We start from the raw sequence: 461,373 nt of genomic DNA on the forward strand, positions 1-461,373 counted from the left end.
CGACAGGATGTCAATCCGAGCGGTCCGGAATGGCTTGCCAGGACCATGACTGTGCCGCATGGTTCCGGGCGACGGAAGGGCATGCCCGCGATGAGGATCATTAGCCGCGCTCACGCACCACATCGCTGCGGTTCCACCATCCGCCGCCGACAGCCTGAAAGAGTGCGACGGTATCGGAATACCGGGTGGCCTGAGTCTGGACGAGACTGATGCGCGCCTGCTGGTACGTCCGCTGCGCGTCGAGCAGCGCAAGATAGCTGATCGCGCCAACGTGGAACTCGCGCTGGGACACAGCGAGGCTGTCCGCCGCCGCCCGCTCGGCTGCTGCCTCGGCCACCACTGCGTCCGCATCTGATTGCAGCGCTCGCAACGCATCAGCCACGTTCTGAAACGCCGAGATGACGGTGTTGCGATACTGCGCCGCTGCTGCATCGAAAGCGTCAATTGCGGCGCGGCGCCGGTGCAGCAACGTTCCACCTTCGAAGAGGGGCTGCGTGAGTCCCGCTCCCAGGTTCCAGATCGCGCTTCCCGGCGAAAACAGCGCATCGTTGGTCTCGCTGCCATAGGCGGCGCTGAGCGTGAGTTGCGGCAACATATTGGCGGTGGCGACGCCGATCTCTGCACTTGCGGCGTGCAGTTGCGCTTTCGACGCGCGAATGTCCGGACGCTGCTCGACGAGTGTCGACGGCAGGCTGACCGGCAACGTGTCGGGCAACTGTAGCGACGCGAGATCAAACGTCTCGACCAGCTCGTCACTCGGGAAGCGGCCAAGATAGGCCGTGAGCTGATTGCGGGTCAGCGCCAGTTGCTTTTGCAGCGGCGGCAACTGCGCGCGTGTTTGCGCCAGCGTGGCCGCCTGCGCGAGTACCGCCGCATTGGCGACGGCGCCGATCGCGAATTGCCGTTTCAATCCCGCGAGTTGCTGCGTCTCGATGTCGACGATCTCCTCTGTGGCTGCAATCTGCGCCCGCAACGAAGCCCTCCTGTACGGCGGCCGTGGCGACGTTCGACGTCAAGCTCAGATAGCTCGCCTCGAGTTCGAAGCGTTCGTACTCGGCTTGCGCGGCGAGCGATTCGATCTGCCGGCGCGTACCGCCCCAGATGTCGAGCAGGTAGGTGACGCTCACGGAGGCGTTGTTGAGCCTGAAGACCGGCACCGCGGTCGAGATCCCGAACGGCGAGCCCGAAATCTTCTCGCGAGCAGTCGAGATGTCCGCACTCACCGTCGGGAACAGCGCCCCTTGTGCTGCGTAAAGCGCTTCGTTGGCCTCGCGAAGGGTGGCCTGCGCCGCCTGCAGGCTCGGGTTGGCCTCAAGCGCACGTTCTACGAGTGCGTTCAGCGCAGCCGAGTGGAATAGCGTCCACCATTGCCCCGGAATGTCGAGAGCTTGCACGAAGCGCTGCGCCTCGCCGCCGTGGACGTCCGACGCGACGGTTCGCTCCGGCAGCGGCTCCCGCGTATAGCCGCTGACCTGCGGCGGCCCGGGTGGCGCGAAGTCAGGTCCGACTTCGCAGCCGCCAAGCAGCGTCGCCGCCGAAAGCGCCGCGCAGGCGGCGCTGCGGCAACATGCTGCCCGGGGGTGACGCGCAAAGCCGGGGTTCGATGTCATTGCTGCGCGCTCCTCATGTTACGGGCCGTTTAGGAAGGCTTCGCCGCAACCGGTTTCACGGCCATACCGGGGCTGAGCTTGAGGAGATTGCCGACCACGACCGAATCGTCCCGAACGACGCCCTTCCTGACCACGACAAGTGGCCCGTAGTCCGAGCCGAGGATCACGTAGCGCTGCTCGACCCGCTTGTCTGCGCCGACGACGTAGACGTATTTGCCAAGCTGGTTGGAGCCGACGGCCACTTGTGGCACCAGCAGCGTGTTGGGTGCGTCCGCGACGTGCAGGCGCACGCGGATGAATTGCCCCGGCAGCAACGTGTGATCCGGGTTCTCGACGGTCGCGCGCGCGGTGATGGTGCCGCTGCTGCGCCCCACGTTGTTGTCGAGAAACGTGAGCCTGCCACGGTACTGCGGGCTCGCGCCCTGACCGACGATGACCTCGGCCGCGATGGTCCCCTTCGCCTGATCCTGCTGGATAGTGGCGAGATCGGTGTCCGGCGGATTGAAGGTGGCATAGATCGGGTCGAGCTGCACGAGGGTGTTGAGCTGGGTCCCCGTGCTGCTGATGAGCGCACCTTCATGCACCTGACTCAGGCTGAGACGCCCGGAGAACGGCGCGCGGATCTTCGTAAAGTCGAGATTGAGCAGCGCCGTCTCGATCAGCGCATGATCCGCCGCGAGCGCGGCCAGGTCCTGATGCTCGGTGCTCGCGGACTGCTGCAGCGTATCGATCGACACGTCGCCCGTCTCGCTCATCAGCGTATTGCGGCGATGGCTGGCGATGGCATATTCGAGCGCAGCCGCATCCTTTGCCGCCTGCGCCCTCGCCTGATCGAGCGCCGCCTGATAGCTGCGCGGATCGATCTCATACAGGAGTGTGCCTTTGCTCACGTCCGAGCCATCGGACACCCCCTGCTTCGCCAGGTAGCCGGTCACCTGCGCCTGAAGCGTGACGGTGCGGATCGCGTCCGTGGTGCCGACATATTCGAGGTAAACCGGCACGGTCTGCTCGACCACCTGGGTTACGGGCACCTCGGTGGGGGCGGCTGGGTCCGGCGCGGGCGGGCTGCCGGTAGCCTGTCGCGCTCCCCCACCCGTGAACGACAGGACGCAGACGACTACGGCGATCGCCAGGCCCGGGGCTACAACGCGAAGTTTGCCGACTCTCATTGCGCCGTTGCTCCCCGATCAATCCCCGGACGCCGCCTCGCCGCCATCGCGAGGCGCGCGACCGATACGTTTGAGCACGGCCTCACGCAAGTGCTCGATCACCGTGTAGAAGATCGGCACGAATCCGAGGCTGAGCAGGGTGGCGGCGAGCATGCCGCCTACCACCGTCGTCCCGATCGAGCGGCGGCTCGCGGCGCCCGCGCCGGAGGCGATCATCAATGGGACGGCGCCAAAGATGAACGCGAACGCGGTCATGAGGATCGGGCGCAGACGCAGGCGGGCCGCCTCGGTCACCGCCGCGACGATATCGAGGCCGGCTTCGCGGCGCCGCTTGGCAAATTCGACGATCAGGATCGCGTTCTTCGCCGCCAGCCCGATCAGCAGGACGAAACCGATCTGCGCATAGATGTCGACCTGCATGTGGCGCAGCCACAGCAGCCCCAGCGCGCCGAACAGGGCTAGCGGCACCGTGAGGATGATGGTGAACGGCAACGTCCAGCTCTCGTATTGCGCGGCGAGGAACAGGAACACGAAGGACAGCGCGAGCGCGAAGACCAGGCCCGCGACCGAGCCGGCCTGCAGCTCCTGATAGGTAATGCCCGTCCAGTCATAGCCGAAATCCGCCGGCAAAACGCGCGCCGCGCGCTCCATCGCCGCGATCGCCTGGCCCGAACTGTAGCCCGGCGCCGCACTGCCGGTGATCTCCGCGGCACCGTAGAGGTTGTAATGAGGCACCGTGTCCGGCCCCACCGTCGGTTCGAGCCGGCCGAGCGTGCCCAGCGGCACCATGCTTCCCGCGGCGTTGCGCACGTAGAGCCGCGACAGGTCGCTGCGGTTCCCGCGGGCGTTGTCGTCGGCCTCGAGCAACACCTCGAAGGTGCGGCCGAACAGCGTCACATTGTTCACGTACAGCGAGCCGAGATAGATCTGCATCGTATTGAACACATCGCTCAGGTTGAGCCCGAGCAGCTTCGCCTTCACGCGGTCGAGATTGAAATCGTATTGCGGCGTCGACGTGTTGTAGCTGGTGAGCAGGGTGCGCCGCTCGAGTTCAGGCTGTTGCTGCGCCTGGGCGAGAAAGGCCTGGGTCGCCTCGCCGAGTGCGGCACTGCCCCGGCCGCTCAGGTCCTCGATTTCGAAATCGAAGCCGCCGAAGGTGCCGAGGCCGGCAATAGTCGGTGGAATCAGTGCAAGCGCCACCGCCTCCGGAATCTGATTGAGCTTCGGCTGTACCGTGGCGATGAGGTTGGCGACGCTCTGCTTCGCACCTCGCTCGTCCCACGGCTTCAGGATCACAAACTGGGCCGCACTGTTCGACGTCGTGCTGCGAGTGATGAAATTCAGACCGCTGATGGACAGCACGTTCGCCACGCCGGGCGTCGCCCTCAGGATCGCGCGGGTCTTCTCCATTACGGCCTCGGTGCGTTGCAGCGAAGCGCCATACGGGAGTCGCGTAATCACATAGAAATAGCCGGGATCTTCAACCGGCAAAAAGGCAGAAGGGATCGTCGAATGGAGCAGCCAGGTCACACCCAGGCCACACGCGAAGACCGCCAGCGCGAGCCAGCGCAGCCGGATCAAGCCGCGCAGCGAATTCGCGTAGTGGCTGCGCGCCCAGTTAAAGCCTTGATTGAACTTGCGAAACAGGATGAACCGTGGCGGCCTGTCCCGTCGCAACAGCAACGCGCAGAGCGCCGGACTGAGCGTCAGGGAATTGAACGCCGAGAGCGCCACCGAAATGGCGATGGTCAACGCAAACTGATTGTAGAGGCGGCCCGTCACGCCCGGCAGGAAGGCGATCGGCACGAACACGGCGCCGAGCACTGCCGAGGTGGCAACGATCGGCCCCGTCACTTCCCGCATCGCCGCCTTGGCCGCAGCCATGGGCGTCAGCCCGCTCTCGAGTTGGCGTTCGACATTCTCGACCACGACGATCGCATCGTCGACGACGAGGCCGATAGCGAGGACCATGCCGAGCAGGCTGACCGTGTTCAGCGAAAAGCCGAGCACCAGCATGATCGCGAGGGTACCGATGAGCGCCACTGGAATGGCGATCATCGGAATGAACGTGGTCCGCCAGCTCTGCAGAAACAGGAACACGACGCCCAGCACCAGCAGCAGCGCAAAGCTAAGCGTCTTCATCACCTCGACCATCGAGGCGGATACGAACATGGTGGTGTCGTAGGTGATGCCCCACGCCATCCCTTTCGGGAAGCGCTTTGCAAGCGTCTGCATCGTGGCCTTGACACGCTGGTCGAGGTCGAGCGCATTAGCGCTCGGCAACTGGAAGACGGCGAGCAGCGCCGCCGGGTGTTCGTTCACGGAGGCGCTAGAGGTGTACTGAAGTGCGCCCAGATCGATGCGCGCCACGTCGCGCAGATACACAGTTGCGTCGCTCGCCGTGCCGGCGCGCAGCACGATATTGCCGAATTGCTGCGCGTCCGCCAACTGGCCGTGGGTGTTGATCTGGTATTGAAACGTCGTGCCCGCCGGCGCCGGCGCCTCGCCGAACTTGCCTGCGGCGACCTGCACATTCTGCTCGGCGATCGCATGCTGGACATCGCTGGCTGTCATGCCGAGCGCGGTGAGCTTGTTGGGGTCGAGCCAGATGCGCATCGAGTAGCGGCGTTCGCCGAAGATCGTGACATCGCTCACGCCGGGCAGGCGCTTGAGCGAGTCGACGAGCTGGAGATAAGCGTAGTTGCTGAGGGTGACAGGATCGATCGAGCCGTCTGGCGAATAGAGATTCACCGCCAGAACAAAGTTCGGGTTCTGCTTCTGGATGGTGATGCCGGCCTGATTGACGATGCTGGGAAGCTGCGCCGTCGCCTGCGAGATGCGGTTCTGCACGTCGACCGCGCCGATGTCGATGTTGTAGCCGACGTTGAACGTGACGGTGATCGTGGACGTGCCATCGTTGGCACTCACCGACGACAGGTAGCTCATACCCGGCACGCCGTTGATCTGCTCTTCGAGCGGCGCGGTGACGGTGTCCGCCACGACCTGCGCGCTCGCACCCGTATAGGTCGACTTGACTAGAACCTGTGGCGGCGTGATCTGCGGAAACCGCTCCACCGGCAGGTTGAACCAGGCAATGAGCCCCGCGAGCACCATGATGATGGCGATCGACGATGCGAAGATCGGACGCTCGATAAAGAAATCGACCATTGACCTCGCCCCGAGTCCCAGGTAGCTTGACGGAAACGCGCCGGTATAGTTTCCGCCGTCGGTAGACATTGTCAATAGGCCTGGATCGTGACGCGCGAAACACAGACTCAACCTATCCGATCAGGCGGGCGTCCTACGCTGCGAGAGTCCGAAATTCGTCTGCAGCGCCTGCTCGATGTTGCGCAGCGCCATTTTCTTGCCGCTGGATATCGCGAGACCAGCCTTGAAGGCATCGCGCGAGAGGCGGGTATTGCAAAAAAAACGCTGTACGATCGATTCGGCAGCAAGGCGGGCCTGTTCAGCGCAATCGTCGAGACGCTGCGTCGTTCATGGATCACGCAGCTCGGCGATATCGTGCTCGATGCGCGCCGTCCGGAGCACGTCCTCGAGAAGGTCGCGCTCCATCTGCTGGATGTGTGCACGCGGCCTGACATGATCGCATTGCATCGCCTGCTTCTGACCGAGGCCTATCGTTTTCCCGAACTCATCAGCGGGTATTACAACAAGGCGGGTGGACTACGCGGCATGGAGCCGCTTTCGGACTATCTTCGTTCGGCAGTCGCCGATGGCGCATTGCAACTCGATGACGTTGCGCTGGCTACCGAGCAGTTTCTACACCTGGTACTCGGCGGGGTCCGCGCGCGGCTGCTGCTTGGCGCCACCAGGAGGCGCCCCGGCGCATCGGAGCGCAACAGAATCGCGCGTCAGGCGGTCCGCATCTTCCTCGCTGGATGCAAGGTGCTTTGAGCGAGCGCGTTCCGGTCTTCGTCCGATTCTGCCCGGCCGATATTCGCCTGGAGCGGCCGCGGCCGGCGGGATGCCGGCCCAATTCCCGTCTGCTTCCGGGGCCGCGCAACCAGCCACCCGCTGCTGCATTGCGACAATCGGGCGTTCGTATTCCTGGTTGCCGTGCCGCGTGTGGTTGAGGCGGCGAGGAATTGGCCCCCTGTACGTGTTTCCCTTGCCTAAACTCAAGTTGGTACGCGCCGAACTCTGACGGCACGAGCGCGGTAGCGCTCGCGCGCGAACTCCGGCACGTATTTGAAATCTGAAAGAACATGGGGGGCGGACATGACGACGGCTGTCAGCTTTCATATCGGCTATACGCAATACCTTGGCCCCGATGGCGAGCCTGTCCAGTCATTGCCAGCCTTCGCACGTGACCCGGCGGCGCTGATTGCGCTCTATCGCGCGATGGTGCTGACACGGGCGTTCGACACGAAGGCGGTCGCGCTGCAGCGTACCGGCAAGCTCGGCACCTTTGCGTCGTCGGTCGGCCAGGAGGCGATCGGTGTCGGTGTCGCCGGCGCGATGCAGCCCGACGACGTGCTATTCCCTTCGTACCGCGATCACGCTGCGCAATTGCTGCGCGGCGTCACGATGACGGAAAGTCTCCTGTATTGGGGCGGCGACGAGCGCGGCAGCGATTTCAGCGTGCCCCGTAACGATTTTCCGAACTGTGTGCCGATCGGCACACAGGTGTGCCATGCGGCCGGCGCAGCCTACGCGTTCCTGCTGCGTCACGAGCCGCGCGTTGCGGTGGCGATCTTCGGCGACGGCGGCACATCCAAGGGCGATTTCTACGAGGCGATGAACATGGCCGGTGTCTGGCAGGCGCCGCTTGTGCTCGTCGTCAATAACAACCAGTGGGCGATTTCGGTACCACGCAGCCGCCAGAGCGCTGCGCAAACGCTCGCGCAAAAAGCGATCGCTGCAGGAATAGAGGGGCTGCAGGTCGACGGCAACGACGTGATCGCCGTGCATCAGGTTGTCCGCGCGGCGCTCGCCAAGGCTCGCCGCGGCGATGGCCCGACGCTGATCGAGGCGCTCAGCTATCGCCTTGGTGATCACACGACGGCCGATGACGCGACGCGCTATCGCGACGCCGAGGTCATCGCCAAGCAATGGGAATACGAACCGCTGCTTCGTTTGCGCACCTACCTGATGCACGTGAACGTCTGGACCAAGGCGCAGGACGAGGAACTCGGTAGGGCGTGCCGTGCGCAGGTCGAGCAGGCCGTCGACGCGTACCTGGCGATACCGCCTGCGGGCCCATCCGCGATGTTCGATCACCTGTATGAGGCGTTGCCCCCAGCGATGCGTGAGCAACTGGCGATGGCGCAACGTTTCGCGCCGGCTAAGGGGAACGGCGATGGCTGACCTCAACATGGTCGAGGCCCTCAATCAGGCGCTCGCATACGAACTGGCGCACGACCCTGCCGTTGTGCTGCTCGGAGAGGACATTGGCGTGAACGGCGGCGTATTTCGCGCGACCGTCGGGTTGCAGACGCGCTTTGGCGCTCAGCGGGTGATCGACACGCCGCTGGCCGAAACCGCCCTCGCCGGCTGCGCGATCGGCATGGCGGCGATGGGCGTTAAGCCCGTCGTGGAGATCCAGTTCGCCGGGTTTGTCTATCCGACCATCGATCACATCCTGAATCATGCATCGCGTCTGCGGCATCGAACGCGCGGACGACTGACGTGTCCGCTGGTGATCCGTGCGCCATGCGGCGCAGGCATTCACGCACCAGAGCACCATTCCGAAAGCCCTGAAGCGCTGTTCACCCACATACCCGGGCTGCGCGTCGTGACGCCGTCGTCGCCAGCACGCGCGTACGGCTTGCTGCTGGCGGCGATCCGGGACCCGGACCCGGTGATCTTCTTCGAGCCGACGCGGCTGTACCGGCTCTTCAGGCAGCCGGTGGAGGATGACGGCGAAGCGCTGCCGCTCGACAGTTGCTTTACGTTGCGCGATGGGGCAGACGTCACACTGGTGAGTTGGGGCGGGGCGTTGCAAGACGTGCAGGCCGCGGCCGATCTGCTCGCGCAGGAAGGCGTAATGGCCGAGGTGATCGACGTGGCGACGCTCAAGCCGCTCGACATGAACACCATTCTCGCGTCGGTGGCGAAAACCGGACGCTGCGTGATCGTGCACGAGGGCTCGCATGCCGGAGGGGTCGGCGCGGAGATCGCCGCCAACATCGCCGAGCGCGGACTGTACTCGCTGCTCGCACCGGTGCAGCGCGTCACCGGCTACGACGTGGTGGTGCCGCTGTACAGACTCGAGAATCAATACATGCCAGGCACTGAGCGCATCGTTGGCGCGGTCAGGCAGGCGCTGGAAGCGTAGGGATGCCATGAAAATCTTCAAACTGCCTGATCTCGGCGAAGGTTTGCAGGAAGCGGAGATCGTCGAGTGGCACGTCAAGAGCGGCGAAGACATTCGCGCGGATCAACGGCTGCTGTCGGTGGAAACGGCGAAGGCGATCGTCGATATTCCGTCGCCTCAATCCGGCCGAGTCGCGAAGCTGTTCGGCCAGCCCGGCGATATCGTGCATCTGGGGGCGCCGCTCGTCGCATTCGAAGGAGCGGCCGACGAAGCCGATGCCGGTACCGTGGTCGGTCATATGGAGGTCGGCCAGCATGTGGTGCACGAAGCGCCGGCGGCGCTCGGCGGCAGCCCGGGCACGGGTGTCGGCACAATCAAGGCGATCCCGGCGGTGCGGGCGCTCGCGCGCAAGCTTGATGTCGATCTTGCGATGGTGACACCGTCGGGGGCGGAGGGTGTCATCACGGCGGCTGACGTGCAGCGCGTCGCGAAGATACTCGCTCAGCTCGGTCCGCCCGAAGTGCTGCGCGGCGTGCGGCGCGCGATGGCGCAGAACATGGCGCGCGCGCAGAGCGAAGTGGCGGCCGCGACCGTCATCGACGACGCCGACATTCATGAGTGGCCGCCACATACCGATGTGACGATCCGCCTGATCCGTGCGCTGGTAGCAGGATGCAGCGCCGAACCCGGGCTCAACGCATGGTTCGACGGACATGCGGGACGGCGTCACGTACTGGAAAAGATCGACCTCGGCATCGCCGTCGATCTACCGGATGGCCTCTTTGTACCGGTATTGCGCGACGTTGCGCACCGCAACGCAGCGGATCTGCGTGGCGGCCTCGACCGGATGCGTGTCGACATCCGGGCACGCAAGATTCCACCGGAGGAACTGCGCGGCAATACGATCACGTTGTCGAACTTCGGCATGATCGCCGGCAAATACGCAGCTCCCGTGGTCGTGCCGCCCACTGTCGCGATCCTCGGAGCGGGGCGCATTCACGAGCAGGTCGTGGCGGTAAGTGGCGTTCCGGCCGTGCATCGGATCTTGCCGCTTAGTCTGACGTTCGACCATCGGGTCGTCACGGGCGGCGAAGCAGCACGGTTTCTCGCCGCGGCGATCGTGGATCTGCAGATGGCGCAGTAGCTGTGACCGCGCGAATTCAAAAATTCAGAAGGTGTATGCGTTGTGTCCAGCTTGGGACGTTCGCAGATTTAGGCACAGCGAAATCGTATGCCAATCCGTAAATCGATCGAGGCGTGCCGGTTCGCAGCTTCGTGCAGCGCACCCGGTCTTTGGATCGCTTCGTCTGCAAAACGGCCCCGCCCCGTGGAACAGTTACAAGATAAGTATTGACGCTGGTACCACTTGGCGGTTAAGGTGCCGCATGAAGTTCAAGAAGTTCGATTGCTGTTCATCAATTGCTCGCTCCTCAGCGGTATTCGTTGTCCTCTCCCTCCTTGACGCTTCATACGCTCTTCAACGGAGCACATTTTCCCGTTTTTTCTCAAGGATTCTTCATGGATACCGGTACTGTTAAGTGGTTCAACGATAGCAAAGGTTTTGGCTTCATCACCCCGGACAAGGGCGGTGATGACCTTTTCGCTCACTTCTCCGAAATCAGCGGCGACGGTTTCAAGACGCTGGCTGAAAATCAGAAGGTGAGCTTCGAAACGAAGCAAGGCCCGAAGGGTCTGCAGGCAGCTAACATCAAGCCGCTGTAAAGTTTGAAGAGCCCGGCGTTCCGCGACGGACGCCGGGTTGCAGGGACTTCCTTACGGAGCGTTGTTTCCTGAAGTGGCGCGTTCGCTCCTGGCTGCATCGGTTTCGCCGGCAGCTTGCCAAGCGCCATACGTCTCATTGCGCTCATTTTCCCCTCTGGCATTAGCGCCACGTCTTCGCTTTCCGAGTGCTTCAGATTCGGCCTGAGATGCCTTTGAATCGGCGTACCTGTGCACATTTCGCAAGGCACGCGCGCACTCGACATTATTAAAACTAAAATGCAGAACAAACAAACTCAACAATACAACGGCTATGCCGTACAGCCCTCGGCGCATCGTTTGCCCGACGGCAGTTTTTCCTCCAACCTGCTGCTAGAACGCGCCGATAGCGAGCGCGCGGACGGCCGCTACCAGTTCTATTCGCTCGATTACTTCACGAGTGAGGAGCAGGCGTTGCAGCACTCGACACGCTGGGCACGCAACTGGGTCGACACGCGCGGTTAACGGCGACGCCCCAGATCTGCACGCTCAACGCATCTCAGGCATCAGGACGCATGCGATAAGGCGCGCGCAAACATCACGCGCGATCGATTGGTTACCTTTCGGTTTGAGCCGCGCTCAGTGCGAACTTCTGGATTTTCTCTATCGACGTCTTCGGCATTCTACGCACGGCATGGAAGTCGACGACGCTCTTGAGCTTTCAGAATGGGTCGAAGTGTGAACGCAGGCGCGGGCGGACGGCAATCACCCATCGGTCACTATGCGGCCGAGATGGAATGGACATGGCTTCCCTTCGGGCATGACGGTATCTACTTCGTGGTCGACGCCTGAGGAGGCGATGACCGGAACTGGCAGCAATGCGGTCGCACTGGCATAGCCTGCCGAGCATGTGGCGACTGACGATCAGAAGGTCAACTTCTTTATCACACACATTGTTGATGGCGTGCCGCTGGCGCGCGCGAACACGGGTACCTTCCGCATAGACTCGGGTTCCGGCTCTAGCGCTTAGGGGGATTCCAGGATGGCGCGATCAAAGCCGTCAGTATCAATCAGCATTTCGGCGTAGGCCACCGACGCGCGCCTTGCGTCGCCGGCATTCACGAAGGGCCTCTTGCCGGGCACACGGAATAAGCGGCTTCGCGGGTTGTCCGTCATGGAATCCGGGTCGCTGATGCGAATCGACGCATCGAATCCTTCCTCGTAATTGTGACCATATCCTGGTTGAGTCGTGCGATGCGGATACACGAGTAGGGAAATATCGAGGCCGCGATAATGGCGAATGGTTGTCATCAGGTCACTCCTTTTGGCCGCAGCAAGCAGCACGTTTTTGATCGTTGTGCAGGTTTGGCCGAAGGAGATACGCCCCCGAGCCACACCGACGAGGCGACCGGAACGAAGTTTCCTGGCTAGCTGTCCGGTACGCGGATGCCCGAGCTTCGTGCTTAACATCCGCAAGCGTTCCCTCACCCGGCATTCCGCTCACGTTTGTCCGATCGGGCACCACACTGTCCCGAACTCACGAAGTGGGTCGCTCCCGTATCCTTGGCCAGCCTCATCGCGCGTGGCAAGCAGACGCTGTTGATCGTGGTGTTCTTGGAGGGTTTGCAACGTAAGGGCAGAGGTGGAACCAGGCAGACAGCCGTCGCCGGCCATCCAAGCCAACGCTATGACAATCCGGGCAGTGCCCCGCTTTGCCGACCCCACGTTTCAAGGTACGCGCGACAGTACTATCGGTCAATACAATTCTGGTAACAGTCTCTGCGTCTGCGCCGCCCGATGTAACCCGTTCCAGCGTATAGTGAGCCATACCCTGTGGAGTGACCATCATGTCGACACACCCGATTCTTCTCTACAAGGGGTACGAACTTCATCCCCTTGTCTTTCCCCGCACATTCAGTCGCTTTGACGGACATTCCCGTTACGCGGAAGGTTACGAAATTGCAGTACGGATATGTCGTCCGGCGGCGACAGCAATTCCCTCCGCAAGCCGGGTCTTCAGGCTGAACCAAACGCATACATTCTCTGACTTCGGTACGGCAAGGCGAGCCGCCCGGCAGCAGGGAAAGGACATCGTCGACGGAAAGGTGAGCGGCGCTTCGGTCATCGACATATGAAAACGCCGCTGACGGACAGCATCCATCGATGTGCTCGATCGTGCGACGAATTGCTGTCTGCCTGATGGCCGATCTGATCGCCGCTCGCACATAAAAGGCGGCTGCCGCAATAGCGGGACAGGGCTGCGATCGACGTGCTGCTCGGGACGCTCGCCGGCGATCATCCTCCCGAACGATTCGCGATTTTGCCTTCCCCGAAGATTCGATGTGGCCGGCTGCAAAAACGTACCGCAGACCTGCAAGTCGAGCAGCAATTGGCGTCGCTGGCTCACGCCGTCTCGTCGCCCAATCGGGCCACGCGTTCCCAACTGTTCCGCGACGAACACGTACCCCCGAAATGAAGCCGGTCCGGATAGCCGTTGCGTGTCACGCTCGGCAATCGGGTGGTTGCGGGTGCGTCCGCGTCGAGCCAGAGGCGCAAACACCGCATCGGTCTCCTCGCAGGCGGTCGGGTAACGCTGGAACTCCTTATTACCTGACGAAAGGGTGAATCGATTTCCGCCAAAAAGGGTGGACGGGGCTGCAATGCAGTTTCGCGCGCTTCGTTTCGCCGTGGTTGAATTGTTGACGTCGAGACTGCTTGCCGCGCATGTCGGAGGCGCACTCTGCGTCGCCACATGATGAACCGGAGAAGAAAGGCAGTCCGATGTGGATCTTCGGATCGCCGCCGCCTACCGGCGCTGCGGTACGTAAGTGCCGGGTTGACTTGCATGTTCCCTGTGCTTCTCTGACGGCGCCTGGAGCACGGGTTTTTCTGTACAAATCCATCAATGGGCGTAGCATGAAATGGTCACTCGACCTGCGACCGGTCCTCGCGTCGCCAAGCTGCTTACCCGACGGAACCGGAGATCCGCTTTCACCCAAAACCGAAACGTGGCCGACCTCCTGAACGGCAGCGGACGCAGTGGCCACGTCGCTACGCTCCGTCTTTTCCGATACACAATGAGACGGCCTCAAAGGTACCGATCACAACCGGTTCCCCGTCTCTACCGCGGGCTCGAACTTCATCCGCTGGTGGTTGACTCAGAGCCGTTGCAATCATTGGAGTGTGGTATGGAAAGAAACGACCTGCTGAAATGGATTCGGTGCGATGGTGCTGACATCGTCGATCGGTTTCTGCCGCCCGGCGCGCAGGGCGAACTGGATAGCCTCATCCATGACCGCCGTCACGAGATCGATGCGGGCGCGTTTCTGATGTTCATGTCGATTCGTGCGCTTCTATGCGAACGCGGCATGGAAAGCTGCGATTCGGATCGCGAGGCCGGACAAATCATGGCCATGCTGAGCACCTAGGTCGCGCTTTTCGACGCCCCTCTGCGACAGTCGCAATCGAGCGATAACCCCAAAGGAATACCATGCGCTTCAATTCCACCCTGATCGTTATCGACCCGACCCCCCGGCGGGCCGACGGCGAGTACATGGCCCACGCACGGATCAGCGGCAGCCGTGCCGACGGCACCGGGTACGAGATTCATTCGAGTGGCGATCTGGCAGGCTTCGACGCACGCGAGGACGCGATAGCCTATGCGAAGAACTGGGCGCAAGACTGGCTGCACGCGCGCTTCGGGTGACAGACGTCTCACCTACGGACGCAACGAGAGAGGGATTGGCGTGCAGGCCGGCCATTCGCGATCAGAGGAAGATGCAGCGGGATGTTGGTCACGCGTTTCGATCCAATCGCTTGCCCATCGGTTCTGGTAAACCGGTGCCTCTGCTTGACGGCCACAGTACCCGAGAGAGTAGAACTCGAAAAGCAGGGGGCCGTACGGACATCGGACCACCTAAGCGGTCTAAAGAGAAAGAGCCGTCGGAGACTCCGTGGGGCCACATTGTCGGGCGAGCACCCTTTGCGCGACATCGACCGAATCAGTTTCGCCTCGTGCATACGTGAGAGCCACCCCGGCCAGCAACGTCTTCTCCCGGTTGGTCAGGAGTTGCAGGTTGACGCCCAGGTCTCTTTTAGCAATTGATTGGTCTTCTCCAGGATGTCGTGTTCAAGCTGCAATTGGCGGATATCGCGTCGAAGCGATTCGACCTGCCGCCCCAGTCCTCACCGCTCAGGGGCGTGCGGCGAATCGTTGTGGCGTTTCATGAAAGGCCGGACACGAACGCTCACCACTGTCCAGAAAATCCAGGCGGTTCATTACAAGTACATGGACTACCTCCAGGTAGTCCAAGACGGTGTAAACCCGATGGATCCCGCGACGAACTGACGCGTAATATCGGTTCGGCTAAAAATCTCCTCAATTTCTTCGCCGGAGTAGGCATGCGACTGTCCGATTTTATCGTGCAGGAAATGGAGCCCATTCTGGCGCAGTGGGAGGCGTTTGCCGCCACGCTGCTGCCAGCCGCTGGCAACATGGGCACCCTCGCGTTGCGCGACCACGCGCAGCAGATTCTGGAAGCAGTAGCGAGGGATTTGCAGACTTCGCAGACCAGGGAAGCGCAGCACGAAAAATCCTTGGGGAGGGCACCCCGGCTGACGGATGCGCCGGAGACAGCTGCGCAATCCCATGCGGTCCTGCGCGCTCGAGGCGGTTTCAACATCAACCAGCTGGCCGCGGAATACCGCGCTTTGCGTGCAAGCGTGCTGCGTTTGTGGATGGATGAGTGTCAGCCCGATGCGCCTCATCTGGATGACATCATCCGCTTCAACGAGGCCATCGATCAGGCGCTGGCCGAATCACTCGGTTTTTTCAGCACACAAGTCGATCAGGCTCGCAATCTGTTGCTTGGGATGCTCGGACACGACATGCGGAGCCCGCTGCAGACGATCCAGGTGACAGCTTCATATCTGTCCGCGCTCAATGCGGGGCAGCGCGTTTCAGAAGCTGCAGCCCGTCTGGTGCGCAGCGGCGCCCGGATGCAGGCACTTCTGGATGATCTGTGCGATTTCAACCGGACAAGGCTCGGGCTAGGTATTAACGTCATACCTGCTCCCGTTGATCTGACGAACGTGTTCACTGATGAGCTGGACCAGTTGCGCGCAGTCCATCCAGACCGGCAGATCGAGCTCGAGGTGCACGGTGATGTTCAGGGTGTCTGGGACGGTCCGCGTCTGCAGCAACTGCTCGGCAATCTCGTTCTGAATGCGCTCAGATATGGCGCGCGAGACGCGCCCGTGCGCGTCGTGGTGACTGGCGACGAGGCCGAGGTGCGCTTCGAAGTCTGCAATAGCGGACCAGCCATCGAGGGACTGTTGCTGGAGCGCATCTTTGATCCTCTTCAGCGAGGTCCCGAGCGAAAAATCAACGAGGACGCGCAAGGCAGCCTTGGGCTCGGGCTGTATATCGCGAGCGAAATCGCCAAGGCGCATCACGGCGCGATCGAGGCGCGGTCAGATAAAGAAGAGACCGCATTCGCCGTACGTCTGCCGCGCCGGGCGTAGCAGGCGAGCCAGGCTTGGTAACGGGCATGCCACGAATTATGTGGGTGGGGGATCTGCTGGTGGTTTTACACCTGCCGAGACGCGCCTATTCCATCGCCGGTCCTCACAGACCGACCACGACTGCATGAAGCAAATCCGCGGCATCGTGGCAATAGCAAGGGTGCGCGCCCCGATTACCTATTCGGTTCGTGCTGCTCCATGCGCGCGCTCAGCCTCGATCATTAGAACCCGGTCAGATCTCATCGAGAAAACGCGCGCGTGCACGCTTCGCCGTCATATCAGACCAGGATGGAGTTGCGCGGACGAACTCCGGCTCACGGCATTCGGCCTGGAAGTGCCCGACCGCGCAGCAAGGATCGCAACGGCTGAAGCGGGAAGAACCAAGGTGACAGTCGCCGCCATGGGGGACTCGCGTCGCCATCATTGTTTCATCGCGCCAGTTGCGTTCGAGTTTGACGCGCCTTGAGGCGACATCCCCTGCTCACGCTTCTGCATCAATGTGCCACTGGCGGGCTTGCTGTTGCCGGCGTCCGCAGCACGGCCCATGCTCTGGCCAGCGGCACCCGGCTGCGCGTTTTGAGTATCGCGGTGTGCTGGCGCAGCGTTGCCGGTGTTGGTCTGCGCAAATGCGCAAGCGCTAGCGATGATGGAAATCGCGCTGATTCCTGCCATTACCAACTTCATGATCGTCTCCCGTTCGGGACCTGCTTGTCCATCTCTGACCTGCGTGCAGCATGACGCATGCCCGGAGGAAGTGGCGAACAATAAGCGTGCGCTGTTGCCGCCCGCGAGAAGGGGAGCGAAATCTCTTGCCATCTTTTACCTTGTGTCAGCGTGCAGGCGCTGCTCTGTAGCGACGGTTCCTGTACGGGCTCATTGCTGACGATGTGACGGGTCACGACCGTTGCATCATTCCAGTCAAATCTGAAAACCCAGGTGGATGGCTCAACCCGGGTTTCAGCAATCTCGCCGCTTTGCAGGCCATCCGCTAAGAACGGGACCGGCCGTACAGCAAACACCGCCTGGCTGCGTGTGTAACCTGTGGCTTGGCATTCCGACAGCTTGGGCTTAGGGCCAGCATCGCGAATCGATGGCTCGCCAGCGCGCCGCGGCGAGGTACTCGGAGTCGCGTGGCGCCCGCGCATAGGTCAGGCGCGCTGCAATGAACCTGTCGACGGTGTCAAGCAACGCCGCTATCGAGGCCGGCTTTCGCAGGAACGCTGTCCAGCAGCGAATCTCTCCCGTAGGTTCCGGCATAGCCGACAGCAGCACCACCGGTAAGCCGGAAAACACCGCCTGACACTTCAGACGCCGGCAAAGCTCCTTGCCGTCCATTTCCGGCATCTCCAAATCGGTGATAACGAGTTCCGGAAAATCCGTGTGGGCCTTCTGCAGTGCGTCCCATCCGTTCTCCGCGAGCACAACACGGTGTCCGCGACTCTCCAATGCCAGTTGCAGCGCGCATCGGTTTTCAAGGTCATCGTCGATGAGCAGTACGGTGGACATGACACGACATGGTGGAAGGATCCTACTGGGTCTCGCAAGCGGCATACCTAGGTAGCGCCCGCTGCCTGTTCGACTACCCTCTGCGTCCAACACGTGGGCGGTCGGGCCACATGGTTGCGGCATTGCGCTCGCCCGCTTTGCTCTTACCAAAGCAGTAGCGCAAGTCCGCCGCACCCCGTTGACTATATTGGATACGTCGACCGGTGAGAGTCATCGACTTGAACCGGATAATCATAAAACTTCCGTCTGAAAGTTAATCGATTTGGTGTTTTGGTGACGGCTTGGGTCATGTCAGCGATCACAGGAGTTCCTCGCTGCGAACGCGGATGCGCCGCCGACCAAATTCGCGGGACGGCCGATTAACCCAATCAGGCCGCTTTATGCCAAATGAATCGCGCCATTAAAACCGGCCAGTTGTTACTGGCCGGAACGATTGGCGAGTTCGAGTTTTTCTGCCGCCGCAGATCATTGAAAATGGGATTTCACTGACCTGGAATTTTGCGGTTACCCGATGGATATTCACTTCTGCCTGGTGAAAAAACGGTCGTTTTTTCTCGAATTAGTGTCGGATTCTTCCGTCGTTGTTCTGTCTACGCGGGGTAGACCCACAAAATCAGCGCACAGTTAATTAACGAAAAACCATAATCCTTGCAAGGCATGAATAACCACGATCGGTTATGAAAAGTTGAAACCTCGGCTGGGTTGTGTAGCGGCGGCAAGCCTTGGACTTGCAGTCGGAAGGGAGTCCGCAAATACCGTTTATGTCTGCGGCCGGTCACGACTCTGCGGCAAAAGAATTCGCTCCGGCCTTGCACGTAAATGCAGGGAACTACGTTTGTACAGTATCGCGTGATCGGTTCGATATTCGATCTGAATGAGATCGCAGTGCCGGACTGAAATTTTCGACCTGGAATAGAGGCTATTCACCCTTGGTTGCGCAAACGAAATATGGGTGTCCCATGAGGTCTTGTCCATTCTGTCCGAAACACACTGCATTGACAGTTTCGTTGCTTGCCAGCGCCGCGACGCTGGCTCCCGGCACGGGCTTCGCTCAACTGGGATGTTCGGCACGAATCCTGCAATTCTTCACGCAGCAACGATTCTTTCCTATGATTTAAGCAACGGCGAGCCCGCCGGAGCTGCCATTGCCGAGTCGCAGGACCGGGGGCCGCACGCCTGCGCCGTGACATCGAATCAAAGCAGCCGTTCGCGCATGTTTCGATGATTCACCGGCTACCGGGCGGTCTGGATGGCAACGTTTGGACTACCTGGCAAACGAACGGAGCGTGGCGATGAAGCGGAGCGAGTCGCCCCAGCCGGTCACGATGCTCGAAGCACTGATACCGATCGCTGGCCTCGTCTTTCTCGTCAGTCTGTCCTTCTACCTGTTCGGCGATGGTGGTGCGAACGGGCCGAACCAGGTGGCACTCGTCGTGGCGACCATGCTGGCCGTATTTGTCGGTTGGCGTCGCGGTCATTCGCTCGCTTCGCTGCGCGAGGCCGCGAATGCCAGTGTCAGTTCCGGTATTGGCGCGACTCATCCTGTTCGCATTCGGCGCGCTGATCGGCACGTGGGCGCTCAGCGGCACGATCGTCGCCATGGTCTATTACGGGCTGAAATTGCTGAGCCCGGATTACTTTTACGTCACGGCGGCTGGAATCTGCGCGGTGATCTCGTTCGCCATTGGAACCTCGGGGACCGTCGCGGGTACGATCGGAATCGGCCTGATGGGCATTGCGCACAGCATGGGCCTGAGCCCCGCCATAACGGCCGGTGCAGTGATTTCCGGCGCTTATTTCGGCGACAAGTCTTCGCCGCTCTCGGACACCGCGAATCTTGCGGCCGCTGCCGCGGGTGCCGATCTGTATCAACACGTGCGCGAGACGCTGCTGACATCGCTCGTCGCGATTGTCATCACGCTGGCCGTGTTTTATCTGCTTGGCCGCCCGGGCGCCTTCGATGCGAGCGCGGAGGTTGCTGCAATGCAGAGCGCATTCTACATATCGCCCGTGCTGTTCCTGCCGCTCATTCTTGTCGTCGTGCTGACGCTGTTCCGGCTTCCGCCATTTACCACCATCTTTCTTGGCGCATTGGCGGGTGGCGTGGTTGCCGTTTTCGTCGAGCCAGCGCGAGTCCTCGCATTTGCCGCCGCGCGAGAGGGCGTGCCGATCCCGATTGCGATGCTCAAAGGTGTATGGCTTGCGCTTGGGAGCGGCTACAGGTCCACGACTGGAAATCCAGTGCTTGATACGCTCCTCACTCGCGGCGGTATGGACAGCATGTTGAATACTATCTGGCTGATCATCACGGCACTGGCATTCGGAGGGGAGTCCGCTGCTGACGGTGGCGATCGCCTACGCGGGTATCCGCATGCCACGCGTCCCTCCAGCCCAAGCCGGGACCTCAACGGCAGGCGGCCCCCCAACTCCGGTCCATGAAGACGCCAAACAGAATTGACGGGTATTCTTACTCGAGTCGTGAGGCACCCTCGCTCGTGGCCGATACCCGGCGCGCGATGTGTTTCCAACCTATTGCAAGCGTTCTTCCGTCCGACGAACCGTCGGCAATACTGTAAGGAGCAGTCAAGATGAAAATGCAACGAAACGCTCCCCGGATCGCGTCCATGATGCTCGCCGCGGCGTTCACACTGGCTCAGGCAGGCGTCGCGGTGTCGCAGACGGCTGCTCCGCAGAGCGCCAGCGATATGCATAGGACCGGCATGCCCGAGACGCAGCAGCAGGGCGACATATCGTTCGTGACCGGCGGAGTCGGTCGCGACGAGTCGACTGCGCTGCGGCAGGCACGAAGGCAGTGGCCGTTGTCTCTGCAGTTCACCGGTCCGGGGGCGAGCTATGTGGCCGACGTCCAGGTGAAGATTGCCAAGGCTGGCGGCGCGGCCGTGTTCGAGGCCACGTCGAAGGGGCCGTACATGCTCGTGCGGCTGCCTCAAGGGCGCTATACGGTCAACGCCACTTACGGCAGCGTGACCAGAAGGGAGACCGTGAACGTCCGCGGTAATGGCAGCGCGCGTGCGACGTTCGCGTTTCCGTCCACCCACTGAGCGCGGTCCCGACGCCGCGCCGAAGGTCGCGCGCGTCGCGTTCGTTTGGCAAGGGGCCTAGACCCAGCCATAGGCTTATTTGGCTTTTACACGCCAGTATCTGTACTTTTGCGGAACGAAAGCCTCATGCCTTGAGCACGTTCTTCCCCTTCGTCCCGAGCAACGGCAAGTCGCGGATCCGCACACCGGTCGCGTCGTCGATCGCATTCGCGAGCGCCGCGGCGGCCGGGCCTTGCGCTGCTTCTCCGACCCCGAGGAATGGCAAGCCCGGCCGGTCGATCAACAGCACGTCCACGCGTTTGGGTACGGACGAGAAACGCATGATCGGATAAGTGCTCCAGTCATAGCTCGTGATGCGTTGCGGGTCGAAATGCGTTTCTTCATAGAGCGTCCAGCTCGTGGTTTGCAAAATGCCGCCTTCGATCTGATTGCGCACGCCGTCCGGATTCACGATCTGTCCGCAATCGACGGCTGCTACGACACGCTCGATGCTGAGCTCGCCGGTATCGCGCATGACCGTCACGTCCATCGCGACGGCAAGGTAGGCCATCAGGTTCTTGTATTGGGCAAACGCAAAGCCGGTACCGTGCGAGCGCGGGCTCGAGTCGCCCGTTCGCGCGCTGCGGGCTCGCCAGCCGAATTGATCGACTACGGCGCTAATGACGCCATGCGCGCGCGGATCATCGAGATGTTTGAGGCGAAACGCCACGGGGTCGGCGTGCGCGGCTCTGGCGAGCTCGTCGATGAAGCTCTCGATCGCGAACACGTTCATGTGCGCGCCGAGCGAGCGCATGGCAGAGACACGTATCGGCATCGTCGGCACGAAATGATGCTGCACGTGCAGGCTGGGCACGCGGTAAAGCGGAATGCTGTTGCGGTCGCCTCCGCCTTCCGGCATCGGAATCGGCTTCGGCGGCGCGGGGGTGAACGGTCGCGCAAGGAGCTGCGCGGGCAACAGGCGGCCCGCATTCTCGATGCGGTTGTTATGCGTGTTGCTCCATAGCTCGTAACGCCAGTCGGTAAGCGTGCCTGCGGAATCGAGCGTTGCATTCGCCTCGACTGTCATGGCCGGGCCGAACGGCTCCCACATGTGTTCCTGTTCGCGCATCAATTGCACGCGCACCGGGCGGCCAGGCAGCTCGCGTGCAACGAGGGCGGCGTCGGCCGCGACATCGTCCGCGCCGTTGTGTCCGTAGCAGCCCGAACCTTCCACATGGACGCAGCGCACCTTGTCGGGTGGCATCGCGAGCATTTCGGCGATGCCCGCACGCAGCGGATAGACGCCTTGCGTGTGCGTCCACACGGTCATCACATCGTTGTCGAGCTGCGCGACAGCGCACGATGGCCCAATCGAGCCATGCGTCAGATACGGCTTCGAATAGCGCGCCCGCAGCGTCGCCACAGGCGCGGCCGCGCCCGGCGCCGCGCCCTGATCGGCCACCGCGATTTCCTGTGAAGGCAGACTCATCAGCAAGGCGTGAACGTTCGCGGGATCGGGCAGCGGCGGCCCGGCCTGCCATTGCGCGGCAAGCGCAAGCTCACGCATCGCGAGGATCGCGCGCCATTCGTCGTCGGCGACCACCGCGAGGTAGTTGCCGTTGCGCACGACCTTGATGACGCCGGGCAGCGCTTCGACGCGCCCGCTATCGACTGCGACGAGGCTCGCGCCATAAGACGGCGGCCGCACGACGCGGGCATGCAGCATGCCGCGCGGCCGCAGGTCCTGGACGTAGCTCGCGCTGCCCGTCACCTTGCCCGGTATATCCACGCGCGGCAGCATATGCCCAATCAGCGCGTAGGCCGATGGCGGCTTTTTCGGCGCGTCGGGCTGCGCGTTCTGATGGAGGTCCGCGTATTGCACGGCTTCGCCATAGCTCACGCGTCTTCCGTCGGCGGCAATGACGGCGCCGTCGCGCGTCGTCAGGACCGCTGCGTCGACGCCCAACTGCGACGCCGCGCTCGCGACCAGCAGCGCGCGTACCTGAGCGGCGGCGTTGAGGATCGCGGTGCCGCTGTCCGCCATCGTGTGACTGCCTGCGGTGTAGCCTTCGTTCGGCGTTGCGGCGGTGTCGGCGGTGATCAGCTCGATCGCATGAGGCGCGAGATCCAGCTCTTCCGCGGCGACCTGCAGCAGCGCGGTGCGAATGCCCGTGCCAAGCTCCGCCTTGCCCGTGAATACGCTCACGTGGCCGTCAGGGGCGACCTTGATCCACGCATCGAGCAACGGCGTGCTCTTGAGACTGCCCGGCAGCTTCGGGGCGCTCGCGTTGAAGGTGCCCGCTTCGGTGGTGGTTTGCGCAAGCGCGGCCATGCCGGGCACGATCGCGAAGCTCACCATCAGCGAGCCGCCAACGAGGAAGCGGCGCCGCGCGGGGTCATCGGGGCCGCTGCCGTGAGCGACGGAGGACGGGCGGCCGTCGCTCACGACTGCGCTCCCTCGTCCGTTCGCGGCGAACCCGTCGCGGCTTGCCGGATCGCCGCGAGAATGCGCATGTGCGTGCCGCAGCGGCACAGGTTCGGCTGCATGTAGCGGCGGATCTGTTCATCGCCCGGGTGCGGGATTCGCTCCAGCAGCGTGTGCGCGCGCATGATCATACCGGCGATGCAATAGCCGCATTGCGCGGCTTGCTCGTTAATGAAGGCTTGCTGAAGTGGTCCCGGATGTTCCGCGCTGCCAAGTCCTTCGACGGTTCGCACTGGCCGGTCGCCAACGGCCACGACCGGCATGAGGCACGAGAACACCGGTTCGCCGCCGACGCTGACCGTGCATGCGCCGCATTGACCCAGACCGCAGCCGAACTTCGCGCCATCGAGCTGCAACTGGTTGCGCAGCACGTAGAGCAGCGGCGTTGACGGGTCGACATCGACCGTATGACTGACTCCGTTGACGTTGAGCGTGATCATCGTGGCAGGCCGTCCTTGCGAAAATGCGCGACCGCGCCGGCGTCGAGCGAGGGCCACGCGTCGCGTGCGGTGAAGCGTTCGCGCGTGTAGTTGGCAAGCTCCGCTATCTGGGCATCCGTGAATGTGTTGGCGAATGATGGCATGAAGGGCACGCTATCGCTTTCGTGCCAGTCGATTCCATCGAGGATGATACGGACCATGTTGCGCGGGCTGTCGGCGTTGACGGCCGTGGAAAGGGACAACGACGGTCGAGCGCCCCCGCTCGACATCGGCGCGCCTTCGGCATGGCACGATGCACAGGCCGCGGAGAATAGATTCGCGCCGCCGCCGGGCGCGGTGGACACGGGCGCGGCGGAAGCGGAGGGCGAGGCGACCGGATGCTCCGGCATGCCTGGGCCCCCGGACGGCAACGCCAGCAGATACGCGGCAATCGCCTCTACGTCGGAGGCGGAGGCGTCGGCGAGCATGCGCGTGACGGGGCGCATCGGACCCGCCGCCGCCGCCTGGGCGCTCGCGAGGCCCGTGCGCAGATAGCTGACGAGCTGTGCCCGCGTCCAGGGCGTGGGGCGTGAAGCGAGGTCCGTCAGCGCGGGCGCATCCCATCCGTCGATCGTGCCGCCTTGCAGCGCGCGGTCGCGGCGCTCGGCACCGAGGCGGTCGAGCGGCGTGTGGCACGCACCGCAATGACCGAGGCTTTCGACCAGGTATCGTCCGCGTGCGACGTCCGGCGCTTCGGGCGGGGCCGGCGCTGCTTCGGTACCGGTATGCAGGTAAAAAAGATTCCACACGGCGATGAGGGGCCTGAAGCCGAGCGGGAAGATCAGCTCGTTGTGCGGCGCAGGCGCCTTGACGGGAGCGCGGCTCATCAGCCACGCATACAGCGAGCCCATATCGGCATCGCTGATGTGCGTGAAGTGCGGATAGGGGAACGCGGGATAGAGCAGATGGCCGTCGCTGGACACGCCGCGCCGCATCGCGCGCGCGAACGCGTCGAGCGACCAGCCCCCGATACCCGTCTCGTTGTCCGGGGTGATGTTGGTCGAGTAAATGATGCCGAAGGGTGTTCGCAGTGGCAGTCCGCCCGCGAGGGGCAGGCCGCCCGTCGCGGTGTGGCACGCGACGCAATTGCCAACGGCCGCGAGCTTCGCGCCGCGCGCCGCGGCCGCGGTATCGCTGCCGGCCGCGAAGGGCGCGGTCACGGCAACCGGCGCGGGCTCCCCAGCATGCGCGGTGGGTCCGCCGTATGCGGCCATGAGGGCAACCACGACAACGGCCACGCCTGCACTCGCCACCCGTCCTTTCATCTAGCCTCCATCGCCAAGCCGTCCGCATCATGGTTCCAGACTACGCCGCGCGGCTCCAGGTGGCGCAAGCGGCGTTCCTGATATTCGCGGAAGTCTGCGGCTGTCCGCCGCTCCGCGGTTCGCCGCTGTCTACGATGACGGAAGCTTTAGGGTCGAACAGCGGCAGGTCGATAACGGTCTCGCCTAGCCGGCTGCGATCGCGATGGCGATCTGCACGAAAAGCACCTTGACGATGGTCATCGACGGAAAAATCATCGCGTACATGACGTCGGGCTGATCCGTCGGCGCGATGCGGTTGGCGAAGGCGAGAATCGCGGGATTGCCGGTCGCCCCGCAGATCACGCCGACCGATGTATCGAAAGACAGTCTGAAGACCCACAGGCAGCACACAGCCGTGACGCCGACCAGCACCAGCAGCGTGATCACGCCATAAAGCAGCAGCAGCGGTCCGGCGGTGCCGACGGTCGCGACGAACTTCGGTCCGCAAGACAGGCCCACCTGCGCGAGAAAAATCGTCAGCCCGAGATTGCGCAGCACGAGATTTGCAGAGAGCGGCATCACCCACACGAACGGTCCGCTGCGGCGCGCCTTGCCGAGGCACAGCGCGACCAGTAGCAACGCCGCGAGACCCAGGCTGAACACGCCGAGACCGGGCGCGCGCAGCGGGATCGCGCCGACCAGCAGCCCCGCTGCCGCGCCGATGCCCAGACAGATGAAACTGAGGTCGGCCGTGCCCTTGATCGAATCGCCGAAAAACGCGCGGACCCTCGCGCGATGCGCGCTACTGACGAGCAGGCCGACGCGGTCGCCAGCTTCGAGAATGAGCTCTGGCGTCGACAGTAGATCGGCGTCGCCGCGCCGCACGTGCGCGACCGCGCAGTTCACGCCATCCGGAAAGCGCAGATTGCCGAGCGCCGTGCCGACGACCGACGGACTCGATGCGAACACGCGAATATAGTCCAGGTCTTCCCGATGACTCGAGATACGCCCGGGCTGTAGCTCGCCGCACAGCGCCGTTGCTTCGTCGAGCGGGCGGCGCTCGGTGGCGGTGGCAAGGAGGACGTCGTCGGCGCGCAGCGTGAAGTCGTCGCTGGGCAGTTGATTGTGATGCGCGCGCCGCACGGCCGCGATCACTACGCCGGCAGGCAGGCGAGTCGAGAGCTCCGACAGCTTGAGACCGAAGAGACTGGCATTGCGCAGCGCGATTTCCGCGGTCTCCAGCAACTTCGCGGGCGGTTTCGGTATTTTGGCTTTCAGGACCGAGTTCAGCACATAGAGGAATAGGATCGGCCCGGCCACGCCGAACGGATAGGTGACGCTATAAGCCACGGCGGCATCGCTGCTTTTCATCGATGCGATGGCAACCTGGAGGCTCGCCGTGCTGGTGCCGCTGCCGGCGAACATGCCGAGCGCATCGGCGAGCGTGATGCCGAAATGGATGAAGGCGCACGCCACCAGACCCGAAGCGATCACGCCCAGACATGCGGCCGCGTTGGCCTTCATGCCTTCCCGGCTCGTGAGTCCGCGGAAGAACTGCGCGCCGTACTGAATGCCGATGCCATACAGAAACAGCAGCAGACCGAGCGTGCCCAGCAACGCCGGCGGCGCGGATTTCGGCGCGAACGCGCCGAGCGCCAGTCCAACGAACAGCACGGCCCCCGAGCCTAGAGCCACGCCCTTGATAGTGATTTCGCCGACCAGGTAGCCAAGTGCGATGGTCAGAAAAAGCGCGAACAGCGGCTGAGTTTCGAGGAAATTTCTGACTGCTTCCATGCCGCCCCCTATAGGTGGACAAAGCAACGCGACTGAGCGCTTCCACCGGCAGGCCTCGCGTTCGACGCGCGGCAGTTGCTGACGATACTCGTTGCTGCTATCGCATTGCGCCTGCGAGGTTGCCCGAGCCGAGACCCACGATCAGATCGAGTGCGCCGTTCTTCAACGCTTGCGTCGCGACCACGCCCGCCGCTTTCAATGCGGCCGCGTCGATGCGCGACGCGTCCGATAGCTCGACACGCAACCGCGTGGCCGCCAGCGCGTCGAGCTTCCTGATGTTGGCCGCGCCGCCCAGCGCCGCACGAATCTTTTCCGCGCGCTCCGTTTCCTGCGGCGAGTTTTGCACGGAGGCGGCCACAGCCGCTGGAGCCGCCGCCCCTGCGCCTTCCACACCGGGCACCCCCGCCGCCGGCAAATCCGCTTCGGCGCCCGCTGTCTTCAGATAGTCCTGCATGTCGGTTTTCATGTTCTCCGACAACGGCCCGAAGATCGCCTGCACGCCGTTGCCTACGCGCACAACCCCCGCGGCGCCGAGCGCCTTGAGCTTGGGTTCGTCGACGCCCGCCGGGTCCTTCACGGAGATGCGCAGCCGCGTGATGCAAGCGTCGAGACTCGTGATATTGGAGCGGCCGCCAAAGGCGAGCACGAGTTCGCGCGAACGTCCTCCCGCGCCGCTCGCGGCAACCGCCGCTGTTTCCGCCGCGTCGTCCTCGCGACCGGGTGTCTTGAGGTTGAAGCGCGTAATGACGAAGCGGAACACGCCGTAATAGATCACCGCGTAAATTGGACCAAGGATGAAAACGTACCACGCGTGCGTGGCCTTCCCACCGATCAGGTTGAACATCAGAAAATCGATGCCGCCTTGCGAAAACGTGAAGCCCATGCGCATGCCCAGTGTGTTCGCCACGAACTGCGCCGACGCCGCGAGGCATGCGTGAATCAGGTAAAGCACCGGCGCGACGAACAGGAACGCGAATTCGATCGGCTCGGTGATGCCGGTGAGGAAAGAAGTCAGCGCGGCCGAAACCATCATGCCGCCGACGGCCACCTTCTTCTCCGGCTTCGCGCAATGCCAGATCGCGATCGCCGCGGCCGGCAGGCCGAACATCTTGAACAGGAACGCGCCCGCCAGGATGCCCGCGGTCCGGTCGCCCGCGAAAAAACGGGTGATGTCGCCGTGAACCGTCCTGCCGGTCGTCGGGTCGAGGTAGCTGCCCATTTCGAAGAAGAACGGCACGTTCCAGATGTGATGCAGGCCGAACGGAATCAGCAGACGTTCGACGAAACCGTAGACCGTCGCGGCGGTGCGCGGGTCGGAAACCGCCGCCCAATGCGAAAAAGCCTTGATTGCGCTGCCGATCGGCGGCCATACGAAAGACAGGATCGCGCCGAGCACGATCGAGCCGATCGCGGTCACGATCGGCACGAAGCGCTTGCCGGCGAAGAAGCCGAGATAGGGCGGCAACGTGATCCGGTAGTAGCGGTTGAACATCCATGCCGCAAGACCACCGGCGAGGATGCCGCCGAACACGCCGGTCTGGATCGACGGTATGCCCATGATCGTGTCGGTTTCGACGCCCTGGAGCTTGCCGATCACACCCAACGTGGCCGTCATCACCAGATATCCGATCGTTGCGGCGATGCCCGAGACGCCATCGTTCTCGGTGAAGCCGAGCGCGACGCCGATCGCGAAGATCAGCGGCAGGTTGCCGAAGATCACGTCGCCCGCGTTCTTCATCAGCGCGAGCACGACGGCCGGCACGTAACCGTGAAAGTCGGTGGCGCCGAGACCGAGCAGCAGGCCGGCCACCGGGAGCACGGCGACGGGCAGCATCAGCGATTTGCCGATCTTCTGCAAGACTCCGAAGGCATGCGAGAACATGGCTGATCTCCTGTTGATCCGCTCACTCGGCAAAGCGCGACAGATGCGCGCGGACTTCCGCGGCGGTGCCTAGACACAGCACCTCGGCGGCGAGCTTCCTGGCTTCTTCGGTCGTCACGCGTGCAAGTTGAGCCTTGATCGAACCGACCGCAGGAATGCTCACCGACAGCTCGTCGATGCCAAGGCCGACGAGCACCGGCACCGCCATCGCATCCGACGCGATGCCGCCGCAAATGCCGACCCATTTGCCATGCTTGTGCGCACCGTCGACCGTCATGCCGATCAGACGCAACACCGCCGGGTGCAGCGCGTCGGCCTGCTTCGCGAGTTGCGGATGGCCGCGGTCCATCGCGAGCGTGTATTGCGTGAGATCGTTCGTGCCGATCGAGAAGAAGTCGACTTCGCGTGCGAGCGGCTCGGCGATCAACGCGGCCGCGGGGACTTCGATCATGACGCCGACTTTCACGCTCGCCGCGCGATCGCCGGCTTCTTCGAGCAGGATCTTGCGCGCTGCCCGCACCTCCTCGATCGCGGCGATCATCGGGAACATCACGTGCAGATGCCCAAGCGGCGCCGCGCGCAGGATCGCGCGCAGTTGCGTGCGGAAGATGTCGGGACGCTCCAGGCTCACGCGCACACCGCGCAGGCCGAGAAACGGGTTGTCTTCCTTCGGCAGCGGCAGATACGACAGCGGTTTGTCGCCGCCGACGTCGAGCGTGCGGACCACGAGCGGCCGCTCGCGGCCAAGCGCTTCGGCGACGGCGCAATATTCGGCGGCCTGTTCGTCTTCGGTGGGCGCGGTGTCTCGCGCGTCGAACAGGAACTCGGAGCGCAACAGGCCCACGCCTTCGGCGCCGGCCGCGACCGCGTCGCGTGCTTCCTGCGCATTGCGGATGTTCGCGACGACCTCGACGCGGTGGCCGTCGGCCGTCATTGCGAGTTTGGTTGCCGCGAGCTTTTCGTCTTCGCGCTTGACGGCCTGGCGCCTGATGCGGTCGCGCGCCTTCTCGAGTTCCTCGGCGCTCGGGTTGCGCCGCAAGCTGCCGCGCGAACCGTCGAGCACGACGGGCGTGCCGTCGGCGAGTTGCAGCGCGCGCGCGTCGATACCGCAGATCGCCGGAATGCCGAGCGAGCGCGCGAGGATCGCGACGTGGCTCGTCGCGCCGCCGCTCGTCGTGCAAAAGCCGAGCACCTTGCTGCGATCGAGCGACGTGGTGTCGGACGGCGAGAGCTCCTCGGCAATCAGGATCGATTCGTCCGGCACGTCGATCTGCGCCTGCTTCACGCCGGCGAGCAGCGCGAGCACACGGCGGCCGACGTCGCGGATATCGCCGGCGCGTTCGCGCAGCAGCGGATTGTCGAGCTTTTCGAGCGTGCTTGCCTGGTGCTGGAACGCATCGCGCCACGCGAACCCCGCGCCCTTTCCCGCGCTGATGCTGCTGATCGCGGCGTCGTTGAGGCCAGGATCGTCCAGCAGTTCGAGATGCGCGTCGAGAATCTGCGCTTTCGACGGATCGGTGAGCGTCGCCTTGAGCGCCTCGATCTGCTGACGCGCCTGATGCTGGGCCGCTTCGAGTTGCGCCCGTTCGCGTTGCGGCGACTCGCCCGCTTCGTTCACCTCGATGACCTGCTGGCGGAACTGCACGATCCTGCCGACCGAAAGCCCTGGCGAAGCGGATACGCCGATGAATTCGTTGGTGTCGGCGGGAGCCGCTTCGGTCGGTGCTGGCACCGGCGCAGCCGGTGCGGTTGGCGCAGCCGCCGCGGGTGCGGGCGCATCGCCGGGCTTTTCGCCCGATCCCTCGCCAAGCAGACGCGCGACGGCGCTGGCCGCCTCCGCCGCGTCGGGACCGCGGGCCTCGACGCGCAGCTTGTCGCCGAACTTCGTTGCGAGCCCCATGATCGCGACGACGGACTTGGCATTTGCGCTGGCATCGCCGCGCAGCAGCCGGATCTCGGACTTGAATTTCTTCGCCTCGACCGTGACGACCGCGGCAGGCCGTGCATGCAGGCCCGCTGGATTCGGCAGCGTGATCTCGTCGGAGAAGATCGCGCCGGTGGCGCTGGCCGTGTCCTTGTCCTCCATGCTGCCGACCAGCTCGACGTACAGCGCGACGTCGGTGCCGGCGACGACGAGCCCTTTCGCGGGAACGTAGCGCGTGACGAGATCGCCATTGGCGATCACCATTTGCGTGAGCAGGCTGGTTGCTTTTGCGCCGACCGCGATTGGGTCGAAGCGGATCAGCGGCGTGCCCGTCGCGACGGCGTCGCCTTCCTTGACCAACGGCGTGAAGCCCTCGCCGCGCAGCAACACGGTGTCGAGCCCGATGTGCAGCAGCACTTGCAGACCGTTGTCGCCGGTGATCGTCGTGGCGTGGCCAGAGCTATGGAGTTGCGTGACCTTGCCGGCAAGCGGCGACAGCAGTTCATCCGAGGTCGGATCGATCGACACGCCATCGCCGACCATCTTCTGGGCGAAGACCGGATCGGGCACGCTCTCGAGAGGAACCAGTACGCCCGACAGTGGTGCCATCAACCCGATGCGCAGAGGACGCTGAGGAGCTTTCATCGCCAAGACTCCTTGTACATTGACGCTCGCCTCGGGTGGCTCGACTCGAGCCGCATGGGCGCGACATTCACACGTGCGGTCGGCACCATTGCCGCTCACGCCGCTCACCCACTTGTGAGCGGCGCACGTTACAAAAGCGTCGGTGACAAAAACTCGGGAAACCAAACAAGGTTGCGCACGTCGCCCGTGTGCGCCCGCGCAGCCTCGACCGGGATGAATGGAGCAACGTCAGGCGCGCTCCGATGGCGCTGTTTGCATTTGCCGGGCCGCCTCGCACCCATGCACAACCCTTTGCACCGTGGTCCCGGAAAAAAGGACCCGGAAAGCGCTCTGAAAAAGAGCATATGTTACTGAGCGCAGATTGCAAGACAAGACGATTTCGGACGGGAACGCCTGAAATTTGCAATTTCCTGGCGGGAGATGGAGCGGTCTTTAATAATTGGCGTGTGACGCGTTCATTGATCTGTGTTTTATTCGCTTAGCGAAAGGCGGCGGCCCGACAAGACGTTCACCCTTGCTGTTCAGAGTAGATCCGTGACGACATCCACCGTATCGAACTCGATGAACAATTCCGCGCCCAGCGAGGCGCCTACAGATGCAATCGGCATATTGGGGCGGTTCTCTTTCCCGAAATATGATTTTTCTAGCGCATGGAGGGCGCGCTGATAATCAGGGGACTGGAAATCCGTGAGTACCTTTACTTCATAAATGACGTTCTGGATGAGGAAATCGTTCGCAAGACAGCGCGTCGCGCCCTTGAATTGAACGCGAACCCGGTCTTTCCTGTTGTCGAACATCAAGGCAAGCTCAACGATGCTTGCCTCACGGTCCGCGGATACGCCCATCAAATACCAGTCATGGAACGCATTGAATTTCTTGATAAGGTCCATCGCGTAATTCCTTCAGGGACTCCAGGGGCTGAATGGAACAACATAATCGCCGCCATCTCGCACACCGTTGTCCCAATTGTGCGCGTGGGGCTTCAATCCGTTGTGTACATGGTCAAAGTCGAGATCAACGACCGGCTTTCTATCATCCCCGTACAGCCGCATTTGCCCGCTACCTGGGTTTGTGTACCAGGTTCCCGGGTCTCCGAGGTTCGGAGTCTTGGCTACATCGAATGAACCTTCGTCAACCTGGTTGGGCGAGTACTCGAACGGCTGCGCATCGCCCAGCGGCGTTGAGACCGGCGTGGCGATGGTCCATCGGGTAGCACGTCGCCGGGGCGAGCGTACCAGATCGCGAGACCATCGTCGGCGGCCAGCCGCGGCAGTATGGGACGCTCGAATGACCGCGCGGCAGGCACGGCGGCCAGCGCGCGCCGGAAGAGCTGCGACGGCGTGACGGTCGCATAGTACGGCCTGACCGTCTGCTCAATGGGCGAACTGCGTGCGCCCGAGGCTCGCGGCTTAGGCACGACAGCAATCACATCGCCGCTCTCGACGGCGCACTGTAGCGCTCGAACGAGTTGCTCAGGCGCGGGGCCGCTTGCATATGCGCCGCCCTGGGCATGGCGCATGAACCTGGCGAGCCGGGCTAGCTGGCTCGCGTCGCGCGTGAGCTCCCATGAACTTGCCGAAGTAATGAACTGGCGGCCGGTGCGCACCTCGTCGCTGGACGTGTTGCCGCGATATTCGTGCCGCGTATAGAGCGTGCAGCTCCGACGGGCCCCCACTTTCAAGTCAATCGCCATCCGCCTCCCTCGTGCGATCAGATCAGTTGATATACCTATCACGGGGCTCCATTGCACGCTGCAAAAAACGAAGCCCTCAAACCGCCGCGAACGCTGCAATACCTCTATGGCGGCCCTGAGAACGCACGGCGGCGCGACTTACGAGACCTCGTAACATTGTGGAAGACTGTCAAGAAAACAGTAGGAGCGTCGATGGTTTGGCCAGTGCGCATCAGGTTGCTGATGGCGAACGCTTCCGTGCCGACGCATATGGAAGAGCCGGCCGCGGTCGTTTCACGGAACTAGCTGACTCATAGCGAGATATCGCCGCAGAGGCATTGTTCAGCCACACCTTCTAGTCTTTTCATCGGACGACTCTTTTTCGGACATGAGACCCAGCCTAAAGTACGGGACTTTCAATCTGGCATCAAGGTCGTCATGCAAATCGATACACCTGCAATCCCGGCATCGTTGGAAGGACATTCAACCTCCGCGGGTCAATGGCTCTCCGTCATAGCGGTAGCGGTAAGCGCATTCGCCTTCGTCACGGCCGAGTTTTTGCCTGTCGGGCTGTTGCCACAAATCGCACACGACCTCGGCGTGTCGACCGGTGTCGCTGGCCTCATGGTCACCACGCCCGGCGTGATGGCCGCGATATTGGCGCCGACGCTGATAGTCAGCGCGGGCCGCATGGACCGCCGATACGTTTTCCTGCTCCTCACTGCGGTACTGTTGATCGCGAACGTCGTGTGTGCCATCGCACCGAACCTCGCGATCATGCTCGTAGGACGGGCTCTGCTTGGCGGCGCGCTGGGTGGCTTCTGGACTCTGGCGACGGCGGCGGCTCCTCGACTCGTGCAAGCAAAGGATGCCGCCAAAGCGACCGCGACCATTCTGACCGGCGTGACCTGCGCAACCGTGATCGGCGTGCCGCTCGGGACGTTCATCGCATCGTTTGCATCGTGGCGCATGGCGTTCGCCGCCACCGCGGGCCTCGTGTCGCTCGCCTTACTGGCGCAGGCGTTCCTCGTGCCTTCGTTGCCGTCGGCATCGGCGTTGCGGATCGCCGATTTCAAAACCCTGCTTGTCCGGCCTCATACGAGGTTGAGCATGGTGATGGTCGCGCTCGTCTTCGGCGCGCATTTCTCGACCTACACGTATATTGCGCCGCTGCTCGAACACGACTTCTCGTTGAGCGCGATCACGCTGTTGCTGTTCGGATTCGGTCTGATCGGCTTCTTCTCCAATGCGTTGACATCGATGGTGATTTCGAACCATCTAAAGAAATCCGTCGCCGCGATGGTTCTGCTGCTATTGGGCGCGATGTCGTCGATGTTGCTGCTCGAACATTCGCCGATCGGCGAGACCGCGGGGATGCTGCTGTGGGGAATCGCGTTCGGAGCGCTTCCGCTTTGCTTGAGCGTGTGGATTCAGCGCGGCACGACAGACCTGCCCGAAGCGGGGTCGGCCATGTTCGTCAGCATCATTCAGGTGGCGATTGCGGTGGGCTCGGCAGTGGGGGGCACGATTGTCGACCGTGCGGGCGTTCACGCTGACTTCACGCTGGGACTTGGACTCGCGCTACTGGGCCTCGTGGCACTGCAACGGCTTGCTGTATTGGAACGGCCGGCCACGGCGGCTTCCCTTGATTGCGCCTGCGATGCGTCGGTTGACTGACGCGTCGAGACAGTACGTCGCGTGACTGGACCGCACCGCGCTAGCCAGCCGTGGCGATGGAAGCCGTCAAACAGCCGTCTTCACGACTCTGGGTTGAAACGGGGCGTTGAGCGGCACGTCGCCAGCGGCCTCGTTGCGGGCGGCGCTCGTCGATAGATAGCGCAAACAGCACACGCGCAAAAAAGACGCGAAATTCAACGACTCTTCGCCGCGCAAGGCGACCAGTTCGTCGTGAAGCTTCACGACGAACTGGGTCGTCGTCACGTTCTCGCGGTTGGCGATTTCCCGAAGCACGTCCCAGAAGAGATTTTCGAGCCTCAGCGTGGTCACGACGCCATGAATGCGCAGCGCGCGCGTACGCGACTCATAGAGGATCGGATCAGCGTTGACATAGACGTTGCACATATGTTCAGCCTTTCTCGCGAATGATGACGTCGCAGGACGCGAAGCGCGCGGCGCGGGCGCTCATGCCGTCGTGATCGAGCGTAACACGGTTGGTCGCCCGCGATGCCGCGCCTCGGTCGAGGCGCGCTCCTTCAATGCGCGATGCGCGTGCCCAGCAGCGCAAGGAACTGCGCAAGCCAGTTCACGTGCGAGGTCCATGCGGGCGCGGTGACGAAGTTCTCGTCCGTGATCGCGTCAGGCCAGTCGAGCGCCACGTACTGCGCGCCCGCGAGCTTCACTTCGGGCGCGCAGGCCGGATACGCCGAGATGCGCCGGCCTTCGATCACACCTGCCGCAGCCAGCAGTTGCGCGCCGTGGCAGACCGCGGCAATCGGCTTCTTCGCTTCGGCGAATTGGCGCACCCAGCCGATCACCTCGTCGTTGAGCCGCAGATATTCGGGGGCGCGGCCGCCGGGCACGAGCAGCGCGTCATATTGCGCGGGGTTCACCGACGCGAAATCGGCGTTCAGCGTGAAGTTATGGCCACGCTTTTCGGTGTAGGTCTGATCGCCTTCGAAGTCGTGGATTGCGGTGCGAATCGCGTCGCCCGCGCGCTTGTCGGGCGCGACGACGTCCACCGAATGCCCGACTGCCGCCAGTGCCTGAAACGGCACCATCAGCTCATAATCTTCGACGAAATCGCCGGCGATGATAAGAATGCGCTTTGACATGCTTCGTCTCCTCTCGAATGGGGTGGGAAATGGCGAGGCGGACGCGCTATCGCGGTGTGAAGGCGGCGGCCGTTGAGAAGCAATATAGCGATCGACGCAGTGGGCCAGGTAATACGCGGCTAAATGCCGACCAGGGATTTCACTGAGCTGAACGGAATTCAGCCCGAATGCGGCAGACGATCGCGGTGGTGGAGCAAAGAAAAAGAGTCGCGCTCCATTCGAGTGCGACTCTTTTGTCATTGGGAACGTCCATTCAACCGCGCAGATTCGACACACATCGCTGCAGCACCTTGCGCAGCGTATCGACCGGGATTTCCGTTACTCCGTCCAGCATGGACGCTTCGAGCGCGTCGATCGCCGAATCGCATTCCTGCAGTACCCGACGCCCTTCGTCGGTCAGAAACAGATGAATCAGTCGACCGTGGGTAGGATGCCCCACGCGTCCGACCCAACCGTTGGCTTCCATCGTCTTGACGACTTCGTTGGCCGACTGCGGCGTGATGAACGAGCGTTCGGCGAGTTTCGCATTGGTCATCGCGCCGCTGGCGCTGATGACGGAGAGCGCGGTGAACTGAGGCAAGGTCAGCCCGAATTCACCCAGTACATCGATCAAACTGCGTTTGAGCAGGCGGTCGAGTTGGCCGACCACATAGGAAACGCGGGAAGGTGGCGCACCGGTTTTCGTTGAACCGGCCTGTTTGGCAAGGGGCGTTCGCCGCTTCTCCATTGTCTTGATCATTATCAGGTTGCCTTAGGTGTTTCTACCAGGCATATCATATTCTACTTTCAATATCAGGCCTCCTGAGACTAGACTCATCGTCAATTCCGGGGGCGCTGTGGGAAGGATTCTGATAAGTGGCGCAAGATCATTGTCAGAAATCTTCTCCTTCCCATGGCCGCTTCGTCGAAGAACGAAGCGTGGCTCGCCTCTGGCAATTCAATCAAAGGTGAAGGAGACGTCATGTCAAGTGTTGCTAATCGGTCGAGTGCGGTGGGCTCCAGTACTGCACTAACGTTGGCATTGTGCTTTCTCGTCGCGGTGTTGGAGGGTATCGACCTGCAGTCCACTGGCGTTGCGGCGCCTCGAATGGCGCATGAGTTCGGCTTGTCGGTCAGCCAGTTGGGGCTCGCTTTCAGCGCCGGCATGTTGGGGCTTTTGCCGGGCGCGATGATCGGTGGCAGACTCGCCGACCGGATCGGCCGCAAGCGCGTTCTGATGATCTCGATGGCGATTTTCGGCATCTTCTCGATTGCGACCGCGCAAGTCTGGAGTTTCGAAAGTCTGCTGATTGCTCGCGTGCTGACGGGAATCGGGCTCGGCGGCGCGATGCCGAACCTGATCGCGTTGTCGTCCGAGGCGGTCGATGCGCGTCACCGCAACACGGCGATTAGCGTCATGTATTGCGGTATGCCGCTCGGCGGCGCGCTTGCCGCATTGATCGCCGTACTGAGCGCGGGTGCTACCGCGTGGCGTCATATCTTCTACGTGGGCGGAGCCGGACCGCTGATCATCATTCCGCTGCTGATGGCATTGCTGCCTGAGTCGCGCGAATTCGCCACCGAATCGCGGGAATTCACGACGGCGGACAAGCCGCTCCTTTCGACGCGCGAAGTCCTGTTCGGCGAGGGGCGCGCCGCCGCGACGATCGGTATCTGGATCAGCTTCTTCTGCACGCTGATCGTTCTTTACTTCCTGCTGAACTGGCTGCCTTCGTTGACCGTGGGGCGCGGCATGAGCCGTTCGCAGGCCGGGATTGCCCAGATCTTTTTCAACCTCGGCAGTGTGATCGGCGTACTCGGCATCGGTCTGCTGATGGACCGCTTCAGACAAGGCCTGTCAGTCACGGCAATCTATGCGTGCATCGTCGGCGCATTGGTCGCGCTTTCGCAAGTCGCCAGCATCGAGACGCTGTCCGTTGCCGTGCTGTTTGCCGGGATGGGCGTCGTCGGTGCGCAGTCGATGCTGTATTCGCTGTCCGCCGCCAGCTATCCGACCAGCGTGCGTGGTACGGGAGTCGGCGCCGCGGTGGCGGTGGGACGCGTCGGCTCGATTGTCGGCCCCGTAGCCGCCGGGCAATTGCTTGCGATGGGAAAGAGCTCGGCGCTCGTCATCGGCGCGAGCGTGCCGGTGACGATCGTCGCGGCGATTACAGCATTGCTCGTCATTCGCTCCAACGCCGCGAAACGCTAACTCTTCGTTGATGGACCCAGCTGGCCCGGCGTTTTCGCGCCGGGCCTATTTTTCATGCGTCATTCGTGATTCGTCGTGCCTCGGGCCCGCAGATCAAGCAACCTGACGGCGTTCTCCTTCACAACGAGCGGCTTTACTTCGGGCTTGATGTCGAGCGTATCGAAGTCTTCGAGCCAGCGGTCCGGGCGGATCAGTGGGAAGTCGGACGCGAACAGCACCTTGTTGCGCAACAGCGTGTTCGCATACTTGACCAGCTCGGGCGAAAAGTACTTCGGCGACCAGCCCGACAGATCGATATACACGTTCGGCTTGTGCAGCGCGATCGACAGCGCCTGCTCCTGCCATGGCCAGGAGGGATGCGCGATCACGATCTTCATGTCGGGGAAGTCGGCGGCGACATCGTCGAGGTAGATCGGCTCCGAATACTTGAGGCGCAAACCGCCGCCGCCGCGCATGCCCGAGCCCATGCCCGAGTGTCCACTGTGAAAAACCGCCGGCAGCCGGTACTCGGCAATCACTTCGTAGAGCGGGTATGCCATGCGGTCGTTGGCGAAAAAACCCTGCATCGTGGGGTGAAACTTGAAACCGCGCACGCCGTGCTCCTCGATGAGCCGCCGCGCTTCGCGCGCGCCGAACTTGCCTTTGTGCGGATCGATGCTGGCGAACGCGATCATGATGTCGGAGTTTTTCTGCGCGAACTCCGCGACCTCTTCGTTCGAAATGCGGCGGCGCCCGATGTTCGCTTCGCAGTCGACGGTGAACATCACGAAGCCGATATTGCGCTCCCGATAGTGCTCGATGGTTTCGGGAATGGTCGGGCGGCGCCCTTGTTTGAGCACGGTGCCGAAGTATTTGTCGGCGGCTTCGTCGAATTCTTTTGCAAACAGGTCCGGTGGTTGGCAGCACGACACCTCGGCATGCACGTGGGTGTCGATGGCCTTCAGTTGATCGATGTTCAATGGGGTCTCCTATGTGTGATTAAAGCTGATGCGTCAGGCTGCGCGAAGATTGCGCACGCACGTCAACAGCAGGTTTTTCAGCATCTGTGAATCGTGTTCATCGATTTCGCCGAGCATCGATTGCTCGACCCTGTCAGCGGCACCGTCGCACTGAGCCAGCAATCTTTCGCCGGCCTTCGTCAGCGACAGCAGCCCGACGCGACGGTTGAGCGGACCGGCCACGCGCGTCACCCATCCATTCGCTTCCATCGATTTGACGACCGCGCTGGCCGCTTGCGGCGTGATCAACGAGCGCTGCGCGCGCTGTCGATTCAGACCCTGACGGCTTTCTCGTGATCGTCGGCATAGGCGGTTAGGGGTTTGTACCAAGACTTCGATATTGTACTTTACTTATCAGGTCGCCTGATATTAAATTGAGTTCAGGCCGCGAGGGCGGCATTGATACGGAGAAGCAGATGAGTTACGAAGGACGCTGGAAAACGGTCAAGGTCGCGGTCGAAGGCGGAATCGCCTGGGTCACGTTCAATCGTCCGGATAAGCGCAACGCGATGAGCCCGACGCTGAACAAGGAAATGATCGACGTTCTCGAGACGCTCGAACTCGACGCCGAAGCCCAGGTTCTCGTGTTGACCGGCGAAGGCAGTGCATGGACGGCCGGCATGGACCTGAAGGAATATTTCCGCGAAGTGGACGCGGGCCCGGACGTGCTGCAGGAGCGGATTCGCCGCGACGCGAGCCGCTGGCAATGGCAATTGCTGCGCATGTACTCGAAGCCGACGATCGCCATGGTCAACGGCTGGTGCTTCGGCGGCGGCTTCTCTCCGCTCGTCGCCTGCGATCTCGCGATCGCCGCGGACGAAGCAGTGTTCGGCCTGTCCGAAATCAACTGGGGTATCCCGCCGGGCAACCTCGTGAGCAAGGCGATGGCCGATACCGTCGGTCATCGTGAAGCGCTGTACTACATCATGACGGGCGACACCTTCACGGGTCCGCAAGCCGCGAAGATGGGCTTGGTGAACAAAAGCGTGCCGCTCGCGCAACTGCGCGACGAAACGATCGCTCTCGCGGCGAAGCTGCTGAACAAGAACCCGGTCGTGCTGCGCAACGCGAAGCATGGCTTCAAGCGTTCGCGCGAACTCACGTGGGAGCAGAACGAAGACTACCTGTACGCGAAGCTCGACCAGGCGAACTATCGCGATCCGGAAGGCGGCCGCGAACAGGGCCTCAAGCAGTTCCTCGACGACAAGAGCATCAAGCCGGGCTTGCAGACCTATAAGCGCTAAGCGGCGCACTTCAGCAGGACGACCGAGGAGACGAACACATGCATCAAACGAACCTGTTGATTGGCGGCGCGAAACGTGCCGCGTCGAACGGCAAGACCTTCGAGCGCATCAATCCCGCGACGGGGGCGGTGGCCACCCGCGCCGCGGCGGCCACCGTCGAGGATGCCGATGCGGCCGTCGCCGCGGCGGCGCGCGCATTCCCGGCATGGTCGGCGCTCACGCCGACGGAGCGCCGCAAACGCCTGCTCGCCGCCGCCGACCGCATGGACGCGCGCACGGCCGAATTCATCGAGATCGGCGCGGCCGAAACGGGTGCGATGGCGAACTGGTACGGCTTTAACGTCATGCTCGCGGCCAACATGCTGCGCGAAGCCGCGGCGATGACGACGCAGATCGACGGCGCGGTGATTCCGTCCGACGTGCCGGGCAGCCTCGCAATGGCCGTGCGCCAGCCGTGCGGCGTCGTGCTTGGCATGGCGCCGTGGAACGCGCCCGTGATCCTCGCGACGCGTGCGCTCGCCATGCCGCTCGCGTGCGGCAACACGGTCGTGCTGAAGGCATCGGAAGGGTGTCCCGGCGTGCATGCGCTGATCGGCGAAGCGCTGAACGACGCGGGTCTCGGCGAAGGCGTCGTCAACGTGCTCACGCATGCGCCGGAAGACGCGCCCGCGATCGTCGAGCGTCTGGTCGCGAATCCTGCCGTGAAGCGTGTGAATTTCACCGGTTCGACGCGTGTCGGCCGCATCGTCGCCGAGCTGTCCGCGCGCCATCTGAAACCCGCGTTGCTCGAACTGGGCGGCAAGGCGCCGGTACTCGTGCTCGACGACGCGGACCTCGACGCTGCCGTCGAGGGCATCGCGTTCGGCGCGTTCTTCAATCAAGGGCAGATCTGCATGTCCACGGAACGCGTGATCGTCGATCGCAAGGTTGCCGATGCGTTCGTCGAAAAGCTCGTCGCGAAAGCGCGCACGCTGAAGGCAGGCGATCCGACACAGCCGGGCTCGATCCTCGGCACGCTCGAGAGCGAAGCCGCCGCGCGGCGCATTCGCGCGCTGGTCGAAGACGCTCGCGAAAAGGGTGCGAAGCTGCCGCTCGGTTGCGAGGTGAAAGGCGCGATCATGCAGCCGGTGATCGTCGAGAACGTGACGCGCGAGATGAAGCTTTATGCCGATGAATCGTTCGGCCCCGTGGTGACGGTGCAGCGCGTAGACGGCGACGAAGAGGCGCTGACGGTCGCCAACGATAGCGAGTACGGCTTATCGGCCGCCGTGTTCAGCCGCGATATCGCGCGCGCGATGAACGTCGGCGAAACGCATCGAGTCGGGCATCTGCCACATCAACGGCCCGACCGTGCACGACGAGGCGCAGATGCCGTTCGGCGGCGTGAAGGCGAGTGGTTATGGGCGCTTCGGCAGCAAGGCGTCGATTCCCGAGTTCACCGAGTTGCGCTGGATCACGGTGCAGACCAGTCCGCGTCATTATCCGATCTAGGCGTCGGCTCCCGGCCGCAACGATTGCGGCCGCCCCATCCTTGCATGAAATGGCACAACTAGGAGACAGGTTTTGGAATCGGAGCACAGCCACGCAAGCTCTCTGGCGACCGGATACCGGAGCGTCGCCATCGGAGCACCTTCATCGCGGATCGAGAAACGCGGCGACTGCTGGTACCTCGAGACACTTGAACCTCTGGGTCCGTTTCCGGAGCGCTTTACGGACCGTCTGCTGAGCGGCGCACGCGCGCATCCCGACCGGCTGCTCGTCGCACGACGCGATGCCGGTGGCGCGTGGCAGGGCATCACGTATGCGCAGATGCTCGAGCGCGCGCGTGCGATCGGGCAGGCGCTGCTCGATCGCGATCTCAGCGCGGAACGCCCGTTGGTGATCCTGTCGGGCAACAGCGTCGAACATATGCAGCTCGCGCTCGGCGCGATGTGGGCGGGTATCGCTTATGCACCCGTTTCGCCGGCCTATTCGTTGATGTCGGGCGATTACGGAAAGCTGCGCCATGTCCTCGAACTGCTCAAACCGGGTCTGGTCTACGCGGACGATATCGGCGCATACACAGCGGCGCTCGATGCCGCGCTGCGAAGCGACGTCGAACGAGTCAGCGCGGTGCCCGCGCCAAACGCGTCGAGAGTGACGCGCTTCGACACATTGCTCGACACGGCCCCGCGCGACGTCGACGCCGCCAACGCGCGCGTGAACGGCGACACGATTGCGAAGTTCCTGTTCACGTCCGGCTCGACGAACCTGCCGAAAGCCGTGCCGACGACGCATCGCATGCTGGGCGCAAACCAGCAGATGCTGCTCGAAACCTTTCCGCAGTTCGGCATCGAGCCGCCGGTCCTCGTCGACTGGCTGCCGTGGAATCACACGTTCGGCGGCAGCCACAACGTCGGCATCGTGCTGTACAACGGCGGCACGCTCTATATCGACGACGGCAAACCCGTGGCCGGCAAATTCGACGAGACGCTGCGCAATCTGCGTGAGGTCGCGCCGACCATCTACTTCAACGTGCCGAAGGGTTGGGAAGAACTGACCATCGCGCTGGAAAAGGATGCGGCGCTGCGCGAGCGGTTTTTCTCGCGCGTGAAGATGTATTTCTTCGCGGGCGCCGGTCTGTCGCAGGCGGCGTGGGAGCGTCTCGAGCGCGTAACGCTCGAACATTGCGGAGAACGCATCCGCATCATGGCCGGGCTCGGCATGACCGAGACCGCGCCGTCGTGTCTGTTCACGACGGGACCGGTATCGTGCGCCGGCTATATCGGCTTGCCGCCGCCCGGGTGCCAGGCCAAGGTCGCGCCCGTCGATGGCAAATTCGAAGCGCGCTTTCGCGGCCCTCACGTGATGGGCGGTTACTGGCGAGCATCGCCGGCGCTTCAGAGCAGCGTGTTCGACGATGAAGGCTACTACCGCACAGGAGACGCCGTGCGTTTCGTCGACCCGCAACGTCCCGAACTGGGCCTGATGTTCGATGGCCGCATTGCGGAGGACTTCAAGCTTGCGTCGGGAACGTTCGTCAGCGTCGGGCCGATGCGCGCGCGCATCATCAGCGAAGGGGCGCCCTACGTTCAGGATGCCGTCATTACGGGGATGAATCGCGACGAAGTGGGCGCGATGATTTTTCCGCGCCTCGACGCGTGTCGCTCGTTGGCGGGTTCGCCCGCGGCTGCGAGCGCCGAGGACGTGCTCAACTCGGCCGCCGTGCGAGATTTCTTCAGCGAGCTCGTCGCGCGGCTGAATCGGAGTGCGACAGGCAGTGCCTCGTTCATTGCCCGCATGCACCTGCTGAGCGTGCCGCCGTCGCTCGACCTCGGCGAGATCACCGACAAAGGCTCGATCAATCAGCGCGCCGTGCTCCAGCACCGGGCCGCGCGCGTGGAAGCAATGCACCAAGCCGACGCCGCCGACGCGACCGTGATCCATGCGCGCAGAGGCAGCTAGTCCAGGGACAGGAACAAATGACGTTGACTTATCAGGCGCCGCTACGCGACATGCGCTTCGTGATGGACGAGTGGCTCGACGCCGCTTCGTGGTGGCGCGACGTGCCCGACTGGCAAGACCTCGACTCGCAGACCGCGCAGCAGGTGCTCGAGGAAGCGGCGCGTTTCGTCGAGGAGCGCATCGCGCCGCTCAACGCGAGCGCCGATCTCGAAGGATGTCGTTTCGACGCGGGCAAGGTGACGACGCCCGCGGGCTTTCGCGAGTCCTACGCGGAATTCGTCGAAGCGGGTTGGCCGACATTATCGCTCGACACCGGGCACGGCGGACAGGGCCTGCCGCAGCTTCTCGACGTCGCACTTCAGGAAATGCTCGCGGGCGCCAACCATGCATGGTTGATGTCGCCCGGGCTCACGCACGGCGCGACGGCATGCTTGCAGACGTATGGCAGCGAACGCGTGAAAAAGGCATTGCTGCCGAAAGTCGCGAGTGGCGAGTGGCTATCGACGATGTGTCTGACCGAGCCCCAGGCCGGCAGCGATGTCGGCCTGATCCGTTCGCGCGCGACTGAAGCACCGGGCACCGACGGGTATTTCATCGACGGCAGCAAGATCTTTATCAGCGGCGGCGCGCACGATCTGACGGAGAACATCGTTCATCTGGTGCTCGCTCGAGTGCCCGATGCGCCGCCCGGTACGAAAGGGTTGTCGCTGTTCGTCGTGCCGGAATGGCTGGAAGACGGCGACGGTGGGCGCTCGTGCAATGGTGTCTATTGCGAAGGCATCGAAAAGAAAATGGGCCTGAAAGGCAGCCCGACCTGCACGATGCGCTTCGAACGCGCATTCGGTTGGCTCGTCGGTGAAGCGCATCGCGGTCTCGCGTGCCTGTTCGTGATGATGAACGCGGCGCGGCTGCAGGTTGCGATGCAGGGCCTCGGGCATGCGCACACCGCGTGGCAACGCGCGCACGCTTACGCGCAGGAACGCGCGCAGATGCGTGCAGTGAGCGTGCCGCCCGGTGCGAACGTCGCACCGGGGAAGGCTGCGCCGATCGCGTTTCATCCGGCCGTGCGGCGGATTCTGATGGAGCTGCGCGCGATCGTCGAAGGCGAGCGCGCGATCGGTTACTGGACCGCGCATTGGCTCGACATCGCCGCACGTCATGTTGATGCCGCCGAACGGGAACAGGCGGCGCAGCTCGCATCGCTGTTGACTCCGATTGCAAAGGCGTTTTTTACGGCCAACGGTTTTGGCGCTGCATCGAACGCGCTGCAGGTGTTCGGCGGCTACGGCTACATCCACGAGTACGGCATTGAACAGACATTGCGCGATAGTCGCGTGTCGATGTTGTACGAAGGCACCAACGAAATTCAGGCGATCGATCTGCTGATTCGGAAGGTGCTGCCCGATGGGGCGGTGGCGTTCGATGTGCTGCTTCGCCACGTGCGCGCGGAAGCGCGGCTGTGTCAGGAGTCCGATCCGCCGGTTCGTGCCGCCGGCGCGAAGCTCGCGGAGCTAGCACAGACAGTGGAGAGCACGACACGGTCGATCAAGGCACGCCACGCGCAAGACCCGGAGACGGCATACCGGGTCGCGGACGACTATCTCGCGATGCTTGGCTGGATGCTGCTGGCGTTCGCATGGGCGCGCGCGCTGCGAATTGCGACGCCGCAATGCGAGGCGGAAACGTTCTATGTGGAGAAGCGGGAGACGGGCCGCTTCTTCTTCGACTACCCGCTCGCGGCCTTCGCTTATCGCCGCAGCCTCGTTGAAGCCGGTTGCGAGGCAACGCTGCCGTACGTTTGAAAGTCAGCTTGAGCAACACCTGCCTGATCAATACCGCTCGGCCACGTATTTAAACGGATAGTCTGGTTCCTTGTATCCGTCGGGCTTTTGCCGTTTCGGCAGCGAGACCTTCTTGCGGGCAGGCTGCTTGTACGGAATCCTCTGAAGCATGTCGCTGATGATGTTCAGTCGCGCGCGCCGCTTGTCGTTTGAATTCGCTATGAACCACGAAGCATAGTCGGTGTCCGACGCCGCGAGCATCTCATCGCGGGCACGCGAGTAGTCATACCATCGGCTATAGGATTTCAGGTCCATCTCGGTCAGTTTCCAGATCTTGCGACCGTCGTGGATGCGTGCCTCGAGACGTCGGGTCTGTTCCTCGGGGCTGACCTCGAGCCAGTACTTGAGGAGGATGACCCCGGATTCGACGATCGCCCGCTCGACGAGCGGCACGGCCTTGAAGAACGTCTGCACGTCCGCCTCGGAGCAGAAACCCATCACGCGCTCGACGCCCGCGCGGTTGTACCAACTGCGGTCGAAAATGACGACCTCGCCCGCGGCCGGCAAGTGCGGCACATAGCGCTGCACATACATCTGGCTTTTTTCACGTTCGCTAGGCGCGGGCAATGCAACGACGCGAAAGACGCGCGGACTGACGCGCTCGGTCATCGCCTTGATCGTGCCGCCTTTGCCCGCGCCGTCACGTCCCTCGAAGACGACGCAGACCTTGCTTCCCGTTTGGACGACCCATTCCTGCAGCTTGACGAGCTCGACATGCAGATCGAAAAGCGCCTTGCGATATTCCTTGTACGACAGCGCCCTGTCTTGCTCGGGCTGCTCGTTTTCCGACTTCGTTTTGGCCATTATCTTCTCCCCAGCGCGGACTGTTCCAGCGTACTACGCAATGATCCATTCCCACGGTAGAGCGCGACGCGAAGCAGGGCCATACGACCTTGGTCCAATATCGCCGGTACAGTGCGCGCTGTATGCTGCGGGCGTCTGCTCGCGCCTGCCCGATCCGACTGTCCTCGTCGCACCTCATCCGCATGCCAGCAAAGGGCGGGCTCGGTTCACGTCATCGCCACGGGAGGCCTCATGGATGCCACGGGTCACACGGAGCAGGAAAACTTCGGCGATAGGGAGCCGGTTCTCGATGTCGTCGATCGAGTGTGCGAGTCGTGTTTCGGCCTCTTCATGGCGCTGACGTTTGTCGGCACCGTCTCGGCCGTCGGCGCGGGTGCCGACGCGGGGCACAAGATGTTCTACACCGCGCTCGGCTGCAATCTCGCATGGGGCCTCGCGGACGCGGTGATGTTCCTCGTGCGTACGCTGGTGGCTCGCGGCAGGCGTGTGACGCTTGCGCATTCCGTGCGAGGCCAGCCGAATGCGGCCGCGGGCGTTCGGACGCTTCGCGGCGCAATGGCCGCGTGGCTCAGACCGTTGATCGGCGATACGGAGCTCGAGTCCATCCGCAGGCGTGTTGCGGCGCGGCCGGATCTGCCGCAGCGAGCAGTATTCGTGCGCGACGATTTCACCGCCGCCGCGGCTATCTTTGTGCTCGTAGTAGCCGCAACGTTCCCGGTCGCGTTGCCCTTCGTGCTGTTCGCGCACGTTCCGACGGCGCTGATCGTCTCCCGTGTCTTGACTATCGCGATGTTATTCGGCAGCGGCATGGCGCTGGGGCATTACGCGGGATTTCGCGGCTGGCAGGCCGGCCTTGCGATGGCGGCGGTCGGCGTCCTGCTCACCGTGGCGATCATCGCGCTCGGCGGATGATCGAGGTCGGCCCCGCCAATCAGCTTCGCTGGCTTCGCGTTTCATTCATCATCGACACCGCGCTTCCTGTAAGACCAAGGTCCGATTCCGCGCCGGTTTCAGCGTGACATCATGTATCTGCAAGCGTTGTAGTCGTCGCATCCGGATACCGAAGAAAATCGACGCGCGGCGATGGCATTGATGGTTCCTTGGGCGGCTATGCCGCTTCACGGCGGAGAAAAAAGATCGAGGCTTCCAGCCATCAGGACTGGCGACTCGGATCGTAACCAGAACGGAGTCGATAGTGAACAGACGGAACTTTGTGCACACGCTCGCGCTTACATCCATGGCCGCGAGTCTGGCTTTGGCGGGTTGCACGACGACCGGAGGCAGTGGCGAGAGCGCCACTACCGACGCCGCCAAACGGCAGGAGATCGACGCGGCCGTGAACGGTGCGCTGTCGAAATTGTTCGATACGGTGCAAGGCTCGCACGAACTCGTATCGAAGGCGCAGGGCGTGCTGGTGTTTCCTTCGGTGAGAAAGGCGGCGTTCATCGTCGGTGGCGAGTACGGTGAAGGGGCATTGCGCGTCGGGGGAGCGACGGTGGGCTATTACAGTACCACCGCGGCATCGTTCGGATTGCAGGCCGGCGCGCAGTCGACCGCCGTGTTCTTCCTGTTCATGACGAAAGATTCGCTCGATAAATTCCGCAACGCGAAGGGCTGGTCGGCGGGCGTCGATGCTTCGGTTTCACTGCTGAAAGTCGGCGCTACCGGCGCGATCGATACCACGTCGGCGACCGCCGAGGTCGTCGCGATGGTCTTGACCAATACGGGCTTGATGGCCGACCTGTCGCTGGCCGGCACCAAGGTTACGCGCATGAATCTGTAGCAGGGCGCGGCAAGCAGCGGCATTCGATCGAATCGTCATGGCGCTGTCACACAGTGGCGCGTCTATCGCGTGTTGCGGTTTCGTTACAGCGAAGCCGCGCGACACGCTACGCATGCCTTGGCACGGCGACGCGCAGCGGGTAGTTTTTGGCGGACTCACCCCACTTAGCCTCCCTATCATCCCTCCCGTTGTTCCCACGAAACGCTGCGAGCCAGATGCGCTCGCGACTCGCAGCGACGCTGCCTGTAATCTGCACTGACCTTCCTGTTTATTCAATACCGGTAGAAAAGACGAAGCCGAAACACGCGTTCTCGCCGCGGTGCTGCGTTTAGCCATCTGCCGGGCATAATTTTATTTTTTTGTGATCGATGAATGCAAATGATTCGCACTGGAATGGCGGGCGATAAAAGCGTTGACTTGCGTCAAGAAATATCGCCGGCAGATTAATTAAATTGGAGAATTAGCGTTGGCTATACCCGCTGACTCTGTGATTCGCGATGCATGAAAGCTTTACGGTTGGAAGTTTCCATCTGAAAGCGCTATCGCGCCGGACTTCACGGGCTAGTGCAAATCCGTCACGGCGCAGGGGAACATGCGGCTCTACGGCGACGCTGCCAGTTTGCTAACTTTCCTGTGAGCGCAAACGGACGGCACGGACACTGCCCCGCCCGGTAATAATTAACTGCCTAACAAACTCTGTCGCCATTTTCCGATTGATGGCGGACAACGCAGAACACTATTGAGTAGTTTCCCGAGTAAGCGGCATAAATTAAGGTAACCCTTCGGTAAGTGATTCTGGATAGCCTATACTGACTTCCAGCCACCAGGCGTGCGAAGTACCGATTGTGAAGTCGATTATGTGGTTCGAAGCCCAAAGATAAAGACGTCGCAGTTGTACGGAATCCGTTCGCACTGGACCCGGAGGTGCCAATGATTAATCTGATCGTGTACGGCAGACACCTGGCGATCGGGGTAGCGGGAATTCTCACGGCGCTGCACGCGCAACCGCGCCACATGGGTCAATGCGGCCCGTCACAGATCGACAATGCGCGCAACGACGGTCCTCCACTATCCGGGCACGACCGTTCCAGACAGTTTTCACCCAGGCATCACCGGTTTCAGCGCGCTCGCAATATCCCCGGCGTGTCGAGCCGACAGAGTACCCGCGATACCCACGAGCCGCCGTACGCGTTGCCGGCATGGCGGCGCTGTGTCGCCGCTTGCGCGTCGTGGCTGCGAGGCGAAGGCGATAGCAGCACGCGGCGCATCCTCGACGCGAGCATGCCGCTGTGCGAGACGCTCGAAATGTTGCCGGTTCCGATCGTCACGATCGACCAGCGGGACCAGATCATCTTCGCGAACGCGCGGGCGGCGCAACTGTTCGGCTACACGAGGGAAGAGCTGATCGGCGTGCCGACCGCCAAGCTGTTTCCGATCGACGGCATCAATGCCGATCGGTCGGGCCCAGGCAATCGTGGCGCGAAGATACAAATCCCCGGCGTCACGACCACGCAGATTCTGATCGCGCGGCGGCGCGATGGCGGCGGCTTTCACGCGGAGGCGGAAACCACGCGATGCCGCGTGCACAATCAGGAATTGCGGATCACCGCGATATCGGATTGCAGTGCGTGCGGCGAAGTCGATGGAAATACGAGGGATCTCGCGCATCTCGCGCGCGTTTCTTCATTGGGCGAACTTGCCGGATCGCTCGCGCACGAGTTGAAGCAGCCGCTTACCGCGATCCTGTTCAACGCGCAAGCCGCACGCAAATTCATGGATGCGGAGACGACCAACGTAGTGGAGCTGCGCGAAGCGCTCGAAGACATCGTGGCCGACAATTGCCGCGCGAACGAGGTGCTGCAAAGGATTCGCGCATTGGTGCGCAAAGGCGATGTCGAGTTGCAGTTGCTGGACGTCGGCAACGTCGTGCGCGACATCGCGACGCTCGTGCACAGCGATGCGTTGACGCGCAGCGTGCGCACGAGCTTCGACATTCCGAACAATCTGGCGCTCATTTGCGGCGACAAGGTTCAGCTTCAGCAGGTGATCCTGAACCTGCTGCTCAACGCTTTCGACGCGGTCAAGGATTGCCCTGCCGCGGACCGCCTCGTCGAAACGACAGCGCGTGAGGAAGCGGACGGACTGATACGGATAACGGTAAAAGATCGCGGCCAGGGCCTCGACGTCGACAGCATGGAAAGGATTTTCCGGCCATTTTTCACCACCAAACCGCAGGGGCTCGGACTGGGTCTTTCGATCAGCCGCACGATCGTCACGGCGCACCGCGGCCGGCTGTGGGCGGAAAACAACGAGGGCAAAGGGGCATCGTTTCACGTCACGCTTCCCGTCGCGACCGATATCCGACAGAGACTCGTGCCCCGATCATCATGAACCAGACCAACACTCGCGTCTTCATCGTCGACGACGACGACAGCGTGCGCAGCGCGCTCGCCCGCTTGCTGCGCGCCTCCGGCTTCCAGGTCGAATGCTTCGACAGTCCTGAGGCCTTTCTCGAACGAGCCGATCTGACGAGCATGCCAGCCTGCCTCGTTCTCGATCTGCAGATGCCGGGCATGACGGGACTCGAAGTGCAGCGCAAGCTCGATCAGCTGCTGCCGATCGTATTCCTGACCGGGCACGGCGACATCGGCTCGAGCGTCGACGCGATGAAAGGCGGAGCGGTCGACTTTCTGCCCAAGCCGGTGCGCGACTCGCTGTTGCTCGCCGCGGTGGATCGCGCGCTCGCGCGCGCGTGTGTGGAAAGCAGGCGGCGCCACGAACGCGAGGAAATAGAAGAGCGGATGCGGCATCTGACCCGCCGCGAACGCGAAGTCATGGAACTCGTCGTGACTGGCCGCCTGAACAAACAGGTTGCGAGCGATCTGGGCGCGGCCGAAAAAACGATCAAGATTCATCGGGCCCGCGTGATGGAGAAGATGAAGGCCCGATCGATCGTCGACCTCGTTCATCTGGTGCGAAAGGGCGGCGTTTGTAGGGCCGACGAAGAATAATCGCCCGAACCAGGCGCCGACTCCCGCGTTGTGCCGCCACTTTCAGCGGCGCTGGCCGACATCGCTAGTGGACCAAAGTCTTATATCTCATCGGGGTTTCAACCAGTACGCTAAGGCATCAGTGGTCCACTTTCCGGAGCGACTGCGCGTTCGCGCTGTCATATGGTCAACCCTAACCAATTCGTTGCGGTGGTCGACGATGACGAGTCGGTGTGCCGAGCCATCAAGCGTTTGCTGCATTCCGAAGGTATCAGGGCGGAGACGTTTTGCAGCGGTGACGAGTTCTTGAATGCGCTTGTGGCAATTCCGTCGTATCGGCCTGCCTGCGTGATTCTGGATGTCCAGATGCCGGGAACCAACGGCCTGGAAGTCCAGCGTCAGCTCGCGCAAATGGGCGTGCCGGTCATCGTGATTACCGCCTATGACGATCTCTCCGTCCGCCAGACCGCGCTCGCGGCCGGTGCGGCCGCGTATCTGCGCAAGCCTTTCACCAGCGCGATTCTGTTCAAGGCGGTCGAGGTGGCCATCGGCGGTCCGCCGACACCCTGAACGCGCGTCTTCGCGCCGGATGATATGAGACCAAGGTCCGATTGTCGCCGTTTCTTCGGACCACCAAACTGAACTCAGTCAACGCGTCGAACCGAACACCGGCTGCGCCGCACCGAATTCGAAACCGGACAGGTTGCGGCGCGTGCGTGCCTTTGCGCGTGCGATGCGCCGCGCGGAGTGCGGCAGCGTTCAAGGATAAAAGCGGGAGCGCACGTGATGAAATCAATTTCGGTTTGTCTCGCGATTCTTCTCGGTACCGCTGCGATGCAGGTGGGCGCGGCGGACTTCGACGGCAGCAAGCGGCTGATCTGCGCGACGATCGACGCGCACGCCTGCGATCCGGGCATCGCCTGCACGCGCGCGTTGCCCGCGGATCTCGGTCTGCCCAAATTCCTGACTCTCGACTTCGACAAACGCGCGGTCGTCGGTCCCGCGCGCACGACGCCGATGCTGTCGGTCACCAAGGAGGCGGATCAGCTCCTGATCCTCGGCAATGAGTTGGGCTTTGGCTGGACGCTGGTCGTCGATTCGACGGACGGCGAGATGACGCTGACGATTGCCAACAGAAACGATGCCTTCGTGCTGTTCGGCAACTGCACGCCTTTGTAATCAGGCGGAGTGCGCGATGAAAACCGTACCCGTTTCCCTGGCCTCGCCGCGGCCACATTCTCGCGGCGCCCTCCCATTGCTCGCCGTCGTCGCGGCGCTGACGCTGCTCACCTTGCTCGCGTCATGCAAGAAGGCGCCACCGCCGCCGGTCGCCGCCGCTCCGGAAGTGACCGTGATGACGGTGACGCAACAGGACACGCCGGTCGACTTCGAATTTACCGCGCAAACGCAGAGTTCGCGTGAAGTCGAGATCCGCTCGCGGGTCGACGGCTTCCTCGACAAGCGCATGTACACCGAAGGCGCGTTGGTCAAGACGGGACAAACGATGTTCCAGATGGACCGCAAGCCGTTCGAGGCCGCGCTGCAGACCGCGAAAGGGCAACTGGCCCAGCAGCAGGCGCGTCTCGAAGTCGCCAAGGCCAATCTCGCGCGCGTGGTGCCGTTGGCGGCGCAGAACGCGTTGAGCAAGAAGGATCTCGACGACGCGGTCGGCAACGAGAAGCAGAGCGCCGCCGCGGTGATCGCCGCCCAGGGCGAAGTCGACACCGCACTGCTGAACCTCGGCTACACGACGATCAAGTCTCCGCTGAACGGCCTGTCGAGCTTCGCGCGTCTGCAGGATGGCAGCTACGTGACGGCGACCTCGAACGGTTTGCTGACCTACGTGTACCAGCTCGATCCGATGTGGGTGAACTTCAGCATCTCCGAGAACGAGATGCTGAAGTACCGGGATGACATCGCGGCAGGACATCTGCGATTTCCCGCGCACGACAATTTCTCCGTGCATCTGATTCTCGCCGATGGCTCGCCCTATGCCGAGCAAGGCCAGATCAACTTCGCGAACCCGGCGTTCAATACCGAAACGGGAACCTTCCTCGTGCGCGCGACCTTCGAAAACCCGAAGGGCACCTTGCGCCCCGGCCAGTTCGTGCGGGCCCGCGTTTCCGGCGCGATCCGGCCCAATGCGACGCTCGTGCCGCAGCGCGCGGTGTTGCAGGGCGCGAAGAGCAACTTCGTGTGGGTCGTCGATAGCGACTCGAAGGCCCATCAGCGCGTCGTCGAAGTCGGCGACTGGCAGGGCGATAACTGGTTTATTTCCGACGGACTCAAGGCGGGCGAGCGCATCGTCGTGGACGGCGCGCTGCGCGTTACCGCGGATTCGCAGCTGAAAATCATCAAAACCCTGGCGGCCGGCGGGAAAAGCCAGGCGGCGGTGGCGACGGCTGCATCGCAAGGCGCCGCGGCAGCGCCCGCCGCCGAGTGACGGGGCAGTCGCCATGAACATTTCGCGCTACTGCATCGATCGGCCGATTTTCGCGTCAGTCATTTCGATCGTCATCACGCTCGGCGGCGCATTGGCGATGTTCTCGCTGCCGGTCGCGCAGTACCCCGATATCACGCCGCCGCAAATCACGGTGTCCGCCACCTATCCGGGCGCCAGCGCCGAGGTCGTCGCGAACAATGTCGCCGCACCGATCGAGCAGCAGGTCAATGGCGCGGACAACATGATCTACATGAACTCGTCGAGTTCGTCGACCGGCAGTATGACGCTTAACGTGTACTTCCAGATCGGCACGAACCCCGAACTGGCCCAGGTCGACGTGCAGAACCGCGTGAATCTCGCGCTGCCGCAACTGCCGCAATCGGTCCAGGCGCAGGGCATTCAGGTACAGAAAAAGTCACAGGCGTTCATGATGGTGATCGCGATCTATTCGCCCACCAACCGCTACGATGCGACGTATATCGCGAACTTTACGAACATCTATGTGCTTGACGCGATCAAGCGGATTCCGGGCGCGAACCAGTCGAGTATTTTCGGCAATCCGGACTACGCGATGCGCATCTGGCTGAAGCCCGACCGAATGGCGCAGCTCGGCGTGACGGCTGCCGACGTGCAACGGGTCGTCGCGAACCAGAACCAGCAGTTCGCGGTGGGCAGCATCGGGCAGTCGCCAACGGGTTCAGCGGTGCAGCAGTCGTTCGCGGTCACGACCACGGGACGCCTCGCCGAGCCGTCGCAGTTCGACAACATCATCGTGCGCGCCGCGAGCGGCGGCGCGGCGATCGTGCGGCTCAAGGACATCGGCCGCGCCGAGCTCGGCCAGAAAGACTACTCGATTCGCAGCCGCTTCCAGGGCAAGCCGGCCACCGTGCTCGCCGTGTATCAGCAGCCGGGCGCCAACGCGCTCGACGTGGCGAAGCAGGTGCGCACGACACTCGCGGAACTGAAGAAGTCGTTTCCGGAAGGCATGACCTACGAAATCGCGATGGACACGACCGAGTTCACGCGAGCGTCGATCTCGGACGTGATCCATACGTTCTTCGAAGCGCTGGTGCTCGTCGTGATCGTCGTGTTCGTATTCCTGCAAAGCCTTCGCGCGACGCTGATTCCGATCATCGCGGTGCCGGTGTCGATCGTCGGCACCTGCATGTTCATGCTGCTGCTGGGCTTTTCGATCAACATGCTGACCTTGTTCGGCATGGTGCTCGCGATCGGTATCGTCGTCGACGACGCGATCGTCGTGATCGAGAACGTCGAGCGCAACATGACGGTGTACAAGCTCTCGCCGAAAGAGGCCTCGAAGAAGGCGATGGACGAAGTCGCCGGCCCGGTCGTGGCGATCGTGCTGGTGTTGTGCGCGGTGTTCGTGCCGGTCGCGTTTCTCGGCGGCATCACCGGCCAGATGTACAAGCAGTTCGCGATCACGATTGCGATTTCGGTGGTGCTGTCCGGCATCGTCGCACTGACCTTGTCACCGGCGCTCGCCGCGTTGCTGCTTAAAAGCACGCACCACGAGAAGAAGGGCTTTTTCCGCTGGTTCGACAATCAGTTCGCCCGCATGACGTCGGGCTATACACGCGCGGTCAAGCTCATCATCAAGCGCTTTGTCATGGGGCTCGTGTTCTTCGCGGCGATGATCGCGCTGGCGGTGCTGATGGTGCGCTCGATTCCGTCGGCGTTCCTGCCGCCTGAAGACCAGGGTTATCTGCTCGGCGCGGTCATCATGCCGGACGCGGCTAGCCTCGACCGCACCGGCCAGGTGTCGCAAGTCATCACTGACTATTTCATGAAACAGGAGGCGGTCGGCAGCATCACCACGGTCGATGGTTTCAGCCTGCTCGACAACCAGAACAAGAACAATGCCGGCACCTTCTTCGTCGGTCTGAAGAGCTTCGACGAACGCTATACGCGCGCCAACCGCGCGACGCAGAACGCGCGCCAGGTGCTGCTCGACGCGTATCGCCACTTCGCGAACGTCCAGGAGGGGCATTATTCTGCCGGTCAACCCACCGTCGATTCCGGGGCTCGGCACGACGGGCGGCACGGAGGTGTGGATTCAGAGCAAGGGCGACGCGACCATCACACAGCTTGCGGGCGTGGCCGACCAGTTCGTGCAGAAAGCGCGGGCGCGCAAGGAGTTGACCGGCGTCACGATGACGTTCAATGCGGCGTCGCGGCAACTGCTGGTCAACGTGGATCGCGACAAGTCGGAGACGCTCGGCGTGCCGGTCGAAGACGTCTATAGCGCGATGCAGACGATGTTCGGCTCGCTGTACGTATCGCAGTTCAATCGTTCGAGCCGGCTGTGGCAGGTGATCCTGCAGGCGGAGCCGCGGTATCGCCTGAAGCCTAGTGATCTCGATCAGATCTTCGTGCGCAGCACGAACGGCGCGATGGTGCCGATCAAGTCGGTGGCAAGCTACCGCTTTACGACGGGCCCGGACCTCGTCACGCGATTCAATAATTTCCCGGCCATCAAGGTCACGGCGAACGCCGCGCCGGGCTACAGCTCCGGACAGGTGATCTCGACGCTGGAACAGATCGCCGCGCAGATGCCGGAAGGCTACGACGTGGCATGGAGCGGCGAAGCATTCGAGGAACGGCAGTCGGGCGGCACGTCCGGGCTCGTCTTCGTATTCGGTCTCGTGATGGTGTTCCTGATCCTCGCCGCGCAGTACGAGAAGTGGTCGCTGCCGGTCGGCGTGCTGATGGCGGTGCCGTTCGCGCTGTTCGGCGCGCTGCTCGCGATCATGCTGCGCGGCCTGTCCAACGACGTCTACTTCCAGATCGGTTTGACGATGCTGGTCGCGCTCGCCGCGAAGAACGCGATCCTGATCTTCGAATTCGCGGTGCTCAATCGCGAGACCGGCGCCTCGGTGTTCGACGCGACGATGACCGCGGCGGAAGAACGGCTGCGCCCGATCGTGATGACCTCGCTCGCGTTCATTCTCGGCTGCGTGCCGCTCGCGATCGCGACGGGCGCGTCGGCCAACAGCCGCCATTCGATCGGCACCGGTGTGATCGGCGGCATGTTGGGCGCGACGGCGATCGCCGTATTCTTCATCCCGATGTTCTATTACCTGCTCGAATCCATGTCGTCGCGCTCGAAGGGAGGCAAAAAGCCGACGCCGGGCGTGGAGCCCAGCGGCGGCGCAGGACGCGAACCCTCGGCGGTGTCGGGGCCCGGTGCGTCGAGCGAGGCGCCGTCCGCGCCGCAGGAAGGTGAATGAGATGCGCGGCACGGCACCGGCGCGTTTGCTCGCATCCGTCATGCTGCTCGCGCTGAGCGGATGCCTGCTAGGCCCCAACTACCAGCGCCCGGCGGTCGACGTGCCGGCCACTTATCGTTTCGCCCAGGGCGAGGCCGCGGGCATCGCCAACGCCGTGTGGTGGGAGCAGTTTCAGGACCCGGTGCTCGATCAGCTGATCGCCGCCGCGCTGCAGGACAATCGCGACGTGAAGGTCGCGGCCGCGCGGGTCGACGAGTTTCGCGGGCAGTTCGTGACCACGCGCTCCGGGCTGTTCCCGCAGCTTTCGGCAGGCGCCGACGCGTCGCGTCAACGGGTCTCGCAGGACGAAGGCGTGCCGGTGCCGACGGGCGTGAGCCCCGTCTACAACCAGTTCGACGCGACGCTGGCGGTGTCCTGGGAGCTCGATCTGTTCGGCAAGGTACGCCGGGAAACCGAGGCGGCACGCGCGAATCTGCTCGCAAGCGAAGAGGGCCGCCGCGCCACGATTCTGACGCTGGTGAGCTCGGTCGCGTCGGCCTACATTAATCTGCGCAGTCTGGACCGGCAGCTAGAGATCGCGAAGGAGACCGTGCAAAGCCGCGCGGAATCGGTGCGCGTGTTCGAGGCGCGCTTCCGCTACGGCGAGGTCTCGCAGATGGAACTCGCGCAAAGCCAGTCGGAGTATCAAGCCGCGCAAGTCACGATTCCGCAGCTCGAAGCGCAGATCGCCCAGCAGGAAGACGCGTTGTCGGTGTTGATCGGCAGGAATCCCGGCGCGATACTGCGCGGCCGTGAGCTGTCGCAGATGGGCACGCCGCCGATTCCCGAGGGGCTGCCGTCCGATCTGCTCGAACGCCGTCCCGACCTGCTGGAGGCCGAGCAGACGCTGGTCGCGCAAAACGCGCTGATCGGGGCGGCGCGCGCGCTGTACTTCCCGTCGATTTCGCTGACCGGGCTGTTCGGTTCGGTCAGCGCGCAGTTTTCGAATCTGTTCACCGGCCCGGCGCGCGTGTGGTCGTTTGCCGGCAGCGTCACGCAGCCGATCTTCACGGCGGGCAACATCACCGGCCAGGTGCACCAGGCCGAAGCGCGCCAGCAGGAATCGCTGTACTCGTACGAAAAGGCGATCCAGGTAGCGTTCCAGGAGGTCGAGGACGCGCTCATCTCCGTGCAGAAGACGCATCAGGCACTCGATGCGCAAAACCTCCAGGTCGAGGCGCTGCACACCTATGCGCACCTCGCGCGGCAGCGCTACGAAGGCGGCTATACGAGCTACATCGAAGTGCTCGATGCGGAGCGCAGCCTGTTCAACGCGCAACTGACCTATGCGCAAACTCAAGGCGCAGTGCTGGCCTCGTACGTCACGCTCTATAAGGCGACGGGCGGTGGCTGGGTGGCCGAGGCGGAAAAACTGACGGCGCCGCCGCCCGCGCCGCAAAACTCGCCGGCGATGGCGCCGGTCTCGCAGAACGCGCCCGCGCCGGCTGGAACGTCGGGTGCAGTGGAGGCGAGATGACGGGCAACGAGCTGATTGCGTGCGAAGAGTGCGACCTGCTTCAACTCGGCGCGCCGCCGGCCGCCGGCAATGCGTTGCGCTGCCGGCGTTGCCGCGCGGAGCTCAGGCGCGGACGCTCGAACGGGCCGGAGTATGCGCTCGCATTCTCGTGCGCGTCCGCGGTGCTGCTCGTGATCTCGAACGTGTTTCCGATCGTCGGTCTGTCGCTGAACGGCCATGTCGTGCAGACGACGCTCGCGGGTTCGGTGCGCATGCTGTACAGCCACGGCTCGTGGCCGCTCGCCTTGCTGGTCGGCCTGACGACGATCGTCACGCCGGTGCTGCAAACCGCGGCGATGCTGTGGCTGCTGCTGCCGCTGCGCTTCGGGCGCGTGCCGTGGCGGCCGGCCGAGTGCTTTCGTCTGTTTCAGTTCGCGCGGCCGTGGGGCATGACCGAGGTGCTGATCCTCGGCTTGCTGGTCGCGCTGGTCAAGCTCGCGCATATCGCCAAGGTGGTGCCGGGCACTGCGCTGTGGTCGTTCATCGCGCTGATGCTGCTGCTCGCGGCCGCGGCGGCGACCTTCGATCCGCATGAGGTGTGGGCGCGCATCACGGCAGCGCGTGGCGCGCGGGCGTGGCAGTTGCCGCCGATCCGCGTGCGCCGCAACGCCATCACGGCGTCTGCCTACGGGCTCGTGCTGTGCGAAGAATGCGGCCTGCTGCTCAAGCAGCCCAGCGGCGCGGTCAAGCACGTCTGTCCGCGCTGCAAGGCGCCGTTGCACCAGCGCAAGCCCGCGAGCCTGTCGCGAACGTGGGCGTATCTGGTGGCCGCGATGGTGCTCTACATTCCGGCCAACGTGCTGCCCGTGATGGACACGAGTTCGCTGTTCGGCACGCAGAAGGACACGATCCTGAGCGGCGTGGTGTATCTGTGGGTATCGGGCTCGTGGCCGCTCGCCGTGCTCGTATTCATCGCGAGCATCGTCGTGCCGATGCTGAAGATTCTCGGCATCGGGTATCTCGCGCTGTCGACCCAGCTTCGTTGGCAATGGCTGCCCGGGCAGCGCACGCGGATCTATCGCCTGATCGAGCTGATCGGTCGCTGGTCGATGCTCGACATCTACGTGATCACGATGCTGGTCGCGCTGGTGCAATTCCAGGCGCTGGCGACGATCAAGGCGGGGCCGGCGGCGATCGCGTTCGGCGCGGTCGTCGTGCTGACCTTGCTCGCCTCGATGGCGTTCGATCCGCGCCTGATGTGGGACGCTTTGGAGACCGAACGTGTCCACTCCGACTGAAGAGCCCGAGCTGCCCGCCGCGGAGCCGGTGCCGCGCTCGCGCTGGCGGATGCAACTGGTCTGGCTCGTGCCGATCGTGGCGATACTGATCGGCGGTTGGCTGGCGGTGAAGGCGGTGATGGAGCGCGGCGAGCAGATCAGCATCAGCTTCAAGACCGGCGACGGTCTTGAAGCCGGCAAGACCAAGCTCAAGTTCAAGGACGTCGATATCGGCGTGGTCGAAGCGGTCTCGCTGACGCCGGACCACAAGCGCGTGGTGGCCAAGGCCGAGGTGACGCGCGACGTGTCGGATCTGCTCGTCGACAACACGCGCTTCTGGGTCGTGCGTCCGCGCATTTCGGGTGGCACGGTGTCGGGGCTCGGCACGCTGCTGTCGGGCTCGTATGTCGACGTCGACGTCGGCAATTCGCCAAAAGCGCGCCGCAGTTTCGTCGGCCTCGAGGAGCCCCCCGTGATCGCGAGCGACGTGCCGGGGCACGAGTACACGTTGCACGGCACGGGACTCGGCTCGCTCGACGTGGGTACGCCCGTGTTTTTCCGCAGAATTCAGGTGGGCCAGGTCGCGTCGTACCAGTTGGACCCGGACGGCCACGGCGTCACGGTGAAGGTGTTCGTCAACGCGCCGTATGATCGCTTCGTCAGAACCGACACGCGCTTCTGGCACGCCAGCGGTGTCGACATGTCGTTCGACAGCAGCGGCTTGCGCGTCGAAACGCAGTCGATCGTGTCGATCATCATCGGCGGGATCGCGTTCGAATCGCCGCCCGATTCACAGGTAGAGACGAGCGCCGCTACCAGCACCCGGTTCGAGCTGTACACCACGCGCGCCGACGCGATGAAGATGCACGATCGCATCGTCGTCAAATACGTGGTGAACTTCGCGGATTCGGTGCGCGGCCTGACAGTTGGCGCGCCGGTCGATTTCCGCGGCGTCGATATCGGCGAAGTGACGGCGATCTACACGCGCTTCGATCCGGACACCCGCCGCTTCAGCAGTCCGGTCGAGATCAATCTCTATCCGGAGCGGTTCACGTCGCGCTATCAGAACGACGGCGCCGGCGGACACATCACCGACGACCCGCGCGCTCTCGCGAACTATCTGGTCGAGCACGGCTTCCGCTTCCAGTTGAGAACCGGCAATCTGCTGACCGGCCAGCAGTATCTCGCGCTCGACTATTTCCCCGACGCGCCGAAGGCGTCGATCGACTGGAGCAAGACGCCGCCCGAAATGCCCGCGATTCCGCGCACGCTGCAATCGCTGCAGGAATCGGTCACGCGACTGCTCGCCAAGATCAACAACATACCGTTCGAGGATATCGGCAAAGACGCGCGCTCGACGCTGCGCACCACCAACGCGATGCTCGGGCAGCTCAACACGCAGGTCGTGCCGAAAGCGCGCGACACGCTGCTGTCCGCGCAATCGACGCTCGATTCCGCGAATGCCGCGCTGCAGCCCGACTCGTCGCTGCAGCAATCGACGGAGGACGCAATGCGTGAATTGACTCGCACCGCTGCCTCGTTGCGCACGCTGGCCGACTATCTGGCGCAGCATCCGGAATCGCTCGTGCGCGGCAAGTCCGAGGACAAGAAGCCATGACAGATGTGATGCGCCGCTTCGCGGCCGGCCTGATGCTCGCGCTCGCCGGCGCTCTGCTCGGCGCCTGCAAGTCGCCGGCGACGAACTTCTACACGCTGAGCCCCGACGAGTCGTTGAGCAGCACCGGCGCGAGCCGGCCGATCGCGGCGGTGATCGGTCCGGTCACGATACCCGAGATCGTGGACCGGCCGCAGATCGTCACGCGGATCGCTAACAACGAGGTCGCGGTCAACGAATTCGACCGCTGGGCGCAGCCGCTCGGTGGCGACATCGGCCGCGTAATCGCGGCCGATCTCGGCGCGCTGCTGAACTCGCAGCAGATTTCGGTATTCGATGCGGTACGCGATCCGTCCGTCGTCTGGCGCGTGCGGATCGACGTGATGCGCTTCGAGTCCGTGCCGGGGCGCGACGTCACCGTCGATGTGCTGTGGACCGTGCGGCCGCCCGGCAAGGTCCGCGCCATCACCGGCCGCTCGGTCGCGCGCGAGAGCGTGTCCGGTCCCGGATTCGAGCCGATCATCGCCGCCCACGATCTCGCGCTCGCCTCGGTGAGCCGCGATATCGCCGCAGCGGTGCAGGCAAAACCCGCTCAATGAGACGTCGCGCTGCGTCACGTCGACACGCGCCGCGCCCGAACCCGTGCGCTGCACCGGGTCGCGCGCACAATAAGACCTTGGTCCGATTGCTAGAGCTCTGGGCCAACTCCACGATTCAATCGATGCACGGCGCGTGCCTCGGCACCGATCGTGACGCGCACCTTTCAGGAGTCTTCCGATGGACGCTGAAACGCTGTTGTCACAAAGCCAGGACATTGCCTCAAAAATCACCCACGTGCTGCAGAAGCGCACGCAAATCGCCCAGCGGCATCTGAATGAACGGGTCACCGAAACGCTGGGGCTCGATCACGATGGCGCCCCGACCGCAAGCGCGATGCCCGCGCCATTCGATCCGCTCAGTGCGTGGCAATACACGGTAGATGCCGCGCAGCGCTCGCTGCTGTTCTGGGACACGCTGTACCGGCGCGGCAACGAGTTCGTCGAACGCAGCGTCAGCGGTCCCGCGCCGGTGCTGCATTTCGAGTACGACATGGTGCTGGACGGCCGCACCTTCGAACGGCCGGTCAACTATGCGCTGCTGCAACTTCGTCCGCTCGAAGGCGTGGGCGTGGACGTGCGCAAACGCCCGTATCTGATCATCGATCCGCGCGCGGGGCACGGCCCCGGCATTGGCGGCTTCAAGGACGATTCGCAGGCGGGCATCGCGCTGCGCGCGGGCTATCCCGTCTACTTCGTGGTGTTCTTTCGCGACCCCGAGCCCGGTCAGACCCTGCTTGACGTCTGCAACGCCGAGCAGCTATTCGTGCGGAAGGTGCGCGCGCTGCATCCCGACAGTCCGAAGCCCGCGATCATCGGCAATTGCCAAGGCGGCTGGGCGGCGATGATGCTCGCCAGCTCCGACCCCGAGGAGACCGGCCCGATCGTCATCAACGGTGCGCCGATGTCGTACTGGAGCGCGGCCTGGAGCGAAGGCGAGGGCGACAACCCGATGCGTTACGCGGGCGGCATGCTGGGCGGCGCGTGGCTCGCGTCGTACGCGGCGGATCTTGGCAACGGCAAGTTCGACGGCGCGTATCTGGTGGAGAACTTCGAGAACCTGAATCCCGCCAACACGTTCTGGGACAAGTACTACCATCTGTTCTCGAACGTCGATACCGAGCCGCCACGCTTTCTGGAATTCGAGCGCTGGTGGGGCAGCTACTACCTGATGAATCGCGAGGAGATCGAATGGATCACGCGCAACCTGTTCGTCGGCAACAAGCTGTGGTCGGGCGGAGTGACGAACAGCAGCGGCCAGGCTTTCGATCTGCGTGAAATCCGCTCGCCGATCATCCTGTTCGCGTCGATGGGGGACAACATCACGCCGCCTCAACAGGCGTTCAACTGGGTGGCGGACCTTTACGGCAGCACCGAGGAGATCAAGTCGCGCGGCCAGGTGATCGTCGGTCTGACGCACCAGAACATCGGGCATCTGGGCATTTTCGTGTCCGGGAAAGTCGCGAAGAAGGAGCACAAGCAGATCATGTCCGTGCTCGAGACCATCGAAACCTTCCCGCCGGGACTCTACGGCATGACCATCAACGAGGCCAGGAACGCGGCCGGGGAGATCGAATACGAAGTCGAATTTCATGAGCGGCGGCTCGAGGAGATTTCCGCGCATTTCAACCGCTTCGGCCGCATCGACGAAAAGCCGTTCGAAGCGGTCGCCGCGGTGTCCAATCTGAATCAGCGCATGTATGAACTGCTCGCGCGGCCGTTCGTGCAGGCGATGTCGAACGAAACGAGCGCCCGCCTGCTGCGCCAGTTTCATCCGCTGCGCTGGCAGCGCTGGGCCGTGTCCGCGATGAACCCGTGGCTTGGCTGGCTGCCGGCGGCCGCGCAGTCGGTTCGTGAGAATCGCCAGCGGGCCGCCGCCGATAACCCGTGGAGCAAGCTCGAACACAACGGCTCGCAAATGTTCAGCGCGTCGCTGGACTATTACCGCGCGATGCGCGACGCGGGGACCGAGGCCAGCTTCTTCAGCGTGTACGCGAATCTGTATGCGACGTATCTGAGCAAGCCGGGCGCCGATGGCGTGGCCGCGCAAGCCGGCGCGATCGATCCGCGCGAGCTGCCGTTCGTGCGCACGGCGTTGCAGGCGATCGGCGACGGCGGCTACACGGAGGCGCTCGGGCGCGCGGCCTTTCTGTTGTCGCGCAAGGGCGGGTCGTTGCCGCTCGCGCGCCTGGAGATGCGCAAGGAGATCGCCGAAAGTTACGTGGAGTACCTGCCCGACATCAGCCCCGATCACTGGCGGCGGATCCGGGGCGAGCAGGAAATCATCGTCAGCTTCGAACCGGACGAGGCGATAGCCACGTTGCCGAAGCTGCTTTCCCACAGCGAGGACCGCGAGCGCTTTCTACAACTGCTCGACAAGCTGGCGAGCGACGAGCGCGTGTTGAACACCGCGCCCGACGCCGCGCAAAAGGAGGCGTTCGAACGCATCCGCGCGGTGCTGGGTTCGCGCGAGAGCCGCAAGCGCAACGCACGTTTGCCCGACCCCACTCGCACGTGAGCAACCGGCGCGATGCGCGGCAGGACGCAAGCGTGACGGAACCGTGTGCACGGCGCCCGTATGCACGGCGCCCGTATGCACGGCGCCCGTATGCACGGCGCCCGTATGCACGGCGCCCGTATGCACGGCGCCCGTATGCACGGCGCCCGTGTGCACGGCTCCCGTCAGCATGGCGTGCCACGCGTCACGAATCCAACGCACCGTACATACGAGGAATACGCAGATGGAAAAGCACGCGAAGTATCAGCGTCTGATCGATTTCTGCCGGACGCTGCCGGCGATGCCGACAGCGGTCGCGCATCCGTGCGACCAGAGTTCGCTCAATGGCGCGGTCGAAGCAGCCGGGATGGGACTGATCGCGCCGCTGCTGGTCGGGCCGCGCGCGCGCATCGAAGCGATTGCCGCCGAACACGGCATCGACATTTCGAACTTCACGATCGTCGATGCGCCGCATAGCCATGCCGCCGCGGCGGCAGCCGTGCAACTGGTGCGCGAAGGCAAGGCGGAGGCCCTGATGAAAGGCAGCCTGCATACGGACGAGTTGATGGCCGAGGTGATTCGCCGCGACATCGGCCTGCGCACCGAGCGGCGCATCAGCCATTGCTTCGTGATGGACGTGCCCGGGTACGAGAACGCGCTGATCATCACCGACGCCGCGATCAACATCTTGCCGACGCTCGAAGAGAAGGTCGACATCCTGCAGAACGCGATCGATCTCGGGCACGCGCTGAAATTTGACGAAGTCCGCGTGGCGATCCTGTCCGCGACCGAGAGCGTCAATCCGAAAATTCCATCGACGGTGGAAGCGGCGGCGCTGTGCAAGATGGTGGACCGCGGGCAGATCACCGGCGGGCTCGTCGACGGTCCGCTCGCACTCGACAACGCGATCAGCATTGAAGCCATGCGCATCAAGCAGATCGAGTCGCGGGTGGCCGGTCGCGCCAATGTATTGATGGTGCCGGACCTCGAAGCGGGCAACATGCTCGCGAAAAGCCTGTCGTTTCTCGCCGGCGCGGACGCGGCGGGCATCGTGCTCGGCGCGCGCGTGCCGATCATTCTGACGAGCCGCGCGGATTCGCTGTCGACGCGTCTCGCGTCGTGCGCGGTCGCCGCGTTGGTGGCCAAGGCACGGCGCGAGGCCGGCAAGGTGGTCGGGTGACGTCATGACGGATGTGATCCTCGTATTGAACGCAGGTTCGTCGAGCCTCAAGTTCAGCGCCTTCGACGCGCAACAAGCGCAACTCGAACTCATTTTGCGCGGTCAGATCGAAGCGCTCTACACGAGCCCGCGTTTTCGCGTGACGGACCGCGACGGTAATGCCAGCTCGCACGAATGGGGCGATGGCCATCGGCTCGGCCATCAGGGCGCGATCGAATATCTGGGCGGTTTTTTGCACGACCACGGCGGCGGCAATCAACTGAAGGCGGTCGGGCATCGCGTCGTGCACGGCGGGCAGCGGTTTGCCGGCCCCGTCCTCGCGACCTCCGAGGTGATCGACCAGCTGGACAGCCTGAGCCCGCTCGCGCCGCTGCATCAGCCGCATAACCTGACCCCGATCCGCATCCTCGCGCAGCTGCGTCCCGACCTTCCACAGGTCGCGTGCTTCGACACCACGTTTCATCGCACGCAGACCGAGACCGCGCAGGCCTATGCGCTGCCCCCCTCGATTACCGACCACGGCGTGCGGCGCTACGGTTTTCACGGGCTCTCGTACGAATACATCGCGAGCGTGCTGCCGGAGATCGCGCCGGCCGCGGCGGCGGGGCGCACCGTCGTCGCGCATCTGGGCAACGGCGCGAGCATGTGCGCGATGGTCGCGGGCAAGAGCGTGGCGAGCACGATGGGCTTCACGGCGGTGGAAGGCCTGCCGATGGGCACGCGTTGCGGCAGCCTCGACCCCGGCGTGATGCTCTATCTGCTCGACGAGCTGAAGATGGATACGCAGTCGATCGCGGACCTCATTTACAAGGGCTCGGGGCTGCTCGGCATGTCGGGCATCTCGGGCGACATGCGCGTGCTGCTCGACAGCGACGACCCGCGTGCCCGCTTTGCGATCGACGTCTACACCTACCGCATCGGGCGCGAACTCGGCAGTCTCGCCGCGGCGATGCAAGGTCTCGACGCACTGGTGCTGACGGCCGGCATCGGCGAGCACGCCGTCGCGATCCGCGAGCGCATCGTGCGCGATGCCGCGTGGCTCGGCGCCGAACTCGACGAAGCGGCCAATCGGGCGGGCGGCCCGCTGATCACCCGCACCTCGAGCAGGCTGCCGGTCTGGGTCGTGCCCACCAACGAGGAACTGATGATCGCCCGTCATACGCGCGCTATCGCCCCATAAAGGAGTATCACCATGACGATCGAGCAACCGCGTTTGATTCTGGAGGGAGCGAAGGCCCTCGTGACCGGCGTCGCCAACGAGCATTCGATTGCCTACGGATGCGCGAAGGCGTTTCACGACCTCGGCGCGAGCGTTGCGCTCACCTATGCGAACGACAAGGCGCTTCCTTATGTGGAACCGATAGCCAAAGCACTCGATGCCGAGATCTTCATGCCGCTCGACGTAACGGGCGAGGACGAAATGAAGGCCGTGTTCGACCGGATCGAGAAGACATGGGGAAGCCTCGATATTCTCGTTCACGCCGTTGCATGGGCGCCGAAAGCGGATCTGCAGGGCGGCTTGCTGCAATCGTCGCGCGAGGGCTTCCTGAGCGCGATGGACATCTCCTGCCATTCGTTCGTGCGGATGGCGCGCCTTGCCGCGCCGCTAATGAAAGACGGTGGCACCATGCTGACGATGAGCTACTACGGCGCGAACAAGGTCGTGCCGAACTACAACCTGATGGGCCCCGTCAAGGCGGCGCTCGAAGCCTGCGCGCGCTATCTGGCGTTCGAGCTGGGACCGAAGGGCATCCGCGTGCACGCGATTTCTCCGGGGCCGCTGCAGACCCGCGCCGCTTCGGGCCTGAAGGATTTCGAGCTGCTGCTCAACGAAGCGGTGCAGCGCGCGCCGCTCGGCGAACTCGTCGACATCATGGATGTCGGCTATACCTGTGCGTTTCTGGCCACGCCGTATGCCCGGCGGGTGTCCGGTTCTACCTTGTATATCGACGGCGGATTGAACATCGTCGCATAGGGCCTGGAGGAGTAAGCATCATGGCAGAACTGTTTCTTGGAAACGTCGAGGAAAGCGTCTCCGACGAAGATATCGGCGAGTTCCTGATTCGCTACGGGTTCCCGCGCTTCAGCTCGATCAAGCGGGTGCTCGGCACGGGCTCGCGGCCAGGCGCGGTGGTCGTCTTCGACGACGTGCCCACGGACGGGCTGCGCATACTGCAAAACCGCGTCCATAACCTGTTCTGGAAGAACCACACGATCGTCGCGCAGCTGCTGCCGGAGCGCGACGAATCGTGACGGGCGACGGGAGCCGGGCATGGGTCTGCTGTCGCGGTGGCTGACCAGGCGCAACGCTTCCGAAGAGAGCGACGATCAGCAGACGAAGGAAATCGTCGAGCGGATCGTCGGGCTCTGTCCTTCGTTGCGGCTCGCGCGCAACTATGCGTCGCGCCTGCGGCCCGCCGTGCAACACACGACCGCCTATCTGCTCCGGCTCGCCGATGAAGTGCCGCCGACGCGCGAAGCGAACGCGGCGGCGTGGGCGACAGACCCGTATATCCACGCCTTTTTCGCCACACCCGACGACGTCTGCCCGGTCTTCAACCGCTCACACGAGCTGAACACGTTCTTCAGCGACCATCCCGCTGCCGATCAGGTATTCGCGGTGCTCGGCATGGCCATGGACGAGCGGCGTATTTTCGGCGTCGGGCAACACGGCGAAACGACGCAAACCGATCTCGCGCAGACGACCATCAACTTCAGCGATCACCAGGTGCGCGTGTGCGAAGAATCCGAAGCCGCGTTGCGGCGCCAGATCGTGTTGCGGATCGTCGATCAGCTCGTGCTCGAAGCCCTCGGCAAGATCGAGGCCGACACCTCGCGGCAGGACGAATTGCAACGCGAAAGGGCGCTGCTGAAAACGCGCCTGACGATTCTCGAACGGCAAGGGGCGGGCGTGCGCTCGCTGCTTGGTAGCGACGCGACGTCGAATTACGCGGAAGTGGCGAAGCTGCAGGCGCAGATCGAAGAGAACGATCAGGCTCTGGCGCAGTTGGGCCTGAAGACAGAGGCGCTGGAGCGGCATCTCGACGTGATGTGCGGTGTACTGGGGGCGCCGGATGCGCATTTCTACGTGCGCAGGAGCGTGTACCGGCTCGACCGGATGAACGTCGTCCTGGAAGAGGGAGATACGCGGCCCGCGCACGAAATCGAGTTTCGCCTTGCGCGTCTGCCGGAGAGTCCCAATGCGATACGGGTTTTCTCGACGGTGCGTTTTCGACGCGCGGACTTTACGCCTCCCCTTAGCGGCCTCGCGCAAGCGCACCGCCTGATCTGACGCGAGCCATGCCTGCTATTTGCCGGCGACCGGCTCCACGGAGATGGCCACGGCCTCGGTATAGACCGCTTGTATCTGGTCGCCTTTTTTGATCCGCTTGAGCTGTTCGGGATCCTGCACGATCAGATCCACCGTGTTGCCTTGCGGGCCTTTAAGCGTGACCGCGCCGCTCTGGTGATTGACCGCGATGACGTTAGCCATGATCGTGACTTCGCGCGAGGCCGAGCCGCCGGGTTTCGCGCCCGCCGGTGTGCGTTCGAGCGTCTGCGTTTCGTTGGCGGTCAGCGGCGCGTTGCCTTTTTTCAGCATGATGGTCAGAGCCTGAGAATACTCGGCCTTGACCACGTCGCCGACCTTGATCTGATCGAAGTTGCGCGCTTCCTCGCCGACCACGACCTGCACGACCTTGCCCTTCGGGTCCTTGAGCAAGACGGTGCGCGTTGCCGGCTCGATGCCGACGACCGTCGCGGTCGTTTTGACCATGCCCGACACGGTGACTTTGCCGGGCTCGCTCTTGACCGTGACGGGTGCCTCCGTCTGAGCGAACCCTGTATTCGCGAGACACACGAGCGCCGCCGCGATGATCAGTTTGCGGTTAATCATTTTGCTCTCCTTGCGCGATCAATTGACCGTGTAACCCCGCCCCGACATGCAGGCGGCGAAAGCGCGATTGAACGTGTCCATCGAGCCCTGCGTTTGCGCCTGCGATTGTGTCGCGGCCGCGCGCCGGTTCTGCCGCGCGCGTGACCCGCCGACCATCGTGCCGGTCGCCGCGCCGATCGCCGCGCCCTTGCCGGCGTCGCCCGCAATCGCGCCGATGATCGCGCCGCCGGCCGCGCCGCGCGCGGCGCCCTGCACGCGCTCGCCGCCTCCCACCGCGGGGCCGGAAGGCGGGGGCGGGGCATTGGCGACCATGGTCGGGTCGATGCCGGTATTGCTCTTCGCCCACGAATAGCAGGCGCCTTCGTCCTGCTGCTGTTGCTGCGGGCTTTGCCCTCTGGCCGGATAGGCAATCGGCCTCGATTGCGCCAGGCCTTCCAGCGATAGCGACGCGCTCAACGCGGCGATCACGGCATATTTCGTAGACTTGTTCACGACAGCTCCTTGCGTGGGCACACGCGGGTGCGAGTCGCCGGCTTCCTGTTTGCTCAGGCGTGAGGGCGCAACCGGCACCCGTGAATGGGAATTCTGGTGGGACCGGTTGCCGCGCGGTGGATGCGCAGCAATGGCAGGTTCGCGTTCATCATGGTGTCGCGGGCCTGTCGCGCGCAATCGGACCAAGGTCGTATTTGCAATTTCGTCCATGGTTTCCAAACTGTATTCATGCGACAGGTGCAGGTCGTTTTCATTGCTTCGGACAACTGTCTGTCAAAGATCATGGCCATGCCGCCCGGGGCCGCTGACAAAGCGCAAGGGGAAGCATCGATGGACCGCGATTCGCGTGCTCGTACACGCATCATCCCGTTTGCAACGGCGCTCGACGACGAGGCGAAGCGCGCGCGACGCATCAGCCATGTACTGGGCGCCGCGCTTCTGGCGTGCTGCGGCGCGTTCTCCACTGCGGTGTCGCTGGCGCAGGCGCCGGCCGCGAACGCCCCGGCGAACGCGGCCCCGAACGCACCCGTTTCCGCGGCGGCGCTCGACAAGCTCGTCGGACCGATCGCGCTATATCCGGACGATCTGATCGCGATCATTCTTCCTGCCTCCACCTATCCCGTCGAAATCGTGCAGGCCGATCGCTTTCTCGACCAGTACAAAAACGATAAGTCGCTCAAGCTCAACGACGCGTGGCACGATCCGGTGAAGGCGCTGCTGAATTACCCCAGCATCGTCAAGAACATGAGCACCGATCTCGACTGGACGATCAATCTCGGCGAGGCCGTCGTTGCCGACCAGGGCTCGGTGCTCGAAGCGATTCAGCGCTTCCGGCGGCAAACGCAGTCGGCGGGGCATCTAAAATCCGACGACAAGCAGGTCGTGGTGGTCGAGAAGGAAGTGATCAAGATCCAGCCGGCCGATCCGCAGGTGATCTACGTGCCGCAGTACAACCCGCAGACCATCGTGGTGGCCAGCGCGCCCGTGACCTACGCCTACGCGCCCACGCCCTATCCGGCCTACTACTATCCGTACGCGCCCGGCGCCGCGCTCGCGACGGGGCTGATCTGGGGCGCGGCGATTACCGCCGCCTGGAACGGCGGGCACTATGAAACGCATTACGGAGGCGGCGGCAACAACAACATCAACATCAACCGCGAAAGAAACGTCGAGCGGGGCGATAGAAACGTCGAGCGCGGCGATAGGAACGTCGAGCGCGGCAATATCAACACGGGCGACATCAACCGCGGCGGTGGACGCGGGCAGGGAGGGGGCACCTCCGCGTGGACCTCGGACAAGAAGCCGGGCCAGGTCAGCGGTATCTCGGATCGCTCGGCGCGCACGCAACGGGTCGGCGATCCGCCGTCGCGCGGCGGCGGCGCGGGTGCAGGCGCGGGCGCGGGCGGTGGGTTGGCGGGCGGCAACCGCGGCGGCGCAAACTATGCAGGTGGCGGCGCGGGTGGCGGCGCCGGCGCAAACTTCGCGGGCGGCGGTGCTGGCGCGCAAGGGCGGCCGCAGGCGTCCCAGCGTCCGACGGCGTCGGCGGGCACACGCGAGGTGAGTCAGCGCGCGTCGCCTGGGGGCGGCGGCGATGCGTTCAGCGGCTACGGCTCGGCGCGCGACGCGCAAGCCAACAGCGCGCGCGGCGCGGCGAGCCGTCAATCGACGCGTGGCGGCGGAAATTCCGGTGGCGGTGGGTTCTCCGGCGGTGCCGGCCGTGGCGGCGGCGGTGGTGGATTCTCGCCGCGGCCCAGCGGTGGCGGTGGCGGCCGCGGCGGCGGACGGCGATAAGGAGCAGCCATGAGCGGACAAAGCATCACCGGAAAGCGCCCACGCGACGATTCGCGGCGACGTGTGGCCACATCGCGTCGGCTGTGCGCGATGGTGCTCGCGCTGTCGATTCCGTTGGCCGCGCTCGCCGCGGGGCAGCGCACTTTCGCCACCCCTGAAGACGCGGTCGCCGCGCTGTCCAGCGCACTGAAGACCGACGACGAAGCGTCGCTCGTCGCGATCTTCGGCGAAGCGCACAAGAGCCTCGTGGTATCGCCGGATCAGGCGGAGAACGAGGCGAACTGGGCCAAGGCGAGCAAGGAGATCGAGGCCTATCACGTGCTCGACGACAGGGGCCCGAACCGGCGGATTCTGCTGGTCGGCGACGAGGCGTGGCCGATGCCGATACCGATCGTCAAAGAGGACGGCACCTGGCGCTTCGCCACCGAGCAGGGCGAAGAAGAACTGATCAATCGACGGATCGGCGCCAACGAACTCGAAGCGATCAAGGTGCTGCAGGCTTATATCGGCGCGCAGCGTCAATACGCGTCGCGCGACCGGAACCACGACGGCCTGCTCGAATACGCGCAGAAGCTGGCCAGCACACCCGGCAAGCAGGACGGTCTCTACTGGCCCACCGACGAAAACAGTGACGAAGAAGAGAGTCCGTTCGGACCGCTCGTCGCCGCGAGTTCCGAATATCTGAAAGGCCACGCGGCGGGCGATCCTTACCGGGGCTACCATTTCCACATCCTGACGCGGCAGGGCAAGAACGCGCCGGGCGGCGCGTTCAGCTACGTGATCAACGGCCACATGATCGCGGGTTTCGCGATGGTCGCTTACCCGGCGCGGTACGGCACGAGCGGCGTGATGACCTTCGTGGTCAACAACAACGGCGTCATCTACCAGAAGGACCGTGGCGCGCACGCGCCGCCTGTGACCGAGTTCAATCCGGATCACACGTGGCAGCGCGTCAAGGATTCGCTCTGAGCCGCTCCGGGTTGGCTGAGGCGAAGGCCGTACAGCGCGCCCGTGCTTCCGTCAGGTCCGCTTCCGTACTCGAGGCGCTACGTTGAACCATCCACAGAGCGTCACCGGCCGCGCGTCTTCCACGCCACCCGCGCGCGGGTGGCGCTGCGCGTTTCCTCCCGCGCAGTGGCTGCGAAGCTATCAGCCTCGATGGCTCGCGAAGGACGCGGTCGCCGGCGTGACGCTCGCGGCTTATGGCATTCCGGTATCGCTCGCCTATGCGTCGCTCGCCGGCTTGCCGCCGCAATACGGCATCTACGGCTATCTGGTCGGCGGCCTCTGTTATGCGCTGTTCGGCTCGTCGCGCCAGCTCGCGATCGGCCCGACCTCGGCGATCTCGATGCTCGTCGGCGTGACGCTCGTGCCGATGGCCGGGGGCGACCCCTCGCGCTGGGCTTCGATCGCGGCGCTCACGTCCGTGCTGATCGCGTGCATGTGCGTGATCGGCTGGCTGCTGCGCTTGAGTTCGCTCGTCAGCTTCATCAGCGAGACGATCCTGCTCGGCTTCAAGGCGGGCGCCGCGCTGACGATCGCGATGACCCAGCTACCGAAGCTGTTCGGGGTGAAAGGCGGCGGCGAATTCTTCTTCGAACGGATCGCCGTGCTGTGGGGGCAGCTTCCGCTGACCAACCTCGGCGTGCTCGGTTTCGGCCTCGTTTGCATCGCGTTGCTGCTGCTCGGCGAAAAGTTTTTGCCGGGGCGTCCGGTGGCGCTCGCCGTCGTCGCTGCCTCGATCGTCGTGTTGTCCGTCACGCCGCTGGCCAGCCGCGGCTTCACGCTCGTGGGCGCGCTCCCTCAAGGCTTGCCTGAATTCCGTCTGCCCGGGCTGCGGCTGCGCGATGTCGACGGCATCGTTCCGCTGGCGTTCGCGTGCCTGTTGCTGGCATACGTCGAGAGCGTTTCGGCCGCGCGCGCGCTCGCGCAGGCACATGGTTACGAGATCGACGCCCGCCAGGAATTGCTGGGTCTCGGCGCGGCCAATCTGGCGGCGGGATTGTTCCAGGCCTTCCCGGTTGCGGGAGGGCTTTCGCAATCGTCGGTGAACGACAAGGCCGGCGCGAAAAGCGCGCTTGCGCTGGTATTCGCGTCGCTCGCGATCGGCTTCTGTCTGATGTTCCTCACCGGACTGCTGGCGAATCTGCCCAACGTCGTGCTGGCGGCGATCGTGCTCGTGGCCGTGAAGGGCCTCGTCGACGTCGGCGAACTGCGTCATGTGTGGCGCGTGAGCCGCTTCGAATTCGCGATTTCGATGGTGGCGTTCGCGGCGGTGCTGTTGTTGGGCATCCTGAAGGGCGTCATCGTCGCGGTGCTCGTGTCGATGCTGCTGATCATCCACCGCGCTGCGCATCCGCATGTCGCGATGCTCGGGCGTATTCCCGGCACGCGCTATTTCTCGGATATCGAACGTCATGCCGAGAACGAGACGATTGCGCATGTGCTGGCGGTGCGTGTCGAGGCGTCGTTGCTGTACTTCAACGTCGAGCACGTGCGCGAGACGATCTGGCGCATGATCCACACCGCACCCGAACCGGTCCGGCTCGTGATTTGCGATCTGTCCGCATCGGCGGTCGTCGATCTGGCGGGCGCGCGCATGCTCGAAGCGATGCACGGCGCGCTGGAGGCCGCGGGCGCCGCGATGAAGGTCGTCGGCGCGCACGCGGACGTGCGCGACATGCTGCGCGCCGAGGGGCTCGAAGTTCGTGTCGGCCACATCGGCCGACGCGGCTCGGTGGCCGACATCGTTGACGCATTCCAGCAAAACGGCGATTTCGCGGACGACGCGGATCGCGGATGAACTCGAGGAGAAACCCATGTCACGTCAATTTCGTCCTGGCGCGGGCGCGCCCGCACTCGACGCCGCGTACGCCCACACGATCACGCAGTGGCTTGCGGCAGCGGCGCTGCTCGCCAGCCCCATGTTGTGTTACGCAGCGAACCTGAACTTTCTGAAAGACACGCCCATTACTTACATGCGCGAGGCCGACCGTAAAGCGCTCAACGACGCGGCGCAAAAGGCGCTCGATACAAAAAAGGATGGCGAATCGTACGAGTGGAGCAATGCGGGCACCGGCAATTCCGTGTCGATCAAGGGCACGGTGACGCCGCAGGACACGACGAAGGACGGCGATCGAACCTGCCGGACCGCGACGCTGACCGCGGTCGCGAAAGGACAGACCCAAACGTGGACGCCGATCGTCTGCAAAACCGGCAATGGGCCGTGGAAGATTCTGAAGCAATAAGCGCATGCGTGTCGCTTCATACGCCTCCGAACATGGCGGCGTCGCCGCGCCGCCCGAGTTGCACGAGCACGTACCATTTGCCCTGTTGATGCATAATTTGTCCAGCGTTTCGCGGCTCATGCACAAGGCAAACACATGGAACACTCTTACGCTAACGACGATACCGGCAATCTGATCCTGCTCGAACATGTCAACCTGAAAATCCCCAACCAGATTCTCGCGACCGCCTTCTACGTCACCGGCCTTGGGCTCACGCGCGATCCGTTCGTGATGACCGGGGTCGAGAATATGTGGATCAACGTCGGCCGGTCGCAGATTCACTTGCCGCACGGGGCGGCGCAACGTCTGCGCGGCAGTGTCGGTCTCGTGGTCGGCGAGCTCGAAGCGCTGGTGAGGCGGCTGCGCTCGGTTGAACCGCTGCTCGCCGGCACCGCGTTCGGCTGGACGGAGCGCGCAGGCAGTGTCGAAGTGACGTGTCCGTGGGGCAACCGCTACGAGTGCCTCGATCCTTTCAATCGATCCGCGTCGGCTCCGTGGTCGGACATCGATCTGGGCATCGCGTTCGTGAAGATGGATGTGCCGGTCGGCAGCGCGTTGCCTATCGCGCGCTTCTACCGCGATATGTTCGATGCGACCGTCGACATCGAAGAGAAGCATGGATTGCACCGCGCGGTGATCGATATCGGCACGCATCAACAACTGCTGTACGCGGAAACGACCCAGCCCATTCCTGAATACGACGGACACCATATCGCCATTTACACCGCTGCTTTTTCGGGGCCGTTCACACGGCTCGCCGAAAAAGGTCTGGTATATGGAGAAGAGCCGCATCAATACCGGTTTGCCGACCTGCTCGATCTGTCATCCGGAGAGCGTTGCTTCCGGCTCGAACACGAAGTACGGAGCCTGCATCACCCACTTTACGCGCGCCCGCTGGTGAACCGGAATCCTGAACAGACCAACCGGAACTATCAGCAGGGGGCCGATTCGCGCGGCGGCCGGTTCTGATCGGCTCAACGAGCGGCGGCAACGCGAAGCGACCGAGGTGAAAACGCGACGATCAGGGCGGCGGTCAGCGACCACAACGGTGCACGCTGATCGCTCGCCACTCCTTAACGATTTAATCTAGAAAATCCACAACACATCGCCTACCCTTAAACGAGCCGGTTTTCCGCGGACCCGTGCATCACTTCTCCCCTCTCTGCGAAGCCGACCCGTCCTGACAAAGCTAACAACGATTCGAAGTCGTACGCTTTTGTCGTCTGCGAGGGTTGCGCCATCGTGCTCTTTCACGCTGTCGTCCGCGTGGATCCATGTCGCACTCCTGCGCTGCAATTCATAGGAACAATAAAAAGCTAGGAGACGCTCATGCCATTCAACCGTATTCAGGGAATTGTCGGCCTGCCACTGCTCGCCATCGCGTTCGGCTTGCCTGCGGCTCATGCCGCCGACGAAGTACAGAACAGCTCGACCACCACCGCCGCGCCGGTGCCATCGAGGCTTCAGCCTGTGACCCAGGATCAGCTCGATCGCGCCGGCAGCATGACGGCGGTCTGGCTCCATCCGAACGGCTCGTACGCGCAGACGCGCTATTACCCCGGCTCGCAGATCAACCGGACGAACGTCGCGAAGCTCAGGCCGGCGTTCATCTTCCAGACGGCCGTCAACGAGTCGATGGAAACGGCGCCGATCGTGAAGGACGGCGTGATGTTCCTGACCACGTCGTTCGATCACGTGTACGCGATCGATGCGACGACGGGCAAAGAGTTCTGGCATTACAAGCACAAGATGGGTCCGGTCACGACGTTCTGTTGCGGGCCGAACAATCGTGGCGTCGCGATTTCGGGTGACCGGCTCTATATGGGCACGCTCGATTCCAAGCTCGTCGCGCTCGACGCCAAAACCGGCAACGTGCTGTGGCAAAGCCAGATCGCCAATCCCGACGAGGGCTACTCGGAAACGATGGCGCCGACGGTCGTCGACGGCAAGGTGCTGATCGGCACGAACGGCGGCGAGTACGGCATTCGCGGCTTCGTGAAGGCGTACGACGCGAATTCCGGCCAGTTGCTGTGGACCTTCTACACGATTCCGGAAACCGGCCAGGAAGGCGTGTGGGCCACCAAAGACGCGACCGGCCGCGACGAGAAGCGCGACATCGACGCGGAGAAGAAGCAGTTGGCCGACAAGGGCGGCGACTTCTACAAGACGCTCGGCGGCGGCGTGTGGATGACGCCGGCGGTCGACCGGAAAACGCACACGGTGTACTTCGTGGTCGGCAACCCGTCGCCGGACCTGTATGGCGCGATCCGGCCGGGAGACAACCTCTATACGGATTCGCTCGTCGCGATCGATCTCGACACCGGCAAGTACAAATGGCACTACCAGTACGTGCCGCACGACGTCTGGGACCTCGACGCAGTGAGCCCGCCGGTGCTGATCGACGTGCGCGACAACGACGGCAAGATGATCCCCGGCATCGTGCATGCGGGCAAGACCGGTAACGTGTACGTGCATGATCGTGCGACCGGCCGTCTGATCCGCTTCTCGCAGGCGATGATTCCGCAGGAAAACATGTGGACCCTGCCGACAGCAGCCGGCGCGCGCATGCTGCCGGGCGCGAACGGCGGCGTCGAGTGGTCGCCGATCGCGTTCGATCCGCAAACGCGCCTCGTCTACGCGGCCAACCTGAATCAGCCGATGACGTACCAGGTCGAGGACGCCGCCTATCCGGGCGGCAGCAAGCTGTGGCTGGGCGGCGCCTTCAAGCTGATTCCGTCCGAGGCGCAATGGGGCAAGCTGTCGGCCGTCAACGTCGACACCGGCAAGATCGCGTGGGACTACAAGACCGACCAGCCGCTGATCGGCGGCGTACTTGCAACGGCGGGCGGTCTCGTGTTCAACGGCGAGGGTAACGGCCTGTTCCGCGCGTTCGATGCCGCCACCGGCAAGAAGCTGTGGGAGTTCCAGTGCGGCGCGGGCGTCAACGCGCCGGCCGTGTCGTACATGGTCAACGGCAAGCAGTACATCGCGGTCGCGGCGGGCGGCAATACCCAGATCGACTTCAAGCGCGGCAATAGCGTCGTCGTGTTCGCGGTGCCATGAGGCGGCCGGCGCCGCGGGGAGCGCCGGGTGGGGCGCGCGCTGCATGGGTGGCGCTGCTGTGCGGCGGACTGATCGCCGCATGGCTGCCGTCGGGCGCGCGCGCCGACGCCGAGGCGGGCAAGGCGAAAGCGCAGGTGTGCGTGGCCTGTCATGGGCCGATGGGCAATTCGACCAATCCGGACTATCCGATTCTGGCCGGGCAAACCGCGCGCTACCTGTATCTGGAGCTGAAGGACTTCAAGCAGGGACGGCGCAGCGATCCGCGCATGTCGCCGATGGCGGCGAACCTGTCGAGCGAGGACATGCAGGACCTCGCCGACTACTTCGCCGCGCAGAAGCCCGTATCGGTGCCGTTCAACGCGGATGGCGCGAGCATCGAGGCGGGCCGCAAGAAGGCCGCCGAGCTGTTGTGCACGATGTGCCACCTGGGTGGCTTTTCCGGGCAGAACGAGATTCCGCGCGTCGCGGGCCAGCAGTATCAGTACATCGTCAAGCAATTGCAGGACTTCCGCTCGCACACACGCACCAACGATGCGGGCAACATGACCAGCGTGACGCGTAATCTGTCCGACGACGACATCCATCATCTGGCCGCTTATATCAACAATCTGCATTAGCACGGGGAAGACACCATGACAGACATGTTCACTCGGCAGCTTGCGGCCGCCGTTCTGCTCGCCAGCGCATTCGGCGCATGGGTGCCGGCGCTCGCCCAGGACCAGGGGGAAATCAACCGCCAACTGCTCGCGGCCGCGAAGGACGACGATCAGCAGTCGGTCGTCGCGGCGCTGCAGCGCGGCGCGTCGGTCGATGCGATGAACCGGATCGGCGACACCGCGCTCGTCACCGCGTGCAAGAAGGGCGATACGGCGATGGCGCGCACGCTGATCGAGCGCGGCGCGAACGTGCAGCATGCGAACGCGCCGGGCGATACACCGCTGATGGCCGCTGCCTACGGCGGCTTCGACGAGATCGTCGCGCTGCTGCTCGCGCATGGCGCCGAGCCGCTCGCGACCGATCGCGTCGGCAAGACCGCGATGGAATACGCAGCGGGCCAGGGGCAAACGAAGGTCGTCGGTCAGTTGCTCGATGCGGGCGTCGACGTGAACCGGACCTACAAGAACGAACTGACCGCGCTGATGTGGGCGGCGGGATACGATCGCGCGGAGACCGCCCAACTGTTGCTCGCGCGCGGCGCGAACCGGTCGTTGAAGGACAATCGCGGGATGACGGCGAAAGATATCGCGGTGCAGACGAAGTCGGAGCGCGTCGCGGGGTTGTTGTCGGCGGGTTAGCGACTCGAATCACGCACGCAATGCCGGCCGCGCTTGCGCCAGAATCGCCGGCAATGCCTCGAACGAATCGATCAGCGCGTCGCAGCGCGGCAGGTCGGTGCCGCTCGCGCTGCCATAGCCGTAGCTGACGATGAAGACCGGCAGACCGGCCGCGCGCGCTGCCGCGACATCGACCGATGAATCGCCGACCAGCACGCAACGTTCGGGCTCGACGTCGAGCAGCCGGCACGCGTGCCAAAGCGGCTCGGGCGACGGCTTCATGCTCGCCACGGTGTCGCCCGCGACCAGCCCGTCCAGATAAGCGGCAAGCCCCGTTTTGTCGAGCAGCGCCGCCGCCAGCGCCTGCGGCTTGTTGGTCACGCACGCGCAGCGGTACCCGTGCTGCTGCAACGCGCGCAGCCCGGCCATCACGCCAGGAAAAACCCGACCCAGCGCCGCGTTGGTCACCGCGTAGTGCCGCTCGAACACGGCCTGCGCGTGGTCCAGTTCGACGTGCTCGCCGAGGCCCGCCGCATCCAGCGAGCGTTGCACGAGCTTGCGCACGCCGTTGCCGATGAAGCCGGTCACCCTGTCGTACGGCAGCGGCGTGGCGCCGAAATCCGTCAGCATCAGGCCGGCAGCCGCGACGATGTCCGGCGCGGTATCGACCATCGTACCGTCGAGATCGATCAGGACAGCGTGGTAGTCGCGGTTCATTGCCGTGACGCGCTCGCGTTCGCCTGGTCCGCGTTCAGTGCGCCGTGCGCGGCCGAATCGGGACGACGCGTGGCGTCTTGATGCCAACGGCGCAGTGTCGCCAGGTCCACCCAGCGATGCCATTCGCCGCGCACCATCGGAACGATCGGCGCGTGCGGATCGCCGAGATGAGGCAGCACGGCCAGCGCGCCATCGAAGTCCTCGCGCGCGGTAAAAGCGCTCGGCGTGACCACGACGGGCACGCGCGCGGCGCGCGCCGCCAGCAGGCCGTTGCGCGAGTCCTCGAAGGCGAGACAGGCCGCGGGCTGCAAGCCGAGCTGTTCGAGCACGTGGCGATAGACGTCGGGGGCGGGCTTTTTTGCCGGCGTGGTGCCGGCGTCGCCGATCGCCGCGAAGCGATGGCGCCAACTGGCGCCGAAATGCGCTTGCAGCAGCGCGTCAAGGTTGGCGGGCGTCGTGGTCGTCGCGATCGCCACGCGTAGACCGGCCTCGTTCGCCTCGTCGATCAGACGCGCGATGCCGGGTCGTAGCGGCACGCCGCGCTCGCGCATGCGCTCGGTGTAGTGGCGCGTCTTCAGCGCGTGCAGCGCGTCGACGGCCTCTCGCGCTCGCGGGCCCCCGGCTTCCTCGCACTCGACCGTGCGCCAGTAATGCAGCAGACGCTCCTTGCCGCCCGCCACTTTCAGCAAGCTGGAATAGAGCGCTTCGTCCCAGAACCAGTCGAGGCCCGCTTCGGCGAACGCGGCGTTGAAGGCGTGCAGATGAGCAGTCTCGGTGTCGGCGAGCGTGCCGTCGACGTCGAAGATGAGGGCTTGCATCGTGCGGTCCTCGCAAGGGTGGGGTGCCGTTCAGACACGCACCACGATAGCCGAGCCGTCCGCCGATTCAAATTCAGAGATTCTTTCGCCGCCGATAAGCGGGACTTTGTGTGCCGGCACGCACCGAACACGCACGCCGCGCCGCGTCATTTGCCCAACTGCGGATCGGTCACGAAGCCCAGCTTCGTCAGTCCGCCACGCTGCGCCGCTGACATCACGATCGCCACCCGCTCGTACGGCACCTTGCGATCGGCGCGCAAATGCAGCTCCGGCTGCGGCGTCGCGAGGGCGGCTTGCGCGATGCGCGCGCGCAAGGCGTCGTCGGTCACGGGCTGACCGTCCCACAGCACCGTGCCGTCCGCCTGCACCGCGACGTCCACGTGCGCGGGCTTGAGCGCTTCCGGCTGACTGCTTGCGTGCGGCAGATCGATCCTGACCGCGTGTTGCAGCGCCGGAATGGTGACGAGAAAAATGATCAGCAGTACCAGCATCACGTCGACGAGCGGCGTCATGTTGATCTCGTTCATCAAACCTTGATCGTCGTCGTCGGAGAAAGGGCTCATTGCCATTCGAGGTCTCCGTCGCGGTTTGCGTTCGTCGCGTTGGTGCCGCGCGGCACCACGCGCATCTGCGGCCCGGCGCTCGACGGCAACTGCGAGCCGGTCACGAAGTACGCGTGCAAGCCGTGCGCGAAGCGCTTCAGGCGCGCGACGATCGAGCGGTTCGCGCGCGTCAGACCGTTGTAGCCGAGCACGGCGGGAATCGCGACGAAGAGCCCGAACGCCGTCATGATCAGCGACTCGCCGACCGGGCCGGCGACATGATCGATCGAGGTCTGACCGGTCTCGCCGATCACGATCAGCGCATGGTAGATGCCCCACACGGTGCCGAACAGCCCGACGAAAGGCGCGGTGCTGCCGATCGACGCGAGAATCGCGAGGCCGCTTTGCAGGCGCGCGATCGTCTCGTCCATCGTGTCCTGCAGACGCCGGGTGATCCAGTCGGACACGTCGATGCGGTCGTGCAGATGCTGCTGCGTCTGCCGATGGTGCGTCGCGGCTTCATGGCCCGCCAGCGCGAGCGCGAGCAGCGGATTGTCGTGCGCGCCCGATTCCGGATGGCCGAGGCTGCGCAGCCCGTCGTCGAAGCGGTCCGCGCTCCAGAAGCGCGCGTCGCTCCGGGTTGCGCGTCTGAGGCGGATCAGTTGCCACAGCTTCACGATGATCACCGTCCACGACAGCACCGACATGATCACGAGCACGCTCAGAATGCCGCGCGTGACGATATCACCTGAATCCCAGACGTTTGCGAGTCCGTAGTGTTGCATGGCGAGTTCCTTCGTTTGGTGTCCCTGGTCTGTTTGGCGGTGCGCTCACCCTGTCGCGTCACTCGGTCAGTCCGAACACGAACGACTGCGAGTATGCGGCGCGCACCGGCGTGCCGTTTTCGGTGTACGGCTGGCAGGCGCCCGCATGGACGGCGGCGAGTGCCGCGTCGTCGAGCCGCGCGGAGCCGCTGCTGGTTTGCAACTGCGCCGTTTCGATATGCCCGCTCAGCCCGACGACGAAACGCACGATCGCCGTGCCATGCTCGCCGCGCCGCTTCGCGATGTCGGGATAGTCGGGCTTCGGAATCGAGCAGTCGACGTGCGACACGTTGCGCGGCTCGGTCGACGCGGGCACCGCCGGATGGACGGCGGGAGCCGATGCCGCCGACGGCGCGGCGGCTGTTGGCACGGCGGCTTGCGTGACGGGCTGCGCGGTGCTTTCGCGTGTCGGAGACGGTGTCGGCACAGGCTTTTCCACACTGCGCGGCACCTGCGCGCGAGGCTGCGGCGCCGGTTTGACGCGCACGGCGGGGTGCGTGACCGGCGGTGTTGGCGCCGTCGGAACGACAGCGGCGGGTGGGGGCGGCGCGGGAGGTGAAACAACCGGAGCGGGAGGCTCGGGGCTCAGCAGCGACGCGGTGATCGTGCGCGGCTCGACCGGACGCTCGACGATCCGGTTACGCGCGCTCAACGCGATGGCGAGCAGCACCAGATGCGCGACGATCACGGCGCCCAGCACGATGGCCGCGCGACGGTAACCGGCCGCGGCATTCGTAGGACTTCCTGGGTTCACCATGGCAACTTGCAGCATCATCGCCACCTCCGCGCTCATTGTCCCCCGCCGACCCCGCTTTTCAAACCCGCGACGGCCGGCGCGAAGCAATTCGGGAAAATCTCCCGCCGATCCGCGTTGTCAAACAATCGCCCGGTGGGCTACCTTGAAATGATGACGCGAACCATCGCGGCGCCGCCATATCAACCCGGAGTACAACGATGCTGGAGACACGGATTTTCCCCCGACCACCACGCCGTTCCCTCGCGCTGGCCTGCGCGCTCGTGCTGGCCGCGAGCGCCGCGCATGCCGCGGCCGCGCCGCTCGCCTACGTGACGAGCGAGAAGGCCGGCGTCGGCGTGATAGATCTCGATCAGATGACGCTCACGCAGACCTTTCCGGTCGGCGCCGGTGGCCCGCGCGGCCTGAGCCTGAACGCCGATGGCACGCGTCTGCTGGTCGCCAACAAGAACACGAACGATCTCGCGGTGATCGACACCGCCACGGGCAAGGTCGTCCAGCGCGTGAAGATCGGCAAAAACCCTGAATATGTGCGGGTGCGCAACGGCTACGCGTACGTGACCTACGAGCCCGGCGAGGACGGCGGGCCGCCGGGAGCCAAACCCGACGCGAAGGGGGACAATAAGCCCGAAGCGAACGCGGGCAACAAGCCCGGCGCGGACGACGACGACGCGAACAAGCCGCCCGCCGAAATCGCGATCATCGATATGAAAAACTGGCACGTGATCCGTTCGGTCACGAGCGGCCACGAAACCGAAGGCATCGAATTCTCGCGCGACGGCCAGATGATGCTGGTCACCAACGAAGGCGACGATACGGTGTCGATCTATCACACACGAACCGGCGCGCCGATCCGAACCGTGAAGCTCGCGGCGGGCGGCCGGCCGCGCGGCATCCGGCTGTCGCCTGACGGCAAGCATTATGTTGTCACGCTGGAGTCGCTCAGCAAGTTCGTCGTGATCGACGCGCACACGTTCGACGTAGTCAAGACCGTCGACACCAAGCTTGGTCCCTATGGCGTCGCGTTCGGCCCGAACGGTCAGCGGCTCTTCGTGGCCGCCGCGCGCGACAGGGTGGTGCAGGTGTTCGACGGCCACACGTACGAACATGTCGCCGATGTGCCGGTCGGCCAGCGCTGCTGGCATTTCAGCTTCACGCCGGACGGCTCGAAGCTGATGGTTGCGTGCGGTCGCTCCGACGCGGTCTACGTGCTCGACGCGAAGAGCTATCAGCCGCTCAAGCAGATCGGCGAGCTGCCGCTCGCGTGGGGCATCGTCACGTATCCGCACAGCGACGGCTCGATCGAATCGCATTGAGCGAGGCGGGCGAATGAGCTGTTATCGGGTCCTGCCATACCAGTACGTTCGCGCGCGGCACCGCCGCCGCGAGTGCCCGGTCGATGAACCAGAAGGTCACCGTCCCGCTAAAAATTTCCATGTCACTTGACGTCCAGATGAGATTCGTCGCATCCGCAAGCGATGCAACGAGCTCGTTCAAGAAGAAGGACTCCCTAAGTCAGCAACCTATATAAGAGAGCAGGCGAGCCGCGGCGCAACCGACTACCTTTTGATGAGCCGCCTGACGGCGAGTCGGACAGAATGCGGGAGCCTGGAAAAAGCCCCGCGGGAGAGGCGATACAAAACATATCTCGTCATCACGCGGATAATCTTCCTGTCGAGGGGCAAGGAGTTCAGCGTGGTTTTTGGAAAGACCTCATAGTCGGACGGTTGCCCAAAACCCAAAAACATCGAGATCTGGTCATTCAACCGGGTGATGAATTCGGTGTTGACGATAATCGGCTCGGACCTTTGGATTTCGCTGTCTACCTGGAGGAAGACGCTTTTCCTGACGAAATTCTTGTTGTTGACGGGCCTCGCTCTGTGTATGCCGTATGTGTTGTAGATCAGCAAGGAGCCACTGGGCATCTTGAAGCTTCTGATCGCGGACTCGTAGTTCGCTTCGATAAACTCGTCGGTATAGTCGCTATATGCCTTTTCGCCCGACCAAAGGTGAGAGCCTTCGATATATTGAAACTCGCCATCCTCGACCTCCGAGACATAAAAAATAAAGATGATTCCCGGAATATGAGCGAATGCTTTGTCAGTCTTGTTGTCGGTGTGCCACTGCATATGGTGTCCACCATATGTTTCATAATAACGCAGCGCTTTCAGCCGGAATTCGTTGCCCAGATATCGCTCGCAGATTTTGAGCACTAACGACGAGGTGGCAAAGTTGTAGAAGGTCTTCGAAACTGCGAGAAGATTGGTCAGGTAGTACTGTTTCTCGGAGTAGACGCCGCTGATGGAGTTTTCATTCAGCCCAATTCTCGTTTGTGTCGCGTCGCGCTCGATGGTTTTCAGCGTGTATTGCGATATCGCCGAGGGGAAGGCGTAATATCCATTTTCATTTAGATCGCTGATGATCTGATCGATGTCGACAGAGAGAAACTCACTGCAAAATAATGCTGCTTCGTTTTGCTTGTCACCGGCCCGGACACGACGTGAGCTTGCCGCTGTCTCGTCGACGCTGATTTCAAGGCTGCAGCCCGAATCGTCAATATTGAGGGGCGCGCTTGCCATTGTTTTCTCCCATGGTTTATTCGACCTCTCACTGCCCGTTTGTCGAATCGAAATGGACAAATGGATGTTAGTTGCAGGGACGTCGTCGAAATCGCGGAGTCGGAAGACGACAAGATTTTGGCCAGCCGAGACCCGAGGCTGCGCCAGTTAGCGAAAAGATCACGAGCCGTGATCTCTGATCGTCTCCCGTTTGTGTGACGAGAACCGCGCCTGGCGCCGCGAAGCCGAAACCGGAGCTGCGGCAGCTGAAGAGGCACCGGCGCCTCTGTTTCATTTGCAACACTCGCGCCGCTCATGAGACGTTCATTGTGTTGCATCGACCGGTTGGATCCGCCGAGCGGAGCCGACTTTCGAATGTCCCAGCTATGGTGCGGGCGAATGACGCTTCATGGCCGCACTGAGACCGACGATCTGACATCGTCTGTCCGACCAGGTCCTACTTTCTACGCAGTAGTACCGTACGAGCCATCTGCCGCCACAGCCGGTCCCTGCTGATCGAGGATTGTTCAATCAGTGCCGTATTGAGGTGACCGTGGCCCGTAAAGCAGCCCGTTCGGCGGCCCGGCATGCAGAAGCCGATAGCTCGTCACTCCGGCAATATCGTGCCCCCTGTCCGTCAGCGAATTCGCAACCTGCTTGATCGCTGCCATGACCAGCATGCCGATCAGGCCACCGCCAGCATTGTTGTTGCCCTCATTGCTGTTGGCGCTCGCACTACCCTGCCATAGCACGTCACCGGTCTTGAGATCGACCAGCCTGGCGGACGCCGTTACTACTGTTGCACTGTCGACGATGTGGTACACGGTGCCGTACTGTGTGATCTTCGAATACAGCGCGGCGTCAGCACCGAAGATCTCCCGAAGCTTCGCGGGGGAGGTTGCCTGAATATCGGCCGGGACGGTCAGGCCGTTCTGGCGGAATGTCTCATCCATCACCGCCACCGGCACCACGTAGTAACCCGATTCGGCGAGTGGCATCGTCATCTGCGAAAGCATGCTGTTCGTCGCCTGCACGTCGGTCGTCTCGTTTTCGGGCGGTAGAACGAGGATTGAGTGCGGCCGGCTGTTCCTGAAAGCGGTGTAATCGGCATGCTTGACGGGTTGCGCACACGCAGCTAACAACGCGAACGTCGAGAGGGCAAACCAAAGTCTGAAAGAAAGGAATCTGGACATGACGGCTCGCTTAGGGCTGTTTCGTTTTATGTTTCATCAGGAAGTCCATGTAGGTGGAGGACTCCGGAAACAGTTGCTTCTCGGACTCGAACTCCTGCATGGCCTGGGTGTCGTTCCCGACACTGGCGTACAGCATGCCCAGTTGCGCATGAAATCCCGGCGGCGGCGTGTGCCCCTTGCCGCTGATGTCCTGGAGGGCCTTTTCCAGCGCATCGATCTGCTCCTGCGGAGCCTTTTCTCCCTTGAGATAGTCGTACACGGCCGGCTGGTAGCCGGTCCACTGGTAAAGCGGCTGGGGGCGGTTCGCCGCGCATCCCGTGAGGAGCATGGCTGTCGCCATTGCTGGCAGACAGATTCCCCGCATCATGCGGCTATGTTTCATCGTGAATCGCGTCATCATATTTATGGCAGATGCGGTTGAAAGTGGATGGAACGCAATGGCCCGGCACACTTACTGTGCGGCCTTGAGCGTGCCTGCATCGACCTGCTCGACCAGGTGATTGACGGCCTCCTGAATCGCCAGATCGAGCACCTTGCCGTTCAGTGTCGAGTCGTAGCCGGCGGTTCCGCCGAAGCCGATGACTTCACGGTTCGAAAGGCTGAACTCGCCCGCTCCCTGGCTCGACGCCACGACTTCCGATGTCGTCGTGTCGACGACGTTCAGGCTGACCTTTGCGTAGGCCACCTGACTCTTGCCACGGCCGAGGATGCCAAATAGCTGCCGGTCGCCGACCTCCTTGCGACCGAACTCCGTTACGTCGCCGGTGATGACGAAGCGCGCCCCCTTGATCGATTGTGCTTTTTTGAGGAAGCCTGCTTCCTGGCGGATTTCGTCGAGGTTGTCGCGATCGAGCACATTGAAGCGCCCAGTCTGCTGGAGCGCCGTAATCAGGATGGTTTTGGACTGACCACCCAGACGGTCAACGCCGTCCGAGAAGATGCCGCGCATATAGCTCGACCGGTTGTCGAACTTGCCGACTGAAATGCCGATGGGTTGGCCCACCGCTGGCTTCTGCGCACTGGCGACGGGAGGCACCGGCAGCGAGCGCGACGACTCGGTTGCACATCCGCCCAGTGCCACCACAACGGCAACAGCAACGGCTCCAAGCCCATTCGTTTTCGATAACTTCATTTTGTTTTCCTCTTTGTTGAAACGCCGAAAACCGGGATAGCGTCGGCAGGGTGAATATCAGAATTGAGCGGTCAACTGGAAACCGAGCGTCACGCGCGCAGTGGGAAAATCTGACGGCTTGTAGATCGGCGTCCCGGCGAACAGGTCATAGGCGAGCGCGCCAGCCTTTGCTGATGCACTACCGCGCACACCGATCACCGCACCTGCCAGTTGCGTACCGGCGAGATATGCGGCGTTCGGTCCGAACACTTGCCCGTAATCGATGCCTGCGTAAAGTGACTGCCCCGTCGATCCAACCGGTAGCTGCAACTCGTTGCGCCAGAAGAAACCGCGTTCGGCCGCGAGCATCGTTTCGCCGTCGAAGCCGCGCACCGTGTAGCGGCTGCCGATGGTCAGGTCATCGATATAGTTCAGCGTGTTGTTCGTGAACTGCCCATGCACGCTCGTCACGTAACGCAATGGCTGGCTTGCTATCCTGAACGGCATTGACAGGTTCGCGTCGAGGACGGCCATGCGGAAGCGGTAAGTCGGGCCATTCTCGTAGAAGTCTGGTGTCGCCCCGAGTCCGCCCACGCCCTGACGGTACGCGAGACTACCGTCGAACTGCGAACTGCCGAAGTAGTGGCGATCGGTCAGGCCGGCCTCGATGAACGTGTTGTTGCGCCGCTGCTGCGGGATATCGGTGTCTTCAATGAAGCTTTCACCGAAGCGCTTCGTCAGGCGGAACTGCGCGCCAAGTACGTTGTTCTGGCTGCGCATGAGCACGCGCTGTAGCCTGAAGTCCACCGTCTGCGCATTGCCGCTCGAAACGAAAGTCGCGTTCGCGCCCGCGATCTGCTGGTAATACGTGTTCGTGTAGGCCGATAGCGTGCCGGTCCAGTAGCCCCACGGAACCGAATAGAAGCCGTTCCAGCCGTGCGAACCGAGACCTTTGTCACCGAATTCGAGGTCCTGACTCACACCGACGTTGAAAATGTCGTTCAGCCCGAGCGGATTGTCGATGCCAAGGCTCAGGTTGCCTTGCAGCTTGCCGGTGGCCCGCGTGCCTGAGTTGTCCACCGAGGTGACCACCTTCCAGGGCTTCGCGCGCTTTACCGTCACGACCACATCGCTTTCGCCCGGTACGTCGGTAGGCTCGATTTTCATGTCCACGTCCTGACTGCTGACGCGCTTCATCTGTTCGAGTCCCTGTTCGAGGTCACGCAGGTTCAGCATGTCACCCTCGCGGGCCGGGAAGGCGGTTTTCCATGTGCCGCGCGTGGCGGGATCGGCAAAGCGGATCGTGCGCACGACACCCGGCACCAGTGCGAACTTCAGCACGCCGCTTGACAGGTCCTGCTCAGGCAGCAGTACGCGTGTGGTGATGTAGCCGCGACCGAGAATAGCCTGCTGCAATCCCTTGGTGAGCGTGTCGAGTCCCGCCTTGCCGATGCATTGCCCCCGGTAATGGTCGAGCCATTCGCGGGCGAAGGCGAAGCGGTCGAGCGGCAACGCAGATGCGCCCTGTTTGCGTACTGCATCCGGCAGCGTCGCGGGCACGTCGAGCACGAACGAGTCGATGCGAAAGCACGGCGTTTCGACTGGCAGTTCAGGCCAGTTCGATGCGCGTTCGACAGTCGAGCGCACGGCCGGCGCTTTGACTGTCGCGTCGCGTTGCTGAGCTTCGTGCTGTTCCTTGACCTGCTGGTTCTGTTCGGCGTTCGCGCGTGCCGCTGCCGCCGTGTCGGCTGGGGTCGGGGCCTGCTGTGCGTGGACAGCCTGTCCCGCGAGCGAGGCAGAGGCTATCAACGGCAGAAGCGATAGCCGCTTGCTGACTTTCATTGTTCTTCAATTCCTGATTCTGATAATTATGCGGGCGAAGCGGACGTTCGCCAATCAGCGGGCAGTTGCCGGTTGAAGCGATACGCGTTCGCGCCTTCGAACATGCCCACCGTGCTGCTCGATCGTCTCAGCGATGTGGGTGACTCGCCTTTGGGGCAAAGAAATAAATACCAAGCGCAACAACGATGAGAACCGTCAGCATAACGAGCAATAGATTTCGCCAACCTCTGCGAGTTGTTGGAAGGTCGCTTAAGCTCCCACCTGCGCCCCCACTGAAAATTTCGAGAACAGCAAGAAGCAAAACGGCGATGACCATTGTCGCCTTCGCGATCGTACCGAAGAACAATTCGGCGAAGCGGTAGGGCCAAGCGGAACGGCGCGGCCCTACCGGGGGACGGCGAAATTCTGGATGCATGATATTTCCGCAATAATGCGGCCTCGTAGAAATGTCAAGCGGCTGTGCAGCCAGCTTGGCCTCCTTCTTTGCCAGCGTATCTTCATTAGGATACGATAGGAACCGCCAAACATCGACATCTTCTATCGTTTGCTAGAGTCTCGTTTATCTGATTGTTTATCAAAACGTCTTAGGTCTAGCACCCTGACGCTCTTGCTGTATCCCGCTCCAAAGATCAATGCTATTAGTAATGCGAATATCCCAATCGCAAAAATAACGGTTGATGGCGAATGCTTGCGCAGCAAGTAAATGCAACAAAAGACGACCGCTAGCGCCAAATAGGAGATACAACGGTAGACCGTTCGTTCTATCGGCGTCAGCTCATCCTTCCATTTATTGCTATCCATAGTATCTCTTGGTAACTATCGCTAGTAATACTTCAATTCTGCGGAACGACATAAGGTTGCGCCGCCGTCGTACCCACAGTGAACAGAGTCTGCGTCCATTTTCCTTGCGGAAGCAATGCACCGCCGATTGTACTCACCGTGTTGTATAGGACCGATGCTTGACTTGGCGGATTGTTAAAATTGCTTAAGGACTGCAGGCCCGCTGAGGCAACGGCAGCGGCAACGTCATACGGAGGCGGTAGCCACGGAGATGCAAGCGCCAACGCGGTCGAGTCCTGGTCCGTGATAGTGGCAGCGGATGGCATCATTGCATTGATTGGAGAAGCATTAGCGTTTGCAGCGATCGCATTAACCTGCGCCATTGCTACCGACTCGTTGCACGGTGAGAACGCCGTACATGCCGAGGGCAGCAGACTATTCTTTTTCTGGTGGAGCATCTGGTTGTACAACTCGACCGCCGATCCAGTAGCCGCGCCCGCCGTGCCGCCCACAAGCGTGCCACCTACGCCCGCCGCCACATTCGCAGCGAGGTGTTGCCGAGCAGTTCCGAGCCCGTATCTGCTGCGACACCCTTGGACAGGCTCTCAAGCTGCCCCGTGAGCTTCGAAGACAGGCCCGCACCAGCCGCACCACCGATCGCCCCGAATGCGCTGCCCCCACCGAGGCACCAATCAGCGCGCCGCCCGCAAGATGCAGCAGCACGCGATTATCGCCGCCTTCATCCAAATAGTTTTTCAATTACCGCGCTCCCTATCACTGCCGCGATTACAGCGATAAATACCCAGTAAAAAGTCTTTTGCTTTTTGCTCATACGTGCCCACTGTTCGGGCGTTGGCCCTCCGCCAGTTGCCATATCAATCTCCTTTACTTGGCGCCCACAGGGGAGGAATGACCCCAAGGCATTACCCCGATGGTTTTTCCACCAGGTGACCCAAACCCAATTTCGACGGCCGTACTACCGGCATACGCATGGGTGACCGCGCCGAACACATTGACACCAAAGGGTGTTGGTACTGAAACAAAATATTGACTACCATCACCATTCAGAAATGAATTGGTTGCATCTGCGTCTTGCGCGCCAAATATCCATCCCAGCGTTGCGGTGCCGCTCGGCATCCACGAAACGGCCGATGGATTAGTCATTGATACTCCACTACCAACATACCGGTGGCCGTCATACAGGTTCACCGCAAGCGTCCCATTAGCCGATAGTACGCCCCCGTTGGCGGTCGCGTAGTTGGGCTGGAGAGTACCAGCGGCAGCATCTGCATTCGCCCCCAGAGCCTGAATTGCCGCATTCAGCGTTGCATCGCTACACTGCGCGCCCGCACCGCATACCTGGGTTAGAAAGTCTTTGCGCATCCCGAACGGATTGCCCGTGCCGCCCGTGCCATCGCTATTACCAGTGCTGCGGTTGTACAGGTCCGCATTCGATGCCGTGAACGCGCCCGCGCTACCGCCCACCAGCGCACCACTCAACCCGGCCAGCACGTTCGACGTCACATTGCCCAGCGTCATCGATCCCGTCGCGCCGCCAATCTCATCGGCCAGACCATTCAGCTTTCCAGCCAGCGCCGACGACACCCCGGCGCCCGCCGCGCCGGCCGCCGCCGAGCCAATCCCGCCTCCGGCAAGACCTCCAAGCAGCGCTCCGCCCGCAACGTGCAGCCCCACGCGGTTCGTCCCGCCTTCCGCCCACGAATTCGCCTCGGCCTGGTACTTCGCGTAAGTATCCATGTCACCGGAGGCCTTTGCCGCATCCGCCGCCTTCTGGGCAGTCTCCTGCTTTGCATTCGCGTACGCCGCAATCCCCTGCGCCACCACCTGGCCCGCCGCCTGCGCCGCCGCCATCGTGTCCGCCTGCTGGTTCAGGATATGGTTCACGTCCGGTGTGTTCGAGACCGTGCCGTTCGTGTTTGTGGTATCGCGACTCAGGGCGGCCGCATCCTGCGTCTGGTGCGCGCCGTCCGTGATAATGATCGCCCCGGCACCGATCGCGCTGCGCGTGGTGGCGCTGTCGTCACCGTTCTCGTTCAGGACCATTGGTACCGCACCGCCCGCGCCGCTCACCGATCCCGGCCCAACCGCCTTGCCGGTACTCCCGACACCGACGCCCGCACTGACCCCTGTACTCGTCGCGCTGTAGTGCGACCGGTTCTCGATATCGCTGAACGTCAGCGTGCCGGTCGTCAGGCTGTTCTTCGACGCATCGGCATAGCTCGCAATCACTGCGCCCTTGAGGTCCGTGTTGCCGTTGACGTTGATGTTGAAACCGCCGTCACCCGCCTGGATACCCGCCTGCTCCTTGACCTGGGCATAGTTCGAATCCGCATGACCGTTCTGTGCGCTGAAACTCGCGCTGCCACCGCCCTGGCTGACGCTGAAGCCGCCGCTCACACCGCTCTGATGCACGGTGCTGACGGTCGTATCCTGCACGCTTTCAACGTTCAGGTTGCCGCCCACGTTTGCCGTGACCGTGCCGCCGTTCACGTTCGATCCGATGATGTTCGTATCGCCGCCGCTCAGAATGGTCACGCTGTTCGCACCCGTGACGTGCGCGTTGTTCCGCATGGCCGCGTCGCTGTTCGCATCGCCGTGCGCATTCGATATCGACGCCGACACGCCGAAGCCCTGTGTGCCGTAGGACACGCCGACGCTCGCGCTGCTCGACTTGTTGGTGCTGGCGGTGGTATCGGTATCGGTCGTATTGAGCAGATTGACCTGATTCTTTGCGGCCAGCACCACGTCATTCGCGCTCACGTTCGAACCCGCGACCGTGATGTTGCCCGAGCCCGCCGTCCCGTTACCCGTTGCGATAAACGTGGTCGTGCCGCCCGCCTGGACTGTCGAGCCGGTATGCGTGGTCTGGTCCTCGCTGGACGTGCTTTTGCTCTGACTGCTGCCGAAGCTCAGTTGTGCGCCGATGCTCGGCGCGTTCGGACCCTTGGCGCCATCGGCCAGTGCCTTGGCCCCCAGTGCGGCCATGCCAGCGTTACCGCCTGCCGCGATCGCATGCAGCGCCGTTGCGCGGTCATCGCTGTTGCCGCTCGCAAGGCTCTGCCCCTGCTGGACAGCACCGTTGATCGCATCGCCCACGCTTCCCGCGAGACCGAGCGTAAAGCCACTCTGTTTCATCTCCTGCGTTTCGTCGTGGTGTGACGTATTCGTCGCCGCATCGATGATGACGTTGGCCGCCGTGCCGGTCACGTTCTGCGCGGCAATGACGTCGCTGCCGGTGATATGCAGGTCGTTGCCCGCCGTCATCGTCACGCTGCCGTTCGTGCTGCCCACCAGACTGCCGTTGCTGGTGACGCTGTTGTCGTGCGTCGTGTCCTTCTCCTCGCGCGTGCCATAGTTGATGCTCGCGCCGCCACCGCTCATCGCACCAAAGCCGGAAGCCTGCTCCTCATGAAGCGTGCTGCTCTGGCTCGTATTCTGAGCGGTCGTGATGTCGAGGTCATGACCCGCCGCGAGCGTCATGTCGTTCGTCGAAGCGACGGTGGACCCGTTGATATTCAGATCGTGCGCCGCACTGGCCGCTACGGTATCGCCCGATACGGTCGAGCCGACCGATAGCACCGCATGCGAGGTGGACGTGTCGGTGATCCTGTTGCTCGACAGGACGCTGGCGTGGCTGTTCTGCGACCAGTGGTCCGCGTCGTGCGTTTCGGTCACCGCGCCGACCGTGATATCGCCGGTCGATTGCAGGATGACGCCGCCACCGGTTGCGCCGCTCACACCGCCCGTGCCCACCGATGAGCCGAGAATCGAGAGGTTGCCCGTCCCGGACTGGCCCGCCGCGAGCGTGACGTTCCCACCCGCGTTGATGCTGCTGCCATGGGCGGTTTCGTCGTAGGTCGAATCCTTATGATGCGCGAGATCGCCGCCCATCGACTGGCCGCTATACGTTGCTGTGTCCTTCGCCGCTGTCACCGTCAGGTCGCCGCCCGCCACCATCGTCGCATTGCCGCCCGCCTGAACCTGCGCTCCGGTCAGCGTCGTATCGTTGCCCGAGACAGTGGTAAGGTTACCGCCGGTCGTGATCGTGCTGCCAATGCTGGTTGTGGTGATGCTGTGGTGGCCGTTCAGGCCATCGGTGGTTCCCGCGTCCTGGGTGGCCGTGAGCGTCGTCGTGCCGAGGTTGATGTCGTGGCCCGCGCCGATGGTCGTATCGCCGCCGCTCTGGAGCGCCGCCCCAATCATGTTCACGTCATGGCCTGCGAGCAGCGTCGCGCTGTTGCTCGCGGAGATCGTGCCGACCGACTGGACCGCCATGCCAGTTGCGCTGGACGTGAAGCCGGCGTTGCCACCCGTCACCGCTGCCTGGGCGGTTGTGCTCTGGTCGACGAGATCGCGGCCTGCGCTAACCACCGTATCGACGCCGCCAATGCGTCCGCCGATGTTCGTCACATCCTGCACGGCGGCTACCGTCGTCGCGCCGCCGCTACCGATCACGCCCCGGTTCACGACGTTGTTGCCGATGACCGTGGTCGCCACGTCGCTTGCGACGTGGCCGCTGCTCGTCACATCGCCTGTCGCGTTCAGGTTCACGCGGTTACCGGCCACCAGCGCGCCGCTGTCCTGAAGGTCAACGGTGCTGGACTGCGCGAGATAAACCTGGGGCACCAGCACCGTCTGCTGCGTACCGTCCGGCAGTGTGACGGTCTGGCTCACCAGCCACACCATGTCGGTCGTCAGTTGCGCCATCTGTGCATCGGTCAGCCCAACGCCCACCGTGAGGTCAAACGCCTTCGCATACGACACGCCGTTGTTCATCAGCGCCGTGTATTCGTCCAGGTTGCTGGTGTAAGGCCCGAGGAACGTCCGCCCGGTCAGTTGCGTGACCTGTTCCATCACCAGTTGCTGCTCATACATGCCGTCACCGAGACGCTTCTCGGTTACCTGGGGATTCAGGCCGAGCTGGGCGAGCATGTAGTCGCTTGAAATGAACTTCGTATAGCTCGTCAGGCGCGGATCGGTGACGACGAGATAGGGCGCGCCGGGCGCGCTCTGATACGTGTACAGCGCGCTGGCCGGAAGCTTCAGGCCTGGAATACCGCCTGCTGCGCCGCCGAGCGTCTGCGGCCGGTTACCCGAGGTACTGGTGCTACCCAGCTGGGTGCCGGTTGCGTCACCACCGGATACGCCTGCGCCCGTGACTGTCTGGCCGACGCGATCCACCGAGCCGATGGTAATGTCCTGTGCGTCGGTCTGAACGGTCTGGTTGGCCGCAGCAATCGCGGGCAGCGAGGCAACCGTCGTGGACGGTAGCGGCACAGTGTCGTCTTTGACATCCGGCCTCGTGTCGTCGCTGTCGCTGGTCTTTGCGTGCCAGTAGAAGGTCGAGACATCTGTTTGCGTGCCGGTCTGCTGCAACAGGATGCCGGTATCGTTCACCGAGCCGCCTGTCGCGCGGCGTACGAGGTCACCGCCTGCGGCCATCGTGGACGATTCATTGCTGATCGTGCCGCCGTCTGCGTTGACGCGGATCGAGCCCTGCGCCTGGATCGTTGCTGCTGTGCCGGCGTTCAGAAGCTGGTCGGTCACGGTCGTGGTGGTAGACGTGCGGCTCAGTTCAACGTAATCGTGGCTGTCCGTGCCAAGCGTCGTATCGATCCTGACCTGGTCAGGCGCGATGTTCTTCGTCGGATCGTAGTCCGGATAGAAAGTGAGCGTGACCGTACCGTCGCTGTTCTGGACCAGACTCTGGTAATACTGCACCGCGTTATTGGTAATGGTGCGGGTCTGCGGGTCCGCGACACAGTAGGTGGTCGGGCACAGCCTGTAGGTATCCGTCAGTGGCGTAGTGAGCGAGAACGTCTGGCTAGTGGCGTCGATGTTGGTCACCTGTGAAGCAGGCAACGTCACGACCAATGCCTTTGCCAGTTTGCCGATTACCTGACCACCGATGCCCCCCACGCCGCTGAAAATCCACTGCTCATAGATCGCGCTGTGGTAGCTGGCGACTTCGTCAACCGGAATGCCCCCCGTCCACAGCGTCAGCGTCGGCCCCACGGTCGTGACAGGCGTTCCGGCTTCGGTCTGAACGCCCGTGCGCTGGTTGGTCAGCGTCCGCGCGGCCACGTCGATATCGCCCGCCGCCTGGATGCTGGCCGCGCTGTTCGTGATGATGCCCGTCTGGTTCGCGAGCAGGCCCGTGGAGTCGCGCGCATCGTCGCGCGCCAGTTCCATGTTCCCCCCGCTGTAGATCAGGGCGCCGTCCGCGTTCGTCAGCGAACTGCCCGCGTAGATACCAAGGAACGATGCCCCGGCGATGACCGCCTGCGCGCCCTCATTAGTCACGTCCGTGGCGTTCACGATGACGTTGTTGCCAATCACCGCGCCCGTGTTGTTCAGGCTCGCGCTGTGCGTCGTGACCGCATCGCCCTCGATCTCGCCCGCGTTCGTGATATCGCCCGTGGCATTGACGGTGGTCGCCGCCGAATTCATGTCCGCGCCGGTCGCGTTGACGACATTGGCCGCGTTCACCGTCAACGCGTTGCCTGCTTCCAGTGCAGCGGTGTTCGTGAACGTGCCGCCAACACCGAGCGTCAGGTTGTTGTCCGCATGCAGGGCGGTCGCTGCGTTGCTGGCGAAGTCGCCTTGGAGCGCCAGCGTGAGGTCGCGACCCGCCGTGATCCCGCCGTCGCCCGCGAGCGTACCGCTCATGCCGATGTCGCGGTTGGCGCGCACCGCGCCGCCTGCGTTCGACATGGACGCCACCCGCAGGGATACGTCCTGCGCGCTCTCGATGGAGCCGTCGTCATTATTGAGCGTCGCGGCGGGCTGGTTCAGGTTCAGCGCCGTGCCGCCATACAGCCTGCCATCCGTGTTATCGACCGTATCCGTGATGGCAAGGGTGGCGGTGCCACCCGCCACCACCTGGCCTCCGGACCGGTTCGCCAGGTTCTGCGCGTTGACCTGTACATCGCCGTTGCCGCCCAGCACGCCAGCCGTGTTCGTGATCGTGCCGGCAGCGCTGAGCGTGGTCTGTCCCGTTCCCGCGTTGGTGATCGAGCCGGATGTGTTGTCAATGCCCGAACCCGCTACGGCAAGCGTCCCGGCCGCGCCGTTCACGGCAATCACACCGCCCGCGTTGATGACCCTGCCGGACGCGTCGAGCGTCAGGTCTGCGCCGCTCTGTGCCGAGCCGCCCGAGTTGTCGAAATCGCCCTGGGTGGAAACCGTGAGGCCCGCGTCGCCGTAAATCTGCCCGGCGTCGCGGTTAACGATGCCGCTGGCGGCGGCGATGCTCGCGGCCTGCTGCGCGGCGAGCTTGCCCCCCGCATTGTCGAGCGAGGCTGCGGCAGTTTGCAGCGCGCCGTTCGTCCCGATCTGGCCGCCAACGTTAGAGAGTGCCCCGGCCGAGCTTACGGCCAGCGTGCCTGTGCCCGCGTGCCCGATCTTGCCGCTGTCGTTCGTGATCGACTGCGCGCTTACCGTGAGGTCCTGCGCGTTGGAGGCAATCGTGCCGTGTGTGTTGTCCAGCGCGCCGCCCGCGCTGATCGTCTGGGCCGCTGCACTGGTCTGCTGGATCGTGCCGTGACGGTTTATCAGCGCACCTGTGCTCGATACGCGCAACTGGTCGCCGTCAATCAGGCCCGAGGTATTGTCGATGAATGCCCCGGACACGGTGGTATCCGTCGCGGAAAGCCGACCCTGCACGTTGGAGAGCGCGCCCGTCGCCGTGGCATTGAGCGAGCCGCCTGCCGTCACCATGCCGCCGTCGTTGGTGATTGCCCACGCGGCGAGCGTGGCATTGCCAAGCGCCGACACCGTGCCCTGATTGGTCAACGTGTCCGCCGTCAGGCCCACATCGCCGTTGCTGCCGATGACGCCGCCCTGTTCGCCGTCCACCGCCGTACCCGACGCATTCACAAGCGCGCCCGCCGTATTCACTGTCAAGCCGTCGCCGTTGAGCGACACGATGCGGCCCGCCGTGTTGTCGATGGACCCGGCGACGATGCTTTCTTTTCCGGCGGCCTGCAATACGCCCTGCCGGTTGGCGAGCGAGCCCGCCGTCTGCACGGCCAGCGCGCCGCCCGAGAGCGCCCGACCGGCTGTGTTCGTGATCTGGCTGCCTGCCAGTTGCATGTTTGCGGCACTCGCGAGCGTTGCGCCGCTGGTGTCAAGCGTGCCGGTTGCGCTCGCCGTCAGCGCGCCGCCTGCGGTCGCGCTCGCGCCTGACGTGTTCAGATCGCCACCCGTCGCACTCAGCGCAAGATTGCCATTCGCTGCTGTCGTGCTTTCTGCGAGGTTCACCGACGCACCGCGCAGGGTCGCATTGCCGCCAGCGAGGTTCGTGCCGGTGGCCGACAGCACGCCCGCTGCGCTGAGATTCAGATCGCCGCTCTGGCCAACGCTGCCATCCGCATTGATGCCCGCACCGAAGGTGCCGCTTGACGTGACGTTCCCCGCACTGATGGTCAGGTTCTGCTGCGTGTAGGTCGAGCCGCTGTTGTCTACATCGCCCGCCGCTGACACCGCAAGATTGCCGCTCGCGGTTGTCTTGCCGGTGAGAACCAGCTTGCCCTGCGTCGTGAGCGTCAGGTCGCCCGCCTGGGCGGCGATCACGCCCGCATTGGACACCCCGACACCGTATTCATTGCTGACCAGAACGATACGGTTGGCGTACATTCCGCCAAGCTGGCTCACGTCGATGGACACACCTGGCGCTGCGCCGCTGCCTGCGATGGGCGTCGCGGCCAGCGTGTCGTGATTGACCCGATTTGCGCCGGCGATAACATTCAGGTCGTTGGCACGGATGGCCGCGTTAGCCTCCACCGCGCGGGAGATCAGGTCCACCTGATCAATATTGGTCGCGTCCAGGCCCGCGCCCTGGACGGTAATCATGCCGCCAGTTACGTTGAAACCGCTCAGGTTGCCGCCCGCATCGAGCATCGGCGTGCCGGTGGTGAGAATGCCGCGCGTGGTATTGATGAAGCCGCCGCCATCGACCACGATCCCCGAACCGTTTGCCACGACGACTTCGGCCCTGTTGCCCGCCACTTCGAGATAGCCGCGCAACTGGCTGGGCGAATTGCTGTTGACCTGGTTGAGAATGATCCGCGCGGACTGGCCTGGCGAAAGATTCGGGTTACCACTCACCTGTCCTGCGAGTTGCGTGTTCGTGATAACGGGCGAGTTGTTCAGGATCGCGCCGTTTTTCTGCACATCGAACTGCGAATACGTATTAACCGAAACACCCGCATTCGACGCCTTGTTGATATCGACCTGCGGCAGGCCATTGCGCGTCTGGATGACATTCGGCGCGTGCGCACCCGAGGGCACGATCTGCGCATCCGCGAGAACAGGTGCGAGTCCGCACAGCACCAGCGCGGCGAAAGCTGCGTGACGCATGGCGAACAGTGTGATCGGGCGCCGTGAGGCCGATGAATGGGTCTCGCCCTGACTTGCGTTGCCGTGGGCAATGGCGGTTTCCGCAACAGCGACGAGCATACTCCGGCACCGGCTGAAAACCAGCCTGAACATGTTCTTATTCATTCTGCGTAGCGTATTTCTTTAACCTGCCGAAAAATACCTCATACCACCGCTCGGGTAAGTTAAAAATTGTCAATGCAGTGCGAAGCAACAACAGAAATAAAAAACAGGAATTGTCTGATGGGCGCAAAGCGCCAATATGCGCAGACGAGATATGCAAACGAATAAACGTCTGCTTCTCGCCGTGTAATTGAAAAAGGCGCTATCAAGCCACCTTCATTGGAATGCCGACAGAACCGGTTAGTGGTTTGCCGTGGTAAAGCCAGGAGTCACAGGTCTGCCGTTTTTTTGACGTTTATTGTCAATGTTTGTCAAAACGTACCTATCCTAAATTAAAACTGTTGACTGTGATTCCTTTAGATGGTTAATTCGTCGGGTGTTTTCTGGAAAATCAGAAGAGGTCAAATGGAACAACAGAAACAGGACGGCACTGGGGACGAGGAAGAATGCCTGCTTTGCCGTATCACCTATTCGATCTACTCAAACTTTCCGCCAATGCCATCCGCAATGGCGCTGAACATCGAAACCGGCAAATGGTTTCCGTTCGATAGGCTGAAGTCGTATTCAAACGGTTACGAGATGGCCGTAGCCCTGGGCACCGCATGGGCGTGCGATTGTCGCGGGCGCTCACGACAAGCGGACGACGCGAGCATGGCAAGCTCGCTCTATGGCAGCAGCCCGCGCGTGCCGGAGAATCTCGGCAATGCTCAGTCGTTCGTCTATCAGCCCGACATGCCGGACGGCGACGCTGTGCAGCTCGCCGGCGCCGATGGTCGGCCCGGTAACAATCAGGCGCAGAACAAGCAATTTAAGGCGGTGGTCAAAGCACTTGGACTAAGCAAGAATCAAGCACGCCGCCTTCACTACGATATTCAGATGGACGATCTTGAGTATCACGGCATGATGGAGCGCGCCCTGGACCTGTTTGGAGACAAATTGGAATGATCGATACGAAAGAGCAGGTAGGACTTCACCTTTCCGCCTTGATCGGGCTTAACGTTAGCGGAGTGGCGCACGCGGCCGACATGCTTACGTTACAGTTCGGTCCGCTTCGGGAGGTAAAGACCGGCAGAGGAACCATCAAGTATCTGGGCGATTGGGCGCTCCATATTCAGTGCGACTGGCGCATCGAGCAGGGACACGTGATCGTTGCGTCTTATTCGGACTTCGCAGCGTCTGAAGAGAGAACGAGAGTGACAACGGAACGAATCCGTGATCTCCTTGTGACACATGGCCCAACGGCTGTTTTGAATATCGAGGCGGGCGAGAACGGTGATGCCGTCATTTTGCTGGCGAGAGATATGCGACTAGTCATTCTTGCGGATGCGATACCTGATGATGAGGACTGGCGCCTATTCCCCTCGAATCCCGACGCGAAGCATTTCGTGATCGAGGGTGGCAAGGTCGATCCCTGGTCCTTGTCGTAAGGAGAGACTGGACATTGAGCGTCCCCTCATTACCGGTATTCCTGGTAATCGTCAGGTGATGCTCGACATGGCAGAGGTATCGACATTGAATAAATTTTGGAGGTGCTTCTTGCTAGTCATGGCGCTTTGCAGCTTTCGGCCGATATTTGCCGATGAGGTGATCAACGATTCGAATTGCATGCAGTACCTGGGCGGTGGCGGATTTGGAGATTTTGATTGCTATGAGCATCATGCAAGATCCCTTGAAGTCGACAACAAGAAACTGGCGAATTCAATTAAATCCGCACGAGGCATCAAAGGCGCGAGCAAGGCTGAGCTCGATCGGTACATGCGCGCACAAGATGAATCGGCAAAGGCTTGCGATCTAGCCCCTAAACTAGCTTATGATTGGAATATTGAAGAACCGCCAAAAACACACGTGGATATGTACGATGTCACGGGAGCGCGTTGCCATTATTCAATTCGCAAGCAGCAAAACGAAATCCTGCGCGACCTCTATTCGATAAAAACGGGTTGAACGACCCGTTTCGGCAGGGCCATTTAAAGGCGGGTCACGCAGGCAAGCGGCACCACCACGACTGAGCATCGGCCACGTCGCTTATCAACTCGATCCCGCGAGCACGAAGTCGTTAGGCATCGAACGCCGGGCTTACGGGTGCCGCGACGAGGCGTACATATTCCTCAAAATCCGCGCCGCGTTCCCCGGGCATTGCGCTCGTGACGAAGCCTCAGGCGGCGGAAGGAGCGAAGCCATGCGATCCGCCCCCGCCAAGCACCACTACTTCCACGCATACCTCATCCCCACCCAGAACCCCCTCGGCGCACCCGGCCCGACGAACTGCTCGTTGACCGGCGCCGTGCCGTTGAACGTATTGCCCGGTCCGGTAAAGAAGTTCTCCCCGAGCGCGCCGAAGCTCGCATAGCGCTTGTCGAGCAGGTTCGACACCGACGCGAACACCTGCAACTGTTTCGTCACCTGGTAGCTGGTGTCCATATCGATCAACAGATAGCCGGAGATCTTGCCGTTCACGTCCTGGTTGTTTTCGTCGCCCTGCGCGTAGATGCTGCCGCGCCACGTCAGATTCGTGCCGATTCGCCATTTCGCGGTGGCCGCGTAATCGAGCCGCAGCTTGACGGTCGTCGCCGGAATGCTCGGGATGTGATCGCCGGGATGCACGGTGATGTTGCCGTTCGCGTCGGCGCTCGAGTTGCTGGGGCTGCTTTCGACCCATGTCGACTGGTAGGTCGCATTGACGTAGCTATAGCTGCCGGTCACCGTGAACGGACCGTACTTCGTCTGCCCAGCCAGTTCGACGCCTTGCCGGCGCGTGCGCCCGACGTTCTGGAAAAACCCCTGCGAACTGCCCGCGCCGGTGCTGCTGATGAACTCGATGTCGTTGTCGAGCGTCGTGCTGTAGGCAGCCGCGCTCCATGTCGTGTTGCCGCCGATCCTGCCGCGCGCGCCGACTTCATAGGTCTTCGAAATGACCGGCTGCAACGACGGATCGGCGATGAAGTCGTTCGGCAGCGAACACGGCGCGTTCGGATCGGCGCAGGCCAGCTCGATCGCGGTCGGCGAGCGCATGCCCTCGTTGTAGGTCGCGTAGGCGGTGAGCGCCGGCGTCGGATTCCAGTTGATGCCGACCGCCGGATTGAAGCGCGAGAACGTATGGTGGCCGTCGAGCTGCGGCTGCGTGCCGGATTCGTCGCCGATCGTCGCATCGGCCCAGTTGTAGCGGCCCGACAGCGTCAGCGACCACTGCGGCGTCAGCGACAGCGTGTCGGTCAGGTAGATGCCGTAGTTCGTGTTGTGCGTGTTCGCGTTGGTCTGCTGTGCGAAATTCCCGATGCCGACCGTCGCGCGCGAATCGGTAAACGCCGCGTCCTGCGACGACTGCGTGAAGCGCGAGTCGGCGGCATCGACGGCCATGCCCGCGATGAACTGGTTCTGCATGCCGCCGAGCTTGCCGAGCAGCGTCAGTTGCAGGCTCGCGCCGTAGCTGTCGGTCGTCACGGTGGACTGTACGTTGGTCGCCTGCAACGTGTCGACGGTGCCGTCGGGATTGATCGTGCCGTAGTCGTTGTTGACGTTGCTGCTGGTGTTGGCATTGCGAAAGTGCCGGTAGTACGCGTTGCCGCTCAGCTCGACGTTGTCGTTGAAGTAATGATCGCCCGACAGCGTCAGGTAGCCGGCGCTGTTCTGATTCTGATCGGGATACGTGTACGGTTGCCTGGGGTTACCGAGGAACGAGCGCGGAATGGTTTGCGCGCCGTGCAGATCGTTGTCCGCGCCGCCGGCCGATAACGACAGCGTCGTGTCGGCGTCGGTATAGCGCAGCTTGCCGAACGCCTGGCGGATGCGGCTCTCGTTCTGCTCGGCCCAGCCGTTGTCGTTCGCGGCGTTGGCGGTGAAGTAGTAGTCGAGGTTCTGGCCGATCGTGCCGCCCTGTTCGATCTGCGCGGCCTTGCGTCCCCACGAGCCGCCCTGTATTTCGGCCTCGCCGACCGGGTTGTCCTTGCCATTTTTCGTCGTGATCGACAGCGCGCCGCCGAGCGTATTGAAGCCGAAAGTCGGATTGGAGCCGGGGATCAGCTGCATCGTGTCGATCGCCTGTTGCGGCAGCAGGTCCCAGTTCACGACGTCGCCGAACGGTTCGTTCATGCGCACGCCGTCGACGAATACCGACAAACCTTGCGGCGTGCCCAGCAGCGGTGACGCGGTGAAGCCGCGATAGAACAGGTTCATCTGATACGGGTTGCCCTGCGCGTCGGAGATCGTGACGCTAGGCAGATTCGCCGCGAGGTAGTCGCTGAGTGTCTGGCGGCCCTGCCGTTGGATGTCGGCCGCGTGGACCGTCTGCACGTTGGCCGGCACCTGCGTGAGCGGTGTGCCGATGCCGAGCAGCGGCGTGGTGCCTACGACGACGATCGGCGCGAGGGTCGTGGTGGGTGTCGTGTTGCTGTTGGCGTTGCCGTCGGCTGTGCCGGAAGAGGCAGCGGAAGACGCCAAGGCCGGCGCCGAGGCCGGCGCCGACGCCGCGACTGGCGGCTCCGCCTGCGCCCATACGCTCGTGGACAGACCGGCGAGCGCGCCGCCGACGCAGAAGGTGATGCCGGCACGCCGCTGAAGCCGGCGTTTGCGGCGTGCTTGTGATCGCATGCTCATCGTTATTGTCTCCTGCCGGCTTGATTTGTACGCGTGTCGCGCGTTGTTTGACGTTGGTGTAAAGCTTCGCATACGCGTCTGTAAGACGCGCGGGAGCTTTTCCCGATCTGCCGGGGAAGCGTTCCCAAACTCGCGCAAAACCCGCTGCGCGTGCCGGCGCTGAGTAGAATGCAAGCGTCATGTCAAGCGAACCGATCCATTCCTCTTCCGCTGACCGAGCGCCGCCATCGTCGCCGATATGGCGCGACCTCGGCTGGGTCGTCGCCGTGACCGTGCTCGCGGCGGTGCTCGGCGCCGCCTTCGATCTCAGCGAGAAGGTCTACCGGTTCACGCGTGGCATGGAGCGCTTCCAGCTCGACGAGTTGCCGGGCGCGCTGTTCGTGCTGTCGATCGCGCTCGCGTGGTTCGCGTGGCGCCGCTATCGCGATGCGCGCCGCGAACTGCGCCATCGCCGCATGCTCGAGGAACAGGCCGAACGACTGCTCGCCGACAACCGGCGCCTTGCCAGTCAGGCGCTGCAGGCGCAGGAACTGGAGCGCCGCCATCTGGCGCGCGAGCTGCACGACGAGCTGGGTCAATACCTGAACGCGATCTCGCTCGACGCGGCGCGCATCCGCGATCTATCGGGCGAGCGCGAGCCGGAAATTCATCGCATCGCGCTCGGGCTGATGCAGAGCGCGACGCATGTGTATCGCGAGATCGGCGGCATGATCCGCCGCCTGCGGCCGATCGGTCTCGACGAATTCGGCTTGCCGAGCGCGCTCGAACATTGCGTCGACGGCTGGCGCGAGCGCTTGCCCGAGGCGTCGTTCTCGATGACGATCGAAGGGGATTTCAGCGGCCTCAGCGATGCGTTGACGATCACGCTGTACCGGCTCGTGCAGGAAGGACTGACGAATGTGTCGAAGTTCGCGCGCCGCTCGCGCGTCGAACTGTTCATGGTGCGCGCGCCGCGAAAACACAACGGCGCGCAGATCGACGAGATCGTCGTGACGATGGCCGACGACGGCCCCGGCACCGATCTGACCAGGCCGCGCAGCGGGCTCGGGCTGATCGGTATGCGCGAACGCGTCGAGGCGCTCGGCGGCGAATTTCACGTCGCGAGCGAGCCGCAGCGCGGTTTTCTGTTCTGCGCGCGCGTGCCCGCTCAGGCGGGGCTGGCCGAGCCCGTGAACTGAAGCCCGAGGCGGCTTGCCATCTGCGCGAGCTGTACGCCGTTGTCGGCGCCGAACTTCTGCCGGATCACCGATTGGTGGTTGGCCACCGTTTTCTGACTCAAGCCCAGCTTTTCGGCGATGCTCGGCAGCGTATAGCCCTGCACGAGCAGCCGCAGCACCTCGAACTCGCGCGCCGACAACTGACGCCCCGGCGGCCCTTCGTTGAACGCGGTGCGCAGCGCGAGCGCCTGCGAGATGTCCGGGCTCAGGTAGCGGGCACGCCGCGCAATCGAGCGCACCGCTTCGACCAGCACGTCGGGCGCGCTCGCCTTGGTCACGTAGCCGAGCGCGCCCGCGTCGAGCGCGCGCCGCACGAAGATCGATTCCTCGTGCACGCTGAAGATCAGCACGCGCGCGTCCGGTTCGCGCGCGAGCATGCGCCGCATCGCTTCGATGCCGCTTGCGCCCGGCAGCGCCACATCCATCACGACCACGTCGGGCCGCAGCGCGCAAAAACGCTGGTAGGCCTGCGCGGCGTCGCCCGCTTCGCCGCACACCTCGACGTCGGCATTCACTTCGAGCAGACGCCGGTAGCCTTCGCGCACGACCGCATGGTCGTCGACGAGCAGAACGGAGATGGTGTCGGCACTCATGATTGGACTCCGGGTGATGCCCGGTTATCGCCGCCGGCGTCGGGCTCGCGGGCAGCGGCCGCGAACTTGCGTGAGTTGGCGTCGTTGCGGAACAGGATCGGCTGTTCGCGGGCCGCTGCTGTCGCCCCGGTTGCGGATGCAGATCCCGATGCTGCACGCCGCACGATCTTGACCACGGTGTCGTGAAACGGCGACTTGTCGCAGACCGGGTCGGCGTTGGCCGCGTCGCCGGTCAGCAGGTAGGCCTGGCAGCGGCAGCCGCCGAGGTCGAGGTCCTTTTCCTCGCAGCTGCGGCACGGCTCCTTCATCCATTGCAAACCCCGAAAGCGGTTGAACGCGTCGCTGTCGTACCAGATCTCGCGCAACGGCATGTCCTTCACGTTCGGCAGCGTCAGGCCGGGCAGGCCGCGCGCCGCGTGACACGGCAGCGCGGCGCCGTCGGGCGCGACGCCGAGGAACACCGCGCCCCAGCCGTTCATGCAGCGCTTCGGACGGCGCTCGAAGTAGTCGGGCACGACGAAGAAGATCTTGCAGCGCTCGCCATGCGTGCGGCGATAGCGCGCGACCACCGCTTCGGCTTCTTCGAGCTGCTGTTGCGTCGGCATCAGTTGCGCCTGGTTCTCGCGCGCCCAGCCGTAGAACTGCGTGTTCGCCAGCTCCAGATATTCGGCGCCTAGAGCCAATGCCATCTCGATGATCTTGTCGACATGCGGCAGGTTGTAGCGATGCAGCACGCAGTTCATCACCATCGGAAAGCCGTGCCGCTTGAGCGCGACGGCGACGCGCTGCTTCAGTTCGAAGGTGCGCGTGCTGCTCAGGAAGTCGTTCAACTGCTGCGTCGAATCCTGGAAGGACAGCTGGATGTGATCGAGCCCGGCGGCCTTCAGATCGCCGAGGCGCTGATCGGTGAGACCGACGCCCGACGTGATCAGGTTCGTGTAGAAGCCGAGCCTGTGCGCTTCTTCGACGAGTACTTCGACGTCGTCGCGCACCAGCGGCTCGCCGCCCGAAAAGCCGAGCTGCACCGCGCCGAGCGCGCGCGCCTCGCGCAGCACGTCGAGCCATTGCCCGGTGGTCAGTTCGCGGTTGTGATCGGTGTAGTCGAGCGGGTTGTAGCAGAACGCGCAATGCAGCGGACAGCGATAGGTCAGCTCCGCGAGCAGCCACAGCGGCGGCGGCACGACGGCGGCCGCGTCGCTTTGCACTTGCGCGCCGGGCTGAGAGCCAGCTTGAGAAAGATCGGTCATCGCGCTACTCCAGCCAGCCGCGCCCATGCGCGTCGGCGATGAAGGCCCGCACCTCGCTGCCGATGCCGGTCGTGTTGAACGCCTGTTCGAGCTCGGCGATCAGCGTATCGATGTCGCGTGTGCCGTCGCAGCGCTTGAGGATTTCTCCCGCGCTTTGATTGAGCTTCACCATGCCCTCGGGGTACAGCAGCACGTGCGCGTTCTGCGCGGGCTCCCATTGCAGGCGGAATGGCTTAGCGATCGCGAGCGGCGTGGCGGGGTCGGCGCGTCTCGAGTCGTTCATTGCGGAAATGCCTTCTCGATCGCGTCGAGCATGGTCCACAGAATGTCGAGCTTGAACTGCAGGATGTCGAGCGCCCGTTCCTGCTGATCGCGTCGCGTGAAATGGGCAAGCGTGACCTCGAGTCCGTGCTGCACATCGCGCTGCGCGAGTGAGATGCGCGAACGGAAATACGCGAGGCCCTCCGCTTCGATCCACGGATAGTGCTCGGGCCAGCTCGCGAGCCGGTCGCGATGCACCTGCGGCGCGAACATTTCGGTCAGCGACGAGCACACCGCTTCCTGCCACGGCGCGCGGCGCGCGAAATTCACATACGCGTCGACGGCGAAGCGCACGCCCGGCGTCAGGTGTTCGAGCGACCACAGTTCGTCGCGTGTGAGGCCGACCGCATCCGCGAGACGCGCCCAGGCTTCGATGCCGCCTTCCGCGCCATCGTAGCCGTCGTGATCGAGAATGCGCAGCACCCAGCGGCGGCGCGTCTCGCGGTCCGGACAGTTCGACAGCACGGCCGCATCCTTCAGCGGAATGTTGATCTGGTAGTAGAAGCGGTTCGCGACCCAGCCGCGAATCTGCTCGCGCGAGCAGCCGCCGCTATTCATCTTCACGTTGAACGGATGGTGGATGTGATAGGCGGTGCCCTTCGCGCGCAACTGCGCCTCGAATTCTTCACGGCTCCAGGCGGGTCGGTCGATGACTTGAGTTCCCGTGGTACTCACGTCGCGTGTTGGTGTCGTGTCCTGAATGTCTTTCGCGTTCATGCCGTCTCCGTTTTATCGTCGTTCACAGCCGCGCCTCGTTACCGCATCGCTGCGTACTCTTCACTGCGCGCCTCAAAGCTCGAAGCTCATTGCGTCATACGCGACCTCGATGCCATGCTCGCCCAGCATGCGCCGCTCGGGGCCGTCTTCGATCAGGATCGGATTCGTGTTGTTGATATGGATCAGCACTTTGCGTTTCGCGCCGAGCGAATCGAGTGTTTCGATCATGCCGCCCGCGCCGCTCTGCGGCAGATGGCCCATATCCGCCGAGGTCTTCTTCGACAGGCCGAGGCGGATCATTTCGTCGCCGGTCCACAGCGTGCCGTCGACGAGTAGCAGATCGGCCTCGCGCATCGCCGCCAGCACGTGCGGCTCGATCGCGCCGAGCCCCGGCGCGTAGAACACGCGCCGGCCCGATTGCAGGTTCGTCAGCACGAGACCGATGTTGTCGCCGCGCTCCGGCGCATCGCGATGCGGCGAGTACGGCGGCGCCTTGCTCGACAGCGGCAGCGCCTCGATGCGGATGCCGGGCAGCGCGTCGACGGCGAGCGGCGCGCCGTCGAGCGCGATACGGCGGTGCTCGACTCCGCAGTAGTGCGACAGGATCGGCGCGACCGGAAAGCCGGAGCGGAGGTCTTGCCAGACCGCATCGGTCGCGTATAGCGGCAGCGGGGTGTCGCGTTCGCGCAGCATCAAGAGGCCGGTCACGTGGTCGATCTGCGCGTCGATCACGAGCACCGCGGCGATGCCGCTGTCGCGCGCGCGCCGCGCGGGTTGAAGTTCGGGATGCGCGGCGATCTGCGCGAGCAGATCGGGCGATGCATTGACGAGCAGCCAGTCCTCGCCATTCGCGCTGACCGCGATCGACGACTGCGTGCGGCGCGTCGCCTTCACCGTGCCGCGACGCACTCCGTCGCAATTGCGGCAATTGCAGTTCCACTGCGGAAAGCCGCCGCCGGCCGACGAGCCGAGTACCTTGATCTTCATGCCGCGCGACGCATGCTGCTGCGCCCCTCTTCGACGGTGGGCGTGAACATCGCGGTGAGCGCCTGCGCGACGCATGCATGCAACGCGGGGTGGCTCGCCAGATGACCCGCCGCGCTGACAGACTCGACGCGCGCCGACGGAACCGCGCGCGACAGACGTCGCAGATTGCCGCGCGGACACACCGGATCGCGCGCACCATGCACGGCCGCAATCGATACCCCGGCCGCCGCTGCGCGGCGCGCGAGCGACAGCAAACGCGTCTCGCCGAGCCAGCAGCGATGCGCGAGGTAGTGCGCCTGAATCCGGTATTTGCCGATCAGCTTGCGCGCGTGGCGTTGGGGTTCGCGTGGGTTTCGCAGGTTCGCACGTCGTTGTGCGGCGCCTCGCGGCGATGCGCTCGCGAGCACCGCGTTTTCATAGCCGCGCCAGGCCAGCGCGAGCGCGCGTTGCCGCGCTTCATTCGCGCCGTATTGCAAGGTCTCGCCGCAACGCGCGGCCAGTGTCGCGGGCTGCTCGCAGCGAGCAGCGGCACGCAGTCTCGACCACGCACGCGGCGCGCGCTTGCGTGAGCCGATGAACAAACCGCGCACTTCGCGCGCGGACGTCAGGAACAGGCCGCGCAGCACGACGCCCGTCACCGACCGCGGACACTGCCCCGCATACGCGAGCGCGAGCGCCGCGCCCCACGATCCGCCGAGCACGCCCCAGCGCGCGAAGCCGAGCCGCGCGCGAATCGCTTCGAGATCGGCGATCAGATAGTCGGTGCGGTTGTGGCGCACGCTGCCGTGCGGCGTCGAGGCACCGGTGCCGCGCTGGTCGATCAGAACGACGCGAAAGCGCTGCAGATCGAACAGCCTCAGCACGCCGGGCTGACTGCCGCTGCCTGGGCCGCCGTGCAGCACCGCGACCGGCACGCCGTCGCGCGCGCCGGCCAGCGCATACCACACGCGATGGCCATCGCGCGTGCGCAGCGTATGGACTTCGAGCGCGGCGGCTGCCTGCGTGTGGCGCGATAAGCTTCGCATCGTCATGGCAGCATCCTCGCGAGCAGGTTGTCGCGATCGATCCACTGATGCTTGAACGCGCCCGCCACGTGCAGCACGATCAGCACGATCAGCGCGAAGCCGATGGCGTGGTGAAGGCCGAAGAACAGCGCGCGCAGATGCGCGTCGTCCCAGCCCCACTTCGGCAGCAGGATGCCCCAGAAGCGCGTGCCATAGGTGTTGAACGACGAGCCGAGATACCCGGCAAGCGGCATCGCCACCATGCCGACATATAAAAGACCCTGCGTAGTGCGCGCGGCGGCGCGTTGCCACGGTGGCATCGGCGGCAGCGGAGGCCGGTGAAGGACCAGCCGCGCGACGATGCGCAAAAGCACCAGCAGGAAAACCGTCAGTCCGAGCGACTTGTGCAGATTGATCAGCGTCGCCTTGACAGGCAAGCCCTTCGGCAATCCGACCATATAAAGCCCGAGTGCGAGCAGCCCGACGATCCCGAGCGCGATCAGCCAGTGCAGCGCGATCAGCAGCCCGGCATAGCGCGGGCCGCCGGCGCTGGCATTTGCGTTGACGTCGATATCAGGCTTCGCGTTTGCAGAATCCGCTGTCCTCATGCCCTGTCTCCATGCAACATCGTTGCGGGACGTTTCTTTTTTGCCGAACACCGTTTCAGTCGCGGCTGACATAGCTGGTTCAGCCGGCGATCAGTATTTCGCCACGGCCGTCGACCGCGAGGTCGCCCGTGAATCGGACCGGCAGACGGCCCGCGCGCCACTGCGAAAACGGCGCGATTTCGGCCGCGAGACTGCGTATGAGCAATGACCAGAATACGTCGAAACCGTGTCCGCCGCCGGTGAAAGTAGGGGGCGGCAGTGGCTCTGGCCGTTGCGCGAGCAGCAGCGTGCCACGCCTCATTGCATAGGCATAATGCGCGCCCAGTTGCCCCGCCACGCCGACGGTCCCCGCCACCAGTCGCGACGCCGCGAAGTCGCCCGCGTTGCCGCCGACCAGCACGAGGCCGCGGCGCATCCGGTCGGCGAGCCGCCCGCCGGCGTTGCCGTGGATCGTCAGCGTGCCGCCGCTCATGCCTTCCATATCGCCCGTCAGTGCGCCGGCGGCGAAGTCGCCGCTGTCGCCGCGCACCGTCACGCGTCCGCCGCGCATTTCGCAGCCGGTGAAATGCCCCGCGTCGCCGTCGATTTCAAGCAAGCCGCCGCTCATTCTGAAGCCGCTGTAGTCGCCGACCGAGCCGCGCGCGACGAGCCGTCCGCCATCCATCTGCGCGCCGAGCCTGTCGAGCCACCGCGTGGCGTCGTCGATCAGCAGCGTGGCCATGTCGTCGCCGGACGCAGGCGCGTCGTCGCGCGAAACCTCGAAGACGTCGCCGACCACGCAGCGCTCGTTGCCGGCCGGCAGCACGATGCGCTCGATCTCGGCCACGCTCATGCTGGCCAGCGCCGCGGGTGACAGCGCTGCGGCATCGACGCGAAAGCCGGGTGGTGTCTTCACGCGCAACGTGGTCGTGCTCATGCGTGACTCCCGTTGAGTCCCGCCGCCAGTTCGTGCAGATGAAAGTGATACGGCCCGAGCTTGCCGCCGTAGTTGCCCGCCGAAATGCGCAGCACGCCGGCCGCCCGGCCGAGTCCGGCGGCCGCGCCGATCCCCGCCGTCATCGCCGCGCCGACGTCGGCGTCGGTCAGACCGTCGATGACGATCTCCAGCACGCAGCCAACGTCCGCGCTCAACTCGCTGCGCCGCGCGAGGCCGATCAGGCTCGGGCAGAACGCGTCGTTGGTCGACGCGGTCGCGCCCGCGTACTTCGAGCCGATCTTCGAGCCCGAGCGCACGATGCCGCCGGGAAACGGCATGATCACGTTCGGCAGCCGGCGCATCGCGGCGACCGCGGCTTCGGCCGCCGCGAGCGCGGCGCCCAGGTCGCGCGCGAGCAGCAGCAGGTTGCCGCCGCCGACGGCCTTGACCGTCGCCGCCGCGTCTTCGCAGACGAACTCGCCGTCCATCACCGGCACGCGCCAGTAACGCGTGGGTCCGTTCCCCGCGTCGATCATCTTCGCGATCTGCCAGCCGTCGCCGAAAAAGCGCAGCCCGCTGCCGAGCGGCGCCGGGTCCGACAGCGGCGCGTGGCTCGTGGCCGGATCGATGCCGCCGTAGACGGCCGTGCTCGGACAGGTGAGCACGCACTGGCCGACGCGCCGGCCGATCTGCTTCGCGAGTTCCTTCGACGACACCGCGAACAACAGCACCGCGACGCCGGGCCGGCCGTCGGGCGTGGCCGCGGGCGCGAGCGCACGCTCGACGCCCGCCTCGCAGCCGCAACCGATCACCGAGGTGGCGAAGCCCGCCAGCGAGTTCGCCGCGTGCATTGCCCACGTCGGCGTGTGCGCGGTGATCACGAGCCGGGTCGCCTTCATCGGAAAGGCTTCGGCGAAGGTCGCGTCGATCGCGGTGCCGTTGATGTCGAGCGGGGCGGGAGCGTTCATCGTGGCCGCGTCAGGTTAGACATTCGACGGGCAATAGCCGTCCGCCGCGGCAGCAGCGGCAGGCTTCGTCGTCGCTGATCGCGGCGTGCGCGAAGTTGCTCGCGAGGTTCGCGTCGCTATACGCGCGCAGCGTTGTCTCGATGCCGCGATCGAATTGCGGCGCGACGAAATGGATGCCGCCCGTCGGCGTCGCGACCAGCGTGCCGTCGCGCGCGACCAGTTCGCCGTCCTTGAACACATAGGCCGGCGACGTGAACATCCGCTCGCGGTCCGGCTCGTCGCGATAGACGGCGATGTCCGCCGCCGCGCCCGCGCCGAGATGGCCGCGATCGCGCAGGCCGAGCAGCCGCGCGGGACCGGCGCGCGTGATGATCGCGATCTCGTACAGCGAGAATTCGCGTTTGAGCTCCGGCAGTGCGCTGGCGACCTGCGCTTCGGGATGCAGCTTCGCCAGTTGCTCATCGCGAAACGGCTTGTCCATCAGCAGGCGGATCAGATGCGGGTAGCTCGTGAACGGCCCGCCGTTCGGATGATCGGTGGTCATCGCGACGCGCCACGGGTCGTCGACGAGCAGGAAGATTTCGAGGCCGATGATCCATTGCAGCGCGTTCACGTAGCTCTGTTCGCGATAACGGAACGGCAGCACGCCGCAACCCGCGTCGCACTCGATGTCGCCCCCCACCCACTTGTGCGGCCGCGCGAGCGGCGCGTTGCGGAACTGCATCATCGTGTCGCCGGAGGCCGTGACGGTCTGTCCGAAGATGATCTGGCCGACGTCGATCGACACGTTCGGCCGCGCGTTCACGGCCTCCGCAATCTGCCGCGCGCCCGACGAAAACTTGCGCGAACCCTCAGTGCCATAGCTGTGAAACTGGATATGCGTCAGATGGATCGGCAGGCCGTCGGCGGCGTCCATCGTCGCGATGGTCGAGGCGAGGTTGCCGGGCACGCCGAGATTGCTCGTGTGCACGTGCAGCGGATGCGGCACGCGCAGCTCGGTCAGCGCGCGCGTCAGCGTGCGCAGCACGTCGCGCGGCGTGATGCCGTAGTGCGCGTGCGGCTCGTCGACGTCTAGCGAGCGCTGGTTGAACTTGAACGCCGAGATGCCGCCGGGGTTGACCACCTTGACGCCGAGCGCCTTGCTCGCGTCGATCGTCCAGCCGACGTAATCGCGCAGACGTTCGAAGTCGTCGCGCGCGGCGAGCATCCGCAGGAACAGCTCGTCGTTGCCGAGCATCACGTACGCGCCGTGATCGATGATCGGCGTGTCGCCCATTTCGAGGTGCGTGTGGCGCGCGTTGGACGGCATCATCGCCGGCTCGAACGCGGCCGTGTAGCCCATTTCGGCGTAGCGGTAGCCGGTCGCGAGCGTGCCCGGCGTGCAGACGCCGCACGACGGCAGGCGCAGGTAGCGGCCGTTGTCGTCGCGCGCGGCTTCGTAGGCGGCCTCGCGCGGCGCATGGGCGCCCCGCGCATCGGCGCGATGGTCCTCGGGCAGCAGCAGGCGCGACAGATTGGTCTTGCCGCCGCCGATATGCGAATGCAGGTCGATGCCGCCCGCCATCACGATCATGCCGGTCGCGTCGTATTCACGATCGACGGGCATGGTGGCGGGCACGTCGACGATGCGGCCGTCGCGGAACGTCAGGTCGCGGCGCTCGCCGTTGACGTTGTGGATCGGGTCGAACAACGTGCCGCCCTTGAGCCGGACGAGAGTCATGGCTGATCCTCGCGCGTACTCGAGCGTTCGCTCAATTGCCCGCTCAATCGCCCGCTCAACTTCGCGGCAATCGACGCCACCGACTCCAGCGCGGCACCACGCGCGGCGGTGAGCGGCATCACGACCGTGCCGTCGATGCGAAACAGATGTCCGCCGCTATCGACGCCCGGTGTCGCGACCGGCACGAACACGGTGTTCGCGCCGCGTGCCCTGGCGGCATCGGCGAGCGCCGGATGACCGAGCACGATCAGGGCAAGCGCGGGATCGAGCGACGCGGGCCACGCGTGCGGCGCGAAGCCCGCGATCCACAGCAGCGCATCGACTTCGCGTTCGGCGAGCAGCCGAGCCGTCCGATAGCGGTACGGATCGTGATCGAGCGGCGCGGTGCCCGCGGCGTGCGCCGGCATCGACACGCGCGTGCGCAGCGGCAAGCCGGACAGCCACGTGACGGTCTGATTGACCGTCAACGCGCCGTCGTCGCCGCCGAGCGTGAGACATGCCGCACGCGTCGTGCGATTCACGGCCTTCACGACCCGGTTCAGCGCTTCGATCAGCAGCGCCGCGTGCGGCGCGGGCAGTGCGGCCGGTTCGTAGACGACCACCGTATAGCGCCCGCCGGCGATGCGTGCGTGCAACGACGCGAGCGCGGTTGCCACGTTGGCTGCGCTGCCATCGCCATGGCTCAGCGCGGCGGCGTCGCGTCCTTCCGCGAGCGCTGACCACAGCGCGAGCGTGTCGTACGGATCGGTGTCCGGCAGCAGCGTGTCGATGCGCGTTTGCGCGAAGCCGGCCGCGGCCGGGTCCGCTTCGCAGCCGACGAAGACCAGCTCGCGCGCGAGTTCGGTGCCCGCCAGCGCGCGCGTGAAAAAGCGCGGATAGCGCCGCGACGGCTGACAGCCGAAGAACACCAGCAGGTCGGCGCGCGCGCGCACTTCGGAGAGCGTCGTAAAGAACGAGCCGCGGTCTTGCAAAGCGAGCGTCGCGGGCGTCAGCGCATCGCCGTGCAGATGATCGAGGATCGCGCCGCAGGCGGCGGCAAGCGGATACAGCGCGCGGATGCCGGCGACGTCGGTGGCGAGGCCGCCGAATAGCGGGCGGCGCGCGTTCGCGAGCAACTGCGCGGCGCTCGCCAGCGCGGCATCCTTGTCCGCTTCGTTGCCATCGACGGTGCAAGCGCATTGCGCGTCCGTTGCGCCGTACTGCGCGAGCGCGTGAGCGAGCCGCGAACATTCGGTGTCCGGCACATCGAGCGTGCCGTCGTCGTGGGCAGCGGCGGCCAGGTCGTCGCACAGCAAAGGGCAAAACGGACAGATCCAGTCGCGTGTGAGCGCCGCGGCGCGCGTTGCGCTCGGGCCGGGGGGCGATGGATCGATGGAGGGGCTATGCATGGGGCAGGTTTAGCAAGCTCCATGCCGATCTTTCGACCCTGCGGCAAGCGTGCCTGATCCTGCGTCGGCGCGCGCGTCAAAGGCCCGCTGCGCCATACAGAATGTGTGCCGTTCTGGAGCAGAGTGTCAAGCAGAGTGTCACACGCGAACAGTCCGGCTTGTGTTGCGTTTACCGACAGCGCTGTCAGAACGCGTGGCATGGAAATTGTATGGAAGGCCTACGCGGAATCGGAATGCGCGTAGTCGATCTGTCGATCGTGCAGCGCGGAGGCCACCAGCCAGGCGCTTGCGCCGGTGCCGGCCGCGGAGGCCAGATCGTCGCGATTGCGGATGCCGCCCGCGCCGATCAGCGTGGTGTGCGCGGCGGCCTGCGCGCGCACGCGCTCGAACGTCGCGAGATCGGGGCCGGCGTAGCTGCCGACCTGGTCGAGCGTCATCGCGATCACGCGCGGCGGCCACCACGCCGACGAGCGGTCGAGCGCTGCCGCGGCGAGCAGTTCGCCCGCCCGCTGATCGAGCGACAGGATCGGCGCAAGGCCGGCGCGCTGAGCCGCGTGCAGTGCGTGGATATCGCGCAGCGTCTCCGAGCCGAACACAGGCACGAGAGTCGCGAGGTGGGAACCGGCAGCAGGGCTGTCGTGTTGATCGATGGCGTCGTCGATGCGCTCGAACAGCGCGCGCATCGACGCGTAGTCCGCGAAACCCGCGTCGAGCCACAGTTCGATGCCGGGCAGCGCGGCCCGCAATGCGGCGAGCGTCGAAGCATGCGCGCCGCGCTGCAGGATGGCGCCGAGATCGGCGATATAGAGCGTGCGCGCGCCGCTGGCTTCGAGCAGCGCGCGGGCGGTGGCAAGTGGGTCGCTCGTCGCGACGAGGCGGGACTGGATCGGCCGATAGGCGCTCCGCTCGCCGCGCACCGCGCGTACGACCTGGCCGTCGAGCAGATCGAGAACAGGTATCACCTGCATAGGGGCGCTTTCCTTTGACCAGAATCTTTGTCTACGAGTATCTCACCGGCGGCGGCATCGACCCCCAGCTCGCCGGCCCGGGCAGTCTCGCCGATTTGAGCGCGCTGATCGTCGAAGGACGCGTGATGCGCGACGCGCTGGTCGACGCTCTGCGTGAACTCGACGGCGTGCAGGTCACGTTCGCGACCTCGCGCTTCGAAACGCCAGGGGCGGGCGAGGCCCATTGTATGGCCGGGCCCGGCGAATCGATGACGGCGTTCGTCGCGCGCGCGGCGCGTGAGCACGATTACGCGTGGGTCGTCGCGCCGGAATGCGACGGGCTGCTGCTGCGCTTTCACGATGCGGTCGGCACCGCGCGCTGGCTCGGCTGCGCGAAGGAAGCGATCCGCGTCGCGTCGAGCAAGAGCGCGACCGCAGCGTGTCTTGCCGCGCATGGCATTGCGACGACGCCGGCGCTCGAACCCGGCGACTCAGCCGCGCAGCACGACGGCCGCTGGGTGGTCAAACCGGACGACGGCGCGGGCGGCCTCGACACCATCGTGTACGAGCGTTTCGCCGATGCCTGCGCCGAATACGAGGCGCGCGCGGCGGCGGCGCGCAATCCGGTGCTGCAGGCGTGGGTCGATGGCGAGCCGTGGAGCCTGTCGCTGATCTGCCGCGGCGACGCTACCAAGCTCCTCAGCATCAACCGTCAGCAGATCGGGCTGAGCGGCGGCGACGCGTCGGGTGATGTTGCGCGGATCGTCGAGTTCGACGGCGTGCTGGTCGATCAGATCGACCAGCACAGCGACATGGGCCGCGCGCTCGACACGCTCGCGCATCGCGTCGCGCGGGCCATCCCTGGTTTGCGCGGCTTCGTCGGCATCGATGTCGTGTGGCATCCGCAACTCGGGCCGGTCGTGATCGAAGTGAATCCGCGTTTGACGGTCGCTTATGCGGGGCTGTCGGCGGCGCGCGGCAGCGGCCTGACGCGCGCGCTGCTGGCCGCGCATGGCGTGCGCATCGAGCGCTGCGGCGCGGCGCGCGCCAATTCGGCGACGTACGAGGTGCGCCCTTGAGCCCCGCCCGTTCGAACCCAGCGGCGCGGTTCGGCTGGGACGTCGGCGGCGCGCACGTCAAGGTGTCGCTCGTCGACGGCAGCGACGCCGTGCTGGACGTCGTGCAATGGCCGTGTCCGCTTTGGCAGGGGCTCGACCATCTGCACCGCGCGATCGACCTCGTCTTCGAGCGCTGGCCGCAGGCCCGCACGGACGCCGCGCAGCATGCGGTGACGATGACCGGCGAGATGGTCGACCTGTTCGCGGATCGCGGCGAAGGCGTGCGCGCGATCGTGGCCACGCTCGCGCGGCGGCTCGGTCCATCACTGCGTTTCTACGCCGGCGCCGCCGGCTGGCTCGCCGCCGCCGACTGCGCGGCCGGCTGGCGTCACGTCGCGTCGGCGAACTGGCTCGCGACCGCGAGCTGGGTCGCTACCTGCATGGCGAACGCGCTGCTGATCGACATCGGCAGCACCACCACCGACATCATTCCGATCGTCGACGGCCGCGTCGTCGCGCGTGCCGCGACCGATGCGGGCCGGCTCGCGACCGGCGAACTCGTGTATCACGGCGTCGTGCGCACGCCGTTGTGCGGCGTCGCGCAGCGGATCGAATTCGGCGGCGCCATGCTGAACGTGATGAACGAATGGTTTGCGACGACCGCCGACGTCTACCGGCTGACCGGCGAACTGGACCCGCTGCACGACGTGCAGCCGAGCGCCGACCAGGGGCCGAAGACGCAGGCGGCGAGCCGCGCGCGGCTCGCGCGCATGATCGGGCACGACGCGCACGACGCGTCGGACGTCGAATGGCTGCACTTTGCGCGGCGCTGGCGCGCGCTGCAGATGCGCGAAATCGGCGCGAACCTGATGCGGGTGGTCGCCGCGCAGCCGGCGCTCGCGGCCGCGCCGCTGGTGGGCGCCGGCTGCGGCCGCTTCCTCGTCGCCGCATTGGCGCGCGACGAGGCGCGCGGCTATATCGACTTCGGCGCGCTGGCGGGCGTGCCCGATGCTTGCGCGGCATGGGCGGCGACCTGCGCGCCGAGCGTGGCGGTCGCGCTGCTCGCGGCGCGCAATCCGGGGACGCGGCGCGCCGGCGCACGAGTAGCGCAAAGAGGGGCAGGGGACACGATATGGCGAGCGGGACAAGTTCGGTGATGAACGAGGTTGCGAAACGACGCGACCCGGCCGGGCACTCAACTGGACACGAGGGCAACAGTCATGTGGGTGGTCAAGATCGGAGGCAGCCTGAGTCACGACCCGGCACTGCGCCACTGGCTCAGTGAGCTATGCGAAGTCGGCGGCGGACGGGTCGTGATCGTGCCCGGCGGCGGCGATTTCGCGGACAAGGTCCGCCAGTACCAGGGCGAGTGGAACTTCGACGATCTGGCCGCGCACAACATGTGTCTGCTCGCGATGACGCAATATGCGCTGCTGATGCAGGGCGTTTCGCCCGAACTGGTGATCGCGTCGAGCGAGGCGAAGATTCGCCGCACCCTGCGTGACGGTCATGTGGCCGTGTGGGCGCCGACCGCGCTGATGCGCGACACGCCCGACGCGATGAGCAACTGGGACACGACCTCGGACAGCCTCGCCGCCTGGCTATCGACGATGCTCAACGCGGAGCGGCTGGTCGTCGTCAAATCCTGTCCGATCGCCGTCGACGATCCGCTCGAAACGCTGGCCGCGTCGGGGGTGATCGACCGCAAGTTCGTCGACTACGTGAACGATGCGAACTATGTGGTCGAATTGCTCGACAAGAGCAACGTCGCGCTGATGCGCGACCGTTTGCTGAATATTCCGGTGATGTGATCGGCTGCTACAGCCGCGTCGCGTTCGTCGAGCCCGGCAACGGCGCCGCGCCATCGACGCGAATCTCGCCAGCCGGCCGATGCAACGCGCTCGCCCATTGCGCGACGCGCTCGGGGTCGAGCCGCGAGCGGCGCCCGTCGGCGCACAGCGCGGTGCGAAAACCGGCCACGTCGGGCGCCAGCGCGCGGATCTGCGGCAGTTGCGCCCAGCCGAGCGCACCGGCGATGCCCGCCATCGCGCCGCGCTGACGCGCGAGCCGCAACCAGCGCGCGAGCGAGTCGACATCGACGTGATCGAACAGCGTGCCGCCGTCCTTGCTCGCGGTATCGAACATCAGGCCGGCGAAGCCGAGCGCCGCGGTGTGGCTGACCAGTTCGTCGTCCATGCCGCCGTCGCATAGCAGCACCGGCACGACGCTAGCCGGCAGATTCGCGAGCTGCTCGAGGCAGCGGCGCGCGGCCGGTCCGCGCGCGACGCCGACCTTCACATAGTCGACGCCGGCATCGCTGACGTCGATCACGCGCGCGGCGATCTCGTCGAACGCTTCGGCCGGCACGTCGCCGATCGCCGCGCTGATCGGCTTGACCGGGTAGCGCGCGCGAAGTTGTTGCGCGATGGTCGTGATGGCGCCGATCGACAGGCCGCCGAGCGCGCCGTCGTCCGGCTCTTTCAGGTCGATCAGCTCGGCGCCGGCGCGGGCGGCGTCGAATGCTTCGTCAGCCGAGCGGACGCTCGCGAGCAATGCGGTCATCGGGGTTCTCCGCGGAAGAAAGGGTTTTCAGTGATGGGCCGAAGCGGCGGCCTGATGCGCCGCGTCTGCGAGGCTCGCGCGATATCGCGCGATCGCGGCGACGAGCCAGCTCCATGCGGTGCGCTCGTTGTCGCCGGCGGTTTTGTCGATCGCGATCTGCAGATACGCCATTTCTCGATCGACCTTGTCGGCCGGCAGCATGAAGAGCCGGCTCACCAGAATCGCGCCTTCCACGACCGCCGACTGCGCGCGATTGAAGCCCGCGAACGGCGCGTGGTTTTCACGGTGCACGCATTTCATCACCAGCACCGGGCGCTCCGCGTCGTCGCGCAGCTCGTCGAGTTCGAGCTCGGCGTGGGCCAGCGACTCGGCCAGACGTACGCTCGGCACGCGGCTCGCGGCCACGGTCGGCCAATCGGTCGCGCAGTGCGTGACGCAGCCCGCGAAGATACGCACGTCGGTGGTGAAGTTCAGCACGGCCGCGCGCGTCGCGATCACGTTGTCGAGCGTGACCGACGGGCGGAACGGCGCAAGGATGATGCGCTCACCCTCGTAGCGCGCGCCCATTGGCGCGATATGAGGACGGCCATCGCACGCTGCCGTGGTGACGATCGTTTCGTGGATCATGGCTGGGAACGTGTGTCCCGACAGCGCCGGAAGGCCGGCCGTCAGCAGAGGTCAAACACAAACGGGAACCGCAAAGGGGCCGCGGCGTGCGGCCCGGTTGCGGGCTTAACGCGTAGCGACATACATCACGATTTCAAAACCGAGGCGTACGTCGGTGTAGCTCGGAGTCGTCCATTGCATACGTGCTTTCTCCTTCGGTTGAAACAGCGGGTGGAACAGCGTTGCGCCGCCGGCCCGGCGTGATGCCCGGTGTCGACGGCAGCCGGCATCATGCAAGCTCCGTGCCCATGCCCGTTCCGGCCGGCCAGGCGTGCGTGCATTCGACGGCCAATACAGCACCCGGCGAATTGCGCCACGCCGTGGCGCTCGCGCGGGTTGCCAGACGCAAAGAGCCGCGCGGTGTGGCGAAAACGAAGCAAAGTGTGCCATCGCGATTCGCTAATTCGATTGCGCTGTCACGCCGCGCCCGCCTCGCTCACCAACACATTTTGCTCCGATTCGCGTCGCACGGCTCGAAAAAGAACCTCACGATGTGATAGCGATAACCGATCCGTTAAGTCTGCCAAATAAAATCGTGAATTCACCTTGGGCGTGTCCGTGCCTACAGTGCAACTCAAGCGCTTCGTTCTTCCGGCAGTGCGCTTGCCACCTTCGAGGACACGTCATGAACGATTTCAGTCAACCGCCGATCCAGCCCGAACCTCAAGCGCGCGATCCGCACAATCCGCGCGAGCGGTACGCGGCGGGCGTGATGAAATACCGCGAGATGGGGTACTGGCAACCGGACTACGAACCGAAAGACACCGACGTGATCGCGCTGTTTCGCATCACGCCGCAACCCGGTGTCGAACCCGAGGAAGCGGCCGCCGCGGTGGCCGGCGAATCGTCGACCGCGACGTGGACGGTGGTGTGGACCGACCGGCTCACCGCCTGCGACATGTATCGCGCGAAGGCGTATCGCGTCGAGCCGGTGCCGGTGTCTCGCGCCGACGAGCCGCAGTACTTCGCGTATATCGCTTACGAACTCGATCTGTTCGAAGAGGGCTCGGTCGCGAACCTGACCGCGTCGATCATCGGCAACGTGTTCGGCTTCAAGCCGCTGAAGGCATTGCGGCTCGAAGACATGCGCATTCCCGTCGCGTATCTGAAGACGTTTCAGGGGCCGCCGACCGGCATCGTCGTCGAGCGCGAACGGCTCGACAAGTATGGCCGGCCGCTGCTCGGCGCCACGGTCAAGCCGAAGCTCGGTCTGTCGGGCAAAAACTATGGACGGGTGGTCTACGAAGGCCTGCGCGGCGGCCTCGATTTTCTGAAGGACGACGAGAACATCAACTCGCAGGCGTTCATGCACTGGCGCGACCGCTTCCTGTTCGCGATGGAGGCGGTGAACCGCGCCCAGGCGGAGACTGGCGAGCTCAAAGGGCACTACCTGAACGTGACGGCCGGCACGATGGAGGACATGTACGAGCGCGCCGAATTCGCGAAGGAGCTCGGCTCGTGCATCGTGATGATCGACCTCGTGATCGGCTGGACCGCGATCCAGTCGATGTCGCGCTGGGCCCGCAGGCACGACATGATCCTGCATCTGCATCGCGCGGGGCATGGCACCTACACGCGGCAACGCAACCACGGCATCTCGTTTCGCGTGATCGCCAAATGGGCTGCGCATGGCGGGCGTCGATCACGCGCATGCGGGCACCGCGGTCGGCAAGCTCGAAGGCGATCCGCTGTCGGTGCAGGGCTACTACAACGTGTGCCGCGACGCGCACAACGCGGTCGATCTGTCGCGCGGCATTTTCTTCGACCAGCCGTGGGCCGGCTTGCGCAAGGTGATGCCGGTCGCCTCGGGCGGGATTCACGCGGGGCAGATGCATCAGCTGCTCGACCTGTTCGGCGACGACGCGATCCTGCAGTTCGGCGGCGGCACGATCGGCCATCCGGCCGGCATCCAGGCCGGCGCGACCGCGAACCGCGTCGCACTCGAAGCGATGGTGAAGGCGCGCAACGAGGGCCGCGACATTCTGCGCGAAGGGCCCGACGTGCTCGAAGCCGCCGCGCGCTGGTGCACGCCGCTCAAGCAGGCGCTCGATACCTGGCGCGACGTGAGCTTCAACTACGCATCGACCGATACGCCCGATTTCGCCGCCACGCCGACGGCGGCCTAGCCACGCCGAGCTTTTCCCGCGAGCGCCTCACGAGCGCATCCGCAACGCGGTGCAACGGCACCGCGCGGGGCACCGTTGACGCCGTTCCGAACGCGACATCCATCCACGAGGTTCGTCATGCGTATTACTCAAGGAACGTTTTCTTTCCTGCCCGAGCTGACCGACGAGGAAATCGGCCTGCAGATCGACTACGCGCTGCGCCAGGGCTGGGCCTGTTCGGTCGAATTCACCGACGACCCGCATCCGCGCAACACGTATTGGGAAATGTGGGGTCTGCCGATGTTCGACCTGCACGACGCGGCCGGCGTGTTGCAGGAGGTCAGGGCTTGCCGCGAGGCGCGGCCGCAGCACTACATCAAGGTCAACGCGTTCGACTCGGTGCGCACCTTCGAGACGATGCGCCTGTCGTTCATCGTCAACCGGCCGGACGGGGAGCCGGGCTTCCGGCTATTGCGGCAGGACGCGCAGGGGCGCACGCAGCGCTACAGCATGACGGGCTACGCGGGCGACCGGCCAGCGGGCGAGCGTTACGGCGCGGCGGCCTGACGCCGCTGATCGCGCAACAACGCACACGACGACCCGCAGCGAGGAGGAACCATGACAGACGCCGCCATCGTGGACGCACTGCCCGCGTCCACCGCGCTCAGCGACGCCGCCGCGCCCCACATCGACCTCGCGGCACTGTACCGCGACTCGGGCATCGGCGACGTGCTCGGCGAACTCGATCGCGATCTGGTCGGGCTCGCGCCCGTGAAAACGCGCATTCGCGAAGTCGCCGCGCATCTGCTGGTCGAGCGCGCGCGGGCTTCGCTGGGTCTCGCGGGCGGCGCGCCGACCTTGCATATGTGCTTCTCCGGCAACCCCGGCACCGGCAAGACGACGGTTGCGCTGCGCATGGCGGAAGTGTTGCACCGGCTTGGCTACATTCGCCGCAATCATCTGGTGTCGGTCACACGCGACGATCTGGTCGGCCAGTACATCGGCCACACTGCGCCGAAAACGCGCGATGTGCTCAAGCGCGCGATGGGCGGCGTGCTGTTCATCGACGAAGCGTATTACCTGTATCGCCCGGAGAACGAGCGCGACTACGGGCAGGAAGCGATCGAAATTCTGTTGCAGACGATGGAGAACCAGCGTAGCGACCTGGTCGTGATTCTGGCCGGCTACGCGTCGCGAATGGAAGTGTTCTTCGAGAGCAATCCGGGTTTCCGCTCGCGCATCGCGCATCACATTACGTTTCCCGATTACGAGGAAACGGAGTTGCTCGAAATCGCCGAACGGATGCTCGGCACCATGCATTACCGCTTCGATGCCACGTCGCGCCGCGCGTTCGCCGACTATCTGGCGCGCCGCATCCGTCAACCGAATTTCGCCAACGCGCGCTCGGTGCGCAACGCGCTCGACCGCGCGCGGCTGCGCCAGGCGAATCGCCTGTTCGCGAGCGCCTTGCAAGGCGGCGAGCCGATCGACGCCGCCACGCTGACGCTGATCGATGCCGCCGACGTGCGCGCGAGCCGCGTGTTCGACGCGCCGCCGCAGTCCTCGCATTCGCCTTCCACCGCGCGCGCCGTCACGGCGCCGCCGGGCTGAATCACGACACCATCGACGGAGAACGCCATGCAGGACGGACGCACGACACTTTCGAAGTTCCTGATCGACACGCTCGATCGCCCGCCGTGTACGGACGACACGCGCGACACTGCAGGACTCTCCGCGCTGCTGATCGACGTAGCGGCGGCCATCAAGTCGATCTCGGCGATGCTGACCAAGGGCGCGCTAGGCGGCAACTACGGTTCCGCGCAAACGCTCAACACGCACGGCGAGCAACAGAAGAAGCTCGACGTCTCGACCAACGAGATCTTCGTGCAGCAATGCGAGTGGGACGGCTTGCTGGCCGCGATGGTGTCCGAGGAAATGGAGCACGTCTACGCGATTCCGCCGGACTATCCGCGCGGCGAGTATCTGCTCGCGTTCGATCCGCTCGACGGCTCGTCGAATATCGACATCAACGGCGTGGTCGGCTCGATCTTCTCGGTGCTGCGCACGCGCGACCCGGCAGAGGATGCAACCAGCGAAGCCGCGTTCCTGCGGCCGGGCTGCGAACAGGTCGCGGCCGGCTATGCCGTGTATGGACCGTCGACGATGCTGGTGCTGTCGGTCGGCAATGGCACGCATGGCTTCACACTGGAGCGCGAGATCGGCAACTTCGTGCTCACGCATTCGAACATCCGGATTCCGGAGGAAACCGGCGAGTTCGCGATCAACGCATCGAACGAGCGCTTCTGGGAGCCGCCCGTGCGCCGCTACGTGCAGGAGTGCAAGGACGGCCGCAGCGGTTGCCGCGCGCGCGACTTCAACATGCGCTGGATCGCGTCGATGGTCGCGGAAGTGCATCGCATCCTGATGCGCGGCGGCGTGTTCATGTATCCGCGCGACTCGAAAACGCCGGCGATGGAAGGACGCCTGCGCCTGCTCTACGAAGCGAACCCGATGAGCTTCCTGGTCGAGCAGGCGGGCGGTCTCTCGATCACCGGCCGGGAACGCATTCTCGACGTCGCGCCGCGTGCGCTGCATGGCCGCGTGCCGGTGATTCTCGGCTCGAAGAACGAGGTCGAGCGCATTGCGCGCTATCACGGCGAATACGACCGCGGCGAGGACAAGCCGTTCACGTCGCCGCTGTTCGGCACGCGCTCGTTGTTCCTGCCGGATTTCACGGCGTGATCGGCGACCGACGGCGCGCTCAGCGTACAGAACACAGTCATCCGGAGACAAACGCATGTCAGTCAAACATCCGATCATCGCGGTGACCGGCTCGAGCGGCGCCGGCACCACCACCGTCATGAAGAGTTTCACGCATATCTTCAGACGCGAGCACATCAATGCGCAGATCGTCGAAGGCGACGCGTTCCATCGCTACGACCGCAACGGCATGCGCGCGGCGATGCAGGAGCGCGAACGCGACGGTGTGCCGAATTTCAGCCACTTCGGGCCGGAAGCGAATCTGCTCGAAGAACTCGAAACGCTGTTCACGCGCTACGGCGAAAACGGCAGCGGGCAGTTTCGCCACTACGTGCACGACGCGGGCGAAGCGCAACTGTACAAGCAGGACGGCGGCACCTTCACGCCGTGGGAGGAGGTCGCGCCCAATACCGACCTGATGTTCTACGAAGGGCTGCATGGCGCGGCGGTGACCGAGAAGGTCGATATCGCGCGGCATGCGGATCTGCTGATCGGCGTCGTGCCGATCATCAACCTCGAATGGATCCAGAAGCTGCACCGCGATCAGACGATGCGCGGCTACACGCACGAAGCGGTGGTCGACACGATCCTGCGGCGCATGCCCGACTACGTGAACTACATCTGCCCGCAGTTCTCGCGCACGCATGTGAACTTCCAGCGCGTGCCGACCGTGGACACGTCGAATCCGTTTACCGCCCGCGAGATTCCGCAACCGGACGAGAGCTTCGTCGTGATCCGCTTCGCGCGGCCGAAGGGTATCGACTTCCAGTATCTGCTGACGATGCTGCACGACTCGTTCATGTCGCGCCCGAACGTGATCGTCGTGCCGGGCGGCAAGATGGGACTCGCGATGCAGCTGATCTTCACGCCGATGATCCTGCAACTGATCGACCGACGCTCGCGCGCCTGAGCGGTACCGGACGGATACCGAGGTTCATTTCGCAAGGAGAGATTCGATGAGTGCAGTCGCGCAACCGCTTGACGCACCCGCCACGCGCTCGATGGCCGACGCGCTGCGCATGCTCGCGCTCGACGAAGCGCGGCGCGGACCGCGCGCGTTGAGCCCGCCGCTCGCCAAGATTTCATTTCATTTCGAGGAGCACGCAATGGCCTTCATCACCCTGCGGCAACTGCTGGATCACGCGGCCGAACATGACTACGGCGTGCCCGCGTTCAACGTCAACAACATGGAGCAGATTCACGCGATCATGCGCGCGGCCGAGGCCACCGCTAGCCCGGTGATCCTGCAGGCGTCGGCCGGCGCGCGCAAGTACGCCGGCGAGCCGTATCTGCGCCATCTGGTGCTCGCCGCGCTCGAAGCGCACCCGGACATTCCGCTCGTGCTGCATCAGGATCACGGCGCGAGCCCCGCGGTGTGTCAGCAGGCGATCCGCTCGGGCTTCACGTCGGTGATGATGGACGGCTCGCTGCTGCCCGATCAGAAAACCCCCGCCGCGTACGACTACAACGTCGAGGTGAGCCGGCGCGTGGTGGACGCCGCGCATGCGGTCGGCGTGTCGGTGGAAGGCGAACTCGGCTGTCTCGGTTCGCTCGAAACCGGCACGGCAGGCGAAGAAGACGGCGTCGGCGCACAAGGCAAGCTCACACGCGAGCACCTGCTGACCGATCCGGACGAAGCGCGGCGCTTTGTCGACGCGACCGGCGTCGATGCGCTCGCGATCGCGATCGGCACGTCGCACGGCGCGTACAAGTTCAGCCGCGAGCCGACCGGCGACATCCTCGCGATCGACCGGATCGCCGATATCCATGCGCGCATTCCGAACACGCATCTGGTGATGCACGGTTCGTCGTCGGTGCCGCAGGAATGGCTCGCGGTGATCCGCGAATATGGCGGCGAGATTCCGACCACCTACGGCGTGCCCGTCGACGAAATCCGCCGCGGTATCGCGAACGGCGTGCGCAAGGTCAACATCGACACCGACATCCGTCTCGCGATGAGCGGCGCGATGCGCAAGTCGCTCGCCAATGCGCGCGCGGAGTTCGATCCGCGCGCGGCATTGAAGGCCGCCACCGCCGCGGCGAGCGCGATCTGCGTCGAGCGATTCGAGGCGTTCGGTTGCGCGGGTCAGGCGGCGCGCATCAAGCCGCTGCCGCTCGACACGATGGCGAGCCGCTACCACTAACGCCACTGGACGGAGAACGCAATGCGCGAATTCCTGATTGCTCCGTCGCTGCTGTCGGCGGATTTTGCCCGGCTCGCCGACGAGATTCGCGACGTGACGGCGGCCGGCGCGGACTGGATTCATCTGGACGTGATGGACAACCACTACGTGCCGAACCTGACGGTCGGCCCACTCGTGTGCTCGGCGATCCGGCCGTACACGACGCTGCCGTTCGACGTGCATCTGATGACCACGCCCGTCGATCCGCTGGTGCCGGCGTTTGCCGAGGCCGGCGCGAACCTGATCAGTTTTCATCCGGAGGCGACGCTGCACGTGCATCGGACCATCGACCTGATCCGCTCGCACGGTGCGCGCGCGGGGCTGGCGCTGAATCCGGCCACGCCGCTCGCGGCGCTCGATCACGTGCTGGAGATGCTCGACGTCGTGCTGGTGATGTCGGTGAATCCGGGCTTCGGCGGCCAGGCATTCATCGCCGAAACGCTCGACAAGCTGCGGCTGCTGCGCGAGCGCGTCGACACGACGATGCAGCGCACCGGGCGGCTCTTGCTGATCGAAGTGGACGGCGGCGTGAAGGCGTCGAACATCGCGCGTGTCGCCACGGCGGGCGCGGACGTGTTCGTTGCCGGCTCGGCCGTGTTCGGTGCGGGCGATCGCGCGCAGGCGGTCCGCGGCATGCGCGGCGAACTGGCTACTGTCGACGAACCCGCGGGGGTGGCCGCCATGCAGTGATGGCGCTGCTGTTTCAGCGCTTTTTCATCGTCTCGCCCGGCGCGCACCATGCGCTGAGATCTTCTTCAGGCCGGTCGACCGCGCAGCCCCAGTCGAGCGGCTGGTCCTGATCGAAGCGCTTGCCGAGCCGCCATGCAATCTCGGCGCGCGCAAGCTGCACGCCCATATAGAACGCGTGGCCGCCGTCTGTTTCGAGGTTCAACTGCGGGTACAGCGCGAACGGATCGTCGCCGCGACGATGGCCGTCGCGGTTGTACACGTGAATGCCGTCGGCGCTGATCTGCACGCGGAAATTCGGGTCGCGCACGCCGCGCGCGAATTCGTCGATTTCTTCGGCGCTGTACGGAAACGGCCGTTTCGCGTGGACCGTCGCGAGTTCGGTGCTGATGCCCTTCGGCAGCACCTGAGCATCGCGCGCGGCATGCATCACGCGGCGCGCGACATCGGCTTCGCGCAACGCGCGCCGCGCATGCTGGCTCACCGACGTCGCCAGCACCGCGCCAACGCGCAATTCAGCCGCCATGCCGAGCAGCACCGCGTTGATGCCGCTCGTGTCGGCCTCGGTCAGTTCGGTCACGTTGCCGATGCCCATCATGATCGCGATGTCGGGATAGCGCTCGCGCAAACGCACATAGCGCGCAATCGACGCGGCCAGCCCGAACGGAATCGGATCCAGAATCGGATCGGCGAGAAACGCGCGGCCGCGCGCGGACAGCGCGTCGATCGCGGCGTCGAGCGAAGCGGGGTCGGCCGGTTCGCGCGCGACGAGGATCGGCGTCGACGGCACTTCGTCGGCGATCCATAGCGTGTCGAGGTTCAGGCTCATCAGATAGTCGGCGCCCGCGCGGCCGCCGCGCAGCAGTTCGTCGTTGCGCATCGAATCGACGCTGACGCGATAGCCTTCGGCCTTCAGCCGCCGCACCGCGTCTTCGAGAAGCGGAAACGGCGTGTCCGGCAGGCAGCCGATGTCGATCACGTCCGCGCCTTGGGCCGCATACTCGCGCGCCCTTGCCGCGATGCCGTCGAGGTCGAGGCGCGGCGCATCGACGATCTCCGCGAAAATCTCCGTGTCGTAGCGGCTCAGATCGAACGGCTTCGCCTTGCGGCCGAAAAACTGAGGCAAGTCCTTGACCTCCTCGGGACCGCGTTCGAACGGTACGCCGTAGTGCGCGCTCAGCGCGTCGAGATCGCCACGGCAGCGGCCCGGCACGATCACGCGCTGGGCGGCGAGCGGCGCGCTCACGCGGCGCTGGATCAGGTCGGCGGTCATCAACCCGGCCACTTGCAGGCCGATTTCGCGCACCTCCCAACTGAACGGCGTCGGCGCCATGCCGTCGAGCACGCGCCGCAGGCTCGGTTCGGCAAGCCGGCCGGTCAGGAAGAGGAGGTGGTCCATGCGAGGTCGAGGGTCGCGAGGCGTTGGGTGAGCGCCGCTTCGAGTTCGTCGAGCGAGCGCGCGAGCGTCGTGTATTCGAAGCGCGCCAGACGCTCGACGTTGTCGAGTTCGATCGCCCGTGGCCGCAGTTCGACCCATTCGTCCGGGCTATGCGTGATCACGCTCGGTTCGGTGTCGCACGCAAAGACGATGCCGGGGATGCATTGCTTGCCGGCCTGCGCGTACATATTGGTCGGCAGCGTATCCGAGATGCCGTAAGCACATTTGGCGACCGTGTTGCTGGTGGCGGGTGCGATCACGACCGTGTGATACACGCCGTGATACAGCATGCCGACCGGCACGCCGCTCGCGCTGTTGTCGCGCAGTACGCGAAAGTGTTCGCGCAGCTTGTCGAGCGACCAGCCATAGAGCGGCAGCACTTCCTCGGCCGCCGCGGACAGAAACAGATCGACGCGCGGCAAGCGCCGCGCGAGCGCGATCGATTCTTCGAGCATATGACCGGAGCCGGTCACGCACCACGCGAAGTGCGCATCCGGCTTGAAGTCGGCGAGATCGCGGGCGCCCTTGCGAGCAGACTCGCTAGGGGACCTGAGGGACGACCCGGTCATGTGTCGAGATCGAACGGCATGCCGTCGGCCGGCGAGCCTTCATGCGACAGCCGGATGTGCAGCCGGCGCATCTTGCGATACAGCGTATTGCGGCTGATGCCGAGCGCCTTCGCGACGTTGCTGACGTTCCAGCGGTGCTCGTCGAGCAGCGACAGCACCGTTTCGCGCTCGTTCAACTGGATCGCGTTCAGCGAAGAAATGTCCGCTTCGTCGGCGAGATGCCCGTCCATGTCCGCGTTCGCGAGGCGCAGCGCGATCGGCAGGTCGACCGCCGACGTGCGTTGCGTGACCTCGGGCGGCAGATGCTCGCAGCGGATCGGCTCGCCGTCGGACAGCGCGATGGCCATCTGCAACACGTGACGCAGCTGACGGATGTTGCCGGGCCACGCGTAGGTGAGCAGCGCGTGTTCGGCTTCCGGCGTCAGATCGGGCGGATCGTCGGTTTCGTTCGCGAGCAGATGATGGATCAGCGGCAGCTTGTCGACGCGCTCGCGCAGCGCCGGCAGATTCAGCTCGACACCCTTGAGCCGGTAGTACAGATCCTCGCGGAATTGCCCGCTTTGCACGAGTTCGAGCAGATTGCGGTGGCTCGCGCTGATCAGCTGGAAATTGACCTTGACGGTGGTCTCGGCGCCGAGCGGCGTGACCTCGTGTTCCTCGATCACGCGCAGCAGGCGTGCCTGCAACACGAGCGGCATGTCGCCGATCTCGTCGAGAAACAGCGTGCCGCCGTTGGCCTGCACGATCTTGCCGCGCCGTCCTTCGCGCTGCGCGCCGGTAAACGCGCCCGCGCGGTAGCCGAACAGCTCGCTCTCGATCAGGTTCTCCGGCAGCGACGCGCAGTTGACCGGCACGAACAGACCGTCGGCGTGCGGGCTGATGCTATGCAAGGCCTGCGCGAAGACTTCCTTGCCGGTGCCGGTCTGGCCGCGCAGCACGATCGGAATCTTGCGCTGGATCACTCGCGCGGCCAACTGGATCTGCGAGGCCATGCGCGGGTCGCCGAATTCGAGGTGCGCGATCTCGTCGAGCTTCGGCTCCGGCCGATGTTTGTCGTGCTTCTCGTGTTTTTCGGCGGCGTTGGCGCGCATGGCGGAGTCGGGGACGAGCACGCGCGTCACGCGCCCCGTGGCGTTTTGCGGCGTCTGCGCGACGAGGAAAAAGCGGTTCGTCGCGTTTGCGCTGTAGACGGTGACCGGATGGAACGAGCCGCGAATGCTGCGCGCGATCATGTCTTCGAGCGACGCGTTGAATGCTTCCTCGATGCGCCGGCCGCGCAGCTCGCTCAGCGAACGGAAGCCCAGCTGGAACAGCGCGCTGCGATTCGCGGCGAGCACGGTGCTGTCGTCGCCGACCGCGAGCTTGCCGCCGTGCAGCGTGCCGACGAATTCCGGGCGGCTGTGGAAATGGATCATGTTGGCGTGCCGGTAGCGCGCATCGAGCAGACGGTTTTCGATCATCTGCCGCGACATGCCGACCAGCACCAGCGAGTGCTGCTGCAGCAGCTTCGAGCGGCTCGTGACGTCGAGCACGCCGGCGATTTCGCCGCCGTCGTCGAAGATCGGCGCGGCCGAGCACGTCAGCGACGTATAGCGCGGATAGAAATGTTCGTGCTGACAGACGGCGATGCAGTCGCGCTCCGCGAGGCAGGTGCCCATGCCGTTGGTGCCGGCTTCGCGTTCGCTCCACAGCGCGCCGACGCGAAAGCCGTCGACGGCGACCGCCTCGGCGAACGGCACGGACGACACCTGATGCACGATCACGCCGCCAGAATCGACGAGCACGACCGCGAGCTCCGGATCGGCCAGTTGCTGATAGAGCGTCGTCATCTCGAGCTTCGAACACGCGATCAGATCGCCGAGCGCCTCACGGCGCGCGCTGAGTTCGTACTCGGTGAGCACCGGCGGCGGCACGAAACGCGCGGGGTCCAGCTGGAATTCGTTGATGCAGCGCGTCCACGACTGAGCTACGGGTTCGCTTGTCGGGCGCGTGGTCAACTGATGGTTGACCACGTTCAGAACTTCCCGGACGTGCGTACTGCTGTCAGCGAGCAACGACATGGGATTTGCCTCCGTTGCGTCATTTCGCAAGCGTGACTGCTTCGCACGCCGCGAATGCCGCTTTATCAAGCCTGCCTGCCCCTGGCGCGGCGCAATCTCGGTTCGCCTGCGCCCTCCCGACCGGCCCTATTACGAGGCGGGTGTTGAAAACTGTACGCCCGATGCAGGATTGGTTCAACAGAAAGTCACACTGGGTTTACCTCACTGTGCCCGGATTTTGCTTTTCTCGATGCGCGACGCGTTAAACGGGTTGCAGGTTGCATGCCTGTCGCAGCTTCGGCACAGAGTGTGCCGCGCGTCGTTCAGTTCTGCTGTTCTACTGTTGCATCGTTTCGCTCGTCATCACAGCCTGTTCAATCCTGGGCCGCGCCGCGGCGGAGATCAAATCATGGATCGTTTCGATACTATTCGCCTTGCCGCATTTTCCAGCCTCGGCGCCAATCCCGGCCCGCAAGTCGGCGCGTTGCCCGAGCGCCTGGACATCGTATTCATCGAGAATTTCATCGGCCAGACGGTCATCGGTATCGATAGCAGTGAGTTGCATGTTGCGCAACCGGTGCGTGTGAACCTGGCTATCGGCGTGCCAGCGATCCGCGCCTGCGCGACGGACCGGATCGAAGATACGGTCAACTACGCGGCCGTGCGCGGGGCGCTGCTCGATCTGTTCGCGTCGCATCGCGTGCGGCTGCTGGAGGCGCTTGCCGAGACGATCGCGCAACTGTTGATCGCCGACTTCGGCGCGCACTGGGTGCGCGTGTCGCTCGCGAAGCCGGCCAAGTTCGCCGACCTCGCGGCTGTCGGCGTGCAGATCGAGCGGCGTCGCGGCGATGGCTCGGCGGCGGCCGTGGGTCTCGCGCGGTACGCGTCGCTGGGCGAGGGGCTGGTGCCGAATTGAGGGGGGCGCCTAGCCGGGCACGGCGCGTTTCAGGCCGTGGTCATTTCGCCACGGTCGACGTCTTCTGCGGACCGAGTCCGCACGCCTGATATGCGCTGGTTTGCAGCGCGCGGAAGCGCCTGGTTTGCGCCTTGGCGTGGTCGACGCGGAATTCCGCGCCGCCTTCGCCGCCTAGCGTCGCGTACTTCGAGAAGGTCGACTGGTCGACGAATTCGTCGTAGGGCAACGACGCGGCCATCTTGTCGATCACGCACGAGCACTTGTAGACGTTCGCGAAATCGTGGCCGTTATCGTCCATGCAGCTGAGCACGTATTCGACGCGACCCTCGGTCGGATAGTTGTAGCCGCCCGCCCACGCGAGCGGCGCGGCGAGCAGGAGCGAGGTAAAGGCGAGAAGCGCGCGACATCTGTTGGTCATTGAATGCCTCTGCGAAAGCATTGAGCCTGCTTCGCGAACCGCTGCGCGAGATGCGTGCCTTGCGGCCGCGAGGCGACGGGATGCGCGAGGAGGCGGGGCCGGCAACGGCGCCGGGTCTCCTGCGCTTGCATGCGCCGTCAGTTCGGCGCGAACGGATGCGCGACGCTGCCCTTCTTCGCCAGCACTTCAGCCGCGCTCGGATCGCCGCTGACCGCGCGCTTGATGGCCTCGCGCGTCGCCTGATAGTTGAACTGCTGGATCTTCTTGTCGTCCTCGGCCTGCCAGTGAATGAACACGCCGACGCAGAGGAACAGATCGTCGGCTTCTTCCTGCGGGATCGTGCCGTCCTCGACACTGTCGGCCACCGCGAGCGCGACCGCGTGCTGCGCCGGGCCGAACATCTGCACGGCCTGCTTGGCGCCTTTGATCGTCACCTTGTTGAACAGGATCGTATTGGGCTTCGTGATGAGATTGGGCGCGACGACGGCGAGCAGCGACGTGAAGCCGTCCTTGTTGTTGGTGAGGGCGTTGCAGAACGCGGTTTCCGCAGCCGAACCTCGCGGTCCGATCAGCAAGTCGATGTGCGCGACCTCGTTGCCGTCGCCGACGAGCGACTCACCGATCATGACGCGGTTGATCTTGGCCATTCTGTTCCTCCAAAAGAGTAGGTATGGACCTGCTGACGAGGCGCCGCCCGCGATCGTCCGGATCAGCATCGCGAGAGCGGTGCGGGAATGCACGGCGGTACTAACTAACAGGTTCCGTGCCAGTTGTCGCTAAGGGCCTGCTGACGCGGCTGTTCGGGTCTTCTTCAGTCCAGACGATTCAGGGTTAACCGCGCCCTTCGATGCAGCGCGCAAGAAACAGCGTGGCCACCGCGAGGTCAGCGCTGGTGCCGGGATTGATCGCGCGTGCCTTCAATTCGGCGTCCCAAGCATCGAGTTGCGGATCGCTTGCCGAGCGGCGCGCGGCGGATCGCGCTTTGCGCCAGCGCGCGCGCTGTTCGCGTGCCACGAGCGTGACACTCTGCGCCAGCGCGAGGCCGTGCTTGCGCACAATGTGAGAGTCGGGCCAGCCGCCGAGGAACGTGAGAAACACGTTGAGCATCGCGATTTCGCCTGGATCGGCGGGCGCGGGTTCGGGCGTTGGTCTCGAGGCTTCGAAGTAGGCTTCGAAGTAAGCGGCGAGGCCGGTGTCGAACAGGTCGGCGAAACCGTTCGCGTATTGCCGCGCGATGCTGTCGCGTTCGCTGGCAAGCCGCATCGCGTCGCGCAGGCCGATCGTCGGCGGTGCGCGGACCGATTGCTCGGGCGCGTCGCCGAGGCCGCCGGGATTGGCGAGCGCGATCGCGCGGTAAGCAAGCCGAGCGTCTTCGACGTCGAGCCGGCTCAGCTCGTCGCCGACGGCCGCGCGCCACGCTTGCGCCGACACCGGCGGTTCGCCGGTTTCGTCGAGGGCCGCGGCGAGCGGCGCGACCAGCAGCACGATGCCGAGATTCGTATTGCAGCCGACGGCCTCGCGCGTGCGCGTGACCGCGTCGAGAATGCGCTGTCCGACGCGCTCGCCGCGCGCGAATAGCGCGTCGAGCGACGCGTCCGCGCTGGCGAGGAACTGGGCCGCGTGCATGCCGTGGCCGGGGCTTTGGGTGCTGACGTTGCCGGGTTTCGGCGTGGTGACGTCGAGCGCGCAGGCATCGAGGAAGGCCGCGCGCGCGTGCTCGACGGGAATCGCATGAGTGTCGGGCATCGCGCTCAAGCCCGGCGCTGCGGAGACTGCTCGGGCAATCCGGCGCTAGCGGCTTGCTCGGCCAGCCTGCGATCGAGCAGATCGTCGACGAGCGCCGCCGCGACATCGAGCGGCACGACCGACTGCAAACCGCGCCACGCGGCCACGCCGTTGACTTCGAGCACGAGGGGCAGCGCGGCGTCGTCGGCATTCGGGATCAGGTCCACGCCCGCGTAGTCGAGCCCGAGCGCGGCGGTTGCGCGCACTGCCGTCTGTGCGAGCGGGACCGTGAGTTCGGCGGGCTCGCAGCGCGCGCCTTGCGCGACGTTGTGAATCCAGCCCTTGCCGCCGCTGCGCCGCATCGCCGCGACCGCCTTGCCGCCGATCACGAGCACGCGCCAGTCGAAACCCGGCCGGCCACCCGCGACGAAGCGCTGCAGATAAGCGACCTGCCGATAACGCGCGAGCGACGGCAATGGCGCGAGCAGCCCGCCGCGCGCGCCGAGCCGTTTGAGCCCGTGACCCTGCGAGCCGAACAGCGGCTTGAGCACGACCTGACGGCCGGCGGCCGCTTCGCGCATCAGTACGCGTTGCGCGAACGCGGCGGATTCGCCGGCCCAGGTGGCCGGTGTCGGCACGCCCGCGCGATGCAGCAGGAAGCTCGTCATCGACTTGTCGACGCTGCGCTCGATCGCGCGCGCGTCGTTGTACACCGGCACGCCCGATTCACGCAGCGCGTGCAGGATGCCGAGCCGCAGCGTCACCTGCTCGAAGCTGCCGCCGGCGATGCCGCGTACGAACACCGCGTCCGGCAGCGTGCGGCCGAAGCCCGGGATCGCGAGGCCGTGCGGCAGCCACGTGGTGTCGATGCGGCAATCCGCGAGATCGACGCAACGCGCTTCCGCGCCGCGCGCGCGGAACGCCTTTTTCAGCCGGCCGGTGTGCCAGCCGGTCTCGTCGGTCATGATCGCGATGCGCACGCCTGATGTGACCATCATCGCGCGACGGACTCGCCGCCCCACTGTTTGCGCAGCAGGCCGCCGTCGAGCCGGCCGCCATGATAGGTCGTGCCGCTTTCGAGGCTGCTGACCCACACCTCGGCGGGCGCGAACAGCGCGGGATCGATCTGATAGAAGTCGAAGTTGACGGCCGTGAAGACGTCCGCGAACGGCCGGCCGTAGTCGCGCGAATTGGCGGAGGGGAGGGTGTCGGCGAGACGTTGCGCGATCTCGTCGTGCTGGACGCTCAGGTGCACGCGGCCGCCGTACAGGATCGCGTCGTTGGTGCGGCCCATCGCCTGAATGCCGTCGGGCGCGGGCGGCGGCAGCGGCGCCGAGCCCGTCCCCGCGACGATCTCATCGAGCGGTACGCCGAGCACGTGCACCTTGTGCAGCGCAACTTCGACCACGCGGGCGACGACCTGTACCGTTCCCGCGACAGAGTGTGTCGGCGTGACGATCAGCGTCAGGTGTTCGGGCGCGAGGCCGCAATCGTGCAGCACCTTGTCGATCACGACCTGCGGCGGCAGGCGGTCCACTTCGAGCACCAGCGCGCCGCGCTCGTGGCGGTCGCGATAGCCGAGTTCGTCGAATAGCGGCTCCTTGACCGCGAGCGCGCGCGCGGGCCCCGAGCCGAGCGAAAAGAATTTCTTGCCACCGGTCTGCTCCCTGGTCGCCGACAGGCTCCAGCCCGCGTACTGGCTGCCGAGACAGGCGAGCACCGGCGACGACGTGCTGACCTCGAGCATCGTCGGCCACAGCGGCGCGGCGTCGAAGTTCGCGCGTACCGCGACGCGGCCGAGACCGCCCATGCAGATGCGCGCGATCAGCACGCCGGCGTCGAGGCCGCCGCGCGCGTCGACGCCGGCGTCGGCGATCACGGTGCCATCGCGCGTGCGCGTCAGTGCGACGCCGAGCTGTGCCGCTTGATCGACGAGCCGTGCTACGAGGCGCTCTGAAAGCGCGTTCACGCTCGGCAACGCGGCGGGCGCGGAAGTCTCAGCTGTGGGCGTGGAGGCAGGCATGGTCGGGTTCATCGCAGGTTTCGATTCGTTGGACGACGCGTTCGTGCTGCGCGTCGAGCGCGGTGAGCACCGCGTCCACCGATGCCGCTCGCGCCTGCAGCGTGCAGACCGGCTGCCCTGCGTCGATGCGGGTGCCCGGCATCGGTACGTCGCGGCATTGCGGATCGCGCAGGCAGGCGTCGGAGAACGCGGCCGAGACGCTGAACGGCCGCTGCGCGAACAGCACGCGCTGACCGGCACGCCAGCGCGGCGCGCGGGCGAGCGCGAGGCTCGCGGCCGACGGCGCGCGGCCGTGGCGGCACGCGTCGAGGTGGCAGGCGAGCAGGCCGGCCGGCCATGCATCGGGCGACGCGGTTTCGTAGAGCGCCATCGTCGACGAAGGGCGCGGGTTGATTTCGAGCACGTCGAACGAGGTGCCGTCCGACAGGAAGTCGCAGCTGTTGATGCCGACGAGGCCGGTGTTTGCGCACAGCGCGTCGAGCGCTTGCTGCACGTGCGCGATGAACGCTGGCGGCAAGTCGATCGGCCCGATCGAGCCCGCATGCACGAAGCGCAGATCGCCGATCGCGCAGGTGAATTGCTCGGCGAAACCGATCAGATGCGCGCTGCCGTGCGCGCCGATGAAAAGCGCCGACAGCGAGCGGCCTTGGCCAATGCGCTGGAAGTAGCCGTGCGCGGAGTCGGTCGTTAAATGGAACGAGTCGGCCGTCTCGATATGCGTACCGCCACAACCATCCGCCTGCTTGAACAGCCAGCCCTCGGCTGTCGCGGGCCGCTCGAACGACACAGCCGGATGCGCAATCCGCAACGCGTCGAGCAGCGCGAAAAAACGCCGCGGCTCGCGCACGGCCGCGATCGCCTCGGCAGCGTTGCCGAGAAAGCGCGGCAAGCCGGATTCGCGGCACAACTGAGGCATCAAAGCTTCGAGCCCGCTGCCGCCGATCCAGCCAAGCAAACCCGGCAAGCGCGCGACACGCGCAAGCGCATCGACGAGCCGCGCCCGGTCGATCCCGAGCGCGCCATCACCACGGCCGATGTCGAACCATAGCTCGGCGGCCTCGCGCGTGTCGCGGTCGCCGAAGATATCGAGCGCGGCGACATGCAGGCCGGCGCGCGCCGCGGACTGCGCGAGCAAGCGCGCGGACTGCCCGACGACCGCGACCAACGGCGCATGCATGAGCGGGCGGTGCGACTTCATGACGACCGCGCTCAGCCGAGACCGGCCGCGACCGCGCGGGCCTCGTCGTAGGCTTCCGGAGAAGCCCAGGTAGACCGGCTTACCACCCGTGCGCATGCGCACGAAGAGGCGATGCTCGACCTGATATTTGACGTTGCCGATCGCCAGCGCGCCGATGCCGACCGCGCCCGCGTTCGGCACGCCGTCGATCGGCTTGCCGTCGTTCATCACGTTCACGCCGGCGATCCCTTCGGGCGGCACCGCGTTGACGTCGGCGGCGACGAGCAGGCGCTTCGCATGCACGAGGTCGTCCCTGCCGACCACCTGCGCGCCCGCGGCGGCGGTGGCGAGCACGATTTCCGCGTCGGCGAGCGCGCCGCGCAGTTCGTCGGGCGTGGTGGCGCTGATGCCGTTCGTGAAGATGCCGAAGCGCTCGTTGACTTCGGCCGAGGCTCCGAGCGCGCGATTGCGGTCGTGGTGGCTCGCGATCGTCACGTCGGCGCCGCGCGACGCGGCGATCGCCGCCGCGATGCGCCCGACCGCGCCCGTTCCGCCGAGAATCAGCACGCGCTTGCCGCCCAGCTCCACGCCGTGCTGTTTGCCCAGATGCCGCTCGACCAGCGCGACGAGCGCGGCCGCGGTCGTGTACGAACCGCTCGGATCGGCGAACACCGAGACCTCGAACGGCGGGACCATCGCGCGGCGCGCGGTGTCGAGCATGTCGGCGGCCTGCATCACGTCCCGTCCGCCGATGAAGATGCCGGTGCGCGACACCCCTTTCGGGCCGCGCGAGAAGATCGCGTCCTGCGTCAGATTCGCGACCATGCCCGCTTCGACGTTGCAATACGGCACGATGACCTGATAGCCGGCGTCGGCGGCCATGTTGACGTCGAACGGACTCATCTGCGGCGTGGCCGTGAACATGTGCAGGATGTAGGGCCTTTCAAGGGTTTCTGACATGGCAGGGGCTCGTTTTAGTGGCAATCTCGGGGACGGGGCGCAAGGCAAGGCCGCGCCGCGCGTGGCAGCGCCTTATGTAAGCGGCGGCCTGAGAGGTGCAGCGCATCATGCGGCGTCGATGTGCGGCGCGCGCGCCTCGGCGCCGCTGATCGCCGCGCCGCTGTTGCGGCCCGCGACGACGCTGCATTCGATATGCGGCAGCGCGCTCGCGACGGCGCGCGCGGTCGCGAGCGCGCGGTCGGCCTCGCGCGCGCTCGCGAGCACCGCGAAGCCAGTCGGGCCCCACGAGGTCTGGCCGATGCCGGCGGTGCGTTCGGCGGCGACCGCGCGCAGTACGTGCTCGACGTCGGGACTCGCGAACACGCCGCCTTGCGCGCTCGCGAAATATTCGCCGATGGTCTGCTGCAGCTCGGTGAGGCCGTGCGCGAACGGCGCGAAGTTATGTTCGGCGGCGCCGGGCAGGATCTGCATCAGCACCAGGTGGCACAGATGCGCGGCGAGCCGCTGCGGAAACGGCGCGAGCGATGCGAGCGCGCTGCGTTCCTCGGTACCATGCAAGCCCTCGCGGCTGTTGTCGCTGACGAGCAGCACGCGCCACGGCTGCGGAAACGGCTGGCGCGACAGCAGCGGCGGCATGCTCTGGCGCAGATCGCCGGGCGGGCCGCCATCGAGCAGCAGGCCGCCGCACTCGAAGCCGAGTATGCCGATGCCGGAGCGGGCGCCGCGCCCGAGCAGACTGGCGAGCTCGGCGCTCCTCGCCGGCAGGCCGACGAGGCGCGCGAACGCGGTGCCGACCGCCAGCGCCAGCTGCGTGCCGGAGCCGAGGCCGGTGTGCGCGCGTGGCGCCTCCAGCACGTCGATCGCGAGTGTCGCCGGTCCATAGGCGGCCTGCAGCCGCGCGAGACTCAGCGCGATGCGCTCGCGCTCGGCCTCGCTGACCACGCCGCCGATCTGCTCGCGTTCGGCGAGCCGCGCTTCGATCCGCGTGCCGTGCGTATCGATGACGAGCCCCAGGCTGCCGAACGCACGCCCGAGCGACGCGTTCGGATCGAGAAAGCCCAGATGCAGCCGCGCGGGCGCATCGATCGTGATGGGGGCGCGTGGCGGCAGGCGGCGGAGCTGAAGCGGCATCTCGAGTGTCCTCAGGTGTCCTTGCGGGTGCGCAAGACCGGGTTCGGCCGCGGGGCGTCCGCAACGCGTCGCGGGTTCCAGCGATAGTGCGCCCGGCGACGTCAAGCGAAAGCCGTACCAGGCACGCGCAACGGCCGCCGCCGCGAGTTCGGCCCACTGGAACCGCTAAACGGGCACGCCGCGCCCCACGCGGTTTCGCCGCCGCATGGACGCTGTGTGACGCCGAAGGCGCACTGTGTCACGCGCTGTTTCATCCGGCGACAGGAACGCGTGTCAACTGCCTTGCGCGGGTTTGGGCGCGTCGTACTTGATATAGCGGAAGCGCTGATCGTCGGCGGGCGTGCCTTCGAGCGGACCGTCCTCGAGGCCGGGCTGCCAGTGGACCACCGATTCGATCTTCGTCGCGAGCGCGAAGTCCTTGTCGGTGATGCCCTTGGCGCTGTGCGTCTTCAGCTTCACGGTCACGAATGCGTACGAGACCGTCAGATCGGGGTGGTGCCAGGCGGCTTCCGCGAGGTGGCCGACGGTGTTGACCACCATCAGCGTTCCCTTCCAGCCCTCGGTGCGGTATTTGCGCCGCAGCCAGCCATCTTCCAGATACCAGTGCTGCAGCGGACCGACGAGGCGCTGCTGGATCTCTTCGTCGGTATAGACGTGCTCGGTGTTTGCCATGGCTGTTGCTCCTCGAATGCGCGAATCGATCGCCGAACGAAGCATCGTTGCAAGTGACAGGCCCGTGCCGCGGCATGTGATTCGCAAAGGACACGATTCGTATCACGCAAGTGACACAGTATGTGCCGCATCGCGTGACGCAGGCCCTTCAGCTTACCGCCATGCAAGCATCGGCGTGCAACGCCCGAGTGCCACGACACCTCGCGCGTGCCGAGTCGCCGGGCCAGCGCAGCCAATAGCGGCAAACGTTGCCGCTATTCCGGCATGGAATGTGCGTCGGCCGTTCATGCGTCGCGAAGCCCGACATCGAATCGGGATAGCGCGTTAATCGTTACCTGCACTCGAGAAGGCGCGCACGATGCGATGAGGTAGCGTGGGTCATTCGTGAGTTGAACAGCAGGACAATTCTGGAGGAGACATGAACTTACGCACTGTAGTTCTTGGGCTCGCGATCCTCGCATCCGCAGCCTTTGGCTCTCTGGCTGCGCAGGCCGATTCGCAGCTCGACGCGCTGATGAAAAATCCAGCCAACTGGGCGGCCCAGGCGGGCGATTATGCGAATCACCGCTACAGCCCGCTCAAGCAGATCAACGAGAACAACGTCGGCAAACTGCAGGTCGCATGGACCATGTCGACCGGGGTGCTACGCGGCCATGAAGGCTCGCCGCTCGTGATCGGCGACACGATGTATGTCCACTCCCCGTTTCCGAACAAGGTCTTTGCGGTCAATCTGAAGGATCAGACGTTCCTCTGGCAGTATCAGCCGAAACAGGATGAACAGGTCGTCTCCGTGATGTGCTGCGACACCGTCAATCGCGGTCTCGCGTACGGCGACGGCAAGATCTTCCTGCAGCAGGCCGACACCAAGCTCGTCGCGCTGAACGCGAAGACGGGCGACGTGGTGTGGACCGCGCAGAACGGCAATCCGAAAGCCGGCGAAACCAACACCAACGCGCCGCACGTATTCGGCGACAAGGTGCTGACCGGGATCTCGGGCGGCGAGTTCGGCGTGCGCGGTCGTCTGATCGCGTACGACATCAAGACCGGCAAACCGGCCTGGACCGCGTACAGCACGGGCTCCGACAACGATATGCTGCTCGACCCGCAAAAGACGATGACGTACTCGAACGGCCAGATGGTGCCGGTGGGCGCGGATTCGTCGCTGAAGTCATGGAAGGGCGATCAGTGGAAGCTCGGCGGCGGCACCACGTGGGGCTGGTATGCGTGGGATCCGAAACTCAACCTTGTGTACTACGGTACCGGCAATCCGGGCACATGGAACCCGACGCAACGTCCGGGCGACAACAAATGGTCGATGTCGATCTTCGCGCGCGACCTGAATACCGGCATGGCCAAATGGGTCTACCAGATGACGCCGCACGACGAATGGGACTATGACGGCGTCAACGAAATGATCCTGTCCGATCTGACGATCAACGGCAAGCAGGTGCCCGCGATCGTGCACTTCGACCGGAACGGCTTCGGCTATACGCTCAATCGCGTAACCGGACAGCTGCTGGTCGCGCAGAAGTACGACCCGGCGGTGAACTGGGCCGACCGTGTCGACCTGCAAAGCGGCCTGCCGATTCGCAACGCGGCGTACTCGACGCAGGCGGCCGGCTCCGATCACAACGTGAAGGGCATCTGCCCGGCGGCACTCGGTTCGAAGGACCAGCAACCGGCGGCATACGATCCGAACTCGCACCTGTTCCTCGTGCCGACCAACCACGTCTGTATGGACTACGAGCCGTTCGATGTCGACTACGTGTCGGGACAGCCGTATGTCGGCGCCACGCTGTCGATGTATCCGGGCCCGAACGAGGGCAACGCGATGGGCAACTTCATCGCGTGGGATGCGAGCAAGGGCAAGATCGTCTACTCGAAGCCGGAGAGGTTCTCGGTGTGGTCGGGTGTGCTGGCGACCGGGGGCGGCATCGCGTTCTACGGCACGCTGGAAGGCTACCTGAAGGCGGTGCGCATCAAGGACGGCAAGGAACTGTGGCGCTTCAAGACGCCGTCGGGAATCATCGGCAACGTCTTCACGTATGAGTATCAGGGCAAGCAGTACGTCGGCGTGTATTCGGGCATCGGCGGCTGGGCCGGCATCGGCATGGCGGCAGGTCTGGAGAAGCCGACCGAAGGTCTGGGTGCGGTCGGCGGCTACAAAGATCTCGCGAAGTACACCGCGCTCGGCGGCACGCTGTTCGTGTTCGCGATTCCTGGCGAAAAGAGCTGAACGAACGGCTGAAATGAAAGGCTGAACCAGCGGGGCGGCTTGAACAGGCACGGCCGCCCCGTCAGCCTCGCGCAAGCATTGACTCACCCCCGGATCGCGCCCGTTGGTGGATGCGTCGATGAAACGCGTCGGGGCGCGGCTTATTCCCAGATGGAGACATGTGCATGAAAGGCCGATCTATCCTGTTGCTCACGGTGTTGCCCGCAGCGCTCGTCGTGCTGCCCGTCGGATACGCGCAGAACAATCCTTCGATTGCGCAGGTCGCGTACAAGGTGGTCGACGGCACCAAGGTGGACAGTAATACGCTGCTGGGCTGGAAGACGTGGCGCGCGCTCGCCTGCGAACGCTGCCACGGCGCGCAGCAGCAGGGCATGGTCGGGCCGTCGCTGATCGACGCGTTCAAGACGCTGGACAAGACCGAGTTTCATCGCACGGTGTTCGGCGGCCGGGTGGACAAGGGCATGCCCGATTTCAGCACGAGCCAGATGATGCAGAAGAACTGGGAAAACCTCTACGCGTACCTGAAAGGGCGCTCGGATGGACAGATCAAGCCGGGCGATCTGAAGGCCATCGACGCCAAATAACGCCGTGCCGTCATTCTTCCGGAGGCTCACGATGCGTGATAAGAGAAGCATGTCCGTGCATGTCAGCGTGATCGCGGCCGCGTTGTGCGGCGCGGCGCTCGCGAGCGCCGCGGTCCGGGCGGACGGCCCCGCGCTGCCGAACAACGACGGCGCGGATGGCGTGCTCAGGGTGTGCGCGGACCCGAACAACATGCCGTTGTCGAACGACAAGGGCGAGGGCTACGAGAACCGCATCGCGGCCCAGATGGCGAGCGACTTCGGCTACAAGCTTGAATACACGTACTTTCCACAGCGCATGGGCTTCGTGCGTCACACGCTGCGCGAGAAGGAGGACGGCAGCGAGCGCTATCGGTGCGACCTGATCATCGGCGTGCCGAAGGGCTATGACATGACGTCGACGACGCAGCCGTATCTGCGCTCGACCTACGCAATGGTGCTGCCGAACCGCCCCGAGTTCGCGAGCATCAAGACGCCCGACGACCTGCTGAAGCTGCCGCCCGATCAACTGCACAAGCTGCGCTTCGGCATCTTTTCGCAAACCCCCGCGGTGGACTGGCTGCTCGGCCACAACCTGATCGACCAGGCGGTGTCGTACCAGGTGCAAAGCGGCGATCCGGCCGTGTACCCGGGCCAGATGATCGAACACGACCTGCGCGCGGGCAACGTCGACGTGGTGTTCCTGTGGGGGCCGATCGCCGGCTACTTCGCGAAGCGCGCCGGTGATTCGGTCAGACTCGTGCCGTTCCCGCCGGGGCCGGGCATCCGCTTCGACTACACGATTTCGATGGGCGTGCGCTACGGCGAGAAGGACTGGAAGGACAAGGTGGATCAATGGATCGGCGCGAATCACGACAAGATCGACAGCATCCTCGCGACCTACCAGGTGCCGATGCTCAAACCGGTCGACGCGCCGGTGGGCAAGCCTGGCGACGCGTCGCAATGACGCGCGCGGGCGGCGCCTGGCTGCGCGCGGCACGCGCCGCGCTGATGGGGACGCTGTGCGTGCTGTGCCTCGCGCCAGCCGCCTCGCGTGCGGCGAGTCCGGCGTCGGCGCCGGGCGGCGACGAGATCACGCCGGCCGAGCGGCTGATTTTTCTGACCGATCATCTGCATGGCGTCGCCGCGCAGACCGAACTCGACTACGCGCTGATCGATTCCGGGCAACCGTCTCGCAGCGCCGATGTCGTCAAGGTGCTGGTGCTGAGCGAGAACAACGCGAAAGGCGACGCACAGGTGTCCGACCATAGCGGCAGCGTGAACCTGCCGATCGGCGGCCTGCAGTGCAATCCGGCAATCATTTATTTTCTCGAACACGACATCGCGGAGATGCAGGGTCTCACCGGCGGGCAGCGCCGCTATTTCCAGCAGCGTCTGCGTCTCGCGCTCGCCGCGGGGCCGCAGATCGAGAGCGTGCCGAGCGAGGTCGGCGGCAAGCCGGTCAGCGCGCGGCGCATCGTCGTGCAGCCTTATCTTAACGATCCGAACGCGGAGCGCTTCGCACAATACACGGGCAAGCGCTACACGTTCCTGCTCGCCGACGGCGTGCCGGGCCAGGTCGTGCAGATCCGCACCGACGTGCCGGGCCCCAACAACGACTTTGCGCATCCGGCGCATACGGAGTCGTTGAGCTTTCAATCGGCACTGAACAAGTTGCCCTCGGGCAAGGCGCCGGCGAAACCGTCATCGAATGCGCCGCGAGCGAGTCGCTGAATCAAATGCAGAACGCGAGTTTCGCGACGAACCGGGTCAAGCTGAATTTCGTTCGCACGCTGACCCTGCGGCAGTTGCAGATTTTCGTCGTCGCGAGCCGCTATACGAGTTTCGCGCGCGCGGCCGAGGAGCTGCATCTGACGCAGCCGGCGGTGTCGATGCAGATTCATCAGCTCGAAGAGGCGGTCGGCCTGCGGCTGTTCGAGCGCATCGCGCGCAAGCTCACGCTGACCGAAGCGGGCGAGGTGCTGACCCATCACGCGAGCCGCATTCTCGGCGAAATCAAGGACACCGAAGACGCGATGATGTCGCTGAAGCAGGCCGACAGCGGCTCGATCAACGTGGGCATCGTCAGTTCGGCGACCTACTTCGCGCCGAAGCTGCTGGCGATGTACTCGCATCTATACCCGAAGGTCGACGTGCACTTCTCGGTCGGCAATCGCGACGCGTTGCTGCGTCTGTTGCAGGACAACGCGATCGATCTCGCGATCATGGGCCGCCCGCCGCCCGAACTCGATACGACGGCCGAGCCGCTCGCGAGTCATCCTCAGGTGGTGATCGCGCCGCTCGATCATCCGCTGTGCGGCGCGCGCCGCTTCGATCTGCAGGAGTTGCGCCGCGACACCTTCCTGCTGCGCGAGCCGGGCTCGGGTACGCGCATGGCCGCCGAGGCGATGTTCCGGCAGCATCTGTTCACACCCGCGAAAACCATCACGCTCGGCAGCAACGAAACGATCAAGCAGGCGGTGATGGCGGGCATGGGCGTGAGTCTGATCTCGCTGCATACGTTGCAGCTGGAGTTGCGCACCGGCGAGATCGCGCTGCTCGACGTGAACGGCACGCCGATCGAACGCGCGTGGCAGGTCGTGCATCTGCGCACGAAGCAGCTTTCGCCGACCAGCATGATGTTCCGGCAGTTTCTGCTCGAGCATGCGGCTGTGCATCTGGAGCAGGAATATGCGCAGTTTGCAGGGGTGTTTGGGAAACCGCCGGTCGGCGCGCAGCGGTAGCGTCATGCGCGCGTTGCGCGACTGCGCTCGTCCGCTTGCTGGTGAACGACGCGTCCCAGCCAGCGTCGATGGCACAGTCTGTACCCGGCTGTCGTGACAGGCTGCCAACTTTTCGCATTCGATTTAACTCCTGGGTCCCGTGCGCACGATCGGCATAAACCATGCTTGAACGGAAGGCTGGCGAGCGCTTGAAGCGCGTCGACGTTCGAGCGTCGTGCAAATAAACGCCAGCCACCACGGAAGGGGATCGCAGCGATGGTTTCCGGCGAGCAGCTTCAGGACTGGCGTTCTCACGCCCAGCGGATCGAAAACGAAGTCGCGAGAGTCGTCGTCGGTCAGCAGCAAACGCTGAGGCTCATCAACGTCGCCTTGTTCGCACGCGGCCACGTGCTGCTCGAAGGCGGCGTCGGGGTCGGCAAGACGACCGTGTTGCGGGCGTTCGCGCGCGTGGTCGGCGGCGACTTCGAGCGCGTCGAAGGGACGATCGATCTGATGCCGGGCGACCTCGTCTATCACACCTATGTCGATGCCGACGGCAAGCCGCGCATCGAACCGGGCCCGCTGCTGCGCCACGGCGAGCAACTGACCACCTTCTTCTTCAACGAGATCAATCGCGCGCGTCCGCAGGTCCAATCGCTGCTGTTGCGCGCGATGGCCGAACGTTCCGTGTGGGCGTTCGACCGCGAGCACCGCTTTCCGCACATGACCGTATACGCCGACCGCAACAAGGTCGAGAAGGAAGAGACCTTCGAGCTCGCGTCGGCGGCGCGCGACCGCTTCCTGTTCGAGCTGAACATGCCGACGCCGACCGACGAGGACGCGCGGCGCAGCCTCGTCTTCGACACGAGGTTCCATGACGTCGACGGCCTGCTCGCGCAACTGACTCCGTCGATCGTGCCGTGGGAACAGTTGAACCGGATCGGCGCGGCGATCCAGCAGGGCGTGCAGGCGAGCGAGACGATCGAGCGCTACGTGCACGACATCTGGCAGGCGACGGAAACGCCGGCGCGCTTCGGCATCGCGCTCGACGGCGTCGACATGGAGCAGCTGATTCTCGCGGGCGCAAGTCCGCGCGGCATGAGCGCGCTGCTGCGGGCCGCGCGCGTGGTCGCGTGGCTCGCGGGACGCACGCATCTGCTTCCGGAGGATATTCACGAAGTGCTGCTGCCGGCGCTGGGGCATCGCGTGTTCTTCACGCCGATCTACGAGCTGCGCCGCCAGGAGCTGGCCGAGGCGCTGATCGCGCGGATCGTCGCGAACGTCGCCGTGCCTCGCTGACCGCCGGCGCGCGCACCCACGATGAACGACACCGCGGAATTCCACTACCGTCTGCCGATGCGCGCGGCCGGCGCGCGGCCCGGCTCGCATCCGGGCTCCAGCTTCGGCTCGGGTCAGCAGTTCGCGATGCACGGCCGGTTGTTCGACTACCCGGACCCGCGCCGGCTCGATCTGCGCGCGAGCTTGCGCGCGGCGCGCGACGAGTGGCTCGTGCGCGTGCATTTGCAGCGCGTCGCGGTGCCGGTGTTCGTGATCGTCGACGTATCGGCGTCGATGCGGTTCGGCAGCCGTAAAACGAAGCTGGAGGTCGCCGCCGATTTCGTCGAAGCGCTCGGCCATAGCGCGTTCCGGGTCGGCGACCGGCTCGGCATGCTGGCCTTCGATGGCGGCGAACGCGACGATCTGTTCATGCCGGCGCGCACGGGGCGGGGCACGGGCTCGCTGCTCGCGAGCATGCTGCGCGAACGCGCCGGTGAAACGGCTGATCGTCAGGCGAATGGTCAGGCAGAACGTCAGGCCGGAGGTCAGGCCGGACCCGCGGCCGTCGAAGGATTGCGGCGTTGCGCGATCCGTATCGCTGGACGCCAGGCGCTCGTGTTCGTCGTGTCCGATTTCCACTGGCCGCTCGCGCGACTGTCGTCGGTACTCGACATGCTGGTGCATGCGTGCGTGGTGCCGATGGTCGTGTGGGACGCGGCCGAGATTACGCCGCCGCAGCACGCCTCGCTGCTGGCCGTCAACGATGCGGAGTCCGGCGAGGAGCGTCGCGTGTGGCTTTCCCGCGATGTGCGCGAGCGCTGGCGCGAAGGCGTCGCGCGCCGTCGCGACGAACTCGCCGCGGGGTTCGGCGCGCGCGGCATCCGGCCGTTCTATGTCGAAGGCGCGTTCGATCCGGAAGCGATGTCGCGCTACTTTCTGGAGATGACGGTATGAGCGCGCGCGGTGTGCGCGGTGGCGTCGCTGGTCGGGCGGCGCTGCATATGCTGATCGCGTCGCTCTGCGGCGCCGCGAGCGCGACGGTCACCGCCGCCGTGGCGACCGCGCTCGTTCAGGAGCCGCGCGCGTTCGGCTATGTGCTCGGCGATGTGCTGACGCAGCGCGTGCTGCTGGAGGCCAACGATCGGGACATCGGCGCGGTCACGCCGCCTTCGGTCGGACGCACGGGCGTGTGGCTCGAACGCCGGCCCGTGACGCTCGAAACCGATGCCGACGGCCGCAAGTGGATGGTGATCGCGTATCAGGTCGTCAACGCGCCGCAGACGCTCACGCAGATCACCTTGCCCGCGTTGACGTTGACGTCGGCGGCGGGCACGCAATTGCAGGTCGCCGAATGGCCGGCGAGCATCGGACCGTTGACGCCGCAAACCGCGTTCGCCGCGGGGGATTTGCAGCCGCTGCGGCCCGATCGTCAGGCACCCATGCTGGGCACGGCCGGCTGGCGTCGGCAGATCGCGTGGGCGCTCGGCCTGCTGCTCGCGACCCTGCTCGCGTGGGCGAGCTGGTGGTGGGCGCGCAACCGACGCGAGGCGGCACGGCTGCCGTTCGCGCGTGCATGGCGGCAGATGCAGCGACTGCCGGAGGCGCCCGCTGCTTCATCGAACGATGCGTGGGTCTGCCTGCATCGCGCACTGAACGAAACCGCCGGCCAGGTCGTGCATGCGGCTTCGCTATCCGCGTTGCTCGCGCGCGCGCCCTATCTGCAACCGCTGCGCGCGCAGCTCGAACGCTTCTATCTGGCGTCGTCCGAGCGCTTTTTCACACCGGCGCCGAAGGCCGTCGGGAATCCCGGCGAGCTGTCGTTGCACGCGCTGTGCCGTGCGTTGTATCGGGCGGAGAGGCGCCATCAGCGATGACCATGAGCCTCGATTTCGCCCTGCCGTGGATGCTGGTGCTGCTGCCGCTCGCCGCGCTGCCGCTGCTGCGGCGACGCAGCGACACGCTGGTGTTTTCGAGCGTCGCGTGGCTGCCCGCCGACGATCTCGGGCGCGCGGCCGGCTGGCTCGTACGCGGCGGCGCGGCACTGGCGATCGCCGCGATCGTCGTCGGGCTGGCGGGGCCGGGGCGCTCTCAGTTGCAGGTGCTGCGCACCGGCAGCGGCGCGCAGATCCTGATCCTGATGGACCGCAGTGCGAGCATGGACGAGCCGATGGGCAGCAAGGGCGTCGAGGCGCCGCGCGGCGACTCCAAGAACCACGTGGCGCGCGCCGCGTTGACGCGCTTCGTCGAGCAGCGGCCCAACGACCGGCTCGCGTTCATGATGTTCGGCACCAACCCCGTGCTGGCGATGCCGTTCACGTACAACCATCGCGTAATCGAGGCCGCTGTCGCGGCGACGGCGATTGGCCGTGGCATGCCGGACACCGAGCTCGATCGCGGCATGCTCGCGGCGATCGCGCAGTTCGACGGGCGCTTGTCGTCGGGCCGCCGCGCGATCGTGCTGGTCTCCGATGGCGGCGCGTTGCTCGACGAAACGATGCAACGGCGCATCGAGGCGGGACTGCGACGCAACCGGATCGCCCTCTACTTCATCTACTTGCGCAGCAGCGTCTTCAGTCCCGATCTGAACGCGACGCAGCCCGTCAGCGGAACCTCGGCCGAAGCGCAGCTGCATCGCTTCTTTCTGGCGCTCAGGACACCGTATAGGCTGTTTCAGGCCGAAGACCCGAAGGCGATGATGGCGGCGATCGCGGAGATCAACCGGCAGCAGAACGCGACGACGACGTTCGTCGAGCATCTGCCTCGCCAGGACCTGAGTCTGTACTGTTTCGCGCTCGCGCTGTTCTGTTCGGCGCTGCTGGTGCTGCTGCACCAGTTGCAGGTCAGGAGCTGGGCATGAAGCGCACGCTGATCCACACGCTGTTCGGCACCGTGGCGATCGGTTGCGCCGCGTGGGCCGCGTCTGGCTTCGTTCGTCTGCAGCACGCGGAGCGCGTCGATCAGGCCATTCTCGCGACGAACGCCGCTGCGCGCGACCAGGCTGCCGGCGACGACGCGCGCGAGGTCCAACTGGCCCGCGCGATAGCGCTGTCGAAAGCGGGCGCGTATGACGCAGCGGCGCGGCTCTATAACGGTCTGATCCCCGAGGGCAGCCCGCCTGACGAAGTCGGCCGCGCGGCGCTGTTCGATCTCGGCAACCTGTACCTGCGCGAAGGCAGCGGCGACACGGGGCAGACGGTCAGGTCTCTCGCGATGATCGGTGAGGCCAAGGCGCGCTACCGGCTCGCGCTGCGCGCGGCGCCCGACGATTGGGACGTGCGCTACAACCTCGAGCGCGCGCTGTGGCTTGCGCCGGAAACGCCGTCCGCGCTCGCCGGGCCCGATGTGAAAGAGCAGCACAACGTCAAGCTGCGTGACCCGCAGAGCCAGGACTTGCCATGAGCGGCGTTTCGCGCGAGCGCGGCTTCGCCAGATGGCGTCACGCGTTGACGCCGCTCGCGCTCGTCGCATTGATCGCGGCGGTCGCGATGCCGGACGTCACTTTGCCGCGCAACACGTTTAACTACATCGTGACGTTCGATATCACGCAAAGCATGGACGTCGAGGACGTGGTGCTCGACGGCGCTCCGGTCAGCCGGCTCAAATTCGCGCAGGCCGCGATGCGCGACGCGCTCGGGCGCTTGCCGTGCGGCTCGAAGGTCGGCTGGAGCGTGTTCACGGGGCAGCGGGCGTTGCTGCTGATGGCGCCGCTCGAAGTCTGTGGCAACTACGACGCGCTGCTGGTGTCGCTCGAGGGCATCGACGGGCGCATGCGCTGGACCAACTGGAGCCGCATTGCCGAGGGCGGTGTGTATTCGGCCGTGCGGGTCGCGCAGGAGGTCGGCGGCGGCGCGGCCATCGCGTTCGTCACCGATGGTCAGGAGGCGCCGCCGGTATCGGCGTCGCGCCCGCTGATGGAGGGCATCAATGCCGCGCGAATCAGGGGCTGGCTGATCGGCGTCGGCGGCGACCAGCCCGCGGCCATTCCGAAGACCGATGCCGACGGTAACCGGATCGGCTACTGGCAGGCCGACGACGTGATCCAGCTGCCGCCGACGCCAGGCTCCGGTGTCGAGGCGCAAACGCACGAGGAGTTGTCCGAATTGCGCGGCGAGTACCTTGCGTCGGTGGCGGGGCAGACTGGCCTCGACTACCGGCGCCTGCTGAACGTGACGTCGTTCGGCGATGCGCTGCTCGATGCGCGCTTCGCTCGCCGCGAACCGGTGCCGACCGATCTGCGCTGGTGTCCAGCGCTGCTCGCGTTGCTGCTGCTCGTCGCGCGCTTCATGCCGGATGCCGTTCTCGCATGGCCGCGCGCCTGGCGAAAGCGCATTCGAACGATCGTTTTGCAGATCGCGCCGGCATTCAATGGCCGGCCGACACGAGTCGACTGACTCACGCGAGCGCGAACGTTGACGCTGCAACGGTTGAAGGTGCAGGTATCCGATCGAACCGCGTAGTTGATTGCGAAACCTCGCAAGAGTTGCCGGGTTCGACCGACTCACGAGGCTTGCGCCAGAAGCTCTTGCCGGTCTTCGAGGCCGGAGAGCGTTGCCAGGAATCATTCTCAATCGGTCCACTTCGACGTCGACTCCAGCGCTGAGTCGCGAAGGCGCATGCGCTCGCCGCACACGCGAGATACCCCACACTTTGACCTACCAGTACGCCAATGACTGACTACAATGTCTGAGTGCAAGCGACGCTGCAAGGCGCTCGGTTCGACGGGAGCGCCGTGTCATGTGACATTTCAATTCCTTCACTGGAGGCATGCGATGACGTGCCAAAACGAGAGGATTGTCGGAGCGGTACTCGTCTTGGTGAGCGGCTACGCGTTTGCGGGCGGCCCCTTCGGCGATGTGCCGCAAGCGATGATGGTCGCCAACATCGTCGCGTCGCCCGTCGAAGTCGTGCCGCCGATTCCCGAGCCTCGGCACTACTTCGAGCAGCAGCGCTATGCGATGGAGTATCACGGGGATCAGGGCAAGCCGTTCTTCGCGCAAATGGAGAATTACTATAGTGTGGACGTGACGCGCGATGTCCAGCTCGGCACTGCGAAGGCATTGGTGTCGTCCGGACCGGAGTTCGCACCGGTGTCCGAACCGGGCGCAAAACCTGCCGCGCAAAATGCTTCAAATCCTCTGCAACTGGGTCCATCTACCGCGCCGCAATTGTCCATCGTTCAGATGAACAGTTCAGTGTTGTCGATAGGCGCGTCACCGCAGCGACGCTTGTCCTTGACGATCGACGACTGGGTGTTCTCCGGCACCGCGCGCGTCGCGGTTCTGCATTCTCACGATACGGGCGCGACGCTGATCGTCAAACGTCGCTACTGAGTGATGTCGGACGGCCGCGCATTTCACGTCGACGAGTCACGTCGACGAGTCACGTCGATGAAAAGCGCTCGCGATACACCTGCGGCGCCACGCGCAGCTGACGCACGAAGCTGCATCGCATCGTTTCCTCGCTGCCGAATCCACACCGCGCCGCGATTCGTTTGATCGACCAGGATGTCTCGCTTAGCAAGCGCTGTGCCGCTTCGATGCGCAACTGCTCGACCGCGCGGGCCGGCGTGCGGCCCGTTTGCGCCTTGTAGTGGCGCATGAAGCTGCGCTCGCTCATATGAAGCCGTCGCGCGAGCGCGGGGACCGACAGGTCGGTTGCGAGATGCGACGTCATCCATGCATGCAATTCGCCGAAACGGTCGTCGGCATGTTGCAGCGACAGCGTCGCGCTGAACTGCGACTGACCCCCCGGCCGCTTCAGAAACACGACGAGCTCGCGCGCGACATCGAGCGCCAACGCGCGCCCGTGATCCTCTTCGAGCATGGCCAGCGCGAGGTCGATGCCGGCGGTGACGCCCGCCGATGTCCAGATAGCCCCGTCGCGAATAAAGATTGGATCGGCTTCGACGCGCAGTTGCGGATACGCCTGCGCGAGTTCGTCGCAGCGCCCCCAATGCGTGGCGACGCGGCGGCCGTCGAGCAGTCCCGCCTCGGCGAGCAGGAACGCGCCCGAGCAGACCGAGGCAACGCGTCTGCAATGCGGCGCATGGCGCTGCGTCCAGCGGATCAGACGCTGATCGGCCGATGCCTGACGAATCCCCCAGCCGCCCGGAACGATCAGCGTATCGACCGGCGCTTTCACCGAGCGCAGCGAACCGGCGAGTACCGCAAGTCCCGACGACGACGTGACGGGCCCGGCTTCGGCTGCCACGACGCGGGGTGAGTAGAGTTCGTCGAGCCCACGCTGCGCGACGAGTTCATTGGCGGACGCAAATACCTGCAGCGGACCGCTGACGTCGAGCAGTTGCATGTTGGGGAAGGCGAGCAGCACGATGGAGGGGGGAGCGCTGGACATATCGTGTGTAACAGGGGCTGTAAGAGAGAGCGCGCGCGCGTGGCAGAAAAACTGGGGTTAATGGCAGTCTTGCCAAAGCCTACGCGCATAGAATCAGTCCGTCCACCTGGAAGACGCGGCGGATCACGCGTTTCGATTTCTCCCTGAATAAGGTATCCCTATGAACCTGCAAATCGGTTTTCTGGTGTTTCCGAAAGTACAGCAACTCGATCTGACTGGCCCGCACGACGTACTTGCATCGTTGCCGGGCGCCACGATGCATCTGATCTGGAAGACACGGGAGCCCGTGGTGTCGAGTAACGGGCTCGTGCTGACGCCGAGCACGACCTACGAAAGCTGCCCGCCGCTCGACGTGATCTGTGTGCCAGGCGGAAGCGGCGTGACCGACCTGTTGCAAGACGAGCAAACGATCGACTTCGTTTGCCGACAGGCCGCCAGCGCCCGCTACGTGACGTCGGTCTGCACCGGCGCGTTGCTGCTTGGCGCGGCCGGCTTGCTGCGCGGGCGGCGCGCGACGACTCACTGGGCTTTTCACTCGCTGCTTGCACCGCTCGGCGCGATACCGACGCATGCGCGTGTGGTCCGCGATGGCAATCTGATTACCGGCGGCGGCGTGACGGCGGGCATCGATTTCGGTTTGACCGTCGCGGCCGAACTGGCGGGCGCAGAAGAGGCGCAGGCGATCCAGCTCGAACTCGAATACGCGCCAGCCCCGCCGTTCGACGCGGGCGATCCGGCGTTGGCGCCGCAAGCGGTGGTGGAACTGGTCCGGCGACGGTCGGCGGAAGGCCTGGCCGCGCGGCGCCGGGTGGTGATGGAGATCGCGGAGAGAAGCTACTAACCAGTGCGTAAGTAAGCGAACATAAATCGACGCCATGGTCTAAGCTTTAAGGGGTTTAGGGAGAGGCGAGATGCGAGAGGACGACGGCCGGCAGCTTTCACATGCAACGCTTGAAGAGATCCGTATTCGTGCGGTCAAGCGCGTCGAAGCTGGCGAGTCGCCGGAGGACGTGATCCGCACGCTCGGATTCTCGAGGGCGCGTATTTACGAGTGGTTGGCGGCCTGGCGCGAAGGGGGCATCGAGGCGTTACGAGCCAAGGCAATCCCTGGTCGACCGATGAAGCTGTCGTCCGAGGCTATCCGCTTCGTCTATCAGACGGTCACAACGAAGAACCCCATGCAGATGAAGTTCGAGTTTGCATTGTGGACGCGAGACATGGTGCGGGAGTTGATTCGCGAACATTTCAACGTCAGGCTCTCCGAGGTGTCGGTCGGTCGACTGCTGCGCAAGCTCGGGCTTTCGCCCCAGCGACCGCTTGCGCGTGCGTACCAACGCGACCCTGAACTGGTCGAGTCGTGGATGCGGGACGAATACCCGGCCATTGTCGGGCAGGCCAAACACGTCGGGGCACAGATCTTCTTCGTCGACGAATCGACGGTACGATCGGACTATCACAGCGGCACGACCTGGGCGCCGGTCGGTCAAACTCCGGTAGTCGAAGTCACTGGCGCGCGCTTCAAGGTGAACCTGATCTCAGCGATCAGCCCGCGTGGCCAACTTCGCTTCATGTGTTTCGAAGGCAGCTTCAAGATCTCCGTATACGTCGACTTCGTCAAACGGCTGATGCTCACCGCCGATGCGCCTGTCTTCCTGATTGCCGATGGTCATCCGGTACATCGTTGCAAAGCGATCCGGCAGCTTGCCGCGGAATCAGATGGGCGCCTTTGTCTGTTCTTCCTTCCTGCTTACTCGCCAGACCTGAACCCGGACGAGTTGGTATGGGGTTATCTCAAACATCACAAGATCGGCAAGCTTGCCATCAAAGGTCCCGGGCATCTCAAGCAGCGTGTTCGAGCGGTTCTGCGCTCGTTGCAAAAGATTCCGGCTTTGGTCCGATCCATGTTTCAACATCCGTCAGTCCGCTACGCGGCTTGACCCATGTCCGGTTACTTTGTTTCGGCTTAGTAAGTCTTGCATGCGGGTACGGGCATTCCATTAAACTGTGTGGCTCTACCCGTTTCCGCCAGTCGGATCGATGCGATGAAGTACGAAGAATTTTCCCCGGGGCACTCCCCATGCGCGTAGGCAAGCCCGTCAAGGCACTGCCGCAGCCGTCATGCGACTACTGCGGCAACCGTGCGTTGCTCGCGCGTTACGGCGACGAGTCCTACCCCTATCGCAGCGATCAAGGGGCGCTGTGGATCTGCACCGCATGTCAGGCGTGGATCGGCGTTTATTCGCGCAGCAAGCACAACCTGCCGCTCGGCCGCCTCGCCGACGCAACGTTGCGCGAGTCGAAGAGCAAGCTGCACGATGCGCTCGAACCGCTCGTTGCCGGGAAGGTGCGCCGCGATGGTGTCAACGCGTTCGAAGCCCGCGCGAAAGCGATCCGGTGGGTCGCGACCGAGCTTGGCTTCGATCCGGTTCCGGCGAGCATTCACGCGTTCACGCCCGAGCAGTGCGAACAGGCGCTGCGTTATGTCGAGGCCTTTGTCGAGGCTCGGCGTGCGAGATAGCGCAATAGCCCCAAACCGCTAGCTCCCTTTCATTCCTCCAATACCACCCCGCCATACCGCCTTCCCCGCGCCTCTTCATCCCCACCAAATTGGCAGTTCTCGTGCGATGCGGCCCGGCAGTCGGATCGCACCTGCGTTCGGGTGCATATTTCCGGTTGCGTCCGTCGCTATCGTGAACTACAAATCTAAAGTTACGCGCTGGTTCGATTTTTGGCGGGCCGGGCTTCCGTTCAGAACCGTTCGAACGACAGGGAGAGTGCCGTCATGAGAATGCGCCCCGATCCTACCTTTCATGCATCGCCGAAGCTCGCGATGGATGCGCCGGCGGAAGAATACGCGTACACGGTGCTGCTAAGTCCGGACTCCTCGCAGCCCGACGCGCTCGCCGTGATCGACGTGAAGCCCGGTTCGCCGACTTATAGCCAGGTGGTCCACACGGTGCCGGTGCCGAACAAGGGCGACGAATTCCATCACTTCGGCTGGAACGCGTGTTCGTCCGCGTTGTCGCCGTTGACGGGCCACGCTTTTCTGGAACGTCGCTATCTGATCATTCCGGGCATGCGCTCGTCGCGCATCTATATCGTCGATACGAAGCCGCATCCGACCCAGGCGAAGATTCGCAAGATCATCGAGCCGGAGGAAATTTTCCGCAAGACCGGCTATTCGCGCCCGCACACCGTGCATTGCGGACCGGAGGGCATCTACGTGAGCACGCTCGGCGGTGGTGGCAAGGACGGCACCGACGGGCCGCCCGGAATCTTCATCATGGACTGCCAAACATTCGAGGTGCTGGGCCGCTGGGAAATCGAGCGCGGCGCGCAGGAAAAGCATTACGACTTCTGGTGGAATCTGCCGCGCGACTACATGGTGTCGACCGAATGGGCGCTGCCGCCGCAATTCGAAAACGGCATCGTGCCCGAAGACCTGCTCGCGAACAAATACGGCCACCGAGTGCACTTCTGGGATCTGCGCGCGAGGCGCAACGTGCAGACGCTCGATCTCGGCGCGAATCATCAGATGGCGCTCGAAGTGCGCCCCGCGCACGACCCGAGCCGCGAGTACGGCTTTATCGGCGTCGTGGTCGATACGACGAATCTGGAAGGGTCGATCTGGACCTGGTGGCGCGAAGGCGGCCACTTCCACATCGAAAAGACCGCGACCATTCCACCGGAGCCCGCGCATGCCGACGAGTTGCCGCCGCTGCTGCAAGGTTTCGGCGCGGTGCCGCCGCTCGTCACCGACATCGATCTTTCGATCGACGATAAATTCCTCTACGTCTCCTGCTGGGGCACCGGCGAGATGCGCCAGTACGACGTGAGCGAACCGCGCAAGCCGAAATTGACGGGCTCGGTGCGCATCGGTGGAATCGAACGTTGTGTGCCGCATCCGAACGGCAAGGCTTTCGCCGGCGGTCCGCAGATGGTCGAGATCAGTCGCGACGGCAAGCGCATCTACTGGACCAACTCGCTCTATTCGACGTGGGACGACCAGTTCTATCCGGATGGTGTGCCCGGCGTGCAAGTGATGGCGCATGCCGAGCCCAATGGCGGTCTCGAGCTCGCCGAAGATTACTTCGTCGAGTTTCCCGCCGGCTATCGCGCGCACCAGATTCGCCTCGAAGGCGGCGACTGCTCGACCGATTCGTTCTGCTATCCCTCGGTGGGCGTTTGAGCGGCGCGGTGTCGCCGCAAGCGGCACTGTGGCTGGCCGTCCTCGCGAGCGGTGTGTATCACGGACTCAATCCGGCGATGGGGTGGCCGCTCGCGGTGTCGAACGCGCTGATGCAGCGGCGCTCGCAAGCGCTGGTCGTAGCGCTTCTTTATCTCGCGGCGGGGCACGCGCTCGCCATATTGCTGATGATGCTGCCGTTCGCGATGCTGGCCAGTGTGCTCGCGTGGCAGCGTCAGATGCAGATCGGCGCGAGCGTGCTGGTGATCGGCTTCGGTCTGGTGTTGCTGATGCGCCGGCGCCATCCGCGCGTACTGGCGAGAATTCCGCCGTCGCGGCTCGCGCTCTGGTCGTTCGCGGTGGCGATCGCGCACGGCGCTGGCTTGATGCTGGTGCCGATCTACCTCGGTCTGTGCCGCGCAGACGCAATGGACAGCGCGCACCAAGCCGCCCAAACGCTGATCGAAACGAGTCTGCGCATGGCGCTGTCGGTCTCCGCGGTGCATGCGGCCGCGATGACGATGGCCGGCGGCGTGCTCGCATGGCTCGTTTATCGCTACCTCGGGCTCAGGTTCGTGTCGCGCAGTTGGTTCAATCTCGATGCGGTATGGGCGTCGAGTCTGATTCTGGTGGGCGGCGTGTCGCTGGCGTTGAACGCGGCGGCAGCGGGCGTTTCCGGTTGATTTCGACGCGGCCGATCCGGCCGATGAGGCTCCCGGGCACAGCATATGCTGCGTAGCTTCGGGCAGGGACGCCATTCCGTGCGGGTCCTGATTTTTCCTCTCGTCATCTACACCCGGAGAAGATCATGCCGCTGAAGAAAGGGACATCGAAAGAGACCGTGTCGCACAACATCAAGACCGAGTCGAAGCATGGCAAGCCGCACAAGCAGGCTGTCGCGATCGCGTTGAATCAGGCGCGCAAGTCGGGCGCGAAGATTCCGAAGAAGAGTGAGAAATAAGCGGTTCAGCACGCGCGGTCGTACCCATGACCGACAGGCCGCAGAAAAAGCGCGCGCATGGCGACCCGCAATCGGAGCCAGCGGATGTCGAACCCGATCAGCATCCGGCGAAGCTCGACGATTGCCGCCGTTGCGCGCTCTGGCGCAACGCGACTCAGGCCGTGCCCGGCGAAGGGCAGCGGCATGCGTCGATCGTGCTGGTCGGCGAGCAACCCGGCGACATGGAAGATCTGCAGGGCAAGCCCTTCGTCGGGCCGGCCGGCGCGTTGCTCGACAAAGCGCTCGAAGAAGCGGGCGTCAAGCGTGACGACGTCTACGTGACGAACGCCGTCAAGCATTTCAAGTGGATCGCGCGCGGCAAGCGTCGCTTGCACAAAACGCCCGCTCAGCGTGAAGTGGATGCTTGCGGCTACTGGCTGGAGCAGGAGCTCGACATGCCGCATGTGCGCGTGGTCGTGGCACTGGGCGCGACCGCGTTGAAAGCGGTTGTTCACGACTCGCACGCGCGCTTGCAGGACGCGTTCGACAAAACGCTCGAGCGCGGCGAGCAACGCGTGGTCGCGACGTACCATCCGTCGTTTGCGCTGCGCGCGCCGGACCCTGAAACGCGTCGCGAGGTGTACGAACGCATCGTCGCAGCGTTGCGCACCGCACAGAAGCTGGCCCACGGCGGCAAGCGCTCAGGATGACGCCGGCGCGTGCGCCGCTCGTAATCCGAGGCCTTTCATCAATCGTTGTGCGTCGAACGGCGCCCGAGCTTTTACATCGTTGTCGAAGTAGCAGTAGACGTCTCGCGCGGCTCGGCGAGGCGGCCGGAGTTGCGGCGCGATCAAGCGCGCGTCGGCAGGCTGGGAGCCGCCGCGCCATGCATCGATTCGCTCGGCCCATCGTTGCAGAGCGTCGTCCCCATACGAACCCGAGTATTTGGCTTCGCTGCCGTGCAGGCGAAGATAGACGAAGTCCGCCGTCAGATCTTCGGCGACGGGCCACGGTTCGGTGGAATCTGAAACGACGAGCGCGACCCCGTATTGCCGAAGCAAGGTCACGAACGCCGGATCGACGAAGCTCGCGTGGCGCACTTCGACCGCGTGACGCAACTTCCGCTTGCGATCGATGTCGACATAAGGCGTCTTGACACGCGCATCATGGTGCTTCGCCAGCGCCGATGCGCTCGCGATGTCGGACGGCAACACGCTCAGAAAGCGCTCCATTGCCTCGGGCTCGAATCGGAACGAGGGCGGAAATTGCCATAGGACCGGACCAAGCTTTTCGTTCAACGCGAGTAGCCCCTGCGCGAAGAAGTTCGCGATGCCGACACGTGCGCTCGCATCGCGAAACCGCAGCATATGAGTCAGATAGCGCGCGCCTTTGATGCCAAACACGAAGCCGTCAGGCGTTTGCGCGTACCAACGCTGCCAGCTATCGAGCGATTGAAGGCTGTAATGCGTGCCGTTGATTTCGATCGTGCCGAATAGCGCCGACGCGTACTGTAATTCCGCTGCATGTTTGAGATCCTCTCCGTAAAAGCTGCCGCGCCAACCTTGGTAGCGCCAGCCGGAAATGCCGATACGCACATCGCCGGTTTTCTTCATTCGCGCGTCGAGTCCGGCGGAATGGGGTTCGGAGTCCGGCTCCGACTCGACGGATCGAAGCGTCATTGAATACGCGCGATTTGCTTCGCCACCGCGGCCGGGCTGTCGAAATTGTGATCGGGCAGACGGTCGACCAGATCGACGATGTCGGTATTCGCCTGATTTTTGCGCGCCTGCGCGGCCAGCTTTTCGCGTGTGGTCGGGTAATTCACACCACTGATTGCTTTTTCGACGTCAGCGGGATTCGGCTGACCGGGGTGGCGGTGATCCTGGGAATGGGCGGGGTGCTGTGACATGGTTCCTCCTTGAATGAGTACATCACGACTGCGCGCCTACCGGTACCTCCCGCATATCTCGTGCCTCGGCGCGCGGGCTCGAGTTGCGTTTTCCAGCGGCGCACGTCGTGCGAATGAAAAAGAACCCCGCGATGAGGAACGCGGCTTGCGTGCAGCCGGCAAAATAGCGCCGCTGACACAGGACCTTTCAAGGAGAAGGCCATCATGAGCACGATGCTCGCATATCGCATTCACCGCTTCGGCGGTCCCGAAGTGTTCAAGGCCGAGAAGATCGAGATCCCCGAGCCTGGCGCCGGCCAGGTGCTGGTGCGCGTGCGCGCGGCCAGCGCCAATCCGGTGGACCTGAAGACGCGCTCGGGCCAGTACCCGTTGATTCGTGAAGAGAAGCTGCCCTATACGCTCGGGCGCGATTTTTCCGGAGTGGTCGAACGGGTCGGCGAGGGCGTCGGGCAATGGCGCGCGGGCGAGCAGGTGTATGGCTTCGTTGGCCAGGGACAGGGTGCGTACGCGGAATTCGTCGTCGTGTCCGCGAGCGCGTTAGCGCATGCGCCGGAAAAACTGGATGTGGGGTCCGCGGGCGCCGTGCCGCTCGCCGCGTTGACCGCATGGCAGGGGCTGTTCGATCACGGCTGCCTCGAAGCCGGCGGCCGCGTGCTGATCCATGCGGGCGCGGGCGGCGTTGGACATTTCGCCGTGCAGTTCGCCAAGCAGAAGGGCGCGCAAGTGTACGCTACGGCGTCCGGCGACGGCATCGAGTTCGTGCGCTCGCTCGGTGCGGATCGCGTGATCGACTATCACGCGCAGCGCTTCGAAGACGTCGCGCGCGACATCGACCTCGTGTTCGATCTGATCGGCGGCGATACGCAGCGCCGCTCGTGGTCGGCCGTCGCGACCGGTGGCGCGCTGGTCTCGACGCTCAACGAGCCGTCGCAGTCCGAGGCGTCGAGCCATGGCGCACGGGCCACGCGTTATACCGCGCGACCCGACGGCCGGCAATTGACGGAGATCGCGTCGTTACTCGACAAGGGCAGCGTGCGTGTCGTGGTCGCCGAACGGTTTGCGTTCGATGCGACGGCCAAGGCGCTGGAACGGCTCGCGAAAGGCCACGTGCGCGGCAAGATCGTGGTGGAGGTGGCGTCGTAGTACGGAGAGCGCGCTGTCTGCTAGTTCGGATTCGCGTCGTCGCTCGCGCTGCGCAGCGGCGCGCGGCTCTGATCGTTATTCAGATGCACGAACTTTCTCAACAGTCTCAATAGCTCTCGCGCATCCTCGTCTCCCATCCCATCGAGCAGGCCGTGATTGAGCGCGTTGACGCCGGGGATCAATTCATCGAGCAACTGCTCTCCAGCCGGCGTCAGCAATAGACGACGCTGGCGGCGCGGCAGAACTTCGCGCACGATCCAGCCTTTCGCTTCGAGCCGTACCGCGATATCGGCGGTGGTCGACGTGTCGAGGCCGACTCGCTGCGCGAGCGTGACCTGATCGAGTCCGGGCAATTCCTGCAGCATTCTGAGCACCGCATACTGAACGGGCGTCACCTCGCGTCCGATCAGATCATGAAACATGGACACCGAAATCTGATGCGCGCGTCGGATCAAATGGCCGGGCTGGTCGTACAGATCGATGCTGATCGCGGAAGTGCTGGTATCGGTTGAAGTGACCATATTAGTTCTGAAGACCTCGCGCCTTTTCGTTGCGAATGGAAATGGCGAACCGGCGTTCGTGTTACCTGATTGAAAGTTCGTCTAGGGGAAAACCTTCATTTAATCATTAAAGACGCATTGAGTACACTGAATCTCAATGAGTAGGCTGAATGCAATCCATGAATAATCCAGGGAGTGAGACTGACATGTTTCCCAAGAATGCGTGGTACGTCGCATGTATGCCCGATGAAGTCGCGGATAAACCGCTCGGCCGGCAGATCTGCGGCGAGCCGATGGTTTTCTATCGCAACGCGGAAGGTGCCGTGGTGGCGCTCGAAGACTTCTGTCCGCATCGCGGCGCGCCGCTGTCGCTCGGTTTCGTGCGCGATGGCACGCTCGTGTGCGGCTATCACGGCCTCGAAATGGGCTGTCAGGGCAAGGCGACCGGCATGCCGGGGCAACGCGTCAACGGCTTTCCATCGATTCGAAGCTATCCAGCGATCGAGCGCTATGGCTTCGTCTGGGTGTGGCCCGGCGATGCGGCGCAGGCCGATGCCGCCAAGCTGCATCATCTGGAGTGGGCCGAGAGTGCCGAATGGGCGTACGGCGGCGGTCTTTATCACATCCGCTGCGATTACCGGCTAATGATCGACAACCTGATGGATCTGACGCACGAGACCTATGTGCACGCGAACAGCATCGGGCAAAAGGAAATCGACGAAGCCGCGCCCAAAACCGTGGCCGAAGGCGATACCGTGCGCACGAGCCGTTTCATGGAAAACGTCGCGGCGCCGCCGTTCTGGAAGATGGCGTTGCGCGGCAACGGTCTCGCCGACGACGTGCCCGTCGACCGTTGGCAGATCTGCCACTTCACGCCGCCGAGTCACGTGCTGATCGAGGTGGGCGTCGCGCATGCCGGGCAGGGTGGCTATCACGCGCCGGCCGACCAGAAAGCGTCGTCGATCGTGGTGGATTTCATCACGCCGGAAACGGAAACGTCGATCTGGTATTTCTGGGGCATGGCGCGCAATTTCCGTCCCGACGATGCGGCGCTGACCGTGAGCATCCGCGAAGGGCAGGGCAAGATCTTCAGTGAAGATCTGGAGATGCTCGAACGTCAGCAGCAGAACCTGTTGCGCTGGCCCGAGCGCAATCTGCTGAAGCTCAATATCGATGCGGGCGGCGTGATGTCGCGTCGCGTGATCGATCGGCTCGTCGCGCAGGAACGCGCGGAGACGGGCGCGCCGCAGGCTGAAGTGACGCGCGTCATTCCCGTGCGGACGGCGACATGAATCATCCCGTGCTGAATGTGGTGGTGGCGCGCCGGCGCGACGAAGCGCTCGGTATCGCGAGCTTCGAACTCGAGAGCGAAAACGCTCAGGCGTTGCCGGCCTTCGACGCCGGCTCGCACGTCGATCTGCATTTGCCAAACGGGCTCGTGCGTCAGTACTCGTTGTGCAACGATCCGCGCGAAACGCATCGCTATCTGATCGCGGTGCTGCGCGACGAAGGGGGACGCGGCGGATCGAAAGTGGTGCACGATCTGGTCCGCGAAGGCGATCGCCTGCAGATCAGCGCGCCGCGCAATCATTTCGCGCTCGCCGACGATGCGGCTCATCATCTGCTGCTCGCGGGCGGGATCGGCGTCACGCCGATTCTTTGCATGGCCGAGCGGCTTGCCGCCACGGGCGCTTCGTTCGACATGCACTACTGCACGCGCTCGAAGGAACGCACGGCGTTCGTCGAGCGTCTCGCACAAGCTGGCTTCGCGAAGTCGGTCCAGCTTCATCACGATGACCATCCGGGCGGCTCGACGTTCGATATCGAGCAGACGCTCAGCGATGCGCCGGCCGGCACCCACCTGTATGTCTGCGGACCGCGCGGCTTCATGGACTTCGTGCTCGAGACCGCGCGTGCGAAGGGCTGGCCGGAACACAGGCTGCACTACGAGTTCTTCGGCGCGGCCGCGAATCAGGCGGCGACGGGCGGCAGCTTCCAGGTGCGCATCGCGAGCAGCGGCGCGACGATCGACGTGCCGCCCGAATGCACGGTCGTGCAGGCGCTGGCCGCGCATGGCGTCGAAGTGATCACGTCGTGCGAGCAGGGCGTGTGCGGTACCTGTTTGACGCGGGTGCTGTCCGGCGAGCCGGATCATCTGGATTCGTATCTGACCGACGAGGAACGCGCGGCAAACGATCAGTTCCTGCCGTGCTGCTCGCGCGCGAAATCGCCGCTGCTGGTGCTCGATCTGTGATTTTCCGCGGTACGACGGGCCTGTTGCCCGTCGTACCGCTTATTTATTGCGCTTTTCCCTCGGAATCCGACGAACTTACCGTGCGCACACTCAACGCCGGATCGTGCGCAATCGCTTCTTCGGAGAACGGAATAATCGCCCAGCGTTGGGCCGCGTAATCGCGCGTCCCGTCGGCATAGTGCGGCGACGCCGGGTCATCCGATTCTGACGGTGCGAGCAGCGTGCGCGCGATCACCTGAGCGCCGGCGAACGACACTATCTGCAGATAGGTGTCGCCCATTGGCTTGACGTTCATCGAATAGCCGCTCGCATCGAAGGGATGCGCGGCACACGCCGAGGTGAAATAGCCGCCCGCGTCGCAACCCCCGAATAGCGCAATGCGCTCGTCGTTGCGTTGCACGTAGAGCGCCACGCTGCGCGGTGCATCGATCGCGATGCCGGCGCGTTGCAGTGCCGCGAGCGCGTCATGCAGCGCGGCGGCGAGCTGCGGCGGATCGGCGGCGATGCCCGCGGGTGTGGTCAACGGCTTCGCGGGATCGAACGGTACCGCGTATAGCTGCGCGGGCCGTATCGTCAGCAGACGTCGCCACAGTTCGTCCCACAAGGTTGCCCCCACTGCGTCGGCCGCGGCCGTATCGTCCCATGCGGCGAGTACCTTGCACGCCGCGCGCTGCGGGTCGGCGTTCGGGCCGGCCGGCAGGGCCGCGAGTGCGTCGCTGCCGCACAGACGGTCGAGCACGGGTTGCTTGAACAGCAACGCCGACATCGAGCGGCTGTCGAGCGCAGCGTGACCGAGTGTATCGGCGCAAACGCCATGCGGATCGCTCTGCAATTGCGCCGCGATCGTATGGCCCAGTCGCGTGCGCAGCGTCTGCGGCGTCGCGGTCGCACCGATGATCTTCGCGTAGCCGGTCATCGGTTCGGCCGGGTTGCTGAGCCAGTAACTGTCGTTGAAATTGCCGACATAGTCGCGCCGAAGCAGCGACGGCATCTGCGCGACCGGCAACGCATGATGCTGTACCGCGCCGGGCTCGTCGCGCCAGTCGCAGTCGCTGCGCGAACCGTCGAGGACCGGCACGCCGGGCATGATCCGCGCCAGTGCCCGGCCGACCGGCGGCGTGCAACGCTGCGTGAGTTCGTCGGGCACGTCAGGGGTCGCGCCGATACCCGCGTACCAGACGCGCGGATCGTCACGGCCGATCGCGAGCGTGTTGACCCACGGCATCGCCGCGTTCTTCTTCTGAATGGCGATGAAAACGTCGAGCGAGGCCGCCTGATTCCATGCGCGGAAGTTTTCGAACACGCGGAAGTTGTCGGTATTGATATCGCGCAGCGCGAACGCCTGCTGCGCATTCCACGCGAGCGCGGGCGACATCGTGCCGAGATTGACCAGCGGTCCGAAGCGCGAACGATACAGCGTGCGCGACACGGTATGCAGCGAACCGTTGGCGGCGCGTACCTCGACGTTCACGCGCGTCGGCATCATCGCTTCGCTGTTGCCGTCGACCTGATACCGGGTTGGCGCGCCAGGCTGGATGCCCCGTTTGGGCGTGCTCTGATTTCTTTCGAACTGTCAGTTAGCTATTAATGTCATGTGGCTAGAAAGCAGTGCTCCCGCATTCCGGTCATCAGTAGTTTACGAACGTTGAATCTTGAGCGAGAAGCTATACCGCGTGTCGTCGATCGTCGTGCATTTTTGATCAATGAATGTCTTCAGGAGCAAGGCCTTGCGATCGGTTCCCGCCAGGGTGTTCATCGTAACGACGAGTGTAATTATCGCGCTCGGCGCGGTCCACTATCGTTCCGCGGTCAGGCAAATGACAGGAGCCACACTTCACGATCAGAAATCAGATGACGGGAAATACATCGCCCGGTATGCATATCTGCCTCGCGACCGGATCGCCTTGAGGCTGTACCGGGCAATTACGGCGGAATTGCTCGCCGCGAGAGTTTATCGATATCCAGAGCGAATCCGGCTGTTTTGGACAGAGGACTCTCTGATATACGACACATCGGCGGAAGGCGACGACGGAGAAATTGAGCTACCGCCGTCATGGTGGGACCGTGCCACGGCAAAACTGCCTTGAAGAATGTTCTCAGTCCACGAGTGCAAGAAGCCTTGCCGAAAGCGCTGGGCGTCGTCAATGGCATGACACGGTTTTCAAGGCTGGGCGACCGGACGTGCGAGCGGAGCGAGCCGCGCGATACCCGCTGGGCGGCGGGCTTCAGGCGCAACTTTTGGTGCTGAGATAGCGATTATTTCCACCGTGAGATGGCTAGTCGTCAAGCTTTCGCTGACCACGCTTCCTGCTCCGCCGGAAAACCAGCACAGCTGCGGCGAACCCTAGCGCGATTGCAGCCGACGATATGAGGAAGGCCAGGTCGGATTGTTGATATGCCGTCTTGACCCCATACATACGAACCGCCCATTTCCATATCGGGTTCGAAAAGTTCAAGGGCGTATCCGGATGCCAAATCCACCGGACTGCATTAGCAGAGATTGCGAGCACGAAAGCTATGCCGACAGCTAGACAGAGCAGGATTGTTTTCATGCCACCGTCACTACGCCGTACGCTTTAAGTTCAGACCCGGGTACTGATACTTTCGGTGTATCGGTGAGTATCGAGCGGATACGCTGCCAATCACTTTGCTGGTAAAAAATTTCCGCGCCAACAGCGACTATTTCCACCGTGAGATGGTTAGTCGTCAAGCTTTCGCTGACCACGCTTCCTGCTCCGCCGGAAAACCAGCACAGCTGCGGCGAACCCTAGCACGATTGCGGCCGACGACATGAGGAAGGCCAAGTCGGATTCTTGATATGCCGTCTTGACCCCATACATACGAACCGCCAATTTCCATATCGGGTTCGAAAAGTTCAAGGGCGCTTCGGGATTCATCATCCACCACAGCGCATTGGCAAAGATTGCGAGCAGTAAGCCGAAACCGACCGCGAGGCAGATTAGGAGCTTTCTCATCTCACCATCACTTCACCGTACGCTTTAAGTTCCGAACCGGGAACTGAAACTTTCGGCGTATCGGTTAGTATTGAACGGATACGACGCCAGTCCGCGAGTTGATCGATAGTTATGCAGCCCTCGCTTTTCCCCAATCTTCCCTTTGGGTGCAATCGGAATCGGCCGCGAATGATTCCGTCGCATAAGAGTTTGTCGTCGTCAATATCGCCGTCGATAGCGTGGAGCGCGAACCATTCGCTCTTGTTATTGCCATTCAGGTTAAGCTGATCTTTCCATGGCCCAAGAATGCCTCCGGACCTTCGGTCAAAAATATAATACCTGCCGACGGGAATGGCGCCATACTTCGGCGTGCACATTCCAGCCGCCCTATTGATATAACCTTCCTGCCCAGAGTATGCGGGAAACGCTAGCGCGCCAATTCGAAATTCACTCATCGGTTTATTATTCAGTTTGAATGAGCATTGAAGCATCAGTCCTCCATATCGGCTGACAAGTGTGAAATAAGAAATAGCTCAGTTATGCCGAACGGCCATTTTAAAGGCGATTTATATTGAGAAAGCCAATATTAAAAAATTTTCCGCACCGACAATTCCTGCCTACGCAGCAGCTCGTCTGCGCGTTCGCATAACCGAGCGAATGCACCCTTCTGCTGACCTATACGAGTCAGCGCCAACCTCACGCCCGCACTCTCGGCAGACGCGGTCTGATTTTTGCTGATGTGCTCGGACGTCGCCTCGTTCGCAGGCGACGGCGCGTGTCGAAAGGTCATCACTGTCAGCGGGGTTCTCAGTGGCAGCAGCGGAAGCATCCAGAACGTCAGGCCGGCGCGTCACGCGCGGCAGCGTCACGTTGTTACCGGCGCTGACTATCGGTTTCGCCATCTCCGCACACGCGAACACGGTGGCGCCGCTGAACTACTTCCTGCATGCGGCTGGCCCGGCGGCTCGTCCGACGCTGTACCTCGGCTGGGTTTTCACCGCGATCGTGACGCTGGTCACGCTGATCGTCGCTGGCCTGTTGATCGGCGCGATGGTCCGCAAGCGTCCCGCGGCGCAACCGGATGCGCTGAGCGCCGAGCCCGGCGGCATCCGCTGGGTGTTCATCGGCACCGCGGTGTCGTCGGTCGTGCTGTTGGCGATGCTGGTCTATGCATTGATCACGCTCGAATCGGTGGCGTCGCCCGCGTCGGATCCGCAATTGACGATCACCGTGACCGCTTACGACTGGTGGTGGAAAGCCGATTACCGCGACGATCCGAACCCCGCCCGCAACTTCAGCACGGCGAACGAGATTCATATTCCGGTCGGTGAGCCGGTGAAGATTCAGCTCAAAAGCGCGGACGTCGTGCACGCATTCTGGGTGCCGCAACTCGCAGGCAAGACGCAGACGATTCCAGGCCAAACCAACGAGCAGTGGCTGCAGGCGGACCGTCCCGGTATTTATCGTGGGCAGTGCTCGCAGTTCTGCGGCGCGCAGCACGCGCATATGGCGTTCGAAGTGATCGCGCAGGACGCCGCGGCGTTCAACGCGTGGCGCGACGCGCAGGGACGCGCGGCCACCGTGCCCACGGGCGACGCGGCCGTCGCGGCCGGCCAGCATCTGTTCGAGGAGCGCTGCGCGGGTTGCCATACGATTCGCGGCACCAAGGCGACTGGCGTGCAGGCGCCCGATCTGACCCATCTCGATTCGCGTCGCACGATCGCGGCAGGCGCGCTCAGCAACACGCCCGACCATCTACTCGACTGGATCGAGCACGCCCAGCGGATCAAACCCGATGCATTGATGCCCAGTATCGCGCTGACCACCAGCGAGGCCGCCGCGTTGTCGGCGTATCTCGCGACGCTGCATTGAAGCGCATCGCACTCGAGGAGCCCGTTCAATGTCCGATCATCCCGCTTCCGCTTCGCTACCAGCGCTGACCCGCACGCCGCGGCGCGGCCGTGTCGAGCCCGGCAGCGAGCAGGAAAAGCGGCTGCGCGAAATCTGGGAGTCGCGGCCCGGCTGGCGCGGCTGGTTCTCGACGGTCGATCACAAGACCATCGGCTTGCGCTACCTGGTGACCGCGTTCATCTTTCTGCTGATGGGCGGCGTCGAAGCGCTGATCATGCGCGTTCAACTGGCGCGCCCCAACGCAACGGTGCTGACGCCCGAACAGTACAACCAGCTGTTCACGATGCACGGACTGACGATGATCTTTCTATACGCGCTGCCCGTTCTGTCCGGCTTCTCGAACTATCTATGGCCGCTCGTGCTCGGCGCGCGCGACATGGCCTTTCCGCGCCTGAACGCGCTGTCGTATTGGGTGTTCCTGTTCGCCGGCATCTTCCTGTATGCGAGTTTTCCGACGGGACAGGCCCCCGACGCCGGCTGGTTCAACTACGTGCCGCTGTCCGACCTCGAGTACAGCAACGGCCCGAATATCGACGTGTACGCGCTAGGCATGGTGCTGCTCGGCATTTCGACGACGGTCGGCGCGATGAACTTCGTCGTCACGCTACTGAGGATGCGCGCGCCGGGCATGTCGCTCGATCGCGTGCCGGTGCTCGTGTGGGGCACGCTGACCGCGTCGGCCGGCAATCTGTTGGCGGTGCCGTCGGTGAGCCTCGCGTTTCTGATGCTGTGGATGGACCGCCGCATCGGCACGCATTTCTTCGACGTGCTCAATAGCGGGCGGCCGCTGCTCTGGCAGCACCTGTTCTGGATTTTCGCGCACCCGTGGGTCTACGTGGTCGTGTTGCCGGCCATGGGCATCGTGTCGGATGCGTTGCCGGTCTTTTGCCGCCGGCCGCTGGTCGGTTATGGGCCGGTCGCGTTGGCGACGGTCGCGACGATGGTGGTCGGCTTTGCCGTGTGGATTCACCATATGTTCGCGACCGGTATCCCCGCGCTCGCGCTGTCGTTCTTCGGCTCGGCCAGCATGGTCATCGCGGTGCCGAGCGCGGTCGCGACGTTCGCCTGGGTCGCGACGATCTGGACCGGTCGCCCCGTGTATCGCGTGCCGTTCCTGTTTTTCGCGGGCTTCGTGCTGCTGTTCGTGATCGGCGGCGTCTCCGGCGTGATGACGGCCGCGGTGCCGTTCGACTGGCAACTCACCGACACGTACTTCGTCGTCGCGCATCTGCACTACGTGCTGCTTGGCATCAACGTATTTCCGGTGATCGGCGGCATCTACTTCTGGTTTCCAAAATTCACCGGCAGGATGACGAACGAGCGTCTCGGCAAGCTCGCGTTCTGGGTGCTCTTCATCGGCTTCAACGTCGCGTTCTTTCCGATGCATATCGCGGGACTGCTCGGCATGCCGCGCCGCATGTACACGTATCCCGCCGACATGGGCTGGAACACGGTGAATCTCGTCACGTCGCTCGGTTCGTTCCTGTTTGCGGCTGGCGTGCTGCTGTTTCTGATCGATATCGCGGTGAGCCTGAGGCGCGGAAAGGTCGCCGGCAACAATCCGTGGGACGCGCCGACGCTCGAATGGTCGATCAGCTCGCCGCCGCCGCCGTACAACTTCGCGGTGGTGCCGACGCTCGCGAGCCGGCATCCGTTGTGGGAAGGCCGGATCGAAGAGCCGGGCGACGCGGTTCAAACACGCTCGCAACTCGACGAAGGCTATCTGCTCGCGCAAGGTCGCGAAGCGTTGGGCACGACCGCGCTCGAGGCGAGTCCCGACGTGATCCTGAAGATGCCCGAAGATTCGTACGCGCCGTTCTGGCTCGCGGTCTTTGCCGCGCTACTGTTCGCGGGGCTCGCGTTGACCGCCTGGGTGTTCGTGGGGGCGATGCTGGCCGGCTGCGCGGTCTCGATCATCACGTGGCTGTGGCCCGAGCGCGCGCTGATCCAGCGCGAGCCGGTCGCGGTCGAGGATGCGGGAGGCTGACATGAGCGATGCACTGGATCTCAATCGCTCGTCGAGCGAACCGGACGAGACCGCGCGTGCGTTGCCGGTTGGCAGCGCGGGCGAGCGATCGAGCGGCTGGTGGGGCTGCTTCACGCTGATCACGACCGAAGGCGCGCTGTTCGGCTATCTGATCTTCTCGTATCTGTATCTGGCCTCGCAAAGCCAGCAGCATTGGCCGCCGGAAGGATTGCCGAAGCTCGGGCTCGGCAGCGCGAATACGGTCATTCTGCTATCGAGCAGCGTGTTCGTCTGGTTCTGCGAGCGCTGCGTGCGTCGGCGGCGATTGCGGCTCGGTGTCGCGTCGATGGCGGTGGGCATCGTGCTGGGCTGCATCTTCCTGGGCATTCAGTTGCGCGAATGGCACAACCACCCCTATGGGCTGACCTCGCATCTCTATGGTTCGCTGTACTTCACGATTACCGGCTTTCACATGGCGCACGTACTGGTCGGGATCGTCGTGCTGACGCTGCTGGCGATCTGGACCGCGCTCGGCTATTTCGACGACAAACGCTGCGCGGCGCTGTCGGTCGGTGGGCTGTATTGGCACTTCGTCGATGCCGTCTGGCTGTTCATTTTCAGCACGCTGTATCTGACGCCGTATCTGTTCCGGGAGTGGTCATGACGACAGCGCCCAGAGACTCGCACATCTCGATGCCCTACGTGCTGATCGGTCTGCTCGCGGCGCCGTTCGCGTGGCTGTTGCAGATGATGCTCGCGGAAGCGCTCGCGGCGCAGGCCTGCTATCCGTACAACCATCCGCTCGGCGCGCCGCTCGTGTCGTGGATGCGTCCGGCGCTCGTCGCGCTCGGCACCGTGTGTCTGATCGCGGGCGCGTTCGGCACGTGGGTCGCGTGGCGCAATTTGCGCCGCGTCGCGCCACTGAAGTTCGGTGCGCTGAACGGCGAGCGCCGCACGCGTGCCGAACTCGACTGGTTTCTGACGCGCGTCGCGGTGATGTGCAGCACGCTGTTTCTGTTCGCATTGATCGCAACGGATGCCGCGGTCGCGATCGTATCGCCATGCAGGTGGTGGTGATGAAGCGCGACGTTCTCAACGCGCTCAGGTTCGCCATCGCGGCCGCATGCCCGCTGACGATAGCAGCGACCGCAAACGCCGCCAGCGCCTCCACCGACGCCGCGCAGGTCGCGCGCGGCGCATATCTCGCCAAAGCCGCCGATTGCGCCGGTTGCCACACCGCCGCGCCGCGCGTGCCGCATCCGGGGGCGGCGCCTGAAGCAACGCCGCCGTTTGCCGGCGGCCTCGGCATGGGTTCGCCGTTCGGCACGATCTATACGGCGAACATCACGCCGGACCCGCAATACGGCATCGGCCGCTATAGCTATGACGACTTCGCACGCGCGTTGCGCGAGGGCATCGCGCCTGGGGGCAAGCGGCTTTATCCGGCGATGCCGTACCCGTCGTTCGCGAAGATCACCGATGACGACATGCATGCTCTCTACGCATACTTCATGCACGGCGTGCAACCGGTCGCGGCGCCCGCCCCGCAAACGCGCTTGCCGTTTCCATTCAATCAGCGCTGGGTATTGATGTTCTGGGACTGGGCATTCGCGCCGAAAGGCCAGTTCAAAGCCGATGCGAAACGCGATGCGCAATGGAATCGCGGCGCGTACCTGGTGCAATCGCTCGGCCATTGCGGCGCCTGCCACACGCCGCGCGGACCGGCGTACGAAGAGCGCGGCTATGACGAGTCGGCATCGGCCTATCTGACGGGAGGCACCAACGATCACTGGTTCGCGCCGAACCTGAGCGCCGACCCGGGCTCGGGGCTCGGCCGCAGTTCCGCGACCGACATCGTCGAGTTCCTTCGAAACGGCCACGGCGGCGGACTCATCCCGTTCGGCAGCATGGTTCAGGTCGTCGAAGACAGCACGCAGTACCTGAACGACGACGATCTCGCGGCGATCGCCGCGTATCTGAAGAGCCTGCCGCCGCGCGCGCCAAGCGGCTATTTCAACGCCCGCTCCGCCGCCGCGCAGCAAACCGTACGGGCGCTGAAAACCGGGGATGTGGAAAGACCCGGCGCGGGCATTTACGCATCGTATTGCGCGCGCTGTCATCAGATGGATGGGGCGGGGGTGCCGAACAAGTATCCGCGCCTCGCGGGCAACCCCGCGGTGTTGTCGGCGTCGAGCGCGTCATTGGTGCGCCTGCTGGTCGAAGGCGGGGGCAGTCCGCATACCGAGTCGGGACCGGAGCCGCGCAAGATGCCGTCTTTCGCCGGCAAGCTGACGGACACCGAAATGGCCCGCGTGCTCACGTTTGTTCGGACCACATGGGGAAATATGGCCGGACCGGTCACGCGAAACGATGTGTCGAGCGTGCGCGGCGCATTGCGCAAGTAAATGCCAACGCGCCTCGTCATGCGGTGTTCTCGTTGCCGTCGCAGTGGCCATTGTCGGCGCTGAACAGCGTCTTCAGCTTCGCATTGACCGCGATCAACTCCCGTACTGGCGCCGCCGCGAGTTGCTGATCGAAGAGCGTGAGAACCTGACCGAGTAGCGCGTAGGCGTCGTGATCGACCACGCAGAGGCCCGTTTCGAGTCCTGCCTGCCGGCAGCGCAGAATCGCGCCCTCCGCGTCGCGAAACAGCTCGGGTACGGCCGAACCATAGCCGCGCTGATTCAGCAGCATCGCCATGTAAATGGCCTGCGCCATGCTGCCGACGTGATATTGATTGGCGACGCCGCTGCGTAATGCCTCGAGCGTCATGTGATAGTCGAGCGAAATTTCGCCTGCTTTGGCAGGTACGATCGGGCGCAGCATAGCCTTCGGGTGCGTGCGCGGCGACTTCGCGGGTGCAGCGCGAGTAGGGCTCGCTTTTCTGGTCATAAGCTCACTGAGGCGGCCGGCTCGCGCCGGCCGCTACACCATCACGGAACCTGACAACGTCCATAACGGAAAACGGCTGCGCCGCGCGCGACGCGGCGCCGTTCCCGTTAGCCCATATGCAGACCGCCGTTCAGCGAGAAATCCGCCCCGGTCGCAAAGCCCGCTTGATCCGACGCGATCCACGCGACGATCGACGCAATCTCTTCCGGCGTGCCGAGACGCCGTACCGGAATTGTCGCGACGATTTTTTCCAGTACTTCCGGACGGATGGCCTTGACCATGTCGGTGCCGATGTAGCCCGGCGACACGGTGTTGACCGTCACGCCCTTGGTCGCCACTTCCTGTGCGAGTGACATCGTAAAGCCATGAATGCCGGCCTTTGCGGTCGAATAATTGGTCTGGCCGAACTGGCCTTTCTGGCCGTTGACCGACGAGATGTTGATGATGCGCCCAAAGCCTCGGCCGACCATGCCCTCGATGACCTGTTTGGTCACGTTGAACAGGCTCGTGAGATTGGTGTCGATCACCGCTTCCCAGTCTTCGAACGTCATCTTGCGGAACATGCCGTCGCGCGTGATGCCCGCGTTGTTGACGAGCACGTCGACTTCACCAACTTCTTTCCTGACCTTCTCGAACGCTTTCGCGGTGGACTCCCAATCCGCGACGTTGCCTTCCGATGCGACGAAGTTATAGCCGAGCGCTTTCTGATCTTCCAGCCATCGGGCTTTGCGCGCCGAGTTCGGGCCGCAGCCCGCGATGACGGTGTAGTTCTCTTTGTGCAAGCGCTGGCAAATGGCGGTTCCGATACCGCCCATGCCGCCGGTTACGTATGCAACACGGTTTGCCATAAGTCCTCCTTCTTGTTTGGGTGAGTTGAGCAAGTTTGATTGGAGGATGGACCTATTATTGGCAGCGGCCAATGGCTGGGACGATGGGCATTTTCACCTACGGGTTAACTGCCAAATCAGGGGTGGAATCGTTGCTTGACGGGGCAATGAATTACGTCGATTGCGGGTTGCATGCTTTGCGAACTCCGGGGGCGCTCGAGACTGCCGGCCGCCCTCCCGTCCTTGCCTGCGCGCCGTCTTCCTCTTACCCTTAGCCTTAAGTACCTGCCCCGGACACCGTGCGGCAGGCTGCCTGCACGGTCGTCGATGCGGGGCGCGAAGCCGTCCCTCGCTCCCGCTCTATTCGTGTGATCATCAGAGGCGCATCAGGATGGCTGACTATCTTGCTGACATCGATCCCGACAGGTTGAACTTCCTTGGGATCTTCGGGCTGTTGATTGGCGGCCTCGCGCTGTTTCTTCTCGGTCTGGAGTTCTTGACCGGCGGCCTGAAGGCGATCGCGGGATCGAAACTGCAGTCGCTGATCGGCGTGCTGACCGCAAGCCGGTTTCGCGGCGTGGTGGCGGGCGCCGTCGTGACCGCGCTGCTGAATTCGTCGACCATCACGACGGTGCTGATGGTCGGTTTCGTGTCCGCCGGCCTGATGACGTTGACCCAGGCGGTGCCGATGATCATGGGCGCGAACATCGGCTCGACCATCACCGCGCAGATCATCGCCTTCGACGTTTCGCGTCTGACGCCGTACATGCTGTCGATCGGCTTCGTGCTGCACGCGTTTGCCCCGCGCGAGCTGCTGCGGCAGATCGGACGCGTCGTAATGGGGCTAGGACTGCTGTTCATGGGCATCCAGCTGATGGGCGAGTCCACGCATCCGCTGCGCACCTATCAGCCGTTCATCGACGCGATGCAGGACATGCGCAATCCGCTCGTCGGCGTCATCGTGGGGGCGGTCTTCACCGCGGTTGTGCAAAGCTCGGCGGCGACGCTCGCGGTCGTGATTGCGTTGAGCGGCCAGGGCTTGATGCCGCTCGAAGCCGCCATCACGCTGATTCTCGGCGCGAATGTCGGCACCTGCGGCACGGCACTGCTCGCCTCGATCGGCAAGCCACCGGAAGCGTTGCAGGTCGGCGTCGTGCATCTGATCTTCAATGTGCTCGGCGTCGTGATTGCGCTCTTCCTGATTCCGCAGATGGCGGAGGTCGTGCGCTGGATATCGCCGTCGCATCCGGAACTGCAAGGGCTTGCGCGCCTCGCTGCCGAAGCGCCGCGTCAGGTAGCCAATGTGCATACGCTGTTCAGCGTGGCGAACACGCTGCTGCTGATCTGGTTTGCCGGTCCGATCGCGCGGCTCGCGCAACTGGTCGTGCCGAAGCGCGCGAAGGCCGCCAAACCCGCGGGTGATCCGCAGTATCTCGACGAGACGTCGCTGGCGGTGCCGGCGCTTGCACTGCAACGCGTGCGTATCGAGCTGACCCGGCTCGGCGCGCAGGTGCTCGACGTTGTGCAACGCGGCTCGCAAATGGTGTCGACCGGCACGATGGAAGAGATCAATCAGATGCTCGATCAGGACAAGGAAAGCGACCGGCTGGCCTTCGAGATTCTTCAATATATCGGCCGCCTGTCGCAGCGGCAGCACTCGGAGGAAGAAGGTCAGCAGGTGGTCGGCTATACGCAGGTCACGAGTCATCTGGAGAGCATCAGCGGCATTGTCGGCATGACGCTGATGACGGTCGGACAACAACGAATGACGCAGCAGATCGATCTGCTGCGTCTGCGCGATGCGGCGACCACGCAGTTTTCCGAGGCGGTGATCCGCAATCTCGAGCAGGCGATCCGCACGATTGCGACGAGCGATCCGGAAGAGGTCGCGAAGGTCGTCGACGCGAAGGCCGGCATCGACAAGCTCGCCGCGACCGCGCGTCAGGTCGTGCTCGCGAAGCTTCAACTGGCGGACAAGGCGGACGTGGTCACGTTCCGGATCGCCATGGATCTGATCGAGCAGGGCCGGCAGATCGCGCAGTTCGCGCGGGCCATTGCGAAAAATGTGGCAGCGCTTCAAGAGCTGCAATAACGCGCGACGCATGATTGGAGATCGATATATTCGCGCAAAGTGATCGCCAGCACACGGACGTTGGGGTTGCACGAGCTCTAAACTTGTGGCGTGTCATCCTCGTGACACGCTTTCAAAGAGAGTGGGATTGCCCGCCTTTGCTGTGCGGGCTTTTTTCGCCTCGCGCGTGTTGTGGTATCAGTAGTCAAGGCGCGGCGGTGAAGTCGATCGTGCGACGACCCACGGTAGCTCGCACAATAAGCAACGCCTGAAGCGATTTAACACACGCCGCATCCATAATTTGATAGCCTTTGTCGCAGCAGAGCATTGAACTCAAGGAGGGCTTCACCATGATAAGGTGGCTTGCTAACTGGGCTTCACAACATGCTCCTACTCCCGAGAAACAGGCCGAACGCGCGCTGAACAACTTGCGCATGGAACTGTTTCAGGCCGAACAGCTCGTGCTCGACGCACAGCTGCGTGCCGATTACTATCGGGCTCGCCTGACCTTCCTCGAAGAAGTCACGAGAAAGGGAATCGAACAGGTATCGGACGAACGCAAGGCTCCTCTGGAGCCTCCCCAGCCGTTGCGGCCGGGACTCAAGCTCACCGCGGCGCAATAGCCGCGTCTATTCCATCGCAATGTGTTCCGTCACCCGCGTTTCGATACGTGGGCTGATGGCAATCGTGCTGTCGCGGGCAGTGCGCGCTCTCGATAGTCGATTGTGCGAGCATTGATTGCCGAGCGGAGAAGTGTCCGGTTGCCCGGTTTCGTGCTTCGACCGGGCAACCTGGACTGAGGGTTTGATTTTTACTGCGTGATTTTTACTGCGTGATTTTTACTGCGCGACTTCCACTGCGCCTCGCTTACTGCGAAACGCCTGCTTCGTCCTGCTTAACTTGCCAGATCGGGCGGCAGCTTGCCGCCGTTTGCCGCGAGCGCCTGCATCACCTGCTTGTGCAGCCAGATGTTCATGCTCGCGGAGTCGTTCATGTCCCCGCTGTACTTCAATTCCTGCGCAAGTTGCTTGCGGTGTTCGAGACTGCTGTCGACGCCGAGTGCCTTCATCGTGTCGACAATCGACGTACGCCAGTTCAACGTCTGTCCGCTTTCGCTGACGAGTTGATCCATCACGGCGGCCACGTCGACGTCGGTCAGCGGCGCGGGCGCGGCGGGAGCGCTGGGCGTCGCGGCTTGCGCGGCGGCCGGGTCGGGGGTGGGTTCCGTCGCGGGGGGAGGTTGGTCCGGCTTCGCTTTGCCGAACAGCTTGTGCACGATGTCACCAAAAATACTCATTTCCGAAATCTCCGCGGTTGAATGACGAATGCGAGTGGGGGCGCTCGCAGGACATACCCCCACTATGCTACGCGATCTACCACAGTGAAAAACGTAATATTTTGTCAACCCGTCGACTGCTCGTATTGGTTCGCGCGCAATGATCCTGGCACGACTTAGCCCGCGTCACGTCAACATGACGCTGTGCGTGGTTGATGGAACGAGCAAAACATCATTGCGTCACGAGCCGCTGAACCAGTTGTAGCCCTGGTTCTCCCAATAGCCGCCCGGATACTGGTTCGTGATTTCGATAGCGACGACATGCTTGGGATTCTTGAAGCCGAGCTTGGTCGGCACACGCAGCCTCATCGGGAAACCATACTTCGGCGGCAGCACGTCACCGTCGTAAGTCAGCGTGAGCAGCGTCTGCGGGTGGAGCGCGGTCGGCATGTCGATGCTCGTCCAGTAGTTGTAGTCCGCGCAATGAAGCGACACGTACTTTGCACTCGTGTCCGCGCCCGCGCGGCGCAGGAATTCGGAAAAGCGCACGCCGCCCCAGCGACCGATCGCGCTCCATCCTTCGACACAGATAAGACGCGTGATCTGGCTTTCCTGCGGCAGCGCGCGCAGTTCGTCGAGCGTCCACGTACGCTTGCCGTGCGCGAGGCCGCTGACCTGCAGACGGTAGGTCGCGGCATCGATCTCGGGCACCTCGTCGACGCCATAGAACGCATTGAACGGAAACGGCCGTGTGATCATCGATGCCGGATACGTGGGTGCCAGCTTGTTCGGATCGAACAGCAGTGCCTGCACGTCGTCGTTGAAGAACGAGATGCGGCGCAGCGCGGTATTCACCGCCTTGTCGTCGGTCAGATCGCAACCGGATAGCAGCGCGATGCCGCCTAACGTCAGCAGCCGCCGGCCGAACAGCCGGCGCGCAGGCGATTTGAGTTCGCGCTGAGCATCGCGAATGATCGATTCGCCATGCGTCGCGAGGAAGGTGCCTTGTTGCGCGGTTCGTTTTCGGATCGTCATGATTTACCGTCCGCGTAGCATCAACAGCAGCGAGCGGGGCACGAGCGCAACCATCGCGAGGTGAATGACGAAAAACGCCACCAGGACGCTCATACACATGAAGTGCACCACGCGCGCGTTGTCATATCCGCCCATCAGCGTGCGCAGCAGTGGGAACTGCACCGACTTCCAAATGGCGAGCCCCGACAACACGATCAGCAGGATGTCGGCGATCACGACGAGATAGGCGAGCTTTTGCACCGAGTTGTAGTGCGCGAGGTCGTCGTGTTTCAGGCGCCCGCTCAGCGCAGCGAGCAGATCGACGACCAACTGTTTCGGCCGGACAGGCAGCAGCTTGCGTCGAAAGCGTCCGGTCGCCAGATTCAGCGCCAGATAGACGATGAAATTGGCGACCAGCAGCCACACCACTGCGAAATGCCATTGCAGCGCGCCGGCGAGCCAGCCGCCAAGCGTGATCGAAGGTGGAAACTCAATTGCGGGAAAGATCGGCGACGCGTCGTAGATCTGCCAGCCGCTCATTACCATCAGCACGACCGCGACGGCATTGATCCAGTGCGTAATTCGCACCCATCCGGGTTGAACCATGTTGTGCCTCAAGACCACTCCATGCTCGTTGACAATCATTCCGGTGCCGCGGAAGCCGTCAACGGGATGCCGTCGGCGCCGGTATGGGGCCGCAGGCAGGATCGGGCGACGAGGTACGCTGCGAGCGTCTGACTGGCATTGCGCCCGAAGCGGTATCGCGATCGATCGACGGTTATTCCGTCGTGTCTGAAATCTTTTCGTTCTTGCTATCGACTTTCAATGACGATGCACATCGCGCAGGAAGGCCGTCCCGCCGCATGGGAAACGCAGCATACGACATTCCAGACTACGGACGGACGCTGGCTCGAAGGTTGCAGCGCGGAAGGGGTGTCGCAGCACCCTGAGCCGGGTAGCGCACAACGGTAATTCAGTACCAGCCGGTCTCGCGAGGGCGGCTCATCCCGAAGCGGAATGGCCATAGCACGGTCATGCCGCTTTTTTTTGTGCTCTTTTTGCGCGGGGCAAATCCGCTACCAGCGCGGCGCATCCATGTTGATCGGAAAAGCGGGGCGTCTCACTGCCGTTCTATGCGAGTTCATTCCCGCTTCATCTGTTCTGTTTATCGGGGTGTGCACCGGCAGGCGTTCGGAAAGCCCGCTTCGAAGGGCCGTGGCTCTGGCTTGAACGCTTGTCCAGCGGGGCTTTGCGCGAATCGGACGGGCTTCGCCGATGCTATGCGGAACGCTGAGAATGCGGATACTCGCATCGACCCAATGGTTAACCCGCGCTTTGGCCCGCGAAGGACGAAACGTACCTTCATGCCAGTTATTTGAGTAAGCCGTGTAGGAGCCCATGCTCGCGGTGCGCGGCGCGCCCGCGCAGCGTATCGGCAAGGTGCTTGGCCGGGTGTGCGGCGCGCACTTCGCGGGCAATGAAGTGTTCGTCTCGAACGAACCGCCGCTGCCGACGCGCAAGCCGATCGGCGTGCTGTTCTCGCAAGGCTATGGCTCGATGACGATCGCGCTGTGGGTCACGTATTTCATGGGCCTGCTCGTGATCTATCTGCTGACCGGCTGGCTGCCGACGCTGATGAAGGATGCGGGTCTGTCGGTCACGACCGCGGCCAACGTCACGGCGATGTTCCAGATCGGCGGCACGATCGGCGCGATCCTCGTCGGCTGGCTCATGGACAAGGCACGTCCGGCGCCGGTCATCAGCGCTGCGTATATCGGCGGCGCACTGTGCGTGCTCGGGCTCGGCCACATCGGCGCGCTGTCTTCGTCGCTCGCATTGCTGGTGTTTGCCGCGGGCTTCTGCATGAGCGGCGCGCAAACCGGTCTGAACGCATTTGCACCCGGCCGCTACCCGACCGTTGCGCGTGCGACTGGTGTGAGCTGGATGCTCGGCATGGGCCGCTTCGGCAGCATCTTCGGCTCGGCGATAGGCGGCGCGCTGCTCGGCTTCGGCTGGCAGTTCGGCGCGATCCTGGCGATGCTCGCGATCCCCGCCACACTCGCCGCTATCGCCATCCTGGTGAGCCAGCGTGTGGCCGGCGCCGAAACGGTGGCGCAGCCGAATATCGCGCATTGAGGCGTGAGGCAACGCGGCGCGCGTGCGTTTCGCGGGCGCCGCTGGATAAATTCATCTACTGAGGAATCACGGTGATCATCGACATTCACGGACACTACACCACCGCGCCGAAAGCGTTGGAGACGTGGCGTAACCGCCAGATCGCAGGCATCAACGGTCCTTCCGGGATGCCGAAGGGGTCGGAATTGCAGATCAGCGACGACGAGCTGCGCGAGTCGATCGAAAACAACCAGTTGAAACTGATGCGCGAGCGCGGCCTCGATCTGACGATCTTCAGTCCCCGCGCGAGCTTCATGGCGCACCACATCGGCGACTTCGAAATCTCGAGCACGTGGGCCGCGATCTGCAACGAACTGTGCTATCGCGTGAGCCGGCTGTTTCCCGAGAACTTCGTGCCGGCCGCGATGCTGCCGCAAAGTCCGGGTGTCGATCCGGCCACCTGTATTCCTGAACTCGTCAAATGCGTCGAGCAGTACGGCAATGTCGCGATCAACCTGAATCCCGATCCGTCGGGCGGCCACTGGACCAGCCCGCCGTTGTCGGACCGTTCCTGGTATCCGATCTACGAGAAGATGGTCGAGTACGACATTCCCGCAATGATTCACGTGAGCACGAGCTGCAACGCGTGCTTCCACACCACCGGGTCGCACTACCTGAATGCGGATACCACCGCGTTCATGCAATGCCTGACCTCGGACCTGTTTCGCGATTTCCCGACGCTGCGTTTCGTGATTCCGCACGGCGGCGGTGCGGTGCCGTATCACTGGGGTCGTTTCCGCGGCCTCGCGCAGGAACTGAAAAAGCCCTTGCTGAAAGACCATCTGCTGAACAACGTGTTCTTCGACACCTGTGTCTATCATCAGCCGGGTATCGACCTGCTCACGCGCGTGATTCCCGTGGACAACATCCTGTTCGCGAGCGAAATGATCGGCGCGGTGCGCGGCGTCGATCCGGAAACCGGTCACTATTTCGACGACACGAAGCGCTACGTCGAAGCCGCGGATATGAATCCGGAGCAGCGCTACAAGATCTACGAAGGTAACGCGCGGCGCGTCTATCCGCGTCTCGACGCGTTGCTGAAAACGAAGGGGCTGTGATCATGTATGAAATCGGAGTCGTCTATCGCAACATCCAGCGCGCGGATGCGGAGGTGGCAGCGAAACTCGGCGCGCTCGGTTCGGCCACCGTGCATGAAGCGATGGGCCGCACGGGCCTGCTCCAACCGTATATGCGCCCGATCTATACCGGCGCGCGCGCGAGCGGCACGGCCGTCACGGTGCTGCTGCAACCGGGCGATAACTGGATGCTGCACGTCGCGGCCGAACAGATCCGGCCGGGCGACGTCGTCGTCGCGGGCGTCACCGCACAGAGCACCGACGGTTACTTCGGCGATCTGCTGGCCACGAGCTTCAAGGCGCGCGGCGCTCATGCGTTGATCATCGACGCCGGCGTGCGCGACGTCAGCGTGCTGAGCAAAATGAACTTCCCGGTCTGGAGCAAGGCGATTTCCGCGAAAGGCACGGTCAAGGCGACGCTCGGCTCGGTGAACATTCCGGTCGTGTGCGCGGGTGCGTTGGTCACACCGGGCGACGTCGTCGTTGCCGATGAGGACGGCGTGGTCGTGGTGCCGGCGGCCGCCGCGCAAGCCGTGCTCGACAAGGCTGCGGCGCGCGAGGCCAATGAAGCCGGGAAGCGCGCGAAACTCGCCTCTGGGGTGCTCGGTCTCGACATGTACAACATGCGCGGGCCGCTCGAGCAGGCCGGACTGCGTTACAAGGACTGACAGGCGTGGTCGCAATGATCAACGATCAAGCCACGCGCGCGCCGATCACCGGCATTTCGTCGATGGCCATGCGCCAGGTGCTGGCCGGACTCGCCGCGTTCTACGAGCGGCGCACGGGGCAGGGCGTCGCCATCGAATCGGTCGGCGGCGTCGATGCGGCGCGCCGGGTCGAGGATGGCGAAGTCTTCGACATCGTCGTGCTTGCCGCCGACGCGATCGAGCGGCTCGTGGTGACGGGTTGTGTCGAGGCGGCGAGCCGCGTCGGGCTCGCGCGCTCGGGCATCGCGGTCGCGGTCGCGGCCGGAGAAACGCACCCGGACATCGCGTCCGAAGCAGCGCTGCGCGACGCGATTCTCGAAGCGCGCAGCATCGGTTACTCGACGGGGCCGAGCGGCACGCATCTACTGAAGCTGTTCGAACGCTGGGGCATTGGCGGGCAGATCGCTTCGCGTATCGTGAAGGCGCCGCCGGGTGTGCCGGTCGGCACGCTCGTCGCGCGCGGAGAAGTCGCGCTCGGCTTTCAGCAGATGAGCGAATTGATTCACGTGGCGGGCATCGACGTGCTCGGCGAGCTTCCGGCCGCCACCCGGTCCACCACGACTTTCACCGCCGCGATCTGCACGGTGGCGCGCCAGCGTGAAGCAGCCCAGGCGTTGCTGGCGTTTCTGGCCTCGCGCGAGGCCGACGGCGCAAAGCTGCAAAACGGCATGTCGCCGGCTTGATGGCGGGCGGCGCTCGCCGCCCAGGCTTGTGTCCTTGCCTTTTCCGCCTCCATCTCTTTGCGCGAGCGCATGCTCGGCTTCGAAACGCTGACAGCGCCGACCGGCACGCCCGATCGGATGGAGGAGGCAAAACGCTACGAATGAAAGCGGATTCAAGCCAGCAGCTTGCCCCACTCGTAATCGATACTGTCCGGCGTGAAGGGCAGCACGCCCGCGCCGGGCGTAAATGTAAGTTCGCCGAAATAAACGAGGTCGTCCGGCGCATACAGGTCGACGCGCACATAGTCGAAGTCTTCGCACAGACGGGCCGCGACATCGAGCACGGCCTGTAGATGCGGCGGGCGCGGAGCGGGCAACGCGCTGCGCTTGTAGTCGCCGATTGCGATATCGAGGTGATTCCAGTCGGCGTCGTACACGTCGCCGTGCGTCGCGTCGCCGAATCGATCCGAGATCACGAGGATATAGATGATCGGCCCGCCAGGACGGCCGCCAAAGCAGTGCATTTTGAAATCCGCCGGAATCTGGCCGCGCCGATCGAGCAGCAACTGCTCGAAGAAAACGCGCGGCTCGATCGTCCGATAGTGCCGCTCGCGCCCAACGTAATAGAATTCGGCGCGCAACCATTGGTCGGCGAGCTTCTTCAGCTTCTCGAACGAGGTCTCTGATTTGTTTCTCACCACTTTCGACGTAGCTGCTGCCGTGATTGGCTTTCATGACGAAAGCATCCGGCAGTGCGTCGAACACTTCGGGCGTGAATGCATCGGGCGCTGCGATCAGCGGTATCAAATGCTTGTCGCCGATTTTCCGGGCAATATATTCCCGCACCAGAAGCTTGTCGGTCAGGTCGATATAGCGCGGATCAGGATGAAGATTGCGCTGCAGGATCTTCTCATTGAACGTCACCGGACGAATCAGGTTCGGATAGCGGCCAATGCATTTGTGATGTAACAGGCTTAGGAAAAGGGCGTCCGGCAATAGCGTTTTCGCCGCTTCCTTGATTTTTCTCGCGGTAGATGGCGATTGCCCGTGCGCCGCATGCGCACCGGTGTGCAAGCCCGGCTGCCCGCAGGGCGCGGCCAGAGCACTGTCACCGGAGTGTAGGGAGGCCATGTTTTTCGGCGCGACGGCCGCATCCTGCGCGGCCAGCTCGGCGGATTTGATGATCGTCATGTTCTAATCCCTTTGCGGTCGAGTCGACGAGTCGTCCTCGGAGTAACGGGAATTGAAATCAAAGCGCCAGCGGCGCTTGCCGCAACATCTCGGTCGCGGCACTCCAGCTTTCCTCCGGCGTTAGCCAGCGTTCCTCCGCATCCACATGCTGTTGCGCGCGGAATTGCGTCGGCGACATGCCATAGCGCTCCTTGAATAGCCGCCCAAGCCGATTACCGTCGCCCATTCCGCAGCGGCGCGCAATCTTGTCGACCGGCAGATCGGTGTTCTTCAGCATCGAGCGAACGATCTCGAAGCGTGTGCGCAGCAGATATTCGAGCGGCGTCATGCCGAACTCGCATTTGAAGCGGCGCTGGAAATTGCGCTTGCTCATCGCCACCGATTCGGCCGCCTGCGCAACCGAAATAGCCTTGCTGTAGTTTTCCTTGATCCAGCGCGCCGATTCGCGAATCTTCTCCGTCGTCGTCGTGATGTTGACGTCGTCGAACTCGGAGCGGCTTTTCTCGGCGTAGCCGTTTTGCAGGATGCGGCCGATCTTGCGGGCAGTGTCGGTATTGATGTCGCGTTCGATCTGCGCGAGCGCGAGATCGGTCGGCGTCACATTGCTTTGCGTGCGCGCGGCGTCGCCGCTGTCGTCGAACAGAAAAATCGGCACGATCGATTGCAGCGGATCGTTGCAGACGACCGCGAGATTTGCACCCTGTTGCATGCCGAAAGATGCAATCGATCCTTGCAGCGAGATCCACGACAGAAAGCGGTCGTTGGATTCCGCGACTTCGGTGACGTCGCGGCAGGCCACGAAGAGCGCGTGGAAATCCGCGAGGCAGTAGCGTTCGAGGCCTTGCGTCCAGATCGATATGCCGGACGAACTGGTCACCAGACCGCCGCCGTCGGACACCACGGTAAACCGGTATGGCGCCTCTTCGCCAGCCGTTCTCTTGAACTCATTGGCAAGCCGGAACGCGTCGCCGATCGCGCCGGTACTTGCCATCGAACAATCCTGAAAGACGAATAGACCAATGTGCTTCATGACGCGAGCTTCTCCAGTCAGGAAAATCTACGCATTGAGATTAGCGCATCGATTTGGGCGAGACGAGCTTGGCCGGCATGCGTGGGTGTTTTGGCGTAATCGTCAGGATTCAAGAAATTCTTACCTCGCTATTCGCAGAAATGCGTGCTACTAATTAACGTTGCACGGAATTTTTTTCCCGATCAATTAGCGCGATTCTTGCAAGCGACATGCTGGGGCATCGGCGGAATGCGCCGAGTGGCTTGGATTCGGCGCGATTTGCGGGATAACAAGGGCATTCCTGGCACTTGAGCCGTGCAATTGGCGTTCTGTCGCGATGTACGATGCCTGTCGTATTACTCTGTTACAGCAATTGCAGATCGCAACAAGCCTTTCTGGCTTCTTTTCATTTGTAAAGGGCTCCGCATTATCGGCCAATAGCACCCTACTTTGGGCCGCCGGCGAATGCCTCGATCCTTTGCGGACTATGCTTCAGCGCAACATCGAGAGAGAAATTGTCAATCGCGGATTACGTGAATGGCGGGCTTCGCATTTGCTGATTCGTGAGAAGAACAATCGGCAATACCGCGGTGGATAAGCAATAGGTGTGTAGCCTTCCGTGGTTCGAGAGGTCCCGAACACGGCTCCCCGACCTAACCCGACACAGCACGTCGCTTCGCCGTGCTGCCAGCCAATCGAGGGTCTATCCGGCCGGCGGCATAAATAGCGACGTGGCGACGCAAAGCGATCGCCGATCGTTTTGTTTCATCAACCTGCAAGGATCAGACCGGTGGATTACTATCCGCAAAACTCGCTCTATCCCGCTGTTGATACCGAGCGTAGACAACTCAGTGCCCGCGCGATGCTCACGCTAATGCGCGACCACATCTGGGAGATCGTGGTGACGACGGTCGTCGTCCTCACGTTCGCGGTCGCGTATCTCCTGATTGCCACGCCTATCTATTCCGCTGACGTAATCATTCGCGTGGACCCACCCGAGCCAAATGCCCTCGGACTCGCGTTGCAGAACCAGGAACTGTTGCCGCCACCGACGCCGTCGTCGGTAACCGAAATGGCGGTCATGGAAAGCCGTGCAGTTTTGCAGCCGGTGATGGACCAGTTCCGTTTCGACATTTCGGTGAAGCCGCACAAGCTTCCGGTTCTCGGCGACATCGCCGAAAAATTCGCTACACCGGGACAGCCCGCGGCGCCGTGGCTCGGGCTGAAATCGTTTGCATGGGGCGGCGAGCGTGTGCAGATCGCCGCGCTCGACGTGCCGCGCGAACTCGAGGAAGAGAAGCTGACCTTGACCGCGCTCGACAATGGCGCCTTCGAATTGCACGGCCCGTCCGGCGAGTTGCTGGCGAGAGGCACGGTCGGCATGCCGCTCAAGCAGAACGGCGTGTCGATGCTCGTGAAAGAACTCGATGCGCGGCCGGGTACGAAGTTCGAGGTGATCCGCTGGAATGAGCTCGATGCCATCAAGCGCTTCACCAGTCTCGTCAAGATTGGCGACAAGGTGAAAGACTCCGGGCTGATGCAAATCCAGTACCGCGACAAGAGTCCGGACAAAGCCGCGGCCGTCGCCAATGCATTGGGAGAGCAATACCTCGCATCCGCGGTGGCGAGCCGGCAAGCGAACGACACGCAGACGCTCGCGTTTATTGACGGCGAACTCCCGCGTCTACTCGGCGAATTGCGAAAAGCCGAGGAAGCGCTGAAGAACTTCCGCTCGCGCTCGCAATCGATGCAGCCGACCAACGAGGCGCAAGCCTATTTGCAGGGCGGCCTCGATCTCGACAAGCAGATCGCGGCGCTGCAATTGCAGCGCACGCAAATGCTCGAGCGCTATACGGGACAGAGCCGCTGGGTGCAGAACGTCGACGAGCAACTGGCGCAATTGAAAGAAGCGAAAGCGAAATTCTCCGACCATTTCAACGGCATGCCCGCGTCGGAACGCGCGAGCGTCGATCTGATCCGCGCGCAGAAGGTCGCGGAAACGGTGTATCTCGGCATGGTGCAGAAGGCCGAGCAATTGCAGGTTCGCCGCGCCAGCACGACGGGCGGCGCGCATATTCTCGATCGCGCGATCAGACCGCATATGCCGGTCATGCCACAGCCGATTCTCGTGCTCGGCGGCGGATTGGTGCTCGGTATCGTGTCCGGCGTCGTGTTGGTCTTCATGCGCCGCCACGTGATGATCGGCGTGACCGACCCGCGCTATGTCGAGCGCCAGATGAGCGTGCCGGTGTTTGGCGAGATTCTGTTCAGCCATCAGCAACTGCTGCTCGACCGCGATGCGACCGCGGGGCGCAAATCGCTGCCGGCAGCAGCCGGGCGCGGCCATCCGCCGATGCAGAAGAGTCTGCACGAGATTCAGTTCGATTCCGGCGTCCAGAACAGGATTCTCGCCGCGCGCTTTCCACACGACACGTCGGTCGAAGCGCTGCGCAGCGTACGGACCGCCGTCACGCGCGATCTCGCGCATGCACGCAACAACATCGTGATGATCATCGGGCCCACGCCCTCGGCCGGCAAGAGCTTCGTCGCCGCGAATCTGGCGATCCTGCACGCTGAAATCGGCTCACGGGTGGTGCTGATCGATGCCGACATGCGACGCGGTCATCTCGCCTCGCTATTCAACGAGAGCAATCGTGGAGGCCTTTCCGAAGTACTGTCCGAACGCCTGCCGCTCCGCAATGCGCTGCGCTCGACCCGCATCGACGGATTGACGTTCCTGTCATGCGGCGTGCGCCCGGAGAACCCCGCCGCGCTGCTGATGAGGCCGCACCTGAAGGATGTGCTCGAGCGGCTGTCGAGCCAGTTCGATCTGGTGATCATCGATACGCCGCCTTTCCTCGCGGTCACCGACGCCTCGATCGTCGCGAACGAGGCGGGCGCATCTCTGCTCGTGCTGCGCTCGGGCATGCAAAGCGAGGAGGAGATCGCCGACACGCTCAGAAAGGTGGAACGCGCGGAAGGGCGCATCGCGGGCGCGGTGTTCAACGGCATTCCGCTGCGTCGAAGCACGAAGAACTATGGCTACGAAACGAACTATGCCAGCGATTTCGGCGAAAACGACGTCGGACAGCAAGCGCCGCGAGGCGCCTGAGCGTGTGGAGACCCCAACGCGGTAAAGCGCGTTCGCGATGGCGTAAAACGGAGAACCAGATGGCCTTTGCAATCAACGGAAAGTTTACTTCTCAGTCCATCACGGGGGTTCAACGCGTTGCGTATGAGCTGACGCGGGCCATGCAGATGCGCGCCGCGCCCGGTGATGAACCGGAAGTGTTCGTGCCGCAAAACGCCGTCGAGCCGGGGGCGCTGCTCAAACCGCAACGGCGCTTTCCGTGGCTGCGCGGCACGCTGTGGGAGCAGATCACGCTGCCAGTCGCCGCCCGCGGCATCACGCTGCTGAGTCTGTGCAATACGAACCCGCTGTTCAAGCACAGTCAGGTCGTGATGGTTCACGACATGGCCGTCTTTGACGTGCCGCAGGGCTTTTCGAGGAAATTCCGGCTCTGGTATCGCATCTGTTTCGCGCTCTTGCCGCGCACGCATCCGATCGTTCTGACGGTCTCGACGTTTTCGAAAATGCGTATCTGCCATCACCTGAAAATCGACGAATCGCGTGTGAAAGTGGTGGCGCCCGGCGCGGATCATTTCGACCGGATCGTTGCCGACCCCTCGGTGCTGCAACGGCTCGAATTGAACAAGGACGCCTATTGCGTGATCGTCGGCAGTCTCGATCCGCGCAAGAATCTGCGCGGTGTGCTCGATGCGATCGTGCGGCTCGGGCATCTGCGCGACGTCAAATTCGTCATCGTGGGAAAACAGTATCCGCGCATCTTCAGCGGTGCAGGCGTCGAGCATCCTGTGCATTCGCGGCAGGTCGTGTGGGCAGGTTTCGTGTCGGACGCGGAGTTGAAGGCACTGTACGAGAGCGCTGGCTGCCTCGTGTTTCCGTCGTTATACGAAGGTTTCGGCCTGCCGCCTCTGGAAGCGATGTATTGCGGCTGTCCGGTGATCGCGTCGGCGCGCACGTCGATACCCGAAGCATGCGGCGATGCCGCAATGTACTGCGACGCGACCTCCGCGGACGACATCGCCGCAAAGATCGCGCAGATGATGAGCGACGCCGATCTTCGCCAACGTTATCGCAGCGCGGGGCTGCTGCATGCGCGCGAGTTTCGCTGGGAGCGCGCGGCGCAAACGGTGCTCGAAATCCTCGATGTCAAGACTGGCGAGCGGCTGCCCGAACTGACGCCGCGCGCGTCCGCGAGCTAGCGATGGGTGGGCACGAACATGGATCGCATGAAGACCCGTGCTGGCAGAAGACGTGCATTGCGCACACTCGCCGCGTTGGCGGCGGGTGCGGCCGCGCCGTTGTCGACTCTCAGGCCCGCTCTCGCATTGGTACCGGACCCAGCGCCCGCGAACGCGCGCGCCCGCATGATGACCGATCTGATCGGCACGAACGGCTGGGCCGGATCGGAAGCCGACATCGAGATGTGGCGAGCGATGGGCATTAGCTGGGGCCGTGACACGGTCGGCCCTGGTCAACCTGATCGGCCCGGCGAGGCGATGCGCATCGACAAAACGAGCTCGGCGTTCGATATCGATCTGCCGTCGGCACTGTTGCGAAACGAACGCAATGGAATCGGTTCGCTGTTGATGCTCGGCTATACGCCGAGATGGAATGCGACTGTGCCGGGCGACAGCAATTCGGCACCCGTCGACGTGGATGCGTGGAAGCAGTATGTCGACGCGGTGGTGCGCAAGTATTCGGCGCCGCCTTATAACCTGCGCTATTTCCAGGTCTGGAACGAGGCGGCCGGCAAATTGTCCGGCGGCTTGCCTCAGTCCGTGTTCTGGCACGGCCCGGAGTTCAGCAAGGACGAAAAACGCTCGAAACCGTACGAACGCGCAATGCAGGATTACGTCGAGCGGATTCATATTCCGGCGGCCCGCATCATTCGCAGTTATCGCGCATATGTAGTGTATGGCGGCTGGCCGGACCAGGGCGGCCTCGATAACTTCCACCGCTGGCTCGAATATCGCAGTCCGGTCTTGAAAGAGCGCATGCTCGATTGGGTCGACTACGTCGACACGCACTACTTGCCGGTTGCCGATATGGAATCGCTGTACCAGCGATATGTGAAGAACGGTCCCGCGCGCGGCATCTGGCAAACGGAGATCGGCAACGAGTACATGAAAGACCCGCACTATTTGCCGCGTTATTTCTTCGACTTCGCGGTGTGGGCGCTCGGCAGGAATTGGGACGACCCGAACAAGTACCTGTCGATGATCTATCACTGGGACGGCTATGAACCTTTTCGTCTCACGCATCCCGGCCCGCCTGAACGAACCTACAACGTTTCCGGTCGAAGCTTGGTCGTGTTGCATCAAACAGCGGGTGGGCATCTGGCGAGTTTTTCGAAGCCGCTGCAATGCGGTCCGGGTGTTGCTGCGAATGCCTTGTTTTCCGGCAACGACCTCGTGATGCAGGTGAGCAGCAGCGCGGGCTGGCAGAATATTTCCATCGGCGGGCTGCAGCCGCTGCGCTCCCACGCGGTGCAGGTCGATTTCATCGATGCGCTGAGCGGCGAGGCGAGCGCACGGGACAAGGTTGCATCGAGTTGGGACGACGATTTGATGAACGTGCGATTCAAGGTACCCGACCAGGTGAACGGCGCTGGTAATAATCCGCCCAAACATCTGGCTTATCTCGTGGTGCGTCGTGTGACGCAGGCAGTGGCATAGCGATATTTCGCGAGCATGACGACCGCCGGGAGCCGGCGGATCGAACCTGACGGATAGCGTTGACACATCATGAAGCAGGTCACCATTGCGATTTGCAACTACAACTACGAGCACTATCTGGCCGCGGCGATCGACTCGGCGCTCGCGCAGGATTATCCGGCGACCACCGTCATGGTCGTCGACGATGGCTCGACCGACGGTTCGCGCGCGATCATCGAAAGCTATGGCGATCGCGTACTGACGTTGTGCAAGAAAAACGGCGGGCAAGTATCCGCCTACAACTATGCGATCACGTCGCTCACCACCGAGTATGTGATCCTTCTCGATTCCGATGACGTGCTGTACCCATCCGCGGTTACCGAAGTCATGCGCTTTTTCGAGGACGGCGAGTGGGCCAAGGTGCAATTCCGGCTCGACGTGATGGACAACAAAGGCGCATTGACGGGCGCCTATGTGCCGAATAGCGAGCCGCCACACGACTGCGGCAGGCTGCTGCGCGGCGGGTGGCTCTATCCGTCCCCGCCCGCGTCTGGCAATGCTTACCGGGTGAGCGCGCTCAAGCAGATCTTCCCGGTTCCCGAAGAGGGCGTGAATCGCTATGGCGCGGACTTTTATGCGATCTATGGCGTCGCGCTGGCTGGACCGATCGCTACCGTGTCGAAGTCGCTAGGCGGCTACCGGGTGCATAACGCGGGCAGTGAAACGGTGTCGTTCGCGAACTCGGAACAACTGACGAAAGCACCGCGCGCGTTCAACATGCGCTGGGCCATTCTGCGCAATATCGCCAAAGATCGGCTCGACATAGAACTACCGGCAACATTTCTCGACTTCTCACACGAGAAAGCGACATTCTGCTCTTCCGTTTATCGCGCGACCCTGTTCCGGCGTTGGCATTGGATGATCCTCGATTCGCGCAACTATCTGCACACGATCATTGCAAATCCGTTCTGGAGCCTGAAGAAGAAGCTCGGCACGCTCGTACTGTCGAGCCTGTGTCTCGTGCCTTATTCGCCGCTGTCGGATTTCGCGGTGCGTTATATCGCGAACCCGCTCGCGCGCCGTCGCGTCGCAAGACGCTGAGGCGAAGGAGGACGGCATGGATAGACGAACGAGCGCCAACCTGATCGTATTTGTTTACGCCGGTTATTTCATGAGGTACGTGTACCTCATGATCGTCGTGCCGTTCTATGGCCGGGTGCTCGGCGTGGCCGAATACGGCCGGGTACTCGCGTCGATGTCGCTGATGAACGTGATATGGATGCTCGTCGGCTTCGGCTTTACCTTCGTCGGCATGCGCGAGGTGGCGAAAGCGCAGTCGACCCAGGAATGCAATGCGATCTATTCGCTGCATGTCAGCGCGCGGCTGACACTCGCCGTGATCGGCGCGGGCATCGGCATCATTGCGACGTTCTGTTCACCGTTACTGTCGGAGCGGCCGCTGATCGGCCTGCTCGCGACCTTGCTAGGTATCGTGTCGGCATGCAATCTCGGCTGGCTGTTTCAGGGGCGGCAACACATTCGAACGCCGATCATGATCGAAGTGTTCGGCTTCGCGCTGAGTCTCGTGCTGGTGCTGACTCTCGTCAAAGGACCGAACGATGCCGTATGGGTGTTGGCGAGTTTGCTGATTGCGGGTATGGCGTCCTTGATCATTGCCTACGGTTTGACGACGTGGCAACTCGGCTGGCCGCGTCTGGCGTTTGCCGGCGTCCTGCCGCTCGTGCGCCGGTCGACGATGCTGTTCTGCTATTCGTCCGGCTCCGTCGTGCTGACGGCATCGTCGACGTATTTGCTGACCTTGTTCTCGACGCCCGCGGAGGTGGGCTATTTCGGCGCGGCCGAGCGTTTCGCGACGATCGGACTCAGCCTGATGGCCCCCGCGGCGCAAGTCTTTATTCCGACGATAAGCCGGCAACTCGCGCAGGGCGACAAGGCGGGCGCGCATGTCACGACGCGGCGCGGCGCCATCTTGCTGCTCGGCTATGGCGTGCTCGTGCTGTGCGGCGCGTTGACGCTGTCGCCTTTCGTGTTGCCGCTGATTCTCGGCGCCGCGTTCGAGCCGAGCGTGCACGTGTTGCAGGTGTTTGCATGGATGTTCCCGTTCGCGGCTTTCAACGAGTTCGTCGCGCTCTATGTATTCGTGCCGCGCAGGAGAGACCGGGTGCTCGCGATTGCCGGCGTCGCCTCGGCGCTGGTCAATCTCACAGCGGCGCTCGTTCTCGCGCCGCGTTTTGGCGCGATCGGCATGGCCTCTGCTCGGGTGATCGGCGAAGCGGCGCTGTCGGTGACGCTGCTCAGCGTGTTGATTCGCCTCGAGCTGGTCGGGCTGTTGCCCGGCGCCGAACGTGCGCTCGAGCGGGTGCGGGTGGTGTGCGGGCTGAGTACGCAGGCGGGCGGCGCAAAGGACGATTGAAGTGGCGCGTGAGTGTGTGGGAGTTTGGGTGGATTGTCACAGGAGGTCGAAGTGAAAGTCGCTATTGTTCACGATTGGCTGGTAGTGTCCGGCGGCGCCGAGAAAGTATTGAAGAACATCATCGAGTGCTTCCCGGATGCGGACGTCTTTTCGATTGTCGATTTTCTCGAAGACCGCGATTGCGTGAAGGGGAAGTCCGTCAACACGTCATTCATCCAGAAGATGCCGTTTGCGCGAAGACGATACCGCGCCTATCTACCGTTGATGCCGATTGCGATCGAGCAGGTGGATCTGTCAGGCTACGATCTCGTCATTTCGAGTTCGCACGCGGTCGCGAAAGGCGTGTTGACCGGGCCGAACCAGATGCATATCAGCTACATTCATTCGCCGATCCGCTATGCGTGGGATCTGCAACATCAGTACCTGCGTGAATCCCATCTCGACACAGGGCTGCGCTCCGCGTTGGCGCGCGTGCTGCTTCATTACATTCGAGGCTGGGATTCGCGCTCCGCGAACGGCGTCGATCATCTCGTCGCGAATTCTCAGTTCATTGCGCGGCGTATCAGAAAGGCCTATCAGCGCGAATCGACCGTGATCTATCCGCCGGTCGATCTGGTGAACATGCCTATTGGTACGGAGAAAGAGGATTTCTACGTGACGGCGTCGCGGATGGTGCCTTATAAGCGTATCGATCTGATCGTTCAGGCCTTTTCGCAAACGCCTGAACGCAAGCTGGTCGTGATCGGCGACGGTCCCGAGATGAAGAAGATCAAAGCGGTGGCCGGCGACAACGTCCAGATTCTCGGGCATCAGCCGTCCGATGTGCTGGTCGATCATTTGCGGCGCGCGCGCGCGTTCGTGTTCGCGGCGGAAGAAGACTTCGGCATTTCGGTGGTCGAAGCGCAGGCATGCGGCACGCCGGTGATCGCCTTCGGCCGCGGTGGCGCGCTTGAATCGGTGGTGGGATTGCCGCTCGAGCGACCCACCGGGGTTTTCTTCGGTGAGCAAAGCACCGCGTCGTTGCTCGAAGCCGTTACCCGGTTCGAGAGCAACGCAGCCCTATTCGACGCACGCGTGTGCCGCAAGAATGCCGAGCGGTTTTCGTCGGAGAACTTCAAGAAGGCCCTGATGGGCTTCGTCGACGCGCGGCTTCCGTATGCGTGCGTCGAACAGTTTCTTCCCTATGCGCCGAGTCAGTCGCTGCCGGCCGAAGAACGTCATCTTGCCGACGTTACGCCCTGAGTCGGGCGCTGGGGCACGGGCTGCGCAGCTCGCGTGCCCACGTTGCCCGCCTTGCGCGCTGCGCGCGGGCCGGGCCTGAATGCGGTGGCCGCCAGCGGACGCGCGGCTAGCAGCAGCGAGATCACCAGAGAAAGAATCAATACATTCGACGGCGAAACGAGCCGATGCTCGGTTGCCGACATCACCAGCAGGCAAACCGACGAAATCTCCACGAAGCGGAACGCCGCGAACTGGCGGCCGCCCTCGACCAACGCGGCATACGCCGCCCCCTGCCTGCTCCACTCGATCAGTCTCCAGAAGAACGCGAGGATCAGCGTCAAGCCCACTACGCCGAGCTCGGCGAGGATATTCAGATACGAGTTGTGAGCGTGCGAGTCGCTGTGCTCGATCACTATGTCGGACGGCACCGCGAACAGATGGAAGTACGAGGTGAGGCTGCCGATGTGGTCGTCGAAGGAGCCGAAGCCGAGACCGACGAGCGGGCTTTGCACGAAATACGCGAGCGCTCGCGGCCACAACCACTCGTAGCGAATGTCGAGGTTGTTGACCTTGGCGTCATTGGCGTGAATCGCGAACGTATAGCCCATGTAGTCGACGTTCGGCTGGGTATGGTAGATCGCGACGGCGACCGAGGCTAGCAGCAGCACGGCTATCAGCGTGCCGAGAATCCAGCGCTTGCGGCCAAAGTACAGATAGGGCAGAACGGCCGCCGCGCCAAGCAGCGAGCCGCGGCTGTAGGTCGAAAACAGCATCAGCACATTGCAGGCGAGCAGCGCGATCAGCAGCTTGCTGCGTTTTTGCAGGTAGCACGCTACGCCGAGACAGAACAGCATCGCCAGGAAGCCGCCGGCTGCGTTGCGCGCAATGAAGTAGCTGCCGAAACTGTCGGCCGGATTAACGAAGATGCTGAACAGCCCGTTCGTGGCGATGTAGTAGACGTACATCGGCAGATTGACGACGACCGCGAAAATGAACAGCGCACGCAGTACCTTGTGCAGATCCCAGCGGTGCGCATACACGAAACCGGCAAAAATGGGCGCATAGGAAATGAAAAAATTGCCGTCGCGCCGATAAAAGTCGAACTCGAGGAACGACTGCGGATCATAGAGCAGCGTCGAGACCGTCGCGAGCACCGTGAAAGCGGTAAGCGGCGCGATGAACGCGGGATAACTGCGGCCGTAAAAGCGCCATGCCAGCAATAGCAACGGGACAAAGCCGATCGCACTGATGGGCACGAAATTCGTGACCGTCAGGAAAAGTGCGACTAGCGAAATATAGGCCATTGCAACTCCAGAAAAACGAATGGCGCGCCGGTTGGGGTTGTGCCCATGCGCTGGATGATGGCGAGATTGGAACAGCGGAAAACTCACAGTGTGGGCCGCGCGGGGATGAATGCCACGGGACGTTCATTAAACGGTAGCACGTGTCGCTGCTTATTTCCAATCGTGCGCCCTGCAATAGAAGTGCAAGCTCGTTCGCAAGCTTGTTAAATCAAGTCCGCGAGCACCGCCAAAACTTCCGCGCTTCGCGCCAGATGGGCTGCGTCGCAATGCGGTCTCACTATGATGAATTCATCGGGGCACGATGTCGACTAGATCCGATGCAGGTCGTTTGCCGCATTCGATCTTTTGTTTCAATCGTTTTCCGGTCGTCGTTGTCGAGCAGACCATTGCGATTCGGCCAGTCAGTTTCCGTCCTTCCCGATCGAGCCGGATTCGCTGTAGGCGCATGCATCTTTCACTGCGAACTGAACTACTGGTCTGGTCCGTTTGACGCGCACGCCCTGTCATAAATCACATCAGACGGTATTTGCGTGGATCGCGGCACACCGCGTTATGCGGTGTCCTCGAGGGAAACGCGTTCCCGAGCCGGTTTCAATGCGAAGGAGTGAGCGATGGGCAAGGTTACCGCGGCAGCAGCCGCAGCGGATGTCGAAACGATACGACAGGATTCTGCCGAGGCGGAGTTGCCGACGCTCGTGCAGGTGATTCTCGCCGGTGGTTCCGGCACCCGGTTGTGGCCGGTGTCGCGCGAACAGTTTCCAAAACAACTGATCGACGTGATCGGCAATCAGACCTTGCTGCAAGCAACCATGGGGCGCATGGCGGGTTTTGATGGCGCATGGAACGTCGCGGCCGATCCCGTGATCGTCTGCGGAACCGATCATTATTTCGCCACTTACGAACAGGCGCGCGAGATCGGCGTGAACGCTCGGATCGTGGTCGAACCCGCGCGTCGCGATACGGCGCCGGCATTGACGCTTGCCGCGTTGACGGCATGCGCGGAAGACGAAGACGCCATTCTGGTCGCAATGCCCGCCGACCATGCGATCGCGAATCTCGAAGCGCTTCACCACGCGCTGGACATCGCCGCGAGGCATGCGCGCGACGGCGCGATCGTCACGCTAGGCGTACCGCCCGAACGGCCCGACAGGGGCTTCGGTTATATCCGGCTCGGCGACGCGTTGCCAGACGGCGCGCGCCGCATCGAGCGCTTCGTCGAGAAGCCCGCGACGGAACTCGCGGCCCAGTACGTCGCGTCGGGCAATTACTGGTGGAATAGCGGCATCTTCGTGGTGCGAGCGTCGGTTTGGCTCTCCATCATCGAGCAGTTTCAGCCGGACATGCACGCGGCCTGCGTTCAGGCATACCGCGACGCGAAGAAGACTGAAGAATGCATCATGCCGGACGCCGAGGGGTTTCTGGGATCGCCGTCCGACTCGATCGACTATGCGGTGATGGAACAGCTTGGCAATCCGGAGTCGGCGTTTTCCGGCGTCGTGGTGCCGCTCGAAGCAGGCTGGTCCGATCTCGGCTCTTGGGATGCCGTATGGCAAGCGATGGAGAAGGACGACTGCGGTAACGCGGCCAGCGGCCGCGTGCTGTTCGAAGGGGCCACCGCGACCTACGCACGCTCGCAAGGAGGCAGGCTTCTCGCCTGCGTCGGCACCAGCAACATGATCGTGATCGAAACCGACGACGCGGTGCTCGTCGCGGATCGCTCGCATGTGCAGGACATCAAGGGACTCGTGTCGCGGATCAGGGCCGAGAAGTCGCCGGAGGCCGATGCGCACAGAAAAGTGCGTCGCCCGTGGGGCTTTTATGACTCGATCGATCATGGCGAGCGCTTTCAGGTGAAGCGCATCGTCGTGATGCCCGGCGGCCGTCTGTCGTTGCAGATGCATCATCATCGCGCCGAGCATTGGGTCGTGGTGTGTGGAACCGCACACGTCACGCGCGGGCAAGAGCAGTATCTTCTTGGCGAAAACGAATCGACCTATATCCCGTTGGGTGTTCGCCATCGGCTCGAAAATCCGGGCCGCGTGCCGCTGCAGATCATCGAGGTGCAGTCGGGTACTTATCTCGGCGAAGACGACATCGTTCGTTTCGACGACAAGTACGGGCGTTGTGGCTGATGCGACGGAGTCGACGTGCTACGTCCTATGAGGGGGCTGTGATGCGATTGCTGACTGGTCTACTGGCGAGAGCGTTCGACGTCGCGATGATCGTGGCTGGGGCATTTGCGGCCTCCCAGATCCGCTTCGACGGCGGCTCGCAACGGAGCTTTTATTTCGCCTTCGTCGCTTTTGCCGCGGCGTTCGCTCTCGCGGTCTTTCCGGCGCTCGGCGTCTACCAATCGTGGCGTGGCCGCTCGAAGAGAGTGCTGGCGAGCCAGGTGGCGCTCGGCTGGCTCGTCGTGCAGGCCTGCGCGATGGTGCTGATGTTCTCGCTGCACCGGATCGATTTCGTGTCGCGACTCTGGTTCGTGTACTGGACCGGCATTTCGGGCGCGGCAATGATGGCCGGCCGGCTGGTCACGCATGCGTTGCTTGGGCGCATGCGTCATGCGGGGATGAACTTGCAGCAGGTCGCGGTGGCGGCGTGCGGCGAACATTGCGACGAGATCATCCATAAGATCGAGACGTCGCCCGCGGCCGGCTTTCGCGCGAATGCGCTGTATAACCTGCACCCCGGCTGTTGCATTCCGCCGCGCTCGTCGGTGCAGGTCTTCGAAGAACAGGGTGCGTTCGCTCGCTACGTGCGCGAACAGCAGATCGGCGAAGTGTGGCTGGCGCTGCCGCTCACCGAGGAGCGCGCGATTCTCAAGCTGGTGGCGGAGTTTCGCAACGACCTGATCAATGTGCGCTTCATGCCCGATGTGCGCTCGCTTGCGCTGTTCGAAGGCAGCATGACCGAGTTGCTCGGCTTGCCGACGATCAATCTTGCCGCGTCGCCGCTGCCGCCGAAGGCGTTGGTGCAAAAAGACCTGTTCGATCGTCTGTTCGCGCTCGTCGCGTTGATCGCGATCTCGCCGATACTGCTGGGCTGCGCGATCGCCGTCAAACTGAGTTCGCGCGGGCCGGTGTTCTTCACGCAGCGTCGCAAAGGCGCCGACGGCCGCGTATTTACGATCTACAAGTTCCGCACGATGCGCCTGCACGAGCAGAAGCCGGGCATTCTCGAACAGGCCACGCGCGACGATCCACGCATCACGACCGTCGGCGCGTTCCTGCGCCGCACGAGTCTCGACGAACTACCGCAGTTCTTCAATGTGCTGCGCGGCGATATGTCGGTGGTGGGGCCGCGCCCGCATGCGCTCGAACACGACGATCTCTATCAGAACATCGTATCGGGCTATATCCACCGTTATCGGATCAAACCCGGCATTACCGGCTGGGCGCAGATCAACGGCTATCGCGGCGAAACCGATCGTCTGGAAAAGATGGAGGGCCGCGTCGCACACGATCTGTACTACCTGCGCAACTGGTCGTTCTGGCTCGACATGAAGATCATTCTGGCCACGATTTTCAAGGGGCTTCATCATCCAAACGCGTACTGAGCATGATGCTATCCGGAGTTGAAAACATAGTAAGACGATCTGCGAAGCGGGTCTCGCTTTACCGCTTTCACCACGATCACGACTTGCAGGCGAGAAAAATATTGGAGCGACTCGAAAGCAGGTATGGCAAGACCGATCCGAACAAACTGCGGCTCGCGGACACCTATGCGCGAGACGTGTTCGGCGACCCGGTCTACGCACCCTGGCTGCGCGTTTATACCGCGTTTTGCGGCACCTTCAAGGAAGGCTGGATTCCGGACAACTACTACGGCATCGTCGTCGTGCCGCAAATGCAAGGCTGGTACGGCAAGATTTCGAGCCTCAAGCCGATTTCACGGCTGATCTTCGACGGCGACGAATTGCCGGACGTCGCGTACTTTGCCAATGGGCTGTTCTTTACCGACAAAGGCGTCGTGGTGCCCGAGCGCGATCTGACAGACGTCGTGTTCGAGCATACCGAACGCGTCGTATTCAAGCTCGACGGTTCCGGACAGGGCAACGGTGTCTACTTCTTCGACCGTGCCAACTTCGACCCCGCGGTCATCAGGTCGCTCGGCAATGGCGTGATTCAGACGTTCATCAACCAGCACAGTCTGTTCGCTACGTTTGCTGCGAAGCCGGTGGCGACATTGCGCTTCACGACCGTGGTGGACGAGGCCGGTCGCATTTCCATTCGGGCCTGCTACTTGCGACTCGGCAGAGCGGACGATACGCATGTGCTGAGCGATCGCGAGATATGCGTGCCGGTCGAACTCGAAACGGGCGAACTGTGCGACGAGGGGTATATGAGCGACTGGGCCGCGGTGGACGCGCATCCAGACTCGGGCGCGCGCTTTGCGGGCCTGAAGATTCCATGTTTCGAGAAATGCGTGGCCACCGTGCTACGCCTGCACAGGAAGATTCCGTTTGCGCGCTGCATCGGCTGGGATCTCGCGGTCGACGCGAACGGCCAGGTCAAGGTGATGGAGTGGAACGGCAAGCACAACGACGTCAAATTCAGCGAGGCAACGCAAGGCCCGTGCTTCGCTGATCTGAACTGGGAACGGCTCAGGGCCGAACCTGAGTTTGCACGGCTGTCACTGGGCTGATCGGGCAGGCCAAAAAAACGTAGTAGGAGACGCGACGTGAGCGAACAGTTATGGTGCGTCCATATCGAAGGACTGAACGACTTCATTGCCGTCGATTCGGAGGAATCGGCGCGGTACGAGGCGTCGCAGATCAATGCGTATATCGATCGCGCCGACAGAAGCTCGCGCGCCGCCCGCTTGCGCGCGGTGGTGGTCGAATGGCCGTATGGCGCGGACGCTCACGCAAGAGCGCTCGATGACGACTGGCACGATCTGCAATGTATGCCACACAGACAGCAGGCCGTCGCGCGGTCCGGCGGCCCGTTGTCGAATCTCGCGCGACGCGTTAGAGAACTGCTGAGCATCGCGCGCACGGGGAAGGACGATGCGTGAAGCGCGGCTATGGGCACGCCGCGCTATGTGGGCCGGCAGAGGCACGCCTTCTATCCGGGGCCACCAAGCAACACCTGACAGTCAACGCTCGGCTATGGGCGAAGGATGAAAGCGATAACCCCCAGTGATCGCTGTATCCAAACAATTCATTGGTCAACTATCACCCGGCTTCTGATAATGTGCGCACAAAACAGGCCATAGCGGACGCCAACGTCGGAGCATCGGCGCGGGCTCACGCGACAATCCGGAGGAGACGATGCTGCGACCCAAGGTCAGCCGGGCGGTTCTCGCACTCATGTGCGCGATGTCGTTCATCTTGTATCTCGATCGCGTCAACCTGTCGGCGGCGGCCGGGCTGATCCGCGACGATCTGCATCTGAGCAATACCAACGTCGGCCTCGTGTTCGCCGCGTTCGCATACACGTACGCGCTGTGCCAGGTGATCGGCGGCTGGGTCAGCGACCGCTTCGGCGCGAAGCTCACGCTCGTGACCTGCGCAAGCATCTGGATCGTCGCGACGGTCGCGACCGGTCTCGCGGGCGGGCTCGCGTCGCTGTTCGGCGCGCGGCTTTTGCTCGGCATCGGCGAAGGCGCGGCGCTGCCCGCGCAGGCGCGGGCGCTGACCAACTGGTTCCCGTCGAACCGGCGCGGCTTCGTGCAAGGCCTCACGCATTCGTTCTCGCGGCTCGGCAATGCGATTACGCCGCCGCTGATCGCGCTGCTGGTCGCGTATTCGTCGTGGCGGGTGTCGTTTCTCGCGGTAGGCGCGCTGACGTTCGTGTGGGTCGTGGTCTACGCATGGTATTTCACCGACGACCCGCGCAAGCATCGCCATATGACCGCGGAGCAGGAAGCGCAATTGCCGCCGGTCCGTCAATCCGCGGTCGAAGCGACGCGCGAGCCCACGCCGTGGCGGCGTCTGCTCAAACGCATCGCACCAACGATGCTCGTCTACTTCTGCTACGGCTGGACCGGCTGGCTGTTCTTCACCTGGCTGCCCACGTTCTTCATGCACGGTCGCGGCCTCGATCTGAAAAGCTCGGCGATGTTCTCCGCGGGGCGTGTTTCTGTCCGGCGTGGTCGGCAATACCGCGGGCGGCGTGCTCAGCGACCGCGTGTTGAAGCGTACGCGCAACGTCGTCGCGGCGCGCCGCAACGTGATCATCTGCGCGTTTCTCGGCGCTTTGGTGTTCCTCGCGCCGGTGATGGTCGTGAAGTCGCTGCCGGTCATGGCAGCGTGCATGAGCCTGTCGTTCTTCTTCCTCGAAATGACGATCGGGCCGATCTGGGCCGTGCCGATGGACATCTGCCCGCAGCACGTCGGTGTCGCGAGCGGGCTCGTGAATGCGGGCTCGGCGGTTGCGGGGATTTTCACGCCGATCGTGTTCGGCCTGATCGTGGACCGCACGGGTAGCTGGACGCTGCCGTTCGCGGGCTCGCTCGGACTGCTCGCGCTCGGCATCGTCGCGACCTTCTTCATGCGGCCGGATATTCCGCTCGACGCGGCTCGCGCTCACCCGGATCTCGCGGACATCAATGCGGGCGGCGAATTGCGCTTCGCAGAAAACCTCACGCCGCGCGAATCGAATCGATGACCAGTTGCATCGCCGGCGTGATGCGCCGGTTTCTGCGCAGAATCAGCCCATACGGTGCGAGCCGGCCGCGTAGCGGCGTCGCGATCGCGGCGATAGCATCGAGCGCGACGTAGTACTGCGCGACCGAACTCGGCAGCACGGCGAGCATGTCCGAGTCGCGCAGCAACGACAGCGTGGTCAGAATCGACGACGTCTCGACCGTGCTGACCGGCGGCGCAACGCGCGACTCGCGAAACGTTTGATCGATGACCTGGCGCATCGGGCTCGGATGCGGCTGGATGATCCACGGATAACGCGCGAGGTCCGCGAGCTTCGGCCGTGTGCCCGTTTGTTTGCCTGTTTTCGCGGCCGGATGATCGGGCCGCACGACGATCGACAGCGCCTCTTCCGCCAACGTCTCGAAGCTCAGATCGAGCGCCGGAAAGCCATCGGGAATCCGGCCAATCACGATATCGAGCTGATCCTGTTGCAGCGACTGCACGAGCACGTCGCTGGTGTCGATCGTGACCGCCATCTGCAGGCGCGGGTGCGCTTCCTTCAGCTTGACGATCGTGTGCGTCAGCAATTCGGGCGACGGCGCCATCACCGCGCCGATGCGCACCTTGCCGAGGTCGCCGGCCTCGATGCCGGCCAACTGCTCGCGCAGCTCGTCGAGATCCTGGAACACGACGCGCGCATAGCGCATCACGGCCTCGCCGAAGATCGTCGGCTCCATGCCCCGCGCATGGCGTACGAACAGCGATACGCCGAGCGTGTCCTCCAGTTCCTGCAAGGCCTTGGTCGCGGCGGGCTGGGTCATCGCGAGATCGTCGGCGGCACGCCGCAGCGATTCCGTTTCCGACAGCGCGACCATCAGTTGCAGATGACGCAGGCGCAAGCGTTTGCGAATGGTGGAGGCGGGCGGGATCATGAGCGATAACTTTAGCGAATCGGCCGATTCGAATTATTCAGTGGTCAGTTATCGGATAGTTTCGCACACTAGCGGTTATCGCAGGACGGCCAATCGCAACGCCGTTCGCGTTGACAAGACAAAACCGGAGACGACGCATGACGATGACTGCGAGCCCCGCGCTCGACAGCGCGATTACCAAAGCGCGCACGAGGCTGCTGCCTTTTCTGATCCTGATGTACGTACTCGCGTTCATCGACCGCGCGAACGTCGGCTTCGCGAAAAACGTGCTGCAGGCCGACACGGGCTTGAGCGACGCGGCGTTCGCGTTCGGCGCCGGCATTTTCTTCGTCGGCTATGCGGTGTTCGAAGTACCGAGCAACCTGCTGATGTACCGCTTCGGCGCGCGCATCTGGATGAGCCGCATCATGGTCACGTGGGGCATCGTGTCCGCGTGCACCGCCTTCGTCGACAGCGCCACGAGCTTCTATGTGCTGCGCACGCTGCTCGGCATCGCCGAAGCCGGTTTCTTTCCCGGCATCATCCTGTTCCTGTCGAACTGGTTTCCCGCGAAAACGCGCTCGCAGACGATGGGCATGTTCTATTTCGGCTTCCCGCTCGCGCTCCTGCTCGGCAGCCCGATCTCGGGTCTGCTGCTCGATGCGGGCAATCCGTTCGGCATGCATCCGTGGCAATTGCTGTTTGTGGTCGAAGGGCTGGCGGCGTCGGTGGTGGGTGTCGTCGCTTACTTCTATCTGACCGACCGGCCCGTGCAGGCGCACTGGCTCGATGCCGAAGAGCGTGACGCGCTCGATCACGCGTTGCGCCAGGAAGACCGCCAGAAGCTCGCGCATGGTCCGGCTTCGGTGCTCGCGGCGCTGCGCGATTCGCGCGTACTGTTCTGCGGCCTGATCTACTTCGCGGTGCAGATGAGCGTGTATGGCGTCGTGTTCTATCTGCCAACCCGCATCGCCGGGCTCGCAAGCGGCGGCCATGTCGGCGTCGAGGTCGGAATGCTGACAGCGATTCCGTGGATCGCCGCGATCATCGGCACGTTCTGGGTGACGCGCTACGCCGATCGCCACGGTCATCACCGTGTCTGGGCCGCGGCGATGCTCGCGCTCGCGGCGTTCGGCATTGCCGCGTCGGCGATGACGTCGTCGGTCACGCTTGCGATTGCCGCCTTCTGTTTCGCCGCCATCGGTTTCGTCTGCGTGCAGCCATTGTTCTGGACGCTGCCCACCGGTTACCTGGGCGGCGCCGCGGCCGCGGGCGGCATCGCGTTGATCAATTCGATCGGCAATCTGGGCGGCTTCGTCGCGCCGAATCTGAAGGGGCTGGCCGAGCGCGCGATCGGCTCTTCGCAGGCGGGTATGTTCTCGCTCGCGGTGGTCGGACTGATCGGCGCATTGCTGCTGCTGACGTTCCGCTTCGCCCCTGCCGCCTCCCATTCCGTCTCTCATCGCAGCGGCCCGCTCGGCGAACGCCCGGGCCACTGACTCTCTGATTCTCTGAAGGAAATCGTCGAACATGAAAATCAAGCATATCCGAACGCGTGTTTTCGAGTGGAAAGGCAAAGTCGTGCCGCCGCAAGCGCATTTCTGCACGAACGCGGTCGATATTCTGTACGAGCGTGGCGATGCGATGGGGTCGTTCCGCTTTCACGGCTGGCTCGTCGTCGAAGTCGAATGCGACGACGGCACCGTGGGCATCGGAAATTGCGCGCTCGCGCCGCGCATCGCGAAGCAGATCATCGACGAATACCTCGCGCCGATCGCGATCGGCGAAGACCCGTTCGACAACGAATACATCTGGCAGAAGATGTATCGCCGCACGCTCGCGTGGGGCCGCAAAGGCATCGGCATGGCGGCGATCTCCGCGATCGATATCGCGCTGTGGGACATCATGGGCAAGGCCGTGAAAAAGCCGGTGTTCAAGCTGCTCGGCGGGCGCACGAAAGAAAAGATCTGGTGCTATGCATCGAAGCTTTACAACAACGATGATCGCGACGCTTTCCTCGGCGAAGCGGAAAGCTATCTGGAAAGCGGCTTCACCGCGATGAAGATGCGCTTCGGCTACGGTCCGAAAGACGGCCCGAAAGGCATGGCGAAGAACATCGAACAGGTGCGTCTGTTGCGTGAACTGGTCGGCGACGAAGTCGACATCATGCTCGAATGCTATATGGGCTGGACGCTCGAATACGCGCGCAGAATGCTGCCGCGCCTCGCCGAATTCAATCCACGCTGGATCGAGGAGCCGGTGATCGGCGACGACATGGAAGGCTATCAGGAGTTGAAGAAGATGAACCTGATGCCGGTGTCGGGTGGCGAGCATGAGTTCACGAGCTATGGCTTCAAGGATCTGCTCGAACGCCGCGCGATCGACGTGATCCAGTACGACACGAATCGCGTGGGCGGGATCACGGCGGCGCGCAAGATCAACGCGATGGCCGAAGCGTGGTCGGTGCCGGTGATTCCGCATGCGGGACAGATGCACAACTATCATCTGACGATGTCGAGCACCGCGAGCCCGATGTCGGAGTTCTTCCCGGTGTTCGATGTCGAAGTTGGCAACGAATTGTTCTACTACATCTTCGAAGGCGAGCCGCAGCCGGAAAATGGCTATCTGCAACTGTCGGACGACGTGCCGGGTCTTGGCATCAAGTTGAGCGACAAGTATCTTGCCGACTTCAACATCGTCGAATGAGTGGACCGATCCGAGGAGAGCATATGAAGCCACGCATCGCAGTCCTTCTTGGCGACCCCGCCGGTATCGGTCCCGAGCTGATCGCGCGCCTGTTCGCGCAGCGGGCGAACCGCGCGCGCGCGGAGCTGCTGATCATCGGCGACCGGCGCGAGCTCGAAACCGGCATGAAGATCGCGCAGCAGCGCTTCGATTACGACGTGGTCGAAGATGCGCATGCCGCGTTTCAACGCGAGGGCGTGCCGTCGCTGATCGATTTCCGTCTGCCCGGCGATCAAGCTTTCGAGCGTGCGGTGGCGACCGAACACGGCGGCCGCTATAGTCTCGCCGCGTTCAGGCACGCGCTCGCGCTGACGCAAAGCAACGTCACCCAAGGCATGCTGTTCGCGCCGGTCAACAAGACCTCGCTGCATCTGGCCGGCATGGAAACCGGCGACGAGATGGAGTGGTTCGCGAAGCAGCTCGGCTACACGGGCAGCTTCTGCGAGTTCAACGTGCTCGACGAGCTATGGACTTCGCGCGTGACCTCGCATATGGCGTTGAAGGACGTCAGCGCGAAGTTGTCGGAGGAGCGCATCGTCGGCGCGGTGCGGCTGATTCACGAAGGCCTGAAGCGAGCCGGCCATCCGCAGCCGCGTATCGCGGTATGCGGTTTCAATCCGCACAACGGCGACAACGGCGCGTTCGGCCGCGAGGAGATCGACGTGATCGCGCCGGCCGTCGAGGCCGCGCGCGAGCTCGGCTACGACGCGCAGGGACCGTTTCCCGCCGACACGATCTTCGTGCGCGCGCGCGACCAGAAGGCCTTCGACGGCGTCGTCACGATGTACCACGATCAAGGCCAGATCGCGATGAAGCTGATGGGTTTCTGGCGCGGCGTGACCGTGCACGGCGGCTTGCCGATTCCGGTCGCGACGCCCGCGCACGGCACCGCGTTCGACATCCACGGCCAGGGCAAGGCCGACGTCGGCGCGACGCAGAAGGCGTTCGACATCGTCACGCGGATGGCGACCGAGCGCGTGAACTAACGCGTCAGCGTTTCCTGCGCGGCCCGGTCGAGGCGCGCACCACGAGCTCGGGCGGTGGCCCGAGCACCATCGACGGCTGCCGCTCCGGCGTCTGGATCAAACGGATCAGGCTCTTGATCGACAACTCCGCGACGGCCGCAGTTTGAATCGCGACCGTGGTCAGCGCCGGATGCACCTGATGCGCGAGCTGAATGTCGGTGATGCCGATCACCGACACGTCGTCGGGCACCGAGCGGCCGAGCGTGATCAACGCCTGGATCGCGCCGATCGCGAGCAGGTCGTTGGTCGCGAAGATCGCGCTCAGTTGCGGGCGGTTCGCCATCAGTTCCATGCAGGCGGCGAAGCCGGCGTCGATCGAGTCGCGAATCTGCAGCACGGCGGCCGCATCGGCTTCGATGCCGGCCATGCGCATCGCGGCGCGAAAGCCGTTCGAGCGCGCGTCCTGCAAACCGCCGCAGCCGTCGCCGATCAGCAAGCCGATCTCGCGATGGCCGAGCCCGAGCAGATGCCCCGCGGCCAGCTCGCCGGCACGCGCGAAGTCGACTGCGATGCACGGTAGCTCGGGCGGCGACTCGGGGTGCTCCCACATGGCGAGCAGAATCGGCGCGCTATGCGTCGCCGACGCGCACAGGTCGTTGATCGTGATGTCCGTGTTCATCACGAGCACGCCGTCGGCGAGCGTGCCGGCAATCTGGTTTAGATATGCGCGGCCGATTTCGGCATCGTCGTCGGTATTGCAGACCATCAGGAAGTGGCCGGCCTTGCGCGCCGCGCGCTCGGCGGCGAGCACGAACTCCGGGTAAAACGGGTTCGAGATGTTCGACAGCATGAGCGCGAGCGTCGACGAACGGCCTTCGGCGAGCGCGCGCGCATTCAGGTTCGGCCGATAGCCGAGCTCGGCGATCGCCTGCAGCACGCGCTCAGCCGTTTCAGGGCGGACTTTCTCGCGATTGCGCAGCACGTTGGAGACCGTGGCGGCGGTAACCTGCGCGCGTTTTGCGACTTCGGACAACGTGACCATGTCGGGTTATCCCATATTTAGGGAGGTCAATTCAAATGTTGCAAACGGCCTGCGACATTGCTAACTTTCTCAAAAACGTAACGGAGACACCCACCATGACTTTATCCGTCGAACTCGAATTTAAGCGATTAAATGCCGCCGGCACAAGGCCAGGGCGTTTTATTTCGGCCAAAATTTAAGCGGTTAAATCAAGGCGGAGACAGCATGGCGACGATTCGTTTGAGCGATGTGCAAAAGGCCTACGGCGACCATACGCCGGTGATCCGGCGCGTGAATCTCGAGATCGCGCAGCATGAATTCTGCGTGTTTCTCGGCCCCTCGGGCTGCGGCAAGTCGACCTTATTACGGATGATCGCCGGTCTCGAAGACCTCAGCGAAGGCGAGCTGCATATCGGTGGCCGCCTCGTCAACGACGGGCCGGCCGCCGAGCGCATCCGCGTCCATGTTCCGCCCGCTGCCTGTCATCTGTTCGACGAACAGGGACTCGCGCTGCGGCGTAGCACGTTCGAGCCGGAACGCGCGGCCGCCTGAACGATCGTCGACGGCGGACCTGCTTGAACGGTTCGTCAGACTGAATTCCGCCATAGAGCGGGTTACATCGCCGGCCACGCTGCGTCGCCGGTCAACAAGGTAGACAAGGAGACATAGATGATTGCTCTTCGCCTTCGCCGTTTCGCACAGGTGTCGATCGCCGCCGCCGTGATGGCCGGCGCGCTCGGCAGCGCCGCGGTCGACGCGGCCACGCTGAACGTCAACGTATCGGCGCGCGGTAATCAGCGCTCGACCTGGCAGGATGCGTTCGACCAGTTCAAGAAAGCCAATCCCGACATCGACCTGAAAATCACCTACGTGACCGAGGAAGCCTACAAGGTGCAGATGGGCGGCTGGCTCGCCACCGATCCACCCGACGTCGTCTCGTGGCACGACGGCGAGCGGATGGCTTATTACGCGCAACGTGGTCTGCTCGAAGATCTGAGCTCGGACTGGGCGAAGAACGGCTGGTCGCAGCAGTATGCGTCGGTCAAGGACGCGTCGACTTACAAGGGCAGGCAGTATGCGGCACCGCTCGGCTATGACGCGTACGGCTTCTTCTATCGCAAGGATCTGTTCGAGAAGGCCGGCATCAGGAGCGAGCCGAAAACGTGGGACGAACTGCTCGAAGCCAACAAGAAGCTGAAGGCGATCGGCGTCGCGCCGATCGCGGTGGCCGCACGCGACAGCTGGACGCTGGCCGCCTGGTTCGACTACCTCGATCTGCGCATCAACGGCAACGAGTTCCATCAGAAGCTGATGGCCGGCGAAATTCCGTACACCGATCCGCGCGTGAAGAAGGTCTACACGACGTGGAAGACGCTGCTCGACAATCACGACTTTATCGACAATGCGCTGTCGTACGACGTCGATTCGATCGGCCCGATCCTCAACAACGGCAAAGCCGCGATGATGCTGATGGGCACGTTCTTCTCGGCGAGCTTCCCGCCGTCGATCAAGGACCAGATCGGCTTCTTCCGCTTTCCGGTGCTCGACGCGAACGTGCCGATGGCCGAGGACGGCCCCGTCAACGTGCTGCTGATTCCGGCGAAGGCGAAAAACAAGGCCGACGCGCGCAAGCTGCTCGCGTTCATGGAGACGCCGAAAATCAACGCCGAACTCGCGAAGGGCTGGGGACAGTTGCCGTCGAACAGCCAGGCGGCGGCGCCTGAGGACGCGATCTCGAAGGTCGGCTTCCAGACGCTCGCGAACACGAAGGGCGGCATCGCGCAGTTCTACGATCGCGATATGCAGAAGGAAATGGCCGACGAAGGCATGAAGGCCATGCAGCAGTTCTACAGCGATCCGTCGCAACTCGACAGCGTGCTCGCTCATCTCGAAGCGACGCGCAAGCGCATCTACCAGAAGTAAGTCCCGCCGCGCCGGCCGCCTGAGCGCGGCCGGCTTGCGGGTCCCCTTGCGGGTCCCAATTCCGCCTTCGATTTCCGACGAGGCCGTTCCATGTCTCATACCGCAGCGCGCCGCCTGCCCGTGGCGCGGCACCGTCGCGTCTCGACGACGCGCCGTCATCAGCATCGCGCCGCGTTTTTCTTTCTGCTGCCGGGCTGCGCGTTGTTCGCGCTGTGCGTGATCTATCCGATCATCAGCAGCATTTCGCTGAGCTTCTACCACTGGGACGGCATGACGCCGAAGACCTTCGCCGGTCTCGCCAATTACGTCGAGCTGTTTCAGTCCGATACGTTCTATACGGCGCTGAAGAACAACCTGATCTGGCTCGCGCTGTTTCTACTCGCGCCGCCTCTCGGTCTGCTGTTCGCGCTGTATCTGAACCAGCAGGTGCGCGGCATGCGCGTCGTGAAGTCGCTGTTTTTCGCGCCGTTCGTGCTGTCGGGCGTCGTGGTCGGCCTCGTATTCAGTTGGTTCTACGATCCGACGTTCGGGCTGCTGCGGCTGATCGTCGGCCGTGGCATTCCGGTGCTCGGCGATCCGCATACGGTCACGTTCGGCATCATCTTCGCCGCGCTGTGGCCGCAGGCGCCGTTCTGCATGATCCTGTATCTGACCGGGCTCACCGGCATCAATCCCGAGGTGGTCGAGGCCGCGCGCATGGAAGGCGCGCAAGGGCTGCGACTGCTGTGGCACGTGATCCTCCCGCAATTGCGGCCCGCCACCTTCATGGCGGTGGTGCTGACCGTGATCGGCGCACTGCGCAGCTTCGATCTGATCGCGGTGATGAGTGGCGGCGGTCCGTTCGACAGTTCCACCGTGCTCGCCTATTTCATGTACGACCAGGCGATCAAGTACTACCGCGAAGGCTATTCCGCCGCGATTGCGGTCGTGCTGTTCGCGATCATGCTCGTCTATATCGTGTTCCATCTGCGCCGCATGTTGCGCGAGGAACGCTGATTCTCTGAACGTCAGGAGTACCCGGTCATGTATCCGCTTCCCGTCGAACGCTGGAAACCGCTGAATCGCACGCTTTACAAGGCCTCGCTGCCGCTGGCGCTGTTTATCTGGCTGCTGCCGATGCTCGCCGTGCTGCTGACCTCGATCCGCTCGACGGATGAATTGTCGCAAGGCGACTACTGGACGTGGCCGAAACACTTCGCGTTGCTGGAGAACTACGGCACCGCGCTCACGCAAACGCCGATGCTGCATTACTTCGCCAATAGCGTGCTGATTACGGTGCCGTCGGTGATCGGCGCGATCGTGCTCGCGTCGATGGCGGGCTTCGCGTTGGCGACGTATCGCTTTCCGGGCAACACGGCCGTGCTGTTCGCGTTCGTCGCCGGCAATTTCGTGCCGATCCAGATCCTGATGATTCCAGTGCGCGACATGGCGCTGAAGTTCGGCCTGTTCAACACCGTGTGGGCGCTGGTGATCTTTCATGTGTCGTTTCAGACCGGCTTCTGCACCTTGTTTCTGCGCAACTTCATCAAGCAACTGCCGTTCGAGATGATCGAGGCCGCGCGCGTCGAAGGCGCGGACGAGTGGACGATCTATCTGCGCATCGTGCTGCCGCTGATCCGCCCCGCGCTCGCCGCGCTCGCGATCCTCGTGTTCACGTTCGTGTGGAACGACTACTTCTGGGCGCTGTGCCTCACGCAAGGCGACGACGCCGCGCCGATCACGGTGGGCGTCGCCGCGCTGAAAGGGCAGTGGACGACCGCGTGGAACCTCGTCGCGGCGGGCTCGGTGCTGGCCGCGTTGCCTTCGGTGCTGATGTTCTTCGGCATGCAAAGGCACTTCGTCGCCGGACTGACCTTCGGGGCGAGCAAGGGATAAACGGCGCTTGAAACACGATTGAAACGACGGCTCGACGTCAACTCACCACGAGACTTTCACATGCAACTTGGTGTCTGCTACTACCCGGAACAATGGCCGCGCGCGATATGGGCCGACGACGCGCAACGTATGGTCGAACTCGGCATCACGCATGTGCGGATCGCTGAATTCGCGTGGAGCCGTATGGAGCCGCGCGCCGGCGAATTTGACTGGCAATGGCTCGACGAAGCGGTCGAAACGCTCGCGAAAGCGGGCTTGAAACTCGTGCTCGGCACGCCGAGCGCGTCGCCGCCGAAGTGGCTCGTCGACGCGCATCCGGACGTGTTGCCGGTGCGCGCGGACGGCGCGCGCTGGCGTTTCGGCTCGCGGCGTCACTACGATATTTCGAGCGACACGTACCGGCGCGAATGCGTGCGCATCGTCACCGCGATGGCGACGCGCTATGGCCGGCATCCGTCGATCGTCGCATGGCAGACCGATAACGAACTCGGCTGCCACGACACGGTGCCGAGCTATTCGGCCGCGGCGTTGCAGCGCTTTCACGCGTGGCTGCAGCGGCGCTACGCAACGATCGGCGCGTTGAACGACGCGTGGGGCAACGTGTTCTGGAGCATGGAGTACCCGTCGTTCGACGCGATCGGGCTGCCGACGCTGACACCCACCGACGCCAATCCGATCCATCTGCTCGACTTTCGCCGCTTCATGTCCGACGAGGTGGCGAGCTTCCATCGCGAGCAGATCGAGGTGTTGCGCGAGCATGCGCCGAACGCGGATCTGCTGCACAACTTCATGGGCTTTTTCACGACCTTCGATCACTATCGCTTCGCCGCCGACAACGCGATCGACGTCGCCGCATGGGACAGCTATCCGGTTGCGCGCACTGAGTCGATCGCGTTGCCGGAGGAGCAGAAGGCGCGCTTCGCGCGTACCGGACATCCCGACGTGTCCGCGTTCGATCACGACCGCTACCGGGGCATTGGCGGCGGGCGCTTCTGGGTGATGGAGCAGCAGGCCGGTCCGGTGAACTGGGCGTCGTGCAATCCGATTCCGGCGCCGGGCATGGTGCGGCTATGGGCGTACGAGGCGTTCGCGCATGGCGCGGAGCTGGTGTCGTATTTCCGTTGGCGTCAGTGCCCGTATGCGCAGGAGCAGATGCATTCCGGGCTCAATCTGCCGAACGACGAACTGTCGCCGGGCGGTCTCGAGGTGCAACGGGCCGCGCGTGAGATCGCGGGCAGTACGGCGCTGTCGACGCTCGCCGCGCCCGCGCGCGCGGCCACCGCGCTGGTATTCGACTACGAGACGCAGTGGATGTTCGAAATCCAGCGTCACGGCAAGGGCTTCGACTACCAGACGCTCGCGTTCGACTACTACGAGTCGCTGCGCGAACTCGGGCTCGATGTCGATATCGTGTCGAGCCGGGCAGATCTTTCGCGCTACCAGCTAGTCGTGGTGCCGAGTCTCGCGGTGATCGACGCCGCGCTCGTCGAGCAGATCGCGCGTTCGAACGCGCAATGGGTGTTCGGCCCACGCAGCGGCTCGAAAACCGACGCGTTCGCGATTCCCGGCAATCTGCCGCCCGGCGCGTTGCAGCGCGCGCTGCCGATCCAGGTGCTCGAAGTCGAAACGCTGCGCTCGACGCTCGCGCCCGCGCTGTCGATCGACGGCACCGAGGGTCACGCGCTGCACTGGCGCGAGCATGTGCGCGCCAATGGCAAGACACGCATTGCCGCGCGCTTCGACGATGCCTGGCCCGCGCTGCTGAAGCACGGCAACGTGCGCTATGTGGCCGGCTGGCTGTCGCATGAACTGCATCGCACGCTGTTGCGGCAGGCGGCGCGCGACGCGGGCCTCGATACGCAGGTACTCGCCGATGGACTGCGGCTGCGCCGCCGCGGCGGCTTGACCTTCGCATTCAATTTCGGCGCGCAACCGGTGCAGGCGCCAGCACCGCGCAATGCGACGTTCGTGCTCGGCGAGCCGCGCCTGAATACCGGCGACGTCTGCGCGTGGAAAGACGCGTGACCTGGTGTGGTTGTCACGTCACGGCAGGAAGTCAACCGAGTGGGTGCAGATCGGCAATGAGATCACCGGTGGCGTGCTGTGGCCGCTCGGCAAGTACGATCGGCTCGATAACCTCGCGGCGCTGCTGAAGGCCGGGCACGACGCGGTCAAATCCGTCGACGGGCGCATCAAGGTGATGCTGCATATCGACAGCGGCGGCATCGCGGGTGACACGCCGGCATCACTGTGCCGGCGATGCCTGCCCCTTGTGCTGGTTCACGCACTCCGACGTGATCGCCATGCTCGCCTGATCGGGCGTCATGTGTGGCGCGTCGGGGCTGTAGATTTTTTCGATGATCGCGTCGACGGCCGCGCGGTCGGACGGGTCTTTGTAGTAGTGGGCGGCCTGCTCGAGCGCCTGAGCTTTGGTCTTTTTGTGTGCGCGCCACGACGCGACCTGGCCGGCGATATCGCCGAGCGCGAAACATTGATCGCTGACGGTCTGCGCGACGGCCTGAGCGGCCGGCTGCGCGATGCACAGCGCGACGAGCGCGGATACGACTACGCGTTTCATTACCGGAGTCCTGATATGAGACGGCGGCGGCGCGGCAGCGGCGGTGATCGCCGCGCCTGGCCGCGCGCGGAAAAATTGTTGCGTAGTGTATCGGGAAGTAGGCCGGGGCGCTTTTCGCCGCCGTGGATCACAATGCCGCAGGCGAACGGGTGTGACGTCGATGCGTCACAGCGGCAGCGGCCGATCCTTTAGCCAGGTTGCAGGCGCGGCGATGGTTCTGATTGCCGTGCTGCTGTGTGTCGAGCAACTGCTCGCGTTCAGGTAAGCGAGAGATTCCAGGCGTTCAGCGAAATAAAAAGCCGCCCTGCGATTCGCAGGGCGGCTTCTGGATCACCACTCGATCGAACCGTTACCGGTCCGTTGGCGCGCGCATCTCATTGCAGGCTCAATGGCCGAACGACTCCGTCTTCGACGCACCCGCTTCCGCCGCCTGCGGCCGTGCCGCCTGCTTGATCAGCAGCGCGACGCAAGAGAGCAGACCCGCCACCGCGATCGTCGCGAAGATGCCGCCGAACGAGAAGTGGCGGCGCGCCAACTCGGCTACGAGGAACGAACCCGCAATGCCGCCGAAGCGGCCGACGCCAAGCATCCACGCGACGCCCGTGCCGCGGCCCACGGTCGGGTAGAACGCGGCGGCGAGCGCCGGCATCGACGATTGCGCGGTGTTCATCAGCACGCCGGCGATGAACACGATCAGCACGAGCGCGCCGACGTTGCCGGCCGCCTGACCGATGAAGTACACGCTGACGGCGGTCAGTGCATAGCACACCGCAATGACGCGGTTCGCGTTGAAGCGGTCCATCAGCACGCCGGCCAGTACCGCGCCGACGCCGCCGAGCGGGAACAGCGCGGAGATCAGCGTCGCGCGTTGCGGCGTGAGGCCGGCGTCCTTCAGCAGGATCGGCATCCAGTTGATCGATGCGTAGAAGATCACGAGGCCCATGAAGTACGCGACCCACAGCATCACCGAACCGACGATGTACGAGCGCGACAGCACGACGCCGAGACCCTTGCCGCCGGTTTGCGGCGCGGTTTCGGTCATCGTGAAACCGACGGCCTGCACCGCGTCGCCGGAAATGCGCGCGAGAGCGGCGCGAATCCGCTCGGCCGGCTTGTTATTCGCGACCATGTAGCGGACCGACTCCGGCATCTTCGCGAGCAACAGCAGCAACAGCAGCAGCGGCGTGACGCCGCCGAGGATCAGCACGCTGCGCCAGCCCAGATGCGGAATCATCCACGCGGCGAGGAAACCGCCGAACGCGGCGCCGAGCGGGAAGCCGCAGAACATCAGGTTGATCACGGTGGCGCGGCGGTTGTCCGGGCAGTACTCGCCCATCATCGTGACCGCGTTCGGCATCGCGGCGCCGAGGCCGACGCCGGTGACGAAGCGCAGCACGGTCAGTTGGTCGATGCCGGTCGAAAACGCCGACGCGAGGCAGGCGACGCCGAACAGCAGCACCGAACCGACCAGCATCGAGCGACGCCCGAGGCGGTCGGACAACGGACCCGAGCCGAGCGCGCCGCACGCGAGGCCGAACAGCGCGGCGCTCAGCACCGGCGCGAGCGCGGGCTTGCTGATACCCCATTCGGTGATCAGTGAAGGCGCGATGAAGCCGATCGCAGCAGTGTCAAAACCGTCCAGCAGGACGATGACGAAGCACATGAAAAAGATCAGCCACTGGAACGGCGAAAACGGATGCTCGTTGATGAAGGTTTGAACGTTCACAGCGGGGCTGCGGTTCATGATGGTCTCCTGGCAGCGAAAGGCCCGACACGACGAGCTATTCTTCTCTAAGACTGTACGCCGTCTGGCAACTGCGTACGATGCCTGCGGCGGGCCAACTGGCCGTTCATCGGCAATGAATCATCCCGGACGGATCGGTTTGACGGAATCGCGCCGGGCGAGGGAATTTGTTCGAATAAAGAACTGTGATTCTCTATGCGAACGCGCGCCACTGTAAGGAATGAATTCGATGCGGTCAACGGGGGAATACCCGAGCTTCGCAGTGGCCGACGTGCCCGCCGATGCGTGGGAGGCGGCGCGCTGCAATCGGGCCGCAGAAAGGACGAGGCGATAGCGAATGCGATGTCGCCCTGGTGACGCACGAGGGCGAATGGTCGCTCTACGAGCGGCGCAACTGTCGATAACGGCGCATCCGGCGTTGCGCCGTCATCCCTTCATGTCGAACGATCGGCGGCCAGGCATTCGCAGCGCGCTTTGATGGGCCTGGCGCGCCGTTCATATCAGGCGAGTTTTGCCGCGATCGCCTCGCCGACTTCGCTCGTGCTTGCCTTGCCGCCGAGGTCGCCGGTGTGCGGACCCTCGATCAGCGTCGCCTCGATCGCCTTCAGGATCGCGTCGTGCGCTTCGCGCTCCTTGCCGCTCGAATGACCGAGGAAGTCGAGCATCATCGCGGCCGACCAGATCATCGCGATCGGATTCGCGATGTGCTTGCCGGCGATATCGGGTGCCGAGCCGTGCACCGGCTCGAACAGCGACGGAAATTTGCGGTCCGGATTCACGTTGCCCGACGGCGCGAGGCCGATCGTGCCCGTGCACGCGGGGCCGAGATCGGACAGGATGTCGCCGAACAGATTGGTCGCGACGACCACGTCGAAACGGTCCGGGTTCAGGACGAAACGCGCGCACAGGATGTCGATGTGCTGCTTGTCCCACGTGACGTCCGGATACTGCGCGGCGATGCCGGCCGCGCATTTGTCCCACCACGGCATGCTGATCGCGATGCCGTTGCTCTTCGTTGCGACGGTGATTTTCTTGCGCGCGCGGCGCTGCGCGAGATCGAATGCGAACTTCAGCACGCGCTCGCTGCCATGCCGCGTAAACACCGACTCCTGCAGCACGAACTCGCGCTCGGTGCCTTCGAACATCACGCCGCCCACCGACGAATACTCGCCCTCGGTGTTCTCGCGCACGATCCAGAAGTCGATGTCGCCGGCCTTGCGTCCCGTGAGCGGCGAGGGAACGCCCGCAAAGAGCCGTGCGGGCCGCAGATTCACATACTGGTCGAACTCGCGGCGAAACTTCAGCAGCGACCCCCACAGCGAGATGTGATCGGGCACGGTGTCGGGCCAGCCGACCGCGCCGAACAGGATCGCATCGGCCGATTGCAGTTGCGCTTTCCAGTCGTCCGGCATCATCTTGCCGTGCTTCGCTTAGTAGTCGCAGCTCGCCCATTCGATGTGCCGATATTCGAGCTCGATGCCGAAGCGTTGCGTCGCGACTTCGAGTACGCGCAGCGCTTCGGGCATTACCTCGACGCCGATGCCGTCGCCGGGGATGACGGCAATCCGGTATTTGTTCGACATGCTGGGCTTCTCCTTTGAAGAATTGGATTGGGGATGTGGTGGTGGTTATTTTATTCGTGGTGCATTCGATCATGCCGTGCCAGGCGCGGCGTGCCTCTCCTGCAAGGCTTAACCAGGGGTTTTTTGGGATGGTACCTTGATGCACAATCGGGCCTCCTTTATTGACTGTGAGGCACGATGACTTCACTTTCCCTGGGTTCTTATCATGAGGTCCGTGAAAGGCGGCACGGACATTTCTTCTCGGTCAGCCTTTACAGATCGTTCAACCTTCACATCAGGTCTCGCTGGTTGTTTGACGTGGATCGGTGGTTCCATTTTGCATTGCCGGCGAGCACAGCCCGCGAAGCGCACGATGACATTGTGCAGCCAGGGCATGGAGGAAGCGCGCGCGGCGTGGCTGCAACATAGCCCATCCGTGCTGCTGTCGCACCAGCCATACGAGTTACGCGATATGCTCGGCCGGAGTGACAACCGCTTTCATATGTACAGGATGAAAGACGATGAGGTTGCCAAAGCCCTCTACAACGAAGTGAAGGACGGTAGCCTGATCTTCGTCCCTGAGCGGGACGAGATGCGCAAGTGCGTGCAGGCGATACGGGAGCAGCGGGAAAAGGCGTCCCGGACAGCGTCCGCGCGCGCGCAACAACCGGCCGACGCGGACATGCTAAGTTCGCTCTATGGCAACAGCCCCCGGGTGCCGCAGAATGCCGGTACGCCGTCGTATTCTCCCCGTGTTGGTTCGTTAGGCGAAGCTCAGCCGTTCGAGTACAGCGAGGACATTCCCACGGGCGGTGAAATGCAAACGGCATGGCTTCCCTCAGAAGGAGGGTCACCTAACCAATGGGTCGAAAACACATCGGGCAAGAAACAATGGCGCTTATATGACGGAGACGGTAACGCGGCCGTCGATATTGATTTCGGTCACGATCACGGGTTTGGCGTTCCACACTCCCATAATTGGGAAAATGGCGTTAGAGATAAGGGAAATGCATTTTCGCTGCTACCTTGGTAAAGGATTTGTTTGATGGACGAACTCAAGGAATTTGGTTACTTCCACGACTGGTATATCAACGCTCTCGTGGTTCGGGATAAGCATAAACTTATTGTCATGTTGGAGGATGAAGGGAAGCGAGCAACGGCAACTTTTAGCGGAACCAGTCGCTGCACCGTTGAACATTTCAGCGTGTCCAATAACATCGTCTTTGAGATGAAGATCCTCACGCCGGGGGACACGAATTACGATCTCGCCCGCGCCATGCTCTCTAAAAGCGAGCGGTTTTCGAAGACGCCGGGGTCTCAAGTAGCGCTAGTCCTCGCAACGGCCGGCGCGGAGCTAGCTGTGGAATTTGAGACGCTCGACATCGACGCTGAGTAGGCGATTCGACTCGTGAATCTCCGACTACGGGAATCGGCGCCTTTCGGGAAGCAGTGGCCGTGATGCTAAATGACACTGTACCCAGTGTTAAGTTCGCTCTATGGCAACAGCCCGCGCGCGCCGCAGAACCTCGGCAATGCTCAGGCGTTCAACTATCAGCCAGATGCCGTGAGTGACGATGTGCAGGACATTGCGGCGCGCGGAGTGAGCGATTTTCACGAGACCGAATGCTTCGCGCAGTACGAACGGGACCTAGACCTGTGCAACGCACTGGCTGGCCCAATGGGCGGTACACGTGGCATCGCGCTATGCAAAACGCAGGCATTCCAGAACTATCAACAGTGCAGAGGATATTGATGGCTACTCATCCGCCGTATTCCGTGGTTCTAACCTATACAGAGGACCGTCAACGGCTCACGGTGCAAACCGTTGACCCAACCAGGCTTGCCCCGTTGCTGGCCGGGAAAATCGAAATGCCGATCCTTCTCGATGAGTACGATTTCAAACTCGACGACGAATTTGCGCGGAGGCTTGGCGTCGCAATACTCAACGTGATTGCGCTCGGTCAGCCTGACATCAAGCAGTACATGTCAGTTACGCAAGAGCCGATCGACAAGCCTTCACAGACGTAGCCCGCCGCCCGCGCACTTATGCGCTGTGCGTGCAACGGGCATTCGGGAATTATCAAACCTACTGTTGCGCATCCGGCGCGCGCAGGGCCGCGAGCGCTTCAGGAAGTCGCGCGAGCGCTTCCGCTAGCGAACGTGCGCCGCCGAGTAGGAGAAAGCCGGCAAAGCTGTCGTCGTCATCCACCAGCAGCCCCTCGAACTGCCCAGTGCTGTCGCGATAGACGATCACGTCTGCCCGCCGCCCGCCCATCCTTGCGAGTACCGCCGCCACGACTGCTCCGGCTGCGTTGGTCTCGCTGCGGCAACCGGGCGTGTCCAGGTCGTGAATGACCGGCACGCCCGAGACGAAGCCGACCAGCGCGGATGCCGGATGACGACGGTAGCGCGCGCAACAACCGGCCGACGTGGACATGCTAAGGTCGCTCTATGACAACAGCCTGCGCGCGCCGGGAAACCGTAACCATCTCTACCGCCCCGCATTCAACTTGCGCCACAGCGTCGTCTTGCTGATGCCCAACGCGGCGCAAGCCGCATCGCGATCACCGTCGTGAACCGCGAGCACCGCGCGGATTTCATCAGCCTCGACATGACGGCTGCGCTCGCGCAGCGTCAGCGCCGCCGGCTTCGCGCGCGCGACGGGCTCGACGACTTCCGGCGCGATCGCGCGCAGCATGTCGCGCGTGACGAGCGCCGCACTCGCATCCGTGTCCGCATCGCCATCGGCGAGTTCAACCGCAATCCGCTCGATCACGTTCTGCAACTCGCGCACATTGCCCGGCCACGCATAGCGCCGCAACGCCGCGCCCAAACCCTCCAGCATGCGAGCGGCGGTCTGCGCGTCGGGCACGCGCGCCGCCAGCCTCGGCTCGCGCGCGGCCGCCTGGCGCAACAGTTCGGCGGCGAGCGGCAGCAGGTCGTTCGGCCGCTCGCGCAGCGGCGGTAGCGCGATGCTGAGGATGTTGAGCCGGTAGTACAGATCGGTACGGAAACTGCCCTCTGTGACGGCGTCGGTCAGCGCGCGATGCGTCGCCGCGACGATGCGGATATCGACGCGCATCGGCTCCGTCGATCCGAGCCGCACCACCTCGCGCTCCTGCAACACGCGCAACAGGCGGCTTTGCAACGGCAACGGCATCTCGCCGATCTCGTCGAGAAACAGCGTGCCGCGATGCGCGACCTCGATCAGCCCCGCCTTGCCGCCCTTGCGCGCGCCGGTGAACGCGCCTTCCTCGTAGCCGAACAGTTCGCTTTCGAGCAGCGCCTCCGGAAACGCGCCGCAATTGATCGCGACGAACGCGAAGTCGCGTCGCGCGCTCAGTTGATGCATGCTCTGCGCGACCATTTCCTTGCCGGTGCCGCTTTCGCCGAGAATCAGCACGGTCGCGTCCGACCTCGCATAACGCACGACGAGCGCGCGCACCCGTTCGATCGATTCCGACGCGCCGACGATATCGTCGAGCCGGTAGCGCGCGGTGAACTGCTGCACGCGTTGACGCGCGCGCAGCGTCCGATCGAGCCGTTCGACCGCGCGCGATTCCTGAAACGTCAGCACGGTGCCCGGCGCCGCGCCGCTGCTTGCGAGCGGCCCGCGATGCACGACATAGCTGGCGCCGCGCACCGTGCAGAAGCTGTCGCCCTCCGCGTCCGGCAGACTGCCCGCGAGGTCGGGCGCGAGTTCGAGCAGCGCGCGGCCGACGGCCTTTGCCGCATCGATACCGAGCACGCCCGCGAGCCGCTGGTTCATCAGTTCGACGCGGCCTTGCGCATCGAGCGCGACCACGCCGTCGCGCAGGTGCTGCAGCAGCGTGTCGAGCCGCTGGCGTCGCACGGTTTCGCGGCGCGTCGCCTGCGCGACTTCGAGCGCGGTGTCGAAGCCGGCCCGCACCGACGCGCGCGAGTACAGAAACACCGCGCCCATGCCGGCGTTCGCGGCGAGGTCGGTGACCATGCCTGGGCCGACCACGACGTCGATGCCACGATCGCTGAGATCGAGCACGACGCTCTCCGCGTCCTGCGCCGACTGGTACGACGCGAACGTGACATCGAGCGCGTACGCGGCGGCGAACCGCCGCACTTCGTCGGGCGTGTCGCCGTGCGTGACGAGCGCGACGCGCGCGCCTTCCCGACGCGCGCGGGCGAGCGCATGCATGACGTCGTAGCCGGTCGGACTGATCCGCACGACCGGCACCGACACGCGCGTCTTCAGATACGCGCCGTTCGAGCCGCCCGCGAGCACGACGTCGGGCCGCGCGGCGCCCGCGGCCTCGATTTCGCGCACCGCGTCTTCGAAGGCGTGCGACACGATGCGAACATCCGCGAGTTCCACGTATTCGCCGGCGATGTCGAAGAACAGATCGCGCAGGCGGCTAATGCTGAGCGCCCAGACGCGCGGACGCTGCGGCGGTTCATAAAGAGGCGTGCTCAAGGCGGACGGCTCGCAACGGGATGGTTGGGGACCTCCATTATGCGAGCATTCATTGCCGATTTGAAATCCGGAGTTTCATTAATGAAATCGAGCGTCGGACGGGGTCGCGTCATTGCTTCGCCGGACTCCCGCCAAATCAGGCACTTAGCTGGTGGTGAACGGGCTGGCCCGTTCCTTGCGTACAAGGCAGCCCAGTCGAAGCAATGGCCAAATTCCAACCCTTTCTGGAGACAATCGATGAGCGAAGCAGACAACAGCACGCCGAACGCAGGCGCTTTCAAACCGAAAAAATCCGTCGCGCTGTCGGGCGTGACCGCGGGCAACACCGCGCTGTGCACGGTCGGCAAGACCGGCAACGATTTGCACTATCGCGGCTATGACATTCTCGACATCGCCGAGGCGTGCGAATTCGAGGAGATCGCTTATCTGCTGGTCCACGGCAAGCTGCCGACCCAGGCCGAACTGACCGCGTACAAGACGAAGCTGAAGTCGATGCGCGGCCTGCCCGCCAACGTAAAAGCCGCACTCGAATGGATTCCGGCCGCCGCGCATCCGATGGACGTGATGCGCACCGGCGTGTCGGTGCTCGGCACCGTACTGCCCGAGAAAGACGATCACAACCTGCCCGGCGCGCGCGATATCGCCGACAAGCTGATGGCCTCGCTCGGCTCGATGCTGCTGTACTGGTATCACTACTCGCACAACGGCAAGCGCATCGAGGTCGAAACCGACGACGATTCGATCGGCGGGCATTTCCTGCATCTGCTGCATGGCGTCGAGCCGTCGAAGGCGTGGGTGGATGCGATGCACGTCTCGCTGAACCTGTACGCGGAGCACGAGTTCAACGCGTCGACGTTCACCGGCCGCGTGATCGCGGGCACGGGCTCGGACATGTACTCGGCGGTCACCGGCGCGATCGGCGCGCTGCGCGGCCCGAAACACGGCGGCGCCAATGAAGCCGCGTTCGAAATCCAGTCGCGCTACCAGACGCCCGACGAAGCCGAAGCCGACATCCGCCGCCGCGTCGAGAACAAGGAAGTCGTGATCGGCTTTGGCCATCCGGTCTACACGATCTCGGACCCGCGCAACAAGATCATCAAGGAAGTCGCGAAGAAGCTGTCGAAGGAAGCGGGCAACACGAAGCTGTTCTCGATCGCCGAACGGCTCGAATCGGTGATGTGGGACGCGAAGAAGATGTTCCCGAACCTCGACTGGTTCAGCGCGGTGTCGTATCACATGATGGGCGTGCCGACCGCGATGTTCACGCCGCTGTTCGTGATCTCGCGTACGGCAGGATGGAGCGCGCACATCATCGAGCAGCGCGTCGACAACAAGATCATTCGTCCGAGCGCGAATTACACCGGTCCGGACGATCTGCCGTTCGTGCCGCTGGCGAAGCGCGTTTGAGCTGAGGCCGCGAGCTAAACTACCCGCACTGTCCGGCCGGCGCGCGAGCGAAGCGCCGCCCGAGGCCGCCGGCATACCGTCCGGCGGCCGATAACCGTCCTGTCCCTACGTCATGAATACTGCCAACCGCAAACGCCTTCCGGGCACCGAGCTCGACTTCTTCGATACGCGTGCCGCGGTCGACAAGATCGAGCCCGGCGCCTACGACAAGCTGCCGTACACGTCACGCGTGCTCGCCGAAAACCTGGTGCGCCGCTGCGACCCGGTGACACTGACCGCTTCGCTGAAACAGATCATCGAACGCAAGCGCGAGCTCGATTTTCCGTGGTTCCCGGCGCGCGTCGTGTGCCACGACATTCTCGGCCAGACCGCTCTCGTCGATCTGGCGGGTCTGCGCGATGCGATCGCCGCGCAAGGCGGCGATCCGGCGCTCGTGAATCCGGTGGTGCCGACGCAACTGGTCGTCGATCACTCGCTGGCCGTTGAGTGCGGCGGTTTCGATCCGGATGCGTTCGCGAAGAATCGCGCGATCGAAGATCGCCGCAACGAAGACCGCTTCGATTTCATCAACTGGACCAAGCGCGCGTTCCGCAACGTCGACGTGATTCCGCCGGGCAACGGCATCCTGCATCAGATCAACCTCGAACGCATGAGCCCGGTCGTGCAGGTGAAGGACGGTGTCGCGTTTCCCGACACGCTGGTCGGCACCGACTCGCATACGCCGATGGTCGATGCGCTCGGCGTGATCGCGATCGGCGTCGGCGGCCTCGAAGCGGAGAGCGTGATGCTCGGCCGCGCGTCGTACATGCGGCTGCCCGATATCGTCGGCGTGGAGCTGGGCGGCAAGCCGGGCGAGGGCATTACCGCGACCGACGTGGTTCTGTCGTTGACCGAGTTCTTGCGCAAAGAGAAGGTGGTCGGCGCGTACCTCGAGTTTTACGGCGAGGGCGCGGCGAAATTGACCTTGGGCGATCGCGCGACGATCGCGAACATGGCGCCCGAGTTCGGCGCGACCGCCGCGATGTTCTACATCGACGAGCAGACGATCCGCTATCTGAAGCTGACCGGCCGCGACGACGAACTCGTCAAACTCGTCGAAACGTATGCGAAGCAAACCGGCTTGTGGGCCGATACGCTGAAGCACGCCGACTACGAGCGCGTGCTCGAGTTCGATCTGTCGAGCGTGGTGCGCACGCTCGCGGGGCCGTCGAATCCGCATCGCCGCTTGCCGGTGTCGGAGCTGGCCGCGCGCGGCGTCAGCGGCAAGGTCGAGAACGAGCCCGGTCTGATGCCGGACGGCGCGGTGATCATCGCCGCGATCACGAGCTGTACCAACACGAACAATCCGCGCAACATGATCGCGGCGGGCCTCGTCGCACGCAACGCGAATCGGCGTGGACTCGTGCGCAAGCCGTGGGTCAAGAGCTCGCTCGCGCCGGGCTCGAAGGCGGTCACGCTGTATCTGGAAGAGGCAGGGCTCTTGCCTGAACTCGAACAGCTCGGCTTCGGCGTGGTCGCGTATGCGTGCACGTCGTGTAACGGCATGTCCGGCGCGTTGGACCCGGTGATCCAGAAGGAGGTGATCGAGCGCGATCTGTATGCGACCGCCGTGCTGTCGGGCAACCGCAACTTCGACGGCCGGATCCACCCCTACGCGAAGCAGGCATTTCTCGCGTCGCCGCCGCTGGTCGTCGCCTATGCGATCGCGGGCACGATCCGCTTCGACATCGAGAAGGACGTGCTCGGCGTCGATGCGGACGGTCATGCGGTCACGCTGAAAGATCTGTGGCCGTCGGATGCGGAGATCGATGCGATCGTCGCCGCGAGCGTGAAACCCGAGCAATTCCGCAAAGTGTATGAACCGATGTTCGCGGTCTCCCCCGACACCGGCGCGAAGGCCGACCCGCTGTACGACTGGCGCGAAGAAAGCACCTATATTCGCCGTCCGCCGTACTGGGAAGGCGCGCTCGCCGGCGAGCGCACGCTGAAGGGCATGCGAGCGTTGGCCGTGCTCGGCGACAACATCACGACGGACCACCTGTCGCCGTCGAACGCGATTCTGCCGGACAGCGCGGCCGGCGAATACCTGACGAAAATGGGCCTGCCCGAAGAGGACTTCAATTCCTACGCGACGCACCGCGGCGATCACTTGACCGCGCAGCGCGCGACCTTCGCGAACCCGACGCTGAAGAACGAGATGGTGCTGGAGAATGGCCAGGTGAAGGCCGGTTCGCTCGCGCGCATCGAGCCCGAGGGCAAGGTCACGCGCATGTGGGAAGCGATCGAAACGTATATGGAGCGCAAGCAGCCGCTGATCGTGATCGCGGGCGCCGACTATGGCCAGGGGTCGTCGCGCGACTGGGCCGCGAAGGGCGTGCGGCTGGCCGGCACCGAAGCGATCGTCGCGGAAGGCTTCGAGCGGATTCACCGCACGAACCTCGTCGGCATGGGCGTGTTGCCGCTCGAATTCAAGCCGGGCGTGAATCGCCTGACGCTCGGCATCGACGGCACCGAGACGTTCGATGTGATCGGCGAGCGCAAGCCGCGCGCCGATCTGACGCTGGTGATTCATCGCCGCAACGGCGAGCGCGTCGAAGTGCCGGTGACGTGCCGGCTCGATACGGCCGAAGAGCTGTCGATCTACGAAGCCGGTGGCGTGCTGCAGCGTTTCGCGCAGGACTTTCTCGAGTCGACCAGAGCAGCGGCTTGACAAGTAGACGCGCGTTTTGCAGTGAACGTCGCAACAGACCAGGGCGATGCGGCTTGACGAGCCGCATCGCCCTTCATCAAAGAACATGTCACCTCAGGATACCTTCATGGCCCACCTTCCCCAGATCAAGATTCCGGCCACCTATATGCGCGGCGGCACCAGCAAGGGCGTGTTTTTCCGTCTGCAGGATCTGCCCGAGGCCGCGCAGCGACCGGGCGCCGCGCGCGACGCGCTGCTGATGCGCGTGATCGGCAGTCCCGATCCGTACGGCAAGCAGATCGACGGCATGGGCGGCGCGACGTCGAGCACCAGCAAGACCGTGATCGTTTCGCGCAGCAGCCGGCCAGATCACGACGTCGATTATCTGTTCGGGCAGGTGTCGATCGACAAGGCGTTCGTCGACTGGAGCGGTAATTGCGGCAATCTGTCGGCCGCGGTGGGACCGTTCGCGATCAGCGCGGGCCTCGTCGAGGCGGGCCGCGTGCCGCGTGACGGCGTCGCGATCGTGCGCATCTGGCAGGCCAATATCGGCAAGACGATCATCGCGCACGTGCCGATGAGCGATGGCGCGGTGCAGGAAACCGGCGACTTCGAACTCGACGGCGTGACCTTTCCGGCCGCCGAAGTGCCGCTCGAATTCATGGACCCGGCCGCCGACGAAGAAGGCGCGGGCGGCGCGATGTTCCCGACCGGCAACCTCGTCGACGACCTGGAGGTGCCGGGCGTCGGTACGTTGAAGGCGACGATGATCAACGCGGGCATCCCGACGATCTTCGTCGCCGCCGAGGCGATCGGCTACAAGGGCACCGAGTTGCAGGACGCGATCAACAGCGACGCGAAGGCGCTCGCGATGTTCGAGACGATTCGCGCGCATGGCGCGCTGCGCATGGGGCTCATCAAGCATCTCGACGAGATCGCGACGCGGCAGCACACGCCGAAGGTCGCGTTCGTCGCAAAGCCGGTCGATTACGTGGCGTCGAGCGGCAAGCCGGTGCGCGCGGGCGACGTCGACCTGTTGGTGCGCGCGATGTCGATGGGCAAGCTGCATCACGCGATGATGGGCACGGCGGCGGTCGCGATCGGCACCGCGGCGGCGATCGCGGGCACGCTCGTCAATCAGGCGGCGGGCGGCGGCGAGCGTGAGTCGGTGCGCTTCGGGCATCCGTCGGGCACGTTGCGCGTCGGCGCGCAGGCGAGTCTGCAGGACGGCGAGTGGGTCGTCACGAAGGCGATCATGAGCCGCAGCGCGCGCGTGTTGATGGAGGGGTGGGTCAGGGTGCCGCAGCAGGGCTGAGGCGGCGCCGATGTCGGCCAACGTCAGCGGCACGGAAGGCTACGTAGAGCAGGCCGCCGCGCTCGCGGCGATGGGGGCATACGGTGCTCGCGGTCTACAATGGCCGCTCCGGCCGCGCTCCCATAACCACTCCCCAGCGGCCGACTCAGTCCCGACGCAGAGGAGCCACGATGCAGAACAGGCTGGACGCCGACGCAACGAAGTCCGGCGACGCGGCGCACGACATCGCGCGCGCGAGACGCGCTGTGCTCGTGATCGCGATTGCGCAATTGCTCGGTACGTCGTTGTGGTTCAGCGCGAACGGCGCGATGCGCGATCTGCAGATCGCCTGGCATCTGAGCGCGTCCGGTATCGGCTGGCTGACGAATGCAGTGCAGGCTGGCTTTATCGTCGGGACCTTGCTGTCGGCGACCACCGGACTCGCGGATCGCGTGTCGGCGAGCAAGGTGTTCGCCGTCTGCGGCGTGCTCGGCGCGACCTTGAATGCGCTGTTCGCGCTGTGCAGCAGCGGGCTCGCGTCGGCGCTCGTGTTTCGCTTCGGCGTGGGCGTCGCGCTTGCCGGCATCTATCCGCTCGGCATGAAGCTGCTCGTTACGTGGGACCCGCGCCGCGCCGCGCAGACGCTCGCGTTGCTCGTTGCGATGCTGACGCTCGGCACGGCGTCGGTGCATGCGATTCGTGCGTTGCTGTCGAGCGTGCCGTGGCAAACCGTGGTGCTCACTTCGTCGGGACTCGCGGTGATCGGCGCGCTGCTGGTGTTCGTGCTCGGCGAAGGGCCGCACGCGCGGCGCTCGGGCAGCCGACGCTTCGGTTTGTCGGCGGGCGTCGGGCAGGTCGTGCGCATCAGCGAGTTTCGCTCGGCCGCGCTCGGCTATTTCGGTCACATGTGGGAGTTGTACGCGTTCTGGACGCTGACGCCGCTGCTCGTGCAGCGCGCGTTCGCGAGCGGGGCGCCGGCGGCGCCGGGCACCGTCGCGTTGTGGTCGTTCCTGATCATCGCGATCGGTGCGCTCGGCTGCCTGTTCGGCGGCAGACTCAGCCAGGTGGTCGGCAGCGCGCGTACCGCCGCTCTCGCGCTGACGATCTCGGGCACGCTGTGCGCGATTTATCCGCTGACCACGGGGCTCGGCACCGCCGCGCAGCTCGGGTTACTACTCGTGTGGGGCATCAGCGTGATCGCCGATTCGCCGCAGTTTTCGGCGCTGTCCGTGAAGGCCTGTCCCGCCGACAAGATCGGCGGCGCGCTGACGCTGCAGAACAGCTTCGGCTTTTTCCTGTCCGCCTGCTCGATCCTGTGGTCGACCAGCGTATTTCACGCGCTCGACGTGCGCGTCGCATGGCTGCTGCTGCCTGGGCCGATCATCGGTCTGATCGCGATGACGCCGCTGTTGCGCAAGCAGCCACGCTGGTGATGCTCGCGCTGCGTTACTTGCCGCCGTGCTTTTCCTGCCAGCGCTGCATGAACGCGATCTCGTCATGCTGCGCCTTGATGATGTTGCGCGCGAGCCGCTTGATCTCCGGGTCCTTGCCGTATTTCAACTCCGCCTGCGCCATCTCGATCGCGCCCTGGTGATGCGGGATCATGTGCGCGACGAAATCCCGGTCGGCGTCGCCGGTGTATTCGGGGCGCTCATCTCATGCATCATGCGCTCGTCGGCGGCCTTGAAGGCTTGCGTCGATGCGCCCGCGTCGGTATGCGCCGAATCCGGCATGTCCATGCCGGGCATGCCCTGATGTTGCGCGTGAGCGGGCAGAGCCGCCGCCGCGAATGCCAAACCGCCGAACACACAGAGAGCGCGCAACGCGCGAAGGTTTTTCATATTGGTTTTCCGTTGTTGAAGAGTGTGGCGACGTGATCCGCGCGATTCTAACGGTCACGTCGGACATCGTGGAGCTTCCTGCCGTGGTAAGGTCAAGCGGAGGCAAAGCAACGCACGCCTATAATGAAACGCGACTGGATGACCAAGCCAGCATCATTGGCAGCATCACTCACTCAACGAGGCTGACAGCATGTACATCGCGATGAACCGCTTCAAGGTGGCGCCCGGCTCCGAGGACGCCTTCGAACATCTGTGGACCACGCGCGACACCCATCTGAAAGAGGTGCCGGGCTTCGTCGAATTTCATTTGCTGAAGGGACCGCGCAAGGACGATCACGTCCTCTATTCGAGCCATACGATCTGGCGCGACCATGGATCGTTCGAGACATGGACGAAGTCCGACGCGTTTCGTGCCGCGCATCGCAGTGCCGGCAACGAAAGCCGCGTGCTGTATCTCGGCCACCCGGAATTCGAAGGCTTCGAAGTCATCCAGACCGTCAAATAGCGCGGTGCTCGCGCGGCGCCTGCATGCCGGTTCGCATTCGCGCGGGCATGGCGCATGAACATCCGACGCGCATCGCGCGTGGACATCGAGCTGCTCACGGCAGCGCACCACTCACCAAGGATCGAAAACATGAAAGCCGTCAGAATCGGTTCTCCCGCCACAGTCGATAGCCTGCAGGTCGTCGATCTCGCCGATCCCGGTCAGCCCGAGGCCGGGCAGATTCGCGTGCGCATTCGCGCTAGTTCGTTGAACTACCACGACTACGGCGTCGTCTGCGGCAATCTGCCGGCCGAAGCGGGCCGCATCCCGATGGCCGATGGCGCGGGCGTCGTCGAAGCGGTCGGCGCAGGCGTGCGCGAATTCAAGGCCGGCGATCACGTCGTGTCCTGCTTCTTCCCACACTGGGAAAACGGTTCGCCCGCGATCGGCGATTTTGCGACCACCCCCGGCGACGGCGTCGACGGCTACGCGCGCGAAGTCGTCGTGCTGCCGAGCCACTACTTCACGCGCGCGCCGGCCGGCTACAGCCACGCCGAAGCCGCGACGCTGACCACGGCGGGGCTGACCGCGTGGCGCGCGCTGGTCGTCGATGGTCAGTTGAAGGCAGGCAGCAGCGTGCTCGTGCTCGGCACCGGCGGCGTGTCGATCTTCGGCTTGCAGATGGCGAGGGCGATGGGGGCGTCGGTGATCGCGACGTCGTCGTCGAATGCGAAGCTCGCGAAGCTGCGCGAACTGGGTGCCGACCATACGATCAACTATCGCGACAATCCCGAGTGGGGCAAAGAAGTGCGTCACATCACCAACGGGCGCGGTGTCGATCACGTAGTCGAGGTGGGTGGTCCCGGCACGCTGCCGCAGTCGATCACCGCATGCCGCATCGGCGGGCACATCGCGCTGATCGGCGTGCTGACCGGCCGCGCGGGTCCGGTGCCGACCGCGCATCTGATGGCGCGGCAACAGCGTCTGCAAGGGCTGATCGTCGGCAGCCGGCAGGATCAGATCGACATGGTGCGCGCGCTGGAGACCACGGGCATCAAGCCGGTGATCGACAGCACGTTCGCGCTGGACAAGCTCGCCGACGCGTTCCGGCACGAGGCATCGGGTGCGCACTTCGGCAAGATTTGTGTGGCGATCTGAGGATTCAACGCTCGCGCCCGGCCCGCATGACCCGCGGGATCGCTAGGGCCTGTTCACGCTAATAACGGGCTTGCGAACGTGCCTTTCCGCCCGTAGTGCAAGGAGAGAGGAGCGCCGTTTGGCCGAGCCAAACAAGCGACGACCGACGCCGCAATACGGGCGCAAAGGCACGTTCCCCTGTTTTAAAAAAACCTTCAAAGGGCTGGCCGCCAGAAGGGCCGATCGCCGCGTCATGCTCCTTGCGAATACGTCGAGTATTCGTTGCGTCGCAATCCTTGCGCTCGGCCCTTCTGGCGGCCAGCGCAAGCCCGTTATTAGCGTGAACAGGCCCTAGCTCAAATGCCCCTCGCGAGGTCCGCGAAACAGACACCCGTCGCCTCGCAGGCCTGCGTGAACCCTTCGTCGTAACTCGTGAAAAACAGCGTGCGCGTCGTGCCGAGCGTTCTGAACAGCTCGGCGAGCACCGCGCGCGCTGACGCGTCGAGTCCGCCGGCCGGTTCGTCTGCGATCAGCACGCGGGTTTCGCCGAGCGCGGCCGCCGTCAGAAACACCTTTTTGCGGCTGCCATACGACATCTGCTCGAAACGTTTGTCCAGATGCGGCGCGAGGCCGAAGCGTTCGGCGAGCGCGAGCACGTCGTCGGTCAGCGCGGTGTGCCGCGCCGCCGCAACCTGCCGCAGATAATCGCGGCCGGTCTGATCGGGCCAGCTCATGCTGTCTTCCGGCACATACGTGAGCAGCGCTTGCGCGGCATCCGGCGCGGCGCGCAGCGAATGACCGCCGAGCCATACGTCGCCGGTGTCGGGTTCGAGCGCGCCGGCGAGGATGGCGAGCAACGTCGATTTGCCGCTGCCGGATTCATCGTTCAACGCGACGCAGCCGGACGTCGCGTCGAAGTGCAGTCCTTCGAACAGGACGCGGTCGCTATAGCGCTTGCTGAGGTTGTCGAATCGAAGCATGGGTTGGCGCGCAGAGGGCGATGTGAACGCGGCGCAGGATTGCGCCACGCCTCGTGCATGCCGTGCGGGATCTGCGCCACGGCAATTTCGCGCCAGTGTAGCAGCGCGCGCCTGGTTCCTTCGCGCCGTTACGCAGACGTCGGCGTGTCCAGAAAGAACTCCACCATCCGATCACACACGCGTTCGAACATCTGCGTGCCCGTCACGGTCGGGCAACCGCGCGCGCGTGCCGCTTCGATCAGCGGCGTAAGTGGCGGTTTCGTTACGACATCGCCGACAAAAGTCGTGGCCGGCAAGCGCGCGACGTCGATCGGCAACGAATCGCCCGCGCGCATGCCGAGCGGCGACGCGTTGACGACCACGTCATACGGACTCGGGTCGAGGTCGGCCGCCGCACCGCGCGCCGTGCCTCGGCCGAGCGCATTGAGCCGTGCGGTCAGCGAGCCGGTGCGTTCGACGTCGTTGTCGCGCACGTCGAGCGAGCCGACGCCGCGCTGAATCAGCGCATGGCCGATCGCCGAGCCCGCGCCGCCCGCGCCGACCAGCAGCGCGTGCTTGCCCTGTAGTTCACAGCCCGCCGCGACGAGCGCCGCAACGAAGCCGGTGCCGTCGAACATGCCGCCATGCCAGCCGCTGTCGGCGTTGCGGCGCAGCGTGTTGACCGCGCCAAGGAACGCGGCTTCTTCGGCGAGCGTCGCGCAATAGCTCGCCGCGGTGAATTTGTGCGGCACCGTGATGATCACGCCGTCGACGTTGCGCATCGGCGCGATGCCCGCGAAAAAAGCCGGCAGATCGGCTGGGGCGACGTGCGCGGGCACCACCAGCGCATCGCGGCCGGCCGAACGCAACGCGGCGGTCACGCCGGACGGCGAGCGCACCTGCGCAATCGGATCGCCGACGATGAAATACACGCGCGTCGCGCCGCTCAGACCCGCGTCGAGCGACGCCGCGAAGGAAGGGTTTTCAGCCCGCTGCATGATCGAATCTCCTGAGTGCAGCATAGGAAAGAACCGTCGATGCCGCTCGGCGCCGGCGCCCAAAAGCAGAACCTGAGAGAAAGTGTCGATGATGCGAACGGGTCCGTAGAGAGCCGTCGCTCATCCTGCCAGCTGATTCCAAAATCCTGACTTAATCGTGGCCTATTTTCAGATCATTTAGGTCCGTCTAATCACGTTTTGTCAGTAATTGTGACTGATTTTAATTGGGGTGCGGTTAGATATAGACATTAAAAACACGCGCTGCTTTTTACGCTGATAAACTGTGCGCGGAGCCAAGGCGGCGACGCCCTACGCGCGCTTGCCGCGTAACCTTCCGGCGTGTCGATGGTCGGATAGATGGTACAAATAGGCCATTTCCGCGGCTTTGACAGACGCGTGCCGCCGGCATACTACCTTCGGCTAATGCGGCTCACCGGGATGCACAGATCGTCGTCCTTCTGAATTGTCCTTTGAGCCTCGCCGTGTGGCGCTTCGCCCCCAGCCGATTTTCCGCAGACTCCGCCTTCCGATTTCGACAGGTAAGTTTGACAGAAAGCTTGATTAAGTAAGGGCTTGTTCAAGTCCGCATTTTGGAAATGACTCATGAAGCCGGGAAATAATTCGCTTGGGAAAAAGCGCGCACGCAAAATTGCGGTGGCGGCTGTGGCGGTGCTGATCGCGGTGTTGGTCGGTTGGGGCGTCTGGTATATCCAGCATCGCGCCGAGCCGCAGGCGCCGGCGCTGAGCGGCATTGCGAGCCAGATGCGTCACGATGCATCCGCGTGGACGCATGCGGAGAAGGATGCGTCGACGATGCTGCGTGACATTCACGACACCAACGTCGCGGCGATCGGCGTGAGTCCCAACGCGATTCTGGTGTCGCTGCGTGACGGCTCGAAGTACTTCGTCACCGATCACAACGCAACCTTCTCGCACGCGCTGCTGCTGGGCGAGCGCTCCGACGCCGCCGCGTATCAGCTCGTATGGCTGCCCGACGTCGACATCCACAGCGACGGCGCACGCTGGACCCAGCTGTTCGACCAGTTCCGCGACGCGCTGAGCGTGCTGCTGCCGCTCGTGCTGATCGGCGGCATGGCGTGGTTCATGCGACGCGAGATGAAGGGCGGCGCGAAGCTGCTCAGCGAAAACACCGACGCTGCGTTTCGACGACGTGATCGGCGCGAACGAAGCGAAGGCCGCGCTCGCCGACATTCGCGGTTACCTGTCCGATCCGAAGCAGTTCTCGTCGCTGGGCGTGCGCGCGCCGTGCGGCATCCTGATGGTCGGCGCGCCCGGCGTCGGCAAGACGCGGCTCGCTCAGGCGTTGGCCGGCGAATGCGGCGCGAACTTCATTTCGATCACGGGCAGCTATTTCAGCGCGAAGTACTACGGTGTCGGTATCCAGAAGGTGCGGCACCTGTTCGAACTCGCGCGCAAGAATGCGCCGACGGTCATCTTCATCGACGAAGCGGACGGTCTCGCGAAACGAACCGACACCGGCGGTGGTCCGGTCGAAGCCGAAAGCAACCGGATCATCAACCAGCTGCTCGCGGAGATGGACGGCTTCGAGTCGAACGAGGGCGTGATCGTCGTGGCCGCGACCAACCATCCCGACAATCTCGACGAAGCATTGCGCCGCCCCGGCCGTTTCGATCGCACGGTGCAGGTGCGTCTGCCGGATCGCGAAGACCGCGCCAAGATTTTCCGTTTCTACGCGCAGCGGCTGAAGTCGAAAGCGGCGGATATCGACTACGACCAGCTCGCGCGTTTGACGACTGGACTGTCGCCGGCCACCGTCGCGATGGTCGTGAATCAGGCAGGGCTGATCGCGCGCAAGGCGGGCGATAACGAAATCGCCGCGAAGCACTTCATGGAAGCGATCAAGATCGCGCGCATCGGCGACGTGAGCGGCGCCGAGCGCGCGCTCACCGAGGACGAGCGCAGGCGCATCGCGGTGCATGAGGCGGGTCATGGTCTGGTCGCGGCGCTGCTTGGCACCGGCGTGCTCGAGGAAGTGACGATTCTGCCGCGTGGCGGCGCGCTTGGCGTCGCGCTGATCACGAAGGCGCAGGACAAGCACCTGTACCGCGAAACGGAAATCCGCAACGAGATCCAGGTGCTGCTCGGCGGACGCAACGCGGAGATTCTGATGTTCTCCGAAGCATCGAGCGGCGCCGCGTCGGACTTGCAGGAGGCCTCGCGTATCAGCCTCGACATGGTGTCGAAGTTCGGCTTCAACAGCGACGGCGATCTGTTCAGTCTCGCGGCGCTGCCGTCGCAGTATGCGGGCCTGCAAATGAAGAGCGCAATCGAGCATGCGAACGTGCTGCTCAAGGAGCTCAACGAACTTTGCTACGGGCTACTGCACGCGTACGAGCCGGTACTGCGCGACATTTCGGACCAGTTGCTCGAGCACGAGACCGTACCCGGGGACACCGTTTATCGGTTCATCGCCGAGCACAAGAGCACGTTGAAGATCGTGCACGAGCCTGCGGCGGCTTGACGGGCCTGATGATGCGCTACGCGAAGTCCGACGATCCCGGGTCGGTCGGCATCGCGGGAAAGCGCCGCGCGCATCGTGTTCTTCTTTCGTTTGGCCGGTTCGGTCCCGTGGAGTGCGTCAGATGAGGGGCGGCCGGGTGGTGAGGCCGAATGATAGCGTGAGGCGCGTAGCCGGATAGATCGGCGACCTGGTTCGATCTGTCAGGCTACGTCGGAAGCGACGTTCTCCGCCGCTTTCAATACCGATTCGCCGCGCGTCTTCACTCGCAAAATCGGCGCCTCGATCAACCGCCACGACAGCACCGCAATGCCAAGCGAAATCGCGAACGACGCGACGATGCCAAGCATGTGTGCCCACATCGGCACGGTGCCGCCAAACAACGCCTCGGCGTGACGGTTACGCGTCAGATCGGGGATCAGGTTGTGATACAGATAGAAGCCGTAACTGATACGCCCAAGACCGGCGAGCCAACGCGTCTGTAGCAGACCCATCACGGCAGCATTGCGGCAACACGCGATCGAAGCCACCAGCGCCGCGATACCGATCCCGTACGTTGCGCTGATCGCGGTAAACAGCAAGGGATCGTCGAGCATGTTCCACCTCGGCTCGGCCGCGCACAAACCGATCACGACCAGACTCAGCGCGAACAGCGTCAGGCCATGACCGAGCCAGGCACGCGCGCGGCCGCGATCGTCCTCGATCACCAGACCACCGATGCCGCCCAACGCGAGCAACCAGACATTGCTCAACGGGTGCGTATAGATCGTGATCTCATCCCAATGCGCGGCGCGCATCGCGAACAGCGCGGCAAGGCCGAGCGCCACGATCGCCCAACATGCCGCTCGATGTCGCCGCGTCGCGAGCAGCAGCAAAAACGGCGCAACGACGAGATAGAACTGCTCCTCGATCGCGAGGTTCCACAAGTGCGAATAGCGGCCCGGCCAGTAACGCAGCACCGAGCCGATCCAGAAGTTGGACAGATACGCGAAGTGAAACGGCATGCCGCTCGCCAGTTCCGGATTCGCGAGGCCGAATGCCATCAGCACGCACATCACGACGAGCATCAGGTAATAGATCGGAAAGATGCGCACCGTGCGACGAAACAGAAAGCGCCCGAGTTCGGTGCGGAAACAGCTGTCGCCCTCTTCGATGCGCGCGCGCCGCGACGACAGGATGCCGATGATCAGAAAGCCGCTCAGCGCAAAGAAGATCCACACGCCGAGATGCCCGATTTCGCCGATGTCGCCGAAGAGTCGATGCTGCAGAAACACCATCAGCACAGCGATCGCGCGCAATCCATCGAATCCGGCAATTCTGTTTTTCATAAACCTCTATTCGCAAAGCGGCGGAAAAGCACGAAAACATCGTACGGGGAAAAAATGCGAAAAAAATCGCAGCGCGCGTTCGATGATTTATTTTCGAGGCTCGCGTCCATCCATGAAGACGGGTGTCCCTGTTTCGTGCATGAAAAGCCGCAAAACTTTCCGCGTGTTCGCTAAAGACGCGCCGAGTATTACCAGTCGCCAACGACTCCATTTCAGAAAGCCGTTGTGAAAGCGAACATTAGAGGCGCATCGTCAGCGCCTTCGCCTGCGTCATAGGTGATGCATTGAACGATCGAGTCTTTTGTCGTTCGCACAGGTCGGCACGCTTTACCACGGTCATCGCTTTCCAGCGGCGGTCATCAGTTCCGCGGTCCGCTGGTATTTCAAGTTTCAGCTCAGCCTGCGTGATATCGAAGAGCTGCTATTCGAGCGGGGGTTATCGTCAGCTACGAAACAGTCCGACGCTGGTGCGATAAATTCGGTGCCCGTTTCGCCCACCGTGTCAAAGCGGCGCGTCGCAAGCCCGGCACGACATGGCACCTTGACGAAGTATTTGTGACGTTGCGCGGCGAGCCTTACCTGCTGTGGCGCGCTGTTGATCAATCGTGAAAAAGCGGGAGAGGGCACACGCACCCTTTCCCGCCGACCGCTTACCACTGATACGAGGCACCAATCCCGGCAGTCGTGCCACCCGCGGACATCCCAACACCCGCTTTCACCTTGATGTTGTCCTTGATACGAGCCGTACCGCCCAGTGCGATCGCCTGATAACCGTTGTAAGTCGCTGCCGCGATACCGAACGACAGTTTCTTGCCTTGATCGACTTCTGGAATCATCGTCAGCGCGGTAGCGGCGGCGATTCCCGAGTAGGCGTTCCTGGCGAGATTGTTGACCGCCTGGTTGGTCGCGTTGATACGCTGATCGGTGTAGTTGTTGGCCTGCTGAACGCCTTGTGCGACCGAGCTGTTCATCTGACCGACATTGACTGCATCCGTGTCCGCCGTACCCGCTGCGACGTTGGTGATCTGGCGTTCGTGACCCGCTGAACCCACCGATACCGAGTTATCGCGATCCGTCACCGAGCCCTGACCCAACGCCACCGAGTTCGCATTGCCAGCCTGCGAGCCCGTGCCGATCGCCGTCGAGTTGACGCCGGTCGCCGCCGCATTGGCGCCCACTGCCACCGCGTTCTCCGCTGCGGCGCTGGCGTTTGCCCCAACCACCGTGCTGCCCGCACCGGTACCCGGCATCGCCGCGTTAGCCACTGCTTCACTGTTGCGGTCCGACGACGAAACATCCGGAGTGACCGGCTGGATGTTCGACACCTGGGAACCGAGATCCTTCACCTGGCCGTTGAGATCCGTCACCTGGTCCTGCAACGCCGACAGCTGGCCGTAGTTCACCGCGTCATACTGGCTCGTGCCGTTCGCCACATTGGTCAGGATTACCGGACCTGCGCTCTGGCCTCCGCCCAGCGTCACGGAACCGAAGTTCACCGAACCGTCAACGTTACGGTCGTACTGCACCGCGCCCGACAGTTGTGTTCCGACGTCGCCCACCTGGGTCTGCAGCTTCGTGATGTCCGTGGTGTTCTGCGTGACCCGGTCATCCAGGTTGGTGACGGCATCGCCTACGCTATGCACGGTCGTACCACCCACGCTGTAGCTCGGCGCGCTGACCGTACCGTCCGCGTTCACGGTCGAGCCGCCACCCAGACCAGCGGCCACGCTCGCCGAGTTCGCATACAGCTGGCTGCCGTTGACGGCTTCCTTGCTGCCCGCTGCAATCGCACCGTCGGCAACGCCGCTCAGCGAGCGCGCGCCATCGGTGCCACCGAAGTCCACCGTCGTGCCGTCCAGGTCCCTGGCCACCGTGATGGCCTTGCTGGTCGCGTCCTGCTGCACCAGGCCGACGCTGCCGCCGTCCAGCTGCTGCGTCAGGTTCGTGACCGAGCCTTCCACGTTGGTCACGCGGCCGTCGATGGTGGTGATCGCCGTCGTGTTGGCCGCAATGCTGGCCGTGTTGGCCGTCACGTTCTGGTTGGTCGCGTGCAGCTGCGAACCGTTCACCGCTTCGGTGCTGGTGTCGCTCAGCGCACCGGCCTTCACGCCGCTCAGCGTGCGCGCGCCCTCAGTGCCACCGAAGTCCACCGTCGTGCCGTCCAGGTCCCTGGCCACCGTGATGGTCTTGCTGGTCGCGTCCTGCTGCACCAGGCCGACGCTACCGCCGTCCAGCTGCTGCGTCAGGTTCGTGACCGAGCCTTCCACGTTGGTCACGCGGCCGTCGATGGTGGTGATCGCCGTCGTGTTGGCCGCAATGCTGGCCGTGTTGGCCGTCACGTTCTGGTTGGTCGCGTGCAGCTGCGAACCGTTCACCGTTTCGGTGCTGGTGTCGCTCAGCGCACCGGCCTTCACGCCGCTCAGCGTGCGCGCGCCCTCAGTGCCACCGAAATCCACCGTCGTGCCGTCCAGGTCCCTGGCCACCGTGATGGTCTTGCTGGTCGCGTCCTGCTGCACCAGGCCGACGCTACCGCCGTCCAGCTGCTGCGTCAGGTTCGTGACCGAGCCTTCCACGTTGGTCACGCGGCCGTCGATGGTGGTGATCGCCGTCGTGTTGGCCGCAATGCTGGCCGTGTTGGCCGTCACGTTCTGGTTGGTCGCGTGCAGCTGCGAACCGTTCACCGTTTCGGTGCTGGTGTCGCTCAGCGCACCGGCCTTCACGCCGCTCAGCGTGCGCGCGCCCTCAGTGCCACCGAAATCCACCGTCGTGCCGTCCAGGTCCCTGGCCACCGTGATGGTCTTGCTGGTCGCGTCCTGCTGCACCAGGCCGACGCTACCGCCGTCCAGCTGCTGCGTCAGGTTCGTGACCGAGCCTTCCACGTTGGTCACGCGGCCGTCGATGGTGGTGATCGCCGTCGTGTTGGCCGTCACGTTCTGGTTGGTCGCGTGCAGCTGCGAACCGTTCACCGCTTCGGTGCTGGTGTCGCTCAGCGCACCGGCCTTCACGCCGCTCAGCGTGCGCGCGCCCTCAGTTCCACCGAAGTCCACCGTCGTGCCGTCCAGGTCCCTGGCCACCGTGATGGCCTTGCTGGTCGCGTCCTGCTGCACCAGGCCGACGCTGCCGCCGTCCAGCTGCTGCGTCAGGTTCGTGACCGAGCCTTCCACGTTGGTCACGCGGCCGTCGATGGTGGTGATCGCCGTCGTGTTGGCCGTCACGTTCTGGTTGGTCGCGTGCAGCTGCGAACCGTTCACCGCTTCGGTGCTGGTGTCGCTCAGCGCACCGGCCTTCACGCCGCTCAGCGTGCGCGCGCCCTCCGTTCCACCGAAGTCTACCGTCGTGCCGTCCAGGTCCCTGGCCACCGTGATGGCCTTGCTGGTCGCGTCCTGCTGCACCAGGCCGACGCTGCCGCCGTCCAGCTGCTGCGTCAGGTTCGTGACCGAGCCTTCCACGTTGGTCACGCGGCCGTCGATGCTGGTGATCGCAGCCGTGTTGGCCGCGATGTTCGTCGCGTTGGCCGTCACGCTCAGGTTGGTCGCGTGCAACTGTGAACCGTTCACCGCGTCCGTGCTCGTCGCGCTCAGGCGGCCTGCGGCCACGTTCGTGATCGTGCGCTCGTTACCTGCGCTGCCCACGCTCACCGTGCTCGCCGGGTTCGCACCGGCGAACGCATAATCCGTCCCGCCGATGGTCGCTCCACTGGTGCCCACCGCCGCAGACGTCGTCGAGCCTGCGCCCAGCGCTACCGAGCCCTTCTCCGTTGCAGAAGCATCGGCGCCCAGTGCCGTTGCCCTATCCACGGTCGTAGCAGCGTACGCACCAAGCGCAATAGCATCTATGCCTGCCGCCTGAGCGTGCGAACCGATCGCAATGGCCCAGCCGCCTGCCGCCTGAGCGGACGTACCGATCGCAGTGGCTGAGGCGCCTGCCGCATCAGCCATTGCACCAACCGCAGTGGCGTGGTCGCCTGCCGCCTCAGCGGACGAACCGATCGCAGTTGCGACGAACCCGCTTGCAGCAGCCGCCTGACCAAGCGCAGTGGCGTAGGCGGCTGCCGCCTGAGCGTGATTACCGATTGCAGTCGAGTTTCCCCCGCTGGCCGTGGCAGAGGCGCCCAGCGCCACATCATTCGTGTTGTTCGACACCGCGCCCATACCGATCGCCACCGAATCCTGACCCACTGCCGACGAATCCTCACCCGTCGAGTTCGCGTGGAAGTACTTCGTGCCCTTCTCGTACACGTCGGTGACCTGGCCACCGATATTCGTCACCTGGTCGTCCAGGCTGGTGATCAAGTTGGTGTTCTGGTCCACCTGCTGGTTCGTGGCGTACAGCTGCGAACCGTTCACCGCTTCGGTGCTGGTGTCGCTCAGCGCACCGGCCTTCACGCCGCTCAGCGTGCGCGCGCCCTCAGTGCCACCGAAATCCACCGTCGTGCCGTCCAGATCCCTGGCCACCGTTATGTTCCGGGTCGCTGCGTCGTGCTGCACCAGACCGATCGTGCCGTCGTTCAGGCTGTTGGTGACGTTCGTGATGTCGCCACTCATCTTCGTGATGTCGGCTTTGTTGATCGCGATGTCCTTGCTGTTGTCGAGCGCGATGTTGTGGATCATCACTAGGCCATCGTTGAGGTTATCCATCAATGTGGCGTTGCGGCGCACGCTTTCGTCGATGTTGGCAAACGCGTCACCCACGTTGTTGACCGTCGTACCGCCCACGCTGTAGCTCGGCGCGCTGATCGTGCCGTCCGACTCGATCGCCGCCCCACCGCCTAGCGCATTCACCACTCCGCCGAGCTGGCTCAGATTGACGGCATCCGTACTTTGGGTACCTGCAGCCAGGTTCACAATCTGGCGTTGGCCGGTGGACGTGCCTACCGACACCGTATTCGCCCGGTCGGCCACCGAATTCACGCCCAAAGCTACGCTATTGGTCGCGGTGACCGTGCTCCCGAAACCGAGCGCCACAGAATCTGAGGCACTCACGGTTGAAGCTGGGCCGAAAGCTGCCGAGCGATCACCGTTGACAACGGCCATTTCGCCGAGCGCAATCGTGCCACCCCCGTTCGCCTCGGCTGAATCGCCGATGGCAATGGCCGAGCTACCGTCATAATTAACGTCGCCTTTAGCGTTTGCACCAGCACCAATCGCTATCGATCCAGGAGTGCTGGCAGAAGCAGCGACGGCGGTGCTGGTCGAATTGTCAATAGCAATGTTGCCATAGGCGCCAATAGGGTTCGCAACTTTAGCAGCAGCATTCCCACTGTAGCCGGCAATCACACCCAAGGCTACGCCGATGCTACCCATCACGCAGCGTGACTTGCTGCGCTTGCCGCGACGTGCAGTGTGCTCGGATGCAGCCACCCACGACCCAAGGGCTTCACTCCAGATGCTGACATAGGACTTGTTCATGACATGATTCCTTTTAAAGTTTGAAAAAGAACTGAGGTATGCGAACTAATGCCAAATCGCCGTTGCCATTTCTTGCTGTTCGATATCAGCTGCAAAAACGGGGGCGATGACGATCCAGAAAGCTCATGGCCGCAGTAAGAATCGGCCAGATTTCTGCCGAGTCAATCTGGGGCAGGCCTTTGCTAAATCTCTGTAACTGGGTTCAGTCTATATTTTTGAGATTGGATAAAAATAGGACCGGTCCGAATCGGCGCGGGCCGGTATTTGAGCGCTGCAGCGCTTGAGATGGCGGCACTGCCTGCTAACGCGGAGAGCGTGGCAAGGTCAGAAATCTTGACGGGACGGCAGATAGTGGAAAGGGTGCCCTATGTGTTTCATCAACTATCAACAGTTCAGCGATGCCCGTCGCCAATGCTTGCGCTGACGAGTGCAACCGCGCGCCGAACGGGTTTCAGTCGAGCTTCACGTAACAGGCGACGACCAGAAGTGAAGGCGGGGACAGGCGCAAACCGCAACGCCGCCCGCCACAGGCGGCTCAATCGACATCAAACACGCAACGAGTCGGAATCGCCGTATGATGCGGAAATCATTCCTTGCGTCCCTGATTCAGGTCCGCCATGCCATCACAGAGCACAGATTCCAGCAGGCATGGACGCGTGGTTCACACGCTCAACGGCGACTCACGCGTTGATGAGCCGAGCAGGCTGAACCGCTATCAGCGGACGCTCGTCATGGGCGCGGGCGTCGCGGTCTCGTTTGTCCTGGTGCTGTTGACCGGCGTTGTGCTGAAATCGACGGTCACGGACTACGTCGAGGATCGCTATACCGATTTCGCTCTCCGGCAGACTCGCCTGCAGCTGGAGTTTCTCGAGCGGGAAAGAACGCTGAGAGCCGCCATCCTCCATGAAGATATCGAGTTCAGTCCCGTGTTGATCAACAGCGCGCCACAGCAGGTAAGGCTCGCCGCGCAACGTCACAAATACTTCTGCCGTGCACGCCGCGGAGCAACTGTGGTCAAGCGGTTAGTTGAGGACAGGAGTGCGACATGGTTTCCGCCAGCCACCGATCCCTTTAGCAAACAGCCCGTCATCCGGCTGGTCATGCCGGCCTTCGCTTGAGCGCGAAGTGCTGACGGATCGGACCGAAGCTCGATAAGAAAGCCTGCGTGCGTTCAGGATCGCACCCGCTGATGCGTGGCCATTGACGTTCTTGCGTGCCGCCAGCGCGCATTCTTCGAGAAGACGAATGGAAACCCCAGGCCGTGGCCGTGGACGATCGGTCGAAGTCGATTTTTTTCGCGGTATCGTGCTGATCGTCATCGTGCTCGATCACATTCCCGGCAGCACGCTATCGCATCTGATGCTGCACGCGTACGCGTTGTGCGATTCGGCCGAGGTGTTCGTGTTTCTCGGCGGCTATGCATCGGCGGCGGCGTATACGGCGGTGCTTGCGCATCGCGGCGAACACGCGGCGCAGCTGCGCTTCCTCAAACGCTGCGGGGAGATCTATCGCGCGTATCTGTTGACGGCGGTGCTGACGCTCGTGTCCGGCGCGATTCTCGCGCTGCTCGATCTGAATCGGCCGATGGTAGAAATGACCGGCTGGCCGCCGTTCGCGTTGCAGCCATGGCGTCAAGCATTCGATATCGCGCTGTTGCGCCGGCAACCGTATCTGTCCAGCGTGCTGCCGATGTACGTGCTGTTCGCGCTATGCGTGCCCGTGATGGTGCCGCTCGCGCGCCGCTCTGCATCGCTCGGGCTCGCGGTGAGCGTCGCGGTGTGGGCCGTCGCGAGGCCGCTCGCCGCGTTATTCAGCATTGACGCCGTCGCCGACTGGGCTTTTAATCCGTTTGCGTGGCAACTGATGTTCGTGCTCGGTATGCTGTGCCGCGTGCAGCCGATCAGCGAACGTTTTCATGCGAGCTATACCGCGCAGTGGCTCACGCGCGTCGCGGTGGTCGCGGTGCTTGGCTTTGCGATGGTCAAACTTTTCGTGCTGACGCAGCCTTTGTCCGGCACGCACAAGCAGAATCTTTCAGTGGAACGTGTGATCAATTTCATCGTCATCGCGTGGCTCGCCGCCCAGTTCGTGCGGATGGGCAGTATCGCGTGGCTAGCGAGGCGGCTGCCCGCCGTCGTGACGGTGGGGCGCACCGGACTCGTGTGCTTCGTGACCGGCACGCTGGTGTCGTTGATCATCGACACGGCGACACCGCACACGTTTCACGGTTTTCGCGCGGTGCTGGTCGGGCTCGGCGGCGACCTCGCGGCGATCGGCGCGCTGCTGATGATCGCGCGCGGCTGGAGCGGCTGGAAAGGGCAGCAGTCGGGCGCACAGGCGAATGGCGCGGGTTGCGGATGACACGACGCGAGCGCCGCGTGCGCATCACGACCACGATGCGCACGACGCGCAAGCTCGTTGGACTCGCGACCGTGATGAGCGTTGTCGTGCTCGCGTGGCTCGCGATGCATCGCACGGCCGCGCAGGCCAAAGAGACACCGTTCGCGATGCACTGCGCGGAGTTCGCGGGCGCGGTGCTGTCGCCCGAATTGATCGAGATGCCGACGGCCGGCGCGCTGATCGAAAGCGCGGCGATGATCGGCGCGACCGCGCCGGGCAATCAGCAAGGCGGCGAGTATTGCCGCATCACGGGCCGCATCAAGGCGCTGAATCGGACAACGCCCGACATCCGCTTCGATCTGAATCTGCCGAGTCGCTGGAATGGCCGTGCGTTGCAGATCGGCGGCGGCGGGTACAACGGCGTGGTTGTCAGCGGCACCGGCGTGATGCCGTTCTCGCCGGATCGCGCGCCGCTCGCGCAAGGCTACGCGACGTTCGGTGACGACTCGGGGCATGTCGGCGATTCGTCGCTCGCGGCGTTTGGTCTCGTCGATGAAGCGGTGACGAACTTCGGCTACGCGCATCTGAAGAAAACCCATGACGTCGCGCTCGCGTTGATCGCGCACGCGTACGGCAGGCCGCCGCAGCGCATGTATTTTGCCGGCGGCTCGACGGGGGGCCGCGAAGGCTACACGGTGATGCAGCGCTTCCCCGACGACTACGACGGCGTGATCGCCAATGCGCCCGCGCTGAATTTTTCCGGCGTGCGGCTGATCGGCGTGAAGCTCGGCCAGGCCGAGTACGGTACGCCGGGCGGCTTCGTGCCGCCGGCGCTGCTCGAACGCGTCTATCAACGCACGCTCGAGGTGTGCGACCGGCTCGACGGCATGGCCGACGGCATCGTCAGCGACGTCGAAGCATGTCGCGCGCACGAAGCGCAAATTGTCGATTCGCTGCGTTGCGCGCTGCGCCTTTCATCTGACGATGCGTGTCTGACCGACGCGCAACTGGCCACCTTGCTGGCGATGCGCGACGGGCTGTCGCTGCCGTATCGGCTCGCGTGGGACGTGAGCGGCTATCGCGGCTACAACGTGTTCCAGGGCACGCAACTGACCGGCGCGCTCGGGCTCGCGCATCAGCCGCGGCGTCAACCGGTGCCGACGTTCTATGCGAACGGCTATCTGTTCGCGCAAGGCGACGGCTATCTGCGCTACTTCGTCGCGCGCGATGCGGACTTCGATTCGTTGACGTTCGATTCGCAACGCCCCGGCAAATATCGCGCGCGACTGATCGCGCTGTCGGGCACGATCGGCGCGATGAACCCCGACCTGTCGCGTTACATCGCGCGCGGCGGCAAGCTGATCACGCTGCAGGGTCTCGCCGACGAAGTGATCAGCCCGAACCAGACGATCGCATATCACGACGCGCTAGTCGCGCGTTTCGGCAAGGACGAGGTGGATCGCTTCATGCGGCTGTACATGGTGCCGGGGTTTCAGCATGGCAACGGCGTGTTCATTCCATCGGTCGATCTGCTCGGGGCGCTCGACGCGTGGGTCACGCGCGGCGTCGCGCCCGAAACGCTGATGGCCACAGATCTCGCCGCGGCGACGAATGGACGCTCGCGGCCGCTGTGCCGCTATCCCGGGTTTCCGCGCTATCTCGGCCGAGGCAATGTAAATCTGGCGAGTAGTTTTGTCTGTGCGCAGCCTTGAGGTCTGAGTCGTCGCAGCGCCTGTTTGACCGGCGAGCCGCGCTAGAAAACGTGCGGACCGAGCCGGGGCCCACGCCCGACGAGCCGATAGCCCGAGCGCCACCGCCTTTTCGCGCACGTAGCGCCGCAACCGCACGATCTGTTCGTCCGCTCGCGTGCGCTGCACGCTTTCGCACTTTCCATTACATTGCGGATGCGGCGCGTTCCTTCGCGCCGTTTCCTGTCATTCAACAGCGGTGTCGGCCATCATCGAGTCCATGCAGCCAATCGTTTCGGTCACGAATCTGTCGAAAACCTATGCCAGCGGTTTTCAGGCACTGAAGAACATCAATCTGGCGATCCACCGTGGAGAAATCTTCGCGCTGCTCGGGCCGAACGGCGCGGGCAAGACCACGCTGATCAGCATCGTCTGCGGCATCGTCAACGCGAGCGAAGGCGGCGTGACGGTGGACGGCCACGACATCGGCTCCAACTATCGCGCGGCCCGCTCGCTGATCGGCCTCGTGCCGCAGGAGTTGACCACGGACGCGTTCGAAACCGTCTGGGCCACCGTGTCGTTCAGCCGCGGCCTGTTCGGCAAGCCGAAGAATCCCGCTTACATCGAGAAAGTGCTGCGCGACCTGTCGCTATGGGAGAAGCGCGACAACAAGATCATCACGCTGTCGGGCGGCATGAAGCGGCGCGTGTTGATCGCGAAGGCGCTGTCGCACGAGCCGCGCGTGCTGTTTCTCGACGAGCCGACCGCCGGCGTCGACGTCGAGCTGCGGCGCGACATGTGGAAGCTCGTGCGCTCGCTCGCGGCGAGCGGCGTGACGATCATCCTGACCACGCATTACATCGACGAAGCCGAGGAGATGGCCGACCGCATCGGCGTGATCAACGCGGGCGAAATCATGCTGGTCGAAGAGAAGACCGAGCTGATGCGCAAGCTCGGCACGAAGCAGTTGACGCTGCAACTGGAGAGCCCCCTCGACACGGTGCCGGCTTCGCTCGCCGGCTACGGGCTCGCGGTCGCGAACGGCGGCAACGAACTGACCTACACCTATGAAGGCGAGGGCGGGCGCACCGACATCATCGCGCTGCTGAAATCGCTCGACGACGCCGGTATCCGCTTCAAGGACCTGCACACCACGCAGAGTTCGCTCGAAGACATTTTCGTCAGTCTGCTGCGGGGGAACCCATGAACATCTACGCAATGCGCGCGATCTACAAGTTCGAAATGGCGCGCACGTGGCGCACGCTGATGCAAAGCATCATCGCGCCGGTGATTTCCACGTCGCTGTACTTCGTCGTGTTCGGCTCGGCGATCGGCTCGCGTATCAAGGAAGTGGAGGGCATCAGCTACGGCGCGTTCATCGTGCCGGGTCTGATCATGTTGTCGCTGCTGTCGCAAAGCATCGCGAACGCGTCGTTCGGGATTTACTTCCCGCGTTTCACGGGCACGATCTACGAGCTGCTGTCGGCGCCCGTATCGTATCTGGAGATCGTCGTCAGCTATGTGGGCGCGGCGGCCACCAAGTCGATCCTGCTCGGGCTCATCATTCTCGCGACCGCCGCGCTGTTCGTGCCGTTGCAGATCATGCATCCATTATGGATGGTGCTGTTTCTCGTGCTGACGGCCGTCACGTTCAGTCTGCTCGGCTTCATCATCGGCATCTGGGCGGACAGCTTCGAGAAGCTGCAACTGGTGCCGCTCCTAATCGTCACGCCGCTCACGTTTCTCGGCGGCGCCTTCTATTCGGTGGACATGCTGCCGCCGTTCTGGCACGCCGTCACGCTGTTCAATCCGATCGTTTATCTGGTCAGCGGATTTCGCTGGAGCTTCTACGAGTTGGGCGACGTCGGCGTCGGCCTGAGTCTCGGCATGACACTGCTGTTCCTCGCGGTGTTCCTCGTGATCGTCGGCTGGATCTTCAGGACCGGCTATCGCTTGAAAAGCTGATAAGACCGCGCGATTAGCAGAGGGCGCGACAGCGAAAAGCCGTCGCGCCCTCTTCATCGATACGCGCAGACGCCGACTACAACAGATACGCCTGCGCGACATTGATCAACTGCACGCGGTTGCGCACGTTGAACAGCTGCCGCAAGCGCCGCAGATGATAGTCGACGTTATGCGGCGACAGCCCGAGGAAATACGCGATTTCCTTGTCGCGCTGCCCCTGCACGACCGCCTTCAGCACCGCGTGCTGCAGCGTGCTCAGCGCGACGCGCTGCTGCTGCGCGGGCGCGATGCCGATCACGCTTTTCGCGTGCATCCAGATGAACTCATGAATCGAGTGCGCGAACATCAGCGTTTCCGCGACGATCGATTCGGTCATCCAGCGCGGGTTGCCGATCTCCGAATTGAAGCACAGGCTCGCGCTCAGCTCCGGCCCCGGCAGCGGCATCTGCGTGAGAATGCCGCTCTTGCGGCCGGTCGCCTCCAGCATGTCGATCAGCGCGCCGAGCCGCTCGCTGCGCAGCTGCGCGCGCGGCAGGTCGGCGCGCAGGTCGGCGGTATTCCACAGAAACGGCATGCCGGTCGGCGACGCGAGCGCGACGCGCGGATCGAGCTCGAAATAGCGCTCGCGGAAATAGCGCGTGAGCCATGCCTGCGACTCGTAGCTCGTCAACACGAACATGGTCTTGTGATGCGAAGACGTGCGCGTGGCGGTATAGCTGAACGAGTCGAAGCCCAATTGCCTGATGCGCCGACGCACGAACTCCATGCGGTCCTGCGCGCTGCCGAACCGTCCGAGCGGACCGATCAGCGGCGCGGCCCGCCGCGCCGCGGGCGACGGCGTGCCGATTTCTTCCTCGGTGAACAGAGTCAGAAAGCCACTGCGACCCGCACCATTCGCGGCGCGGGGAGACATCTTCACTGCTTCAGCCGCGTGGGCTGATTGCGCGGCGTGCCGCGCGCCGGCCGGGTAAGCCGGTTGGGCGGATGCCGCTCTCGGGTGTGCTGCCGACGCGTGCCCGGCTTCGCCTTGCGGCGAGCCGGTCAGCCATTGCGGCAGCGTATCGCATTCATGTTCCATGAAACGGTAGCTCCGGCGTTCTAAACGCGTGAAAGACGACAACCTCAATGATTAGCGATTTCGTGAAAGGTCGGTAGCCGGTTCCTTGCTATCATTTTTGTGATCTTGCGCTGACAGTGGACCGGCAATACGGGTACGGCGGCGTTTCTCCTTCCATACGGCACCTCCTTCGAGGGGATGTGATGGCACGAATTCCCAAGCTCACGACGACGCTCGCCTACGACCGCTACATGGCCGGCCAGCGACTCGTGTCGAGCGTGGATCGCGAGTGGCGGCATCTGGTGCTGCGCTCGTATCTCGAGCCGGTGCGGCAAGACCTGCTTGAAGCGCCCGGTTTGCGCGACTTCACGCTGATGACGCTCGCGAGCGGCGCCGAGCATCTCGAACGCAACCTCGGCGGTGCTTGGGAAAGCGCCGATATGCGCGTGAACGACCTGTGGTTCGTGCCGCCCACGCCGATCTCGTGGCGCTGGCATTCGATCAGCGACGAGCCGTTGTCTACGTTGCACGTGCACATCGAGCGCGATTTGATCGACAGCGTCGCGCAACAGATGGGGCTCGACGCGTCGCGTGAACTGTCGCTCGGCGACGCGATGCGCTTCCACGATCCGCTGATCGCCGCGATGCTTGCCGCGCTGCATCGCGCCGCCCGCGATCCGGCCGATTCGCGTCTGTATGTCGATACGCTGGCTCACGCGCTCGCCGCGCACCTGCTGCAGCACTATTCGAGCGGCAACGACGCGCGGCGCGGCGGCGCGACGCGGCCCGAACGGCTGGTGCCGCGCCGGATTCGCCGAGTGACCGAGTACATCCGCACCAATCTCGCCGAAGATCTGGCGATCGCCGAACTGGCCGAGCAGGCCGGTCTAAGCAGTTTTCATTTTTCTCGGGTGTTTCGCCGCGAGACCGGGGAGACGCCGCATCAGTTCGTGACGCGCTTGCGGCTCGAGGAAGCGGCGAGGCTGCTGCGCGCCACGGATCGAACCGTGCTGCAAATCGCGCTCGAAGTTGGCTTCGAGAATGCCAGTCATTTCTCCGTGCAGTTCAAGCGTGGCTATGGTGCGACGCCGCTCGCCTACCGGCTGCGCGCTTGAGATGCACGCCGGCTGATGCTTGCCTGCGCACGCCGTAGCGGCTCGCCTTTCTACAGTCGGAATCACGCACTTGCGCAGTGTGCTTTGCATTGCGCGGCTTGCAAACTACGAACTTTCGTGGCGGCGCGCGGTGCAAACTGGCATGGCACGTGGCGCAACGCTTCGCGGTTCGGCCGGCCGCCCGCGATCGGACGTGGTCTAACTGGACTGACCGCGGCGCCGACAACTGTATCTGTCGAAACCTTGCATCGGACGACAGAATCGAACCGCTTTTGAACCCCACATACCGGATAACGCGCCATGACCCGACTCAAGATGACCGCCTGCGGCCACGCCTTCATCGCCGAAACCCATCCCGATGCGCCGCAGACCGTGGCCGCGTTCCTGAAGCTGCTGCCGTACCGGCAGAAGCTGATCCATGTGCGCTGGAGCGGTGAGGGCTGCTGGGTGCCGCTCGGCGAATTCAAGCTCGAGAACGACGGCGTCGCGGTCGGCTTCGAGAATCACACGAGCCATCCATCGGTCGGCGACATCCTGTTCTATCCGGGCGGCTATAGCGAGACCGAGATCATCCTCGCATATGGTTCATGCTGCTTTGCGAGCAAGATGGGGCAACTCGCGGGCAATCATTTTCTGACGATCGTCGAAGGCAAGGAAAAACTGCGCGAGCTCGGCACGAAGGTGCTGTGGGAAGGCGCGCAGGAGGTGGTGTTCGAGAGGCTTTGAGCGAGCCGCATTTCCTTGCTGGGCATACGCGATGCTTGTTCGAAGAGCCGCGTGCGGTCAGGTACCGATCCGGCACCGACCATGCACGTGAGGCACTCGACACCACTGGCCCGCCCGGCGAGGAGGAGCAAATGCGAGGCATAAATGACAAGGTCCGCGCTGTAGTTTTTGCCATGTCGATCGTGCTGCTCTCGGCTTGCGGCGGGGGCGGTAACGGCAGCGGCGGGTCGAGTAGCGGCGGCAGCACGGCGGCCGAGCCGGCTGGCGGCGTCAAGCTGCAGGTCGTGTCGTTCGGCGACAGCCTGTCGGACGTCGGGACTTATGCGCCGCTCGCGAGCGCGGTGGGAGGCGGCCGTTTCACGACCAATCCCGGCCAGGTGTGGGCCCAGGACGTCGCGCAATACTACGGCGATACGCTCAGCGCCGCGTTCACGATCGATTTCACGCATAAGCTGAGTGCGCAGAGCGGCCTCGGTTATGCGGAAGGCGGCTCGACGGTGGCGACGCCGGCGAACCAGTACGACTATCTGAGCGACGTCATCGGCAACATCGAAATGCCTGTCAATCAGCAACTGTCGAGTTATCTGAGCGCTCACGGCAGCTTCAACGCCAATCAGCTCGTGCTCGTGTGGGTGGGCGCGAACGATGTGCTCCGCGCCGGCAACCTGCCCGCCGCGGCGCCGATCGTGCAGGCGGCGGCCACGACGCTCGCCCAGCTCGTCGGGCAGATCGTGCAGAACGGCGGCGCGCATGTGGTGGTGATCAATCTGCCGAACATCGGGCTGTCGCCGAAGGGGCTCGCTTCGGCCGATGGTGGCGCGAACCTCACGCAGTTGTCGCAGCTTTTCAACGCTACGTTGAACGCCGCGTTGCAAACCGATGGCCTGCAGTCGAAGGTGATCGAGGTCGATTCGTACACGTGGACGAATCAGGTCATCGGAAGCTTTCAGGCGAACGGTTTTACCGTATCGAATACGGGGCAGGCCTGCGATCCGAAGAAAACGCCCGATGACACCGCGCTGCTATGTTCGCCGGCAACCTACGTGAGCGCCAATGCGGATCAGACTTACATGTTCGCGGATGATTTGCATCCGACGACGCATATGCATGCGTTGTTTGCGCAGTTCGTCGAGCAGCAGATCGCGCATAGTGGGTTGGGGCGGTGAGGGGGGATACTGCGGCGGGGCGCGCTGTCGGCACCCCGCCCCTCAACCAGGCCGGGGTGCGCACCCCATCAGGTCATCACTTGAACAACTTCATCGCCTGCGTCAGCGTATTGATCACCCCCCAGGCAAGCGGAATCATCACATACACCCAGAACACCGCGAGCATCACCTTGTTGGTCGGATGTACGGTTTGAACGGTCGACATACGGATCTCCTCACGCGCCCTTGGCGACTTGTGCATCGGTCATGTGGTGCTTCTCATCCACACGCTTGACCAGCAGGTTGCAGATAAAGCCGATCACGAGCAGCACGGCCATGATGTGCACGGTCATCGTGTACGCGTCCGCTTTGGCGACACCGTTCGCGACTTCATATGCGCGGATGTAATTGACGAGCACCGGACCCGCTACACCCGCCGCCGCCCACGCGGTCAGGAGCCGTCCATGAATGCCGCCGACGAACGCTGTACCGAACATGTCGGCGAGATAGGCCGGCACCGTCGCGAAGCCGCCGCCGTACATGGACAGGATGACGCAGTACGTCAGCACGAACAGCGCGATCTGTCCGTTCGCGGCAAAGCTGGGCACGAAGTAGTAGAGCACCGCGCCGAGCACGAAGAAGATGGCGTAGGTGTTCTTGCGACCGATCCAGTCCGATGCCGACGACCACACGAAACGTCCACCCATGTTGAACAGCGACAGCAATCCGACGAAGCCGGCCGCAGCGGATGCCGTCACGGTGTTCTTGAAGCTCTCCTGGATCATCACCGAGGCCTGGCCGAGAACGCCGATCCCGGCCGTCACGTTCAGGAACAGCACGAACCAGATCAGATAGAACTGCGGTGTTTTCAACGCCTGATCGATATGCACGTGGTTGCGCGAGATCAGCCGGTGCTGCGTGACTTCGGGCGGCGTCCAGCCGGCCGGCTTCCAGTCGGCCGGCGGCACGCGGATCGCGAGCGCGCCGACCGTCATCGAGATGAAGTAGACGATGCCGAGCACGACGAAGGTCTCCGCGACGCCCACGCTCGTTGCGCTATGAAAGTGGTTCATCAGCGCGACCGACAACGGCGCCGCGATCATCGCGCCGCCACCGAAGCCCATGATCGCCATGCCGGTCGCCATGCCGCGGCGGTCCGGGAACCAGCGGATCAGCGTCGACACCGGCGACACATAACCGAGCCCCAGCCCGATCCCGCCGATCACGCCGTAACCGAGATATAGCAGCACGATCTGATGCAGATAGACGCCGAGCGCGGACACCAGGAACCCGCCGCCGAAACAGCATGCTGCCGTGAACATGGTGCGGCGCGGACCGACGTGTTCGAGCCATTTGCCCGCGAATGCCGCCGACAAACCGAGGAACACGATCGCGAGCGAAAAGATCCAGCCGAGCGAGGTCAGCGACCAGTCATCGGGCGCGGACTGGGTGATGCCGATCACTTTGGTCAGCGGTCCGTTGAATACCGAGAACGCATAGGCCTGACCGATGCACAGATGCACGGCGAGCGCCGCGGGGGGCACCATCCAGCGCGAAAAGCCGGGCTGTGCGACGGTGGCCTGTTTGGAAAAAAATGGGGCTGAGCCTCGTTGGCCGCCCGGCTCGCTGATGCTACTCATAAGTGGGTCTCCTTACAGTTGTTCTGTTTATCGGCGCTTCGTGCATATACCTTGAGGCGGCGGAGTGTAACTTGCACACGCCGTCGCGTCATCGCTATATGTACTTTCATTTCATATGACCTGGATCCACGTACCCAAAATCGCGCCTGGCTCGACAATAGGACGTGGACGATGGCTTCGCAATATGAATCGGGCGGACATAAGGTGTGAACCTGGTGAAACGTGGGTATTCTTCACGCGATCGTGCAAATCGTGGGACGCTCCGAGCGGGTTGCTTCGTTCTTCCGACTAGAGCCACTATGCAAAGTCAGCAATAAACGAGACGCGCACGACGCGCGGCACAAAAAGAAACGGGCCGGCGCGGCTTCTTCGCTGCGCCGGCCCGTCGTGTATCGACGGCGAGTTCCGCCGGTGTCAATCGATCTTGCGCCCGGTCTTCATGCGTGCTGCAACGAGTACCGAGATCAGACAGCCGATCGCCAGATACGCGGCCACCGGATGCCACGAGCCGCCCGCGAAGCTGACCAGCGCGACCGCGATGAACGGCGTGAATCCGCCGCCGACCACGCTCGCCACCTGATAGCCGACACCCGCGCCGCTATAGCGGTACTCGGTGCCGAACAGCTCGGTGAACATCGGCTGCTGGACGCTGACGACCATGTCGTGCGCGATGTTGGCAAGCATCACCGCGAACACGACGATCCATACTGTCGAACGCGCTTCGAGCGCGAGGAAGAACGGCACCGCGCTGAACACGCCGACCAGCGCGCCGATCATATAGATGCGACGGCGACCGAAGCGATCCGCGAGCCAGGCGAAGCACGGAATCGTCACGCAGCTGAGCGCGCCGACGACGAAGCCGATCGTCAGGAAAAACTCGCGCGGCATGTGCAGGTTCGTGGTCGAGTAGCTCAGTGCGAACGCGGTCACGATGTACATCGTGAACAGCTCGGCGAGCCGCAGCGCGATGATCAGCAGGAAGGCTTTCGGATGGCGCAGCAGCGCTTCGACGATCGGCAGGCGCACACGGCGCTCGCCATGCTGGCCGACTTTCTCGACGAACTCCTGAGATTCCTCCATGCTCGAGCGGATCCACAGCGCGATCAGCACCAGTACGACGCTGAACAGAAACGGCAGACGCCAGCCCCAGTTGAGGAATGCGGCGTTGTCCATCGAGCGGCTGATCAGCGCGACGAGTCCCGTCGACAGCACGAGCCCGACGCCGTAGCCGACCTGCACGCCGCTACTGTAGAAGGCCTTCTTTTTCTCGGGCGCGCTTTCGACGGCCATCAACGCCGCGCCGCCCCATTCGCCGCCGACCGCAAAGCCCTGGATTGCGCGCAGCGTGACGAGCAGCACCGGCGCCAACCAGCCGATCGTCGAGAACGCCGGCAGCAGACCGATCGCGGCCGTCGACAGACCCATCATCATCACGGTGAGCACGAGCATGCGCTTGCGTCCGAGCCGGTCGCCGTAATGGCCGAACACGAAGCCGCCGAGCGGCCGGAATAGAAAGCCGACGCCGAAGGTCGCGAACGCGGCAAGCGTGCCCATCGCCGGGCCGACGTTCGGGAAGAACTCGGCGTTGAACACGAGCGCGGCGACGATGCCGTACAACAGGAAGTCGTACCAGTCGACCACGGCGCCGATAAAGCTGCCGAGCGCGGCCTTGCGAGCCCGACTGCGCGCATTGCGGTGAGTGGCCACTGTGGCCTGCGGGTGGGTGGTGCTCATCGAGTCTCCTTCAATGTGATATGTGCTTTAATCGATCGCGCCGCCCGGGCAAGGCTTTCAACGCGATCGATCCGCGCAGGGAATGTCCGGAAGGTTAATGACGCGACCCGGAATTCACAATCCGTGTGATGGAGAAAATGCGCGATCATCGCTCGCGGCTGCGCGAATAGCGCGCGTTTTGCGTGTTTACACCGAGCGCCACGCAGAACCGTCGCGGGGAATGATGTGGGCGAACCCACGCAGCGCGCGGCGTGCTAACGTGAAAGTAATCTTAAAAACAACAGTCATTGATATACTACATACCGAATATTGAAAAATGCGGCGTTGCAGCATATGATTGAGGAATCAATCTTCTCAATCATCCGGAGTTACACGTGGAATTCGTGCCTCTTGCGCTGTTCGCCATGGCCGTCGTTGGGTTGGGCTGTGCCGCCACCGTTCTGCTGACCGACTGGATTCCCGAATCGATCGCTGCACCTGCATCGCAACATGGCCGCTTCGTGGGTCTGGGCGAGCAGCGCAGCAAAACGGCGGCGCCGAATCGCGCGCGTGTTCAAGCAGAGGCGATGAATGTCGTCAGAACTTCCAACTGAAACAGTGGCCACCCCGTTGACCCTGTCGTTGCAGCCAATCGGCGCGAGTGCGAGCTTGCGCGATCAGGCCTATGCGATGCTGCGTCAGGCAATCGCCGACGCGGATATCTACCAGAATCGCGAAGAAATCCGTCTCGACGAGCGCGTGCTCAGCGAATCGCTCGGCGTGAGCCGCACGCCGGTGCGCGAAGCGATGACGCTGCTCGAGCAGGAAGGCTTCCTGCGCATGGTGCCGCGGCGTGGCATCTACATCGTGCGCAAGAGCAAACGCGAAATCGTCGAGATGATCCAGATGTGGGCCGCGCTCGAAAGCATGGCCGCGCGGCTCGCCACGCTGCACGCGACCGACGAGGAAATCGGCCGCTTGCGCCATATGTTCGACAATTTCCGCGACACGACGCCGGCCGAGCATATCGCCGAGTATTCGGACGCGAACATCGCGTTTCATCAGGCGATCGTCGAGCTGTCGAAGTCGCAGATCATTCTCGACACGATCAAGAACATCTTCATCCACGTGCGCGCGATCCGGCGCATGACCATCTCGCAGAGCGACCGGGCCGCGCGCTCTATCGTCGATCATCTGCGCATCATCGAGGCGCTCGAAAAGCGCGATACCGAACTCGCCGAGCGGCTCACGCGCCAGCATTCGCTCGATCTCGCGGCGTTCGTCGAAGCCAATTGCGATTTCCTCGATTGATGGCGGCGTAGACGCTGCCTGGCTGCTGATGGCGAAAAGCCCGCGTGTGCAAGCACCGCGGGCTTTTTTGCGTGCGCGCACTTCGAGCGATGCGCAGGTCGCGCGGCGGCGAACGGCAAACAAAACGAGGTCGCCGCCGCGCTGCGGGATAAACCTTGCTTGACGGTCCTGAAAATATGGTATGTGATATATCAACAAGGACCGGTGTGACGCACGACCTGGTGTTTTCCTTGAAATGACTGCCGCAGAGCCTTGTAGATTCGGCGCAAAGCTGCGGCTGGCAAGCTCGAGCAGCACAAACTTCGCGCCGTCTATGTCTCGAAATTGGCCCTTGAAGGAATGTGATATATCACATACGGTATCTTCGAAGCCGTGAGACGTCGGTGCAACCGAACGTATATCGAAGCGGACGCGTCCGTCGATAACCGTTGCACATCCGATTGATGAGGAGATGACCATGTCTGCAGTTGTTTCATCCCTGAGTCCGGCCACGGCCACCACGACCGCCGACGACACGCTCAAGCAGAAGACCCGCGACGCGGGCGTCGTGTCGGGCGGCCATCTGGCCGCAAAGGCGCTGAAAAACGAGGGGGTCGACACGATCTTCACGCTGTGCGGCGGCCACATCATCGATATCTACGACGGCTGCGTCGACGAAGGCATCCGCATCATCGACGTGCGCCACGAGCAGGTCGCCGCACACGCGGCCGACGGCTACGCGCGCCAGACCGGCAAGCTCGGCTGCGTGGTGACGACCGCCGGCCCCGGCTGCACGAACGCGGTGACCGGCATCGCGACCGCGTTCCGCTCGGAAAGCCCGATCCTGCACATCGGCGGGCAGGGCGCGCTGACGCAGCACAAGATGGGCTCGCTGCAGGACCTGCCGCACGTCGACATCATGGCGCCGATCACGAAGTTCGCCGCGAGCGTGTCGAGCACCGAGCGCGTCGCGGACATGATCTCGATGGCCGCGCGCGAATGCTTCAACGGCGCGCCCGGTCCCGCCTACCTGGAAATTCCGCGCGACGTGCTCGACCGCGAAGTCGACGTGTCGCGCGCGATCGTGCCGCGGCCGGGCCGCTATCGCGCGTCGACGAAATCGATCGGTGACCCGCGCGACATCGAGAAACTGGCGGACATTCTCGTCGATGCGCAACGCCCCGCGATCCTGTACGGCCAGCAGGTGTGGACCGCGCGCGGTCACGAGGAAGCGATCGCGCTGCTGCGCGGCATCGAGATTCCCGGCTATTTCAATGGCGCGAGCCGCGGGCTGCTGCCGCCGGGCGATCCGCATCATTTCGATCGCACGCGTTCGCAGGCGTTTGCGAATGCCGACGTGCTGATCGTGGTCGGCACGCCGTTCGATTTCCGCATGGGTTACGGCCGACGCATCAGCAAGGAATTGACGCTGGTGCAGATCGATATGGACTATCGAACCGTCGGCAAGAATCGCGATATCGATCTGGGTCTGGTCGGCGATCCGGGCGCGATCCTCGCCGCGGTGCTGCAGGCCGCGAGCGGTCGTATCAAGGACGACAAACGTCAGGCGCGCCGCAAATGGATGGCGCAGTTGCGCGACGCCGAAGCGAGCGCAACCGAAAAACTGATGCCGCTATTCCGCTCGAACAGCACGCCGATTCATCCGTATCGCGTCGCGTACGAACTCAACGAGTTCCTGTCCGACGACACCGTCTATATCGGCGACGGCGGCGACGTCGTGACGATCTCCGCGCAAGCGGTGCGCCCGCGCCGCCCCGGCCAGTGGATGGACCCCGGCGCGCTCGGCTCGCTCGGCGTCGGCACCGGCTTCGCGCTCGCGGCGAAGCTCGCGCATCCGCACAAGGAAGTGCTCTGCTATTACGGCGACGGCTCGTTCGGCATGACCGCGTTCGACATGGAAACCGCGAACCGCTTCGGCGCACCGTATCTCGCGGTGATCGGCAACAACTCGGCGATGAACCAGATCCGCTACGGCCAGCTTGCCAAATACGGCGAAGAACGCGGCAACGTCGGCAATCTGCTCGGCGACGTGCCGTTCAGCAAATTCGCCGAAATGCTCGGCGGCTATGGCGAGGAAGTGCGCGATCCCGCGCAGATCGCGAGCGCGCTACAGCGTGCGCGCGAAGCGATTCATCGCACCGGCCGCTCGGCGGTGGTCAACATCTGGGTCGACCCGCGCGAGTACGCACCGGGCACGAAGAACCAGACCATGTACAAATAACCCTCATCGTTCAGGAGATACGACATGGCCAAGGCACTCGACGGTGTGCGCATCCTCGATTTCACGCATGTGCAATCGGGGCCGACCTGCACGCAATTGCTCGCATGGTTCGGCGCGGACGTGATCAAGGTGGAACGGGCAGGCGCGGGCGACATCACGCGCGAGCAGCTGCGCGATATTCCCGACGTGGATAGCCTGTACTTCACGATGCTCAATCACAACAAGCGCTCGGTCACGATCGACACCAAGCATCCGGAAGGCAAGCAGGTGCTCGAAGCGCTGATCCAGAAATGCGACGTACTGGTCGAAAACTTCGCACCGGGCGCGCTCGACCGGATGGGCTTTACGTGGGAGCGGATTCAGGAATTGAATCCGCGCATGATCGTCGCCTCGGTGAAGGGCTTCGGTCCCGGTCCTTACGAGGACTGCAAAGTCTATGAAAACGTCGCGCAATGCGCGGGCGGCGCGGCGTCGACCACCGGCTTCGACGACGGCCCGCCGGTCGTGACCGGCGCGCAGATCGGCGACAGCGGCACGGGGCTGCATCTCGCGCTCGGCATCGTCACTGCGCTCTATCAACGCACGCATACCGGACGCGGCCAGCGCGTGCTGGCGGCCATGCAGGACGGCGTGCTCAATCTGTGCCGCGTCAAACTGCGAGACCAGCAGCGGCTCGACCGTACCGGCGTGATGAAGGAGTATCCGCAATATCCGAACGGCACGTTCGGCGAAGCGGTGCCGCGCGCGGGCAATGCGTCGGGCGGCGGCCAGCCGGGCTGGATTCTGAAATGCAAAGGGTGGGAGACCGACCCCAACGCCTATATCTACTTCATCACGCAGGCGCCCGTGTGGGCGAAGATCTGCAACGTGATCGGCAAGGAGGAGTGGGCCACGGACCCCGACTACGCGACGGCGCCCGCGCGCCTGCCCCGCTTGAAGGAGATCTTCGCCGAAATCGAACGCTGGACGATGACGAAGACCAAGTTCGAGGCGATGCAGATCCTGAACGGATACGACATTCCGTGCGGCCCGATCCTGTCGATGAAGGAAATTGCCGCGGAGCCGTCGCTGCGCAAAACCGGCACGATCGTCGAAGTCGATCATCCGAAGCGCGGCAAGTATCTGACAGTAGGCAATCCCATCAAGCTGTCCGACAGCCCGACCGACGTCAAACGCTCGCCGCTGCTTGGCGAACATACCGATGAAGTGATGGCCGAGCTCGGTTATTCGGCCGAGCAGATCACGGCGCTGCGCACGGCGGGCGCAATCTAGGAGCGAGGCATGCAGACGTGGATGCGGTTCATGTCGGGCGACGGCGGCATCGTGTTCGGCCGTGTCGAAGGCGCCTATCTGCACGAGTACGAAAGTCTCGCGCAGCCGGTGCCGACCGGCGCAGTACTGTCGCTGCGCGCATTGACGCCGTTGGCGCCGTGCTCGCCCGGCAAGATCGTCGCGCTCTGGAATAACTATCACGCGCTCGCGGCGAAGCTCGACAAACCCGTGCCCACGCATCCGCTGTTTCTGCTGAAGCCGGCGGCGTCGGTGGTCGGCGCGGGCGAGCCGATCCGCCGGCCGCGTCACTACGCGGGCAAGATCGTCTACGAAGGCGAACTCGGCATCGTGATCGGCCAGCGTTGCCGCGACGTGGATGCGCAACAGGCGGAGGCGGCGATCTTCGGCTACACGCTCGTCAACGACGTCACCGCCGCCGATCTGCTTAACGAGAATCCGCATTTTCCGCAGTGGTGTCGCGCGAAGAGCTTCGATACCTTCTGTTGCCTGGGTCCGGCCATCGTCTCCGGTTTCGACTGGCGGGCGGCGCGCCTCCTGACCACGCTCGACGGCGCCGAGCGTCAGAACTATCCGCTCGCCGATATGGTCTTTTCGCCGGCCGAGCAGGTGAGTCTGATATCGCAGGATCTGACGCTCGAACCCGGCGACGTGATTGCGTGCGGCACCTCGGTGGGCGTGGGGTCGATCAAGGACGGTGCAACGGTCTCGATCACGATCGATGGGATAGGCACGCTGACCAATACCTTGAGCGCGGCGCAGCGCGACGAGCCACGGCGATCGGGCGATACCGCGAACGTCGGTTGACGAGGGCCGGACCTCGCGGCTCTTGCCTTTTCATCGCATCACGGAGGATCACGCATGCCGCAAGCCTGTGGGAGTGCCGTGTGGATGGACCTGTTGTTGCTGCTCGCCGTGACTGTCGCCGCGGCGTTGGTTGCGGTGCTGATGGTGGCGTTGGCCGCGCTCTCGCGACGACAGTTCGGCCGACGTTCGGCGCAGCGGCATTCATGCGTGCGCGAACGCGATCTGACACGCAGGCCCCGGATGCTTGCATTGCTTGGCAGCGGCATCGGTTTGGCGGTCGCGTCGACAGGTTTTACGCGCTACCTGTTGGCAGCGGCGCGCGAGAACAGCGAACGCATCGAACTGTTTGCAGCCGTGTTGATCGGCGCGCTGCTCTTTGCGATCTCGGCGATTGCGTTCTGCAAGCTGCGCGGCGCATTGCAACTCGAGGCGCTCGCGCGGCCGGGACATCACGTCGTCAATCTGTTTGCGCTGTTTTTATGCGGATGGCTCGGTTACGGCTTCGTCACTGAACAGGCACAGCCGTTCGGACTCGCGGCATTGCTCGCGACGGGCGCGCTGGCGTTGGCAATGGGCGTGCATCTGATGCTGAGCCGCGAGTACTCGGCCGATCCCGCTCACGCGGCGAATCGCGTCAGTTGCGCAGCGCGCATGTATGCCTTCGCCGCGCGTAGCGATGGCCTGGCGATCGGCAAGCCGGGCCTGCTCGCGAACATCGAGTGGCATGGCGGGGAAGAGCAGACGTGGGCGCTTCGCGATGTCACGCCGGCGATGATGCGCGTGAGCGCCTCTGCAGATAGTCGGGATGGGCGTGATGGTAGACGCGGCAACGGCCGCCAGCGCGACTATGCACGCCAATGCGCGCACGAGCGGCCGGTTCATTTCACTACACGTCGCTGATCAATGATGCATGCGTCGCCAGGAGAGCTGATTGCCAATAGCGAAGACGGCGGGACGATGATCCCGCCGCCCGAGTCTTTTTCGATGCTTCTAGTCGCCCACGGTCGCGGCGAATTCGCTGTAGTACTGCGTCTTCCTATGCAGAATCAGTTGCGCGAGAAAGTCGGCATCGTACGCCCGATGCAGGTGGCTGTGATAGCGCTCGATATAAGCGGTGATTCGCGCCAACTCGCCATTGAACTCTTTCAGCATGTCGAGCGTCGCACGGTCCCAGCGAAACCGCAGCCCAAGATCGCTGAACGCGGCATTGTAGGCGCTCAGATGCGCATCGTCGGGTTGGTCTTCGTGATGCGCCGCCGCTGTGCGAGCGTTGCGTGTACTGGTACGGGATTCAACCGGAGCGTGGTTCATGATCGGCCTCCTCGGCTCGCAAGTGAAAGAACTCGCTTGCAGCATAGAAGTCGCGATCGATTTGCAATAGTTAAAGTTTTATTGGCTTTCCATAGCCTACGGCTTATGCACGCTCAGTTCCTTCACGCGGGTGATCTTTTCGATCAGATTGGCGCCTTCCTCCATCAGGAAGCGTTTGAAGGCGACGGCAACCGGTGGCAGACGCTTGTTCTTCCGATGCACGACATACCAATTGAGCATGACCGGAAAGGTTTCGACGTCGAGCACGACCAGATGACCCAGTTGCAATTCGAGGCTGATCGTATGGGCGGACAGAAACGCGATGCCCATGCCGGCGATGACCGCCTGCTTGATCGTCTCGGTGCTCTTGATCTCCATCGCAATCTTCAGATTGGACAGCCGGCCGGCAAAACCTTCTTCCATCGAATTCCACGTGTCCGAGCCGCGTTCGCGCACGATGAACGCTTCGTTCGCGAGTTGACTGAAGCGGATATTGCGCTTGTGCGCAAGCGGATGAGTGGGCGCCGCGACGATCACGTACGGGTGCGGCGCGAACGGTTCATTGGTCGCGTCGGTTTCGTGCGGCGGACGCACCATGACCGCGAGGTCGGTCTGATTGGTCGCCAGTTGATGAAGCAGTTCTTCGCGGTTGTGTACCGCGAGATTGAGATCCACACCCGAATAGCGACGCGTGAATTCGGCGAGAAGGCGCGGAAAGAAATAGTCGCCCGCGCTAATCACCGCAACATTCAGTTTGCCGCCGGAGACGCCCTTCAACTGGCTCATCGCTTCGTCGACTTCATGGAACTGCTGCATGATCGCGCGGCTGTAGTGGAGCATTTCCGTGCCGGCCGGCGTCAGATAGATCTTCTTGCCGAGTTGCTCGAACAGAGGCAGCCCCGCATGTTCCTCGAGTTGCCGGACCTGGGTGGAAACGGCCGGCTGAGTCAGATGCAATTCCTCCGCGGCGCGGGAAAAACTCAGGTGGCGCGCTACCGTTTCAAAGACCTTCAGTTGCCGCAGAGTTGCATTGCGCATCGTCATGGTCGATGTATAAGGAAACGTGAATCAACATAATAACAAACTTTAATTATGAGTAATTCAGCAATGACCCTAGCATGAAACGTATAAGAAGCCGAATAGCCGCTGTAATACGCGGGTTAACGCATAGATATGTGGTGTGGCGGACTTGATAGCGGGAATAACCTGTAATGCTTACCGGCTGAAGCGTGGTTCTGGTCGGAATAAAGCAAGAATTTTATAGAAGACGAGTTCGGGCATCTGCGGAAACACAAAAGCGTCAATTGAGATTTTTCCCGAATAGCGATGTTCTCGGGCCATAACGATAAGGCGGGACACATCCAGCGCGGCGCGTAAGCCGGCTGCACTAAATAAATAGTGGAGACAAGGCTCATGAACGATATCACCCAGCAATCGACGACCCGTATGTCCTGGCGTAACCGATGGTGGCAACTCGTCATCGGCATGGTATGCATGGCGCTGGTGGCGAATCTGCAATATGCGTGGACGTTATTCGTGGCCCCTATGCATGCGCGGCATCACTGGAGCGAGGCGTCGATCCAGCTCGCCTTCTCGATCTTCATTCTGACCGAGACGTGGCTCGTGCCGTTCGAGGGCTGGCTCGTCGATCGATTCGGGCCGCGCCCGGTGGTGGCAGCCGGCGCGGTATGCGCGGGTTTGTCGTGGATTCTCAATTCGCATGCGACCACGCTCGGCATGTTGTATTTCGCCGCGGTGATTGGCGGGATAGGCGCGGGCGGTGTGTATGGAACATGCGTCGGCAACGCGCTCAAATGGTTTCCCGACCGGCGCGGTCTCGCCGCGGGTTTGACGGCCGCGGGCTTTGGCGCAGGCGCGGCGCTGACGGTGATTCCGATTGCGAACATGATTACGCGCCGCGGCTATGAAGAGACGTTCCTGTTCTTCGGCATCGTGCAAGGCGTCAGCATTCTGCTGCTCGCGATGCTCCTGACGCGGCCGATCTTGCGTCAGCCAGGGGTACGCAAGAGCCGCTTCGCAGTGTCGAAGGTCGATTTCACCTCGCGCCAGATGATCAGAACGCCAGTGTTCTGGGTGATCTACGCGTCGTTCGTCGCGGTCGCGGCGGGCGGCTTGATGGCGACCGCGCAGATCGGCCCGATCGCGAAAGACTGGGGCATAGCGCGCATTCCGATGACGGTCTTCGGCGCGACGTTGCCGCTGCTGACCCTCACGCTGTCGATCGACAATATCTTCAACGGCTTGACACGTCCGCTGTGCGGCTTCATCTCCGACAAGATCGGCCGTGAAAACACGATGTTCGTGATCTTCGTCGGCGAGGGGCTCGCGTTGCTCGGCATGATGCAGTTCGGCAGCAATCCGTATGCGTTCATGGTCTTTGCCGCGCTGATCTTCCTGTTCTGGGGCGAGATCTTCTCGATCTTCCCGGCGACTTGCGCCGATACGTTCGGCAGCAAGTACGCGGCCGCCAATGCCGGCACGTTGTACACCGCGAAGGGCACGGCCTCGTTGCTGGTTCCGATCGCGTCCATACTCGCGGCGACGGGCGGCTGGAGCCTTGTCTTCGTCTTTGCCGCCGTCATCACGATCGCAGCCGGCATTTGCGCGAAGTTCATCCTCAAGCCGATGCGCGCGCGTTGGATCGAATCGCACAACGAACCTCAGGGCGCGCTGGCCGTCGCGGGTCATGGCAATGGCAATGCGTCGCGAATGAGTCACTGGCCCGAACAATCTGGCGAATAACGTGAGCGTCGCGCGCCCGGAACCGATGCCATGAATGTTTCGCTGCAGCAACTCAAGGTATTCGTCGCGGTCGCGCGCGAGCGCAGTTTCACGCGCGCGGCGCGCGAGTTCGATCTGACGCAGTCGGCCGTGAGCCGTTGCGTGCGTGAACTGGAAGACGCGGTCGAATTGAAGCTGTTCGATCGCACGACACGCCAGGTCGAACTGACGAATGCGGGTGCGAGTCTCGAGAGAAGAATTGGCCGGCTGCTCGACGAAATCGAGTTGACGCTGCTCGAAGAGCGCGCTGCTTATGACGGACACACGGGCGTCGTCTTATTCGCGAGTAATCCGGTGTTGTCATCGGGCTGGGTGCCGCAGGCTTTGGCGCAGTGCGCGTCGGTTTTTCCCGAGCTGGTCGTATCGGTCAAGGATCAACCTCAATGCAGCGTACTGGCCAGTGTCGAGCAGGGCGAGGTGGATTTCGGCGCGGTCTGTGTGACTGTACCTGTCGATAGTCCTCTACTGCACGCTCAGGTGCTTTTCACTACGCCACTGCATGCGGTGCTTCCATCCGCGCATCCGCTAGCGCGGCAAGACAGCATCGGATGGCACGCGTTGCGCGAATGTCCGCTGATAACGCTGAATGCCGATACTGGCGTGCGCGCCGCGCTCGCACCGGTACTCGCCGCGAACGGATCGAAGCGCCGGCCGTTGCAGGAACTCGGACACGTTGCGACGGTAGCGCGCATGGTCGAATTGGGACTGGGTGTCGGCGTATTGCCTGTCGATGCGCATTGGCCTTCGCCGGGCGCTTCGTTGGTGAGTCGTCCGCTGGTCCCCGAAACGGCATTGACGACGGTACTCGTGCACCGCAGAAATCGCTCGCTTCGTCCCAATGCCGCTGCTGCGTGGGCGCAGTTCGTTGCGTCGACGACTGATCATTCGCCGATCGCGAACGAAGCGCCTGCCGCAACCGCGACGCCAAGCTTCAACTGGCGGTCCGTGCGGCAAAGCCCGTTGCCGGAACCTTAGACAGGGGCCGACCAAAAAGCTTGCGCGACGCGCGGCATTCGATCGATGCGCCGTCAGTCAACCACATAACGTCCTACTCAAGGAGCTTCATGATGGAAATCCAGACCGATCTCAGGCACCACGATCTGCTGATCGACGGCAAGCGCATGCCGCCAGGCAGCGGGGAATATTCCGTCGACATCAACCCCGCGACCGAGGAGCCGATCGCACGGGTGGCGCAAGGCAGCGCCGCCGACGTCGATGCCGCGGTGCGCGCCGCGCGCGGCGCATTGAAAGTGTGGAATTCGATTCGGGCCGCCGAACGCGGGCGCATCCTGCAACGTCTCGCGGGCCTGATGCGCGAGAACATGGAACAACTCGCCGCGCTCGAGAGTCTCGACGGCGGCAAGCCGATTGGCGCGGTGATGCGTCAGGACGTGCCCGCCGCGATCGATACCGTCGAATACTACGCAGGCTGGTGCGACAAGATCAACGGCCAGGTGGTGCCGACGCGTCCCGATGCATTGACCTATACGTTGCGCGAACCTGTCGGCGTGGTCGCCGCAATCGTGCCGTGGAATTTTCCGCTGATGATCGGCATGTGGAAGATCGCGCCCGCGCTCGCATGCGGTTGCACGCTGATCGTCAAGCCCGCCGAGATCACGCCGCTCACCGCGTTGCGCATCGGCGAGCTGGCGCTCGAAGCGGGCGTGCCGCCGGGCGTGCTCAACATCGTCACCGGCAAAGGCAGCGTGGTGGGCGACGCGATGGTCTCGCATCCCGGTATCGACAAGGTCACCTTCACCGGTTCGCCTTCGGTCGGACGAGGCATCCTGCAGGGCGCGGCGGGCAACTTCAAACGCGTGACGCTGGAACTCGGCGGCAAGTCGGCCAACGTGATTTTTGCCGACGCGAATCTCGACAATGCGGTGCGAGCCGCGGCGTCGGGCGTGTTCTTCAATACGGGGCAAGTGTGCTCCGCCGGGTCGCGGATACTCGCGCATCGCGACGTGTATGACGAAGTGGTCGAGCGCCTGGCCACGCGCGCGAAGTCGATCAAGGTCGGCGACCCGTCGCTGCGCGAAACGTCGATGGGACCGCTGATTTCGGCCGCGCAGATGAAGACCGTATTGAGCTATGTCGACACGGGACGCTCGGAAGGTGCATCGCTCGTGACGGGTGGCGCGCGCGTCGGCAATCGCGGCTTTTTCGTCGAGCCAACCGTGTTCGCGAATGTCGAGCACGAAATGCGTATTTCGCAGGAAGAAATCTTCGGGCCCGTGGCGAGCGTGATCCGTTTCAACGACGAAGCGGACGCGATCCGAATCGCCAATGGCACGTCGTACAGTCTCGCGGCTGGCGTGTGGAGCGCTGACTTGAGCCGCGTGCATCGCGTGGCGCGCGACCTGAAGGCGGGCACGGTGTGGATCAACACCTACGGCTATACGGACGTGCGTTTGCCGTGGGGCGGTGCTGGCGATTCGGGCTTCGGTCGCGAGCATGGCGATGTCGCGATCGAGAACTTCACGGAACCGAAGGCGGTGTGGTTGGCGATCGATCAATAACGTCCAATGCGAAAAAAGGATCGGATGCATGGCATCCGATCCTTCAGGCCGTGTTGCAAGACGAAAAGGAATTGACGAGTACTCGGTCAATTGCCCTGTAAAGCCATCTTCTCGCGCAATTTGATCAGTGCGAGAACGACGTCGATAGTGGGTGTCGGTTCGGCAACGAGTCGCCCCATTTCCTGCACGACGGTCAATAAAGGATCGATTTCCATCGGCCTGCGGTGCTCGAGATCGACGAGCGTTGATGTCTTGTGCGCACCGACCGCACCCGCGCCATCAATACGCCTTTCCACATCGACGCGAAAGTGCACGCCGAACTGATCCGCGATTCGCTTCGCTTCGAGCATCATCGTGCGTGAGACCGCGCGCGTGCCCGGGTCACTCGTGAGCACATCGAGCGTTGCATGCGTCAATGCGCTAATCGGGTTGAAGCACAGATTACCCCATAGCTTGAGCCAGATTTCGTCGCGAATGTTGTCGCGAATCGGCGCTTCGAAGCCGGCCGCCTGCATGATCTCGTGCAATTGCTCAATGCGCGGGGTGCGCTCGCCACTGGGTTCGCCGATGGGAAACTTCTTGCCGTACACGTGTTTGATCACCCCCGGTTCGACGATCTCCGCCGCCGGATAGAGTACGCAGCCAATCGCGCGCTCGGGTCCGAGCTTGGTCCATTGCGAACCGTCGGGGTCGACGCTCGTCAGCCGAGTGCCGGCAAAGCGCCCGCCGTGCTGATAGAAGTACCAATATGGAATGCCGTTGACGCCGGTAACGATCGCCGTATGCTTGCCCAGCAGCGGTTGCATGGAATCGACCACGCCAGGCAGCGAATGCGCCTTCAGCGTCACGATGACGAAGTCCTGGACGCCGAGTTCGCGTGGATCGGACGTGCAGCGCACCGGCGCGCTGAACGTTTCGCCATCCATGATGAGGCGCGCGCCGTGTTCACGCATCGCGGCCAGATGCGGGCCGCGCGCAATGAAGCTGACGTCCGCGCCGGCGCGTGCCAATTGCACGCCCATTAAACCGCCAATCGCTCCCGCTCCGAAGATGCAGATCTTCATGATGTCGCTCCGTGACGATGAAAAAGCCGTTCGCCCAATGCCGCATTGCAGTCATTCGCGGCCGGTCACGGTTCGAGCATAAGGTGGCGCGACGAATGCTGATAGTTAAAGTTTCTCTGTCGATGTATTAGTTATTCGTTATGACAAGACCGCGACGTGAATGCTGCTTCGACTGTCGGCCTCGATACCTCAGCCGCGCCGAACCAGCAGAAAACTCACGCCGATTGCCGCGAGAAATCCCCCGCAGCAGCGATTGAACCAGCGGCGGATCTGCGCGCGCATCAGCCATTTGCCGAGATACATGCCGGCCCACGAATACAATGCAATCGCCACCCATTCGAGTACCAGAAAGCTCGCGCCGAGCGCGGCGAATTGCGGCAGTATCGGCTGCGCGACGTCGACGAATTGCGGCAGGAACGCGGTAAAAACCAGAATCGCCTTCGGATTGCCCGCCGCCACGAAAAACTCGTGCCGGGCAATGCGCGAGAGCGCGGCCTCCTGGGGTTGCGACGTATCGATTGCGGGTGCGTCGCTGCGCCACAACTGGATCGCGAGCCAGATCAGATAAGCGGCGCCCGCGAGTTTGATCGCCAGAAAGATCCACTCGGACGCATGCAGCACGACCGCGAGACCGGTCGCGGCGAGTGCGAGCATCATCGCGAAGGCGAGCAGCCGGCCGCTGCCGCCGACGAACGCTTTCATGAAGCCATGACGCGCGGCCACGTTGATCGAAAGCAGGTTGTTGGGCCCGGGTGCGAGGTTGATGGCGAAGCAGGCGGGTAAAAAGAATAGCCAGGCGGTAAGGGACATGACGGCTTGCATTCCGAACGGGAGATCACGATGCATCGCGCGCGATGCGTTGCCGGGATTGTAGCGAAACCGCGCCGCGCCTCGGCCAGCCGCGTGCTCAGTTCACCGCCTTGATAAAGCTAGGATCGCCAATCAATGTATCGACGCTGAGCTTGACCGTGTCTTCGATCGCGATCGTGTTGTTGGTGAATTTCGGCGACTTCTGCTTCACGGTGCGCGTGGTCGTGTACATGACTTTTTGGGTCGCCGCATCGATAACCACGTAGTGCATCTTCAGCGTCCACAGCGCCGGCGAGCGCCTATCGTCCACCGTGAAGGTTTCGATGCTGCCGCTGAGCACGCGTTTGTTGTCGTCGATACGAAAACCGGCCACTCGCAGACTATTCGCGACGCCATTGCGCACCGCGAGGCTGACGTCGTCCTTCAGCACGAGCCCGGTCATCCCGGTATTTTCGATGCGGTTCGGCGAGATATGACCGTCGCGCGCGGGCAGATACGCGAAGTCGCGTGCAGGGGCGACGCTGAGCGAGCCGGTGCCGTGGGTCTTCGTGTGCGTTGCGCTGGCGCTGCTGTTCAGGCCGAACCATGACCACGAGCACGCGGACAGCAGCGTGGGCAGCAGTATGGCGCCGCAGCCCTTGAGCACGACGGATCTCAACGGCGAACGCGCAGCAGCCATGCGGGAGAAAGCGGCGGTCGAAGTCAGAGGAGTTGCCCTTTTCAGTGGAGTCATTCCGGTGAAGAACAGCATGGTAGCAGCGAACCGGACCGTCGAACCTTCAAACGGATGTTTTCGGAATTGCCCGCGTCAGGCCCGGACCTGAGCCGTTCAGAAAAAGCCCGCCTTTCCTTGCGTGATATCGATCAGCGTTGCCTTGGCGTCATCGAGTGCGTTGGCGGGCACGCGCATCGTCATCTTCACCAGCATGCCGTAGGCGCTGTCCATGAGCGCATAGCCTTCGGCGTCCATCCATCGACGGACTTTGGCTTCGTCGGCATAACTCACTTCGACGCCCAGCAACACCTGGGCAATCCTCTCGACGCGCGGCGCGTCGAGCAGCGCGGACGCGATCGCATCGGTGTACGCGCGCACCAGACCGCCCGCGCCGAGCTTCACACCGCCGTAATAGCGCACGACCGCCGCAAGCACGCCATCCAGATCGTGATGCCGCAGTACTTCGAGAATCGGCCGACCGGCGGTGCCGGACGGTTCGCCGTCGTCGGACATGCCGGACTGGCCGCCCGCCAGCAGCGCCCAGCACACATGCGTCGCGGCAGGATGTTCGTCGCGCAGACGCTGCAATTCGGCCATCGCGGCATCGCGATCGGCGACCGGGATCGCATGCGCGATGAAGCGGCTCTTGCGAATCTCGAGTTCCGCGCTCAGTGGCGCGGGCAGGGTATAGGTGGGCAAGGCGGAAACGTCGGTGGATGAAAAGAAGCACGCGGTAGGCGGCGCGATGTCCGTCATGGTAACGGATCGTCGGTGCCAGCGAGGCGCAAGGGCAGCTTCGCGGGTTCGTCTACAATGGTCCGCTGAACGCGCGCCCATCATTTAGACCCCGCGCGTCGCAAGGAGACGACATGCTTGACCTATCCACGTTGGGGACGTTCGTTGCCGTCGTGCTCGGGCTCTTTCTGATTCCAGGCCCGGCCGTGCTGCTAGTTTTGACTCGCACCATGCACGGCGGACGTAAAGCCGGCATTCTGACCGGTCTCGGTATCGCAACTGGCGATTTCGTGCATACGCTGGGCGCCGCGGTTGGCCTCTCCGCGCTGCTGATGACGTCCGCGCTGGCCTTCAATGCGGTGAAATTCGTCGGTGCCGCGTATCTCTTCTATCTGGGCATTCGCGCGTTGCGCGAAAAGCAGGCGAGTGCGCACCTGCCGGTCGTCGCGCCGGTGTCGGGTTCGAAGGCGTTCTTGCAGGCGATTCCCGCCGAAGTGCTGAACCCGAAGACCGCGCTGTTTTTCCTTGCGTTTCTGCCGCAGTTCGTGCGCCCCGAACATGGCTCGACGTTTCTGCAGTTCGCGACACTCGGGCTGATTTTCGTTGCCATGAGCGCGCTTTATACGACGCTGATCGTCCTGACGATGCGGCCGCTGGGCAAACTCGTGAAGCGTTTGACGTGGTTGACGCGCTGGCAGAACAAGCTCATCGGTGTGCTGTTCATTTCGCTCGGCCTGCGCGTGGCAGTGCAAACACGCTGAGTCCGGAAGCGCGAGTTCAGGACGGCGCCAGCAGGATCAGCGACCCAACGACGCGACTGTTAAGCATTGCAAGGCGACGATGCCATGGCTCGCCCGATTCAGGAGACAGCGATGAATGAAGACGCAACTTCGACGGCGCGCGCAATCGAGTTCTGGTTCGACTTCGGCAGCAACTACAGCTATCTGAGCATGATGCGGATCGAAGCGTTGGCGGCCGCGCGCAACGTGACGATCGTCTGGCGGCCGTTTCTGCTCGGTCCGGTATTTCGCCAGCTCGGTTTCGACAACTCGCCCTTCGTACTGCAGAAAGAAAAAGGCGCGTACGTGTGGAAAGACATGGAGCGTCAATGCCGCAAATACGGCATTGCGCTCACGCGCCCCAGCACGTTTCCGCGCGCGGCGCTTCTCGCGATGCGTGTCGCGCTGCTGGGTGCGAACGAGCCGTGGATCGGTGCCTGGTGCCGCAAGATCATGCAGTTGAATTTTGTCGACGACCGCGACATCGGTTCAATCGATGTCGTCAGTCACGCGCTCGACTCGCTTGGCTTACCGGCGCAGAGCGTGATCGACGCCGCGCAAAGCGACGCGAACAAGCTCCGCTTGCGCGAGCAGACCGAACGGGCCATCAACAAGGGGATTTTCGGTGCGCCGACGTTTTTTGTCGGCGCGGAGATGTTCTGGGGCAATGACAGGCTGGAGGACGCGTTGGACCACTGCGACGCGATCGCGGCGCGTCATTGAACATCAGCGGGAGCGCTTAATCAGCCTGCTGACAGAAGCGCCGACCCGGCACGTGAGAGACCACGGCCTGGGCGATTTCGAGCGGAGTACATTCGGCGGGAACGACGCGACGGCTCGGTTCGGGCGCGTGCTTCATCGTCCATTCGACGAGCCGGTATGAACGGCCCCATGGCGGTTGCAGCGGATCGGAGACCTTGCAGGAGTGAATCTGGCGAGTCCATTCATGGCCGGGCATCGCACGCAGGTGTTCGACTACCATCTCTTCAACCATGATTTACCTCCTTCTTATGCGCGTAACCGTTTTCGGTCGCGCTTCTGGCACCCCTCAAGAAAAAGCGCCGCCGATGTTCTGGCGGCTCAACAGGGGATGTGCCACATACTTGCAGGGAACAATTAAGCGAAACTTAAGAACCGCAATCATTACGCAAACGGATCTCATTGCGTGTAAGCGAGTGCAAGTGAATGCAAGCGAGAGCTGACAACAGTGGGCATGAACGCTGGCAGGCCGGCCGACACGTCGCGAGCCTGCCCTCAAGACCCCGGCGGATCGGCCGTTATCAGTAGAGTTGGGGCGTCGACCCCGCTTCGCCTTCAGGGCCGCGCTACTGATACCGTGACGAATCTCGCCCAAACGCCGCTTGCCGAGCGCCTTCGCACGCTCGTCGACACCGTGCAGCACAACGAGCGCACCTTGCGCCGCTTCCAGAACGTCGAGTTGCGGTTGATCGGCGCGCAGGATTTCGCATCGTTTCTCGATACGTTGTTCAGCCATCTGCCGCGGGAGTTCTCGCTCGCGAACGTGGTGCTGTGGCTCGACGAGCGCGCGCCAATGCTGCTCGAACTGCTCGAGCCGGGCAACCTGCGCGCGCTCGATCATGCGCAGCTGAAGACCTCGCGCGAGGGCGGTCTCGTCGCGCAATCCTTGTGCGAAGACGATCGGCCGTGGCTCGGCCGCCCTGGCGAACTCGACGACGACACGCGCCGCGCGTTCTTCGGTGCCGCGCCAGCTCACGTGCCGGCCAGCGCGATCCTGCTGCCGCTCGCCGCGGGCACGAGCGTCAGCGGCTATCTATGCCTCTGCAGCGACGACCCCGCGCGCTTCGGCGCGGGCATGGCCACCGACATTCTCGAGCGCTTCGCGAGCATCGTCACCGCGAGTCTCGACAACGTCGCGCATCGCGAGCGGCTCAGGCAGCTCGGCATGACCGATTCGCTGACCGGCCTCGCGAATCGCCGCTATTTCGACGAACGGCTGCGCGAGGAGTTGATGCGCGCGGCCCGTTATCGCGTGCCGGTCGCGTGTCTTTTCATCGATATCGACGGTTTCAAGCGCATCAACGATAGCCACGGCCATCAGAGCGGCGACCGCGCGCTCGCGGCGGTGGCCGCCTGCGTGCGACAGCAGGTGCGGCTTGGCGACACCGTCGCGCGCTATGGCGGCGAGGAGTTCGCCGCGCTGCTGCAAGGCGATCGCAGCGACGCGTTGACCGTCGCGGAACGCGTGCGGCGTGCGGTCGAGAATCTCGACGTGCGCGACGAGCACGGCGTGCTCATTGCATTGACCGTGTCGATCGGCGTGGCCGGGCGCGTGGTCGCCGGCAGCCCGGCCGAGGCGATGTCGCTCGGTCAGGCGATGATGGACGAGGCCGATCGCGCGATGTATCAGGCCAAGCGCAACGGCCGCAATCGTATCGAGGCGCAGGTCGATGCGCTCGATGAGCAGGGCTGATCGACCGTAACCAACACTAACTACGCGTCACACTCCTGCCGCATCCGGCGGTACCCCGAGCAGCTGCAACGCGCCGCCCATCACGCCGCTGAACACCGGTCCAGCGACCGTGCCGCCATAGAACGCCTTGCCAGCCGGATCGTCGATCATCACGGCGACGATCAGGCGCGGATCGCTCATCGGCGCCATGCCGACGAACAGCGCGCGGTAGCGGTTCTTCGCGTAGCCCGCGCCGATCTGCTTGCGCGCGGTGCCGGTCTTGCCGCCGACGCGATAACCCGCCACGGTCGCGGCACGTCCGGTGCCGCCGTCGCCCGTGGCCATTTCGAGCATGTTGCGGATCGCGCGCGCGGTGCCGGGCGTCGTGACCGATTCGCCGCGGTCGGCGAACGACTCGGGGCTGTCCGCGTCGAGCGGCTCGCGCAGCAGGCTCACGCGCCTCAGCGCGCCGTCGCCCGCATAGGCGGTGTAGACCTGCGCGATTTGCAGCAGCGATACCGACAGCCCGTAGCCATATGCCATCGTGGCCTGTTCGATCGGGCGCCAGCGCTTATATGGCCGCAGCTTGCCGGCGGCCACGCCAGGGAAGGGCAGCTCGGGCTTCAGACCGAGCCCGTATTGCCGATACTTGGTCCAGATCGTCTCGGCCGGCAGATTCAGCGCGAGCTTTGCCAGCGCGATATTGCTCGACTTCTGCACCGCCTCGGCGACCGTCATCGCGCCATGATTCGACGTGTCGTGAATCACGGCCGGGCCGATCCGATACCAGCCGGGCGCGGTATCGATGATGCTCTGCGGCCGCACCTTGCCTTCGTCGATCGACAGTGCGACGACCAGCGGCTTGATCGTCGAACCCGGTTCGAACGTGTCGATCACCGCGCGGTTGCGCAGCTGCCGGCCGGACAGGTGCGTGCGGTCGTTCGGATCGAAGCTCGGGTAGTTGGCGAGCGCGAGGATCTCGCCGTTGCGCGCATCGAGCACGACCACGCTGCCCGCTTCGGCGCGGTGCTGCGCGATCGCGGCTTTGAGTTGTGTGTATGCGAGTTGCTGGATGCGCCGGTCGATCGTCAGCTGGATCGTGGCGCCGTTGCGCGCGGGCACGAGCGGCCGCGTCTCCGAGATCACGCGGCCGAGCCGGTCGCGGATCACCTCGCGGTGGCCGGGCACGCCTTGCAACTGCGCATTGGCGGCGAGTTCGACGCCTTCCTGGCCGTTGTCCTCGATGTCGGTGAAGCCGACCACGTGCGCGGCCGACTCGCCCTCGGGATAAAAGCGTTTGGTGTCGGCGATCTGCGTGATCCCGGCGAGCCCGAGGCGGGACAGCTGCCCGGCAGTGTCGGCATCGACCTGGCGCTTGAGCAGCACGAAGCTGCGCTCGCCGTTCAGACGCCGACGCAGTTCCGCGAGCGGCAGATCGAGCAGCTTTGCCAGCGGCGCGAACGCGCTTTCGTCGACGAGCTTCGGCGTGGCCCAGATTTCGTAGGTCGCGAGACTGACCGCGAGCATCGAACCATTGCGATCGACGATCCGGCCGCGCGTCGCGTCGAGTTCGAGCAGGCGCTGATAGCGTTTCTGCCCTTGGTCGACGTAGAAGTCCTGATTCACGACCTGCACCCAGAACGCGCGGAGCGCGAGCGTCGCGAACGCGCCGAACACGAGCAGCACGACGAACTTCGAGCGCCACGCGGGTAGTCGCGCATCGAGCAGCGGGTTCTTCGCGGCTAAGGCATAGGGATCGGACGACGGCGGTTTTTTCTGGCGGATCATGGCGGCGGGCAGCGGACCTCACGTACTTTCGATTGAACGAGGCCGCCAAAGCCACGAGGCCTGGCGGCAAGGACTGTCGCCGGGCCGATTGTAAATAAAACGTAATTTAAATGCGAGGAATGTGAAAGGAGGCGCGTTCGAGTTGGAGCAAAGGCGAGCCGAGCCGCAGCTTGATCACGAAAAGCCGCGCGAACTTGCAAAATCAGCGCGGCTGATTCGTTCGATTGATGCGTCGACTCCGACGCGGCGTGTTGAACAGGCGCTCCCTGCCTGTGGGGCGCCTTCTTTTTTCGCGCCCGTCGCGGGCGCGGCGGGGCAAGCTCAAGCCGGCAACGCGAAACTCGCGATCGCGTCGCGCAACACGGCGACCTGGTCCTTCAGCGAATGCGCGGCGGCCGCGGCCTGTTCGACCAGTGCCGCATTCTGCTGCGTGACCTGATCCATCTCGCCGACCGCGCGATTGACCTGTTCGATGCCCGCGCTCTGCTCGCGCGACGCGTGGCTGATTTCTTCGAGGATCTCGTTGACCCGCCGCACCGACTGCACGATCTCGCCCATTGTCGCGCCCGCGTTGGCGACCAGTGACGAGCCGGTCTCGACGGTATCGGTCGAGGTTTCGATCAGCGCCTTGATCTCCTTGGCGGCCGTCGCCGAGCGCTGCGCGAGGCTGCGCACTTCGGCCGCGACCACCGCGAAGCCACGGCCCTGTTCGCCGGCGCGAGCCGCCTCGACGGCGGCATTCAGCGCGAGGATATTGGTTTGGAACGCGATGCCGTCGATCACGCCGATGATGTCGCCGATCTGCCGCGAGCTCGCGGTGATCTCGCCCATCGTGCGCACCACGTCGTCGACCACGCGGCTGCCGCGCGTCGCGACGTTCGCTGCGTCGCTCGCGAGTTGCGCGGCCTGGGTCGCGCTGTCCGCGTTCTGCTTCACGTTCACCGTCATCTGATCCATGCTCGACGCGGTTTGCACGAGCGCCGCCGCCTGCTCCTCGGTGCGCTGCGACAGGTCGGTGTTGCCCGCTGCGATTTCGGTCGCGCCGACATTGATGTTCTCGGTGCCCTGGCGCACTCGCGAGACCGTGTCGACGAGTCCCGCCTGCATCGTGCGCAGCGCATGCAGCAGGCTGCCGCTGTCGTGCGGCTCGATCGGCACCGGCGTCGCGAGGTTGCCTTGCGCCATCAACCGTGCGTGCTCGACGGCCACTTCGAGTTCGCCGCCGAGCGAGCGGCGGATGCTGCGCAGCACGACCAGCATCACGACCGTTGAGAGCGCACCGAGCGTGACGGTGATCGCTAGCCAGCGGAGCAGGCTGCGGTAGAACGCGCTTTGCACGTCGTCCATGTACATGCCGGTCACGAGGTACCAGTCCCACGGCGCGAAGTGCATCGAGTAGCTGGTCTTCGCGACGGGCTGCTCGCTGCCGGGCTTGGCCCACAAATAATCGACGAAGCCGCCGCCGTCGTGATTGCCCGAGTTGACGATATCGACGAACAGATGATTGCCGGCCGGATCGGTGAACTGCGCGAGGTTCTTGCCGATCAGTTCGGGCTTGATCGGATGCATCAGCATGACCGGCTGCGAGTCGTTGATCGACAAATAGCCGTCCTTGCCGTAGCGCATCGCGCCGAGCGTCGCGAGCGCCTGCTTTTTCGCGTCGTCCTCGGACAGCGCATGCTGCTGGGAGAGCGAGTAGTAGTGGCCGACGACGTGGTTTGCCTCGTCGATCAACGAGCGCAATTGCTCGCGTCGGTCCGAGATCATCGATGCGCGGTTCTGCCACGCGCCGAACGCGCCGATCAGGATCAGGCCGACCCACAGAACGGCGATCATGGACGCCAGTTTTCGGTTCAGAGTCATAGCGATGGGAATAGGCGTTTTGGCCAGTAGGGTCCATTGAATTGCGGTCGGATGCCGCTCGCTGTGTTTACGGCGCGAAATGGCATTGATCGAGGCAGGGAAAACCCGCTGTTCGACATCCCTATTCGTCCGATTAATGGGTGGATTTATTGAATGTTTTAGCGGCGCTCATGCGCGCAATTCGAAAAAGATTTTTGTGCATTATTCGCGAATCTGAATTAACCGGCGATTTTCGGTAAATCGCGGCGATTGAAAAATGCGCGAGACAATCGACATGAAAAAAGGCCGGCGCTCGTACGCGTAAAACCTGCCGAGCCCAATCCGGTAAGGCTTGCACCAACATCCCACAAAACGCCAATCAAATCCAAAAATCCCGTTAAATGGTCACGCATGCAAAAAACAACACATTTTTCCACTTAAGCGCAACCACGAAAGACCGCTGAGACCTTCAAAGACTCGTCATAAAAAATTCCGCTATAGTCGCCCTTTTCCGATTGCCAGCCTGGCATCGAAGAACGCCAATAAGCCCGCCACCAGGAGTCCCGAAGAGTGAATGCACGCGATCCCGCTTTCGTTTCCCAGTCCCGCAGCGCGCGCCTGCGCCAGATGCTCGTCAGCAGCGAACTCGAATTCATGATGGAGGCGCATAACGGCCTGTCCGCGCGCATCGTTCGCGAAGCTGGGTTCAAGGCGATCTGGGGCTCGGGCCTCGCGATCTCCGCGCAGTTCGGCGTGCGCGACAACAACGAGGCGAGCTGGACGCAGGTGGTCGATACGCTCGAATTCATGGCCGACGCGAGCGATCTGCCGATCCTGCTCGACGGCGACACCGGCTACGGCAACTTCAACAACGTGCGCCGCCTCGTGCGCAAGCTCGAACAGCGCGGCATCGCCGGCGTGTGCATCGAGGACAAGCAGTTTCCGAAGACCAACAGCTTCATCAACGGCGAGGCGCAGCCGCTTGCCGATATCGACGAATTCTGCGGCAAGATCAAGGCGGGCAAGGACTCGCAGAACGACGAGCATTTCTCGATCGTCGCGCGCGTCGAGGCGCTGATCGCGGGCTGGGGCATGGACGAAGCGCTGCGCCGCGCGCAAGCGTACGCCCAAGCTGGTGCCGATGCGATCCTGATTCACAGCAAGCTGTCGCGCCCCGACGAGATTCTCGAATTCGCGCGCGAATGGGCCGGGCGCGCGCCGCTCGTGATCGTGCCGACCAAGTACTACAGCACGCCGACCGAGGTGTTCCGCGAAGCGGGCATCAGTACCGTGATCTGGGCGAACCATCTGATCCGCGCGGCGACCTCGGCGATGCAAGCCGTCGCGAAGGAAATCCATTCGAGCGAGACGCTCGTCAACGTCGAGGACAGCATCGCGGCCGTCAACGAAATCTTCCGTTTGCAGGACGCCGACGAATATTCGGAAGCCGAAGACCGCTATCTGTCGAGCGGCCGAGCGGCCGGCTCGGCCGTCGTGCTCGCCGCGAGCCGCGGCAAAGGCCTTGAAGCGGTGACCGGGGACCGTCCGAAGGTGATGCTGCCGATCGCCGGCAAACCGCTGCTGCGCTGGCTCGTCGACGCGTTCAAGAAGCAGGGCGTCAACGACATCACCGTGGTCGGCGGCTATCGCGCCGACGCGATCGATACCGCGGGCATCCGCCTCGTGGTCAACCAGCAGCACGCGCAGACCGGCGAGCTTGCCTCGCTCGCGTGCGCACTCGACCACCTGACCGGCGACACGGTCATTTCGTACGGCGACCTGCTGTTTCGCAGCTACATCCTGCGCGATCTGGTGGAAAGCGAGGCCGCGTTCAGCGTGGTCGTCGATTCGTCGCTAACCGATGCGGAGAACGCGAGCGTGCGCGATTTCGCGTGGTGCTCGGCCGCCGACGACCGCGGTCTGTTCGGCAACAAGATCGTGCTGCGGCACGTCGCGAGCGGGCGGGAGCAGTCGTCGGCGGCGGGCGTCGCCCCAGTGCCGCATGGCCGCTGGGTGGGTCTGCTGAACGTGCGCGGCGCGGGTCGCGAGCGCCTGCGGGCGGTCATGCGCGAGTTGCGCACGCGCGACGATTTCGCGTCGCTCGACATGCCCGCGCTGCTGAACGCGTTGATCGAAGCGGGCGAGTCGATCGAGGTGCAATACGTGCACGGCCACTGGCGCGGCGTCAACGATCTCGACGATTTCCGCCGCGCGGGCGACTTCGCGCACGCGCAGGCGCCGTTCGCGACGGCCGTCGGCGGCGGGGCGACGGCGAACGATGCACACGGAGGCGCGCAATGATCGAAGCAGCACAGTTCGTCGAGGCGGCGCGCGAGCGCGGTTTCGACTGGTACGCGGGCGTGCCGTGCTCGTATCTGACGCCGTTCATCAACTACGTGCTGCAGGACGAGTCGCTGCACTACGTATCGGCGGCCAACGAGGGCGACGCGGTCGCGCTGATCGCCGGCGTTACGCTCGGCGCGAAAAACGGCCGGCGCGGCATCACGATGATGCAGAACTCCGGGCTCGGCAACGCGGTCAGCCCGCTGACGTCGCTGACGTGGACCTTCCGCCTGCCGCAACTGCTGATCGTCACGTGGCGCGGCCAGCCCGGCGTTGCCGACGAGCCGCAGCACGCGCTGATGGGGCCGATCACGCCGGCGATGCTCGACACGATGGAAATTCCGTGGGAGACGTTCCCGACCGAGGCCGACGCGATCGGTCCGGCGCTCGATCGCGCGATCGCGCACATGGACGCAACCGGCCGTCCGTACGCGCTCGTGATGCAGAAGGGCAGCGTTGCGCCGTATGAACTGAAGGACGGCGGCGCGCCCAGGCGGCGCACGCCGGTCGAGCCTCGCGCGCAGTTTCGCGACAGCGCCGCGAACGAACTCGCGACGCGCCACGACGCGCTGCAAAAGGTGATCGCGCATACGCCGCTCGACTCCACGGTGGTGCTCGCGTCGACCGGCTTTTGCGGCCGCGAACTCTATGCGATCGACGATCGCGCGAACCAGCTATACATGGTCGGCTCGATGGGCTGCGTGACGCCGTTCGCGCTCGGCCTCGCGCTCGCGCGCCCCGATCTGCGCGTGGTCGCGCTCGACGGCGACGGCGCCGCACTGATGCGCATGGGCGTGTTCGCGACGCTCGGCGCGTACGGCCCGTCGAACCTCACGCACGTGCTGCTCGATAACGGCGCGCACGACTCGACCGGCGGCCAGGCGACGGTATCGTCGCAGGTGTCGTTCGCGGGCGTGGCGGCCGCGTGCGGTTACGCGTCGGCGGTGGAGAGCGACGATCCTGCGATCATCGACGAGCTGTTCGCGGCGCCGCCGCTCGACGGCCCGCGCTTCGCGCGCCTGACGATCCGCCGCGGCACGCCCGACGGCCTGCCGCGCCCGACCATTACGCCGCCCGATGTGAAGACGCGCCTGATGCGCCACATCGGCGCGATCTGAACCCAACGCCAACAGGAGCGCCCATGCTGCTGCTCAACCCCGGCCCGGTGACGCTCACCGAACGTGTCCGCAACAGCCTGTTGCAGACGGATCTGTGCCATCGCGAGAGCGAGTTTTTCGATCTCCAGGAAGAGGCGCGCACGCGTCTCGTCGACGTGTACGGGCTCGACCCGAACGAATGGCAGGCAGTACTGATGACCGGCTCCGGCACGGCCGCCGTCGAAAGCATGACGGCCGCGCTGGTGCCGCACAACGGCAAACTGCTGGTCGTCGAAAACGGTGTGTACGGCGAGCGTATCGCGCAGATCGCTGCGCAATACGGCATCGCGCACGAAGCGCTGAAGCACGACTGGATGGACGCGCCCGATCTGGCGAAGATCGCCGAAAGGCTCGACGCCGACAAGTCGTTCACGCACGTCGCGGTGATTCATCATGAAACGACCACGGGCCGTCTGAACGACATCGCGGCGCTCGGCGCCTTGTGTCGCGAGCGCGGCCTGCGTCTGCTGGTGGACGGTGTCAGCAGCTTCGGCGCCGAAACAATCGATTTCGCGGACGCGAGCCTCGACGCGCTCGCCGCGACCGCCAACAAGTGCCTGCATGGCGTGCCGGGCGCGTCGTTCGTGCTGGTGCGGCGCGCGGCGCTCGCGCGCGCGGCGAGCCGCACGTACTACCTCGATCTCGCGCGGCTCGCGCGTTTGCAGGATCAGCGCAACACGCCGTTTACACCGTCGGTGCACGCGTATTACGCGCTGGTCGAGGCGCTGCGTGAGCTCGCCGACGAAGGCGGCTGGCGCGCGCGTCACGCGCGCTATGCGGCGCTTGCCGAGCAGGTGCGCGCTGGGCTGGCGGCGCGCGGCATCGACAGTGTGTTGCCGGCCGGGCAGTCGTCGGTGGTGTTGCGCGCGTACCGCTTGCCCAACGGTATCGCGTATCCGCAACTGCACGACGCGCTGAAGGCGCGCGGCTTCGTGATCTATGCGGGGCAGGGCGGGCTGTCGGCCGAGCTGTTCCGCATCTCGACGATGGGCAACGTTCACGCGGCCGATATCGACCGCCTGCTGCAGGGCTTCAGCGACTTGATGCGCTGACGCTGCGCCGAGCGGCGCGCCGCGACCGCGCCGCTCGCGGCTCCCTTACACCGGATCCTTGTCCGGCGGCCCGTCAGGCCGCTGCGGCTCCTCGGCATGATGCCCCGGCGACGGCGGCACGAGCGGGTCGGCTTCCGGGTCGCGGTTCGGATCGGCGTTCGGGTCGGGAATCGGGCTGGTGTGCATGTCGTAGCTCATTGCGTCACCCTTGCGGTTGAAATGCGCGGGTCCGGCCGAAGCGGCTTGATACCGCCGATCTGTGCCGCCGCGTCGGCTATCTGTCTTCAAGCGTAGGCGCTCGCCGCGCTTCCTGCTCGCTCCTTTTTGCTATTTCTTCGCGCGTTTGCGGCCGGCGCTGAGCTGCCAGTAGCGCTCGGTCGCGAACACGTCGTCGTAGTTGCCGGCGCCGAACGCCCGCAACTGGCTCGCGTACGCGTTGACCGCTTCGCGTTTCAGATGCGCGCGGCGCTGCACGTCGATCGTGTGGCCCGCGCTCGGCGTTGCCGGCGTCGCGACGATGCCGCGCTGCGCGAGATCGGCGAGCCGCGCCTGCACCGCGCCTGGCGTGAGCCTGTGAATCGCTTCCTCGTAACCGAACCAGTCCAGATGCGTGAGCCGCGGCAGGATCTCGCAGCACGCTTCGAATACCCGGGCGTGATCGTCGTGATGCAGGCCAAGCGGCATCAGCAGCGTGTTCGCGGTCGTGCGGTAAATCGTTTCCTCCAGCGCCGCGGCCATCTGGCTGATCGACGGCGAGTCGGCGTACTGGCTGTCGCGAAACGGCATGCGCAGCGGGATCGCGTCGAGCACTTCGAGCGCGCGGTTGTCTTCGATCGTGCGTTCGCGGACCGCTTCATGGGCGTTCGCGAAGCCCGCTTTTAAGTCCCACTCCGTGTGCATGTCGTGTTCGGGCGGCGCGGCGAACACGGTGCAGACAGCGGCATCGGGATGGGCGGCGAGCAAGGCGCCGCAACTGAAGACGGCGTCGTCGAAATGGGGCGAGACGATGAAAAGGCGTGGAGTGGTTTCGCTCATGGGCTTGCGTGTGGGGATTCGAGGCGGCACGGATGAGGCATCGAGGCTGCCGGTCGTCAAGGCGCCGCGTGCGCAAAAAACGTGACGTCACCTCAGCTTAGGCGCAATTGGCGCGGCTTGCGCGCGAAACTTGCGGCGCGCAAAGCGCGTGCCTGAATGACCGCGGATCGAACTCTCGATCCGTCCATCCAGTGACGGTCGTGGCTTTCCGGCTCGTCGCGCGCCGCCGTCAGGGGTCCTTGAAGCGCACGTTTTTTGTGTACTTCGCGAATTCTCCGAACACGAGTCCTTATAGCGACGCTCGCTCCAGAAACTTTCTGATCTCGAGAGAGTAGGCGCCAGGGTGCGAAAACCTGAACATGTGACCGGTGCGCGGCATGACGACTTCCTGCGAACCCTTGATGCCGTTCAGCAGGACCCCCGCGGCTTCTTTGCCGATCAGCTTGTCTTCCTCGGGAGTCAGGATCAGCGTGGGGACGTCGATCCTCTTCAGCAAGGCCGTATAGTCCGTCTTCTCGATCGAGCGGATGCGATTGACGTAGGCCTTATGCGACGTCTCCCTGATGAAGAAGTCGCGGCTCTTTCTGGTTGACCAGGGTATCTCTCCCTCCGCGTCAAACGACGAAGCCAACTGCGCTGCGTGGAATGAAAGAGTTAGCTGTCGATAAAAGGGCCCGGGGAAGAACGGTGCAAGCGCCGCCAGCGTCTTGAGCAAGGGCGAAGCGATCGGGCTCCTGGCAAAACCACCAGAGAGCACGAGGCCTTTCAGGCCCTGCGGCTGCCGCGTCGCAACCGCGATCGAGCAGACCGTGCCATACGAATCGCCAACCAACACATAGCTCTCGAGGTCCTTCACCTGGTCAGCGATGAAGTCAGCCAACGTTTCCAGTTCGCGCACGTCGTCCGGCAAACGAAGTGTACGCATCGGGCGACCCTGCAAGCAGGTCAACTGGTTGAGCTGCCACGGAGCTCCTGCGAAGCAAGGGATCATGACCAGGGTGGGGTCTGTTCTCATGGGTTACTCCGAGCGGTTGAATAATCGACAACCGAACTCTATGTGGCCCGAGGTATTCGATCCAATGGCATTTACACAGCATGTCGATGCACGAGATTCATGGCCTCCATGTCGCTGCAACCGCGGCAAGCCCCTGCCGATGTTCAGTGGGCGATCATCATATTGGTAATCCACTGAACGGCGGGTTCGTTGGCGCGCCCTCGGGCTCGAATCACAAGCACCTCCCAGCTCGGTAACGCCAGGGGGAGCTCGAAAAGACTCAGTTGCGCGGTATCCTGCATCCGGAGTGCGACCCGCTCGGCGATAACCGCAATCGATTGCGAAGCGCCGACCATGAAAGGAGCAGCCAGAAAGCTGGGGCAGGTCGCGCTCACCTTGCGGGTACGACCGACGGCCTCCAGCGCATCGTCGACAGCGCCTCGCGTATCGCCGCGCGGCGAGACCAGAACGTGCGGCAGCCGAGCGAAGTCATCCAGTTCCATGTGCAGCTTCTTGCCTCGCTTGACCAGAGCCGGGTGCCCCTTGCGCGCAATGCCGACGAAACGCTCCTTGTGGACAAGCTGGCAATCGAAACGCTGCGGGATCTGGGCAAAGGAGCCGGACCCTAGCACGATGTCGAGATCGCCGGCGTCCAACATGCGCAGCGCGGATTCGCTATCGGCCGGCCTGAGCCTCAGCACGACACCCGGCGCAGCGGCCTGGACCCCGGCCAGAACGGGGGCGATGACGGTCAATATGGCGTGATCAGTGGCCGCCACTGAGAGCATCGCTTGCACGCGAGCTGGATCGAACGGGCCACGTGGACTGGCGACGAGCCTGACCGACTCGAGCACCGCCGCCACTCGCGGCATTAATTCGATGGCCAGCGGCGTCGGCTCGATCCCGCGGGGGTGACGAATGAACAGCTGATCAGCAAAGGCAGTACGCAGCCTCGATAAGGCGTGGCTGGTGGCGGACTGGGACAAATGCAGTCGTTCGGCGGCGCGGCCGACGTGCCTTTCGGTCCAAAGTGCCTCAAGTACAACCAGAAGGTTGAGATCGAAACGCGTCAAATCCAGGGGCTTCATGCCGTATCAGTGTTCCTTTCCTTGTCCGGCAAGATTCTCGATGTCGACCGGCTGCGGTCAGCCAGTCTCGGCGAGCCTGATGTTAGCGGCTAGAGCGTGCGCAAATCGTCCGGCGTGTCCACGTCGCGCAGAATGCCGGGATCGTCGACGTCGATGCGCGTCAGCGCGTGTGACCTGAGCAGTGCTTTCGCGCCGGTGTCGCCGTCCAGCGCGAGTAGCGCGTCGCGATGCTCGCTGCCGAAGCCGACCGGATGGCCGCGCTGGCCGTCGTAGAACGGCGCGACGAGCGGCGCGCCGTTGTCGAGCGCACGGGCTACCGCTTCGATCGTCGGAACCGCAATGCGCGGCATATCGGCGAGCGCGACGATCCAGCCCTCGGCGTCGTCGCTCGCTTCGATACCGGCGGCGAGGCTCGCGCCCATGCCGCGTTCGGCGCTCGCCGCAAACACGACATCACAGCCGGCATCGTTCAGCGCGCGGGCGAGCGCGTCGGAGCCCGGCCGCACGACTGCGAGCACCCGCGTCACGACCCGCAGCAGCCGATGCGCGGCTTCATGCGCAACCGGCGTGCCGTCGGGCATACGTGCGAGCAGTTTGTTGTGCAGCCCGTGCGGATCGAAGCGCGAGCCGAGACCGGCGGCGAGCAACACACCAGTGGCGAGCGAAGCGTAGGCCATCGGCGGATACCGGTAGACAGGAATGCCCCCGATTGTGCGATGCAACGGTGCGCGAAGCAAGCGGCAAGGCACGCCCGATGCAAGCCGCCCGCCGCTTTCGCTTTCACTCCAACTCCGGCACTGCCGCCGGTTCAGGTCGGCACCGCCTTGTCCAGCGTGATCGGCAGATCGCGCACCCGCACGCCGGTCGCGTTGTACACCGCGTTCGCGATCGCGGCCACCACGGCCGTGATGCCGATCTCGCCGATACCGCGCACGCCGAGCGAGTTGATATAAGGATCGGGCCGGTCGATGAAGGTGATGTCGAGCGTGCCGATATCGGCATTCACCGGCACGTGATACTCGGCGAGGTTCGCGTTCGTGAAGCGTCCGAAGCGCGCATCGAGCGTGCTTTCCTCCTGCAGCGCCGCGCCGATGCCCCAGACGATGCCGCCCATCATCTGGCTGCGCGCGGTCTTCTGGTTCAGCACGCGGCCGACGTCGTACACGGCGACCACGCGCGGCACGCGGACCGTGCCGAGCTCGGCATCGACGTGGACCTCGACGAACACCGCGCCGAACGAGTGGAACGAGTACTTCTGCTTCTCGTCGCCGGGCTTCACGGTCGCGCTCGCCTCGATCGGCTTGCCGCCCGCGCGCGCGATGATCGCCGCGGCCGGATCGCGCTTGCCCGGTTGCGAGCGGCTCACGACCCAGCCGCTTGCGACGGTGACGTCATCGAGCGGCAGGCCATGCACGGGCGACGCCGCATCGGCAAGCGCCAGCGCGATCAGCTGGCTGCGCGCCTGGCTCGCCGCGTCGCGCACCGCGGGCGACACGCTGGCCGCCGACTGCGAGCCGCCCGAGACCGGCGCGCGCGGCAGCGACGAATCGCCGAGCGCGAAGTGGATCTGCTCGGGCGTGAAGCCGAGCGCATCGGCGGCGACCTGGGTCATCACCGTGTAGGTGCCGGTGCCGATGTCCTGCGTGCCCGATGCGACCACCGCGGTGCCGTCCGGCAGAATCTGCGCAAGCGCCGACGCCTCGCTGCGGTTGGCCGGATAGGTCGCGGTCGCCATGCCCATGCCGATCAGCGTGTCGCCGTCGCGCCTCGAACGTGGCGCGTGCGGGCGGCGCGACCAGCCGAACTTCTCGGCGCCGATCTGATAGCACTCGCGCAGCGACTTGCCCGACCACGGCTTGTGCTCCTGCGGATCGCTGTCCGCGTAGTTCTTCAGGCGCAGCGCGAGCGGGTCCATCTTCAGCGCGACGGCGAGTTCGTCCATCGCCGATTCGAGCGCGAACGAGCCGGTGGTTTCTCCGGGTGCGCGCATGAAGGTCGGCGTGCCGACATTGAGTTGCACGAGCCGGTGCGTCGTTATCTGGTTGGGCACCGCGTACAGCATGCGCGTGACCATGCAGCAGGTCTCGGTCCAGTCTTCGATCATCGACGTGTTCGAGATGCTGTCGTGACGCATCGCGCTCAGCGTGCCGTCATGCCGCGCGGCGATCACGAAGTGCTGCTCGGTGCGCGGCCGCGCGCCGACCGGGCCGAACATCTGCGGGCGTTCGAGCGCGAGCCGCACGGGCCGCCCGGTTTGCCGCGCGGCCATCGCGCACAGCGATACGTGCGACCACGACGAGCCCTTGCAGCCGAAGCCGCCGCCGATCAGCGGCGAGATCACGCGCACGTCGGACACAGGGATGGCGAACGTCTTCGCGAGCACCTGCGCGGCGCCGCTCACGCCCTGCGTCGAGTCGTAGACCGTCAACTGCGGGCCGTCCCATTGCGCCATCGTCGCGTGGGGCTCCATCGGGTTGTGGTGCTCGATCGGCGTCGTATAGGTCGCTTCGATATGCACGTCGCCGCTTTGCATGCCGTCTTCGAAGCTGCCGCGCTGCGTGTCGGTCTGACGGCCCTGCGGCTTGTCCGGCGCATGCGCGTGCGCCTTCGCCTGCTCGAAGTCGAGCGCCGCCGCGCCCGGCTGATAGGCGATGCGTAGCTGGCGAGCGGCATCGGCCGCATGTTCGAGCGTATCGGCGACGACCACCGCGACCGGCTCGTTGCTGTAGTGCACTTCGTTATCCTGCAGAAGCGACAGATGCCGGCCGGCCGGCGGCGCGAGCGCGGGCCGGCCGCCATTCGGCAGGCGCGGCGCGTTCTGGTAGGTCATCACGAGCAGCACGCCGGGCACGGCCTCGGCGCGGCTCGCATCGATCGACGCGATCGTGCCGGCCGCGATCGTGCTCGTCACGAGCACCGCATGCGCGAGGCGCGCCCCGGGGAATTCGGCTGCATAACGCGCGTCGCCGGTTACCTTCAGCAGTCCGTCGACGCGATCGAGCGGTTGTCCGATCAGATTCATGCGACACCTCCCGCGTTGCCGGCTGCCTGATTGACCGCACGCACGATCGCGCGCTGCGCGAGCTGCACCTTGAAGGCGTTGTCGTGGCGCGGCTGCGCGCCGCTCAACGCGGCCGCGGCGGCGTTCTTCAGCGTGGCCTGGCTGAGCGGCTGGCCGCTCAGCATCTGCTCGGCCACGTTCGCGCGCCACGGTTTGTGCGCGACGCCGCCGAGCGCGATGCGCGCGCTCTGAACACGCTCGCCGTCCATCTGCAACGCGGCCGCGACCGATACGAGCGCGAACGCGTAGCTGGCGCGGTCACGCACCTTCAGATAGTGCGAATGCGCGCTGAAGAGCGGCGGCGGCAGATCGACCGCGGTGATCAGCTCGCCGGGCTGCAAGGTGGTATCGAGATCGGGCCGGTCGCCCGGCAGCCGATGGAAATCGGCGAACGCGATCGTGCGCTCGCCGCTGGGGCCGCTCACGCGCACCAGCGCATCGAGCGCGGCCAGCGCGACGCTCATATCCGACGGGTTGACCGCAATGCATTGCGGGCTCGCGCCGAGGATCGCATGCGCGCGGTTATGGCCGTCGAGCGCCGCGCAGCCGCTGCCGGGCAGGCGCTTGTTGCACTGCGTGAACGCGGTGTCGTAGAAGTAGCCGCAGCGGGTGCGTTGCAGCAGATTGCCGCCGACCGTCGCCATGTTGCGCAACTGCGCCGACGCGCCCGCGAGCAGCGCTTGCGACAGCAGCGGGTACTGCTCGCGCACCAGCGCGTGATTGGCCGCGTCGCTGTTGCGCACCAGCGCGCCGATGCGGATGCCGCCGCCGGGCAGCGTCGTCACCGAGTCGAGGCCGCCGATGTGCGTGATATCGATGAGCCGCACCGGCCGCGCGACGCCGCCCTTCATCAGATCGAGCAGATTCGTGCCGCCGCCGATGAATACCGCGCCCGGCTGTTGCGCGGCGCGCACCGCGCTGGCGACGTCGCCGGCGCGTTCGTAGGAGATCGCATCCATGTCGGTCTCCGTCAGGCGTTGTCGTGCGCGGCGCGGACCGCGGCGACGATGTTCACGTACGCCCCGCAGCGGCAGAGGTTGCCGCTCATGCGTTCGCGGATTTCGTCGTCGGTGAGCGCGGCGGGACGCGCGCGCACGTCGGCGGTCACGGTGCTCGCCGTGCCGTTGCGGAATTCGCCGAGCAGGGCGGTCGCCGAGCACAACTGCCCGGGCGTACAGTAGCCGCACTGGAACGCATCGTGTTCAATGAACGCGGCCTGCACCGGACTCAACGCGCCGTTGCTCGCGAGTCCTTCGACGGTCGTGATGTTCTCGCCTTCGTGCATGACCGCGAGCGTCAGACACGAGTTGATGCGGCGGCCGTCGACGAGCACCGTGCAGGCGCCGCATTGACCGCGGTCGCAGCCTTTCTTCGTGCCCATCAGACCCGCGTATTCGCGCAATGCGTCGAGCAGCGTCACGCGCGGTTCGAGCTGCAGCGTGTAAGCGCGGCCGTTGACGGTCAACGTGACGGGGCGCGGCGGCACCACGGGGATGCCTGGCGGCGCGGGTGAGGCGGGCGTCGGCGCTTGCGTTTGCGCGCGCAGATGCGGCGCCGCACCGATCGTCGCGGCGGCCGCCGCCGATTGCAGGAAGCGGCGTCGTGACGGTTGGGAAGGCGTGGTGGTGGGCTCGGCGGTGGACTCTGATGCGGGGGTGTCCCCGCAATGCTGACATTCTGTAGGCGTAGTCATGACGATCTGTTGACTCCACTGAAAGGTCAATGCAGGCTGACGACGCGTCGATGTCCAACGCATCGCGTTGAAACAAAACTATTGCGCAGCAATTTGAATGCCGTTGCAGCTAACACGGTATTAAAAACTCGCTGCAAGCGCAAAGCCGATCTGCGCAATAAAGGCAGGCCAATATGCGCAATGACCGCGATGGAGCCCGGCTGGAGCCGCGCAAACAGGGGCAAAGGTTGCACGTTGCAACGGGGAAAATGCGAAATCGACCTCCGGGCTCAGCGCGCCCGGCAGGCGGCCAGGATGCCTCGCAGCAAATCGATCGGCGGCGGCGGACATCCGGGGATCGTCACGTCGACCGGCAAGATCGACGAAACAGCGCCGCACACCGCGTAACTGTCGGCAAAAATGCCGCCCGTGCACGCGCATTCGCCTGCGGCAACGACGAGTTTCGGGGCGGGCGTCGCGTCGTACGCGGCGAGCATGGCCGCTCGCATATTCAGCGTCACCGGCCCGGTCACGAGCAGCAGGTCGGCATGCCGCGGACTCGCGACGAATTTGATTCCAAGTCCTTCGATGTTGTAGTACGGGTTGTTCAGCGCGTGGATCTCCAGTTCGCAACCGTTGCATGAACCCGCGTCGATCTGCCGGATGCACAGCGCCCGCCCGAGCAGATCGAGAATGTCCTCGCGAATGCGTCGCTCCTCGTGATGCCACGCGTGTTCTGCCGCCGGTGCGGGTTCGCCGGGAAAATCGGTGCGCGCGAATTGCCGGATCAGTTGCCACATCAGAGATCGTGCCCCGCGTAGTTCAGGTTGAACGACTTGTTGATCAGCGGGAAATCGGGAACGATGTTGCCGATGATCGCGTGCTCGAGCGCCGGCCAGTTCTGCCACGACGGATCGTGGCAATGGCATCGGGCGATGACGTCGCCGGGGGCGAGATCGAGGGCGACGAATACGTCCCCCCGCCAACCTTCCACCCAGCCTATGCCTTGCGCGGGCGCCGTTGCAGGCGTCGTGGCGACGACCACCGGACCATCCGGTAGATTGGCCAGCAGCGTGCGGATCAGGCGCAGGGATTCATCGATTTCGGCGAAGCGCACCGCGACGCGCGCGGCGACGTCGCCGCGCGCATCACTGACCGCTTTGACGGCGATGTCGTCATACGGAGCGGGCCGCAAGTTGGCGCGAACGTCGAAGGTTCGACCGCTGGCGCGGGCGGCCATGCCACGCACGCCAAAATGCTCGACGACAGCGGGGGTCAATCGGCCCGTGCCGAGGAATCGATCCTGCAGCCCGGACTGGTCATCGTAGACTTTGCGCATCACGTGGACTTCGCGTTCGATGCGTTCGCATTGCTCCGCCAGCACCGCCGCGTCGTCGGGGCGAACGTCGATCGATACGCCACCCGGCACGATCCGATCCATCAGGTACCGATGTCCGAATGTACGGGCGTTCATCCGTATCCAGTCCTCCTTGAGCCGCGAGAACTGCGCGAGTCCGAAGCCGAACCCGGCGTCGTTGCCGAGCGCGCCGAGGTCGCCGAGGTGGTTGGCCACGCGCTCGCGTTCCAGCAGAAGCGCACGCAGATACAGTGCGCGCTTCGACAGTATCGTGCCGCCGGCTTGTTCGAGCGCCATGCAAAAGGCCCACGAGAACGCGACGGTCGAGTCGCCCGCAATCCTGGCGGCAACCCGATGACCGCGCGATGCAGGAGTACGTTCGAACAGACGCTCGACGCCACGATGGACATAGCCGAGACGTTCTTCCAGGCGCAACACCTTCTCGCCGACGACCGAGAACCGGAAATGCCCCGGTTCGATGATGCCGGCATGAATCGGCCCGACCGCGATCTCGTGTACGCCATCGCCCGAGACCTGCACGAATGGGTAGTCCGCCTCGCTCGAATCAAAGTCTTCGACACCCGTCGCCTGCCGTTGCAGCGGGAAATAATCTTCGGGCCAGTTGCCGTGATTGAGCCACGGCCGCGTGTCCTGGGCGCCACGCGCCCGCAGGCCGAGCAGATCGAAGATCGCCCGTTGCATGCGAGTCGCGCACAGGAAAACGGTGGCGAGATCGGGATAGTCTCCATCGGCATCCTGCATACGCCCGATCGCGAGGCGTACCCACAATATGCCGTCATCGCATTCGTACGCGGCATTCACCGAGAAGCCGTCTTCGGCTGCTTCGCTGCCCCACATTGCAACGAGGCGCCGCTGCTCGGATCTCGCGGTTCGCGCCAGCTCGAGCCAGACTGATTCATCGGCGCTCACCACATGCGCTGGAATCTGGCCCGCACGGTGCGTGAGGCGGGTGGCGGCAATTTGCATCGATTCGAGTCGCATCCGTCACCCCGCCAACATCGTTGCGGCCTGGCGATACCACGTCGCCAGGTAGGGTGGCACATAAAGCCCAAGCATCAGCCCCAAACCCAGATGCACGAATACCGGCAGCGGCGCGGGGCGATGCTCGAGCGGTTTGGCCGTGGTCGTTTCACCGAACACCATTTGCTGCACGCGCGCGAAGATCGCCGCGAATGCGACGGCGAGGCCGAGCAGCAACAACGGCGCCGTCCACGGTATCGTGTTCATCGCGGTCGTCAGGATCAGGAATTCGCTTGCAAACACACCGAACGGCGGCAGGCCGAGAATCGCGAGCGCGCCGAGCAGCATGCCCCAGCCGACCGTCGGGCTGACCTGCAGCAGCCCGCGAATGCCTTCGATCGCCTGGGTACCGGCCTTCTGCGTCGCGTGGCCAACCGCAAAGAAGATTGCCGACTTGACGAGGGAATGGACGGTCATGTGCAGCAGACCGGCGAACGTCGCGACCGGGCCGCCGAGGCCGAACGCGAACGTCATCAAGCCCATATGCTCGATCGACGAATACGAGAACAGCCGCTTGACGTCCTTCTGCCGAAACAGCGAGAACGAGGCGACCAGCACCGACACCAGCCCGAACCCGATCAGCAATCGCCCCGGCAGGCCGTTGCCAAGCGCACCGTCCGCCAGCACCTTGCAGCGCAGCACCGCATACAGCGCGACGTTCAGCAGCAGCCCGGACAGCACCGCTGAAATCGGTGTCGGGCCTTCGGCGTGCGCGTCCGGCAGCCAGTTGTGCATTGGCACGAGGCCGACTTTCGTGCCGTAGCCGACCAGCAGGAACACGAAGGCGATCGACACGATGGACGGGTCGAGGTGCGTCTTGACGGCGGCAAGGCTCGTCCACAGCAGCGCATCGCCGTCGGTCAGTTGCCGGCTCGCGGCGAGGTACAGCAGGATCGTGCCGAACAATGCCTGCGCGATGCCGACACCGCACAGGATGAAGTACTTCCAGGCGGCTTCGAGGCTCGCGGCGGTCCGATAGACGCTGACGAGCAGCACGGTCGCGAGCGTGGCGCCTTCCATCGCGACCCACAGCACGCCAAGGTTATTGGTCAGCAGCGCGAGCAGCATCGCGAACATGAACAACTGGTACATGCTGTGATAGAGGCGCATGCGCGTCGCCGTCATCCGGCCGCGCGCCTCTTCGACCTGCATGTACGGCCGCGAGAACAGCGACGTCGTCCAGCCGACGAACGCAGTCAGCGCGACGAGGTACACGTTGAAGGGATCGACGAAGAATGCGCGTTCGAACGCGAACGACGGTCCATGTTCGACGGTACGCGCGGCGAGCACGAGCGTCGCCGCGAACGTCACGGCGCTGAAGCCGGCGTTCAGGTTGCGCGCGACATGAGCGGGTCGCACGGCCGCAAGAGAGACGGCCGCCACGAGCGGAATGCCGAGCACGGCGAGCACGACGTGGGCGTCATTCATCTTTGAGTGTCTCGAGGTGACGGATGTCCAGGCTGTCGAACTGCTCGCGAATCTGGAACATGAACACGCCCAGAATCAGAATCCCGACCAGCACGTCGAGTCCGATACCGAGTTCCACGATCATCGGCATGCCATTGGTGGCGGCCGTTGCGGCGAAGAACAACCCGTTCTCCATCGACAGGAAGCCGATCACCTGGGGAATCGCCTTCGCGCGCGTGATCATCGCCATGAACGACAGCAGCACGCACGCAAGCGCGATCCCGAGCGTGCCGCGCGCGGCCGACGTCGCGAGCTGGCTGATCGGCGACGCGACGTTGAACGCGACGATCACGAGCACGATGCCGATCAGCAGTGTCGTCGGAATGTTGTTATGAGCGGCTCGACGTCGGCCTGAATGTCGAGCTTGCGCACGAGGCGATACAGGAGCCACGGAATCACGCCGACCTTCAGCACGAGCGTCAGTCCGGCCGACACGTACAGATGCGCATCACCGGTCACGAAACCGAGGATCAGATTGGCCAGAACGAGCGCGACACCCTGTAGCGTATAGAGGTGGATCAGCGACAGGATGCGACGCTGACTCAGCATCGCGAACGACAGCATCAGCAGCACCGCCGCGAGGAAATTGATCAGTTGCGTCGCGTAGGTGTGCATTCATGCTCCCAGTAGCAGGTGAACGAGCATGCCGATCACCGCGAGCAGGAAGGCGGTCGCGAGGAACTCCGGGACCCGGAAAATCCGCATCTTCGCGTTGGCGGTCTCGATCACGGCCAGCGCGGCGCCGCCCGCCATCAGCTTGACGAAGAGTGCCGGCACCGCGAGCAGCAGCGCGAGCGGATTACCCGCCGCGGCGATCCCCCACGGCATGAACAGCGCAATGCCGATGCACGAGTAGGCGAACAGTTTGAGGCTGGCCGCCCATTCCATCAGCGCGAGGTGCCGCCCCGAATATTCGAGGATCAGCGCCTCGTGGATCATCGTCAGCTCGAGGTGGGTGGTCGGGTTGTCGACGGGCAGCCGCGCATTCTCGGCGAGCGACACCAGCGTGAACGCTATGCCGGCGAACGCCAGGCTCGGATAGATCGTCAGCTCGCTGTGTCCGAGCGTCGCGACGATGCTCGTGAGCAGGGTCGACTGCGTGATCAGCGAGGCCGACAGCAGCACCATCAGCAAGGCCGGTTCCGCGAGGAAACCGACCAGCATCTCGCGGCGCGCGCCGAGCGTGCCGAACGCCGTACCGATATCCATCGCCGCGAGCGACAGCGCGACGCGCGCGAACGCAAACAGGCCGACGAGCGCGATCGCATCCGCGGCGGGAGACAGCGGCAATTCCGTCGACAGCGTCGGCACGATTGCACAGGCGAGCGTCATCGCCGCCCACACGACATACGGCGCGCCACGGAACACCGGACTCGCGCCATAAGCGACGACGGATTCCTTGTTGAACAGCTTGTGGAGCATCCGGTACGGTTGCCAGATGCTGGGCGCACGCCGGTTCTGCAGCCACGCGCGGCACTGGTTGACCCAACCCGTGAGCAGTGGCGCCGCGGCAAGCGCCAGGACGATCTCGAGGGTTTGCGATAGCACGCCGGATAGGGTCACCATCGTCTCACCAGCAGCAGGAGCACGATCAGCACGGCGAAGCTGTAGGTCAGGTACACGGCAATCTTGCCCGTCTGCAGCCGCCCCGCCCATTCCGCCGCGCGTTGCGTGAGTGCCGCGATACGTTCGTAGAGAATCGACCACGTTCGGTCAGCGACCGAGACCCGGTAGGCCGGCTGCGCGTCGAACGGCGACGGCAGTTGCCGCTCGATGCGCAGCAGCGGCGCGAAGATCTCCCGGATCGGTTGCCCGAAGCCTTCCGCCGTATCCTGCATCCGCGCGGTCGTAAACGGGAAGCCGCAACTCCACGGCGCGGCCCGTCGCAGCCGACCGTGGTAGAAGCGCCGTACCAGCACCCACGCAAGGCCGCAGCAAGCGACGAAAAACAGCATGAACACGACGGGCATGTAACTCGCCCGCGCGGTCGACACCGGCACGAAGATCAACCAGCCATGATTTTCCGCGCCGATCCCGGCACCGACGAGCACGCGCGTGACCCGGTCCAGCACCTTGACGAACTGCGTAGGCATCAGTCCGAGCAGCACACCGGCCACCGCGAACCAGCAGAACGCGAGCCGTTCCCAGGTATTCACGTCGTGTGCGCGACTCAGTTTTGCTTCTCTCGGCTGCCCGAGGAAGACGATGCCGAAGAACTTGACCATCGTGTAACCGGCGAGAGCTGCCGTCATCGCGACGAGTGCGGCCGCAATCGGCACCGTCATCGCCAGCACGGAATTCTGCAGACCCGGCGTGAACAGGAAGCTTTGCAGCAGGAGCCACTCCGCGACGAAACCACTCATCGGAGGCAAGCCAGCGCTGGCTGCGACGCCAGTGAGCACGGCCCAGGCGGTCCACGGCATGACACGGATCAGGCCGCCAAGCTTGCCGAGATTGCGCTCCCCGGTGGCGTGCAGCACGGCCCCGGTGCCGAGGAACAGCAGGCTCTTGAAGGCCGCATGCGCGACGATCTGGTAGAGCATCGCGCTCAGCGCAAGCGCGCACAGGGCCGTCATCCCGTACGCGCGAAACAGCACCGCGAGCCCGAGCGAGACGATCATCAGGCCGACGTTGTCGATCGACGAATACGCGAGCAGGCGCTTCATATCGACCTGGATCGTACTGAACACCACGCCGAGCAGCGCGGTGCCGATACCCAGCACGAGCAGCAGCACGCCCCACCAGGCGAGCTGCACGTGCAGCAGGTCGAACACGGTCCGGATCAGGCCATACAGGCCGACCTTCAGCACGAATCCACTGAGCAGCGCCGATACGGGGGACGGCGCCGCGGGATGGGCGTCCGGCAGCCACACGTGCAACGGGAACACGCCCGCCTTGGCACCGAATCCAACCAGCGCGAACAGGAACGCGAGCGATGCCCACAACGCGTCGGGCGACTGCGCGCGCAAATTGGCAAACGTGTAGTCACCGGTGCGCGCCTGCAGGATGCCGAAGCAAAGCAGCAGCGCGAGCGCGCCGACGTGGGAGATCAGGAAATACAGGTAGGCTGCGCGGCGGATCTCGCCGATCCGATGGTTGGTCATCACGAGGAACGTCGCGGACAGCGTCAGCGTTTCCCAGGCGACCATGAACACATACGCATCATCGGCGATGAGCACGAGCGCGATGCTCGCGATGCAAACGTGGTATTCGAAGCAGATGAGTCCCGGCGCGGACCCTTCGCCCTTACGGAAATAACCGGCGGAGAAGGCGCCGATCCCCGCGCTGACGACACCAAGCACGAACAGGAAATAGCCGGATAGCCCATCGACGCGCAGATGGAACGGCAACCCGGGCAGTCCGATCGGCAGCACCGCGGCGGTCGGTTCGGAAAAGATGCCGGCGAGTCCCGCCGCGCCCAGCAGCAGCCCTCCCAGCGCGCCGAGCGGAAACAGCCCGTGTGCAACGAATCGCGTGCGATGCAGAACTCCGAGACCCAGCGTGCCGGTCGCAAGCCAGGCGGCCGCGACCAGCAGGACGAAATGGACGACCGTGAAAGGTGCCATCCGGAATGTCTCCAGTACGCTCGGATTGGGACGAGGAGCATGGAATGAGCTCCAGCTTGCCGGGCTCACTCAAACCGCATTATGACATCAGAAAACCAATCTGGATAACAGGACATGATAATGGCGTTATCATGTGAACCACATGTTCGAGCGAATCGGGCGCCGCTGTGCGCAGCTCGCCTGCATGCGGTGCGCGAAGCGTCTATTCGCCGCGTCTTTGCTGTTGTTCCGAGCGATTGAGTGAAGATCCTATGCCTGCGCAGTACTTTCGAAGCCTGACGGGAAAACACCGCAGCACGACCGCGAACCGTCAGCTCGGGTTGTCTCTTGCCTTCGTCGCCGGCGCCACCAATGCCGGCGGCTTCCTCGCGGTCAAGCAATACACGTCGCATATGAGCGGCATCGTGTCGGCGATCGCGGACCAGACGGCGCTCGGGGACATCCGGCTCGTGCTGGCCGGCATCGGTTCGCTGGCATCGTTTGTCGTCGGAGCGGGGGGCTCGGCGGTGCTCGTCAACTGGGGGCGCCGTCGCGGCCTGCAAAGCCAGTACGTGCTGCCATTGGCGGTCGAGGCCGCGCTGCTGCTCCTGTTCGGTCTGCTCGGCAGCCACCTCGCGCTACGCGAAGCGTTCTTCGTCCCCGTGACCGTGATCCTGCTGTGCTTCATCATGGGGCTGCAGAATGCGATGATCACCAAGCTGTCGGGCGCGGAGATCCGTACCACACACATGACCGGCATCGTCACGGACCTCGGAATTGAGTTGGGTAAGCTTTTTTACTGGAATCGATCGGCGCTCATCGACGACGCGCACGCGGTCATCGCAAACCGCGCGAAGCTGAAGATCCACGGCACGATGCTCGCGTCGTTTTTCGTGGGCGGCCTGATCGGCGCAATCGGTTTCAAGCATGTGGGCTACGTGTCGACCGTGCCGCTCGCCGGCGCGCTCGTCACACTCGCGATCGTGCCCGTCGCCGACGATGTGCTGGCCTATCTCTATCGGTTCGAGCGCAGGCACTGACCTCATAGGAGGCGGGGTGAATCCTCGTCGAAAGCAAATGCATTATAATTTGGTTAGCATATTCGCCGACCCGTCCTCGTAATGGAAACGAAAACCGCACGCCTGACCGTCCTGATCGACCCCGCCAAGAAAGAAGCATTTGAAATGCTCTGCTCGGCGCAAGATCTGACGCCGTCACAAGTCGTCCGCCAACTGATCCGCGAGTATCTCGAGCGTCACGGCGTGACCTACAAGACCAAGAGTCCACTCGCCAAGCGGGGAAAGTGACGCCCAGCTCGAGGCCTGGTGCCGGTCAACCGCCGATTTCCCAGTGCCCTTGCCCTTGCCCTTACCCTTGCGCATGCCAGATCAGCCGCTTCGGATCGAGGCGCTCTCCCGCTTTCAGGTGGCAAGCAGTGACGGACAGCTTGCGTTCGCCTGCAAAGTCAAACGAGAGGGCGCGCTCGAACAGGACTTGTCGGGGCGGCAAGCGACGCCCGCTTTTCCAGGCAAACGCGACGAAGTTGCTGTCGTCGCCGCACCGAACGATCGCATAGGAAACGCCAAATACGGATTTCAGCCGCTCGAGGTGCCGCGGTATGGCCGGATCATCGTCCGTAAAGTTGATGACGAGGACGCCCGTCCCGGTTAAACGCTCGCGACAGGCGGTGAAGAACGCGATGTCCGCGCTTCCGTGCGGGGCCGCCAACGGGGAACGGCCCGTCAGACCTTCTTCAGAAAGCAGGCCTTGAGCATGAAGCTGCCGGCGTCCGTCTTGCAGTCGATTTGGTGATCGCCACCGACGATCCGGATGCTTTTCACCTTGGTGCCCATCTTCAGCGTGATCGACGAGCCCTTGACGCGCAAATCCTTGATCAGCACGACCGAGTCACCGTCCGACAGCACGTTGCCGTTCGCATCCTTGACGACGCTGCCCGCAGGTTCATCGCTCGCGTCGGTGCCAGCGTTCGCCGACCATTCGTGACCGCAGTCCGCGCACACGTACAGCGTGCCGTCAGGGTAAGTGTTTTCCATTGCGCATTGCGGGCATGAAGGGGCAGCGTTCATTGCAGCTTCCATTGAAACGATTTTGAGTCAGTCAGTAAAAAAACAGGCGCGCAACCCGCCAGGCCTGAGCCGGTCGTCGTGCCGGCGGCTCGTGGTGCACAAAATTATAATGCAATACACATGCTCTTACCGTCCAATTATCATCGGACTTTCAGTCCCCTTCATTAGACTTACGGGTAGCTTCGCCGCGAATGTCGAGAGGTTTGAACTGAATGGAAAATGTCCGCTTTGCGGGTGATAAATTTGGAACTGGCCAACCGGGCCAAAATGGAGCCGGTGCTATGAGCAAAACCGATCGGGGACAACACCCTGATTGCCGCGCGCGTTCGCGGCCGACCGAGTATCGCGACGTCGCGGAGCAATAGGCGAGGGAGAGATGATCATGGCGAAGCTGCGCATTGCGACGTTCAACATCAACGGTATCCGCTCGCGGCAGGCGGCGCTATTGCAATGGCTCGAGCGCGAGGCGCCTGACGTGGTCTGCCTGCAGGAACTGAAGGCAGTGGATAGCGCATTTCCAGTCGACGCATTGCGCGACGCCGGTTATGGCGCCGTGTGGCAAGGCCAGAGCGCATGGAACGGTGTGGCGATTCTGGCCAAAGGCGACGCACCGCTCGAACGTCGGCGCGGTCTGCCCGGTTTCGAAGACGACACGCATAGCCGTTATATCGAGGCCGCGGTCGGCGGCGTGCTGATCGTGTGTTTGTACCTGCCGAACGGCAATCCGCAGCCCGGCCCCAAGTTCGACTACAAGCTCGCGTGGTTCGATCATCTGATCGCGCATGCGGCTCAGCTCTACCAGAGCGGCCACCCGGTCGTGATCGCTGGGGACTTCAACGTCGTGCCGACCGACGAAGACATCTACAACCCGCGCTCGTGGCTAAAGGACGCGCTGCTGCAGCCGGAGAGCCGCGAGCGTTATCGCAGGCTGCTCGCGCAAGGCTGGACCGATGCGCTGCGCACGCATTTCGGCGACGAACGCGTGTACACGTTCTGGGATTATTTTCGCCGTCATTGGGATACGAATTCGGGGCTGCGCATCGATCATCTGCTGCTGAGCGCCGACCTCGCGCCGCGCCTGCGCGATGCGGGCGTCGACCGTTGGGTGCGCGGCGAACCGCATGCCAGCGACCACGCGCCGACGTGGATCGAACTGGAAATGGGCGCCGGCCGCAAGAAGAGCGGCTAGTGAAGCGGCGGGCGATCCGCTTGCGGCGGATCGCCCGCTTTGGCGCGACTGCTGCGCCCTGTTGATCGGCGCCGATGATCCGGCGCCGTGCCTGCTTCAGTCGTAGTCGCGACCGCCGCGCGACCACAGCGCGCCCATCACGAACCCGGCGAGAGCAACCACGGCCAGCGTCGTGAACGGATTTTCGGCCGTCGTATCGCGCACGAGGCTCGTCGTATTCGCGCATAACTGCTGCGCCTTGCCGCTCAATTCGCGCGCCTTGCCCGCCACCTGCGCGCTGGTGTCGCCGACGGCATCGCCGACCGCGCTTTGCACCTTGCCCGCGACTTCCTTTACCGCGCCTGCCGCTGAATTCGTATCCATATGCATCGCTCCTGTTGTCATATTTACGTGCGGGCCCGCGGCAATTGCAACGCGCTCGCACAAGGGCGCCGCGCAAGCCGTGCCAGTGCGGCGTGAGCCTGCGTCAGTGACGAAAGGGGCGCAAGAAGTGCGCCCGGCGACGGGACGCCATGCATCCGGCCAAACGGGACGTGCTGGAACATCATCGTCGGCGCCCGAAATTGATGCCGACCAACACGGCCAGCAGCATCAGAAAACCGCCGAACAGCAGCGCGGCATTGACGAGCACCTGGCGCAGCCCGAGCGTTTCGACGTCGATGAACGGATACGGATAAAAATCCGACAGGCTGCCGCGCCAGAACGTGATGCCGAGATAGGCGAGCGGATAGACGAGCCACAGCGGAGCGTGGCGCAACCGCAGATGAAAACGCGGCACGAACAGCACCCAGTAGAGCGCGGCGAGCATCGGCAGCACGCTGTGCAGCGACTCGTTGAGCAGGCGCCGGTAGGGCGACAGCGGCCACAGTCCGCGCAACAGCAGGTTGTACGCGAGGCCGACGAACACGATGTACGCGACCACCGCGGTCACGACCGTGGGCTGCCGGAAGAAGCGCACGAGCGGCGAGCGGTGCTTCCGCAGCACGATGCAGGTGAAGCAGAGCGCACTGGCGAGCACCGTCAGATTGGTCAGGTAGCTGCTCATGCGCGCGAGCGCGTCGAATACGGTGAGCCCGCGCGCGAGCGAGCGATCGATCGTCAGGTCGGCTTGCGCGAGGATCGCCATCCACGCGATCAGCGCAATGACCGCCGCCAACGTCAGCGACGACACACTGGGCGTATGCAGCGGCAGCTCGGGCTCGCGCTGCGGAGCGAGGGTAGGGCGCATGCGCTCGATTCTACGCGCGGTGCGCGCGCGGCTGCATGGGCTTTCGCGCCCACGCGCGCCGGCGTTGGCAAAATACTACGGCGTGCTACGCGAGCGACTGGCTGGCTGTAAAGCGGGTTGCAACGCGGGTTGCAAGCTCGCCGCCACGGCTGCAAGCGCCGCGCTCACTGGCGGCGATTCATCGTGTGTTTCGACCCGTTATGATCGCGGCTGCAGCCCTCGATGTTAACGACGCCGTGCGCGGCAAGCAGTCTCTGTCAGCGCCGGCTCAAGACTCGCAAACACGGAGAGAAAGCATGAAAGCCAGCACCATTGCCGAACGGGAAGCGCGCGGCCGCGCCGCGCGCGAGCATTCGAAACGCTCGAGTCACCGGGCGGTCGGCGAGTTGCACCGCGATCCGATCGAGCTGCTGAAACAGAGCAGCGCGGAGCGCGTCGAGAATCTGGTGCCGCTGCGCTATGGGCGCATGGCTGCCTCGCCGTTCTCGTTCTTTCGAGGCAGCGCGATTCTGCAGGCGCACGATCTGAGCAAGGTGCACGACACCGGCCTCACCATGCCGATCTGCGGCGACGGCCATCTGATGAATTTCGGCGGCTTCGCAACGCCCGAGCGGCAACTGGTCTTCGACCTGAGCGACTTCGATGAAGTCTCGATCGGCCCGTTCGAATGGGACCTGAAACGCCTGTGCGCGAGCCTCGTCGTGGCCGCGCGGCAGATGCGCCTGAGCCGCGGCACCGCCGAGAGTCTGGTGATGAGCGCGGTCGGCTCGTATCGCGATCGCGTCGCGCAATACGCGCAGTTCGGCGCGCTCGACCTGTGGTACGACCGCATCACGTTCGACCGCATGGCCGAGATCGCACTGACGCCCGAGCGCCGGCGCGCGGTGCGGCGCGGCATGGAGAAGGCCGCGAGCCGCACGCATGAAAGCCTGCTCGAAAAAATGGCCTCGTTCGACGGCAATCGGTGGACCATCCACGATGCGCCGCCCGCGCTGTTTCACGTGCACGGTGCGAACACGTTGTTGACGGCCGAGGAAACCGAAACCTACCGGACCGGCAACGTCGACAAGATGGTCGAGCAGGTGTGGGACGAGTACCGCAAGGCGATGTCGCACGATCGGCGCGAACTGCTGGATCAGTTCACGAGGCACGACGTCGTGTTCAAGGCGGTCGGCGTCGGCAGCGTCGGCACGCGTTGTCTGGTCGTGCTGCTCGTCGATCACATGGGCAAGCCGTTGTTCCTGCAATTGAAGGAGGCGCGGCCGTCGGTCATCGCGCAGTTCGTTACAAGTCGCCGGCGGTCACGCATCAGGGCGAGCGCGTCGTGCAAGGACAGCGGCTGCTGCAGGCCGCGAGCGACGTCTTCCTCGGCTGGGGGACCGGGCCGCTCGGGCGGCATTTCTATTTACGCCAACTGCGCGACATGAAGCTGTCCGCGAATATCGAGCTGTTCGACAGCGATCTGCTCGACGGCTATGCGCGGCTGTGCGGCTGGATCATGGCGCGCGCGCATGCGAAGGCGAGCGGCCAGGCGATCGAGATCAGCGCGTACATCGGCCGCGGCGATCAGTTCGGCGAAGCGCTGAGCGGCTACGCGAGCGCCTACGCGGATCAGGTCGAGCGCGACCACGACGTGTTCATCAAAGCGTGCCGCGACGGCAAGCTCGAAGCGCGCACCGACGAGGACATGGCGGCGGATTTCCGTGTGTAGCGCTGCGTGCGCGTGGTGTCACTTCACGCGCGCCGTCACGCATCGGCGCGCGCTTCGCGCAGCGTGACGAAACGCAGATGGCGCTCGCGTGCCGCTTCGATCACGCTCGGCAGCACCGCGAGAATCAGCGGCTGGCCTTCGATCGTCAGCGCGGCGTTGCCATCGTGCAGCAACAGGATGTCGCGCGCGGCGAGACCATCGAGCAGCCGCCGCGCAACCACGTGAGGGTCACGCTCGCGCGTATCGTAGCCGCGCCGTGTCCAGGCCGCGAGACGCAGATCGAGCTTGCGCAGCACCGGCTCCAGGAAGAGGTTGCGCAGGCCGGCGGGCGCGCGGAAAAACATCGGCCGCGCGCCGCTGACGGTTTCGAGCGTGCGTTGCGCGGCGGCGATCTCGCGCGTCAACGCGCGCGGAAACGTGACCGAAAACGTATGCACGTGCACCTGCGAGTGATTTTCGAGCCCATGCCCACGCGCGACGATTTCGCGCGCGAGTTGCGGATAACGCTCCACCTTCGCGCCGATGCAGAAGAACGTCGCGCGCACGTCGAACGCGTCGAGCAGATCGAGCACTTGCGGCGTGACGACGGGATCGGGACCGTCGTCGATGGTCAGCGCGATTGCATCCGCGTTGCGCGGGTTCGCGGGCAGGCGGGTCCAGTTGGGCCCGAGCAGCGTGGTGCGCGGCAATAGTCCGGCGATCGTGAACAGCGCGTGATTCGCGACGATCGCGGCGAGCCACCATGGCCACGCGGCCGGTGCGACAGCCACGCCGATCAGCACGATCACGTGCCAGCCGATCGTGCCGTTCAGCAGTGCGGAGTTGCGGCTACGCGGCCAGCGGCGCGGCGGGTTCGGGCATTCATTCATCGAACGTGCTTCCAGTACGCCTTCCTCCGTCCCGGGAAGGCCGTGAATCTTGCGCGATGCGCAGCCGCGAACGATACCACTGTTGCGCTCGTCGACGTGCCGTTCGGCGGCCACGTATCCGGTGAAAGCGCGCTGAAAGACGTCGCGCGGTTTGCGATCGCCGATTCGCTGTTGTATGGTGCGGGGCGAAAAGAGTCGCGCGTGTCGATGGCGATCGGACCGATTGCCGCAACAAGCTCGCGTCGCTACCCAATACAACAGGAGATGCGTGATGTCGGAAACAGGAAACGGAAAAGTGGCGCTGGTGACGGGCGCGGGCAGCGGCATCGGCCGCGCGTGCGCACTGACGCTCGCGCAGCACGGCTATAGCGTGGTGCTCGCCGGCCGCCGCCAGGCCGCGCTCGATGCGGTCGCGCAGCAAGCGCGGGCGCTGCGCGGCGACGCGCTCGCGGTTGCGTGCGACGTGACCGACGCCGACAGCGTCGCCGCGCTTTTCGACACGATCCGCGCGCGCTTCGGCCGGCTCGACCTGCTGTTCAACAACGCGGGACGCAACGGCTCGCCCGTCGATCTCGACGAAGTGAGCATCGACGAATGGCGTTCCATCGTCGATACCAATCTGAACGGCGTGTTCCTGTGCACGCGCGCGGCGTTCGGCCTGATGAAGACGCAGAACCCGCGCGGTGGCCGCATCATCAACAACGGCTCGATCTCCGCGCATGCGCCGCGTCCGAACAGCGCCGCTTACACGGCGACCAAACACGCGATTACCGGACTCACGAAAGCGGTGTCGCTCGACGGCCGCAAATACGACATCGTGTGCGGGCAGATCGACATTGGCAACGCGGGGACCGAGATGGCCGCGCGAATGGCGCGCGGCGTGCCGCAAGCGAACGGCGAGATCGCGGTCGAGCCGCTGATGGACGTGCAGCACGTCGCCGACGCGGTGCTGCATATGGCGAGCCTGCCGCTGTCGGCGAACGTGCAGTTCATGACGATCATGGCGAGCAAGATGCCGTTCGTCGGGCGCGGCTGAGCGGCGCGCAGCACCGGCTCACAACGCCGGGGCGGGGAGCGGGGCGCGCGCGTTCAACTTATACTGGGCGCTCCGCCGTCTTTCCACGCAAAGCAAGCCGCCGTGCCCCGCGCCACACCCAGCGACGACCCGCCGCCACAGCCGCCCGTGCGGCCCGATCTCGACGACTGCTGTCATAGCGGCTGCACGCAGTGTGTGTTCGATCTCTACGATGAAGCGCTGGAGCGCTACGAGCTCGCGCTAGCTGCGTGGCACAAGCGGCAGGCGCAGAAGGCGCGGCCAGCGCGGCGACCGGACACGCAGGGCGCGAAGTCGAAACCGCAAGCCGACGCGCGTCGCTCGACACCCACGCGCGGCAAACCGAGCCCTCGCCGCTGATTCGCGCACGAATTCGCGCACGATCGTCCACCGTCCCCGTTGTGACCGACCTTCAGCTCACGCCAACCGAATCTCTCACTGATCCGCACACGCTCGACGATCTGCATCGCTTCGTGCAGCGTCATCCGCGCCTGTTCGTGCTGACCGGCGCGGGCATCAGCACTGACTCCGGCATCCCCGGCTACCGGGACGACAGCGGCGCATGGAAGCGCTCGCCGCCGATCACGCTGCAGGAGTTCCTTGGCACGCCGGCGATGCGTCAGCGCTACTGGGCGCGCAGCATGGTCGGCTGGCCGCTCGTCGCGCGCGCGCAGCCGAATGCCGCGCATGTCGCGCTCGCGCGGCTCGAAGCGGCCGGTCACGTGCCGACGCTGGTCACGCAGAACGTCGACGGCTTGCATCAGCGCGCGGGCAGCCGCGACGTGATCGAGCTGCATGGCGGCATCGACGGCGTCAGTTGTCTCGACTGCGGCATGCAGCACTCGCGCGCGGCGATCCAGCAGACGCTCGAAGCCGACAACCCCGCTCTGCTCGACGTCACGGCCGAAGCCGCCGCCGATGGCGACGCGCATCTCGAGTGGCACGATCTCGGCGGTTTTCGCGTGCCGGCATGCGCGAACTGCGGCGGGTTGCTGAAGCCGTCGGTGGTGTTCTTCGGCGAGAACGTGCCGAAGGCGCGCGTCGAAGCGGCGTCGCATGCGCTCGATGCGGCCGACGCCGTGCTCGTGGCCGGCTCGTCGCTGATGGTGTATTCCGGCTACCGCTTCTGCGTGTGGGCGCAGCGCCAGGGCAAGCCGATCGCGGCGATCAACCTCGGCCGCACGCGCGCCGATCCGCTGCTGTCGCTGAAGGTGGCCGCGCCGTGCGGCGATACCTTGAGCGCGCTCGCCGGTCTGCTGGCTGGCGATTGAGAATGAGTAGATCCCGCCGATCACCGTCAAAACCTGAGGAACACCCAGAGCCGACCATGACCGACTCCCGGCAACATTCGCCATCCGCCGAACGCAATCGCGAACCGATCCTCGCCGTGCTGCGCGAGGCGCTGCCGGCGAGCGGCCGCGTGCTCGAAATCGCGAGCGGCACCGGTGAGCACGCGATCTGCTTCGCCGGCGCGCTGCCCGGTCTCGACTGGCAACCGAGCGATGCCGATGCGCAGGCGCGCGAGTCGATTGCCGCGTGGACCGCGCACGCGGGGCTCGCGAACGTGCGCGCGCCGCTCGCGCTCGACGTGCATCAGCCGGACTGGGGCGTCGATGCGCTCGACGCCGTCGTCTGCATCAACATGATCCACATTTCGCCGTGGAGCGCGGCGCAGGCACTTTTCGACGGCGCGGGGCGGCGCCTCGTCGACGGCGGCGTGCTCTATCTATACGGTCCTTACCGGCGCGGCGGCGCGCACACGGCGCCGAGCAACGCAGCGTTCGATCAATGGTTGAAGAGCCGCGATCCCGAATGGGGCGTGCGCGATATGGAAGCGGTCGTCGCGCTCGGCGACACGGCGGGGCTCACCTGCGAACGGGTGGTCGCGATGCCCGCGAACAACTTCAGCCTGGTGTTCACGAAGCGGGCAGGGTAGCGGGTGCACCGACGGGCCGCGCATTCGTCCACGCCTTGCGCCAAACCTCAGTCCGATCCCAAACCGAACCGGTCGCGCAAACGCCGACGCGCGCACAATACCTGTCGTCACGCGCAAACATGAGCACGACAGGAGCACGAGCAACTGGCGTGCTTGCCCCCTCCCAAGCGGCAAGCGCGCATTTCTTTTATCCTTTCACCCTCGACGCCGCGCCCGCCGTTTTCATGGCGTGGCGCCACGACATTTTTTTGGACTCTGGAGAATTCAAATGGGCAAACAGGCAATCGGCGTGGTGGGGCTGGCGGTCATGGGCCGCAATCTGGCGCTCAACATCGAGAGCCGCGGCCACGCGGTGTCGGTCTACAACCGTAGCCGCGCGAAAACCGACGAACTCATCGCCGAATTTCCGGACCGCAAACTGGTGCCGGCTTTCACGCTGGAAGAGTTCGTCGACTCGCTCGAAAAGCCGCGCCGCATTCTGATGATGGTCAAGGCCGGCGAGCCGACCGACGCGACCATTGCCTCGCTCAAGCCGCTGCTCGAAAAAGGCGACATCCTGATCGACGGCGGCAACACGCCTTTCACCGACACGATCCGCCGCAACCAGGAACTCGCGAAGGCGGGTCTGCATTTCATCGGCACCGGCGTCTCGGGCGGCGAGGAAGGCGCGCTGAAAGGCCCGTCGATCATGCCGGGCGGCCCGCGCGACGCGTACGACCTCGTCGCGCCGATCCTCACCGAGATCGCCGCGAAGGCGCCGGACGGCGAGCCCTGCGTCGCGTACATGGGACCGGACGGCGCGGGCCACTTCGTGAAGATGGTGCACAACGGCATCGAGTACGGTGACATGCAGCTGATCGCCGAAAGCTACGCGGTGTTGAAGCAGGTCGTCGGATTGTCGAACGAGGAACTCGGCAAGGTCTACACCGAGTGGAACCAGGGCGAGCTCGACAGCTATCTGATCGAAATCACGTCGAAGATCTTCGGCAAGAAGGACGACGAAACCGGCAAGGACCTCGTCGACGTGATTCTCGACCGTGCCGCGCAGAAGGGCACCGGCAAGTGGACCAGCCAGAACGCGCTCGACCTCGGCGCGCCGTTGCCGCTGATCACCGAGGCGGTGTTCGCGCGGGTGCTGTCGTCGCTGAAGACGCAGCGCGTGGCCGCGAGCAAGGTGCTGGAAGGTCCGCAGGCGAGACCGCTCGAAGGCGCGAAGGACGCGTTCATCGAATCGGTGCGCCGCGCGTTGTACTTCAGCAAGGTGATCTCGTACGCGCAGGGCTTCGCGCAGTTGCGCGCCGCGTCGGAAGAGTACAACTGGGATCTCGACTACGGGACGATCGCGAAGATTTTCCGCGCGGGCTGCATCATCCGCGCGCGCTTCCTGCAGAAGATCACCGACGCCTATTCGAAGGACAAGGCGCTCGCGAACCTGCTGCTCGACCCGTACTTCCGCGACATCGCGAAGAACTACCAGACGGCACTGCGCGAAGTCGTGGTGGCCGCGGTCAACGCGGGTGTGCCGGTGCCGGCATTCGCGTCGGCAATCGCGTATTTCGACGCCTACCGCTCGGAGCGTCTGCCCGCGAACCTCGTGCAAGCGCAGCGCGACTTCTTCGGCGCGCATACGTTCGAACGCATCGACAAGCCGGGCAGCTTCCACGCGCAGTGGAGCTGAGCGGTTGAAAATACGGCCCGGCGCGCCATGGTGACAGGGCGCGTCGGGCCGTTGCTCCGTTCGGATCGGCAAGGAAACGCCGCATTATTACCAGATGTCGCGCGGGTTAAACGCGGACTTGAAGAATGCCAAATGATTATTGCGACGGCAGTAATAGAGTTTCACTGGTTTAAGGGTTTACCCTAGATCGAGACACCTCTAAACTTGTTTTCAATCGCTGAGGGATAAGCAGAAACCCGAGGCGCACCACACGACAAGTCCTTTGGAGGTTAATCATGAAGACCCTGATTTCCGCTGTTGCTATCGCCGCCGCCCTCGTTGTTCCGGTCGCGTCGTTCGCTCAAGCGAGTCAGCCGGTGACCCGTGCTCAGGTTCGCGCTGAACTGATTCAACTCGAAAAGGCCGGCTACAACCCGAGCGCCAGCGACGTGAACTACCCGGCCGACATCCAGGCAGCGCAAGCACGCGTCGATGCGCAACGCGGCACGGCCATCGCGGCCAACCCCGCAGACAGCAGCGGCTACGGCGCTCCGGCCGCCGGCACATCGCAAGCTGGCCACGCTGTCATTCCGGCGAAGGCCAACCGTGACTCGGTGTACTTCGGCAACTAATCGCAGTAGAAGTCCGCAGATGTAGTGGGTAGTTGTAGTGCGCTGTAGACGCCGCTTCGTGGAATAGCGCGAACGCGGCGGGCAAGAAAAAACGCCATCCAGTTCGATCGGATGGCGTTTTGTCGTTTACGGCGCCGTGCTGCGACGTTCCCGTCAATGCAGCGTTCGCTGCCGCCGGCCGATGTCATCGAACAGCGCGCGGCTCGGCTCCAGCGCGAGCAGCCACGATTCGTCGTAGTCGCTCAGGTTGTCGAGCGCCTCGCGCAGCCGTTCGAGCGCCACCGCCGGCAGCTCGACGCTCGCCTCGACCCCGCTCGACAGTCTCGCGATGCTCGCCAGTTGCACGAGCGCATCGGCGGCCTCGGCAACTTCGGCGGCGAAGATCAGATGCGTGTTCAGCAGTTCGACGAGGCCGGCAGACGCCGCCACATCGTCGACGTTGAGTTGCACGGCCAGAAAGGTGGCTTTGTTCATGCTCGATTCCTCCCAGAATCCCAACGTTGTCGTGAGCTGCTCCGCGCGGCTTGACTGAGTATAGGCGATGGTCGATCGCCTGCAATGATCGGACGGAACGACCTGGCGGCTTGCTCGCCCAGACGCGCGGGCCACGCGACCTATAATAGGGCCAGCCGCGCGAGCGCCGACGCCGTGGGCGCACGGCGCCGCCCGCCGGGCTTGCGCGCTTGCCAATTGCTCATCGACCATGAAGATCATCCGCAGCAGAAGCTTCACCGCGTCGCGTGCCTGGGGCGCGCTCGACATCGCGAACATGAACGGCATCACCACGCGTCTGCATTGGACCGACCAGCCGTACAAGTGGCACGTGAACGACGGCGAGGAGGTATTCGCCGTGCTCGACGGCCGCGTCGAAATGCGCTATCGCGAAGACGGCGTCGAACGCACGACAGTGCTCGAAACCGGCGACGTGTTCCATGCGTCGGTCGGCACCGAGCATGTCGCGCATCCGCTGGGCGCGGCACGCGTGCTCGTCGTCGAAAAGCAGGGCAGCGTCTGAAGAACACGTCAGTTTGACGGCACGCGTGTGGCGGTCGCGCACGATATCCAGGCGGCAGCGGACAACCGCGACCGTGTGCAAGCGTGACGGCACGGCAATTGCTACGGCGTCGATTGAATTGGATTGAGACACAGGTCGAGGAAAATCAGATGACACAACAATGGCAACCGACGGCGATCCGCCTGCTGATGGCCGCGGCGCTCGGCGTGGCGATCGCCGGCTGCACGACGATGCCGTGGGAAAGCACGCCGTTCTATAGCAACGCGCCGTCGAGCACGACCAGCCTCGCGACCGTCCCGGTGCCCGCCGGCTACTATCGCGTCAATCCGGGCGATACGCTGTCCGGCATCGCTTCGGCCTATGGACGAAGGCCGCAGGAAATCGCGGCCTGGAACGGCTTGCCGGTCAACGCGGCGGTCGCGCCCGGCCAGGTGCTGCGCGTTTCACCGCCGATGGCCTCGGGCAGCGTGGTCACGCCGCCGGTCGCGGTGGCGCCGGGTGCGCCAGCCGCGCCGGGCGCGACGGCGAACGTGCCGCCGGGCGCCGTACCCGGTGCGCCGGCCCCTGCCACCGTGCCACAGCAGGGCGTGCTGCAATGGCCATTGCGCGGACCGATCCTGCGCACGTTCGCGCCGGGCAAATCCAACGGCATCGTGATCGGCGGCCAACCCGGTGATCCGGTCAAGGCCGCGGCGACCGGCCGCGTGGTGTACGCGGGCACCGGCATCGAAGCCTACGGCCCGCTCATCATCATCAAGCACAACGATTCGCTGATCACCGCGTACGGCCAGAACAGCCAGCTACTCGTCAAGGAAGGCGATGCGGTGGCGCAAGGGCAGACGATCGGCGAGGTCGGTGTCGATAGCCACGGCGTCGCGTCGATCCAGTTCGAAGTGCGCGAGAACGGCCAGCCGGTCGATCCGCTCCAGTGGTTGCCGAAGCCTGGCGGCTGAGGGTCCCCGTCGCGACTGTCGGCTCATCGCAGCCGGATCGGCGCGCTTCTCGGGGATGCGCCGATTTTCAGCGTCGTCTGAATTGAATACACTGTATGGCTCGTTTGCCGGCGCGCGCGTTCCTTCCGGAATGCACGGGCGGCCGGTTGCCGTAGGCTGTCATTCATGGACGCACAGGGACACACAATGATCGATTTGCGCAGCGATACCGTTACCCGTCCGACTCCGCCGATGCTCGCGGCGATGTCGGCGGCCGAAGTCGGCGACGACGTCTGGGGCGACGACCCCACCGTCCTGCGTCTGCAGGCCACGCTGGCCGAGCGCACCGGCAAGGAAGCGGGGCTGTTCTTCCCGAGCGGCACACAAAGCAACCTCGCCGCGTTGATGGCGCACTGCGCGCGCGGCGACGAATATATCGTCGGCCAGCTCGCGCACACCTACAAATACGAGGGCGGCGGCGCGGCCGTGCTCGGCAGCATCCAGCCCCAACCGCTCGAAAACGCCGCCGACGGCTCGATCGCGCTCGACAAGATCGCCGCCGCAATCAAGCCGATCGACGATCACTTCGCGCGCACGCGGTTGCTCGCGTTGGAAAACACGATCGGCGGCAAGGTGCTGCCGGCGCAGTACGTCGCCGATGCGACGCGGCTCGCGCGCGAGCGCGGCCTCGCGACCCACCTCGACGGCGCGCGCGTGTTCAACGCGGCGGTCGCGGCGGGCAAGCCGGTCGCGGCGCTGGCCGAGCCGTTCGATTCGGTGTCGATCTGCTTTTCGAAGGGACTGGGCGCGCCGGTCGGCTCGGTGCTGGTCGGCAGCCGCGCGCTGATCGACGTCGCGCATCGCTGGCGCAAGGTGCTCGGCGGCGGCATGCGCCAGGCTGGCGTGCTCGCGGCGGCGTGCCTGTACGCGCTCGATCACAACGTCGAGCGGCTCGCCGACGACCACGCAAATGCCGCGCGTCTGGCGGCGGGGCTGGAGACGATCGAGCAGGTGAAGGTGCAGTCGGTCGCGACGAACATGGTGTTCGCGCAGTTTCCGCAGCAGCATTGCGCGCCGCTCGAGGCGTGGCTCAAGGAGCGCGGCATCCTCACGCAGATGCTGTACGCGTCGCGCTTCGTCACGCACATGGATGTGTCGCGCGACGATATCGACACGTTCATTGCCGCGGTGAAGGGGTATTTCGCGGCACGTTGATCGCGCCGCGTTGCTCGGAAGCGAGGCGGCTCGCGTGGTTGCCGCCTCGTCTTCCCGCACTGGCTCCAACTCGTGCGCGCTCGTTCGAGGCGCGCTTCATTCAGGCTTCATCCCCGCCTCACGCGCCGTCCGGCGCATATCTCACCTGACCGCTGCCTTCGTCTGCACGCCCGCGCGATGCGACGGCGCGAGCAGCCGCAAGCCGCTCGCCAGGCTCGCCGCGCCGGCGAAGAACGCGCCGAGGCCGAGCGCGAGCGTCGGCCCATGCTGGCGGCCGGCAATGCCGAAGCACAGCGCGACCAGCGCCGCGCCGGTCGCCTGTCCGAGCAGCCGCGCGGTCGCCACGATGCCGCTCGCGCCGCCGCTACGCTCCGGCGGCGCGCTCGCCATCAGCGCCTTCAGGTTCGGCGACTGGAAAAAGCCGAAACCCGCGCCGCAGATCGCCATACGGATGCCGATGTCGAGCACGTGCGGATGGGGGGGCAGCATCGCCAGCGAGGCCATCCCCGCCGACAGCACCGCGAGCCCGATCGCGCCGAGCAGCCCCGGCGGGTAGCGGTCCGACAGGCCGCCCGCGAGCGGCGCGGCGAGCGCGACCACGACGGGCCACGGCGTCATCAGGAAGCCGGTTTCGACCTGGCTGCGCAGCAGCACGTCCTCGAAATAGAACGGCAGCGACACGAACGCGAGGCCCTGCGCGGCGAACGAGCACACGGCCGTCACCGCCGACAGCGCGAACACCGGCCGCTTGAACAGATCGACAGGCAGCATCGGCGCAGGGCGGCCCGCCTCGCGGCGGATCAGCAGCAGCCCGAACACGCCGGCGAGCGCCGCGGCGCTGAGCACGATCTGCAGCGACGCCCGTTGCGCCGCCTCGCCGAGCGCGAAGATCAGCGCCGCGAACGTGACCACGTTGAGCAGCGCCGCCACCGGATCGAGTGGGTGCCGGCTCTGCGCGGTATGCGGCAGCGCCGGCATCGCGAAGCTCAGCGCGAGTACACCGAGCGGCACGTTGACCGCGAACAGCCAGGGCCAGGTCGCGACCGACAGAATCAACGACGCCACCGTCGGCCCGACCGCGAACGACACGCCGACGATCAGCGCATTGGTGCCAAGCCCGCGACCGAGCCGATGCGGCGGGTACAGATAGCGGATCAGCGCGGTGTTGACGCTCATGATCGCGCTGGCGCCCAAGCCCTGCACGATGCGCGCGGCGGCGAGCAGCGGCAGCGTCGGCGCCATCGCGCAGCCGAGCGAGCTCAGCGTGAACAGCGCGATGCCGCCGATATAGATGCGCCGATGTCCGACGATGTCGCCGAGCGCGGCGAGCGGCAGCAGCGTCGCGACCATCGCGAGCTGATATGCGTTGATGATCCAGACCGAGGCGGCCGGCGCCGCGTGCAGGTCGCCGGCGATCGCGGGCAGCGCGGTGTTGGCGATCGCGGTATCGAGCGTGGCGAGCGCGACGGCGAGCATGATCGCGGCCATCGCCCGGCGATTGGCAGCCGACATCGGGCCGTCGGCGGGGAGAGTCGGCGTGGGGACGCCGACGGCGGGGCTGAGCTTATCGGACAAGGCGTGGCTCGCGGGGTTGGGCATGCCGGTGTCGGTCGCTTCCGGAGAGGCGACGCGCTCGGGCGGCGGTTTCGTCGAGGGTGAGGCGCGCGCTGTCGGTCCACGGGGGATCGACGTGGCGGCTTGTGCGGCGCAACGTCGCGATTGTTGCAGAGACGGCACGATCGATCGTGCAGGGAGGCGGGCAGGAACCGGGAGGCGGCTAGAAGATGAGGCGCTTTGATCGATCTCAATGAAACGCAACTAACCGCCAATCCCGCCCGCCATCTCCAAATCGGCGCGCGCCCCGCATCAAATCCAACACACACACGACAGAACCGCCCGGCAGAACGGGCCGCCCGATTCGATCACAAAATCAGGCTATTCGGGGCTTCATCCGCTCGTCACGCATTGGAAAAATAATCGATGTGCGGCTCGCAGATGCTTCGGGCGTATGCCTTCCCCAACCCGCTTTCGTCACCCGACTCACGCGCGCCGATGCCCACCCCGAGTGCCGCGGCCACGCGGCTTTGCACCGCGTCCGGGCGCCCGCCGTGGCTCGGTCGCGCGGCAGCGGGCGAGCTCGCCGGGCACGCCGTATGCATTACCGTCCGCTCGCGCGCCAGTGTGCGCGATCCCTAAAATGTCCTACTCTATTTTTTTAAACCGCTCCGACAGGCACGCGCCTCCCGTCCGTCTCTCGTGCGGTTCGCGTTTGCCATGTCGACCTTCCCGGAGGCTTCGATGACAGCCGTCGATCTGGAATTCGACCAGCTCAACAGTACCGTCGACGCGCTACGGCGCTCAATTTCGAATCGCATGATGTACGGCGTCGGCAAGGACGCCGTTACCGCTCACCCGCACGACTGGCTGCACGCGGCCGCGCTGGCCGTGCGCGACAGGCTCGTCGCGCGCTGGATGAAGACCACGCGCCTGCAATACGAGCAGGACGTGAAGCGGGTCTACTACCTGTCGATGGAGTTTCTGATCGGCAGGACCTTTACCAACGCGCTACTCGCGCTCGGCATTCACGATCAGATGAAGGAGGCGCTCGCGAGCCTCGGCGTCGACATGGACGCGCTGATCGATCTCGAACCCGACGCAGCGCTCGGCAACGGCGGCCTCGGCCGGCTCGCGGCGTGCTTTCTCGACTCGATGGCGACGCTCGGCATTCCGGGCTTCGGCTACGGCATCCGTTACCAGTACGGCATGTTCCGTCAGGAAATCGTCAACGGCGAGCAGGTCGAGGCGCCCGACTATTGGCTGCGCGCCGGCAACCCATGGGAATTTCCGCGACCCGAAATCAAGTACATGGTGCACTTCGGCGGCCGCACCGTGCAGCGCGGCGACAAGACCGAATGGATCGACACCGAGCATGTGAACGCGACCGCCTACGACACCGTGATCCCCGGCTACGCGACCGACGCAACCAACACGCTGCGCCTATGGTCCGCGCGCGCGACCGAGGAACTCGACCTCGGCGCATTCAATCGTGGCGACTACCGCAACGCGGTCGACACCAAGAACATGTCGGAGAACGTGTCGCGGCTGCTCTATCCGGACGATTCGACGCCGGCGGGCCGCGAGTTGCGGCTGCGCCAGGAGTACTTCTTCGTGTCGGCGACGATGCAGGATCTGATCCGCCGCTATCAGCGCACGCACAGCACGTTCGGACGCTTCTCGGAGAAGGTCGCGGTGCATCTGAACGACACGCACCCGGTGCTCGCGATTCCCGAGCTGATGCGCCTGCTCGTCGACGAGCATCATGTGCCGTGGGACAAGGCGTGGAAACACTTGACGCAGATCTTCTCGTACACGAATCACACGCTGATGCCCGAGGCGCTCGAAACATGGGATGTCGAAATGTTGTCACGCCTGCTGCCGCGGCATCTCGAGATCATCTTCGAAATCAACGCACAGTTTCTGAAGCACGTCAGCGAGCACTCGGGCCACGACGCCGAGATGATCCGCCGCATTTCGCTCGTCGATGAATATGGGCAGCGGCGCGTGCGCATGGCGTATCTGGCGATCGTCGCGAGTCACAAGGTGAACGGCGTGTCGAAGCTGCATTCGCAGCTGATGACGCGCGACATCTTCGCCGACTTCGCGCGCATCTATCCGGACCGCTTCACCAACGTGACCAACGGCATCACGCCGCGCCGCTGGCTCGCGCAGGCGAGTCCGTCGCTGTCGTCGCTGATCGACGCGCGCATCGGCACACACTGGCGCAGCAATCTGTTCGAGCTCGAGCAGCTGCGTAATCTGCGCAAGGACGACGAGTTCGTCGAAGCGTTTCGCGAGGCCAAACGACAGAGCAAGCTGCGGCTCGTGCACCGGCTCGCGCATCACACGAAGCTGCACTTCGATCCGGACGCGCTGTTCGATCTGCAGGTCAAGCGCATTCACGAATACAAGCGCCAGTTGCTGAACTTGCTGCACGTGATCGTACGCTACAACGAGATTCGCGCGAATCCGGAGCGCGACTGGGTGCCGCGCGTCGTGCTGTTCGCGGGCAAAGCCGCGTCCGCATACCGGATGGCCAAGACGATCATCAAGCTGATCGGCGACGTCAGCGAGAAGGTCAATCATGATCCGCTGATCGGCGACAGGCTGAAGGTCGTGTTCGTGCCGAACTACGGCGTCAGCGTGGCCGAGCTGATCATTCCGGCGGCCGATCTGTCGGAGCAGATCTCGATGGCCGGCACCGAGGCGTCGGGCACCGGCAACATGAAGCTCGCGCTCAATGGCGCATTGACGATCGGCACGATGGACGGCGCGAACATCGAGATCTGCGACGCGGTGGGGCGCGAGAACATCTTCATCTTCGGTCACTCCGCCGACGAGGTGGACGACCTGCGCGCAAGCGGCTATCGGCCGCGGCGGATTTACGAGGAAAACGAAACACTGCGCACCGCGCTCGATCAGATTCGCACGGGCTTCTTTTCGCCGGACGATCCGCTGCGCTTCTCGGATATCTTTCATACGCTGGTCGACTGGGGCGATCACTATATGGTGCTCGCCGATTTCGACGCGTTCGCGAAGGCGCAGAACGAAGTGGATGCGCGTTTCGTCGACAAGCACGCGTGGGCCGAAAGCGCGATCGAGAACGTCGCGGGGATGGGGCAGTTCTCGTCGGATCGAACGATCGGCGAGTATGCGCGCAATATCTGGCGCGTGAGTCCGCTCAGTCTCGACTGAGCGCGAGATGACGGCAACGTAGTCGTTGCTTGCGGGCAAGCAGATAGAAAGCCGTGCGAGGCTGGTGCTGATCCGTCGCGCACGGCTTCGTCATGTTCGATCGTCGCCCCGCGTCAAGCCTTCGGCGCGGCAGCCGCGGCCTTCGCCCGATGCACTGCCTCGCCGACGCGTTCGACGAACTCGCGATCCGTGCTCATCAGCGCTTCGCGCTCGCCGTCGGCCGTCTTGACCATCAGCCGATGCGTGATGTCCTGGGTCACCCAGGTAAGCCAACCGACCACGATCAGCATCACCCCGCATACGAGTCCCGACGCCGAGTGCAGCACGCCCCCGACGATTGCGCCGATCAGCCCGGCCACCGAGATCACGAGCGGCACGACCTTGTTCTTCTGCACGGTCACGACCCGCACGTCGACGATATCGCGCAGCGGGAAGACCTGACCTGCGGATGAGAGGGCGTTGCGCGTGACCGACACGCCGCGATCGTTGAAAGGGCTTTCCATCGTTTCAATGCGAGGGTGGTGAAGCGCGCAGCGTAGCAGACTTCCTTCAAATTCCTAAAGTTACGGACTTTTCTATCCTCTCTCAGGCCTGTGTTGCAAGGGGGAGCGAATCCAATGACTAAAAAAACAGTTGAGGGATTTTGACTAAAATATGGCGGCGGGAGTCAAAGACTGGTTGCGGCAGCCTTTGTGGCACATCCGTTAGATTCTGGCGCTCAGCTGGAAACTGAAAACCGTATCGGTTACGGAGTGTGCGTAAAATTTCAGTAATGGAGGATCGAGCAATGGGCTCTGAGCTTACGCACGATTCCCCGCAAAGCCGCGCCAGATGAGATTATGCAAAAGTGCCAGGACTCACCCGCAAACAGTCACCCGAGAAAGCTCGAACGGCAGCTTTGTAGCACTGCATACGGGCGTCCACTCCTGGCCTAACGGTGTCCGTACTGTACGGCCCGTACAGTGGCCCAAATCTCGGTTTGTGTCGCCGTCTCGAACACCCTGTCGATCTCGATGCTGAGATATTGAATCTCAATATCCAACTTGACACGATTGAGTAGCAACGACATCTTGCTCGCTGGCGTCAATCGCGTTCAGCAAGGACGCCATGCCGCGCGAATGGTAAGTTGGTGCCTATCTCCGCACGAGGATGACGTCGTACAGTTTGCCGCCGTCGTCTACGCATATGCCGCCACCACTGGCTCCCTGGCCGCGAAGGTCGCATCGCAGCCCGTGACCGTCGCTGGACGAGAGCAGCGCCTTGACGAACTTGTCGCCAATCGAATAACTGTTTCCGAATGCCGTCGCAGTGCCGCCGTGGCTATTGAACCCATAAGCCGACGCGAACCCAAACGTGTCGTTCGATCCAACGAGCCCATAACCCGGTCCGCGTATGACCAAAGCTACCAGGCAACAGCCTTCTTCCCGCCCCCCGTAGATGCGCTTCAGTATGAACGTCTCGCGCTGGCTGCCTTCCATCTTTGTGAACGGCAGGGACAGCAACTTCAACATCTGATTACGCTTGCGACTTCATTGTTCAGGAATCCTTTAACGCCTGAGGAAAGACACGACCGGCGGAATCTGCTTGAGGTCATGATCCATATCGGCGAGGACTACAGGCGCATGAACAATTGCGATCATGAACTGTTCACGGTTCTGGCGCTCGACGCCAAGGGTATTCCGGACCGCAATCCAATTAAGGCGGCTTGATGCCGCCTTTTTCGATTGCACGGCGAGAAGCAGACGTTTATTCGTTTTGCATATTGTGTCTGCATATGTTGTCACGCGCGTCCATCAGATAAATCATGTGCCTCCCGACCCGACCCGACCCGACCCGACCCGACCCGACCCGACCCGACCCGACCCGACCCGACCCGACCCGAACGAAACGCGCGAGGAGATGCTGGCCATGATTGAGCGCATCGCCGATCTTCTGGAGGCGCGCGCTCGCGGCGACGCCACGCTTCTCTCTACCACACTGCGCTATCACGAGCAGCAGCGCTGACCGTTTCCCGCGCGCGATCGACTCGCATGCGTCGTTCGCCATTAGGTGTTGCTGCACCCGTTTATCACGCATTTCCATCTCGAAAAAGCAAAGGATTCCGATTTAACGATCATTCACAAAATCGTTGGCAATTTCGCACAGGGTGAGTGGAGTGATTGACGGGCAGCGAGTACCGCCCTAGATTTTTTCGGTTGAAGGTTGCTGATGCAACAGTTGTGCCTCGTTTCTTTAACCATACAGGGATGTGTGGATGAATGCTGTCACGAAGAATTTTACCGCCGCGCTCAGCCACCCGAGCGCGCGCCTGACCCAGCACCTCAGGATCTGGATCGGCTCCCAGCCCCATGACCTCGACGTGCTCGATTTCAAGGCCAGCGGCGGCTTCTGCAAGGACTACCGCGTCGACGTCACGGTTACGTCGCCACGGCTGGAGATCGACGGAAAGCAGTATGTGGGCCGTCGCGCGGGCCTGCAGATCGACGAGCAGGCGGCGGTGCCCTCGGTGAGCTACGTGCAGCCCGTCAGTCACGACGCCGCCACCTTCAACGGCGTGGTGACGAGCTGGAAGCGCATCCGCACGAGCCGCGACGAGTCCGCGTACCGGCTGCTCATCGAGCCGCGCTTTGTGGCCCTCTGCAAACGCATCATCAAAAGCGACACATTTAAAGATGTGACTTTGCAGGAGCTGATCACCCAGGCGCTGGTCGACCGCAAGAATTTCGATGCCTTCGATGTCGAATTCCAGATCGAAGGGCTGCAGGAGAAGATGGAGCAGGTGGTGATGCTGGAGGAGTCGCTCTGGAATTTCATCGCCCGCCATTGCCGCCGCCTCGGCGTTTTCTGGTTTTACAAGCAGGGACGCGGCAAGGATGGCAAGCTCGACACCATCGTGTTCGCCAACAATCCGCGCGCCTATATCCGCTCGGTCGACGTGCCGCTGCTGGATGCCTCGGGCCTGCACGCGAGCTGGCACGAAGCGGCCCAGGCCGTGCATGAGCAGCGCGCGCTGGTGCCGGCCACCATCGAACTGTGGGAGCGCAACTACTGCACGCCGGACGATCCCCTTCGCGCCACGGCGAATGTCTCCATCGAAACGGATGACCGCTCGTCGTTCGGGCAGATCAGTCGCAGCGTCGAAGGCCATCTGACGCCAGCGCAGGGCGAAGCATTCGCGCAGACGCGGCGCGATGAGCAGATCGCGCGTCAGGCGACGCTGGCGGGCAGGACCGACGCCAAGGGCATCGCGGCGGGCGTGGTAATGAAGCTCACCAATGCGAAGATGCCGAGCGCCGAATACGGCTTCGTGATCACTTCGTTCAAGATGAAGGGCAGCCGCACCAAGCCGGCCTATACGCGCTTCAAGGCGATGCCGGCGAACCTGACCTACCGGCCGAGGTTTGACTTTGAGCGGGACTGGCGTTTTCTGCCTGGTCCCGCCGTGGGCGTGGTCACGACGAGCGACTCCGCCCCCTACGGCGACATGGACGACCACGGGCGTTATAGCGTGCTGCCGAAGTTCCTGCAGGACTCGGGCAACACCGACAACAAGCTGCTGAAGCTGCGCCTGCTGCGTCCGTCATCGTCCTACCAGGGCGGCTTCCACTCGCCCCTGCTGCCGGGGACCGAGGTCCTGCTCGACGCCGAAAATCGCGACGTGGACCGCATCTACATAGCGGGGGCCATGCACGACTACGCCCACCCGGACGTGGTGCGTGGAGACCAGTCGCTGTTTAGCTATGCCATCTGGCGCTCGCCGCTGCTGGGGGCCGAGGTCATTTTTAACGATCTGCAGGGCAAGGAAAGCGCGCGGATCGCGACGGTGTACAGCCAGTCGGTCGTCAATCTCGGTTATCTGCTCAACAGCAAAAAGCTCCTGCGGGGTGAAGGGTCCGAAATGACGACCCAGGGTTGGGGCACGATGCGCGCGGCGAAGGGACTGTTCCTCTCGGCGGATGCGGCGGCCGCAGCCGATACGCCGCACCTTGAGATGCCCGCAGCCGTCGCGCAACTCAAGGCGGCATTGCAGCGTGTAACGGACCTTGCGGCGGCGACGGCGCAGGCTGGGGCCGACCCTGCCGACCGGGCCACGCAGGCGGCGCTCCTCGACGGGCTGAACCAGCTTCGCGACGCGGGGCTACTCGCCAGCGCCCCAGGCGGCATGGCGTTCGTCACGCCGAAATCGGCCCAGCACTCGGCGGGGCAGAACGTGATCGTTACCGCAGGGCAGGACATGGACGTCAGCATCGTGAAGCGACTGCGCATGGTGGCGGGTGATCTGATTTCCTTGTGCGCGCACAAGCTTGGTCTCAGCCTCACGGCGGCGAAGGGGAAGTTTACGGCGGCGGCGCTCACTGACGGCATGGATCTGTTCGCGCAGAAGCAGTTGCGTGTCGCCAGCGAGAGCGCGGACGTCCAGGTGTCGGCGAGGTCGAAGATCACGCTCAACTGCGGCGGGGCCTCGGTTGTCATGGAGGGCGGCAACATCACGTTCCACTGCCCCGGCGCATACACCATCAAGGCCGGCTCGTTCACGTTTGTCGGACCCGACAACGTCCCAGCCGTCCTACCTGTCCTGCCGAAAAGCGACCTAACGCTCAATGAGCGGTACTCCCATACCAACTAACACGCCATGATTATCAGCCCTCCGTTTCTGCCTGAATCCGGCCTCACTTCTACCGACGGATCGAGGCCCGACCCCATGATGGACGCGGTCGACAAGTTCGAACTCGCACACGGCATCTATCCGATCGCGTTCGACCGGCGCTGGCACTGTGGCGCCCATCTCGCGCCCGACGTGCATGGTCCTGTCTATGCCATCGCCGACGGCGAGGTCGTCGCATACCGGGTCTGCCAGCACGCGATGGACTCGGGCAATGGGAACGCAGGCTTCGTCCTGCTCAGGCATTCGACCGAAACGGGCGACGGACGCAAGCTGACGTTCTACTCGCTTTACATGCACCTCCTGCCGCTCGCCGAGTATCAGTCATTCGGGCACGACGGGAGACGGCTGCCCGAGTTCCTGCGCAAGCCTACTGGCCAGGTTGCCCAGGGTGCGGTGGAACCAGCGATGCGTGGCGGCAACAATACGGTACGGCGCAAGGACGTCATCGGATTTCTCGGGCGTTACGACGGCGTAACCTACACGCACTTCGAGATCTTCATGACGCCGTGCGATTTCGATGCGTATTTCGGTCATACGCAACTCGGTAACGCCGCGCCGGACGCGCCGACGAGTTCGGACTGCTGGGGCCATACCTGGTATACGATCCCTGCGGGGCAGCAGTTCTACGCGCTCCCTCCGGGAACTGACGCACACAACACGTTGCACGGTATCAAGTTCGAGACGCGGCAGACGGGGACGAATACGCCGCCGCTCGTCGTCGAGACGTACTTCAGCAAGGGAGCGAAATACACCAACGTCTGGAGCGTTGAGGCGGACGGTTCGCGCACGCTGCTGACGGAGCAGCCGGTGTGCGAGGCCGATTACGAATACGATCTTTATCGCCGCGCGACCGCGCTCTACGGCACCTGTCCGAGCGACGGCTACGAGATGCTGCGCTTTGGGCGCATCCTCTCGACGCCCGCGACCCTCTCCGGGGCGGCCTGTGCGACGTGGGTGCAAGTGACCTACGCTGCGGGAAAGCAAGGCTATATCAATATCAACAACGCGGCGATCAAGAAGCTGTCCGACGCGGATTTCCCGTCGCTCATGGGCTGGCAAAAGCTCAGTGACGGTAATATGCCCTTCAGCAGCGACGGCTTGTGCGATATCGACGCGCTCAAGAAACTGGTCAAGGATGCTGCGGCCAGCGAACAGCCAACGGTCTCGGCGGAAACGACAGAAGTGCAGAAGGCGGACGCGCTTTCAGGCTACGTCAAGGGTCACGATGGTGTTCGCCAGGCGCTGCGCGGATTCATTTGCAACGCCCCCAGTGAATGGGATAGCACGAACAATCAGACGCGCTACGCGAAGCTGCTCGACAAGGGCGGTTTCTATCACGGCAACGAGCAGGGCTACAACAAGTTCCTCAATTACCTCAAGGAAATCCAGTTCTGGGATACGACCGGCTTGCCCGCCGGGCAAAAGCTCTGGTTCTTCCATCCACTAGCGTTTGTCCGGCATTTCAGGAAGTGTGGGTGGCTGACCCGAGACGAGGTGGCCGCTACGTTTCCTCGCTATCCGTTCTATACGCAAAGTGGTAGTCCTCGGAGAGCCATCACTACGGATAACGATACTTTTAGGGTGACGGCGGCAATTGCGCGCCAGCGTATCCAGAATCACGTAGTTTCACTAAATAGCTGTTTTAGAAAGTATCTTGGGAGTAACCCGAAGCGTATCGCTATGTTTTTAGCTCAAGTCCTTTTGGAGACTGCTCAGTGGCGTAATCTTGGTGGCACAAGGCGCCTTATGCACGAATGGGGGTTTGGCCAATATTCAGCGGCCAATCCCGCAACCGAATTCTACGGTCCATTTTATGGTCATGGGATTATGCAGCTTACATGGGCCGGCAATTTTGAGGCATACGGAAATTATCGGTCTATCCCTAGCAATAATAGCGGCTCTTATATTGAGAGATTGGCGGGTGTAGCTCATCGCATTACGACAACGTCGCGTCACTATTCATCAAATCCGAGTGATGGTGGGCAATTGATGCTTTGGTTCCCCCGTTATGATCCAGATATTATTGCGGAGAATCCTGAGTACGCCTGCGATCTGGCGGATTTTATTGGGTTTCGAAAGCCTTCTCCCAAGGATCAAGCATTAGCAGGATCGCTGATAAGGATTATTCGGCATCGGATGTCGGCTTTATAAATCGCCTAGTCAACGGAGGAGGTAACGGATATTACGAAAGACAAGCATATTCGGCGTATATGCTAAGAATATTGGGCGATGGGACAGACGTGTCCGAAGCAATTTCAATTGCCCCTCCTCACCCGAAAAATGCAATCGTAGCATCCATGCTTAGGCCGGAGTAGTTAATGAAGATGATTGGATTTTTTATTTTAACTTTGTCGCTTATTTCGCTCTCGGTAAGCGCGGCTGAAGATGCGCATATTTTTTCGCCTGCCAATGGGGCCAAGGCAGTAATTACAACCGAAGGGGATGCCTTGACCTGGCAAGTAAATTATGGCGGCAAAAATAATCGAGAACGGGTAGATGTTGATACCAAAAAGCCTATATATGTAGATGTTAATGACTATGATTTTAGTGGTCACCTTGGATTTGCGGTGTGGCATGTAGACGATGGGATGGGAACGTATTCAGTTTACAGGGTTTTTACGTTTTCTCCATCGACGAAGAAATTTGTGGAGCGAAGTCCAGCGCCGCTGTGTGGGGATGAGTTTGTCAATCTGAAGGTTGACAAAAAAGGGCACCGCCTTTTTAGTACATTTTGGGATCAAAATATCCCCAAGGTATGCGCCACTCGTTTGTCGCCTCTCAAGTAGAAATCATCCACTCGCAAAATTGGTAACGTGAATATGAAATCGCCCATCCGTAAAGGCGACAAACTCGAACACGGCGGCTAAGTCGCGGGCGGCTCGCCCTGGACCAACTTCATGGGCCGCCCGCTCGCCCGAAAGGGTGACACGGCTATCTGCAACCAGCACGGCCCGACCGTCATAGACGAAGGTTACGCGCGGTTTCCCGACCGCGATGGCAAGGAGGTCGCCTTCCATCATTATCGCTGCGCGTGCGGTTGCCGGCTGATCTCGTCGCTTCAGAACGTCAATATCGAGTAATGCCGGTCGACCTTTCTTTAGCGGGACGCCCTAGCGCCTACCCGCGCCGCCCCCGGTTCTGGCCGTGGTGGTTCTGCATCTGGCTCGCTTGCAACGTATTCGGCGGTGCCATTGCCATGCTGCTCTGGCCGAAGGGACAACCCGCGAGCGGAGCATGGTTCTGGTTCTGCTTCGTCGGTGGTCCTAACGGTACGTTCCTGATCCTGTTGGCTATCGAGCGCGCCGGCTACGAGGGTCTCTGGTACCGGGCGCACTGGCGCAACCATCATCGTAGCCGGTGGCTGACGGCGCGACTACGCACGGCGCAGAAGCCGCTTCAGGTGCTCGGCGTCGGGTGCTGTTTACCGCTTGGCGAACAGACGCTTGCGGATGCGATTGCCGCCGGGAAACGCCTGCCCGCTGCGCAGATACCGCGTACCGGTTCGGAACGCGTCTTTCACGCCCGCTTCGAGGACGCGAACTGGATGCTTGACGAGCCCGCTACGGTCAGTCCTGAGTTAGGTGAAGAAAGCATTGAGACGGAACAGACGACGAAGCAGGTTTCGCTGCTGACGCTCAAGATTGCCCAAGCGCTTGAGCCACTGAAGCCGGGTCTGCTCGCCCTGACAAGCTATGAGCGGGTCTGGTGGCCGCAGGTCCGCGTGCTGGCCGCGCCGGGCAGGGAGCAGGCCGACGTCGCGCGGGTGATCGAGGCGCTACACATCGCGGGCCTGCCGCCACTCGCGGTCCAGTCGGTACCAGCTTCGGACGGGTTGATCGTCGCTGATGCGTGGCTCGACGCGAAGGAGACGCGCCCGCTGCTAGTCGTGACGACCGCATGGCATGAGGCTGGTCCGCCCGAGGGCAGCGCAGAGGGATGCATCGCCGTGCTCCTGACGGCGGGATACTTCCGGCGACCGGAAACGGTCAAGGTCGCCGCGCTACTGCACCGGCCCGTCGCCGGGCTCGCAGACGAAGTCGAATACGGTTTCGCGAATGCTGCGGTATGGGGCAAGGCTGACTTTGCCGCAATCGTACGCGCGTGGATAACCCGTCCTGTAGACGGATGCGACAAGGCGCTGCGCGAGGCCCACATGGATGCCATTGCGAAAGACGGAGCGCAGCGGCGGCCCGACCGTATCGTCGGCGACCTTGGCGACGGCAACGGCTGGCTCTCCATTGCAGCGGCCATCGAATCGGGCGCGGCAGACGGCCCGCAACTCATCATCGACGGCGTACAGTCCGCGCTCCTGTACGTAACTCCTGCAACAACAGATATCAACCGGAATACTGATGACAGACCCCAGGCTTACCCTGCGCTCGCTTGAGCCCACAACCACGACGGAGGTATCCGCGCCATCGGGCCGTCTGGCGATCTGGGGGCTACCCGTCGCAGCCCTGGTCGTCGCCCTGCTTGCGATCGGCATCGTATCGCTGCGCGGCGACATAGTTGGAGTAACCACAGCCGAGTCGCGGCTCAAAGCGATTATCGCCATTCTCGTAACTTTCGCGGTCGTCGTCGTCGCTCACCTCGTCCTGTTCGCAACCGGCGCTTACGCCTTTGCGGGACGCCTCTTTCACCGGGAAACCGGCGATCACACGAAGGCAGCCAAGCCGTTCAGGCGCGATGCGCGGCTGCAGCGCGTGTACGAGGAACTGCGCGTCTCGCACGGCTGGTTCTGGCGGCACCGCCTGCGCTGGCTGCTGGTGAACGGTACGGATGAACGCGTCGATCAGGTCGCGCCCGGTCTCAGGCAGGCGGGCGTCATGCACGTGGCCGAAACCATTCTCGTGCATGCGTCGCCGGACGGCATCGAGGCGGCGAAGTGGCTGGGCCAGGTCCGTCGGCTGCGCCGCCGCTACCCGGTCGATGGCGTCGTGCACGTCGCGCGCGCGGACGACAGGGATACCGAACTGCCCCGCAAACTCTCGGGCATCGCTACCGCGCTCGGCTGGGCCGCGCCCGTTTCGTTCCTGCACCCGGTTGAGGCGAAGGGTAGCCCGTCCGAACGCTTCGACGCGGTCGGCACCCTCATGCCGAACGATTCGCGCAGGCAGGCACAGGAAGCCGCCGCCAGGTTGCCGGATCTGCTGCACGAGGTCGAGCAGCGGTCTGCGGACGCGGGCGTACACCTTTGCACCCGGAATAACCTCCGGGTGACCTGGCTGATGGAAATCTCGAAGTATGTCGGCGACCATGGTGAGCGCATCGTCGATGGCCTGCGGGGGCTGGCTGCGTCGCACTGGCTGCGCGCGTCGCTCGCGGGCGTCATGTTCGCGCCGGTTTTTCCGGGGGCGACCGTCGTACCTGTACCGGTTACCAACGGCGACGGGACGCCTGGCGAGCCTGTCGACGCGCCGCCAGCAGTAACGGACATGCGCGCACAGCCCGCCGCGTTGCTGCCGGTATGGCGCGAGATCGCGGGCGGATCGTCTAACTACCGGGGGCGGCGCGTCGGCTTCTACTGGCGTAACGCGCTCGCGATGCTCGTCATAGCCGCGGCGATTGTCTGGTGCGTGTGGATGACGGTCTCCTTCGTCGGCAACCAGCAGCTAGCACGCGAAGCAAATCAGACAGCGCAAACCGCTGTTGAGACGAAGCCGCAAACCGCTGACTCCTGGCGCGCCCAGCTCGCGCTCCAGCAACTGATGGAACGGCTCGAATACCGCCAGCAGCACGGCGCGCCGTGGTACCTGCGCGCGGGTCTTTCGCGCAACGACGACATCCTTGCGGCGCTCTGGCAGTCGTACCGGATCGCCGCGACGCATAACCTGCAGGAGCCCGTGGTGCGAACGATCACGGACCTGCTAAAGGCCGCAGGCGAGGCCCGCGCCGACGCACTGCAATCGCAGGACACGCGCGGCAGCACCTACAACGCGCTCAAAACCTACCTGATGCTTGGGGACCCTGCCCGCGCCGACGCCGCATTTCTGCGCCGCTCGCTTGTCGCGTTGTGGCGACGCCCGGTGGACATGGCCGAGGGCGAGCGCGACGACACGGGCCGCCGACTCGCTGCGTTTTACGCCGATCACCTGAAGGCCCACCCCGAATGGCGCATCGCACCCGACCCGAGCCTCGTGAGCGCGACGCGCAACGTGCTGGTGACGCAGATGGGCCTCGCATCGGCCGACGACACGATGTACCGGAGCATCCTCGACGAGGTCAGAGGCAAGTACGCGGACGCATCACTCCAGACGTTGCTCAACGGTGCGGACGCACAGGGCCTTTTCAATACGTCCCAGACGGTAGGCATCTACACGCGGGCCGCATGGGACGGCATGATTGCGGACGCGATCGACAGGGCGGCACGCGAGCGACGCGTCAGCGGCGACTGGGTGCTGACCGGCGCGCAGCCATCGCAGACCATCGGCAATACGCTCGCACAGGGTGCGGTCCACACCGATGCCGCGATCGACGAAAAGCGCGCGGCGGAGCAACTGAAGCAGCGCCTCACCGCGCGCTATTTCGCGGAATACACAGCGGCCTGGCAGACCATGCTCAACAGCCTCCAGTGGCAGCCGGCATCCAATCTGAACGGCGCGATCGACCAGCTCACCCGTCTCGCCGACGCGCAGACCTCGCCGCTGATCGCGCTGATGAAGTCAGTGCAGTATCAGGCGCAGGCGGGACGGCCGTCGCAGGCGCTGACCGACACGCTGGTGCGTAAGGCGCAAAGTCTGATCGGCAACGACGACGACGTGCAGAGACCGACCGTCAGTCCGCTGGACAAATCATTCGGTCCGCTGCTCGCGCTGATGGGTGAGACCGGTGTTGCGGCGACGAACGGCGCAAACAGCAAGGCGGGCGCGTCGGCGAATGTTGCGCTCAGCGGCGTCAGCCTGTCGCGCTATCTGACGGCGGTCACCACGATGCGACTGAAGCTGCAGCAGATCGCAGGCAGTCCCGACGCACAGGCGATGGCGCGCTCGCTCGCGCAGGCGGTCTTCCAGGGCAAGCTCTCGGAGCTGTCGCAGGCGCGCGATGACGCGGCGCTGACAGCCGCAAGTCTCGGCTCCGCATGGGCAGGCTTTGGCAACGCGGCGTTTGCGCAGCCGCTCGAAGCCGCGTGGCAGACGATCCTGCAACCGGCGGCGGCCAGCCTGAACGAGGCGTGGCGCGCGAGCGTCGCCGCACCGTTCAATGCCACGATGAACGGACGCTATCCGTTTTTCGACACGCAGGCTGATGCGTCTTTCGCCGAACTCGGGCGCTTCGTCCGTCCCGACACTGGCCTGGTCGCCCGTTTCATCTCGACGCAACTCGCGGGCGTACTCAAGCTCGAAGGCGATCACTGGACACCGAACGAACTGGCACCACAGGCACTCCAGTTCGATCCGAAGTTCCTTGCAGGCCTGCGCCAGCTCTCGACGGTCGGCGCGCAACTCTACATAAAGGGCGATGCCAACGAGCGCTTCGAGATGATGGCCTTGCCGACGCCGAACGTGACGCGCTCGGAACTGTCGGTCGACGGCAAGCAGATCGTCTACTTTAACCAGCAGGAAAGCTGGACGCCGCTGGCCTGGCCCGGCGACGGGCTGAACGGGCATGCGGGTCTGACGTGGCAGACACTCAACGCGGGCCTGAGGCAGGCGTTCGATTCGACGGGCGACTGGGCATTCCTGCGCCTGCTCGCAAAAGCCGATGTGAAGCAGCTCGACAGTACCCGCTACCAGCTCACGTGGAACGACGCAAATGGCGACCCGTTGCGCTACGTGCTGCGCACCCAGGTCGGAGCCGGTCCGCTCGAACTGCTGAAGCTGCGCGGCTTCCAGATGCCCGAAAGGATTTTTGTTGTCGGCAAGGCTGGTGCCGCACCGATGCTTCCTCCCCTGCCACCGGAATTGCAACCATGACCGCACCCTGGAAGAAAAACCCGACTGAGCACGAGAATCCGTTCCTCAGGTACTACGACGAAGAGATGCGCTACCTGCGCGAGGCAGGCCGCGAGTTGGCGCAGGCGCAGCCTGACGCCGCGCGTCGCATGGGGATGCTCTACGGCGAACCTGAGGGGGCTGTGCGCGCGGTGAACGAAGCCTTTGCATTTCTCTCGGCGCGGCTACGCATGAAGCTCGACGACGGGATGCCCGAGGTGACCGACGCGCTGCTCGATAACCTCTATGAGCACGCGGCGCGCGCTATTCCGTCGCTGTCGATCATCGAATGCACGCCGCTGAACCGAACGGGCGCAACTGCGGTGCCGATCCCCGCCGGAGCCGTCGTACGCTCAACGCCCGTCGGTCCCGATAAGGTTCAGTGCGTGTACCGGACGACGCAGCCCGTCGAGCTGTTACCGCTCTCGGTAGAGGATGCCGTCGTCGCCGTACATGCCGACGGGCGTACGGTGATCCTCCTGACGTTTGGTCTCTGGCTCGGGGAGCAGCGCGAGCGCATGGACCTGTCGCGTATCCGCCTGTACCTGCATGGCGACCGGCCCGCTGCGGCTACGCTATACGCGGCGCTGACGCGGCAGGTCGCGTCAATCGGGCTGCGTCTGCCGTCAGTACGGGACGGCGCCTTGCAGCCGCTGGACGGGGTGCATTTCGAGGCGGCAGGCTTCGGCCCGTCGACGCGGCTATGGCCAGTCACCGACGCGAAGCGCGACGGGCAACTGGACCGCGAGCAGACGATGCTGGAGTATTTTGTGTTCCCGCAAAAGTTTCACTTCGTCGACCTGTGCGGGTTCGATGCTGCGGCGCTGCCGGCGGGTGAAGCGCAGATGACCTTCGAGATTGAACTCGATGCCCGGATGCCTGGCGACTATCCCGTCAGCCGCGAGAATTTCCGCCTGTTCTGCACGCCTGTCATCAATCTGTTCGAGGTCGATGCGTTGCCGTTGGAACCTGTCGGCTGGCACGACAGGGAGCACTGCATCCGCGTACAGCCTGGCATCGCCTCTCATGTCGAGCCGTACGATGTACTCGCGGTGATCGCCGCCAACCCGGAGGACAGCGCACGGCACGACTACCGGGCGTTTACGAGTTTCCGGCATCGTGGCTGGGCGTTGCGTCACGAAAAGCCTGAGCGCTACTTCCATACGTCGACGCGTTTCGGTCCGCTTGGGCGGGAACTCTGGGTCACGCTGGCGGGGCAGCTATGGGCCGGAACGTACCGGCACGCAGAGAACGACGAGGACCGTCCCGATCCGGACCGCTACCTGACGGTACGCGCGCTCGCCAATAACGGGCGTCTCCCGCGCATGGCGCTGGCCGAGGCGACGATCACTGAAACCGTATCGGACTTCACCGGGATTGCATCGGTGCGCAACCTCACGGCACCGTCCATGCCGCTCTATCCGCCGCGCTATTACCCGGGCTACGACTGGCGCGTATTGGGGCACTTTACGGCGGGTGGCGCGAACGAACTGAACCGGATCCATATGGAGGGCGCACCGGCGCTGCGTGAGACGCTGGAACTCTACGACTGGACGCCAGACGACGGGGTCTCGCGTCGTATCGACGCGATCAGGGAGGTACGTTTCTCCGAGAAGCAGAAGGTGGAGCGGGCATACGTACAACGTATTGCGTGCGCATATGTCGAACTCGATCCGACCGCGTTCGACGGGCCGGGCGATGCTGCGCTATTCGGCGAAGTGCTCAATCACTTTCTGGGGCGCTACGCGAGCCTTCATGTTTCCATGCAACTGGTACTGAGCATCGACGGCCAGGAGACGGTCTACCCGCGCACCGATTTCGAAGGAGCGCCTTTCTGATGAAAACCCGGATCAGACGATGCGTGACCGGTGTGGTCTTCGCGCTTGCGGTCAGCGGGTGCGGGACCTGGCAGTCGGTGAAGGACGGCACCGTGGATGTCACACGCGCGGTGTTCGAGACGAAAGTCAAACAGATGAACCTCGTGGTGACGGCACGCGGCGCACTGAACGAGGATGTGCGTGGCGCGTCGCTTCCGGTTGTGCTGCGCATCTACCAGTTGAAGGACGACAAGCCTTTCGTCACAGCGACCTACGCGCAACTGCTCGCGGGCAACGAGGCGCTGAAGGCTGCGACGCTCTGGAGCCGGGACGTGACGCTGGGACCGGGGCAGACATTGAAGATCTCGGAGCCGATCGGCGACGCAGTGAACTACGTGGGCGTGGCGGCGTTCTTCCTCGATACGGCCAACACCGAATGGTCCGTGCTCGTGCCGAAATCACAGTGGAAGAAGACCGATCCAGTGAGGCTGCTGGCAGTGGACCGCACACTGCAAATTGACGCGGAGCATCGATGAGGCTTCTGTACAGCCGGATGGTGGCCGTTAGCCGAGTGCATTGACGTTGTATTGCGCTTCGCTCAGCCAGATGGACCCTGTCTCGGCGACAGCAAACGCCGGGCGCACGATCCCGACATCCACGTCATTGAGCGCACGGGGATCGTCAACCAACGCGATGTCACGCGTGCCCGTGAACTCGGGCGTCGCTGAACAGAACACCGTGGCATCGCGGAAACGCGAGCGGACAAATTGCTCGAGGCTGGTGTCCTCCGGCAGTAGGCACCAGACGCCGCCAAGCCGGTCGAGCGATTTGCGGAAGCTCTTCACCTCCGGTGGCAATGCGCTATCGAACATCGGCACCTCCGGCAAGCGGCGCGGCACGGGTGAGACCTCGCGCAAACGGGACAAAATCATATTGCGGCTGCTCATTTACTGCTCCTCTTGAGATACCAATCGCGAAATGTTTCTTTGGGCGCTTCAGGCACCTCACGGTGGCTGCCCCACGCATTAAGCGGGTTGTAGAGCACGGCGCGCGGCAACACGGAAACGGCCGTCCCGGCTGTCTTGACGGCCGCCCGGTACAGCGCCGGGTGCGACAGCACCTGGCCGGCCACCTTCATGGCCTCCTGCTTGACGAACGGAAGCTCGTGCTGCTCGGCGACGATCTGCCGCCACTTGTAGATCTGCTCGTGTATGTTGATCCTGACGGGGCACACGCTCGTGCAGCTGCCGTTCATCGTCGAGGCAAAGGGCAACCGGCTGTACTTCTTCAGGTTGAAAGTCGGGTTGATGATCGCGCCGATCGGACCCGAATAGACACCGCCATAGCTCAGGCCGCTGCTGCGCCGGTAGACAGGGCATGTATTCATGCACGCTCCGCAGCGGATGCACTTGAGCGAATACCAGAAGTCGTCCATGCCGAGCCGTTCTGAACGGCCGTTGTCGACCAGCACGAAATGCATTTCGCTATCCTTGCGTGGACCGCGAAAGTGCGACGTGTACTGGGTGATCGGCGAGCCGATGGCGTTGCGCGAGAGCATGCGGATAAAGACGCCGAGATGTTCGAGCTTCGGAATCAGCTTCTCGATGCCGATCGACGCTATATGCAGCGGCGGCACGTTCGCGCTCAGGTCCGCGGTGCCCTCGTTGATACAGACGGTAATGCCGCCCGTTTCCGCAACCGCGAAGTTGCAGCCGGTCATGCCCGCGTCGGCGTTGAGGATAAGCGGACGCGTGGCTTTTCTCTGCGCTTCGGCAAGCTTAGGGATGTTGCTCTCGTTCGGGTCGGTGCCAATCTTCTCCGAGAAGATCTTCGCTACGTCCGTGGCGAGCTTGTGCACGGCGGGGACCACGATATGCGAGGGAAGCTCGTCATCGAACTGCTGGATTTGTTCACCCAGATCCGTTTCCACGACGGTGATGCCGCGCTCCTCAAGGTACGGGCGCATCTCGCACTCTTCGGTCAGCATCGACTTGCTCTTGACGAGCAGCCTCGCGTGACGCTGACTCAGGATCTCGTAGACGATGCGGTTGTGCTCTTCGGCATCTTTGGCCCAGTGCACAGTCACGCCGTTGGCCGTCGCATTACGCTCGAACTGCTCCAGATAGTCCGCGAGGTGCGTGAGCGTATGCTCCTTGATCCCCGAGGCGAGCGAGCGCAACTCCTCCCACTCGGCGATGCCATACACCTCTGCGTCGCGTCCGGTGCGCAGCTCCCACAGGCGTTTGTCGTGGAACTAGATGTGCTTTTCGTCAGCGATGAACTTCTCCGAAAAGCCGACATGGTCAACACGTTTCATGCTTGTGCTCCATTGAGAATCTGCGCGATATGGATGAACTTCAGGCCCAGCTCGAGACGGTCCGAGCAACCTTTCTGGTGCATGAGGCACGACGAATCGGCCGACACGATTCACTCGGCGCCATTGCGCTTGTGATCGCGGACCGTGTCGGCGCCCATGCGCGCCGACACCGGCTCCTCCGACACGCAGAACGTGCCGCCGAACCCGCAGCACTCGTCGAGACGGTCAGGCTGGATGAACTCGATGCCCCTGACACCCCTGAGCAGGGTCAATGGCTTCGAGAAAAACGGCTCATCGATCTCTGACATCTTCGCGGTGCGCAGCGAACGCAGCGTGCCGCAACTGTTGTGCAGGCCGACCTTGTGCGGAAATTCGGCCCACGGGAACTCTCGTACCTGCAGCACGTCGTGCAGGAACTCCACCAGTTCGTAGGTGTTGGACCGCACTGCCAGCGTATCGGGCGTCTGGTCTGCCGCGCTCAAATGGTCACGCACGTGGTGCACGCAACTGCCGCTGGGCGCGACGATGTAGTCGTAGCCGGTGAAGTTGCGCACGAAGAGGTTTTCGGTGGCGACGGCTTCCTTCTCGCAGCCGCTGTTGCCCATCGGCTGCCCGCAGCACGTCTGATCCAGTGGATAGTCGACGTCGCAGCCGAGGCGTTCCAGCAACTGCAGTGTCGCAATTCCCACATCAGGAAAGAACGCGTCAATGAAACAGGGAATGAAGAGTGCGACTTTCATTGTCAGTCCTTGAATGAATTGAGTGGGGCGGCTCAGTGATAGGCCTGGTCTTGGGAGACCTTGCCCCGGAACACCGAATACGCGATACACGTGTAGAGCACGATGAGCGGCAGCACGAAAAGCCCTGCGCCCCAGAACATGAACGTCTGGCTCGCCGGCGGCGCAGCGGCATCAGACAATGTGACTTGAAAAGGAATGATGTAGGGCACCCCGAGATCGAAGCCGTCAAGTAAGACCTAGGCGACAAGCGCGAAGATGAATGCTAGTAACCGGAGCCATTCAAGCATGATTGTTCCCCTAGTTACCAATGCGAATCGGCACGGTCGCCAAGCGTTGCGGTAGGCGACTGTCGCTGCTTGGGAAACGGCTTCGCAGAACTGATAATCTGAAAAATCGCGTTTCCATTCCAGAAGCCAATCACCTCACCTGTCGTCACACCGCTCGTCACGATCCGAAGGACGTGGTAAATGCCGAAGCAGAAGATAAACCCGTAGACCGCAACATAAAGCGCCAGCGTCGCAGCTGCGAAGTGCGCGGAGAAGGCCGGGCGTCAATGCGTTCGCGGTACGCAAAACGCCCCATACGGCCCTTGGCTGCCGGCCAACCTCAGCAGTAAACCAGCCTGCCAGGATCGCAATGAAGCCAAGCGGGAAGCTCCAGGCTACCGGCCAAAGAAGCCATCGCTGCTTCTGCAGCCTGCGACCTAGCGCCGCGGCGGTACCGATCCATGGTGGGTGGAGGACTGCTTGAACAGATGAACAGCAGTTTCCGTCGCAACGTGGCAAAGACAGGTGACCTGACATGCTGCACGACGATCTTCGAACCATGTGCAGCTAGTGAGATCAGACAGGCGGAGAGAAACAGATAAGCGGTTACTGGATGCAGACTCGACACAGGTCGACCGTTCTCCGGTAAACGTTGCGGTTAAGCCAAGGGACAAACGTATATTCGTCATATGCGTTTGAGCCGATGTAGATCCAGTGGTGTAAGGAGTTGGCCATGTCAGTCACCTTGGCATGAAGTCGGGCGAAAAGTGTTGTCTACGCTTGGGATGCGCGGTGACAGCACGGATAGTGGGCACGCGTGATTACCGGTGCGGTGGCGGCGGCCATGGCTTCTCTCTGCGGACACAAAGGCGCAGATGAGAAAGAGCGCTTTTGTTGCGCAGCCGATGAAAGACACGGCCGGTTGGAGCAGCGAGTCGTTGAACTGGAGGGCAATCGTCGGTGCGACCGCCAGTATGCTCATCGCGCGGAGAAAGCAGAAAAAGGGACGTGCGATTCGTGCTTCGAGTACGACCGCGAGCCCGGACACGGTCACGATCAACCGTGTGCCTATCGTCGTGGCGAGCGCGGTGTCGCCGTCTGTCATTGCGAAGTCCAGAGCTGTCTCGATCAGTGCCCACCAGCAGACGACGAGCGCTGCAATGATGACCGCGCGCCCGGTCGGCTGACTGCAGCCGCTCGCGTGCGGTTCCGCCTGCGGAAAAAAGCGATGACCTGTACGTTTGCTGAGCATGGTTCAACCTTCGCGCGGGCATGCTGAGACGAGAAAGCGCGTTCGACAGCAATTTGCGAATTGCTGTCGACGCGTGAACAGCTTGCGAGGCATTGCTTCCGACAGACGGGACGGCGGACCTGTCATAACTTCGAAGTAGTCACTCTTCGAGCCGCACCGCCTATGGTTGCCAAGATAGGACGAAGATTGGTATCGAATCCATTCTCCGAATGTTTCGACTTCTGCCAACCGTTGTTTGCCGCAGCTATACGCCGGTATCGCTCGCGCTACCGGCGGGCCCAATGAGAGATGCCGCAGGTGCAGGGTTCTTTCCCAGTCGCTACAGACGTGGGGTGGCGTCATACGGCCCGATGGCATGTCCACGACATGACTGCTTGTTGGTCAGCAACGGTGGCGTTTCGGGATTGAGGACGACGCGGCCCGCCCGGCATAGGGCGGCTACAACCTCGAACGGACATGGGCAGCGTTTCGAGCGATGGCGCGCACCACAAGCCGCAATGTCGTGCCGAGCTTCTGGCTATGCATTCCGGAAGGGATAGCGGAACATACGCCGGTATATTGGACAGGTCGATGCTTGCCCTCACGAAGTCCATCCAGACAGCAGCTGCCGACTCCCGTCTTTGGGACGGTCTGGATCATCGACGACGATGAATCGTCGCGCCTCGCAAGCGAAACCCTTGTGCAGTCGATTGGCTATTCCGGGATGTCGGGCCTGGAGTTGCTCGATCGTCTTGTCGTGCTGGGCGCGGCGCCGCCGACAATCTTTGTGAGCGCGTTCCCCAGCGACGGTTGCATTTGCGGGGGGAAGGCGAGCCCGGCTGTCGCGCTCCTCGACAAACCGGTGAACGCGATAGCCTTGAAGCGCGAGCTCGCCAATATCCGGATCTGAATGGTGACGCGCAAGGCCGGAGCTGTGTCGAACTCTTCTGTCACGGTCTCCAGATAGCGCTCAGGGGCGCGGATGTCCCTGCTGGGGGCCGATGTCGAGTGCGGCGGCCTTGAACACGAGGTCCGCGAGTGAGTGCGCGCCCATCTTCTTCATCAACTGACCGCGATGGATCTTGACGGTGATTTCGCTTACGTTGAGCTGGACGGCAATCTGCTTGTTCAGCATTCCGCTGACGACTAGCGCCAGGATCTCGCGCTCGCGCGGCGTGAGCGACTTATAGGCCTCGCGTAGAACATTCAGGCGGAGTTCCTTTTCGAGGCGCTGCGCGTCTTTCGATATTGCCTCGGAGATCGCGTCGAGCATGTCCTGGTCGCGGAAAGGCTTCGGGAAAAAATGGAACGCGCCGGCTTTCATTGCACGCACCGACATTTCCATGTCCCCGTGACCGGTCATAAAAAGCACCGGCATATGTAATGCCTCGCGCGCCATCGCCTGCTGGAAGGCCAGCCCGCTCTCGCCTTTCAGCCTGACATCAAGGATGAGACAGCTAGGACCGCCGGGTTTGCGAAAATCCAGGAATTCGCGGACGGAACCGAACGGCTCGACGCGATACCCCACTGATTCCAGCAAGTCACGCAACGCCAGACGCATGGACTCTTCGTCGTCCACAACGAAAACTGTGGAGCCGGGGATTCCGCTCGTGGACGGCGGCGCATGCCTATCGGTAGCCATAACAAATTCCTTGAAGAGCGCGCCCGAAGGTTCAGACACTTCGCTTGCCCGATCGGGACGCGTCGCGGCCGATCCAGGCAATGAGACGCCAAGAAGTATGACACGGCATAGCCCCAGGTATGAGGTCAATATCCAAACGCAGCTTTGCGGCCGCTTGCGGGGATCCGTATGCTGGAATCGACGTCTGGAAGAGTCGCACGAGCGGTTGAGCATAAAAACCGGACTGGCTTGCAACATATGGAGAGAAATATGTCGTTCGCATCGCAAGAGTGCTTCAGACCATATCTCTATGCCCGCGGCCAGGCGCGGCCCGCACGGCCCGCACGGCCCGCACGGCCCGACCTGGCGCGCGCAATGGCGCGCAGCAGACGATGCAGAACAACGTTCGCGCCCGGCCGATGCATGCTTGGCATCACGAAGGCCGCGGCCAGCCGCTGTTACCGACTGACGAGACGCGGACTGTGAATGGTGGATAAGTCGCCAGCATGCCCGTCGCGGGAGGAGAACGGCGCGCTGCCCTTCGCCGCGTCCCAAAGTCCAGAAGCAATGCTAACCCGATCGCTTTCGCAAGGAGTTTCCACATGCTGGCAAACGAAAACGTGATGGATCCGTGGGCGCAGACCATCTGTCTGCTGGGGAGACCTTCGCGCCTGTTGGCCGCTGTGGAAGGGGCCGAGCAGCGCCGTCAGAAGGCGCACTGTGCCGATGGATGCTTTACCGCCGCAGTGACGCTGATCGACCGTCCGACGTCGTCGACGGCCACGATTGCCTGGCGCGATGCGACGCGCGGCTGTTTCGGCGACCAGGCCTGGCGCATGGCGCGCGCCCGCATGCCGGGCTTCTGCGCGATGAGCGGGCAAGCGATCAATCCCGGCGACGCCGTCTACAAGCCGACCTCACGCCCAACGCCCATCAATGCGGAAGCGATGATCCTGGCCTGCGTGGTGCACGACGCAGCGACTCTCTGAACCGCGCACATCGTTTTTTGCCGCAGCGAACGATGCCTGCTGCAATTTTGGCCGCGCGGCGTGGATAGCGTGTCCGCGGCCTGCGTACGATGGATTCGGCAGTAGAAGTGTTTGGGGGAAACCCTTGACCGCGTGGGGGTCAAGCCATATGCGCGGGAGCAGCCCCAGAAGATTCATGTCGTTCGACTGGCAGGGTCAACCGGAATACCGCTCCGCGAGGCTGGTTTTGCTCAGCGTCGATGCGTCCGCCGTGGGCCTCCGCAATCGACCTGCAGATTGCAAGGCCCATGGCCATTCCCTCCGCTTTCGTCGTATAAAACGACTCGAACAGGTGTGGGAGGTCTGCTTCGTTTATTCCGACTCCCGTATCGCGAACCTGCATGAAGGCATAGCCGTGCCCGTCGACTCCGGTCGTAACCGTCAGTACGCGGTGGTTGTCGACGACGCCATGCATTGCCTCGATGGCATTCACGATCATGTTGATCAGCACCTGCTGCACCTGAACGCGGTCGCCGCTGATCGAGAGCGAGCTTTGCTTGAGTTCGCGCCGTAACTGAATGCCGTTGCGTGCGACGTCGGAGCGGGTTAGTGCAATCACTTCGTCCACCGCCTCGTTCACGTCCCAACGCTCAGCACGCGTCGGCGCCTTTTTGACAAGCGAACGCACACGAGCGATAACCTCGACTGCGTGGTTGCCATCATCGACGATGCGGGCGATCGCCTGAGCAGCCTTTCGCATCGCCGGCGGGTCGTGATCGAGCCAGTTCAGCGCCGCCGTCGCGCTCGTCATCATCGCCGCGATCGGCTGCTTCATCTTGTGCGCGATCGACGCCGTCAACTCGCCCAGGACGAGCACCCGATTCATACGAACCAGGTCGGATCGCGCCTGCTCCAGCGCGTCCTCGAGCCGTACGCGCTCGGTGATGTCATTGTTGGTCTCGAGGACCATGGAAGCGCGCCCGGCCGCATCCCGCTGCAAGGTGAGACGGCAAGTCACAATGCGCGGGGCGCCGTCGGCGCGACGCCTGGCGAACTGGCCTTCCCAGCTATCGTGTTGATGAAGCCGGTCAACGATCTGCTCGAGCGGTACGACGAATTGCGTGTTGAGCAATGTGTGCACGACCTTGCCTATGGCCGCTGCCCGGTCGAAGCCGTACAGTGCTTCGGCGCCACGGTTCCAGTAGAGGACCTTCCCGCTCATGTCCGACGTAAAGAAAGCATCGCGCGTCAGTTCGAGCAGGCTGGCCTGATATCGGTGCCGCTGTTCTGTGCGAAGGCTGCGGATAGTGAGAACGGTCACCAGTGCAATCGTGAGATTGCTGATCACCTCATTTACGATGCCCTCCAGGATGGGGCCGGCAGGGCGGGTGAGCCCCCAGCTGATCACCGCGAGCGCGATGCAGCCTGCGCCCACCAGCATGACCGTGCGCGTCGATCCGAATCTCGCCGACAGCAGCACAACAAGCACATACAACGTGGCGACGGCGATGTCGAGAACCGTGACGGTATCGGCGAAGAAGATCAGCAACGCCAGTATCGACATCGCGATCATCGCCCGTCCGTTAGGGAAACGAAGGACATTCATTTTCGTCTGGTCTCTGATGGACGCGCGAAGCACCGACGGACGTAAAGCCGCGTTGGTTCAGCGCTCAATCGACGGTTCAGGAGGGCGCACGAATGAATCTGTTTTGTCGCGACAGAATAGATCGCGCGGCATGTGACCGGACAGGTCACGGTCGCTCGCTCCGTGTTTCCGCGGATCGCTTTGCGCCGCAAAGACAACGGTCGCCGACAGCGCGGAGAATATCGCATATGCCGGTAATGGCAGCTTGTAACGAGGCGCATAATTAATCCGTCGGCAGTAGTCTGGTCATCCACAGTGGCCAAAAGACCGCGATATGGTGCCCGTCGCGATGGCTGCACCTGTTGGCGACTTGTGCACCGCGGTAGGTCGTTAGCTACCAGGCTGAGGACCGCACTCGCTTTCCGATTCATTGCAACCGGACAATCAGGAAATCCATGCTTCCTGGCGGTGACTATTTTTGATGTCCCGCAAAACGTCGATGACGGTCTGGCGCGGTGGGAGTTCGCCGCGCTCGGAGCGGTCCGGAAGCCCATTCACTGTGACAGGAGATTTTGCGCTCGTGCGTCCAATCTTGAATACAAGTGCACCTACGAGTGCCGGTTCGATGCCTGTCGATGCGAAATGTGTGAAGCGCTCGCCCGAATCGGCACGACTGCGCGCCGTGAAGCGCTGGGCGGCGAATGGCTTGGGCAGATGCCGCTTATGGGGTGCCCGTCGCAGTCAAGGACAACATCGACGCCGCCGGGCTCAGGACTACGGCCGCCTGCGAGCCGTTCTCTTACACGCCGCACGAAACCGCTTTCGCAGTCAGCTACCTGCTGGACGCGGGAGGCCGCCGCCCGACGGCTCGAACTGATGGCCTGCGCGTGAACCGAAGCGTAGCCACGCACAGCACAGGTATTGCGTGCCAGCTCGCGGCTTACGCTCGAAGCCGAGCGGCGGAGCGTTCGGGCCATGACCCGAACGCTCAACCCCTGCTGTTTCATGCTGGCAATAGTGAGACGTTCTTCAGGCTGCAACTGCTGATATGTTCGCGAATTCATGTGCGCACCTTAGCAGATCCAAGGTGTTGCACTTCACAATTGAGGCCGCCGAGTGAAAAAGGCTAGCTCGCAGTCGGACAGCGTCATGCCGGACAACCACAATTCGGGTCAAAAGTCGGATTGACTCGCCGCATGGACAAACGGCTGCAAACGCCGATTATGCAAAGTTGTCGATTATGGAAAGTAGTTGGTCGGAAGCCAGGTGGAGAGCTGGTGGGCAGCGGCTAGCATGAATTCCGGCCTTTGCATAATCACAGCGCCTTCAGGAAGCTGAGGCACCCACGCGCTCAGCCGGCAACGAAAAGCGGAAGATGGCACCGCGCGGATCGTTTGGAGCGGCTTCCAGCCGTCCTGCGTGCGACTCCACAATCGAACGGCAGATCGTTAATCCCATGTCCTTGATGATCCTTGCGATGTTCTCGCACGTCCTTTCCACATTGGGCTCATCCCGCTGGAGCCACCCCAAGCAGGAACTGGCAGAGGTGACTATCACGGCAATGGGCTGTTTTAGCTCGTGAGACAGGGAGGCGGGCAGCTCTCCCAACATACTGACCCGGTTCATATGCACGAGATCAGCTTCTAGCCGGCAACGGTGGATCAGGCAGCTCCATGAACGCAACGGCTATCACAAAACGCTGATCGCCATTGCCAACAAGCATGCCCGCATGCTGTGGGTGATGGTCGCGAAGGACTTCGTTGTCTCCATAGCTGCGCCGTTTGCTTCCGGCGGGAGCGGTTGTCGGGCGGCGCTTGCGCCCGCTAGAAAGCGCCGCTTTTTCACGGCGCACACCCATTTCAGTCGATGGCACCGCGTGAACGAACGTCTGCACCCGTCGTGACACCGGACGGGCATGGCGACACGGCCAGGGTGAACTGAAACACGGCGCCGCGGGGCTCGTTCGAGCTCGCCGACAGACGTCCTCCGTGCGCTTCTATAATCGAACGACAAATCGAGAGCCCCATCCCCATGCCGCCAGCCTTCGTCGTGTAAAACGGCTCAAAGAGATGCTCCACGTTGTCGACCGCGAACCCGGGTCCCGAATCGCGCACGGAAACGAGGACGTGGCCCGAATTGTCGTTGGCGGTGCTGATGATCATTTCCCGCCGGCCGTCCTCAACGACGCTCATCGCCTCCACGGCGTTGATGATGAGGTTCAGCATGACCTGTTGGAGTTCGACGCGATCGCCTTCAACGGGCGGCAAGTCCTCCGCAAGCTGCATCCGCGTGGATACGCCGCTTTTCGCAACCTCACTGGACGTGAGGGCAATGACCTCATGGATCACCTCGTTCATCTGCAGGCTTTGCTTGAACGGCGGGACGTTCCGGACGAGACCGTGAACCCGGTTCGTGACCTCGCTGGCGCGCTTCGCGTCCTTGATGATTCGATCGAACGCTTGCCGGGCTTGCTCGAGAACCGGCGGATTGGCACCTAACCAAAGCAGCCCGGCCTGAGCATTGGCGACGGTCGCCGCGACCGGCTGCTTGATTTCATGGCTGATCGAGGCCGCGAGGTGCTCCATCGTCGTCACGCGATTCGCGTGCGCCAGCGCCGTCTGAACTTCGCGGTAGCGCCGCTCGCTCTCCCGTAGCTCGGCTTCCGCGCGCTTTTGCTCCGTGATGTCGCGTGAGATGCCGAGCAGGAACTGCGGCTCGCCGCGCGCATCGAAGATCGGGATCTTCATCGTGTGTACAAGGCGCGGCCCATGACGCGTTAGAACCCGTTCCTCCGGCACCTCGACCATCCGCCGCGACTCCAGCACGGCACGATCCTTCAGCGCAAAGAAATCGGCCTCCTGAACCGGAAACAGGTCATGGACGGATTTGCCGATGAGTTCCTCGCGCCGGTAGCCGAGCAGTTGCTCTCCTGCCTTGTTAAAGCGCACGAACTGCAGGGTCACTGCATCCTTGACGAAGACTACATCCGGGATGTTTTCGATGATGCTGTCCAGGAAATGTTCGCTCGCTTGCGCTGCCTCTTCGGCGCGCTGTCGTTCGGCGATCTCGGCCGTCCGGCCCGCAAGCGCCGTGGTGAGTTCGGCCGTGCGCTGCGTGACACGTGCCTCGAGTTCGGCGTTGAGTTCCTTCAGCGCATCCTCGGCCTGCCTGCGCTGGCGCCGGTCTTCGAGGAACTGCTCGACGGCGCGCGCCATATCGGCAATCTCGTCGCCGCCGTGAACGGGGACGCCGGCTTGCACGCTGTCGACGTCACCGTGCCGCAGGAAGTGGCTGACTCGGCGCAGCCGTGCCACGACGTGGCGACCGAGGAATGCGCGGGCGATCAGCCAGGCAAGCAGCAGGCTCACCGCAACTTCGCCGATGACCCACCTGCGCGTGCGGTCCGAGTCTTCGGCCAAAGACTGGACCGCTTTGCGGTAGGCGCGCGTGAAATAATCCGACTGCTGGCGCGCCGCGGCCGCCAAGGCGTCGGCCTGGCGGCGCAGATCGTCGTCCAGGCTGGCCAATGACGCGCCGGGCCGCGACGAGGACGCCGGCGCGGCTGCGGCGCGCAGCGCGGTTTCGCGCACCTGCGCCTCGATGTTGACTGTGTTGCGGAAGCGCTGGCTGGACCGATGCAGCGCCAGCGCATCGACGGTGACGGCGTCACTCGCCGCGGATGCCAGACGGTCTACCAGGCGGTCAAAGGATGCCAGCTGTTCGATGACATGCCGATGCGTCTCGCGCACAGCGTCCACCGTATCGTCACTGGACAACTGCAATGCCAGGCGTTCGATCATCAGCGTGCGCTGCGCCAGGTCCTGTGCATCTTCCTGGCGCGCCAACCGCTCTTCGGCCAACTGGCGGATCGCGTGGGCCGAACCGGCCAACGAGTAAATGGTCGTGACACCGACCGCGACCACCAGGGCGGCCAGGCACGAAGCGACGAGCGCAAACTGAGCGGTGAGCGACTGGGGGCGCGGTAGTTTCATGGGCGTTGCCAGACGCGGCGATAAATATCGCGGTAGCCGTTGGCGGGGTCGTAAATCAGACGATCACCACCGTCCGCGGCGATGTTGTCCGCCGTCACGAGATGCACCGGAAACACGTAACCCGTGACGTCTCCGCCGGCAAAGAGCCGGTTCATCTCGTCGACCAACTGCCAGCCGTGCAGATTCAGGGGTTCGGCCACGGTGCCGGTCTGGAACGTGCCCGTCCGGATACGCAGGAAGGCGGACTCGCTGCCGTCGCCAGCCGACAGCATGGCCATGGCGGCGTTCGGCATTCCGGCCTGGGTCAGCACCGGGGCGGCGTAGTCGAAGTAGATGTCGTTGACGGCCAGCGCATATGTCCAGCGCTTGCCATATCGCGCGAGCAAGGCGCGTGTCGCGCCCGGCATCAGTTCCTGGCTGCGCGAGATCGGCACGTCGCGCACATCGAGCAAGGTGCAGCCGCTGCACGCGCGCACGACGGCAGCCATTTCATCCGCCTTGCCTTGCGCAATTCGGAAATTGGAATCGGTGAAGATGATGACTCCCGCATGCCCGCCGGACTGCACGATGGCCGCCAGCGCGGTCACGCGCGCGACCTCGAGCGGATCCGTCGTCACGTTCATCGCCACGGGCGTGCCAGGCACCGGTCCGGCTCGGGCCGCGACATGCCAGCCGACGATCGGAATGCTCCGCTCGGCAAACGGCCGTAGCCCTGGCAGCAGGGCGCGTGCGTCGCCACCGACGATGATCAGGCCGTCTGGACCACTTGCCAGCGCATTCGCAAGCATCTTCAGCCGCAGGTCCGGCGTGCCGCCGGAGTCGAATATCTTTACGCTCCAGCCGATGACCTTGGCCGCCTCCAGCACACCGTCGACTACGCCGACGATGCCGCCGTTGCGCAAATCCTCGGCGACGATGGCGACGCGTTTCCCGGGTTGCGCGCGCGGCCCGTTGCGCGGCCCGTTCCAGGGTGCAGCGGGTTGCGCCGCCGCATCGACCACACGCTTCGCTTCGGCCAGGTGGTTACTCGCGGCGGCGACAATCGCGGTGACCGAGGCGGAAGAGGCGGTGGACACGGGGGGAGTCAACAAACCCTGCGCCGCGATAACCGACGGCATGCATACGCATGCCAGAATCAACGCCCTCATGCTGCTCCCTAACGGTCCGCCCGGGGTCGATCGACCCAATTGAAGACGTACCCAAATGCCGCTCGGAGTGCCATCCAAACAAGATACAGCCCAGGCCGCCGCGAGTCATCGTCGCGCTGGGGCAGCGGACTTGCGGGTCGCCGCAAGGAGCCCCCGCGGTGGCGTATCACCACTTGTGCAGTGCATTGGCGACCGCGGACCATCTGCCGATGCCGGGATAGCCGAGTCGCTGGCGCTGTCCGGCGCAAAGGCCGCCAATCATGTAGACAAGTCTGCCACACGTGACGCATCGATGATGCTTATCGCAGGCCGGCGATGAAGGGGGATAACCCTGGGCGGTTTCAAGGGTGAAGCGCAACGGGGTTAATGAAACGCAGGCGGAGGCAGTGAAGCGGCTTCGAGCATGCGTGCGAAGACCTCCAGAGGCGAGTAAACACTCCTGCGCAAACTGAACAAGACGAGCACTCGGACCTCAGAAAGGCCGCTTGACGTCGAGTGCTACCGGTGAAATGAGGGAAGTCGGATAGAAATGTATCGACTACTATTGGATGCAAACTCTGCAAAGGTCGACGGTTCTCCGGTAGACGTTCCGCTTAAGCCATGGGACATAGGTGTATTCGTCGTAAGCGTTTGCGCCGACGTAGATCCAGTTATGCAAACAGTGGGACATGAAAGTCACCTCAAAATGAAGGTTGGGGAAAAAGCGTTGTCGGCGCGTCAGTCGCGTGGCGGCAGTACGGCTACTTCAAAAACGTGACTATGGTTGCGCTTGTCACGACCATTCCTGCCAGACGAGGAGAACGCGCAAGCGAGAAACAATGTTTTCGTTACGCAGTCGATGAACGAGACGGCTGGTACCAGGAGCGAGTCTGTGAGCTCAAGCGGGATGGCCGGACCAACTGCAAGCACGCTCATCGCGCACAGAAAACAGAAAACGGGCCGCGCGAAGGGGACGTCGCCTACGACCGCGAGTCCAGACACCACCACGATCAGTCTTGTGCCTACTGTCGCGCCGAGTGCCGCGTCGCTGTCGGTCAATGCGAAGTCCAAAGTTATCTTGATCAATTCCCACCAGCAGACAGCAAGCGCCGAAATGGTGACTGCGAGCCCGGCCGGTCGGCCGATGCTGTTGCCGTTGGACGCCTTTGTTTCCGCCCGCGGAAAACAGCGATGACCTGTGCGTTTGCTAAACATGCTTAACCTTTGACGGGCATGCCGAGACGAAAACGTGTGTCTCCAACACGTAACGCATCTGAGCCTGTCGACGCACAGAACGACTTGCAGGTCAACGCTCACCGATAGGCGGGGGCGGGACCTGTCGTGCCTTTAAAGGGAGTCGACTTGTCAGCAGCACCGCCTATGATTGCCAAGATAGACGGCCGGGTAGTATCGAATCCATTCTGCGAGCGTTTGGACTTTCGCCCACCGTTGTTTGTCGAGCTCATACGTCGGTATGGCTCGGCTTACCGTCGGTCTGAAAGATCCGAAGCGTAGGTTTTTGCGTTTGAAGACAACGTCGACGCGGGCCGCCGTGGAGCAGTTCAGTCGCGATAATCGGTAATGGAACTTGCCGGCCTGCGCGTCTCGCTCTGCAGAAGACTCTAGCAACCGTAAGGAAAAGATATGGGGACAGTCAGAAGAGGTTCGGGGGCAACATTCCGAGGCAGCACCGCGGCGGTCAGATTAGCCACGAGAGGTGTACTCAAGGTTCCTTGGACGGCGCTCGTACGATGAAACCCTGGGCGAGGGCGCGCCCGGCAAGTCTCGATGCGGGGGCCGACGCACTGCGTCTCATCATTCCGGAAGGGATAGTCAGACATACGTCGGTATGATGGACAAGTCGACGCTCCGGGGTCTAGATTGAATAAGCAATCATTGGCAAGCGACCTTATGTCCTCCCGAAGCCCCTCGCAACGACAGCCGCGGGCTTCCGTTTCCGGGATCGTCTGGATTGTCGACGACGACGAATCATCCCGCCTGGCGCTCGAAAGCCTGGTGCAATCGCTTGGCTATTCGACCGAAACTTACTCGCTGCCTGCGGACTATCTGGCGGCGCGGGCGTCGCACCGTCGCACCGAAAACGGAGTCCTGCTTTCCGACGTCCGCATGCCCGGCATGTCAGGACTGGAGTTGCTTGACCGTCTTGTCGCACTGGGCGCCGCGCCGCCGACGATCTTCGTGAGCGCGTTTCCCAGCGACGCGCTGCGAGCGCAGGTGCAGTCCAGCACAGCCATCACGCTGCTCGACAAGCCCGTGGACGCGGCGCTCCTGAAACGAGCACTCGGCAACGTCGGGATTTAGGCAGGGGCGCTCAAAACAGCGTTTTCGGACCTCTTTCCGTCAATGGCGGCTGGCGCGAGCCTAAGGGCGCGGCTTTGTTTGTTGCCGCCCAATTTCGAGTGCGGCGGCCTTGAAGACGAGATCCGGGAGTGAGCGCGCGTCCATTTTTTTCATCAACTGGCCGCGATGGATTTTCACCGTGATTTCGCTCAGGTTGAGTTGGGCGGCGATCTGCTTGTTGAGCATTCCGCTGACCACCAGCGCCAGGATCTCGCGTTCGCGCGGCGTCAGCGAGGCATACGCGGCGCGTACAGCCGCGAGGCTGTGTTCCTTTTCGAGGCGTTGCGAGTCTTTCGAAATTGCCTCGGAAACCGCGTCGAGCATATCCTGGTCACGAAACGGCTTCGGGAAAAAATGGAATGCACCAGCTCTCATTGCTCGCACCGACATTTCCATGTCGCCGTGTCCCGTCATGAAGAGAACCGGCATTTGCAGTCCCTCGCGTTCCATCGCCTGCTGGAACGCCAGACCGCTTTCGCCTTTGAGCCTGACATCGAGGATGAGACAGCTCGGGCCGGCGGGTTTGCGAAACGTCACGAATTCCTGCACGGAACAGAACGTCTCGACGGAATACCCGACGGACTCCAGTAGATCGCACAGCGCGAGGCGGATGGACTCTTCGTCGTCGACGACGAAGACTGTCGAGCCGCGGATTCCACCCGTGGACGACGGTACATGCCGATCGGTAGCCATAAACGAGTCCTCAACACGCCACAATGCGGCGGACAGATGAAACATTTCGCCCGCTTGACAGAGACGCATCCGCGCCTTTTTGCGCCCGTAAGACGCGTTTCAAGTATGACACGGTAAAACGGGAGTAGGTAAATGTCCGAATGGAGGTTTGCCGCCGCCCAAGCGGCCCGCTACCCTTGCATCTACGTCTGCAATGCGTCGCACGAAGCGGCTAGAACATGAACCGCGGCATGGGGCGAGGGATACACCCTCTGTTCGGAGCTTACTATGTCGTCGATGCCAGAGGCGTGCTGCAGATTTACCTCTGCGCGCCTTGGCAAGCGCAGCCACCCGGCCCCGCTTGACGCGGGGGCAGCACAAGAGCAGGAGATACCGGAAAACAGCTGCTGTTGGCCGCTGCATGCCCCGGCAGCACAAACGCAGCCGCAAACCGCCCCTGCCGCCGCGGGCTTTAAACCTGCGGTCTTAGGCGCGCTGAGTTGCTGCACGCGGACAATCGTGCCGTTCGACAGCGATGGCGAAGCGAAACACCGCACTGCCAGGCTTGTTCGGCGCCTGCGTCGATGCGCTCGCCATGAGTCTCGGCAATGGACCTGCAAATGGCAAGGCCCATGCCCTTGCCTCCCGCTTTCGTCGTATAAAACGATTCAAAAAAGGTGTTCCAGCTCTCGGTCGCGCAGCCCCACGCCGGTGTCTCATGCTTCGAGCGATGGTATCCGGCGCTCGCGGGCAACGATCACGCTCACCATATCGCGGCGTAGAGCCCCCGCTTTGGCGCGGTGACCCGGAAGAGCTGCTCGAGCAGCATGCGGCTACGGCCCCACAGTCGCCCACTCGCGTCGCGTACGCAATCGTTATCGAAAGCTCGGAGGCAGAGCCTATACGCCCGTATGTTCACGCAACACTGAGCATTGTGCCGGTGCATCCCAACGTAGAGGCGTTCCTTCCTTCCGTGTGATAGCCCAATTTCGGTCGCGGCTGTACCGTAAACCCATGCCCGATGCAGCCGCGCTTTGCGCCTACAACGGCCTCCGGTCTGACTAGCGCAGGCGGCTTCGAGCCAAATCGAGGTTCCGTCAAAACTTCGCGTCGCTTGTATTCGCAGCAGCCCCTTTGCACCGGCGGCGACGTTTGATACCTGGAGCGCAGGCTGCCCGTTGTCAACGACTGACCGATGCGAAAGACGCAAAGAGGTGGACATGAAAAGCCGGAGCTTCCTGACACGTCAGGAGATTTTCGACCACGCTGTAGAGCATTTATTCGGCCAGGCGCGAGCCTCCCTCCTGCCTCGCGGCGGCGGCGCCTATCGAGGCTACTGCGGTAGCTGTCCGGTCGGCAGCTTCATTAAGCCGCGCGACTATATGACGGCAATGGAAGGCGTGCCCATCCGCTACGTCGCAAAACCGCCAAAGGACGTGCCGGCTTATATGGATATCGGTGTCGCGGCGCTCAAGCGCGCGCTGCTTCGCTCGCGCATCGATGTGTCCGATCCGGTGACTGTCGAATTGCTTAGTTGTCTGCAGAACGTCCACGATGTATTTGGCACATGGGAATGGAGTGAGCGGCTGGCATCAATTGCTCGACAATTTGCCCTGTCGGCCACGTTTCTGAAAGCCGCTGCTTGAGGGTCGCAGGTGTCGTGATGCAGTGCGCAAGAGAGATCTACGAGCGCGTCAGCGCTCATCTGCTTAACCAGGGGGCCGTCTCGGAGGACGAGAACGGCTCATGCCGGCTGCGCGGCGACAACGACCGCGAGTGCGCAGTCGGATCGCTCGTTAGCGACGAGTTCTATCACCCGGACATCGAAGGGATCGGCATTTCGTACTATCGACACGCCCGGGACGGCAAGCTGCTGCAGGCGCTGTATGCATCCAACGTCAATGCCTACGATCCGGGCATTGTCGATCTGCTGTGCGAACTTGAGGAGATTCACGACGGCGCCAGCGTCGATCAGTGGCCGGATCTTCTCGCCGCTCTCGGTAAGCGGTACGGGTTCGTCTGATGCGAGGGTTCGCGAGTCGTAGCGGCCGGTGGCATGCTGATTGATTAGCCACAGGATAGTGAAGCGTGCGTCGCGACCAGATTCCGTCGTTTGCGAGGAAAACCGACGTCCGTTTTCGCCACGACCGTCGTCGCGCACTTCCAGGAGGCAGTCGCGGCCGCTTCGCTCCAATGCATTGGTCACGGTATATGTTGATACCTCGACGGACGCGACAAACGTTTGGCTCGTCACCGATATCTCGGTAAAAGGATAGCTGCTGCGGTGCAGGCACGAGCGATGAGATGGCGAAAAAATCGAATCGCTTTATCGCGGCCACCGGAACAACACGCATGGGTACACGCCGGCTTTCCGCACGCTGCTGAACGACGGTATTGGACCCTACACCTGAGCGGATTGGTCTTATCCCTGTCGCCGCCTGCGCTATACCGCCGTATAGGCTTTAGACGGGCAGGTAGAAGCGCGATAACCGACGGTACGATATCTTCCTGGGTCGCTAGCGTCTATCGTGGGAAATGTGGACAGCGCCTTTGCACAGGGGCGATCGACGGAGTCTGATTCATCCGGCGGCGTCCGAAACGTGATGGTCCAGTGGCATTCGCGCGGCTCGGATGCACGGTAGCGTGCGAGCCAGACCTCGATACGCATACTGATAATGGAGATCCCGTCACACCCTCCTGGAGAAGTAATCCATGTTTGACGAACGAGCACGAGTGAAGGCATTACAGTTTGCGCAAGCACATCCTTGGCGTCGGGACGTCAAACGGCGAAATACCGGATTCGCTGTCACCGCTGCGACGCATGTCGTCTTCTGGCGAACGCTCATCCAGACAGTATCTGACTTCCTGTTGAACATCGGTGACGCTGCGTTCACCTCGGCGGTGTCGACAAGACCGGTGTTGTTGGCCCAGGCATTGCCGCGCTACTCGGCGCCCGCCGTGCCGCTAAAGTTTTCTCTTTCCTGTGCGCGGCGAGCCTTTTTTGCGGTTGCCCCATCGACCCCAATGGCGTTTTAGCGTCCGCGCGCCTTGGCTTCGCGATAGTCATCGACAGCGAAACCGGGGTATTTCCTCGGCCCGTTTCTGCGCCGAGTCGGTGCACTCCGATTAGCCGTCAGAAATTACCCGCATTGGTCGCCGGAAATCAACATGCGGCTATACACCGGCTTCACGAGATCGTGGTCTCACCAACGGCTGCTAAGGAAGTGACATGTCAAACATTTTGCGTAACTGGCTCTATCCAGGCACCAATGCCTGCCGCGAATATAGCTTCTCGCCTCGTTGGACCGGAACGCATACCGACGAACCCCGTCCGAACCAGCTCTGCCTTTGATAAGCAGAGCGGCCGCTATTGGCTATTGCGTGTCTCATGCAAGCACTCGTCCTTGGAAGGAGTGAATATGGAGATCGGCAGACCAGGTTTCCGGGTCGAATACGATTCGCTGGGCAAGCGGGAAATACCCGAGGAAGCGCGATATGGCATTCACACGCCTGGCGCCGTCGAGAACTGTCCCATATCGGGGACGCCGGTAGGCGCATACCCAGACCTGCGGAATGCGCTGGCGGCAGTCAAGCAGGCTGTCGCAGAAGTGAATGCCGAGTTGCATCGACTCGAACCCCCACTTGGTGACGCAATCGTCGCCTCTTGCGTGGAGGCGCAGAAAGGACGCTTGTGTGACCAGTGCTTCGTCGATGTGACTCAGGGCCGCGCTGACACTGAGAACGACATGAACGCCAACGAGGTGATATGCAACCGCGCTCTTGAACTTCTGGGTCGTCCGCGCGGCGACTATGTTCATCTGGATCCAGGTGCGCGCATGTGTCCCGGAGGCGGCAATGTCTATTCGACCGCACTTAGGATCTCGATCTGCGTTGCGATTGAACACCTATGTGACGGGTGCGATGCGTTGCGGTCCGCCTTCGTCAGAAAGGCGGAGGAATTCCGCGATTTGCTGCAACTCGACCGAACCACGCAGTTATACGATGCAGTTCACACCACGCTGGGTTTCAAGTTTTTGACGCATGCGCTTATGCTGGACGAACAGATGGTCAGGTTGCGAGCGTCATCCGCGCAGCTTCGTGAAATCTATCTTCGCGCGACGATTGACGCGGGCGCTACGGCCCATTCCGGATATGAAGTTGAAGCGGTTGAAGTCGAAGCGGTTGATGCGGTAAACGCAATGACCGCGCTCGGTTTGCCTATGGCGTCAACTCCGATTGAAAGAACCCAAGAGTGTGCCGCGTATTTGCGGATTTCCGGCATTTTGACCGACATCGCCGTCGAGCTTTCGAACGCGTGCAGTGACCTCCATCTGATATCCATCCGGGCACTATTCGACGTGCCCGAAATCGATCTCGCGTGGATGCGGACCGACTCCTTTGTCACGCCTGGCAGACCGAACGCGGTGATTTCCGATGTCGTCCGTCAGATGGCACTCCGGATTTTGGCGAGCGACGTCGCGGTCACGTTCGCGGCTGAATCGGTTCAGGTGCATCCATGCAAGACGCTGGCCGAGCATTGCATCAGGGAGATCGCGGCCAATTCCGAACAGATCCGGGAGATGCCCGAGTGTCGTCGCGCGATGGCGACTGCGGCAAATCCCTATATTGGCGGCAAGAGTGCTCGCATACCCGGTGCGCATTCCAGATGCGGCATGCTAAGAGAGGCGGTGCTGCACCGGCAGCTGATAGCCGAGGAGGAACTCGACCGGGCCCTGCGCGCTGGCGCAGGCGATTTATCGGTAGTTTTGTCGATGCCGGCGTAGAGAGCAAAAGACCCGTGAGGCAAGTATGCATGTAACCGCGCGAATCAGACACTGAGTGCGCGCGTCCCATCGGCAGGGCGCATGTCGCCGGCATGCCATGGCGATATGTAGGAATCCAACGTACTGATAGAGATTGTTTGCGCGCCCATGCTGACGGCGAACCGTGCTTCATTGCATGGCGGGTCTACAGCATCGGGAAATTTTTTACCTGGATCAATCCTCTGCCTTGTGAACATCGTGAAACATTCCGTTCCTGTCGCGCCTGAAATTGCACGTATCTTCTTATCTTCGTTCATACGATCGCCCAAGCGGACGCACGTGATGGTCGCGGCTTGCAGCGCAATCCTGCTGTCGGCATGCCAGTCGCGCGAAGCCGCCGCTCCTGAGCCGAAGCCCGTGGTCGCTCTGGCCGTTCACGCCGACGGGCGCGCGGTAGGTGCGTCGCTGCCGGCTCAGGTGCAGGCGCGCTACTCGACGGTGCTTTCGTTCCGGGTGGGCGGCAAAATCATCGAACGGCGGGTTCATCTCGGCGATGCCGTCAAGGCGGGACAGGTTGTTGCACTGCTCGACCCGACCGACCTGCGCAATAACCTGGCCAACGCACGAGCCCAGCTCGATGCCGCCGAACATCGACTTGTCTACGCGAAGCAGCAGCTCGACCGCGATCAGGCGCAGGCGCAGGCGAACCTGATCGCGCCGGCGCAACTTGAACAGACGCAGGACGCCTACGCCTCCGCGCTCGCCCAGCGCGACTCGGCGCTCGCCCAGATGGCGCTCGCCTCGGACAATCTGCGCTATGCGACGCTGACAGCGGACCACGACGGCGTGATTGCCTCGGAGGACGCCGACACGGGCCAGAACGTTCAGGGAACCCAATCGATCTATCACCTCGACTGGACGGGCGACGTAGACATCGTCTGCGACGCGCCCGAGCGCACGCTGAGCTCGCTGACAGTCGGCAGCATGGCGCGCGTAACGCTGCCGGCGCTACCCGGCAAGACCTTCGAGGCGCGCGTGCGCGAGGTATCGGCTGCTGCCGATCGAGAAAGCCGCACCTGGCGCGTCAAGCTGACGCTGGCCGCCCCGAGCCGCGACGTGCGCCTCGGCATGACGGCGATTGTGGGGTTCGATGTCGTCGGCGACGCGCCCGTGGGGCAGATTTTTACGCTGCCTGTGACGGCGCTCTTTCACGAGGGTGAGCACCCCGCTGTCTGGGTGGTGCGCGCCGGCAGCGACACACTCGAACTGCGCCCGGTCACTATCCAGCGATATGACGAGCGCACCGTCTCGATCAGATCGGGCCTACGCGACGGCGACCGCGTCATGCTCCAGGGCGCACACGCCGTGAGCGCGGGCCAGCATGTGCAGGTGGTGCCCCCGCTTCATCCCGAGGACTTCCCGTCATGAGGGCGCGCGACAGTGAATCCGCAGGCAACAGCGCGCCCGTCCCGTCTTCCGGGGCAGACAAATCTGGCGAAGGCGGCTTCAATCTTTCCGCCTGGGCGCTACGTCATCAGCAGCTCGTGATCTTTCTGATCGGGCTCGCCACGCTTTTCGGCGTGATCGGTTATACGCAACTCGCGCAGTCGGAAGATCCGCCGTTCACCTTCCGGACGATGGTGATCAAGACCTACTGGCCTGGTGCGACTGCGCGCGAGGTGCAGGAACAGATCACGGACCGGATCGGCCGCCAGCTGCAAGCGGCGCCGTATATCGACTACATCAAGAGCTACTCGCGCCCCGGCGAGTCGATGATCTTCTTCGCCATGAAGGACTCCGCGCCCGTCAAGGAAGTGCCGGAAACCTGGTATCAGGTGCGCAAGAAGGTCGGCGACATTGCCGCGACGCTGCCGAAGGGCACCGTCGGCCCGTTTTTCAACGATGAATTCGGCGACGTCTACACCAACATCTATGCGCTTGAAGGCGACGGCTTTTCGCCGGCGCAACTGCACGACTACGCTGACAAGCTGCGCACAGTCCTGCTGCGCATACCCGGTGTGGCGAAGGTCGACTATTTTGGCGACCCCGATCAGCACATCTTCGTCGAGATATCGAATGCGCAGCTCACGCGGCTTTCGATCACGCCGCAACAGCTCGCTCAGGCGATCGACGCACAGAATGCCGTGGCGCCCGTCGGCACCATCACGACCGCGGACGACCGCGTGTTCGTGCGTCCGAGCGGCGCGTTCAAGGACGTGCAGGCACTCGCGGACATGATGATCACCATCAACAAGCGCACGTTCCGGCTGGGCGACATCGCGAAGATCACACGCGGTTATGACGATCCACCGGTGACCCAGATGCGCGTCGGCGGCCAGGCGGTGCTCGGCATCGGCGTGACGATGCAAAAGGGCGGCGACGTGATCGACCTCGGCAAGGCGCTCGATGCAAAAGCCGCCGAACTGCAGGCCACGCTGCCGGCGGGTCTGAAACTCGCTCCGGTTTTGAGCATGCCGCACGCGGTCAAGCAATCGGTGGATGAGTTCGTGAAATCGGTTGGCGAAGCGGTGGCGATCGTGCTGGTCGTGAGCCTCGTCTCGCTCGGTCTGCGCACCGGCATGGTCGTCGTGATCACGATTCCGATCGTGCTGGCGGCAACCGCGCTGTGCATGCACATCTTCAATATCGGCCTGGACAAGGTCTCGCTCGGCACACTCGTGCTCGCGCTGGGTCTGCTCGTCGACGACGCGATCATCGCCGTCGAAATGATGGCGGTGAAGCTGGAGCAAGGCTGGAGCCGGGCGCGCTCGGCAGCGTTCGCGTATACCAGCACGGCATTCCCGATGCTGACGGGCACGCTCGTCACCGTATGCGGCTTTCTGCCGATTGCGCTCGCCAAATCGAGCACGGGCGAATACACGCGTTCGATCTTCGAAGTGTCGGCCATCGCGCTGATCGTTTCGTGGTTCGCGGCCGTCGTGCTGGTGCCGTTGCTGGGTTATCACCTGCTGCCGGAACGCAAGCCTCAACCCGGCGGTGCACACCATGATCCGCATGAAATCGGCAACACCGGCTTCTACCGGCACCTGTCGGGATGGGTTGCGTGGTGCGTCGAGCGTCGATGGGTCGTGCTCGGCGTCACCGTCGTGCTTTTCGCGATTTCCATGCTGGCCTTCACGCGCGTGCCGCAGCAGTTCTTCCCGAACTCGGAACGGCCGGAACTGCTGGTCGATCTGCGGTTGCCGGAAGGCGCCTCGTTCGAAGCGACGCTGCGTGAAGCGAAGCGCCTTGAAAAGGTGCTCGACGGCAAAGCCGGGATCGACCACTTCGTCGACTTCGTCGGCACCGGCGCGCCGCGTTTTTACCTGACGCTCGACCAGCAGCTTCAACAGCCGAATTTCGCGCAGTTCGTGATTGCGGCTAAAAGCGTTGAGAAGCGCGAGGAACTGATGCGTTGGCTCGACGGCATGCTCGAGAAGGACTTCTCCGGCATGCGCACGCGTGTCTCCCGGCTCGAGAATGGTCCGCCTGTCGGGTTCCCGATCCAGTTCCGCGTGAGCGGCGACGATATCGCGACCGTGCGATCGCTTGCTCAAGAAGTGTCGGACAAGGTCCGCGCCGATCCCCGCACGCGCAACGTCCAGTTCAACTGGGACGAGCCGGCGGAGCGCTCGATCTCGTTCGAGATCGATCAGAACCGCGCGCGCCAGCTTGGTGTCACCTCGGAGGACGTGTCGAACTTCCTCGCGATGACGCTATCGGGCTACACGGTGACGCAGTACCGCGAGCGCGACAAGCTGATCAACGTCGATCTGCGTGCGCCAAAGAGCGAACGTGTCAATCCGGCGCAGCTTATGAGCCTCGCGATTCCGACGCCCCACGGCCCGGTGCCGCTCGGTTCGCTCGGACACGTGCGCGATACGCAAGAGTACGGCGTCATCTGGCAACGCGACCGTCAGCCGACCATCACGGTGCAGGCGGACGTGCGCGGCGACGCGCAGGGGATGGACGTGACCCACGACATCGAACGTGCGCTCGCGGCGGAAACCGCCAGGCTGCCGGTCGGCTATCGCATTCAGGTGGGCGGCGCGGTCGAAGAAAGCGTGAAAGGCCAGACGTCGATCAATGCCGAAATGCCGTTGATGATCATCGCCGTGCTGCTGTTGCTGATGATCCAGCTCAAGAACTTCGCGCGGACCTTCATCGTCGTGCTGACCGCGCCGCTCGGCCTGATTGGCGTCGTGGCCGCGCTGCTGCTGTTCGGCAAGCCTTTCGGCTTCGTCGCGCTGCTGGGCGTGATTGCGATGTTCGGCATCATCATGCGCAACTCCGTGATTCTGGTCGACCAGATCGATCAGGATATCGCGGCAGGGCATGCGCGCTTCGACGCGATTATCGGCGCAACCATAAGGCGTTTCAGGCCGATCATGCTGACGGCGGCCGCCGCCGTCCTCGCGCTGATTCCGCTGCTGCGCTCGGGCTTCTTCGGTCCGATGGCGACCGCACTGATGGGCGGTATCACGATCGCCACAGTACTGACCGTGTTCTTCCTGCCCGCGCTGTACGCGGCGTGCTTCAGGGTCCGGCACGACGAGCGCGGAATGCAACCGGTCGTGGACGAGCATACGGAGATTTGAGCATGAGCCTCGTGTATAGAACATCCGTTCTTGCCGTGACAGCGGCACTCGCATTGACGGCCTGCTCGTTCGGTCCCAGCGGCGCGCCCCCGGCGATGCCTTCGCCTGCGCACTACGGTGCCGAGGCACAGCCGGCGAAGACCGTCGCAGCGGGCGGCGTGGCGCAGCAGTTCGATATCGGCGCAGTGGGCGTTCCGCAATGGTGGCAGCTTTACCGGTCGGACGCGCTGAGTGCACTGGTCGAGGAAGGCTTGCGCAACAGCCCCACGCTCGGGGCTGCGCAGCGGACGCTCGCAGCCGCGCAGCAGGAACTGCGCGCCCAGGTCGGCGCATCGACGCTGCCTTCAATCGATGCTGCCGCACAAGTCGATCGCGGGCGTACACCGCTTGTGCCCGGCATTGGCCCCAGCGAGGTTCGCTATAACTTTTTTGCCGGACAGGTTCTCGCGTCCTACACCTTTGACCTGTTCGGTGCGACGCGTTCGGCGAACGCGGCCAGCGCCGCTCGCGTCGACGTGCAGGCGTATCAACTGGAGGCGGCGCGGCGCGCGCTCGCGGCAAACATCGTCGGTACGACGATCAGCGTGGCGGCACTCGATCGCCAGATCGCGCTCACCGAACGGCTCGTCGCCGTGGCCAGGACGGTCGCGAACGAGGACCAGCAGCGGTACGCACTCGGGTCAGTTTCCCGTGCGCAGGCGCTCGCATCGACGCAGGATGCGGCTACGGCTGCGGCGAGTCTTCCTGCATTACGCCAGCAGCGCGCCACAGCCCTCCATGCGCTCGCGGTGCTGATGGGCCGCACGCCGGACAACGCCCCGGCCGTTCCCGATCTCGACAGCCTGGTGTTGCCCGAACACGTGCCTGTCGAGGTGCCGTCGGTCCTGCTGCGTTCGCGCCCCGACGTACAGGCAGCCGACGCCGCCCTGAAGGCCGCAGCCGCCGATGTCGGCGCTGCGACCGCGCAGCTCTTTCCGAGCCTGTCACTGACGGGCTCGATGGGCCGCGGCGGCTTTAGCTGGCCGGCGGTGCTCTCAGGCGCGGGCGGACTCTGGGCCATTGGTGCGAGCCTGACGCAACCGATTTTCCATGGCGGCGCGCTGCTCGCGCACCGCAAGGCGTCGATCGACGCTTACGATGCGGCCGTGCTGAACTACAAGTCCACCGTTCTGTCGGCGTTCCAGAATGTCGCGGATTCGCTTGCCGCACTGGAAAACGACGCACAGACACTCGCGTCGACGGAAGCGGCGGCGGAGGCCGCGAGGGCGGCATTCGATGATACGGCGTCGCGCCATCGCATGGGCTCCCTGCCTTCTACGGCACAGTATGCCAGTGAGCAGCGGTTTCTAAGTGCACAGCTCAGCTCGATTCGCGCAGCAAGCCAGCGTATGAGCGATACTGCGGCGCTGTTCCAGTCGATGGGCGAACTGCCGGCCGGGCAGCCGGTAGCCGCGTCAAGAGAATGATCGTCCCTCGATGAGTTCGGGATGAGCGGCCCTTGACCGGGTCGCCATCCATCGAGAGTAGCTGTGGTGCCAGGCGCTAGTTAGGCACCCACAACATAAATGAGCCGGCATTTCAGCCGCGTCGAATGACACCAGAAAATTCATCCTGGTCGGTCCGTATGGAGCGTCAGAAACTGATTGCCTGCCAGGAATGCGATCTGCTATTTCGCAAACCTTCGCGTCTGAAAGGGCAGGTTGCCAGTTGTTCGCGCTGCGGTGCGAGCCTGAAAGGGATGCATGGCACCGGGCTGCCGCTTGACTGGATCTGCGCTGTGACCCTTGCGCGGTTGATCGGCTTCACCCGGGTCGCGGCCAATCCGGATAGCTGGGAAGGCTGGTACTGGGGCGCCATGCAGCATTTCGTTAACTCGATGCGCGTCGGCGTGCCATCCGGCAATGGTGGCGTCGAGGATTGCCTGAAGGAAGCCGACATGATCGTGTTCTGGTCCTGCGATCCCGAAAGTACCAACGGGGCCTACGCGGGATTCGAGGGCACGCCGCGGCGCCTGTGGGCCAAGGACCTCGGCATAGAGTTCGTTCATATCGACCCACACTGCAACCCTACCGCGCAGTTGCTGGGCGGGCGCTGGATTCCGGTCCGACCGCAAACCGATGCTGCTCTCGCCACCGCCATCATGTACGTATGGGTCATGGAGGGCTTGTACGACGAGGATTACATCGCCACCCGCACGACCGGGTTCGACGAGTGGAGGGCCTATCTTCTGGGCGAAACCGACGGCGTTCCCAAGACGCCCGAGTGGCAGGAGGGCGAAACCGGCGTGCCCGCCAAGGACGTCCGTGCGCTTGCGCGCCGATGGGGAAAAAAGAAGGTCCATCTCGCGGTCGGAATGACCGGCGCGGGATTCGGCGGCGCGGGCCGCGGCGCCACCGGAGCGCAATCGGCGCGCTGCATGTCAGGGATGGCACATAACCTCAGACGCTCGTGCGAGGCCAATCACGGCGGCGTACGCATGCGAACAACGGCCATTCGCCAGGCATGGTCGGAGCCGAGCCGCTGCAGCCGACTCCTATCCCAACTGCATCGTTCGCTCATAACACGCACACGCGGACGGCGAAAATCTACGAGACTACAGGCTGGCTCGTGTTTTGCCGGTCGACCCCGCGGTTCTGGCAAGTTCACCATGGCAATCCGTCTTCTAAAAGTACTCGTCATACTGCTGGTGTCAGGCGCAGGCTTCCGCCCAGTCGCGGCGCACGCGTACGCGCTTGATGGGCAATTCGACTGCAGGGCGAGTCCACACGCGTTTATCGGGCAGCTCATCAACAACCAGTACATCGACCCGAATCCGATGCACGTTGAGGCGAATTCGGTCAACGCGTTTCGGCCAACGCAAGGCAGCGACATAACGGCCTTCGGCTTTCGTGTCTACGCCGTGCTTGGGTACGAGCAGGACGACGGGACGTTCAAGAAGGGCCGCGGCAATGCGTTCGCGGGCCCGCTGTACGGCGCTGTGCTGTCCGCTCCCAGCGACGCGGTCGAATCGCGCGTGCGCGATGCTGGCAGCAACGCTACCGTTCGCACGGTGATTCCGTTGTTGCTGACCGCGGTGGTCTGCAGCCCGTCTTGACGCGCGGCGTCCGTACCCTCACGGTGCAAGGCTTCCTGCCGGCCACGCCTCTTCGGCGCCGAAGTCAGGCTGGAGCCTGCCAATGACCGCTTCTCCAGAGAGCCGAATGGGTACTTCCGACCCATTGAACCCGGCACCCCATCTGCGGCAGCTACTGAACCCCTGAGTTGCCATTCGCCGATTTGCTTATCCATGTTTGTCAAGCGGTGTTGATCGGTTCAACGGAAGACTTCGGGCGGTCTATTTGGCAGACGAATCGTTGGTGGACCACGCCCGCACCATCGCGATGATCGAGGCGGACAACGGGCACAAGCATGAGCCGGCTCGCCAACGCATCCGCGTTGGGGCGTCCCCACCTGCTCAACGATCGGAACTGGGACGACTATAATTTTTAGTTCAGGGGATCCGCACCTTTGGCAATGAGGCGAAGCTTGGCGCACTTGCACCTGGACTTGCAAAGTCGCTCACCGATTCTGCGCTACGGCTTATCCGTCGTCTGCGTTGGGGCTGCACTTGGGCTGGCGCTCGTGTTCCGGTTTTTCGGGATCCACGACATCTACGGGTCCCCTTTTAACTTCGCCATCGGGGTTGCTTGCTGGTACGGAGGGGTAGGACCTTCCGTGCTGGCAGTCGTGCTATCGGTGGCATCCTACGATTATTTTCTTTCTGCGCCGCTGTACACCATCGGTCTTCAAACCAAAGATTTTCCGCGGTTTTTAGTTTTCACGGCATGGGGCTTGATCTTTGCCGGTTTCGTCGCTGCGCGACGGCGAATCGAAACTGAGCTTCGTCACACCAGCGATCGCCTTCAGGCCGAATTGCAACAGAGTCAGCATAAAGAAAGCGAGATTCACAGGCTCAATCAGGAAGTGACCGCGCGGGCTGAGCAGCTTGAAACGAGTAACAAGGAACTGCAATCCTTCGCCTATTCCGTCTCGCACGATCTACGCGCGCCACTTCGCCATGTGATCGGATACTCCGAGCTACTACAAAAACAGGCGGCCTCTTCGCTCGATGATAAAAGTCGTCGCTACATACAAACGATTGTCGACGCGGCAAAAAGAATGAGTAACCTGATCGACGATTTGCTGGCCTTTTCCAGGGTCGGACAGGTGGAGACCACAAAGACGGCGGTGAGCCTCGATCAGCTCGTCAAGGAGGTCGTTGCGGAGATCGGGCAAGAAACGAGCGGGCGAGACATTGTATGGACAATCAACCCTCTTCCGGTCTGCTACGGGGATCGTCCCATGCTCCGACTGGTTATCGCCAATCTCGTCGCCAATGCGGTCAAATTCACACGCATGCGAACGCGGGCCGAAATCGAGATTGGTTGCGTGGACCCGAATAAAGACGTGGTGGAGGTGTTTGTGAAAGATAATGGTGCAGGCTTTGACATGCGGTATGCGCATAAACTGTTCGGCGTTTTTCAACGTCTGCATCTCCCGGAGCAGTTTGAAGGTACTGGCATCGGACTAGCTATCGTTCAACGCATCATCGTCCGCCACGGAGGCAAGGTCCGTGCAGAGGGGAGGGTGGATCAGGGCGCTACGTTCTATTTCTCAGTGCCTAAGGCACGCGGTGCAACGGCAAAGACTGCGAGGACACCATGGACCAACTAGGACGCATTCTGCTCGTCGAGGATGACCCGAGAGACGTCGAACTCACTCTGGCCGCGCTGTCAGACTGTAACTTGGCAAACGAGGTAGTGGTTGCCAGAGACGGACAGCAAGCCTTGGATTACCTCTATTGCAGGGAGGAATTTGTCGATCGCTACGACGAGAACCCTTCAGTCATGTTACTGGATCTGAAACTCCCCAAGGTCGATGGCTTGGAAGTCCTGGACACAGTGAAGTCGGACGAACGTTTGAAGCTCATTCCCGTGGTGGTGCTCACGTCGTCGCACGAAGAGAAAGATATGATGCGAAGCTATAAACTCGGGGTAAACGCGTACGTAGTAAAGCCGGTCGACTTTCATGAATTTATAAATGCCATCAAGGAGCTAGGCGTATTCTGGGCAGTCATCAATGAGCCGCCGCCAGGCAGCATGAGGAAGGGGCAATAATGTCGGGGCTTCGCATTGTGTTGCTGGAAGATAACGCGAATGACGCCGAACTCATTCAAGAGTTCCTTCAAGCCGATCATCTCTGCTGCGAAATCGTTCGCGTGCAATCGCGTGCGGACTTCGAGGCTGCGTTGAAAACCGTTGGAATCGACCTGATTCTCGCGGATTACAAACTTCCGGCGTTCGACGGCCTCTCGGCATTGGAGGTCACTCTGCGCGAACGTCCCGAGGTGCCCTTTATCCTGGTTTCCGGCACGCTTGGCGAAGAACTGGCGGTAGAGGCGCTAAAGAGTGGCGCTACCGATTTCGTTCTGAAGACGCGGCTGTCGAGGCTGGTGCCCGCAGTGCGGCGCGCGCTGCGCGAAGCAAGTGAGCGAGCCGAACGCAAGAACGTCGAGCAGGCGCTACACCGGAGCGAGATGTATCTGGCGGAAGCCCAACGACTGAGCCACACAGGGAGTTTTGGCTGGAACCCATCGAGCGGCGACATCTATTGGTCAGATGAGACTTATCGAATATTCGAGCTCGACGCTGCCATCAAGCCCACCGTGCAGGCCATCATCGAGCGGACGCATCCGGACGATCGTGTCCGTGTGCAGCAAATCATTGACCGCGCCGCAAGCGAAAGGAAGGCATTTACGGTCGAGCATCGTCTGCTGATGGCTGATGCTTCTATCAAGTATGTTCGAGCTGTGGCGCATGGCGTGAGCGGCTCTGATCCGGATCGCTACCGTTTCGTGGGCGCGGTAATGGATATCACCGAGCGCAAACGCACCGAACAAACACTGCTCGAACGCGAGTCGAAGATCCGGCGCCTCGTGGATGCCAACATCATCGGGATCATTGTCTGGAATTTCGATGGTGAGATTCTCGAGGCCAATGACGCATTTCTGCGCATCGTGGGATACGAGCGTGAAGATATAGGCTCAGGTCGCGTAGGCTGGAGGGATCTGACGCCGCAGGAATGGCTCCCGCGCAGCGAACGGGCCCTGGTGGAGGCCGGGCAGACGGGGCGCGCCCAGCCTTACGAGAAGGAGTACATCAGGAGAGACGGTAGCCGTGTGCCCGTTATGGTCGGTTTGGCCACGTTTGACGCAAGCGGGACGGAAGGTGTGGCATTCGTCGTGGATCTGACCGAGCGCAAGCGTGCCGAAACCGAAGCCCACGAGAGCGAGCTGCGTTACCGGGAGGTGCAAAGGGAGGCTGGCGCACGCGAACCGCGTCGCGACCATGGGCCAACTCACGGCCTCGATCGCTCATGAAGTCAACCAGCCGATCGCCGCGACGGTCACCAACGCCCAGGCGGCGCTGCGATGGCTCGCCGGCCAGCCTCCTGAAGTCGAGAAGGCCCGGCAGGCGCTCGGCCGGATCGTCAACGACGGTAACCGAGCGGGGGACGTAATCGGCCGCATCCATGAACTGATCAGGAAGACGCCGCCACGGAAGGAACCGGTGGACATCAACAAGGCAATCCGCGAGGTGATTGAGCTCACCCGTGGCGAAGCGTGGAAGCACGGCGCCTTGGTGCAGACGCATCTCGCGGACCGATTACCGCTAATTGAAGGAGATCGGGTCCAGTTGCAACAAGTCCTCCTTAATTTGCTCATCAACGCGATGGAGGTTATGAGCGGTGTCAGCGATCGCGTGCGGGAATTGCTCATCAGCACGGCAAGAGCCGACTCGGGCTGTGTACTCGTGACGGTGCTCGATTCGGGGCCTGGCTTTGCCGCGGACAGTGCCGAGCGCCTTTTCGCTCCTTTCTACACCACCAAGCCGACCGGTTTGGGGATGGGGCTGCCGATCTGCCGTTCGATCGTCGAGGCACACGGCGGCCGATTGTGGGCAAGCGCGAACGTGCCGCGCGGCGCGATCTTTCAATTCACGGTGCCCGCCCATCCAGACGCTTCATCGTAACTGCGAGCAGCACGAGCACTTCCTCGCGCTGCTGTCCGTCCGTTGGCCAAGGCAGAGATGCTATGTGGGACTACCCAAGCCAGACCCGTCCAGGGCAACGCTAATTAAGTCCACCGAACCGGTACGTCAGGCGTCAGAGATCGGATCGAACGAGGAAGGCGAAACAGGATGAAGCAGCAGACGCTGGCGATGGCAGCCGATCAGGGAACGGGTTTCGAGACGCACCGCAAACGCACGCGGCGCGACGAGTTTCTCGACACGATGAACGCGATCGTGCCATGGGCGCAACTGTGCGCCGTGATCGAGCCGCATTATCCGAAGCGCGGCAATGGCCGCCCGCCTATTGATCTTTAGCGCATGCTGCGGATCCACTTCGTGCAGCACTGATTCAATCTGGCCGACTTCGCCTGTGAGTGCCATAACCGCGCAAGTGCGGAACGATTACCCGATAGCCCGCCGATGCGATCCGCAGCGAAGCGGGGGCGAATTTCTTCCGAGAAAAGTTGCGGTTGTTCCCATGCCGCGAAGTGGCCGCCCTTGTTCACTTCGTTGAAGTAGATGAGGTGGTGATAGCTGCGCTCGGTCCAACTGCGGGGCGCCTGATAGATCTCGCCGGGAAACACCGTCACGGCGGCTGGGATCGAGATGTTCACGCTATTGAAGTTGTTCGCGTTGTTGGTCCAGTACAGCTGCGCCGCCGACGTGGAGGTATTGGTCAGCCAGTACAACGTGATGTCGTCGAGCATCTCGTCTTTGCTCAATGACCGTTCAGGATCGCCGCCGCTGTAGGTCCAGTCCGCGAATTTGTCGTACATCCACGCAGCCTGCCCGACCGGAGAGTCCGCGAGCGCATAGCCGATCGTCTGCGGACGTGTGACCATCATCGCAGCATAGCCGCCGCCGCGCGTGTACAGATTGTTCAGCGACTGGTAGGCGATTTTCTCCTTGTCGGAAAGTCCGCGCGGCGGCGGATCGCCTGCCTTCAGCCGTTTTGCGATTTCGGGCGGGACAGTCGCTGGCATGTTGACATGAATGCCGAGCAAGCCCGGCGGCTTTTGCGCGGCCATCTTGTCGGCGATCACCGAGCCCCAGTCTCCGCCCTGCGCGACGTAGTGCTGATAGCCCAACCGCCGCATCAGTTCTTCCCACGCTCGCGCGATGTGATCAGGCGTCCAGTCGGCCGTTGCCGGCTTGCCCGAAAACCCATATCCGGGCATCGATGGCAGAACCAGATCGAACGAATCCTCCGCCCGTCCTCCGTACGCTACCGGGTCAGTCAACGGTCCGATCACCTTGAGCTCTTCGAAGACCGAGCCGGGCCAGCCATGCGTCATGATGAGCGGCAACGCACCGGCATTTTTCGAGCGTACCCAGATGAAGTGAATATCGACGCCGTCGATCGTGGTCACGTACTGCGGCAGCGCGTTGAGCTTCGCTTCAGCGTTGCGCCAATCGTAGCCGGTGCCCCAATACTGCACGAGCGCCTGCAGCTTCGCGAGCTGCGCGCCTTGCGACCGATCCGACACCGTCTCCGGTTGCGGCCAGCGCGTCTGCGCGATGCGTTTCTTCAGGTCGGCTAGCTGCGCGTCGGAAAAGTGCGCCGTGAACGGTCGGATCGCCGTGTCGTCCGTCGACGCGGCAGACGTCGCGGCCGCTTCGGCCGCAAGCGCGGTCGCCGGCAAGTTCGCGATGGCGGGCGCCGCCATCAGCGCGGTGACGAGTAGGGATTTGAGGACTTTCATGAGGAGTTCTCCTGACCTGCGATAAAGAAACGGTGACTAGAATGGGAACTGAAAGAGTCGGTCGACCGCTGGTGCGGAAGGATCGTCGAGGGCCGCTTATTCGCGTTCAATCAAATCCGCGCATCCATAGCGCATTTATATGGGCGGCCGCCGAGATCGCAAAGGACGTAGAAACTACCGTTTCAGGACACCACTCAAAGGAATCGCCGTGCCGTCAGTCGCGTTCGTCGTGTTTGATGGGTTTCACGCCATGTCGCTCGCCGCGCAGCCGGTGTTTTCGTTTGCCAATCAGAAATTCGGTGAATCGTTCTACGAAGTACTCACGCTGTCGGAACATGGCGCGCCGGTCAGACCGATCGGTGGTCCCACGGTGATGACCGAACCCTTCGAAGAGCGAGCGTTCGACACGGTCCTTTTCACGGGCGGCGATCCGGGCGCGGCGCGGCCGTCCCATGGGCTGCTCGCCTACGCACGTCACAGCGCGGCGACGGCCCGGCGCGTCGCCGCTATTTGCACGGGCGCCTTCGTGCTGGCCGAAGCGGGCCTTCTCGACGGCAAGCGCGCCACCACGCACTGGGTCTATGCGTCCGCGCTGCGGAAGCATTTTCCGCGCATCCGTGTGGAGGAAGACCGGATTTACGCGGTCGACGGTTCGATTTGGACGTCGGCGGGCATGACGGCGGGAATCGATCTCGCGTTGGCGCCGGTCGAGGCCGATCTGGGGGTGGACGTTGCGAGATCGGTCGCGCAAACGCTCGTCGTTTCTCATCGACGCGCCGGTGGTCAGTCCCAGCATTCGGCGTTGCTGGAACTCGATGCGAAATCGGATCGCATTCAGTCCGCGCTGACGTACGCGCGGAAGAATCTCGCGCAACCGCTGCTGGTGGAACAACTGGCCGAAGTGGCGCGGCTCAGCCCGCGTCAGTTCAGCCGCGCGTTCCGGGCGGAGACGGGGCAATCTCCCGCCAAGGCCGTCGAGAGACTGCGTCTCGAAGCCGCGCGACTCATGCTGGAAAGGAGCCGCCATACGGTCGAACAGATCGCCCAGCAGACCGGATTTTCCGACCCGCGCCGCATGCGCGATGCGTTCACTCGAGCGTTTGGACAACCGCCACAGGCGATACGTCGCAATGCGCGCTGGGCCGCGCCGGGATGATGGGGGCGGCCCAGCGCAGTCTTCGATCGGTAGGTCTGGTCGGCAATGACCCGCGCGACCGTTTGCAGCGACTGCTTGGGCGTCGTCAAGCTGACCGAGCCGAGCGCGAGCCGGATCGCGTGCGGTAGGCGCGCCGACGCGGCGAACGGATGCGCGGTCGAAACGGCGATCTTCTCGCGCCTCAGGGCCATGGCGATCGCCTGGCGCAACGCGGCGCATTCGATGCCGAACTCGTCGCCGTCGAAATAGAAGGGCGCAAGGGCAGCATCCAGTTCACGCGCGACGAGCAGCCGCGTCCGGAAACGACCGTGGAAACGCTGGCAAAGCTGCGTCCCGCGTTCCGTCCCGATGGCACGATCACGGCGGGCAATGCGGCATGTTCGGTCTCGGTCCCGTGCCGGCCGTGCATATCGCGTTGGAGCGAGCGGGCTGGAAGCTCACCGATCATCGCTGTGGCGCAGCATGATTCAATTGACCGTCGCCAACGAAGCGGCATATCTTGAGCATTGCCGACGCTACGCTCTCGACCACCTGGGCCAACAGGTCAGATAGCGAGGTATCGGTTGCATGTCCGCGGCAGGTTCGATCTCATCGCTGCACGCGCGATAACCCGCGAGAAGTCAGGCGCCTGCATCGAACAACAGGACAGACCAGGCCCATCTTTTGCAGTCTGCGCGCGCACGTCGTTCTTGATTAGGGTGGAAGATCATCATGTCGAGACAGCCCGGTTGGTCAGTCGTCATCGGTGCAATCACACTTGTGTTTCTCGCGCTCACTTCGCTTTACCTCGTGATCGGCGGAGCATGGCTGATTGCCGTAGGCGGGTCGTGGTACTACCTGATCACGGGCCTGCTGCTCGCAGTAGTGACGTGGTTGCTTTACCGGCGCAAGCCCGCTGCGCTCGTTCTCTATGCGCTCGTGATGATTGCGACCGCGGTCTGGGCACTGTGGGAGTCCGGCACGGACTTCTGGGCATTGGCTCCGCGCTCCGGGGTGCTGGTCATTTTCGGCGTGTGGCTACTGCTGCTCGTGAGCTGGCGGATGGAGGGCGCACGCGGGCTCGGCATGGGTTCGCTCGTCGTTGCATTGGCTGTCTGGGCGGGCGTGCTCGTCTACGCGAACTTCAACGACCCGCAAACGGTCAACGGGAGCTTCAGTGCGGCATCGGCGGCCCCCGCAGAGACCGGTGATAGCGCCGCCGACTGGCCGGCCTACGCGCGCACCCAGGCCGGTACCCGCTATTCCCCGCTGACTCAAATCACGCCTGCAAACGTCAAGGACTTACAGGTCGCGTGGATCTTCCGGACCGGGGATAGCAAAGGCCCCAACGACCCCGTCGAGATTACGGACGAAGTCACGCCGATCAAGATCGGCGAGACCTTGTTTCTATGCTCGCCGCATCAGATCCTATGGGCGTTGGATGCGCGGACCGGCAAGTTGAAATGGAAATTCGATCCGCAACTGAAGGCCGATCCGTCGTTCCAGCACGTGACCTGCCGTGGTGTGGCTTACGTCGATCTTTCCGCGGCCGGTCCCGCGCCGACGTCTGATCAGCCCTCGGGCGCATCGGCCGCTGCGCCGGATCAGCAGGCAGCATCGACCGCGGCGCCGGAGCAGCAGGCAGCATCGGCCGCTGCGCCGGATCAGCAGGCAGCGTCGGCCGCGGCGCCCGCTCAGCAGCAACCAGCGTCTGCGCCCGCTGCGACTGCCGCGACCGCGGGGGCCTGCATGCGCCGCATCTATCTGCCCGTCAACGATGGCCACCTGTATGCGCTCGACGCGGAGACAGGGGCGCTGTGCAAAACCTTTGCCAACGGCGGCGATCTCGATCTCCAGCACAACCAGCCGGTGACGACCCCCGGCATGTATGAGCCGACCTCACCGCCGGTCATCACGAACGACGTGATCGTCGTCGCGGGCGCGGTCGAGGACAACTATTCGACGCGCGAGCCGTCGGGCGTGATCCGCGGCTTCGATGTGCGTTCCGGCGAACTGCTGTGGGCGTTCGACTCGGGCGCGAAGGACCCGAATCAGAATCCTCCGGCCGGCGGTCACTACACGCTCACGTCCCCGAACTCGTGGGCGCCCGCTGCATACGATCCCAAGCTGGACATCGTCTATCTGCCGATGGGCGTGACCACGCCGGACATCTGGGGCGGCAACCGGACGGCAGAGCAGGAGCGTTTCGCGAGCGGCCTGCTCGCGCTGCACGCGTCGACGGGCAAGCTCGCGTGGTTCTATCAGACGGTCCACCACGACCTGTGGGACATGGATCTGCCATCGCAGCCCACGCTCGCGGACATTACCGACGTCAAGGGCAATACCGTGCCTGTCGTGTATGCGCCGGCCAAAACCGGCAACCTGTTCGTGCTCGACCGGCGCACGGGCGTGCTGGTGGTGCCGGCGCCGGAGCGTCCGGTGCCGCAGGGTGCGGCGCCCGGCGACCATGTTTCGCCTACCCAGCCGTTCTCCGGACTGACCTTCCGGCCATCGAAGGATCTCACCGATGCCGACATGTGGGGCGCCACGATGTACGACCAGCTGGTATGCCGGATCATGTTCCACAAGCTGCGCTATGAAGGCACCTTCACACCTCCATCAGAGCAAGGAACGCTGGTCTTTCCGGGCAATCTCGGCATGTTCGAGTGGGGCGGCATGGCGGTCGACACAGATCGCCAGATTGCGGTCGCCAATCCGATTGCGCTGCCGTTCGTTTCGCGGCTGATTCCGCGTGGCCCGGGCAATCCGATTCAGCCGATACCGGGCGCGAAAGGTTCGGGGACGGAGACCGGAATTCAGCCGCAATACGGCGTTCCGTTCGGCGTGACACTGAATGCGTTCATGTCGCCGGTCGGTCTTCCTTGCAAGCAACCTGCCTGGGGCTTCATTTCGGCGATCGATCTGAAGACCAACCAGATCGTATGGAAGAAGCGGATCGGAACGGTGCGGGACAGCTCACCGCTTCCGTTGCCGTTCAAGATGGGGATGCCGATGCTCGGCGGCCCGATCATCACGGCGGGCGGGGTGGCGTTCATCGGCGCGACGGCCGACAACTACATTCGCGGCTTCGACGTGAATAACGGCAGGCAGCTCTGGCAGGCGCGTCTGCCCGCCGGCGGGCAGGCAACGCCGATGAGCTATTCGGTCAACGGACGTCAGTTCGTGGTGATTGCGGCAGGCGGTCACGGCTCATTCGGTACGAAGCTCGGCGACTACGTGATTGCCTATGCGTTGCCGCAATAGCGAAGCGGTGAAGCAGGGTGGACGTGCGTGGACAGGACTGCCACGTCCACGCACGGCAATGCAGTCATCTGTTTGTCACTGACTTGCGGCGGACGGCGAACTGCTCGCCGCCGAATCCGCGTTGGCTGTTCCACCCGCCTTATCGGCGGGCTTGCAGCTCGCGCATATCGCGGCGATAGCGATCGTGATCGCGCTCGCGAGAAGCCGGCGGTAGAGGATTGGTTTCATGACATCTCCTGGTTGGGTGGCATCCGATCACTACTTGCGACGCAAGCAGACAGCGCTCGTCGGGCTATCCTGCAGAGCTACGCATCTGCTATTCCCGCTACTTTGAATTCACGTCAGTGCGAGAATCTGTCGGTCACTCCGTGTACTGAGAAACCCAATATGGGCTCCGACCTTGCCGGATAAAACCCAAGGAAAATCATACTTTGCCTGGACGGATTGGCTAAGATGTCGCAGGTTCGCGCGCGCTCCGGATGACGACAAAGCCTTGCCGCATTCCGATGCGCCGCGGCGTCGCGCCGGGAAAACAGAAAACGTTGTCACGCTCCCGCTCGGAGGCCATTCATGACTATTGGCGTATATGCCACGCTGGTTGCGACGTCGCTCGTGCTGCTGCTCGGCGAAAAGCTCGTGCAGTGGATCGGCGTGCTAAGGACCTATTCGATTCCGGCGCCGGTGGCAGGTGGGCTCATCGTCGCGATCTGCGTGCTGATCACGCGCCTCACCACCCACGTGCAGGTCAGGTTCGATTCGACGATGCAGGCGCCGCTGATGCTCGCGTTCTTCTCGACGATCGGTCTGAATGCGCATCTATCGAGTTTGAAGGCGGGCGGCCCGGTGTTGATCCGCTTTCTCGCGCTGGTCTGCGGGCTGCTGATCCTGCAGAACGTGGTCGGCTTGCTGCTTGCGTTCGCCCTCGGCGTCGATCCGCTGCTTGGGATTCTCGGCGGCTCGGTCACGTTGTCGGGCGGCCACGGTACTGGCGCCGCGTGGAGCCAGATCTTTGCCGAGCGTCACGGACTGGAGTCGGCGACCGAGATCGCGATCGGCTGCGCGACGTTTGGCCTCGTGATGGGCGGCGTGCTCGGCGGTCCGATCGCACGGCTGCTGATGCGGCGGATCAGCGCCGACGAGTTGCTGCGCGTCAAACAGCTAAAGGACGAAACGCTGGTCTTCGAAGAACCGAAGGCGCAGCAGGCCACCACGCCCGCCGCGATCATCACGACGCTCGCGCTGATCTCGATCTGCCTCGCGGGCGGCGAAATGTTTGCCGACTGGATCGCGGACACCGCGTTCGAATTGCCGACGTTCGTCTGCACGCTGTTCATCGGCGTGATCCTGAGCAACGTGCTCGCGCTCCTGCGTGTGCGGATCGACCAGCACGCGGTCGCGCTTGTCGGCAACGTCGCGCTCGCGCTCTTTCTCGCGATGGCGCTGATGCGGCTCGACCTCTGGGGGCTTGCCGCGCTCGCGGTGCCGATCATCTCGATCCTCGCGGCACAGACGCTGCTGATGGCGCTCTACGCGGTATTCATCACGTTCCCCGCGATGGGCCGCGACTACGACGCGGTCGTTTTGTGCGCGGCGCAATGCGGCCTCGGACTTGGCGCCACGCCGACCGCGATCGCGAACATGCAGGCGATCACGAACCGCTTCGGCCATTCTCATCTCGCGTTCCTGATTGTGCCCTTGACGGGCGCGTTTTTCATGGACATCGTCAACGCGATCGTCATCAAACTGTTTCTCGCGCTGCCGTTGTTCCATTGAGCAGCGGTGGCATTGGCACATCAACCCAAGCGGGCAAATACCATGAGCGATCCACGACACATCGCACCCGACAGCACCGCCGCGCGCGTCGCGTTATGGCGTGCGCTGCACGTGCAGGCCGACGCGCCGCCGCACGTGCTCGAAGACGAAGTCGGCTTGCAGTTGCTGGCACCCGCCGAAGACTGGCGCAGCCGTGGCGATATGGATCCGCGGTTCACGCGGCCGTTTCGCGCGTCGATCGTCGCGCGCGCACGCTTTATCGAGGATCTGGTCGTCGAGCAGACCGGGCGCGGGGTGGATCAATACGTGATTCTGGGCGCCGGTCTCGACAGCTTCGCGCAACGCCGGCCCGACATTGCGTCGCGGCTCACCGTGTTCGAGGTCGACCCGCCGGGACCGCAAACGTGGAAGCGTCAGCGGCTCGGCGAGCTTGGTTTCGGCCTGCCGGACTGGCTGCGTTTCGTGCCGGTCGACTTCGAAGCGGGCGATAGCTGGCGGCAGCGTCTCGTCGCCGAAGGCTTCGACGAAACCAGGCCGGCCGTCGTCGTGTCGACCGGCGTCAGCATGTATCTGACGAAAGAGGCGAATGCGGCGACGCTGCGCGAAGTGGCCGGGCTGGCGCGCGGCTCGACGTTCGCGATGACGTTCCTGTTGCCGCTGGAGATGGCGGACCCGGACGTGCGCCCCGGACTCGAAATGGCAGAGAAGGGCGCGCGTGCGAGCGGTACACCGTTCATCAGCTTCTTCATGCCGCAGCAGATGATCGCCATGGCGCGCGAAGCGGGCTTTGACGACGCGCGGCACGTGTCCGCGGCCGATCTGACGCAGCGCTACTTCGCGGCTCGGACGGATGGGCTGCGACCGCCGGGCAATGCGGAGGAGTTGCTGGTGGCGAACACCTAAGGGCGATGACGCCAACCGAAGTTACCAACCCAGCATGTGAGTCGTGAATACGCAATCGCTTTCCCCGCACCGCTATAATCGCGCTCGACCATGGCCTCCGAAGTCTACTCATGAAAAAGATCGCTGCCTTCGCACTCGTCGCATGTGCACTCGCCGCCTGCTCGTCCCCGGAAAAGCAGGCGCAACGTGCCCAGCAGGAGATCCTTCATAGCGAGCCGAACCTTCGCGCCGCGCAACGCGACGCGGTGATCGACTGCACACCGGCGAATTGCGATGCCGCGTGGGCGGCGACGAAACGCTATATCGAGCAGCATTCCGACACGCGCGTGATCCGCGCGGACGCGGTCGCGATCGATACCGACGTGCCCGACGATTCGGGCAAAGCCGCTTTCTCAGCGACCCGCGCGAACAAGAGCACGGGCGGCGCGACGCTGTCGCTGTTCGCGCAGTGCCGCGGCATGTATGGGCCCGACAGCGCGAAGGGCGACGACTATGACGCGTGCGCCGAGAAGATCCTGAAGATTCAGAACGGTTACGTGCCATATCTGCGCTCGCACGCATCGGCGCAATAGGCGGCAAGCTACCGGAACCACCGGGCCCCGAACGCGGCACTCGCGTAGCGATTCGCCGAACCCTCGCCACGATGCGGCGGGAGGCGCTATGCTGATGCGTCTTCGCCTCGCGGAACCTTCTCATGCAAGCTCCTGGCGCAACCGTACCGATCTCGCTCGTCAACGGGTTCCTCGGCAGCGTCGGGACGCGGCCGGATATCGTCGACCGGCATCTGTCGGGCGCGAACATTCCGCGCGCGCTTCTGGACCAGCCTGGAGCGCGCGTCACCGAGGAACAGTTCTCCACGCTCTACCGCTCGCTCGCGATCGAACTCGACGATGAGATGCCCGGCGTTTTCTCGCGCCCGCTGCGCAGCGGCGCGCTCAAGTTTCTCTGCCTGAGCCTGCTGGATGCGCCGAATCTCGAATCCGCGATGCACCGGTTCGGCCAGTTCTTCCATCTCGTGCTGGACGACTTCCGCTTCGAGTCGCGCCGCGGCGACCTCGTCGCGAGCCTGGCGCTGCGTCCGGGAAGCACGGGAGCGCAACCCGGCATGCTGGGCCAGGAGCTGATGCTGAAGCTCGCGCATGGGATCGCGTCCTGGCTGATCGGTCAACGGATTGCGTTGTTGCAGGTGCAGTTCGCCTTTCCCCGTCCCGCTCACGCGCTCGAGTATCTTTATCTGTTTCCCGGACCGGCGAAGTTCGACTGCAATCAGACCTCGATGCAGTTCAGCAGCAGCTATTTCGACCTGCCAGTGCGTCAGCGCAAGGCGAACCTGCGCAGGTTTCTCGCTCGCGCGCCGGAAGACTGGATCTTCGTTTCGTTCAACGAGCAACTGTTCAGTCATCGCGTGCGGGAACATCTCGCGTCCCGGCTGCCCGACGTCCCGTCCATCGAAGAGGCGGCGGAAGGCCTGCACTGCTCGGTCAGAACGCTGTGCCGTCATCTTGCCGCCGAAGGCACGGCGTTCCAGATGCTCAAGGACGAATTGCGCCGCGACATCGCGATCCAGCGCCTGACGGGCACGCGCGAGCCCATCGCCATCATCGCGGGCGACGTCGGCTTCGGCGACCCCACTGCATTCCACAGAGCGTTCCGTCACTGGACCGGCAGCACCCCGGCGGCCTATCGCCGGGGTGGCTGATCGCGTCATATCGATGCGTCGGCAACACCCGCCGACGCAGTTCCCACGGGGCGCTTACTCCCTCCGACGTGGCCAGAGATGTCAATAGATCGTCCGGTTTGGACAACCGGGCAGGGCCTGTCCGACGCTACGATTCAGCCATACGTTACCCCGGCCGCATCGGTGCCAGACGGGTGACTTTCCCTACGGACTATCTGATCGGAAGAATGGTAATGAGCTACGTCGCGCCTCTCAAAGAAATGTTGTTTGCACTCACGGAACTGGCCGGAATCGACCAACTGGCGGGCTTGCCCGGCTGCGAGGACGCAACCGCCGACACCGCTCGTGCGGTGCTCGAAGAGGCCGCGCGGCTGCACGAAGGCGTGCTCGCGCCGCTGAACGTCGACGGCGACCGCAGCCCGAGCACCTGGAAGGACGGCGTGGTGACCGCCACGGCCGGTTTCAAGGACGCGTTTCGCCAGTTCAGCGAAGGCGGCTGGCAGGGTTTGCAACATCCGTCTGAATACGGCGGTCAGGATCTGCCCAAGCTGCTGTCGACGCCCTGCATCGAAATGCTCAACGCCGCCAACCTGTCGCTGGGGCTGTGCCCGCTCCTGACCGACGGCGCGATCGAAGCGCTGCTGACGGCGGGTAGCGAGGAGCTGAAGCAGCGCTACGTGCCGAAGATGATCGCAGGTGTTTGGACCGGCACGATGAATCTGACCGAGCCGCAAGCCGGCTCCGACCTCTCGCTCGTGCGCACCCGCGCCGAGCCGCAGGGCGACGGCTCGTACCGGATCTTCGGCACGAAGATTTTCATCACGTGGGGCGAGCACGACATGACGGAAAACATCGTGCATCTGGTGCTCGCACGCACGCCGGGCGCGCCTGAAGGCGTGAGAGGCATTTCGCTGTTCGTCGTGCCGAAGTTCCTCGTCAACGAAGACGGCTCGCTCGGCGAGCGCAACGACGTTCACTGCGTATCGATCGAACACAAGCTCGGCATCAAGGCGAGCCCGACCGCCGTGCTGCAGTTCGGCGATCACGGCGGCGCGATCGGGCAGCTCGTCGGCGAGGAGAACCGCGGTCTGGAGTACATGTTCATCATGATGAACGCCGCGCGCTTCGCCGTGGGGGTACAGGGCGTGGCGATCTCGGATCGCGCGTACCAGCAGGCCGTCGCGTATGCGAAGGAGCGCGTGCAGAGCCGTCCCGTGGATGGCTCCGCGAAGCAGTCGGTCGCCATCATCCAGCATCCCGACGTGCGGCGCATGCTCTCGACGATGCGCGCGCTGACCGAAGGCGCACGCGCTCTGGCCTATGTGTCGGCGTCGCATTGCGATCTCGCGCATCGTCATCCGGACGGCGCGACGCGCGCGAATCATCAGGCGATCTACGAATACCTGGTGCCGATCGTGAAGGGTTGGAGCACGGAGATGTCGCTGGAGGTGACAAGTCTCGGCGTGCAGGTGCACGGCGGCATGGGCTTCATCGAGGAAACCGGCGCCGCGCAGTACTACCGCGATGCGCGCATTCTGCCGATCTACGAAGGCACGACGGCGATCCAGGCCAACGACCTCGTCGGCCGCAAGACCATGCGCGACAACGGCGAGGTGGCCGGGATGCTGCTCGCGCAGATCGACGTGACCCTGGCCGCGGTGCAAGCGCACCCCTCGTATGGTTCGAGCGCGGCTTTTCAGGCGATGCATCGTCATCTGTCCGCCGGCCGCGAGGCGTTGTACAGCGCGGTGCGCTACGTGGTCGAGAACGTCAAAAGCGACCCGAATGCGGTGTTCGCCGGCAGTGTGTCCTATCTGATGCTCGCGGGTATCGTGCTCGCGGGTTGGCAAGTGGCACGGTCGCTCGTGCTGGCGGCCGACAAGCGCGACGAAGATCCGTCCTTCCATGACGCGAAGATCGCGACCGCGCATAGCTACGCGACGCAGGTGCTGCCTCGTGCAATCGCGCTCGAAGCGGCGGTTCGCGGTGCTCGCGATGGCGAAGGCGCGCTGGCGCTGCGCGAAGACCAGTTCTGATCGATCAACGGACGTAATGTGTCATTCAAAGCGGTAGGGCTCGGCCCTATCGGTGTGGGAAGGAGAGTGTCGTGAGAGTTCTTGTAGCAGTCAAGCGAGTGGTCGACTACAACGTGAAGGTCCGCGTGAAATCGGACGGTACGGGCGTCGATATCGCGAACGTGAAAATGTCGATGAACCCGTTCGACGAAATCGCGGTTGAAGAAGCGGTGCGTCTGAAGGAAGCGGGCGTCGCGACCGAAGTGATCGCCGTGTCGGCCGGTGTTGCGCAGGCGCAGGAAACGCTGCGCACCGCGCTCGCGATCGGCGCGGATCGCGCGATCCTGATCGAATCGAACGAAGACCTGCAGCCGCTCGCCGTCGCCAAGCTGCTCAAGGCGCTCGTCGACAAGGAGCAGCCGCAACTGGTGATCCTCGGCAAACAGGCCATCGACGACGACTCCAATCAGACCGGCCAGATGCTCGCCGCGCTCGCGAATCTGCCGCAGGCGACGTTCGCGTCGAAGCTTGTCGTGGCGGACGGCAAGGCGACGGTGTCGCGGGAAGTGGACGGCGGCGCGGAAACGCTGTCGCTGACGCTGCCCGCCGTGGTCACGACCGATCTGCGCCTGAACGAGCCGCGCTACGTAACGCTGCCGAACATCATGAAGGCGAAGAAAAAGCCGCTGGAAACGGTCAAGCCCGAAGACCTCGGCGTCGATGTCACGCCGCGTCTGAAGACGCTGAAAGTCGCCGAGCCGCCGAAGCGCTCCGCCGGTGTGAAGGTGCCGGACGTGAAGACGCTGGTCGAGAAGCTGAAGACCGAAGCGAAGGTGCTTTAAGTAGAACGGCAACTATGTTGCATGGGACTGGAGTAAGCGCTAAAGCGCTAACTCCAGTCGACACGGAGACAGAGCAAATGACGAACCTGGTAATTGCAGAACACGACAATGCGTCGATCAAGGCCGCGACGCTGAACACGATCGCAGCGGCACAGAAGATCGGCGGTGATATTCACGTGCTGGTCGCGGGACATAACGCGCAGGGCGCGGCCGATGCCGCCGCGAAGATCGCTGGTGTCAGCAAGGTGCTGCTCGCCGATGCGCCGCAACTGGCCGCAGGCCTCGCGGAAAACGTCGAAGCGACGGTCCTGACGTTCGTGCAAGATGCGGCGAAGCACTACACGCACATCCTCGCGCCGGCTACCGCCTACGGCAAGAATGTCGCGCCGCGTATCGCCGCGAAGCTCGACGTCGCGCAGATCAGCGACATCACGGCAGTGGATAGCGCCGACACGTTCGAGCGTCCGATTTACGCGGGCAACGCAATCGCGATCGTGCAATCGGCTGATCCGATCAAGGTCATTACCGTGCGCTCGACCGGTTTTGATGCCGTCGCAGCCGTTGGCGGCAGCGCAGCGGTCGAGAAGATCGAAGCGGCAGCCGACGCAGGCCTCGCGCAGTTCGTGAGCCGCGAAGTGACGAAGCTCGATCGTCCGGAACTGACGAGCGCGAAGATCATCGTGTCGGGTGGCCGGGGTCTGGGCAGCGGCGAAAACTACACGAAGGTGCTGGAACCGCTGGCCGACAAGCTCGGCGCGGCACTGGGCGCATCGCGTGCGGCGGTCGACGCGGGCTTCGTGCCGAACGACTATCAGGTCGGCCAGACCGGCAAGATCGTCGCGCCGCAACTGTACGTCGCAGTCGGCATCTCGGGTGCGATCCAGCATCTGGCCGGCATGAAGGACTCGAAGGTCATCATCGCGATCAACAAGGATGAAGAAGCGCCGATCTTCGGCGTCGCCGATTACGGCCTCGTTGGCGATCTGTTCACCCTCGTGCCGGAACTCGAGCAGGCGCTCGGCTAACCGCATCCAGCGGTTAGCGTCCGGCACAACGCGCAGTACGTGCCAGAAGAGAGGGCAAATGCGCGCCCAGCAAGCGGAATAATCATGAATGAGCTTAACGGATACGATTTCGAAGACCTGCGACCGGGCATGAGTGCCCGGTTCGCCAAGACCATCACGGAGGCGGACATTCTGCTTTTCGCGGGCGCGTCGGGAGACATCAACGCGGTTCACATCAACGAGGAGTTTGCGCAAACCACACCCTTCAAGGGGCGCATCGCTCACGGCATGTTGACCGCCAGCATCATCTCCGCGGCGATCGCGGGGCGGCTGCCCGGCCCGGGCACGATCTACCTCGGCCAGAACCTGCGCTTCAAGTCGCCGGTTCGACCCGGCGACACCGTGCAGGCCGAAGTGACCGTCAAGGAACTGATTCACGACAAGCGCCGCGTGGTGCTGTCCACCGTGTGCACGGTTGGCGGCAAGGTGGTGATCGAAGGCGACGCCGTGGTCATGCCGACAACCTGCCGCGACCGTGTCGTCGAGGACGCGGCTTGCGCCGTCAGCAAAGCATGATAGCGAGCCCCGCCATGAGAATGCCATTCAGCATGCCACACGAGTTTTCCACGGGCTGGGTCAATGCCGGCTTCGATTTATGGCGTTTTTCGCCGGTCAAGGATGAATACGCGACGACGGTGCCTGACACCGACGGCTCGGACTTCGATTTCAACGGGCCGTTTGCGCGAGGCTCCGTGACCCACACGAGCGCCCACTATCTGCAACAGCAGGCGCAACTGTGGAGCGACGCCGTCGCCGGATTGATCGGCGGGCGCACGGAGTTGAAGGCGGTCGCCGAGCCCGAGCAGGGAGACCGGCGCTTTCACGCCGACGACTGGTCCAGCAACGGCTGGTACAGCCTTCTTAAACAGAGCTATCTGATCAATGCCCGGGCACTCGCGGAGTTCGTCGAGGCGAGCGCACTCGACGAAAAGGGCAAGCACAAGCTGCGCTTTTTCATGCGCCAGTTCATCGACTTCGCCAGTCCCGCGAATTTCGTCGCGACGAATCCCGAAGTCCTCCGGGCGGCGGTGGAATCGGGCGGATCGAGCCTGCTCGCGGGCGTCACGCATCTGCTCGACGATCTGGGCAGCGGCTCGATTTCGATCACCGATCAAAGCGCGTTCGAAGTGGGCCGCAGCGTTGCCACGTCCAGTGGCGCGGTGGTCTATGAGAACGATCTGTTTCAGCTGATCCAGTACGAGCCGCTGACACCGAAGGTCGCCGCGCGGCCGCTCGTGATCGTTCCTCCGTGCATCAACAAGTTCTACATCCTGGATCTGCAGCCGGAGAATTCCTTCGTGCGCTTCGCCTGCGAGCAGGGCCTGACGGTGTTCGTCGTGTCCTGGCGCAACCCGCAGCAGGACATGGCGCAGACCACGTGGGACGCCTACCTCGAGGACGGCGTGATGCAGGCGATCAGCGTCGCGCGTGCGATTAGCCGGGCCGACCAGGTCAATGCATTGGGCTGGTGCGTGGGGGGCACGATGCTGTCGTCGGCGCTGGCGGTCATGCGTGCGAACGGCGACGACTCCGTGGCCAGCCTGACGCTGCTGACGGCGTTGCTCGACTTCACCGACCCGGGCGATCTCGGCGTGTTCATCGACGAGCAGGGCGTGGCGATGCGCGAGCATGCGATCGGTGGCGGCGGGCTCTATCCCGGACGCGAACTCGGCTTCGTATTCCAGTCGCTGCGTGCCAACGATCTGATCTGGCCGTATGTCGTGAACAATTACCTGAAAGGCAAAACCCCGGCCGCGTTCGATCTGCTGTACTGGAACGCGGACACGACCAATCTGCCCGGTCCGATGTACAGCTTCTATCTGCGCAACATGTACCTCGAAAACAGTCTGCGCGTGCCGAACAAACTGAAGTTCTGCGACACGCCGGTGGATCTCGGCAACATCGATATTCCAAGCTATCTGATGGCGGCCGAGGAAGATCACATCGTGCCGTGGCGGTCCGCCTATCAGTCGACGCAACTAGTGGGCGGTCAAACCGAGTTCGTGCTGGGGGCAAGCGGCCATATCGCGGGTGTGATCAATCCGGCCTCGAAGAACAAGCGCAGCTACCGAACCAACGATACCTGCGACGAGAACGCCGACGAGTGGCTCGCAACGTCGGTTCAGCAGCGCGGCAGCTGGTGGAATCACTGGATCGACTGGGTCAAGCAGCATTCCGGCGAGCAGGTCGAGGCACGCACGAAGCTCGGCAATAGGAAGTACAAGGCAATCGAGAGCGCACCGGGGCGCTATGTGAAGCTTCGCGCCGAGTGATCGGATGGCGATAGCGGGTGCGGCAAGAACGGGGGGTGATGCTCAGTGCATCACCCTCCGTTTTTTTGTCTTCACTGCCACCGGCCGTCACTTCGCATGGCTCGCGCGCCAGTCGCGCGGTGTCATGTGGAAGCGCGACACGAACCAGTTCGTGAACGATCCCTGTTGCGCGTAGCCGAGAAGCGCCGAGACCCGTCCGATCGGATAGGTGGGATTGCTCATGTAGCGCACGGCGAGTTCGCCGCGGACTTCCTCGACCTGATCCGAAAAGCTGGTGCCGGCCGAATTCAACTGCCGTTGCATGGTGCGCACGCTCAGATGCAAATAACGTGCAACCAGCTCGGCGTTCGCCTGCTCGAGCGGCAGCAGCAGGTAGATCGCCTTGCGCACTTCCAGCGCGGCCGATTCCGCGGCGCTCACGTTCAGCGGAGAGGCGAGGCTTTCCGCATAGCGCACGAGTTCAGGATCGGCCAGTGGATTCGGGTAGTCGAGATCGGCGCTTGCGCAGACGAACCCGTTGAAGTCGCTGCCGAACACCAGCGGACAGCCGAAGAAGCGTCGATGAAACGTCAGGTCTTTGGGCGCCGGATGCGTGAAGTGGACCTCGCGCGGTTTCCAGAACTTGCCGAGCAGAGCACCGGAGTGCCGCGCGAGGACACCGAGCGCCAGTTCGATCGCCTGCCTTGTCGGGGTACCCCGTTCGACGACGAGTTCCTCCCGAATGGTGACCGTATTGTCCGCGTCCTCGACGTACACCGCCAGCGCTTCGTTGAGCAGATGGCGGTATTCGGCCGCGGCCAGCAACACTTCGCGCAGCGTGCGTTTGTGCGCGAGCAGGACATTGATCACGCCGCTGCCGAAGGTCTGCCGCGTTTCCGCCATTTGCAGCGCGAGGGTCGGGCACGACGCCTTTTCGGCCGTCATTTCCAGTAGCCGGCAACAGGCCGTGGCCGATACGCGATCGTCCGGATTCGCGAGCGCGCCGGCGTCGATGCCGGCCTGCTTCGCGAGCTCGACCGGATTGAGTCCAAGCCGTCGCGTCACTTCGAAATAGCCGCTCATGGCTACCGACGTCACCATCGTTTCCATCGTAGTTTCTCCGGACGATTCACATGCTGAGTATTTTTTCTAGTCATTAAACACTTGCTTCGCGCAATTATTGGTGTTAACGCGCAGTGGCACGAATCGCTAAAAGGTTGGCGTCCAATCATAAAAGTGTAGCGCGCGATTGCCGTATTGTGGGCACATGTCGTTCGATGTGTTCCAGCAAGTTTTCATGCGACCTCGCGATAGCGGAACACCGTCACTTCAAAACTGGATGGAGGCAAACAAATGCAATTTCTCGACGATTCGTTGCACCCTGAGAATCAGGACAAGGTAGTCATCACCACCGCCCCTTACGGCCCGGAATGGATGCCGGAGGACTTCCCGGAAGACATCCCCGTGACGATGGACGAGCAGATCCAGAAGGCCGTCGATTGCTACAACGCCGGCGCCACGGTATTGCACCTGCACGTGCGCGAACTGGACGGCAAGGGCTCGAAGCGCCTGTCGAAGTTCAACGAACTGATCGCGGGTGTGCGCGCGGCAGTGCCCGACATGATCATTCAGGTCGGTGGCTCGATCTCGTTTGCACCGGAAGACGACGGACAAGCCGCGAAGTGGCTGTCCGACGACACGCGTCATATGCTGGCCGATCTCGATCCGAAGCCCGATCAGGTGACGGTCGCGATCAACACCACGCAAATGAACATCATGGAGCTGCTCTATCCGGAGTATCTGGCAGGCACCTCGCTTTCCAACCCCGGGTTCATGGCCGCCTATAGTGAAATGACGGTGCCGGCCGGCCCCGCCTGGGTCGAGGAACACCTGCGCCGCCTGCAGGCTTCGGGCATCCAGCCGCACTTCCAGCTCACCGGCATTCACGCGCTCGAAACGCTCGAACGCCTCGTGCGCAAGGGCGTCTACAAGGGCCCGCTGAACCTGACGTGGATCGGTATCGGTGGCGGCTTCGACGGCCCCAATCCATTCAACTTCTTCAACTTCGTGCATCGCGCGCCGGATGGCTGCACGCTCACCGCCGAGTCGCTGCTGAAGAACGTGCTGCCGTTCAACATGATGGCGATGTCGATGGGCCTGCATCCGCGCTGCGGCATCGAGGACACGATCATCGATCAGCACGGCAAGCGCTTCACGTCGGTGCAGCAGATCGAGCAGTGCGTGCGCGTCGCGCGCGAACTGGGACGCGAAATTGCCACTGGCAAAGAAGCGCGCGAGATCTATCGTATTGGTGTGCAGTACGAGACGGTCGAAGAGACGCTGGTCGCCAACGGCATGGCGCCGAACCGCCAGGCCGGTGTCAGGAACCTGCCGCTTCGCGCGGCGTGATCACCAGGAGCCCGGGCCGGCGCATTGGCCGAGGCCGGGCTTCATGGCTAACGCTTCCGGTGCATAGCGGGGAGCAGATAGCTGAATCCATAACAGTCGTCGGCCCATGCGGGCAAGGCGGCCGCCAGGGAGTCAGCGTGGAAGGAGACAAAATATGCTCGTTCAGCATGCAGCGCCCACGACGGGCGAAGTTTCGGCAGCTCAGACGGACGTGCGCGCTTATGCGTGGGTGGTGTTTGCGTTGACGGTCGGATTGCTGCTTTCCGACTATATGTCGCGGCAAGTGTTGAATGCCGTGTTTCCGCCGCTCAAGGCGGCATGGCATCTGTCCGACGCGCAGCTGGGTTCGCTCAGCAGCGTGGTCGCGCTGATGGTCGGTGTGCTCACGTTCCCGCTGTCGGTTCTGGCCGACCGCTGGGGCCGCGTGAAGAGCATCGTACTGATGGCGGCGATGTGGAGTCTCGCGACGGTGGGCTGCGCGATCTCGGCGAACTATGGGCAGTTGCTGCTGGCGCGTGCCTTTGTCGGAATCGGCGAAGCGGCCTATGGCAGTGTCGGTATCGCAGTTGTTCTGAGCATCTTTCCGGTCCGGCTGCGCTCCACGCTGACCGGCACCTTCATGGCGGGCGGCGCGTTCGGCTCGGTGCTGGGCATGGCGCTCGGCGGCGCGGTAGCGGCTCACCTCGGCTGGCGTTCGGCATTCGGCGCCATGGCGGCGATGGGGGTCGTGCTGGTCGTGATCTACCGCCTCGTCGTCACCGAAAAGCGTCTTGTGCCGCTGCAGCCGGCGAGCGTGACGAGGCAGGCGCAATCGCGCGGCATGTGCATGAGCCTGCGCGCGCTGATGAAGGGGTTGTTTTCGACGAAGTCCGTGGTGTGCGCCTATGTGGGCAGCGGCCTCCATCTGCTGGTTCCCGCCGCTGTGTGGGCATGGATGCCGAGCTTCCTGAATCGCTATTACGGCATGGCCACCGGCAAGGCTGCGATGTGCGCGGCGGTGTTCGTGCTGGTGACCGGGGTGGGCATGGTGGTGTGCGGAAACCTCGCCGACCGGCTCAGCAAGAACATGCGGGAACGCAAGTGGAGCGCCGCAATCGCCTTCTGCCTCGCCTGTTTCGTTCTGCTCGCGATTGGCTTGCGGATGCCCGCGGGGCCGTGGCAGCTGGTCGTGATCGGCGCCGGCATGTTCTTCTGCGCCGGTGCGAGCGGCCCGTCGGGTGCGATGGTGGCGAACCTCACGCCGCCGACGATTCACGCCTCGGCGTTTGCGACCCTGACGCTCGCGAACAACCTGCTGGGCCTCGCGCCGGCGGCTGTTCTGACGGGGATCATCGCCGATCGGATCGGACTGCTTGGCGCGTTGCAACTGGTGCCGTTCGCACCGCTCGTCGCGGCCGCCGCATTCATGATCGGCAAACGGAACTACTCGGGCGATCTGGATCGGCTGAACACGCTGCGCGAGCAGGCCGCACGCTGACATCGCATGGCGCCGCGCGGACGGCGCGGAGCACCGAACCTGTAACTGCGCCGCTGGCGCAACGAATTCTGCAAAGTGCAGATCAAGTAAAGAATTGGAGAGTCAACATGGCAAAGGCAGTTCGCTTTCATGAAACCGGTGGTCCCGACGTGCTGCGCTACGAGGACGTCGAAGTGGGCAACCCCGGTCCCGGTCAGGTTCGCCTGCGCCATCAGGCGGTGGGCCTCAATTTCGCCGACACCTACTTTCGCAGCGGCCTGTATCCGGTCCCGCTGCCCGCGGGGATGGGCGTGGAGGCCGCGGGCGTGGTCGAGGCCGTTGGCCCGGACGTCACGAACGTCGCGGTGGGCGATCGTGTGACTTACACGGGCTTCCTCAACACGCTCGGCGCGTACAGCACCGAACGCCTGATTCCGGCCGCGCCGCTGATCCGGCTGCCCGATGCGATCGACTGCGAAACGGCTGCCGGCATGACCATGCGCGGGTTGACCTGCGCGTATCTGATGCGCCGCATTCACGACTTCAAGGCGGGCGACACGATCCTTCTGCATGCCGCCGCCGGCGGTGTCGGCCTGATCGTTTCGCAATGGGCGAAGCTGCTGGGTCTGACCGTGATCGGCACGGTTTCGAACGAGGCCAAGGGCGAGGTGGCTCGCGCGCACGGCTGCGATCACATCATCAACTACAGCCACGAAGACGTCGCCAGGCGCGTGCGCGAACTGACCGATGGCGTCGGCGTGAACGTCGTGTTCGACAGCGTCGGCAAAGACACCTTCGAGGCTTCGCTCGATTCGCTGAAGCGCCGCGGTCTGCTGGTTTGCGTCGGCACGGCCTCCGGCCCGATCCCGCCGTTCAATCCGCAACTGCTGGCTATGAAAGGCTCGCTCTATCTGACCCGCCCGGCGCTGGCTGACTACATCGCCGACCCAGCCGAGAAGGACGAGCTTGCCGGCGAAATCTTCGGGCTCATCGCCTCGGGACGCATCAAGATCGAGCTGAATCAGCGCTACGCGCTCGAAGATGCGGCGCAAGCCCATCGTGATCTGGAATCGCGCAAGACGACGGGTTCGTCGATCTTCGTCATCTAAGGAGCTAGCCATGCGAGTCGAACAACTGACGTGCTCGATCGGCGCCGAACTGATAGGGGTGAATCTCGCCCACGCCGTCTACGACGATGGCCTGTTTGCCCAAATCCGCTCGGCGCTGCTGAAGCACCGGGTGCTGTTCCTGCGCGACCAGGACATCACGCGTGCCGAACACGTGGCGTTCGCGCGCCGCTTCGGCGAACTGGAAGACCATCCGGTCGCGGGCAGCGATCCGGAAAATCCGGGCCTCGTGCGTATCTACAAGACCCCGGATCAGCCCAACGACCGTTACGAAAACGCGTGGCATGCCGACGCCACCTGGCGCGAAGCGCCGCAGTTCGGTGCCGTGCTGCGCTGCGTCGAGTGTCCGCCCGTCGGCGGCGACACGATGTGGGCGAACATGGTCCTCGCCTACGAGAAGCTGCCGGCGTACGTGAAGGCTCAGATCGCGGACCTGCGCGCGCGCCACAGCATCGAGGCGAGCTTCGGTGCCGCGATGCCGATCGAAAAGCGTCTCGCGCTGAAGGCGCAATTTCCGGACGCGGAGCATCCGGTCGTGCGCACGCATCCGGAAACGGAGGAGAAGGTGCTGTTCGTGAGCGCTTTCACGAGCCATTTCACGAACTTTCATACGCCGGAGCGAGTGCGCTTCGGGCAGGACGCGAATCCGGGCGCGGGCGATCTGCTGCGCTATCTGATCAGCCAGGCGTACATCCCCGAGTACCAGGTGCGCTGGCGCTGGCAGAAGAACAGCATCGCGATCTGGGACAACCGCAGCACGCAGCACTATGCGGTGATGGACTACCCGCCGTGCCACCGCAAGATGGAGCGCGCCGGCATCGTCGGCGACAAGCCGTACTGAACTAGCAGGTAGCTTCCCATGAATTACGAATTGAAACCGACCATTCTGATGGTTCCGGGTCTGCGTGACCACGTCGCGGAGCATTGGCAAACCCTGCTGCAGCAACGGCTGCCGAAAGCGCTGTCGGTGCCGCCGCTCGAGCACGACAAGCTCAGTTGCGCGGCACGCGTCGCGGCGCTCGATGCCACGCTCGCGCGGATCGACGGCCCGGTCATTCTGGTCGCGCATAGCGCTGGCGTGATGATCACCGTGCAATGGGCGGCGCAGCACAAGCGCGAGATTCACGCTGCGCTGCTCGCGGCGCCCGCGGACCTCGAGACGCCGATGCCGGCGGGCTATCCGGAGCTGGATACCCTCGAGCAGAACGGCTGGCTGCCGATTCCGCGCAAGCCGCTGCCGTTTCCGAGCATCGTCGGCGCTAGCCGCAACGATCCGCTCGGGCGGTTCGAGCGGGTGCAGGAGATGGCGCAGGACTGGGGCAGCCGCCTCGTCGATCTCGGCGAAGTGGGGCACCTCAACCCTGCTTCGGGCTTTGGCGAATGGCCGATGGCGGAGACGTTGATTCGCCGCCTGGTACTGATGTGACGCGGCCCGCGTCGGATCAGAAGGAGTCTGGGATGTCGCGTCGGATCGTGGTGGGTGTTGCCGGCGAGCTCGCGCCGGGCCAGCGCAAGCTGGCCTTCATCGATGGCCGCAGCATCGTGCTGTTCAACATCGAAGGCTCGCTTCACGCCATCGACAACACATGTCCGCACAACGGGGCCGCGCTGTCGAGCGGCCAGCTGGAAGGCTGCATGTTGCGCTGTCCGGCGCACGGTCTGCGCTTCGACGTGCGCACGGGCTGCATGGCGGGAACAGGCGGATTGAGCGTGACGACCTTCCCGGTCGACATAGTGGATTCAAAGGTGGTGGTGAGTCTCGACGCGCCGAACCCGACGCCCTCGCAAGCGCGAGCCGGCAGCGCGGCAACGTAAGGCCGGTAGGCCGGGCCCGAGACGCCACAACCAATCAGGAGACGGAAAGATGCAAGGCTTGATGATGCAGCAGTCGCTGCTGGTTTCCGCGCTGCTCACACACGCGGAGCGCCATCACGGCGAACAGGAAATCGTGTCGCGACGCGTGGAAGGAGACATCCATCGTTATTCGTATCGGCACCTCGCGCAGCGCGCGCGCCGTATGGCCAATGCGCTGTCGACGCTCGGCGTCGGCCAGGGCGAGCGCGTCGCGACGCTCGCGTGGAACGGCTATCGCCACATGGAGCTCTATTTCGCGGTGTCGGGCTCCGGGTCCGTGCTGCATACGCTGAACCCACGACTGCACGTCGACCAGCTCGCGTACATCATCGAGCATGCGGAAGATCGTGTCGTGTTCTTCGACCTGACCTTTCTGCCGCTGATCGAGAGCGTCGCGCCCCGGGTGAAGAGCCCGAAAGTATTCGTGGCGATGACCGATCGCGCGCACATGCCGCAAGCGAACGACCTGAGCGGCATGCTGATGTGCTACGAGGATCTGCTCGAGCTGCACGACGACGTTTTCGAATGGCCGCTGCTCGATGAAAACAGCGCGTCGTCGCTGTGCTACACGTCGGGCACCACCGGCAATCCGAAGGGCGTGCTGTATAGCCATCGTTCGACCGTGCTGCACACCTACGCGGCGGCGCTGCCCGATTCGCTGAACTGTTCCGCGCGCGACGTGATCCTGCCGGTCGTGCCGATGTTCCATGTGAACGCGTGGGGACTGCCCTACATCGCCTGCATGGTCGGCGCGAAGCTGGTGTTTCCGGGGCCGGCGCTCGACGGCAAGTCGCTCTATGAACTGATCGAAACGGAACACGTGACGCTGTCGGCCGGCGTGCCGACGGTGTGGCAGGGACTGCTCACGCATGTCGATGCGATGGGCGGGACCTTCTCGTCGATGCGACGCACGGTGATCGGCGGGGCGCCGTGTCCGACCGCGATGACCGAGGCGTTCCAGAAGCGCCACCGGGTGGAGGTACTGCACGCGTGGGGCATGACCGAATTGAGCCCGATCGGCACGGTCTGCAGCTTCAAGGCGCATCAGCAGTCGCTGCCGATGGAAGATCAGTATAAGGTTCAGGCGAAGCAGGGACGCGCGCTGTTCGGCATCGACATGCGGATCGTCGACTCCCACGGTAATGAATTGCCGTGGGGCGGCGAGAGCGCTGGCGATCTGCAGGTGCGCGGTCACTGGGTCACGCAGCAGTACTTCGGCGCCGACGTCGAGTCGCCATTGTGCGACGGCTGGTTTCCGACCGGCGACATCGCGACGATCGACCGGCACGGCTTCATGCAGATCACCGATCGCAGCAAGGACGTGATCAAGTCGGGCGGCGAATGGATCAGTTCGGCGGCGATCGAAAACGTCGCTTATCTGCATCCGGAAGTCTCGACGGCAGTGTGTATCGCCGCCCGGCATCCTAAGTGGGACGAACGGCCGCTGCTGCTGGTCGTGAAAAAGCCGGGCAGCGAGCTGACCAGCGACGAACTGCTGTCCTTCTTCAACGGCCGGGTCGCGCGCTGGTGGACCCCCGATGCAGTGGTGTTCGTCGACACGGTGCCTATCGGCGCAACAGGCAAGGTCCTGAAGAACCAGTTACGCGATCAGTTCGGCAACTACTACCTGCCCTGACGCACGGCTTTCGCAGCAACGCAGTTCGATTCACGCAACAACAACGCGACCGGGTACGCCCGGCGCACACAAAACCACCAACCATTTGAAGCGACCGCAGCATCGGCTTTTGCGCCACCGCCGGTACGCGAAGGAGACGCAATGAAGTTGAAATCAAGCAGCGCTGTCGTGTTGGCCGTTTTCGCCACCGCGGCTCATGCGCAGTCGTCAGTGACGCTTTATGGCGTAGTCGATACGGGGCTGCTGTATCAGAGCACATCGGCCGCTACCTTTCTGCCGCACGCGCCGAACACGGGCAAAATTTATCAGCTGAAGGACGGCGGTATCTATTCGAGCTTCTGGGGTATGAAGGGAAGCGAAGACATCGGCGGCGGCTACAAGATCAACTTCAAGCTGCAGGGTGCGTTCAACACCACGAACGGCAAGTTCGGTCTGTCCGACACGCCGGGCACCACGGCGATCTTCAACCAGTTCGCGACGGTCGGCGCATCGGGGCCGTTCGGTACCTTCGACGCCGGCCGGCAGATCATTCCGATGATCTACGCGATGGCGGAAACCGACGTCCGCGGCGCGCAGTATTTCGGCAGTGTTCTGACCGCGTGGCTGGGCATCAATCAGGCGGCCGGCTGGCCTGGCACGAGCACGAACGCGCCGATCGGCGCGCTGTACGACAGCAACGCGCTCGTCTACAACTCGCCGAAATTCCATGGCGCGTCGCTCGCGCTCGAGTACGCGCCGGGCGGCGTCGCCGGTCAGTTCCAGGGCGGTACGCGCGAGTCGGCCGTGCTCAAGTATTCGAACTACGGTCTGAATCTGTCCGCGTTGTATTACAACGGCCACGATACCAACCCGTACCCGATCACCTACCCGGCGGCGCCCGCTATCCCCGCGACCGGGCTTGCGAACAACCGTTTCTACTATTTCGGTGCGTTGTACACGATCGCCGGATTTTCGGTGTCGGCCTCGTACGGCGCCGGCAAGAACCCGGCCCATACCAACACCGCGGACTTCGAAATGATCTCGGGGGGCCTCGGCTACCAGTTCAATCCGCGTTTCAAGATCACGTCCGGGTACTACTACCTGAAAGACAAGAACAACTCGGCGAACCATTCGGGCGAGTTCGCCGTGGGCGCGGAATACAACCTGTCCCGGCGCACCAAGGCTTACGCGCAGGTGGGTTATGTCAACAACAGGGGGACCATGAACCAGACCATCGTCTATGGCGCCCCGGTTGCGCCTGGCGTGTCCACCACGGCGGCCATGGTCGGCATCCGCCATAACTTCTGATTACGTCGCCTATAACAACTGGAGTATTCGATGAACAGCATTCAGGCACGCGCGTTGGCGATTGCCATATTGATTCTGGCCGCGTCGAGCAACGCATGGTCGCAGTCGGGCCAGACGGCTGATATGACTCCGCTTGTCAAGAGGGGATCGGTTTTGGGTTTTGAGCTGCCATCTGAATTTCCTGAGGGCGACGTAGCAGTAAATCTCGACGGTGGATCATGCTGATATCCGCGGGTTGGTTACCGCATTACAGAAGTCCGCCCAGCGAGCCTGCCGCTATCTAGTGCCGCAAGTCGAATCAAATCCGTTGCCTAACCGTCTCGCGGGTTGCTCGGGTGCCGGGCTACGCCGCTTTCAGGAAACTCTTGCTCGGGTGGTGAGGTTGATTTACTTGTTGCTCAAGGGTTCGGTCACGCCATGCGCACCTCGGGCCGTACGGAGAGCGACATGGCGAGCTGGCTGATGTCCCAGATGAAACCGGCGAGTTCGCGAGCGACCGCGACCACCGCAATATTCTTCTGCTTGCCGCGCGCGAGGAGCTTCCGGTAGCGTCGGCACAGGCGCATCTGCGCGTCCCAGGCGCGGTCAACGATGGGCTTGGGGATGCCTTCGTGGCGGCGCTGGATTTCGGGGCTCACGCGGGCCGGATGCTGGTAGCTCCAGGCCGCTTCCACCAGCAACTTTCTTGCATAGCTGTTGCCGTTCTTGGTGATGCTGCCCTGACGGCGCTTGTCGCCCGACGAGTGTTCGGATGGCGTCACCCCCAGCCAGGCCATCAGCTGGCGCGGGTGGGCGAAGCGTGACAGATCCCCGAGCTCAGCGAGCATGCCCACTGCCGTGGTGAACTGCACGCCGCGCATCGTCTGCAGGCCCAGCACGGCAGGATAGAATCGCCAGTTGACGACAGCCTCGCGCAACGCGGCCTCCAGCCGGTCGCATTGCGCCAGGCGATCCTCGATCGTGCGCCGATACTCCTCGAACGCCAGTTGCTGCCAGACGCTGTCGAAAGCATAGGCGCTGAGCCAGCGCCGGTGCGCAGGTCCCCAGTCGGCGCGGCCGGCATAGCGCACGCCATGCAAGAGCAGAAAGGCCTTCAGCCGTTGCCGCGCACGCTTAAGATCGTCCTTGGCGCTGACCCACGCGCGAGCCAGATCGCGGAATGCTTCGTCTTCCACGCTTGGCACGTACACCGCTGACAGGTCGCCGGCGCGCAGCGACCGCACCAGCTTGATCGCATCACGCCGGTCAGTCTTGACCCGATCGCCCGGCTTTTTCGGAATCAGCGACGGCGCGCACACCAGGCAGTCGAATCCCTTCTGCACGAGCTGACGATAAAGTCCATAGCCGCACGGGCCCGCCTCGTAGACGATGCGGATGTGCCGCGCCTTCGATTGCAGGCGCGTACACAGCCGATCAATATCCGTCTTCGTCGTGCCAATCTTGCCGAGCAGTTCGACCTCGCCTGTGCCCAGCGCATAGGCAACCGTGATCGAATCCTTGTGAACGTCGAGCCCTACGTACAGTGTGATATCTTTTTCCACGCTGGCCTCCGTGATGGATATCGCCGGGTGTGGCCCTGTCCACACCGTGCGGCTCTGGCAGAAATACTAACCCGCGTTTGAGTCCTCGCGGCGGGCCAGCCTCTACCTCGCGGAGTCATACTGACTAGTGCAGCTTCGGGCGCACCCGCGATGTCAGCTAGCGCAGCCGCTCCCGTCAGCTCGAGGCAAGCCAATCGCGCGCTGCGTCGGCAGGTGTATGCCGCGATCGGCAAGCACAAGGAGATCAGCGCCGGCAATATAAGCGTCATCGCAAAAGGCGGCGCGGTGACGCTGAGCGGCACGGTCACCGAGGTTTCCCAGATCAATCAGGTCGCGGAGATCGCGAAGGGTGTTCCGGGGGTGACTTCGGTGACCAACAAGCTCACGGTGGAAAAGCCGTTCGGCGGGATGTAAAAAGAGCTCACGCATCGGGGGATTAAGCGCGAGGAGCCCAATATAACAATCCACTAGCTGTCGAACAGCGCCCTGTAACGGCGCTGCATCTCTTCAGGCGTGAGCGCTTCGATCTGCGCGCCGAGCATCCATTCGTGGCCGAATGGATCGCGCACGGTCGCCGAGCGCTCGCCATAAAAATGATCGGTTAGCGGGCGGACCACGGTTGCGCCCGCTGCAACCGCTCGTGCGAACAGCTCGTCGACGTCGTCGCAGTGGATATGCAGCAGCACACTCGGCCGGCTGTCGCCGGTCGGTCCGAGCATGTCGTGCTCGGGATATTCATCGGACAGCATCACGGTCGCGGGACCGATCTTCACTTCGGCATGACCGATGCGGCCGCCTGGCTCGGTCAGGCGAAACTGCTCGACGCCGCCGAATGCCTGCGCGTAGAACTCGATAGCCCGTGCGGAGTTGCGCACGCGCAGATAGGGGTAGAGCTCGTGGATCGCGTTCATCGTCACCTCCTGGTGGTGGGCGAATATGGGTTGGCGGACATAATAGTCTGCCCCGATCCGCTAAGCGGTCGCTTGGCTACCCACGGGATTCCATCGCCTTTTGACCAACGATGAATCGAGGTCGCTAGCGCTGCTCCTTCTGAATCAAGCCGCACCTGAATCGCGTCACATTTGTCACTCCCATCATTCGATGTCCGGCGGCCTAAACTACCCCATCATCAGTAGCGAGCGATGCCCGGTGAGCGAATCGCCTTCCGACCCGAACGCACAGGACATCGCTCTAACCCGGAGGTTACGATGACGACGATCAAGTCACCTGAGAAGCGTGGGAAAGATGGACAGCTTGCCATGAAGACACCACCGATTGTGTCGCGGCAAGAGTGGGAGGCCGCGCGCGAGCAGCTGCTCGTCAAGGAGAAAGCCTTGACACGTGCCCGCGATGCGCTGGCCGCCGAGCGACGGCGGATGCCATGGTTTGCCGTGGAAAAAACGTATGCGTTCGACGGCCCGGAGGGCAGGGTAAGCCTGCTCGACCTGTTCAACGGCCGCCGCCAGTTGGTCGTCTATCGCGCCTTTTTCGAGCCCGGCGTGCACGGGTGGCCAGAGCATGCGTGCATTGGCTGTTCCCTGGGGGCCGATCAGGTCTCCCACCTTGCCCATTTGCACGCTCGCGACACTACGCTTGTGTATGCGTCCCGCGCGCCGCAAGCCGATATCGCGCGGCTGAAGACCCGGATGGGCTGGGAGATGATCCCCTGGTACACCATCACCGATAGTTTCGACGCCGACTTCGGCGTGGACGAATGGCACGGCCACAACGCGTTCATCCGGGACGGCGAGCGGGTGTTCCGAACGTACTTCATTAACGGCCGTGGGGACGAGGCGATGGGCACGATCTGGAGCTACCTTGACATGACGGCGCTCGGGCGGCAGGAGACGTGGGAGGATTCGCCGGAGGGCTACCCGCAGAGCCGACCGTACAAGTGGTGGAACTGGAACGACACTTACGTCCCCGGCGCGGCTCCCGATCCGAAGTGGGTCGAGGTGTCAGATGCCGGAGAGGCTGCGTTTCGGAAACGCGACGACTAGCGCCTGACGAATCATCGATCCCTGTCGTTTCTCCGTCCGATGCTGCAGCCTGCGGGCAAACTGTGAAGCGATGCCCGGATGCGGATAAGCAGTATCGCGGTACGTTCGATGTTTGAAATCGCGTCGTCGTATTGAGCGCGCTCGTGGAACGGCGGTGCGCCAGCCACGAATCCAGGCGGAGATTACAATGACAGAGTCGTTACGGCATCCTATCGGTTCAACCGCTTCGTTTCCCCGCTTACGAGGGCCGCACTCCAATGAACGCATCCGAACGTATCGACGAACTGCTCGCGGGACTCACCGACTGGCGCGGCGCGACCTTCGCTCGCATCCGTCAATGCGTGCTCGCGGCGGACCCGGCGATCGTCGAGGAATTCAAGTGGATGGGTAGCCCGGTCTGGTCGCGCGACGGCATGATCGCGGTCGCCAACGCCCACAAGGGCAAGGTCAAGCTGACCTTCGCGCATGGCGCGGGCCTGGCCGACCCGGACGGCTTGTTCAACGCAGGCCTCGAAGGCAACGCGCGGCGCGCCATCGACTTCTTCGAGAGCGACGGGGTCGACGAGCGCGCACTGAAAGCGCTGGTGCGCGCCGCAATCGACTATAACCAGAATCATCTGAAGCAGAACATGCGCGGCGCACTACCGAAAGCCGGCCGTAAGCGGGCGTCTGGCGACGCCTGAGGCCGGCACAGTCTGCTCGCCAGCCCCGCCGCGCCGCGAACCCCGGTGGGTCGATACCAGAATTGATATCGATATCACCCAAAATATAATTGGAAAGATATCAACTCGCTCCGTACACTTCACCATCCACCCCTGGACACTGAGCGGCAACCTTGCGCCGTAGCGCCGGGCGGGCCGCTTCAGTCAAATTGGCCGGTGAGGGGTCCCGGCACATGCATCAAGGACCTAGTATGTCGGAAAAAAAGCGGAAATTGCGCTCGGCCGAGTGGTTCGGCACGGCTGACAAGAACGGCTTCATGTATCGAAGCTGGATGAAGAATCAGGGCATTCCCGATCATGAGTTCGACGGGCGTGCCGTGATCGGTATCTGCAACACGTGGTCCGAGCTGACGCCGTGCAACGCGCACTTTCGCAAGCTCGCCGAGCACGTGAAGCGTGGCGTCTATGAAGCGGGCGGCTTCCCGGTCGAGTTCCCGGTGTTTTCCAACGGCGAATCGAATCTGCGTCCGACCGCGATGCTCACGCGCAATCTCGCGGCGATGGATGTCGAGGAGGCAATCCGCGGCAATCCGATCGACGCGGTCGTGCTGCTGACCGGCTGCGACAAGACGACCCCCGCGCTGCTGATGGGCGCGGCGAGCTGCGACGTGCCGGCGATCGTCGTGACCGGCGGCCCGATGCTGAACGGCAAGCTCGACGGCAAGAACATCGGCTCTGGCACCGCGGTGTGGCAGCTGCACGAATCGCTGAAGGCCGGCGAGATCGATCTGCATCAGTTCCTGTCGGCCGAGGCGGGCATGTCGCGCTCGGCGGGCACCTGCAACACGATGGGCACCGCGTCGACGATGGCCTGCATGGCCGAGGCGCTCGGCACGTCGCTGCCGCACAACGCGGCGATTCCCGCGGTCGACTCGCGCCGCTATGTGCTTGCGCATATGTCGGGAATCCGGATCGTCGAAATGGCGCTCGAAGACCTGAAGCTGTCGAAGATCCTCACGCGCGAGGCGTTCGTCAACGCCATTCGCGTCAATGCGGCGATCGGCGGCTCGACCAACGCGGTGATTCATCTGAAGGCGATCGCAGGGCGCATCGGTATCGATCTTGATCTCGACGACTGGGTGCGCATCGGCCGCGACACGCCGACGATCGTCGACCTGATGCCGTCGGGCCGTTTCCTGATGGAAGAGTTTTATTACGCGGGCGGCCTGCCGGCCGTGCTGCGCCGGCTCGGCGAAGGGAACCTGCTGCCGCATCCGGACGCGTTGACGGTCAACGGCAAGTCGCTGTGGGACAACGTGAAGGATGCACCCAACACCAACGACGAAGTGATCCGTCCGCTCGACAAGCCGCTCGTCGCCGATGGCGGCATCCGCGTGCTGCGCGGCAATCTCTCGCCGCGCGGCGCGGTGCTGAAGCCGTCGGCGGCGACACCCGAGTTGCTCAAGCATCGCGGACGCGCGGTCGTGTTCGAGAACCTGGAGCACTACAAGGCGCGCATCGTCGACGAGACGCTCGACGTCGACGCGAATTCGGTGCTGGTGATGAAGAACTGCGGGCCGAAGGGTTATCCGGGCATGGCCGAAGTCGGCAACATGGGCCTGCCGCCGAAGCTGCTGAGGCAGGGCGTGAAGGACATGGTGCGCATTTCCGATGCGCGCATGAGCGGCACCGCCTACGGCACCGTGGTGCTGCACGTGACGCCGGAAGCGGCGGCCGGCGGCCCGCTCGCCGCGGTGCAGGACGGCGACTGGATCGAGCTCGATTGCGACGCGGGCACGCTGCACCTCGATGTCAGCGACGCGGAACTCGAGCGCCGTCTCGCGCAGCATGTGCCGCCCCCGCCGCCGGAAGGTGGCGGCTACCGGCGCCTGTATATCGATCACGTGCTGCAGGCCGATGAGGGTTGCGACCTCGACTTCCTCGTGGGGTGTCGAGGTTCCGCGGTGCCGCGGCATTCGCACTGACGCGCCGTTGCAACGGCAACGGCTCGGCCCATGACCGTGCGGGCGATGCATTCGTGCATCGCCCGCATTTTTTTATGACCTGTGGTTGGCGTTTGCGGCGCAGCTGCCTTGGAAGGTGCGCCGCTAATGGCTATTGGCCGAGGTTGTCGACCGCGTCGAGCACGAGTCCGAAGAACTCGTTCGCCGCGGCCGGATTCAGCCAGCGCACGACCACGGTCATGCGCCGCTCCGGTTCGACCCACGTGAACGAACTGCCTGCGCCGACACCGAAATAGCTCGACTCCGGCACGTTCGGGAACACCTTGCGCCCGGTGTTGAGCCACACGAGGTAGCCATAGAACGGCGCGATCGCGCACGGCGTGCGCATGCGCGCGATCCATTCGGACGACAGCACGCGCTGGCCGTTCGCGACGCCGTCGTCGAGCAGCATCTGTGCGACCTTCAACTGATCGTTCGCGCTGACCGATATACCGCCGCCCCAGTGCGTGCCGCCCGGCACCGACTGCATGCGTCGCCCGTCGATTTCGACCCACGCATTGTCGTAGCCGACCCATTGCCAGTTTTCGCTCGCCCCCGAAGGCCGCATGATCGCTTCGCGAAACACCTCGGGCAGCGGCTGACGGAACAGATGCAGCAGCGCGAGCGAGAACTGGTTGATGCGGACGTCGTTGTATTCCCAGTACGTGCCCGGCGGTTGCGGCGGACGCAGATCGCCTTTTTTGCCATCGGGCGGCGCGGCGAAATTGACCGCACGGTAGTGATCCGCCTGATCCGACAAACCGAAGTACGTGCCGCGCCATTCGCTCGTTTGCTGCAGTAGATGCGCCCAGCTGATCGGCGCGTTGTGTTCGTCGTCGAAGCCGATGTCGGGCACGCGCACGCGCACCGGTTCGTCGACGTCGGGCAACAGGCCGCGATCGTGAGCGACGCCGGCCAGCAGCGCGAGGTACATCTTCGCGACACTGAAGGTCAGGTCGGCGCGATCCGGTTCGCCCCAGCTCGTCAGCACGCGGCCGTCGACGGCGATCGCGCCCGACACCGGCCCGCGATCATGCACGGGACCGAGCAGCCTGTTCCACGGCGGCGGGTCGTTTACGTGCACCCCCCATGCGCCACCCACATGGCGGTCCCAAAGCGATTCATGATCCACCGCGAACTGCACGGCTTGCTGCAAACGGTCTTGCATGGATAAGTTCCTGTCGGTTCAACGAAGCCCGCGAGGCAGAGACTCAGCGTGCGTGCAGTCGCACGCGTGCCCACATCACGGTGAAAAGGCTGAGCATGGCCGCGAGCATCAGATAGAGTCCGGGCGCGAGATTATTGCCGGTCGCCGCGATCAGCGCGGCAACGGCGAGCGGCGTGAAGCCCCCGAACACGGTGGTGCCGATGTTGTAGCCGAACGCCATGCCGGTCGTGCGCGTGCGGGTCGGGAACAACTCGGACATCAAGGCCGGAATCGGCGCGAAGTAGGTCGCCTTCAGCAACGCGACCCACGTGACCGCGGCAAGCAACGAGCCGAGCGACGGGCGCGCGTTCATCAGCACGAAGGCGGGATACACGGTCGCGAAGAACAGCACGCCGGCACCGAGCATGATGCGCACGCGGCCCACCTTGTCGGACAGATGACCGACGAGCGGCGTGAGCATCATCATGATCAGACCGGCCGCGAGCGTCGCGATGAAGCCCGACGACGGTGCGAGTCCGAGCTGCCGCGCCGCGTAGGTCGGCATGTAGAGCAGCATGTAGTTGGCCGTGGTGGTCAGCACGAGCACGCCGATCGACACGAGCACCCGTTCCTTTTGCGTCGCGAGCAGTTCTCGCACCGGCGCGGCGGATTTTTCCGTGCGCTCGAATTCCGGCGTTTCGTCGATGCGGCGGCGAATGTAGAGCCCGACCGGACCGATCAGCATGCCGAACAGGAACGGAATGCGCCAGCCCCAGCCTTCGAGTTGCACGGTCGTCAGCGTGCTCGTCAACACCGCGCCGAACAGCGACGCCAGCACCGTGCTCGCGCCCTGGCTCGAGAACTGCCAGCTCGCCATGAAGCCTTTGCGCTCCGGCGCATGTTCGATCAGAAACGCGGTCGAACTGCCGAACTCGCCGCCCGCCGAGAATCCCTGCAACAGCCGCGACGCGAATACGCCAATCGGCGCGAGCACGCCGATCGCCGCATAAGACGGCATCAGCGCGATCATGCTGGTGCCGAGCGTCATCATCGCAATCGATAGCGTCAACGATGCCTTGCGGCCTTTGCGGTCGCTGAACGAGCCGAGCGCGAGCGCGCCGATCGGTCGCGCGAGATACGACAGCGCGAAGGTGCCGAGCGTGAGCAGCAGCGATACGGTGCGGTCGTGCACCGGAAAAAACGTGCGCGACAGCACGGCCGCGAAGTAGCCGTACACGACCAGATCGTAGAACTCCAGTGCGTTGCCGATCGAGGTCGCGAGAATCAGCCGCGATACGCTCGAGCGCGAAGTGTGCCGCGCGAGCGCGTCGGCGGTGGTGACGGAGTCCATGCTCATGACGAAGTCCTCTGGCGGCATTGGGAGGCGCGCCGGCAGTGTCGCGTGAGCGGCGCGGGCGCGGGATCGAAGCGTGTGACCCGATGTTGGGGTGGACGATATTTATAGACAATTACAATATTTGGCAGATATCGTTGCCGAAACGGCAAAGCGGAATCGAGCTGACCCAGCTATTCGATATCGCATGCAGTCTCGAAGGCCTCGCGTTCGATCCGGCGTTCGTCGAATTGCTGACGGGCGCGATCGAGAATCCGGCGTTGCTCGACCGATTTCGCGCCGCAAAAGAAAAAGCGCCCCGCAGGGCGCTTTCCATCGATTCAATCAGGCAGGGAACACAGGTGTTCCCTGCCGCGAACCGTCTGCTTAGAACTTGTGACGCAGACCGACACGGAACGCCAACTGGTTGTCGGCGCCGACGCCCGACGTGCTGAAGTAGCTCGTGCTCGAACCGATCTGTGCCTGCAGATCCTGCGTGCCGTTGCGGCCCGACGCGATCTGATAGATGCCGAGCACGTACACGTCCGTGCGCTTCGACAGCGCGTAGTCGCCGCTCAGGTCCACCTGGTTCCAGTGACCGACGTTCGCGCCGCTCAGGTGCATGTACGTGTAGCCCGCGCCTGCCGTGATAGCCGGCGTGACCGCGTACTTCGCGCCTGCTTCGTAGGCGGCGAACGTGGTCGACCCACCCGAGATCGGTGCGAGGCGCGTGTTCGTGTACAGGGCCCACAGCGTCGCCGGGCCGAATCCGTAACGGCCGCCAACGCCGAACGTGCGCAGATCCTGGATCTGGTCGTTGCCGATCGTCGGGAAGCTGACGTTTGCCAGCGAAGTCGAGAAGGCCGGCGATGCCTGGCCCGGATAACGGATGTCCGTGTACGCCGCGCCGATACCGAACGGGCCGTTCGCGTAGTTCGCGCCGAAGCTGTAAGCGCGCGACGAACCTGCCACCGGGGCAGTGGACGTGCCCGTACCCGGCGTGCCGGCAAAGCCGCCTGCCGTGTTCGAGAAGCCGTACATCGCGCCGAAGGTCAGGCCGGAGAAGTTCGCGCTGCTGAACTTGACCGAGTTGTTGATACGGCTCGACGTGAGCTGGTCGACGTCGTTGATGTGGTAAGCGTAGTTGCCCGCGACGGTCTGGCCGCCGGTCGCGTAGTTGGAGCCGAGGTAGTCGGTCGAGAACGAGTACTGGCGACCGAACGTCAGCGAGCCGACGTTGTTCTGCGACACGCCGACGTACGCCTGGCGCCCGAACATCGCGCCGCCCTGGCCGGCGGTGCCGTTCCCGCTGTTGAAGCCGTTTTCCAACACGAACAGCGCCTTCAGGCCGTTACCGAGGTCTTCCGTGCCACGCAGGCCCCAACGGCTGCCGTTCGCGACGCCGTCGTCGTACTTGGTCAGGCTGCTGTGGCCGGTGGCCGTCTTCGAGTTGTTCACGTAGCTGATACCGGCATCGATCAGGCCGTACAGCGTGACGCTGCTTTGTGCGTGAGCGGCGGAGGCGAAGACGGCAAACGTAGCGGCGGTCAGGATTTTCTTGTTCAAAATACTTCTCCGGGTTAGCAAATTTTGGCGATCGCGACGCGCTGCTCTGCGGCAACGTCGCGCGATGGCCGGCAATTTAAGGGAACGCTGAGTAAGGTCTGTGACACTGAAAAATTATTTTCACGGTGTCGTGTCGACGCGACACTTTGCGTGTGCACCGGAGGCAGGTGTATCGGTGGCGGGGCGGGTCGGTCGACCCTGGAGTGAGGCTGGACGCGTGGCAGCGAATCGCCCGCCTGGCGGCGGGCGATCGGTTATTTCAGCTGGTGCGTGAAAATTCAGTTACATGGCCGGCCGCGACAGCAGCGACGGTCGCAGCGGCTCTGGGGTCAGTTGCTCAGCAACGAGCCGCTGCGGAACGGCGTCTGGCCGGCGATGCGCGCGAATTCGAGGCCGGCCGTCGCGAAACGCGCGAGATGCCGCGCGTACAGCACGCCGGCCACGGTGTTTTTGATCGTGACGACGCGGTCCGTCAACGGATCGACGATATCCGCGATTTGCTGGCCCACGTCCACCCACGTGCCGACCTCGCAGCGATAGACGAGCACACCGCTGATCGGCGCGACGAGCGGCTCGGCGCCCGCGAGCGGCGTCGCCGCGAATTCGAGCGCCGGCATCGGCGCCGGCTCGCCGTCGACCACGCCGCGCGAGGTCAGATACTCGATGATCGCCTGCGCGTCTTTTTCCGCGAGTTCGTACGACACATCGCGCTGGCCGCGCAGCTCGATCGTGACCGAGATGCCGCCGTTCGGGATCGGGAAGCGCTCGCCGAAACGGCCGCGCAGATCCGACCAGCAGAAGCTGTGGATTTCGTCGAACGGATTGCCGACCGAATTCAGCGCGAGCAGCGACGCCTTCGCGTCCAGGTAGCGCGCGAGCGGCTCGACTTCGGGCCACAGGTCCGGATTGGTGTACAGGTGCATCGCGGCTTCCCAGTCGCAATGCAGATCGAGCACGACGTCGGCGTCGTACGAGAGCTTTTGCAGCGCGAGGCGTTGCGAGCCGAGTTCGGTGGTCGGCTGCTGCGCGTCGAGCGCTTCGCGCATCGCCGTGCGGATGGCGGCGCGGTTCGCGTCGATGTCGCTGGTCAGACGCGATTCGATGAACGGCTGCACGAGTTCCGCGAGGTCGTAGAAGTTGCGGTTGAAGTTCTGCGCGCTGCCGGTTTCGAAGCGGCCGAGCATCTGGCCGAGCAGATGCTGATTAAGGCCGATCGGATTCGGCACCGGCACGACCACGACTTCGCCATGCAGCTTGCCCGCGGCTTCGAGCGCGGCCAGCTTGCGGCGCAGCGACCACGACACCAGCATCCCGGGCAGTTCGTCCGCATGCAGGGACGACTGGATATAGATTTTCTGGCCGCCGCCGGGACCGTAGTGGAAACTCGTCAGTTCACGGGCGGTGCCAAGCGACGGGGCAATCAGCGGATGGGTCTGGGTTTGCATGGTTTTGGCTTCGCGGCCCGTTCGGAGCAGCCGCGCTAGGTGGTTGATTGCAAGGGGAAAGATGCGCGCCGGCAGCGCGCGTGGTCCGCATGCGCGGACTGCGGCAACCTGTCTCAGGGGAGCCGCGTCTCGCACGATCTTAGCCGATATGCCACACGATGTGGCTTGATGCGGCTAGATGTGGAGCCGCAAAACAAAACGGGCTCCGCGTCGCGGAGCCCGTTTCGGACAAGCTGCCGGCGCGCCGTGCGGCGCGCGTGGGCGATTTAGCTGCCGTACACGTCGAAGTCGAAGTACTTCTTCTCGATCTTCTTGTAGGTGCCGTCCTTGATCATGTCGGCGATCGCCTTGTCGACCTTCACCTTCAGATCGGTGTCTTCCTTGCGCATGCCGATGCCGGCGCCATTGCCGAGGATCTTCGGATCGTCGAGGTCCTTGCCGACGAACGCGAAGCCCTTGCCGCGCGGCGTCTTCAGGAAGCCCTGGTCAGCCTGCACCGCGTCTTGCAGCGCTGCGTCCAGACGGCCCGAGATCAGGTCGGCGTAGACCTGGTCCTGGTTCTGATACGCCACGACTTTCGCGCCCGCCGGTTCCCAGTAGGTCTTCGCGTAGGTTTCCTGGATGGTGCCCTGTTCGACGCCCACCGTCTTGCCCTTCAGCGATTCAGCGGTCGGCAGGATGCCCGAGCCCTGCTTCGCGACGAGGCGCGTCGGCGTATTGAACAGCTTCGACGAGAAAGCGATCTGTTCGGCGCGTTGCGGCGTCATCGACATCGACGACAGCACGCCGTCGAACTTCTTCGCCTTCAGTGCCGGGATCATGCCGTCGAAGTCGTTTTCCACCCACACGCACTTCGCACCGACGCGCTTGCAGATTTCGTTGCCGAGGTCGATATCGAAGCCAACGAGCTTGCCGTCCGCGCCTTTCGACTCGAACGGGGGATAGCTGGCATCAACACCAAAACGGATCGTCGACCAATCTTTAGCGTGTGCGCCAATCGAGACGGTGGCAAGCAGAGCAACCGTCAAAGCCGCTAGCAGTTTTTTCACTGTTTTTACTCCTCGGTGTAGTTCAATTACACCCTCGGCGGTTGTGCCGCCTTGGGACGCCCGGCGCGTCTCGCAAACGGGCTTCTGGTCAGGATGCAAGCCGGGGTGGCCTGCAACGCGCGCCAAGCTTATCAGTTCAAAAATATTGGGAAGCTAGTAAAACACCGGATGGCGCGGGAGGAGGCCCTCTAGAGCAACGCTTGCGCCCCAGCCGGTGTGACCGGATCGTACACCGTTGGTAGGGTTTGCGTAACGCGGATGCAATGCACGAGCGGTAATACGAAGGGCCGGCGAGCGTAATCGACTGGGATTTACGCCGGTTTTCTCGCGAGTTCGCCGAAAACCGGTTTGAAACGCGAGTTTGAATCGTGGACGGATCGTTAAAGCTCGCGGCTGAATTTGCCGTTAATTAAGAACGGCCTCGAGGCTATTGCCTTGCACGTTATTACCAACACCGATATTTTTGCCCGGCCGTTTCGAACCGGTGCAAAAACAAAGGCTTTGGCGCTATCATCGATGCTCCCTGCGTTGGACGCCGGCCGCCCGCGCAGGCGGGGATCGCTCGGGCGCAGGTCGTCGGACGGCCGTCAAGATTCAAATTCCGCGCGTTTGCGCTCGCTCACATGGCCTTTCTGCTCAACGGTGTTATGCATGCACACGATGTTGTTCACGGCGGATCGAACAGGCCGTTGTAAACAGACTTTCAAGCGACGAATCGCGAGCACCGGCGTGCGGGCTCGCGCGGCATTATTGCAGCGCCGGTTTTTTGACGGTTTTTTGTCGAGCGTTACATCGGGATTTTCATCGATTGGCGCATCCGGATTTGCGTGCGACGTTTTTTCCGGGGTTTTGCCCCGCGTGTCGCGCGTTCTGATAGGCGCATTGCTGTGCGCGGGTTTCGGCGCGGCGACGCCCGCAGCGGCCGCCGAGAAAGTGCTGCACGTTCTCGCATGGCCCGGCTATGCGGACCCGGACGTCGTGAAGGCGTTCGAAGCGCGCTACGGCGCGAAGGTCGAGGTAACGCTCGTCGATTCCGATGAGGCGCTGTGGGCGCAGATGCACAGCAAGGGCGCGCCGCCGTTCGACGTACTCGCCGCCAACACCGCCGAAATCCGCCGCTATACGCAGGCGAATCTGCTCGCGCCGCTCGATCTCGCGAGTCTGCCGAATACGAAGAAGCAGTTGCCGCGTTTCCAGGCGCTCGGCTCGATCGACGGCCTGACCTCGGCGGGCAAGGTATACGCGATTCCGTTCACGTATTCGTCGATGGGACTCATCTACGATCGCAAGCAGATTCCGGTTGCGCCGCATTCGATGCTCGAACTGTGGAACCCGCGCTATCGTGGCAAGGTGCTCGACTTCAATAGCGCGCAGCACAACTTCTCGTTCACCGCGCTTGCGCTCGGCTATCCGCATCCGTTTCAACTCGACCCCGCGCAGATGCGCACGATCGCGCACAAGCTCGTCGATCTGCGCCGCAACCTGCTGACCTACTACACGCTGCCCGAAGAGGCGACCGCATTCTTCATCCAGCACAAGGTCGCGTTGATGTTCGGCAACTACGGCACGCAGCAGGTGCAGTTGCTGCGGCGCGCGGGCGCCGACGTCGGCTACGTGATTCCGGACGAAGGCGCGCTCGCGTGGCTCGATTGCTGGTCGATGACGCGCGCGGCGAGCGACCAGCCGCTTGCGCTCGCATGGATCAACTACATGCTCGAGCCGAGCGTGAGCGCGTTGCTGACACAGCGCCAGGGGCTCGCGAACACGCTGACCGAGCCGGCCGAAGGCAGCGCCAACGCGCACATCGTCTGGATCAGTCCGGTGGAAGATATCGAGCGCCGCGAGCAACTGTGGACGCGCATCGTGTCGGGCGACCGTTCGGAGCGCTTCTGATGCTGCATCGCGGCCTGACCTTCAAGCTATCCGTGCTGCTCGCGTGCATCGGCGTGCTGGCGTCGGGCGCGACCGGCTATTACGCGTATCGCGCGAATCGCACGATGCTGGTCAACGAAGCGGAGCACAGCCTGCAGACGTCGACGGAGCTGCTCGGCCAGCGCATCGCGGTATCGATCGACGACGTCGCGGCGGACGCGCTCGTGCTCGCGACGATGCCGTCGTCGGTGAGCGTCGCGCAGACCGACGACGGTATCGGCCCGAACCTCGGCCGCGAGCGGCTCGCGCAGGTGTATTCGAGCTTCATGCTGCACCACCCGGAGTATCTGCAGGTGCGGCTGATCACGCGGCAGCATCACGGTCTCGAACTGATCCGTTTCGATCGCGACAGCGATGGCCTCGTGCGCGTAGAGGGTGACGATTTGCAGGAAAAAGCTCAGTTTCCCTACGTATTCGAAACGCTCGCGTTTTCGCCGGGCCGCATCTACACGTCGCCGATTTCGGTCAATCACGAATCCGGCACGCATGCGGCGCAAGGCAAGCCGACGCTGCGTCTCGGCACGCCGATCGCGGATGCGCGCGGCACGGTGGTCGGCGTCGTCGTAATCGATGTCGATCTGGCCGGCATGCTGCGGCGTTTGCAGAGCGATCTGCCGAGCGACTATCAGGTCTATCTGGCGAACGAGTGGGGCGACTTCCTGATCCATCCCGACGCGTCGAAAACCTTCGGTTTCGACCGCGGCCGGCGCGTGCTGATGCAGGACAGCTTCCCGGCCACGAAGCAGCTGTTCGAGCAACGCCAAAGCGAGGTGCTCATCAACGGTCTCGCCAGACCCGGCGAGGCGGCCGGCCGTGTGCTCGCGTTCGTGCGGCGGCCGTTCGGCGGTTCCGAGGGCAACCGCTTCATCGTGCTCGGTCTCGCGAAGCCGCTCGAGGACGTGCTGACCGGCGCCAATCAGCTCGGCACGCGGATCATTCGCATGGTGCTGGTGTTCAGCGCATTGTCGGTACTGCTGGCGATCCTGTTCGCGCGAGCGCTGACCAAACCGCTGCATCTGCTCGCGTATGCGGCGACGCACCTGTTCGCCGATCACGCGATGCACACCTTGCCGCTCAAACGCACCGACGAAATCGGCGTGCTCGCGCGCTGCTTCGAGCGTTTGCGTTGCGAAATCCGCGCGCAGATGGATACGCTGCACAGCAAGCAGAGCGAGCTCGTGCATCTGGCCTCGCACGACGTGCTGACCGGCTTGCCGAACCGCATGCTGTTCATGCAGAAGCTCGAGAACGCGATCGAGGAGGCAAGCTTCCGCCGCGAAGGCCTCGCCGTGCTGTTCGTCGACCTCGACCGCTTCAAGCAGATCAACGATCAGTTCGGTCACTCGGTCGGCGACAAGGTGCTGGTCGCGGTCGCACGCCGTCTGAAGGACGTGCTGTATGCCGGGGACGTGGTCGCGCGGCTCGGCGGCGACGAATTCATCGTGCTGATCGAAGGGCAGCGCGCGGCCGAGGTCACGCCAGAAATCGCCGAGCGCATCATGGACGCGCTGAACGAAACGCTGACCGTCGACGGCAATAGCATGACGGTCGGCGCGAGCATCGGCATCAGCGAGTTCCCGCACGACAGCGGCAATGCCGAGGAACTGCTGCTGAACGCCGATGCCGCGATGTATGCGGCGAAATCGGGGGGCCGTTGCGCGTATCTGCGCTATCAGGATCTGCTCGCCATGCGGCTCGACGAACAGGCTGGGCAGGCGAGGGCTGCCCAGTCCCAGCTCGCCCAGGCGCACGCCGCGCGCGATGCGACCGAGGGGCGCGAGGCGGAGCCCACCGCGTGACGCGGTTTTACCCGCGCCGCTGAGGGTTTTCTATTGCCACGCCGCGATCGCGCCGCGAATGAGCCGGAGCGTATGCCGTTGTCGACCTGAGACGCAGGCGCGCTCAACCAGCCCACTCAAACGATCCGCACCCCTGCGCGATAAGTCGCGCGCGGCACCGGCAGCTTGTCGAGCATCGTCACGCGCACGAAATCCGCGCGCAGGCCGGGCTCGATCGCGCCGCGGTCCGTGAGACCGGCGGTGCGCGCCGGCTCGGCAGAGACCGTTGCCATCGCGCGCGGCAGCGACCAGCCCGCTTTTTCGACGAGATCGAACACCGCGGTCAGCAAGCTCGACGGCACGTAATCCGACGACAGGATGTCGAGCAGGTCCGCGCGCGCGAGTTCGAGCGCCGACACGTTGCCCGAATGCGAGCCACCGCGCACGATGTTCGGCGCGCCCATGATCGTCGCGATGCCATGCTCGCGCGCGGCTTGCGCGGCGATCCGCGTGGTCGGGAATTCGGCGAGCACGATGCCCTCGGCCTTCGCCTGTTCGACGTGCTCGATCAGAGTGTCGTCGTGGCTCGCGACCGGAATGCCGAGCCGCCGGCAACGCGCGACGATCTCGCGGCGGTGCTCGTCCGCGTAACGCTCCTGTTCGACCGCGAGTTCGGCGAGCGTGCTCGCGACACGCTCGTCGCTCATCTTGCCGTTGCGCTCCTGGAAGCGGCGCCATTGCTCCCGGTCGTGCCATTGGCGCTGGCCCGGCGTATGGTCCATCACCGACGCGAGCCGCAGCAGCGGATGCGCGCACAGCGAATCGAATACCTCGAGCACGTCGGCGGTCGCGATCTCGCAGCGCAGATGCAGAAAGTGCTCGGCGCGCAGCAGTCGACGCGTGGACAGCCGCAGCAGCGAACCGGCGCATTGCGTTTGCACGTCGCGGTTACGCAGCCCAACGCTCGAGCGCGAGCCGATGGCGAGCGCGTCGAATACCGTCGTGATGCCGGCTGCGGCGACCTGCGCGTCGTGAATCACGAAGGCCGCGTCGGTATTCCATTCGACGCCGGGACGCGGCACGAGGTGCTTCTCGAGGTTGTCCGTATGCAGTTCGATCAGACCGGGCAGCAGATAATCGCCGTCCCAGTCTTCGGCGTCGCGCGCCAAACCCGCGCCGCGTTCGACGTCGCGAATCACGCCGTCTTCCACGCGCACGGTGCCAATGAATTCTTCGTCTCGCGTCACGATGTGAGCGTTGCTGATCAACATCGACTTACTCCGTAGTCAGTCGGGACTGGTGTCAATTTAGTGCCGCAGCGGCGGCCGCAGTTCCAGGCGGCGCGTCGCGATCTTGTTGCGGGTCTCTTCGTCGTGAAAGATACCAACGATCGCCGCGCCGCGCTCGCGCGCCTCGACGATCAGATCGGCCACAACGTCGCGGTTTTCCGCATCGAGCGAAGCGGTCGGTTCGTCGAGCAGCAACAGCGGATGTTCGGCGATCAAACCTCGCGCGATGTTCACGCGTTGCTGCTCGCCGCCCGAAAACGTCGCGGGCGCGAGGGACCACAAACGCTCGGGCACGTTGAGCCGCGCCAGCAATTCAGCGGCGCGCGCGCTGGCTTCAGGTTCGGCGACGCCGTCCAAGACCAGCGGCTCGGCGACGAGCGCAAGCGTCGGCACGCGCGGGATCACGCGCAAAAACTGGCTCACATAGCCGACCACGCGACGGCGCAGCCGCAGTATGTCACGCGGTTCGGCACGGGTGATTGCAATGGGCCGGCCGTGATCGCTGGTGTCGCGAATCGCAATCGAGCCGGTGCTCGCCAGATAGTTGCCGTACAGACAGCGCAGCAGCGTGCTCTTGCCCGCACCCGACGGCCCGACCAGCACCACGCATTCACCGCGCGCGACCTCGAGCGACACGTTCGCGAGCGCGTCGATCCGCACACCGCCCTGGCCGTGCAGCGTGAAAGTCTTGCCGATACCGATGGCGCGCAGCATCAGCGCCGCGTTGTCGGCGAAAGCGCGCTCGCCGTGGCGTGCATCGCTGCCTGCTTCATTGACTACCTCAGTGACTACCTCAGTGGATTGCATCGTGAGCCTCAAACCGGCAGAACCGAGGAAACCAGCGTTTGCGTATACGGGTGCTGCGGATCGTCGAGCACCTGATCGGTCAGACCCGCCTCGACGACTTCGCCCGCCTGCATCACCATCAGCCGATGCGCGAGCAGACGCGCGACGCCGATATCGTGCGTGACGATCAGCACCGACAGATGCAGCGTCGAGCTCAGCGTGCGCAGCAAATCGAGCAGACGCGCCTGCACGGACACGTCGAGACCGGCGGTCGGTTCGTCCATGAACACCAGACGCGGACCGGTGACGAGGTTGCGCGCGATCTGCAGACGTTGCTGCATACCGCCCGAAAACGCGGCGGGGAATTCGTCGATGCGAGTGGGGTCGAGCTCGACGTGCTCCATCCATTGCGTGGCTGTGCGGCGAATTTCGCCGTAGTGGCGCGCGCCGACCGCCATCAACGGCTCGCCGATGTTGGCGCCGGCCGATACGCCGCTGCGCAGGCCATCGCGCGGATTCTGCTGCACGAAGCCCCACTCGGTACGCGTCAGCAGACGGCGGCGCGGCTCGGACAGCGCGCGCAGATCGAGCGAGTCGCCATGCGACGCGGTGTAGTGCAGCGAGCCGCTATCGGCCTCGGTCTTCAGCGCCAGCGTGTTGAGCAGCGTGGTTTTGCCCGAACCCGATTCACCGACGATGCACAGCACTTCGCCCGGATACAGATCGAAACTCACGTTGCGGCAACCGTTGCGGCCGCCATATTGTTTGGTGAGCGCGCGTGCGCTCAGAAGCGGCGTCATGCGGATTCTCCTTCGCGCGTGGCGTGGGGCCGCGGCGCTTGCGCTTCGATAGCGCCGTCGCCGTCGCTATCGCCATCGCCGCGCCGCCCGTGACAGTAGTCGCTGTCCGAGCACACGAACATGCGCGTGCCCGCATCGTCGACGATCATCTCGTCGAGAAAGCTTTCCTTCGATCCGCACAGCGCACACGCGTGCTGCCACTTCTGCACCTCGAACGGATGATCGTCGAAGTCGAGGCTGCGCACCGGCGTATAAGGCGGAATCGCGTGAATGCGGCGCTCGCGGCCCGCGCCGAACAGTTGCAGCGCGGCGTTCATATGCATCTTCGGATTGTCGAACTTCGGGATCGGCGACGGCGAGCTCAGATAGCGATGATTGACGATCACCGGGTAGTCGTACGTGGTCGCGATGCTGCCGTGATGCACGATGTCCTCGTACAGTTTCACGCTGATCAGCCCGTAATCGGCGAGCGCATGCAGCTTCTTGCATTCGGCGACGCGCGGCTCGAGCCGGTACAGCGGCTCGGGCATCGGCACCTGATAGACGAGGATCTGCCGCTCGGTCAACGGCGTTTCGGGAATCCGGTGCCGCGTCTGGATGATCGTCGCTTCGCTCGTGTGCCGCGTGGTCGCCACCCCCGTGGTGCGCGCGAAGAAGCGGCGGATGTTGACGGCGTTGGTGGTTTCGTCGGAGCCCTGATCGATGACCTTCAGCGTGTCCGTCCTGCCGATGATCGCGGCCGTCACCTGGATGCCGCCGGTGCCCCAGCCGTACGGCAGCGGCATTTCGCGCGACGCGAACGGCACCTGGTAGCCCGGCACGGCGACTGCCTTCAGCAGCGCGCGGCGCAGCATGCGCTTGGTCTGCTCGTCGAGATACGCGAAGTTGTAGCCGTGCGCGGCGGTGTCGCATGAGGTGTTGGCAACAGCGGTGTCGGGCGCGTTCATGCTGCTTGCTCCTTGTCGGTGGCGCGGCTTGTTTCATCGTTGCTGCGATGCTGCGCGCGCAAACGCCGCACCAGTTCCAGCTCCGCCTGGAAGTCGACGTAATGCGGCAGCTTCAGGTGCTGCACGAAGCCCGACGCCTCGACGTTGTCGCTATGCGACAGCATGAACTCGATGTCCTGCGTCGGTGACGCGAGCGTCTCGCCGAGTTCTTCGGCACGCAACGCGCGATCGACGAGCGCCATCGCCATCGCCTTGCGCTCCGAGTGGCCGAACGCGAGGCCGTAGCCCTGCGTGAAGGTCGGCGGCACCGTGCCGCTGCCCGCGAACTGGTTGATCATCTGGCATTCGGTGATGTCGATATCGCCGATGTCGACCGCTTCCCCGAGTTCGTCGAGGTCCATCTCGACCGCGATCGTGCCGAAGCGGATCTCGCCCGCGAACGGATGCGAGTGCGCGTAGCCGCGTTGCGTCGCATAGCCCATCGCGAGCAGAAAGCCTTCGTCGCCACGCGCGAGATTTTGCAGACGCGTCGCGCGGCTCGCCGGAAAGGCGAGCGGTTCACGCGACAGGTCGCCGGGTTCCGCGCCGTCGGGTGTCGAACGCTCCTGTTCGATCAGGCCTTCCTTGTCGAGCAGCGACACGACTCGCGGCATCGATTCTGGCGCTGGCGGTTCTTGCGGAACCGGCGCGTTGCCGCGCGTCACGTCCTGCCGCGCGTCATCACCATCGGCGAGCAACGCGAAATCGAGCAGACGCTGCGTGTAGTCATAGGTCGCGCCGAGCAACTGGCCGCCGGGCAGGTCCTTGAACGTCGCCGAGATGCGCCGCTCGACCTGCATCGTTTCGGTATCGATGGCGCGCGTATAGCCGAAGCGCGGCAACGTGGTGCGATACGCGCGCAGCAGGAAAATCGCCTCGACCAGATCGCCGGCAGCCTGCTTGATTGCGAGCGCCGCAAGCTCCTCGTCGTAGACCGAGCCTTCGGTCATCACGCGTGCGACCGCGAGCCGCAACTGCTCGCGAATCTGCGCGACGCTCAGTTCGGCGATTCGCGTATCGCCGCGGCGCGCTTTGTCGAGCAGGCGCCACGACGCTTCGATCGCGCGTTCTCCACCTTTGACGGCAACGTACATCAGTTCACCTTCGCTTCGGTTGTGCGCGGCAGGCCGATCACGCGCGGGCCGCAAACCAGATAACAGTCGATGCCGCACGGAAACAGCGGCGCGAGCATTGCGCGTTCTTGCCAGAACCGCGCGGGAAGACCGGCCGGCGAAATCGTTTCGGCATCCAGAATGCCGGGGCCCCTCAGCGTGACCGCTGCGCCGCCCGTCAGCGCGTCGACGCGGATCAGCAACGTGGCCGATTGTTCCGGTGACTCGGCGCTGCCGGGCGCGAAGCTTTCGAGCGATGGCAACGCGTCGGCATCGTGCACATACACGAACGCGGCGTTGCCGGGCGCATCGACGAGCGGCGCGCCGGTATGAAAACGCAACGCCGACGCGAGCGCGGGATCAGGCTGCGCGAGCCACACCGGCGTCGCGTAGTCGCAGAGCGTCAGCAGTGCGGCAAACGCGGCGGGTTCGACCGGCGTGTTGCGCAACTCGGGCAGCACGTCGCGGATCACGCCGATCGTGCCGGGCCGCGACAACGCGTCGAGCAGCGTGCGAAACACGGCCTGGGTATCGTGGACCGGGTCCGCGAAACCCGGCGTCAGCGTGGACAACGCAATCGGTGAACGTTCCATCAGTCGCCTCGCACCATCGTGAAGAATTCGACGCGCGTCGCCGCGACGTCCTGTTGCTGTTGCGCGCCCCGGGCCTGCTGTTGCGCGGCGAATGGCTCGATCAATCGACGATGCAGGCTGTCGTGATGCTCGGGCATCTGCAGCAAGGCATCGGCGAGCGCGGCAAGTTCGGCGCGACGGCGGTCGCGTCCCAGATGGCAGGCGACGCCGACGGTGGCTTCGGCGTCGCCGCTGGCATGCAGACGCAGCGTGGCGCGCGTAACCGTGGCTTCGCCGAGATTGAACGGATCGCCGCTGCCGCCGATGCGCCCGCGCACCATCGCGAGGCCGATTTCAGGGGGGCGCAGCCAGTCGTAGGCGGGGGTGGGGCGGCCTTGCAGCGCGCGCTGCAGCGCGGCTTCGAGGTCGGCGCGCGGCGTGCGCGCCAGCACGGCCATCCAGGCGCGCCGCGCCGCCGAAGACACGGCCGGCAACGGCGAAGAAGATGGACGGGGCGGAACGGAACTCGGGCTCATCGGATTTCCTGTCGATCCAGCGAGTGGGCATTGAAGCATCTATTCATCTAAACGTCTAGACGTTTATAAGCATAGTTGTCTGGACTGTTGTGCGCGGCGGACGTTCATATTTTCATCACGGCTCGCGCACTACAATGCACGTCATGGCGATCATTTGAACCGAAGGGAATGACAGCACCATGACATCGAACGACAGCGCGGCGCCGGCCACGACGCTCGAACGGGGCGCGGGCGTGGCCGTCTGGAGACAGATCGAACAGATTCTCGCCGCAGAGATCACGGCAAGCGGGTTCGGCGAAGAAGGGCGGCTGCCGAGCGAGGGTGAGCTGGCGAAGCGCTTCGACGTCAACCGTCACACGGTGCGCCGCGCGATGCTCGGCCTCGCCGCGCTCGGCCTCGTCAGCGTCGAGCAGGGGCGTGGCACGTTCGTGCAGCCCGGCGCGATCGACTATTCGATCGGCCGCCGTACGCGTTTCACCGAAAACCTGCGTCAACAACACCACTCGCCCGCGGGCACGATGCTGTCGGCCGCGCGCGTGAAGGCCGAGCCCAGTGTCGCGAAGGCGTTGGGTCTGCGCGCGGGCGCGGCGGTCTATCGCATCGAATCGCTGAACGAGTCGGACGGCGTGCCGCTCACATACGCGCGCAGCTGGTATCCGGCCGCGCGTTTTCCGGATTTGCCGGAGGTCGTGCAACGCCTCGGCGGCACGACGAAAGCGCTGGCCGAATTCGGCGTGGACGATTATCTGCGCAAGTGGAGCCGCATCGGCAGCGTGCTGCCCGAGCCGGAAGTCGCGCGGCGGCTCAACATCAACCGTCAGCAGCCGGTGCTGTGGGTCGAGAACGTCGACGTCGATCTGCAGGGCACGCCGGTCAAATACGGCTTCACGCATTTCGCGGCCGATCGCGTGCAACTGCTCGTGGAGCATGACCTGTGAGCGGCCCCGTATGGAGTGCCGAAGCGCGCTTCGCGCTGTACTACGCGCCGTCGGTTGAATCGGCGTGGTGGCAGACCGGCTCGACATGGCTCGGCCGCGATGCGCACAGCGGCGAGCGCCGCGCGCAGCCGCAGCCGCCAGGCCTGACGCGCCCGCTCGCCGCATTGACCGACGCGCCGCGCCGCTATGGCTGGCATGGCACGCTGGTCGCCCCGTTCCGGCTCGGCGCCGGCGTCACGCAGCCCGACGTGCTCGCGGCCGCGCGAGCCTGGGCGCTCGCGCAGCGGCCGTTCACGTTGCCGGTAGAAGCGGCCACGCTGGGCGACTTCGTCGCGTTGCGACCGGCCGATGCAGATGGCGAGACGCGCATTCGCGAGCTCGCGTCGAACGCGCTGCAGTCGCTCGACAGGCTGCGCGCGCGGCCGTCGGCGGCCGATCTCGAGCGACGGCTCGCCGCGCCGCTCAGCGAACGCCAACGTGCGTTGCTGTTGCAATGGGGCTATCCGTACGTGTTCGACGAGTTCCGTTTTCACATGACGTTGTCCAGTTCGCTCGCCGATGCCGACGAGCGCGCGACGCTGCTCGCATGGTGGCGGGAGCGCACGCCCGCGCTCGGGCCGCTCGCTGTCGATCAGGCCGCGCTGTTCGTCGAGCCGGCGCCGGGTGAGCCGTTCGTGCTATGGCAGCCGCTGCCGTTCAGCCACGGCGCGCAACCTGGCGATCGCACGAACAAGCAGCAAGACGAGGTGAGCAGCCAATGACTGGGCGTTTGATCTATGTGATGGGGCCGTCGGGCGCGGGCAAGGATTCGCTGCTGCAGTTCGCGCGCATGCGGCTCGCCGGCGAGCCGCTCGTATTCGCGCATCGTTACATCACGCGGCCGAGCGGCAATGGCGAGGTGCATGTTGCACTAAGCGTCGAGGAGTTCGCCGCGCGCTCGGTGCTTGGCCTGTTCGCGCTCGAATGGTCGAGCCATTCGCTGCGCTATGGCATCGGCATCGAACTCGATGCGTGGCTCGCGCGCGGCTGCACGGTGGTCGTCAACGGCTCGCGGCAGTACCTGCAGCATGCGCTCGCGCGCTATCCACGCGCGGAAGTGGTGCACGTGAGCGCCGCGCCGCATATTCTCGAAGCACGGCTCGGCGCGCGGGCGCGCGAATCGTCGGAGCAGGTCGCGGCGCGGCTCGCGCGGCGCGCGCCGTTTGCGTTGCCGGCCGGCGTGCGCTGCACGACGATCGACAACTCCGGCGCGCTCGAAGAAGCGGGGCACGCATTGATCACGGCGCTCAAGGAGCAGGTGAGCGCGTAGCGCAAGCACGCGGCCTTACTGCACGGCTCCCATCCGCTCCCGCGTCACCTGCCGCAAACATGCGACGAACTGCTGCACGGCCGGCGTCGGCAGCAGATCGCGTCGCGAGATGATGCTCAGATCGTAGTTCGGCAGCGCGTCTTCGATCTGTGCGACGCGAATGCCGAGCGGCGCGACCCTCTGCGCAAGCGGCCGCGTGAAGCAACTGATCACGTCGGTCTGCGACACGAGCCCGAGCGTGACTGCAAACGACGACGGCGCGCGCAGCAAGCGCTTCGGTACCGGCAAGCCGTGCGCGCTGAACATCGCCATCATCACGCTGTGCGGGAAGTGATCGGCGCCGACCGTGACGATCCACTCGGCGTCGAGCAGCTCGGATAGACGCGTGACGTTCGCGAGCGGATGGCCGGCGCGCATCGTGACGACGAACTGCGTCGAGTACAGCGGCACCTGCACCAGATCGTTATCCAATGCCAGAACGTGATGGATCGCCGCGAGATCGAGCGCGCCGTTGCGCAGACGCGCGAGCGCGTCGGGCACCGTCACTTCCTCCAGATGCAGACTCACGAGCGGCATCCGCTCGCGAAAGCTCGACACCGCATGCGGCAGTACCGTCAGCGCGAGCGATGGCATCGTGCCGACGCTGACCTTGCCGGCCAGTTCGCCCTTGACCTGCTCGACGGCCTCGACCGTGCGGCGCATGTCGCCGAGCAACTGCTCGGCGCGCGGCAACAGCGCGAGCCCGCACGCGGTCAGCTCGATGCCGCGCACGCTGCGCACCATCAGGGCGGCGTTGAGCGCGCTTTCCAGCTCGCGAATCGTATGCGTGACGGCCGGCTGCGTGACGCCAAGCTCACGCGCGGCGGCGCGCAGACTGCGGTGATGCGCGGCGGCGACGAAGGCCTGCAACTGCTGCAGCTTCATAAGGGTAACCCGGTATATAAGGCCTGTTAATCAGGGTGAAAAAAATAGCATCTTATTCGAACAAAACAGCGTGGCTATAGTGCGAGGCTACTCACTGGAGCCATACAAGCTATGAACGAGACCCCGCGTTTGACCGAAGTGTCCGATCTGGAACCCGCCGCCGCAAGCCTGCGCGAGATTCGCCATCAGATTCACCACCATCCGGAACTCGCGTACGAGGAAGTGCAGACCGCGGCGCTCGTCGCGGAAAAACTCGAACAGTGGGGCTGGCAGGTCACGCGCGGGGTCGGCAAGACCGGCGTGGTCGGCACGCTGAAAGAGGGTGACAGCAAGCGCAGCATCGGCATTCGCGCGGACATGGACGCGTTGCCGATCATCGAACAGACCGGCCTGCCGTACGCGAGCGGCACCCACGGCAAGATGCACGCGTGCGGCCACGACGGTCACACCACGATCCTGCTCGGCGCCGCGCAACGTCTCGCGGCCACGCGCAATTTCTCGGGCACCGTGCATTTGTATTTCCAGCCGGCCGAGGAAAGCGGCATCGACAGCGGTGCGCTGAAGATGATCGACGACGGCCTGTTCGAGCGCTTCCCGTGCGACGCCGTGTTCGGCCTGCACAACCATCCGGGAGCCGAGCCGGGCGTGTTGCTGTTCCGCAAGGGACCGTTCATGTCGGCGGGCGACAAGGCGATCATCACGATCGAAGGCGTCGGCGGCCATGCGGCGCGTCCGCATCTGACCGTCGATCCGGTCGTGGTCGCCGCGAGCATCGTGATGGCGCTACAAACGATCGTCGCGCGCAACGTCGATCCGTCGCAGCCCGCCGTGGTGACGGTCGGCTCGATGCACGCGGGCACCGCGAACAACGTGATTTCCAGCAGCGCGCGGCTCGAGCTCAGCGTGCGCTCGTTCAGCCCCGAGGTGCGCGCATTGCTGAAGAGGCGCATCACTGAGTTGGCCGAGTCGCAGGCCGCAAGCTATGGCGGCAAAGCGCACGTCGAGTACATCGAAGGCTATCCGGTCGTCATCAATACGGATGCCGAAACGGATTTCGCGGTGCAGGTCGCGCGCGAACTGGTGGGCGACGACAAGGTGGTCGAGCAGACCGACATCCTGATGGGTAGCGAGGACTTCGCATTCATGCTGCAGAAGCGGCCGGGCACGTTCCTGCGCATTGGCAATGGCGTCGGCGAGGACGGTTGCATGGTGCACAACCCGCACTACGACTTCAACGACCGCAGCCTGCCGATCGGCGCGGCGTTCTGGGCACGGTTGGTGGAGCGCTATCTCGCGCAGTGAGCGCTTGATGCACACGCCGCGGCGCGCACGAGGCGTGCGCGCCCGGCTGCTCATCACCGCGCGGCCAGAGCCACGAAGCGTTCATTAGCCGCGCCGCGCGACCATCTCCGAGACTGTCTGCGCGGCTCGCTGCAGCGGTTCCAGGAACGCCTTCACCATCTGTTTGGCCGAATTGCGCTGTGCGTTGCCGCTGATGTTCATCGCGGCGATCACGCGGCCCTGGCGATTGCGAATCGGCGCGGACAGCGAAATCAAGCCGCCTTCGAGCTCCTGATCGACGATCGCCCACCCCTGGCGACGCACCTGCTCGATCAGCTTCTTCAACTCTTGCTTGTCGGTGACGGTGCGCGGCGTGTGCGCGTAGAGCGGCGTCGAGTTCAGCGTCGCGTCGAGCGTCTCGTCGTCGAGCGAGGCAAGCAGCACGCGGCCCATCGACGTGCAGTAGGCGGGCAGGCGGCTGCCGATCGACAGGTTGATCGTCATGATCTTGTGAGTCGGCACGCGCAGCACGTAGACGATCTCGGTGCGATCGAGCACGGCCGCGGAGCAGCTTTCGTGCACCTGCGCCGACAGGCTTTCCATCACCGGTTCGGCGAGATTCCAGAACGGCATCGAGGTCAGATACGCGAAGCCGAGGTCGAGGATCTTCGGCGTCAGACGAAACAGGCGTCCCTCGGCTTCCACATAGCCGAGTGTTTGCAGCGTCAGCAGGATCCGGCGCGCGCCGGCGCGCGTGAGGCCAGTCGCCGCGGCGACGTCGGTGAGCGTCTGTTCAGGCCGCGTCGCGTCGAACGCGCGGATGACCGCGAGGCCGCGCGCGAACGACTGCACGTACGAGTCGCCCGGTTTCTCCGGGGCCGGTTCGGCGTTGGCGGGCGCGACGGAAGACGGCGGCAGGGCTTTGCTCATGGACCTTGATCGTGGGTTCGGAAGAGTGCGCGCGAAGGACGCGCGACGCGCGATCGTTTCGATGCGGCGACGCGTTTTGCGTTGCGGCGCAAAGGCGAGACGATAGCTTAAGCCTTCTATTTCGCCAAATAACGCCGATTCGTGCAAAAACCCCAGGGTTTGCGTGGATGCGATTCCCACTCCAAATTTGTATGATGACCCGATAACCTGACGAGTTCGAGACACCCGGTCCAACCGATCCGCCATGTTCGACAAGATTCCCGCGCGCGCTTTGAGCGACACAGTCGCGCAGCAACTGCTGAAGCAGATCGACAAGGGCACCTTCGCGCGCGGCGCCAGGCTGCCGACCGAAGCCGTGCTCGCGCAACAGTTCGGCGTAAGCCGCACGGTGATTCGCGAGGCGCTGTCGCGACTGAAGAACGAGGGGGTGGTCGAGCCGCGCCAGGGCAGTGGCGTGTTCGTCGCCGGGCACGGCGCGATCCGCCCGCTGCGAATAGACTACGCGGAAGCCGTGGAGCCGGGCTCGGTCGTGCAGATCCTCGCGCTGCGTCGCGCGATCGAGGCGGAGGTCGCGTCGGAAGCCGCGATGCGCCGCAGCGATGCCGAGATGGCCGCGATCGACGCCGCGCTCGCGCGCATCGAGCGCGCGGTCGGCAATGGCGAAGACGGCGTCGCCGAAGACGTCGCGTTTCATCGCGCGATCGCGGCGGCTACGGGCAATCCGTATTTCCTGAAGACGTTGACGTTCCTCAATCAGTACCTCGAAGCGGGCACGGTCGTCACGCGCCGCAACGAGGCGCTGCGCGAGGACTTCTCGCGGCAGGTGCGCGAGGAGCACGCGGCGATCGCCGCGGCGATTCGCGCCGGCGATCCGATGGCGGCGCGCAATGCCGCGCAGACGCATCTGTACAACGCGGCGCGGCGGCTTGCCGAGGCGGGCATCGTCTGACGCGCTGAAGGCGCGCGGTGATTCCGACGCGCGCGGACCCACGAATGCGGCACCCATCCATAGAGGTCATGCATGTCGAGAAATGTCGGTGTCATTGGCTTGGGGGCCATGGGGCTCGGCGTCGCGCGCTCGCTGTTGCGCGCGGGCTTCAGGGTCCACGCGTGCGATTTGCGGCGCGACGCGCTGCAGGCGTTCGTCGATGAAGGGGGCATCGGCTGTGCGACGCCCGCGGAGCTCGGCGCGCAGTGCGAGGTCGTGATCACGCTGGTCGTGAATGCGGCGCAAACCGAGGCCGTGCTGTTCGGTGAGCACGGCGCGCTCGCGGCCATGAAGCCGGGCGGCGTCGTGATCGCGAGTGCCACGGTCGCGCCGGAGTTCGCGAGCGATCTCGGCAAGCGCGTCGAGGCGGCCGGTCTGCAGATGCTCGATGCGCCGGTGTCGGGCGGCGCGGCGCGCGCGGCGTCGGGCGAGATGACGATGATGACGTCCGGTCCCGCGGCCGCTTATGCCGCGTGCGAAGACGTGCTCGCCGCGATCGCCGGCAACGTGTATCGGCTTGGCGCCACGAATGGCGCAGGCTCGAAGGTGAAGATCATCAACCAGCTGCTGGCCGGCGTGCATATCGCGGTGGCCGCCGAGGCAATGGCGCTCGGCCTGCGCGAAGGTGTCGACCCGGACGCGCTGTACGACGTGATCACGCACAGCGCGGGCAATTCGTGGATGTTCGAGAACCGCGTGCCGCATATTCTCGCGGGCGACTACACGCCGCTGTCGGCGGTCGATATTTTCGTCAAGGACCTCGGCCTCGTGCTCGATACCGCGCGTCGCACGAAGTTTCCGCTGCCGCTGTCGGCGGCCGCGCATCAGATGTTCATGATGGCGTCGACGGCGGGCCACGGTGGCGAAGACGACTCGGCGGTCGTGAAGATTTTCCCAGGCATCGAATTGCCGACGAAGCAATAGGCGAGGGAGAGGTCATGACGGCTCAAACGAAACCCGCGCTGCTCGGCTGCATCGCCGACGACTTCACCGGCGCCACCGATCTCGCCAACATGCTCGTGCGCGGTGGCATGCGCACGGTGCAGACGATCGGCGTGCCCACCTCCAACGCAGCGCTTGGCGCCGACGCGCTCGTCGTCGCGCTGAAGTCGCGCACGATCCCGGCCGCCGACGCGGTCGCGCAATCGCTGGCCGCGCTCGCCTGGCTGCGCGCGCAAGGGTGCCGGCAATTCTTCTTCAAGTACTGCTCGACCTTCGATTCGACCGATGCGGGCAACATCGGCCCGGTGACCGATGCGTTGCTGAATGCGCTGTCCGTCGAGTTCGCTGAGCGCGCGTCGTTCACGATCGCGTGTCCCGCGTTTCCCGAGAACGGCCGCACGATTTTTCGCGGTCATCTGTTCGTCGGCGATGCGCTGCTCAACGAGTCGGGCATGGAAAACCATCCGCTGACGCCGATGCGCGACGCGAACCTCGTGCGCGTGCTGCGGCGGCAAACGCAATCGAAGGTCGGGCTCGTGCGTTATGACCAGCTCGCGCAAGGCGATGCGGCCGTGCGTGCCGCATTCGCCGCGTTGCGCGCCGACGGCGTGCGCATCGCGATTGCCGATGCGGTGTCCGACGCCGATCTGCACACGCTCGGCTTGGCCTGCGCGGACCTCGCGCTGATCACCGGCGGCTCCGGCGTCGCGCTTGGTTTGCCGGCCAACTTCCGGCGCGCGGGTCTGCTCGGCGAGCAAACCCATGCCGCGCAATTGCCGCGTATAGAAGGTTTGTCGGCGGTGCTCGCGGGCAGTGCGTCGACGGCGACCAACGCGCAGGTCGCCGCCTGGTGCGCGACACGGCCCGCGTTCCGCATCGATCCGCTCGCGGCGGCGCGCGGCGAGGACGTCGTCGGCGAGGCGCTCGCGTTCGCACAACAGCGCTTCGTGCACGCGGAACCGGTGCTGGTCTATGCGACCGCATCGCCCGACGAAGTGCAGGCCGTGCAGCGCGAACTCGGCGTCAACGAGGCCGGGCATCTGGTCGAGAAGACGTTGGCGGCGATTGCGCGCGGTCTGCGCGAACGGGGTGTGCGCAAGTTCGTCGTCGCGGGCGGCGAGACTTCGGGCGCCGTCGTGCAGGCGCTCGACGTGCGCATGCTGCGCATCGGCGCGCAGATCGATCCGGGCGTGCCGGCCACGGCGACGACCGAAGCGGAACCGCTCGCACTCGCGCTGAAATCCGGCAATTTCGGCACCACGGACTTCTTCGACAAGGCCCTGCGCCATCTCGACGGAGCCGCGCAATGAGCGACGCACCGGCACTTCACACCTGCGCTGAAGCGCGGGTTCGCGAGGAAATCTGCGCGGTCGGCGCGAGCCTGTATCAACGCGGCTATACGGTCGGCAGCGCCGGCAACATCAGCGCGCGGCTCGACGACGGCTGGCTGATCACCCCGACCGACGCGTGCCTCGGCCGCCTCGATCCCGCCGACATCGCGAAGGTCGATGCAAACGGCCACGCGGTGTCGGGCGGCAAGCCGTCGAAAACGCTGGCGCTGCATCGCGGTATCTATGCGCGCAACGGCGAGGCGCGCGGCATCGTCCATACCCATTCGACGCATCTGGTCGCGTTGACGCTCGCGGGCGTATGGAGCGAAGCGGACGTGTTGCCGCCGATCACACCGTACTACGTGATGAAAGTGGGCCACGTACCGCTGATTCGCTACGAACGCCCGGGTGATCCCCGAGTGGCCGCGCAGATCGCCGCGCTGGCCGATCGGGTGCGCGCGGTGTTGCTCGAACGTCTGGGGCCGGTAGTGTGGGAGCGCTCGGTCGCGCACGCGTCGTATGCGCTCGAAGAACTCGAGGAGACCGCGCGCCTGTGGCTGATGACGAATCCGCGGCCCGCGCCGCTCGACGCCGCCGCGATCGAACAACTCCGTGCCGCGTTCGGCGCGCGCTGGTAGCAGCGCGCATGACCGATGAACGCCGCGCACCGTATCGAACTGTCTTGAAGGAGCTGCCGCCATGCCTCGCTTCGCCGCCAATCTGTCGATGATGTACAACGAGCACGCGTTCCTCGATCGTTTCGCCGCCGCCGCGCGCGACGGCTTCAACGCGGTCGAATTCCTGTTTCCCTACGAGTTCCGCCCGGGCGAGCTGAAGGCGCGGCTCGACGCGCATGGCCTCACGCAGGCGCTGTTCAATGCGCCACCCGGCGACTGGAGCGGCGGCGAGCGCGGCCTTGCGTCGTTGCCGGGCCGTGAGGACGAGTTCCGCCGCGGCATCGACACGGCACTCGAGTACGCGCGCGTGCTCGGCAATCGCAAGCTGCATGTGATGGCGGGGTTGATCGCCGGCGATCGAGCGGGCGAAACGCAGCGCAAAACACAACGCGACGTGTATCTGAACAACCTCGCCTATGCCGCGCGGGCCGCGCAAGCCGAACAGATCATGGTCGTCATCGAGCCGATCAATACGCGCGACATGCCCGGCTATTTCCTCAATCGACAGGACGACGCGCAAGCGATCTGCGCCGAAGTCGGCGCGCCGAACCTGAAGGTGCAGTTCGATTGCTATCACTGCCAGATCGCTGAGGGCGATCTCGCGATGAAGCTCAAACGCGATATGGCCGGCATCGGTCACATCCAGGTTGCGGGTGTGCCCGAGCGGCACGAGCCCGACATCGGTGAGCTGAACTACCCGTACCTGTTCGATCTGATCGATGCGCTCGGCTACGACGGCTACATCGGCTGCGAATACCGGCCGCGCGCGGGGACCTCGGCGGGGCTTGGCTGGCTGAAGCCTTATCTCGATGCGGGGCGTTGACTCTTTCCGACAACCACTGACGCACACGTAACCATGAAAGTACTGATCACCGGCGGTGCCGGTTTTCTCGGCCAGCGTCTCGCGCGCGAGACGCTGAAAGATGCGCACGGCGCACCGCAAGCGATTACCGGGCTCGTGTTGCTCGACGTCGTGCGCGCACACGATTTCGGCGATGCGCGCGTGCGCACCGAAGTCGGCGATATCGCGGAGCGCAGTGTGCTCGAACGCGTGATCGACGATCAAACCTCGGCGATCTTTCACCTCGCTGCGATCGTCAGCGGCCAGGCCGAGGCGGACTTCGATCTCGGCATGCGCATCAATCTCGATGCGTCGCGGCTGCTGCTCGAAATCTGCCGGCAGCGCGGGCACCAACCGCGCGTCGTGTTCACCAGTTCGGTCGCGGTCTACGGTGGCGATCTGCCTGCGGTCGTGCAGGACGACACCGCGCTCAATCCGCAGTCGTCGTACGGCGCGCAGAAAGCGATCGCGGAGCTGCTGCTCAACGATTATTCGCGGCGCGGTTTCGTCGACGGCCGCGTGCTGCGGCTGCCGACCATCAGCGTGCGGCCGGGGCGGCCGAATGCGGCGGCGTCGTCGTTCGCGAGCGGCATCGTCCGCGAGCCGCTCAATGGCGAGGAGGCCGTGTGTCCGGTCGCCGGTTCGACGCGGCTGTGGTTGCTGTCGCCGCGCAAGGCGATCGAGGGTCTTATCGCCGGCCTCGAACTCGACGGCGCCGTGCTTGGCAAGCAACGCGTGCTGAACCTGCCGGGCTTGTCGGTCAGCGTCGACGAGATGATCGCGGCACTGCGCGAGGTCGCGGGCGAGGCGGTCGCGAACCGCATTGTGCGGCAGCCCGACGAGCGCATCGAGAAGATCGTCGGGAGCTGGCCCGGCGCGTGGGATACGTCGCGCGCCGAACGGCTCGGGCTCGCGGCCGAGCGCAGTTTCGCGGACGTGATTCGCGACTACATCGCCGATGAAGGAATCGAAGTTCGCTGAAGATCACCCCCTCCGCGTATTCCCTGGTGTCGCTTGGCACGGCTGCGGCCGTGCTTGACATGCTTTCGCGCCCCCGCCTATTATCGAGGCTGTTTTGTTCGATATATGACCTTGTGTTCGTATATAGAACACGAGGCAGGGCGAAGAAGAGGCGACAGCCGTATCGGTCGTCAATCCCAAGCCCATCGTTCACGATCCTGCGCTAAGCTGCTTCGACGTGTCGGCGCGCTACGCCGCCGCCATTTTGCAGTTGCCCGTCCGCGGCCGTTGGCGCCCAGGGCCGATGCCTCGGCGCCTCGAACCGGCCTCATCGGTGCGAAGCCGGCCGAGGCGCAGCGCACGCAGCATCTCAACTGGAGACATCCCATGACCGAAGCATTTCTGTGCGACGCGATTCGCACCCCCATTGGCCGCTATGCGGGTTCGCTGTCGTCGGTGCGCGCCGACGACCTGGGCGCGGTGCCGCTCAAGGCGCTGATGGAGCGCAACAAGAACGTCGACTGGACCGCGATCGACGACCTCATCTACGGCTGCGCGAACCAGGCCGGTGACGACAACCGCAACGTCGCGCGCATGTCGCTGCTGCTCGCGGGTCTGCCGAAGGACGTGCCGGGCTCGACGGTCAACCGTCTGTGCGGCTCGGGCATGGATGCGGTCGGCATCGCCGCGCGCGCGATCAAGTCGGGCGAGGCCGCGCTGATGATTGCCGGTGGCGTCGAAAGCATGAGCCGCGCGCCGTTCGTGATGCCCAAGGCGACCAGCGCGTTCTCGCGTCAGAACGAGGTCTACGACACGACGATCGGCTGGCGTTTCGTGAATCCGCTGATGAAGAAGCTGTACGGCGTCGACTCGATGCCGGAAACCGGCGAAAACGTCGCGACCGACTACAACATCAGCCGCGCCGACCAGGACGCATTCGCGCTGCGCAGCCAGCAGAAGGCGGCGCGCGCGCAACGCGACGGCACGCTCGCGCAGGAGATCGTCGGCGTGACGATCGCGCAGAAGAAGGGCGATCCGATCACGGTCATGCAGGACGAGCATCCGCGCGAAACGAGCCTCGAAACGCTCGCGAAGCTGAAGGGCGTCGTGCGTCCGGACGGCACGGTGACGGCCGGTAATGCATCGGGCGTGAACGACGGCGCGGCGGCGTTGCTGCTTGCCAATGAAGAGACCGCGAAGCGCTTCGGCCTCACGCCGCGCGCCCGCGTGCTCGGTGTGGCCACCGCCGGCGTCGAGCCGCGCGTGATGGGCATCGGCCCGGCACCCGCCACGCAGAAGCTGCTCGCGCGTCTGGGCATGACGATCGACCAGTTCGACGTGATCGAACTGAACGAAGCGTTCGCCTCGCAAGGTATCGCGGTGCTGCGCGCCCTCGGCGTCGCCGACGACGATCCCCGCGTGAACCCGAACGGCGGCGCGATTGCGCTCGGCCACCCGCTCGGCATGAGCGGCGCGCGTCTGGTGACGACCGCGACGTATCAGTTGCAACGCACGCAGGGCCGCTTCGCGCTGTGCACGATGTGTATCGGCGTCGGCCAAGGCATCGCGATCGCGATCGAGCGCGTGTGATGCGTGAGCTGGTTTAGCGCGAGCTTCGGTCCCCGCGCTAGGCGGGTCTCCGCGCAAGCTGAATAGTAAAAAGCGGAAGGGCCGGCGTCGAGACACGCCGGCCCTTTGTTTTGATCGCGCCTTGTTGCGCCGGGCGCAGGCGTTATGACGCCGCTTCGACGGTCAGATGCATGACCTCATGCACCGGTGCGAGCCGCGCGCGGATCGTCTCGGCCGTAACGCCGCCATGCGTGCGCACGCTGACGATCGCCGCTCGCGCCTGCGGGCCGATCTGCCAGACGTGCAGGTCGGCGATCTCGGCATCGCCGTGCGAATCCAGGATTTCGCGGATTTCGCGGGCCACGTGCTCGTCGGTTCTGTCGAGCAGCACGTCGGCCGTGTCGCGCATCAGCGTCCATGCCCAGCGCGCGATGACGATCGATCCGACGATGCCCATCAGCGGGTCCGTCCAGACCCACCCGAGATAGCGGCCGGCCAGCATGGCCACGATCGCCAGCACCGAGGTCAGCGCATCGGCGAGCACGTGCACATAGGCCGAGCGCAGGTTGTTGTCGGACCCATGCGCATGGTCGTGATGATGGTGATGATCGTGATGCCCATGGTGCGCATGGCCGCCCGACAACAGCAGCGCGCTGACGATGTTCACGACCAGCCCGATCGCCGCAATCACCGCGGCCTGCCCGAACGCGACACCGGTGGGATGAACGAGCCGGATCGCCGATTCGATGCCGATGCCAAGCGACACCAGCGCGAGAATCAGCGCCGAAGCGAAGCCGGCAAGCTCGCCCACTTTTCCCGTTCCGAAACTGAACGCGCGGTTTGCCGAGTTGCGTCTCGCGAACGCATACGCGAGCGCGGCAATGCCAAGCGCGCCGGCATGCGTCGCCATGTGGAAGCCATCGGCGAGCAGCGCCATCGAGCCGGTCACGTAACCGGCCGCGATTTCGCCGATCATCATGACAACGGTGAGCGCGACGACGAAGCGGGTCCGGCGCGCGTTGTCGTCGTGCGAGCTGCCGAGAAACGAGTGCTCGTGTTTGCGGATCAGATGGTCAGTCATACAAACTTACTTCGAATAGCGGCGGATTGCGCCGATCAATGCATCAACTCCCTTCTTGCGCTGGCTGGCCGTCAGGTCCGGATGCGCGACATGTTCGCGCGCGTGCGCCTCGACGATCTCGTCGAGCAGGCCGTTCATTGCGCCGCGGGTCGCGGCCACCAGGTGCAGGACTTTTTCGCAATCGGCGTCCGACTCCAGTGAACGCTCGATAGCCTGAACCTGGCCCGCGATGCGATGAACGCGTTTCAATAAGCCGTCTTTGTGTATGCTCAGATGTGCCATACATATACCCCCTATGGGTATGTAGGATAGCACGGTACCGAGATGGCGTTTCTGATGGCTGTCGGCGGCCATGCCGATGCATACCGTCGGCAAATCGTTCGCGTCATACTGTTGGTCGTGGTTGTCCTGTAGGCGCGGAGTTCATGACGCCGGGCACGAATGCTGCGTAGCACGAAGCGATTGGCTCGACGTGCATGACCGACCGTCAAGCCGTATTGATACCTCGCACGAGGAGAACGCGGATGAAAACAGCGACGATAGCTGCAGCATTGGTCATCGCGGTGGTGGCCGCGGCCCCGCCGGCGCGAGCGCAGGACGACATGGCGAGCACCGCGCAAGCGATGCTCAGCGCGGCGCAGCCGGTGCATATGACGGCGGAGATCGTCGCCATCGATGCGGGCAACCGTTCGCTGACATTGAAGGGTCCGCATGGCGACGTCGCGATCGTGCTCGTCAGCCAGCAGGTTGCCGGTTTCGATCAGTTGAAGATCGGCGATCGCGTCGACGTGCTGTACAAGAATGCGTTGCTCACCAAGGTCGAGAAGGCAAGCAGCGCGGGCAAGGGGATTCGCGAGCGGGCCGACCGGCGGAGCTATGCGCCGGCGTCGGGCGGGTACGAGTCGGCGCGGCAGACCGAGGTGCTCGCGACCGTGCTGAAGATCGATCGCAAGCAGCGCCTCGTGACGCTGCGCGGCGCGTATCAGACCCAGACCTTCGAAGCCGCGCCCGACGTCGATTTGAGCGACGTGAAGGTCGGCGACACCGTGCATGCGGCGTTCGTGTCCGCCGCCGCGGTGCAGGTGACGCCGGTCGGGCAGTGAGCGGCGGGGCCGCAGTCGATTCCGGCGGCCGCATCTGTTTCGCAAACTATGTCGAAATATGTCACGGCTCCCGCCGAATGCCCGCAAAACCTTGCCTGGCGGGCCCGCGTCGCGGTGAAACAGCGCGACATATGTTCCGTGATGATTTCCGCGGAGTGTCCTTCTATAGTCCGTTCGTCGCCACGCGGCAGTGACGCAAGTGGCCCGAATCCAGCAAGGACATACCGTGAAAAATCGTTCATTCGCAGGTTCCGACAGGGTCTGCGCCAGCATGGCGCGAGGCGCGCTGCGCAAGGCGGTGCTCGGCGCGGCCGCCGCCGCGCTCGCGCTCGGCAGCGCATCGGCGTTCGCGTGGTCGGGTCACGGCACCGCGTACACGTCGCGCGGCGTCTATAACGGTTCGCACTACGGCTCGTGCGGCGGCGGTAGCTGCTCGCATACGGGCAGCGTGGCCGGTCCCTATGGCGGCGTCGCGAGCAACACTGGCACGGTCACGCGCACGGCGCCCGGCCAGTTCACGAACTCGGGTACCGCGACGGGCCGCTATGGCAACTCGGTGCAGCACTCGGGCGACACCAGCTGCGCGGGCGGCTCCTGCTCGCATAGCGGCACGCTGACCGGTCCCGACGGCAAAACGGCGACGACGTCCGGCGACGTGACGCGCACCGCGCCGGGCCAGTATTCGTCGTCGGGCTTGATCACCGGGTCGAACGGCAATACGTTCAATCATTCTGCGTCGACGAATTGCGCGGGTTCGACCTGCGCGCGCTCGGGCACGGTGACGGGTCCGGACAACAACAACGTCTATCACTCAGGCACCGCGACGCGGGTCGCGCCCGGCGTCGTGACGACTTCGACGAGCGTGACCGGCACGCAAGGCCACACGGTGACCTCGAGCGGTACGGTGGTGACAGGTGGGGTGGTGGTCGCGGGCGGGACCACCACGGCGACCGGTACGACCGTGGTCGTTGCGCCGAAGCCGGTGGTGGTCGTGGCGCCTCCGCCGGTCGTCGTGCCGCCGCCGGTCGTGTACGTGCCGCCGCCGGTCGTGGTGACGCCTCCGCCGGGCTATGTTCCGCCGCCGGTGGTGGTCGTGGCGCCGCCCCCGCCGCCGGCCGTCTACGTCGCGCCGCGTCCCGTGTATGTCGCGCCGCGGGCTGCGGTCTGGGTGCCGGGCCATTGGGTCGGGCGCGTGTGGGTGCCGGCGCATTGGGCGTGACGATGAGCGCGGCGATGAGAATCAGAACCTGCGTAGAATCGTGGCGCTCACGTCGCGCCGCGCGGTGCGACGCGATGTGCGAAATGGCGGGCTCGTGTCCACCATCTGCTGAGGCGGAGCGTCACTCGCGAGCGCAAAGGGCTGCGCGGGGCGCGCTCCGCAAAACGGTCGCGCTCGCGACGATCGTCGTGGCGACGTTGCTGGCGATCAACGCAGTCAGCGACGCCAGCGACGCCAACGACGACCTTCGCGCGAACCCCGACGCCGGCGCGGCGAGAGACTGTTCCGCGCGCTACGCCGCGTTGCTCGATCTGGCCGAACTCGCGCGGCGTGACGGCAAATCGTCCGAGGTGGTCGTGCGTGGCTTGAGCCAGCAGAACGGGGCAATGAGCGAGTGCATACCTGAAGGCCGCGTCCGGCCTGCACCGCCATTACATTGAACGCGGCCGCGTCAGATCGCGTTCCAGAAAAATCGCGCCGGGGATCGGATTGAACACGTAGGCGTCGATGGGCTCGAATCCCAGCGATGCGTAGAGGCCGAGCGCCGCTTGCATCGTCGGCAGCGTGTCGAGACGCATGCGGCGATAGCCCCATCGCGAACAGCGAGAATCCCTTGAAGAGGTATCGGTCCTGATTCTGCGCAACCCAGTTTCTGGCTGATTCGTGAAACAGCCACGCCAGTGGCGCCACGCCGACGCTGCCGCGCCTGGGTGATGGCACTCTTACTCACAAACGACACATCGGCCACAGGTAACGCAAGGTCCAGTTCATCGACGACCTCGCTGATTGACAGGTGTGTGGCTGATACCAACTAATGGATTGAATCGCTTGACCGGGTATTTGCGGAGGAGGCGCAAGATCAAACTATGTTTCAGTCAGGACCGGTGCATTGCAGAACATCTTTGTCAAAACGTTGCTCAAAATCGCTTCGGCCGAAGCGTTCGACAGATCATTGGGCATCGTCATGTTGAAGTAGAGGATGCCGTCGACCAATGCGATAACGGCGAGCGCGTGGTCGGCGAAAGGGCCCGGCAACTGTATGTTGAGGCGCTTGCATAACTGCTCAATGAAGTACGCGATCATGTCGCGCTTTTGCAGGCATAAGGCATTCACATGTTGTCGAAATTCCGCGTCACGCATGGCATGCAAACGTGCCTCAGCCCGGATGATGTAGTTGTTGTCGTCGCGATAGCACTGCGCGTACAACAAGGTGAGCTGCACGTGCAGGTTTTCGCTGGACGGTGCGGCGTCTCGCAGCTTCTGCAAGTTTTCTTGCATGTTCTGGTGATCGAGACGGAGCAGTTCGACGAATAGATCGCTCTTGCTGCTGAAGTTCGAGTAAAACGCGCCGCGGGTATAGCCGGCCTGGGCTGCGATATCCTTTACGCTAGTCGCAGCAAACCCTTTTTCGGCGATGCTCGACGCTGCTGCGTCGAGCAAACGCCGCCGGGTTCGCTCGCGGCTTTCTGCTCGCGTCATTCGTTTGTGTGGCATGCGGCAAAGCGCTCATATGGCAAAGAACGATGGCCAAAATCCACGCTCCTCGCAAATCGTTGGGTGCGTAGGGTTGCTATTTGATGGCGACCGTTTCGGATTCGCGAGGTTGCCATCCGCCACCGAGCGCCTTGAAGGCAGCAACGGCTGCGCGTGCGGATTCCGTTTGCGCCTGCACCCGCTCGTCCGAGGCGCGTAGCAGGTTGTCGTCGGCCTGCAAGACTTCGATCAGGCTGACGACGCCTTTTTGATAGGCCGCGAACGAGGCCGTTCGAGCGCGACCGAGCGAATCCACTCCCTGGGCGAGCACCGCGGCCTCTTGCTCGCGCTTCACGAGTGCCGAGAATGAGTTCTCGACGTCTTCGGTTGCATGAAGCGCGGCGAGCCGATACGCGGCCAGCATTTCCGCCTGCTGCCCCTTGGCCTGCTCGATCTGCGCATTGATGCGGCCGAAATCGAACAGACGCCAGCGCAGCCCAAGCACGCCAGCGGCCTGATTGGCGCCGGTACTGAACAGGTTGCCGCTGGCCACCGAGGTGGCGCTGCCGAGCAGTCCACTGAGCGACACCTTGGGGTAATACTCGGCGATGGCCACGCCAATGCGCGCGTTCGATGCGGCGAGGCGACGCTCGGCCACGATCAGGTCGGGCCGGCGCCTGAGCAACTCTCCCGGCGATCCTGTGTCCGCGATCCGCGGAGCGACCGGGATGTCACCAGCTTCGACCAGTTCGGCTCGATGCGTACCGGGCTGTGAACCCAGCATTACATCCAGCGCGTTCATCGCTGCATCCAGACCCGCCTCGAGTACCGGGACGGATGCCTGAACCTGGGACAGCGCACCTTCGGCCTGGCTCACCTGAAGGTCGGCCGCCAATCCTTTGCTATACAGGAGGTTGATGGTCGAAAGCAGATCCTGCTGCGTCTGCACCTGCCGCCGGGCAACCTTCAGACGGGCCTGCAATCCACGAATCGTGATGTAAATATCGCCAGTCTGCGCCGCCACTGCCAGGCGCGTGGCCACCGCACCGGCTTCCGAAGCCTGGTATTCGGCAAGTGCGGCTTCCCGCCCGCGACGCAGGCCACCAAACACATCCAGTTCCCAGCTCGCGTTGAAATTAGCCTCGTAATCATTGCCGTAGCGATCGAAACCGGGCGTCGAATTCAGGACTCGCCCCAAGGGGGTTTCGACCGACTGGTAGACTCGCGCCGCCTGCCCGCTGACAGTGCCGGACGGCAGCAGCGCGGCATTCGCCGCGCCAAGTCCCGCGCGCGCCTGCGAGACGCGAGCGGCGGCCTGCGCGAGGTCCAGGTTCTGATCCAGTGCGAGCGTGACGAATCGTGTCAGTTGCGGATCATCGAAACCCGTCCACCACGTGACAAGGTCGGCACTGGCCGCCGCGTGCCGGTGATCCACCGCGGCCTGGCCCTGGAACTGCTCGGGCATGGCTACATTGGGCCGGACATAATCGGGGCCTACGGCGCAGCCAGCCGAGAGACTGGCGGCAATAACCGCGGCAAGGATGGGTTTGGGTAGCATGAGCGTCTTCGCAAGATTCCGGTTGTGACTATAATACCAAATGGTCACTGGTTGTCCATTCCTGTATGCTACTCCCATGAAAAAAGCCACCAGTTCCCCCATCCCGGCGCGCGGCCCCGCTGACCACGAGGTACGGGACCAGATCGTTGTCGCCGCCACCGAGCACTTCAGCCGGTATGGCTACGAGAAAACGACGGTCTCAGACCTCGCCAAGGCGATCGGGTTTTCCAAGGCCTACATCTACAAGTTCTTCGAGTCCAAGCAGGCCATTGGCGAGAGGATTTGCGCGAACTGCCTGCACGAGATCGAAACCGAGGTCAGGTCGGCCGTCGCACAGACCGATCTGCCACCGGAGAAGCTGCGGCGGATGTTCAACGTCTTCACGGAAGCGAGCCTCCGTCTGTTTTTCCAGGACCGCAAACTTTATGAGATTGCCGCATCGGCGGCCACGGAGAACTGGCAGGCGGTGCTTGCGTATGAAGAGCGCGTCCAGAAGTTGCTTCGGGACGTCCTCCAGGAGGGTCGGCAAAGCGGGGACTTCGAGCGCAAAACCCCCCTCGATGAGACTGCGATGGCGATCTATCTGGTGTTGCGCCCCTACCTCAACCCAATGCTTCTGCAGTACAGCTTCGATTACACCAAGGTCGCGCCTGCACAACTGTCCGGTCTCGTGCTCCGCAGTCTGTCGCCTTGATGGAAATCTCGGTTGTGACCATTGACTAATTTGGTCACAAGAACCATAATGAAAGCCCCGATCACTCCGTCAATGGGTCTTTCATGCTCCGGCGTCGCCTTGCTACCTCTACAGTCGTCTGTGCACTGGCACTTGCGCTAGCCGCCTGCGGCGCAAAAGCACCGTCCGATCCGCGCACCGAAGCGCCCCTGGTGCGCACCGCCATCGCTCGGGCGGCGATCCCCGCCTCCCGTTCGTTTACCGGAACCGTTGCCGCGCGTGTGCAGAGCGACCTGGGATTTCGCGTCTCCGGCAAGGTGCTCGAGCGGCTGGTGGATGCCGGGCAAACCGTCAAACGCGGCCAGCTGCTGATGCGCCTCGACCCCATCGATCTGAGGCTTGCCGCGCAGGCCCGGCAGGACGCAGTCACCGCCGCGCGAGCACGGGCGCAGCAGACCGCGCAGGACGAAGAGCGCTACCGCGACCTGCGCGGCACCGGCGCGATATCGGCATCGGCCTACGACCAGATCAAGGCGGCGGCCGATGCCGCCAAGGCCCAGCTCAGCGCGGCCGAGGCTGACGCCGACGTTGCGCGCAACGCGACGGGTTATGCCGAACTGTTGGCGGACGGCGATGGCGTCGTGATGGAAACGCTGGCCGAACCGGGCCAGGTCGTCAGCGCCGGCCAGCCCGTGGTGCGCCTGGCGCACGCCGGGCGCCGCGAGGCTGTCATCCAGCTACCCGAAACCCTGCGCCCCGCAATCGGTTCGGTCGCCCAAGCCACGCTGTTCGGCAACGGCGGTGTTAGCGTGCCGGCGACGCTGCGCCAGCTTTCGGATACGGCGGATCCTCGTACCCGGACCTTTGAAGCGCGGTATGTGCTGCAGGGAGAACTGGCCGACGCCCCACTGGGCGCCACCGTCACGGTCCAGATTCCGGACGCGCGTTCCGCGGCGCAAGGCGGTTTGCAGGTGCCGATCGGCGCGCTGTTTGACGCGGGCAAGGGACCGGGGGTGTGGGTCATCAACGGCGAGCCGGCAAAGGTTGCCTGGCGGCCGGTTACTGTCGAACATCTGGACGACGATAGTGCTCGCGTCGCCGGTGAGATCCGGCAAGGCGACCGGATCGTCGCGCTCGGCGCGCAGCTGCTGCGCGAAGGCGAGCAGGTCCGGGTGACAAGTCAAGCCGTCGCCATGACGGCCGAGGGAGCCCGTCCGTGAGCGAAGGCCGTTTCAACCTGTCGGCGCTCGCCGTGCGCGAGCGCTCCATCACCCTGTTCCTGATCTGCCTGATTTCACTGGCCGGGCTCGTTTCGTTCTTCAAGCTGGGCCGGGCGGAAGACCCCGCGTTCACGGTCAAGGTGATGACCATCATCACCGCATGGCCGGGAGCCACGGCGCAGGAAATGCACGATCAGGTCGCCGAGAAGATCGAAAAGCGCATGCAGGAGCTGCGCTGGTACGACCGGACCGAGACCTACACACGGCCTGGGCTGGCCTTCACGACCTTGACCTTGCTCGACAGCACGCCGCCGTCGGAAGTGCAGGAACAGTTCTACCAGGCCCGGAAAAAAATCAGCGACGAGGCGGGCAATCTTCCATCCGGCGTGATCGGACCGATGGTCAACGACGAATACGCGGATGTTACCTTCGCGCTGTTTGCGTTGAAGGCGAAGGGTGAACCGCAGCGCCTGCTCGTTCGCGATGCCGAGACGCTGCGCCAACGGCTGCTGCACGTGCCGGGCGTGAAGAAGGTCAACATCATCGGCGAGCAGGCGGAGCGGATCTATGTCGAGCTCTCACATGACCGGCTGGCAACGCTGGGCGTGAGTCCCCAGGACGTGTTCGCCGCGCTCAACGGTCAGAACGCCCTGACGCCGGCCGGCTCCGTGGAGACCAAAGGTCCGGAGGTGTTCATTCGCCTGGACGGCGCCTTTGACAACCTGCAGAAGATCCGCGACACGCCGGTCGTAGCGCAGGGCCGCACGCTGAAGCTAACGGACATTGCCACCGTTACGCGTGGTTATGAAGATCCGGCGACGTTCATGATCCGCAACAACGGCGAACCGGCACTGCTGCTGGGCATCGTCATGCGCGACGGCTGGAACGGGCTCGATCTTGGCAAGGCACTGGACAGCGAGGTCGGCGCAATCAACGCCGGGCTGCCGCTAGGCATGAGCCTGACCAAAGTCACCGATCAAGCCGTCAACATTCATTCGGCGGTCGACGAGTTCATGCTCAAGTTTTTCGTCGCGCTGCTGGTGGTCATGCTGGTGAGTTTCGTCAGCATGGGCTGGCGGGTGGGCCTCGTCGTTGCCGCGGCCGTACCGCTGACACTCGCGGTGGTGTTCGTCGTGATGGCCGCGACCGGCAAGAACTTCGATCGCATCACGCTCGGATCGCTGATCCTCGCGCTCGGCCTGCTCGTGGACGACGCGATCATCGCGATCGAAATGATGGTGGTAAAGATGGAGGAAGGCTACGGCCGCATCGCCGCCTCCGCCTACGCGTGGAGCCATACGGCCGCGCCGATGCTGGCGGGCACGCTGGTGACCGCCGTCGGCTTCATGCCCAATGGCTTCGCGCGCTCCACGGCCGGGGAATACACCAGCAACATGTTCTGGATCGTCGGCATCGCACTGATCGCCTCGTGGGTCGTCGCCGTGGTCTTCACGCCCTACCTGGGTATGAAGATGCTGCCCGACTTCAAAAAGGTCGAAGGCGGTCACGACGCGATCTACGACACGCCGCGCTACAACCGCTTCCGTCGGCTGCTCACGCGCGTCATCGCGCGCAAATGGCTGGTCGCCGGTTCGGTCGTGGGCCTCTTCGTGCTGGCCATCCTCGGCATGGGCGTGGTCAAAAAACAGTTTTTCCCGATCTCCGACCGTCCCGAAGTGCTGGTCGAGGTGCAGATGCCCTATGGCACGTCGATCTCGCAAACCAGCGCCGCGACGACGAAGGTCGAAGCGTGGCTCGCGAAGCAGAAGGAAGCCAGGATCGTCACCGCATACATCGGGCAAGGCGCGCCACGCTTTTACCTGGCGATGGGGCCGGAACTGCCCGATCCGTCGTTTGCCAAGATCGTGGTGCGCACGGACAGCCAGGATGAGCGCGACGCATTGAAGCAGCGACTGCGTCAGGCAGTCGCCAACGGTCTCGCCTCCGAGGCGCGCGTGCGGGTCACGCAACTCGTGTTCGGGCCGTATTCGCCGTTCCCGGTCGCCTACCGTATCTCTGGCCCGGACCCGGACAAGCTGCGCGGTATTGCGGGAGAAGTTGAGCAGGTGATGGACGCCAGTCCGATGATGCGCACGGTCAACGCTGACTGGGGGACGCGCACGCCCACGCTGCACTTCACGTTGCAGCAGGACCGTCTGCAGGCGGTGGGGCTGACATCCAGCGCCGTGGCGCAACAACTGCAATTCCTGCTAACCGGCGTGCCCGTCACCGCCGTGCGTGAGGATATTCGAACCGTGCAGGTCATCGCGCGTTCGGCCGGCGACGTTCGTCTCGATCCGGCCCGGCTCGGCGACTTCACGCTGGCTGGCGCGAACGGGCAACGCATTCCGCTGTCGCAGGTGGGCAAGGTCGACGTGCGCATGGAGGAACCAATCATGCGCTGGCGCGACCGCGTGCCGACGATCACGGTACGGGGCGACATTGCCGACAACCTCCAGCCGCCGGACGTATCGACGGCGATCACCAGGCAGCTCCAACCCATCATCGCCAGGCTTCCGACCGGCTACCGTATCGAAGAGGCGGGCTCCATCGAGGAATCGGCTAAAGCGACGAAAGCCATGTTGCCGCTCTTCCCGATCATGCTGGCGGTTACGCTCATCATCATCATCTTCCAGGTGCGCTCGATCTCCGCAATGGTGATGGTGTTCCTGACCAGCCCGCTGGGCTTGATCGGGGTGGTGCCGACGTTGATCCTGTTCAGGCAGCCGTTCGGCATCAATGCGCTGGTCGGTCTCATCGCGCTATCGGGCATCCTGATGCGCAACACGCTGATCCTGATCGGACAGATTCACCAGAACGAGCAGGCGGGGCTGGATCCGTTCCATGCGGTCGTCGAAGCTACCGTGCAGCGTGCCAGACCGGTGATCCTGACGGCCATGGCGGCGATCCTCGCTTTCATCCCGCTGACCCATTCGGTGTTCTGGGGAACCCTCGCGTACACGCTGATCGGCGGCACGTTCGCCGGGACGATTCTGACCCTGGTCTTCCTGCCGGCGATGTATTCGATCTGGTTCAAGATTCGACCCGAGCGTATCGCCGGCTTGCGCAAAGATCGGCATGAGCAGGTGCAGTCTTCCGAGCAAACGCTGCAGGACGCGCTCGACGCGGACAGTTAAAAAAACACCATCAATTCACCTGAAGGGAGCTGTTCATGTCGAATTCCACTGTTGTCGTTGTTACCGGCGTGTCATCGGGTATCGGACGCGCCGCCGCCGAGAAGTTTGCCAGGCGGGGGTGCCGCGTATTTGGCACCGTGCGCAGCATCGCAAAAGCGGCGCCTATCTCGGGAGTCGAGCTTGTCGAGAATGGGACTCTATTCGGCGTCCAAGCACGCTGTGGAAGGGCTGACCGAAACCCTGGATCATGAGGTGCGCCAGTTCGGCATACGCGCAACGCTGGTCGAACCGACTTTTACCAGGACCAATCTCGACATCAATGCGCCCCAGGCGGGTTCGAAAATCGCCGACTATGACCGCGAGCGTGCCCTTGCAATGAGCGCAGTCGTGAACAGTGTCAAAGGTGCCCCCGAGCCCGAGGGCGTGGCAAACACTATTGTCGAAGCGGCGCTTGGCGCTTGGCGCGTGGCGGATGCGTCGCACGCCTGCCGGACAGGCGTCGTTGCTGAGCAAGTTACGCCGCTTTATGCCCGCTGGTCCCGTCGATTCAAGCTTGAGGAAAACATTCGGACTTGGTTGAAGCGCTCGTCCACGCATCACATTGCGGCCAAGGTTCGACGCAGCGGAAACCGGATCTCGAACGTGGTCCCCACGCCCTCGCGCGACGCAAACTCGATCTGCCCATCGAGCACGCGGCATAGCTCCCTGACAATGGCGAGCCCGAGCCCCGTGCCCGGAATCTCGTCGCAGGCCGCGCGCTCGAACTCATCGAATACGCGCTCCGCGTCGGCGGGCGCAATGCCGACGCCAGTGTCGGAGACGCGAATCGCCCAGTGTTCGGCGCCATGCATCGCGAACCGGATTTCGACTTGCCCCGACTTCGTGTACTTGATCGCGTTGGTCAACAGATTGACCGCGATCTGCTTGAGCTTCAGCCGATTCGACGTGACGACCGGCAGCGCCGCGTCGAACGCGCTGCGCAACGCAAGCCCTTTCGCCTCGATCGACGGTCGCGTCGACGCGACGAGTTCGTCGAAGAGTTCGCGCAAATCGACGTCTTCGAGCACGAGCGGCGCGGAGTCTCCGAGCACGACCGAGTACTCGACCATCTGGTCGACCAGTTGCTTCATGTCGGCAGCCTGACGGTTCGCGAGCGTCAATGCGGCATCGGCTTTCGACGGCGCTCGCTCGATCAGTTGCAGCGCGACCGAAAACGCGTTGAGGAAATTGCGCAGATCGTGCACGACGCTGCGCGTAATCTGCATCCGCGATGCATATAGATCGCCGACCAGCCGTTGCTCGAGGGTCAATTCGTGATTCGCGCGTTCGAGCCGTCCCGTGTATTCGTCGATCTTGCGATCGCGTTCGGCGACCACTTCCTTGATCGACTCATACCTGACCACGCTGAATGCTTCGGCGATCAGGCGGCGCGCGCGGCTCTCGTGACGGCGCGTGCACGTCCGGTCGCGTTCGACGAACTCTTCGAGCGCTTCGAAGAGCACCTGCTGAAACAGGTCCAGTTCGCGCACCAGCTCTTCGATCCGGTAGCCCTGCTGCCAACGGACCTTGCCGTGCTTTTTCGCGTCGCGTTCGATCGACGTTTCGACGCGCTCGAGATCTTCTGCATCGAGCGCCCGGCACAGCTCGTCGAGAATATCCGGCAGATGGTCGGCCAGTTGCCGATAAGTGAGCTTGTCCGCTTCGACGAGATCGGCGTCGGCGGAGACGGCATGCATCCATTGCCGCGTCAGGCCGCCCCGTTCCGCGCGGATGAAGTTGGCGAAGTTGCGCAGCGGGCTCACGCGTCTGTCGGTCATGATGGATACCGGAATGGAGTTTCTACAACATACAACGCGCGAACGGTTCGAACGCCTCGATTTGCGCGGGCACCGCAAACCTGTTTCGCTGGCCGATCGGCCACGCGACCCGATGCGCGCCGGCAACCCGCGTCATTATCCGCGCAATTGCCGTTCGTGGAACACCTCTTGCGAGACTCTGATCAGACGAGAAGGCAAATTTTGTCCGCAAAACATGATGTATTCGATATTGCTGGTCGACGACGAACCGGAAATTCTAGCCGCATGGCGGTTGATTCTGGAGAGCGAAGGGTATGAGGTGAGTTGCGCGAGCAATGGCGCCGAAGCACTCGCTTGTGTCGTCGCTCACGTTCCCGACCTGATTGTTACGGACTGGATGATGCCGGTCATGGACGGCGCGGAGTTATGCCGCCGTTTGAAATCGATGCCGTTATCCGTCAACGTACCGATTCTGGTCCATAATGCGGTGCCGCCTTCGGACAGCGATGCGCATTACTGCAGCGCATGTCTGCTGAAGCCGATCGGCGCGGATCTCTTTCTGACCACGATCGCGCAGCTCTGCGCGCCACGATGCTGATATGGCACGCGTCGCCGCGTTCACCGTCGTGTGATGACATCAACGCCGTGCCACGTCATCGTCCGGGACACTTGCTGAGGCGGCCTTCAGGAAATCGACGAACGCGCGCAGCGGCGCGGGCACATGACGATGGCCAGGATAGTAAAGAAAAGGACCTGAAAAGCACTGCCACCACGGTTCGAGAATCGCTTCGAGCACGCCGCTGTCCAGATGCGGGCGCAGCATGTCTTCGAACAGGTGAATGATGCCGAGGCCCGCGACCGCGCCGCTGACCGCGAGGTCGATCGCGGCGCCGGGCCGCACCAGCAGCGGTCCTGTCGGATTCAATTGCAGCAGCTCGCCGCCGCGCTCGAAGTACCAGGTCGGCATCGCGCCGCTGGCGAATTGCCCGCGCAGGCAGGCATGCGCGAGCAATTCGCCGGGATGTTGCGGACGGCCGTGCGCGTCGAGATACGCGGGCGCCGCGGCGGTCGCGAAGCGCTGCACGCGCGCGCCGATCGGCACCGCGATCATGTCCTGCTCGAGGCGTTCATCGTAGCGAATGCCCGCATCGCACCCGATCGACAGCACATCGACGAACCCATCCTCGACCACCACTTCGACGCGAATATCCGGGTACTGCTTCAGAAAGCGCGCAAGCACGTCGGGCAGCACGATGCGCGCGACGCTCGACGGCACGTTGAGCTTCAATGTGCCGGTCGGCTTGTCGCGAAAGCCGTTCAGCACGTCGAGCGCCGCTTCCATTTCGCCGAACAGCGGCGTCAGCTTCTCGATCAGACGCAGCCCGGCTTCGGTCGGCGCGACGCTGCGCGTGGTGCGGTTCAGGAGCCGCAGCCCGAGTTTCGTTTCGAGGCGCCGCACCGCGACGCTCAGACTCGACGCCGACACGCCGCTCACGCGCGCCGCGTCGCGAAAGCCGCCGGCGCGGGCGACGGAAACGAAGGCGGCCAGATCATTCAGTTCCATGACGATTGATTGTGCAGAATTTTGAACAACCCGTACACGTTAGACCGCTTTATTCAACAACGCAATTCCGGCGATACTGCCGCTCATCACTTCACAAGGAGATCGTCATGCCGAACTTCAGCTCCGTCGACACTTTCGCACTAGCCGGCCGCCCGGTGCGGCGCATGGGCTATGGCGCGATGCAGCTGGCCGGCCCCGGCGTGTTCGGGCCGCCGAAAGACCGCGACGCGGCGCTCGCGGTGCTGCGTGAGGCGGTCGCATCGGGCGTCGACCACATCGATACCAGCGATTTTTACGGGCCGCACGTGACCAATCAGTTGATCCGCGAGGCGCTCCACCCGTATCCACGCGATCTGACGATCGTGACGAAGGTGGGCGCGGTGCGCGACGGCGCCGGCGCCTGGCTGCCGGCGCAGGAGCCCGCCGACCTCGAGCGCGCGGTGCATGACAATCTGCGCAACCTCGGGCTCGACGCGCTCGACGTGGTCAACATGCGCATGATGGGCAACGTGAACGAGCCGAGCGAGGGCTCGATCGAAAAGCAGGTCACGGCGCTTGCCGAGCTGCAGCAGCGCGGGCTCGTGCGTCATGTCGGCCTGAGCAACGTGACGGCCGCGCAGATTGCCGAGGCTCAGCGCATCACGAAGGTCGTGTGCGTGCAGAACCACTACAACCTCGTGCATCGCGACGACGATGCGTTGATCGATGCGCTCGCGGCGCAGGGCATCGCCTACGTGCCGTTTTTCCCGCTGGGTGGCTTCACGCCGATTCAATCGTCCGAGCTGTCGGAGCTTGCGCGCAAGCTTGAGGCAACGCCGATGCAGGTCGCGCTTGCCTGGCTATTGCATCGGGCACCTAACATTCTGCTGATTCCGGGCACGTCTTCGGTGACTCATCTGCGTGAAAACCTGCAGTCGGCGCAGTTGAAGCTCAGCGACGAGGTGCTCGATCAACTGAATGCGATCGGCGCTGAAAAGGGCTGATTACACCGATGCCGCGATGAACTCCCGCAACCATTGATGCGCGGGATCGCGATACACCCGCTCGTGCCATAGCATCGCCATCTCGTAGCCCGGCACCTCGACGGGCGGCTCGACCATCCGCAGCGCGTCCGTGCCGCGCACGAGACGCGCGGGCAGCATCCCCACGAGATCCGTGCTCGCGAGCACCGACTGCATGAACAGAAAGTGCGGCACCGACAGCACGACCTTGCGCGCGAGACCCACCTTCGCGAGCGTCTCGTCGGTGACGCCGAAAAAGCTGCCGCCATCGGGCGACACGATCACGTGTTCGAGCTTGCAGAACTGCGCGAGGGTGGGCCAGTGGTCACAGGTCTGCACATTGGTGGTCGGCCATGTGTAGCGAGCTATGAGCGTAGTCGGCTTTCGGCCGGCGCCTCCGCCCGAAGGACAACATGAACATGATTATGGCAAGAGCCGATGCGGCAATGAGTGTTATCGCCGCGACACCTTTAGACCCTCGCGGATTGCGCGATCGCACTGGCGGCAGCATGCGCATCGATCCTGATCGCGCTGTCTTCGAACACCGTCATCTATGTCAGGTGATGGTTAGCAAAAGCAGCGCGCCGACGACGAATTGACAGATCGTATGACCCCGCGAAGTCCGCGCGATAAAAATGCCGGCTAAAGGCGGCCACGTAATCCGCCACTTTCAGTAGAGAATCGTCCGGATCATTGATCCCGTCATCGGCGCGCAGAGATTCATATGCATAGCTGCGCATCGACAAAGTGACGAGATTCGGGCAGATAGTTGCCGGCGTTCTCGCCTAACACGCGTACAAGGAGTGTGGTGGGTTCTGTCAAAATCACAATCACAAGCAGATCGAAACCAAAGATCGATTTGCGGTGGTGAAGATATTCCTTAGCGAGACTACGTGCCCTCAGGCCCTGAAGGTGACGGACAAAGTGGCTAATGAAGCAGCAGTCGGCACTTGGGCATTACCCTTCTCCTTCACAGTTTCTCGCCCCGACAGGCGGAAATGCGTGAACCGGGAAGATATGTTGCACATCTTCAGCGACGCGCGCCAAACAGATTTCGCAGCACCGACAGCATGCCCACGGGAACGAGACGGAAGTGGGCATGGTTCGGGATGCTTGCATGGCTGTGCGAGTTCGAAAATTCAATCAGAGAGAAAGGCTTCATGGCTATCTCCGTGCAAATCTCAAGAACATAAATGAGATAGTACGGGAATAACATTTTGCATTTTATCGAACCAGTCAGAAATGATGCTGCTACCAGGAATTTCGACTGCGGCAGGAAATCGTGTGACAACTTCACTGTTCGGCACAGCCATGAACGTGCCCTATCCGCACCTCGCCGCACGCCTGTTCAACACGCCGCTCTCGCACCAACGGTTCGATGAAAATAGGCGAGCAATGGGTTGGCCACTGTCGATACGGGCAACCCTATCTGGTCAGACAATCGCGCGCGGAAATCAGTGCTTGTGAAAGACTGCGGACGAAAAATTCGTACCAGTCTCACTCTGTTGTCGCGGCTGTCTGATTTCGCGGGGTCACCGATATCCGGACAATTGGAGCCAGTACGAAATCTCGTGTTTCGTTCACCAAGGTCACCCGAATTAGCCGAATCGATCCTTTAAACGACGAGCATTGCTTCATTGTTTTCTGAGTCTGGATTGCGGTTCAGGTGTCGCACCACATACTTCAATCTAACCGGTTACGATCATGACTCGAAACGATTTTCCTGACGTACAGGCTGCCGCGCCCCTCACCAACGGGGACGGCCTCTCCGGTTTGCGGCTCCGCCCCCTGTCATGGCTGGTTTCGTCGCTGCTGGTCGTGCTCGCGTTGCCGGCGAGTGCCATTGCGGTCGCTCAAACGAAGTCTGATCTGGCGCTGGCGAGCGATGCAGCAACTGCAAGCAGATCGACTCCGGTCGAGATTAAACAGCCGTCGACCCCGGGAAGCCATGCTCCTCCGGTGACGTTCTCACAGTGGCTCGAAACGCAACCGTCCGGTAGCGAGGGAGGGCCTCCGGTGGATTCCTCCACGCTGCGCCGTATCTTCCTGAGCGCCGTCGAGGAAGCGGAGAAGCGCAGTCCCGAAGTCGGGCAGGCGTATGCCGCCTACGAAGCCGCGAAATCAGACGTCGACGAAGCGAAGGGCTTGCGGTGGCCGCAAGTCGACATCGGTTCGCAGACACAGGGTGTGCAATTTGGTCCCGGTAATCGAAATGGCTCCAACAACGGGAACGTAGTGACGGCGAACGTCACGACAACGGTGTACGACTGGGGGCGCACAAAGAACACAATCGGAAGTCGTGAACAACTCTCGGATGCCGCGCTCAGTAGTTATGTAGCGGCCCGCAATCAGAATGCGTTCGAGGTGACGAGCACGCTCGTTGAACTGGGCAAGCAGCGCACGATCGTTGACGTGAGCCAGCAATTTGTTGAGCGTATGACCACGCTCGTGAAGATGCTCAGCGAAATTGTGGCTGTCGACCGTGGTCGCGGCAGCGAACTCACGCAGGCCAAGGCGCGTCTGCTGCAGGCTGAAGCTGCGCGCGATTCAGCGCAAGCGAAGGCACGTGATGCGGAACTGGCGTTGCAAAAGCTGCTGGGCGAAAGCGTACCGCCGATTCCGCACGCGCGCGACTGGCCGCTCCAACCGGGCAATCTGCCGCAACTCCTGGAGCTGGTGAATGCTCATCCGAGCTTGCATCAGATTCAGTCCGAGGCAAATGCGGCCGACCTGAATGCCAAAGTGGTGAAAGCGTCGGGCCTGCCGTCGGTGAATTGGGTTGTCAGTGCGAATGCCGGAATCGGAGGCACGGGCGCGGGACAACGTGCGCCATGGCAAACCATGTTGACGCTCAACTGGGCCGCATTCCGCGGCGGTTCGACGCAGGCGGCGACGGCTGCGGCAGGGCACCGGGCACAGGCTTCGTGGCAGCGCCTCGACCAGCAGCGGCGTGACCTCGAGTATGGCATTCGCACCGCAAATCAGGATGCGCACACCATGCTCAGCCGTGCGGAGCAGTACAAACGCCTCTCCGCTGAAACCGATCAGGTGCGCAAGGCCTTCTTCGAACAGTGGTACCACCTGGGCAAACGAACCCTGCTCGATGTGCTCCTTGCGGAGAACGATCACTACGGCAACAGCGTGAGCGAAGTGACGAACCGGTTCGATGGCTACGCGGCGGTACTGCGGGAGCACGCATCCGCGGGTTCGCTGGTTGACTGGCTGGAGACCGGGCGCTCCGGCGGTTAGGTGTTGCGGATCAGAGCCGCACCGGATACAGGGCTTCGCGATGGGCTGCCTTCCTTTCTGGATGGCGGCCCTTTTTGCGTCTGGCGCACAGACGAGAAACATCGGACAACTGCCTGTTTAGCCCTTACGCAATCGTGCATAGGCACCGCTGCTCGCGATTCCCGTGCCGAGAAATGTCTCGTTTCTGTCTCGTCCAAATTCGAACTCGTCATATTTCGTTTTATCGCTCACCCATCAAGAATAGAGGTAGAGCAGCATTCTTGCGACTGCCATGTCGCCATTTTCTATCTATACGCTGGCCAGGTGGACCAGCATACGCACTTAAAGAGGCACTACCATGAGTACCAGTTCAGTGAAGCTGGCCGTTGTCGACGGCAGCACCATCAAGCAGACTGTTGAATTGCGCGGGTCCGCGCAAGGCGCTCCCGTTCGTGTAAGCGCCATCAAAGGTGGCAAATTCATTCTGGCCGAGAGCAAGACCGGCCACGGCCCCGAAAACATTACCGTGCGACGCTCCGGCAAGAATCTTCTGGTCAGCCTGGAAGGGGCGGAGTTGGACCAGCCGCAACTGATCATTGAGGACTTCTACGGCAATGAAGGCGAGCTGGTCGGCCTGGGTGAAGACGGGTCGTATCACGAATATATCGCTGCGGACGGCGAGGATGATCATGAGGCCGCTTTTCTTGTGGATGGCGCGGACTCGCCTCTGGTTCTGGGTGCGGCGCAACTGAACGGTTTCGGCGCGAATCTCGTCGCCGCGCCGGGTGTCGGTCTGGTGGGCTTCGGCCTCCTGGGCCTGGGTGCGCTTGCCGCGCTGGGTGCGGGGATTGCCGCCGCGAGCGGTGGTGGTAATGGCGGCAGCGCTCCTGCTGTAGTGGATGAACAGACGCCGCCGGGTGCAGTTGACGACGATACGGATGCGGACGCTGATTCCGATGCGGACGCTGATGCGGATGCGGATGCGGATGCGGATGCGGATGCGGATGCGGATGCTGATGCCGACGCTGACGCCGACGCGGATGCGGATGCCGATGCGGATGCTGATGCCGATGCTGATGCTGATGCTGACGCAGATGCAGATGCCGATGCGGATGCTGACGCCGATGCGGATGCGGACGCCGATGCGGATGCGGATGCGGATGCGGATGCGGACGCCGATGCGGATGCGGATGCGGATGCGGATGCGGATGCGGATGCGGATGCGGATGCTGACGCCGATGCGGATGCTGACGCCGATGCGGATGCGGACGCCGATGCGGACGCCGATGCGGACGCCGATGCGGATGCGGATGCTGACGCCGACGCGGATGCGGACGCTGATGCCGATGCGGACGCCGATGCGGATGCTGACGCGGATGCGGATGCGGATGCCGATGCTGACGCGGATGCCGATGCCGATGCGGACGCCGATGCCGATGCCGATGCTGACGCCGACGCGGATGCGGATGCGGATGCGGATGCGGACGCCGATGCCGATGCAGACGCGGATGCTGACGCCGACGCGGATGCCGACGCGGATGCGGATGCGGATGCCGATGCTGACGCGGATGCCGATGCGGATGCCGATGCGGATGCGGACGCCGATGCGGATGCCGATGCCGATGCCGATGCGGATGCTGATGCCGATGCGGATGCTGATGCCGATGCGGACGCCGATGCGGATGCGGATGCGGATGCGGATGCGGATGCGGACGCCGATGCCGATGCCGATGCCGATGCCGATGCCGATGCCGATGCTGATGCTGATGCTGATGCTGATGCTGATGCGGATGCTGACGCCGATGCGGATGCGGACGCGGATGCTGATGCTGACGCCGATGCGGACGCTGATGCTGACGCCGATGCTGACGCCGATGCGGACGCTGATGCGGATGCTGATGCTGATGCGGATGCTGATGCTGATGCTGATGCGGATGCGGATGCCGATGCGGATGCGGATGCGGATGCCGATGCGGATGCGGATGCGGATGCGGATGCCGATGCGGATGCCGATGCGGATGCGGATGCGGATGCGGATGCGGATGCGGATGCGGATGCGGATGCCGATGCCGATGCTGACGCTGATGCCGACGCTGATGCCGATGCCGATGCCGATGCCGATGCTGACGCCGATGCGGACGCTGATGCCGACGCTGATGCCGACGCTGATGCCGATGCCGATGCCGATGCCGATGCCGATGCCGATGCCGATGCCGATGCCGATGCCGATGCCGATGCGGATGCTGACGCGGATGCGGATGCGGATGCGGATGCTGACGCCGATGCCGATGCGGATGCTGACGCCGATGCGGATGCGGATGCGGATGCCGATGCCGATGCCGATGCCGATGCCGATGCCGATGCCGATGCCGATGCCGATGCCGATGCCGATGCCGATGCGGATGCCGATGCTGACGCCGATGCGGATGCTGACGCGGATGCGGATGCTGATGCGGATGCGGATGCGGATGCGGATGCGGATGCCGATGCCGATGCCGATGCCGATGCCGATGCCGATGCCGATGCTGATGCCGATGCCGATGCCGATGCCGATGCCGATGCCGATGCCGATGCCGATGCCGATGCCGATGCCGATGCCGATGCCGATGCCGATGCGGACGCGGACGCGGATGCCGATGCGGACGCTGATGCCGATGCCGATGCTGACGCCGATGCGGATGCGGATGCGGATGCGGATGCTGATGCGGATGCTGACGCTGACGCCGATGCGGATGCTGATGCTGACGCCGATGCGGACGCTGACGCGGATGCGGATGCCGATGCGGATGCGGATGCCGATGCCGATGCCGATGCCGATGCGGATGCCGATGCCGATGCCGATGCCGATGCCGATGCCGATGCCGATGCGGATGCGGACGCTGATGCTGATGCTGATGCGGATGCGGATGCGGATGCGGATGCGGATGCGGACGCGGATGCAGATGCGGATGTTGATGCGCCGGACCAGCCGGTCATTGGCGAAGTGATTGACGACGAAGGTCCGATCCAGGGACCGGTGGGCAATGGCGAGAGCACGGACGACACGACGCCGACGCTGGTGGGCAAGGGTGAACCGGGTGACACGATCATCGTGATCGACAACGGCACGCCGGTTGGCGAGACGCAGGTCGACGAGGACGGCAACTGGAGCTTCACGCCTGATACGCCGCTGGACGAAGGCGAGCACGAGTTCACGGTGGTGGAGCGTGATCCCGCGGGCAACGAAAGCAGGCCGTCGGAGCCGCACGTGGTGATCGTGGACACGACTGCGCCGGACCAGCCAGTCATTGGCGAAGTGATTGACGACGTGGGTCTGGTTCAGGGTCCTGTGGACAATGGCGGCAGCACGGACGACACGACGCCGACGCTGGTGGGCAAGGGTGAACCGGGCGACACGATCGTCGTGATCGACAACGGCACGCCGGTTGGCGAGACGGAGGTCGACGAGGACGGCAACTGGAGCTTTACGCCTGATACGCCGCTGGACGAAGGCGAGCACGAGTTCACGGTGGTGGAGCGTGATCCCGCGGGCAACGAAAGCAGGCCGTCGGAGCCGCACGTGGTGATCGTGGACACGACTGCGCCGGACCAGCCAGTCATTGGCGAAGTGATTGACGACGTGGGTCTGGTTCAGGGTCCTGTGGACAATGGCGGCAGCACGGACGACACGACGCCGACGCTGGTGGGCAAGGGTGAACCGGGCGACACGATCGTCGTGATCGACAACGGCACGCCGGTTGGCGAGACGGAGGTCGACGAGGACGGCAACTGGAGCTTTACGCCTGATACGCCGCTGGACGAAGGCGAGCACGAGTTCACGGTGGTGGAGCGTGATCCCGCGGGCAACGAAAGCAGGCCCTCGGAGCCGCACGTGGTGATCGTGGACACGACTGCGCCGGACCAGCCGGTCATTGGCGAAGTGATTGACGACGAAGGTCCGATCCAGGGACCGGTGGGCAATGGCGAGAGCACGGACGACACGACGCCGACGCTGGTGGGCAAGGGTGAACCGGGTGACACGATCATCGTGATCGACAACGGCACGCCGGTTGGCGAGACGCAGGTCGACGAGGACGGCAACTGGAGCTTCACGCCTGATACGCCGCTGGACGAAGGCGAGCACGAGTTCACGGTGGTGGAGCGTGATCCCGCGGGCAACGAAAGCAGGCCGTCGGAGCCGCACGTGGTGATCGTGGACACGACTGCGCCGGACCAGCCAGTCATTGGCGAAGTGATTGACGACGTGGGTCTGGTTCAGGGTCCTGTGGACAATGGCGGTAGCACGGACGACACGACGCCGACGCTGGTGGGCAAGGGTGAACCGGGCGACACGATCGTCGTGATCGACAACGGCACGCCGGTTGGCGAGACGGAGGTCGACGAGGACGGCAACTGGAGCTTTACGCCTGATACGCCGCTGGACGAAGGCGAGCACGAGTTCACGGTGGTGGAGCGTGATCCCGCGGGCAACGAAAGCAGGCCGTCGGAGCCGCACGTGGTGATCGTGGACACGACTGCGCCGGACCAGCCAGTCATTGGCGAAGTGATTGACGACGTGGGTCTGGTTCAGGGTCCTGTGGACAATGGCGGCAGCACGGACGACACGACGCCGACGCTGGTGGGCAAGGGCGAACCGGGCGACACGATCGTCGTAATCGACAACGGCACGCCGATTGGCGAGACGGAGGTCGACGAGGACGGCAACTGGAGCTTCACGCCTGATACGCCGCTGGAAGAAGGCGAGCACGAGTTCACGGTGGTGGAGCGTGATCCCGCGGGCAACGAAAGCAGGCCGTCGGAGCCGCACGTGGTGATCGTGGACACGACTGCGCCGGACCAGCCGGTCATTGGCGAAGTGATTGACGACGAAGGTCCGATCCAGGGTCCGGTGGGCAATGGCGAGAGCACGGACGATACGACGCCGACGCTGGTGGGCAAGGGCGAACCGGGCGACACGATCGTCGTGATCGACAACGGCACGCCGGTTGGCGAGACGCAGGTCGACGAGGACGGCAACTGGAGCTTCACGCCTGATACGCCGCTGGACGAAGGCGAGCATGAGTTCACGGTGGTGGAACGCGATCCCGCGGGCAACGAAAGCAGGCCGTCGGAGCCGCACGTGGTGATCGTGGACACGACTGCGCCGGACCAGCCGGTCATTGGCGAAGTGATTGACGACGAAGGTCCGATCCAGGGTCCGGTGGGCAATGGCGAGAGCACGGACGACACGACGCCGACGCTGGTGGGCAAGGGTGAACCGGGTGACACGATCATCGTGATCGACAACGGCACGCCGGTTGGCGAGACGCAGGTCGACGAGGACGGCAACTGGAGCTTCACGCCTGATACGCCGCTGGACGAAGGCGAGCACGAGTTCACGGTGGTGGAACGCGATCCCGCGGGCAACGAAAGCAGGCCGTCGGAGCCGCACGTGGTGATCGTGGACACGACTGCGCCGGACCAGCCAGTCATTGGCGAAGTGATTGACGACGAAGGTCCGATCCAGGGTCCGGTGGGCAATGGCGAGAGCACGGACGACACGACGCCGACGCTGGTGGGCAAGGGCGAACCGGGCGACACGATCGTCGTGATCGACAACGGCACGCCGGTTGGCGAGACGCAGGTCGACGAGGACGGCAACTGGAGCTTCACGCCTGATACGCCGCTGGACGAAGGCGAGCACGAGTTCACGGTGGTGGAGCGTGATCCCGCGGGCAACGAAAGCAGGCCGTCGGAGCCGCACGTGGTGATCGTGGACACGACTGCGCCGGACCAGCCGGTCATTGGCGAAGTGATTGACGACGAAGGTCCGATCCAGGGTCCGGTGGGCAATGGCGAGAGCACGGACGACACGACGCCGACGCTGGTGGGCAAGGGCGAACCGGGCGACACGATCGTCGTGATCGACAACGGCACGCCGCTTGGCGAGACGCAGGTCGACGAGGACGGCAACTGGAGCTTCACGCCTGATACGCCGCTGGACGAAGGCGAGCATGAGTTCACGGTGGTGGAGCGTGATCCCGCGGGCAACGAAAGCAGGCCGTCGGAGCCGCACGTGGTGATCGTGGACACGACTGCGCCGGACCAGCCAGTCATTGGCGAAGTGATTGACGACGTGGGTCTGGTTCAGGGTCCTGTGGACAATGGCGGCAGCACGGACGACACGACGCCGACGCTGGTGGGCAAGGGTGAACCGGGCGACACGATCGTCGTGATCGACAACGGCACGCCGGTTGGCGAGACGCAGGTCGACGAGGACGGCAACTGGAGCTTTACGCCTGATACGCCGCTGGACGAAGGCGAGCACGAGTTCACGGTGGTGGAGCGTGATCCCGCGGGCAACGAAAGCAGGCCGTCGGAGCCGCACGTGGTGATCGTGGACACGACTGCGCCGGACCAGCCAGTCATTGGCGAAGTGATTGACGACGTGGGTCTGGTTCAGGGTCCTGTGGACAATGGCGGCAGCACGGACGACACGACGCCGACGCTGGTGGGCAAGGGTGAACCGGGCGACACGATCGTCGTGATCGACAACGGCACGCCGGTTGGCGAGACGCAGGTCGACGAGGACGGCAACTGGAGCTTTACGCCTGATACGCCGCTGGACGAAGGCGAGCACGAGTTCACGGTGGTGGAGCGTGATCCCGCGGGCAACGAAAGCAGGCCCTCGGAGCCGCACGTGGTGATCGTGGACACGACTGCGCCGGACCAGCCGGTCATTGGCGAAGTGATTGACGACGAAGGTCCGATCCAGGGACCGGTGGGCAATGGCGAGAGCACGGACGACACGACGCCGACGCTGGTGGGCAAGGGTGAACCGGGTGACACGATCATCGTGATCGACAACGGCACGCCGGTTGGCGAGACGCAGGTCGACGAGGACGGCAACTGGAGCTTCACGCCTGATACGCCGCTGGACGAAGGCGAGCACGAGTTCACGGTGGTGGAGCGTGATCCCGCGGGCAACGAAAGCAGGCCGTCGGAGCCGCACGTGGTGATCGTGGACACGACTGCGCCGGACCAGCCAGTCATTGGCGAAGTGATTGACGACGTGGGTCTGGTTCAGGGTCCTGTGGACAATGGCGGCAGCACGGACGACACGACGCCGACGCTGGTGGGCAAGGGTGAACCGGGCGACACGATCGTCGTGATCGACAACGGCACGCCGGTTGGCGAGACGGAGGTCGACGAGGACGGCAACTGGAGCTTTACGCCTGATACGCCGCTGGACGAAGGCGAGCACGAGTTCACGGTGGTGGAGCGTGATCCCGCGGGCAACGAAAGCAGGCCCTCGGAGCCGCACGTGGTGATCGTGGACACGACTGCGCCGGACCAGCCGGTCATTGGCGAAGTGATTGACGACGAAGGTCCGATCCAGGGACCGGTGGGCAATGGCGAGAGCACGGACGACACGACGCCGACGCTGGTGGGCAAGGGTGAACCGGGTGACACGATCATCGTGATCGACAACGGCACGCCGGTTGGCGAGACGCAGGTCGACGAGGACGGCAACTGGAGCTTCACGCCTGATACGCCGCTGGACGAAGGCGAGCACGAGTTCACGGTGGTGGAACGCGATCCCGCGGGCAACGAAAGCAGGCCGTCGGAGCCGCACGTGGTGATCGTGGACACGACTGCGCCGGACCAGCCGGTCATTGGCGAAGTGATTGACGACGTGGGTCTGGTTCAGGGTCCTGTGGACAATGGCGGCAGCACGGACGACACGACGCCGACGCTGGTGGGCAAGGGTGAACCGGGCGACACGATCGTCGTGATCGACAACGGCACGCCGGTTGGCGAGACGGAGGTCGACGAGGAGGGCAACTGGAGCTTCACGCCTGATACGCCGCTGGAAGAAGGCGAGCACGAGTTCACGGTGGTGGAGCGTGATCCCGCGGGCAACGAAAGCAGGCCGTCGGAGCCGCACGTGGTGATCGTGGACACGACTGCGCCGGACCAGCCGGTCATTGGCGAAGTGATTGACGACGAAGGTCCGATCCAGGGTCCGGTGGGCAATGGTGAGAGCACGGACGACACGACGCCGACGCTGGTGGGCAAGGGCGAACCGGGCGACACGATCGTCGTGATCGACAACGGCACGCCGATTGGCGAGACGACGGTCGACGAGGAGGGCAACTGGAGCTTCACGCCTGAGACGCCGCTGGAAGAGGGCGAGCATCAGTTCACGGTGGTGGAGCGCGATCCTGCGGGCAACGAAAGTGAGCCGTCGGACCCGCGGACGGTGATCGTGGATACGACGCCGCCGGGCAAGCCGTCGATTGTCGAAGTCATTGACGACGAAGGTCCGGTTCAGGGTCCGGTGGGCAATGGTGAGAGCACGGACGACACGACGCCGACGCTGGTGGGCAAGGGCGAACCGGGCGACACGATCGTCGTGATCGACAACGGCACGCCGATTGGCGAGACGACGGTCGACGAGGAGGGCAACTGGAGCTTCACGCCTGATACGCCGCTGGACGAAGGCGAGCATGAGTTCACGGTGGTGGAGCGCGATCCCGCGGGCAACGAAAGCAGGCCGTCGGAGCCGCACGTGGTGATCGTGGACACGACTGCGCCGGACCAGCCGGTCATTGGCGAAGTGATTGACGACGAAGGTCCGATCCAGGGTCCGGTGGGCAATGGCGAGAGCACGGACGACACGACGCCGACGCTGGTGGGCAAGGGCGAACCGGGCGACACGATCATCGTGATCGACAACGGCACGCCGGTTGGCGAGACGGAGGTCGACGAGGACGGCAACTGGAGCTTCACGCCTGATACGCCGCTGGACGAAGGCGAGCACCAGTTCACGGTGGTGGAGCGTGACGAGGCGGGCAACGAAAGCAGGCCTTCGGAGTCGCACGTGGTGATCGTGGACACGACCCCGCCGGTGATCAGGCCGGTGATCTGGGCGGTGATCGACGACGTGGGCCCGCTGAAGGGGGTGATCTCCCCGGGCGGGACGAGCGACGACACGCAGCCGAAAATCTGGGGCTCGGCGGAGCCGGGCAGCACGGTGACGGTGTATGACGGTGACCAGGTCCTGGGACAGACGACGGCTGATGACGATGGCAATTGGAGTTTCACGCCGGAGCAGCCGCTGGCCTATGGCCCGCATGAACTGACGGCGGTGGCGACGGGCGCGGCGGGCAACCAGAGCGAGCCGAGCGAACCGTTCGGTTTCTCGTTGGGGGCAGATACCCCCACCGTAATTTATGAGGACTTTAGTGGGGCTCCGGTTGGTTCCCTTGGTAAGGGACTTACCCTCGGCTTATTGCACATCAGCACTATCAATCAGGCGAGCGATTGGCAGGGGATATCCCCCGCCGGGTTTGTTGGGCCAATTACTAAGCCCACTAGCAACGCGTTGGGTGTGTGCGGAGCCGTGTATGTCGGTTTGGAAGATGGCTACACCGCAAGCTCCATTACATTCACTGTGGGCGATAGTGACACCAGTGGCAATGTGATCAGGTTCATCGGCACCGACGGTAAGATAATCTTGACTGGGACCTTCGGATCGAAAACGGCACATACGGTCACGTTCACTATGCCGGAAGGAATGGTCTTTACGGGGTTCCAGTTAGTTTCTGGCTCCAACGGCACTCAGGCCGGTGGCAAGGACTACTTCTTCGTGGATGACATCGCTATTACGCTTGAGACTTTTGGGGGGGGAGTTACCGGTCTATCAATAACCGAGGAAGAGCAGAGTGCTGATGCAGTTGTAATGTCTGTTGAAGACGTTGCTGATGACGCGGTCGTTGATCAGGACGCGGTTTTGGACCAGGACATTACTTCTGGTCAGAACCCTGTAGCGGATCACGACACACAGGACAGCCAGGAAGCAACCGCCGAGGCCGATCCGGTCGTCCCGGCAGAATCGGTCCTCGCCGTGCAAGACGACGGTCAGGTACACGTCGAACATGACGGCGAAGGCGAGATTCTGGATCTGACTCGCATTGGGCAGACGCCGTTGTCCGTCGAGGTCATCGATCTGACGGGCACGGGCGACAACACGCTCAAGCTGTCGCTGGGCGATGTGCTCGAGCAGGGCGGCAAGGACCTGTTCATTGCTGATGGCCGCACGCAAGTGATGGTCAAGGGCGATGCGGGTGACAAGGTCGAGCTGTCTGATCTGTTGCCGGACGGGGAGGACATCGGCGACTGGACGCAACAGTCTGGCAACGCGACTGTGGATGGCATCGAGTATGACGTCTTCTACCACTCGGGTCTGAACGCCGAACTGCTGGTGCAGCACGGTGTCGAGACAGTGCTGAACAACCACTGACCTCCGGATGGTCCGCGACGCATGACCTGCGTCGCGGACCCGGAATCACCACCCATTTAATCAGGCTCCCTGAGCAGCATCGCTGCTGCCCGGGGGACCGTTTTTGACGAACTGATCATGACTTTCAATCAAACCCTGATGCGTGCGCTCGCAGGCGCATTGCTCGTGACGGCGGGTACCTTGCCCGCCATCGCACAACAGACTTTCTCTAACCCGCAACCGCCGGTCACCCAGGCAGCCGCACCCGGCACCGCGCCGACGGCCCGTGCCGGTACGCAGCCCGGCAAGGTATTCGGCCAGAGCTACGCGCCGGTCGGACAGGTCGGCCCCCAGCAGGCGCAGATCGTCTACTACCGTGATGCATCCGCGGGTGCGGGCCGTTCGGCCGCTGCCGACGTCTACGTTGATGGCGAGCTGCAGACCGCATTGCTGCCCAATGGCTATAGCATCTTCTGCGTCAAGCCGGGCCAGCACATGCTGGGCGCCTACATTCAGGACGCACCGCTGTACAAAGGCAAGACCACCGGGCGATCCGGCGCAGAACTGAAGGGCGGCATGACCTACTTCGTGAAGGTCGGGCCGGCTGGCAGCAATGACGCACCGATCATGGTGCCGCGCAACGAAGCCGAAGCCCAGTTGCAAGGCATGCGCGCCCAGATGCACGTTCTTTCGCGCGCATCGGCAGTGGAGGCGTGTGACCCTGCGTCGATCCCCGTGACGGCAGCCCCGGTGGCGCAGCCTGTCGCGGCGAAAGAGTACACGCTCAAGGGCGACACGCTGTTCGCCTTCGGCAAGTCTGGCAATCGCGACATGACTGTCACAGGCCATGCGGCAATTGCACATCTGGCTGAGCAGATTCGCGCGGAAAACACCTCGCTGCAAGCCGTGACGGTGATCGGCCACGCGGACCTGATCGGCTCGGCGGCGGCGGCGCAGAAGCTTGGCGAGCAGCGTGCGATGACGGTTCGCCGGATGCTGATCGAGCAGGGTATTCCGGCGCAGAAGATCACCGCGGAAAGTGCGGGCAATTCCGATCCGGTGGTCGCCGACTGCAGCGGCACGATGCAGCAGAAGATTGCCTGCAATGAGCCCAACCGCCGGGTGGTGGTGCAACTGAGTCTGTCGGGCCCGGCCCGATAAAGGCATGGGGGGAGGCTGAGCCCTGATGCTGAGCCCTGAGGCGCGATCTTCCTGAATCGGGAAGGTCGCGCACCTACCGGCCTTCACCGCATGCCCGGGCAAACGGTGAGGGCCTTCCGGGAACGGGAGTGTCGCGATGACCAGACAAACAGAGATTCCTGCAATCAATGTGCTGCTCGCCTATGCAGAGTTGCACGACAGGGATCAGGTATTTTTTAACGGGAAGCTCAATGAGTTCGTGTTTGCGTCCCGATCGAGCAAACGTGAGTTCATCAGGCAGTGGCAGCGAGCGCTCGCGGCTACCGGAACAACGCCGATAGACACGAATCTTCAAAATGAAGGGCACTGTCAGGCGCAGTCAGATCTCCAGGCTGCAACGGATTAGTTGCGGTTGATTCAGGGCTAAATTCTTCCATGCACTGCGTGCGCGAGCACAGCGCCTGTTAAATGACATTTCTGGCCGGAACTCGCCATGTACTTTGCCAATCCGGGCAGGATCATTGGCAGCTTCTTCA

The 461,373-nt window shown here is 63.7% G+C and carries 382 protein-coding genes and 34 pseudogenes (1 of these 416 only partly in view); 243 read left to right on the forward strand and 173 right to left on the reverse strand.

What is annotated here, in order from left to right:
- Positions 1–100: 100 nt before the first annotated feature.
- The 4 genes and pseudogenes from OKW38_RS33310 to OKW38_RS33325 all read right to left on the reverse strand — a co-directional run bounded on the left by OKW38_RS33310 (position 101) and on the right by OKW38_RS33325 (position 6,016).
- Entirely contained in the window at positions 101–973 is an 873-nt protein-coding gene (locus OKW38_RS33310) for an efflux transporter outer membrane subunit (RefSeq protein ID WP_429365010.1), read from the reverse strand.
- A gap of 76 nt (positions 974–1,049) precedes the next feature.
- Positions 1,050–1,610: pseudogene (locus tag OKW38_RS33315) on the reverse strand (TolC family protein); the annotation flags it as partial.
- A gap of 29 nt (positions 1,611–1,639) precedes the next feature.
- Complete coding sequence (locus tag OKW38_RS33320) at positions 1,640–2,779, reverse strand: efflux RND transporter periplasmic adaptor subunit (RefSeq protein ID WP_429365011.1); 1,140 nt, start codon at positions 2,777–2,779, stop codon at positions 1,640–1,642.
- 18 nt (positions 2,780–2,797) lie between these two features.
- The gene (locus OKW38_RS33325) at positions 2,798–6,016 is read right to left on the reverse strand and encodes an efflux RND transporter permease subunit (protein ID WP_429365012.1); all 3,219 of its coding nucleotides are present in this window, start codon (positions 6,014–6,016) and stop codon (positions 2,798–2,800) included.
- Positions 6,017–6,034: 18 nt separating this feature from the next.
- On the opposite strand from OKW38_RS33325, the gene OKW38_RS33330 reads away from it, so the two are divergent.
- The 6 genes from OKW38_RS33330 to OKW38_RS33355 all read left to right on the forward strand — a co-directional run bounded on the left by OKW38_RS33330 (position 6,035) and on the right by OKW38_RS33355 (position 11,279).
- Positions 6,035–6,694, forward strand: coding sequence for a TetR/AcrR family transcriptional regulator (locus tag OKW38_RS33330; protein WP_429334405.1), 660 nt, complete (start codon positions 6,035–6,037; stop codon positions 6,692–6,694).
- A gap of 324 nt (positions 6,695–7,018) precedes the next feature.
- Positions 7,019–8,107, forward strand: coding sequence for a pyruvate dehydrogenase (acetyl-transferring) E1 component subunit alpha (pdhA, locus tag OKW38_RS33335; protein WP_429365013.1), 1,089 nt, complete (start codon positions 7,019–7,021; stop codon positions 8,105–8,107).
- A complete protein-coding gene (locus OKW38_RS33340; protein ID WP_090808901.1) occupies positions 8,100–9,077 on the forward strand; it encodes an alpha-ketoacid dehydrogenase subunit beta in 978 nt (325 codons plus the stop codon). Before pdhA ends, OKW38_RS33340 begins: the two co-directional genes overlap by 8 nt.
- 7 nt (positions 9,078–9,084) lie before the next feature.
- Positions 9,085–10,200 (forward strand): dihydrolipoamide acetyltransferase family protein, encoded by a 1,116-nt coding sequence (locus OKW38_RS33345; RefSeq protein WP_187611658.1) that lies wholly within the window; start codon positions 9,085–9,087, stop codon positions 10,198–10,200.
- A gap of 374 nt (positions 10,201–10,574) precedes the next feature.
- On the forward strand, positions 10,575–10,778 hold the full coding sequence (locus OKW38_RS33350) for a cold-shock protein (RefSeq protein ID WP_012428559.1): 204 nt from the start codon (positions 10,575–10,577) through the stop codon (positions 10,776–10,778).
- A 276-nt stretch (positions 10,779–11,054) separates the two neighbouring features.
- Positions 11,055–11,279 carry a hypothetical protein gene (locus OKW38_RS33355; RefSeq protein ID WP_090808905.1) on the forward strand — a complete coding sequence of 75 codons (225 nt, stop codon included), beginning with the start codon at positions 11,055–11,057 and terminating at the stop codon, positions 11,277–11,279.
- 501 nt (positions 11,280–11,780) lie between these two features.
- Here OKW38_RS33355 and OKW38_RS33360 read toward each other — a convergent pair.
- On the reverse strand, positions 11,781–12,065 hold the full coding sequence (locus OKW38_RS33360) for a hypothetical protein (protein WP_090810391.1): 285 nt from the start codon (positions 12,063–12,065) through the stop codon (positions 11,781–11,783).
- Positions 12,066–12,601: 536 nt separating this feature from the next.
- On the opposite strand from OKW38_RS33360, the gene OKW38_RS33365 reads away from it, so the two are divergent.
- The 3 genes from OKW38_RS33365 to OKW38_RS33375 all read left to right on the forward strand — a co-directional run bounded on the left by OKW38_RS33365 (position 12,602) and on the right by OKW38_RS33375 (position 14,460).
- A complete protein-coding gene (locus OKW38_RS33365) occupies positions 12,602–12,889 on the forward strand; it encodes a hypothetical protein (RefSeq protein ID WP_090810393.1) in 288 nt (95 codons plus the stop codon).
- Positions 12,890–13,942: 1,053 nt separating this feature from the next.
- A complete protein-coding gene (locus tag OKW38_RS33370) occupies positions 13,943–14,182 on the forward strand; it encodes a hypothetical protein (RefSeq protein WP_090808907.1) in 240 nt (79 codons plus the stop codon).
- A 62-nt stretch (positions 14,183–14,244) separates the two neighbouring features.
- Positions 14,245–14,460 (forward strand): hypothetical protein, encoded by a 216-nt coding sequence (locus tag OKW38_RS33375; protein ID WP_018424494.1) that lies wholly within the window; start codon positions 14,245–14,247, stop codon positions 14,458–14,460.
- A 333-nt stretch (positions 14,461–14,793) separates the two neighbouring features.
- Here the strand turns inward: OKW38_RS33375 and OKW38_RS33380 are convergent.
- A pseudogene (locus OKW38_RS33380) lies at positions 14,794–14,981 on the reverse strand (IS3 family transposase); the annotation flags it as partial.
- Positions 14,982–15,155: 174 nt separating this feature from the next.
- Between OKW38_RS33380 and OKW38_RS33385 the strand changes: the two are divergent.
- Positions 15,156–16,277 carry a sensor histidine kinase gene (locus OKW38_RS33385; RefSeq protein ID WP_429365014.1) on the forward strand — a complete coding sequence of 374 codons (1,122 nt, stop codon included), beginning with the start codon at positions 15,156–15,158 and terminating at the stop codon, positions 16,275–16,277.
- A gap of 420 nt (positions 16,278–16,697) precedes the next feature.
- Here OKW38_RS33385 and OKW38_RS33390 read toward each other — a convergent pair whose 3' ends face one another.
- On the reverse strand, positions 16,698–16,961 hold the full coding sequence (locus OKW38_RS33390; protein WP_429365015.1) for a hypothetical protein: 264 nt from the start codon (positions 16,959–16,961) through the stop codon (positions 16,698–16,700).
- 384 nt (positions 16,962–17,345) lie between these two features.
- On the reverse strand, positions 17,346–17,783 hold the full coding sequence (locus tag OKW38_RS33395) for a response regulator (protein ID WP_429365016.1): 438 nt from the start codon (positions 17,781–17,783) through the stop codon (positions 17,346–17,348).
- A 1,506-nt stretch (positions 17,784–19,289) separates the two neighbouring features.
- On the opposite strand from OKW38_RS33395, the gene OKW38_RS33400 reads away from it, so the two are divergent.
- Positions 19,290–20,222 carry a Na+/H+ antiporter NhaC family protein gene (locus tag OKW38_RS33400; RefSeq protein WP_429365017.1) on the forward strand — a complete coding sequence of 311 codons (933 nt, stop codon included), beginning with the start codon at positions 19,290–19,292 and terminating at the stop codon, positions 20,220–20,222.
- A 149-nt stretch (positions 20,223–20,371) separates the two neighbouring features.
- Positions 20,372–20,845, forward strand: coding sequence for a hypothetical protein (locus tag OKW38_RS33405; protein ID WP_090808917.1), 474 nt, complete (start codon positions 20,372–20,374; stop codon positions 20,843–20,845).
- 124 nt (positions 20,846–20,969) lie between these two features.
- Here OKW38_RS33405 and OKW38_RS33410 read toward each other — a convergent pair whose 3' ends face one another.
- The 8 genes from OKW38_RS33410 to OKW38_RS33445 form a co-directional block, all read right to left on the reverse strand.
- A complete protein-coding gene (locus OKW38_RS33410) occupies positions 20,970–23,270 on the reverse strand; it encodes a molybdopterin cofactor-binding domain-containing protein (RefSeq protein ID WP_429365018.1) in 2,301 nt (766 codons plus the stop codon).
- Complete coding sequence (locus tag OKW38_RS33415) at positions 23,267–23,749, reverse strand: (2Fe-2S)-binding protein (protein WP_429365019.1); 483 nt, start codon at positions 23,747–23,749, stop codon at positions 23,267–23,269. The genes OKW38_RS33410 and OKW38_RS33415 overlap by 4 nt, the downstream gene beginning before the upstream one ends.
- Positions 23,746–25,053, reverse strand: coding sequence for a c-type cytochrome (locus tag OKW38_RS33420; protein WP_429365020.1), 1,308 nt, complete (start codon positions 25,051–25,053; stop codon positions 23,746–23,748). The genes OKW38_RS33415 and OKW38_RS33420 overlap by 4 nt, the downstream gene beginning before the upstream one ends.
- A gap of 183 nt (positions 25,054–25,236) precedes the next feature.
- Positions 25,237–26,826, reverse strand: a complete 1,590-nt coding sequence (locus OKW38_RS33425) for an aspartate:alanine exchanger family transporter (RefSeq protein WP_429365021.1) — start codon at positions 26,824–26,826, stop codon at positions 25,237–25,239.
- 97 nt (positions 26,827–26,923) lie between these two features.
- Positions 26,924–28,708 (reverse strand): PTS glucose transporter subunit IIBC, encoded by a 1,785-nt coding sequence (ptsG, locus tag OKW38_RS33430; RefSeq protein ID WP_429365022.1) that lies wholly within the window; start codon positions 28,706–28,708, stop codon positions 26,924–26,926.
- 22 nt (positions 28,709–28,730) lie between these two features.
- Positions 28,731–31,277: a phosphoenolpyruvate--protein phosphotransferase gene (gene ptsP / locus OKW38_RS33435; RefSeq protein WP_429365023.1), complete on the reverse strand. Its 2,547-nt coding sequence runs from the start codon at positions 31,275–31,277 to the stop codon at positions 28,731–28,733.
- A gap of 521 nt (positions 31,278–31,798) precedes the next feature.
- The gene (locus tag OKW38_RS33440) at positions 31,799–32,167 is read right to left on the reverse strand and encodes a hypothetical protein (RefSeq protein ID WP_184032352.1); all 369 of its coding nucleotides are present in this window, start codon (positions 32,165–32,167) and stop codon (positions 31,799–31,801) included.
- Positions 32,168–32,388: 221 nt separating this feature from the next.
- The gene (locus OKW38_RS33445) at positions 32,389–32,970 is read right to left on the reverse strand and encodes a hypothetical protein (RefSeq protein ID WP_429365024.1); all 582 of its coding nucleotides are present in this window, start codon (positions 32,968–32,970) and stop codon (positions 32,389–32,391) included.
- Between the two features lie 417 nt (positions 32,971–33,387).
- Here OKW38_RS33445 and OKW38_RS33450 point away from each other — a divergent pair, with 417 nt between their 5' ends.
- The gene (locus OKW38_RS33450) at positions 33,388–34,626 is read left to right on the forward strand and encodes an MFS transporter (RefSeq protein ID WP_429365025.1); all 1,239 of its coding nucleotides are present in this window, start codon (positions 33,388–33,390) and stop codon (positions 34,624–34,626) included.
- A gap of 66 nt (positions 34,627–34,692) precedes the next feature.
- On the opposite strand, the gene OKW38_RS33455 is transcribed toward OKW38_RS33450, so the two are convergent.
- The 3 genes from OKW38_RS33455 to OKW38_RS33465 form a co-directional block, all read right to left on the reverse strand.
- A complete protein-coding gene (locus OKW38_RS33455) occupies positions 34,693–35,031 on the reverse strand; it encodes a ribbon-helix-helix domain-containing protein (protein WP_429365026.1) in 339 nt (112 codons plus the stop codon).
- Between the two features lie 131 nt (positions 35,032–35,162).
- On the reverse strand, positions 35,163–35,741 hold the full coding sequence (locus tag OKW38_RS33460; RefSeq protein ID WP_184032364.1) for a DJ-1/PfpI family protein: 579 nt from the start codon (positions 35,739–35,741) through the stop codon (positions 35,163–35,165).
- A gap of 253 nt (positions 35,742–35,994) precedes the next feature.
- Positions 35,995–36,468 carry a MarR family winged helix-turn-helix transcriptional regulator gene (locus OKW38_RS33465; RefSeq protein WP_429347989.1) on the reverse strand — a complete coding sequence of 158 codons (474 nt, stop codon included), beginning with the start codon at positions 36,466–36,468 and terminating at the stop codon, positions 35,995–35,997.
- 234 nt (positions 36,469–36,702) lie between these two features.
- On the opposite strand from OKW38_RS33465, the gene mhpT reads away from it, so the two are divergent.
- Entirely contained in the window at positions 36,703–37,932 is a 1,230-nt protein-coding gene (gene mhpT, locus OKW38_RS33470; protein ID WP_429365027.1) for a 3-(3-hydroxy-phenyl)propionate transporter MhpT, read from the forward strand.
- 59 nt (positions 37,933–37,991) lie between these two features.
- Here the strand turns inward: mhpT and OKW38_RS33475 are convergent, their stop codons facing one another.
- Complete coding sequence (locus tag OKW38_RS33475) at positions 37,992–38,891, reverse strand: amidohydrolase family protein (protein WP_429365028.1); 900 nt, start codon at positions 38,889–38,891, stop codon at positions 37,992–37,994.
- A gap of 33 nt (positions 38,892–38,924) precedes the next feature.
- Positions 38,925–39,179 carry a MarR family winged helix-turn-helix transcriptional regulator gene (locus OKW38_RS33480; protein ID WP_429365029.1) on the reverse strand — a complete coding sequence of 85 codons (255 nt, stop codon included), beginning with the start codon at positions 39,177–39,179 and terminating at the stop codon, positions 38,925–38,927.
- 167 nt (positions 39,180–39,346) lie between these two features.
- Between OKW38_RS33480 and OKW38_RS33485 the strand changes: the two genes are divergently transcribed.
- From OKW38_RS33485 to OKW38_RS33500, 4 genes and pseudogenes are all read left to right on the forward strand, one after another.
- Positions 39,347–40,174: a p-hydroxycinnamoyl CoA hydratase/lyase gene (locus OKW38_RS33485; protein ID WP_090810398.1), complete on the forward strand. Its 828-nt coding sequence runs from the start codon at positions 39,347–39,349 to the stop codon at positions 40,172–40,174.
- Between the two features lie 38 nt (positions 40,175–40,212).
- Positions 40,213–41,665: pseudogene (locus tag OKW38_RS33490) on the forward strand (aldehyde dehydrogenase).
- 72 nt (positions 41,666–41,737) lie between these two features.
- A complete protein-coding gene (locus OKW38_RS33495) occupies positions 41,738–43,618 on the forward strand; it encodes a feruloyl-CoA synthase (RefSeq protein WP_429365030.1) in 1,881 nt (626 codons plus the stop codon).
- A 17-nt stretch (positions 43,619–43,635) separates the two neighbouring features.
- Positions 43,636–45,420 (forward strand): acyl-CoA dehydrogenase family protein, encoded by a 1,785-nt coding sequence (locus tag OKW38_RS33500; protein WP_429365031.1) that lies wholly within the window; start codon positions 43,636–43,638, stop codon positions 45,418–45,420.
- Positions 45,421–45,447: 27 nt separating this feature from the next.
- Here the strand turns inward: OKW38_RS33500 and ppk2 are convergent, their stop codons facing one another.
- On the reverse strand, positions 45,448–46,263 hold the full coding sequence (gene ppk2, locus OKW38_RS33505) for a polyphosphate kinase 2 (RefSeq protein ID WP_184052128.1): 816 nt from the start codon (positions 46,261–46,263) through the stop codon (positions 45,448–45,450).
- A gap of 231 nt (positions 46,264–46,494) precedes the next feature.
- On the opposite strand from ppk2, the gene OKW38_RS33510 reads away from it, so the two are divergent.
- From OKW38_RS33510 to OKW38_RS33600, 19 genes and pseudogenes are all read left to right on the forward strand, one after another.
- Positions 46,495–47,175 (forward strand): hypothetical protein, encoded by a 681-nt coding sequence (locus OKW38_RS33510; protein WP_090808955.1) that lies wholly within the window; start codon positions 46,495–46,497, stop codon positions 47,173–47,175.
- A gap of 283 nt (positions 47,176–47,458) precedes the next feature.
- Positions 47,459–48,046: a BPSL1445 family SYLF domain-containing lipoprotein gene (locus OKW38_RS33515; RefSeq protein ID WP_425199372.1), complete on the forward strand. Its 588-nt coding sequence runs from the start codon at positions 47,459–47,461 to the stop codon at positions 48,044–48,046.
- Between the two features lie 930 nt (positions 48,047–48,976).
- Positions 48,977–50,437 (forward strand): PAS domain-containing sensor histidine kinase, encoded by a 1,461-nt coding sequence (locus OKW38_RS33520; RefSeq protein WP_090808960.1) that lies wholly within the window; start codon positions 48,977–48,979, stop codon positions 50,435–50,437.
- Positions 50,434–51,057 (forward strand): response regulator transcription factor, encoded by a 624-nt coding sequence (locus tag OKW38_RS33525; RefSeq protein WP_429365032.1) that lies wholly within the window; start codon positions 50,434–50,436, stop codon positions 51,055–51,057. Before OKW38_RS33520 ends, OKW38_RS33525 begins: the two co-directional genes overlap by 4 nt.
- Positions 51,058–51,219: 162 nt before the next feature.
- On the forward strand, positions 51,220–51,606 hold the full coding sequence (locus tag OKW38_RS33530) for a response regulator transcription factor (RefSeq protein WP_090808964.1): 387 nt from the start codon (positions 51,220–51,222) through the stop codon (positions 51,604–51,606).
- 216 nt (positions 51,607–51,822) lie between these two features.
- Positions 51,823–52,215, forward strand: a complete 393-nt coding sequence (locus tag OKW38_RS33535; protein ID WP_090808966.1) for a hypothetical protein — start codon at positions 51,823–51,825, stop codon at positions 52,213–52,215.
- Positions 52,216–52,231: 16 nt separating this feature from the next.
- Positions 52,232–53,479, forward strand: coding sequence for an efflux RND transporter periplasmic adaptor subunit (locus OKW38_RS33540; protein ID WP_429334376.1), 1,248 nt, complete (start codon positions 52,232–52,234; stop codon positions 53,477–53,479).
- A gap of 13 nt (positions 53,480–53,492) precedes the next feature.
- Positions 53,493–56,727, forward strand: a pseudogene (locus tag OKW38_RS33545) (efflux RND transporter permease subunit).
- Position 56,728: 1 nt separating this feature from the next.
- Positions 56,729–58,243 carry an efflux transporter outer membrane subunit gene (locus OKW38_RS33550; protein WP_429365033.1) on the forward strand — a complete coding sequence of 505 codons (1,515 nt, stop codon included), beginning with the start codon at positions 56,729–56,731 and terminating at the stop codon, positions 58,241–58,243.
- The gene (locus OKW38_RS33555; RefSeq protein ID WP_187611517.1) at positions 58,240–59,520 is read left to right on the forward strand and encodes a paraquat-inducible protein A; all 1,281 of its coding nucleotides are present in this window, start codon (positions 58,240–58,242) and stop codon (positions 59,518–59,520) included. The genes OKW38_RS33550 and OKW38_RS33555 overlap by 4 nt, the downstream gene beginning before the upstream one ends.
- On the forward strand, positions 59,504–61,117 hold the full coding sequence (locus tag OKW38_RS33560; RefSeq protein WP_429365034.1) for an intermembrane transport protein PqiB: 1,614 nt from the start codon (positions 59,504–59,506) through the stop codon (positions 61,115–61,117). The genes OKW38_RS33555 and OKW38_RS33560 overlap by 17 nt, the downstream gene beginning before the upstream one ends.
- Positions 61,114–61,713: a PqiC family protein gene (locus OKW38_RS33565; RefSeq protein WP_090808975.1), complete on the forward strand. Its 600-nt coding sequence runs from the start codon at positions 61,114–61,116 to the stop codon at positions 61,711–61,713. Before OKW38_RS33560 ends, OKW38_RS33565 begins: the two co-directional genes overlap by 4 nt.
- Before the next feature lie 178 nt (positions 61,714–61,891).
- Complete coding sequence (locus tag OKW38_RS33570) at positions 61,892–64,228, forward strand: DUF3141 domain-containing protein (RefSeq protein WP_429365035.1); 2,337 nt, start codon at positions 61,892–61,894, stop codon at positions 64,226–64,228.
- A gap of 60 nt (positions 64,229–64,288) precedes the next feature.
- A pseudogene (locus OKW38_RS33575) lies at positions 64,289–64,363 on the forward strand (pentapeptide repeat-containing protein); the annotation flags it as partial.
- Positions 64,364–64,397: 34 nt separating this feature from the next.
- Entirely contained in the window at positions 64,398–65,387 is a 990-nt protein-coding gene (locus OKW38_RS33580) for a phosphate acetyltransferase (RefSeq protein WP_090808979.1), read from the forward strand.
- Positions 65,388–65,391: 4 nt separating this feature from the next.
- The gene (locus tag OKW38_RS33585) at positions 65,392–66,567 is read left to right on the forward strand and encodes an acetate/propionate family kinase (protein ID WP_429365036.1); all 1,176 of its coding nucleotides are present in this window, start codon (positions 65,392–65,394) and stop codon (positions 66,565–66,567) included.
- A gap of 12 nt (positions 66,568–66,579) precedes the next feature.
- On the forward strand, positions 66,580–67,362 hold the full coding sequence (gene fabI, locus OKW38_RS33590) for an enoyl-ACP reductase FabI (RefSeq protein WP_429334369.1): 783 nt from the start codon (positions 66,580–66,582) through the stop codon (positions 67,360–67,362).
- A 20-nt stretch (positions 67,363–67,382) separates the two neighbouring features.
- Positions 67,383–67,640: a hypothetical protein gene (locus OKW38_RS33595; protein WP_090808984.1), complete on the forward strand. Its 258-nt coding sequence runs from the start codon at positions 67,383–67,385 to the stop codon at positions 67,638–67,640.
- 19 nt (positions 67,641–67,659) lie between these two features.
- Positions 67,660–68,679, forward strand: a complete 1,020-nt coding sequence (locus OKW38_RS33600) for a hypothetical protein (RefSeq protein WP_429334368.1) — start codon at positions 67,660–67,662, stop codon at positions 68,677–68,679.
- A gap of 15 nt (positions 68,680–68,694) precedes the next feature.
- On the opposite strand, the gene OKW38_RS33605 is transcribed toward OKW38_RS33600, so the two are convergent.
- Both OKW38_RS33605 and OKW38_RS33610 read right to left on the reverse strand, forming a co-directional pair.
- The gene (locus tag OKW38_RS33605) at positions 68,695–69,282 is read right to left on the reverse strand and encodes a hypothetical protein (protein ID WP_429365037.1); all 588 of its coding nucleotides are present in this window, start codon (positions 69,280–69,282) and stop codon (positions 68,695–68,697) included.
- A gap of 18 nt (positions 69,283–69,300) precedes the next feature.
- Complete coding sequence (locus OKW38_RS33610) at positions 69,301–69,774, reverse strand: glycine zipper family protein (protein ID WP_090810400.1); 474 nt, start codon at positions 69,772–69,774, stop codon at positions 69,301–69,303.
- Between the two features lie 330 nt (positions 69,775–70,104).
- On the opposite strand from OKW38_RS33610, the gene OKW38_RS33615 reads away from it, so the two are divergent.
- The 8 genes from OKW38_RS33615 (at position 70,105) to OKW38_RS33650 (ending at position 79,210) form a co-directional block, all read left to right on the forward strand.
- A complete protein-coding gene (locus OKW38_RS33615) occupies positions 70,105–71,565 on the forward strand; it encodes a DUF3300 domain-containing protein (protein WP_429334367.1) in 1,461 nt (486 codons plus the stop codon).
- Between the two features lie 9 nt (positions 71,566–71,574).
- Positions 71,575–72,534 carry a DUF2950 domain-containing protein gene (locus OKW38_RS33620; protein WP_429365038.1) on the forward strand — a complete coding sequence of 320 codons (960 nt, stop codon included), beginning with the start codon at positions 71,575–71,577 and terminating at the stop codon, positions 72,532–72,534.
- A gap of 82 nt (positions 72,535–72,616) precedes the next feature.
- Positions 72,617–74,368 (forward strand): SulP family inorganic anion transporter, encoded by a 1,752-nt coding sequence (locus OKW38_RS33625; RefSeq protein ID WP_429365039.1) that lies wholly within the window; start codon positions 72,617–72,619, stop codon positions 74,366–74,368.
- Between the two features lie 16 nt (positions 74,369–74,384).
- Complete coding sequence (locus OKW38_RS33630) at positions 74,385–74,813, forward strand: RT0821/Lpp0805 family surface protein (protein ID WP_429334366.1); 429 nt, start codon at positions 74,385–74,387, stop codon at positions 74,811–74,813.
- Positions 74,814–74,948: 135 nt separating this feature from the next.
- Positions 74,949–75,821, forward strand: coding sequence for a VOC family protein (locus tag OKW38_RS33635; RefSeq protein WP_090808997.1), 873 nt, complete (start codon positions 74,949–74,951; stop codon positions 75,819–75,821).
- A 360-nt stretch (positions 75,822–76,181) separates the two neighbouring features.
- Positions 76,182–77,915: a pyrroloquinoline quinone-dependent dehydrogenase gene (locus OKW38_RS33640; RefSeq protein WP_429334365.1), complete on the forward strand. Its 1,734-nt coding sequence runs from the start codon at positions 76,182–76,184 to the stop codon at positions 77,913–77,915.
- Positions 77,912–78,532, forward strand: a complete 621-nt coding sequence (locus OKW38_RS33645) for a c-type cytochrome (protein WP_090809001.1) — start codon at positions 77,912–77,914, stop codon at positions 78,530–78,532. The genes OKW38_RS33640 and OKW38_RS33645 overlap by 4 nt, the downstream gene beginning before the upstream one ends.
- A 15-nt stretch (positions 78,533–78,547) precedes the next feature.
- Positions 78,548–79,210, forward strand: coding sequence for an ankyrin repeat domain-containing protein (locus OKW38_RS33650; RefSeq protein ID WP_187611501.1), 663 nt, complete (start codon positions 78,548–78,550; stop codon positions 79,208–79,210).
- A gap of 9 nt (positions 79,211–79,219) precedes the next feature.
- Here the strand turns inward: OKW38_RS33650 and gph are convergent, their stop codons facing one another.
- The 5 genes from gph to OKW38_RS33675 all read right to left on the reverse strand — a co-directional run bounded on the left by gph (position 79,220) and on the right by OKW38_RS33675 (position 82,865).
- Positions 79,220–79,906: a phosphoglycolate phosphatase gene (gene gph, locus OKW38_RS33655; protein WP_429365040.1), complete on the reverse strand. Its 687-nt coding sequence runs from the start codon at positions 79,904–79,906 to the stop codon at positions 79,220–79,222.
- Positions 79,903–80,724 carry an HAD family hydrolase gene (locus OKW38_RS33660; protein ID WP_429365041.1) on the reverse strand — a complete coding sequence of 274 codons (822 nt, stop codon included), beginning with the start codon at positions 80,722–80,724 and terminating at the stop codon, positions 79,903–79,905. Before OKW38_RS33660 ends, gph begins: the two co-directional genes overlap by 4 nt.
- Positions 80,725–80,870: 146 nt before the next feature.
- The gene (locus tag OKW38_RS33665; RefSeq protein WP_018424565.1) at positions 80,871–81,293 is read right to left on the reverse strand and encodes an ExbD/TolR family protein; all 423 of its coding nucleotides are present in this window, start codon (positions 81,291–81,293) and stop codon (positions 80,871–80,873) included.
- A complete protein-coding gene (locus OKW38_RS33670; RefSeq protein WP_090809011.1) occupies positions 81,284–82,051 on the reverse strand; it encodes a MotA/TolQ/ExbB proton channel family protein in 768 nt (255 codons plus the stop codon). The genes OKW38_RS33665 and OKW38_RS33670 overlap by 10 nt, the downstream gene beginning before the upstream one ends.
- A 58-nt stretch (positions 82,052–82,109) precedes the next feature.
- Positions 82,110–82,865: a TonB family protein gene (locus OKW38_RS33675; protein ID WP_429365042.1), complete on the reverse strand. Its 756-nt coding sequence runs from the start codon at positions 82,863–82,865 to the stop codon at positions 82,110–82,112.
- A 179-nt stretch (positions 82,866–83,044) separates the two neighbouring features.
- Here OKW38_RS33675 and OKW38_RS33680 point away from each other — a divergent pair, with 179 nt between their 5' ends.
- Positions 83,045–84,160, forward strand: a complete 1,116-nt coding sequence (locus OKW38_RS33680) for a beta-propeller fold lactonase family protein (protein WP_222944828.1) — start codon at positions 83,045–83,047, stop codon at positions 84,158–84,160.
- Between the two features lie 243 nt (positions 84,161–84,403).
- Here OKW38_RS33680 and OKW38_RS33685 read toward each other — a convergent pair whose 3' ends face one another.
- The 7 genes from OKW38_RS33685 to OKW38_RS33715 all read right to left on the reverse strand — a co-directional run bounded on the left by OKW38_RS33685 (position 84,404) and on the right by OKW38_RS33715 (position 99,853).
- Positions 84,404–85,423, reverse strand: a complete 1,020-nt coding sequence (locus OKW38_RS33685; protein ID WP_429365043.1) for a phytanoyl-CoA dioxygenase family protein — start codon at positions 85,421–85,423, stop codon at positions 84,404–84,406.
- Between the two features lie 506 nt (positions 85,424–85,929).
- Positions 85,930–86,595 carry a DUF799 domain-containing protein gene (locus tag OKW38_RS33690; protein ID WP_429365044.1) on the reverse strand — a complete coding sequence of 222 codons (666 nt, stop codon included), beginning with the start codon at positions 86,593–86,595 and terminating at the stop codon, positions 85,930–85,932.
- A gap of 10 nt (positions 86,596–86,605) precedes the next feature.
- On the reverse strand, positions 86,606–86,977 hold the full coding sequence (locus OKW38_RS33695; protein WP_262414938.1) for a DUF4810 domain-containing protein: 372 nt from the start codon (positions 86,975–86,977) through the stop codon (positions 86,606–86,608).
- Positions 86,978–87,046: 69 nt separating this feature from the next.
- Positions 87,047–87,727 carry a CsgG/HfaB family protein gene (locus tag OKW38_RS33700; protein ID WP_184061842.1) on the reverse strand — a complete coding sequence of 227 codons (681 nt, stop codon included), beginning with the start codon at positions 87,725–87,727 and terminating at the stop codon, positions 87,047–87,049.
- Between the two features lie 57 nt (positions 87,728–87,784).
- Entirely contained in the window at positions 87,785–89,548 is a 1,764-nt protein-coding gene (locus OKW38_RS33705) for a ShlB/FhaC/HecB family hemolysin secretion/activation protein (protein WP_429365045.1), read from the reverse strand.
- Positions 89,549–91,067: 1,519 nt separating this feature from the next.
- Positions 91,068–91,202: a hypothetical protein gene (locus OKW38_RS33710; RefSeq protein ID WP_429365046.1), complete on the reverse strand. Its 135-nt coding sequence runs from the start codon at positions 91,200–91,202 to the stop codon at positions 91,068–91,070.
- Positions 91,203–91,213: 11 nt separating this feature from the next.
- Positions 91,214–99,853, reverse strand: a complete 8,640-nt coding sequence (locus tag OKW38_RS33715) for a hemagglutinin repeat-containing protein (RefSeq protein WP_429365047.1) — start codon at positions 99,851–99,853, stop codon at positions 91,214–91,216.
- A gap of 402 nt (positions 99,854–100,255) precedes the next feature.
- Between OKW38_RS33715 and OKW38_RS33720 the strand changes: the two genes are divergently transcribed.
- The 3 genes from OKW38_RS33720 to OKW38_RS33730 all read left to right on the forward strand — a co-directional run bounded on the left by OKW38_RS33720 (position 100,256) and on the right by OKW38_RS33730 (position 101,794).
- Positions 100,256–100,795: a hypothetical protein gene (locus tag OKW38_RS33720; RefSeq protein ID WP_341809930.1), complete on the forward strand. Its 540-nt coding sequence runs from the start codon at positions 100,256–100,258 to the stop codon at positions 100,793–100,795.
- Complete coding sequence (locus tag OKW38_RS33725; RefSeq protein ID WP_090809023.1) at positions 100,792–101,277, forward strand: hypothetical protein; 486 nt, start codon at positions 100,792–100,794, stop codon at positions 101,275–101,277. The genes OKW38_RS33720 and OKW38_RS33725 overlap by 4 nt, the downstream gene beginning before the upstream one ends.
- Positions 101,278–101,386: 109 nt before the next feature.
- On the forward strand, positions 101,387–101,794 hold the full coding sequence (locus tag OKW38_RS33730; RefSeq protein ID WP_143037255.1) for a hypothetical protein: 408 nt from the start codon (positions 101,387–101,389) through the stop codon (positions 101,792–101,794).
- 261 nt (positions 101,795–102,055) lie between these two features.
- Here OKW38_RS33730 and OKW38_RS33735 read toward each other — a convergent pair whose 3' ends face one another.
- A complete protein-coding gene (locus OKW38_RS33735) occupies positions 102,056–104,443 on the reverse strand; it encodes a TonB-dependent receptor (protein ID WP_429365048.1) in 2,388 nt (795 codons plus the stop codon).
- 179 nt (positions 104,444–104,622) lie between these two features.
- Between OKW38_RS33735 and OKW38_RS33740 the strand changes: the two genes are divergently transcribed.
- The gene (locus OKW38_RS33740; protein WP_429334349.1) at positions 104,623–105,621 is read left to right on the forward strand and encodes a histidine kinase; all 999 of its coding nucleotides are present in this window, start codon (positions 104,623–104,625) and stop codon (positions 105,619–105,621) included.
- Here OKW38_RS33740 and OKW38_RS33745 read toward each other — a convergent pair.
- The 12 genes from OKW38_RS33745 to OKW38_RS33800 form a co-directional block, all read right to left on the reverse strand.
- Positions 105,591–106,253 carry a response regulator gene (locus tag OKW38_RS33745; protein WP_090809031.1) on the reverse strand — a complete coding sequence of 221 codons (663 nt, stop codon included), beginning with the start codon at positions 106,251–106,253 and terminating at the stop codon, positions 105,591–105,593. The two genes, OKW38_RS33740 and OKW38_RS33745, sit on opposite strands and share 31 nt — an antisense overlap.
- Positions 106,250–107,500: a pyrroloquinoline quinone biosynthesis protein PqqE gene (gene pqqE, locus OKW38_RS33750; RefSeq protein WP_429365049.1), complete on the reverse strand. Its 1,251-nt coding sequence runs from the start codon at positions 107,498–107,500 to the stop codon at positions 106,250–106,252. Before pqqE ends, OKW38_RS33745 begins: the two co-directional genes overlap by 4 nt.
- 4 nt (positions 107,501–107,504) lie before the next feature.
- Positions 107,505–107,783, reverse strand: coding sequence for a pyrroloquinoline quinone biosynthesis peptide chaperone PqqD (gene pqqD, locus OKW38_RS33755; protein WP_429365050.1), 279 nt, complete (start codon positions 107,781–107,783; stop codon positions 107,505–107,507).
- Positions 107,780–108,538 carry a pyrroloquinoline-quinone synthase PqqC gene (gene pqqC / locus OKW38_RS33760; protein ID WP_429365051.1) on the reverse strand — a complete coding sequence of 253 codons (759 nt, stop codon included), beginning with the start codon at positions 108,536–108,538 and terminating at the stop codon, positions 107,780–107,782. The genes pqqD and pqqC overlap by 4 nt, the downstream gene beginning before the upstream one ends.
- Positions 108,539–108,610: 72 nt before the next feature.
- Entirely contained in the window at positions 108,611–109,525 is a 915-nt protein-coding gene (gene pqqB, locus OKW38_RS33765) for a pyrroloquinoline quinone biosynthesis protein PqqB (protein WP_090809037.1), read from the reverse strand.
- A complete protein-coding gene (locus tag OKW38_RS33770) occupies positions 109,522–110,556 on the reverse strand; it encodes an alpha/beta fold hydrolase (protein WP_090809039.1) in 1,035 nt (344 codons plus the stop codon). The genes pqqB and OKW38_RS33770 overlap by 4 nt, the downstream gene beginning before the upstream one ends.
- Entirely contained in the window at positions 110,553–111,137 is a 585-nt protein-coding gene (locus OKW38_RS33775) for a cytochrome b (RefSeq protein ID WP_425199373.1), read from the reverse strand. The genes OKW38_RS33770 and OKW38_RS33775 overlap by 4 nt, the downstream gene beginning before the upstream one ends.
- A 79-nt stretch (positions 111,138–111,216) precedes the next feature.
- Positions 111,217–112,053 (reverse strand): formylmethanofuran dehydrogenase subunit C, encoded by an 837-nt coding sequence (locus tag OKW38_RS33780; RefSeq protein ID WP_429365052.1) that lies wholly within the window; start codon positions 112,051–112,053, stop codon positions 111,217–111,219.
- Positions 112,050–113,021 carry a formylmethanofuran--tetrahydromethanopterin N-formyltransferase gene (gene fhcD / locus OKW38_RS33785; RefSeq protein WP_429365053.1) on the reverse strand — a complete coding sequence of 324 codons (972 nt, stop codon included), beginning with the start codon at positions 113,019–113,021 and terminating at the stop codon, positions 112,050–112,052. Before fhcD ends, OKW38_RS33780 begins: the two co-directional genes overlap by 4 nt.
- Positions 113,022–113,031: 10 nt before the next feature.
- A complete protein-coding gene (locus OKW38_RS33790) occupies positions 113,032–114,741 on the reverse strand; it encodes a formylmethanofuran dehydrogenase subunit A (RefSeq protein WP_429365054.1) in 1,710 nt (569 codons plus the stop codon).
- On the reverse strand, positions 114,738–116,129 hold the full coding sequence (locus OKW38_RS33795) for a formylmethanofuran dehydrogenase (RefSeq protein WP_429365055.1): 1,392 nt from the start codon (positions 116,127–116,129) through the stop codon (positions 114,738–114,740). The genes OKW38_RS33790 and OKW38_RS33795 overlap by 4 nt, the downstream gene beginning before the upstream one ends.
- A 218-nt stretch (positions 116,130–116,347) precedes the next feature.
- The gene (locus tag OKW38_RS33800; RefSeq protein WP_429365056.1) at positions 116,348–117,097 is read right to left on the reverse strand and encodes a HisA/HisF-related TIM barrel protein; all 750 of its coding nucleotides are present in this window, start codon (positions 117,095–117,097) and stop codon (positions 116,348–116,350) included.
- A gap of 14 nt (positions 117,098–117,111) precedes the next feature.
- On the opposite strand from OKW38_RS33800, the gene OKW38_RS33805 reads away from it, so the two are divergent.
- The 3 genes from OKW38_RS33805 (at position 117,112) to OKW38_RS33815 (ending at position 119,945) form a co-directional block, all read left to right on the forward strand.
- Entirely contained in the window at positions 117,112–118,155 is a 1,044-nt protein-coding gene (locus OKW38_RS33805) for an ATP-grasp domain-containing protein (RefSeq protein ID WP_429365057.1), read from the forward strand.
- Entirely contained in the window at positions 118,152–119,291 is a 1,140-nt protein-coding gene (locus tag OKW38_RS33810; protein ID WP_429365058.1) for a hydantoinase/oxoprolinase family protein, read from the forward strand. Before OKW38_RS33805 ends, OKW38_RS33810 begins: the two co-directional genes overlap by 4 nt.
- A gap of 63 nt (positions 119,292–119,354) precedes the next feature.
- Positions 119,355–119,945 (forward strand): aspartate/glutamate/uridylate kinase, encoded by a 591-nt coding sequence (locus tag OKW38_RS33815; RefSeq protein WP_018424588.1) that lies wholly within the window; start codon positions 119,355–119,357, stop codon positions 119,943–119,945.
- 7 nt (positions 119,946–119,952) lie between these two features.
- Here the strand turns inward: OKW38_RS33815 and OKW38_RS33820 are convergent, their stop codons facing one another.
- From OKW38_RS33820 to pqqA, 3 genes are all read right to left on the reverse strand, one after another.
- On the reverse strand, positions 119,953–120,696 hold the full coding sequence (locus OKW38_RS33820; protein WP_429365059.1) for a (5-formylfuran-3-yl)methyl phosphate synthase: 744 nt from the start codon (positions 120,694–120,696) through the stop codon (positions 119,953–119,955).
- 27 nt (positions 120,697–120,723) lie between these two features.
- Positions 120,724–121,323, reverse strand: coding sequence for a DUF447 domain-containing protein (locus OKW38_RS33825; protein ID WP_429365060.1), 600 nt, complete (start codon positions 121,321–121,323; stop codon positions 120,724–120,726).
- A gap of 105 nt (positions 121,324–121,428) precedes the next feature.
- Positions 121,429–121,752, reverse strand: coding sequence for a pyrroloquinoline quinone precursor peptide PqqA (gene pqqA / locus OKW38_RS33830; RefSeq protein ID WP_311734754.1), 324 nt, complete (start codon positions 121,750–121,752; stop codon positions 121,429–121,431).
- 322 nt (positions 121,753–122,074) lie between these two features.
- On the opposite strand from pqqA, the pseudogene OKW38_RS33835 reads away from it, so the two are divergent.
- The 7 genes and pseudogenes from OKW38_RS33835 to rpe all read left to right on the forward strand — a co-directional run bounded on the left by OKW38_RS33835 (position 122,075) and on the right by rpe (position 129,100).
- Positions 122,075–123,488: pseudogene (locus tag OKW38_RS33835) on the forward strand (form I ribulose bisphosphate carboxylase large subunit).
- Positions 123,489–123,605: 117 nt separating this feature from the next.
- A complete protein-coding gene (locus OKW38_RS33840; RefSeq protein WP_429334335.1) occupies positions 123,606–124,034 on the forward strand; it encodes a ribulose bisphosphate carboxylase small subunit in 429 nt (142 codons plus the stop codon).
- A 51-nt stretch (positions 124,035–124,085) separates the two neighbouring features.
- Positions 124,086–125,078 carry a CbbX protein gene (gene cbbX / locus OKW38_RS33845; protein WP_429334334.1) on the forward strand — a complete coding sequence of 331 codons (993 nt, stop codon included), beginning with the start codon at positions 124,086–124,088 and terminating at the stop codon, positions 125,076–125,078.
- Between the two features lie 27 nt (positions 125,079–125,105).
- Positions 125,106–126,209: a class 1 fructose-bisphosphatase gene (locus tag OKW38_RS33850; protein WP_429365061.1), complete on the forward strand. Its 1,104-nt coding sequence runs from the start codon at positions 125,106–125,108 to the stop codon at positions 126,207–126,209.
- Positions 126,210–126,264: 55 nt separating this feature from the next.
- On the forward strand, positions 126,265–127,137 hold the full coding sequence (locus tag OKW38_RS33855; protein WP_090809070.1) for a phosphoribulokinase: 873 nt from the start codon (positions 126,265–126,267) through the stop codon (positions 127,135–127,137).
- Positions 127,138–127,333: 196 nt separating this feature from the next.
- Positions 127,334–128,371, forward strand: a complete 1,038-nt coding sequence (fba, locus tag OKW38_RS33860; RefSeq protein WP_429352393.1) for a class II fructose-bisphosphate aldolase — start codon at positions 127,334–127,336, stop codon at positions 128,369–128,371.
- Between the two features lie 21 nt (positions 128,372–128,392).
- Positions 128,393–129,100 carry a ribulose-phosphate 3-epimerase gene (gene rpe, locus OKW38_RS33865; RefSeq protein WP_429365062.1) on the forward strand — a complete coding sequence of 236 codons (708 nt, stop codon included), beginning with the start codon at positions 128,393–128,395 and terminating at the stop codon, positions 129,098–129,100.
- Between the two features lie 13 nt (positions 129,101–129,113).
- On the opposite strand, the gene OKW38_RS33870 is transcribed toward rpe, so the two are convergent.
- From OKW38_RS33870 to OKW38_RS33880, 3 genes are read right to left on the reverse strand one after another with little or no spacing between them, the layout of a single operon-like run.
- Positions 129,114–130,496 carry a DUF6513 domain-containing protein gene (locus OKW38_RS33870; protein ID WP_429365063.1) on the reverse strand — a complete coding sequence of 461 codons (1,383 nt, stop codon included), beginning with the start codon at positions 130,494–130,496 and terminating at the stop codon, positions 129,114–129,116.
- A complete protein-coding gene (locus tag OKW38_RS33875; protein ID WP_429292271.1) occupies positions 130,475–131,104 on the reverse strand; it encodes a flavoprotein in 630 nt (209 codons plus the stop codon). The genes OKW38_RS33870 and OKW38_RS33875 overlap by 22 nt, the downstream gene beginning before the upstream one ends.
- A complete protein-coding gene (locus OKW38_RS33880; protein ID WP_429365064.1) occupies positions 131,101–133,164 on the reverse strand; it encodes a sigma-54-dependent Fis family transcriptional regulator in 2,064 nt (687 codons plus the stop codon). Before OKW38_RS33880 ends, OKW38_RS33875 begins: the two co-directional genes overlap by 4 nt.
- A 388-nt stretch (positions 133,165–133,552) precedes the next feature.
- On the opposite strand from OKW38_RS33880, the gene OKW38_RS33885 reads away from it, so the two are divergent.
- The gene (locus OKW38_RS33885; RefSeq protein WP_429365065.1) at positions 133,553–134,059 is read left to right on the forward strand and encodes a dihydroneopterin aldolase; all 507 of its coding nucleotides are present in this window, start codon (positions 133,553–133,555) and stop codon (positions 134,057–134,059) included.
- Between the two features lie 40 nt (positions 134,060–134,099).
- Here the strand turns inward: OKW38_RS33885 and OKW38_RS33890 are convergent, their stop codons facing one another.
- The 9 genes and pseudogenes from OKW38_RS33890 to OKW38_RS33930 all read right to left on the reverse strand — a co-directional run bounded on the left by OKW38_RS33890 (position 134,100) and on the right by OKW38_RS33930 (position 142,165).
- Complete coding sequence (locus tag OKW38_RS33890; protein ID WP_184064719.1) at positions 134,100–134,477, reverse strand: hypothetical protein; 378 nt, start codon at positions 134,475–134,477, stop codon at positions 134,100–134,102.
- A 137-nt stretch (positions 134,478–134,614) separates the two neighbouring features.
- Positions 134,615–135,124: a formaldehyde-activating enzyme gene (fae, locus tag OKW38_RS33895; protein ID WP_090809086.1), complete on the reverse strand. Its 510-nt coding sequence runs from the start codon at positions 135,122–135,124 to the stop codon at positions 134,615–134,617.
- Between the two features lie 184 nt (positions 135,125–135,308).
- Positions 135,309–136,223, reverse strand: a complete 915-nt coding sequence (locus OKW38_RS33900) for a triphosphoribosyl-dephospho-CoA synthase (RefSeq protein ID WP_429365066.1) — start codon at positions 136,221–136,223, stop codon at positions 135,309–135,311.
- A gap of 5 nt (positions 136,224–136,228) precedes the next feature.
- Positions 136,229–137,200: an ATP-grasp domain-containing protein gene (locus OKW38_RS33905; protein ID WP_429365067.1), complete on the reverse strand. Its 972-nt coding sequence runs from the start codon at positions 137,198–137,200 to the stop codon at positions 136,229–136,231.
- On the reverse strand, positions 137,197–138,237 hold the full coding sequence (gene mch / locus OKW38_RS33910; protein ID WP_429334323.1) for a methenyltetrahydromethanopterin cyclohydrolase: 1,041 nt from the start codon (positions 138,235–138,237) through the stop codon (positions 137,197–137,199). Before mch ends, OKW38_RS33905 begins: the two co-directional genes overlap by 4 nt.
- Positions 138,200–139,423 (reverse strand): ATP-grasp domain-containing protein, encoded by a 1,224-nt coding sequence (locus OKW38_RS33915; RefSeq protein WP_429365068.1) that lies wholly within the window; start codon positions 139,421–139,423, stop codon positions 138,200–138,202. The genes mch and OKW38_RS33915 overlap by 38 nt, the downstream gene beginning before the upstream one ends.
- Positions 139,424–139,434: 11 nt before the next feature.
- Positions 139,435–140,362: pseudogene (locus tag OKW38_RS33920) on the reverse strand (NAD(P)-dependent methylenetetrahydromethanopterin dehydrogenase).
- A gap of 105 nt (positions 140,363–140,467) precedes the next feature.
- Positions 140,468–141,493: a beta-ribofuranosylaminobenzene 5'-phosphate synthase family protein gene (locus tag OKW38_RS33925; RefSeq protein ID WP_429365069.1), complete on the reverse strand. Its 1,026-nt coding sequence runs from the start codon at positions 141,491–141,493 to the stop codon at positions 140,468–140,470.
- Between the two features lie 273 nt (positions 141,494–141,766).
- Entirely contained in the window at positions 141,767–142,165 is a 399-nt protein-coding gene (locus OKW38_RS33930; RefSeq protein ID WP_090809095.1) for a 4a-hydroxytetrahydrobiopterin dehydratase, read from the reverse strand.
- 418 nt (positions 142,166–142,583) lie between these two features.
- Between OKW38_RS33930 and OKW38_RS33935 the strand changes: the two genes are divergently transcribed.
- The 12 genes from OKW38_RS33935 (at position 142,584) to OKW38_RS33990 (ending at position 154,292) form a co-directional block, all read left to right on the forward strand.
- Positions 142,584–144,401 carry a methanol/ethanol family PQQ-dependent dehydrogenase gene (locus OKW38_RS33935; RefSeq protein WP_090809097.1) on the forward strand — a complete coding sequence of 606 codons (1,818 nt, stop codon included), beginning with the start codon at positions 142,584–142,586 and terminating at the stop codon, positions 144,399–144,401.
- 164 nt (positions 144,402–144,565) lie between these two features.
- On the forward strand, positions 144,566–144,985 hold the full coding sequence (locus OKW38_RS33940; RefSeq protein ID WP_090810412.1) for a c-type cytochrome: 420 nt from the start codon (positions 144,566–144,568) through the stop codon (positions 144,983–144,985).
- A 31-nt stretch (positions 144,986–145,016) separates the two neighbouring features.
- Positions 145,017–145,928, forward strand: a complete 912-nt coding sequence (locus OKW38_RS33945; protein ID WP_429365070.1) for a substrate-binding domain-containing protein — start codon at positions 145,017–145,019, stop codon at positions 145,926–145,928.
- Positions 145,925–146,695, forward strand: coding sequence for a hypothetical protein (locus tag OKW38_RS33950; protein ID WP_429365071.1), 771 nt, complete (start codon positions 145,925–145,927; stop codon positions 146,693–146,695). The genes OKW38_RS33945 and OKW38_RS33950 overlap by 4 nt, the downstream gene beginning before the upstream one ends.
- 5 nt (positions 146,696–146,700) lie before the next feature.
- A complete protein-coding gene (locus OKW38_RS33955; RefSeq protein WP_429365072.1) occupies positions 146,701–147,705 on the forward strand; it encodes a LysR family transcriptional regulator in 1,005 nt (334 codons plus the stop codon).
- A 255-nt stretch (positions 147,706–147,960) separates the two neighbouring features.
- The gene (locus OKW38_RS33960) at positions 147,961–148,983 is read left to right on the forward strand and encodes an AAA family ATPase (RefSeq protein ID WP_018424618.1); all 1,023 of its coding nucleotides are present in this window, start codon (positions 147,961–147,963) and stop codon (positions 148,981–148,983) included.
- Positions 148,984–149,004: 21 nt separating this feature from the next.
- Positions 149,005–149,916, forward strand: a complete 912-nt coding sequence (locus OKW38_RS33965) for a DUF58 domain-containing protein (protein WP_429365073.1) — start codon at positions 149,005–149,007, stop codon at positions 149,914–149,916.
- Positions 149,913–150,836, forward strand: a complete 924-nt coding sequence (locus tag OKW38_RS33970; RefSeq protein ID WP_429365074.1) for a calcium incorporation protein MxaA — start codon at positions 149,913–149,915, stop codon at positions 150,834–150,836. The genes OKW38_RS33965 and OKW38_RS33970 overlap by 4 nt, the downstream gene beginning before the upstream one ends.
- Positions 150,833–151,819 (forward strand): vWA domain-containing protein, encoded by a 987-nt coding sequence (locus tag OKW38_RS33975; RefSeq protein ID WP_429334317.1) that lies wholly within the window; start codon positions 150,833–150,835, stop codon positions 151,817–151,819. Before OKW38_RS33970 ends, OKW38_RS33975 begins: the two co-directional genes overlap by 4 nt.
- The gene (locus tag OKW38_RS33980; RefSeq protein ID WP_429365075.1) at positions 151,816–152,361 is read left to right on the forward strand and encodes a tetratricopeptide repeat protein; all 546 of its coding nucleotides are present in this window, start codon (positions 151,816–151,818) and stop codon (positions 152,359–152,361) included. Before OKW38_RS33975 ends, OKW38_RS33980 begins: the two co-directional genes overlap by 4 nt.
- The gene (locus tag OKW38_RS33985) at positions 152,358–153,353 is read left to right on the forward strand and encodes an MxaL protein (RefSeq protein WP_429365076.1); all 996 of its coding nucleotides are present in this window, start codon (positions 152,358–152,360) and stop codon (positions 153,351–153,353) included. The genes OKW38_RS33980 and OKW38_RS33985 overlap by 4 nt, the downstream gene beginning before the upstream one ends.
- A 378-nt stretch (positions 153,354–153,731) precedes the next feature.
- The gene (locus OKW38_RS33990; protein ID WP_429334314.1) at positions 153,732–154,292 is read left to right on the forward strand and encodes a hypothetical protein; all 561 of its coding nucleotides are present in this window, start codon (positions 153,732–153,734) and stop codon (positions 154,290–154,292) included.
- A gap of 49 nt (positions 154,293–154,341) precedes the next feature.
- On the opposite strand, the gene OKW38_RS33995 is transcribed toward OKW38_RS33990, so the two are convergent.
- Entirely contained in the window at positions 154,342–155,316 is a 975-nt protein-coding gene (locus tag OKW38_RS33995) for a GlxA family transcriptional regulator (RefSeq protein ID WP_090809120.1), read from the reverse strand.
- Between the two features lie 160 nt (positions 155,317–155,476).
- Here OKW38_RS33995 and OKW38_RS34000 point away from each other — a divergent pair, with 160 nt between their 5' ends.
- The 7 genes from OKW38_RS34000 (at position 155,477) to OKW38_RS34030 (ending at position 161,152) form a co-directional block, all read left to right on the forward strand.
- A complete protein-coding gene (locus OKW38_RS34000; RefSeq protein WP_429365077.1) occupies positions 155,477–156,157 on the forward strand; it encodes a DJ-1/PfpI family protein in 681 nt (226 codons plus the stop codon).
- Between the two features lie 70 nt (positions 156,158–156,227).
- On the forward strand, positions 156,228–157,253 hold the full coding sequence (locus OKW38_RS34005) for an IS630 family transposase (RefSeq protein WP_429359560.1): 1,026 nt from the start codon (positions 156,228–156,230) through the stop codon (positions 157,251–157,253).
- A gap of 140 nt (positions 157,254–157,393) precedes the next feature.
- On the forward strand, positions 157,394–157,834 hold the full coding sequence (locus OKW38_RS34010; RefSeq protein ID WP_429365078.1) for a zinc-finger-containing protein: 441 nt from the start codon (positions 157,394–157,396) through the stop codon (positions 157,832–157,834).
- Positions 157,835–158,098: 264 nt separating this feature from the next.
- Positions 158,099–159,505, forward strand: a complete 1,407-nt coding sequence (locus OKW38_RS34015) for a selenium-binding protein SBP56-related protein (RefSeq protein ID WP_429365079.1) — start codon at positions 158,099–158,101, stop codon at positions 159,503–159,505.
- A gap of 8 nt (positions 159,506–159,513) precedes the next feature.
- Positions 159,514–160,185 carry a hypothetical protein gene (locus OKW38_RS34020; protein WP_316251847.1) on the forward strand — a complete coding sequence of 224 codons (672 nt, stop codon included), beginning with the start codon at positions 159,514–159,516 and terminating at the stop codon, positions 160,183–160,185.
- Positions 160,186–160,310: 125 nt separating this feature from the next.
- Entirely contained in the window at positions 160,311–160,463 is a 153-nt protein-coding gene (locus OKW38_RS34025) for a DUF6496 domain-containing protein (protein WP_018437257.1), read from the forward strand.
- A gap of 26 nt (positions 160,464–160,489) precedes the next feature.
- The gene (locus tag OKW38_RS34030) at positions 160,490–161,152 is read left to right on the forward strand and encodes a UdgX family uracil-DNA binding protein (protein WP_429365080.1); all 663 of its coding nucleotides are present in this window, start codon (positions 160,490–160,492) and stop codon (positions 161,150–161,152) included.
- Here OKW38_RS34030 and OKW38_RS34035 read toward each other — a convergent pair.
- Positions 161,144–162,055, reverse strand: a complete 912-nt coding sequence (locus tag OKW38_RS34035; RefSeq protein ID WP_429365560.1) for a DUF72 domain-containing protein — start codon at positions 162,053–162,055, stop codon at positions 161,144–161,146. The two genes, OKW38_RS34030 and OKW38_RS34035, sit on opposite strands and share 9 nt — an antisense overlap.
- 62 nt (positions 162,056–162,117) lie before the next feature.
- On the reverse strand, positions 162,118–162,351 hold the full coding sequence (locus OKW38_RS34040) for a DUF2795 domain-containing protein (RefSeq protein ID WP_090809131.1): 234 nt from the start codon (positions 162,349–162,351) through the stop codon (positions 162,118–162,120).
- Positions 162,352–162,555: 204 nt separating this feature from the next.
- On the opposite strand from OKW38_RS34040, the gene OKW38_RS34045 reads away from it, so the two are divergent.
- Complete coding sequence (locus tag OKW38_RS34045; protein WP_429365081.1) at positions 162,556–163,494, forward strand: NADP-dependent oxidoreductase; 939 nt, start codon at positions 162,556–162,558, stop codon at positions 163,492–163,494.
- A gap of 20 nt (positions 163,495–163,514) precedes the next feature.
- Here OKW38_RS34045 and OKW38_RS34050 read toward each other — a convergent pair whose 3' ends face one another.
- Entirely contained in the window at positions 163,515–164,015 is a 501-nt protein-coding gene (locus OKW38_RS34050; RefSeq protein WP_090809135.1) for a MarR family winged helix-turn-helix transcriptional regulator, read from the reverse strand.
- Positions 164,016–164,200: 185 nt separating this feature from the next.
- Here OKW38_RS34050 and OKW38_RS34055 point away from each other — a divergent pair, with 185 nt between their 5' ends.
- Positions 164,201–165,286 carry a Rieske 2Fe-2S domain-containing protein gene (locus OKW38_RS34055; protein WP_429365082.1) on the forward strand — a complete coding sequence of 362 codons (1,086 nt, stop codon included), beginning with the start codon at positions 164,201–164,203 and terminating at the stop codon, positions 165,284–165,286.
- On the forward strand, positions 165,283–166,248 hold the full coding sequence (locus OKW38_RS34060; protein WP_429365083.1) for a PDR/VanB family oxidoreductase: 966 nt from the start codon (positions 165,283–165,285) through the stop codon (positions 166,246–166,248). The genes OKW38_RS34055 and OKW38_RS34060 overlap by 4 nt, the downstream gene beginning before the upstream one ends.
- 43 nt (positions 166,249–166,291) lie before the next feature.
- Here OKW38_RS34060 and OKW38_RS34065 read toward each other — a convergent pair whose 3' ends face one another.
- The 3 genes from OKW38_RS34065 to OKW38_RS34075 form a co-directional block, all read right to left on the reverse strand.
- Positions 166,292–167,785, reverse strand: coding sequence for a penicillin acylase family protein (locus tag OKW38_RS34065; protein WP_429365561.1), 1,494 nt, complete (start codon positions 167,783–167,785; stop codon positions 166,292–166,294).
- A 1,162-nt stretch (positions 167,786–168,947) separates the two neighbouring features.
- Positions 168,948–169,223, reverse strand: a complete 276-nt coding sequence (locus OKW38_RS34070; protein ID WP_429365084.1) for a hypothetical protein — start codon at positions 169,221–169,223, stop codon at positions 168,948–168,950.
- The gene (locus OKW38_RS34075) at positions 169,220–169,693 is read right to left on the reverse strand and encodes a DUF2778 domain-containing protein (RefSeq protein WP_429365085.1); all 474 of its coding nucleotides are present in this window, start codon (positions 169,691–169,693) and stop codon (positions 169,220–169,222) included. The genes OKW38_RS34070 and OKW38_RS34075 overlap by 4 nt, the downstream gene beginning before the upstream one ends.
- 319 nt (positions 169,694–170,012) lie before the next feature.
- Between OKW38_RS34075 and coxB the strand changes: the two genes are divergently transcribed.
- From coxB to OKW38_RS34100, 5 genes are read left to right on the forward strand one after another with little or no spacing between them, the layout of a single operon-like run.
- Complete coding sequence (gene coxB, locus OKW38_RS34080; protein ID WP_429365086.1) at positions 170,013–171,074, forward strand: cytochrome c oxidase subunit II; 1,062 nt, start codon at positions 170,013–170,015, stop codon at positions 171,072–171,074.
- A gap of 28 nt (positions 171,075–171,102) precedes the next feature.
- Entirely contained in the window at positions 171,103–173,100 is a 1,998-nt protein-coding gene (ctaD, locus tag OKW38_RS34085) for a cytochrome c oxidase subunit I (RefSeq protein ID WP_429365087.1), read from the forward strand.
- 1 nt (position 173,101) lies between these two features.
- A complete protein-coding gene (locus OKW38_RS34090) occupies positions 173,102–173,743 on the forward strand; it encodes a cytochrome c oxidase subunit 3 (protein ID WP_429334303.1) in 642 nt (213 codons plus the stop codon).
- A complete protein-coding gene (locus OKW38_RS34095; RefSeq protein WP_090810418.1) occupies positions 173,740–174,156 on the forward strand; it encodes a hypothetical protein in 417 nt (138 codons plus the stop codon). The genes OKW38_RS34090 and OKW38_RS34095 overlap by 4 nt, the downstream gene beginning before the upstream one ends.
- The gene (locus OKW38_RS34100) at positions 174,156–175,484 is read left to right on the forward strand and encodes a c-type cytochrome (protein WP_429334301.1); all 1,329 of its coding nucleotides are present in this window, start codon (positions 174,156–174,158) and stop codon (positions 175,482–175,484) included. Before OKW38_RS34095 ends, OKW38_RS34100 begins: the two co-directional genes overlap by 1 nt.
- A 16-nt stretch (positions 175,485–175,500) precedes the next feature.
- On the opposite strand, the gene OKW38_RS34105 is transcribed toward OKW38_RS34100, so the two are convergent.
- Both OKW38_RS34105 and OKW38_RS34110 read right to left on the reverse strand, forming a co-directional pair.
- Positions 175,501–175,905 carry a Fis family transcriptional regulator gene (locus OKW38_RS34105; protein WP_429365088.1) on the reverse strand — a complete coding sequence of 135 codons (405 nt, stop codon included), beginning with the start codon at positions 175,903–175,905 and terminating at the stop codon, positions 175,501–175,503.
- Positions 175,906–176,078: 173 nt separating this feature from the next.
- Positions 176,079–176,819 carry a 3-ketoacyl-ACP reductase gene (locus OKW38_RS34110; RefSeq protein ID WP_090809155.1) on the reverse strand — a complete coding sequence of 247 codons (741 nt, stop codon included), beginning with the start codon at positions 176,817–176,819 and terminating at the stop codon, positions 176,079–176,081.
- A 370-nt stretch (positions 176,820–177,189) separates the two neighbouring features.
- Here OKW38_RS34110 and OKW38_RS34115 point away from each other — a divergent pair, with 370 nt between their 5' ends.
- Positions 177,190–178,890, forward strand: a complete 1,701-nt coding sequence (locus OKW38_RS34115; protein ID WP_429334300.1) for a Na/Pi cotransporter family protein — start codon at positions 177,190–177,192, stop codon at positions 178,888–178,890.
- Between the two features lie 329 nt (positions 178,891–179,219).
- Entirely contained in the window at positions 179,220–179,492 is a 273-nt protein-coding gene (locus tag OKW38_RS34120) for a hypothetical protein (RefSeq protein WP_013091148.1), read from the forward strand.
- Positions 179,493–179,764: 272 nt separating this feature from the next.
- On the opposite strand, the gene OKW38_RS34125 is transcribed toward OKW38_RS34120, so the two are convergent.
- The 3 genes from OKW38_RS34125 to OKW38_RS34135 all read right to left on the reverse strand — a co-directional run bounded on the left by OKW38_RS34125 (position 179,765) and on the right by OKW38_RS34135 (position 181,765).
- Positions 179,765–180,166, reverse strand: coding sequence for a DUF3597 domain-containing protein (locus tag OKW38_RS34125; RefSeq protein WP_090809158.1), 402 nt, complete (start codon positions 180,164–180,166; stop codon positions 179,765–179,767).
- Between the two features lie 219 nt (positions 180,167–180,385).
- A complete protein-coding gene (locus tag OKW38_RS34130) occupies positions 180,386–181,180 on the reverse strand; it encodes a molybdopterin-dependent oxidoreductase (protein ID WP_090809160.1) in 795 nt (264 codons plus the stop codon).
- 3 nt (positions 181,181–181,183) lie between these two features.
- The gene (locus OKW38_RS34135; RefSeq protein ID WP_429365089.1) at positions 181,184–181,765 is read right to left on the reverse strand and encodes a cytochrome b/b6 domain-containing protein; all 582 of its coding nucleotides are present in this window, start codon (positions 181,763–181,765) and stop codon (positions 181,184–181,186) included.
- Positions 181,766–181,984: 219 nt separating this feature from the next.
- Between OKW38_RS34135 and OKW38_RS34140 the strand changes: the two genes are divergently transcribed.
- The 5 genes and pseudogenes from OKW38_RS34140 to OKW38_RS34160 all read left to right on the forward strand — a co-directional run bounded on the left by OKW38_RS34140 (position 181,985) and on the right by OKW38_RS34160 (position 185,800).
- A complete protein-coding gene (locus tag OKW38_RS34140) occupies positions 181,985–182,131 on the forward strand; it encodes a hypothetical protein (protein WP_429365090.1) in 147 nt (48 codons plus the stop codon).
- Between the two features lie 426 nt (positions 182,132–182,557).
- Positions 182,558–183,295: pseudogene (locus tag OKW38_RS34145) on the forward strand (MFS transporter); the annotation flags it as partial.
- Positions 183,296–183,366: 71 nt separating this feature from the next.
- Positions 183,367–184,392: an amidohydrolase family protein gene (locus tag OKW38_RS34150; RefSeq protein WP_429365091.1), complete on the forward strand. Its 1,026-nt coding sequence runs from the start codon at positions 183,367–183,369 to the stop codon at positions 184,390–184,392.
- Positions 184,393–184,394: 2 nt separating this feature from the next.
- Complete coding sequence (ligK, locus tag OKW38_RS34155) at positions 184,395–185,078, forward strand: 4-carboxy-4-hydroxy-2-oxoadipate aldolase/oxaloacetate decarboxylase (protein WP_429365092.1); 684 nt, start codon at positions 184,395–184,397, stop codon at positions 185,076–185,078.
- Positions 185,079–185,092: 14 nt separating this feature from the next.
- Positions 185,093–185,800 (forward strand): substrate-binding domain-containing protein, encoded by a 708-nt coding sequence (locus OKW38_RS34160; protein ID WP_429365093.1) that lies wholly within the window; start codon positions 185,093–185,095, stop codon positions 185,798–185,800.
- Between the two features lie 152 nt (positions 185,801–185,952).
- On the opposite strand, the pseudogene OKW38_RS34165 reads toward OKW38_RS34160, so the two are convergent.
- A pseudogene (locus tag OKW38_RS34165) lies at positions 185,953–186,970 on the reverse strand (ATP-grasp fold amidoligase family protein).
- Positions 186,971–187,028: 58 nt separating this feature from the next.
- Positions 187,029–187,961 carry a GlxA family transcriptional regulator gene (locus OKW38_RS34170; protein WP_429334293.1) on the reverse strand — a complete coding sequence of 311 codons (933 nt, stop codon included), beginning with the start codon at positions 187,959–187,961 and terminating at the stop codon, positions 187,029–187,031.
- An 808-nt stretch (positions 187,962–188,769) separates the two neighbouring features.
- On the opposite strand from OKW38_RS34170, the gene OKW38_RS34175 reads away from it, so the two are divergent.
- The 6 genes from OKW38_RS34175 to OKW38_RS34200 all read left to right on the forward strand — a co-directional run bounded on the left by OKW38_RS34175 (position 188,770) and on the right by OKW38_RS34200 (position 197,397).
- Complete coding sequence (locus OKW38_RS34175; protein ID WP_429365094.1) at positions 188,770–191,091, forward strand: polysaccharide biosynthesis tyrosine autokinase; 2,322 nt, start codon at positions 188,770–188,772, stop codon at positions 191,089–191,091.
- Positions 191,092–191,150: 59 nt separating this feature from the next.
- The gene (locus OKW38_RS34180) at positions 191,151–192,266 is read left to right on the forward strand and encodes a glycosyltransferase family 4 protein (RefSeq protein WP_184067466.1); all 1,116 of its coding nucleotides are present in this window, start codon (positions 191,151–191,153) and stop codon (positions 192,264–192,266) included.
- An 18-nt stretch (positions 192,267–192,284) separates the two neighbouring features.
- Positions 192,285–193,742: a hypothetical protein gene (locus OKW38_RS34185; protein ID WP_429365095.1), complete on the forward strand. Its 1,458-nt coding sequence runs from the start codon at positions 192,285–192,287 to the stop codon at positions 193,740–193,742.
- 69 nt (positions 193,743–193,811) lie between these two features.
- Positions 193,812–194,822 (forward strand): glycosyltransferase family 2 protein, encoded by a 1,011-nt coding sequence (locus OKW38_RS34190; RefSeq protein ID WP_429365096.1) that lies wholly within the window; start codon positions 193,812–193,814, stop codon positions 194,820–194,822.
- Positions 194,823–194,838: 16 nt separating this feature from the next.
- Positions 194,839–196,155 (forward strand): lipopolysaccharide biosynthesis protein, encoded by a 1,317-nt coding sequence (locus OKW38_RS34195; RefSeq protein ID WP_429365097.1) that lies wholly within the window; start codon positions 194,839–194,841, stop codon positions 196,153–196,155.
- Between the two features lie 51 nt (positions 196,156–196,206).
- On the forward strand, positions 196,207–197,397 hold the full coding sequence (locus tag OKW38_RS34200) for a glycosyltransferase family 4 protein (protein WP_184039594.1): 1,191 nt from the start codon (positions 196,207–196,209) through the stop codon (positions 197,395–197,397).
- Here the strand turns inward: OKW38_RS34200 and OKW38_RS34205 are convergent.
- Positions 197,373–198,680, reverse strand: coding sequence for an O-antigen ligase family protein (locus OKW38_RS34205; RefSeq protein ID WP_429365098.1), 1,308 nt, complete (start codon positions 198,678–198,680; stop codon positions 197,373–197,375). The two genes, OKW38_RS34200 and OKW38_RS34205, sit on opposite strands and share 25 nt — an antisense overlap.
- A gap of 611 nt (positions 198,681–199,291) precedes the next feature.
- On the opposite strand from OKW38_RS34205, the gene OKW38_RS34210 reads away from it, so the two are divergent.
- From OKW38_RS34210 to OKW38_RS34230, 5 genes and pseudogenes are all read left to right on the forward strand, one after another.
- Positions 199,292–200,812, forward strand: coding sequence for a mannose-1-phosphate guanylyltransferase/mannose-6-phosphate isomerase (locus OKW38_RS34210; protein ID WP_090809182.1), 1,521 nt, complete (start codon positions 199,292–199,294; stop codon positions 200,810–200,812).
- A gap of 41 nt (positions 200,813–200,853) precedes the next feature.
- Positions 200,854–202,236, forward strand: a complete 1,383-nt coding sequence (locus OKW38_RS34215; RefSeq protein WP_090809184.1) for an undecaprenyl-phosphate glucose phosphotransferase — start codon at positions 200,854–200,856, stop codon at positions 202,234–202,236.
- A 2-nt stretch (positions 202,237–202,238) separates the two neighbouring features.
- Entirely contained in the window at positions 202,239–203,324 is a 1,086-nt protein-coding gene (locus OKW38_RS34220) for a sugar-transfer associated ATP-grasp domain-containing protein (protein WP_090809186.1), read from the forward strand.
- 36 nt (positions 203,325–203,360) lie between these two features.
- Complete coding sequence (locus OKW38_RS34225) at positions 203,361–203,696, forward strand: hypothetical protein (protein ID WP_090809188.1); 336 nt, start codon at positions 203,361–203,363, stop codon at positions 203,694–203,696.
- A gap of 256 nt (positions 203,697–203,952) precedes the next feature.
- Positions 203,953–205,291 (forward strand): annotated as a pseudogene (locus OKW38_RS34230) (MFS transporter).
- Here OKW38_RS34230 and OKW38_RS34235 read toward each other — a convergent pair.
- Positions 205,266–206,201, reverse strand: a complete 936-nt coding sequence (locus OKW38_RS34235; protein ID WP_429365099.1) for a LysR family transcriptional regulator — start codon at positions 206,199–206,201, stop codon at positions 205,266–205,268. The pseudogene OKW38_RS34230 and the gene OKW38_RS34235 sit on opposite strands and share 26 nt — an antisense overlap.
- 137 nt (positions 206,202–206,338) lie before the next feature.
- Here OKW38_RS34235 and OKW38_RS34240 point away from each other — a divergent pair, with 137 nt between their 5' ends.
- From OKW38_RS34240 to OKW38_RS34250, 3 genes are read left to right on the forward strand one after another with little or no spacing between them, the layout of a single operon-like run.
- Entirely contained in the window at positions 206,339–207,679 is a 1,341-nt protein-coding gene (locus OKW38_RS34240) for an MFS transporter (protein ID WP_429365100.1), read from the forward strand.
- 31 nt (positions 207,680–207,710) lie between these two features.
- Positions 207,711–208,886, forward strand: coding sequence for an L-rhamnonate dehydratase (locus OKW38_RS34245; protein ID WP_429365101.1), 1,176 nt, complete (start codon positions 207,711–207,713; stop codon positions 208,884–208,886).
- Between the two features lie 23 nt (positions 208,887–208,909).
- A complete protein-coding gene (locus OKW38_RS34250; protein WP_429365102.1) occupies positions 208,910–209,911 on the forward strand; it encodes a 4-hydroxythreonine-4-phosphate dehydrogenase PdxA in 1,002 nt (333 codons plus the stop codon).
- 4 nt (positions 209,912–209,915) lie between these two features.
- Here OKW38_RS34250 and OKW38_RS34255 read toward each other — a convergent pair whose 3' ends face one another.
- Positions 209,916–210,932: a LacI family DNA-binding transcriptional regulator gene (locus OKW38_RS34255; RefSeq protein ID WP_429365103.1), complete on the reverse strand. Its 1,017-nt coding sequence runs from the start codon at positions 210,930–210,932 to the stop codon at positions 209,916–209,918.
- A gap of 204 nt (positions 210,933–211,136) precedes the next feature.
- Between OKW38_RS34255 and OKW38_RS34260 the strand changes: the two are divergent.
- From OKW38_RS34260 to OKW38_RS34285, 6 genes and pseudogenes are all read left to right on the forward strand, one after another.
- Positions 211,137–211,364, forward strand: a pseudogene (locus OKW38_RS34260) (ATP-binding cassette domain-containing protein); the annotation flags it as partial.
- Positions 211,365–211,634: 270 nt separating this feature from the next.
- Positions 211,635–212,834: an ABC transporter substrate-binding protein gene (locus OKW38_RS34265; protein ID WP_429365562.1), complete on the forward strand. Its 1,200-nt coding sequence runs from the start codon at positions 211,635–211,637 to the stop codon at positions 212,832–212,834.
- A gap of 90 nt (positions 212,835–212,924) precedes the next feature.
- Positions 212,925–213,830, forward strand: a complete 906-nt coding sequence (locus tag OKW38_RS34270) for a carbohydrate ABC transporter permease (RefSeq protein ID WP_429365104.1) — start codon at positions 212,925–212,927, stop codon at positions 213,828–213,830.
- Positions 213,831–213,857: 27 nt separating this feature from the next.
- Positions 213,858–214,709 carry a carbohydrate ABC transporter permease gene (locus tag OKW38_RS34275; RefSeq protein WP_429365105.1) on the forward strand — a complete coding sequence of 284 codons (852 nt, stop codon included), beginning with the start codon at positions 213,858–213,860 and terminating at the stop codon, positions 214,707–214,709.
- 60 nt (positions 214,710–214,769) lie between these two features.
- Entirely contained in the window at positions 214,770–216,734 is a 1,965-nt protein-coding gene (locus OKW38_RS34280; RefSeq protein WP_429365106.1) for a beta-galactosidase, read from the forward strand.
- Between the two features lie 37 nt (positions 216,735–216,771).
- A pseudogene (locus OKW38_RS34285) lies at positions 216,772–216,942 on the forward strand (glycosyl hydrolase 53 family protein); the annotation flags it as partial.
- A gap of 12 nt (positions 216,943–216,954) precedes the next feature.
- Here OKW38_RS34285 and OKW38_RS34290 read toward each other — a convergent pair.
- The 3 genes and pseudogenes from OKW38_RS34290 to OKW38_RS34300 form a co-directional block, all read right to left on the reverse strand.
- Positions 216,955–217,287 (reverse strand): hypothetical protein, encoded by a 333-nt coding sequence (locus OKW38_RS34290; RefSeq protein ID WP_184039654.1) that lies wholly within the window; start codon positions 217,285–217,287, stop codon positions 216,955–216,957.
- 385 nt (positions 217,288–217,672) lie between these two features.
- On the reverse strand, positions 217,673–219,031 hold the full coding sequence (locus tag OKW38_RS34295) for an MFS transporter (protein WP_090809219.1): 1,359 nt from the start codon (positions 219,029–219,031) through the stop codon (positions 217,673–217,675).
- A gap of 500 nt (positions 219,032–219,531) precedes the next feature.
- Positions 219,532–220,614, reverse strand: a pseudogene (locus OKW38_RS34300) (tartrate dehydrogenase).
- Positions 220,615–220,828: 214 nt separating this feature from the next.
- Between OKW38_RS34300 and OKW38_RS34305 the strand changes: the two are divergent.
- The 4 genes from OKW38_RS34305 (at position 220,829) to OKW38_RS34320 (ending at position 222,621) form a co-directional block, all read left to right on the forward strand.
- Positions 220,829–221,626 (forward strand): hypothetical protein, encoded by a 798-nt coding sequence (locus OKW38_RS34305; protein WP_429365107.1) that lies wholly within the window; start codon positions 220,829–220,831, stop codon positions 221,624–221,626.
- Positions 221,627–221,638: 12 nt separating this feature from the next.
- Entirely contained in the window at positions 221,639–221,989 is a 351-nt protein-coding gene (locus OKW38_RS34310; protein WP_429365108.1) for a hypothetical protein, read from the forward strand.
- 69 nt (positions 221,990–222,058) lie between these two features.
- Positions 222,059–222,346, forward strand: a complete 288-nt coding sequence (locus tag OKW38_RS34315; protein ID WP_090809225.1) for a hypothetical protein — start codon at positions 222,059–222,061, stop codon at positions 222,344–222,346.
- Positions 222,346–222,621 (forward strand): hypothetical protein, encoded by a 276-nt coding sequence (locus tag OKW38_RS34320; protein WP_090809227.1) that lies wholly within the window; start codon positions 222,346–222,348, stop codon positions 222,619–222,621. The genes OKW38_RS34315 and OKW38_RS34320 overlap by 1 nt, the downstream gene beginning before the upstream one ends.
- Before the next feature lie 58 nt (positions 222,622–222,679).
- Here the strand turns inward: OKW38_RS34320 and OKW38_RS34325 are convergent, their stop codons facing one another.
- Positions 222,680–223,030 (reverse strand): hypothetical protein, encoded by a 351-nt coding sequence (locus OKW38_RS34325; protein WP_429365109.1) that lies wholly within the window; start codon positions 223,028–223,030, stop codon positions 222,680–222,682.
- Positions 223,031–223,084: 54 nt separating this feature from the next.
- Positions 223,085–225,043 (reverse strand): propionate catabolism operon regulatory protein PrpR, encoded by a 1,959-nt coding sequence (gene prpR, locus OKW38_RS34330; RefSeq protein WP_429365110.1) that lies wholly within the window; start codon positions 225,041–225,043, stop codon positions 223,085–223,087.
- 237 nt (positions 225,044–225,280) lie between these two features.
- On the opposite strand from prpR, the gene prpC reads away from it, so the two are divergent.
- The 4 genes from prpC (at position 225,281) to OKW38_RS34350 (ending at position 231,866) form a co-directional block, all read left to right on the forward strand.
- The gene (gene prpC, locus OKW38_RS34335) at positions 225,281–226,450 is read left to right on the forward strand and encodes a bifunctional 2-methylcitrate synthase/citrate synthase (protein ID WP_090809234.1); all 1,170 of its coding nucleotides are present in this window, start codon (positions 225,281–225,283) and stop codon (positions 226,448–226,450) included.
- 112 nt (positions 226,451–226,562) lie between these two features.
- The gene (gene acnD / locus OKW38_RS34340; protein WP_429365111.1) at positions 226,563–229,160 is read left to right on the forward strand and encodes a Fe/S-dependent 2-methylisocitrate dehydratase AcnD; all 2,598 of its coding nucleotides are present in this window, start codon (positions 226,563–226,565) and stop codon (positions 229,158–229,160) included.
- A 106-nt stretch (positions 229,161–229,266) separates the two neighbouring features.
- Positions 229,267–230,454 (forward strand): 2-methylaconitate cis-trans isomerase PrpF, encoded by a 1,188-nt coding sequence (prpF, locus tag OKW38_RS34345; RefSeq protein WP_429365112.1) that lies wholly within the window; start codon positions 229,267–229,269, stop codon positions 230,452–230,454.
- 170 nt (positions 230,455–230,624) lie between these two features.
- On the forward strand, positions 230,625–231,866 hold the full coding sequence (locus OKW38_RS34350) for an MFS transporter (protein ID WP_090809240.1): 1,242 nt from the start codon (positions 230,625–230,627) through the stop codon (positions 231,864–231,866).
- 13 nt (positions 231,867–231,879) lie between these two features.
- Here the strand turns inward: OKW38_RS34350 and copM are convergent.
- Positions 231,880–232,274 (reverse strand): annotated as a pseudogene (gene copM, locus OKW38_RS34355) (CopM family metallochaperone).
- A gap of 190 nt (positions 232,275–232,464) precedes the next feature.
- Here copM and OKW38_RS34360 point away from each other — a divergent pair.
- Both OKW38_RS34360 and OKW38_RS34365 read left to right on the forward strand, forming a co-directional pair.
- Positions 232,465–232,779 carry an antibiotic biosynthesis monooxygenase family protein gene (locus OKW38_RS34360; RefSeq protein WP_429352330.1) on the forward strand — a complete coding sequence of 105 codons (315 nt, stop codon included), beginning with the start codon at positions 232,465–232,467 and terminating at the stop codon, positions 232,777–232,779.
- A gap of 129 nt (positions 232,780–232,908) precedes the next feature.
- Positions 232,909–233,916 (forward strand): zinc-dependent alcohol dehydrogenase family protein, encoded by a 1,008-nt coding sequence (locus OKW38_RS34365; RefSeq protein WP_429334267.1) that lies wholly within the window; start codon positions 232,909–232,911, stop codon positions 233,914–233,916.
- 335 nt (positions 233,917–234,251) lie between these two features.
- On the opposite strand, the gene OKW38_RS34370 is transcribed toward OKW38_RS34365, so the two are convergent.
- Entirely contained in the window at positions 234,252–234,875 is a 624-nt protein-coding gene (locus OKW38_RS34370) for an ABC transporter ATP-binding protein (protein WP_429365113.1), read from the reverse strand.
- 128 nt (positions 234,876–235,003) lie between these two features.
- Positions 235,004–235,852, reverse strand: a complete 849-nt coding sequence (locus tag OKW38_RS34375) for a shikimate dehydrogenase family protein (protein ID WP_429365114.1) — start codon at positions 235,850–235,852, stop codon at positions 235,004–235,006.
- Positions 235,853–236,455: 603 nt separating this feature from the next.
- Here OKW38_RS34375 and OKW38_RS34380 point away from each other — a divergent pair.
- Positions 236,456–238,355: pseudogene (locus OKW38_RS34380) on the forward strand (ATP-dependent metallopeptidase FtsH/Yme1/Tma family protein).
- 200 nt (positions 238,356–238,555) lie between these two features.
- On the opposite strand, the gene OKW38_RS34385 reads toward OKW38_RS34380, so the two are convergent.
- Positions 238,556–239,680, reverse strand: coding sequence for an acyltransferase family protein (locus tag OKW38_RS34385; RefSeq protein WP_429365115.1), 1,125 nt, complete (start codon positions 239,678–239,680; stop codon positions 238,556–238,558).
- Between the two features lie 301 nt (positions 239,681–239,981).
- On the opposite strand from OKW38_RS34385, the pseudogene OKW38_RS34390 reads away from it, so the two are divergent.
- Positions 239,982–240,283 (forward strand): annotated as a pseudogene (locus OKW38_RS34390) (IS6 family transposase); the annotation flags it as partial.
- 47 nt (positions 240,284–240,330) lie between these two features.
- Here the strand turns inward: OKW38_RS34390 and OKW38_RS34395 are convergent.
- The 3 genes and pseudogenes from OKW38_RS34395 to OKW38_RS34405 form a co-directional block, all read right to left on the reverse strand.
- Complete coding sequence (locus OKW38_RS34395) at positions 240,331–245,088, reverse strand: YadA-like family protein (RefSeq protein ID WP_429365116.1); 4,758 nt, start codon at positions 245,086–245,088, stop codon at positions 240,331–240,333.
- Between the two features lie 899 nt (positions 245,089–245,987).
- Positions 245,988–246,074, reverse strand: a pseudogene (locus OKW38_RS34400) (IS6 family transposase); the annotation flags it as partial.
- A 124-nt stretch (positions 246,075–246,198) separates the two neighbouring features.
- Positions 246,199–246,267 (reverse strand): annotated as a pseudogene (locus OKW38_RS34405) (transposase); the annotation flags it as partial.
- Between the two features lie 66 nt (positions 246,268–246,333).
- Here OKW38_RS34405 and OKW38_RS34410 point away from each other — a divergent pair.
- The 4 genes from OKW38_RS34410 (at position 246,334) to OKW38_RS34425 (ending at position 251,081) form a co-directional block, all read left to right on the forward strand.
- Entirely contained in the window at positions 246,334–247,449 is a 1,116-nt protein-coding gene (locus tag OKW38_RS34410; protein WP_429365117.1) for an OpgC domain-containing protein, read from the forward strand.
- On the forward strand, positions 247,446–249,140 hold the full coding sequence (locus OKW38_RS34415) for a tannase/feruloyl esterase family alpha/beta hydrolase (RefSeq protein ID WP_429365118.1): 1,695 nt from the start codon (positions 247,446–247,448) through the stop codon (positions 249,138–249,140). The genes OKW38_RS34410 and OKW38_RS34415 overlap by 4 nt, the downstream gene beginning before the upstream one ends.
- Positions 249,141–249,396: 256 nt before the next feature.
- The gene (locus tag OKW38_RS34420; RefSeq protein ID WP_090810431.1) at positions 249,397–250,323 is read left to right on the forward strand and encodes an ABC transporter ATP-binding protein; all 927 of its coding nucleotides are present in this window, start codon (positions 249,397–249,399) and stop codon (positions 250,321–250,323) included.
- Positions 250,320–251,081, forward strand: coding sequence for an ABC transporter permease (locus OKW38_RS34425; RefSeq protein ID WP_184060479.1), 762 nt, complete (start codon positions 250,320–250,322; stop codon positions 251,079–251,081). Before OKW38_RS34420 ends, OKW38_RS34425 begins: the two co-directional genes overlap by 4 nt.
- 76 nt (positions 251,082–251,157) lie before the next feature.
- On the opposite strand, the gene OKW38_RS34430 is transcribed toward OKW38_RS34425, so the two are convergent.
- The gene (locus tag OKW38_RS34430) at positions 251,158–252,159 is read right to left on the reverse strand and encodes an autoinducer binding domain-containing protein (protein ID WP_429365119.1); all 1,002 of its coding nucleotides are present in this window, start codon (positions 252,157–252,159) and stop codon (positions 251,158–251,160) included.
- A 182-nt stretch (positions 252,160–252,341) separates the two neighbouring features.
- Here OKW38_RS34430 and OKW38_RS34435 point away from each other — a divergent pair, with 182 nt between their 5' ends.
- The 3 genes from OKW38_RS34435 to OKW38_RS34445 all read left to right on the forward strand — a co-directional run bounded on the left by OKW38_RS34435 (position 252,342) and on the right by OKW38_RS34445 (position 255,145).
- Positions 252,342–253,253, forward strand: a complete 912-nt coding sequence (locus OKW38_RS34435; RefSeq protein ID WP_429365120.1) for a helix-turn-helix domain-containing protein — start codon at positions 252,342–252,344, stop codon at positions 253,251–253,253.
- A 300-nt stretch (positions 253,254–253,553) separates the two neighbouring features.
- Positions 253,554–253,979 (forward strand): DUF3830 family protein, encoded by a 426-nt coding sequence (locus OKW38_RS34440; protein WP_018424716.1) that lies wholly within the window; start codon positions 253,554–253,556, stop codon positions 253,977–253,979.
- Positions 253,980–254,110: 131 nt separating this feature from the next.
- Positions 254,111–255,145, forward strand: coding sequence for an SGNH/GDSL hydrolase family protein (locus tag OKW38_RS34445; protein WP_187619448.1), 1,035 nt, complete (start codon positions 254,111–254,113; stop codon positions 255,143–255,145).
- Positions 255,146–255,221: 76 nt separating this feature from the next.
- Here the strand turns inward: OKW38_RS34445 and OKW38_RS34450 are convergent, their stop codons facing one another.
- The 3 genes from OKW38_RS34450 to shiA form a co-directional block, all read right to left on the reverse strand.
- Positions 255,222–255,350 (reverse strand): MFS transporter small subunit, encoded by a 129-nt coding sequence (locus OKW38_RS34450; RefSeq protein ID WP_090809263.1) that lies wholly within the window; start codon positions 255,348–255,350, stop codon positions 255,222–255,224.
- A 10-nt stretch (positions 255,351–255,360) separates the two neighbouring features.
- Positions 255,361–256,764 (reverse strand): L-lactate MFS transporter, encoded by a 1,404-nt coding sequence (locus OKW38_RS34455; protein ID WP_429365121.1) that lies wholly within the window; start codon positions 256,762–256,764, stop codon positions 255,361–255,363.
- A 414-nt stretch (positions 256,765–257,178) separates the two neighbouring features.
- Positions 257,179–258,498, reverse strand: a complete 1,320-nt coding sequence (gene shiA, locus OKW38_RS34460) for a shikimate transporter (RefSeq protein WP_090809267.1) — start codon at positions 258,496–258,498, stop codon at positions 257,179–257,181.
- 374 nt (positions 258,499–258,872) lie between these two features.
- On the opposite strand from shiA, the gene OKW38_RS34465 reads away from it, so the two are divergent.
- The 6 genes from OKW38_RS34465 (at position 258,873) to OKW38_RS34490 (ending at position 265,006) form a co-directional block, all read left to right on the forward strand.
- The gene (locus OKW38_RS34465) at positions 258,873–259,091 is read left to right on the forward strand and encodes a hypothetical protein (RefSeq protein WP_429365122.1); all 219 of its coding nucleotides are present in this window, start codon (positions 258,873–258,875) and stop codon (positions 259,089–259,091) included.
- On the forward strand, positions 259,069–259,788 hold the full coding sequence (locus OKW38_RS34470) for a GntR family transcriptional regulator (RefSeq protein ID WP_013091210.1): 720 nt from the start codon (positions 259,069–259,071) through the stop codon (positions 259,786–259,788). Before OKW38_RS34465 ends, OKW38_RS34470 begins: the two co-directional genes overlap by 23 nt.
- Before the next feature lie 457 nt (positions 259,789–260,245).
- Entirely contained in the window at positions 260,246–262,009 is a 1,764-nt protein-coding gene (locus OKW38_RS34475) for a thiamine pyrophosphate-binding protein (RefSeq protein ID WP_429365123.1), read from the forward strand.
- Positions 262,010–262,033: 24 nt separating this feature from the next.
- The gene (gene frc / locus OKW38_RS34480; protein ID WP_090809275.1) at positions 262,034–263,281 is read left to right on the forward strand and encodes a formyl-CoA transferase; all 1,248 of its coding nucleotides are present in this window, start codon (positions 262,034–262,036) and stop codon (positions 263,279–263,281) included.
- Positions 263,282–263,290: 9 nt separating this feature from the next.
- The gene (locus OKW38_RS34485; RefSeq protein ID WP_429365124.1) at positions 263,291–264,106 is read left to right on the forward strand and encodes a fumarylacetoacetate hydrolase family protein; all 816 of its coding nucleotides are present in this window, start codon (positions 263,291–263,293) and stop codon (positions 264,104–264,106) included.
- A gap of 54 nt (positions 264,107–264,160) precedes the next feature.
- Positions 264,161–265,006, forward strand: a complete 846-nt coding sequence (locus OKW38_RS34490) for an NAD(P)(+) transhydrogenase (Re/Si-specific) subunit beta (protein ID WP_429365125.1) — start codon at positions 264,161–264,163, stop codon at positions 265,004–265,006.
- A 90-nt stretch (positions 265,007–265,096) separates the two neighbouring features.
- Here OKW38_RS34490 and OKW38_RS34495 read toward each other — a convergent pair whose 3' ends face one another.
- Both OKW38_RS34495 and OKW38_RS34500 read right to left on the reverse strand, forming a co-directional pair.
- On the reverse strand, positions 265,097–265,417 hold the full coding sequence (locus tag OKW38_RS34495; protein ID WP_429365126.1) for a hypothetical protein: 321 nt from the start codon (positions 265,415–265,417) through the stop codon (positions 265,097–265,099).
- Between the two features lie 96 nt (positions 265,418–265,513).
- A complete protein-coding gene (locus OKW38_RS34500) occupies positions 265,514–266,461 on the reverse strand; it encodes a LysR family transcriptional regulator (RefSeq protein ID WP_018424728.1) in 948 nt (315 codons plus the stop codon).
- Positions 266,462–266,830: 369 nt separating this feature from the next.
- On the opposite strand from OKW38_RS34500, the gene oxlT reads away from it, so the two are divergent.
- The 3 genes from oxlT to OKW38_RS34515 all read left to right on the forward strand — a co-directional run bounded on the left by oxlT (position 266,831) and on the right by OKW38_RS34515 (position 270,738).
- Positions 266,831–268,180 carry an oxalate/formate MFS antiporter gene (oxlT, locus tag OKW38_RS34505; RefSeq protein WP_090809285.1) on the forward strand — a complete coding sequence of 450 codons (1,350 nt, stop codon included), beginning with the start codon at positions 266,831–266,833 and terminating at the stop codon, positions 268,178–268,180.
- Between the two features lie 30 nt (positions 268,181–268,210).
- Positions 268,211–269,194, forward strand: coding sequence for a LysR family transcriptional regulator (locus OKW38_RS34510; RefSeq protein WP_429365127.1), 984 nt, complete (start codon positions 268,211–268,213; stop codon positions 269,192–269,194).
- A 92-nt stretch (positions 269,195–269,286) separates the two neighbouring features.
- Positions 269,287–270,738 carry an aldehyde dehydrogenase family protein gene (locus OKW38_RS34515; RefSeq protein ID WP_429365128.1) on the forward strand — a complete coding sequence of 484 codons (1,452 nt, stop codon included), beginning with the start codon at positions 269,287–269,289 and terminating at the stop codon, positions 270,736–270,738.
- 86 nt (positions 270,739–270,824) lie between these two features.
- Here the strand turns inward: OKW38_RS34515 and OKW38_RS34520 are convergent, their stop codons facing one another.
- From OKW38_RS34520 to OKW38_RS34535, 4 genes are all read right to left on the reverse strand, one after another.
- Positions 270,825–271,802 carry a 2-dehydropantoate 2-reductase gene (locus OKW38_RS34520; RefSeq protein WP_184060502.1) on the reverse strand — a complete coding sequence of 326 codons (978 nt, stop codon included), beginning with the start codon at positions 271,800–271,802 and terminating at the stop codon, positions 270,825–270,827.
- 189 nt (positions 271,803–271,991) lie between these two features.
- Complete coding sequence (locus OKW38_RS34525) at positions 271,992–272,612, reverse strand: LysE family translocator (RefSeq protein WP_026226576.1); 621 nt, start codon at positions 272,610–272,612, stop codon at positions 271,992–271,994.
- A 97-nt stretch (positions 272,613–272,709) separates the two neighbouring features.
- Positions 272,710–273,291 carry a hypothetical protein gene (locus OKW38_RS34530; RefSeq protein ID WP_429365129.1) on the reverse strand — a complete coding sequence of 194 codons (582 nt, stop codon included), beginning with the start codon at positions 273,289–273,291 and terminating at the stop codon, positions 272,710–272,712.
- A gap of 150 nt (positions 273,292–273,441) precedes the next feature.
- The gene (locus OKW38_RS34535) at positions 273,442–274,083 is read right to left on the reverse strand and encodes an IMPACT family protein (protein ID WP_429365130.1); all 642 of its coding nucleotides are present in this window, start codon (positions 274,081–274,083) and stop codon (positions 273,442–273,444) included.
- A gap of 113 nt (positions 274,084–274,196) precedes the next feature.
- Here OKW38_RS34535 and OKW38_RS34540 point away from each other — a divergent pair, with 113 nt between their 5' ends.
- Together OKW38_RS34540 and OKW38_RS34545 are read left to right on the forward strand one after the other, a co-directional pair.
- The gene (locus OKW38_RS34540) at positions 274,197–274,823 is read left to right on the forward strand and encodes a LysE family translocator (protein WP_429365131.1); all 627 of its coding nucleotides are present in this window, start codon (positions 274,197–274,199) and stop codon (positions 274,821–274,823) included.
- 111 nt (positions 274,824–274,934) lie between these two features.
- Positions 274,935–275,564, forward strand: coding sequence for a 2-hydroxychromene-2-carboxylate isomerase (locus OKW38_RS34545; RefSeq protein ID WP_429334252.1), 630 nt, complete (start codon positions 274,935–274,937; stop codon positions 275,562–275,564).
- A gap of 16 nt (positions 275,565–275,580) precedes the next feature.
- On the opposite strand, the gene OKW38_RS34550 is transcribed toward OKW38_RS34545, so the two are convergent.
- Positions 275,581–275,835, reverse strand: a complete 255-nt coding sequence (locus tag OKW38_RS34550; protein ID WP_429334251.1) for a DUF2866 domain-containing protein — start codon at positions 275,833–275,835, stop codon at positions 275,581–275,583.
- Positions 275,836–276,177: 342 nt separating this feature from the next.
- On the opposite strand from OKW38_RS34550, the gene OKW38_RS34555 reads away from it, so the two are divergent.
- Positions 276,178–277,293 carry a diguanylate cyclase gene (locus OKW38_RS34555; protein ID WP_429365132.1) on the forward strand — a complete coding sequence of 372 codons (1,116 nt, stop codon included), beginning with the start codon at positions 276,178–276,180 and terminating at the stop codon, positions 277,291–277,293.
- A 27-nt stretch (positions 277,294–277,320) separates the two neighbouring features.
- On the opposite strand, the gene OKW38_RS34560 is transcribed toward OKW38_RS34555, so the two are convergent.
- Together OKW38_RS34560 and OKW38_RS34565 are read right to left on the reverse strand one after the other, a co-directional pair.
- A complete protein-coding gene (locus OKW38_RS34560; RefSeq protein WP_090809323.1) occupies positions 277,321–279,060 on the reverse strand; it encodes a peptidoglycan D,D-transpeptidase FtsI family protein in 1,740 nt (579 codons plus the stop codon).
- A 321-nt stretch (positions 279,061–279,381) separates the two neighbouring features.
- Entirely contained in the window at positions 279,382–280,923 is a 1,542-nt protein-coding gene (locus tag OKW38_RS34565; protein ID WP_429365133.1) for a methyl-accepting chemotaxis protein, read from the reverse strand.
- 549 nt (positions 280,924–281,472) lie between these two features.
- Between OKW38_RS34565 and aepX the strand changes: the two genes are divergently transcribed.
- Genes aepX through OKW38_RS34580 form a run of 3 tightly spaced genes read left to right on the forward strand, consistent with a single transcriptional unit; the run spans position 281,473 to position 285,454 of the window.
- Entirely contained in the window at positions 281,473–283,203 is a 1,731-nt protein-coding gene (aepX, locus tag OKW38_RS34570; protein ID WP_429365134.1) for a phosphoenolpyruvate mutase, read from the forward strand.
- On the forward strand, positions 283,200–284,363 hold the full coding sequence (gene aepY, locus OKW38_RS34575; protein WP_429352310.1) for a phosphonopyruvate decarboxylase: 1,164 nt from the start codon (positions 283,200–283,202) through the stop codon (positions 284,361–284,363). Before aepX ends, aepY begins: the two co-directional genes overlap by 4 nt.
- Before the next feature lie 23 nt (positions 284,364–284,386).
- A complete protein-coding gene (locus OKW38_RS34580; protein WP_429365135.1) occupies positions 284,387–285,454 on the forward strand; it encodes a 2-aminoethylphosphonate aminotransferase in 1,068 nt (355 codons plus the stop codon).
- A gap of 45 nt (positions 285,455–285,499) precedes the next feature.
- Here the strand turns inward: OKW38_RS34580 and OKW38_RS34585 are convergent, their stop codons facing one another.
- The 14 genes and pseudogenes from OKW38_RS34585 to hyfB form a co-directional block, all read right to left on the reverse strand.
- Positions 285,500–285,652 carry a hypothetical protein gene (locus tag OKW38_RS34585; RefSeq protein WP_166618176.1) on the reverse strand — a complete coding sequence of 51 codons (153 nt, stop codon included), beginning with the start codon at positions 285,650–285,652 and terminating at the stop codon, positions 285,500–285,502.
- A 129-nt stretch (positions 285,653–285,781) separates the two neighbouring features.
- Positions 285,782–286,489, reverse strand: coding sequence for a PIG-L deacetylase family protein (locus tag OKW38_RS34590; RefSeq protein WP_429365136.1), 708 nt, complete (start codon positions 286,487–286,489; stop codon positions 285,782–285,784).
- A gap of 289 nt (positions 286,490–286,778) precedes the next feature.
- On the reverse strand, positions 286,779–287,504 hold the full coding sequence (locus OKW38_RS34595) for an alpha/beta fold hydrolase (RefSeq protein ID WP_429365137.1): 726 nt from the start codon (positions 287,502–287,504) through the stop codon (positions 286,779–286,781).
- 143 nt (positions 287,505–287,647) lie between these two features.
- Positions 287,648–288,571: a LysR family transcriptional regulator gene (locus OKW38_RS34600; protein WP_429365138.1), complete on the reverse strand. Its 924-nt coding sequence runs from the start codon at positions 288,569–288,571 to the stop codon at positions 287,648–287,650.
- A gap of 89 nt (positions 288,572–288,660) precedes the next feature.
- The gene (locus tag OKW38_RS34605) at positions 288,661–289,248 is read right to left on the reverse strand and encodes a nucleotidyltransferase family protein (protein ID WP_187619469.1); all 588 of its coding nucleotides are present in this window, start codon (positions 289,246–289,248) and stop codon (positions 288,661–288,663) included.
- Positions 289,249–289,379: 131 nt separating this feature from the next.
- Positions 289,380–291,593, reverse strand: coding sequence for a xanthine dehydrogenase family protein molybdopterin-binding subunit (locus OKW38_RS34610; RefSeq protein ID WP_429334246.1), 2,214 nt, complete (start codon positions 291,591–291,593; stop codon positions 289,380–289,382).
- Positions 291,590–292,591, reverse strand: coding sequence for an FAD binding domain-containing protein (locus tag OKW38_RS34615; protein WP_429365139.1), 1,002 nt, complete (start codon positions 292,589–292,591; stop codon positions 291,590–291,592). The genes OKW38_RS34610 and OKW38_RS34615 overlap by 4 nt, the downstream gene beginning before the upstream one ends.
- 11 nt (positions 292,592–292,602) lie before the next feature.
- Complete coding sequence (locus OKW38_RS34620) at positions 292,603–293,325, reverse strand: (2Fe-2S)-binding protein (RefSeq protein WP_429365140.1); 723 nt, start codon at positions 293,323–293,325, stop codon at positions 292,603–292,605.
- Positions 293,326–293,594: 269 nt separating this feature from the next.
- A complete protein-coding gene (locus OKW38_RS34625) occupies positions 293,595–294,104 on the reverse strand; it encodes an NADH-quinone oxidoreductase subunit B family protein (RefSeq protein ID WP_429365141.1) in 510 nt (169 codons plus the stop codon).
- Positions 294,104–295,663 (reverse strand): NADH-quinone oxidoreductase subunit C, encoded by a 1,560-nt coding sequence (locus OKW38_RS34630; protein ID WP_429365142.1) that lies wholly within the window; start codon positions 295,661–295,663, stop codon positions 294,104–294,106. Before OKW38_RS34630 ends, OKW38_RS34625 begins: the two co-directional genes overlap by 1 nt.
- 3 nt (positions 295,664–295,666) lie before the next feature.
- Positions 295,667–297,130, reverse strand: a complete 1,464-nt coding sequence (locus OKW38_RS34635) for a hydrogenase 4 subunit F (protein ID WP_429365143.1) — start codon at positions 297,128–297,130, stop codon at positions 295,667–295,669.
- Positions 297,123–297,784, reverse strand: a pseudogene (locus OKW38_RS34640) (formate hydrogenlyase). Before OKW38_RS34640 ends, OKW38_RS34635 begins: the two are co-directional and overlap by 8 nt.
- Positions 297,785–298,735, reverse strand: coding sequence for a respiratory chain complex I subunit 1 family protein (locus OKW38_RS34645; protein WP_429334239.1), 951 nt, complete (start codon positions 298,733–298,735; stop codon positions 297,785–297,787).
- Positions 298,729–300,735 (reverse strand): hydrogenase 4 subunit B, encoded by a 2,007-nt coding sequence (gene hyfB / locus OKW38_RS34650; protein ID WP_429365144.1) that lies wholly within the window; start codon positions 300,733–300,735, stop codon positions 298,729–298,731. The genes OKW38_RS34645 and hyfB overlap by 7 nt, the downstream gene beginning before the upstream one ends.
- 251 nt (positions 300,736–300,986) lie before the next feature.
- Here hyfB and OKW38_RS34655 point away from each other — a divergent pair, with 251 nt between their 5' ends.
- Together OKW38_RS34655 and OKW38_RS34660 are read left to right on the forward strand one after the other, a co-directional pair.
- A complete protein-coding gene (locus OKW38_RS34655) occupies positions 300,987–301,754 on the forward strand; it encodes a YoaK family protein (protein ID WP_090809353.1) in 768 nt (255 codons plus the stop codon).
- An 81-nt stretch (positions 301,755–301,835) separates the two neighbouring features.
- Positions 301,836–302,021 (forward strand): CopG family transcriptional regulator, encoded by a 186-nt coding sequence (locus OKW38_RS34660; protein ID WP_090809355.1) that lies wholly within the window; start codon positions 301,836–301,838, stop codon positions 302,019–302,021.
- Between the two features lie 61 nt (positions 302,022–302,082).
- Here the strand turns inward: OKW38_RS34660 and OKW38_RS34665 are convergent.
- Positions 302,083–302,421 (reverse strand): annotated as a pseudogene (locus OKW38_RS34665) (spermidine synthase); the annotation flags it as partial.
- A 35-nt stretch (positions 302,422–302,456) separates the two neighbouring features.
- Positions 302,457–302,801 carry a zinc ribbon domain-containing protein YjdM gene (locus OKW38_RS34670; protein WP_429365145.1) on the reverse strand — a complete coding sequence of 115 codons (345 nt, stop codon included), beginning with the start codon at positions 302,799–302,801 and terminating at the stop codon, positions 302,457–302,459.
- Between the two features lie 382 nt (positions 302,802–303,183).
- Here OKW38_RS34670 and xth point away from each other — a divergent pair, with 382 nt between their 5' ends.
- Entirely contained in the window at positions 303,184–303,990 is an 807-nt protein-coding gene (gene xth / locus OKW38_RS34675; protein WP_429365146.1) for an exodeoxyribonuclease III, read from the forward strand.
- Between the two features lie 96 nt (positions 303,991–304,086).
- Here xth and OKW38_RS34680 read toward each other — a convergent pair whose 3' ends face one another.
- Positions 304,087–304,353 carry a CsbD family protein gene (locus tag OKW38_RS34680; RefSeq protein ID WP_013091250.1) on the reverse strand — a complete coding sequence of 89 codons (267 nt, stop codon included), beginning with the start codon at positions 304,351–304,353 and terminating at the stop codon, positions 304,087–304,089.
- Positions 304,354–304,534: 181 nt separating this feature from the next.
- Positions 304,535–305,218: a Pr6Pr family membrane protein gene (locus tag OKW38_RS34685; RefSeq protein WP_429365147.1), complete on the reverse strand. Its 684-nt coding sequence runs from the start codon at positions 305,216–305,218 to the stop codon at positions 304,535–304,537.
- A gap of 296 nt (positions 305,219–305,514) precedes the next feature.
- On the opposite strand from OKW38_RS34685, the pseudogene OKW38_RS34690 reads away from it, so the two are divergent.
- Positions 305,515–306,929 (forward strand): annotated as a pseudogene (locus OKW38_RS34690) (DUF2252 domain-containing protein).
- 35 nt (positions 306,930–306,964) lie between these two features.
- On the opposite strand, the gene OKW38_RS34695 reads toward OKW38_RS34690, so the two are convergent.
- A complete protein-coding gene (locus OKW38_RS34695) occupies positions 306,965–307,798 on the reverse strand; it encodes a polysaccharide deacetylase family protein (protein ID WP_429365148.1) in 834 nt (277 codons plus the stop codon).
- Between the two features lie 271 nt (positions 307,799–308,069).
- On the opposite strand from OKW38_RS34695, the gene OKW38_RS34700 reads away from it, so the two are divergent.
- From OKW38_RS34700 to OKW38_RS34725, 6 genes are all read left to right on the forward strand, one after another.
- Entirely contained in the window at positions 308,070–308,834 is a 765-nt protein-coding gene (locus OKW38_RS34700; RefSeq protein WP_090809366.1) for an SDR family oxidoreductase, read from the forward strand.
- A 102-nt stretch (positions 308,835–308,936) separates the two neighbouring features.
- Positions 308,937–309,212 carry an oxidoreductase-like domain-containing protein gene (locus OKW38_RS34705; protein WP_090809369.1) on the forward strand — a complete coding sequence of 92 codons (276 nt, stop codon included), beginning with the start codon at positions 308,937–308,939 and terminating at the stop codon, positions 309,210–309,212.
- Between the two features lie 41 nt (positions 309,213–309,253).
- Positions 309,254–310,123, forward strand: a complete 870-nt coding sequence (locus tag OKW38_RS34710) for an NAD-dependent protein deacetylase (protein ID WP_429365149.1) — start codon at positions 309,254–309,256, stop codon at positions 310,121–310,123.
- 56 nt (positions 310,124–310,179) lie between these two features.
- On the forward strand, positions 310,180–310,788 hold the full coding sequence (locus OKW38_RS34715) for a DUF938 domain-containing protein (RefSeq protein WP_429334234.1): 609 nt from the start codon (positions 310,180–310,182) through the stop codon (positions 310,786–310,788).
- 268 nt (positions 310,789–311,056) lie between these two features.
- On the forward strand, positions 311,057–312,466 hold the full coding sequence (gene gndA, locus OKW38_RS34720; protein WP_429365150.1) for an NADP-dependent phosphogluconate dehydrogenase: 1,410 nt from the start codon (positions 311,057–311,059) through the stop codon (positions 312,464–312,466).
- A 275-nt stretch (positions 312,467–312,741) separates the two neighbouring features.
- Positions 312,742–313,077: a DUF4148 domain-containing protein gene (locus OKW38_RS34725; RefSeq protein ID WP_429365151.1), complete on the forward strand. Its 336-nt coding sequence runs from the start codon at positions 312,742–312,744 to the stop codon at positions 313,075–313,077.
- Between the two features lie 153 nt (positions 313,078–313,230).
- Here OKW38_RS34725 and OKW38_RS34730 read toward each other — a convergent pair whose 3' ends face one another.
- Positions 313,231–313,551, reverse strand: a complete 321-nt coding sequence (locus OKW38_RS34730; protein WP_090809379.1) for a hypothetical protein — start codon at positions 313,549–313,551, stop codon at positions 313,231–313,233.
- A 229-nt stretch (positions 313,552–313,780) separates the two neighbouring features.
- On the opposite strand from OKW38_RS34730, the gene OKW38_RS34735 reads away from it, so the two are divergent.
- The 3 genes from OKW38_RS34735 to ltaE all read left to right on the forward strand — a co-directional run bounded on the left by OKW38_RS34735 (position 313,781) and on the right by ltaE (position 316,239).
- Positions 313,781–314,092: a cupin domain-containing protein gene (locus OKW38_RS34735; protein ID WP_090809381.1), complete on the forward strand. Its 312-nt coding sequence runs from the start codon at positions 313,781–313,783 to the stop codon at positions 314,090–314,092.
- A 149-nt stretch (positions 314,093–314,241) separates the two neighbouring features.
- Positions 314,242–315,045 carry a peptidoglycan DD-metalloendopeptidase family protein gene (locus tag OKW38_RS34740; protein WP_429365152.1) on the forward strand — a complete coding sequence of 268 codons (804 nt, stop codon included), beginning with the start codon at positions 314,242–314,244 and terminating at the stop codon, positions 315,043–315,045.
- Positions 315,046–315,231: 186 nt separating this feature from the next.
- Positions 315,232–316,239, forward strand: coding sequence for a low-specificity L-threonine aldolase (gene ltaE / locus OKW38_RS34745; RefSeq protein WP_429365563.1), 1,008 nt, complete (start codon positions 315,232–315,234; stop codon positions 316,237–316,239).
- Between the two features lie 141 nt (positions 316,240–316,380).
- On the opposite strand, the gene OKW38_RS34750 is transcribed toward ltaE, so the two are convergent.
- Positions 316,381–317,751, reverse strand: a complete 1,371-nt coding sequence (locus OKW38_RS34750; RefSeq protein WP_429365564.1) for an MFS transporter — start codon at positions 317,749–317,751, stop codon at positions 316,381–316,383.
- Between the two features lie 786 nt (positions 317,752–318,537).
- Between OKW38_RS34750 and OKW38_RS34755 the strand changes: the two genes are divergently transcribed.
- Positions 318,538–320,991, forward strand: coding sequence for a glycogen/starch/alpha-glucan phosphorylase (locus OKW38_RS34755; protein ID WP_429365153.1), 2,454 nt, complete (start codon positions 318,538–318,540; stop codon positions 320,989–320,991).
- A 113-nt stretch (positions 320,992–321,104) separates the two neighbouring features.
- Here the strand turns inward: OKW38_RS34755 and OKW38_RS34760 are convergent, their stop codons facing one another.
- Positions 321,105–321,494 carry a DUF6232 family protein gene (locus OKW38_RS34760; protein ID WP_090809387.1) on the reverse strand — a complete coding sequence of 130 codons (390 nt, stop codon included), beginning with the start codon at positions 321,492–321,494 and terminating at the stop codon, positions 321,105–321,107.
- 549 nt (positions 321,495–322,043) lie between these two features.
- Here OKW38_RS34760 and OKW38_RS34765 point away from each other — a divergent pair.
- The 9 genes and pseudogenes from OKW38_RS34765 to tssJ all read left to right on the forward strand — a co-directional run bounded on the left by OKW38_RS34765 (position 322,044) and on the right by tssJ (position 335,941).
- Positions 322,044–322,700 (forward strand): hypothetical protein, encoded by a 657-nt coding sequence (locus tag OKW38_RS34765; RefSeq protein WP_429365154.1) that lies wholly within the window; start codon positions 322,044–322,046, stop codon positions 322,698–322,700.
- 545 nt (positions 322,701–323,245) lie between these two features.
- Positions 323,246–325,618, forward strand: coding sequence for a DUF2345 domain-containing protein (locus tag OKW38_RS34770; RefSeq protein WP_429365155.1), 2,373 nt, complete (start codon positions 323,246–323,248; stop codon positions 325,616–325,618).
- A gap of 75 nt (positions 325,619–325,693) precedes the next feature.
- The gene (locus tag OKW38_RS34775) at positions 325,694–327,808 is read left to right on the forward strand and encodes a peptidase M23 (protein WP_429365156.1); all 2,115 of its coding nucleotides are present in this window, start codon (positions 325,694–325,696) and stop codon (positions 327,806–327,808) included.
- A gap of 167 nt (positions 327,809–327,975) precedes the next feature.
- Entirely contained in the window at positions 327,976–328,443 is a 468-nt protein-coding gene (locus OKW38_RS34780; protein WP_429365157.1) for a hypothetical protein, read from the forward strand.
- A 33-nt stretch (positions 328,444–328,476) separates the two neighbouring features.
- Positions 328,477–328,737 (forward strand): annotated as a pseudogene (locus tag OKW38_RS34785) (PAAR domain-containing protein).
- Between the two features lie 116 nt (positions 328,738–328,853).
- Positions 328,854–330,044, forward strand: coding sequence for a hypothetical protein (locus tag OKW38_RS34790; protein ID WP_429365158.1), 1,191 nt, complete (start codon positions 328,854–328,856; stop codon positions 330,042–330,044).
- Positions 330,010–333,570, forward strand: a complete 3,561-nt coding sequence (locus OKW38_RS34795) for an ImcF-related family protein (RefSeq protein ID WP_429365159.1) — start codon at positions 330,010–330,012, stop codon at positions 333,568–333,570. The genes OKW38_RS34790 and OKW38_RS34795 overlap by 35 nt, the downstream gene beginning before the upstream one ends.
- On the forward strand, positions 333,567–335,426 hold the full coding sequence (gene tssF, locus OKW38_RS34800; RefSeq protein WP_429365160.1) for a type VI secretion system baseplate subunit TssF: 1,860 nt from the start codon (positions 333,567–333,569) through the stop codon (positions 335,424–335,426). The genes OKW38_RS34795 and tssF overlap by 4 nt, the downstream gene beginning before the upstream one ends.
- On the forward strand, positions 335,426–335,941 hold the full coding sequence (gene tssJ / locus OKW38_RS34805; protein WP_429365161.1) for a type VI secretion system lipoprotein TssJ: 516 nt from the start codon (positions 335,426–335,428) through the stop codon (positions 335,939–335,941). Before tssF ends, tssJ begins: the two co-directional genes overlap by 1 nt.
- 27 nt (positions 335,942–335,968) lie before the next feature.
- Here tssJ and OKW38_RS34810 read toward each other — a convergent pair whose 3' ends face one another.
- The 6 genes and pseudogenes from OKW38_RS34810 to OKW38_RS34835 form a co-directional block, all read right to left on the reverse strand.
- Complete coding sequence (locus OKW38_RS34810; RefSeq protein ID WP_429365162.1) at positions 335,969–336,352, reverse strand: hypothetical protein; 384 nt, start codon at positions 336,350–336,352, stop codon at positions 335,969–335,971.
- Positions 336,349–337,722: pseudogene (locus OKW38_RS34815) on the reverse strand (lactate utilization protein B). The gene OKW38_RS34810 and the pseudogene OKW38_RS34815 overlap by 4 nt, the downstream one beginning before the upstream one ends.
- Positions 337,719–338,462 (reverse strand): annotated as a pseudogene (locus OKW38_RS34820) ((Fe-S)-binding protein). The pseudogenes OKW38_RS34815 and OKW38_RS34820 overlap by 4 nt, the downstream one beginning before the upstream one ends.
- 32 nt (positions 338,463–338,494) lie before the next feature.
- Complete coding sequence (locus OKW38_RS34825) at positions 338,495–338,671, reverse strand: hypothetical protein (RefSeq protein ID WP_429334218.1); 177 nt, start codon at positions 338,669–338,671, stop codon at positions 338,495–338,497.
- A gap of 213 nt (positions 338,672–338,884) precedes the next feature.
- Complete coding sequence (locus OKW38_RS34830) at positions 338,885–339,289, reverse strand: cytochrome ubiquinol oxidase subunit I (RefSeq protein ID WP_429365163.1); 405 nt, start codon at positions 339,287–339,289, stop codon at positions 338,885–338,887.
- Positions 339,290–339,464: 175 nt separating this feature from the next.
- On the reverse strand, positions 339,465–339,980 hold the full coding sequence (locus tag OKW38_RS34835) for a hypothetical protein (protein WP_429334216.1): 516 nt from the start codon (positions 339,978–339,980) through the stop codon (positions 339,465–339,467).
- 475 nt (positions 339,981–340,455) lie between these two features.
- Between OKW38_RS34835 and OKW38_RS34840 the strand changes: the two genes are divergently transcribed.
- A complete protein-coding gene (locus OKW38_RS34840) occupies positions 340,456–340,869 on the forward strand; it encodes a hypothetical protein (protein WP_429334215.1) in 414 nt (137 codons plus the stop codon).
- A 60-nt stretch (positions 340,870–340,929) separates the two neighbouring features.
- Here the strand turns inward: OKW38_RS34840 and OKW38_RS34845 are convergent, their stop codons facing one another.
- On the reverse strand, positions 340,930–341,601 hold the full coding sequence (locus OKW38_RS34845; RefSeq protein WP_429365164.1) for a response regulator transcription factor: 672 nt from the start codon (positions 341,599–341,601) through the stop codon (positions 340,930–340,932).
- Positions 341,602–342,182: 581 nt separating this feature from the next.
- Between OKW38_RS34845 and OKW38_RS34850 the strand changes: the two genes are divergently transcribed.
- Positions 342,183–342,569, forward strand: a complete 387-nt coding sequence (locus OKW38_RS34850; protein WP_429365165.1) for a DUF3331 domain-containing protein — start codon at positions 342,183–342,185, stop codon at positions 342,567–342,569.
- A gap of 139 nt (positions 342,570–342,708) precedes the next feature.
- Here OKW38_RS34850 and OKW38_RS34855 read toward each other — a convergent pair whose 3' ends face one another.
- The 5 genes and pseudogenes from OKW38_RS34855 to OKW38_RS34875 all read right to left on the reverse strand — a co-directional run bounded on the left by OKW38_RS34855 (position 342,709) and on the right by OKW38_RS34875 (position 350,467).
- On the reverse strand, positions 342,709–344,121 hold the full coding sequence (locus OKW38_RS34855) for a two-component system sensor histidine kinase NtrB (RefSeq protein WP_429365166.1): 1,413 nt from the start codon (positions 344,119–344,121) through the stop codon (positions 342,709–342,711).
- Between the two features lie 863 nt (positions 344,122–344,984).
- Positions 344,985–345,197: pseudogene (locus OKW38_RS34860) on the reverse strand (helix-turn-helix domain-containing protein); the annotation flags it as partial.
- Positions 345,198–345,992: 795 nt separating this feature from the next.
- Positions 345,993–348,125 (reverse strand): ATP-binding protein, encoded by a 2,133-nt coding sequence (locus OKW38_RS34865; protein ID WP_429365167.1) that lies wholly within the window; start codon positions 348,123–348,125, stop codon positions 345,993–345,995.
- Entirely contained in the window at positions 348,122–349,273 is a 1,152-nt protein-coding gene (locus OKW38_RS34870; protein ID WP_429334210.1) for a substrate-binding domain-containing protein, read from the reverse strand. Before OKW38_RS34870 ends, OKW38_RS34865 begins: the two co-directional genes overlap by 4 nt.
- 717 nt (positions 349,274–349,990) lie before the next feature.
- Complete coding sequence (locus OKW38_RS34875; RefSeq protein WP_429334209.1) at positions 349,991–350,467, reverse strand: hypothetical protein; 477 nt, start codon at positions 350,465–350,467, stop codon at positions 349,991–349,993.
- A gap of 666 nt (positions 350,468–351,133) precedes the next feature.
- Here OKW38_RS34875 and OKW38_RS34880 point away from each other — a divergent pair.
- Complete coding sequence (locus OKW38_RS34880) at positions 351,134–351,574, forward strand: response regulator transcription factor (RefSeq protein ID WP_429334208.1); 441 nt, start codon at positions 351,134–351,136, stop codon at positions 351,572–351,574.
- A 60-nt stretch (positions 351,575–351,634) separates the two neighbouring features.
- On the opposite strand, the gene OKW38_RS34885 is transcribed toward OKW38_RS34880, so the two are convergent.
- Both OKW38_RS34885 and OKW38_RS34890 read right to left on the reverse strand, forming a co-directional pair.
- Entirely contained in the window at positions 351,635–352,306 is a 672-nt protein-coding gene (locus OKW38_RS34885) for a response regulator transcription factor (protein ID WP_429334207.1), read from the reverse strand.
- A gap of 451 nt (positions 352,307–352,757) precedes the next feature.
- Positions 352,758–353,039: an ATP-binding protein gene (locus OKW38_RS34890; protein WP_429365168.1), complete on the reverse strand. Its 282-nt coding sequence runs from the start codon at positions 353,037–353,039 to the stop codon at positions 352,758–352,760.
- 466 nt (positions 353,040–353,505) lie between these two features.
- Here OKW38_RS34890 and OKW38_RS34895 point away from each other — a divergent pair, with 466 nt between their 5' ends.
- The 4 genes from OKW38_RS34895 to OKW38_RS34910 all read left to right on the forward strand — a co-directional run bounded on the left by OKW38_RS34895 (position 353,506) and on the right by OKW38_RS34910 (position 357,069).
- Positions 353,506–353,931 (forward strand): hypothetical protein, encoded by a 426-nt coding sequence (locus OKW38_RS34895; RefSeq protein WP_090810464.1) that lies wholly within the window; start codon positions 353,506–353,508, stop codon positions 353,929–353,931.
- A gap of 17 nt (positions 353,932–353,948) precedes the next feature.
- Complete coding sequence (locus tag OKW38_RS34900) at positions 353,949–354,308, forward strand: hypothetical protein (RefSeq protein WP_090809414.1); 360 nt, start codon at positions 353,949–353,951, stop codon at positions 354,306–354,308.
- 689 nt (positions 354,309–354,997) lie between these two features.
- Positions 354,998–355,321, forward strand: a complete 324-nt coding sequence (locus OKW38_RS34905) for a hypothetical protein (RefSeq protein ID WP_429365169.1) — start codon at positions 354,998–355,000, stop codon at positions 355,319–355,321.
- Positions 355,322–355,704: 383 nt separating this feature from the next.
- Positions 355,705–357,069, forward strand: coding sequence for a lyase family protein (locus OKW38_RS34910; protein WP_429365170.1), 1,365 nt, complete (start codon positions 355,705–355,707; stop codon positions 357,067–357,069).
- Positions 357,070–357,113: 44 nt separating this feature from the next.
- On the opposite strand, the gene OKW38_RS34915 is transcribed toward OKW38_RS34910, so the two are convergent.
- Positions 357,114–357,365, reverse strand: a complete 252-nt coding sequence (locus OKW38_RS34915) for a hypothetical protein (RefSeq protein ID WP_143037265.1) — start codon at positions 357,363–357,365, stop codon at positions 357,114–357,116.
- Between the two features lie 25 nt (positions 357,366–357,390).
- On the opposite strand from OKW38_RS34915, the gene OKW38_RS34920 reads away from it, so the two are divergent.
- The 9 genes and pseudogenes from OKW38_RS34920 to OKW38_RS34960 form a co-directional block, all read left to right on the forward strand.
- On the forward strand, positions 357,391–358,476 hold the full coding sequence (locus tag OKW38_RS34920) for an efflux RND transporter periplasmic adaptor subunit (protein ID WP_187620071.1): 1,086 nt from the start codon (positions 357,391–357,393) through the stop codon (positions 358,474–358,476).
- On the forward strand, positions 358,473–361,646 hold the full coding sequence (locus OKW38_RS34925; RefSeq protein ID WP_429365171.1) for an efflux RND transporter permease subunit: 3,174 nt from the start codon (positions 358,473–358,475) through the stop codon (positions 361,644–361,646). The genes OKW38_RS34920 and OKW38_RS34925 overlap by 4 nt, the downstream gene beginning before the upstream one ends.
- Before the next feature lie 2 nt (positions 361,647–361,648).
- Positions 361,649–363,112, forward strand: coding sequence for an efflux transporter outer membrane subunit (locus tag OKW38_RS34930; RefSeq protein WP_429365172.1), 1,464 nt, complete (start codon positions 361,649–361,651; stop codon positions 363,110–363,112).
- A 314-nt stretch (positions 363,113–363,426) separates the two neighbouring features.
- Positions 363,427–364,065 (forward strand): annotated as a pseudogene (locus tag OKW38_RS34935) (molybdopterin-dependent oxidoreductase); the annotation flags it as partial.
- A gap of 1,106 nt (positions 364,066–365,171) precedes the next feature.
- Positions 365,172–366,359: an ATP-binding protein gene (locus OKW38_RS34940; RefSeq protein WP_429365173.1), complete on the forward strand. Its 1,188-nt coding sequence runs from the start codon at positions 365,172–365,174 to the stop codon at positions 366,357–366,359.
- The gene (locus OKW38_RS34945; RefSeq protein ID WP_429334198.1) at positions 366,347–366,802 is read left to right on the forward strand and encodes a response regulator; all 456 of its coding nucleotides are present in this window, start codon (positions 366,347–366,349) and stop codon (positions 366,800–366,802) included. Before OKW38_RS34940 ends, OKW38_RS34945 begins: the two co-directional genes overlap by 13 nt.
- Positions 366,802–368,064, forward strand: a complete 1,263-nt coding sequence (locus OKW38_RS34950) for a PAS domain S-box protein (protein WP_429365174.1) — start codon at positions 366,802–366,804, stop codon at positions 368,062–368,064. Before OKW38_RS34945 ends, OKW38_RS34950 begins: the two co-directional genes overlap by 1 nt.
- Positions 368,033–368,716 (forward strand): sensor histidine kinase, encoded by a 684-nt coding sequence (locus tag OKW38_RS34955; RefSeq protein ID WP_429365175.1) that lies wholly within the window; start codon positions 368,033–368,035, stop codon positions 368,714–368,716. The genes OKW38_RS34950 and OKW38_RS34955 overlap by 32 nt, the downstream gene beginning before the upstream one ends.
- A 168-nt stretch (positions 368,717–368,884) precedes the next feature.
- Positions 368,885–369,181 (forward strand): annotated as a pseudogene (locus OKW38_RS34960) (IS5/IS1182 family transposase); the annotation flags it as partial.
- An 8-nt stretch (positions 369,182–369,189) separates the two neighbouring features.
- On the opposite strand, the pseudogene OKW38_RS34965 reads toward OKW38_RS34960, so the two are convergent.
- Positions 369,190–370,458: pseudogene (locus OKW38_RS34965) on the reverse strand (epoxide hydrolase family protein); the annotation flags it as partial.
- Between the two features lie 208 nt (positions 370,459–370,666).
- Here OKW38_RS34965 and OKW38_RS34970 point away from each other — a divergent pair.
- From OKW38_RS34970 to OKW38_RS34985, 4 genes and pseudogenes are all read left to right on the forward strand, one after another.
- A complete protein-coding gene (locus OKW38_RS34970; RefSeq protein ID WP_429365176.1) occupies positions 370,667–371,614 on the forward strand; it encodes a GlxA family transcriptional regulator in 948 nt (315 codons plus the stop codon).
- 45 nt (positions 371,615–371,659) lie between these two features.
- A complete protein-coding gene (locus OKW38_RS34975; RefSeq protein WP_429365592.1) occupies positions 371,660–371,863 on the forward strand; it encodes a hypothetical protein in 204 nt (67 codons plus the stop codon).
- Positions 371,824–372,059, forward strand: a pseudogene (locus OKW38_RS34980) (acetyl-CoA C-acyltransferase); the annotation flags it as partial. The gene OKW38_RS34975 and the pseudogene OKW38_RS34980, both read left to right, overlap by 40 nt.
- Before the next feature lie 266 nt (positions 372,060–372,325).
- Positions 372,326–374,857, forward strand: a complete 2,532-nt coding sequence (locus OKW38_RS34985; RefSeq protein ID WP_429365177.1) for a glucose/quinate/shikimate family membrane-bound PQQ-dependent dehydrogenase — start codon at positions 372,326–372,328, stop codon at positions 374,855–374,857.
- 75 nt (positions 374,858–374,932) lie between these two features.
- Here OKW38_RS34985 and OKW38_RS34990 read toward each other — a convergent pair whose 3' ends face one another.
- A complete protein-coding gene (locus OKW38_RS34990; RefSeq protein ID WP_167368756.1) occupies positions 374,933–375,085 on the reverse strand; it encodes a hypothetical protein in 153 nt (50 codons plus the stop codon).
- A gap of 342 nt (positions 375,086–375,427) precedes the next feature.
- On the opposite strand from OKW38_RS34990, the gene gltS reads away from it, so the two are divergent.
- The 9 genes from gltS to phaC all read left to right on the forward strand — a co-directional run bounded on the left by gltS (position 375,428) and on the right by phaC (position 385,405).
- Positions 375,428–376,630, forward strand: coding sequence for a sodium/glutamate symporter (gltS, locus tag OKW38_RS34995; protein WP_429365178.1), 1,203 nt, complete (start codon positions 375,428–375,430; stop codon positions 376,628–376,630).
- A 42-nt stretch (positions 376,631–376,672) separates the two neighbouring features.
- A complete protein-coding gene (locus OKW38_RS35000; protein WP_429365179.1) occupies positions 376,673–377,533 on the forward strand; it encodes a class I SAM-dependent methyltransferase in 861 nt (286 codons plus the stop codon).
- Between the two features lie 110 nt (positions 377,534–377,643).
- Positions 377,644–378,105: a hypothetical protein gene (locus tag OKW38_RS35005; protein WP_090809439.1), complete on the forward strand. Its 462-nt coding sequence runs from the start codon at positions 377,644–377,646 to the stop codon at positions 378,103–378,105.
- 122 nt (positions 378,106–378,227) lie between these two features.
- On the forward strand, positions 378,228–379,232 hold the full coding sequence (locus OKW38_RS35010; RefSeq protein WP_090809441.1) for an AraC family transcriptional regulator: 1,005 nt from the start codon (positions 378,228–378,230) through the stop codon (positions 379,230–379,232).
- Positions 379,233–379,444: 212 nt separating this feature from the next.
- Positions 379,445–381,247: an acyl-CoA dehydrogenase gene (locus OKW38_RS35015; RefSeq protein WP_429334192.1), complete on the forward strand. Its 1,803-nt coding sequence runs from the start codon at positions 379,445–379,447 to the stop codon at positions 381,245–381,247.
- Between the two features lie 71 nt (positions 381,248–381,318).
- Complete coding sequence (locus OKW38_RS35020) at positions 381,319–382,068, forward strand: electron transfer flavoprotein subunit beta/FixA family protein (RefSeq protein WP_429365180.1); 750 nt, start codon at positions 381,319–381,321, stop codon at positions 382,066–382,068.
- Between the two features lie 77 nt (positions 382,069–382,145).
- Positions 382,146–383,093, forward strand: coding sequence for an electron transfer flavoprotein subunit alpha/FixB family protein (locus OKW38_RS35025; RefSeq protein WP_429365181.1), 948 nt, complete (start codon positions 382,146–382,148; stop codon positions 383,091–383,093).
- An 84-nt stretch (positions 383,094–383,177) separates the two neighbouring features.
- On the forward strand, positions 383,178–383,648 hold the full coding sequence (locus OKW38_RS35030) for a MaoC family dehydratase (protein ID WP_429334190.1): 471 nt from the start codon (positions 383,178–383,180) through the stop codon (positions 383,646–383,648).
- 14 nt (positions 383,649–383,662) lie between these two features.
- Positions 383,663–385,405: a class I poly(R)-hydroxyalkanoic acid synthase gene (gene phaC / locus OKW38_RS35035; protein ID WP_429365182.1), complete on the forward strand. Its 1,743-nt coding sequence runs from the start codon at positions 383,663–383,665 to the stop codon at positions 385,403–385,405.
- Between the two features lie 87 nt (positions 385,406–385,492).
- Here the strand turns inward: phaC and OKW38_RS35040 are convergent, their stop codons facing one another.
- Positions 385,493–386,494, reverse strand: a complete 1,002-nt coding sequence (locus tag OKW38_RS35040; RefSeq protein WP_090809453.1) for an AraC family transcriptional regulator — start codon at positions 386,492–386,494, stop codon at positions 385,493–385,495.
- A 243-nt stretch (positions 386,495–386,737) separates the two neighbouring features.
- Here OKW38_RS35040 and OKW38_RS35045 point away from each other — a divergent pair, with 243 nt between their 5' ends.
- The 9 genes from OKW38_RS35045 (at position 386,738) to OKW38_RS35085 (ending at position 395,378) form a co-directional block, all read left to right on the forward strand.
- Positions 386,738–387,793 carry a 3-keto-5-aminohexanoate cleavage protein gene (locus tag OKW38_RS35045; protein WP_090809455.1) on the forward strand — a complete coding sequence of 352 codons (1,056 nt, stop codon included), beginning with the start codon at positions 386,738–386,740 and terminating at the stop codon, positions 387,791–387,793.
- A gap of 154 nt (positions 387,794–387,947) precedes the next feature.
- Positions 387,948–389,270: an MFS transporter gene (locus OKW38_RS35050; protein ID WP_090809457.1), complete on the forward strand. Its 1,323-nt coding sequence runs from the start codon at positions 387,948–387,950 to the stop codon at positions 389,268–389,270.
- 107 nt (positions 389,271–389,377) lie between these two features.
- Positions 389,378–390,358 (forward strand): quinone oxidoreductase family protein, encoded by a 981-nt coding sequence (locus OKW38_RS35055; RefSeq protein WP_090809459.1) that lies wholly within the window; start codon positions 389,378–389,380, stop codon positions 390,356–390,358.
- A gap of 10 nt (positions 390,359–390,368) precedes the next feature.
- Complete coding sequence (locus OKW38_RS35060; RefSeq protein ID WP_429334188.1) at positions 390,369–391,217, forward strand: TauD/TfdA dioxygenase family protein; 849 nt, start codon at positions 390,369–390,371, stop codon at positions 391,215–391,217.
- An 18-nt stretch (positions 391,218–391,235) separates the two neighbouring features.
- Positions 391,236–391,802 carry an RBBP9/YdeN family alpha/beta hydrolase gene (locus OKW38_RS35065; RefSeq protein ID WP_429334187.1) on the forward strand — a complete coding sequence of 189 codons (567 nt, stop codon included), beginning with the start codon at positions 391,236–391,238 and terminating at the stop codon, positions 391,800–391,802.
- A gap of 32 nt (positions 391,803–391,834) precedes the next feature.
- Entirely contained in the window at positions 391,835–392,191 is a 357-nt protein-coding gene (locus OKW38_RS35070) for a Rieske (2Fe-2S) protein (RefSeq protein WP_090810467.1), read from the forward strand.
- 49 nt (positions 392,192–392,240) lie between these two features.
- Complete coding sequence (locus OKW38_RS35075) at positions 392,241–393,866, forward strand: 3-(methylthio)propionyl-CoA ligase (protein WP_429365183.1); 1,626 nt, start codon at positions 392,241–392,243, stop codon at positions 393,864–393,866.
- A 141-nt stretch (positions 393,867–394,007) separates the two neighbouring features.
- On the forward strand, positions 394,008–395,153 hold the full coding sequence (locus OKW38_RS35080; protein WP_429365184.1) for a porin: 1,146 nt from the start codon (positions 394,008–394,010) through the stop codon (positions 395,151–395,153).
- Between the two features lie 30 nt (positions 395,154–395,183).
- Positions 395,184–395,378, forward strand: coding sequence for a hypothetical protein (locus tag OKW38_RS35085; protein ID WP_429365185.1), 195 nt, complete (start codon positions 395,184–395,186; stop codon positions 395,376–395,378).
- 185 nt (positions 395,379–395,563) lie between these two features.
- On the opposite strand, the gene OKW38_RS35090 is transcribed toward OKW38_RS35085, so the two are convergent.
- A complete protein-coding gene (locus tag OKW38_RS35090; RefSeq protein WP_090803864.1) occupies positions 395,564–396,694 on the reverse strand; it encodes an IS110 family transposase in 1,131 nt (376 codons plus the stop codon).
- 126 nt (positions 396,695–396,820) lie between these two features.
- Here OKW38_RS35090 and OKW38_RS35095 point away from each other — a divergent pair.
- Positions 396,821–397,108: pseudogene (locus tag OKW38_RS35095) on the forward strand (BON domain-containing protein); the annotation flags it as partial.
- Positions 397,109–397,161: 53 nt separating this feature from the next.
- Here the strand turns inward: OKW38_RS35095 and OKW38_RS35100 are convergent.
- Positions 397,162–397,605: a VOC family protein gene (locus OKW38_RS35100; RefSeq protein ID WP_429365186.1), complete on the reverse strand. Its 444-nt coding sequence runs from the start codon at positions 397,603–397,605 to the stop codon at positions 397,162–397,164.
- 297 nt (positions 397,606–397,902) lie between these two features.
- Here OKW38_RS35100 and OKW38_RS35105 point away from each other — a divergent pair, with 297 nt between their 5' ends.
- The 3 genes from OKW38_RS35105 (at position 397,903) to OKW38_RS35115 (ending at position 401,341) form a co-directional block, all read left to right on the forward strand.
- A complete protein-coding gene (locus OKW38_RS35105) occupies positions 397,903–398,694 on the forward strand; it encodes a DUF899 domain-containing protein (protein WP_429334185.1) in 792 nt (263 codons plus the stop codon).
- Between the two features lie 257 nt (positions 398,695–398,951).
- Positions 398,952–399,377, forward strand: coding sequence for a DUF1801 domain-containing protein (locus OKW38_RS35110; RefSeq protein WP_429365187.1), 426 nt, complete (start codon positions 398,952–398,954; stop codon positions 399,375–399,377).
- A gap of 230 nt (positions 399,378–399,607) precedes the next feature.
- Positions 399,608–401,341, forward strand: a complete 1,734-nt coding sequence (locus OKW38_RS35115) for an IlvD/Edd family dehydratase (protein ID WP_429365188.1) — start codon at positions 399,608–399,610, stop codon at positions 401,339–401,341.
- 130 nt (positions 401,342–401,471) lie between these two features.
- On the opposite strand, the gene OKW38_RS35120 is transcribed toward OKW38_RS35115, so the two are convergent.
- From OKW38_RS35120 to OKW38_RS35140, 5 genes are all read right to left on the reverse strand, one after another.
- Positions 401,472–402,527, reverse strand: coding sequence for a serine hydrolase domain-containing protein (locus tag OKW38_RS35120; protein WP_429365189.1), 1,056 nt, complete (start codon positions 402,525–402,527; stop codon positions 401,472–401,474).
- A 43-nt stretch (positions 402,528–402,570) separates the two neighbouring features.
- Entirely contained in the window at positions 402,571–403,863 is a 1,293-nt protein-coding gene (locus OKW38_RS35125; protein ID WP_429365190.1) for an MFS transporter, read from the reverse strand.
- A 363-nt stretch (positions 403,864–404,226) separates the two neighbouring features.
- Positions 404,227–405,405 (reverse strand): porin, encoded by a 1,179-nt coding sequence (locus tag OKW38_RS35130; protein WP_429365191.1) that lies wholly within the window; start codon positions 405,403–405,405, stop codon positions 404,227–404,229.
- A gap of 329 nt (positions 405,406–405,734) precedes the next feature.
- A complete protein-coding gene (locus OKW38_RS35135; protein ID WP_429365192.1) occupies positions 405,735–406,850 on the reverse strand; it encodes a succinylglutamate desuccinylase/aspartoacylase family protein in 1,116 nt (371 codons plus the stop codon).
- A 266-nt stretch (positions 406,851–407,116) separates the two neighbouring features.
- On the reverse strand, positions 407,117–407,899 hold the full coding sequence (locus OKW38_RS35140; protein ID WP_184039263.1) for an ABC transporter substrate-binding protein: 783 nt from the start codon (positions 407,897–407,899) through the stop codon (positions 407,117–407,119).
- Positions 407,900–408,550: 651 nt separating this feature from the next.
- Here OKW38_RS35140 and OKW38_RS35145 point away from each other — a divergent pair.
- Positions 408,551–409,792, forward strand: coding sequence for an extracellular solute-binding protein (locus OKW38_RS35145; protein WP_429365193.1), 1,242 nt, complete (start codon positions 408,551–408,553; stop codon positions 409,790–409,792).
- Complete coding sequence (locus tag OKW38_RS35150) at positions 409,792–411,630, forward strand: diguanylate cyclase domain-containing protein (protein ID WP_090810479.1); 1,839 nt, start codon at positions 409,792–409,794, stop codon at positions 411,628–411,630. Before OKW38_RS35145 ends, OKW38_RS35150 begins: the two co-directional genes overlap by 1 nt.
- A 116-nt stretch (positions 411,631–411,746) precedes the next feature.
- Here OKW38_RS35150 and OKW38_RS35155 read toward each other — a convergent pair whose 3' ends face one another.
- Genes OKW38_RS35155 through phnG form a run of 7 tightly spaced genes read right to left on the reverse strand, consistent with a single transcriptional unit; the run spans position 411,747 to position 417,690 of the window.
- The gene (locus OKW38_RS35155; protein WP_429334176.1) at positions 411,747–412,880 is read right to left on the reverse strand and encodes an alpha-D-ribose 1-methylphosphonate 5-triphosphate diphosphatase; all 1,134 of its coding nucleotides are present in this window, start codon (positions 412,878–412,880) and stop codon (positions 411,747–411,749) included.
- 36 nt (positions 412,881–412,916) lie between these two features.
- A complete protein-coding gene (gene phnL, locus OKW38_RS35160) occupies positions 412,917–413,705 on the reverse strand; it encodes a phosphonate C-P lyase system protein PhnL (RefSeq protein WP_429365194.1) in 789 nt (262 codons plus the stop codon).
- An 8-nt stretch (positions 413,706–413,713) separates the two neighbouring features.
- Positions 413,714–414,484: a phosphonate C-P lyase system protein PhnK gene (gene phnK / locus OKW38_RS35165; RefSeq protein ID WP_090809511.1), complete on the reverse strand. Its 771-nt coding sequence runs from the start codon at positions 414,482–414,484 to the stop codon at positions 413,714–413,716.
- Entirely contained in the window at positions 414,481–415,431 is a 951-nt protein-coding gene (locus tag OKW38_RS35170) for an alpha-D-ribose 1-methylphosphonate 5-phosphate C-P-lyase PhnJ (protein ID WP_429365195.1), read from the reverse strand. Before OKW38_RS35170 ends, phnK begins: the two co-directional genes overlap by 4 nt.
- Positions 415,428–416,564 carry a carbon-phosphorus lyase complex subunit PhnI gene (locus OKW38_RS35175; RefSeq protein ID WP_429365196.1) on the reverse strand — a complete coding sequence of 379 codons (1,137 nt, stop codon included), beginning with the start codon at positions 416,562–416,564 and terminating at the stop codon, positions 415,428–415,430. Before OKW38_RS35175 ends, OKW38_RS35170 begins: the two co-directional genes overlap by 4 nt.
- Positions 416,564–417,175, reverse strand: a complete 612-nt coding sequence (gene phnH / locus OKW38_RS35180) for a phosphonate C-P lyase system protein PhnH (RefSeq protein ID WP_429365197.1) — start codon at positions 417,173–417,175, stop codon at positions 416,564–416,566. Before phnH ends, OKW38_RS35175 begins: the two co-directional genes overlap by 1 nt.
- Positions 417,175–417,690, reverse strand: a complete 516-nt coding sequence (gene phnG, locus OKW38_RS35185; RefSeq protein WP_090809519.1) for a phosphonate C-P lyase system protein PhnG — start codon at positions 417,688–417,690, stop codon at positions 417,175–417,177. The genes phnH and phnG overlap by 1 nt, the downstream gene beginning before the upstream one ends.
- Positions 417,691–417,869: 179 nt before the next feature.
- On the opposite strand from phnG, the gene phnF reads away from it, so the two are divergent.
- Genes phnF through phnN form a run of 3 tightly spaced genes read left to right on the forward strand, consistent with a single transcriptional unit; the run spans position 417,870 to position 419,937 of the window.
- Complete coding sequence (gene phnF, locus OKW38_RS35190; protein ID WP_090809521.1) at positions 417,870–418,628, forward strand: phosphonate metabolism transcriptional regulator PhnF; 759 nt, start codon at positions 417,870–417,872, stop codon at positions 418,626–418,628.
- Positions 418,625–419,389: a DUF1045 domain-containing protein gene (locus OKW38_RS35195; protein WP_429365198.1), complete on the forward strand. Its 765-nt coding sequence runs from the start codon at positions 418,625–418,627 to the stop codon at positions 419,387–419,389. Before phnF ends, OKW38_RS35195 begins: the two co-directional genes overlap by 4 nt.
- Positions 419,386–419,937 carry a phosphonate metabolism protein/1,5-bisphosphokinase (PRPP-forming) PhnN gene (phnN, locus tag OKW38_RS35200; RefSeq protein ID WP_429365199.1) on the forward strand — a complete coding sequence of 184 codons (552 nt, stop codon included), beginning with the start codon at positions 419,386–419,388 and terminating at the stop codon, positions 419,935–419,937. The genes OKW38_RS35195 and phnN overlap by 4 nt, the downstream gene beginning before the upstream one ends.
- Before the next feature lie 15 nt (positions 419,938–419,952).
- Here phnN and OKW38_RS35205 read toward each other — a convergent pair whose 3' ends face one another.
- Positions 419,953–420,861, reverse strand: a complete 909-nt coding sequence (locus OKW38_RS35205) for a LysR family transcriptional regulator (protein WP_090809528.1) — start codon at positions 420,859–420,861, stop codon at positions 419,953–419,955.
- Between the two features lie 111 nt (positions 420,862–420,972).
- Here OKW38_RS35205 and OKW38_RS35210 point away from each other — a divergent pair, with 111 nt between their 5' ends.
- Complete coding sequence (locus OKW38_RS35210; RefSeq protein ID WP_429365200.1) at positions 420,973–422,163, forward strand: M20 aminoacylase family protein; 1,191 nt, start codon at positions 420,973–420,975, stop codon at positions 422,161–422,163.
- Positions 422,164–422,247: 84 nt separating this feature from the next.
- Here the strand turns inward: OKW38_RS35210 and OKW38_RS35215 are convergent, their stop codons facing one another.
- Positions 422,248–423,072, reverse strand: a complete 825-nt coding sequence (locus OKW38_RS35215) for an IclR family transcriptional regulator (protein ID WP_018424811.1) — start codon at positions 423,070–423,072, stop codon at positions 422,248–422,250.
- Between the two features lie 244 nt (positions 423,073–423,316).
- Between OKW38_RS35215 and OKW38_RS35220 the strand changes: the two genes are divergently transcribed.
- The 7 genes from OKW38_RS35220 (at position 423,317) to pcaF (ending at position 430,401) form a co-directional block, all read left to right on the forward strand.
- Positions 423,317–424,021: a FadR/GntR family transcriptional regulator gene (locus OKW38_RS35220; RefSeq protein WP_429365201.1), complete on the forward strand. Its 705-nt coding sequence runs from the start codon at positions 423,317–423,319 to the stop codon at positions 424,019–424,021.
- A 72-nt stretch (positions 424,022–424,093) separates the two neighbouring features.
- Positions 424,094–424,984 (forward strand): L-threonate dehydrogenase, encoded by an 891-nt coding sequence (gene ltnD, locus OKW38_RS35225; RefSeq protein ID WP_429365202.1) that lies wholly within the window; start codon positions 424,094–424,096, stop codon positions 424,982–424,984.
- A 14-nt stretch (positions 424,985–424,998) separates the two neighbouring features.
- The gene (gene otnK, locus OKW38_RS35230; RefSeq protein ID WP_429365203.1) at positions 424,999–426,312 is read left to right on the forward strand and encodes a 3-oxo-tetronate kinase; all 1,314 of its coding nucleotides are present in this window, start codon (positions 424,999–425,001) and stop codon (positions 426,310–426,312) included.
- On the forward strand, positions 426,309–426,971 hold the full coding sequence (locus tag OKW38_RS35235) for an aldolase (RefSeq protein ID WP_184049441.1): 663 nt from the start codon (positions 426,309–426,311) through the stop codon (positions 426,969–426,971). Before otnK ends, OKW38_RS35235 begins: the two co-directional genes overlap by 4 nt.
- Positions 426,972–427,032: 61 nt before the next feature.
- Positions 427,033–427,833: a 2-oxo-tetronate isomerase gene (otnI, locus tag OKW38_RS35240; RefSeq protein WP_429365204.1), complete on the forward strand. Its 801-nt coding sequence runs from the start codon at positions 427,033–427,035 to the stop codon at positions 427,831–427,833.
- A 33-nt stretch (positions 427,834–427,866) separates the two neighbouring features.
- Complete coding sequence (gene denD, locus OKW38_RS35245; protein WP_429365205.1) at positions 427,867–428,832, forward strand: D-erythronate dehydrogenase; 966 nt, start codon at positions 427,867–427,869, stop codon at positions 428,830–428,832.
- 366 nt (positions 428,833–429,198) lie between these two features.
- Entirely contained in the window at positions 429,199–430,401 is a 1,203-nt protein-coding gene (pcaF, locus tag OKW38_RS35250; protein ID WP_184039328.1) for a 3-oxoadipyl-CoA thiolase, read from the forward strand.
- A gap of 142 nt (positions 430,402–430,543) precedes the next feature.
- Here the strand turns inward: pcaF and dmeF are convergent, their stop codons facing one another.
- Both dmeF and OKW38_RS35260 read right to left on the reverse strand, forming a co-directional pair.
- On the reverse strand, positions 430,544–431,461 hold the full coding sequence (gene dmeF / locus OKW38_RS35255) for a CDF family Co(II)/Ni(II) efflux transporter DmeF (protein WP_429365206.1): 918 nt from the start codon (positions 431,459–431,461) through the stop codon (positions 430,544–430,546).
- A gap of 6 nt (positions 431,462–431,467) precedes the next feature.
- Entirely contained in the window at positions 431,468–431,815 is a 348-nt protein-coding gene (locus OKW38_RS35260) for a metal/formaldehyde-sensitive transcriptional repressor (protein WP_429365207.1), read from the reverse strand.
- A 170-nt stretch (positions 431,816–431,985) separates the two neighbouring features.
- Between OKW38_RS35260 and OKW38_RS35265 the strand changes: the two genes are divergently transcribed.
- The 3 genes from OKW38_RS35265 (at position 431,986) to OKW38_RS35275 (ending at position 434,223) form a co-directional block, all read left to right on the forward strand.
- On the forward strand, positions 431,986–432,564 hold the full coding sequence (locus OKW38_RS35265; RefSeq protein WP_429365208.1) for a hypothetical protein: 579 nt from the start codon (positions 431,986–431,988) through the stop codon (positions 432,562–432,564).
- A 271-nt stretch (positions 432,565–432,835) separates the two neighbouring features.
- Positions 432,836–433,783 carry a hypothetical protein gene (locus OKW38_RS35270; protein WP_429365565.1) on the forward strand — a complete coding sequence of 316 codons (948 nt, stop codon included), beginning with the start codon at positions 432,836–432,838 and terminating at the stop codon, positions 433,781–433,783.
- A 197-nt stretch (positions 433,784–433,980) separates the two neighbouring features.
- A complete protein-coding gene (locus OKW38_RS35275; protein ID WP_429365593.1) occupies positions 433,981–434,223 on the forward strand; it encodes a hypothetical protein in 243 nt (80 codons plus the stop codon).
- Here the strand turns inward: OKW38_RS35275 and OKW38_RS35280 are convergent.
- From OKW38_RS35280 to OKW38_RS35295, 4 genes and pseudogenes are all read right to left on the reverse strand, one after another.
- Positions 434,215–434,361, reverse strand: coding sequence for a hypothetical protein (locus tag OKW38_RS35280; protein WP_184060679.1), 147 nt, complete (start codon positions 434,359–434,361; stop codon positions 434,215–434,217). The two genes, OKW38_RS35275 and OKW38_RS35280, sit on opposite strands and share 9 nt — an antisense overlap.
- Before the next feature lie 13 nt (positions 434,362–434,374).
- Positions 434,375–434,579: pseudogene (locus OKW38_RS35285) on the reverse strand (transposase domain-containing protein); the annotation flags it as partial.
- 68 nt (positions 434,580–434,647) lie between these two features.
- Positions 434,648–435,277, reverse strand: coding sequence for a TetR/AcrR family transcriptional regulator (locus tag OKW38_RS35290; protein ID WP_429365209.1), 630 nt, complete (start codon positions 435,275–435,277; stop codon positions 434,648–434,650).
- Between the two features lie 76 nt (positions 435,278–435,353).
- A complete protein-coding gene (locus OKW38_RS35295) occupies positions 435,354–436,814 on the reverse strand; it encodes an efflux transporter outer membrane subunit (protein ID WP_429365210.1) in 1,461 nt (486 codons plus the stop codon).
- Positions 436,815–436,890: 76 nt separating this feature from the next.
- Here OKW38_RS35295 and OKW38_RS35300 point away from each other — a divergent pair, with 76 nt between their 5' ends.
- From OKW38_RS35300 to OKW38_RS35315, 4 genes and pseudogenes are all read left to right on the forward strand, one after another.
- On the forward strand, positions 436,891–437,508 hold the full coding sequence (locus OKW38_RS35300) for a TetR/AcrR family transcriptional regulator (RefSeq protein WP_429334157.1): 618 nt from the start codon (positions 436,891–436,893) through the stop codon (positions 437,506–437,508).
- Positions 437,509–437,591: 83 nt separating this feature from the next.
- Entirely contained in the window at positions 437,592–438,707 is a 1,116-nt protein-coding gene (locus OKW38_RS35305) for an efflux RND transporter periplasmic adaptor subunit (RefSeq protein ID WP_429334156.1), read from the forward strand.
- On the forward strand, positions 438,704–441,844 hold the full coding sequence (locus OKW38_RS35310) for an efflux RND transporter permease subunit (RefSeq protein ID WP_429365211.1): 3,141 nt from the start codon (positions 438,704–438,706) through the stop codon (positions 441,842–441,844). Before OKW38_RS35305 ends, OKW38_RS35310 begins: the two co-directional genes overlap by 4 nt.
- A 35-nt stretch (positions 441,845–441,879) precedes the next feature.
- Positions 441,880–442,424, forward strand: a pseudogene (locus tag OKW38_RS35315) (SDR family NAD(P)-dependent oxidoreductase).
- A 16-nt stretch (positions 442,425–442,440) separates the two neighbouring features.
- On the opposite strand, the gene OKW38_RS35320 reads toward OKW38_RS35315, so the two are convergent.
- A complete protein-coding gene (locus OKW38_RS35320) occupies positions 442,441–443,661 on the reverse strand; it encodes a sensor histidine kinase (RefSeq protein ID WP_184060689.1) in 1,221 nt (406 codons plus the stop codon).
- Between the two features lie 13 nt (positions 443,662–443,674).
- Between OKW38_RS35320 and OKW38_RS35325 the strand changes: the two genes are divergently transcribed.
- Positions 443,675–444,238 (forward strand): response regulator, encoded by a 564-nt coding sequence (locus tag OKW38_RS35325; RefSeq protein WP_429365212.1) that lies wholly within the window; start codon positions 443,675–443,677, stop codon positions 444,236–444,238.
- Positions 444,239–444,277: 39 nt separating this feature from the next.
- Here OKW38_RS35325 and OKW38_RS35330 read toward each other — a convergent pair whose 3' ends face one another.
- On the reverse strand, positions 444,278–445,204 hold the full coding sequence (locus OKW38_RS35330; protein WP_429365213.1) for a LysR family transcriptional regulator: 927 nt from the start codon (positions 445,202–445,204) through the stop codon (positions 444,278–444,280).
- A 107-nt stretch (positions 445,205–445,311) separates the two neighbouring features.
- Here OKW38_RS35330 and OKW38_RS35335 point away from each other — a divergent pair, with 107 nt between their 5' ends.
- A complete protein-coding gene (locus OKW38_RS35335) occupies positions 445,312–446,187 on the forward strand; it encodes an aldo/keto reductase family oxidoreductase (RefSeq protein WP_429365214.1) in 876 nt (291 codons plus the stop codon).
- On the opposite strand, the pseudogene OKW38_RS35340 reads toward OKW38_RS35335, so the two are convergent.
- Positions 446,188–446,523: pseudogene (locus tag OKW38_RS35340) on the reverse strand (LysR substrate-binding domain-containing protein); the annotation flags it as partial.
- A 95-nt stretch (positions 446,524–446,618) separates the two neighbouring features.
- Here OKW38_RS35340 and OKW38_RS35345 point away from each other — a divergent pair.
- Positions 446,619–446,804, forward strand: coding sequence for a hypothetical protein (locus OKW38_RS35345; protein WP_429365215.1), 186 nt, complete (start codon positions 446,619–446,621; stop codon positions 446,802–446,804).
- Here OKW38_RS35345 and OKW38_RS35350 read toward each other — a convergent pair.
- Together OKW38_RS35350 and OKW38_RS35355 are read right to left on the reverse strand one after the other, a co-directional pair.
- Positions 446,762–446,866, reverse strand: a complete 105-nt coding sequence (locus tag OKW38_RS35350; protein ID WP_429365566.1) for a BCCT family transporter — start codon at positions 446,864–446,866, stop codon at positions 446,762–446,764. The two genes, OKW38_RS35345 and OKW38_RS35350, sit on opposite strands and share 43 nt — an antisense overlap.
- Positions 446,867–447,235: 369 nt before the next feature.
- Positions 447,236–447,367 carry a hypothetical protein gene (locus OKW38_RS35355; RefSeq protein ID WP_279613333.1) on the reverse strand — a complete coding sequence of 44 codons (132 nt, stop codon included), beginning with the start codon at positions 447,365–447,367 and terminating at the stop codon, positions 447,236–447,238.
- Between the two features lie 542 nt (positions 447,368–447,909).
- Between OKW38_RS35355 and OKW38_RS35360 the strand changes: the two genes are divergently transcribed.
- The 6 genes and pseudogenes from OKW38_RS35360 to OKW38_RS35385 all read left to right on the forward strand — a co-directional run.
- The gene (locus tag OKW38_RS35360) at positions 447,910–449,454 is read left to right on the forward strand and encodes a TolC family protein (RefSeq protein ID WP_429365216.1); all 1,545 of its coding nucleotides are present in this window, start codon (positions 447,910–447,912) and stop codon (positions 449,452–449,454) included.
- A gap of 337 nt (positions 449,455–449,791) precedes the next feature.
- Positions 449,792–453,262, forward strand: a pseudogene (locus OKW38_RS35365) (Ig-like domain-containing protein); the annotation flags it as partial.
- A 51-nt stretch (positions 453,263–453,313) separates the two neighbouring features.
- On the forward strand, positions 453,314–459,718 hold the full coding sequence (locus OKW38_RS35370) for an Ig-like domain-containing protein (protein WP_429365567.1): 6,405 nt from the start codon (positions 453,314–453,316) through the stop codon (positions 459,716–459,718).
- Between the two features lie 117 nt (positions 459,719–459,835).
- Positions 459,836–460,858 carry an OmpA family protein gene (locus OKW38_RS35375; protein WP_090809575.1) on the forward strand — a complete coding sequence of 341 codons (1,023 nt, stop codon included), beginning with the start codon at positions 459,836–459,838 and terminating at the stop codon, positions 460,856–460,858.
- A gap of 136 nt (positions 460,859–460,994) precedes the next feature.
- Positions 460,995–461,243 (forward strand): hypothetical protein, encoded by a 249-nt coding sequence (locus tag OKW38_RS35380; RefSeq protein ID WP_090809577.1) that lies wholly within the window; start codon positions 460,995–460,997, stop codon positions 461,241–461,243.
- Positions 461,244–461,330: 87 nt separating this feature from the next.
- A protein-coding gene (locus tag OKW38_RS35385) for a hypothetical protein (RefSeq protein ID WP_429334146.1) crosses the window boundary here: on the forward strand, positions 461,331–461,373 show its beginning. Its footprint extends 347 nt past the window's final position; only the first 43 of its 390 coding nucleotides appear in the window; it begins with the start codon at positions 461,331–461,333; the stop codon falls past the right edge of the window.

It is taken from the genome of Paraburkholderia sp. MM5496-R1, assembly GCF_050436205.1.
In the GTDB taxonomy this organism is placed as follows: Bacteria; Pseudomonadota; Gammaproteobacteria; order Burkholderiales; family Burkholderiaceae; genus Paraburkholderia; species Paraburkholderia tuberum.

Bases quoted from the DNA above. Each gene is read 5' to 3' on its own strand.
- OKW38_RS33320 (WP_429365011.1), bottom strand. From the start codon at position 2,779: ATGAGAGTCGGCAAACTTCGCGTTGTAGCCCCGGGCCTGGCGATCGCC.
- OKW38_RS33325 (WP_429365012.1), bottom strand. From the start codon at position 6,016: ATGTCTACCGACGGCGGAAACTATACCGGCGCGTTTCCGTCAAGCTAC.
- pdhA (WP_429365013.1), top strand. From the start codon at position 7,019: ATGACGACGGCTGTCAGCTTTCATATCGGCTATACGCAATACCTTGGC.
- OKW38_RS33340 (WP_090808901.1), top strand. From the start codon at position 8,100: ATGGCTGACCTCAACATGGTCGAGGCCCTCAATCAGGCGCTCGCATAC.
- OKW38_RS33345 (WP_187611658.1), top strand. From the start codon at position 9,085: ATGAAAATCTTCAAACTGCCTGATCTCGGCGAAGGTTTGCAGGAAGCG.
- OKW38_RS33350 (WP_012428559.1), top strand. From the start codon at position 10,575: ATGGATACCGGTACTGTTAAGTGGTTCAACGATAGCAAAGGTTTTGGC.
- OKW38_RS33355 (WP_090808905.1), top strand. From the start codon at position 11,055: ATGCAGAACAAACAAACTCAACAATACAACGGCTATGCCGTACAGCCC.
- OKW38_RS33360 (WP_090810391.1), bottom strand. From the start codon at position 12,065: ATGACAACCATTCGCCATTATCGCGGCCTCGATATTTCCCTACTCGTG.
- OKW38_RS33365 (WP_090810393.1), top strand. From the start codon at position 12,602: ATGTCGACACACCCGATTCTTCTCTACAAGGGGTACGAACTTCATCCC.
- OKW38_RS33370 (WP_090808907.1), top strand. From the start codon at position 13,943: ATGGAAAGAAACGACCTGCTGAAATGGATTCGGTGCGATGGTGCTGAC.
- OKW38_RS33375 (WP_018424494.1), top strand. From the start codon at position 14,245: ATGCGCTTCAATTCCACCCTGATCGTTATCGACCCGACCCCCCGGCGG.
- OKW38_RS33385 (WP_429365014.1), top strand. From the start codon at position 15,156: ATGCGACTGTCCGATTTTATCGTGCAGGAAATGGAGCCCATTCTGGCG.
- OKW38_RS33390 (WP_429365015.1), bottom strand. From the start codon at position 16,961: ATGAAGTTGGTAATGGCAGGAATCAGCGCGATTTCCATCATCGCTAGC.
- OKW38_RS33395 (WP_429365016.1), bottom strand. From the start codon at position 17,783: ATGTCCACCGTACTGCTCATCGACGATGACCTTGAAAACCGATGCGCG.
- OKW38_RS33400 (WP_429365017.1), top strand. From the start codon at position 19,290: ATGCCAGTGTCAGTTCCGGTATTGGCGCGACTCATCCTGTTCGCATTC.
- OKW38_RS33405 (WP_090808917.1), top strand. From the start codon at position 20,372: ATGAAAATGCAACGAAACGCTCCCCGGATCGCGTCCATGATGCTCGCC.
- OKW38_RS33415 (WP_429365019.1), bottom strand. From the start codon at position 23,749: ATGATCACGCTCAACGTCAACGGAGTCAGTCATACGGTCGATGTCGAC.
- OKW38_RS33420 (WP_429365020.1), bottom strand. From the start codon at position 25,053: ATGAAAGGACGGGTGGCGAGTGCAGGCGTGGCCGTTGTCGTGGTTGCC.
- OKW38_RS33425 (WP_429365021.1), bottom strand. From the start codon at position 26,826: ATGGAAGCAGTCAGAAATTTCCTCGAAACTCAGCCGCTGTTCGCGCTT.
- ptsG (WP_429365022.1), bottom strand. From the start codon at position 28,708: ATGTTCTCGCATGCCTTCGGAGTCTTGCAGAAGATCGGCAAATCGCTG.
- ptsP (WP_429365023.1), bottom strand. From the start codon at position 31,277: ATGAAAGCTCCTCAGCGTCCTCTGCGCATCGGGTTGATGGCACCACTG.
- OKW38_RS33440 (WP_184032352.1), bottom strand. From the start codon at position 32,167: ATGGACCTTATCAAGAAATTCAATGCGTTCCATGACTGGTATTTGATG.
- OKW38_RS33445 (WP_429365024.1), bottom strand. From the start codon at position 32,970: ATGGCGATTGACTTGAAAGTGGGGGCCCGTCGGAGCTGCACGCTCTAT.
- OKW38_RS33450 (WP_429365025.1), top strand. From the start codon at position 33,388: ATGCAAATCGATACACCTGCAATCCCGGCATCGTTGGAAGGACATTCA.
- OKW38_RS33455 (WP_429365026.1), bottom strand. From the start codon at position 35,031: ATGTGCAACGTCTATGTCAACGCTGATCCGATCCTCTATGAGTCGCGT.
- OKW38_RS33460 (WP_184032364.1), bottom strand. From the start codon at position 35,741: ATGTCAAAGCGCATTCTTATCATCGCCGGCGATTTCGTCGAAGATTAT.
- OKW38_RS33465 (WP_429347989.1), bottom strand. From the start codon at position 36,468: ATGGAGAAGCGGCGAACGCCCCTTGCCAAACAGGCCGGTTCAACGAAA.
- mhpT (WP_429365027.1), top strand. From the start codon at position 36,703: ATGTCAAGTGTTGCTAATCGGTCGAGTGCGGTGGGCTCCAGTACTGCA.
- OKW38_RS33485 (WP_090810398.1), top strand. From the start codon at position 39,347: ATGAGTTACGAAGGACGCTGGAAAACGGTCAAGGTCGCGGTCGAAGGC.
- OKW38_RS33500 (WP_429365031.1), top strand. From the start codon at position 43,636: ATGACGTTGACTTATCAGGCGCCGCTACGCGACATGCGCTTCGTGATG.
- ppk2 (WP_184052128.1), bottom strand. From the start codon at position 46,263: ATGGCCAAAACGAAGTCGGAAAACGAGCAGCCCGAGCAAGACAGGGCG.
- OKW38_RS33510 (WP_090808955.1), top strand. From the start codon at position 46,495: ATGGATGCCACGGGTCACACGGAGCAGGAAAACTTCGGCGATAGGGAG.
- OKW38_RS33520 (WP_090808960.1), top strand. From the start codon at position 48,977: ATGATTAATCTGATCGTGTACGGCAGACACCTGGCGATCGGGGTAGCG.
- OKW38_RS33525 (WP_429365032.1), top strand. From the start codon at position 50,434: ATGAACCAGACCAACACTCGCGTCTTCATCGTCGACGACGACGACAGC.
- OKW38_RS33530 (WP_090808964.1), top strand. From the start codon at position 51,220: ATGGTCAACCCTAACCAATTCGTTGCGGTGGTCGACGATGACGAGTCG.
- OKW38_RS33535 (WP_090808966.1), top strand. From the start codon at position 51,823: ATGAAATCAATTTCGGTTTGTCTCGCGATTCTTCTCGGTACCGCTGCG.
- OKW38_RS33540 (WP_429334376.1), top strand. From the start codon at position 52,232: ATGAAAACCGTACCCGTTTCCCTGGCCTCGCCGCGGCCACATTCTCGC.
- OKW38_RS33550 (WP_429365033.1), top strand. From the start codon at position 56,729: ATGCGCGGCACGGCACCGGCGCGTTTGCTCGCATCCGTCATGCTGCTC.
- OKW38_RS33555 (WP_187611517.1), top strand. From the start codon at position 58,240: ATGACGGGCAACGAGCTGATTGCGTGCGAAGAGTGCGACCTGCTTCAA.
- OKW38_RS33565 (WP_090808975.1), top strand. From the start codon at position 61,114: ATGACAGATGTGATGCGCCGCTTCGCGGCCGGCCTGATGCTCGCGCTC.
- OKW38_RS33570 (WP_429365035.1), top strand. From the start codon at position 61,892: ATGGACGCTGAAACGCTGTTGTCACAAAGCCAGGACATTGCCTCAAAA.
- OKW38_RS33580 (WP_090808979.1), top strand. From the start codon at position 64,398: ATGGCGTGCCACGCGTCACGAATCCAACGCACCGTACATACGAGGAAT.
- OKW38_RS33585 (WP_429365036.1), top strand. From the start codon at position 65,392: ATGACGGATGTGATCCTCGTATTGAACGCAGGTTCGTCGAGCCTCAAG.
- fabI (WP_429334369.1), top strand. From the start codon at position 66,580: ATGACGATCGAGCAACCGCGTTTGATTCTGGAGGGAGCGAAGGCCCTC.
- OKW38_RS33595 (WP_090808984.1), top strand. From the start codon at position 67,383: ATGGCAGAACTGTTTCTTGGAAACGTCGAGGAAAGCGTCTCCGACGAA.
- OKW38_RS33600 (WP_429334368.1), top strand. From the start codon at position 67,660: ATGGGTCTGCTGTCGCGGTGGCTGACCAGGCGCAACGCTTCCGAAGAG.
- OKW38_RS33605 (WP_429365037.1), bottom strand. From the start codon at position 69,282: ATGATTAACCGCAAACTGATCATCGCGGCGGCGCTCGTGTGTCTCGCG.
- OKW38_RS33615 (WP_429334367.1), top strand. From the start codon at position 70,105: ATGGACCGCGATTCGCGTGCTCGTACACGCATCATCCCGTTTGCAACG.
- OKW38_RS33620 (WP_429365038.1), top strand. From the start codon at position 71,575: ATGAGCGGACAAAGCATCACCGGAAAGCGCCCACGCGACGATTCGCGG.
- OKW38_RS33630 (WP_429334366.1), top strand. From the start codon at position 74,385: ATGTCACGTCAATTTCGTCCTGGCGCGGGCGCGCCCGCACTCGACGCC.
- OKW38_RS33635 (WP_090808997.1), top strand. From the start codon at position 74,949: ATGGAACACTCTTACGCTAACGACGATACCGGCAATCTGATCCTGCTC.
- OKW38_RS33640 (WP_429334365.1), top strand. From the start codon at position 76,182: ATGCCATTCAACCGTATTCAGGGAATTGTCGGCCTGCCACTGCTCGCC.
- OKW38_RS33645 (WP_090809001.1), top strand. From the start codon at position 77,912: ATGAGGCGGCCGGCGCCGCGGGGAGCGCCGGGTGGGGCGCGCGCTGCA.
- OKW38_RS33650 (WP_187611501.1), top strand. From the start codon at position 78,548: ATGACAGACATGTTCACTCGGCAGCTTGCGGCCGCCGTTCTGCTCGCC.
- gph (WP_429365040.1), bottom strand. From the start codon at position 79,906: ATGAACCGCGACTACCACGCTGTCCTGATCGATCTCGACGGTACGATG.
- OKW38_RS33660 (WP_429365041.1), bottom strand. From the start codon at position 80,724: ATGCAAGCCCTCATCTTCGACGTCGACGGCACGCTCGCCGACACCGAG.
- OKW38_RS33665 (WP_018424565.1), bottom strand. From the start codon at position 81,293: ATGGCAATGAGCCCTTTCTCCGACGACGACGATCAAGGTTTGATGAAC.
- OKW38_RS33670 (WP_090809011.1), bottom strand. From the start codon at position 82,051: ATGCAACACTACGGACTCGCAAACGTCTGGGATTCAGGTGATATCGTC.
- OKW38_RS33675 (WP_429365042.1), bottom strand. From the start codon at position 82,865: ATGATGCTGCAAGTTGCCATGGTGAACCCAGGAAGTCCTACGAATGCC.
- OKW38_RS33680 (WP_222944828.1), top strand. From the start codon at position 83,045: ATGCTGGAGACACGGATTTTCCCCCGACCACCACGCCGTTCCCTCGCG.
- OKW38_RS33685 (WP_429365043.1), bottom strand. From the start codon at position 85,423: ATGGCAAGCGCGCCCCTCAATATTGACGATTCGGGCTGCAGCCTTGAA.
- OKW38_RS33690 (WP_429365044.1), bottom strand. From the start codon at position 86,595: ATGTCCAGATTCCTTTCTTTCAGACTTTGGTTTGCCCTCTCGACGTTC.
- OKW38_RS33695 (WP_262414938.1), bottom strand. From the start codon at position 86,977: ATGAAACATAGCCGCATGATGCGGGGAATCTGTCTGCCAGCAATGGCG.
- OKW38_RS33700 (WP_184061842.1), bottom strand. From the start codon at position 87,727: ATGAAGTTATCGAAAACGAATGGGCTTGGAGCCGTTGCTGTTGCCGTT.
- OKW38_RS33705 (WP_429365045.1), bottom strand. From the start codon at position 89,548: ATGAAAGTCAGCAAGCGGCTATCGCTTCTGCCGTTGATAGCCTCTGCC.
- OKW38_RS33710 (WP_429365046.1), bottom strand. From the start codon at position 91,202: ATGGCAACTGGCGGAGGGCCAACGCCCGAACAGTGGGCACGTATGAGC.
- OKW38_RS33715 (WP_429365047.1), bottom strand. From the start codon at position 99,853: ATGAATAAGAACATGTTCAGGCTGGTTTTCAGCCGGTGCCGGAGTATG.
- OKW38_RS33720 (WP_341809930.1), top strand. From the start codon at position 100,256: ATGGAACAACAGAAACAGGACGGCACTGGGGACGAGGAAGAATGCCTG.
- OKW38_RS33725 (WP_090809023.1), top strand. From the start codon at position 100,792: ATGATCGATACGAAAGAGCAGGTAGGACTTCACCTTTCCGCCTTGATC.
- OKW38_RS33735 (WP_429365048.1), bottom strand. From the start codon at position 104,443: ATGAGCATGCGATCACAAGCACGCCGCAAACGCCGGCTTCAGCGGCGT.
- OKW38_RS33740 (WP_429334349.1), top strand. From the start codon at position 104,623: ATGTCAAGCGAACCGATCCATTCCTCTTCCGCTGACCGAGCGCCGCCA.
- OKW38_RS33745 (WP_090809031.1), bottom strand. From the start codon at position 106,253: ATGAGTGCCGACACCATCTCCGTTCTGCTCGTCGACGACCATGCGGTC.
- pqqE (WP_429365049.1), bottom strand. From the start codon at position 107,500: ATGACCGATCTTTCTCAAGCTGGCTCTCAGCCCGGCGCGCAAGTGCAA.
- pqqD (WP_429365050.1), bottom strand. From the start codon at position 107,783: ATGAACGACTCGAGACGCGCCGACCCCGCCACGCCGCTCGCGATCGCT.
- pqqC (WP_429365051.1), bottom strand. From the start codon at position 108,538: ATGAACGCGAAAGACATTCAGGACACGACACCAACACGCGACGTGAGT.
- pqqB (WP_090809037.1), bottom strand. From the start codon at position 109,525: ATGAAGATCAAGGTACTCGGCTCGTCGGCCGGCGGCGGCTTTCCGCAG.
- OKW38_RS33770 (WP_090809039.1), bottom strand. From the start codon at position 110,556: ATGACGATGCGAAGCTTATCGCGCCACACGCAGGCAGCCGCCGCGCTC.
- OKW38_RS33775 (WP_425199373.1), bottom strand. From the start codon at position 111,137: ATGAGGACAGCGGATTCTGCAAACGCGAAGCCTGATATCGACGTCAAC.
- OKW38_RS33780 (WP_429365052.1), bottom strand. From the start codon at position 112,053: ATGAGCACGACCACGTTGCGCGTGAAGACACCACCCGGCTTTCGCGTC.
- fhcD (WP_429365053.1), bottom strand. From the start codon at position 113,021: ATGAACGCTCCCGCCCCGCTCGACATCAACGGCACCGCGATCGACGCG.
- OKW38_RS33790 (WP_429365054.1), bottom strand. From the start codon at position 114,741: ATGACTCTCGTCCGGCTCAAGGGCGGCACGTTGTTCGACCCGATCCAC.
- OKW38_RS33795 (WP_429365055.1), bottom strand. From the start codon at position 116,129: ATGCATAGCCCCTCCATCGATCCATCGCCCCCCGGCCCGAGCGCAACG.
- OKW38_RS33800 (WP_429365056.1), bottom strand. From the start codon at position 117,097: ATGCAGGTGATACCTGTTCTCGATCTGCTCGACGGCCAGGTCGTACGC.
- OKW38_RS33815 (WP_018424588.1), top strand. From the start codon at position 119,355: ATGTGGGTGGTCAAGATCGGAGGCAGCCTGAGTCACGACCCGGCACTG.
- OKW38_RS33820 (WP_429365059.1), bottom strand. From the start codon at position 120,696: ATGACCGCATTGCTCGCGAGCGTCCGCTCGGCTGACGAAGCATTCGAC.
- OKW38_RS33825 (WP_429365060.1), bottom strand. From the start codon at position 121,323: ATGATCCACGAAACGATCGTCACCACGGCAGCGTGCGATGGCCGTCCT.
- pqqA (WP_311734754.1), bottom strand. From the start codon at position 121,752: ATGGCACACTTTGCTTCGTTTTCGCCACACCGCGCGGCTCTTTGCGTC.
- OKW38_RS33840 (WP_429334335.1), top strand. From the start codon at position 123,606: ATGCGTATTACTCAAGGAACGTTTTCTTTCCTGCCCGAGCTGACCGAC.
- cbbX (WP_429334334.1), top strand. From the start codon at position 124,086: ATGACAGACGCCGCCATCGTGGACGCACTGCCCGCGTCCACCGCGCTC.
- OKW38_RS33850 (WP_429365061.1), top strand. From the start codon at position 125,106: ATGCAGGACGGACGCACGACACTTTCGAAGTTCCTGATCGACACGCTC.
- OKW38_RS33855 (WP_090809070.1), top strand. From the start codon at position 126,265: ATGTCAGTCAAACATCCGATCATCGCGGTGACCGGCTCGAGCGGCGCC.
- fba (WP_429352393.1), top strand. From the start codon at position 127,334: ATGGCCTTCATCACCCTGCGGCAACTGCTGGATCACGCGGCCGAACAT.
- rpe (WP_429365062.1), top strand. From the start codon at position 128,393: ATGCGCGAATTCCTGATTGCTCCGTCGCTGCTGTCGGCGGATTTTGCC.
- OKW38_RS33870 (WP_429365063.1), bottom strand. From the start codon at position 130,496: ATGGACCACCTCCTCTTCCTGACCGGCCGGCTTGCCGAACCGAGCCTG.
- OKW38_RS33875 (WP_429292271.1), bottom strand. From the start codon at position 131,104: ATGACCGGGTCGTCCCTCAGGTCCCCTAGCGAGTCTGCTCGCAAGGGC.
- OKW38_RS33880 (WP_429365064.1), bottom strand. From the start codon at position 133,164: ATGTCGTTGCTCGCTGACAGCAGTACGCACGTCCGGGAAGTTCTGAAC.
- OKW38_RS33885 (WP_429365065.1), top strand. From the start codon at position 133,553: ATGGATCGTTTCGATACTATTCGCCTTGCCGCATTTTCCAGCCTCGGC.
- OKW38_RS33890 (WP_184064719.1), bottom strand. From the start codon at position 134,477: ATGACCAACAGATGTCGCGCGCTTCTCGCCTTTACCTCGCTCCTGCTC.
- fae (WP_090809086.1), bottom strand. From the start codon at position 135,124: ATGGCCAAGATCAACCGCGTCATGATCGGTGAGTCGCTCGTCGGCGAC.
- OKW38_RS33900 (WP_429365066.1), bottom strand. From the start codon at position 136,223: ATGCCCGACACTCATGCGATTCCCGTCGAGCACGCGCGCGCGGCCTTC.
- OKW38_RS33905 (WP_429365067.1), bottom strand. From the start codon at position 137,200: ATGATGGTCACATCAGGCGTGCGCATCGCGATCATGACCGACGAGACC.
- mch (WP_429334323.1), bottom strand. From the start codon at position 138,237: ATGAACCCGACCATGCCTGCCTCCACGCCCACAGCTGAGACTTCCGCG.
- OKW38_RS33915 (WP_429365068.1), bottom strand. From the start codon at position 139,423: ATGAAGTCGCACCGCCCGCTCATGCATGCGCCGTTGGTCGCGGTCGTC.
- OKW38_RS33925 (WP_429365069.1), bottom strand. From the start codon at position 141,493: ATGCCGCTTCAGCTCCGCCGCCTGCCGCCACGCGCCCCCATCACGATC.
- OKW38_RS33930 (WP_090809095.1), bottom strand. From the start codon at position 142,165: ATGGCAAACACCGAGCACGTCTATACCGACGAAGAGATCCAGCAGCGC.
- OKW38_RS33935 (WP_090809097.1), top strand. From the start codon at position 142,584: ATGAACTTACGCACTGTAGTTCTTGGGCTCGCGATCCTCGCATCCGCA.
- OKW38_RS33940 (WP_090810412.1), top strand. From the start codon at position 144,566: ATGAAAGGCCGATCTATCCTGTTGCTCACGGTGTTGCCCGCAGCGCTC.
- OKW38_RS33945 (WP_429365070.1), top strand. From the start codon at position 145,017: ATGCGTGATAAGAGAAGCATGTCCGTGCATGTCAGCGTGATCGCGGCC.
- OKW38_RS33950 (WP_429365071.1), top strand. From the start codon at position 145,925: ATGACGCGCGCGGGCGGCGCCTGGCTGCGCGCGGCACGCGCCGCGCTG.
- OKW38_RS33955 (WP_429365072.1), top strand. From the start codon at position 146,701: ATGCAGAACGCGAGTTTCGCGACGAACCGGGTCAAGCTGAATTTCGTT.
- OKW38_RS33960 (WP_018424618.1), top strand. From the start codon at position 147,961: ATGGTTTCCGGCGAGCAGCTTCAGGACTGGCGTTCTCACGCCCAGCGG.
- OKW38_RS33965 (WP_429365073.1), top strand. From the start codon at position 149,005: ATGAACGACACCGCGGAATTCCACTACCGTCTGCCGATGCGCGCGGCC.
- OKW38_RS33970 (WP_429365074.1), top strand. From the start codon at position 149,913: ATGAGCGCGCGCGGTGTGCGCGGTGGCGTCGCTGGTCGGGCGGCGCTG.
- OKW38_RS33975 (WP_429334317.1), top strand. From the start codon at position 150,833: ATGACCATGAGCCTCGATTTCGCCCTGCCGTGGATGCTGGTGCTGCTG.
- OKW38_RS33980 (WP_429365075.1), top strand. From the start codon at position 151,816: ATGAAGCGCACGCTGATCCACACGCTGTTCGGCACCGTGGCGATCGGT.
- OKW38_RS33985 (WP_429365076.1), top strand. From the start codon at position 152,358: ATGAGCGGCGTTTCGCGCGAGCGCGGCTTCGCCAGATGGCGTCACGCG.
- OKW38_RS33990 (WP_429334314.1), top strand. From the start codon at position 153,732: ATGACGTGCCAAAACGAGAGGATTGTCGGAGCGGTACTCGTCTTGGTG.
- OKW38_RS33995 (WP_090809120.1), bottom strand. From the start codon at position 155,316: ATGTCCAGCGCTCCCCCCTCCATCGTGCTGCTCGCCTTCCCCAACATG.
- OKW38_RS34000 (WP_429365077.1), top strand. From the start codon at position 155,477: ATGAACCTGCAAATCGGTTTTCTGGTGTTTCCGAAAGTACAGCAACTC.
- OKW38_RS34005 (WP_429359560.1), top strand. From the start codon at position 156,228: ATGCGAGAGGACGACGGCCGGCAGCTTTCACATGCAACGCTTGAAGAG.
- OKW38_RS34010 (WP_429365078.1), top strand. From the start codon at position 157,394: ATGCGCGTAGGCAAGCCCGTCAAGGCACTGCCGCAGCCGTCATGCGAC.
- OKW38_RS34015 (WP_429365079.1), top strand. From the start codon at position 158,099: ATGAGAATGCGCCCCGATCCTACCTTTCATGCATCGCCGAAGCTCGCG.
- OKW38_RS34025 (WP_018437257.1), top strand. From the start codon at position 160,311: ATGCCGCTGAAGAAAGGGACATCGAAAGAGACCGTGTCGCACAACATC.
- OKW38_RS34030 (WP_429365080.1), top strand. From the start codon at position 160,490: ATGACCGACAGGCCGCAGAAAAAGCGCGCGCATGGCGACCCGCAATCG.
- OKW38_RS34035 (WP_429365560.1), bottom strand. From the start codon at position 162,055: ATGAAGAAAACCGGCGATGTGCGTATCGGCATTTCCGGCTGGCGCTAC.
- OKW38_RS34040 (WP_090809131.1), bottom strand. From the start codon at position 162,351: ATGTCACAGCACCCCGCCCATTCCCAGGATCACCGCCACCCCGGTCAG.
- OKW38_RS34045 (WP_429365081.1), top strand. From the start codon at position 162,556: ATGAGCACGATGCTCGCATATCGCATTCACCGCTTCGGCGGTCCCGAA.
- OKW38_RS34050 (WP_090809135.1), bottom strand. From the start codon at position 164,015: ATGGTCACTTCAACCGATACCAGCACTTCCGCGATCAGCATCGATCTG.
- OKW38_RS34055 (WP_429365082.1), top strand. From the start codon at position 164,201: ATGTTTCCCAAGAATGCGTGGTACGTCGCATGTATGCCCGATGAAGTC.
- OKW38_RS34060 (WP_429365083.1), top strand. From the start codon at position 165,283: ATGAATCATCCCGTGCTGAATGTGGTGGTGGCGCGCCGGCGCGACGAA.
- OKW38_RS34070 (WP_429365084.1), bottom strand. From the start codon at position 169,223: ATGAGAAAGCTCCTAATCTGCCTCGCGGTCGGTTTCGGCTTACTGCTC.
- OKW38_RS34075 (WP_429365085.1), bottom strand. From the start codon at position 169,693: ATGCTTCAATGCTCATTCAAACTGAATAATAAACCGATGAGTGAATTT.
- ctaD (WP_429365087.1), top strand. From the start codon at position 171,103: ATGTCCGATCATCCCGCTTCCGCTTCGCTACCAGCGCTGACCCGCACG.
- OKW38_RS34090 (WP_429334303.1), top strand. From the start codon at position 173,102: ATGAGCGATGCACTGGATCTCAATCGCTCGTCGAGCGAACCGGACGAG.
- OKW38_RS34095 (WP_090810418.1), top strand. From the start codon at position 173,740: ATGACGACAGCGCCCAGAGACTCGCACATCTCGATGCCCTACGTGCTG.
- OKW38_RS34100 (WP_429334301.1), top strand. From the start codon at position 174,156: ATGAAGCGCGACGTTCTCAACGCGCTCAGGTTCGCCATCGCGGCCGCA.
- OKW38_RS34105 (WP_429365088.1), bottom strand. From the start codon at position 175,905: ATGCTGCGCCCGATCGTACCTGCCAAAGCAGGCGAAATTTCGCTCGAC.
- OKW38_RS34110 (WP_090809155.1), bottom strand. From the start codon at position 176,819: ATGGCAAACCGTGTTGCATACGTAACCGGCGGCATGGGCGGTATCGGA.
- OKW38_RS34115 (WP_429334300.1), top strand. From the start codon at position 177,190: ATGGCTGACTATCTTGCTGACATCGATCCCGACAGGTTGAACTTCCTT.
- OKW38_RS34120 (WP_013091148.1), top strand. From the start codon at position 179,220: ATGATAAGGTGGCTTGCTAACTGGGCTTCACAACATGCTCCTACTCCC.
- OKW38_RS34125 (WP_090809158.1), bottom strand. From the start codon at position 180,166: ATGAGTATTTTTGGTGACATCGTGCACAAGCTGTTCGGCAAAGCGAAG.
- OKW38_RS34130 (WP_090809160.1), bottom strand. From the start codon at position 181,180: ATGACGATCCGAAAACGAACCGCGCAACAAGGCACCTTCCTCGCGACG.
- OKW38_RS34135 (WP_429365089.1), bottom strand. From the start codon at position 181,765: ATGGTTCAACCCGGATGGGTGCGAATTACGCACTGGATCAATGCCGTC.
- OKW38_RS34140 (WP_429365090.1), top strand. From the start codon at position 181,985: ATGACGATGCACATCGCGCAGGAAGGCCGTCCCGCCGCATGGGAAACG.
- ligK (WP_429365092.1), top strand. From the start codon at position 184,395: ATGTATGAAATCGGAGTCGTCTATCGCAACATCCAGCGCGCGGATGCG.
- OKW38_RS34160 (WP_429365093.1), top strand. From the start codon at position 185,093: ATGATCAACGATCAAGCCACGCGCGCGCCGATCACCGGCATTTCGTCG.
- OKW38_RS34170 (WP_429334293.1), bottom strand. From the start codon at position 187,961: ATGGCAAGTACCGGCGCGATCGGCGACGCGTTCCGGCTTGCCAATGAG.
- OKW38_RS34180 (WP_184067466.1), top strand. From the start codon at position 191,151: ATGGCCTTTGCAATCAACGGAAAGTTTACTTCTCAGTCCATCACGGGG.
- OKW38_RS34185 (WP_429365095.1), top strand. From the start codon at position 192,285: ATGGATCGCATGAAGACCCGTGCTGGCAGAAGACGTGCATTGCGCACA.
- OKW38_RS34190 (WP_429365096.1), top strand. From the start codon at position 193,812: ATGAAGCAGGTCACCATTGCGATTTGCAACTACAACTACGAGCACTAT.
- OKW38_RS34195 (WP_429365097.1), top strand. From the start codon at position 194,839: ATGGATAGACGAACGAGCGCCAACCTGATCGTATTTGTTTACGCCGGT.
- OKW38_RS34205 (WP_429365098.1), bottom strand. From the start codon at position 198,680: ATGGCCTATATTTCGCTAGTCGCACTTTTCCTGACGGTCACGAATTTC.
- OKW38_RS34210 (WP_090809182.1), top strand. From the start codon at position 199,292: ATGGGCAAGGTTACCGCGGCAGCAGCCGCAGCGGATGTCGAAACGATA.
- OKW38_RS34215 (WP_090809184.1), top strand. From the start codon at position 200,854: ATGCGATTGCTGACTGGTCTACTGGCGAGAGCGTTCGACGTCGCGATG.
- OKW38_RS34220 (WP_090809186.1), top strand. From the start codon at position 202,239: ATGATGCTATCCGGAGTTGAAAACATAGTAAGACGATCTGCGAAGCGG.
- OKW38_RS34235 (WP_429365099.1), bottom strand. From the start codon at position 206,201: ATGATCCCGCCCGCCTCCACCATTCGCAAACGCTTGCGCCTGCGTCAT.
- OKW38_RS34240 (WP_429365100.1), top strand. From the start codon at position 206,339: ATGACGATGACTGCGAGCCCCGCGCTCGACAGCGCGATTACCAAAGCG.
- OKW38_RS34245 (WP_429365101.1), top strand. From the start codon at position 207,711: ATGAAAATCAAGCATATCCGAACGCGTGTTTTCGAGTGGAAAGGCAAA.
- OKW38_RS34250 (WP_429365102.1), top strand. From the start codon at position 208,910: ATGAAGCCACGCATCGCAGTCCTTCTTGGCGACCCCGCCGGTATCGGT.
- OKW38_RS34255 (WP_429365103.1), bottom strand. From the start codon at position 210,932: ATGGTCACGTTGTCCGAAGTCGCAAAACGCGCGCAGGTTACCGCCGCC.
- OKW38_RS34265 (WP_429365562.1), top strand. From the start codon at position 211,635: ATGGCCGGCGCGCTCGGCAGCGCCGCGGTCGACGCGGCCACGCTGAAC.
- OKW38_RS34270 (WP_429365104.1), top strand. From the start codon at position 212,925: ATGTCTCATACCGCAGCGCGCCGCCTGCCCGTGGCGCGGCACCGTCGC.
- OKW38_RS34275 (WP_429365105.1), top strand. From the start codon at position 213,858: ATGTATCCGCTTCCCGTCGAACGCTGGAAACCGCTGAATCGCACGCTT.
- OKW38_RS34280 (WP_429365106.1), top strand. From the start codon at position 214,770: ATGCAACTTGGTGTCTGCTACTACCCGGAACAATGGCCGCGCGCGATA.
- OKW38_RS34290 (WP_184039654.1), bottom strand. From the start codon at position 217,287: ATGAAACGCGTAGTCGTATCCGCGCTCGTCGCGCTGTGCATCGCGCAG.
- OKW38_RS34295 (WP_090809219.1), bottom strand. From the start codon at position 219,031: ATGAACCGCAGCCCCGCTGTGAACGTTCAAACCTTCATCAACGAGCAT.
- OKW38_RS34310 (WP_429365108.1), top strand. From the start codon at position 221,639: ATGGACGAACTCAAGGAATTTGGTTACTTCCACGACTGGTATATCAAC.
- OKW38_RS34315 (WP_090809225.1), top strand. From the start codon at position 222,059: ATGACACTGTACCCAGTGTTAAGTTCGCTCTATGGCAACAGCCCGCGC.
- OKW38_RS34320 (WP_090809227.1), top strand. From the start codon at position 222,346: ATGGCTACTCATCCGCCGTATTCCGTGGTTCTAACCTATACAGAGGAC.
- OKW38_RS34325 (WP_429365109.1), bottom strand. From the start codon at position 223,030: ATGTCCACGTCGGCCGGTTGTTGCGCGCGCTACCGTCGTCATCCGGCA.
- prpC (WP_090809234.1), top strand. From the start codon at position 225,281: ATGAGCGAAGCAGACAACAGCACGCCGAACGCAGGCGCTTTCAAACCG.
- acnD (WP_429365111.1), top strand. From the start codon at position 226,563: ATGAATACTGCCAACCGCAAACGCCTTCCGGGCACCGAGCTCGACTTC.
- prpF (WP_429365112.1), top strand. From the start codon at position 229,267: ATGGCCCACCTTCCCCAGATCAAGATTCCGGCCACCTATATGCGCGGC.
- OKW38_RS34350 (WP_090809240.1), top strand. From the start codon at position 230,625: ATGCAGAACAGGCTGGACGCCGACGCAACGAAGTCCGGCGACGCGGCG.
- OKW38_RS34360 (WP_429352330.1), top strand. From the start codon at position 232,465: ATGTACATCGCGATGAACCGCTTCAAGGTGGCGCCCGGCTCCGAGGAC.
- OKW38_RS34365 (WP_429334267.1), top strand. From the start codon at position 232,909: ATGAAAGCCGTCAGAATCGGTTCTCCCGCCACAGTCGATAGCCTGCAG.
- OKW38_RS34370 (WP_429365113.1), bottom strand. From the start codon at position 234,875: ATGCTTCGATTCGACAACCTCAGCAAGCGCTATAGCGACCGCGTCCTG.
- OKW38_RS34375 (WP_429365114.1), bottom strand. From the start codon at position 235,852: ATGCAGCGGGCTGAAAACCCTTCCTTCGCGGCGTCGCTCGACGCGGGT.
- OKW38_RS34385 (WP_429365115.1), bottom strand. From the start codon at position 239,680: ATGAAAAACAGAATTGCCGGATTCGATGGATTGCGCGCGATCGCTGTG.
- OKW38_RS34395 (WP_429365116.1), bottom strand. From the start codon at position 245,088: ATGAACAAGTCCTATGTCAGCATCTGGAGTGAAGCCCTTGGGTCGTGG.
- OKW38_RS34410 (WP_429365117.1), top strand. From the start codon at position 246,334: ATGGAAACCCCAGGCCGTGGCCGTGGACGATCGGTCGAAGTCGATTTT.
- OKW38_RS34415 (WP_429365118.1), top strand. From the start codon at position 247,446: ATGACACGACGCGAGCGCCGCGTGCGCATCACGACCACGATGCGCACG.
- OKW38_RS34420 (WP_090810431.1), top strand. From the start codon at position 249,397: ATGCAGCCAATCGTTTCGGTCACGAATCTGTCGAAAACCTATGCCAGC.
- OKW38_RS34425 (WP_184060479.1), top strand. From the start codon at position 250,320: ATGAACATCTACGCAATGCGCGCGATCTACAAGTTCGAAATGGCGCGC.
- OKW38_RS34430 (WP_429365119.1), bottom strand. From the start codon at position 252,159: ATGGAACATGAATGCGATACGCTGCCGCAATGGCTGACCGGCTCGCCG.
- OKW38_RS34435 (WP_429365120.1), top strand. From the start codon at position 252,342: ATGGCACGAATTCCCAAGCTCACGACGACGCTCGCCTACGACCGCTAC.
- OKW38_RS34440 (WP_018424716.1), top strand. From the start codon at position 253,554: ATGACCCGACTCAAGATGACCGCCTGCGGCCACGCCTTCATCGCCGAA.
- OKW38_RS34445 (WP_187619448.1), top strand. From the start codon at position 254,111: ATGCGAGGCATAAATGACAAGGTCCGCGCTGTAGTTTTTGCCATGTCG.
- OKW38_RS34450 (WP_090809263.1), bottom strand. From the start codon at position 255,350: ATGTCGACCGTTCAAACCGTACATCCGACCAACAAGGTGATGCTCGCG.
- OKW38_RS34455 (WP_429365121.1), bottom strand. From the start codon at position 256,764: ATGAGTAGCATCAGCGAGCCGGGCGGCCAACGAGGCTCAGCCCCATTT.
- shiA (WP_090809267.1), bottom strand. From the start codon at position 258,498: ATGAGCACCACCCACCCGCAGGCCACAGTGGCCACTCACCGCAATGCG.
- OKW38_RS34470 (WP_013091210.1), top strand. From the start codon at position 259,069: ATGTCGTCAGAACTTCCAACTGAAACAGTGGCCACCCCGTTGACCCTG.
- OKW38_RS34475 (WP_429365123.1), top strand. From the start codon at position 260,246: ATGTCTGCAGTTGTTTCATCCCTGAGTCCGGCCACGGCCACCACGACC.
- frc (WP_090809275.1), top strand. From the start codon at position 262,034: ATGGCCAAGGCACTCGACGGTGTGCGCATCCTCGATTTCACGCATGTG.
- OKW38_RS34485 (WP_429365124.1), top strand. From the start codon at position 263,291: ATGCAGACGTGGATGCGGTTCATGTCGGGCGACGGCGGCATCGTGTTC.
- OKW38_RS34490 (WP_429365125.1), top strand. From the start codon at position 264,161: ATGCCGCAAGCCTGTGGGAGTGCCGTGTGGATGGACCTGTTGTTGCTG.
- OKW38_RS34495 (WP_429365126.1), bottom strand. From the start codon at position 265,417: ATGAACCACGCTCCGGTTGAATCCCGTACCAGTACACGCAACGCTCGC.
- OKW38_RS34500 (WP_018424728.1), bottom strand. From the start codon at position 266,461: ATGACGATGCGCAATGCAACTCTGCGGCAACTGAAGGTCTTTGAAACG.
- oxlT (WP_090809285.1), top strand. From the start codon at position 266,831: ATGAACGATATCACCCAGCAATCGACGACCCGTATGTCCTGGCGTAAC.
- OKW38_RS34510 (WP_429365127.1), top strand. From the start codon at position 268,211: ATGAATGTTTCGCTGCAGCAACTCAAGGTATTCGTCGCGGTCGCGCGC.
- OKW38_RS34515 (WP_429365128.1), top strand. From the start codon at position 269,287: ATGGAAATCCAGACCGATCTCAGGCACCACGATCTGCTGATCGACGGC.
- OKW38_RS34520 (WP_184060502.1), bottom strand. From the start codon at position 271,802: ATGAAGATCTGCATCTTCGGAGCGGGAGCGATTGGCGGTTTAATGGGC.
- OKW38_RS34525 (WP_026226576.1), bottom strand. From the start codon at position 272,612: ATGTCCCTTACCGCCTGGCTATTCTTTTTACCCGCCTGCTTCGCCATC.
- OKW38_RS34530 (WP_429365129.1), bottom strand. From the start codon at position 273,291: ATGGCTGCTGCGCGTTCGCCGTTGAGATCCGTCGTGCTCAAGGGCTGC.
- OKW38_RS34535 (WP_429365130.1), bottom strand. From the start codon at position 274,083: ATGACGGACATCGCGCCGCCTACCGCGTGCTTCTTTTCATCCACCGAC.
- OKW38_RS34540 (WP_429365131.1), top strand. From the start codon at position 274,197: ATGCTTGACCTATCCACGTTGGGGACGTTCGTTGCCGTCGTGCTCGGG.
- OKW38_RS34545 (WP_429334252.1), top strand. From the start codon at position 274,935: ATGAATGAAGACGCAACTTCGACGGCGCGCGCAATCGAGTTCTGGTTC.
- OKW38_RS34550 (WP_429334251.1), bottom strand. From the start codon at position 275,835: ATGGTTGAAGAGATGGTAGTCGAACACCTGCGTGCGATGCCCGGCCAT.
- OKW38_RS34560 (WP_090809323.1), bottom strand. From the start codon at position 279,060: ATGATCCGCCAGAAAAAACCGCCGTCGTCCGATCCCTATGCCTTAGCC.
- OKW38_RS34565 (WP_429365133.1), bottom strand. From the start codon at position 280,923: ATGACTCTGAACCGAAAACTGGCGTCCATGATCGCCGTTCTGTGGGTC.
- aepY (WP_429352310.1), top strand. From the start codon at position 283,200: ATGATCGAAGCAGCACAGTTCGTCGAGGCGGCGCGCGAGCGCGGTTTC.
- OKW38_RS34580 (WP_429365135.1), top strand. From the start codon at position 284,387: ATGCTGCTGCTCAACCCCGGCCCGGTGACGCTCACCGAACGTGTCCGC.
- OKW38_RS34585 (WP_166618176.1), bottom strand. From the start codon at position 285,652: ATGAGCTACGACATGCACACCAGCCCGATTCCCGACCCGAACGCCGAT.
- OKW38_RS34590 (WP_429365136.1), bottom strand. From the start codon at position 286,489: ATGAGCGAAACCACTCCACGCCTTTTCATCGTCTCGCCCCATTTCGAC.
- OKW38_RS34595 (WP_429365137.1), bottom strand. From the start codon at position 287,504: ATGAGAACAGACCCCACCCTGGTCATGATCCCTTGCTTCGCAGGAGCT.
- OKW38_RS34600 (WP_429365138.1), bottom strand. From the start codon at position 288,571: ATGAAGCCCCTGGATTTGACGCGTTTCGATCTCAACCTTCTGGTTGTA.
- OKW38_RS34605 (WP_187619469.1), bottom strand. From the start codon at position 289,248: ATGGCCTACGCTTCGCTCGCCACTGGTGTGTTGCTCGCCGCCGGTCTC.
- OKW38_RS34610 (WP_429334246.1), bottom strand. From the start codon at position 291,593: ATGAATCTGATCGGACAACCGCTCGATCGCGTCGACGGACTGCTGAAG.
- OKW38_RS34615 (WP_429365139.1), bottom strand. From the start codon at position 292,591: ATGGATGCGATCTCCTACGAACGCGCCGGCGACGTCGCCAGCGCGGTG.
- OKW38_RS34620 (WP_429365140.1), bottom strand. From the start codon at position 293,325: ATGACTACGCCTACAGAATGTCAGCATTGCGGGGACACCCCCGCATCA.
- OKW38_RS34625 (WP_429365141.1), bottom strand. From the start codon at position 294,104: ATGTGGCAACTGATCCGGCAATTCGCGCGCACCGATTTTCCCGGCGAA.
- OKW38_RS34630 (WP_429365142.1), bottom strand. From the start codon at position 295,663: ATGCGACTCGAATCGATGCAAATTGCCGCCACCCGCCTCACGCACCGT.
- OKW38_RS34635 (WP_429365143.1), bottom strand. From the start codon at position 297,130: ATGAATGACGCCCACGTCGTGCTCGCCGTGCTCGGCATTCCGCTCGTG.
- OKW38_RS34645 (WP_429334239.1), bottom strand. From the start codon at position 298,735: ATGGTGACCCTATCCGGCGTGCTATCGCAAACCCTCGAGATCGTCCTG.
- hyfB (WP_429365144.1), bottom strand. From the start codon at position 300,735: ATGGCACCTTTCACGGTCGTCCATTTCGTCCTGCTGGTCGCGGCCGCC.
- OKW38_RS34655 (WP_090809353.1), top strand. From the start codon at position 300,987: ATGCCTGCGCAGTACTTTCGAAGCCTGACGGGAAAACACCGCAGCACG.
- OKW38_RS34660 (WP_090809355.1), top strand. From the start codon at position 301,836: ATGGAAACGAAAACCGCACGCCTGACCGTCCTGATCGACCCCGCCAAG.
- OKW38_RS34670 (WP_429365145.1), bottom strand. From the start codon at position 302,801: ATGAACGCTGCCCCTTCATGCCCGCAATGCGCAATGGAAAACACTTAC.
- xth (WP_429365146.1), top strand. From the start codon at position 303,184: ATGGCGAAGCTGCGCATTGCGACGTTCAACATCAACGGTATCCGCTCG.
- OKW38_RS34680 (WP_013091250.1), bottom strand. From the start codon at position 304,353: ATGGATACGAATTCAGCGGCAGGCGCGGTAAAGGAAGTCGCGGGCAAG.
- OKW38_RS34685 (WP_429365147.1), bottom strand. From the start codon at position 305,218: ATGCGCCCTACCCTCGCTCCGCAGCGCGAGCCCGAGCTGCCGCTGCAT.
- OKW38_RS34695 (WP_429365148.1), bottom strand. From the start codon at position 307,798: ATGAATGAATGCCCGAACCCGCCGCGCCGCTGGCCGCGTAGCCGCAAC.
- OKW38_RS34700 (WP_090809366.1), top strand. From the start codon at position 308,070: ATGTCGGAAACAGGAAACGGAAAAGTGGCGCTGGTGACGGGCGCGGGC.
- OKW38_RS34715 (WP_429334234.1), top strand. From the start codon at position 310,180: ATGACCGACTCCCGGCAACATTCGCCATCCGCCGAACGCAATCGCGAA.
- gndA (WP_429365150.1), top strand. From the start codon at position 311,057: ATGGGCAAACAGGCAATCGGCGTGGTGGGGCTGGCGGTCATGGGCCGC.
- OKW38_RS34725 (WP_429365151.1), top strand. From the start codon at position 312,742: ATGAAGACCCTGATTTCCGCTGTTGCTATCGCCGCCGCCCTCGTTGTT.
- OKW38_RS34730 (WP_090809379.1), bottom strand. From the start codon at position 313,551: ATGAACAAAGCCACCTTTCTGGCCGTGCAACTCAACGTCGACGATGTG.
- OKW38_RS34735 (WP_090809381.1), top strand. From the start codon at position 313,781: ATGAAGATCATCCGCAGCAGAAGCTTCACCGCGTCGCGTGCCTGGGGC.
- OKW38_RS34740 (WP_429365152.1), top strand. From the start codon at position 314,242: ATGACACAACAATGGCAACCGACGGCGATCCGCCTGCTGATGGCCGCG.
- ltaE (WP_429365563.1), top strand. From the start codon at position 315,232: ATGATCGATTTGCGCAGCGATACCGTTACCCGTCCGACTCCGCCGATG.
- OKW38_RS34750 (WP_429365564.1), bottom strand. From the start codon at position 317,751: ATGTCGGCTGCCAATCGCCGGGCGATGGCCGCGATCATGCTCGCCGTC.
- OKW38_RS34755 (WP_429365153.1), top strand. From the start codon at position 318,538: ATGACAGCCGTCGATCTGGAATTCGACCAGCTCAACAGTACCGTCGAC.
- OKW38_RS34760 (WP_090809387.1), bottom strand. From the start codon at position 321,494: ATGGAAAGCCCTTTCAACGATCGCGGCGTGTCGGTCACGCGCAACGCC.
- OKW38_RS34770 (WP_429365155.1), top strand. From the start codon at position 323,246: ATGAATGCTGTCACGAAGAATTTTACCGCCGCGCTCAGCCACCCGAGC.
- OKW38_RS34775 (WP_429365156.1), top strand. From the start codon at position 325,694: ATGATGGACGCGGTCGACAAGTTCGAACTCGCACACGGCATCTATCCG.
- OKW38_RS34780 (WP_429365157.1), top strand. From the start codon at position 327,976: ATGAAGATGATTGGATTTTTTATTTTAACTTTGTCGCTTATTTCGCTC.
- OKW38_RS34790 (WP_429365158.1), top strand. From the start codon at position 328,854: ATGCTGCTCTGGCCGAAGGGACAACCCGCGAGCGGAGCATGGTTCTGG.
- OKW38_RS34795 (WP_429365159.1), top strand. From the start codon at position 330,010: ATGACAGACCCCAGGCTTACCCTGCGCTCGCTTGAGCCCACAACCACG.
- tssF (WP_429365160.1), top strand. From the start codon at position 333,567: ATGACCGCACCCTGGAAGAAAAACCCGACTGAGCACGAGAATCCGTTC.
- tssJ (WP_429365161.1), top strand. From the start codon at position 335,426: ATGAAAACCCGGATCAGACGATGCGTGACCGGTGTGGTCTTCGCGCTT.
- OKW38_RS34810 (WP_429365162.1), bottom strand. From the start codon at position 336,352: ATGAGCAGCCGCAATATGATTTTGTCCCGTTTGCGCGAGGTCTCACCC.
- OKW38_RS34830 (WP_429365163.1), bottom strand. From the start codon at position 339,289: ATGGTTCGAAGATCGTCGTGCAGCATGTCAGGTCACCTGTCTTTGCCA.
- OKW38_RS34835 (WP_429334216.1), bottom strand. From the start codon at position 339,980: ATGCTCAGCAAACGTACAGGTCATCGCTTTTTTCCGCAGGCGGAACCG.
- OKW38_RS34840 (WP_429334215.1), top strand. From the start codon at position 340,456: ATGGCGCGCACCACAAGCCGCAATGTCGTGCCGAGCTTCTGGCTATGC.
- OKW38_RS34845 (WP_429365164.1), bottom strand. From the start codon at position 341,601: ATGGCTACCGATAGGCATGCGCCGCCGTCCACGAGCGGAATCCCCGGC.
- OKW38_RS34850 (WP_429365165.1), top strand. From the start codon at position 342,183: ATGCTGGCAAACGAAAACGTGATGGATCCGTGGGCGCAGACCATCTGT.
- OKW38_RS34855 (WP_429365166.1), bottom strand. From the start codon at position 344,121: ATGATCGCGATGTCGATACTGGCGTTGCTGATCTTCTTCGCCGATACC.
- OKW38_RS34865 (WP_429365167.1), bottom strand. From the start codon at position 348,125: ATGAAACTACCGCGCCCCCAGTCGCTCACCGCTCAGTTTGCGCTCGTC.
- OKW38_RS34870 (WP_429334210.1), bottom strand. From the start codon at position 349,273: ATGAGGGCGTTGATTCTGGCATGCGTATGCATGCCGTCGGTTATCGCG.
- OKW38_RS34875 (WP_429334209.1), bottom strand. From the start codon at position 350,467: ATGTTTAGCAAACGCACAGGTCATCGCTGTTTTCCGCGGGCGGAAACA.
- OKW38_RS34885 (WP_429334207.1), bottom strand. From the start codon at position 352,306: ATGGCTACCGATCGGCATGTACCGTCGTCCACGGGTGGAATCCGCGGC.
- OKW38_RS34895 (WP_090810464.1), top strand. From the start codon at position 353,506: ATGAAAAGCCGGAGCTTCCTGACACGTCAGGAGATTTTCGACCACGCT.
- OKW38_RS34900 (WP_090809414.1), top strand. From the start codon at position 353,949: ATGCAGTGCGCAAGAGAGATCTACGAGCGCGTCAGCGCTCATCTGCTT.
- OKW38_RS34905 (WP_429365169.1), top strand. From the start codon at position 354,998: ATGTTTGACGAACGAGCACGAGTGAAGGCATTACAGTTTGCGCAAGCA.
- OKW38_RS34910 (WP_429365170.1), top strand. From the start codon at position 355,705: ATGGAGATCGGCAGACCAGGTTTCCGGGTCGAATACGATTCGCTGGGC.
- OKW38_RS34915 (WP_143037265.1), bottom strand. From the start codon at position 357,365: ATGAACGAAGATAAGAAGATACGTGCAATTTCAGGCGCGACAGGAACG.
- OKW38_RS34920 (WP_187620071.1), top strand. From the start codon at position 357,391: ATGGTCGCGGCTTGCAGCGCAATCCTGCTGTCGGCATGCCAGTCGCGC.
- OKW38_RS34925 (WP_429365171.1), top strand. From the start codon at position 358,473: ATGAGGGCGCGCGACAGTGAATCCGCAGGCAACAGCGCGCCCGTCCCG.
- OKW38_RS34930 (WP_429365172.1), top strand. From the start codon at position 361,649: ATGAGCCTCGTGTATAGAACATCCGTTCTTGCCGTGACAGCGGCACTC.
- OKW38_RS34945 (WP_429334198.1), top strand. From the start codon at position 366,347: ATGGACCAACTAGGACGCATTCTGCTCGTCGAGGATGACCCGAGAGAC.
- OKW38_RS34950 (WP_429365174.1), top strand. From the start codon at position 366,802: ATGTCGGGGCTTCGCATTGTGTTGCTGGAAGATAACGCGAATGACGCC.
- OKW38_RS34955 (WP_429365175.1), top strand. From the start codon at position 368,033: ATGGGCCAACTCACGGCCTCGATCGCTCATGAAGTCAACCAGCCGATC.
- OKW38_RS34975 (WP_429365592.1), top strand. From the start codon at position 371,660: ATGACCCGCGCGACCGTTTGCAGCGACTGCTTGGGCGTCGTCAAGCTG.
- OKW38_RS34985 (WP_429365177.1), top strand. From the start codon at position 372,326: ATGTCGAGACAGCCCGGTTGGTCAGTCGTCATCGGTGCAATCACACTT.
- OKW38_RS34990 (WP_167368756.1), bottom strand. From the start codon at position 375,085: ATGAAACCAATCCTCTACCGCCGGCTTCTCGCGAGCGCGATCACGATC.
- gltS (WP_429365178.1), top strand. From the start codon at position 375,428: ATGACTATTGGCGTATATGCCACGCTGGTTGCGACGTCGCTCGTGCTG.
- OKW38_RS35000 (WP_429365179.1), top strand. From the start codon at position 376,673: ATGAGCGATCCACGACACATCGCACCCGACAGCACCGCCGCGCGCGTC.
- OKW38_RS35005 (WP_090809439.1), top strand. From the start codon at position 377,644: ATGAAAAAGATCGCTGCCTTCGCACTCGTCGCATGTGCACTCGCCGCC.
- OKW38_RS35010 (WP_090809441.1), top strand. From the start codon at position 378,228: ATGCAAGCTCCTGGCGCAACCGTACCGATCTCGCTCGTCAACGGGTTC.
- OKW38_RS35015 (WP_429334192.1), top strand. From the start codon at position 379,445: ATGAGCTACGTCGCGCCTCTCAAAGAAATGTTGTTTGCACTCACGGAA.
- OKW38_RS35025 (WP_429365181.1), top strand. From the start codon at position 382,146: ATGACGAACCTGGTAATTGCAGAACACGACAATGCGTCGATCAAGGCC.
- OKW38_RS35030 (WP_429334190.1), top strand. From the start codon at position 383,178: ATGAATGAGCTTAACGGATACGATTTCGAAGACCTGCGACCGGGCATG.
- phaC (WP_429365182.1), top strand. From the start codon at position 383,663: ATGAGAATGCCATTCAGCATGCCACACGAGTTTTCCACGGGCTGGGTC.
- OKW38_RS35040 (WP_090809453.1), bottom strand. From the start codon at position 386,494: ATGGAAACGATGGTGACGTCGGTAGCCATGAGCGGCTATTTCGAAGTG.
- OKW38_RS35045 (WP_090809455.1), top strand. From the start codon at position 386,738: ATGCAATTTCTCGACGATTCGTTGCACCCTGAGAATCAGGACAAGGTA.
- OKW38_RS35050 (WP_090809457.1), top strand. From the start codon at position 387,948: ATGCTCGTTCAGCATGCAGCGCCCACGACGGGCGAAGTTTCGGCAGCT.
- OKW38_RS35055 (WP_090809459.1), top strand. From the start codon at position 389,378: ATGGCAAAGGCAGTTCGCTTTCATGAAACCGGTGGTCCCGACGTGCTG.
- OKW38_RS35060 (WP_429334188.1), top strand. From the start codon at position 390,369: ATGCGAGTCGAACAACTGACGTGCTCGATCGGCGCCGAACTGATAGGG.
- OKW38_RS35065 (WP_429334187.1), top strand. From the start codon at position 391,236: ATGAATTACGAATTGAAACCGACCATTCTGATGGTTCCGGGTCTGCGT.
- OKW38_RS35070 (WP_090810467.1), top strand. From the start codon at position 391,835: ATGTCGCGTCGGATCGTGGTGGGTGTTGCCGGCGAGCTCGCGCCGGGC.
- OKW38_RS35075 (WP_429365183.1), top strand. From the start codon at position 392,241: ATGCAAGGCTTGATGATGCAGCAGTCGCTGCTGGTTTCCGCGCTGCTC.
- OKW38_RS35080 (WP_429365184.1), top strand. From the start codon at position 394,008: ATGAAGTTGAAATCAAGCAGCGCTGTCGTGTTGGCCGTTTTCGCCACC.
- OKW38_RS35085 (WP_429365185.1), top strand. From the start codon at position 395,184: ATGAACAGCATTCAGGCACGCGCGTTGGCGATTGCCATATTGATTCTG.
- OKW38_RS35100 (WP_429365186.1), bottom strand. From the start codon at position 397,605: ATGAACGCGATCCACGAGCTCTACCCCTATCTGCGCGTGCGCAACTCC.
- OKW38_RS35105 (WP_429334185.1), top strand. From the start codon at position 397,903: ATGACGACGATCAAGTCACCTGAGAAGCGTGGGAAAGATGGACAGCTT.
- OKW38_RS35110 (WP_429365187.1), top strand. From the start codon at position 398,952: ATGAACGCATCCGAACGTATCGACGAACTGCTCGCGGGACTCACCGAC.
- OKW38_RS35115 (WP_429365188.1), top strand. From the start codon at position 399,608: ATGTCGGAAAAAAAGCGGAAATTGCGCTCGGCCGAGTGGTTCGGCACG.
- OKW38_RS35120 (WP_429365189.1), bottom strand. From the start codon at position 402,527: ATGCAAGACCGTTTGCAGCAAGCCGTGCAGTTCGCGGTGGATCATGAA.
- OKW38_RS35125 (WP_429365190.1), bottom strand. From the start codon at position 403,863: ATGAGCATGGACTCCGTCACCACCGCCGACGCGCTCGCGCGGCACACT.
- OKW38_RS35135 (WP_429365192.1), bottom strand. From the start codon at position 406,850: ATGCAAACCCAGACCCATCCGCTGATTGCCCCGTCGCTTGGCACCGCC.
- OKW38_RS35145 (WP_429365193.1), top strand. From the start codon at position 408,551: ATGCACACGATGTTGTTCACGGCGGATCGAACAGGCCGTTGTAAACAG.
- OKW38_RS35150 (WP_090810479.1), top strand. From the start codon at position 409,792: ATGCTGCATCGCGGCCTGACCTTCAAGCTATCCGTGCTGCTCGCGTGC.
- OKW38_RS35155 (WP_429334176.1), bottom strand. From the start codon at position 412,880: ATGTTGATCAGCAACGCTCACATCGTGACGCGAGACGAAGAATTCATT.
- phnL (WP_429365194.1), bottom strand. From the start codon at position 413,705: ATGCAATCCACTGAGGTAGTCACTGAGGTAGTCAATGAAGCAGGCAGC.
- phnK (WP_090809511.1), bottom strand. From the start codon at position 414,484: ATGACGCCGCTTCTGAGCGCACGCGCGCTCACCAAACAATATGGCGGC.
- OKW38_RS35170 (WP_429365195.1), bottom strand. From the start codon at position 415,431: ATGAACGCGCCCGACACCGCTGTTGCCAACACCTCATGCGACACCGCC.
- OKW38_RS35175 (WP_429365196.1), bottom strand. From the start codon at position 416,564: ATGTACGTTGCCGTCAAAGGTGGAGAACGCGCGATCGAAGCGTCGTGG.
- phnH (WP_429365197.1), bottom strand. From the start codon at position 417,175: ATGGAACGTTCACCGATTGCGTTGTCCACGCTGACGCCGGGTTTCGCG.
- phnG (WP_090809519.1), bottom strand. From the start codon at position 417,690: ATGAGCCCGAGTTCCGTTCCGCCCCGTCCATCTTCTTCGCCGTTGCCG.
- phnF (WP_090809521.1), top strand. From the start codon at position 417,870: ATGACATCGAACGACAGCGCGGCGCCGGCCACGACGCTCGAACGGGGC.
- phnN (WP_429365199.1), top strand. From the start codon at position 419,386: ATGACTGGGCGTTTGATCTATGTGATGGGGCCGTCGGGCGCGGGCAAG.
- OKW38_RS35205 (WP_090809528.1), bottom strand. From the start codon at position 420,861: ATGAAGCTGCAGCAGTTGCAGGCCTTCGTCGCCGCCGCGCATCACCGC.
- OKW38_RS35210 (WP_429365200.1), top strand. From the start codon at position 420,973: ATGAACGAGACCCCGCGTTTGACCGAAGTGTCCGATCTGGAACCCGCC.
- OKW38_RS35215 (WP_018424811.1), bottom strand. From the start codon at position 423,072: ATGAGCAAAGCCCTGCCGCCGTCTTCCGTCGCGCCCGCCAACGCCGAA.
- OKW38_RS35220 (WP_429365201.1), top strand. From the start codon at position 423,317: ATGTTCGACAAGATTCCCGCGCGCGCTTTGAGCGACACAGTCGCGCAG.
- ltnD (WP_429365202.1), top strand. From the start codon at position 424,094: ATGTCGAGAAATGTCGGTGTCATTGGCTTGGGGGCCATGGGGCTCGGC.
- otnK (WP_429365203.1), top strand. From the start codon at position 424,999: ATGACGGCTCAAACGAAACCCGCGCTGCTCGGCTGCATCGCCGACGAC.
- OKW38_RS35235 (WP_184049441.1), top strand. From the start codon at position 426,309: ATGAGCGACGCACCGGCACTTCACACCTGCGCTGAAGCGCGGGTTCGC.
- otnI (WP_429365204.1), top strand. From the start codon at position 427,033: ATGCCTCGCTTCGCCGCCAATCTGTCGATGATGTACAACGAGCACGCG.
- denD (WP_429365205.1), top strand. From the start codon at position 427,867: ATGAAAGTACTGATCACCGGCGGTGCCGGTTTTCTCGGCCAGCGTCTC.
- pcaF (WP_184039328.1), top strand. From the start codon at position 429,199: ATGACCGAAGCATTTCTGTGCGACGCGATTCGCACCCCCATTGGCCGC.
- dmeF (WP_429365206.1), bottom strand. From the start codon at position 431,461: ATGACTGACCATCTGATCCGCAAACACGAGCACTCGTTTCTCGGCAGC.
- OKW38_RS35260 (WP_429365207.1), bottom strand. From the start codon at position 431,815: ATGGCCGCCGACAGCCATCAGAAACGCCATCTCGGTACCGTGCTATCC.
- OKW38_RS35265 (WP_429365208.1), top strand. From the start codon at position 431,986: ATGAAAACAGCGACGATAGCTGCAGCATTGGTCATCGCGGTGGTGGCC.
- OKW38_RS35270 (WP_429365565.1), top strand. From the start codon at position 432,836: ATGGCGCGAGGCGCGCTGCGCAAGGCGGTGCTCGGCGCGGCCGCCGCC.
- OKW38_RS35280 (WP_184060679.1), bottom strand. From the start codon at position 434,361: ATGCGTCTCGACACGCTGCCGACGATGCAAGCGGCGCTCGGCCTCTAC.
- OKW38_RS35290 (WP_429365209.1), bottom strand. From the start codon at position 435,277: ATGCCACACAAACGAATGACGCGAGCAGAAAGCCGCGAGCGAACCCGG.
- OKW38_RS35295 (WP_429365210.1), bottom strand. From the start codon at position 436,814: ATGCTACCCAAACCCATCCTTGCCGCGGTTATTGCCGCCAGTCTCTCG.
- OKW38_RS35300 (WP_429334157.1), top strand. From the start codon at position 436,891: ATGAAAAAAGCCACCAGTTCCCCCATCCCGGCGCGCGGCCCCGCTGAC.
- OKW38_RS35305 (WP_429334156.1), top strand. From the start codon at position 437,592: ATGCTCCGGCGTCGCCTTGCTACCTCTACAGTCGTCTGTGCACTGGCA.
- OKW38_RS35320 (WP_184060689.1), bottom strand. From the start codon at position 443,661: ATGACCGACAGACGCGTGAGCCCGCTGCGCAACTTCGCCAACTTCATC.
- OKW38_RS35325 (WP_429365212.1), top strand. From the start codon at position 443,675: ATGGAGTTTCTACAACATACAACGCGCGAACGGTTCGAACGCCTCGAT.
- OKW38_RS35330 (WP_429365213.1), bottom strand. From the start codon at position 445,204: ATGGAACTGAATGATCTGGCCGCCTTCGTTTCCGTCGCCCGCGCCGGC.
- OKW38_RS35335 (WP_429365214.1), top strand. From the start codon at position 445,312: ATGCCGAACTTCAGCTCCGTCGACACTTTCGCACTAGCCGGCCGCCCG.
- OKW38_RS35345 (WP_429365215.1), top strand. From the start codon at position 446,619: ATGAACATGATTATGGCAAGAGCCGATGCGGCAATGAGTGTTATCGCC.
- OKW38_RS35355 (WP_279613333.1), bottom strand. From the start codon at position 447,367: ATGAAGCCTTTCTCTCTGATTGAATTTTCGAACTCGCACAGCCATGCA.
- OKW38_RS35360 (WP_429365216.1), top strand. From the start codon at position 447,910: ATGACTCGAAACGATTTTCCTGACGTACAGGCTGCCGCGCCCCTCACC.
- OKW38_RS35375 (WP_090809575.1), top strand. From the start codon at position 459,836: ATGACTTTCAATCAAACCCTGATGCGTGCGCTCGCAGGCGCATTGCTC.
- OKW38_RS35380 (WP_090809577.1), top strand. From the start codon at position 460,995: ATGACCAGACAAACAGAGATTCCTGCAATCAATGTGCTGCTCGCCTAT.